The organism is Roseateles sp. GW821-FHT09H10, assembly GCF_059415865.1.
Genome location: NZ_JBWKOB010000003.1, coordinates 205,854 through 623,294 on the forward strand (window position 1 = coordinate 205,854; position 417,441 = coordinate 623,294).

The 417,441-nt window shown below is 69.0% G+C and carries 366 protein-coding genes, 4 tRNA genes, 2 pseudogenes and 3 riboswitches (1 of these 375 cut by a window edge); of the genes and pseudogenes, 190 read left to right on the forward strand and 182 right to left on the reverse strand.

Features of this window, described 5'->3' with window-relative positions; all coding sequences use genetic code 11:
* Positions 1-575: the end of an MFS transporter gene (locus AC07OY_RS16585; protein WP_495043712.1), read on the forward strand. 592 nt of this gene lie to the left of the window's left edge; the window shows 575 of its 1,167 coding nt (coding positions 593-1,167); its start codon lies off the left edge, out of view; it ends in the stop codon at positions 573-575.
* A gap of 74 nt (positions 576-649) precedes the next feature.
* On the opposite strand, the gene AC07OY_RS16590 is transcribed toward AC07OY_RS16585, so the two are convergent.
* The gene (locus AC07OY_RS16590; RefSeq protein ID WP_495043713.1) at positions 650-2,089 is read right to left on the reverse strand and encodes a S41 family peptidase; all 1,440 of its coding nucleotides are present in this window, start codon (positions 2,087-2,089) and stop codon (positions 650-652) included.
* Between the two features lie 339 nt (positions 2,090-2,428).
* Between AC07OY_RS16590 and pelA the strand changes: the two genes are divergently transcribed.
* Positions 2,429-3,718, forward strand: coding sequence for a pectate lyase (gene pelA / locus AC07OY_RS16595; RefSeq protein ID WP_495043714.1), 1,290 nt, complete (start codon positions 2,429-2,431; stop codon positions 3,716-3,718).
* Here pelA and AC07OY_RS16600 read toward each other — a convergent pair.
* From AC07OY_RS16600 to AC07OY_RS16635, 8 genes are all read right to left on the reverse strand, one after another.
* A complete protein-coding gene (locus tag AC07OY_RS16600) occupies positions 3,702-5,066 on the reverse strand; it encodes an MFS transporter (protein ID WP_495043715.1) in 1,365 nt (454 codons plus the stop codon). The genes pelA and AC07OY_RS16600 overlap by 17 nt on opposite strands.
* Positions 5,067-5,131: 65 nt before the next feature.
* Positions 5,132-6,571 carry an aldehyde dehydrogenase family protein gene (locus AC07OY_RS16605; RefSeq protein ID WP_495043716.1) on the reverse strand — a complete coding sequence of 480 codons (1,440 nt, stop codon included), beginning with the start codon at positions 6,569-6,571 and terminating at the stop codon, positions 5,132-5,134.
* A 39-nt stretch (positions 6,572-6,610) separates the two neighbouring features.
* Complete coding sequence (locus AC07OY_RS16610; RefSeq protein WP_495044067.1) at positions 6,611-7,528, reverse strand: 2-hydroxyacid dehydrogenase; 918 nt, start codon at positions 7,526-7,528, stop codon at positions 6,611-6,613.
* A gap of 37 nt (positions 7,529-7,565) precedes the next feature.
* On the reverse strand, positions 7,566-8,540 hold the full coding sequence (locus tag AC07OY_RS16615) for a Bug family tripartite tricarboxylate transporter substrate binding protein (protein WP_495043717.1): 975 nt from the start codon (positions 8,538-8,540) through the stop codon (positions 7,566-7,568).
* Positions 8,541-8,583: 43 nt separating this feature from the next.
* Entirely contained in the window at positions 8,584-9,912 is a 1,329-nt protein-coding gene (gene gudD / locus AC07OY_RS16620) for a glucarate dehydratase (protein ID WP_495043718.1), read from the reverse strand.
* A 4-nt stretch (positions 9,913-9,916) separates the two neighbouring features.
* Positions 9,917-10,879, reverse strand: coding sequence for a Bug family tripartite tricarboxylate transporter substrate binding protein (locus tag AC07OY_RS16625; protein ID WP_495044068.1), 963 nt, complete (start codon positions 10,877-10,879; stop codon positions 9,917-9,919).
* Between the two features lie 38 nt (positions 10,880-10,917).
* Complete coding sequence (kdgD, locus tag AC07OY_RS16630) at positions 10,918-11,829, reverse strand: 5-dehydro-4-deoxyglucarate dehydratase (RefSeq protein WP_495043719.1); 912 nt, start codon at positions 11,827-11,829, stop codon at positions 10,918-10,920.
* Between the two features lie 112 nt (positions 11,830-11,941).
* On the reverse strand, positions 11,942-12,667 hold the full coding sequence (locus AC07OY_RS16635; RefSeq protein ID WP_495043720.1) for a FadR/GntR family transcriptional regulator: 726 nt from the start codon (positions 12,665-12,667) through the stop codon (positions 11,942-11,944).
* Positions 12,668-12,784: 117 nt separating this feature from the next.
* On the opposite strand from AC07OY_RS16635, the gene garD reads away from it, so the two are divergent.
* The 3 genes from garD to pgm all read left to right on the forward strand — a co-directional run bounded on the left by garD (position 12,785) and on the right by pgm (position 17,234).
* Positions 12,785-14,374, forward strand: a complete 1,590-nt coding sequence (gene garD / locus AC07OY_RS16640) for a galactarate dehydratase (RefSeq protein WP_495043721.1) — start codon at positions 12,785-12,787, stop codon at positions 14,372-14,374.
* A 20-nt stretch (positions 14,375-14,394) separates the two neighbouring features.
* Positions 14,395-15,492, forward strand: coding sequence for a hypothetical protein (locus AC07OY_RS16645; RefSeq protein WP_495043722.1), 1,098 nt, complete (start codon positions 14,395-14,397; stop codon positions 15,490-15,492).
* Between the two features lie 83 nt (positions 15,493-15,575).
* Positions 15,576-17,234: a phosphoglucomutase (alpha-D-glucose-1,6-bisphosphate-dependent) gene (gene pgm / locus AC07OY_RS16650; RefSeq protein ID WP_495043723.1), complete on the forward strand. Its 1,659-nt coding sequence runs from the start codon at positions 15,576-15,578 to the stop codon at positions 17,232-17,234.
* A 148-nt stretch (positions 17,235-17,382) separates the two neighbouring features.
* Here the strand turns inward: pgm and AC07OY_RS16655 are convergent, their stop codons facing one another.
* From AC07OY_RS16655 to AC07OY_RS16685, 7 genes are all read right to left on the reverse strand, one after another.
* Positions 17,383-18,180, reverse strand: a complete 798-nt coding sequence (locus AC07OY_RS16655; RefSeq protein ID WP_495043724.1) for a class II glutamine amidotransferase — start codon at positions 18,178-18,180, stop codon at positions 17,383-17,385.
* Positions 18,181-18,289: 109 nt separating this feature from the next.
* A complete protein-coding gene (locus AC07OY_RS16660; RefSeq protein WP_495043725.1) occupies positions 18,290-19,297 on the reverse strand; it encodes a glycoside hydrolase family 5 protein in 1,008 nt (335 codons plus the stop codon).
* The gene (locus tag AC07OY_RS16665) at positions 19,294-20,517 is read right to left on the reverse strand and encodes an AGE family epimerase/isomerase (RefSeq protein ID WP_495043726.1); all 1,224 of its coding nucleotides are present in this window, start codon (positions 20,515-20,517) and stop codon (positions 19,294-19,296) included. The genes AC07OY_RS16660 and AC07OY_RS16665 overlap by 4 nt, the downstream gene beginning before the upstream one ends.
* Positions 20,514-22,631: a GDSL-type esterase/lipase family protein gene (locus AC07OY_RS16670; protein WP_495043727.1), complete on the reverse strand. Its 2,118-nt coding sequence runs from the start codon at positions 22,629-22,631 to the stop codon at positions 20,514-20,516. Before AC07OY_RS16670 ends, AC07OY_RS16665 begins: the two co-directional genes overlap by 4 nt.
* Positions 22,632-22,665: 34 nt before the next feature.
* On the reverse strand, positions 22,666-23,547 hold the full coding sequence (locus AC07OY_RS16675; RefSeq protein ID WP_495043728.1) for a carbohydrate ABC transporter permease: 882 nt from the start codon (positions 23,545-23,547) through the stop codon (positions 22,666-22,668).
* On the reverse strand, positions 23,544-24,428 hold the full coding sequence (locus AC07OY_RS16680) for a carbohydrate ABC transporter permease (protein ID WP_495043729.1): 885 nt from the start codon (positions 24,426-24,428) through the stop codon (positions 23,544-23,546). The genes AC07OY_RS16675 and AC07OY_RS16680 overlap by 4 nt, the downstream gene beginning before the upstream one ends.
* The gene (locus AC07OY_RS16685; protein WP_495043730.1) at positions 24,425-25,657 is read right to left on the reverse strand and encodes an extracellular solute-binding protein; all 1,233 of its coding nucleotides are present in this window, start codon (positions 25,655-25,657) and stop codon (positions 24,425-24,427) included. Before AC07OY_RS16685 ends, AC07OY_RS16680 begins: the two co-directional genes overlap by 4 nt.
* 209 nt (positions 25,658-25,866) lie before the next feature.
* Here AC07OY_RS16685 and AC07OY_RS16690 point away from each other — a divergent pair, with 209 nt between their 5' ends.
* Both AC07OY_RS16690 and AC07OY_RS16695 read left to right on the forward strand, forming a co-directional pair.
* Positions 25,867-28,344: a glycoside hydrolase family 2 protein gene (locus AC07OY_RS16690; protein WP_495043731.1), complete on the forward strand. Its 2,478-nt coding sequence runs from the start codon at positions 25,867-25,869 to the stop codon at positions 28,342-28,344.
* Positions 28,345-28,503: 159 nt separating this feature from the next.
* Positions 28,504-31,659 (forward strand): TonB-dependent receptor, encoded by a 3,156-nt coding sequence (locus AC07OY_RS16695; RefSeq protein ID WP_495043732.1) that lies wholly within the window; start codon positions 28,504-28,506, stop codon positions 31,657-31,659.
* Positions 31,660-31,735: 76 nt separating this feature from the next.
* Here the strand turns inward: AC07OY_RS16695 and AC07OY_RS16700 are convergent, their stop codons facing one another.
* The 4 genes from AC07OY_RS16700 to AC07OY_RS16715 all read right to left on the reverse strand — a co-directional run bounded on the left by AC07OY_RS16700 (position 31,736) and on the right by AC07OY_RS16715 (position 37,207).
* The gene (locus AC07OY_RS16700) at positions 31,736-33,271 is read right to left on the reverse strand and encodes a tryptophan halogenase family protein (protein ID WP_495043733.1); all 1,536 of its coding nucleotides are present in this window, start codon (positions 33,269-33,271) and stop codon (positions 31,736-31,738) included.
* A 30-nt stretch (positions 33,272-33,301) separates the two neighbouring features.
* Positions 33,302-34,810, reverse strand: coding sequence for a tryptophan halogenase family protein (locus tag AC07OY_RS16705; protein ID WP_495043734.1), 1,509 nt, complete (start codon positions 34,808-34,810; stop codon positions 33,302-33,304).
* A gap of 69 nt (positions 34,811-34,879) precedes the next feature.
* Positions 34,880-36,277 carry a GH1 family beta-glucosidase gene (locus AC07OY_RS16710; RefSeq protein ID WP_495043735.1) on the reverse strand — a complete coding sequence of 466 codons (1,398 nt, stop codon included), beginning with the start codon at positions 36,275-36,277 and terminating at the stop codon, positions 34,880-34,882.
* A 6-nt stretch (positions 36,278-36,283) separates the two neighbouring features.
* On the reverse strand, positions 36,284-37,207 hold the full coding sequence (locus AC07OY_RS16715) for a PfkB family carbohydrate kinase (protein ID WP_495043736.1): 924 nt from the start codon (positions 37,205-37,207) through the stop codon (positions 36,284-36,286).
* A 148-nt stretch (positions 37,208-37,355) separates the two neighbouring features.
* Here AC07OY_RS16715 and AC07OY_RS16720 point away from each other — a divergent pair, with 148 nt between their 5' ends.
* From AC07OY_RS16720 to AC07OY_RS16730, 3 genes are all read left to right on the forward strand, one after another.
* Entirely contained in the window at positions 37,356-38,402 is a 1,047-nt protein-coding gene (locus tag AC07OY_RS16720; RefSeq protein ID WP_495043737.1) for a LacI family DNA-binding transcriptional regulator, read from the forward strand.
* A 94-nt stretch (positions 38,403-38,496) separates the two neighbouring features.
* The gene (locus tag AC07OY_RS16725) at positions 38,497-39,972 is read left to right on the forward strand and encodes an MFS transporter (protein WP_495043738.1); all 1,476 of its coding nucleotides are present in this window, start codon (positions 38,497-38,499) and stop codon (positions 39,970-39,972) included.
* 18 nt (positions 39,973-39,990) lie between these two features.
* Entirely contained in the window at positions 39,991-41,202 is a 1,212-nt protein-coding gene (locus AC07OY_RS16730) for a glycoside hydrolase family 27 protein (protein WP_495043739.1), read from the forward strand.
* Here AC07OY_RS16730 and AC07OY_RS16735 read toward each other — a convergent pair.
* Complete coding sequence (locus tag AC07OY_RS16735; protein ID WP_495043740.1) at positions 41,186-42,043, reverse strand: LysR family transcriptional regulator; 858 nt, start codon at positions 42,041-42,043, stop codon at positions 41,186-41,188. The genes AC07OY_RS16730 and AC07OY_RS16735 overlap by 17 nt on opposite strands.
* 177 nt (positions 42,044-42,220) lie before the next feature.
* Between AC07OY_RS16735 and AC07OY_RS16740 the strand changes: the two genes are divergently transcribed.
* Positions 42,221-43,060, forward strand: a complete 840-nt coding sequence (locus AC07OY_RS16740) for a DMT family transporter (RefSeq protein ID WP_495044069.1) — start codon at positions 42,221-42,223, stop codon at positions 43,058-43,060.
* Positions 43,061-43,126: 66 nt separating this feature from the next.
* Here the strand turns inward: AC07OY_RS16740 and AC07OY_RS16745 are convergent, their stop codons facing one another.
* Together AC07OY_RS16745 and AC07OY_RS16750 are read right to left on the reverse strand one after the other, a co-directional pair.
* Entirely contained in the window at positions 43,127-45,862 is a 2,736-nt protein-coding gene (locus AC07OY_RS16745; protein ID WP_495043741.1) for a TonB-dependent receptor, read from the reverse strand.
* A 496-nt stretch (positions 45,863-46,358) separates the two neighbouring features.
* Entirely contained in the window at positions 46,359-47,084 is a 726-nt protein-coding gene (locus tag AC07OY_RS16750; RefSeq protein ID WP_495043742.1) for an IclR family transcriptional regulator, read from the reverse strand.
* Between the two features lie 71 nt (positions 47,085-47,155).
* Between AC07OY_RS16750 and AC07OY_RS16755 the strand changes: the two genes are divergently transcribed.
* The 7 genes from AC07OY_RS16755 (at position 47,156) to AC07OY_RS16785 (ending at position 56,633) form a co-directional block, all read left to right on the forward strand.
* The gene (locus AC07OY_RS16755) at positions 47,156-48,124 is read left to right on the forward strand and encodes an MBL fold metallo-hydrolase (protein ID WP_495043743.1); all 969 of its coding nucleotides are present in this window, start codon (positions 47,156-47,158) and stop codon (positions 48,122-48,124) included.
* A gap of 4 nt (positions 48,125-48,128) precedes the next feature.
* Positions 48,129-49,709 (forward strand): FAD-dependent oxidoreductase, encoded by a 1,581-nt coding sequence (locus AC07OY_RS16760; protein ID WP_495043744.1) that lies wholly within the window; start codon positions 48,129-48,131, stop codon positions 49,707-49,709.
* Positions 49,706-49,918 (forward strand): DUF2783 domain-containing protein, encoded by a 213-nt coding sequence (locus tag AC07OY_RS16765; protein ID WP_495043745.1) that lies wholly within the window; start codon positions 49,706-49,708, stop codon positions 49,916-49,918. Before AC07OY_RS16760 ends, AC07OY_RS16765 begins: the two co-directional genes overlap by 4 nt.
* Entirely contained in the window at positions 49,911-51,194 is a 1,284-nt protein-coding gene (gene hmgA / locus AC07OY_RS16770) for a homogentisate 1,2-dioxygenase (RefSeq protein WP_495043746.1), read from the forward strand. The genes AC07OY_RS16765 and hmgA overlap by 8 nt, the downstream gene beginning before the upstream one ends.
* Complete coding sequence (fahA, locus tag AC07OY_RS16775; protein WP_495043747.1) at positions 51,178-52,428, forward strand: fumarylacetoacetase; 1,251 nt, start codon at positions 51,178-51,180, stop codon at positions 52,426-52,428. The genes hmgA and fahA overlap by 17 nt, the downstream gene beginning before the upstream one ends.
* Positions 52,429-52,650: 222 nt before the next feature.
* Complete coding sequence (locus AC07OY_RS16780; RefSeq protein ID WP_495043748.1) at positions 52,651-55,236, forward strand: TonB-dependent receptor; 2,586 nt, start codon at positions 52,651-52,653, stop codon at positions 55,234-55,236.
* Between the two features lie 77 nt (positions 55,237-55,313).
* Positions 55,314-56,633 carry a sugar MFS transporter gene (locus tag AC07OY_RS16785; RefSeq protein ID WP_495043749.1) on the forward strand — a complete coding sequence of 440 codons (1,320 nt, stop codon included), beginning with the start codon at positions 55,314-55,316 and terminating at the stop codon, positions 56,631-56,633.
* A 41-nt stretch (positions 56,634-56,674) separates the two neighbouring features.
* Here the strand turns inward: AC07OY_RS16785 and AC07OY_RS16790 are convergent, their stop codons facing one another.
* The 8 genes from AC07OY_RS16790 to AC07OY_RS16825 all read right to left on the reverse strand — a co-directional run bounded on the left by AC07OY_RS16790 (position 56,675) and on the right by AC07OY_RS16825 (position 68,404).
* On the reverse strand, positions 56,675-57,976 hold the full coding sequence (locus AC07OY_RS16790) for an FAD-dependent oxidoreductase (RefSeq protein WP_495043750.1): 1,302 nt from the start codon (positions 57,974-57,976) through the stop codon (positions 56,675-56,677).
* Between the two features lie 9 nt (positions 57,977-57,985).
* Positions 57,986-60,160: a carboxy terminal-processing peptidase gene (locus AC07OY_RS16795; protein WP_495043751.1), complete on the reverse strand. Its 2,175-nt coding sequence runs from the start codon at positions 60,158-60,160 to the stop codon at positions 57,986-57,988.
* 82 nt (positions 60,161-60,242) lie between these two features.
* The gene (locus AC07OY_RS16800; protein ID WP_495043752.1) at positions 60,243-61,715 is read right to left on the reverse strand and encodes a tryptophan halogenase family protein; all 1,473 of its coding nucleotides are present in this window, start codon (positions 61,713-61,715) and stop codon (positions 60,243-60,245) included.
* Positions 61,712-63,181 carry an ATP-binding protein gene (locus tag AC07OY_RS16805; protein WP_495043753.1) on the reverse strand — a complete coding sequence of 490 codons (1,470 nt, stop codon included), beginning with the start codon at positions 63,179-63,181 and terminating at the stop codon, positions 61,712-61,714. The genes AC07OY_RS16800 and AC07OY_RS16805 overlap by 4 nt, the downstream gene beginning before the upstream one ends.
* Positions 63,182-63,209: 28 nt before the next feature.
* Entirely contained in the window at positions 63,210-63,929 is a 720-nt protein-coding gene (locus AC07OY_RS16810; protein ID WP_495043754.1) for a response regulator, read from the reverse strand.
* Positions 63,926-65,224: an ABC transporter substrate-binding protein gene (locus tag AC07OY_RS16815; RefSeq protein WP_495043755.1), complete on the reverse strand. Its 1,299-nt coding sequence runs from the start codon at positions 65,222-65,224 to the stop codon at positions 63,926-63,928. The genes AC07OY_RS16810 and AC07OY_RS16815 overlap by 4 nt, the downstream gene beginning before the upstream one ends.
* 143 nt (positions 65,225-65,367) lie before the next feature.
* Positions 65,368-67,710 carry an ABC transporter permease gene (locus AC07OY_RS16820; RefSeq protein WP_495043756.1) on the reverse strand — a complete coding sequence of 781 codons (2,343 nt, stop codon included), beginning with the start codon at positions 67,708-67,710 and terminating at the stop codon, positions 65,368-65,370.
* The gene (locus AC07OY_RS16825; protein WP_495043757.1) at positions 67,703-68,404 is read right to left on the reverse strand and encodes an ABC transporter ATP-binding protein; all 702 of its coding nucleotides are present in this window, start codon (positions 68,402-68,404) and stop codon (positions 67,703-67,705) included. Before AC07OY_RS16825 ends, AC07OY_RS16820 begins: the two co-directional genes overlap by 8 nt.
* A gap of 132 nt (positions 68,405-68,536) precedes the next feature.
* Between AC07OY_RS16825 and AC07OY_RS16830 the strand changes: the two genes are divergently transcribed.
* The 11 genes from AC07OY_RS16830 (at position 68,537) to AC07OY_RS16880 (ending at position 78,371) form a co-directional block, all read left to right on the forward strand.
* Positions 68,537-69,124, forward strand: coding sequence for a hypothetical protein (locus tag AC07OY_RS16830; protein ID WP_495043758.1), 588 nt, complete (start codon positions 68,537-68,539; stop codon positions 69,122-69,124).
* A gap of 13 nt (positions 69,125-69,137) precedes the next feature.
* On the forward strand, positions 69,138-70,160 hold the full coding sequence (locus AC07OY_RS16835; RefSeq protein WP_495043759.1) for a sensor histidine kinase: 1,023 nt from the start codon (positions 69,138-69,140) through the stop codon (positions 70,158-70,160).
* Complete coding sequence (locus tag AC07OY_RS16840; protein WP_495043760.1) at positions 70,157-70,903, forward strand: LytR/AlgR family response regulator transcription factor; 747 nt, start codon at positions 70,157-70,159, stop codon at positions 70,901-70,903. Before AC07OY_RS16835 ends, AC07OY_RS16840 begins: the two co-directional genes overlap by 4 nt.
* A 216-nt stretch (positions 70,904-71,119) precedes the next feature.
* Complete coding sequence (gene urtA / locus AC07OY_RS16845) at positions 71,120-72,373, forward strand: urea ABC transporter substrate-binding protein (protein ID WP_495043761.1); 1,254 nt, start codon at positions 71,120-71,122, stop codon at positions 72,371-72,373.
* 119 nt (positions 72,374-72,492) lie between these two features.
* Positions 72,493-74,043, forward strand: a complete 1,551-nt coding sequence (gene urtB, locus AC07OY_RS16850; RefSeq protein ID WP_495043762.1) for an urea ABC transporter permease subunit UrtB — start codon at positions 72,493-72,495, stop codon at positions 74,041-74,043.
* Complete coding sequence (urtC, locus tag AC07OY_RS16855; protein ID WP_495043763.1) at positions 74,040-75,089, forward strand: urea ABC transporter permease subunit UrtC; 1,050 nt, start codon at positions 74,040-74,042, stop codon at positions 75,087-75,089. Before urtB ends, urtC begins: the two co-directional genes overlap by 4 nt.
* Positions 75,086-75,919 carry an urea ABC transporter ATP-binding protein UrtD gene (gene urtD, locus AC07OY_RS16860; RefSeq protein WP_495043764.1) on the forward strand — a complete coding sequence of 278 codons (834 nt, stop codon included), beginning with the start codon at positions 75,086-75,088 and terminating at the stop codon, positions 75,917-75,919. Before urtC ends, urtD begins: the two co-directional genes overlap by 4 nt.
* 1 nt (position 75,920) lies before the next feature.
* Entirely contained in the window at positions 75,921-76,616 is a 696-nt protein-coding gene (gene urtE, locus AC07OY_RS16865; protein WP_495044070.1) for an urea ABC transporter ATP-binding subunit UrtE, read from the forward strand.
* 86 nt (positions 76,617-76,702) lie between these two features.
* Positions 76,703-77,155, forward strand: coding sequence for a hypothetical protein (locus tag AC07OY_RS16870; protein WP_495043765.1), 453 nt, complete (start codon positions 76,703-76,705; stop codon positions 77,153-77,155).
* Between the two features lie 74 nt (positions 77,156-77,229).
* Positions 77,230-77,640, forward strand: a complete 411-nt coding sequence (locus AC07OY_RS16875; protein WP_495043766.1) for a hypothetical protein — start codon at positions 77,230-77,232, stop codon at positions 77,638-77,640.
* A 173-nt stretch (positions 77,641-77,813) separates the two neighbouring features.
* Complete coding sequence (locus AC07OY_RS16880) at positions 77,814-78,371, forward strand: GNAT family N-acetyltransferase (protein WP_495043767.1); 558 nt, start codon at positions 77,814-77,816, stop codon at positions 78,369-78,371.
* Here AC07OY_RS16880 and egtD read toward each other — a convergent pair.
* Both egtD and egtB read right to left on the reverse strand, forming a co-directional pair.
* The gene (gene egtD, locus AC07OY_RS16885; protein ID WP_495043768.1) at positions 78,368-79,354 is read right to left on the reverse strand and encodes an L-histidine N(alpha)-methyltransferase; all 987 of its coding nucleotides are present in this window, start codon (positions 79,352-79,354) and stop codon (positions 78,368-78,370) included. The genes AC07OY_RS16880 and egtD overlap by 4 nt on opposite strands.
* Positions 79,351-80,493 (reverse strand): ergothioneine biosynthesis protein EgtB, encoded by a 1,143-nt coding sequence (gene egtB / locus AC07OY_RS16890; protein WP_495043769.1) that lies wholly within the window; start codon positions 80,491-80,493, stop codon positions 79,351-79,353. The genes egtD and egtB overlap by 4 nt, the downstream gene beginning before the upstream one ends.
* A 142-nt stretch (positions 80,494-80,635) precedes the next feature.
* Between egtB and AC07OY_RS16895 the strand changes: the two genes are divergently transcribed.
* The 3 genes from AC07OY_RS16895 to AC07OY_RS16905 all read left to right on the forward strand — a co-directional run bounded on the left by AC07OY_RS16895 (position 80,636) and on the right by AC07OY_RS16905 (position 83,803).
* Positions 80,636-81,655, forward strand: a complete 1,020-nt coding sequence (locus AC07OY_RS16895) for a TRAP transporter substrate-binding protein (RefSeq protein WP_495043770.1) — start codon at positions 80,636-80,638, stop codon at positions 81,653-81,655.
* Positions 81,652-82,116: a TRAP transporter small permease gene (locus tag AC07OY_RS16900; RefSeq protein ID WP_495043771.1), complete on the forward strand. Its 465-nt coding sequence runs from the start codon at positions 81,652-81,654 to the stop codon at positions 82,114-82,116. The genes AC07OY_RS16895 and AC07OY_RS16900 overlap by 4 nt, the downstream gene beginning before the upstream one ends.
* Positions 82,117-82,492: 376 nt before the next feature.
* Positions 82,493-83,803 (forward strand): TRAP transporter large permease, encoded by a 1,311-nt coding sequence (locus tag AC07OY_RS16905; RefSeq protein WP_495043772.1) that lies wholly within the window; start codon positions 82,493-82,495, stop codon positions 83,801-83,803.
* On the opposite strand, the gene AC07OY_RS16910 is transcribed toward AC07OY_RS16905, so the two are convergent.
* Together AC07OY_RS16910 and AC07OY_RS16915 are read right to left on the reverse strand one after the other, a co-directional pair.
* Positions 83,775-84,158 (reverse strand): VanZ family protein, encoded by a 384-nt coding sequence (locus tag AC07OY_RS16910; protein WP_495043773.1) that lies wholly within the window; start codon positions 84,156-84,158, stop codon positions 83,775-83,777. The two genes, AC07OY_RS16905 and AC07OY_RS16910, sit on opposite strands and share 29 nt — an antisense overlap.
* 154 nt (positions 84,159-84,312) lie before the next feature.
* Positions 84,313-86,649: a hypothetical protein gene (locus tag AC07OY_RS16915; protein WP_495043774.1), complete on the reverse strand. Its 2,337-nt coding sequence runs from the start codon at positions 86,647-86,649 to the stop codon at positions 84,313-84,315.
* A gap of 145 nt (positions 86,650-86,794) precedes the next feature.
* Between AC07OY_RS16915 and AC07OY_RS16920 the strand changes: the two genes are divergently transcribed.
* The 11 genes from AC07OY_RS16920 to AC07OY_RS16970 all read left to right on the forward strand — a co-directional run bounded on the left by AC07OY_RS16920 (position 86,795) and on the right by AC07OY_RS16970 (position 98,622).
* Positions 86,795-87,172: a hypothetical protein gene (locus tag AC07OY_RS16920; protein WP_495043775.1), complete on the forward strand. Its 378-nt coding sequence runs from the start codon at positions 86,795-86,797 to the stop codon at positions 87,170-87,172.
* 346 nt (positions 87,173-87,518) lie between these two features.
* On the forward strand, positions 87,519-89,612 hold the full coding sequence (locus tag AC07OY_RS16925) for a 3-hydroxyacyl-CoA dehydrogenase NAD-binding domain-containing protein (RefSeq protein WP_495043776.1): 2,094 nt from the start codon (positions 87,519-87,521) through the stop codon (positions 89,610-89,612).
* Between the two features lie 31 nt (positions 89,613-89,643).
* On the forward strand, positions 89,644-90,819 hold the full coding sequence (locus AC07OY_RS16930) for an acetyl-CoA C-acyltransferase (RefSeq protein ID WP_495043777.1): 1,176 nt from the start codon (positions 89,644-89,646) through the stop codon (positions 90,817-90,819).
* Positions 90,820-90,824: 5 nt separating this feature from the next.
* Entirely contained in the window at positions 90,825-91,244 is a 420-nt protein-coding gene (locus tag AC07OY_RS16935; protein ID WP_495043778.1) for a PaaI family thioesterase, read from the forward strand.
* A 166-nt stretch (positions 91,245-91,410) separates the two neighbouring features.
* Positions 91,411-91,842 (forward strand): PaaI family thioesterase, encoded by a 432-nt coding sequence (locus AC07OY_RS16940; RefSeq protein ID WP_495043779.1) that lies wholly within the window; start codon positions 91,411-91,413, stop codon positions 91,840-91,842.
* A gap of 4 nt (positions 91,843-91,846) precedes the next feature.
* Positions 91,847-93,664, forward strand: coding sequence for an acyl-CoA dehydrogenase (locus AC07OY_RS16945; RefSeq protein ID WP_495043780.1), 1,818 nt, complete (start codon positions 91,847-91,849; stop codon positions 93,662-93,664).
* Between the two features lie 11 nt (positions 93,665-93,675).
* Positions 93,676-94,467, forward strand: coding sequence for an SDR family oxidoreductase (locus AC07OY_RS16950; protein WP_495043781.1), 792 nt, complete (start codon positions 93,676-93,678; stop codon positions 94,465-94,467).
* Between the two features lie 7 nt (positions 94,468-94,474).
* Positions 94,475-94,912, forward strand: coding sequence for a PaaI family thioesterase (locus tag AC07OY_RS16955; protein WP_495043782.1), 438 nt, complete (start codon positions 94,475-94,477; stop codon positions 94,910-94,912).
* Between the two features lie 98 nt (positions 94,913-95,010).
* Complete coding sequence (locus AC07OY_RS16960; RefSeq protein WP_495043783.1) at positions 95,011-95,391, forward strand: YXWGXW repeat-containing protein; 381 nt, start codon at positions 95,011-95,013, stop codon at positions 95,389-95,391.
* 257 nt (positions 95,392-95,648) lie between these two features.
* Positions 95,649-96,290, forward strand: a complete 642-nt coding sequence (locus AC07OY_RS16965) for an RpiB/LacA/LacB family sugar-phosphate isomerase (RefSeq protein ID WP_495043784.1) — start codon at positions 95,649-95,651, stop codon at positions 96,288-96,290.
* 40 nt (positions 96,291-96,330) lie between these two features.
* Positions 96,331-98,622 carry a DEAD/DEAH box helicase gene (locus AC07OY_RS16970; protein ID WP_495043785.1) on the forward strand — a complete coding sequence of 764 codons (2,292 nt, stop codon included), beginning with the start codon at positions 96,331-96,333 and terminating at the stop codon, positions 98,620-98,622.
* On the opposite strand, the gene AC07OY_RS16975 is transcribed toward AC07OY_RS16970, so the two are convergent.
* From AC07OY_RS16975 to AC07OY_RS16990, 4 genes are all read right to left on the reverse strand, one after another.
* Positions 98,606-100,093: a tripartite tricarboxylate transporter permease gene (locus tag AC07OY_RS16975; protein WP_495043786.1), complete on the reverse strand. Its 1,488-nt coding sequence runs from the start codon at positions 100,091-100,093 to the stop codon at positions 98,606-98,608. The two genes, AC07OY_RS16970 and AC07OY_RS16975, sit on opposite strands and share 17 nt — an antisense overlap.
* Before the next feature lie 13 nt (positions 100,094-100,106).
* Positions 100,107-100,616, reverse strand: coding sequence for a tripartite tricarboxylate transporter TctB family protein (locus tag AC07OY_RS16980; protein WP_495043787.1), 510 nt, complete (start codon positions 100,614-100,616; stop codon positions 100,107-100,109).
* Between the two features lie 10 nt (positions 100,617-100,626).
* Entirely contained in the window at positions 100,627-101,589 is a 963-nt protein-coding gene (locus AC07OY_RS16985; RefSeq protein ID WP_495043788.1) for a Bug family tripartite tricarboxylate transporter substrate binding protein, read from the reverse strand.
* 158 nt (positions 101,590-101,747) lie between these two features.
* A complete protein-coding gene (locus AC07OY_RS16990) occupies positions 101,748-102,767 on the reverse strand; it encodes a porin (RefSeq protein ID WP_495043789.1) in 1,020 nt (339 codons plus the stop codon).
* Positions 102,768-102,893: 126 nt separating this feature from the next.
* Here AC07OY_RS16990 and AC07OY_RS16995 point away from each other — a divergent pair, with 126 nt between their 5' ends.
* Positions 102,894-103,574, forward strand: a complete 681-nt coding sequence (locus tag AC07OY_RS16995; protein ID WP_495043790.1) for a response regulator transcription factor — start codon at positions 102,894-102,896, stop codon at positions 103,572-103,574.
* 231 nt (positions 103,575-103,805) lie between these two features.
* A complete protein-coding gene (locus tag AC07OY_RS17000; protein WP_495043791.1) occupies positions 103,806-105,227 on the forward strand; it encodes a sensor histidine kinase in 1,422 nt (473 codons plus the stop codon).
* On the opposite strand, the gene AC07OY_RS17005 is transcribed toward AC07OY_RS17000, so the two are convergent.
* From AC07OY_RS17005 to AC07OY_RS17025, 5 genes are read right to left on the reverse strand one after another with little or no spacing between them, the layout of a single operon-like run.
* Positions 105,210-105,662: a hypothetical protein gene (locus tag AC07OY_RS17005; RefSeq protein WP_495043792.1), complete on the reverse strand. Its 453-nt coding sequence runs from the start codon at positions 105,660-105,662 to the stop codon at positions 105,210-105,212. The genes AC07OY_RS17000 and AC07OY_RS17005 overlap by 18 nt on opposite strands.
* A gap of 1 nt (position 105,663) precedes the next feature.
* On the reverse strand, positions 105,664-106,983 hold the full coding sequence (locus AC07OY_RS17010) for an HlyD family type I secretion periplasmic adaptor subunit (protein WP_495043793.1): 1,320 nt from the start codon (positions 106,981-106,983) through the stop codon (positions 105,664-105,666).
* Positions 106,976-108,646 (reverse strand): type I secretion system permease/ATPase, encoded by a 1,671-nt coding sequence (locus AC07OY_RS17015; protein WP_495043794.1) that lies wholly within the window; start codon positions 108,644-108,646, stop codon positions 106,976-106,978. The genes AC07OY_RS17010 and AC07OY_RS17015 overlap by 8 nt, the downstream gene beginning before the upstream one ends.
* Before the next feature lie 5 nt (positions 108,647-108,651).
* On the reverse strand, positions 108,652-109,254 hold the full coding sequence (locus AC07OY_RS17020; RefSeq protein WP_495043795.1) for a PEP-CTERM sorting domain-containing protein: 603 nt from the start codon (positions 109,252-109,254) through the stop codon (positions 108,652-108,654).
* 10 nt (positions 109,255-109,264) lie between these two features.
* On the reverse strand, positions 109,265-112,348 hold the full coding sequence (locus tag AC07OY_RS17025; protein ID WP_495043796.1) for a M10 family metallopeptidase C-terminal domain-containing protein: 3,084 nt from the start codon (positions 112,346-112,348) through the stop codon (positions 109,265-109,267).
* A gap of 180 nt (positions 112,349-112,528) precedes the next feature.
* On the opposite strand from AC07OY_RS17025, the gene AC07OY_RS17030 reads away from it, so the two are divergent.
* On the forward strand, positions 112,529-115,162 hold the full coding sequence (locus tag AC07OY_RS17030) for an ATP-binding protein (protein ID WP_495043797.1): 2,634 nt from the start codon (positions 112,529-112,531) through the stop codon (positions 115,160-115,162).
* 78 nt (positions 115,163-115,240) lie between these two features.
* Here AC07OY_RS17030 and AC07OY_RS17035 read toward each other — a convergent pair.
* The 13 genes from AC07OY_RS17035 to AC07OY_RS17095 form a co-directional block, all read right to left on the reverse strand.
* Positions 115,241-115,317: transfer RNA gene (locus tag AC07OY_RS17035), tRNA-Pro, on the reverse strand.
* A 46-nt stretch (positions 115,318-115,363) separates the two neighbouring features.
* Positions 115,364-115,885, reverse strand: a complete 522-nt coding sequence (locus AC07OY_RS17040; protein WP_495043798.1) for a MerR family transcriptional regulator — start codon at positions 115,883-115,885, stop codon at positions 115,364-115,366.
* 46 nt (positions 115,886-115,931) lie between these two features.
* The gene (locus AC07OY_RS17045) at positions 115,932-116,303 is read right to left on the reverse strand and encodes an integration host factor subunit alpha (protein ID WP_495043799.1); all 372 of its coding nucleotides are present in this window, start codon (positions 116,301-116,303) and stop codon (positions 115,932-115,934) included.
* 23 nt (positions 116,304-116,326) lie between these two features.
* Positions 116,327-118,765, reverse strand: a complete 2,439-nt coding sequence (gene pheT / locus AC07OY_RS17050) for a phenylalanine--tRNA ligase subunit beta (RefSeq protein WP_495043800.1) — start codon at positions 118,763-118,765, stop codon at positions 116,327-116,329.
* 10 nt (positions 118,766-118,775) lie between these two features.
* Positions 118,776-119,819 (reverse strand): phenylalanine--tRNA ligase subunit alpha, encoded by a 1,044-nt coding sequence (pheS, locus tag AC07OY_RS17055; protein WP_495043801.1) that lies wholly within the window; start codon positions 119,817-119,819, stop codon positions 118,776-118,778.
* Between the two features lie 89 nt (positions 119,820-119,908).
* Positions 119,909-120,265, reverse strand: coding sequence for a 50S ribosomal protein L20 (rplT, locus tag AC07OY_RS17060; protein ID WP_025564000.1), 357 nt, complete (start codon positions 120,263-120,265; stop codon positions 119,909-119,911).
* A gap of 26 nt (positions 120,266-120,291) precedes the next feature.
* Positions 120,292-120,495, reverse strand: coding sequence for a 50S ribosomal protein L35 (gene rpmI / locus AC07OY_RS17065; protein WP_119042821.1), 204 nt, complete (start codon positions 120,493-120,495; stop codon positions 120,292-120,294).
* A gap of 158 nt (positions 120,496-120,653) precedes the next feature.
* Positions 120,654-121,199 carry a translation initiation factor IF-3 gene (infC, locus tag AC07OY_RS17070; RefSeq protein ID WP_082532663.1) on the reverse strand — a complete coding sequence of 182 codons (546 nt, stop codon included), beginning with the start codon at positions 121,197-121,199 and terminating at the stop codon, positions 120,654-120,656.
* 68 nt (positions 121,200-121,267) lie between these two features.
* Complete coding sequence (thrS, locus tag AC07OY_RS17075; RefSeq protein WP_495043802.1) at positions 121,268-123,175, reverse strand: threonine--tRNA ligase; 1,908 nt, start codon at positions 123,173-123,175, stop codon at positions 121,268-121,270.
* Positions 123,176-123,360: 185 nt separating this feature from the next.
* Entirely contained in the window at positions 123,361-124,452 is a 1,092-nt protein-coding gene (locus tag AC07OY_RS17080) for a patatin-like phospholipase family protein (protein ID WP_495043803.1), read from the reverse strand.
* A gap of 61 nt (positions 124,453-124,513) precedes the next feature.
* On the reverse strand, positions 124,514-126,751 hold the full coding sequence (locus AC07OY_RS17085; protein ID WP_495043804.1) for a TonB-dependent receptor plug domain-containing protein: 2,238 nt from the start codon (positions 126,749-126,751) through the stop codon (positions 124,514-124,516).
* A gap of 163 nt (positions 126,752-126,914) precedes the next feature.
* Positions 126,915-129,260, reverse strand: coding sequence for a Tex family protein (locus AC07OY_RS17090; protein ID WP_495043805.1), 2,346 nt, complete (start codon positions 129,258-129,260; stop codon positions 126,915-126,917).
* Positions 129,261-129,303: 43 nt separating this feature from the next.
* Positions 129,304-130,080 (reverse strand): substrate-binding periplasmic protein, encoded by a 777-nt coding sequence (locus AC07OY_RS17095; RefSeq protein WP_495043806.1) that lies wholly within the window; start codon positions 130,078-130,080, stop codon positions 129,304-129,306.
* Between the two features lie 211 nt (positions 130,081-130,291).
* Between AC07OY_RS17095 and AC07OY_RS17100 the strand changes: the two genes are divergently transcribed.
* On the forward strand, positions 130,292-131,146 hold the full coding sequence (locus AC07OY_RS17100; RefSeq protein WP_495043807.1) for a hypothetical protein: 855 nt from the start codon (positions 130,292-130,294) through the stop codon (positions 131,144-131,146).
* Positions 131,143-132,315 (forward strand): hypothetical protein, encoded by a 1,173-nt coding sequence (locus tag AC07OY_RS17105; RefSeq protein WP_495043808.1) that lies wholly within the window; start codon positions 131,143-131,145, stop codon positions 132,313-132,315. The genes AC07OY_RS17100 and AC07OY_RS17105 overlap by 4 nt, the downstream gene beginning before the upstream one ends.
* On the opposite strand, the gene AC07OY_RS17110 is transcribed toward AC07OY_RS17105, so the two are convergent.
* The gene (locus AC07OY_RS17110) at positions 132,302-133,183 is read right to left on the reverse strand and encodes an AraC family transcriptional regulator (protein WP_495043809.1); all 882 of its coding nucleotides are present in this window, start codon (positions 133,181-133,183) and stop codon (positions 132,302-132,304) included. The genes AC07OY_RS17105 and AC07OY_RS17110 overlap by 14 nt on opposite strands.
* Before the next feature lie 132 nt (positions 133,184-133,315).
* Between AC07OY_RS17110 and AC07OY_RS17115 the strand changes: the two genes are divergently transcribed.
* Entirely contained in the window at positions 133,316-134,074 is a 759-nt protein-coding gene (locus AC07OY_RS17115; protein WP_495043810.1) for an SDR family NAD(P)-dependent oxidoreductase, read from the forward strand.
* Here AC07OY_RS17115 and AC07OY_RS17120 read toward each other — a convergent pair.
* From AC07OY_RS17120 to kduD, 10 genes are all read right to left on the reverse strand, one after another.
* Positions 134,054-135,313 (reverse strand): BaiN/RdsA family NAD(P)/FAD-dependent oxidoreductase, encoded by a 1,260-nt coding sequence (locus AC07OY_RS17120; RefSeq protein ID WP_495043811.1) that lies wholly within the window; start codon positions 135,311-135,313, stop codon positions 134,054-134,056. The genes AC07OY_RS17115 and AC07OY_RS17120 overlap by 21 nt on opposite strands.
* Positions 135,314-135,348: 35 nt before the next feature.
* Positions 135,349-136,857, reverse strand: coding sequence for an MFS transporter (locus AC07OY_RS17125; protein WP_495043812.1), 1,509 nt, complete (start codon positions 136,855-136,857; stop codon positions 135,349-135,351).
* A gap of 185 nt (positions 136,858-137,042) precedes the next feature.
* Positions 137,043-137,936, reverse strand: a complete 894-nt coding sequence (locus AC07OY_RS17130; RefSeq protein ID WP_495043813.1) for an SDR family oxidoreductase — start codon at positions 137,934-137,936, stop codon at positions 137,043-137,045.
* Positions 137,933-138,385, reverse strand: coding sequence for a GNAT family N-acetyltransferase (locus tag AC07OY_RS17135; protein ID WP_495043814.1), 453 nt, complete (start codon positions 138,383-138,385; stop codon positions 137,933-137,935). The genes AC07OY_RS17130 and AC07OY_RS17135 overlap by 4 nt, the downstream gene beginning before the upstream one ends.
* On the reverse strand, positions 138,385-139,404 hold the full coding sequence (locus tag AC07OY_RS17140; RefSeq protein WP_495043815.1) for an NADP-dependent oxidoreductase: 1,020 nt from the start codon (positions 139,402-139,404) through the stop codon (positions 138,385-138,387). The genes AC07OY_RS17135 and AC07OY_RS17140 overlap by 1 nt, the downstream gene beginning before the upstream one ends.
* A gap of 92 nt (positions 139,405-139,496) precedes the next feature.
* Entirely contained in the window at positions 139,497-140,294 is a 798-nt protein-coding gene (gene kdgR, locus AC07OY_RS17145; protein ID WP_495043816.1) for a DNA-binding transcriptional regulator KdgR, read from the reverse strand.
* A gap of 44 nt (positions 140,295-140,338) precedes the next feature.
* Entirely contained in the window at positions 140,339-141,598 is a 1,260-nt protein-coding gene (locus AC07OY_RS17150) for a pectate lyase family protein (RefSeq protein WP_495043817.1), read from the reverse strand.
* Positions 141,595-142,689 carry a pectinesterase family protein gene (locus AC07OY_RS17155; protein ID WP_495043818.1) on the reverse strand — a complete coding sequence of 365 codons (1,095 nt, stop codon included), beginning with the start codon at positions 142,687-142,689 and terminating at the stop codon, positions 141,595-141,597. Before AC07OY_RS17155 ends, AC07OY_RS17150 begins: the two co-directional genes overlap by 4 nt.
* The gene (locus tag AC07OY_RS17160; RefSeq protein WP_495043819.1) at positions 142,686-143,855 is read right to left on the reverse strand and encodes an oligogalacturonate lyase family protein; all 1,170 of its coding nucleotides are present in this window, start codon (positions 143,853-143,855) and stop codon (positions 142,686-142,688) included. Before AC07OY_RS17160 ends, AC07OY_RS17155 begins: the two co-directional genes overlap by 4 nt.
* An 11-nt stretch (positions 143,856-143,866) precedes the next feature.
* A complete protein-coding gene (gene kduD / locus AC07OY_RS17165; protein ID WP_495043820.1) occupies positions 143,867-144,628 on the reverse strand; it encodes a 2-dehydro-3-deoxy-D-gluconate 5-dehydrogenase KduD in 762 nt (253 codons plus the stop codon).
* Between the two features lie 417 nt (positions 144,629-145,045).
* Between kduD and AC07OY_RS17170 the strand changes: the two genes are divergently transcribed.
* The 7 genes from AC07OY_RS17170 to AC07OY_RS17200 all read left to right on the forward strand — a co-directional run bounded on the left by AC07OY_RS17170 (position 145,046) and on the right by AC07OY_RS17200 (position 157,075).
* Positions 145,046-147,973 carry a TonB-dependent receptor gene (locus AC07OY_RS17170; protein WP_495043821.1) on the forward strand — a complete coding sequence of 976 codons (2,928 nt, stop codon included), beginning with the start codon at positions 145,046-145,048 and terminating at the stop codon, positions 147,971-147,973.
* A 139-nt stretch (positions 147,974-148,112) separates the two neighbouring features.
* Positions 148,113-148,676 carry a PEP-CTERM sorting domain-containing protein gene (locus tag AC07OY_RS17175; RefSeq protein WP_495043822.1) on the forward strand — a complete coding sequence of 188 codons (564 nt, stop codon included), beginning with the start codon at positions 148,113-148,115 and terminating at the stop codon, positions 148,674-148,676.
* Entirely contained in the window at positions 148,673-151,471 is a 2,799-nt protein-coding gene (locus AC07OY_RS17180; RefSeq protein WP_495043823.1) for a pectate lyase family protein, read from the forward strand. The genes AC07OY_RS17175 and AC07OY_RS17180 overlap by 4 nt, the downstream gene beginning before the upstream one ends.
* Positions 151,472-151,497: 26 nt before the next feature.
* On the forward strand, positions 151,498-154,380 hold the full coding sequence (locus tag AC07OY_RS17185) for a TonB-dependent receptor domain-containing protein (RefSeq protein WP_495043824.1): 2,883 nt from the start codon (positions 151,498-151,500) through the stop codon (positions 154,378-154,380).
* 2 nt (positions 154,381-154,382) lie between these two features.
* The gene (locus AC07OY_RS17190) at positions 154,383-155,666 is read left to right on the forward strand and encodes a pectate lyase family protein (RefSeq protein WP_495043825.1); all 1,284 of its coding nucleotides are present in this window, start codon (positions 154,383-154,385) and stop codon (positions 155,664-155,666) included.
* Positions 155,667-155,829: 163 nt separating this feature from the next.
* Complete coding sequence (locus AC07OY_RS17195; protein ID WP_495043826.1) at positions 155,830-156,579, forward strand: rhamnogalacturonan acetylesterase; 750 nt, start codon at positions 155,830-155,832, stop codon at positions 156,577-156,579.
* Positions 156,580-156,613: 34 nt separating this feature from the next.
* Positions 156,614-157,075: a hypothetical protein gene (locus tag AC07OY_RS17200; RefSeq protein WP_495043827.1), complete on the forward strand. Its 462-nt coding sequence runs from the start codon at positions 156,614-156,616 to the stop codon at positions 157,073-157,075.
* A 1-nt stretch (position 157,076) separates the two neighbouring features.
* Here AC07OY_RS17200 and AC07OY_RS17205 read toward each other — a convergent pair whose 3' ends face one another.
* The 5 genes from AC07OY_RS17205 to AC07OY_RS17225 form a co-directional block, all read right to left on the reverse strand.
* Positions 157,077-157,754 (reverse strand): penicillin-insensitive murein endopeptidase, encoded by a 678-nt coding sequence (locus AC07OY_RS17205; protein ID WP_495043828.1) that lies wholly within the window; start codon positions 157,752-157,754, stop codon positions 157,077-157,079.
* A complete protein-coding gene (gene cutA, locus AC07OY_RS17210) occupies positions 157,751-158,077 on the reverse strand; it encodes a divalent-cation tolerance protein CutA (RefSeq protein WP_495043829.1) in 327 nt (108 codons plus the stop codon). The genes AC07OY_RS17205 and cutA overlap by 4 nt, the downstream gene beginning before the upstream one ends.
* Before the next feature lie 4 nt (positions 158,078-158,081).
* On the reverse strand, positions 158,082-158,402 hold the full coding sequence (locus tag AC07OY_RS17215) for a hypothetical protein (RefSeq protein ID WP_495043830.1): 321 nt from the start codon (positions 158,400-158,402) through the stop codon (positions 158,082-158,084).
* Positions 158,403-158,431: 29 nt separating this feature from the next.
* The gene (locus tag AC07OY_RS17220; RefSeq protein ID WP_495043831.1) at positions 158,432-159,010 is read right to left on the reverse strand and encodes a hypothetical protein; all 579 of its coding nucleotides are present in this window, start codon (positions 159,008-159,010) and stop codon (positions 158,432-158,434) included.
* Positions 159,011-159,107: 97 nt separating this feature from the next.
* Complete coding sequence (locus tag AC07OY_RS17225; RefSeq protein WP_495043832.1) at positions 159,108-160,205, reverse strand: dienelactone hydrolase family protein; 1,098 nt, start codon at positions 160,203-160,205, stop codon at positions 159,108-159,110.
* Positions 160,206-160,276: 71 nt separating this feature from the next.
* Between AC07OY_RS17225 and AC07OY_RS17230 the strand changes: the two genes are divergently transcribed.
* The gene (locus tag AC07OY_RS17230; RefSeq protein ID WP_495043833.1) at positions 160,277-161,041 is read left to right on the forward strand and encodes a substrate-binding periplasmic protein; all 765 of its coding nucleotides are present in this window, start codon (positions 160,277-160,279) and stop codon (positions 161,039-161,041) included.
* Here the strand turns inward: AC07OY_RS17230 and AC07OY_RS17235 are convergent.
* The 7 genes from AC07OY_RS17235 to AC07OY_RS17265 form a co-directional block, all read right to left on the reverse strand.
* Positions 161,038-162,333, reverse strand: coding sequence for a TRAP transporter large permease (locus AC07OY_RS17235; protein ID WP_495043834.1), 1,296 nt, complete (start codon positions 162,331-162,333; stop codon positions 161,038-161,040). The two genes, AC07OY_RS17230 and AC07OY_RS17235, sit on opposite strands and share 4 nt — an antisense overlap.
* 10 nt (positions 162,334-162,343) lie before the next feature.
* Positions 162,344-162,838 carry a TRAP transporter small permease gene (locus AC07OY_RS17240; RefSeq protein ID WP_495043835.1) on the reverse strand — a complete coding sequence of 165 codons (495 nt, stop codon included), beginning with the start codon at positions 162,836-162,838 and terminating at the stop codon, positions 162,344-162,346.
* Entirely contained in the window at positions 162,835-163,791 is a 957-nt protein-coding gene (locus AC07OY_RS17245) for a TRAP transporter substrate-binding protein (protein WP_495043836.1), read from the reverse strand. Before AC07OY_RS17245 ends, AC07OY_RS17240 begins: the two co-directional genes overlap by 4 nt.
* Before the next feature lie 10 nt (positions 163,792-163,801).
* Complete coding sequence (locus tag AC07OY_RS17250; protein ID WP_495043837.1) at positions 163,802-165,400, reverse strand: family 43 glycosylhydrolase; 1,599 nt, start codon at positions 165,398-165,400, stop codon at positions 163,802-163,804.
* Positions 165,397-166,713, reverse strand: a complete 1,317-nt coding sequence (locus AC07OY_RS17255) for a pectate lyase family protein (protein WP_495043838.1) — start codon at positions 166,711-166,713, stop codon at positions 165,397-165,399. The genes AC07OY_RS17250 and AC07OY_RS17255 overlap by 4 nt, the downstream gene beginning before the upstream one ends.
* 7 nt (positions 166,714-166,720) lie before the next feature.
* Positions 166,721-167,674 carry a sugar kinase gene (locus AC07OY_RS17260; protein ID WP_495043839.1) on the reverse strand — a complete coding sequence of 318 codons (954 nt, stop codon included), beginning with the start codon at positions 167,672-167,674 and terminating at the stop codon, positions 166,721-166,723.
* A 186-nt stretch (positions 167,675-167,860) separates the two neighbouring features.
* On the reverse strand, positions 167,861-168,469 hold the full coding sequence (locus tag AC07OY_RS17265; protein ID WP_495043840.1) for a TetR/AcrR family transcriptional regulator: 609 nt from the start codon (positions 168,467-168,469) through the stop codon (positions 167,861-167,863).
* 86 nt (positions 168,470-168,555) lie between these two features.
* Here AC07OY_RS17265 and AC07OY_RS17270 point away from each other — a divergent pair, with 86 nt between their 5' ends.
* The 4 genes from AC07OY_RS17270 to AC07OY_RS17285 are packed head-to-tail and all read left to right on the forward strand — an operon-like array spanning position 168,556 to position 173,235.
* A complete protein-coding gene (locus AC07OY_RS17270; protein WP_495043841.1) occupies positions 168,556-169,830 on the forward strand; it encodes an MFS transporter in 1,275 nt (424 codons plus the stop codon).
* Complete coding sequence (locus AC07OY_RS17275) at positions 169,827-170,888, forward strand: dipeptidase (protein ID WP_495043842.1); 1,062 nt, start codon at positions 169,827-169,829, stop codon at positions 170,886-170,888. The genes AC07OY_RS17270 and AC07OY_RS17275 overlap by 4 nt, the downstream gene beginning before the upstream one ends.
* The gene (locus tag AC07OY_RS17280) at positions 170,885-172,846 is read left to right on the forward strand and encodes an amidohydrolase family protein (protein ID WP_495043843.1); all 1,962 of its coding nucleotides are present in this window, start codon (positions 170,885-170,887) and stop codon (positions 172,844-172,846) included. Before AC07OY_RS17275 ends, AC07OY_RS17280 begins: the two co-directional genes overlap by 4 nt.
* On the forward strand, positions 172,843-173,235 hold the full coding sequence (locus AC07OY_RS17285; RefSeq protein ID WP_495043844.1) for a RidA family protein: 393 nt from the start codon (positions 172,843-172,845) through the stop codon (positions 173,233-173,235). Before AC07OY_RS17280 ends, AC07OY_RS17285 begins: the two co-directional genes overlap by 4 nt.
* Here AC07OY_RS17285 and AC07OY_RS17290 read toward each other — a convergent pair.
* The 4 genes from AC07OY_RS17290 to AC07OY_RS17305 all read right to left on the reverse strand — a co-directional run bounded on the left by AC07OY_RS17290 (position 173,227) and on the right by AC07OY_RS17305 (position 176,385).
* The gene (locus AC07OY_RS17290) at positions 173,227-173,967 is read right to left on the reverse strand and encodes a substrate-binding periplasmic protein (RefSeq protein ID WP_495043845.1); all 741 of its coding nucleotides are present in this window, start codon (positions 173,965-173,967) and stop codon (positions 173,227-173,229) included. The genes AC07OY_RS17285 and AC07OY_RS17290 overlap by 9 nt on opposite strands.
* 83 nt (positions 173,968-174,050) lie before the next feature.
* Complete coding sequence (locus AC07OY_RS17295) at positions 174,051-175,424, reverse strand: GAF domain-containing protein (protein WP_495043846.1); 1,374 nt, start codon at positions 175,422-175,424, stop codon at positions 174,051-174,053.
* On the reverse strand, positions 175,421-175,903 hold the full coding sequence (locus AC07OY_RS17300; protein WP_495043847.1) for a hypothetical protein: 483 nt from the start codon (positions 175,901-175,903) through the stop codon (positions 175,421-175,423). Before AC07OY_RS17300 ends, AC07OY_RS17295 begins: the two co-directional genes overlap by 4 nt.
* Complete coding sequence (locus tag AC07OY_RS17305) at positions 175,903-176,385, reverse strand: hypothetical protein (protein ID WP_495043848.1); 483 nt, start codon at positions 176,383-176,385, stop codon at positions 175,903-175,905. The genes AC07OY_RS17300 and AC07OY_RS17305 overlap by 1 nt, the downstream gene beginning before the upstream one ends.
* A gap of 497 nt (positions 176,386-176,882) precedes the next feature.
* Between AC07OY_RS17305 and AC07OY_RS17310 the strand changes: the two genes are divergently transcribed.
* Genes AC07OY_RS17310 through AC07OY_RS17340 form a run of 7 tightly spaced genes read left to right on the forward strand, consistent with a single transcriptional unit; the run spans position 176,883 to position 183,532 of the window.
* A complete protein-coding gene (locus AC07OY_RS17310) occupies positions 176,883-178,214 on the forward strand; it encodes a hypothetical protein (RefSeq protein ID WP_495043849.1) in 1,332 nt (443 codons plus the stop codon).
* A gap of 11 nt (positions 178,215-178,225) precedes the next feature.
* Positions 178,226-179,290 (forward strand): hypothetical protein, encoded by a 1,065-nt coding sequence (locus AC07OY_RS17315; protein WP_495043850.1) that lies wholly within the window; start codon positions 178,226-178,228, stop codon positions 179,288-179,290.
* A 12-nt stretch (positions 179,291-179,302) separates the two neighbouring features.
* The gene (locus AC07OY_RS17320; protein ID WP_495043851.1) at positions 179,303-180,220 is read left to right on the forward strand and encodes a thiamine pyrophosphate-dependent dehydrogenase E1 component subunit alpha; all 918 of its coding nucleotides are present in this window, start codon (positions 179,303-179,305) and stop codon (positions 180,218-180,220) included.
* A 12-nt stretch (positions 180,221-180,232) separates the two neighbouring features.
* Positions 180,233-181,201 carry an alpha-ketoacid dehydrogenase subunit beta gene (locus tag AC07OY_RS17325; RefSeq protein WP_495043852.1) on the forward strand — a complete coding sequence of 323 codons (969 nt, stop codon included), beginning with the start codon at positions 180,233-180,235 and terminating at the stop codon, positions 181,199-181,201.
* A 15-nt stretch (positions 181,202-181,216) separates the two neighbouring features.
* Positions 181,217-181,987: a PEP-CTERM sorting domain-containing protein gene (locus AC07OY_RS17330; RefSeq protein ID WP_495043853.1), complete on the forward strand. Its 771-nt coding sequence runs from the start codon at positions 181,217-181,219 to the stop codon at positions 181,985-181,987.
* Positions 181,988-182,015: 28 nt separating this feature from the next.
* Positions 182,016-182,762, forward strand: a complete 747-nt coding sequence (locus AC07OY_RS17335) for a PEP-CTERM sorting domain-containing protein (RefSeq protein ID WP_495043854.1) — start codon at positions 182,016-182,018, stop codon at positions 182,760-182,762.
* A gap of 17 nt (positions 182,763-182,779) precedes the next feature.
* The gene (locus AC07OY_RS17340; RefSeq protein WP_495043855.1) at positions 182,780-183,532 is read left to right on the forward strand and encodes a PEP-CTERM sorting domain-containing protein; all 753 of its coding nucleotides are present in this window, start codon (positions 182,780-182,782) and stop codon (positions 183,530-183,532) included.
* Here the strand turns inward: AC07OY_RS17340 and AC07OY_RS17345 are convergent.
* The 6 genes from AC07OY_RS17345 to AC07OY_RS17370 form a co-directional block, all read right to left on the reverse strand.
* The gene (locus tag AC07OY_RS17345; RefSeq protein WP_495043856.1) at positions 183,471-184,304 is read right to left on the reverse strand and encodes a LytTR family transcriptional regulator DNA-binding domain-containing protein; all 834 of its coding nucleotides are present in this window, start codon (positions 184,302-184,304) and stop codon (positions 183,471-183,473) included. The genes AC07OY_RS17340 and AC07OY_RS17345 overlap by 62 nt on opposite strands.
* 99 nt (positions 184,305-184,403) lie before the next feature.
* Entirely contained in the window at positions 184,404-185,255 is an 852-nt protein-coding gene (locus AC07OY_RS17350; RefSeq protein WP_495043857.1) for an alpha/beta hydrolase, read from the reverse strand.
* Positions 185,210-185,773, reverse strand: a complete 564-nt coding sequence (locus AC07OY_RS17355; RefSeq protein WP_495043858.1) for an ABC-type transport auxiliary lipoprotein family protein — start codon at positions 185,771-185,773, stop codon at positions 185,210-185,212. Before AC07OY_RS17355 ends, AC07OY_RS17350 begins: the two co-directional genes overlap by 46 nt.
* On the reverse strand, positions 185,770-186,726 hold the full coding sequence (locus AC07OY_RS17360) for an MlaD family protein (protein WP_495043859.1): 957 nt from the start codon (positions 186,724-186,726) through the stop codon (positions 185,770-185,772). Before AC07OY_RS17360 ends, AC07OY_RS17355 begins: the two co-directional genes overlap by 4 nt.
* Before the next feature lie 2 nt (positions 186,727-186,728).
* Complete coding sequence (locus AC07OY_RS17365; RefSeq protein WP_495043860.1) at positions 186,729-187,574, reverse strand: ABC transporter ATP-binding protein; 846 nt, start codon at positions 187,572-187,574, stop codon at positions 186,729-186,731.
* Positions 187,575-188,753 (reverse strand): MlaE family ABC transporter permease, encoded by a 1,179-nt coding sequence (locus AC07OY_RS17370; RefSeq protein ID WP_495043861.1) that lies wholly within the window; start codon positions 188,751-188,753, stop codon positions 187,575-187,577. It abuts the gene before it with no gap.
* A 95-nt stretch (positions 188,754-188,848) separates the two neighbouring features.
* Here AC07OY_RS17370 and AC07OY_RS17375 point away from each other — a divergent pair, with 95 nt between their 5' ends.
* The 13 genes from AC07OY_RS17375 to AC07OY_RS17435 all read left to right on the forward strand — a co-directional run bounded on the left by AC07OY_RS17375 (position 188,849) and on the right by AC07OY_RS17435 (position 202,618).
* A complete protein-coding gene (locus AC07OY_RS17375; RefSeq protein WP_495043862.1) occupies positions 188,849-191,056 on the forward strand; it encodes a phospholipase C/P1 nuclease family protein in 2,208 nt (735 codons plus the stop codon).
* Positions 191,057-191,153: 97 nt separating this feature from the next.
* On the forward strand, positions 191,154-191,783 hold the full coding sequence (locus AC07OY_RS17380) for an RNA polymerase sigma factor (protein WP_495043863.1): 630 nt from the start codon (positions 191,154-191,156) through the stop codon (positions 191,781-191,783).
* Complete coding sequence (locus AC07OY_RS17385) at positions 191,783-192,394, forward strand: zf-HC2 domain-containing protein (RefSeq protein ID WP_495043864.1); 612 nt, start codon at positions 191,783-191,785, stop codon at positions 192,392-192,394. Before AC07OY_RS17380 ends, AC07OY_RS17385 begins: the two co-directional genes overlap by 1 nt.
* Entirely contained in the window at positions 192,391-193,593 is a 1,203-nt protein-coding gene (locus AC07OY_RS17390; protein ID WP_495043865.1) for a S8 family peptidase, read from the forward strand. Before AC07OY_RS17385 ends, AC07OY_RS17390 begins: the two co-directional genes overlap by 4 nt.
* Entirely contained in the window at positions 193,593-194,300 is a 708-nt protein-coding gene (locus tag AC07OY_RS17395) for a TorF family putative porin (protein ID WP_495043866.1), read from the forward strand. Before AC07OY_RS17390 ends, AC07OY_RS17395 begins: the two co-directional genes overlap by 1 nt.
* A gap of 73 nt (positions 194,301-194,373) precedes the next feature.
* On the forward strand, positions 194,374-194,823 hold the full coding sequence (locus AC07OY_RS17400) for a hypothetical protein (protein ID WP_495043867.1): 450 nt from the start codon (positions 194,374-194,376) through the stop codon (positions 194,821-194,823).
* Positions 194,820-195,893, forward strand: coding sequence for a hypothetical protein (locus AC07OY_RS17405; protein WP_495043868.1), 1,074 nt, complete (start codon positions 194,820-194,822; stop codon positions 195,891-195,893). Before AC07OY_RS17400 ends, AC07OY_RS17405 begins: the two co-directional genes overlap by 4 nt.
* Entirely contained in the window at positions 195,880-196,875 is a 996-nt protein-coding gene (locus tag AC07OY_RS17410) for a radical SAM protein (protein WP_495043869.1), read from the forward strand. The genes AC07OY_RS17405 and AC07OY_RS17410 overlap by 14 nt, the downstream gene beginning before the upstream one ends.
* Entirely contained in the window at positions 196,872-197,537 is a 666-nt protein-coding gene (locus AC07OY_RS17415; RefSeq protein WP_495043870.1) for a class I SAM-dependent methyltransferase, read from the forward strand. The genes AC07OY_RS17410 and AC07OY_RS17415 overlap by 4 nt, the downstream gene beginning before the upstream one ends.
* Positions 197,534-198,643, forward strand: coding sequence for an amidohydrolase family protein (locus AC07OY_RS17420; RefSeq protein WP_495043871.1), 1,110 nt, complete (start codon positions 197,534-197,536; stop codon positions 198,641-198,643). The genes AC07OY_RS17415 and AC07OY_RS17420 overlap by 4 nt, the downstream gene beginning before the upstream one ends.
* Entirely contained in the window at positions 198,640-200,118 is a 1,479-nt protein-coding gene (locus AC07OY_RS17425) for a B12-binding domain-containing radical SAM protein (protein ID WP_495043872.1), read from the forward strand. Before AC07OY_RS17420 ends, AC07OY_RS17425 begins: the two co-directional genes overlap by 4 nt.
* The gene (locus tag AC07OY_RS17430) at positions 200,118-201,215 is read left to right on the forward strand and encodes a glycosyltransferase family 4 protein (RefSeq protein WP_495043873.1); all 1,098 of its coding nucleotides are present in this window, start codon (positions 200,118-200,120) and stop codon (positions 201,213-201,215) included. The genes AC07OY_RS17425 and AC07OY_RS17430 overlap by 1 nt, the downstream gene beginning before the upstream one ends.
* Positions 201,212-202,618, forward strand: a complete 1,407-nt coding sequence (locus AC07OY_RS17435) for an oligosaccharide flippase family protein (RefSeq protein WP_495043874.1) — start codon at positions 201,212-201,214, stop codon at positions 202,616-202,618. Before AC07OY_RS17430 ends, AC07OY_RS17435 begins: the two co-directional genes overlap by 4 nt.
* Here the strand turns inward: AC07OY_RS17435 and AC07OY_RS17440 are convergent.
* Positions 202,582-203,397: a class I SAM-dependent methyltransferase gene (locus AC07OY_RS17440; protein ID WP_495043875.1), complete on the reverse strand. Its 816-nt coding sequence runs from the start codon at positions 203,395-203,397 to the stop codon at positions 202,582-202,584. The two genes, AC07OY_RS17435 and AC07OY_RS17440, sit on opposite strands and share 37 nt — an antisense overlap.
* Positions 203,398-203,411: 14 nt before the next feature.
* On the opposite strand from AC07OY_RS17440, the gene AC07OY_RS17445 reads away from it, so the two are divergent.
* The gene (locus tag AC07OY_RS17445) at positions 203,412-204,503 is read left to right on the forward strand and encodes a glycosyltransferase family 4 protein (protein WP_495043876.1); all 1,092 of its coding nucleotides are present in this window, start codon (positions 203,412-203,414) and stop codon (positions 204,501-204,503) included.
* On the opposite strand, the gene AC07OY_RS17450 is transcribed toward AC07OY_RS17445, so the two are convergent.
* The gene (locus AC07OY_RS17450) at positions 204,479-205,699 is read right to left on the reverse strand and encodes a nucleotidyltransferase family protein (RefSeq protein ID WP_495043877.1); all 1,221 of its coding nucleotides are present in this window, start codon (positions 205,697-205,699) and stop codon (positions 204,479-204,481) included. The genes AC07OY_RS17445 and AC07OY_RS17450 overlap by 25 nt on opposite strands.
* Before the next feature lie 14 nt (positions 205,700-205,713).
* Here AC07OY_RS17450 and AC07OY_RS17455 point away from each other — a divergent pair, with 14 nt between their 5' ends.
* A complete protein-coding gene (locus tag AC07OY_RS17455; protein WP_495043878.1) occupies positions 205,714-206,721 on the forward strand; it encodes a phosphoenolpyruvate carboxykinase (ATP) in 1,008 nt (335 codons plus the stop codon).
* On the opposite strand, the gene AC07OY_RS17460 is transcribed toward AC07OY_RS17455, so the two are convergent.
* Positions 206,711-208,111 (reverse strand): B12-binding domain-containing radical SAM protein, encoded by a 1,401-nt coding sequence (locus AC07OY_RS17460; protein WP_495043879.1) that lies wholly within the window; start codon positions 208,109-208,111, stop codon positions 206,711-206,713. The genes AC07OY_RS17455 and AC07OY_RS17460 overlap by 11 nt on opposite strands.
* Before the next feature lie 247 nt (positions 208,112-208,358).
* Complete coding sequence (gene pdxR, locus AC07OY_RS17465; RefSeq protein WP_495043880.1) at positions 208,359-209,816, reverse strand: MocR-like pyridoxine biosynthesis transcription factor PdxR; 1,458 nt, start codon at positions 209,814-209,816, stop codon at positions 208,359-208,361.
* 157 nt (positions 209,817-209,973) lie between these two features.
* Between pdxR and AC07OY_RS17470 the strand changes: the two genes are divergently transcribed.
* Positions 209,974-213,219: a di-heme oxidoredictase family protein gene (locus AC07OY_RS17470; protein WP_495043881.1), complete on the forward strand. Its 3,246-nt coding sequence runs from the start codon at positions 209,974-209,976 to the stop codon at positions 213,217-213,219.
* 4 nt (positions 213,220-213,223) lie between these two features.
* On the opposite strand, the gene AC07OY_RS17475 is transcribed toward AC07OY_RS17470, so the two are convergent.
* The 3 genes from AC07OY_RS17475 to AC07OY_RS17485 all read right to left on the reverse strand — a co-directional run bounded on the left by AC07OY_RS17475 (position 213,224) and on the right by AC07OY_RS17485 (position 215,226).
* A complete protein-coding gene (locus AC07OY_RS17475) occupies positions 213,224-213,976 on the reverse strand; it encodes a PEP-CTERM sorting domain-containing protein (protein WP_495043882.1) in 753 nt (250 codons plus the stop codon).
* 78 nt (positions 213,977-214,054) lie between these two features.
* Positions 214,055-214,690: a PEP-CTERM sorting domain-containing protein gene (locus tag AC07OY_RS17480; RefSeq protein WP_495043883.1), complete on the reverse strand. Its 636-nt coding sequence runs from the start codon at positions 214,688-214,690 to the stop codon at positions 214,055-214,057.
* Positions 214,687-215,226: a PEP-CTERM sorting domain-containing protein gene (locus AC07OY_RS17485; protein WP_495043884.1), complete on the reverse strand. Its 540-nt coding sequence runs from the start codon at positions 215,224-215,226 to the stop codon at positions 214,687-214,689. The genes AC07OY_RS17480 and AC07OY_RS17485 overlap by 4 nt, the downstream gene beginning before the upstream one ends.
* A 210-nt stretch (positions 215,227-215,436) precedes the next feature.
* On the opposite strand from AC07OY_RS17485, the gene AC07OY_RS17490 reads away from it, so the two are divergent.
* Positions 215,437-216,048 (forward strand): PEP-CTERM sorting domain-containing protein, encoded by a 612-nt coding sequence (locus tag AC07OY_RS17490; RefSeq protein WP_495043885.1) that lies wholly within the window; start codon positions 215,437-215,439, stop codon positions 216,046-216,048.
* A 52-nt stretch (positions 216,049-216,100) separates the two neighbouring features.
* Here the strand turns inward: AC07OY_RS17490 and AC07OY_RS17495 are convergent.
* The 15 genes from AC07OY_RS17495 to AC07OY_RS17565 form a co-directional block, all read right to left on the reverse strand.
* Positions 216,101-216,176, reverse strand: a tRNA-Asn gene (locus tag AC07OY_RS17495).
* A gap of 66 nt (positions 216,177-216,242) precedes the next feature.
* A tRNA-Asn gene (locus AC07OY_RS17500) sits at positions 216,243-216,318 on the reverse strand.
* Between the two features lie 36 nt (positions 216,319-216,354).
* The gene (locus tag AC07OY_RS17505) at positions 216,355-218,478 is read right to left on the reverse strand and encodes a TonB-dependent siderophore receptor (protein WP_495043886.1); all 2,124 of its coding nucleotides are present in this window, start codon (positions 218,476-218,478) and stop codon (positions 216,355-216,357) included.
* Positions 218,479-218,544: 66 nt separating this feature from the next.
* Positions 218,545-218,650: riboswitch (TPP riboswitch) on the reverse strand.
* Positions 218,651-218,687: 37 nt separating this feature from the next.
* Complete coding sequence (locus AC07OY_RS17510) at positions 218,688-219,119, reverse strand: YciI family protein (RefSeq protein WP_495043887.1); 432 nt, start codon at positions 219,117-219,119, stop codon at positions 218,688-218,690.
* A 109-nt stretch (positions 219,120-219,228) separates the two neighbouring features.
* Positions 219,229-220,314, reverse strand: a complete 1,086-nt coding sequence (locus AC07OY_RS17515; RefSeq protein ID WP_495043888.1) for an NAD(P)/FAD-dependent oxidoreductase — start codon at positions 220,312-220,314, stop codon at positions 219,229-219,231.
* A 15-nt stretch (positions 220,315-220,329) separates the two neighbouring features.
* Entirely contained in the window at positions 220,330-220,653 is a 324-nt protein-coding gene (gene fdxA / locus AC07OY_RS17520) for a ferredoxin FdxA (RefSeq protein ID WP_056194839.1), read from the reverse strand.
* Positions 220,654-220,680: 27 nt separating this feature from the next.
* Positions 220,681-221,442: a uroporphyrinogen-III C-methyltransferase gene (gene cobA, locus AC07OY_RS17525; RefSeq protein ID WP_495043889.1), complete on the reverse strand. Its 762-nt coding sequence runs from the start codon at positions 221,440-221,442 to the stop codon at positions 220,681-220,683.
* 76 nt (positions 221,443-221,518) lie between these two features.
* The gene (locus AC07OY_RS17530) at positions 221,519-222,808 is read right to left on the reverse strand and encodes a sulfate adenylyltransferase subunit 1 (RefSeq protein ID WP_495043890.1); all 1,290 of its coding nucleotides are present in this window, start codon (positions 222,806-222,808) and stop codon (positions 221,519-221,521) included.
* Positions 222,808-223,773, reverse strand: coding sequence for a sulfate adenylyltransferase subunit CysD (cysD, locus tag AC07OY_RS17535; RefSeq protein ID WP_495043891.1), 966 nt, complete (start codon positions 223,771-223,773; stop codon positions 222,808-222,810). The genes AC07OY_RS17530 and cysD overlap by 1 nt, the downstream gene beginning before the upstream one ends.
* Entirely contained in the window at positions 223,770-224,528 is a 759-nt protein-coding gene (locus tag AC07OY_RS17540; RefSeq protein ID WP_495043892.1) for a phosphoadenylyl-sulfate reductase, read from the reverse strand. The genes cysD and AC07OY_RS17540 overlap by 4 nt, the downstream gene beginning before the upstream one ends.
* Positions 224,525-225,031 (reverse strand): DUF934 domain-containing protein, encoded by a 507-nt coding sequence (locus AC07OY_RS17545; RefSeq protein WP_495043893.1) that lies wholly within the window; start codon positions 225,029-225,031, stop codon positions 224,525-224,527. Before AC07OY_RS17545 ends, AC07OY_RS17540 begins: the two co-directional genes overlap by 4 nt.
* Positions 225,028-226,749 (reverse strand): nitrite/sulfite reductase, encoded by a 1,722-nt coding sequence (locus tag AC07OY_RS17550; protein ID WP_495043894.1) that lies wholly within the window; start codon positions 226,747-226,749, stop codon positions 225,028-225,030. Before AC07OY_RS17550 ends, AC07OY_RS17545 begins: the two co-directional genes overlap by 4 nt.
* A 12-nt stretch (positions 226,750-226,761) precedes the next feature.
* Positions 226,762-227,751, reverse strand: a complete 990-nt coding sequence (locus AC07OY_RS17555) for a sulfite exporter TauE/SafE family protein (protein ID WP_495043895.1) — start codon at positions 227,749-227,751, stop codon at positions 226,762-226,764.
* Positions 227,752-227,834: 83 nt separating this feature from the next.
* A complete protein-coding gene (gene ybiB, locus AC07OY_RS17560; RefSeq protein WP_495043896.1) occupies positions 227,835-228,758 on the reverse strand; it encodes a DNA-binding protein YbiB in 924 nt (307 codons plus the stop codon).
* A 72-nt stretch (positions 228,759-228,830) separates the two neighbouring features.
* Entirely contained in the window at positions 228,831-229,415 is a 585-nt protein-coding gene (locus AC07OY_RS17565; RefSeq protein WP_495043897.1) for an outer membrane beta-barrel protein, read from the reverse strand.
* A 236-nt stretch (positions 229,416-229,651) separates the two neighbouring features.
* Between AC07OY_RS17565 and AC07OY_RS17570 the strand changes: the two genes are divergently transcribed.
* The gene (locus AC07OY_RS17570) at positions 229,652-232,585 is read left to right on the forward strand and encodes an HD domain-containing phosphohydrolase (RefSeq protein ID WP_495043898.1); all 2,934 of its coding nucleotides are present in this window, start codon (positions 229,652-229,654) and stop codon (positions 232,583-232,585) included.
* On the opposite strand, the gene AC07OY_RS17575 is transcribed toward AC07OY_RS17570, so the two are convergent.
* Both AC07OY_RS17575 and ocd read right to left on the reverse strand, forming a co-directional pair.
* Positions 232,573-233,469 (reverse strand): DUF4399 domain-containing protein, encoded by an 897-nt coding sequence (locus AC07OY_RS17575; protein WP_495043899.1) that lies wholly within the window; start codon positions 233,467-233,469, stop codon positions 232,573-232,575. The genes AC07OY_RS17570 and AC07OY_RS17575 overlap by 13 nt on opposite strands.
* A gap of 76 nt (positions 233,470-233,545) precedes the next feature.
* Complete coding sequence (gene ocd / locus AC07OY_RS17580) at positions 233,546-234,583, reverse strand: ornithine cyclodeaminase (protein WP_495043900.1); 1,038 nt, start codon at positions 234,581-234,583, stop codon at positions 233,546-233,548.
* 124 nt (positions 234,584-234,707) lie between these two features.
* Here ocd and AC07OY_RS17585 point away from each other — a divergent pair, with 124 nt between their 5' ends.
* From AC07OY_RS17585 to AC07OY_RS17595, 3 genes are read left to right on the forward strand one after another with little or no spacing between them, the layout of a single operon-like run.
* Positions 234,708-235,133 (forward strand): Lrp/AsnC family transcriptional regulator, encoded by a 426-nt coding sequence (locus AC07OY_RS17585; RefSeq protein WP_119042653.1) that lies wholly within the window; start codon positions 234,708-234,710, stop codon positions 235,131-235,133.
* Positions 235,134-235,172: 39 nt separating this feature from the next.
* The gene (locus AC07OY_RS17590; protein WP_495043901.1) at positions 235,173-236,105 is read left to right on the forward strand and encodes a patatin-like phospholipase family protein; all 933 of its coding nucleotides are present in this window, start codon (positions 235,173-235,175) and stop codon (positions 236,103-236,105) included.
* Positions 236,106-236,109: 4 nt separating this feature from the next.
* Positions 236,110-236,739 (forward strand): LON peptidase substrate-binding domain-containing protein, encoded by a 630-nt coding sequence (locus AC07OY_RS17595; RefSeq protein WP_495043902.1) that lies wholly within the window; start codon positions 236,110-236,112, stop codon positions 236,737-236,739.
* A gap of 57 nt (positions 236,740-236,796) precedes the next feature.
* Here AC07OY_RS17595 and AC07OY_RS17600 read toward each other — a convergent pair whose 3' ends face one another.
* The 3 genes from AC07OY_RS17600 to AC07OY_RS17610 all read right to left on the reverse strand — a co-directional run bounded on the left by AC07OY_RS17600 (position 236,797) and on the right by AC07OY_RS17610 (position 241,789).
* Positions 236,797-237,621: an alpha/beta hydrolase gene (locus tag AC07OY_RS17600; RefSeq protein WP_495043903.1), complete on the reverse strand. Its 825-nt coding sequence runs from the start codon at positions 237,619-237,621 to the stop codon at positions 236,797-236,799.
* Positions 237,618-238,550, reverse strand: coding sequence for a YihY/virulence factor BrkB family protein (locus AC07OY_RS17605; protein WP_495043904.1), 933 nt, complete (start codon positions 238,548-238,550; stop codon positions 237,618-237,620). Before AC07OY_RS17605 ends, AC07OY_RS17600 begins: the two co-directional genes overlap by 4 nt.
* A 308-nt stretch (positions 238,551-238,858) precedes the next feature.
* Positions 238,859-241,789: a TonB-dependent receptor plug domain-containing protein gene (locus tag AC07OY_RS17610; RefSeq protein WP_495043905.1), complete on the reverse strand. Its 2,931-nt coding sequence runs from the start codon at positions 241,787-241,789 to the stop codon at positions 238,859-238,861.
* Between the two features lie 267 nt (positions 241,790-242,056).
* On the opposite strand from AC07OY_RS17610, the gene gntR reads away from it, so the two are divergent.
* Positions 242,057-243,103, forward strand: coding sequence for an HTH-type transcriptional regulator GntR (gene gntR / locus AC07OY_RS17615; protein ID WP_495043906.1), 1,047 nt, complete (start codon positions 242,057-242,059; stop codon positions 243,101-243,103).
* Here gntR and AC07OY_RS17620 read toward each other — a convergent pair.
* The 6 genes from AC07OY_RS17620 to AC07OY_RS17645 form a co-directional block, all read right to left on the reverse strand.
* Entirely contained in the window at positions 243,095-245,425 is a 2,331-nt protein-coding gene (locus AC07OY_RS17620) for a GH36-type glycosyl hydrolase domain-containing protein (RefSeq protein WP_495043907.1), read from the reverse strand. The two genes, gntR and AC07OY_RS17620, sit on opposite strands and share 9 nt — an antisense overlap.
* Before the next feature lie 3 nt (positions 245,426-245,428).
* Positions 245,429-246,778, reverse strand: a complete 1,350-nt coding sequence (locus AC07OY_RS17625; protein WP_495043908.1) for an MFS transporter — start codon at positions 246,776-246,778, stop codon at positions 245,429-245,431.
* On the reverse strand, positions 246,775-247,278 hold the full coding sequence (locus AC07OY_RS17630) for a gluconokinase (protein ID WP_495043909.1): 504 nt from the start codon (positions 247,276-247,278) through the stop codon (positions 246,775-246,777). Before AC07OY_RS17630 ends, AC07OY_RS17625 begins: the two co-directional genes overlap by 4 nt.
* A 107-nt stretch (positions 247,279-247,385) precedes the next feature.
* A complete protein-coding gene (locus tag AC07OY_RS17635; RefSeq protein ID WP_495043910.1) occupies positions 247,386-248,114 on the reverse strand; it encodes a LytR/AlgR family response regulator transcription factor in 729 nt (242 codons plus the stop codon).
* Positions 248,111-249,169, reverse strand: a complete 1,059-nt coding sequence (locus AC07OY_RS17640) for a sensor histidine kinase (RefSeq protein WP_495043911.1) — start codon at positions 249,167-249,169, stop codon at positions 248,111-248,113. Before AC07OY_RS17640 ends, AC07OY_RS17635 begins: the two co-directional genes overlap by 4 nt.
* 12 nt (positions 249,170-249,181) lie before the next feature.
* On the reverse strand, positions 249,182-249,895 hold the full coding sequence (locus tag AC07OY_RS17645; RefSeq protein ID WP_495043912.1) for a LiaI-LiaF-like domain-containing protein: 714 nt from the start codon (positions 249,893-249,895) through the stop codon (positions 249,182-249,184).
* Positions 249,896-250,090: 195 nt separating this feature from the next.
* Between AC07OY_RS17645 and AC07OY_RS17650 the strand changes: the two genes are divergently transcribed.
* Together AC07OY_RS17650 and AC07OY_RS17655 are read left to right on the forward strand one after the other, a co-directional pair.
* Positions 250,091-250,555, forward strand: coding sequence for an RrF2 family transcriptional regulator (locus AC07OY_RS17650; RefSeq protein ID WP_495043913.1), 465 nt, complete (start codon positions 250,091-250,093; stop codon positions 250,553-250,555).
* The gene (locus tag AC07OY_RS17655) at positions 250,545-251,429 is read left to right on the forward strand and encodes an NAD(P)/FAD-dependent oxidoreductase (protein ID WP_495043914.1); all 885 of its coding nucleotides are present in this window, start codon (positions 250,545-250,547) and stop codon (positions 251,427-251,429) included. The genes AC07OY_RS17650 and AC07OY_RS17655 overlap by 11 nt, the downstream gene beginning before the upstream one ends.
* A 47-nt stretch (positions 251,430-251,476) precedes the next feature.
* On the opposite strand, the gene AC07OY_RS17660 is transcribed toward AC07OY_RS17655, so the two are convergent.
* Positions 251,477-252,031 carry a phasin family protein gene (locus AC07OY_RS17660; protein WP_119042623.1) on the reverse strand — a complete coding sequence of 185 codons (555 nt, stop codon included), beginning with the start codon at positions 252,029-252,031 and terminating at the stop codon, positions 251,477-251,479.
* A gap of 207 nt (positions 252,032-252,238) precedes the next feature.
* Here AC07OY_RS17660 and AC07OY_RS17665 point away from each other — a divergent pair, with 207 nt between their 5' ends.
* Entirely contained in the window at positions 252,239-254,734 is a 2,496-nt protein-coding gene (locus AC07OY_RS17665) for a hybrid sensor histidine kinase/response regulator family protein (RefSeq protein ID WP_495043915.1), read from the forward strand.
* On the opposite strand, the gene AC07OY_RS17670 is transcribed toward AC07OY_RS17665, so the two are convergent.
* On the reverse strand, positions 254,724-255,992 hold the full coding sequence (locus AC07OY_RS17670) for an amidohydrolase family protein (RefSeq protein ID WP_495043916.1): 1,269 nt from the start codon (positions 255,990-255,992) through the stop codon (positions 254,724-254,726). The two genes, AC07OY_RS17665 and AC07OY_RS17670, sit on opposite strands and share 11 nt — an antisense overlap.
* 50 nt (positions 255,993-256,042) lie before the next feature.
* On the opposite strand from AC07OY_RS17670, the gene AC07OY_RS17675 reads away from it, so the two are divergent.
* Positions 256,043-256,981: a histone deacetylase family protein gene (locus tag AC07OY_RS17675; protein WP_495043917.1), complete on the forward strand. Its 939-nt coding sequence runs from the start codon at positions 256,043-256,045 to the stop codon at positions 256,979-256,981.
* On the opposite strand, the gene AC07OY_RS17680 is transcribed toward AC07OY_RS17675, so the two are convergent.
* Together AC07OY_RS17680 and AC07OY_RS17685 are read right to left on the reverse strand one after the other, a co-directional pair.
* Positions 256,959-258,494, reverse strand: coding sequence for a methyl-accepting chemotaxis protein (locus AC07OY_RS17680; protein WP_495043918.1), 1,536 nt, complete (start codon positions 258,492-258,494; stop codon positions 256,959-256,961). The two genes, AC07OY_RS17675 and AC07OY_RS17680, sit on opposite strands and share 23 nt — an antisense overlap.
* Positions 258,495-258,501: 7 nt before the next feature.
* Complete coding sequence (locus AC07OY_RS17685; RefSeq protein WP_495043919.1) at positions 258,502-258,963, reverse strand: cache domain-containing protein; 462 nt, start codon at positions 258,961-258,963, stop codon at positions 258,502-258,504.
* A 136-nt stretch (positions 258,964-259,099) separates the two neighbouring features.
* Here AC07OY_RS17685 and AC07OY_RS17690 point away from each other — a divergent pair, with 136 nt between their 5' ends.
* Genes AC07OY_RS17690 through AC07OY_RS17710 form a run of 5 tightly spaced genes read left to right on the forward strand, consistent with a single transcriptional unit; the run spans position 259,100 to position 263,364 of the window.
* Positions 259,100-259,546, forward strand: coding sequence for an acyl-CoA thioesterase (locus tag AC07OY_RS17690; RefSeq protein WP_495043920.1), 447 nt, complete (start codon positions 259,100-259,102; stop codon positions 259,544-259,546).
* Positions 259,543-260,268 carry a nitroreductase gene (locus AC07OY_RS17695; RefSeq protein ID WP_495043921.1) on the forward strand — a complete coding sequence of 242 codons (726 nt, stop codon included), beginning with the start codon at positions 259,543-259,545 and terminating at the stop codon, positions 260,266-260,268. The genes AC07OY_RS17690 and AC07OY_RS17695 overlap by 4 nt, the downstream gene beginning before the upstream one ends.
* The gene (locus AC07OY_RS17700; RefSeq protein WP_495043922.1) at positions 260,268-261,593 is read left to right on the forward strand and encodes a sodium:proton antiporter; all 1,326 of its coding nucleotides are present in this window, start codon (positions 260,268-260,270) and stop codon (positions 261,591-261,593) included. The genes AC07OY_RS17695 and AC07OY_RS17700 overlap by 1 nt, the downstream gene beginning before the upstream one ends.
* Positions 261,590-262,573: a 2-hydroxyacid dehydrogenase gene (locus AC07OY_RS17705; RefSeq protein WP_495044071.1), complete on the forward strand. Its 984-nt coding sequence runs from the start codon at positions 261,590-261,592 to the stop codon at positions 262,571-262,573. Before AC07OY_RS17700 ends, AC07OY_RS17705 begins: the two co-directional genes overlap by 4 nt.
* Positions 262,570-263,364 (forward strand): hypothetical protein, encoded by a 795-nt coding sequence (locus AC07OY_RS17710; RefSeq protein WP_495043923.1) that lies wholly within the window; start codon positions 262,570-262,572, stop codon positions 263,362-263,364. The genes AC07OY_RS17705 and AC07OY_RS17710 overlap by 4 nt, the downstream gene beginning before the upstream one ends.
* Here the strand turns inward: AC07OY_RS17710 and AC07OY_RS17715 are convergent.
* The gene (locus AC07OY_RS17715; protein WP_495043924.1) at positions 263,356-264,873 is read right to left on the reverse strand and encodes an FAD-binding oxidoreductase; all 1,518 of its coding nucleotides are present in this window, start codon (positions 264,871-264,873) and stop codon (positions 263,356-263,358) included. The genes AC07OY_RS17710 and AC07OY_RS17715 overlap by 9 nt on opposite strands.
* Positions 264,874-264,974: 101 nt before the next feature.
* On the opposite strand from AC07OY_RS17715, the gene AC07OY_RS17720 reads away from it, so the two are divergent.
* The 7 genes from AC07OY_RS17720 to AC07OY_RS17750 all read left to right on the forward strand — a co-directional run bounded on the left by AC07OY_RS17720 (position 264,975) and on the right by AC07OY_RS17750 (position 277,271).
* Positions 264,975-266,345 carry a DNA recombination protein RmuC gene (locus AC07OY_RS17720; RefSeq protein WP_495043925.1) on the forward strand — a complete coding sequence of 457 codons (1,371 nt, stop codon included), beginning with the start codon at positions 264,975-264,977 and terminating at the stop codon, positions 266,343-266,345.
* A complete protein-coding gene (locus AC07OY_RS17725; protein ID WP_495043926.1) occupies positions 266,342-267,505 on the forward strand; it encodes an MFS transporter in 1,164 nt (387 codons plus the stop codon). Before AC07OY_RS17720 ends, AC07OY_RS17725 begins: the two co-directional genes overlap by 4 nt.
* A 24-nt stretch (positions 267,506-267,529) precedes the next feature.
* Positions 267,530-270,550, forward strand: a complete 3,021-nt coding sequence (locus tag AC07OY_RS17730) for a CHAT domain-containing protein (protein ID WP_495043927.1) — start codon at positions 267,530-267,532, stop codon at positions 270,548-270,550.
* Between the two features lie 13 nt (positions 270,551-270,563).
* Positions 270,564-271,175, forward strand: coding sequence for a FecR family protein (locus AC07OY_RS17735; protein ID WP_495043928.1), 612 nt, complete (start codon positions 270,564-270,566; stop codon positions 271,173-271,175).
* The gene (locus AC07OY_RS17740) at positions 271,172-274,120 is read left to right on the forward strand and encodes an EAL domain-containing protein (protein WP_495043929.1); all 2,949 of its coding nucleotides are present in this window, start codon (positions 271,172-271,174) and stop codon (positions 274,118-274,120) included. The genes AC07OY_RS17735 and AC07OY_RS17740 overlap by 4 nt, the downstream gene beginning before the upstream one ends.
* Positions 274,121-274,225: 105 nt before the next feature.
* A complete protein-coding gene (locus AC07OY_RS17745; RefSeq protein WP_495043930.1) occupies positions 274,226-275,728 on the forward strand; it encodes a DUF7125 family protein in 1,503 nt (500 codons plus the stop codon).
* The gene (locus AC07OY_RS17750) at positions 275,706-277,271 is read left to right on the forward strand and encodes a hybrid sensor histidine kinase/response regulator (RefSeq protein WP_495043931.1); all 1,566 of its coding nucleotides are present in this window, start codon (positions 275,706-275,708) and stop codon (positions 277,269-277,271) included. The genes AC07OY_RS17745 and AC07OY_RS17750 overlap by 23 nt, the downstream gene beginning before the upstream one ends.
* Before the next feature lie 6 nt (positions 277,272-277,277).
* Here the strand turns inward: AC07OY_RS17750 and AC07OY_RS17755 are convergent, their stop codons facing one another.
* Genes AC07OY_RS17755 through AC07OY_RS17765 form a run of 3 tightly spaced genes read right to left on the reverse strand, consistent with a single transcriptional unit; the run spans position 277,278 to position 278,235 of the window.
* Positions 277,278-277,871 carry a pyridoxamine 5'-phosphate oxidase family protein gene (locus tag AC07OY_RS17755; protein ID WP_495043932.1) on the reverse strand — a complete coding sequence of 198 codons (594 nt, stop codon included), beginning with the start codon at positions 277,869-277,871 and terminating at the stop codon, positions 277,278-277,280.
* A complete protein-coding gene (locus AC07OY_RS17760) occupies positions 277,871-277,975 on the reverse strand; it encodes a PEP-CTERM sorting domain-containing protein (protein ID WP_495043933.1) in 105 nt (34 codons plus the stop codon). Before AC07OY_RS17760 ends, AC07OY_RS17755 begins: the two co-directional genes overlap by 1 nt.
* Positions 277,975-278,235: a hypothetical protein gene (locus tag AC07OY_RS17765; RefSeq protein WP_495043934.1), complete on the reverse strand. Its 261-nt coding sequence runs from the start codon at positions 278,233-278,235 to the stop codon at positions 277,975-277,977. Before AC07OY_RS17765 ends, AC07OY_RS17760 begins: the two co-directional genes overlap by 1 nt.
* A 165-nt stretch (positions 278,236-278,400) precedes the next feature.
* On the opposite strand from AC07OY_RS17765, the gene AC07OY_RS17770 reads away from it, so the two are divergent.
* The 6 genes from AC07OY_RS17770 to AC07OY_RS17795 all read left to right on the forward strand — a co-directional run bounded on the left by AC07OY_RS17770 (position 278,401) and on the right by AC07OY_RS17795 (position 284,471).
* Complete coding sequence (locus tag AC07OY_RS17770; RefSeq protein WP_495043935.1) at positions 278,401-281,187, forward strand: M16 family metallopeptidase; 2,787 nt, start codon at positions 278,401-278,403, stop codon at positions 281,185-281,187.
* Between the two features lie 72 nt (positions 281,188-281,259).
* Positions 281,260-281,682 (forward strand): VOC family protein, encoded by a 423-nt coding sequence (locus AC07OY_RS17775; protein WP_495043936.1) that lies wholly within the window; start codon positions 281,260-281,262, stop codon positions 281,680-281,682.
* On the forward strand, positions 281,679-282,209 hold the full coding sequence (locus AC07OY_RS17780; protein ID WP_495043937.1) for a hypothetical protein: 531 nt from the start codon (positions 281,679-281,681) through the stop codon (positions 282,207-282,209). The genes AC07OY_RS17775 and AC07OY_RS17780 overlap by 4 nt, the downstream gene beginning before the upstream one ends.
* Positions 282,210-282,217: 8 nt before the next feature.
* Positions 282,218-282,748 carry a hypothetical protein gene (locus tag AC07OY_RS17785; RefSeq protein ID WP_495043938.1) on the forward strand — a complete coding sequence of 177 codons (531 nt, stop codon included), beginning with the start codon at positions 282,218-282,220 and terminating at the stop codon, positions 282,746-282,748.
* Positions 282,745-283,371 (forward strand): glutathione S-transferase, encoded by a 627-nt coding sequence (locus AC07OY_RS17790; RefSeq protein ID WP_495043939.1) that lies wholly within the window; start codon positions 282,745-282,747, stop codon positions 283,369-283,371. Before AC07OY_RS17785 ends, AC07OY_RS17790 begins: the two co-directional genes overlap by 4 nt.
* Complete coding sequence (locus AC07OY_RS17795) at positions 283,371-284,471, forward strand: patatin-like phospholipase family protein (protein ID WP_495043940.1); 1,101 nt, start codon at positions 283,371-283,373, stop codon at positions 284,469-284,471. Before AC07OY_RS17790 ends, AC07OY_RS17795 begins: the two co-directional genes overlap by 1 nt.
* Here the strand turns inward: AC07OY_RS17795 and AC07OY_RS17800 are convergent.
* The 11 genes from AC07OY_RS17800 to AC07OY_RS17850 all read right to left on the reverse strand — a co-directional run bounded on the left by AC07OY_RS17800 (position 284,468) and on the right by AC07OY_RS17850 (position 297,701).
* On the reverse strand, positions 284,468-284,983 hold the full coding sequence (locus AC07OY_RS17800; RefSeq protein ID WP_495043941.1) for a DUF1697 domain-containing protein: 516 nt from the start codon (positions 284,981-284,983) through the stop codon (positions 284,468-284,470). The genes AC07OY_RS17795 and AC07OY_RS17800 overlap by 4 nt on opposite strands.
* Entirely contained in the window at positions 284,983-286,656 is a 1,674-nt protein-coding gene (locus AC07OY_RS17805) for an amidohydrolase (protein WP_495043942.1), read from the reverse strand. The genes AC07OY_RS17800 and AC07OY_RS17805 overlap by 1 nt, the downstream gene beginning before the upstream one ends.
* A gap of 60 nt (positions 286,657-286,716) precedes the next feature.
* Positions 286,717-287,289 carry a hypothetical protein gene (locus AC07OY_RS17810; protein ID WP_495043943.1) on the reverse strand — a complete coding sequence of 191 codons (573 nt, stop codon included), beginning with the start codon at positions 287,287-287,289 and terminating at the stop codon, positions 286,717-286,719.
* A gap of 147 nt (positions 287,290-287,436) precedes the next feature.
* Positions 287,437-288,357 carry an alpha/beta hydrolase family protein gene (locus AC07OY_RS17815; RefSeq protein ID WP_495043944.1) on the reverse strand — a complete coding sequence of 307 codons (921 nt, stop codon included), beginning with the start codon at positions 288,355-288,357 and terminating at the stop codon, positions 287,437-287,439.
* 63 nt (positions 288,358-288,420) lie between these two features.
* On the reverse strand, positions 288,421-289,692 hold the full coding sequence (locus tag AC07OY_RS17820; RefSeq protein ID WP_495043945.1) for a sensor histidine kinase: 1,272 nt from the start codon (positions 289,690-289,692) through the stop codon (positions 288,421-288,423).
* A 70-nt stretch (positions 289,693-289,762) separates the two neighbouring features.
* Entirely contained in the window at positions 289,763-290,437 is a 675-nt protein-coding gene (locus AC07OY_RS17825) for a response regulator transcription factor (protein ID WP_495043946.1), read from the reverse strand.
* Between the two features lie 50 nt (positions 290,438-290,487).
* The gene (locus AC07OY_RS17830; protein ID WP_495043947.1) at positions 290,488-292,479 is read right to left on the reverse strand and encodes a M3 family metallopeptidase; all 1,992 of its coding nucleotides are present in this window, start codon (positions 292,477-292,479) and stop codon (positions 290,488-290,490) included.
* Positions 292,480-292,504: 25 nt separating this feature from the next.
* The gene (locus AC07OY_RS17835) at positions 292,505-293,551 is read right to left on the reverse strand and encodes a S66 family peptidase (RefSeq protein ID WP_495043948.1); all 1,047 of its coding nucleotides are present in this window, start codon (positions 293,549-293,551) and stop codon (positions 292,505-292,507) included.
* On the reverse strand, positions 293,548-294,411 hold the full coding sequence (gene folD / locus AC07OY_RS17840; protein WP_495043949.1) for a bifunctional methylenetetrahydrofolate dehydrogenase/methenyltetrahydrofolate cyclohydrolase FolD: 864 nt from the start codon (positions 294,409-294,411) through the stop codon (positions 293,548-293,550). Before folD ends, AC07OY_RS17835 begins: the two co-directional genes overlap by 4 nt.
* Before the next feature lie 66 nt (positions 294,412-294,477).
* Positions 294,478-295,101: a response regulator transcription factor gene (locus AC07OY_RS17845; RefSeq protein ID WP_088483486.1), complete on the reverse strand. Its 624-nt coding sequence runs from the start codon at positions 295,099-295,101 to the stop codon at positions 294,478-294,480.
* Complete coding sequence (locus tag AC07OY_RS17850; RefSeq protein WP_495043950.1) at positions 295,098-297,701, reverse strand: PAS domain-containing sensor histidine kinase; 2,604 nt, start codon at positions 297,699-297,701, stop codon at positions 295,098-295,100. Before AC07OY_RS17850 ends, AC07OY_RS17845 begins: the two co-directional genes overlap by 4 nt.
* 182 nt (positions 297,702-297,883) lie before the next feature.
* Between AC07OY_RS17850 and aceE the strand changes: the two genes are divergently transcribed.
* The 8 genes from aceE to AC07OY_RS17890 all read left to right on the forward strand — a co-directional run bounded on the left by aceE (position 297,884) and on the right by AC07OY_RS17890 (position 308,196).
* Positions 297,884-300,595 (forward strand): pyruvate dehydrogenase (acetyl-transferring), homodimeric type, encoded by a 2,712-nt coding sequence (aceE, locus tag AC07OY_RS17855; protein WP_495043951.1) that lies wholly within the window; start codon positions 297,884-297,886, stop codon positions 300,593-300,595.
* Between the two features lie 18 nt (positions 300,596-300,613).
* On the forward strand, positions 300,614-302,269 hold the full coding sequence (gene aceF, locus AC07OY_RS17860) for a dihydrolipoyllysine-residue acetyltransferase (protein WP_495043952.1): 1,656 nt from the start codon (positions 300,614-300,616) through the stop codon (positions 302,267-302,269).
* A 17-nt stretch (positions 302,270-302,286) separates the two neighbouring features.
* A complete protein-coding gene (gene lpdA, locus AC07OY_RS17865) occupies positions 302,287-304,089 on the forward strand; it encodes a dihydrolipoyl dehydrogenase (protein WP_495043953.1) in 1,803 nt (600 codons plus the stop codon).
* A gap of 327 nt (positions 304,090-304,416) precedes the next feature.
* Positions 304,417-304,848: a hypothetical protein gene (locus AC07OY_RS17870; protein WP_495043954.1), complete on the forward strand. Its 432-nt coding sequence runs from the start codon at positions 304,417-304,419 to the stop codon at positions 304,846-304,848.
* A complete protein-coding gene (locus tag AC07OY_RS17875; RefSeq protein ID WP_495043955.1) occupies positions 304,845-306,311 on the forward strand; it encodes an ATPase domain-containing protein in 1,467 nt (488 codons plus the stop codon). Before AC07OY_RS17870 ends, AC07OY_RS17875 begins: the two co-directional genes overlap by 4 nt.
* Positions 306,312-306,355: 44 nt before the next feature.
* Complete coding sequence (locus tag AC07OY_RS17880; RefSeq protein WP_495043956.1) at positions 306,356-307,126, forward strand: diguanylate cyclase domain-containing protein; 771 nt, start codon at positions 306,356-306,358, stop codon at positions 307,124-307,126.
* A 219-nt stretch (positions 307,127-307,345) separates the two neighbouring features.
* On the forward strand, positions 307,346-307,588 hold the full coding sequence (locus AC07OY_RS17885; RefSeq protein WP_495043957.1) for a hypothetical protein: 243 nt from the start codon (positions 307,346-307,348) through the stop codon (positions 307,586-307,588).
* 116 nt (positions 307,589-307,704) lie between these two features.
* Positions 307,705-308,196, forward strand: coding sequence for a hemerythrin domain-containing protein (locus AC07OY_RS17890; protein ID WP_495043958.1), 492 nt, complete (start codon positions 307,705-307,707; stop codon positions 308,194-308,196).
* 17 nt (positions 308,197-308,213) lie between these two features.
* On the opposite strand, the gene AC07OY_RS17895 is transcribed toward AC07OY_RS17890, so the two are convergent.
* Positions 308,214-309,545 (reverse strand): sensor histidine kinase, encoded by a 1,332-nt coding sequence (locus tag AC07OY_RS17895; protein WP_495043959.1) that lies wholly within the window; start codon positions 309,543-309,545, stop codon positions 308,214-308,216.
* Positions 309,546-309,693: 148 nt separating this feature from the next.
* Here AC07OY_RS17895 and AC07OY_RS17900 point away from each other — a divergent pair, with 148 nt between their 5' ends.
* Together AC07OY_RS17900 and AC07OY_RS17905 are read left to right on the forward strand one after the other, a co-directional pair.
* Positions 309,694-310,446, forward strand: coding sequence for a PRC-barrel domain containing protein (locus tag AC07OY_RS17900; RefSeq protein WP_495043960.1), 753 nt, complete (start codon positions 309,694-309,696; stop codon positions 310,444-310,446).
* Between the two features lie 27 nt (positions 310,447-310,473).
* On the forward strand, positions 310,474-310,758 hold the full coding sequence (locus AC07OY_RS17905) for a sll1863 family stress response protein (RefSeq protein ID WP_495043961.1): 285 nt from the start codon (positions 310,474-310,476) through the stop codon (positions 310,756-310,758).
* On the opposite strand, the gene AC07OY_RS17910 is transcribed toward AC07OY_RS17905, so the two are convergent.
* Entirely contained in the window at positions 310,742-311,032 is a 291-nt protein-coding gene (locus AC07OY_RS17910) for a BON domain-containing protein (RefSeq protein ID WP_495043962.1), read from the reverse strand. The genes AC07OY_RS17905 and AC07OY_RS17910 overlap by 17 nt on opposite strands.
* 185 nt (positions 311,033-311,217) lie before the next feature.
* Between AC07OY_RS17910 and AC07OY_RS17915 the strand changes: the two genes are divergently transcribed.
* Positions 311,218-311,370, forward strand: coding sequence for a hypothetical protein (locus AC07OY_RS17915; protein ID WP_495043963.1), 153 nt, complete (start codon positions 311,218-311,220; stop codon positions 311,368-311,370).
* A gap of 6 nt (positions 311,371-311,376) precedes the next feature.
* Here AC07OY_RS17915 and AC07OY_RS17920 read toward each other — a convergent pair whose 3' ends face one another.
* Positions 311,377-312,255 (reverse strand): DUF6920 family protein, encoded by an 879-nt coding sequence (locus AC07OY_RS17920; RefSeq protein ID WP_495043964.1) that lies wholly within the window; start codon positions 312,253-312,255, stop codon positions 311,377-311,379.
* Positions 312,256-312,382: 127 nt separating this feature from the next.
* Between AC07OY_RS17920 and AC07OY_RS17925 the strand changes: the two genes are divergently transcribed.
* On the forward strand, positions 312,383-312,886 hold the full coding sequence (locus AC07OY_RS17925; RefSeq protein ID WP_495043965.1) for a fasciclin domain-containing protein: 504 nt from the start codon (positions 312,383-312,385) through the stop codon (positions 312,884-312,886).
* A 14-nt stretch (positions 312,887-312,900) separates the two neighbouring features.
* On the opposite strand, the gene AC07OY_RS17930 is transcribed toward AC07OY_RS17925, so the two are convergent.
* On the reverse strand, positions 312,901-313,623 hold the full coding sequence (locus AC07OY_RS17930) for a Crp/Fnr family transcriptional regulator (protein WP_495043966.1): 723 nt from the start codon (positions 313,621-313,623) through the stop codon (positions 312,901-312,903).
* Positions 313,624-313,675: 52 nt separating this feature from the next.
* A complete protein-coding gene (locus AC07OY_RS17935) occupies positions 313,676-314,407 on the reverse strand; it encodes a Crp/Fnr family transcriptional regulator (protein ID WP_495043967.1) in 732 nt (243 codons plus the stop codon).
* Between the two features lie 357 nt (positions 314,408-314,764).
* Between AC07OY_RS17935 and AC07OY_RS17940 the strand changes: the two genes are divergently transcribed.
* Together AC07OY_RS17940 and AC07OY_RS17945 are read left to right on the forward strand one after the other, a co-directional pair.
* Positions 314,765-315,337: a hypothetical protein gene (locus tag AC07OY_RS17940; RefSeq protein ID WP_495043968.1), complete on the forward strand. Its 573-nt coding sequence runs from the start codon at positions 314,765-314,767 to the stop codon at positions 315,335-315,337.
* Positions 315,338-315,342: 5 nt separating this feature from the next.
* The gene (locus AC07OY_RS17945; protein WP_495043969.1) at positions 315,343-316,221 is read left to right on the forward strand and encodes a transglutaminase-like domain-containing protein; all 879 of its coding nucleotides are present in this window, start codon (positions 315,343-315,345) and stop codon (positions 316,219-316,221) included.
* On the opposite strand, the gene AC07OY_RS17950 is transcribed toward AC07OY_RS17945, so the two are convergent.
* Complete coding sequence (locus AC07OY_RS17950) at positions 316,173-316,913, reverse strand: FMN-binding negative transcriptional regulator (RefSeq protein ID WP_495043970.1); 741 nt, start codon at positions 316,911-316,913, stop codon at positions 316,173-316,175. The two genes, AC07OY_RS17945 and AC07OY_RS17950, sit on opposite strands and share 49 nt — an antisense overlap.
* 99 nt (positions 316,914-317,012) lie before the next feature.
* On the opposite strand from AC07OY_RS17950, the gene AC07OY_RS17955 reads away from it, so the two are divergent.
* The 3 genes from AC07OY_RS17955 to AC07OY_RS17965 all read left to right on the forward strand — a co-directional run bounded on the left by AC07OY_RS17955 (position 317,013) and on the right by AC07OY_RS17965 (position 320,443).
* Positions 317,013-317,930 (forward strand): LysR family transcriptional regulator, encoded by a 918-nt coding sequence (locus tag AC07OY_RS17955; RefSeq protein WP_495043971.1) that lies wholly within the window; start codon positions 317,013-317,015, stop codon positions 317,928-317,930.
* Positions 317,931-318,023: 93 nt separating this feature from the next.
* A complete protein-coding gene (locus AC07OY_RS17960) occupies positions 318,024-319,340 on the forward strand; it encodes an NTP/NDP exchange transporter (RefSeq protein ID WP_495043972.1) in 1,317 nt (438 codons plus the stop codon).
* A 32-nt stretch (positions 319,341-319,372) separates the two neighbouring features.
* Positions 319,373-320,443, forward strand: coding sequence for an NAD-dependent epimerase/dehydratase family protein (locus AC07OY_RS17965; RefSeq protein WP_495043973.1), 1,071 nt, complete (start codon positions 319,373-319,375; stop codon positions 320,441-320,443).
* A gap of 62 nt (positions 320,444-320,505) precedes the next feature.
* Here AC07OY_RS17965 and AC07OY_RS17970 read toward each other — a convergent pair whose 3' ends face one another.
* From AC07OY_RS17970 to AC07OY_RS17980, 3 genes are all read right to left on the reverse strand, one after another.
* Positions 320,506-321,801 (reverse strand): S1C family serine protease, encoded by a 1,296-nt coding sequence (locus tag AC07OY_RS17970; protein ID WP_495043974.1) that lies wholly within the window; start codon positions 321,799-321,801, stop codon positions 320,506-320,508.
* Positions 321,802-321,869: 68 nt separating this feature from the next.
* Positions 321,870-322,436: a hypothetical protein gene (locus tag AC07OY_RS17975; protein ID WP_495043975.1), complete on the reverse strand. Its 567-nt coding sequence runs from the start codon at positions 322,434-322,436 to the stop codon at positions 321,870-321,872.
* A gap of 6 nt (positions 322,437-322,442) precedes the next feature.
* Complete coding sequence (locus AC07OY_RS17980; protein WP_495043976.1) at positions 322,443-323,348, reverse strand: HDOD domain-containing protein; 906 nt, start codon at positions 323,346-323,348, stop codon at positions 322,443-322,445.
* Between the two features lie 89 nt (positions 323,349-323,437).
* On the opposite strand from AC07OY_RS17980, the gene AC07OY_RS17985 reads away from it, so the two are divergent.
* Positions 323,438-324,100 (forward strand): transglutaminase-like cysteine peptidase, encoded by a 663-nt coding sequence (locus tag AC07OY_RS17985; protein WP_495043977.1) that lies wholly within the window; start codon positions 323,438-323,440, stop codon positions 324,098-324,100.
* Positions 324,101-324,113: 13 nt separating this feature from the next.
* Entirely contained in the window at positions 324,114-326,033 is a 1,920-nt protein-coding gene (locus tag AC07OY_RS17990) for an EAL domain-containing protein (RefSeq protein ID WP_495043978.1), read from the forward strand.
* A gap of 623 nt (positions 326,034-326,656) precedes the next feature.
* Here AC07OY_RS17990 and AC07OY_RS17995 read toward each other — a convergent pair.
* The 3 genes from AC07OY_RS17995 to AC07OY_RS18005 form a co-directional block, all read right to left on the reverse strand.
* Positions 326,657-328,858, reverse strand: a complete 2,202-nt coding sequence (locus AC07OY_RS17995) for a TonB-dependent receptor plug domain-containing protein (RefSeq protein ID WP_495043979.1) — start codon at positions 328,856-328,858, stop codon at positions 326,657-326,659.
* A gap of 116 nt (positions 328,859-328,974) precedes the next feature.
* Positions 328,975-329,409: a group I truncated hemoglobin gene (locus tag AC07OY_RS18000; RefSeq protein ID WP_495043980.1), complete on the reverse strand. Its 435-nt coding sequence runs from the start codon at positions 329,407-329,409 to the stop codon at positions 328,975-328,977.
* Between the two features lie 10 nt (positions 329,410-329,419).
* Entirely contained in the window at positions 329,420-330,313 is an 894-nt protein-coding gene (locus AC07OY_RS18005; protein WP_495043981.1) for a DUF3034 family protein, read from the reverse strand.
* 115 nt (positions 330,314-330,428) lie between these two features.
* Here AC07OY_RS18005 and apbC point away from each other — a divergent pair, with 115 nt between their 5' ends.
* The 22 genes and pseudogenes from apbC to ureC all read left to right on the forward strand — a co-directional run bounded on the left by apbC (position 330,429) and on the right by ureC (position 349,873).
* Positions 330,429-331,523: an iron-sulfur cluster carrier protein ApbC gene (gene apbC, locus AC07OY_RS18010; RefSeq protein ID WP_495043982.1), complete on the forward strand. Its 1,095-nt coding sequence runs from the start codon at positions 330,429-330,431 to the stop codon at positions 331,521-331,523.
* Entirely contained in the window at positions 331,523-332,254 is a 732-nt protein-coding gene (locus AC07OY_RS18015) for a PDZ domain-containing protein (protein WP_495043983.1), read from the forward strand. The genes apbC and AC07OY_RS18015 overlap by 1 nt, the downstream gene beginning before the upstream one ends.
* Positions 332,255-332,337: 83 nt before the next feature.
* Positions 332,338-332,838 (forward strand): annotated as a pseudogene (gene phnD, locus AC07OY_RS18020) (phosphate/phosphite/phosphonate ABC transporter substrate-binding protein); the annotation flags it as partial.
* Positions 332,826-333,503: pseudogene (locus tag AC07OY_RS18025) on the forward strand (P-loop NTPase); the annotation flags it as partial. The pseudogenes phnD and AC07OY_RS18025, both read left to right, overlap by 13 nt.
* A gap of 135 nt (positions 333,504-333,638) precedes the next feature.
* Positions 333,639-336,767 (forward strand): formate dehydrogenase-N subunit alpha, encoded by a 3,129-nt coding sequence (fdnG, locus tag AC07OY_RS18030; protein ID WP_495043984.1) that lies wholly within the window; start codon positions 333,639-333,641, stop codon positions 336,765-336,767.
* 8 nt (positions 336,768-336,775) lie between these two features.
* Complete coding sequence (gene fdxH, locus AC07OY_RS18035; RefSeq protein ID WP_495043985.1) at positions 336,776-337,666, forward strand: formate dehydrogenase subunit beta; 891 nt, start codon at positions 336,776-336,778, stop codon at positions 337,664-337,666.
* Positions 337,663-338,283, forward strand: a complete 621-nt coding sequence (locus AC07OY_RS18040) for a formate dehydrogenase subunit gamma (protein ID WP_495043986.1) — start codon at positions 337,663-337,665, stop codon at positions 338,281-338,283. Before fdxH ends, AC07OY_RS18040 begins: the two co-directional genes overlap by 4 nt.
* A 25-nt stretch (positions 338,284-338,308) precedes the next feature.
* Positions 338,309-339,325, forward strand: coding sequence for a formate dehydrogenase accessory protein FdhE (gene fdhE, locus AC07OY_RS18045; RefSeq protein WP_495043987.1), 1,017 nt, complete (start codon positions 338,309-338,311; stop codon positions 339,323-339,325).
* Positions 339,325-340,755, forward strand: coding sequence for an L-seryl-tRNA(Sec) selenium transferase (gene selA, locus AC07OY_RS18050; RefSeq protein WP_495043988.1), 1,431 nt, complete (start codon positions 339,325-339,327; stop codon positions 340,753-340,755). The genes fdhE and selA overlap by 1 nt, the downstream gene beginning before the upstream one ends.
* A complete protein-coding gene (gene selB, locus AC07OY_RS18055; RefSeq protein WP_495043989.1) occupies positions 340,752-342,620 on the forward strand; it encodes a selenocysteine-specific translation elongation factor in 1,869 nt (622 codons plus the stop codon). Before selA ends, selB begins: the two co-directional genes overlap by 4 nt.
* Positions 342,621-342,716: transfer RNA gene (locus tag AC07OY_RS18060), tRNA-Sec, on the forward strand.
* An 18-nt stretch (positions 342,717-342,734) separates the two neighbouring features.
* Positions 342,735-343,163, forward strand: a complete 429-nt coding sequence (locus AC07OY_RS18065; RefSeq protein ID WP_495043990.1) for a glycine cleavage system protein H — start codon at positions 342,735-342,737, stop codon at positions 343,161-343,163.
* Positions 343,160-343,540, forward strand: a complete 381-nt coding sequence (locus tag AC07OY_RS18070) for a DsrE family protein (protein ID WP_119042498.1) — start codon at positions 343,160-343,162, stop codon at positions 343,538-343,540. Before AC07OY_RS18065 ends, AC07OY_RS18070 begins: the two co-directional genes overlap by 4 nt.
* Before the next feature lie 25 nt (positions 343,541-343,565).
* Positions 343,566-344,435, forward strand: a complete 870-nt coding sequence (locus AC07OY_RS18075; RefSeq protein WP_495043991.1) for a putative selenate ABC transporter substrate-binding protein — start codon at positions 343,566-343,568, stop codon at positions 344,433-344,435.
* Positions 344,432-345,238, forward strand: a complete 807-nt coding sequence (locus AC07OY_RS18080) for a phosphonate ABC transporter ATP-binding protein (protein ID WP_495043992.1) — start codon at positions 344,432-344,434, stop codon at positions 345,236-345,238. Before AC07OY_RS18075 ends, AC07OY_RS18080 begins: the two co-directional genes overlap by 4 nt.
* Entirely contained in the window at positions 345,235-346,044 is an 810-nt protein-coding gene (gene phnE, locus AC07OY_RS18085; RefSeq protein ID WP_495043993.1) for a phosphonate ABC transporter, permease protein PhnE, read from the forward strand. Before AC07OY_RS18080 ends, phnE (AC07OY_RS18085) begins: the two co-directional genes overlap by 4 nt.
* The gene (gene phnE / locus AC07OY_RS18090; protein ID WP_495043994.1) at positions 346,041-346,796 is read left to right on the forward strand and encodes a phosphonate ABC transporter, permease protein PhnE; all 756 of its coding nucleotides are present in this window, start codon (positions 346,041-346,043) and stop codon (positions 346,794-346,796) included. The genes phnE (AC07OY_RS18085) and phnE (AC07OY_RS18090) overlap by 4 nt, the downstream gene beginning before the upstream one ends.
* The gene (locus AC07OY_RS18095; RefSeq protein WP_495043995.1) at positions 346,793-347,374 is read left to right on the forward strand and encodes a nitroreductase family protein; all 582 of its coding nucleotides are present in this window, start codon (positions 346,793-346,795) and stop codon (positions 347,372-347,374) included. Before phnE (AC07OY_RS18090) ends, AC07OY_RS18095 begins: the two co-directional genes overlap by 4 nt.
* Positions 347,375-347,384: 10 nt before the next feature.
* Positions 347,385-347,687, forward strand: a complete 303-nt coding sequence (ureA, locus tag AC07OY_RS18100; RefSeq protein WP_495043996.1) for an urease subunit gamma — start codon at positions 347,385-347,387, stop codon at positions 347,685-347,687.
* 4 nt (positions 347,688-347,691) lie between these two features.
* Positions 347,692-347,853 (forward strand): hypothetical protein, encoded by a 162-nt coding sequence (locus AC07OY_RS18105; protein WP_495043997.1) that lies wholly within the window; start codon positions 347,692-347,694, stop codon positions 347,851-347,853.
* Positions 347,853-348,158 (forward strand): urease subunit beta, encoded by a 306-nt coding sequence (locus tag AC07OY_RS18110; RefSeq protein ID WP_310325508.1) that lies wholly within the window; start codon positions 347,853-347,855, stop codon positions 348,156-348,158. The genes AC07OY_RS18105 and AC07OY_RS18110 overlap by 1 nt, the downstream gene beginning before the upstream one ends.
* Complete coding sequence (gene ureC / locus AC07OY_RS18115; protein WP_495043998.1) at positions 348,155-349,873, forward strand: urease subunit alpha; 1,719 nt, start codon at positions 348,155-348,157, stop codon at positions 349,871-349,873. The genes AC07OY_RS18110 and ureC overlap by 4 nt, the downstream gene beginning before the upstream one ends.
* Before the next feature lie 435 nt (positions 349,874-350,308).
* On the opposite strand, the gene AC07OY_RS18120 is transcribed toward ureC, so the two are convergent.
* Complete coding sequence (locus tag AC07OY_RS18120) at positions 350,309-351,598, reverse strand: hypothetical protein (RefSeq protein WP_495043999.1); 1,290 nt, start codon at positions 351,596-351,598, stop codon at positions 350,309-350,311.
* A 271-nt stretch (positions 351,599-351,869) separates the two neighbouring features.
* Here AC07OY_RS18120 and AC07OY_RS18125 point away from each other — a divergent pair, with 271 nt between their 5' ends.
* Entirely contained in the window at positions 351,870-353,099 is a 1,230-nt protein-coding gene (locus AC07OY_RS18125) for a CaiB/BaiF CoA transferase family protein (protein ID WP_495044000.1), read from the forward strand.
* A 12-nt stretch (positions 353,100-353,111) separates the two neighbouring features.
* Here the strand turns inward: AC07OY_RS18125 and AC07OY_RS18130 are convergent, their stop codons facing one another.
* A complete protein-coding gene (locus tag AC07OY_RS18130) occupies positions 353,112-353,411 on the reverse strand; it encodes a hypothetical protein (RefSeq protein WP_495044001.1) in 300 nt (99 codons plus the stop codon).
* A gap of 105 nt (positions 353,412-353,516) precedes the next feature.
* Between AC07OY_RS18130 and AC07OY_RS18135 the strand changes: the two genes are divergently transcribed.
* On the forward strand, positions 353,517-355,037 hold the full coding sequence (locus tag AC07OY_RS18135; protein WP_495044002.1) for an outer membrane protein assembly factor BamB family protein: 1,521 nt from the start codon (positions 353,517-353,519) through the stop codon (positions 355,035-355,037).
* Between the two features lie 275 nt (positions 355,038-355,312).
* Here AC07OY_RS18135 and AC07OY_RS18140 read toward each other — a convergent pair whose 3' ends face one another.
* Positions 355,313-355,852: a histidine phosphatase family protein gene (locus AC07OY_RS18140; protein WP_495044003.1), complete on the reverse strand. Its 540-nt coding sequence runs from the start codon at positions 355,850-355,852 to the stop codon at positions 355,313-355,315.
* A gap of 205 nt (positions 355,853-356,057) precedes the next feature.
* On the opposite strand from AC07OY_RS18140, the gene AC07OY_RS18145 reads away from it, so the two are divergent.
* Complete coding sequence (locus tag AC07OY_RS18145) at positions 356,058-356,957, forward strand: PEP-CTERM sorting domain-containing protein (RefSeq protein ID WP_495044004.1); 900 nt, start codon at positions 356,058-356,060, stop codon at positions 356,955-356,957.
* On the opposite strand, the gene AC07OY_RS18150 is transcribed toward AC07OY_RS18145, so the two are convergent.
* Positions 356,954-357,511, reverse strand: a complete 558-nt coding sequence (locus tag AC07OY_RS18150; protein WP_495044005.1) for a TetR/AcrR family transcriptional regulator — start codon at positions 357,509-357,511, stop codon at positions 356,954-356,956. The genes AC07OY_RS18145 and AC07OY_RS18150 overlap by 4 nt on opposite strands.
* A 424-nt stretch (positions 357,512-357,935) precedes the next feature.
* Between AC07OY_RS18150 and AC07OY_RS18155 the strand changes: the two genes are divergently transcribed.
* Together AC07OY_RS18155 and AC07OY_RS18160 are read left to right on the forward strand one after the other, a co-directional pair.
* Positions 357,936-358,514 carry an alpha/beta fold hydrolase gene (locus AC07OY_RS18155; RefSeq protein ID WP_495044006.1) on the forward strand — a complete coding sequence of 193 codons (579 nt, stop codon included), beginning with the start codon at positions 357,936-357,938 and terminating at the stop codon, positions 358,512-358,514.
* A gap of 178 nt (positions 358,515-358,692) precedes the next feature.
* Positions 358,693-359,253, forward strand: a complete 561-nt coding sequence (locus AC07OY_RS18160) for a PEP-CTERM sorting domain-containing protein (protein ID WP_495044007.1) — start codon at positions 358,693-358,695, stop codon at positions 359,251-359,253.
* A 69-nt stretch (positions 359,254-359,322) separates the two neighbouring features.
* Here AC07OY_RS18160 and AC07OY_RS18165 read toward each other — a convergent pair whose 3' ends face one another.
* The 3 genes from AC07OY_RS18165 to AC07OY_RS18175 all read right to left on the reverse strand — a co-directional run bounded on the left by AC07OY_RS18165 (position 359,323) and on the right by AC07OY_RS18175 (position 362,725).
* On the reverse strand, positions 359,323-359,949 hold the full coding sequence (locus AC07OY_RS18165; RefSeq protein WP_495044008.1) for a LysE family translocator: 627 nt from the start codon (positions 359,947-359,949) through the stop codon (positions 359,323-359,325).
* Positions 359,950-359,990: 41 nt separating this feature from the next.
* On the reverse strand, positions 359,991-361,766 hold the full coding sequence (locus AC07OY_RS18170) for a metallophosphoesterase family protein (RefSeq protein ID WP_495044009.1): 1,776 nt from the start codon (positions 361,764-361,766) through the stop codon (positions 359,991-359,993).
* Between the two features lie 149 nt (positions 361,767-361,915).
* On the reverse strand, positions 361,916-362,725 hold the full coding sequence (locus AC07OY_RS18175; RefSeq protein WP_495044010.1) for a crotonase/enoyl-CoA hydratase family protein: 810 nt from the start codon (positions 362,723-362,725) through the stop codon (positions 361,916-361,918).
* A gap of 91 nt (positions 362,726-362,816) precedes the next feature.
* On the opposite strand from AC07OY_RS18175, the gene ureE reads away from it, so the two are divergent.
* The 5 genes from ureE to AC07OY_RS18200 all read left to right on the forward strand — a co-directional run bounded on the left by ureE (position 362,817) and on the right by AC07OY_RS18200 (position 366,397).
* Positions 362,817-363,431: an urease accessory protein UreE gene (gene ureE, locus AC07OY_RS18180; RefSeq protein ID WP_495044011.1), complete on the forward strand. Its 615-nt coding sequence runs from the start codon at positions 362,817-362,819 to the stop codon at positions 363,429-363,431.
* A gap of 161 nt (positions 363,432-363,592) precedes the next feature.
* Entirely contained in the window at positions 363,593-364,192 is a 600-nt protein-coding gene (locus tag AC07OY_RS18185) for an outer membrane beta-barrel protein (protein ID WP_495044012.1), read from the forward strand.
* Positions 364,193-364,234: 42 nt separating this feature from the next.
* Positions 364,235-364,921, forward strand: a complete 687-nt coding sequence (locus AC07OY_RS18190) for an urease accessory protein UreF (protein WP_495044013.1) — start codon at positions 364,235-364,237, stop codon at positions 364,919-364,921.
* Positions 364,918-365,565: an urease accessory protein UreG gene (gene ureG, locus AC07OY_RS18195; protein ID WP_495044014.1), complete on the forward strand. Its 648-nt coding sequence runs from the start codon at positions 364,918-364,920 to the stop codon at positions 365,563-365,565. Before AC07OY_RS18190 ends, ureG begins: the two co-directional genes overlap by 4 nt.
* Entirely contained in the window at positions 365,555-366,397 is an 843-nt protein-coding gene (locus AC07OY_RS18200; protein WP_495044015.1) for an urease accessory protein UreD, read from the forward strand. The genes ureG and AC07OY_RS18200 overlap by 11 nt, the downstream gene beginning before the upstream one ends.
* Positions 366,398-366,413: 16 nt before the next feature.
* Here AC07OY_RS18200 and AC07OY_RS18205 read toward each other — a convergent pair whose 3' ends face one another.
* Genes AC07OY_RS18205 through AC07OY_RS18215 form a run of 3 tightly spaced genes read right to left on the reverse strand, consistent with a single transcriptional unit; the run spans position 366,414 to position 367,967 of the window.
* Complete coding sequence (locus AC07OY_RS18205; protein WP_495044016.1) at positions 366,414-366,803, reverse strand: hypothetical protein; 390 nt, start codon at positions 366,801-366,803, stop codon at positions 366,414-366,416.
* Complete coding sequence (locus tag AC07OY_RS18210) at positions 366,803-367,180, reverse strand: DUF1801 domain-containing protein (RefSeq protein WP_495044017.1); 378 nt, start codon at positions 367,178-367,180, stop codon at positions 366,803-366,805. Before AC07OY_RS18210 ends, AC07OY_RS18205 begins: the two co-directional genes overlap by 1 nt.
* 31 nt (positions 367,181-367,211) lie before the next feature.
* Positions 367,212-367,967: a TerC family protein gene (locus AC07OY_RS18215; RefSeq protein WP_495044018.1), complete on the reverse strand. Its 756-nt coding sequence runs from the start codon at positions 367,965-367,967 to the stop codon at positions 367,212-367,214.
* Positions 367,968-368,177: 210 nt separating this feature from the next.
* Between AC07OY_RS18215 and AC07OY_RS18220 the strand changes: the two genes are divergently transcribed.
* The 3 genes from AC07OY_RS18220 to AC07OY_RS18230 all read left to right on the forward strand — a co-directional run bounded on the left by AC07OY_RS18220 (position 368,178) and on the right by AC07OY_RS18230 (position 372,627).
* On the forward strand, positions 368,178-369,188 hold the full coding sequence (locus AC07OY_RS18220; protein ID WP_495044019.1) for a helix-turn-helix transcriptional regulator: 1,011 nt from the start codon (positions 368,178-368,180) through the stop codon (positions 369,186-369,188).
* A gap of 118 nt (positions 369,189-369,306) precedes the next feature.
* Entirely contained in the window at positions 369,307-371,472 is a 2,166-nt protein-coding gene (locus tag AC07OY_RS18225) for a TonB-dependent receptor (protein WP_495044020.1), read from the forward strand.
* Between the two features lie 21 nt (positions 371,473-371,493).
* The gene (locus AC07OY_RS18230; RefSeq protein WP_495044021.1) at positions 371,494-372,627 is read left to right on the forward strand and encodes a serine hydrolase domain-containing protein; all 1,134 of its coding nucleotides are present in this window, start codon (positions 371,494-371,496) and stop codon (positions 372,625-372,627) included.
* On the opposite strand, the gene AC07OY_RS18235 is transcribed toward AC07OY_RS18230, so the two are convergent.
* The 6 genes from AC07OY_RS18235 to AC07OY_RS18260 all read right to left on the reverse strand — a co-directional run bounded on the left by AC07OY_RS18235 (position 372,624) and on the right by AC07OY_RS18260 (position 377,345).
* Positions 372,624-373,679: a DUF5694 domain-containing protein gene (locus AC07OY_RS18235; RefSeq protein ID WP_495044022.1), complete on the reverse strand. Its 1,056-nt coding sequence runs from the start codon at positions 373,677-373,679 to the stop codon at positions 372,624-372,626. The two genes, AC07OY_RS18230 and AC07OY_RS18235, sit on opposite strands and share 4 nt — an antisense overlap.
* Positions 373,680-373,754: 75 nt before the next feature.
* Positions 373,755-374,000, reverse strand: coding sequence for a hypothetical protein (locus AC07OY_RS18240; RefSeq protein ID WP_495044023.1), 246 nt, complete (start codon positions 373,998-374,000; stop codon positions 373,755-373,757).
* Positions 374,001-374,144: 144 nt separating this feature from the next.
* A complete protein-coding gene (locus AC07OY_RS18245) occupies positions 374,145-375,122 on the reverse strand; it encodes a GlxA family transcriptional regulator (protein WP_495044024.1) in 978 nt (325 codons plus the stop codon).
* Positions 375,115-375,693 carry a cysteine hydrolase family protein gene (locus AC07OY_RS18250; protein WP_495044025.1) on the reverse strand — a complete coding sequence of 193 codons (579 nt, stop codon included), beginning with the start codon at positions 375,691-375,693 and terminating at the stop codon, positions 375,115-375,117. The genes AC07OY_RS18245 and AC07OY_RS18250 overlap by 8 nt, the downstream gene beginning before the upstream one ends.
* Positions 375,694-375,779: 86 nt before the next feature.
* Entirely contained in the window at positions 375,780-376,793 is a 1,014-nt protein-coding gene (locus AC07OY_RS18255; protein WP_495044026.1) for a 2-dehydropantoate 2-reductase, read from the reverse strand.
* Positions 376,794-376,805: 12 nt separating this feature from the next.
* Positions 376,806-377,345, reverse strand: a complete 540-nt coding sequence (locus AC07OY_RS18260) for an Mpo1 family 2-hydroxy fatty acid dioxygenase (RefSeq protein ID WP_495044027.1) — start codon at positions 377,343-377,345, stop codon at positions 376,806-376,808.
* A gap of 102 nt (positions 377,346-377,447) precedes the next feature.
* Between AC07OY_RS18260 and AC07OY_RS18265 the strand changes: the two genes are divergently transcribed.
* Positions 377,448-378,053: a YceI family protein gene (locus tag AC07OY_RS18265; protein WP_495044028.1), complete on the forward strand. Its 606-nt coding sequence runs from the start codon at positions 377,448-377,450 to the stop codon at positions 378,051-378,053.
* Here the strand turns inward: AC07OY_RS18265 and AC07OY_RS18270 are convergent.
* The 4 genes from AC07OY_RS18270 to AC07OY_RS18285 are packed head-to-tail and all read right to left on the reverse strand — an operon-like array spanning position 378,039 to position 381,775.
* Positions 378,039-378,539, reverse strand: coding sequence for a GNAT family N-acetyltransferase (locus tag AC07OY_RS18270; RefSeq protein ID WP_495044029.1), 501 nt, complete (start codon positions 378,537-378,539; stop codon positions 378,039-378,041). The genes AC07OY_RS18265 and AC07OY_RS18270 overlap by 15 nt on opposite strands.
* A gap of 20 nt (positions 378,540-378,559) precedes the next feature.
* The gene (gene mobA / locus AC07OY_RS18275; RefSeq protein ID WP_495044030.1) at positions 378,560-379,114 is read right to left on the reverse strand and encodes a molybdenum cofactor guanylyltransferase MobA; all 555 of its coding nucleotides are present in this window, start codon (positions 379,112-379,114) and stop codon (positions 378,560-378,562) included.
* A complete protein-coding gene (gene moaA / locus AC07OY_RS18280) occupies positions 379,107-380,210 on the reverse strand; it encodes a GTP 3',8-cyclase MoaA (RefSeq protein ID WP_495044031.1) in 1,104 nt (367 codons plus the stop codon). The genes mobA and moaA overlap by 8 nt, the downstream gene beginning before the upstream one ends.
* A 44-nt stretch (positions 380,211-380,254) precedes the next feature.
* On the reverse strand, positions 380,255-381,775 hold the full coding sequence (locus AC07OY_RS18285; protein WP_495044032.1) for a methyl-accepting chemotaxis protein: 1,521 nt from the start codon (positions 381,773-381,775) through the stop codon (positions 380,255-380,257).
* A gap of 95 nt (positions 381,776-381,870) precedes the next feature.
* Here AC07OY_RS18285 and AC07OY_RS18290 point away from each other — a divergent pair, with 95 nt between their 5' ends.
* The 13 genes from AC07OY_RS18290 to AC07OY_RS18350 all read left to right on the forward strand — a co-directional run bounded on the left by AC07OY_RS18290 (position 381,871) and on the right by AC07OY_RS18350 (position 393,165).
* Positions 381,871-382,812, forward strand: coding sequence for a carbohydrate kinase family protein (locus tag AC07OY_RS18290; protein WP_495044033.1), 942 nt, complete (start codon positions 381,871-381,873; stop codon positions 382,810-382,812).
* A 74-nt stretch (positions 382,813-382,886) separates the two neighbouring features.
* Complete coding sequence (locus AC07OY_RS18295) at positions 382,887-383,690, forward strand: enoyl-CoA hydratase-related protein (protein ID WP_495044034.1); 804 nt, start codon at positions 382,887-382,889, stop codon at positions 383,688-383,690.
* A complete protein-coding gene (gene paaI / locus AC07OY_RS18300; RefSeq protein ID WP_495044035.1) occupies positions 383,690-384,118 on the forward strand; it encodes a hydroxyphenylacetyl-CoA thioesterase PaaI in 429 nt (142 codons plus the stop codon). Before AC07OY_RS18295 ends, paaI begins: the two co-directional genes overlap by 1 nt.
* A complete protein-coding gene (gene paaK, locus AC07OY_RS18305; protein WP_495044036.1) occupies positions 384,115-385,413 on the forward strand; it encodes a phenylacetate--CoA ligase PaaK in 1,299 nt (432 codons plus the stop codon). Before paaI ends, paaK begins: the two co-directional genes overlap by 4 nt.
* 10 nt (positions 385,414-385,423) lie before the next feature.
* The gene (gene paaA / locus AC07OY_RS18310; protein WP_495044037.1) at positions 385,424-386,428 is read left to right on the forward strand and encodes a 1,2-phenylacetyl-CoA epoxidase subunit PaaA; all 1,005 of its coding nucleotides are present in this window, start codon (positions 385,424-385,426) and stop codon (positions 386,426-386,428) included.
* Positions 386,429-386,440: 12 nt separating this feature from the next.
* The gene (gene paaB / locus AC07OY_RS18315; RefSeq protein ID WP_119042409.1) at positions 386,441-386,734 is read left to right on the forward strand and encodes a 1,2-phenylacetyl-CoA epoxidase subunit PaaB; all 294 of its coding nucleotides are present in this window, start codon (positions 386,441-386,443) and stop codon (positions 386,732-386,734) included.
* A complete protein-coding gene (paaC, locus tag AC07OY_RS18320) occupies positions 386,734-387,498 on the forward strand; it encodes a 1,2-phenylacetyl-CoA epoxidase subunit PaaC (RefSeq protein ID WP_495044038.1) in 765 nt (254 codons plus the stop codon). The genes paaB and paaC overlap by 1 nt, the downstream gene beginning before the upstream one ends.
* Complete coding sequence (gene paaD, locus AC07OY_RS18325; RefSeq protein WP_495044039.1) at positions 387,498-387,965, forward strand: 1,2-phenylacetyl-CoA epoxidase subunit PaaD; 468 nt, start codon at positions 387,498-387,500, stop codon at positions 387,963-387,965. The genes paaC and paaD overlap by 1 nt, the downstream gene beginning before the upstream one ends.
* Before the next feature lies 1 nt (position 387,966).
* Positions 387,967-389,022: a 1,2-phenylacetyl-CoA epoxidase subunit PaaE gene (paaE, locus tag AC07OY_RS18330; protein ID WP_495044040.1), complete on the forward strand. Its 1,056-nt coding sequence runs from the start codon at positions 387,967-387,969 to the stop codon at positions 389,020-389,022.
* Positions 389,022-389,639 (forward strand): TetR/AcrR family transcriptional regulator, encoded by a 618-nt coding sequence (locus tag AC07OY_RS18335; RefSeq protein ID WP_495044041.1) that lies wholly within the window; start codon positions 389,022-389,024, stop codon positions 389,637-389,639. Before paaE ends, AC07OY_RS18335 begins: the two co-directional genes overlap by 1 nt.
* A gap of 18 nt (positions 389,640-389,657) precedes the next feature.
* Positions 389,658-390,803: an ABC transporter substrate-binding protein gene (locus AC07OY_RS18340; protein WP_495044042.1), complete on the forward strand. Its 1,146-nt coding sequence runs from the start codon at positions 389,658-389,660 to the stop codon at positions 390,801-390,803.
* The gene (gene paaZ, locus AC07OY_RS18345) at positions 390,800-392,842 is read left to right on the forward strand and encodes a phenylacetic acid degradation bifunctional protein PaaZ (RefSeq protein WP_495044043.1); all 2,043 of its coding nucleotides are present in this window, start codon (positions 390,800-390,802) and stop codon (positions 392,840-392,842) included. Before AC07OY_RS18340 ends, paaZ begins: the two co-directional genes overlap by 4 nt.
* The gene (locus AC07OY_RS18350; RefSeq protein WP_495044044.1) at positions 392,842-393,165 is read left to right on the forward strand and encodes an MmcQ/YjbR family DNA-binding protein; all 324 of its coding nucleotides are present in this window, start codon (positions 392,842-392,844) and stop codon (positions 393,163-393,165) included. Before paaZ ends, AC07OY_RS18350 begins: the two co-directional genes overlap by 1 nt.
* On the opposite strand, the gene AC07OY_RS18355 is transcribed toward AC07OY_RS18350, so the two are convergent.
* The gene (locus AC07OY_RS18355) at positions 393,162-393,878 is read right to left on the reverse strand and encodes a C40 family peptidase (RefSeq protein WP_495044045.1); all 717 of its coding nucleotides are present in this window, start codon (positions 393,876-393,878) and stop codon (positions 393,162-393,164) included. The genes AC07OY_RS18350 and AC07OY_RS18355 overlap by 4 nt on opposite strands.
* A 252-nt stretch (positions 393,879-394,130) precedes the next feature.
* Here AC07OY_RS18355 and AC07OY_RS18360 point away from each other — a divergent pair, with 252 nt between their 5' ends.
* From AC07OY_RS18360 to AC07OY_RS18375, 4 genes are all read left to right on the forward strand, one after another.
* A complete protein-coding gene (locus tag AC07OY_RS18360) occupies positions 394,131-396,023 on the forward strand; it encodes a propionate--CoA ligase (protein ID WP_495044046.1) in 1,893 nt (630 codons plus the stop codon).
* A 60-nt stretch (positions 396,024-396,083) separates the two neighbouring features.
* A riboswitch (glycine riboswitch) is annotated at positions 396,084-396,173 on the forward strand.
* 8 nt (positions 396,174-396,181) lie between these two features.
* Positions 396,182-396,293: riboswitch (glycine riboswitch) on the forward strand.
* A 239-nt stretch (positions 396,294-396,532) separates the two neighbouring features.
* Positions 396,533-399,361: a TonB-dependent receptor domain-containing protein gene (locus AC07OY_RS18365; protein ID WP_495044047.1), complete on the forward strand. Its 2,829-nt coding sequence runs from the start codon at positions 396,533-396,535 to the stop codon at positions 399,359-399,361.
* Between the two features lie 104 nt (positions 399,362-399,465).
* A complete protein-coding gene (locus AC07OY_RS18370; RefSeq protein WP_495044048.1) occupies positions 399,466-401,439 on the forward strand; it encodes a M3 family metallopeptidase in 1,974 nt (657 codons plus the stop codon).
* A 97-nt stretch (positions 401,440-401,536) separates the two neighbouring features.
* Positions 401,537-402,106 carry a hypothetical protein gene (locus tag AC07OY_RS18375; protein WP_495044049.1) on the forward strand — a complete coding sequence of 190 codons (570 nt, stop codon included), beginning with the start codon at positions 401,537-401,539 and terminating at the stop codon, positions 402,104-402,106.
* A 64-nt stretch (positions 402,107-402,170) separates the two neighbouring features.
* On the opposite strand, the gene AC07OY_RS18380 is transcribed toward AC07OY_RS18375, so the two are convergent.
* From AC07OY_RS18380 to argH, 4 genes are all read right to left on the reverse strand, one after another.
* Positions 402,171-402,821 carry a PEP-CTERM sorting domain-containing protein gene (locus AC07OY_RS18380; RefSeq protein WP_495044050.1) on the reverse strand — a complete coding sequence of 217 codons (651 nt, stop codon included), beginning with the start codon at positions 402,819-402,821 and terminating at the stop codon, positions 402,171-402,173.
* 99 nt (positions 402,822-402,920) lie between these two features.
* Positions 402,921-403,397 (reverse strand): hemerythrin domain-containing protein, encoded by a 477-nt coding sequence (locus AC07OY_RS18385; RefSeq protein ID WP_495044051.1) that lies wholly within the window; start codon positions 403,395-403,397, stop codon positions 402,921-402,923.
* Between the two features lie 23 nt (positions 403,398-403,420).
* Positions 403,421-404,392 (reverse strand): hypothetical protein, encoded by a 972-nt coding sequence (locus AC07OY_RS18390; RefSeq protein ID WP_495044052.1) that lies wholly within the window; start codon positions 404,390-404,392, stop codon positions 403,421-403,423.
* Between the two features lie 7 nt (positions 404,393-404,399).
* On the reverse strand, positions 404,400-405,797 hold the full coding sequence (gene argH / locus AC07OY_RS18395) for an argininosuccinate lyase (RefSeq protein WP_495044053.1): 1,398 nt from the start codon (positions 405,795-405,797) through the stop codon (positions 404,400-404,402).
* Positions 405,798-405,895: 98 nt separating this feature from the next.
* Here argH and AC07OY_RS18400 point away from each other — a divergent pair, with 98 nt between their 5' ends.
* From AC07OY_RS18400 to AC07OY_RS18420, 5 genes are read left to right on the forward strand one after another with little or no spacing between them, the layout of a single operon-like run.
* A complete protein-coding gene (locus tag AC07OY_RS18400; RefSeq protein ID WP_495044054.1) occupies positions 405,896-407,005 on the forward strand; it encodes a sensor histidine kinase in 1,110 nt (369 codons plus the stop codon).
* Positions 407,002-407,838, forward strand: coding sequence for a LytR/AlgR family response regulator transcription factor (locus tag AC07OY_RS18405; RefSeq protein ID WP_495044055.1), 837 nt, complete (start codon positions 407,002-407,004; stop codon positions 407,836-407,838). The genes AC07OY_RS18400 and AC07OY_RS18405 overlap by 4 nt, the downstream gene beginning before the upstream one ends.
* Entirely contained in the window at positions 407,838-408,776 is a 939-nt protein-coding gene (locus tag AC07OY_RS18410) for a hypothetical protein (protein WP_495044056.1), read from the forward strand. The genes AC07OY_RS18405 and AC07OY_RS18410 overlap by 1 nt, the downstream gene beginning before the upstream one ends.
* Before the next feature lie 17 nt (positions 408,777-408,793).
* Positions 408,794-410,017 carry a hypothetical protein gene (locus AC07OY_RS18415; RefSeq protein WP_495044057.1) on the forward strand — a complete coding sequence of 408 codons (1,224 nt, stop codon included), beginning with the start codon at positions 408,794-408,796 and terminating at the stop codon, positions 410,015-410,017.
* 36 nt (positions 410,018-410,053) lie between these two features.
* Positions 410,054-411,253, forward strand: a complete 1,200-nt coding sequence (locus AC07OY_RS18420; RefSeq protein ID WP_495044058.1) for a hypothetical protein — start codon at positions 410,054-410,056, stop codon at positions 411,251-411,253.
* Between the two features lie 4 nt (positions 411,254-411,257).
* Here AC07OY_RS18420 and AC07OY_RS18425 read toward each other — a convergent pair whose 3' ends face one another.
* The gene (locus AC07OY_RS18425) at positions 411,258-412,049 is read right to left on the reverse strand and encodes an alpha/beta fold hydrolase (protein ID WP_495044059.1); all 792 of its coding nucleotides are present in this window, start codon (positions 412,047-412,049) and stop codon (positions 411,258-411,260) included.
* Positions 412,050-412,325: 276 nt separating this feature from the next.
* Between AC07OY_RS18425 and AC07OY_RS18430 the strand changes: the two genes are divergently transcribed.
* Complete coding sequence (locus AC07OY_RS18430) at positions 412,326-413,393, forward strand: outer membrane lipoprotein (RefSeq protein WP_495044060.1); 1,068 nt, start codon at positions 412,326-412,328, stop codon at positions 413,391-413,393.
* Here the strand turns inward: AC07OY_RS18430 and ppc are convergent.
* Together ppc and AC07OY_RS18440 are read right to left on the reverse strand one after the other, a co-directional pair.
* Entirely contained in the window at positions 413,390-416,176 is a 2,787-nt protein-coding gene (gene ppc / locus AC07OY_RS18435; protein ID WP_495044061.1) for a phosphoenolpyruvate carboxylase, read from the reverse strand. The genes AC07OY_RS18430 and ppc overlap by 4 nt on opposite strands.
* A gap of 89 nt (positions 416,177-416,265) precedes the next feature.
* Positions 416,266-417,441: cytochrome-c peroxidase (locus AC07OY_RS18440; protein WP_495044062.1), on the reverse strand; the 1,176-nt coding region annotated here is incomplete at its 5' end.

The following is a 417,441-nucleotide window of genomic DNA, read 5'->3' on the forward strand; positions in this document are numbered from 1 at the left end:
ATGGCTCGCTGCTGCTGTCCATGGCCACGCTGTGGACCCGCCACGCGCCGCTGCGGCGGGCGGCCCTGGCGCAAGGCCTGCTGAGCGTGGCCTTCAGCGCCTTCTGGTCGACGCTGGCCCTGGTGCTGGCCGGGCCGGACTTTGGCCAGGGCAGCGCGGTGGCGGGCGCCTTCGGCCTGGCTGGCGCCGCCGGTGCGCTCGCGGCGCCTCTGGCCGGTGGGCTGGCCGACAGGCGCGGCCCGCAGGCCGTCATCCGCGTCGGGGCCCTGCTGGTCTTCGTCGCCTTTGCCGCGCAGGCGCTGGCGCCGGCCTCGCTGTGGCTGCTGGTGGCCGTCGCCGTGGTTTTCGACCTCGGCGTGCAGGCGGCCCTGGTGTCGCACCAGAGCGTGGTCTACAGCCTGGACCCCGCCTCGCGCAGCCGGCTCAACGCGGTGCTGGTCAGCTCGATGTTCGTCGGCATGGCCAGCGGCGCAGCCCTGGGCTCGGCCCTGCTGGCGGCCTTCGGCTGGCGCGCAGTGCCGGCTCTCGGTGCGGCGGCGGCGCTTGGGGCACTGGCCTTGATCCGCCGATCTTGATCGAATCCTGGCTGCCAAAGAAAACGGGCCTCTTGCGAGGCCCGATGTGCTTGAAGCTCAGGAGCTCTTTGTAGTTATTCCGACGTCTTGGCTTCGGCCTTGCGTTCGACGGCCGACTTGGAAGCGATGACCGGCTGGCCCTTGAGCTTGTTCAGGGCCTGCATCAGCGGGAAGTCTTCGGTGGAGCCGAACTCGGGCAGGGGCTTGGGCGGCTCGGCGCGCTTGGCGTACTCGGCTTCCAGCTTCTGGCGGGCTTCCTCGCGGGCCTTCAGGCGGGCTTCGTTCTCTTCCGCCTCCGGGCCGTTGTTCAGATGCTTCTCGAGGTCGGCCTCGCGCATGCGCAGGGCGGCGAAGACATTGCCTTCCGCGGTTTCGTCCAGCATGACGTCGGGCACGATGCCCTTGGCCTGGATGGAGCGGCCGCTCGGCGTGTAGTAGCGCGCCGTGGTGATCTTCAGCGCGCTTTCCGGGCCGAGCTGGCGCACGGTCTGCACCGAGCCCTTGCCGAAGGTCTGGGCGCCCATGACGGTGGCGCGCTTGTGGTCCTGCAGGGCGCCGGCGACGATCTCGCTGGCGCTGGCCGAGCCTTCGTTGACCAGCACCACCAGAGGCACGTTCTTCAGCGCGGCGGGCAGGCGCTTGATCGGGTCGTCGCCGCCGCGGCGGCGGTAGTCGTCAGGTTCGGCGCGGTAGCTGGCCTTGGATTCGGCGATCTGGCCATTGGTCGACACCACTTCCACGCCCTTGGGCAGGAAGGCGGCCGAGATGGCGATGGCGCCGTCCAGCAGGCCGCCCGGGTCGTTGCGCAGGTCCAGCACCAGGCCCTTCAGGTTGGGCTCCTGCTTGTAGATGTCCTCGAGCTTCTTGGCGAAGTCGTCGACGGTGCGGTCCTGGAACTGGCTGACGCGGATCCAGGCATAGCCGGGCTCGACGACCTTGGCGCGCACGCTCTGGACCTTGATCTCTTCACGCGTGATGGTCACGGGGAAGCTGCGGTTCTCGGCCTTGCGGAAGATGGTCAGGCTGACCTTGGTGGACGGGTCGCCGCGCATCTTCTTGACGGCCTGGTCGATGGTCATGCCGCGCACGGCGGTGTCATCGATGCGGCTGATCATGTCGCCGCTCTTCAGGCCGGCGCGGAAGGCGGGCGAGCCTTCGATGGGGGAGACGATCTTGACCAGGCCGTCTTCCATGCCGATCTCGATGCCGACGCCGACGAACTTGCCGGTCGTGCCTTCACGGAATTCCTTGAAGGTCTTCTTGTCGAAGAACTGGGAGTGGGGGTCCAGGCCGGACACCATGCCGGCGATGGCGTCGTTGATGAGCTTCTTCTCGTCGACCTGCTCGACGTAGTCGCTCTTGACGAGGCCGAAGACAGCGGCGAGCTGCTGCATTTCGTCCAGAGGCAGCGGCGACAGCGTGCTGCGTGCGTTGGCCTGGAGTTGCATCGTGGTGAGGGCACCTGCGACGGCACCGAGGGCAACCCAACCGGCGACTTTCAATCTGGAGCTCATGTAGCCGAGTCCTCTATCAACGTGATCCTGTCGAAACAGCTTGACAGGTGGGGCCAGTTTAGCGGTCGGTGATTTATGCGCGGCATCGATTTACCTGCTGGAAACCCTTCAAATCGGGTATGGAGTGATGGAATGCGCGGGCGTTACTTCTCGTGCGGCCTGTCGAAAGTCAGGGGTGGCCGTGAGGGCCGCTCTGGCGGCCTGCAGGGCCTGTGTCAGCCGATCTGGGGGCGCAGCGGCAGATGGGCAAGGCGGCCCGGTGTTTCATCCGCAATCAACTGTGTGAGTGCTGTGGGAGTGGGCGCGACGAGGCTGCTGAAGGCCGCTAAATTGCCTTCCATGTCCGCCACCAGCCGCTTCGCCCTGCTCGTTCTCGCCCTCGCGCCGCTGGCCTTCGCGGCCCGCATCGGCAGCATTGCGCCGGCCGAGGCGCTGACGGCCGAGCGCGTCGCGGCGCTGCCGGCGGCCGAGAAGGGCGCCTGGCAGGCCTATCTGGCCCGCTCCCTCGCCCAACTGGGCGCCGACCGCGCCGCGCTGGCCGCCGAGCGCCGGGGCCTGGCGACCTGGCCCGCCGCACCCGAAGGCGGCCCTGGCGCGGCCACCATGCCGCTGGACCGGCCGCCGCCCTGGTATGCCGGCGAGGCGGCCCTGGCCGTGGCGCGCAACATCCTGAGCTACCAGACGCCCGCCGGGGGCTGGGGCAAGAACCAGCCGCGCAATGCGCCGCCACGCCAGCGCGGCCAGCATTGGGTGGCCGACAGCAACCCGCGGGCGGCGGCGCCTGACGATTTCGACAAGCCCGGCCACTGGAGCTATGTCGGCACCATCGACAACGACGCCACGACGACCGAGATCCGCTTCCTGGCCCTCATGGCGGCCGCCCACCCGGGCGAGGCCGGCGCCGCCTGGCGCCAGGCGGCCGAGCGCGGCCTGCGCTATCTGCTGGCGGCCCAGTTCCCCAACGGCGGCTGGCCCCAGGTCTGGCCGCTGCAGGGCGGCTATCACGACGCCATCACGCTGAACGACAACGCGCTGGTCGAGGTGGCCGAATTGATGGGCCTGGCCGCGCGCGGCGAGCAGGGCCTCGCTTTTCTGCCGGCTGCGCTGAAGGCCGAGGCGGCGGCGGCCCAGGCGCGCGCCGTGGAGTTGCTGCTGCTGGCGCAGGTGCCCATCGACGCCAAGCCCACGCTCTGGGCCCAGCAGCACGACCCATTGACGCTGGTGCCGGCCTCGGCCCGCAACTACGAGCCGCCGGCCCTGAGCAGCGGCGAGAGCGCCCGCGTGCTGGCCTTCCTGATGAGCCTGCCGGACCCGCCGCCGGACGTGGTCCAGGCCGTCAAGCGCGGCGTCTTCACGCTGCGCGGGCTGGCCGTGCGCGACCGTGCCTGGGTGAAGGGCGACGAGGCCCAGGGCCGCCGGCTGGTCGAGCAGCCCGGTGCCGGACCGCTGTGGGCGCGCTATTACGACGCGAGGACGCTCAAGCCCGTCTTCGGCGACCGCGACAAAAGCCTGCACGACGACGTCAACGACATCAGCCTGGAGCGCCGCAACGGCTACGCCTGGTGGGGCACCTGGCCGGCGAAGACGCTGGAGGCTTTTGAGGTCTGGGTGCTCAAGCACCCTTCCTGAGTTCGAAGCGCTTGATGTCGCCGACAACGAACAGATAGCAGCACACCGCGACCAGCGCATTGGCCGCGACAAACACCAGGGCCGCGTTGAAGGAACCGGTGCCGCTGATCAGATAGCCGATGACGATGGGCGTGGTGATGCCGGCGGTATTGCCGAAGGTGTTGAACAGCGCACCGCTCAGGCCCGAGATCTCCTTGGGCGAGGTGTCCGACACGACGGCCCAGCCGAGAGCGCCTAGCCCTTTGCCGAAGAAGGCCAGCGACATGATGGCGACGACGACGGCCGCGCTGTCGACGTAGTTGCACAGGATCATGCTGGTGGACAGCAGCATGCCGATGACGATGGGCGTCTTGCGCGCCAGCGTCAGGCTCTTGCCCCGGCGCAGCAGGCCGTCGCTGATGACACCACCCAGCACGCCACCCGCAAAGCCGCAGATGGCCGGCAGCGCCGCGACGAAGCCGGCGCTGAGGATGGACATGCCGCGTTCCTTGACCAGGTAGACGGGGAACCAGGTCAGGAAGAAATAGGTCAGTGTCGTGATGCAGTACTGGCCGACATAGACGCCCATCAGCATGCGATTGCTGAGCAGCTGCTTGATGTAGCCGAGCTTGGGCGAGTTCGGGGCAAAGCTGCGGCTCTGGTTGCCCGGCTGATCCATGTTGACCAGGGCGCCGCCGGCGGCGATGTAGTCCAGCTCGGCGCGGTTGATGCCCGGGTGGGTCTTGGGCGTGTAGATGGTCTTCAGCCAGACGACGCTGAGGGCGATGCCCAGCAGGCCCATGACGACGAAGACGGCCGGCCAGCCGTAGCTGTGCGTGATCCAGCCCATCAGCGGCGCGAACAGCACGGTGGCGAAATACTGGGCCGAGTTGAAGATGGCCGAGGCCGTGCCGCGCTCGTTGGCCGGGAACCAGCTCGCCACGATGCGGCCGTTGGCCGGGAAGGACGGCGCCTCGGCCGCGCCGACCAGGAAGCGCAGCGCGAACAGCGCGACCACCGCCAGGCCCACATTGGCCGTGATGAAGCTGATGCCGCCCTGCAGCAGCGTGAACACCGACCACAGGCAGATGCTGGCCGCATAGACCAGCTTGGAGCCGAAGCGGTCCAGCAGCCAGCCGCCCGGCAGCTGGGCGATCACATAGGACCAGCCGAAGGCCGAGAAGATGAAGCCCATGGTCACCGCGTCTATGCCCAGCTCTTTGGACAGCGCCGGGCCGGCGATGGAGAGGGTGGCGCGGTCGGCGTAGTTGATCGTCGTGACGACGAAGAGCATGGCCAGGATGGCGAAGCGCTTTCGGGTGCGGGTGGCGCTGTTGGCCTGGGCCAGCGAGGCGGTGGCGGTGTTCATCGGTTGTCTCCGGGCAATGCAGCGGCTCCGCCTCTTGCTGGGCGGTCGTGCCAAAGGGAGTGGGATCAGGCTTGGGTGTAAGCCGTCTTCACGGTCGTGTAGAACTCGGCGGCGTGGCGGCCCTGCTCGCGCGGGCCGTAGCTGCTGCCCTTGCGGCCGCCGAAGGGCACGTGATAGTCGACGCCCGCCGTCGGCAGGTTGACCATCACCATGCCGGCCTGGGAATGGCGCTTGAAGTGGGTGGCGTGCTTCAGCGAGGTGGTCGCAATGCCGGCCGAAAGGCCGAAAGGCGTGTCGTTGGACAGGGCCAGCGCATGCTCGTAGTCGCGGGCGCGGATGACGCTGACGACGGGGCCGAAGACCTCCTCGCGGTTGATGCGCATCTCGGCCGTCGTGTCGGTGATCAGGGCCGGCGTCAGGTAGAAGCCGGGCTGGCCGTCGACGTTGTGCTCGATGCGCTCGCCGCCATGGGCCAGGCGGCCGCCCTCGCTCTGGGCGATGCCGATATAGGCCACGTCCTGGCTGAGCTGGCTGGCGTCGACGACGGGGCCGATGTCGGTGCCGGCCTTGCGGGCGTCGTCGATCTTCAGCGCCTTCATCTTCTCGATGACGGCGGCGACGAAGCGGTCGTGGATGCCGTCGGTGACGATGAGGCGCGAGGAGGCCGTGCAGCGCTGGCCGGTGGAGAAGAAGCCGCTGTTGACGGCGGCGCCGACGGCCACGTTCAGGTCGGCATCGTCCAGCACGATCATGGGGTTCTTGCCGCCCATCTCGAGCTGGAACTTGGCCATGCGCGAGACACAGGCGGCAGCCACCTTCTGGCCGGTGCCGACCGAGCCGGTGAAGCTGATGGCGGCCACGCGCGGGTCGTTCAGCAGCTTCTCGCCAACGACCGAGCCGCGGCCCATGACGAGGTTGAACACGCCGGCCGGCAGACCTGAGCGCGACAGGATCTCGGCCAGGGCCCAGGCCGATCCGGGCACCAGGTCGGCCGGTTTGAAAACGACGCAATTGCCCCAGGCCAGGGCCGGCGCGATCTTCCAGGCGGGAATCGCGATGGGGAAGTTCCACGGCGTGATGAGGCCGACGACACCGATGGCTTCGCGCGTCACTTCCACGCCGACGCCGGGGCGCACCGAAGGCAAGCTCTCGCCGCCCGGGCGCAGCGCCTCGCCAGCAAAGAACTTGAAGATGTTGCCGGCGCGCACGACTTCGCCGATGGCCTCGGGCAGGGTCTTGCCTTCCTCGCGGGCCAGCAGATCGCCCAGCTCGGCGCGGCGGGCCAGGATCTCGGTGCCGACGGCGTCCAGGATGTCGAAGCGCTGCTGCGGCGTGGACAGGCTCCAGGCCGGGAAGGCGGCGGTGGCGGCCGTGATGGCCAGCTCGGCCTGCGCCGCGTCGGCCTGGGCGTATTCGCCGATCAGGTCGCGGGTGTCGGAGGGATTGATGTTGCGGCTGGCGTTGGGGCCTTCGGTCCAGGCGCCGGCGATGTAGTTGGGTTTCATGGGGTACTCCGCGATGAAGGAAAAAGGGGTGGTGCGGGCTCAGGCCGTCGCAGCTGAGACCAGCGGGCGGCCGGCCTGGAAGGCAGCCAGGTTGTCCAGCACGCGCTGTGCCATGGCCTGGCGGGTTTCCTCGGTGGCACTGGCGATATGGGGCAGCAGCACGACATTGTCGAGTGCGAACAAGGCCTCGGGCACACGCGGCTCGTCGGCAAACATGTCCAGGCCGGCGCCGGCGATGCGCCGCTGCTGCAGGGCCTCAACCAGGGCCGCCTCGTCGACCACCGAGCCGCGCGCCACATTGACCAGGAAGCCGCGCGGGCCTAACGCGCCCAGCACCTCGGCGTTCACCAGATGGCGTGTGGCCGGGCCGCCGGCGGTGATGACGATCAGGTAGTCGCACCAGCGGGCCAGGGCGGTCAGCGAGGGCTCGTGGGCCCAGGGCAGGCCGGCTACCGCGCGGCGCGTGTGATAGCGCACCTCCATCTCGAAGCCGGTGGCACGGCGCGCGATGGCCTGACCGATGCGGCCCATGCCCAGCACGCCCAGCCGGGCGCCGCTGACCTTGCGCGACAGGCCGAAGCTGTTCTGGCCGCCGCGCGCCCAATGGCCGGCGCGCACGAAGCGGTCCGCCTCGGTGGTGCGACGTGCGACGTCCAGCATCAGCGCGAAGGCGGTGTCGGCCACGCAGTCGTTCAGCACGTCGGGCGTGTAGCCCACCGCGATGCCGCGCACGTGGGCGGCGGCCAGGGGCAGCTTGTCCAGGCCGACGCCGAAGCTGGAGATGATCCTGAGCCGCGGCAGCGCCGCCAGCTGGGCCTCGCTGAGGCCCACGGCGGCCGAGGTCACGACGACTTCGAACTCACCGCCATGCGCGGCCAGAAAGGCGCCAGGGTCGGCCGCATCGGCCAGGCGCTGCACCGACCAGGACTCGGCCAGCGCGTCGGTCAGGGACGGCATCAGGTTGCCGACCAGCAGCAGGCGAGGTGCGGTCACGTCAATCCAGCTTGACGCCGCCCTTGGCGACGACCTGGGCCCAGCGCTTGCGCTCGGTGTCGAAGAAGCTGGCGAACTCAGCCGTCGTCATGGTGCGCACCTCGGCGCCCTGCGAGACCAGGCGCTCGCGCACCTCGGGCGAGCGGATGATCTCGGTCAGCACGGCGTTGAGCCTGGCGAGCACGGCCGGCGGCATGCTGGCCGGTGCCAGCACGCCCTGCCAGGTGCCGGACTCGAAGCCCTTGAGGCCTTGCTCGGCCACGGTGGGCACATTGGCCAGCAGCGGCACGCGCGTGCCCTTGGACACGGCCAGCACCTTGAGCTTGCCGGATTGCACATGGGGCAGCGTGGCCAGCATGCCGTTCATCGTGAGGTCGGTCTGGCCGGCCATGGTGTCGGCCACCGACTGCGAGCCGCCCTTGTAGGGGATGTAGGTCCACTTTGCGCCGCTGCCCTGCTCGACAGCGACGCCGGCCAGGTGGGGCGCGCTGCCCAGCGCCGTGACGGCGAAGTTCAGCGGCCGGGTCTTCGAGAGTGCCACCAGCTCGCTCAGGTTGTTGGCTGGGATGCCGGGATGGACCACCAGCAGATGGGGCGAGTAGGCCAGCATGGTCACGCCGCGCAGGTCCTTGGTCGGATCGAAGGGCAGCTTGGTGTAGACCGAGGGAGCGATGGCCAGCGCGCCGACGTCGCACAGCAGCAGGGTGTGGCCGTCGCTGGACTTGGCGACCGCGTCCGCGCCCATGTTGCCGCTGGCGCCCGGGCGGTTGTCGACGATGACGGTCTGCTTCAGCGCCGCGCCGAGCTGGGTGCTGATGGCGCGGGCGATGATGTCCGACGAGCCGCCCGGCGGGTAGGGCACGACCAGCCGGATGGGCAGGGTGGGCCAGGCCGCAGGCGCCGGCGCGGCGGCGGCGATGCCGGACAAGGTCAGACTGGCCAGCAGCGCCAGGCCGAGGCGGGGAAGCTTGATCATGGGGATGTCTCCGTGAGGCACTGGCCGCGGGGCCGGCGCCATGTCAGCGCACCATGCAGGGCTGCTTGTTGTTGAAGGTCCAGTTCGGCACCAGGTATTGCATCGCGATCGCGTCGTCGCGGCTCCCCAGGCCATGCTGCAGGTAGAGCTGGTGCGCGGCCTCGACGGCCTGCATGTCCAGCGTCACGCCCAGGCCCGGCGAGGTGGGCACGGCCACCTCGCCGCCGACGATCTGCAGCGGGTTGGTGCTCAGCTGCTGGCCGTCCTGCCAGATCCAGTGCGTGTCGATCGCGGTGACGCGGCCTGGAACGGCGGCGGCGGCATGGGTGAACATGGCCAGCGAGACGTCGAAGTGGTTGTTGGAATGCGAGCCCCAGGTCAGGCCGAAGTCGCGGCAGGTCTGGCCCACGCGAACGGCGCCCGCCATGGTCCAGAAGTGCGGGTCGGCCAGCGGGATGTCCACCGATTGCAGCGACAGCGAATGCACCATCTGGCGCCAGTCGGTGGCGACCATGTTGGTGGCCGTGGGCAGGCCGGTGGCGCGGCGGAACTCGGCCATCACCTCGCGGCCCGAGAAGCCGCCCTCGGCGCCGCAAGGGTCCTCGGCATAGGCCAGCACGCCGTGCATGTCGCGCATAAGGCGGATCGCGTCCTGCAGCAGCCAGCCGCCGTTGGGGTCCAGCGTGATGCGGGCCTGCGGAAAGCGCGCCTTCAGGGCCTTGACGGCCTCGACTTCGTCCTCGCCGCGCAGCACGCCGCCCTTGAGCTTGAAGTCCTGGAAGCCGTAGCGGGCCTGGGCGGCCTCGGCCAGCTTGACGATGGCTTCGGGCGTCAGGGCCTCTTCATGGCGCAGGCGCAGCCAGGGGTCGGCGGCGTCGGGCTGGCTGTCGTAGGGCAGGTCGGTCTTGCCGCGGTCGCCGACGTAGAACAGATAGCCCAGCATGGGCACGTGGCTGCGCTGCTGGCCTTCGCCGAGCAGGGCGCAGACCGGTACCTCCAGATGCTGGCCCAGCAGGTCCAGCAGCGCCGACTCGACGGCCGTGACGGCGTGGATGGTCGTGCGCAGGTCGAAGGTCTGCAGGCCGCGGCCGCCCGCGTCACGGTCGGCGAAGGTCTTCTGCACGGTCTGCAGCAGGCCCTTGTAGGCGCCGATGGGCTGGCCGACGACGAGACTGCGCGCGTCTTCCAGCGTCTGGCGGATCTTCTCGCCGCCCGGCACCTCGCCGACGCCGGTGCGGCCGGCGCTGTCGGTGAGGATGAGGATGTTGCGGGTGAAGAAGGGCGCGTGCGCGCCGCTGAGATTGAGCAGCATGCTGTCGCGCCCGGCGACGGGCACGACGCGCAGCTCTTTGATGACTGGCGTGGAGTTCATGAAGTCAGTCCGCAGTGATCTTTCGGTCCTCGATGAGCTTTTTCCAGCGTGCGAACTCGCTGGCCTGGAAGGCCGTGAACTGCTCGGGCGTGTTGGCCACGACCTCGAAGCCCTGCTCCAGCAGCTTCGGCTTCACATCGGGTGCATTCAGCGCCTTGACGATGCCGGCGTGCAGCTTGGCCTTGATGTCGGCTGGCAGGCCCTTGGGTGCGGCCACGCCTTGCCAGGAATAGACCTGCACGCCCTTGATGCCCAGCTCGTCCAAGGTCGGCACGTCGGGCAGCACCGGCGAACGCTGGGCGCTCGTGATGCTCAGCGCGCGCAGCTTGCCGGCCTTGATCTGCGGCAGGGCGGTGTTGATGTTCATGAAGCTGGAATCGACCTGGTTGCCCAGCAGATCGGTCATCACCGGGCCGCCGCCCTTGTAGGGGATGTGCAGGCCGGAGGTGCCGGTCTGCAGCCAGAACAGCTCGGCAGTGATGTGGTCGCTGGAGCCGTTGCCCGAGGTGCCGAAGCTCATCTTGGCGGGATTGGCCTTCAGGAAGGCCAGCACCTCGGCCATGCTCTTGTGCGGCGAGGCGGCCGGCACGACCAGCACATTGGGCGCCTGCACGGCGACGGTGATGTAGTCCAGGTCCTTGGTCGGCTCGTAGGGCAGGTTCTTCATCAGATGCGGGCCGATGACCAGGGGGCCGAGCGACGAGACGAGGACGGTGTAGCCATCGGCCGGCGCGCGCTTGACGGCGGCCGTGCCGATGGTGCCGCCGGCGCCGCCGCGGTTGTCGATGACGAAGCTGCTGCCGGCAATGCCCTCCTGCAGCTTGTTGCCCAGCAGGCGGGCGATGGCGTCTGTGGAGCCGCCGGGCGGGAAGGGCACCAGCAGGGTCACGGGCTTGGCGGGCCAGGGCTGGGCGTTCGCCACGGTGGCGGCGGCGCCAATGAGCAGCGCGGTCAGCAGTTTCTTCATCATCGTTTTGTCTCCGGTGTTGTCGTTCGAGAGAAGGCTTATTGCGGGCCGAGCTTGGAGATCAACGCGCCGAGCTGGTCGACCTCGGTGGGCAGCATGTCGGACAGCGGCGGGCGCACCGGGCCGGCCGTATGGCCCACCAGCGTGGCGCCGGCCTTCACGATGGACACGGCATAGCCTTCGCCCTTGTTGCGCAGGGCCACGTAGGGGATGAAGAAGTCCCGCACCAGGCGGTCGCAGGTGGCCGTGTCGCCTGCCGCGTGGGCGTTGTAGAACTCCATCGCCGTCTTGGGGATGAAGTTGAAGACGGCGGAGGAGTAGACCGGGCAGCCCATGGCCTTGTAGGCGCCGGCGAACAGCTCGGCCGTCGGCAGGCCGCCCAGGTAGGCGAAGCGGTCGCCCAGGGTCTGGCGGATGGACACGAACTTCTCGATGTCGCCCAGGCCGTCCTTGAAGCCGATCAGGTTGGGGCAGCGATCGGCCAGCACCTGCAGGGAAGCCGGCGTCAGCTTGCAGGCGCCGCGGTTGTAGACGACGACGCCGAACTTGACGCTCTTGCAGACGGCCTCGACGTGGGCGATCAGGCCCTCCTGGCTGGCTTCGGTCAGGTAGTGGGGCAGCAGCAGGACGCCTTGGGCACCCAGGCGCTCGGCCTCCTGCGCGTACTGGATGGCGACGCGGGTGCCGCCACCGGCGCCGGCCAGGATGGGCGTGCGGCCGCGGCAGGTGTCCAGCGCGACCTTGATGATGTTGGTGTACTCGCCCGGCTCCAGCGAGAAGAACTCGCCCGTGCCGCCGGCCGCGAACAGCGCCGACGCACCGTAGGGCTGCAGCCACTCCAGGCGGTCGGCATAGGCCTTGGGCGCGAAGTTCAGCTGCGCGTCGAAATCGGTCAGTGGGAAGGACAGCAGGCCGGCTTCGAGAACGGCTTTGAGTTCTTGGGGCGACATGGGCGGGGTCTCCGTTCGGTGTGGGATGAGGTAGTTGTAGGTCATCGTACAACTTCATTCAAATCCGAGAATCCTAGGGATAACCCGCAATCTGCGCTTCTTTACGCGGGGCTCAGCCGGCTTCTGCTTGCGCCCGGCGGCGGCGTTCGCGGCTGTTGCTGAGGTGGGTGCGCATGGCCGCCCGTGCGGACTCGGCGTCCTGGCTGGCGATGGCGTCCAGGATGTTCTCGTGCTCGGTATTGACCCGGCGCATATAGGCCTGGCGCTCGGCGCTCATCTCCACGGCCGGCTCCAACCGGGCGCGCGGGATGATCTGCGCACCCAGCGTCGACATCAGGTCGGCGAAATGGCCGTTCTGCGTCGCACGGGCGATTTCAAGGTGGAACTGGAAGTCGGCCGCCACCGAGTCCTGGCCAGCCTCCACCGCGGCAATCACCGCATCCAGCGCCCTGCGCAAGGCGACAAGATTGGCTTCGCTGCGACGTTGGGCGGCCAGGCCGGCGGCCTCGGTCTCCAGGCCGATGCGCAGTTCCAGCACGGCGATGACGTCCTGCAGCGTGCTGAACTGCTCCGGCGTGATCTTGAAGGAGGGACCGTCGCCCGGGCCGATGACAAAGGTGCCGATGCCATGGCGGGTCTCGACCAGGCCGGCCGCCTGCAGCTTGGAGATGGCCTCGCGCACCACCGTGCGGCTGACCTCGAACTCGCCCATGATGGCCGCCTCGGTGGGCAGCTTGTCCCCGGCCTGCAACTGGCCGGCACGGATGCGGTCCCCGAGCGATTCGACCAGTTCATGGGCCAGCGTGCGGGGCCGGCGGCGGGTGACAGGAGCGTGCATTCGCGGGTTTTCCCGGAGTTTTGAAGCGAAGAGGGCGTCTAAAGTTGAGCAAGTTGTACGACAACTAGACGACGTACAACAAGACCTGATCGCACTTTAGCCATTGCGCCGCCCGATATGAATGTCGTTTCCCCCCGCCCGCCCCTGACCCTGCGCATGCGCGACGAAGACAACGTCGCCATCGTCGCCAACGACGGTGGCCTGCCCGAAGGCACGCGGCTGCCGGAAGGCGTGCCCGGCGCCGGCCTCGTGCTGCGGGACAAGCTGCCGCAGGGCCACAAGGTCGCGTTGCGCGACATCGCCGAGGGCGAGGTGGTGCTGCGCTACGGCGTGCCGATCGGCTATGCGCTCAAGGCGATTCCCGCTGGCAGCTGGGTGCACGAGCGCCTGCTGCAGATGCCGTCGGCCCGTGCGCTCGAAGGCCTGCCCATCGCCACCGTCAAGCCGCCGCTGGCCGAGCCGCTCGCGGGCTACACCTTCGAGGGCTACCGCAACGCCGACGGCTCGGTCGGTACGCGCAACATCCTGGCCATCACGACGACGGTGCAGTGCGTGGCCGGCGTCGTCGCCCAGGCGGTGGCGCGCATCAAGGCCGAACTGCTGCCGCAGTATCCGAACGTCGACGACGTCATCGGCCTGGAGCACAGCTATGGCTGCGGCGTGGCCATCGATGCGCCGGACGCCGTCATCCCCATTCGCACGCTGAAGAACATCTCGCTGAATCCCAATTTCGGCGGCGAGGTCATGGTGGTCAGCCTGGGTTGCGAGAAGCTGCAACCGGCGCGGCTGCTGCCGCCTGGCAGTTTCCCCATCACCGACGAGCGCGGTGCGGACGCCGGCCCCGAGACGGTCTGCCTGCAGGACGACGCCCATGTGGGCTTCATGTCCATGCTCGACGGCATCCTGCAGACCGCCAAGCCGCATCTGGAGCGCCTGAACGCCCGCAAGCGTGAAACCGTGCCGGCCAGCGAGTTGGTCGTCGGCGTGCAATGCGGCGGCAGCGATGCCTTCTCCGGCGTGACCGCCAACCCGGCCGTGGGCTTCTGCGCCGATCTGCTGGTGCGTGCCGGCGCCACCATCATGTTCAGCGAGAACACCGAGGTGCGCGATGCCGTCGAGCAACTCACCAGCCGCGCCGCCACGCCCGAAGTGGCCGAGGCCATCATCCGCGAGCTGGGCTGGTATGACCGCTACCTGGACCGCGGCCGCGTCGACCGTTCGGCCAACACCACGCCCGGCAACAAGGCCGGTGGCCTGAGCAACATCGCCGAGAAAGCCATGGGCTCCATCATCAAGAGCGGCAGTTCGGCCATCTCGCATGTGCTGTCGCCCGGCGACAAGCTCAGGCGCGACCAGCGCGGCCTGGTCTATGCCGCCACACCGGCCAGCGACTTCATCTGCGGCACGCTGCAACTGGCCGCGGGCATGAATCTGCATATCTTCACCACCGGCCGCGGCACGCCCTATGGCCTGGCCGAGTGCCCGGTCGTCAAGGTCGCCACGCGCAGCGACCTGGCACGGCGCTGGCACGACCTGATGGACGTCAATGCCGGCAGGATCGCCGACGGCGAGGCGACGATCGAGGAGACCGGCTGGGCCATGTTCCAGCTGCTGCTTGACGTCGCCAGCGGCCGCAAGAAGACCTGGGCCGAGCACTGGAAGCTGCACAACAGCCTGGTGCTGTTCAATCCGGCGCCTGTCACCTGATCCCTCTATGCTCGGGTGCCATGAGCACCACCGAACCTGGATCCGTCCTGGCCGGCGTCACGCGAGTCGTCGCCGAACCCCTGCGCTTCAAGGCCAAGCTGGCCATCGGCGAGAACGCCTACAAGTCGCTGCGCATGATCAACCGCACGCGCGAGATCTGGGACGTGCTGGGCGCTGCCGGTGGTGGCGCGGCGCTGGCGAAGGCGGCAGCACTCGGCCTGGGCGCGGCCGCCACACCGGTTGGTTGGGTGGCCGTCGCCGCGCTGGCCTCGGGCGGCGCCTGCTACGGCTTCTATCGCTGGATGGGCGACACCAAGGGCGACAAGGTCATCGAGATCCCCAAGTTCCTGAACACGCCGCTGGACACGCTGGGCCTGGCCCTGTTCGACCTCATCGCCCCGCTGGCGCTGCGGCTGGCTGCCGTGGATGGGCAGATCGAGACTGCCGAACGCGCCGCGCTGGTGCAGCATCTGGTGGACGACTGGGGCCTGGACGCCGGCTTCGTCACGCAGGCCATCGCCCGCATCGAGCCGGGCGTCATGCAGGGATCGGTTGAGGAAATGTCAGCCGAGCTGTCGGCCTTCCTGCATGCCAATCCCGACTGCAACCACAAGGCCATCGCCACCGACCTGGGCGAGTTCCTGCGCCGCCTGCTGGAGGCCGGGGGGCCGCTTTCGCAAGCCGAGGAAGCGGCGCTGGCCGCCAGCCTGAGCTTGTTGCTGCAGGAGCCGGACGGCCCGCTCACCCAGGCCTGGGCCACGGCCAAGTCGGGAGCGGGCAAGGCCGCCGAGCAGCTGGGCAGCACGGCCAAGGAGGCTGCCGGCTGGACGCGTGAGCGCCTGCCTTCGCCGCAGGAACTGCAGGCAGCGGCCGGCAGCGTGGCGAGCAAGGCCAAGGAAGCCGCTGACTGGACCCGCGAACGCCTGCCCACGCCCGAGCAGTTGCAGGCCGCGACGAGCACGGCCGCGACCCAGGTCCAGCAGACGGTGCAGAAGGCGGCTTCCTGGGCCCAGGACAAGCTGCCGGCGCCCGATCAGGTCGAGGACGCCGCCAGGCGAACGCTGGACCTGGCCAAGTCGGGCATCGAGCGGCTCACGAAGAAGCGCCCCGGCCGCTGACCCGGGCGATGTAGGCCATCGCCTGCAAACCTGGACGTAGCAGTCCGGCACCATGGCCGCGGCCGGGTGGGCAGCATCAGGGCATGAGTACAGAAGAAAGACGCCATCCGCTCGCCGGCCAAGCCGCGCCGCCCGATGCCCTCATCGACGTCGAGGCCTTGCACGAGGCCTATTTCTCGCGTCAGCCCGACCCGTCCTGCGCCGAGCAGCAGGTCAGCTTCGGCACATCGGGGCATCGCGGCTCTGCGCTGGACGGCTCCTTCAATGAATGGCATGTGCTGGCCATCACCCAAGCCATCTGCGACCACCGCCGGCAGCAGGGCATTGCGGGCCCGCTCTTTCTCGGCGCCGACACGCATGCCCTGTCGGAGCCCGCGACGCTGAGCGCCTTGGAGGTGCTGATCGCCAATGGCGTGGAGGTGATGCTGGCGCCAGCGGGTCAGTTCACTCCGACGCCGGCAGTGTCTCTCGCCATCCTCGAATACAACCTCGGCCGCGAACCCTGGGCGCGTGCCGACGGCATCGTCGTCACGCCTTCGCACAACCCGCCGCGCGATGGCGGCTTCAAGTACAACCCGACGCACGGCGGCCCGGCGGATGGCGACGTCACGGCCGCCATCCAGAAGGCGGCCAATGCCTATCTGCTGCAGGGCTTGAAGGGCGTGCTGCGCAAGGACGCGGGGCATGCGCGCTCTTCCTCGAGCTGCCATGTGCACGACTACCGCGCTCAGTACGTGGCGGCCTTGCCCCAGGTCGTCGACGTCGATGTCATCCATGCCGCGGGCCTGCGCCTGGGCGTGGACCCGCTGGGCGGCGCGGGCGTGGACTACTGGCCCGCCATCGCCGAGCGCTACCGCCTGCCGCTGACCGTCGTCAACGACGTGGTGGACCCGCGCTTCGCCTTCATGACGCTGGACCATGATGGCCAGATCCGCATGGACCCGTCCTCGCCCTGGGCCATGCAGCGCCTGACGCAGCTGCGCGACCGTTTCGACATCGCCTTCGCCTGCGACACCGACCATGACCGCCACGGCATCGTCACGCGCAGCGCCGGGCTGATGCCCGCCAACCATTACCTCAGCGTCGCGGCGGACTATCTGCTCCGCCACCGCCCGGGTTGGCGGGCCGATGCCGCCATCGGCAAGACCGTTGTCACGACGGCGCTGATCGACCGCGTCGCCCAGCGCTTGGGCCGGCGCCTGTTCGATGCGCCGGTCGGCTTCAAGTGGTTCTCGCCGGGGCTGCTCGACGGCAGCCTGGGCCTGGGCTGCGAGGAGAGCGCCGGGGCCTCCTTCCTGCGCCGCGATGGCCGTGTCTGGACGACGGACAAGGACGGCATCACCGCCGCGTTGCTGGCCGCCGAGATCACGGCGCGCACCGGCCGAGATCCGGGCATCGGCTACGAAGTGCTGACCGAGAGCCTCGGCAAACCGTTTGCAGATCGCGTCGACGGTCCGGCGACGCGGGAGCAGAAGCAGCGCTTGGCGTCCATGACGGCCGATGCGGTGACAGCGAAGACGATCGCGGGCGACGAAGTCACGGACGTGTTGACCCGCGCTCCGGGCAATGGCGCGCCGATCGGCGGTGTCAAGGTAGTCACGGCCGGCGGCTGGTTTGCCGCGCGGCCCTCGGGCACCGAGGACATCTACAAGGTCTACGCCGAGAGCTGGCGCGACGAGGCGCATCTGCAGCGGCTGCTGCAGGAGGCCCGAACCCTGGTGGATCGCGCTTTGGGTGATTGATCTTCCGGGCCGAGCGCCGGGCCGCTCCCCAGCCGGCCCGCTAGGGCGATGTGCTTGCGGCTCGACGCCGCAAGCATCGCCGTCCCCTCGGGGGACCGACCGCTCTTGCCCGCGTGCAGCGGGGCAAGAGCGGGCGAGGGGTTCCAGATCAGGCGGCGGCTAGTTCGGCAACGCCTTCGCTCAGAAACACGCAGTCGCCGTCCTGGAACACGCGCACTTCGCCAGGCGCAAACGCTGCCCAGGCCTCATGGGTCAAGGGCTCGGTGGACACCAGGGCCATGCGGTCGGCCGGGTTGTTGACGGTGGCGAGGTCGACGCTGAGGTCGCCATCGCGCAGCGACACATGGCCGAAGGGCGGGCGGCGCTGCAGCCAGTGCAGCTTGGTCGAGGCATGGGCCAGCATGGCGCGGCCGTCGGTCAGCAGCAGGTTGAAGCGGCCGTGCTCGGCGATTTCATGGATCCAGGGCGTCAGCGTGGCGGCCAGTTCGGGCCAGGCGGGCAGTTCGGCGCCGAAGCGCTGCTGCAGACGCTGCATCAGCCAGCAGAAGGCGCGCTCGCTGTCGGTCTGGCCGGCGGGCGTGAAGCTGCCGTCCAGCTCGGGGTGGAAGTCCTTGAGGTCGCCGTTGTGGGCGAAGACCCAGGTGCGGCCGGCCCATTCGCGGCGGAAGGGGTGGCAGTTCTCGACCGAGCGGGCGCCCTGGGTGGCCTTGCGGATGTGGGCCAGGATGTTGCGGGCGCGCACCGGATGGTGGCCCAGATGACGCGCCAGCTCGGACTCGGCGGCCGGGCTGTCCTCGACGCTGACCTCGCAGCGCTCGCCGTCGTGGAAGGCCACGCCCCAGCCATCGACATGGTCTGCGGTGCGGCCGCCGCGGGCGGCAAAGCCGCTCAGGGAGAAGGTGGCGGCGGCGGGTTGGCGGCTGTTGAGGGCGAAAAGCTCACACATCGGACGGGGGCGGAAGCTGTCGGTGCTGGTTGCAACGCCGCGAGTCTGACGGGGGATGACAAAAAGCCCAACAAAGCTTTTGTCAGATGCATATTCCGCGTGCAGCCGATCACGGCCGGCGCGCCAGGAAGGGCTCCAGCCAGCGCATCTGCGGCTTGTCCCGGCCATCGCCACCCGGCTCCAGCGACAGGAAATAGTCGCCCCAGGTCGGGCCGCCGGCCCACCACAGCCATCCGGTCCAGACGTCGGCATTGGCCTCCAGGTGCCGGAGCGCGCCCCTCACCGCCTGCTCGCAGACGGCATTGGCGCCGCCGCCCAGCTCGCCCAGCAGAGCACGGCGCCGGTTGGCCTTGAGCCAGGCGGTGAAGCGCTTCAGCCGCTCGACGCCGATCTCCGGGCTGACGCACTCGGTGTGGGTGCCCGAGCCGTCCTTGTCGAAATACTGGTGGACCTCGAACACCAGGTTGTCGAGGGGATCGCGCACCTTGCCCATGACCTCGGCATTGGGCGTGCCGTACCACTTGCTCTCGAACCAGCTCCAGGCGCCGGTGTAGCCATTGCCGGGCAGGGTGATGAGATGGGTGGCGCCGGTGGCGCGGATGGCGTCGATGGCGGCCTGGGCGGCCTGGCCCCAGGTCTCCGTCGGCATGTTGCGCGGCTCGTTGACGAGGCCGAACTGGACCCTGGGGTTGTCCTTGAACGCCAGCGCCAGGCGGCGCCAAAAGTCGGCGAAGGCGGCCATGGGCACCTCGGGCTTGCCGACGTGGACCTCCTTGTAGGCCGCGTAGTTGTGCGGGTCCAGCAGCACATGCAGGCCGCGCGCCGTCGTGCCGTCGACGAATTCGCGCAGGCGGGCCAGCTCGGTCGCATCGAACTCGCCCATCAGCGTGGGCTGCAGGCGCTCCCAGCGGAAGGCGATGCGCATCAGGTTCATGCCCTTGGCCTGGTAGTAGGCCGTGCTGGCCACCGTCGGATAGACGAAGTCCTTGCCATAGACGCCGGGGAAGGGCAGCTTCTCGCCCCATTCGGCGCTGGACAGGCTGATGCCGCGCCATTCGAGGGGCGCGGCCTGGGCCAGCGAGGCTGCGAACAGCGCAATGCAGAGCAGGCGTTTCATGCGGCCTCCTTGGCCGGAGGAGGCACGCCGAGGGCGGCCAGCACGTCCTGGCAGGCGCCCATGGTGTGGTAGTCGGTCTTGCCGGCGGGGCTCTTCTCGTCGGTGAGCTTGCCGTTGTCGGGGGCCAGGATGCGATACCAGGCGCCATGCTCATGGTCGACGAAGTGCTGCCAGGCATAGGCCCAGAGGCGGTCATACCACTGCCAGTACGCGTCATCGCCCGTGCGCATGGCCAGCCACGCGGCGGCGGCCAGGCTTTCGGCCTGGACCCAGAAATACTTGTCCCCGTCGCAGACTTCGCCGTCAGGGGCGAAGCCGTAGACCAGGCCGCCGTGCGTCGCGTCCCAGCCCTGCTTCATCGCGGTGTCGAAAAAGTGGCGCGCGGTTGGCACGAGCCAGTCTGGCGCCGTATCGCCGAGGCGACGCTCCAGCATCAGCAGCAGCTTGGCCCATTCGGTCAGGTGGCCGGTTTGAAAGCCCCAGGGCCGGAAGATATTGGTCTTGTCGTCACGGTTGTAGTCCCAGTCGGGCGTCCAGTCGGGCTTGTAGTGCTCCCAGACCAGGCCGCCGGCCAGGGCCGCCTGGCGCTGGGCGATGGAGGTGGCCAGCGTCAACGCACGGTCGAGGTAGCGGGCCTCGCCCGTGGTGGCGTGGGCGGCCAGCATGGCTTCGCAGGCATGCATATTGGCGTTCTGGCCGCGGTAGGGGCCGACCTGCCATTGCGGCGTCGCCTCGTCCGCATAGAGGCCGTGGGCGGGCTCCCAGAAGCGGCTCTCCATCAAGTCGAAAGTGGCGGCGATGCCGTCTCGTGCGCCCGGCACGCCGACCTCGGCCGCATGCGCGTTGGCCAGCAGCACAAAGGCCAGGCCGTAGCAGTGGTTGGTGCCATCGACGACCGTGGCGCGGCCGTTGTGCCAGTCCAGCACCCAGGCATAGCCGCCTTGCGGGCGGCCGTGCACTTCGTTGACGAAGGCCAGCGCGTGCGCCACATCATGGAGCGGCCCGCCGAACCAGCGCCAGGCCAGGGCATGGTTGAAGACGAAGCGCGTGCTGCTGACCAGATGGCGGGTGTGGCGGTCATAGACGGTGCCGTCGTCCTTGAAGAACTGGAAGCAGCCGCCGCTGGCATCCTTCACGCGCGGCGCGTAGAAGGCCAGGGTGTGGCGCATATGGGCCCAAAGCGCCTCGGGCCGGCGCATGTCGGGAAGAGCTGGAATCATTTTTTCAGCACCTCGGTTTGCAGGAAGCGGGTCAGCTCGTCGGCCATCAGCGCGTGGACGTCGAGGCGTGGATGGGCGTAGGCGAAGGCCTGGAAGGTGTAGGTCCAGACCTGGCTGTCGCCTTCGCCGCGCAGCGTCGCGACGGCCTGCTGCAGCGCGCGCGGGATGGCGGGCTCGTCCTTCCAGGCCGTCATGCCGCCGGCCAGCAACACGATCCTGGCTTGTGGATGGCGCGCCCTCAGGCCGCGCACGAAGGCCAGGTAGCGCGGGCCGAAGTCGGGCGCGATGCGCTGCCCCTTGCTGCCGGGAAAGCCATGGTCGTTCTGGCCCAGGTTGACCAGCACGACGTCGGGCGCGCGCGCGTCGGGCGCAGCGACAGCCGCATCCAGGCGCGGCGCGTAGCGGTTCCAGACCTGGGGCATCAGCAGCTCGTTGAAGGTGGCCGTGATGCCGATGCCGCTGACGGCGATGCCGACATAGTCCGCCCCCAGGCGCGCGGCCGTCAGCGCGCCATAGGCCCGCGTGCCGTCGTGGAAGTAGAGGTCCTCGTACTGGTCGCCGTCGACATCGCCGTTGCAGGCGCCGGCGGTGATGGAATCGCCGTAGAACTCGAGCTTGAGCGGGCGTGCCGGTGGCGGATCGAGCAGGCTGGCGCCGGCGGCCAGTCGCAGGCCGGTGAAGACGGTTTCGGCCATGGGCGCCTCGGTGCGCTTGACGAGGCGCAGCGTGTGCTCGCCGTCGGCCAGCGGCTCGCGCAGCCGCCAGTCGGAGGCGGCATTGCCCGGCACGGCAAGCCAGTGCGGGCGGCCGTCGATCTCGACGGTGAAATGGCTGCTGCCCCAGTGCGTGGACTTGAAGCTCAGGCCCAGCTCGCGGCCAGTGAAGCGGGCCCGCAGCTCGCTGCCGCTCCAGACCAGCAGCTTGCCGCTGCCGCTGTCGGCGATGCGGCCGACCCAGCGGAGCCTGGTGTCATCGGGGGTGATGAGTCTGGTCGACGACGAGTCGCGCACGAAGCTGCTGCTGCGAAGCGGCGGTGGGAGGATGCCGGCCGACATGATGGCCAGCAGACTGGCCGGTCGGCCGCTGCCGGCCCACGCGTCGCGCTTCACCCGCACCTGCAACAGATGGGCGGTGGGCTCGATGCCTCGCGCCACCACGGTGTAGTGCCAGCCCAGATAGCCCTTGCGCTCGGGCACCTGGCCCTGCAGCGTGACCCAGGGGCCGTCGTCGACGCGGGCCTCGAGGTTGCGGTAGTGCTCACTCTCGGCATGAAGGACGGCGATCTCGCTGCCCCAGACCAGGAAGCGTGCCTCGGCGTCGTCGGCCTTGGCGACCCAGCCGGGCTGCTGGCCCTGCCACTCCGGGTGGACCTCGCCGCCGCGGGTGAAGCCGCTGTTCTGATAGGGCTTGAGGGTGTCGCCCATCTGCAGGCGCGTGAACTCGTGGGCGCGGCCGAACAGGGGCTCAGGCAGCGCGGTGGCCTTGCTTGTGGTGGCGGAACGCAGCGTCTGGGCCAGGGCGACGGCAATGCGCTGATGGCCGCTGGCGTTGGGGTGGACGGGCTCGTCGTAGATCGCCGCCCAGCGGTCCTCGCCGGCATCGACGCGGGCCTGCATCCAGCGGCCGAAGTCCAGGGCCGCGAGGCCGTAATGGGCGGCGAGCTTCAGCTGGAGGTCGGTCGCATCGCGCGCCTGGTTGCCCTGCTGGGTGAGTCCCAGCACGACGACGGCAGGTGGCTTCTTCGCGCCCAGCAGCTTGCGCAGGATCGCCTCATGGCTGCTGCCGCGCACGGCAGGGTCCAGCCATTGGTCGTTGACGCCGAACTCGACGATGACGAGGTCGGGCCGGGCGTCCAGCACCTGGGACTGCAGGCGCTGGATGCCCGCGGCCGAGTCCGTGCCGCTGATGCCGGCGTTGACCAGCTTGACCTGGGGGCCGAGGGACTGCGCCAGCAGCGCCGCCCAGCCCTTCTCGCGCGGCGGGTGGGCCGCGTAGCCCGTCGTGATGGAGCCGCCGATGGTCGCGAGGGTGATGGGCTCGCCGGCGTCCAGCCGCTTCATGACGGCCTGCAGCCGCGCATCGGCATGGCCCATCGCCGGGAGCGTCAAAGACAAAGCCAACATCCATCCTTTCAACAACGGCTTCATATCAACCTTTGGTGGCGCCCGCCTGCAAGCCGGCCACGAACTGTTTCTGGAAGACCAGGAACAAGACGACGGCCGGCAGGGACGCGAGCAGCGAGCCGGCCATCAGCACGGCGGCCGATTGCGGATTGAAGCTCAGGTCGCCGGCCATCTTGCCGAGCTGCAACGGCAGGGTCAGCGTGGCCGCGTCGTTGACGACGAGCAGCGGCCACAGGAAGTTGTTCCATTCGCCCACCGCCACGGGTATGGCGATGGCCGCCAGCGCCGGGCGCAGCATCGGCAGCACCACGCTCCACCAGATGCGCAGGGTGCCGGCGCCGTCCAGCGTGGCGGCGTTGACCAGCTCGTCGGGCACGGCCAGCATGGCCTGGCGGAAGTAGAAGACGACAAAGGCCTTGGCCAGGCCCGGCACCAGCAGGGCGGCATAGCTGTTGATCCAGCCCAGCTGGGCCACGGTCACGAAGTTGGGGACGATGGTCACTTCCCAGGGCAGCATCATGGACAGCAGCAGGGCGCGGAACAGCCAGCGGCTGCCGGGGAAGGGGCGCTTGGTCAGTACGAAGGCCACCAGCGATGCGGCGAGCAGGCTGACGGCGGTGACGATGACGGTGACAGCCAGGCTGTTGGCATAGAAGCGCAGGAAGCCGTGGCCCTCGACTGTGATCTGCAGGATGCCGGCGAGTTTGTCGGGATCGGCCGTGGTGCCGGTCCAGTCGGGGTTGAAGAAGTTGCGCGAGGTGGGCGCCTGGGGCAGCAGCGTGGGTGGCTGGCGCAGCAGCTCGGTCACGCTCTTGAAGGCGGCGACGGCCATCCAGTAGTAGGGCAGCAGCATGGCCGGCACCAGCAGCCACAGCGGCACGCGCAGCAGCAGGAAGAGCCACCTCATCGCTCCCGCCCGATCAGCTGGAGGTTGAGCCAGGTCAGGCCGAACAGCAGCGTCGTCAGCACCCAGGCGGCGGCCGAGGCCAGGCCGAGGTCGAGGTGGCGGAAGCCGCGGTCGAAGAGGTAGGTGACCAGCATCAGCGCCGAGTCCAGCGGACCGCCCAGGGTGTCCACCGCGCCGTAGAGCAGATAGGGCTCGTAGAAGACCTGGAAGCTGGCGATCATCCCGGTCACGCTGACGTAGGCCAGCGTGGGCCGCAGGTTGGGCAGGGTGATGTGCAGCAGCTGCTGCGCCCTGGAGGCGCCGTCCAGGCGGGCGGCCTGGTAGAGCTCTTCGGGAATGGCGCGCAGGCCGGCCACGAAGATGACGAGGTTGTAGCCCAGCACCGACCACACGCCCACCATCACCAGCACCGGCAGCGTCCATTGCGGGTCGCCCAGGAAGCGGGCCGGCTCCAGGCCGATGGCCGCGCGCAGGCTGTTGAACAGGCCATAGGCCTCGGAGTTGGCCAGCCATTTCCAGGCCGACAGGGTGCCGACGCCGCCGGCCACCGCAGGCAGGAAGAAAGCCACGCGCACCGCCTGGTGCAGGCGGGAGTTGCTGCCGAAGTTCAGGGCCAGCAGCAGGCCCAGCAGTACGGCGATGACGGAGACCGAGGCCATGTAGGCCAGGGTGTTGGCCAGGGCCGTCCAGAAGCGTTCGTCGGCGAAGAGCTCGGCATAGTTGCGCAGGCCGATCCAGTGGGGGGCGTCGGTGGCGTGATAGTCGGTGAAGCTCAGCCAGGCCGAGCGCAGCACGGGCCAGGCGCCGAACAGGCCGAACAGCGCGAAGAAGGGCGCGACCAGCAGCATGTCCCTGCCATGGCGGCGCCAGAGGCTGATCACCGCTGAGCCTCCAGCGCGCGATTCATGACAGCAGCGGCGCGGCTCAGCTCGGCCTGGGCATCGCCGCCCGCCAGCACGACGCGCTGCACGGCGCGGGTGACGAGGTAGTCCTGGCGCATCCAGGCCGGGCAGGGCGGCGGGCCTTCGGCGTCGGCGAGCTGGGCCAGCAGGGCCTCGCGATGGGGCAGGGGCAGGCCGGCGATCTGGTCCTGCCGGCCCGAGGGCAGCCACATGCCGCCATGGGCCAGGGCCGCCTCGGCCATGCGGCGGGTGACCTCGGGCCGGTAGACGGTGCGCATGAAATCCAGGGCCAGGTCCCGCTGGGGCGAGAAGCGCGTGATGGCCAGCACCGTGCCGCCCAGCACCGCGGTGCGCCTGCCCGTCGGCCCGGTGGGCAGGGGTGCGGCCGCCCACTTGCCGACCAGGCCCTTGTGGACCATGTCCATGCGCGACAGCAGCCAGGTGCCGGACTGCATCAGGCCATAGGCGCCGCTCTCCAGGCCGCCATCGGCATCGGGCCAGCCGTCGGTGGGCGCGCGCAGCTCGCGGTAGAGCCGGGCGTAGTAGTTCAGGGCGCGGACCGCCTCGGTGCTGTCGATGACGGCACGCTGGCAGGCGGCGTCGTAGACCGCGCCGCCGGCCTGGCGCAGATAGGGATAGAAGCCCAGCCAGCTCGTGTTGCCCCATTGCTGGGCAAAGCCGCGGCCCTGGGCATGCAGGGCCTGGGCGGTGGCGATGAAGTCGTCCCAGTCGGCCGGCGCCGCGCGGAGCAGGTCGCTGCGGTAGTACTGCAGCTGCACATGCATGTCGAAGGGGGCGCCGTAGAGGCGCCCGTCGGCGCGGCGGATGGCGCGCAGGGCACCTGGGTTGGCCTGCTTCTCCAGTTCGGCCACCAGATCGGGCGCGACCTCGGCCAGGTCGACCAGGGCGCCCTTGGCCCCCAGCGCGATGGCATAGGAGGTGCTGCCCGTCACCAGGTCGGGCCCGCGCCGGCTGGCCAGGGCGGCCGAGTACTTGGTCATCGCGTCGGCCCAGGGCACATCGCGCACCTCGACGGCGACGTCCGGATGCGCGGCGCGAAAGGCGGCGACGGCCGGCTGCATGACTTGCGGCGTCTTGTCGTCGCCCACCATCCAGACGACCAGGCGCGCGGCCAGGGCCGGCCCGCCGGTGAGGGCGAGGCAGAGCGAAAGTCCGAAGGGGACAACAAGGCGCGTGCGCGGGTTCACGGCGGCGAGTCAGTTGCTTTGATGTTTACTAAACGAGATGATTATCCGCAGATCGGAATCGCGAAAACAGCGTTGTCTACCTGCAATTTGTCGGTGCTATCCCTGATCGCGGTCCGTTTGACAGAGAAACAAAATGCGCAACAACTTAATGTTTAGCGGTTGCCATGTTGCAAGCCGCAGGGACTCCGAGAGCAGTGATCTCCGAACGCTTGATCGAACTACACGAAGGCTGGCAGCTCGCCGAGGCAGCGCCGCAGGCCGATGCGCGCGCGCTGGCTGCGCTGCCTGCCGAGGCCTGGCTGCCGGCCGCCGTGCCGGGCACGGCCCATGGCGCCCTGCTGGCGGCCGGTCGCATTCCCGATCCCTTCTACGGCATGAACGAGGCCGAGGTGCGCTGGGTGGGCGAGCGCCGCTGGGCCTGGCGGCTCGGCTTCGAGGCCGGCGAGCTGGCCGAGCACGAGGACCTGGTCTTCGAAGGCCTGGACACCTGGTGCAGCGTCTGGCTCAACGGCGAGCGGCTGTTCGAGTCGGACAACATGTTCGTGCCGCGCCGCGTCGACGTGCGCCGCCTTCTGCAGCCTGGGCGCAACGAGCTGCTGCTGTGCTTCGAGCCGCCGCTGCCCCGGGCCCGCGAGGTGGAGGCCGTGTACGGCAAGCGCCAGCTCTGGAATGGCGACAGCGCCCGCCTGCACGCGCGCAAGGCGCAGTACCACTTCGGCTGGGACTGGGGCCCCGAGCTCCTGGTCAGCGGGCCCTGGCGCGCCGTGCGCCGGCACAGCTGGTCGGCACGCATCGATGAGCTGCATTGCCGCAGCGAGGTGGACGTGGCCGGCCGACGTGCCACGCTGCAGGTGTCGGCACGGCCGACGGGCGGCGCGGGTCTGCGCTGCGCCTTCGAACTGTTCGATGCCGAGGGGCACAGCATCGCCAGCCAGAACGTCCCGGCCGATGCGGCCCGGGCGGCGTTGAACGTCGCCGAAGCCCGGCTGTGGTGGCCGCGTGGCCTGGGCGAGCAGCCGCTGTACACGCTGGTGGCGCGCCTGCTGGACGGTGAGCGCGTCGTCGCGCAGGACAGCCGCCGCATCGGCCTGCGCACGCTGCGCCTGGTGCAGGCGCCCGTGGAAGGCGAGGCCGGCAGCAGCTTCCATTTCGAGGTCAACGGCCAGGCCTTGTTCGCCGGCGGCGCCAACTGGATTCCCGACGACAACCTGCTCGAGCGCATCACGCCGGCGCGCTATCGCGAGCGGGTGGCCCAGGCAGCGGCGGCGAACATGAACATGCTGCGCGTCTGGGGCGGTGGCATCTACGAGCACGAGGCCTTCTACGAGGCCTGCGACGAACTGGGCCTGCTGGTCTGGCAGGACTTCATGTTCGCCTGTGGCCTCTATCCGGCCAATGCCGACTACCTGGCCAGCGTGCGCGCCGAGGCCGAGGCGGCCGTGAAGCGCCTGCGCCACCACGCCTGCATGGCCCTCTGGTGCGGCAACAACGAGGACTACATGCTGGCCGAATCCGCCGGCCTGGCCGGCCCCGGCATCCCGGCGGAGAAGTTCGAAGCGCGCGCCATCTACGAGGGCTTGCTGCCCGAGGTCTGCGCAGCCCTGGATCCGGGCCGGGCCTATTGGCCGGGCAGCCCCTTCACGCCCGGCGATGGGGCCAGGTCCTCGGAGACGACCGTCGGCGACCGTCACAGCTGGGAGGTCTGGCACCAGCAGATGCTGCCCTACCAGCGCTATGGCGACGTTCAGGCCCGCTTCGTCAGCGAGTTCGGCATGCAGTCGCATCCCTCGCTGGCTTTGCTGGAGTCGGTGCTGCCCGAGGCCGAGCGCTTCCCCGAGAGCCGCACCGTGCAGTGGCACAACAAGGCCGGCTCGGCCGCAGGGCCCGATGGCCACCGCCGCCTGGCCGTCTACCTGGCCGACAACCTGCGCGTGGGGCCGACGCTGGCGGACCATGTCTATGCGACGCAGTTCGTGCAGGCCGAGGCCATGCGCGTGGCCTACCAGGACTTCCGGCGGCGCTGGCAGCGGCCCGGTGCGCGGGCCGTCGGTGGCGCCCTGGTCTGGCAGCTGAACGACTGCTGGCCGGTGACGAGCTGGGCTCTCATCGATTCGTCGGGAACGCCCAAGCCGGCCTGGCATGCGGTGCGCCGCGCCCTGGCACCGGTTGCGGTGGCGGTGCGGCTGGAGGCCGGCCGGGCGCGGCTGGCCGTCATGAATGGCGGCGTCCAGGCCTGCGAGATGTCGCTGCAGCTGCGCCTGTTCGCGATGGATGGACGTCAGCTGGCCAGCACGCGTGGCTTGCAAGCGGTTCCAGCGTCGACCAGCGTCGAAGCGACGCAGGCTCTGCCGGCGTTCGACGAACCCGTCGTCGCCGAGTTGTGCGCCTTCGACACCGAAGGCTGCGAGCTCGCGCGCGATTGCGCGTGGACCGAGCCCTTCAAGTTCTACGCGCTGGCCGGCGCGCGCATCACCCTCGAGGCCGAGGGTCAGACCTTGCGCCTGAGCAGCGACAGACCCGTCAAGGGCCTGTGGCTGGGGTGCGAGGGCCTGGCCGACAACTTCATCGATCTGGTGCCCGGCTGCAAGCGTCGGATTGATGGTTGGATAGCGCTACCAGAATTGATCGAATGCACAGCGCTGGAACTCCCGAGCCAGCAGATCCGGCTGTTGAGAAAGGCAGGCTGAATGCAGCAAGGCATGCGTACATCCCCTATCCCGAGTAGCCCGGATGCCGGGTTGCCGAATTGTTGTTAGCGTTACCAAATACCTGCGGCATAGAAATCAGCAGGACTGACACGAAGCCCGCGAGGGCCGGATGTTTCCCACCAAAGAGGAGCAAATAGGATGAGACATTTCAAGAGGACCACGCTGTCGCTGGCGGCGCTGCAGGCCACGGTCTGGGCGGCGCAGGCCATGGCCCAGACGGTGCCGGCCACGCCACCGACACCCGCCGCGCCGGCCGCGCCGGCCGCCAACAAGGCCCAGGCACTGGAGACCGTCGTCGTCTCGGGCCGCCGCGCCGCGCTCGCCAATGCGCAGAAGATCAAGCAGGACTCGGACGAGATCGTCGACTCGGTCGTCGCCGACGAGATCGGCAAGCTGCCCGACCGCTCGGTGTCCGAAGTGCTGCAGCGCATCGTCGGCGCGACGATGTCGCGCGTGTCGGCCTCCAACGACCCGGTGCACTTCTCGGTCGAGGGATCGGGCGTCAACATCCGGGGCCTGACCTATGTGGCGGCCCAGCTCAACGGCCGCGAAACCTTCAGTGCCAACCAGGGCCGCAACCTGGGCTTCGAGGACGTGCCGCCCGAGCTGATGGCCGGCGTGGACGTCTACAAGAATCCCTCGGCCGAGCAGATCGAGGGCGCCATCGGCGGCCTCGTGAACCTGCGCACCGCGCTGCCCTTCGACTTCTCCGGCTTCAAGGCCTCGCTCTCCGTCGACGTGAGCCGCAACAGCCTCGCCGCGAAGAACAAGCCCAGCCTCTCGGGCCTGCTGACCAACACCTGGGACACCGACATTGGCAAGATCGGCCTGCTGGTCGACCTGGCGCATTCCCTGAGCGGCAACCGCACCGACGGTCTCGTGCTCGACCCCTTCTACAAGCAGTCGGCCACCAGCAATCAATGGATCGCGCGCGGCATCACCTGGCGCCAGCAGTTCTACGAGCGCACGCGTGACGGCCTCTACGCCGCGGCGCAGTGGAAGAAGGACGACTTCGAAAGCTCGCTGACCTTCTTCCGTTCCAAGTACAAGTTCGACTGGAACGAGAACAACGTCAGCAACCAGGTCGACCCGTATAACGTGCGCGTGCTCAACGGCACGTTCGACGGCAACGGCGTGATGACCAAGGGCACGCTGACCGGCGTCAACGGCAATGGCGATGTGACCGGCATCGAGGTGGAGAACCAGACGCGCTATTCCAAGCGCAGCTCGCAGACCGACGACCTGGCCTGGAAGATCCAGGGCCGCATCAACGACCAGCTGACCTGGAGTTCGGACCTGCAGTACGTCCGCTCCAAGACCAACAACTTCGACTCCACGGTGGGCACCGGCGTGCAGTTGCCGAGCCAGACGGTGGACTACACGGGCGGCTTGCCGCAGGTGGTGTTCGACGCCGCCGCCAAGGCGGCGCTGAACGACCCGTCCAGGTACTACTGGGCCATGATGATGGACCACCTGGACAAGGGCAAGGGTACACAGAAGGCCTGGAAAGCCGACGGCCGCTGGACCTTCCGCGACAACGCCATCCTGGAGGACTTCCGCTTCGGCGTGCGCGTCGCCAAGCGCGATGCCGAGACCATCAACAGCATGAACGGCCAGGGCGACAGCTACAACTGGGCCACCGTCACCCACGCCTGGCAGCTGGGCTGGAACATCGGCGAGCTGGCCTACATCAACCAGTCGCCCAACATCCCCACCTACAAGAACGGGTTCAACGGCTTCATGGGCGGTGGCAAGGTCGACCTGCCGTCGCTGTACTTCCCGGCGGCGTCCGTGGCCTTCGGCTGGCCCGACAGCTACAAGCAGCTGCATCAGCTCTATCTGAACAAGTGCACGGCCTTCGCGGCCACGGCGGGCTGGGACGGCGCGGGCTGTGCTCAGCAGGCCAACAGCTACCAGGGCGGCGGCCGGTGGGCGCCGGCCTCCTTCGGCACCGACCCCAAGGGCACGAACTCGCAGGCCGAGACCACGACGGCGGCCTATGGCCAGCTGCGCTTCTCGTTCGACGAGAAGGGCCTGCCGCTGGACGGCAACGTGGGCCTGCGCGTGGTGCGCACCAAGAACGACGCGCAGGGCTACACCTCGCTGAGCGCCGTTGCCGTGCCCACGGGCGCCGTGCTGGCGAGCGGCGTCGTGGTGCCCAATTTCTCGGCAGCGACGATCGCGGCCAACACCAAGCTGAAGGACATCAGCCAGAGCTTCACCGACCTGCTGCCCAGCCTGAACCTGCGCTACAAGGCCGCGCCGGACCTGCAGTTCCGCTTCGCGATCTCACGCGCGCTGTCGCGGCCGCAGCTGAATCAGATGCAGGCCTATCTGCCGATGAAGATGACGCTGGACATCGACCAGCCGCCCGAGGGCTCCACCCAGCCGCCGGTCGTCAAGGCCGTCAAGCTGACCGGCACCGCGGGCGGCAACCCGGAGCTCAAGCCGATCCGCTCCACGCAGGCTGACCTGACGGCCGAGTGGTACTTCGGCAAGGGCAGCTCGTTGACCGCGGCGGTCTTCAACAAGAACCTGAAGGACATCATCCTCAACCAGGCCTTCAAGACCACCATCTCGGACAGCGACGGCAAGCCGGTCAGCTTCATCATGAACGGCCCGGTCAACGCCGCCAAGGGCTATGCGCGGGGCGCGGAGATCGCCTATCAACAGTACTTCGACTGGGTGCCGTCCTGGCTTCAGGGGCTGGGCCTGCAGGCCAACTACACCTACGTCGACAGCAAGGTGAAGCGCTACAACGCGGTCTTCTCGGCCTATTGCACGGCGAACCCGACGGGTGTGTCGGGCACGGACCCTTCCAACCTGAACCTGTTCATCAATGGCTGCGACACCGACGGTCGTACCTTCGGCGACATGCCCTTGGACAACCTCTCGCGCAACACCTACAACATCGCGCTGCTGTTCGACCGCGGGCCGATCTCGGCGCGCATCGCCTACAACTGGCGTGGCCGCTATCTCTACGGCGTGGCGCTGAACTCCGACAACACCGGCCCCAACCAGACCAACGCACTGGACACCAACCCGGCGAGCCCGACCTACAACCGGCACGACATCAATCTGCCGCTGGGCCTGCCGCTGTGGGCCGATGCATACGGGCAGGTGGATGTGGGCCTGCACTACAAGGTCACCGAGAGCTTCAAGCTGGGCCTGGACATGACCAACCTGACGAACAAGACCTACAAGCAGATCATGCAGCAGCACATCGGCATGATCGGCCACAACTACTTCACGTCGGGCCGCACCTACAAGCTCAGCGCGCAGTACACGTTCTGACCTCCGGGGCCGGGGCGACCCGGCTCCCATGCAAAGGGCACCGCTTGCGGTGCCCTTTTTCGCTGCCGGCAGGCGCCTATTTCATCGGCGCGGCCGCGCAGTAGCTGCGGATGAACTCCGCATGCTCGGGCATCGCGGCCACGCAGTTCGCGATGGTGTCGGACACGCCCCGCAGGTACTGGGCCGTGCCTTCCACATCCTGCAGCTCGGTCAGGGCCAGCCAGCCCTTGGGGCGCAGGTTCTGGCCCTCCATCACCTCGAACCAGCTCGGCTCGCGGAACAGATCGGTTTCGACGTAGACCAAGCGCCCGCTGGCGGCATAGAGGTCCATGCGCCAGCGCAGGCCCTCGGGAATGGCCATGTTGGCGCAGGCCTGCCAGAAGCCGCCGTCCTCGCGCTGGTTCAGGTGGTAGTGCAGCACGATGAAGTCGCGCACCGACTCGTAGCGCTGGCGGCTCTGGCGGTTGTATTCGGCAATCTCCACGGGGTCGAAGCCGCGGTGCGGGAAGGCCTCGATGAGCTTGGCCACGCCCATCTGGATCAGGTGCAGGGCCGTCGACTCCAGGGGCTCGACAAAGCCGGCGGACATGCCGATGGCCACGACATTGCGCGTCCAGGCCTCCTTGCGCATGCCCGTCCTGAAGCGGATCAGCCGCGGGTCGGCCAGGGGCGGTGCGTCGAGGTTGCGCATCAGCACGTCGGCGGCCTCGTCGTCGCTCATGTGCCGGCTCGAATAGACATGGCCGTTGCCCACGCGGTGCTGCAGGGGGATGCGCCATTGCCAGCCGGCGCTGTGGGCGGTGGCGCGGGTGTACGGCAGCAGCGGCGTCGTGCTCTCGCTGGGTACGGCCCAGGCGCGGTCGCAGGGCAGCCAGTGGCTCCAGTCCTCGAAGCCGACGCCCAGCGCCTTGTCGGTCAGCAGGCCGGCAAAGCCCGTGCAGTCGAGGAAGAGGTCGCCCTCCACCAGCTCGCCGCTCTGCAGCTGCACCGCGCGCACATGGCCCTGGGTCGGGCCGGGGTCCTCGTCGAGCAGCACGCGCACGACCTTGCCCTCGGTGCGGCGCACGCCGCGCTGCTCGCTCAAGCTCCGCAGGTGCCGTGCATAAAGCGTGGCGTCGAAATGATAGGCATAGCCGAGGTCGGCCAGCGGCGAGTTCTGCATCTCCGGACGCGGCAGCAGGAAGCGGTTCGCCTTGGCGGCCATGCAGGAGATGACATAGGCGTCGATGGGCTGCGCGCGGCCCAGGGCACGCAGGCGCAACCAGTACTGGGTGAAGTCCACCGGCCACAGCGGCTCCTTGCCGACCCGGCCGAAGCCGTGGAAGTAGCGGTCGCCCTGGCGGCCCCAGTTGAGGAACTCGATGCCGAGCTTGAAGGTGGCCTGCGTCGCCTTCATGAACGCGGCCTCGTCGATGCGCGCCAGGTCGTTGAACATGCGGATCAGCGGGATGGTCGCCTCGCCGACGCCGAGGATGCCGATCTCGTCGGACTCGACGAGGCGGATCTCGTACGGCGGCTTGAGCACCGCGCTGAGCGCCGCGGCCGACATCCAGCCCGCCGCGCCGCCGCCGACGATGACCACTTTTTGCAGCCGCTTGCCCCAGTTCTCCATGTCGGTGTCCTCCTGTTGTCGTGGGTGCAGCTAGGCTTGGGCGGCGACGCGCGAGCGCAGGAAGCTGTCGTGGTCGGGCATGCGCGCGGCCAGCGCAGCGATGGCCTGGTGGCGGTCGCCGAGATAGCGTGCGACGAGCTCGGCCGGCATCTCCGCCAGCCACGGGTTGGCGCGGCGTGGCCAATGGCCCATGCCGGCGTGGATGGCCAGCCAGCTGGTCGCGTCGAAGCCCTCGTTGTCATAGGTCTGCAGCGTGCCGGCCTCGCGCCAGGCATGCAGCTTGTAGTCCAGCGACTCGGGCAGCGCCATGCTCGTCAGCGCGCGCCAGAACTCGCTGTCGCGGCGCTCACTGAGGCAGTAGTGCAGGATGATGAAGTCGCGGATGCGCTGGTACTGCCGCGTCAGCTGGATGTTGAAGCCTGCGGCCGCCTGCTCCGTCGTCACGCTGGTGTCGCCGAGCAGCGGGATCAGCCGGCCCAGCGCGTTGTGTACGAGGAAGATGCTGGTGGATTCCAGCGGTTCCAGGAAACCGCCGGCCAGGCCGATGGCGACGACGTTGCCGACCCAGAAGCGTTCGCGGTGGCCGGTCTGGAAGCGCAGCAGCCGCGGTTCGGCGAGCGGCGCCGTGTCGAGCTGGGCCAGCAGCTGCTCGCGGGCCCGGCCTTCGTCGATGAAGCGGCTGCTGAACACATGGCCGTGGCCGGTGCGGTCCTGCAGTGGGATGCGCCAGGCCCAGCCCGCTTCCAGCGCGGTGGCCCGCGTATAGGGCAGCAGCGGGCCGTCAGCGCGCGCGGCCGGCATCGCCCAGGCGCGGTCCACCGGCAGCCAGTGGCCGTAGTCGACGAAGCGCTGGCCCAGTGTCTGGCCGATCAGCAGCGCCGCAAAGCCCGAGCAGTCGATGAAGAGGTCGCCCTCGACCTCGCGGCCGTCCGCCAGCCGCAGCGCACGCACGCCGCCATCGGCACGGCGCGCCACGTCGGCCACGCGGCCTTCGATGCGCTGCGCGCCGCGGCCCTCGGCCAGCCCGCGCAGGAAGGCGGCGTAGCGTGTCGCATCGAAGTGGTAGGCATAGGCGAAGCGCGAGCCGAGGTCGTCGCCCGCCTCGGGCAGGCAGAAGCGCCCCTGCTGCGCCATCACGGTGGGCAGGCAGAACTCGCCCAGTCCGGCGCCGATGCGATCCTGCAGGCGCCGCCACTGGCCCCACAGCGCCATCGGGCCGTCGAGCTGGCCGAAGTCGCCGAAGGTGTGGAAGAAGTGCTCGCCGCGCACGCGCCAGTCGCGGAACTGGATGCCCAGCTTGTAGCTTCCTCGCGTGGCCGCGAGGAAGCGCGCCTCGTCGATGCCCAGCAGCTCGTTGAAGGCGCGGATGGACGGGAAGGTGGCCTCGCCGACGCCGATGATGCCGATCTCCTCGGACTCGACCAGCGTGAAGCTGGCGCCCCGCAGCCCCGTCGCCAGCGCGGCGGCGGACATCCAGCCCGCGGAGCCGCCGCCGAGGATGACGACGCGCCGTGGCGGCGTGTGGTTGCCGTGGTTCATGTGCCGCCCTCCCTCCTGCGTGCTGGTGCCAGCGCAGCTTAGGCGCCGCGCCGCGCCGGCGCATGCGCGCTATCCCTGCGGGCCGGCGCTGCGTTCGGCGAGGAAGTCCGCATAGGCCAAGGCACTGCGCTTGAGCGTGCGCTGCTGGGTCTCGAAGTCCACATGCACGAGGCCGAAGCGGCGCTCGTAGCCGAAGGCCCATTCGAAGTTGTCCATCAGCGACCAGATGAAATAGCCACGCACGTCCACGCCGCTGTCCATGGCCCGCGAGCAGGCCGCGAAGTGCTGCCTGATGTAGTTCTGGCGCTGCAGGTCGTCGACCTCGCCGGCGGCGTTGACCGAGTCGTGGCTGGACATGCCGTTCTCGGTGACATAGAGCGGCGGCAGGTTGGCGTAGTCGCGCTTGAAGGCCTCGAAGAGATCCTGCAGGCCCTGGGGGTAGACCTCCCAGTCCATCGTCGTGCGCTCGACCTCGGGGTGGCGCACCCAGTCGATGGTGTCCGCTCCCTTGGAGCGCAGCACGGCGCGGCTGTAGAAGTTGATGCCGAGGTAGTCGATGGGCCGCCGGATGATGTCCATGTCGCCGGGCAGCACCAGGGGCTCGCAGCCCTTCCAGTAGCGCCACAGATCGGCCGGGTACTCGCCCTTGAGCAGCGGGTCCAGCACCCAGCGGTTCTGGTAGGCCTCGAACAGGGAGGCCGCATCGCGGTCCTCCGGCGTGTCCTTGTCGGCATAGCCCGGCGCGCAGTTGGCGACGATGCCGTGCAGGGCCTGGGGCGCATTGGCGCGCAGGGCCGGCAGGGCCAGGCCGTGGCCCAGCAGCAGGTGGTGCATGGCCTGGGCCGCCCAGCGCGGGGAGACCTTGCCGGGCGCGTGGTGGCCGTCGCCATAGCCGAGCCAGGCCGAGCACCAGGGTTCGTTGTGCGTGGTCCAGGCGGCCACGTCGCCGTGGCCGGCCAGCTGGCGGCTCATCAGGTCGGCGTAGTCGGCAAATCGATACGCTGTCTCGCGGTTCAGCCAGCCGCCCTTGTCCTCGAGATGTTGGGGCAGGTCCCAGTGATACAGCGTCACGAAGGCGCGGATGCCGCGTTCGCCCAGGCCGTCGAGCAGGCGCTTGTAGAAGGCGATGCCGCGCTCGTTGGGCTGGCCGTCCTGGGTCATCACGCGCGGCCAGGCGATGGAGAAGCGGTAGGCGTCGACGCCCAGACGCTGAAGGATGTCGAGGTCTTCGTCCAGGCGGTGGTAGTGGTCGCAGGCGACGTCGCCGTTCTCGCCGCGCAGCACCTTGCCGGGCGTCGCGCAGAAGCGGTCCCAGATGGACTCGAGGCGGCCGTCTTCATGCGCCGCGCCTTCGATCTGGTAGGACGAAGTGCCCGCACCGAAGATGAAGTCGCGACGACGCATGGGAGAGCCGGCGGGCGGCGCAACGAGGTCGGCCAGGGAGGTGGGAGGCGGGGTCAGGTCCATGGAATCTCAGGCTGAGGTCGGCAGCGCATGCAGGGCGGTGCGCCAGGGTTGCAGGGCGATGGGGTCGGCGGGCAGGGGGCCGCGCACGCCGCAGATGTAGGAGGCGTAGCGGTTGGCCAGGGCCAGCGTGGCGGGCAGGTCGCGTTGCAATGACAGGCCGGCCAGCAGCAGGGCGGTGAAGGCATCGCCGGCGCCGACGGTGTCGACCATGCGCGGCTGGATGACGCCCGCACCCTGGGCCAGCAGCACGCCGCCGGGCGCATAGAAGCGCCAGCCGCTGGCGCCGCAGGTCAGCACCAGGCGCTGCAAGCCGAAGCGCGCCATCAGCGCGCTGGCGCGGCCGGCGTCATCGGGCGCGACGCAGTCGAACCAGCCGGCCAGCTGCGCGAGCTCCTCGTCATTGACCTTGACCCAATCGGCCAGCATCAGCGATTCGGCGGCCAGCAGCCGCGTCTGGTCGCCGGGGCGCAGGTTGAGGTCCAGCAGCCGTGTGCCGGCAAAAGGCTTGACGAGTGCGCGCAGCGCGGCGCGCGAGGCCGGCTCGCGCTGGGCGAGGCTGCCGAAATAGATCCAGTCCGGCGCCGCTTGCGCGAGGTGGGGGAGGGCGGCTGCGGCGTCAATGTGGTCCCAGGCCGCGTCGCCATGGATCTCGAAGCGATGGCCGCCGGGCCCCTCGTGCACGCTGACGCGGCCGGTGGCGCGCAGCAGGTCGCGTTGCATGCCGGCGCTGGCCAGCCCGTAGCGGCCGGCGCTGGCCAGCACGAGGCGGCCGTTGTCGTCGTCTGAGCCGATGCGGCTGATGAAGAGGGCCGGCGCGCCCAGGGCCGCCAGCGAGCGCGCCACGTTGAACGGCGCGCCGCCAGCGACGGGGCCGTCATGGAATTCGTCGACCAGGGCTTCGCCGAGGACGGCGACGGGAGATGCGGGCATACGAAATATTCTAGGCAACAAGAAATGTTTAGTGAACAATATCCAACCTAGGTTTTGCCCCCGGTCCGGTCGTGCCCTGGGGATTCCTGGGCGCCGATGACACAATCGCGGCGATGCGGGGTGCTAAACAACAGCGGGAGCTCGGGCAATGGCCGACAAGGGAGTGACGATTCGCGAACTGGCCGAGGCCGCGGGCGTGTCCATCGGGACGGTGTCGCGCGCGCTCAAAGGCCAGCCCGGCCTGTCGGAGCAGACCCGCGCCCAGGTGCTCGGCGTGGCCCAGCAGCTGGGCTACGACACCGCCAAGCTGCGCACTGGCAAGCCGCGCCGCATGCTGTTTCTCTACAGCCGCAGCATCGGCTCGCTGGCCAACAACCCCTTCTATTCCTATGTGCTGCATGGGGCCGAGACGGCCTGCCGTGAGGCCGGCGTGCCGCTGAGCATCATGTCGGTGCTGGCCGGCGACGACGTGGCCGGCCAGGTGCGCCGCCACGAGGCCGATGCGCTGCTGGGGGCCGGCTATTTCGATCCCGAGGCCATGGACGCGATCCGCCGCTGCGAGCTGCCCCTGGTGCTGGTCGACCATTTCTTCCCGGGCGTGCGCTGCGTCAACGACGACAACCACCTCGGCGCCTGGCTGGCCACGCGCCATCTGCTGGAAGGCAACTCCCAGCGCATCGCCGCCATCTTCGGCCCGCTGGCCCACTACTCGACCTCGCTGCGCGCCAAGGGCTTCCGGCGCGCGCTGTACGAAGCGGGTCGCCTCTTCGACCCCGACTACGAAGTCACGCTGGACCCAGCCCTGGAGTACCGCGATGCCGGCCGCGATGCGATGCGCCGCCTGCTGGACCTGCCCCAGCCGCCCGACGCCGTCTTCGCCTACAACGACTCGACGGCCATCTTCGCCATCGAGCTGTGCATCGAGCGCGGCCTGCGCGTGCCCGAGGACATCCGCTTCATCGGCTATGACGACATCGAGGAGGCGGCCCGCAACAAGCCGCCGCTGTCGACGGTGAAGATGGACAAGGAGGCGCTGGGCCATGTGGCCGCGCGCGCCCTCATCGAAGGGGACATCGCGCCGAGCGATGCCTCGCTGCCGGTGGAGCTCGTCGTGCGCGAGAGCTCACAGGCCGCCACTGCGCCCGCACCCGAGCCGGCGCGCAAGGCGGCCAAGCGCAAGGCCGCGACGGCCTAGGTAGTAGCACCGCCTTTCGTTCGGGTGATCAGCGAACGAAAATAAGACTGTTTACTAAAATATCGCCGCATCCAGCACGGCGAAGGAGACAGTCTTGATCGCCGATCCCGAAGGGGCTGCCATGCCTCCCATGCAGCGCAGGGTCGCCGCCGCATCGCCGGCCGCGGCGCCCACCGCCGACCATGTGCCCGCGCGCCAGAAGATCGGCTTCGGCCTCGGCTCCTTCCACGACATGTGGGGCCACTGGCTCTACCAGTCCCTGGTCTTCCACGTCTTCAACATCGGCCTGGGCGTGGCGCCGCAACTGATCTCGATGGCCATGGGCATCAAGATCTTTGCGGACGCGGTGTCCGACGCGATGTTCGGCTGGATCTCCGACAACACCCGCAGCCGCTGGGGGCGCCGGCGCCCCTTCATCCTCGTCGGTGGCATCCTGACGGGCATCGGCCTGCCGCTGCTGTTCGCCGTCGGGCGGGGCTGGAGTGACACCGAATACTTCCTCTTCCTCCTCATCTCGACCTGCCTCTACGCGCCGGTCATGAGCTGCTTCGCGATGCCCTGGAACAGCCTGGGCGCCGAACTCACACCGGGCTATCACGAGCGCACGCGCGTGATGTCCATCAAGAACGCGATCCAGAAGATTCCCGAGCTGGGCATGTTCGTCGCCGCGCAGTTCACGACGCTCTACTTCTTCCACGACGCCAGCGGCAAGCCCGACATCCTGCTGGGTGCCCAGGTCTACACCGCCATCCTGGGCGGCATCTTGGTGGTGCTGGCTGTTCTGATCTTCTCGCTGACGCGCGAGCGCTATTACGAGAGCTTCGTCGCCCAGAGCCGCCAGCGGGTGCCTTTCAAGGACACCCTCTACCGCACGTTGAAGAACAAGCCCTTCCGGCTGATGCTGGGCACCATGCTGACCTACAACATGGCCACGGCGATGGTGGGGCTGCTGGGCTACTACGCGACTGTCTACTACGTCTGCGGCGGCGACGTCGTGGAGGCCACGAAGTGGAACTCCATGATGGGCGTGGCCGGCCTCGTCAGCGGCCTCGTCGGCATTGCCTTCGCGGGCTGGGTGGCCAAACGCTGGGGCAAGCGCAATGCGCTGATGACCGTGCTGTGGCTGGGCATCGCCGCCTTCATCGGCGACTGGTTCTTCTACAACCCGCAACTGCCCTGGCTGCAGCTGTTCGCCAGCGGCGGCGTGGCCTTCATCGGTGCCGGGTTCTGGACGATCTATGGCTCGGCGATGGCCGACGTCATCGACCATGACGAACTGAGCAGCGGCCAGCGCCGCGAGGGCTCGTTCGCGGCCTGCGGGTCGTGGATCAGCAAGGTCGGCCTGGCCCTGGGCAACAGCGCCTCGGGCTGGGTGCTGGCCTTCACGGGCTTCAACGCCAAGCTGCCCGTGCAGGGCGAAGAGGCCATCTTCCTGATCCGCGTCTGCCTGTCCGGCATACCCATCATGGGCCTGCTGATCGCGCTGGTCGTTGTGTCGCGCTACTTCCTGACCGAGCGACGCATGCACGAGATCCGCACTGAACTCGAAGCCCGCCGCGGCACCGTTTAACCCCCCACGGAGTCCTTCATGACCTCAACCTGGCTGAGCCGCGTGCTGCTGGCCGTGTCGGCCTGTCTCGCGTCGGCTGGTGCGCTGGCCGCCCCGCATGAAACCCTCAAGCTCGATGCTCCCAAGCCCAACCTGGCGCCCACGCCGCCCATGGGCTGGAACTCCTGGAACAAGTTCGCCTGCAATGTGTCGGAGCAGCTGATCCGCCAGCAGGCCGACGCCATGGTGGCCTCGGGCATGAAGGCGGCGGGCTACCGCTATATCGTCATCGACGACTGCTGGCAGAAGAGCCGAGATGCCGACGGCAACATCCAGCCCGACCCCGAGCGTTTTCCTTCCGGCATGAAGGCGCTGGCCGACTATGTGCACAGCAAGGGCCTGAAGTTCGGCCTCTACTCGGATGCCGGCGCGCTGACCTGCGGTGGCCGCCCCGGCAGTGCCGGGCATGAGTTCCAGGATGCGCGGCAATACGCGAAGTGGGGCGTGGACTGGCTGAAGTACGACTGGTGCTACACCGGCCCGCGCAACCCCGAGGCGGCCTACACCATCATGGCCAAGGCCCTGCGCGAATCGGGCCGCGATATCGTGCTGTCCATCTGCGAATGGGGCAGCAGCCAGCCCGGTCGCTGGGCCCATCCGGTAGGCCACCTGTGGCGCACGACCGGCGACATCTGGGACGCCTGGAAGGGCAAGAAGGAGTGGTCGCACGGTCTGCTGGACATCATCGACATGAACGCCGACCTGTGGAGCGAGTCCGCCCCGAACGGCTGGAACGATCCCGACATGCTGGAGGTCGGCAATGGCGGCATGACGACGACGGAATACGAGAGCCACTTCTCCATCTGGGCCATGCTGGCCGCACCGCTGATCGCCGGCAACGACATGGCCAGGATGGATGCCGACACCCAGCGCATCCTGACCAATGCCGAGGTCATCAAGGTCGACCAGGATCCGCTGGGCCGCCAGGGGCGGCGCATCTGGCGCCAGGGCGATCTGGAGGTCTGGGTGCGCACGCTGGCCGGTGGCGACCGCGCGGCCGTGCTGTTCAACCGCGGCGAGAAGCCGGCCGACATGAAGGTGACGTGGGAACAGCTGGACCTGCCGGCCAAGCTGAAGGCCGAGGTGCACGACCTGTGGTCAGGCAGGAAGACGCGTGGTGTCGCCGGCGAGTCTGGCGGACGTGTGGCACCTCATGGCGTCATCATGATCCGCGTCACCCCGTCGCCCTGAGCGTCTGTACGAGCAGCCGCTGAAGGCTGTCCACCGCCTTGTTGCCCTTGGAGGCCTGGCTGCGGTAGACGGCCACCTCCATGGGCTCCAGCGGCCCCAGGCCATGCTCGGCGCCCAGGCGCTGCAGATGCGGCGGGGCGCTGCACTGGGTCAGCACGGCCACGGCGATGCCGCTTTCGACGGCCGCGATCTGGCCGGCGAGGTTGGAGCTGTTGTAGACGATCTTGTAGGGCCGGCCCTGCAGGGCCAGCGCGTTGATGGCGCTGCGCCGGCCGAGGCTCGCTTCCTCGTAGACGGCGATGGGCAGCGGGTCGCGGCGCCAGATCTCGAACTGCGATGAGCCGACCCAGACCATGGGCTCGTGAAAGAGCAGGGTGCCGCGCCGCGCGTGGTCGCGCGAGACCAGGGCCAGGTCCAGGTCGCCGCGGGCCACGCGCGGGATCAGCGACGTCGACTGCTCGCAGTCCAGCTGGATCTCGACGCCGCCGTGGCGCGGTGCGAAGCGCTTCAGCGCCGGCGTCAGGTACTGGCTGGCGTAGTCGTCGGGCACCCCCACGCGGATCAGGCCGGTGACCTCCTCCTGGCGCAGCGCCGCCTGGGCTTCGGCCTGCAGGTCCAGCATGCGGCGTGCATAGCCCAGCAGGGTCTGGCCTTCCTGCGTCAGCGCCAGCTGGCGGGCGTCGCGCTCGAGCAGGCGGTGGCCCACGGCGGCTTCCAGCTTCTTGAGCTGCATGCTGACGGCCGACTGCGAGCGGTGGATCTCCACGGCCGCGGCGGACAGCGAACCCGCGTCGACGGTGGCGACGAGGCATTTCAGCCAGTCGATCTGCAGGTCCCGCATGAATTCGATAATCGGATGATGATTGTTTGAATTATCCGCTTTTCGGAACAGTGTCCGGTAGGCACATTGGCTGGCATGAAGTACGCCACCAGCCCCGCCATTGCCGCCAGCGCCCCGGCTGGCACTCGCTCGCCCGCCATCACCGCAGGCCCCCTCGATGCGCGCGCCGGCGGCGTGATGCTGCTGCTGTGCTGCCTGTGGGGCCTGCAGCAGGTGTCGTTGAAGGCCGTGGCGGGGCAGGCCAGCCCGATGCTGATGATCGCGCTGCGCTCCGGCATCGCGCTGCTGCTGCTGGCCGCACTGATGCGCTGGCGCGCCGAGGCGCTGGACAGCCGCCGCTGGGCGGCCGGTGCCGTGGCGGGCGCGCTGTTCGGCCTGGAGTTCCTGCTGGTCGCCCTGGCGCTGCAGCTGACGCAGGCTTCCCATGTCGTCGTCTTCCTCTACACCTCGCCGCTGTTCACGGCTCTGGGCCTGCACTGGCGGCTGCCGGCGGAGCGCCTCGATGCCCGGGGCTGGGCCGGCATAGGCCTGGCCTTTGGGGGCATCGCGATGGCCTTTCTGGAGGGTGGCGCGGCCCACGACGGCCGGGCGTTGCTGGGTGATCTGCTGGCCGTGCTGGCGGGCCTGGCCATGGGCGCGACGACCGTCACCATCCGCTGCACACGCCTCGCCGTGGCACCGGCCACCGAGACGCTGTTCTACCAACTGCTGGGTGCCTTCGTGCTGCTGCTGCCGGCTGCCTGGCTGACGGGACAGTGGCGCTTCGAGCCCACGGCCGCCGTCTGGGCCCATCTCGGCTTCCAGAGCCTGGTCGTGTCCTTTGCCAGCTTCCTGGCCTGGTTCTGGCTGCTGCGCCGCTATCTGGCCTCGCGCCTGGGCGCCTTCACCTTCCTGACGCCGCTGTTCGGTGTGCTGCTGGGCGTCTGGCTGCTGGGCGAAGCCTTGCAGGCGTCCTTCGTCCTTGGCGCTGTGCTGGTGCTTGCGGGCATCGCCCTGGTCAGCCGCGCCAGGGCTTGAAGCCCGGCAAAGAAAAAAGCGGGAGGCTTGCGCCCCCCGCTTTTGCTTGCGTGCCTGCTGTGTCGATCAGAAATCGAGGCTGGCGCGCGCGTAGACGGTGCGGCCGACCGGGTCATAGAAGCGCGAATCCCAACCGCCACCCTGGAACAGGGCCGACTGGTTCGAGAACGGCGGTGCCGTGTCGGTCAGGTTGCGCACGCCGGCCACCAGCGAGAAGGCCTTGAACGGGCTGAAGCTGACGTAGGCGTCGGCGGTCGTGTAGGCCTTGACCGTGTTGCCCGGCAGCATGTCCTGGTAGCCCGACTTGTAGTGCAGGGCCAGGCCGGCGCCCCAACGGTCCTTGGACCAGCTGCCGCTCAGGTTGTGCTGCCACTTGAAGACGGGGCCGGAACCGGAGTAGATGCCGACGTTCTTGTTCCAGGGGCCGGCCTTGTAGTCCTGGTATTCGTACTTGCTGACGAAGGTGGACTGGTACTCGAAGCCCAGGCGGCCGACCGAGGTGGTCAGCTGGTACTGGACGCCCAGGTCGATACCGGCGGTCTTCACGCCGCCCAGGTTCTGGGTGCGCTCGTCGACATAGCCGCAGGTCGGCGAGGTCGGGCCGTCCTGGCAGGCACGCGTGTTCTGCGGCAGGATGTTGCCCGGCTGCAGGAAGTGGAAATACTGCTGGAAGGCCTGGAAGTTGGCCGGGTCGAACAGGGTCTCTTCGGCGATGGAGCCGATCAGGTCGTCCACCTTGATGGACCAGAAGTCGACGCTGGTGCTGAGGCCGCGGATGGGCTCGAACACCAGGCCCAGCGTGAAGCTCTTGGACTTCTCGGGCTTCAGATCCTTGTTGCCGCCGAAGTAGGCCTGGAACTGCGCGTCGCAGTTGGCGCCTTCGGTGGTGGGATCGTTGGGCACGCCGTTCGGGCAGTTCAGCGGGTTGTTGAAGCCGCTGCCGGTGTTGGTGAAGCCGGTGCTGGCGTTCAGCTCATACAGCGAGGGCGCGCGGAAACCGGTCGAGGCCGAACCACGCACCAGCACTTCCTTGCTCGGCTGGTAGCGGAAGCTGAGCTTGGGGTTGGTGGTGCTGCCGAAGTCGCTGTACTTGTCGTAGCGCACCGATGCGGTCATCTCCAGCTGCTTGGTCAGCGGCATGACCAGCTCGGAATAGACCGCCGAGACATTGCGCGTGCCTTCGGAGTGGGCGTCGGGGTCCACGCCCGTGCTGGCGGACACCGCGACCGCGAAGTCGTGGTGGTTGAAGTCGCGGTAGTCCTCGCGGCGGAACTCGGTGCCGACGGCGATCTGCACCGGACGCGACGAGCCGAACCAGTCGCCGAGTTCGCGGCCGGCGCTGGCCGACAGGCTGCTCACCTTGCCGATGCTGGTGCTCAGCAGGCCCTTCAGGGCCGCGCCCTGGATCAGCGCCAGGCTTTCAGCGGTCTGTTCGCCGAAGGGATTGATGATGCCGCGCAGCAGGCCTTCGCCGATCACGTCGCCGTTGGCATAGCCGCCGGTCAGCTCGCGATCGTTCTGCGTGTGGTTGTAGGCCAGTGCGACCTTGTAGTCCCAGTTGGCGGCCGTGCCTTCAGCCGTCAGCATGCCGCGGTACTGTTCACCGGTGGACTTGTCCGAGCGCGGGCCGTTGATCAGGTCACGCCACCAGACCAGCACGCCGCCCTGCTGCAGATTGGCGGGCGTGGGGAACTGGGTGGACGGATTGTTGAAGGGCTGGCCGTTCAGACCGTAGGGGTCGAAGGTGGGGCTGTAGCCGGGCTTGCTGAGGGCGGCCGTGGGGAAATAGGTCGTGCCCGGATTGATCCAGTAGCCGCCATAGGGCACCGGTGCGATGCGGGTCTCGACGGCGTTCTTGGCGTAGAAGGCCTCGGCGCCCAGGCGCAGCGAGGTGTTCACGTCGAGCGTGCCCTTGAGCAGGCCGGAGATCGTCTCGCTCTTCGGCGCGATGCTGACGAAGGGCGGCGTGACGATGCGGCAGCCCGGGGCGGGGTTGGCGGCGCCGGGGATCAGGTTGGGCGCATTGCAGGTGGGCGCCAGCGGGTTGTAGTACGCGCCGCCGTTGGTCACCTGGTAGTTGGCCGGGAAGGTGCTGTTGGACAGACCGCCGACGATGCGCTTGTTGAATTCGCGCTGGTCGCCGTTGATGAAGTCCTTCTTCTTGAAGCTCAGCGTGCCGAAGACGTTCCAGCCGTCCTTGTCCAGGTTGCCGATGCCGTAGCCGACGCTGGCGCTGTTCACCGTGCCGCCGGCCTTCTGCGGGGCGTCGTAGCCCAGGCTGATCGTGCCGCCGGTGAAGTTGTTGCGGGTGATGAAGTTGATCACGCCGCCGATGGCGTCCGTGCCGTACAGGGCCGAGGCGCCGTCGCGCAGCACTTCGACGCGGTTGATCGCCGAGAACGGGATCATGTTCATGTCGGGAGCCGAAGCGCCGGTGGCGCTGTTGGCGATGCGCTGGCCATTGAGCAGGACCAGGGTCTTGTCGGCGCCGATGCCGCGCATGTTGGCGTAGCTCACGCCGCCGGTGCCGGAACCGATGGCCGAGGCCATGTTCTGGGTCGCCTGCACGGAAGACAGCAGGCCGAGGATCTGTTCGACGGAGGTGACGCCTTGCGCCTTCAGGTCCTCGATCTTGATGATGGTGACCGGGACGGCCGTTTCAGCGTCAATGCGCTTGATCGCCGAACCGGTGACGGTCACGCGCTCAATCTGCTGCGGATCCGCCGGGGTTTGTTGGGCCCACGCGCTGATGCCGCCCACGGTCATCAGGACCGCGGCGGCGATTTTGGTTTGCTTGTGCATCACTGCTCCAGAAAAAGTCGTGGCAAGCGGGTGGCTTGCCATCGGATTCAGCCGTTTGAAGGCGCCCGGTTGGGCGCTGGCTGTCGGGGCAAATTTTCTGGGCGCGTGGAAACCCGGGGTGTCTAGGGAATCCTCGGGGTGATGCGTAAATCTATGTGCCGGAAGTGAGGTTGGTGCGCTATCTCCTTGATGCAGAAGGAGATTCACACAATTCCGGCGCGCTTTGTAGCGCTTTTGGGCGACGCGTTTTACCAAATGGTAAAACTGCTTCACATTACTTGGGTTTGCAGCAATATATGTAAGCGCTGCGATCGATCATTTATTTCTGTTCAAGCCGAATGTGGTTATTTATGCGCCTGTTGAGGCAATAAATTCCGACGTCTTGCAATAAATGCCGTATCGAGCGGCGCAAATAGGCAATCCCCAAATGCAAAATTAGTTTGCGATGTTTGTCGGGAAATTGCCTGTCGCCAGCCTGTCCGGCCGGGCACCGGCTTCAGTGGCCGAGGCGGCGCGACAGCAGGGCGGCGGCGCGATTCAAGGCGCCCACCAGGGCGCCGTCCGGCGCCGTGTCGAAGCTGGCGCTCGGCCCGATGGCCGTCAGGGCCAGCACCAGCCGTCCCGACGCCTCGAAGACCGGCGCCGCGGCCGCGCTGACGCCGGCGACGACGCCATCACGAGAGGTGGCCAGGCGGTCCCGGCGCACCGCTTCGATGAGAGCGGCCTCGGGCATGGGCTGGCTCAGCGCGGCGGCTTCCTCGCCGCGCCAGGCGGCGAACAGGCGCCCCGACGCCGTGCCGGCCAGGCTCATCACGGTGCCGTGCCGCATGCTGATATGGACCGGCGTCGGCCCCTCGGCCACGCGCACGATGGTGGGGCCATGCGTGCCCCAGACGGCGATGGCCACGGTGTGGCCCAGTTGCAGGGCCAGCTCCTCAATGACGGGCGTTGCCAGGCGCACTGGGTCGTACTGCTGCAGGCTGATCAGGCCGAGCTGCAGGGCCAGGGGCCCCAGGCCATAGGGGCCGCTGCCGCCCTCCTGTTCCACCAGGCCCAGCTTGATGAAGCTGACCAGATAGGGATGGGCCTTGGCCGGCGTCATGCCCGCCTCGCGCGCCAGATCCTTCAGCGCCATCGGCCGGCCGTGATGGGCCAGAGCCAGCAGCAGTTGGCCGCCGACTTCGATGCTCTGGATGCCGCGTGGGGCCTTGCTGTCCGCCATGTTCAAAATTCTATATTGGTGAATTGATTTGGAATAGGCTAAATTTCGGCTCTCGCCGTTGGAGACCGCCGATGACTGCCAAAGCCTTTGCCTCGCAAGCCGATCTGGAAGAAAAGCAGGTCAGCTTCGAGCGCCTGTCCGAGCACGCCTGGGCCTACACGGCCGAGGGCGACCCCAACACCGGCATCGTCATCGGCCGCGACGCGGCCATGGTGATCGACACCCAGGCCACGCCCATCATGGCGGCCGACGTCATCCGCCGCATCCGCTCTGTGTCAGGCGTGCCCATCAAGTACGTGCTGCTCAGCCACTATCACGCGGTGCGCGTGCTGGGTGCCTCCGCCTTCAAGGCCGAGGGGCTGGAGCAGGTCATCGCCAGCGAAGCCACGCTGGCCCTCATCAAGGAGCGTGGCGAGCAGGACAAGGCCAGCGAGATCGGCCGCTTCCCGCGCCTGTTCCGCAATGTCGAATCCGTGCCGCCGGGTCTGACCTGGCCGACGCTGACCTTCAGCGGCCGCCTCACGCTGGACCTGGGCGGCGTCAAGGTCGAGATGTTCTCGCCCGGCCGCGGCCACACGGCTGGCGACACGGTGGCCTGGCTGCCTGAGGAGAAGGTGCTGTTCAGCGGCGACCTGGTGGAGTTCGATGCCACGCCGTATTGCGGCGACGCCCACTTCGAAGACTGGCCCGCGACCTTGTCGGCAATCGCCAAGCTGAATGCGAACGCCCTTGTGCCGGGCCGTGGCCCGGCGTTGAAAGGTGCTGAGCAAGTCGCGGCGGGATTGGACGGCACGCGCGCCTTTGTCAGTGAGCTGTATGCGGCCGTGCAGGCTGGCGTGAAAGCCGGCGAGGAGCTGAAGGCCGTCTACCAGCGCACCATGGCGGCGCTGCGTCCCAAATACGGTCACTGGGTCATCTTCGACCACTGCATGCCTTTCGACGTGACGCGGGCCTATGACGAGGCGGGCGGCACCGCGCATCCGCGCATCTGGACCGCAGAACGTGACGTCGAAATGTGGAAGGCCCTCGAAGGCGCCTGATCCCGTGGACCTGCCGCGCTACCCCTATCACCAGACGCTGGAGCAGCGCTCCGGTCAGCCTGAGCGCCGGCCTGTCGTCATCGTCGGCGCCGGCCCGGTGGGCTTGACGCTGGCGCTGGAGCTGGCCAGGCGCGACGTGCCCGTCGTCGTCATCGACGACAGCGACCGCATCGGCGAGGGCTCGCGTGCCGTCTGCTGGGCCAAGAAGACGCTGGAGGTGTTCGACCGGCTGGGCATCGGCGAGGCCATTGCGCGCGAGGGCGTGCGCTGGCAGCGTGGCCGTGTCTTCCACGGCGAGCGTGAGGCCTATGCCTTTGACCTGCTGCCCGAGGCGCATCACAAGATGCCGGCGATGGTCAATCTGCAGCAGGACCAGGTGGAAGCGCGCCTGGTGCGTGCGGTGCAACTCGAGCCGCGTATCGAGCTGCGCGGCAGGCATGAGTTGATCGGCCTGGAGCAGGACGACGATGGCGTCACGCTGAACGTGCGCACGCCGGATGGCCTGTTCGACATGAGGGCCGATTGGGTCGTCGGCTGCGATGGCGCGCGAAGCCCCACGCGAACCCTGCTGGGCCTGAGCTTCCAGGGCCAGGTTTTCGAGGATCGCTTCCTGATCGCCGATGTGCGCCTCGACGCGGGCGTGCGGCCGCGCGGCCTCGACCCGGCCAAGCCCGAGCGCTGGTTCTGGTTCGACCCGCCCTTCCATCGTGGTCAATCGGTGCTTCTGCATGCCCAGGCCGACGGCTTGTGGCGCATCGACTTCCAGCTCGGCCGCGACGCCCATGTCGAAGCCGAGCGGGACCCCGAGCGCATCCAGGCGCGCGTGGCGGCCATGCTGGGCACCGAGGGATTCAAGCTGGCCTGGTCGTCCATCTACCAGTTCTGCTGCCGGCGCGCCGAGCGCTTCCGCGTGGGCCGCGTGCTGCTGGCCGGCGATGCCGCCCATCAGGTCTCGCCCTTCGGCGCGCGCGGCGCCAACAGCGGCGTGCAGGACGCCGACAACCTCGGCTGGAAGCTGGCCGCCGTCGTCAAAGGGGAGGGCAGCGATGCGCTGCTGGACGCATATGAATTCGAGCGCATCGAAGCGGCTGACGACAACATCGGCCATTCAACGCGGGCGACCGACTTCATCAGCCCCAAGAGCGCCTTGAGCCTGCGCCTGCGCAAGGCCGCGCTGGACTTGGCCGCGCGCACCGACTTCGCCAAGCCGCTGGTCAACAGCGGGCGGCTGTCCACGCCCACCGAGCATGTCGATTCGCCGCTGAGCACGTCTGACGCCGAAGCGTGGGCGGGTGGTCCCGCGCCCGGCTGCCCGGCGCCGGACGCGCCACTGGACGAGGGCGGCTGGCTCATCGAGCACTTCGGCAAGGGCTTTGTGCTGCTGGCCTTTGGCTGGCCCGTCGAAGCCGAGGGCCTGCCCGTCGTCACGCTGGCCGGCGAGGGCATGGCCGCCACGCGCTATGGCGCCCGGCCCGGCAGCGTCGTGCTGGTCCGCCCCGATGCCGTCGTCGCCGCGCGCTGGCATCGCTTCGACGCCGAAGCCGTGCGTGCGGCGCTGGTTCGCGCCCATGGGAAGCCGCAATGAACAAATTGACTCTGACCCCAAATTTCGGGCGCGAAGCCGATGCCTTCTATGCCGAACTCATCGCCGCCCAGGCCGGCTTGAGCGATGAGCAGGCTGCCGACTGGCTGGCGCGCCTGGCCCTGATCCTGTGCAACCACATCGGCGATCGCGAAGTGCTGAGACAAGCCTTCGCTCTTGCTCATCACGATCACCACGAACGCCATGACTGAACTGACCTATCTGACCGGTTTCGGCAACCAGCACAGCAGCGAAGCTGTGCCCGGCGCCCTGCCCATCGGCCGCAACAGCCCTCAGAAGGCGCCGCACGGCCTCTATGCCGAGCTGCTGTCCGGCAGCGCCTTCACCGCGCCGCGCGCTGACAACCAGCGCACCTGGATGTACCGCCGCCAGCCGTCGGTGGTCGTCGCGGGCTACGAGCCGCTGCCGCATGCGCTGTGGAAAAGCGGCGCGGCCGAGGGCGAGAGTGCGCCGCCCGATCCGCTGCGCTGGGGACCGACACCGCTGCAGGGCGACGGCGACTTCGTCGACGGCCTGCGCAGCTATGCCGTCAATGGCGAGGTGGGCATCGCGGGCATGGGCGCCCTGGCCTATGTGGCGACGCGCGCCATGGGTCGCCGCGCCCTCGTGAATGCCGATGCCGAGATGCTGCTCGTGCCGCAACAAGGCCGCCTGCTCGTGACGACGGAGCTCGGCCGCCTCGTCGTGGCCCCCGGCTCCATCGCGCTGCTGCCGCGCGGCATGGCCTTCAAGGTCGACCCGCTGGACGTGCCGGCCCGCGGCTATGTCTGCGAGAACTTCGGCGCCGCCATGCGCCTGCCTGAGCTCGGCCCCATCGGCAGCAACGGCCTGGCCAACGCACGCGACTTCGAGGCGCCGGTGGCCTGGCATGAAACCGAAGACGGCGAGTACGAGATCGTGAAACGCTACGGCGGTCGTCTCTGGCGTGCCCGTCAAGGCCACACGCCCTTCAACGTCGTCGCCTGGCACGGCAACCTCGTGCCCTATCGCTGGGACACGGCCCGCTTCATGACGATCAACACCGTCAGCTTCGACCACCCGGACCCCAGCATCTTCACGGTGCTGACCAGCCCCAGCGACACGCCCGGCTGGGCCAATGTCGACTTCGTCATCTTCCCGCCGCGCTGGATGGTGGCCGAGGACACCTTCCGCCCGCCCTGGTACCACCGCAACGTGATGAGCGAGTTCATGGGCCTGGTGCTGGGCCAGTACGACGCCAAGCCCGAAGGATTCAAGCCGGGCGGCGCCAGCCTGCACAACAGCTATGTGCCGCACGGCCCCGACACCGAGGCCTTCGACAAGGCCAGCAACGCCGACTTGAAGCCGCACAAGCTGGACCAGACACTGGCCTTCATGTTCGAGACCCGCTGGCCCCTGAAGCCGACCCGCTGGGCGCTCAACGAGGCGCCGCTCGAGAAGACCTATGCCGACTGCTGGCGCGATCTGAAAGATGACTTCCATGCTTGATCCCAAACTCGACCATACGCACGACGCCGCCGCCCTTTCCTGGGTCGCTTCGGCCAACGATCCCGCCACTGACTTCCCTCTGCAGAACCTGCCCTTCTGCGCCTTCCGCCGCGCCGGCTCGCTGGAGCCCTGGCGCGTCGGCGTCGGCATCGGCGACCAGATCCTGGACCTGACCGGCTGGGGCATCACCGACCTGAACGCGCTGATGGCCCGCCCCAGCAGCGAACGCCGCGCGCTGCGCCATCGCCTCTTCGACACCTTGAAGGCCGGCGCCCCCGAGGTCGAGCTGGTGCCGCAGGCCCAGGCCGAGTACACGCTGCCCTGCCGCATCGGCGACTACACCGATTTCTACACCGGCATCCACCACGCCCGCGCCATCGGCAAGCTATTCCGCCCGGACAACCCGCTGCTGCCCAACTACCAGTGGGTGCCCATCGGCTATCACGGCCGATCCTCGTCCATCGTCGTCAGCGGCACGGCGCTGCGCCGCCCCAAGGGCCAGGTCAAGCCGCCGGATGCCGACGTGCCGGTCTTCAAGCCCAGCGCCCGCGTCGACTGCGAGCTGGAGCTGGGCCTCTTCGTCGGCCCAGGCAACGCATTGGGCGAGCCCTTCAGCATCGACGAAGCGGATGAACACGCCTTTGGCCTGACGCTGCTCAACGACTGGTCGGCCCGCGACATCCAGCCCTGGGAGTACCAGCCCCTCGGCCCCTTCCTGGCCAAGAACTTCGGCACGACCATCTCGCCGTGGATCGTCACGATGGAAGCGCTGGAGCCCTTCCGCATTCCCTTCACGCGGCCCGAGGGCGACCCGCAGCCGCTGCCCTATCTGGACTCGCCGGCCCACCGCGCCAACGCCAGCTACGACATCGAGCTGGAGGTCTGGTTCAAGACGCCTTCCATGGCTGAACCCACGCGCCTGTCGCGCTCCAACCTGCGCCACGCCTATTGGTCGCTGGCCCAGATGCTGACCCACCACGCCAGCAACGGCTGCAATCTGCAGCCCGGCGACCTGCTGGGCACGGGCACCATCAGCGGCCCGGCGCAGGAGGAGGCCGGTTCGCTGCTGGAGCTGACGCTGGGCGGCAAGCAGCCCATCACCTTGCCGAACGGCGAACAGCGCACATTCGTGTTGGACGGCGACCAGCTCGGCCTGCGTGCCTTTGCGGAGAAACCCGGGTATCGCCGCATCGGTTTTGGCCCCTGCGACGGCCAAATCACGCCTGCCACCTGAGTCTGTCTTGCGCCAACGTAACGTCGGCGCAATGAAGTCCAACAAAGCGCAACGAGCTGAGCCGCGCGGGAGCGCCGCCGCTAGATTGCGGGCACTGGCCAGGGTCTGACGACAAGAGACAACGCAGCTCTGGCCTTCTGAGTTGAGCCCCACCCGTTGGCACACCCGCCGCGGGGACGGCTCCTTGTTGTCCAACAGAACTCGTTGCCCAGGAGCACCTACGTGGCCAAGCCTCACTTCAAGCAGAACCTTTTGCCCCATCTCATCGGCCTCGCGCTGGGAGGCGCCGCCCTCGCGCCGGCCTTCGCGCAGGACACGAACCAACTCGAAACCGTCGAGATCCGCGGCGTGCGGGCGACGCTGAAGAAGAACCTCGCCGAGAAGCGCGAGTCGCAGCAGATCGTCGACAGCATCAGCGCCGAGGACGTGGGCAAGTTCCCCGACAAGAACGTGGCCGACTCCCTGCAGCGCGTGCCCGGCATCTCGGTGGACCGCATCTGGGGCGAGGGCAAGGCCATCTTCGTGCGCGGCACGGACAAGAACCTCAACATGACGCAGCTCAACGGCCAGGCCGTGGCGTCGTCGGAGTGGTGGCTGAACGAGCCGCAGACGCGCAGCTTCAACTACGACGTGCTGCCCTCCGAGATCGTTGGCAGCCTGGACGTCTTCAAGAGCCCCTCGGCCGACCTGGACGAAGGCAGCATCGGCGGCCTCGTCATCGTCAAGACCCGCAAGCCGCTGGCCTTCAAGGACCAGCTGACGCTGCAGGCCTCGGCCGAGGCCCTGTACAGCAAGCTGCCCGGCAAGACCGACCCGCAGGTCTCGGGCCTGTTGAACTGGAAGAGCGACGACAAGACCTTCGGCGTGCTGCTGGCCATCAGCAGCCAGAAGCGCCACATGCGCCGCGACGGCCTGGAGCAGTTCTCCGACGGCAAGTACGACGTCAAGGACCAGAACGGCGTGGTCACCAACGCCTACGCCTCCTGGGGCGGCGGCTCGGCCATCTTCCGCCAGGAGCGCGAGCGCACCACCACCAACCTGGCCCTGCAGTTCCAACCCAACCCTTCGACCGATCTCGTGCTGAATCTGATGGATTCGGACATGAAGATGAACAACAACAACCAGAACTACCTCTGGCAGGCCGGTGGCCTGGCGGTGGGCGGCGTCATCAGCGCCGTCGATCCGAAGTTCATCACGGTCAGTGACGGCAGCAAGGCCCTGGTCGGCGGCACCTTCGGCCCCAAGAACGGCGTGTCCTTCGAGCCCATCTACCGCGAGAGCTATATCAAGTGCCGCGTGGCGGATCTGGACGGCAGCTATCAGGGCGGCAACTGGCAGCTCCATGGCCAGGTCGGCACGACCAACAGCTCGGGCGGCAGCTCGCACGACCGCCATTTCTGGATGGAAGGCGATACGCGCACGACGATCTCGCTCGGCCCGGACAAGTACGGCGTGAAGTACCTCGACATCAGCCCGCTGGACCCCAAGGCGCTGACGCTGAAGGCCGGCGACGACCGCATCCGCCGCATGGAGGCCAAGGAAAACTACGCCCAGGGCGATGTCACCTTCGATCTCGACAGCGGCCCCATCAAGGCGGTGAAATTCGGCCTCAAGCTGCGCGACAACACGCTGAAGAACTCGCGCATCCAGGGCACGGCCGGCCCGGGCAGCAACGGCTGGCAGTCCTTCAGCCTGTCTGACCTGTCCACCGGCCCCTCGCCGCTGCTGAGCCAGGAAGCCGCCACGCCCGACGCGCTGACGCAGTACGCCTGGTACGACGACGGCCTCGTCGCGAGCAAGGGCATCCCGATGTTCGACAAGGCCATGACCTACAAGGACGTGCTCAACGAGAACTACAAGGTCCAGGAGCGCATCACGGCCCTCTACGCCAAGGCCGACTACGCGGTGGGCCAGCTGCGCGGCGACTTCGGCCTGCGCTTCGTGCGCACCCAGCAGACCTCGGACGGCTACCTGGGCAACGCCAGCGGCGGCTTCTCGCCCACCAGCGTCGGCAACAACTACACCGATGCCCTGCCCAGCCTGAATGTCGTCTACGACCTCAGCAAGCAGCTCATCCTGCGCGGCGCCGTGTCGCGCGCCATGGCCCGCCAGACCTTCGACCTGCTCAGCCCCGGCATGCGCCGCGACGGCACCGTGCTGTCCAAGGGCTATGCCGGCAACCCGATGCTCAAGCCCGTGCATGCCAACCAGGCCGAGATCGGCGCCGAGTGGTATTACGCCGATGCGGCCCTGATCTCGGGCACCTTCTTCATCAAGAAGCTCGACACCTTCACCTACAAGGCCTCCAAGTCCGAGCAGGTGGGCAACGAGACGCTGACCATCGAGCGCCCCTACAACGCCGACAACGGCGCCGACATCAAGGGCTTCGAGCTGCAGTGGCAGCAGCCCTTCGGCAACAGCGGCTTCGGCACCGTCGTGAACTACACCTTCACCGACGCCAAGGCCGGCGCCGTGGCCGGCCAGCCGCGCCTGAAGGTGCTGGGCAACTCGCGTGACCAGTTCAACTTCAGCGGCTACTACGAGCAGGGGCCCATCAGCCTGCGCGTCTCCTACAACTACCGCTCCAAGAGCTATGGCAATGTGGAGATGGGCGGCCAGGTCGTCAACGCCGCCTACGGCCAGTGGGACGCCTCGGCCAGCTGGGATGTGACGAAGCAGATCGCGCTGTACGCCAGCGCCGTCAACATCAACAACGAGGTCATCAAGTCCAACACGGTGGACGGCATCCCAGTCGGCGTCTATGAAAACGGCGCCCGCTACAGCGTCGGCATCCGAGCCAAGTTCTAAGGTTCGACCTCTGTTGCGGCTTCTGGCGGCGGTGTAAACACGCACCGCTGCCAGCCTCTGTCTGACGCTCGCCCTCCATGCATACCAAAACCCTCACCCCCACGGCAGGCCAGGGCGTGCTGCTGCCCATGCTCTTCATCGGGCTGATGTTCTTCATCCTCGGCTTCGCGACCTGGCTCAACGGCTCGCTGATTCCCTTCCTGAAGATCGTCTGCGAGCTGAGCAACTTCCAGGCGCTGTGGGTGGCCTTCGCCTTCTACATCGCCTACACGGTCATGGCCTTGCCGTCGGCGGCCATCCTGGCGCGCATCGGCTACAAGAACGGCATGACGGCCGGCCTGGGCGTCATGGCCATCGGCGCGCTGTGCTTCATTCCGGCGGCCAAGTCGGGCCTGTATCCGGTCTTCCTGCTGGCGCTCTTCACGCTGGCCAGCGGCATGACGCTGATGCAGACGGCCATCAACCCCTACATCGTCTGCATCGGCCCGCGCGAGAGTGCGGCCATGCGCATCAGCATCATGGGCCTGTTCAACAAGGGCGCCGGCATCGTCGTGCCGCTGGTGTTCTCGGCGCTGATCCTGTCGGGCATGGAGCGCTTCTCCGAACCGGCGCTGGCCGCCGTGGATGCCGCCGCCCGCGAGGCGCTGCGGGCCGAACTGGCGCAGCGTCTGGTGTTCCCGTATGCCGTGATGGCCGCGGGCCTGCTGGCCTTCACGGCGCTGATCCATTTCTCGTCCCTGCGAGAGCCCGAGCTGGAGTCGTCCGACGCGCCCACCGGCGAGATCAAGCGCTGGGGCGTGTTCCAGCACCCGCAGGTCGTGCTCGGCGCCATCGCGCTGTTCGGCTATGTGGGCGTGGAGGTCATCGCCGGCGACACGATCGGCCTCTACGGCCAGCAGCTCGGCGTGGCCCACTACGGCGTGCTGACGTCCTACACCATGGGCTTCATGGTGCTGGGCTATCTGCTGGGCGTGGCCCTGATCCCGCGCTTCATGTCGCAGCGCACGGCGCTGATGCTGTCGGGGGCCGCTGGCCTCATCTTCACCATCGGCGTGGCCACGGCGTCGCCCACGAGCACCGGTGGGGCGCAGCTGCTGTTCGGCTGGGCCGGCGTGCCGGTCGTGCCCGATACGGTGCTGTGCGTGGCCCTGCTGGGCCTGGCCAACGCGCTGGTCTGGCCGTCGCTGTGGCCGCTGGCGCTGGAAGGCCTGGGCAAGTACACGGCGGCCGGCTCGGCCCTGCTCATCATGGGCATTGCGGGTGGCGCGCTGATTCCCATGCTCTACGGCCACTTCGCCGATGTGTGGACGCCGCAGCGCGGCTACTGGGTGATGCTGCCGTGGTACGGGCTGATCCTGTCGTATGCCTTGTTTGGGAGCCGGCTCAGGCGCTGGTGATGGCCTCGGCCAGCCAAGACCTTCCTCGCCCCGGCGCCTGGCTATGCAAGGCTTGCCGTCAGCCGGCCGCCGGTCGCCGCTGAAGTGCTGCAGGACTCCAACCTCGCCGCCACTCCAAGCGCCGACCGCACCGCGCTTTCCAGCAGCGGCACGCCGGCTTCGGCGTAAGAGCCGCACCACCAAACGCGACGTCCGGCTTGCTCATGCAGCCGCAGCAGCGCCGCCAGCGCCGCGGCGCTGCCGGCACCCACCAGCGGGCGTTCGAAGCGGGCGTGGCCGAGGACGCTGTCGTCTCGCGGTGCGCGCTGCGGCATCACGGTCTGGAACAGTGGCGCGGCGTGGCGCAGCCCCGGCTGAACGCGGTTGATCCAGATCGTGCTTTCGGGTTGCGCGTGTTCGTCGCAGACCCGGGCGTTCACCGGCGACCAGTCGGCGCGGCGCGTGGGCATCAGGGCGGGGTCGCTGTGCATCAGCACCTCCAGCGCGCGGTAGCGGAAGGCGGCGAGCGCGGCGGCCTCGTCGGGCGCGGCGTCGGCCAGCAAGGCGAGGGCCTGGTTGGCTTGCGTGGCGAAGACGACATGGTCGAAGGCCTCTTCGCCGCCGGCGTGTTGCACCAGCACCTGCCCGGCCCCACTCGGGCGCCTTACCGCCTCCACGCCGGCATTGCATTGCACATGCGTGATGCCGGCGAGCAGCTTCGCGGCCACCGCGTCCGCACCTTCGCGCGCGCGGCGCACGCTCTGGCGCGACAGGCCGGCGGTGGCATAGCCGGCGACGACGGCGGCGGGGTAGGCGCGCGCATCGGCCGTGTTGCAGGTGGCGATGGTGGCGATGGCCGGCAGCAGCAGGCCGTCCACGAACTCAGGCGCGATGCGCTCCGCGGCGACGAACTCGCCGATGCTGGCGCTGCCCAGACCACCCGCGGCCTGCGCCGCGCGTGCCCGGGCCTGGAAGCGCAGCGCGCCCCGCACGATGCGCAAGCCGCGTGCGCTGGCCACGTCATGCGGCAGCACAAAGGGCCACGACCAATCACCCAGGCGGGCGTTGCGCCAGCGGAAATAGGCGCGGTCGTCGCCGCCGCTGAAGGTGGTGGCGTAGTCCACCGGGTCGGTGGCGATGCCGAGCTCCGCATAGACACGGGTCAGCGTCGGGTAGTAGCCGGGGTAGAGGACGCGCAGCGGCACGTCGACCCGCAGGCCTGGGGCGATGGCATCCAGCGTCACCGAGCTGGCGACGAAGCCCGGCACCGCGTGGCGTTCGAACAGCGTCACCGCGTGGCGCCGCGACAGCTGCCAGGCGGCGACCAGGCCGGCGATGCCGCCGCCAATGACTGCGATCTTCATGTCCGCAGCCTATTGCTCCGATGAACCCTGGGTCAGCAGGTCCTTGACCACCACGGGGCGGACAGCCGAAGCGCTCGCAGTCAGCTGGGACTTGCCTTGCTTCAACGCCGCGCTGTCGGACAGGATGTTGACGGCCTCGTTCAGGATGACATCCTTGACGGCCTCCCGGGTCTTCTTGGCGGCGAGATCCTTGCCGAGCTTGCGTTCGTTGAACTGCAAGCCGTCGTCGGCCAATCCGTTTTCCGCGCCGGTTTCGTCACCTTCCAGCATGGCGGCCAGACGCTTCTCCGAAGCGGCGCGCTCCTTGCGTCTGACCCCTTCGTTGAGGGAGATGACATTGCTCTTGCGCACGTCCTGCGCCTTTGCAAGGTCCTCCAGCAGGCCCTGGTAGTCAGGGTCGCGCCGGACACGGCCGTCATGCCACGCCAGCAGGCGTGGCAGCTGTGCCGTGATATCGCCCACCGGGGCGTAGTCGACCGCCTTGATGCGGGTCCAGGGCAGGGCGTTGCCATAGCTCGACTCGCCGAACTGGGTGCTGTCGCCGGTGGACGGAGCGCGAATGTCCGGTGTCACGCCCCGCAGTTGCGTCGTGCCGCCGTTCACGCGGAAGAACTGCGCGACGGTCAGCTTCAGGTCGCCAAACACCGGCGTGGCGTTCTTGGCGATGCGGTCGAGGCTGGCCACGGTCTGGACCGTGCCCTTGCCGAAGCTGGGCTCGCCGATGACCAGGCCGCGACCGTAGTCCTGAACCGCCGCCGCGAAGATTTCGGATGCCGAAGCCGACCCTCTGTTGATCAGCACGCCCAGCGGGCCGTTCCAGGCCAGGCCGGTATCGGTGTTGGCTGCCACGCTGATGTCGCCCTTGGCATCGCGGGTCTGAACCACCGGCACCTTGCCAATGAACAGACCCGTCAACTGCACCGCTTCGCGCAGCGAGCCGCCGCCGTTGCTGCGCAGGTCCATCAGCACGGCCTCCACTTTCTGGGCCTTCAGATCCTGCAGCAGCCTGGCCACGTCGCGCGCCGCGCTGCGGTAGTCCTTGTCGCCCTTTTGCAGCGCGGCGATGTCCTCGTAGAAGGAGGGCAGGGTGATGACGCCGACCAGGCGCTTGCCTTCGCCCGTCGTCACCGAATAGACCTTGGCCTTGGCGGCGCTGTCCTGCATCTTGATGGTGTTGCGGACCAGAGCCACGGTCTTGACGGCGGCGTCGGGCCCGCTGTCGGCCGGCAGGATGTCCAGCCGCACCGTCGAAGCCATCGCGCCGCGAATCAAGGCCACCGTGTCGTCCAGGCGCCAGCCGACCACATCGTCCGTCGGGCCCGCCGCCCCTTGGCCGACACCGACGATGCGGTCGCCCACCTTGAGTTGCCCCGACACCATCGCAGGCCCGCCCGCCACCAGCTCCCGGATGGTGATGTAGCCGTCGATCTCCGTCAGGACGGCGCCGATGCCTACCAGTGACAGGCGCATCGCGATGTTGAAGTTCTCGGCGTCGCGTGGCCCCAGGTAGTTGGTATGGGGCTCGATCGCCATCGTGTAGGCATTCATGAAGGCCTGGAAGGCATCGGCGCTCGAGATCTTGCCGATGCGCTTGGCGGTGCTGTCGTAGCGCTTGTCTAGCACCTTCCTGATGGCCGCGTCATCCTGGCCCGCGAGCTTGAGCCGCAGCCAGTCGTTCTTGACGCGCTTGCGCCAGAGGTCGAGCGACTCGGCTTCGGTTGCGGGCCAAGGCTGGTCCTTGCGGTCGATCATCAGCGTCTCGTTGCGCTCGAAGTCGAAGCCCTTGGCCAGCAGGCTGCGGGCAAACGCCATGCGCTCGAGCGCCCGGCGTTCGTACAGGTGGAAGATCGCGAACGGCGCGTGCAGATCCTCGGTCAGGATCGCATCGTCAAGCCGCGTGCGGTCCCCAGCCAGGCGGTCGATGTCGGACTGCAGGAAGTACAGCTTCTCCGGATCGAGGGACTTCAGGTACTGGTCGAACACCTTGCCCGACAAGGCGTCGTCCAGCGGCATCGCCTTGTAGTGGTAGCGCGACAGCAGGTCCGCCGCCAGGCGAGCCGCCTTGGCCTCCTGCACCGTCGGCTTCAGCAGCGGCGGGTAGGCAAGCTCGGTGTCCGCCTTGGCAACCTGCAGTGCGGCCGCCACGGCCAGCACGAACCCAATCAGCTTGTGTCCCAATCTCACTCCACACGGTTGAACGGCCCATGAACATGGGCAGGTGTGGATGGTGCCATGCCAGGCGGGAGGGCTGCTGGCCGACTGTGAATCAACCTGTCAGGTGAACGCGGTGTGAGCCGAAGGCGCGCGTCATCTCGTTCAGGCGCTGCCTGGCCTGGGCGGCATTCACAGCCTGGGGCGCCGCGCGCAGCTCGGCCGGAAAGCGGCCCATGCCGGCAAACAGGCAATACCAGGACGGGCGCAGATACATCAATCCGGCGCCATGGCGCTCCAGCTCGGCCTCGAAATCGCCGCCGCGGTCCCAGACGTCGAGCAGGCTGACCAGACGCTCCGAGATCTGGCGATTGGCGCGGTTGGCCCGCCAGTAGTCGGAGTCGCGGCGCGTGTTGAGCTGGTAGTGGGCGACGACATAGTCGCGCACGCCCTCGAACATGGCGTTGACGCTGTCGTTGTAGGCCCCCTGCCGGCCGCGGCCGAAGCCGTCGCCTTCGAGCGCGGTGATGAACTGCTCGACGCTGAGCTGGATCAGCATCAGGGCCGTGGCCTCCAGCGGCTCGATGAAGCCCTGCGAAAGCCCCACCGCGACGCAGTTCTGCCGCCAATGCTGCTTGACGCGGCCCACGCGCATGCGCAGGCGCCGGGCCTCGGCGCCGTCGGCCGCAGGGCCAAGGTGCTCGCGCAATTCGCGCTCCGCCTCGTCGTCGCTGGTGAAGTCGGAGCTGTAGACATAGCCGTTGCCGTAGCGCGTCGTCAGCGGGATGCGCCAGGCCCAGCCATGGCTCAGGGCCGTGGAGACGGTCTCGGACGGGATGTCCTCGCCGTCGGCCAGCGGCGTGGGCATGGCGATGGCGCGGTCGTTGAAGAGGTTGTCGCGATAGGGGTGGAAAGGCTCGCCGAGGGTTTCGGTGATGAGCAGGCCCTTGAAGCCGCTGCAATCGACAAAGAGGTCGGCAGCGATACGCGCCCCGCTTTTCAGATGCACGGCGGCGACGTCGCCGTTCTCCTGCTGCTCGACACGCGCCACGGTATCGACGACATGGCGCACGCCCAGGCCGATGGCATGCGTGCGCAGGAAGGCACCGAGCCGGCCGGCGTCGAAGTGATAGGCGTAGTCCATGCCCGGCCCATGCGGCGCCCGGCGCTGCCGCGCCAGCTCGGCGGCGAGGAAGAAGTCCTGCGGGTTGGCGTCTGCCGCCTGGCCGCGCCGGCGCAGGCAGGCATTGGTGAAGAACTGGTTGCCCAGCTCGCGGTCCGCCTCGTTGAAGAAGGGATGGACATAGCTCTCATAGCCCGCCACCTCGCTCCAGCCCGGGAAGCGGATGCCGGCCTTGTAGGTCGCATCGCAGGCTGGCATCCAGTCGCGCTCGGCAATGCCGAGCGTGCGGAAGAAGTGGCGCATGAAGGGCGTCGAGCCCTCGCCGACGCCGATGGTGGCGATATCGGCCGATTCGATCAGTGTGACCTCGACGCCGAACTTCGCCCAGTGGTGGCGCAGCAGATTGGCCGCCATCCAGCCGGCGGTGCCGCCACCGACGATGGCGATGTGTTTCGGAGGATTCATGCTGCAGGCAGGGCCAGGCGAACTTCAAAGCCACCATCGGGATGGTTGCGGAATTGGACGGAGCCGCCGTGGTCGGCAACGATCTCGCGCACGATGGACAAGCCCAGGCCGAGCCCCTCCTTGCGCATGGCGGCGCCATGGTCCAGGCGCGTGTAGGGCTGGCCGAGCTTGGCGAGTGCGCCCTCGGGAACGCCTGGGCCGTGGTCTCGCACGGCCACCAGCACCTGGCCGGTTTCATCGCTGCCCATGCTCACCTGCACCGGCTTTTCGCCCTCGCCATAGAACATCGCGTTGTCCAGCAGGTTGCCGATGGCGCGTTTCAGGGCCAGGGGCTTGCCGAAGACGGTCAGGGCCTCGCTCTGCAGCTCGATCTTGTGGCCGCCCATGCGCGCGTCGCGCACCATCTTCTGCAGTACGAGGTCGATGCGCAGCGGCGCGCGGTTCTCGTGGATGTCGGTGTCCTTGACGATCTGCAGGGCCGTCTTCACCATCATGTCCAGCTCGTCCAGGTCCTCATGGAATTCATCCTGCACGGCGGTGTCGTCCAGCAGCTCGCTGCGCAGCCGCAGCCGTGTGATCGGTGTTCTCAAGTCATGAGAAATAGACGCAAACAGGCGTTCCCGGTCGCCGATGTAGCGGCGGATGCGCTCCTGCATGTCGTTGAAAGCCTCGATCGCCTGCCTCACCTCCTGCGTGCCGCTGACCCGCAGCGGCTTGGGCGCCACGCGCCGGCCCACGCGCGCCGCGGCCTGGCTCAGGCCCGCCAGCGGCCGCGTGATGGCGCGCACGCCGATCAGCGTCAGCAGCACGGCCAGGCCGAGTGCCAGCAGTTGTGGCGTCAGGCGCTGCCAGGTGAAGAACTCCAGCTGCTCCAGGAAGTACGGGTCGGGCAGGGTGCTGCTCAGGTAGAGCCACTGCCCGGGTTCGGTTTCGGCCTGGATGACGAGGAAGGGCGCCGGCCGCTCGGCGGCGATCAGCGAGGGCTCGACCCAGCTCTCCGGCAGGTCGCTGAGCAGCGCGCCGCCGGGGGACACGGCCAGGGCGATGGGCGAGGCCAGCACCACGCGGATTGGCGTTCCCTTGGGCAACTGGGCGCTCAGCTCCTGCGTGACCTGCTGCTCCAGCATGCGCGCCATGGGCTGGTCGGGCAGCGGCGCGACCGTGACGGCGGCGTTGTTGAAGAAGACCAGGAAGCGCGTGCCGCCCATGGTGCGCAGCTGCTCGATGAGGAGCGGCCGGTAGGCGGCCGGCAGCTCGCGCAGGGCGCGCACCGCACCCATGGCGCCGCTGGCGACGTGGTGGGCGGCCAGCTCGGTCTGGCGGCGCACGCGCTGCTCGATCTGGCTGTACCAAAGCAGGTTGACGACGAGCTGCACCAGGGCCAGGCCGCCCAGCATGGCCAGCACGAAGCGGCCCTGCAGGCTGTCGAAGAGAAAGCTGCTGGCGCGCTGTGGCCAACGGCGCAAGGGCGCGGGTGGGCCAGCGTCCTCGACCTCAGAGAGCATGCCGCGCTGTGACGGTGGTCGAGAAGACGTAGCCCGAACCACGCACCGTCTTGATCAGCGCCGGCTGCTTGCCATCGTCCTGCAGGCGCTGGCGCAGGCGGCTGACCTGCACGTCGAGAGACCGGTCCAGCGGCCCGAGGTCGCGGCCGCGGGTCACCTCGGCCAGGCGGCTGCGGTCCAGCACCTCGCCGGGGTGCTCCACCAGCAGCTTGAGCAGCTGGAAGTCCATGCCCGACAGCGCCGTGGCCGTGCCGTCGGGGTCGATGAGGCTGCGCTCCAGCAGGTCCAGTGTGAAGCCATTGAAGGCGTAGTAGCGCGGCTCCTTGGCTTTCTCCTGGCCGGTGCGGCGCGTGATGGCCTTGATGCGCGCCAGCAGCTCGCGCGGGTTGAAGGGCTTGCCGAGGTAGTCGTCGGCGCCCAGCTCCAGGCCGACGATGCGGTCGGTCTCGTCGGCGCTGGCCGTCAGCATGATGACGGGCACCTCGGAGCGGCGGCGCACCGACTGGCAGAGCGTGAAGCCCTCGGTGTCGGGCAGCATCACGTCGAGGATGCACAGGCTGATCTCGTCGCGGTGGCGCTCGAACTCGGCCATGAAGCTGGCGCCATCGTGGGCCAGCAGCACCTCGTACTGGTTCTTCTCGAGATAGGTCTTGAGCAGGCTGCGGATTTTCTGGTCGTCGTCGACGATCAGGATCTTGCGCGGGGTCATGGGGCAGCTTTCTTGGGAGCGAGGGCGCGCAGCAGGCCCTGCAGCTTGCGCTGGGCGGCGGCGGGCGTCTGGCTCGGGTCCAGCGCGAAGCGGTGGACGGTTTCGATGATGGCGTTCTTGCCGACCTCGCCAAAGGCCATGCGGTGCACGAGGCTGGGCACGCGTGGCGTGCCGGGGTTGGCGAAGAGATGGAAGGACTGTTGGGCGCAGGGGTCCAGCTCGTCCACCGGCACGTCGCGCCGCACGGGGATGGAGCCCTTGATGCGGTTGTAGCCCAGCTGGGTCGTGGCGCTGCCGAGCAGCTCGGCCATCTTTTCCTGGTCGGCCTGGCTGCCGCCGTTGCCGGCCAGCATGGCCAGGGTGTCGATGCTGTAGAGATGGGCCTGGGCCGTGCCGGGCACGGCTTTGCAGGTGAAGTCGCGCTCGCCCTCCAGGCCCATGGCGCCCAGCTCGCCACGGGCCCAGTCGCCCATGATGAGCATGGCGGCGCGCTCGTTGGCGAAGTCGGCGACGACGTCGGTCCAGGGCCGCTCGCCGGGCGCGGCGCCGCTGGCGGGCAGGGCGAGATTGCGCCAGTTGCGCAGGCGCTTCAGCGCCCGCTCGAGCGCCGGGTCGTCGAAGGCGCTGAGGTCGCGCTGCTCCAGCATGCGCCGGTACAGGACCGGGCCGGCTTCGCTGAGCAGCAGGGCTTCGAAGACGGTCGCGACCTGCCAGGGCTCGTCGCTGAAGGCCACCGGCGTGATGCCGGCCGCGCGCATCTTGACGGCCGCGCGCTCCAGCCCGTCCCAGTCGTTGGGAGGCTCGATGGCCATGCGCTTGAACAGCGCCTTGTTCAGATAGAGGTTGTTGATGCGCTGGATGCCCAGCGGCGCCGCGACGATGTGGCCGCGCACCGTCACCTGGGCCATGACCTGGGGGAACATGACCTTGGACCAGTTGCGCCTGGCGGCCACGCCGTCGAGTTCCAGCAGCAGGCCCATGTCCGCCCACTCGGTCATGGAGGCGCCATTGAGCTGGGCGACCTTGGGCGCCATGCGGCGCAGGATGCGTTCGTTCAACACCTTGATGGCCGGGCCACCGCCGCCACCGGCCACGGCGCCGTCCACCCACTTGAGGCCGTTCTCGGCCATGCGCGCGGCGACATGGTTGGCGGCGGCGCGCTCGCTGGCGGACGTCCACCAGTGCAGCACGTTCAGCTCACCGCTGCCTTCAGGCGCGGGTGCAGTCGAAGCCGGCCCTGCCGCCATGGCCGCGCAACTCCAGGGCAACACCGCCGACGCCAACATGCGACGCATCTTGCGGGCCGCCAGTCGGCGCCAACCTTGCGTTGTGTACGACTTCTGTAATGTTGTGTGACTCAAGGACAACCGCCACCTGCCGCGAGGCGGAGATTGTCTGGTTCAGCGTTGCAAATTGCGATTGGGGCTTACCGTGACTCTCAGTTGTAGGCCAATGCCTGAGCGGCCGGAATGCGCAGCGCGCGGCGCGCGGGCAGCGCGCAGGCAAGCAGCGAAATCAAGGCCATCAACCCCAGCCAACCCAAGGCCGTCGAGGCGCTCGGCACCAGCCGCCACGGCACGCTGAACATGATCCGACCGAAGGCCGCTTCGAGCACGGCGCTGAGGGGCAGGGCCAATGGCAGCGATACCAGCCAGGCGAGTGCCACCAGCGTCAGCCCTTCGGCCTGGATCATGGCGAGGATGGCGCCATCACGCGCGCCGATCGCCCGCAGCACGCCGATCTCGCGGCGGCGCTCCAGCACCGCGAGTCCCATGGTCGAGGCCAGGCCCATGGCGCCAACGGCGATCATCACGAGGCCCATGGCGCCGAGAAAGTCCACCACCATCAGCAGATGGTCCTCGACGACGCGGCGGTTCTCGGCCTGGGATTGGCTCGCCGTGATGCTGAGGCCTGCCTCGGTGAAGGCCTCGCGCAGCTGCTGCACGGCGTCCAGCAGGGCCACGGGAGAGCCGGGGCGATGCAGCCTCAGCACCAGGCTGGTGGCGAGGTCGTTGCCGGCGAGCGCATCCAGCGTGTCGCGTGAGGTGTAGGCGACGGCCTGGGGGCCGCTTTCCACCAAGCCCACGACCGTCCAGTCGCGCTCGGCGATGCGGTGGTGGCTGCCGACAGAGAGCGCCGGCAGCTGGCGCTGCAGCAGGCGGCTGATGACGAGTTCGCCGTCGCCACCCCACCAGCGGCCTTCGATCACGCGCGGTGACAGCAGGCGGCCGGAGACGCCCAGCAGCGTCAGCGGCTCGCTGCCGAGCTGGGTGCGCAGGCCGCGCCAGGCCTCGGCCTCGGCGATCCCCGGCACTTCAGCTGCCAGCGCTTCCAGCCTGGAGGCGGGCGTGGCCGCTGCGACGCGGAGCTGCACCTGGTAGCGCTGGGCGCTGAAGAGATCGTCCACCGAGCCGCGCACGGCGCTGCGCAGATTGGCGGCGCCGAGATAGACGGCGCCGCCCGTGGCCAGGGCCAGCACGGTCAACAGCATGCGCTGGCGGCGACGAAAGGCATTGCCCACGGACAGCAGCAACGGCCGCGCCCAGCCGCCCAGCAGCGGCACGAGGCGGGCGGCCAGGGCGCCGCGTTGCAGGCTCAGGGCCTGGCCTTCGCGGGTGATGCCGATGTCGCGCAGGGCTTCGCCCACGGGGCGGCGCAGGGCGGCCCGCACAGGCAGGGTGGCGGCAGCGAGCGGCAGCGCCAGACCGACGGCAAGCTGCAGCGCAACGGCCCATGCCGGCATGGCGATGCCGTCGAGGGAGAAGTTCAGCAGCTCCGCCTTCAGGCCGCCATAGATGCGGCCCAGCCACAAGGCCGCCGGCACGGCGATGAGGGAGGCCAGCAGGCCGAGAGCGCCCGCCTGTGCCAGCACCATGGTGGCTATCTGGCGCGGCGAGCCGCCCAGCACCTTCATGACGGCGATCTCGCGCGTCTGGCTGGCCAGCATGGCGCTGACGAGGTTGATGACCAGGAAGCCGCAGGCCAGCAGGGCCAGCACGCCGAAGGCCCCCTGGGTCATCAGCAGCGAGTCCATCTGGGCGGCGTGGATGTGCTGGCCGGGCTCGGGCACGTCGACGCTTTTGACGGCGTAGCCGGCGGCGCTGAGCTTGTCCTTGAGGACCTCGACGCTGCGGCGCACCTCGGCGCGAGTCGGGCGCTCGTCGCGCACGCGGACCTGCAGTTCGTTGAAGCCGGGTGGCCCGCCCAGGCCGGTCAGGGCGGCCTCGCTGCCGTAGAGGTAGACGAGGTTTTCCATCCAGCCCGGGGCCTGGCTGACGTCGCGCACCAGGCCGCGGATGTCGACAGACTGGGTCTGCGCACCCGCCAGCTTGACGGAGACGGGTTCACCGACGCTGGCGCCGGAGAAGTCCAGCGATGAGCGTTCCATCCACAGGCCGTGCTTCAAAAATGAGCTGTCGAACTGGAGCCGCCCGATGTCGGCGCGCTGGAAGTCGTCGAGCGCGATGACCAGGGCATTGCGCGAGCGGCCATTGGCCTGCACGGTGGCCATCACGCCACGCCGCAGCCTCGCGGCCGCGATGTCGGGTTGGGCGCCCGCGATCGCCAGCGCGTGCTCATCGGCTCTGTCCAGCACCAACGTCGCAGAAACCGGCAGGCTTGCGCGGTAGCCGAGGTCGGTAGCACGCTCGACGAGGGCCCAGGCGTTCAGGATGGTGCCCGAGGCCGTCAGCCCCAGGGCCACGGCCAGCACGACGAGGAGGCTGCGTGCGCGGTGCTGCCAGAGGTCGCGCCAGCTCTTCAGGTGGCGACGGTCAGCCATGGCGGCGGTCCTCGATGAGGCGGCCATCGCGCAGGCGCAGGCTGCGCTGCACCTGGCCCAGGGCCGCGGCCTCGTGCGTGACCATGACGATGGTGACGCCCTGCTCGCGCGCCAGCTCGGCCAGCAGCGTCAGCAAGGCCTCGGCATTGGCCGAGTCGAGATTGCCGGTGGGCTCATCCGCCAGCACCAGCGCCGGCGCATTGGCCAGCGCCCGCGCCAGGGCCACGCGCTGTTGCTGGCCGCCCGACAGCGCCGAAGGAAACTTGTCGGCCTGGTCGGCCACGCCCAGTCTTTCCAGCAATGCCTTGGCGCGTGCGGGACGCTCGCCGGCGGGCCAGCGGTCACAGAAGTCCATGGGCAGCATGACGTTCTCCAGCGCCGTCAGCGTGGGCAGCAGCTGGAAGAACTGGAAGACCACGCCAACGGCCTGGCCGCGCCAGCGCGACAGGGCGCGCTCGGGCAGGGCGCGCAGGTCCTGGCCGGCGACGCTGAGCTCACCGCTGCCGGCGCGGTCGATGCCGGCCAGCAGGTTGAGCAGCGTCGACTTGCCGCTGCCGGAAGGCCCGACGACGGCGACGAATTCGCCGCCATGGATGTCGAGGTCGAGGTCCGTCAGCGCATGGAAATCGCCGCCCGCTGCGGGGTAGCTCTTGCCGACGCCGCGCAGGCGGATGAGAGGGGTGGGTGAGTCCATGGCGGCCAATGTAGGAAGCGCAGGGGCCGCTGGCGCGCCGTTCGACGGCATGGTTCTGCCACTCGGCGATTCGGGCCTCGCCAGCGGGCGCCCGCGTGGCGATGCTGGCGCCATTCCTCACCTGGAGACGTCATGAAAGCCCTTGTCCTGTCCCTCGCCCTTGCCTTTTCTGGCATGGCGCACGCCCAGCATGGCGGCGCCGCTGCCACGGGTGCGACCGCCGCGCCGGCCGAAGCCGCGCAGTTCGATTTCCTCGTCGGCCAGTGGGAGCTGGAGGTCAGTCCCAAGGTCAGCGGACTGGCGGCCATGATCCACGGCGCGCCCAAGCTGGTCGGCAGCTGGAAGGCCTGGAAGGCCTTCGACGGCCATGGCCTGGACGACGAGCTGCGCATCCTGGATGCTTCTGGCAATCCGATATCGCTGAGCCACAGCCAGCGCATCTTCGACAGCAAGACCAGGCGCTGGCTGGTGAGCGGCCTGGATGTCTACCGCGCGCGCTTTGGCAGCAGCAGCGGCCAGTGGCAGGACGGCGAGATGCGCCTGGAGGGCAGCGGCCAGAGCCGCGAGGGCAAGCCCATGCTGACACGCACCCGCTTCATGGAAATCAGCGCCGACCGTTTCAAGATGCGCCAGGACCGCTCCGATGACAATGGGTCGACCTGGGAAGAAGGGACGCTGACGGTCATCGCCAAGCGCGTGGCGCGCAAGGCAAATCGGTAGGCGACTGCGAGCGATGAGACGAGGCTGGATCTGGGTGCAATGGGCGATCGGCTGGCTGCCGGTGGCCGCGCTGTTCGCGGTGCTGATGATGACGGTGCATGGCGCAGGCATCCACGAGGCGCTGCACTACTCGCTGCGGCTGATGGCGACGGCGGCGGTGCTTGGCCTCGCCGTGCACCGGGTCACGGCCCGCTTGCCCTGGCCGCATCCGATGCGGCTCAGCTTCATCGCCAAGCATGCGCTGGGTGCCGCGATCTACGCCATGGCCTGGGTGGCGGCCAACAGCCTGGTCGAGAGCCTGCTGGTGCACCGCATCGTTCTCGTGCTCGGGCCGGGCCTGTCGGCCTATCTGGTCACCGGCGTCTGGTTCTACGTGATGATCGCCGGGGTTGCCTACGCCCAGCGCGCCGCCGCCCGCAACGCCGAACTGGAGGCCCTGCAAGCGCGCAGCCAGCTCGCGGCGCTGCGGGCCCAACTGCATCCCCACTTCCTGTTCAACGCCCTGCACACGGTGGTGCAGCTGATCCCGCTGGACCCCGAACGCGCCACCCGCGCAGCCGAGCAGCTCGCGGCCCTGCTGAGGGCCAGCTTCGACAACCCGCGCGAGCAGGTCACGCTGCGCGAGGAATGGCAGGTCGTGCAGCTCTACCTGGACATCGAAGGCATCCGCTTTGGCGAGCGGCTGCGCGTCGACGCCGAGTTCGGGCCGGACGCGCTGGAGATGTCGATGCCGAGCTTTGCCTTGCAGACACTGGTGGAGAACGCGGTGCGCCACGGCGCCGCGCCGCGGGTGGAGGTGACAACGATCCGGATCAGGGCTCAGGCCGACGCTCAGCAGATGCTGGTCACCGTCGAGGATGACGGCATCGGCGCCGAGCCCGCGGCGCTGGAAACCGGCGGCACCGGCCTGCGTCGGCTGCGTGAGCGCCTGGGCTGGCTCTACGGCAGCGGGGCGTCACTGAACGTGCGGACGACACCCGGTCGCGGCTTGCGCGCCGAACTGCGCCTGCCCTTGCAATCTCCCGAAGACGAATGAGTGCCGTCACCGCCCTGATCGCCGACGACGAACCCGTCGCCCGCGCCGGCCTGCGCCATCTGCTGCGCGGCCTGCCCTGGCTGCATTGCGTGGGCGAGGCGGCCGATGGCCCGGCGGCCCTGGCCGAAATCCAGCGGCTCAAGCCCGAGCTGGTCTTCCTGGACATCCAGATGCCCGGGCTGCTGGGCACCGAGGTGCTGCGCCGCCTGGCCGGGTCCGGCACGCCGCCCCTGGTCATCTTCACGACGGCCCATGCCGAGCATGCGATCACGGCCTTCGAGCTGGGGGCCCTGGACTATCTGCTCAAGCCCTTCGGCGCCGAGCGCCTGAACACGACGCTGGAGCGCGTGCGCGCGGCCCTGGGCGAGCCCGTCCCGCCGGCGCTGGAGCGCCTGGCCGAGCTGCTGGGCCGTGGGCCGCTGACGCGCCTCTTCCTGCGCAGCGGCGCGGCCATCGTGCCGGTGGCCGTCAGCGAAGTCAGCCACTTCGAGGCAGTGGGCGACTACGTGGCCGTGCACGCAGCCGGCGCCGAGCACCTGTTGCACCTGGCCCTGGCGCGGCTGGAGGAGAGACTGGACGCCGAGCGCTGGGTGCGCATCCACCGCGGCTGCATCGTCAACCTGGAGGCGGTGGCGCGCTTCCGGCGCCTGGCCAATGGCCAGCTCAGCGCCGAGCTGAAGGACGGTCGGGCGCTGTTGGTCAGCCGCAGCCGCTCCCAGGTCTTGCGGGGCCTGGCAGGCTGAATCAAAGCGGGGCGCAAGCGGCCCGTTTTCGTGCGGCTGCTCGATGCTGCAGTGCGCCATCGGTGCACCTCGCACCACGACAGGGCTGTCATGGGCCGTAACCGTGCGACTGCCGCTGCCCTTGCGGGTGTGACGAAGTGCACGAAGCTGGCACGAGGCTTGCGCTCATGCCCTCCGGCTACCTCGACCCCCTCATTCCAACCCGGAGGATTCACGATGCTTCGCCGTTCTGCCCTTGCGCTGGCCGCAGCCGCCAGCCTGTTCGCTACCCCCGCCGCCTTTGCCGCCGACACCATCAAGGTCGGCGTGCTGCATTCGCTGTCGGGCACCATGGCCATCTCGGAGACCGTGCTCAAGGACACGGTGCTGATGGCCATCGACGAGATCAATGCCAAGGGCGGCCTGCTCGGCAAGAAGCTGGAGCCGGTGGTGGTCGACCCGGCCTCCAACTGGCCGCTGTTCGCCGAGAAGGCCAAGCAGCTCATCTCGCAGGACAAGGTTGCCGTCGTGTTCGGCTGCTGGACGTCGGTCAGCCGCAAGTCGGTGCTGCCGGTCTTCGAGCAGACCAACTCGCTGCTCTTCTACCCGGTGCAGTACGAGGGGGAGGAGCTGAGCAAGAACGTGTTCTACACGGGTGCCGCGCCCAACCAGCAGGCCATCCCCGCCGTCGAATACCTGATGAGCAAGGACGGCGGCGGCGCCAAGCGCTTCGTGCTGCTGGGCACCGACTACGTCTACCCCCGCACCACCAACAAGATCCTGCGCGCCTTCCTGAAGAGCAAGGGCATCCCCGACGCCGACATCATGGAGGACTACACCCCCTTCGGCCACGCGGACTATCAAAGCATCATCGCCAAGATCAAGAAGTTCGCCGCCGAGGGCAAGAAGACGGCCGTGGTGTCCACCATCAACGGCGACTCCAACGTGCCCTTCTACAAGGAACTGGGCAACCAGGGCCTGAAGGCGACCGACGTGCCGGTGGTGGCCTTCTCGGTGGGTGAGGAAGAGCTGCGCGGCGTGGACACCAAGCCGCTGCAGGGCCACCTGGCCGCCTGGAACTACTTCATGTCCATCAAGGCCCCGGCCAACGACGGCTTCATCAAGAAGTGGAGCGACTACGCCAAGGCCAAGGGCATTGCCGGCCACAAGGACAAGCCGCTGACCAACGACCCGATGGAAGCCACCTACATCGGCATCAACATGTGGGCCCAGGCCGTCACCAAGGCCAAGAGCACCGACACCGACAAGGTCATCGCCGCCATGGCCGGCCAGACCTACACGGCGCCGTCGGGCATCACATCCAAGATGGACGAGAAGAACCACCATCTGCACAAGTCGGTCTTCATCGGCGAAGTGAAGGCGGACGGCCAGTTCAACGTGGTGTGGAAGACGCCCGGCCCGGTCAAGGCCCAGCCGTGGAGCCCCTTCATCCCCGAGAACAAGGGCAAGAAGGACGAGCCCACGAAATAAGCCGGCCGCGCCGCAGCGACAGCTGCGGCCGGATGGCGTGCAGCCGTGGGCCAAGGCCCACGGCTGCTACTGCACCGGTGCGCATCGTGCGCATCACGGTTTCGTTCGCTTGGATCTTCATGATCAAACGACTTCTTTTGGGTTGGTTGCTGGCGCTGCTCGCCTTTGGAGCAACTTCGGCCTGGGCCCTGCCGCCCGAGCTCGCGGCGCGCATCGCAGCGGGTGAGGGCGACGACCGCGTCGCGGCATTGCAGCAGGCACTGGCTGCGGGTGATGCGTCGCTGGGGCCCTTCCTGCGTGCCTTGCAGGACGGCCGTGTGCGCCTGAAGGGTGGTCAGGCCCTGGTCATCGCGGAAGGCGCGAGCGCGCCGGCCGATACCGAGGAGCCGATGCTGAACAACCGCATGCGCCGCGAGATCGAGTCGGCGCTGGCGGGGCTGGATCTGCTGTCGCAAGACCGCGCCACGCGGGCCAAGGCGCTGGCGACGCTGCGCGACGACGCGGATGCGTCCAAGCTGCCCTTGCTGGAGAAGGCGCTGGCGGCCGAGACCGATGCAGAGCTGCGCGCCAACCTGGGCGCCCTGGTGGCCGGCGCCAAGCTGTCGTCCACCGATGCGGCCCAGCGCAAGGCCGCCGCGACGGAGTTGGCCGGCAGCGCCGACCCGGCCACGCGGGCCCTGTTGTTGGAGAAGCTGGCGGCCGAGTCCGATCCCGCCACCCGATCCGCCATGCAGAAGGCCGTATCCGACATCGGCGACCGCCTCGCCTGGGGCGAGCGCGCCCAGCTGCTGTTCTCCGGCCTCAGCCTGGGCTCGGTGCTGCTGCTGGTGGCCCTGGGCCTGGCCATCACCTATGGCCTGATGGGCGTCATCAACATGGCCCATGGCGAGCTGCTGATGGTGGGCGCCTATGCCACCTACTGCGTGCAGCAGGGCTTTCGCGCCTGGGCGCCCGGCGCCTTCGACTACTACCTGTGGGTGGCGCTGCCGGCCAGCTTCCTCGCAGCAGCTCTCGTCGGCGCGGCGATGGAGCGCACCGTCATTCGCTGGCTCTACGGCCGGCCGCTGGAGACGCTGCTGGCGACCTGGGGCATCTCCCTCGTCCTGATGCAGGCCGTGCGCACGCTGTTCGGCGCGCAAAACGTGGCCGTCGAGAACCCCGCCTGGCTGTCGGGCGGCTGGGCCCTGCTGCCCAACCTGACCCTGCCCTACAACCGCCTGGCCATCCTCGGCTTCGCGGCCCTGGTGCTTGTCGGCATGGGGACGCTGCTGGCCAAGACGCGCCTGGGCCTGATGGTGCGCGGCGTCACGCAGAACCGCCGCATGGCGGCCTGCGTGGGCGTCAACACGGCCAAGGTGGACACGATGGCGTTTGCGCTGGGCTCGGGCATCGCGGGCCTGGCCGGCTGCGCCTTGAGCCAGATCGGCAATGTGGGGCCTGACCTCGGTCAGAGCTATATCGTCGACGCCTTCATGGTCGTCGTGTTGGGTGGCGTCGGCCAGCTCGCCGGCACCGTCTATGCCGGCCTGGGCCTGGGCGTGCTGTCCAAGCTGCTGGAGGGCTGGCAGGGCGCCGTGCTGGCCAAGATCGCGCTGCTGATGCTGCTGGTGCTGGTCATTCAGAAGAAGCCGCAAGGCCTGTTCGCACTGAAGGGCAGGGCGGTCGAATGAAGAACAAGCCACTCCTCATCGCCGTGGCCGTGGTGGTGTTGCTCACGCCGCTGCTGCACCTGGCCTTCCCGCCAGGGCATGCGCTGCATCTCAGCGAGTTCTATGTCGGCTTGCTCGGCAAATTCCTGTGCTTCGCCATCTGCGCGCTGGCCCTGGACCTGATCTGGGGCTTCGGCGGCATCCTGTCGCTGGGCCATGGCCTGTTCTTCGCGCTGGGCGGCTATGGCATGGGCATGTATCTGATGCGCCAGATCGGCCGCGAAGGCCAGTACCAGTCGGACCTGCCGGACTTCATGGTCTTCCTGAACTGGAAGGAGCTGCCCTGGCACTGGGCCCTCAGCGACTCGCTGGTGGGCCAGATCATCCTGGCGCTCGCCGTGCCCGGTCTGCTGGCCGCGGTGTTCGGCTATTTCGCCTTTCGCTCGCGCATCCAGGGCGTCTATTTCTCCATCATCACGCAGGCGCTGACCGTGGCGGCCATGCTGCTCTTCTTCCGCAACGAGACGGGCTTTGGCGGCAACAACGGCTTCACCGACTTCAAGCGCATCGCCGGCCTGGCCATCACGTCGCCCGGCATGAAGGTCGGCCTTTGCGTCGCCAGTGGCGTCGCGCTGATCGCCTGCTACCTGATCGCGCGCTGGCTGACGCAAAGCCGCTGGGGCCGCATCCTGCAGGCCATCCGTGACGCCGAGGGCCGCGTGCGCTTCCTGGGCTATGACCCGGTGGCCTTCAAGCTCAGCGCCTACGTCATCTCCGCCATGATGTGCGCGCTGGCCGGCATCCTCTATGTGCCCCAGGTCGGCATCATCAACCCCGGCGAGATGAGCCCGGCGGCCAGCATCGAGATGGCCATCTGGGCGGCCGTGGGCGGGCGCGGCACGCTGATCGGGCCGGTGCTGGGCGCCTTCTTCGTCAATGGCACCAAGTCCGTCTTCACGGCCTGGTGGCCCGAGGGCTGGCTCTACATCCTGGGCGGCCTCTTCATCGCGGTGACGCTGTTCCTGCCGCAAGGCTTGATGGGGCTGGCGCGGAGGTTCAAGAAATGACACCGGAACTTCTTGAAGCCGGCTCCGAGGCACGCTCGCGCGCGCTGACTCGCATCGCCACGGCCGGCGAGCCCATCTTCAACCAGGGCGTGGCGCTCTATGTCGAAGACCTCAAGGTGGCCTTCGACGGCTTCCAGGCCCTGGGCGGCCTGAGCTTCACCATCGGCGTGGGCGAGCTGCGCTGCGTCATCGGCCCCAATGGCGCCGGCAAGACGACGACCATGGACTGCATCACCGGCAAGACCCGGCCCGACAGCGGCCGCGTCTTCTTCGGCAGCAACCTCGACCTGCGCCAGATGAGCGAGACCGAGATTGCCCGCGCCGGCATTGGCCGCAAGTTCCAGAAGCCGACCGTCTTCGACGCCTTGACGGTGGCCGAGAACCTGGAGCTGGCCCTGGCAGGCGACCGCCGCGCCCGCTTTGCGATGCGCGCCCGGCTCAGCGGCGAACAGCGCGACCGCGTCGCCGAACTGCTGAAGACCGTCCACCTCGCCGACGAGCGCGAGCGCGTCGCCGGCCTGCTCAGCCACGGCCAGAAGCAATGGCTGGAGATCGGCATGCTGCTGGCCCAGGACCCCAAGCTGCTGTTGCTGGACGAGCCCGTGGCCGGCATGACGGACGAGGAGACCGAGCGTACGGCCGAGCTCTTCCTGAGCCTGGAAGGCAAGCATTCGCTGGTGGTCGTCGAACACGACATGAGCTTTGTTGCCGCGCTGGCCGGCGCTCACCGCACAGTGACGGTGCTGCACGAAGGCCAGACCTTGGCCGAAGGCACGATGGCTCAGGTGCAGGCCGATGAGAAAGTGATCGAGGTGTACCTTGGCCGATGACATCCTGCGCGTTGAGGGCCTCCATCAGCACTACGGTGGCGGCTCCCACATCCTGCGCGGCCTGGACTTCACGCTGAAGCCCGGCGAGATCACCGTCGTCATGGGCCGCAACGGGGTCGGCAAGACGACGCTGCTGAAGAGCCTGATGGGTGTCGTGCCCATCACCTCCGGCACGATCACGCTGGCCGGCGAGAACATCAACAAGCAGCGCACCCACCAGCGCGTGCGGGCGGGCCTGGGCTATGTGCCCCAGGGCCGCGAGATCTTCGGCCGGCTGTCGGTCATCGAGAACCTGCAGATGGGCCTGGCCAGCCAGCCCGCCGGCACGCCGCTGTCTCCGGAGTTGTTCGAGCTCTTCCCGGTACTCGCCAAGATGCGCTCCCGCCGCGGCGGCGACCTGTCCGGTGGGCAGCAGCAGCAGCTCGCCATTGCCCGCGCGTTGGCGCCGGGGCCGAAGGTGCTGCTGCTGGACGAGCCCACCGAAGGCATCCAGCCCAATGTCATCCAGGACATCGGCCGCGTCATCAAGCATCTGGCCCATGACAAGGGCTTGTCGGTGGTGCTGGTGGAGCAGTACTACGACTTCTGCGCCGAACTGGCGGATCAATATCTGCTGATGCAGCGCGGCGAGATCGTCATGCGCGGGCGGGGCAAGGACATGGCGGCGGATGGGGTGAGGGAGAGGCTGGCGATCTGACGTTATTCTTGCCGGCGCCTTTTGCGGGCCCCCACAGCATGAATCCATCGAATCCCTATGTTCCGCCGGTGGCGGCAGTCGCTGACATGCCCGTGGCCGCCGATGCAGTCGCCGATCGCAAGAAGCTCGTGCCGCTGTGGATCAAGATCTTCGGCTGGGGCTTCATGCTGATGGGCGCGGCGATCCCGGTGTTGACGATCGTGGCGGCGGTCCTGGGTCAGCCAGCGAGCTTCGAGATATTCGGTCTCGTCTATCGGGGCTCGCCGCTGCATCCGATGGCACTTCTCATCTCGGCCTTCATGTTGTCGTTGGCGGTGTCCGCCTACGGCCTGCTCTTCGGCAAGTCCTGGGGCGTCAATGCCTGCCTGATCACGGGCTATGGGGGTGTCGCCGTCTGCCTGGGGACCATGGTTTACTCAATGGTGGCCCACAACGCCATCACCATCCGCCTCGAGTTGCTGGTTCATGTGCCGTATCTGATGAAGCTGCACAAGATCAAGCCGCTCTGGCTTTCCAAAGGCCGGCAGCTGGCAAGCTGATTCGTTGGATGCAACGTTGACGGTGTTTTCCGTGCCGCGGCGGCTGCAGTCCGCAGCACATCTCAAGCCAATCCATGTCGCTGAATCCCTATTCGCCTCCGACAGTTGAAGTCGCCATCGAGCAGCCTTTGCAAGAGGTGCCGCCGGAGATCCTCAAGAAGATCAAGGGCGCGTGGGTGGCAGGCATCATTTCAGGCGGCATGACGCTGGTGATCACGCTGATTGGAATGTCCAGCGGCAACCTTCTGGGGCCGGATGCGTGGAACCTGATCGACGTCGCATTCATCTTTGGCTTCACCTTCGGCATCTACAAGAAGAGCCGTGCCTGCGCCGTCTTGATGCTCATCTACTTTGTCGTCTCCAAGGTCATGATCACCGTCGAGACCGGCAAGGTCAGCGGCCTGCTGATCAGCCTCGTCTTTCTCTACTACTACGCCCAAGGGGTTGCGGGCACCTTTGCGTACCGCAAGTTCATCAGTACTTGAGCCGGGAAGTTGTGAGCCTCTGCGGAATTCAGCCGTCCTCAGCCTCCAACCTCGACACCGCAAACCACTCGTTCTGGTCCGTCCACATCGTGCCCGGCTGGCGCGCTCGGTGAGGGCCTGGAAGCTGCGTCATGCACATCACCGCTGCTACCCCCTCGGACATCGAGCCCGCCGTGGACCGGCTGGCCACGGCTTTCGCGGATGACCCGATCACGGGATTCCTGCTTCGGACCGGGACAGGCTACCGCGAGCGGGTGACGCAGTTCTTCTCGCTGTTGATGGGCGCGCGCGTCGCCCTCAGCATGCCGGTGCTTCTGGCGCGAGACGCCGACGGCATCCATGGCGCGGCGATGGGCTACACCACGGCCCGACCCCAATGGCCGAAGCGCTTTGCGGATGACTGGGATCGTTTCGAGAGCGCCATCCCCGGCTTGAGCGAGCGTATGGCGGTCTATGACGAGATCGCCGACAAGGGCAAGCCGGCCGCGCCGCACTACTACCTCGGCGTGCTCGGGCTGGACCCGGCCCTGCAGGGCCGCGGCATCGGCAAGCAATTGCTCAAGGCCTTCTGCGAACGCTCGGCTGCGGATCCACTTTCGGCTGGCGTCTACCTCGAGACGGCGAATCCAACGAATGTCGGTTTCTACGAAGGTGCCGGCTTTGAGCAGACCGGCCGAGGCAGCCTGGGTGGCGCGACGCTGTGGTGCATGTTTCTGCGCCACAACGGCTAGGCGCCCTGTTCGCTGCCCTGTGCCGCCTCCAGCCACAGCACCGCAAACCACCCGTTCTCATCCGTCCACACCTTGCCCGGCTTGAAGCCCGCGCGCTCGGCCAGGGCCTGGAAGCCGGTGACGGTGTATTTGTGCGAGTGCTCGGTGTGCAGCGTCTCGCCTTCGTGGAAGTTGTAGACCTCGGCGCCCAGCCGCAGCTCCAGCGGCCGCGTGGCCCGCAGATGCATCTCGATGCGTCGATACGCCGGGTTGTAGAAAGCCAGGTGCTCGAAACCGTCCGGAGGGAATTCCGCCCCCAGCTCCTGGCGAGCGCGCATCAACACATTGAGGTTGAAGGCCGCGGTCACGCCGGCCGCATCGTTGTAGGCGGCGTGCAGCGTGCCGTGGTCCTTCACCAGGTCGATGCCGATCAGCAGGCCGCCGCCGGCCAGCTCGCCAGCCGCCAGGCGCAGGAAGGCGTCGGCCTCGGCGGGCGTGAAGTTGCCGATGCTGGAGCCGGGGAAGAAGCCGACGCGGCGGCTGCCGTCGGAACAGGGCGGCAAGGTGTGCGGCCGTGTGAAGTCGGCCACCAGGGGCTGGATGGCCAGGCCGGGGTAGTCGCCCGCGAGGCCGTCGCAGGCGGCCAGCAAGTGAGGGCCCGAGATGTCCACCGGCACGAACTGCACGCTGTCGCGCGGAATGGCGTCCAGCAGCAGGCGGACCTTGCGCAGCGCGCCAGCGCCGTACTCGACGAGCTGCACCTGGCCGCCCATCTGGGCCGCCATGTCTTCGGCGTGCGCCTGCAGCAGCGCGAGCTCGGTGCGCGTCGGGTAGTACTCCGGCAGCTCGCAGATCTGCTCGAACAGCCGGGAGCCGGCCTCGTCGTAGAAGTATTTGGGCGAGATCGCCTTGGGCGTGCGGCTCAACGCCGCGTGCAGGTCGGCCGCGAATTGTTCGTTCTCGGCGCTGGCCCGGGGCTGGCGCCATTCGATACCTGGTTTCATCTTGCGAGCCTCAATCCACTGAACTGCCAGCGCGCGGCCGGCGGGAAGAAATTGCGATAGCTGGGCCGTGCGTGGCCCTGGGGCGTTGCCAGGCTGCCGCCGCGCAGCACCTGTTGGCCCACCATGAACTTGCCGTTGTATTCACCGACGGCGCCGGCCGCGGGCTTGAAGCCGGGGTAGGGCGCATAGCTGGAACGTGTCCATTGCCAGGCTTGGTCGGCCGCCTGCTCGAAACCTTGCAGGCTGGACGCGGCCTCCCACTCGAACTCCGTGGGCAGGCGCGCGCCGGCCCATTCGGCAAAGGCGCAGGCCTCGTAGAAGCTGAGCTGCTGGACGGGCGCATCCGGGTCCATGGGCTGAACGCCATGCAGGCCGAAGACGCTGCCGTCCTCCTGCCAGTAGGCCGGCCGCTGCCAGCCCTGGGCCTGCACCGTGGCCCAGCCATCGGACAGCCACAGCAGGGGCTCGCGATAGCCACCGGCCTCGATGAAATCGGCGTACTCGCCGCAGCTCACGAGGCGGCTGCTGATCTCGAAGGGCGTGACGAGGGCCTGATGTCGCGGGCCCTCGTTGTCGAAGGCGAAGCCGCTGCCGCCATGGCCGATGTCGACGATGCCGCCTGCATGCTTCAACCAGGCCTGCTGCGCAGGGACGGCCTTTGCCGGCGCCGTGGTGGCGTAGGCCGGCAGCAGCGGGTTGCAGGAGAAGGCATGCAGGATGTCGGTCAGCAACAGCTCCTGATGCTGCTGCTCGTGATGGCAGCCCAGCTCGATGAGGCGAAGCACATCGTCCAGAGCGTGGGGTAGCAGGTCGGCAAGCGCGGCGTCCACATGGCGGCGGTAGGCCTTGACCTCGGCGAGTGAAGGCCGGCTCAGCAGGCCGCGCTGCGGCCGGGCATGGCGTGGGCCCAGGCTCTCGTAATAGGAGTTGAAGAGCCGCGGCCAGCGTTCGTCGAAGACGCAGTAGTCCGGCAGATGGGGCGCCAGCACCAGCGTCTCGAAGAACCAGGTCGTGTGCGCCAGATGCCATTTGGCGGGGCTGGCATCGGGCATGGACTGCAACTGGGCGTCTTCGTCCGACAGGGGCGCGGCCAGGGCGAGCGAATGAGCTCGGGTGGCGCGGAGCAGCTCGGTCAACATGGAATGCACCGTATCGCAAACTGCTGCCAACGGTATGTCAGTGAAGGGTTGTTGGCTGTAGGACGGCATCCCTAGGGTGGAAGCCGATACCGGGGGTCTTCACTTCCCCTAGGATCGCCGCCACACAACAAGGAGACCAGGCATGAAAGCACTCGCCTTCATCGCCGCCCTGCTGACCGCCACCGCGGTGCAGGCCAATGAGCCCATCACGCTCAAGGTGCATCATTTCTGGCCGCCCGGCGCCATGCCGCCGACGCAGATCCTCGCGCCCTGGTGCGACAGGATCGCGGCCGACTCGGGCAACCGCCTGAAGTGCCAGGTCTACCCGGCCATGCAGCTCGGCGGCACGCCGGCCCAGCTCATCGACCAGGTCAAGGACGGTGTCGTCGACATCGCCTTCACGCTGCCGGGCTACACGGCCGGGCGCTTTCCCATCATGGAGGTGTTCGAGCTGCCCTTCATGACCAACTCCGCCGAGGCCGCCGCGCGCGCCGCCTGGGACTTCTATGGCAAGTACGCCGTCAAGGAATTCGCCGCCGTCAAGCCGCTGATGTTTGCCACGCATGACGAGGGCTATCTGCACACCCGCGAGAAGCAGATCAAGACGCTGGCGGACTTCAAGGGCCTCAAGCTGCGCGCACCCACGCGCCAGACGAACAAGCTGCTTTCCTCGCTCGGCGCCTCGCCGGTCGGCATGCCGCTGCCAGCGGTGGCCGATGCCGTCAGCAAGGGCACCATCGACGGCTTCGCGCTGCCGTGGGAAGTGATTCCCTCGGTCAAGCTGCACGAGATGGTGAAGTTCCACACCGAGACCGATCCGAGCCGCCCGGCCCTGTACAGCGCCGTCTTCGTGCTGGCCATGAACCCGGCCAGATATGACAGCCTGCCGGCCGACCTGAAGGCCGTCATCGACAAGAATTCTGGCGCCGTGCTGTCGCAGTCCGCCGGCCGCACCTGGGACGCCAGCCAGGCTCCGGGCCGCAAGCCCGCCTTGGACCGTGGCAATGTCTTCTACACGGTGCCGGCCGCCGAGGTGGACCAGTGGATCAAGGCCAGCCATCCCCTCTACGACGACTGGGCGGCCGACATGGACAAGCGCGGCCTGCCCGGCAAGCAGATGCTGGCCGAGGCGCAGGCCCTGCTGGCCAAGTACAAGAAGTGAGGTGGCTGGAGAAGCTGGCCGCGGCGTTTGCGCTGCTGGGCGGCTTGTGCGCCTTGCTCGTGGCCGGCATGACGCTGTACAGCGTCGTCGGCCGCAACTGGTTCGCCGCCCCGGTGCGGGGTGATGTCGAGCTGAGCCAGATCGGCATCGCCCTGGCCATCACGCTGTGCCTGCCCTGGTGCCAGCTCAGGCGCGGCAACATCATCGTGGACTTCTTCACCCAGGCCGCGCCGCAGCGCGTGAACGCGGCCCTGGATCGTTTCGGCGCGCTGCTGCTGGCCGTCATGCTGGGCCTGCTGGCCTGGCGCACCGGCGTTGGGGCGGTCGCCGTGGATGAAGCGGGCGAGCAGACCATGATCCTCGGCCTGCCGATGTGGTGGGCTTATGCCATCCTGGCGCCGGGGTTGGGGCTGACGGCGGTGATTGCGGTGGGGCAGGTGGTTCGGCGAGGTGAGGCTTGACGTGCTCCGCCCCGGTGGGCGGGCGCCCGATGCCAAACGCATCAACCCGCTGGTTCGGGCTGTTCATTCACTCCCCCTTTGAGTCCCGCCGAGGAGCGCACGGCCTTGAGGCCGCGTGCGTCAGCACGCCTCAACAACTGACTCCGCGCAACTGTTTGACCACAGCGGCCCTTGGGCCGCGGCGGGAGTTTTGCGCGGGGCCTCAAGGACGGCGCACCGCAGGGAACCCCTCGCGATGCGAGGGGCGGGCGGTTCGGGGGCGACTCTTTGCCTACTTTCTGGTCGCCCAGAAAGTAGGTCGCCCGCCGGGGCGAACTCCCGGCTGGGCCGTGGCGCCAAGACAGCGCCAATTCAGCGTCAAGACCTGCAGGCGAACATGACCGCCGGCCTCACCATCTTCGGCCTGATGCTCTTGCTGATGGCCCTGCGCGTGCCCATCGCCGCGGCGATGTTCATCCCCGGTGCCCTGGGCTATGCCTGGATGAGCAGCGACGCCGCCCTGCTCAATCTCATCAAGGGTTCGGCCGTCGCGCGGCTGACGGTCTACGAGTTGTCAGTCATCCCGCTCTTCCTGCTGATGGGCCAGTTCGCCACCCAGGGCGGGCTGTCGCGCGCCCTCTTCAAGGCCGCAGCCGCGTGGGTCGGCCATTGGCGCGGTGGCCTGGCCTTCGCGGCCATCCTCGCTGCTGCCGCCTTCGGCTCGGTCTGCGGGTCGTCCGTCGCCACCTGCGCCACCATCACCCAGGTGGCCTATGGCGAGATGAAGCAGGCCGGCTATCACGGGCGGCTGTCGACGGCCGTGCTGGCCACGGGCGGCACCTTGGGCATCTTGATCCCGCCGTCGGTGCCGCTGATCGTCTATGCCATCCTGACCGAGCAGAACATCGCCAAGCTCTTCGCCGCGGCCTTCATCCCGGGGCTGATCGCGACGGCGGGCTATCTCGCCGTCATCGCCATCACCTGCCGGCTGCGGCCCGAGCTGGCGGTGCCGGGGCGGCGCCATGGCTGGGGCGAGCGCTGGCGGGCGCTGCTGGGCGTGTGGCCGCTGCTGGCGATCTTCGTCGTCGTGTTCGGTGGCATCTACGGCGGCCTGTTCAGCCCGACCGAGGGTGCCTCCGTCGGTGCGCTGGCGACGCTGGCCAGCGGTCTGCTGTCCGGCGAACTGCGCGGCGAAGGACTGAAGCGTGCCCTGCTCGGTACGGCCGAGACGACAGCCATGGTCTTCATGATCTTCCTCGGCGCCGACATGATGAATTCGGCCCTGGCCCTGACACAGATGCCCGGGCACCTGGCGCAATGGGTCGGCGGCCTCGCGGTGCCGCCGCTGCTCATCGTGGCCGGCGTGCTGGCTTTCTATGTCGTGCTGGGCTGCGTGATGGACGAGCTGTCCATGCTGCTGCTGACCATCCCCGTCATCTTCCCGACCATCATGGGCCTGGACCTGTGGGGCCTGGCGGCCGAGCCCAAGGCGATCTGGTTCGGCATCCTGGTGCTGATGACGGTGGGCATCGGCATGCTGGCACCGCCGGTGGGGCTCAATGTCTATGTCGTCAACGGCATGGCGCGCGACGTGCCCATGAACGAGACCTACAAGGGTGTCATCCCTTTTCTCGTCAGCGATGTGCTGAGGATGCTGCTGCTGCTCTTCGTGCCCGCCATCAGTGTCGGCGTGCTGCGCTGGCTGTGACGGGCCAGGCCGCAAGCAGGCCGAGGGCGATGCCGATGCTGTCGGCCAGCACATCGTGCCAGTCGGCCTCGCGCGGCGGCAGAAGGCCCTGCGCGATCTCGATGGCGATGCCGTAGCCGACCAGGGCCAGCACCAGCCAGATCCATTGCCGCGGCCGCTGCCACAGGGCCCAGACGCTGGCAAAGGCCAGCGCCGCGAAGGCGAGCACGTGGTTGCTCTTGTCCCAGCCGGTGCTCAGGGTCTTGGGCGGCGCCGGGCTCAGGGCCAGCCAGGTGATAGCGACGAACAGGACGGCGAGCAGCGCGCGCCACAGGGCGCGGCGCGCGGTACAAAAGTTCAGGATGAAGCTGGGCATGCGATTGCGAGGCGGCGATGGGCCTTGGATTTGCGGGCCGAGCGACGGGCCGCTCGCTAGCCGGCCCGCCTTGGGCGATGTGCTTGCCGGTCAATCCGGCAAGCATCGCCGTCCCCGCGGGGGACCGTCCAACGTACTCGTTGGACGAGGGGCTTCATTTCATCTGCAGCAGCCAGGTCTTGGCCTGGCGCAGGTGGGCGACCAGCTGGGCCTGGGCCGCGCCGACGGCGGGATCGGCCGGGTTGAGCTTCTCCAGCAGGGCCGCGTCGATGAGGGCGCGCGAAGCGGAATTCAGCATCCAGTTCATCGAGGGCTGGCGCTGGCCGGGCACCAGCGGCAGGCGCAGCTCCGCCACCTGGCCGCAGCCGCCGATGCGCTTGATGAGCTCGACCGTCGAGTCGCGGCCACGCGCGCTGTTGCTGTTCAGGATGCCCTGGGCCGGCGCGACGACCTCGTTCAGGCCCATGTGCGTGGCGCGGTAGCGGCGGCTGTCCAGGGGCTGGGCATCGGCGGCCGTGGGGGCGTCGCGGCACAGCCAGTCGTCGACGTGGGCGGGCGCGTTGCCGAGCAGCAGCAGGCGCAGCCGCGAGCGGTCCAGGATGCCCTGGCCGGCGCAGTCTTCCTCCGGCTTGCAGACCTTGAGGCGGCCGGCGGCCTCGAGGTCGCGCAGCAGGTCGGACAGCGTCAGCGTGGCGCTGGCCTCCACATAGCCGCCGTCGCCCAGGCGGTCCCAGACGCGGCCGACGTCGTCGTTCTCCTCGTCCCGGTGCGCTTCCTTGAAGACGACCGCCGCGGCCGGGCTGATATAGGGGAAGCGGGCGCTGTTGTGCACGGCCTGGGCCAGCGTGATCTGCTCCACCTCCAGGCCGAGCGAGGGATCGAGCAGGTCGATGCCGTCGCCGCCGGGCAGCAGGAAATCGGACTGGTAGACGCGCTGGCCGCGCGACAGGGCCGTCGTGTTCAGGGCCAGCAGCGGCAGCCACTCGGCGTCGGTGGAGCGGGCATGCAGGGCCGTCATGGCCTCGCCCCAGGGGTTGACGTGGGCGGTCGGGCGCAGCGGGCATTGGCGAGCCAGGCTCTGCGCCCAGTCGCGCCGCCAGGCGCGTTCCAGCCCCAGGGAGCGGTCGGCACCGGCGATGGGCACCGGCAGGAAACGCTGCACCAGGTCGGGGTAGAGCATGTCGCCGACCGGCGTGGCGAGATGGTCGAGGCCGGTGAAGTCGCGCACCAGCTTCCAGGGCGTGCAATGGGCGCCATCGATGGCCTGGCGGCGTGCATCGACGGCGGCGACAAAGCTCGTCGCACCCAGGGCACCGCCCGAGGTGCCGCTGATGGCGAAGACGGAGTCGGCGAAGTTGACGCCCTGCTGTTCGCCCAGATCCTGCAGCCGCGCCAGCGAGGCACTGCCCCAGTAGGCCGCCCGCGAGGCGCCGCCCGCCACGGCGACGAGGACGAGGGGGCGCTTGCCGTCGGCGCCCACGGTGCGCAGCCAGGTCTGCAGCCAGGCATCAGCGGGCTGACGGGCCGTCACGGCACTCCTGGCGCTGCGTTCGGGGTCGGCGACGCGGTGGTTGTCGTTCAGCGGCGCGCAAAGGACGAAGAGCAGGACGGGCAGGGCGGTGAGCGGGAAGCGGATCAGGGCCTTGGGTACATAGGTCAGCAGGATGCCGCCGAAGACGATCCAGCTGCCCATGGCCAGCAGCACCAGGGCCGGCGAGCCGATGGCACGCGCCGTCTCCTCGGGGATTGCGACGAGGGCGGCGAACACGCCCCATTGCAGCAGCAGCACCAGCGCGACCAGCACGCGCGACGGCGTGCTCAGGCGGTCTTCGCGCTGCAGCAGCTCGATGGCCTCGCGGCGGCCGTCCAGGGCCAGCAGGCGGGCCAGCCGCGAGCCGGCGCCGAGCTTCAGCAGCCAGGCGCGCCGCTTCCAGACGAAGAGATAGAGCAGCAGGGTGACGGCCAGCAGGCCGACGCCGATGAAGCGCTCGCGCTGCTGCATCAGGAAGAAGGCCGCGATGGGCAGGCCGCCGCCAAGAATCAGGCTGCGCGGCAGCCAGCGGCGCAGCGCTTGAGCGAAGCGCGGATTCATGCATTCGCCCAGCGTGTCGGGCTTGAAGCGGCGGTCCAGCAGCAGCCGGCTCACATACCAGGCCAGCAGCAGCCACAGGCCGAAGGCGAAGACGAGGACGGCCGTCTGCACGCTGCCGACTTCCAGCGACAGCAGGGTCTCGCGGGCCTGCTCAAGACCCAGCAGCACGGCGACGCCCGCGATGACGATGCCGACCGGGAAGGCGCACAGGCCCAGCACCCGCAGCAGATAGAGCATCCACGGCACGTCACCTTCCGGCGCGGGCGCCTCGGCGGGGGGCTCGGGTGGCGGCGGAGGCGGGGGCGGACCGGCTTCCTGGGGGCCAGGAGGTTGCGGCGGCGGCGAGAACTGCGGCGGCGGCGCGGGTTCGTGAGGCGGATAGACGACCGGAATCAGCATGGCCCGCACTCTAGCTGCGGGGTGGAGCGCGTCCAAGGGCGGCCGGGGATGGCGGCGCCTCGTGAAAAACCCTCGCCGGGCGGTCATGGAGGCGGCGGCGGGCATACAGTGAAGAGGACAACGGTGTCGAGGGAAGGTCAAAAACATGGACAACGGTCAACTGCTGCCCTTGCTGGGCGGTCTCGCGCTGGGGGCAGCGCTCGGTGGCGGGGCGGTCTATGCCTGGGCAGCCAACAAGCTCAAGCGCGAACATGAACGCGTGATGCATGTCGAGCAGGCCCGCCAACTGGGCGCCCAACAGGTCACGCAGGCGCGTAAGCAGGTCGAGCAGCTGCAGCGCGAATGCCATGAGCTGCGCCTGGCCGTGCGGCCCGCGCCGCGCCAGGCGCCTCCGCCTCCTGCACCCATCGACGCTGCCGAGGCGACGCGCCGCTATGTGGAAGCCAAGATGCAGCCGGCGGCGCCTGCCGAGGAGCCCAAGCCCTTCAAGGACACGGTTGTCCTGCCGAAGTCGCAGTACTAGAGGCCCCTCGCCCAGCTCGCCGCGCTGAACGCGGGTGAGGCTGGTCGGTCTTGCAGACCGCGCTGCGGCAGTGCCGCAGCTCTTCGGCAGGCACATCCCGCCCACCGGGCGCGATGTGTCCGGCCTCAGCCCCCGCGGGGACGGCGATGCTTGCGGCATTGAGCCACAAGCACATCGCCAAGCGGGCCGGCTTGGGAGCGGCCCGGCGCTCGGCCCGGAATGCCGAAAGCCCCTTTGTCACTGCCGAGACAAGACTGCGGCAAGACGGCTGCCTAGAATCGAACGGTCGTTCTATTCTGGGCCGGCTGCGGGAGACGCGGTGGGCCCGCCAACCGAGGTCGTGCCCATGACAGCCCATTACGAAGTTCGCGGCAGCGTTGCCGTGATCACGCTCGACAACCCGCCGGTCAACGGTCTGGGTTTTGCCACCCGCTCGGCCGTTGCCGCCGGTGTGGAGCGCGCCGAAGCCGATCCGGCCATCACCAGCCTGGTCATCACCGGCGCCGGCAAGGCCTTCTCGGGCGGCGCCGACATCAAGGAATTCGGTTCGCCCAAGGCCCTGGCCGAGCCCAATCTGCTCAGCCTGATCGCCGTCGTCGAGAACTGCAGCAAGCCGGTTGTCGCGGCCATCCACAGCGTCTGCATGGGCGGTGGCCTGGAACTGTCCCTGGGCTGCCACTACCGCGTCGCGCAGACCGGCACCAAGGTCGCCCTGCCCGAAGTGAAGCTGGGCCTGCTGCCCGGCGCCGGCGGCACGCAGCGCCTGCCGCGTGCCCTGGGTGTCGAGCCCGCGTTGAACATGATCGTCAGCGGCGAGCCCGTTGAAGCGCAGATGCTGGCCATGGTCCCCGGCCAGAAGCTGTTCGACAAGATCGTCGATGCCGATGTGGTCGACGCCGCCGTCAAGTTCGCCGAGGAAGTCTCCGAGAAGCGCCCGCTGCCCAAGGTGCGCGACCTGAAGGCCCGCCATCCGAATGCCGAGGCCTACTTCCAGTTCGCCCGCAACATGGTGGGCGGCATGAGCAAGAACTTCCCGGCGCCGCTGCGCTGCCTGGAAGCCGTGGCCGGTGCGGTCAACCTGAAGTTCGACGACGGCATGCGCGCCGAGCGCGAAGGCTTCGCGGCGCTGATGATGACGCCCGAATCCAAGGCCCTGCGCCATCTGTTCTTCGCCGAGCGCGTGGCCAGCAAGATTTCCGACGTGCCCGAGGACACGCCGCTGCGCACCATCGCCAAGGTCGGCGTCATCGGCGCCGGCACCATGGGTGGCGGCATCTCGATGAACTTCCTGAACGCGGGCATCCCGGTCACCATCCTGGAGACCAAGCAGGAAGCCCTGGATCGCGGCGTCGCGACCATCAAGAAGAACTACGAAGCCCAGGTCAAGAAGGGCAAGCTGAAGGAAGACAAATACGCCCAGCGCGTGGCCCTGCTGAGCACCACGCTGAGCTACGACGACCTGAAGGACTGCGACCTCATCATCGAGGCCGTGTTCGAGGAGATCGGCGTCAAGGAAGCCGTCTTCAAGCAACTGGACGCCGTGGCCAAGCCCGGCGCCATCCTGGCCTCCAACACCTCGACGCTGGACGTCGACAAGATCGCCTCCTTCACCAAGCGCCCGCAGGACGTGGTGGGCATGCACTTCTTCAGCCCGGCTAACGTGATGAAGCTGCTGGAAGTGGTGCGCGGCAAGGAGACGGCCAAGGACGTGCTGGCCACCGTGATGGCCATTGGCAAGAAGATCAAGAAGACGGCCGTCGTGTCCGGCGTCTGTGACGGCTTCATCGGCAACCGCATGATCGAGCAGTACAGCCGCCAGGCCGGCTTCCTGCTGGATGAAGGCTGCACGCCGCAGCAGGTGGACAAGGCCGTCGAGAAGTTCGGCTTCGCGATGGGCCCCTTCCGCATGGGCGACCTGGCCGGCAACGACATCGGCTGGGCCATCCGCAAGCGCCGCGCCGTCGAGCGCGCCACCATGAAGTATTCGGCCAGCGCCGACCGCCTTTGCGAGCTGGGCCGCTTCGGCCAGAAGACCGGCGCCGGCTGGTACGACTACCTGCCCGGCAAGCGCGATGCCATCCCGTCGGCTGTCGTCGAAGAGATGCTGGCCAAGCACCGCGAGGCCATCGGCGCCAAGAAGCGCGACATCAGCGACGAGGAGATCGTGCACCGCCTGGTGTTCGCCCTGGTCAACGAGGCCGCCCATCTGCTGGAAGAGGGCATCGCCCAGCGCGCGTCGGACGTGGACATGGTCTACCTGACCGGCTACGGCTTCCCCATCTTCCGCGGTGGCCCGATGTGCTATGCCGACACGCTGGGCCTCTTCAACGTCGTGCAGGCGATGAAGCGCTTTGCCAAGAACCCGATGGACGACGGCGCGTTCTGGACGCCGGCACCACTGCTGGCGCGACTGGTGGCTGAAGGCAAGTCCTTCACTTAAGCCTTCGGCCCAACGAACAAGGATTCAAGACATGAGCAACGCACTGATCGTCTCCACCGCCCGCACCCCGCTGACCAAGAGCTGGAAGGGCGCGTTCAACATGACCCATGGCGCGACGCTGGGCGGCCATGCCGTCAAGGCGGCCGTCGAGCGCGCCGGCATCGATGGCGGCGCCATCGAAGACGTGCTGATGGGCTGCGCCAACCCCGAGGGCGCCACCGGCGCCAACATCGCGCGCCAGATCGCACTGAAGGCCGGCCTGCCGGTCACGGTGAGCGGCGTCACCATCAACCGCTTCTGCTCCAGCGGCCTGCAGACCATCGCCATGGCCGCCCAGCGCATCATTGCGGGAGAGGGCGATGTCTATATCGCCGGCGGCGTGGAAAGCATCTCCTGCGTGCAGCAGGAAATGAACAATCACATGCTGGCCGACCCGGCCCTGCTGAAGATCAAGCCCGAGATCTACTGGAACATGCTGCAGACCGCCGAGAACGTGGCCAAGCGCTACAACATCTCGCGCGAACGCATGGACCACTACGGCGCCGGCAGCCAGCAGAAGGCCTGCGCCGCCCAAGCCGCCGGCCTGTTCAACGACGAGATCATCTCCGTCACCGCGACCATGGGCGTGGCCGACAAGGTCATGGGCATGATGAGCAAGGAAGTGACCGTCAGCGCCGACGAGGGCCTGCGCGAAGGCACGACCTACGAAGGCATCCAGGGCCTGCGCTCGGCCGTGCCCGGCGGGCTGATCACTGCCGGCAATGCCAGCCAGTTCAGCGACGGCGCCGGCGCCTGCGCGCTGGTCAGCGAGCAATACGCGTCCACGCACAACCTCAAGCCGCTGGGCCGCTTCCTCGGCTTTGCGGTGGCGGGCTGCGAGCCGGACGAGATGGGCATCGGCCCCGTGTTCGCCGTGCCCAAGGTGCTGAAGAAGCTGGGCCTGACGGTCGCCGACATCGACCTGTGGGAACTGAACGAGGCCTTCGCCGTGCAGGTGCTGTACTGCGCCGACACGCTGGGCATCCCGATGGACAAGCTCAACGTCAACGGCGGTGCCATCGCCGTCGGCCACCCTTACGGCGTGTCGGGCCAGCGCCTGACCGGCCATGCCCTCATCGAAGGCAAGCGCCGCGGCGCCAAGCGCGTCTGCGTGACCATGTGCATCGGCGGCGGCATGGGTGCCGCGGGCGTGTTCGAGGTGCTCTGAGGACCATGGCCGTCTCTCCAGAGGTCCTTCTGCAGCTGGGCCGCGACGTCCTGGGCCAGCAGCCGTTCAGCCGGCTGCTGGGCGCCGAGGTCGCGGCCATGTCGGCAGGCAAGGCGGATCTGCAGTTGGCGCTCAAGCCCGAGCATCTGCAGAACAACGGCTTTGCGCATGGCGGCGTGGTCAGCTATCTGGCCGACAACGCGCTGACCTTTGCCGGCGGCACCGTGCTGGCCATGCCCGTCGTGACCTCGGAGTTCAAGATCAACTATGTGCGTCCGGCCGTGGGCGAGCGCCTGATCGCGCGCGCCGAGGCCAAGTCCGCCAGCAAGAGCCAGGCGGTGTGCTGCTGCGAGGTCTATGCCGTCAAGGACGGCGTGGAAAAGCTCTGCGCGCTCGCCCAGGGCACCATCGTCCGCCTGGCGTGATGATGCCCCTCGCCCATCCTCGCGACGCTGAACGCGCGCGAACCTGGTCGGTCCCCCGTGGGGACGAGGCTGCTCACGGCATAGAGCCGCAAGCAGCCTCAGGCGGGCCGGCTCGGGAGCGGCCCAGCGCTCGGCCCGGAACACCCGGCTGACAGGGATGGTTTGAATGCAAGTGGACCTCGACACGCTGCGCGGCTTCTTCCGCTCGGCGCCCTTCATGGTCGACCTGGGCGTGGAGCCCATGGCCGTCGAGCCGGGCCGGGTGAGCACGCAGCTGGTGGTGGCCAGGCGCCATTGCCAGCACACCGGCGTCGTCCATGCCGGCGTTGTCGCCGCCTTGGCCGATCACTCGATGGGCGCGGCAGCGCAAACGATGGCCGCGGACGGCCACTGGGTGCTGACGGCGGAATTCAAGACCAGCCTGCTGCGCGGCGCCAGCGGCGAGCGGCTGGAATGCGAGGCCTGGGTCATCAAGCCCGGCCGACAGGTTTCATTCACCGAGGCCGAGGTGTACGCGGTGCAGGGCGGCGAGCGCAGGCTCGTGGCCAAGGCCAGCGGCACCATGGCCCTCACCAAGGCCGCTAACAAGGCGGAATAGCCTCATGCGCGAAACCCTGGACTTCCTGCTCTACGACTGGCTGCACGCCGCCGACCTGACGGCCCGCGAGCGCTTTGCCGATCATTCCCGCGAGACCTTCGGCGCGGTGCTGGACACCTGCGAGCGCATCGCCCGCGAGAAGTTCGCGCCCAGCTACCGGCTGATGGATACCGAGGAGCCGCGCGTGGTTGTGGATGAACATGGCGAGCGCGTGCACCTGCCGGCGGCGACGCTGGAGGCGGTCAACGCCCTGGTCGAGTCCGGCATGCTGTCCGCGACGCATGACTACGACGTCGGCGGCATGCAGCTGCCCTGCCTCGTCGAGACGGCGGCCAACACCTTCGTCAGCAAGGCCAATGTCCACGCCGGCTCCTACGCCGTGCTGACGACCTGCAATGCCAATTTGCTGATGGAGCATGGCAGCGAGCGCCAGCGCGAGGTCTTCGCCAAGACGCTGCTGGCGGGCGAGTGGTTCGGCACCATGTGCCTGTCGGAACCGCAGGCCGGCTCGTCGCTGTCCGATGTGGTCACGCGTGCCGAGCTGGAAGACGAGAGCGACCCGCTGGGCGCCCGCTACCGCCTGCGCGGCAACAAGATGTGGATCTCGGGCGGCGAGCATGAGCTGCGCGGCAACATCGTGCATCTGGTGCTGGCCAAGGTGCCGGGCCCGGACGGCAAGCTGATCCCGGGCACCAAGGGCATCTCCCTCTTCATCGTGCCCAAGCAGATGGTGGGTGCCGACGGCCAACTGACCGGCGAGCGCAACGACATCGCTTTGGCAGGCTTGAACCACAAGCTCGGCCATCGCGGCACCACCAACTGCCTGCTGAACTTTGGTGAGGGCAAGTTCCAGCCCGGCGGCAAGGCCGGCGCGGTCGGCTATCTCGTCGGCAAGCCCGGCGAGGGCCTGCGCTGCATGTTCTTCATGATGAACGAGATGCGCATCGGCGTCGGCCTCGGCGCCGTGATGCTGGGCTATGCCGGCTATGAGGCCAGCCTGGAGTACGCCAAACAGCGCCCGCAGGGCCGTGCGATGACGGCCGCCGGCAAGGATGCCGCCAGCCCGCAGCGGCCCATCATCGAACACGCCGACGTGCGCCGCATGCTGCTGGCGCAGAAGAGCTATGTCGAGGGCGGCCTGGCCTTCGAGCTCTACTGCGCCCGCCTGGTCGACGAGCTGAACACCAGCCTGGATGCAACTCGCAAGGCCGAGGCCCAGGCCTTGCTGGACGTCCTCATCCCCATCGCCAAGAGCTGGCCCAGCGAGTGGTGCCTGGAGGGCAACTCGCTGGCCATCCAGGTGCTGGGCGGCTATGGCTACACGCGTGACTTCCCCGTCGAGCAGCTCTGGCGCGACCAGCGCCTGAACATGATCCACGAGGGGACGCACGGCATCCAGGCCCTGGACCTGCTGGGCCGCAAGGTCGTGCAGCAGGGCGGGGCCTCGCTGGCGGCCTTGGCCCAGAAGGTGCAGGCCACCATCGAGCGCGCGATGCAGACTGACTGGGCACCGCAGGCCAACCAGCTGGCCGCTGCGCTCGCGCAGGTCGGCGGTGCCACCAAGAAGGCCTGGAGCACCGGCGAGCCGGAAGAAGCCCTGGCCAATGCGACGCCGTATCTGCAGGCCTTCGGCCACACCGTGCTGGCCTGGATCTGGCTGGACGTCGTGCTGAGCGTGCATGGCGACAGCGACTTCGCCCACGGCAAGCGCGCCGCGGCCCGCTATTTCTTTGCCTACGAGCTGCCCAAGATCGGCGCCTGGCTCGACGTCGTTGCCCGCCGCGAGCCGCTGTGCCGCGAAATGCGCGCTGAGTATTTCTAAGGAGACCTTCCATGAGCACCAAAGTCCAAGACCTCTTCGACCTCAGCGGCCAGGTGGCCCTCGTCACCGGCGGCTCGCGCGGCCTGGGCCTGCAGATCGCCGAAGCGCTGGGCGAAGCCGGCGCCAAGATCATGCTGACGTCGCGCAAGGCGGCCGACCTGGAAGAAGCCGCGGCTCATCTGCAGGCGCGCGGCATCGACACGCGCTGGGTCGCGGCCGACGCCGCCAAGGAAGAGGACGCGCAGCGCGTCGTCATGGAGACCATGGAGCGCCTTGGCCAGATCGACATCCTCGTCAACAATGCCGGCGCCAGCTGGGGCGCGCCCGCCGAGGAACACCCCATCGAGGCCTGGGACAAGGTCATGGACCTGAACATCCGCAGCCTGTTCGTGTTCGCGCAGGCAGTGGCCAAGGCCAGCATGATCCCGCGCAAATCGGGCCGCATCATCAACGTGGCCTCCATCGCCGGCCTGGGCGGCAACTCGGCCGTCATGAAGACCATCGCCTACAACACGAGCAAGGGCGCCGCCGTGAACTTCACGCGCGCGCTGGCGGGTGAGTGGGGCCAGTACGGCATCACAGTCAATGCGCTGGCGCCGGGCTTCTTCCCGAGCAAGATGACCAAGGGCCTGCTGGCCACCATCGGCGAGGACAAGATGGCCTCCCACGCACCGCTGAATCGCATCGGCGACGACGACGACCTCAAGGGCGCCGCCCTGCTGTTTGCGTCCAAGGCCGGCAAGCACATCACGGGTCAGATCCTGGCGGTGGATGGCGGCGTGTCGGCCATCCATGGAGGATGATGGGCGGATGGAGTTCCCGGTCCACATCCCCTTCGTCCAGCAACTCGGCTTCCAGCTGCACAGCGTCGGCGACGGCGAGGCCGAGCTGAGGCTGACGATCAGCGATCAGCATCTGAACTCCTGGCGCGTGGCCCACGGTGGCGTCGTGATGACGCTGCTGGACGTGGCCATGGCCCACGCGGCCCGCAGCGTGAACCGGCATCTGCCAGACCTCGGGCCCGGCGTCGTCACGGTGGAGATGAAGACCAGCTTCATGCGCCCGGGCGAGGGCGAACTGCGGGCGGTGGGCAAGCTGCTGCACCGCTCCACGACCATGGCCTTCTGCGAGGGCTCGGTGTTCGGCGCGGACGACAAGCTCTGCGCCCATGCCACCGGCACCTTCAAATACCTGCGGGCATTGCCGGCAGGGCGGCAGCTGAAGCCCCTGGGCGGTGAGGGCGACTGAGGCCCGCTTTGCAGAACTTTGCGGCGCGACGGGCGCTTGTCCGACCACCGCGCGCCGGGGCCAGTCGTTGAATGACCTCCTGTCACTTGGAGATCTTCATGCTCAACAGAACCCTCCTTGCTTCCTGCCTGGTCGCCAGCTGCGCCTTCGGGACGGTGGCGCTTCCGACCGCAGCCGTGGCACAGGTCAGCGTGTCCATCCGGACTGCACCGCCGCCGCTGCGTCATGAAGTGATGCCGGCCGCGCGCCGGGGCTATGTCTGGGTGCCCGGCTACTGGAACTGGAACGGCCGCCGCCACGTCTGGCAGCAGGGCGTCTGGGTGAAGGAGCGCCGCGGCTATATGTACAACCAGCCCGCCTGGATGGAGCGCGACGGCCACTGGGAACTGCGGCGCGGCGGCTGGGCCCGCGGTGATGCCGACCGTGACGGCGTGCCCAACGGTGCCGATCACCGGCCCCACGATCCCCACCGCCGTTGATGCGGCAAGCCCAGCATCAAATGCGGGGCTTGAGCGGCGTTATGAAACGGCGTTCCAAAATTTGGCACAATAGCGCCAGCGTCTGCGCCCCGCTCCGGGGTGCGCGGTTGGCCAGGTGGACGCGGACCATGCCGTCCGCGCCCGATCACCTGGCATGACGGCCCGCGCTCGAGGCCCCTCTGGCCCGAGCGACCAAGCCCCTGCACCGGGCGGTTCTTGAGCCGCCTCGCCCTCATTCCGCCCGAAAGCCACCCGCCATGAAGATCGCCCTCATCATCGAGAACAGCCAGGCCGCCAAGTCCGAGATCGTCCACAACGCCCTCAAGACCGTCGCCGAGCCGCTGGGCCACAGCGTCCACCACTACGGCATGTACACGCCGGAAGACAAGGCCTCGCTGACCTATGTGATGAACGGCCTGCTGGCCGGCATCCTGCTGAACTCCAAGGCCGCCGACTTCGTCGTCACCGGCTGCGGCACCGGCATGGGCTCCATGCTGGCCTGCAACAGCATGCCCGGCGTGTTCTGCGGCCTGGTCATCGACCCGACCGACGCCTTCCTGTTCGGCCAGATCAACGACGGCAACTGCATGTCCATGCCCTATGCCAAGGGCTTCGGCTGGGCGGCCGAGCTGAACCTGCAGGACTGCTACCGCAAGCTGCTCGAGAACGAGCGCGGCGCCGGCTATCCCAAGGAACGCGCCGCCATCATGGCCAAGAACCGCGGCATCCTGAAGGACCTGAAGGCTGCCTCCTGCAAGGACATGCTGACCACGCTGAAGGCCGTCGACCAGGACCTGCTGAAGGCCGCCGTGTCGGGCGAGAAGTTCCAGGAACTGTTCTTCACGAACTGCCAGGATGATGCGATCGCTTCGCACATCAAGTCTGTCCTGAAGTCTTGATCTGCCTCGCGACGGTCTCGCGGCCTGCGAGACTGTCGCGATGCCTGCTCCACCGCCCCACCTCACGCTGCGCACGCTGACGCGCGGCGACGGCCTGCTGGGCCTGCGCCCGCGCGGTCCGCTGGGCCCCCGGGGCGAGCAGGTGACGGTGGCGACGCTGGCGCGGCGGGATGCCGACGCCGAGCAGGTATTGGTGAAGCTGGGCCTGATCGCTCTGGATCCGGCCCTGCTGCAATGGCGTGGCACGCCGCCGGCTCTGGGCGGCGAATCCCTCTGGACCCTGGTCCAGGAAGAGTTCTTCGGCGACTTCCATGCCGAGAAGCTGCCGGAGCTTCTCGCGCTCGGCTGGCAGGTCACGACCGAGCCGGGCTTTGCCCACCACAGCCAGTTCGTCAGCGGCTGGCAGCTCGGCCTGACCGAAGACAACGGCGAAGCAGCGCCCAAGCCCAGCCGCCGTGTCGAAGGCCTGGGCCTGGAGCGCCGCACGGGCGCCTGGCTGGTCAGCCTCGGCATCGAGGTCGACGGCCAGCGCATCGACCTGGCACCGCTGATCGCCAACCTGCTGCGCAAGGACAAGCGCTGGCTGGATGCCGCCGCGATTGGCGCCATCGAGGACGACGCCCTCATTTCGCTGCGGGCTCCCGGCGGCCGCCGCTATCACACGCCCGCCGCACCGCTGAAGGCCATCATGCTGGCCCTGCTGGACCTGCTCAAGCCGGCGGAGCTGGAGAAGGGCAAGCCCCTCAAGCTCGACGAGTGGGACGCCGACCGCGTCCGCTGCATCGAGGACGAGGGGCGAGGGCGCTGGCAGATCCATGGCGACGCCGGGCTGAAGGCCCTGGGCCGGCGCCTGCTGGCAGCCGGTGAGCCGATGACGCTGGATCAGCCCGCCGGCCTGGGCCTGCAGCTGCGCCCCTACCAGCTGCACGGCCTGGCCTGGCTGCAATACCTGCGTGAGCAGGGCCTCGCTGGCATCCTGGCCGACGACATGGGCCTGGGCAAGACGGCGCAGGCACTGGCCCACATCTGGACCGAGAAGCAGGCCGGCCGCCTGGACAGGCCCGCCCTGGTCATCGTGCCCACCTCGCTGCTCTTCAATTGGCGGCAGGAGGCGGCGCGCATCGCGCCAGGGCTCAAGCTGGTGACCTGGCATGGCGCCGACCGCGCGGCGGTCTCGCTCGCCGATGCCGACATCGTGCTCAGCACCTACAACCTGGTCTGGCGCGACCTGCGCACGCTGGCGGCCCAGCCCTGGCATCTGCTCATCCTCGATGAAGCCCAGTCGGTCAAGAACGCCCAGGCCCGCGCCGCCCGCGCGCTGCGCCGGCTCAACACCCGCCACCGCCTGGCCTTGACCGGCACGCCGCTGGAGAACCATCTCGGCGAGCTGTGGTCGCTGTTCGACCTGCTGATGCCCGGCTTCCTCGGCGATTCGCGCAACTTCGCCCGGCACTGGCGCAAGCCCATCGAGATCAACCGCGACGGCCCGCGCGCCCGCTTGCTGGCGGCCCGGGTGCGGCCCTTCATCCTGCGGCGTCTGAAGACCGAAGTCGCGACCGAGCTGCCGCCGCTGACCGAGCTGGTCAAGCGCGTCACGCTGGTGGGCCAGCAGAAGCAGCTCTACGAGAGCGTGCGCGTCGCGGCCGACCACATGATCCGGCGCATCCTGCAGCGCGACGGCTTCACGCCGACCAGCCTCATCAGCGTGCTCGACGCGATGCTCAAGCTGCGCCAGGTCTGCTGCGACCCTCTGCTGCTCAAGGGTGTGGACATGCCGGCCTTCGTCGAGCGCGCCAAGCTGGAATGGCTGCGCGAGCACCTGCCCGACTTCGTCGCCCAGGGCCGGCGTCTCCTGGTGTTCTCGCAGTTCACCGAGATGCTGGGCCTGATCGCCGCTGAACTGCAGCGTTTGGGTCTGGCCCATCTGCGCCTGACCGGCGAGACGCCGGCATCACAGCGCGGCGAGGTCGTGCGCCGGTTTCAGGCCCGCGAGGAGCCCATCCTGCTGGCCAGCCTCAAGGCCGGTGGTGTCGGACTCAACCTGACGGCGGCCGACACCGTCATCCATGTCGACCCCTGGTGGAACCCGGCGGTGCAGGCCCAGGCCAGCGCGCGGGCCCATCGCATCGGCCAGGACCAGCCCGTCTTCGTCTACCAGCTCGTGGCCCAGGGCAGCATCGAGGAGCGCATGCTGGAGCTGCAGGCACGCAAGAAGGCGCTGGCCGACGGGCTGCTGGGCAGCGACGACGGCGCCATGCTCGCCAAGTTCACGGCGCCCGAGCTGAACCTGCTGCTGGCGCCGCTCGCCGATGAATTCAGCGACGACGCATGAGCTTCCAGGCCCGCGGCAGCACCAGCACCGCGGCCAGCACCGCCAGCAAGCCGATGGACAGCGGCCTCTCGATGAAGACGCTCCAGTGTCCGCTGCCGATGGACAGCGCATTGCGACCCTGCGCTTCGGCCAGCGGGCCGAGGATCATGCCGACGACGACGGGCGCGGTCGGGAAGTCGAAGCGCCGCATGACGACGCCCATCAGGCCCAGGCCCAGCATCAGGAAGAGGTCGAAGGCGCTCTGGCGCATGCCGTAGACGCCGACGGTGGCGAAGATCAGGATGCCGGCATACAGCTGCGGCCGCGGGATCTTCAGCAGCTTGACCCACAGGCCCACCAGCGGCAGGTTCAGCACCAGCAGCATGATGTTGCCGATGTAGAGGGACGCGATCAGCGCCCACACCAGGGCCGACGAGGTGGTGAACAGCTGCGGGCCGGCCTGGATGCCGTAGTTCTGCAGCGCGCTGAGCAGGATGGCGGCGGTGACCGAGGTCGGGATGCCGAGCGTCAGCAGCGGCACCAGCGTCGCCGTCACGGCTGCATTGTTGGCCGCTTCCGGGCCGGCCACGCCCTCGATGGCGCCTGTCGTGCCGAACTCTTCCTTGTGCTTGCTGAGCTTGCGCTCGGTGGCGTAGCTCAGGAAGGTCGGGATCTCCGAGCCGCCGGCGGGGATGGTGCCGAAGGGGAAGCCGATGGCCGTGCCGCGCAGCCAGGCCGGGATGGAGCGCTTCCATTCCTGCCAGGTCATGTGCACGCTGCCCATGCGGTTGAGGTTGGTGGTGCTGCGCCCCTCGTACAGCGCCAGGTAGAGGGTCTCCCCGACGGCGAACAGGCCGACGGCGACCAGCACGGTCTCGATGCCGTCCATGAATTCGGGCACGCCGCCGGTGTAGCGCACCTGGCCGGTGATCTGGTCCAGGCCGATCAGCCCCAGGGCCAGGCCGATGAAGAGCGAGGTCATGCCGCGCAGCGTGCTCTTGCCCAGCACGGCGCTGACCGTCGTGAAGGCCAGCAGCATCAGCAGGAAGTACTCGGGCGGGCCGAGGGTGACGGCGAAGTCGGCCACCACGGGTGCGAACAGCGTGACCAGCACGGTGGCGATGGTGCCGGCCACGAAGGAGCCGATGGCCGCGGTGGCCAGGGCCGCGCCGGCGCGGCCGTTCCTGGCCATCTTGAAGCCCTCCATGGCCGTCACCATGGTGCCGGTCTCGCCGGGGGTGTTCAGCAGGATGGAGGTGGTGGAGCCGCCGTACATCGCACCGTAGTAGATGCCGGCGAAGAAGATCATCGAGGCGGTGGGCTCGACCTGGGTCGTGATGGGCAGCAGCATGGCCACCGTCACCGCCGGGCCGAGGCCGGGCAGCACGCCGATGGCCGTGCCGATGACGCAGCCGAGGAAGGCCCACATCAGGTTGACGGGCGTGCCGGCGGTGGCGAAGCCGCCGAGCAGTTGGGTCCAGAGATCAGTCATGGGGTGGGCCTCCTCACAGCCAGCCGCTGGTGGTCAGGCCGGGCAGGTTGATGGCCAGCAGCTTGGTGAAGAGCCAGAACACCGGCGCCGAGATGCAGATGCCGGTGGCGAGGTCGATCAGGCTGGCCTTCATTGCGCCGCCCGGCTTGCCCTCGGCGATGCGCAGGCCGCGCACGGCCAGCGCGAAGCACAGGGCGCAGGCCAGGATGAAGCCCAGCGTCGTGATGAGGCTGGCGTTGGCGACGACGCCGGCGACCACCCAGGCCACCGCATGCCAGTCGGCGCGTTCGGCGCCCGAGGGCGCCTCCATCTCGCGATAGCCGCCGCTGCGCGCCTCCCAGACCAGCCAGGCGCCGCAAACCATCAGCACCACCGACACCAGCCAGGGCAGGGCGTTGGGGCCGACGCCGGCATAGCCGGCTTCCGACGAGATGAAGGTGGCGCCATAGGCCATCACGGCGCCGATGAGGACGGCGCCGACGCCGACCAGGGTCTGGCCGGTCACGGAAGGACTGCTGCTCATGAGGAGGGCCTCAAATCATTCCGGACTTGACCATGATGGCGCGCAGCGTCGCGAACTCGCGGTCGACAAAAGCGTCGAACTCCGGTCCGGCCATCAGCGCCGGCGTCCAGGCGTTCTTGTCGATGGACTCCGCCCAGCTCTTGCTCTTGGTGGCCTGCACGACCATGTCGGTCAGGGCCTTGCGCTGATCGGCGCTGATGCCAGGCGGCGCGTACAGGCCGCGCCAGTTGCCGATCTCGACATTGATGCCGAGCTCTTTCAGCGTCGGCGCGTCCACGCCCTTGATGCGCTGCGGCGCCGTGACGGCGATGGCGCGCATCTTGCCGCTCTCCAGATAGGGCTGGAACTCGCTGAAGCCGCTGCCACCGATGGTCACGTTGCCGCCCAGGATGGCGGCTACCGCTTCACCGCCGCCACGGAAGGGCACGTAGTTGATCTTGGCCGCGTCGACGCCGACATCGCGGGCGATCATGGCCGCCGCGATGTGCTCGGTGGCGCCGCGCGAGCCGCCGCCCCACTTGACGCTGCCGGGGTCCTTCTTCAGCTGCTCGATGACGTCCTTCATCGACTTCAGCGGCGAGGCCGCATGGACGACGAAGACGTTGTATTCGCTGATCAGGCGCGCGATCGGCGTGGCCTGTGACAGATTGACCGGCGGCTTGCCGGTGATGATGCCGCCCAGCATGACGGCGCCCATGACGAGCAGGGCATGCGGGTCGCCCTTGCTGGCATTGACGAACTGGGCCAGGCCCAGGGCGCCGGCCGCGCCGCCCTTGTTTTCGAACTGAACCGAAGACGCGAGTCCCGCGTCCTGCAGGGCCTTGCCGAAGGCGCGGCCGGTGGTGTCCCAGCCGCCGCCGGGGTTGGCCGGAATCATCATCTTCATGGGCACGCCGGCCGCGCTGGCCGACAGGGGCCATGCGCCGGCGGCGGCCAGGGCCGCCAGGGACTTGAGGAAGGTGTCGCGACGCATGGTTGTCTCCGTTTTTCAGATCATTGCACTTGCGGGCCGAGCGCCGGGCCGCTCCCTAGCCGGCCCGCCTTGGGCGATGTGCTTGCAGCTCAATGCTGCAAGCATCGTCGTCCCCTCGGGGGACCGGCCAAGGTACTCCTTGGACGAGGGGCTCTGTTTCAGAACGAGTGGTAGATGCCGGCCTCGAGGCCGGTCGAATCCTGTCCCGCGATGATGGCCGAGCCGCCGGGAATCAGGAAGCGGCCGGTCTTGCTGTTGTCGACCTTGGAGAAGGTCGTGTAGAGCGACGTCCGCTTGGACAGGTTGTGCACATAGCCCACGGCGAAGAGCTTACCGGTGTAGTCCTCACCGTTGGCGCTGTTACGCGAATGGGCGTTCACATAGCTGGCGCGGATGATTCCGGAGCCCACCGAGTAGTGGGCGCCGATGACGTAGTTCTTCTGCTCGCGCGTCATCAGCTTGCTGACGTGGTACAGGCCCAGCAGCTTCACGGGACCGACGGTGTAGCTGCCGCCGAGGTTGGTGACCTTGAACTTGTCCTTGGCCAACGTGTTGTCCGTCTCCGACACGCCCAGGGCGACGTCCAGGCCGTTGCCGGCCCAGCCGATGCGCGCGCCGACATAGCGGCCCGTCGTGCCTTCGCCGGCCGCCACCATGGCCTGGCCATAGACGCCGCCCAGGCCCTCGGGCAGGAAGTAGCCGACGGAGTTGTCCGACCGGATGACGGTCTTGGAAGTGCCCGAGACGCCGTCGAAGCCATAGACCAGGTTGCTGGCCGCGCCGACGCCGTTGGTGCCGAAGGCATTGAAGCGGCTGATGTTCCAGAAGGTGGGCGTGTAGTCGCGGCCCAAACGGATTTCACCGGCCTCCTTGCTGGCAAGGCTGACGGTCGCGCGGCGGCGCCAGTCTCCGCCCGCGCCGACGTCGGGGCCGATGGCGCCTTCGAGGTGGAAGCTGGCGCTCAGGCCGTTGCCCAGGGATTCCTGGCCGCGAAAGCCGATGCGGCTGGTCTGCAGGCCGTCGATGCTCTCCAGGTTCAGCGTCTTGCTGCCGTTCTTCAGGCGCTGCACGCCGACGTCCAGCACGCCGAAGATGGTCACGCTGGACTGCTGGGCCGAGGCCAGGCTCGCGCTGCAGGCGAGGGCGGCGCAGGCGAGCGCCTTCATGGGGACTTTCATCCTTTGTCTCCTGTGTACTTATTGGGGCCTCCATGCTGGAAAGCGAGGCTGTCAATCCGCTGTCCGGCGCGTCGGGGTAAACCTCAGCCCCTGCGCAGGGCCCCCCCGGTGCTAGCCTGCCGGCCCATGAAGCTGCTGGTGATCGAGGACAACGCCGCGATGCAGACCTCGCTGCAGAGGTCCTTCGAGCGGCGCGGCTTTCGCGTCGTCATCTGCGACGACGGGGCCAAGGCGCTGAGCCGCTGGCGCGCCAGCGTGCCCGACGTCGTGCTGCTGGACCTGTCCATGCCCGGCCAGGACGGCCTGGACGTGCTGGCCCAGGCGCGCGCCGAGGGGCTGACGACGCCCGTCATCATCATCACGGCGCGTGGCACCCTGGGCGACCGCATCCTGGGCCTCAACACCGGCGCCGACGACTACCTGCCCAAGCCCTTCGACCTCGACGAGCTGGAGGCCCGCATCCGCGCCCTGGTGCGGCGCCAGGGCCAGGCGAGCGAGGTCAGGAGCATCGATGCGCCGAGCTTCTGCGGCCTGCGCGCCGATGTCGAGAGCGGCGCCGTCTACCACCAGGGCCAGCCGCTGGACCTGGCGCCCCGCGAGGCCGCGCTGCTGCGCGCCCTGCTGGTGCGCCCGGGCCAGGCGGTGGCCAAGGACAAGCTGTTCGAGCTGGTCTTCGCCGACGCGGCCGACGCCCAGCCCGATGCCATCGAGGTGGTGGCCTATCGCCTGCGCAAGCGCCTGCCACCGTCCAGCGCCAAGCTGGTGACGCTGCGCGGCCTGGGCTATCTGCTGCAACCCGATGACTGACCTGAAGCCCCTCGTCCAAGGAGTACCTTGGCCGGCCTTGCAGGCCGCGCTGCGACATGAGTCGCAGCCCTTCCGCAGGCACATCGCGTCCACTGGACGCAATGTGTCCGGCCTCAGCCCCCGAGGGGGCGGCGATGCTTGCCGGATCGACCGGCAAGCACATCGCCAGGACGGGCCGGCTAGGGAGCGGCCCGGCGCTCGGCCCGAATGCGGGAACGGACAACTGAAGTCATGCGTCGTCTAACCCGCCTGTCCATGCGCGCCCGGCTGCTGTGGGGCATCCTGCTGCCGGTCGGCCTCATCGTGGCCATCAACACGGTGAGCCTGTATCGCGACGCGCTGGCCGCCGTCGACACGGCCTATGACCGCACGCTGCTGGCTTCGGCCAAGGCCATCGGCGAGCTGCTCGGCGTGGACGGGCAGGGCGAGCAGGCGCGGCTGGTGGCGCCGGTTCCCTATGCGGCTCTGGAGGCCTTCGAGACCGACGGCCGCAGCCGTCTCTACTTCAAGGTGAGAGGCTTCCAGGGCGAGATGGTGTCGGGCTATGACGACCTGCCCAGCTGGACCGGCAAGCTGCCCGACCAGAGCGCCTATCCGGCCCTCGTCGATTTCTACGACGACGTCTATCGCGGCGAGCCGGTGCGCATGGCCGTGCTGCTGCAGCCGGTGTCCGGCCAGACCGGCATGGGCCTGGCCACCATCCAGGTCGCCGAGACCCTGGACCTGCGCCGCAGCCTGGCCCGCCAGGTGCTGCTGCACACGCTGTGGCGCCAGGCGGCCCTGCTGGCCGTCATTGCCATCGTCGTCTGGACCGTGGTGCAGCGCGCGACGCGGCCGGTGCGCGAGCTCAGCGCCGCCCTGCGTGCCCGCGATGCCGACGACCTCAGCCCGCTGCAGGCGCCTGACCTGCCCGTCGAGCTGACCCCGCTGATAGCCGCCACCAACGAGGCCCTGGCCCGCCAGGCCCGGCTGCTGGAGCATCAGAAGCGCTTTGTGCGCGACGCTTCGCATCAGCTGCGCACGCCGCTGGCCGTGCTCAAGGTGCAGGTGCAGTCGGCCCGCCAGGGCGATGTGGAGCCGCTGCAGGCCCTGGCCGAGATCGACACGACGGTGAACCGCGCCACCCAGCTGGCCAACCAGATGCTGGCCCTGGCCCGTGCCGAGCAGATGCGGCAGCCCGGCGAGGCCATGCCGACGCAGGATTGGGCCGAGATCACGCGTGCCGTGGCCCTGGACCTGGCGCCGCTGATTGCCAAGCAGGGCCTGGACTTCGACATCCACACCGAACCCGCCGCCGTCGCCAGCCATGAATGGGCCCTGCGCGAGCTGACCCGCAATCTGCTGCACAACGCCATCCAGCACACGCCGGCGGGCGGGCGGCTGGCCATCGCGCTGTCGGTCGAGGCCGGCACGGCGCGGCTGCTGATCGCCGATGGCGGGCCGGGCCTGACGCCGCAGCAGCAGGCCCGCCTCTTCCTGCCGTTTGCCGTGGGCGATGCCGGCAAGGGCTCGGGCCTGGGCCTGGTGATCTGCCAGGCCCTGGTGCACTCGCTGGGCGGGCAGATCGAGCTGGTCAACCGCATGGACGGCGAGCGCGTGTCGGGCCTGGATGCCCGCGTGCGGCTGCCGCTGGCCTCAGGCGGGCTCCAGTAGCGCGACCTCGTCGCGCGGCCGCCGGTCGAAGAGTACGCGCCGGTCGGCCTTGTGCCGTATCCCCATCATCTGCAGCGTGGGGTGGAGGGCACGCACCGCCTTCACCAGGGCTACGAAGGCGGCGGGCGATGAGGAGGCCGCCGTGAGTATCCACACCACGTCCCGCCCGTGGGCTGCGGAGGGCGCGGGCGGCGCATGGCCGCCGGCGGCGCAGCGCTCGGCGACGTCGGCGTCGTAGAGGGCCCAGCCGACATAGCCGACGACGCGCGGTCCGTCGAGGGCGAAGCGGTAGTGGCCGCGTTCGATCTCGCCAGCGACGGTGTGGATCAGGTCCTGGGCGCGAAAGCCCGCGAAGGGCTGGCGGTGGCCGACATAGTGCAGGGCCGCCCCCAGGGCTTGCTGGGTGGGGGCGAGTGTGGCGATGCGCGGGCTCATGTCAGGGCTCCCTGAAGGCCCGGCCCAGATGGCCGAGCAGTGGATCCAGCAGCAGATACAGCGGCGTGCGGGCCTCGGTGAGCAGATGCACCTCGGCGGGCATGCCGGCCTGCAGGTGCAGGCCGGCCCGCTGCAGCGCCGCGGCCGCCACCTCAACCTGCACGGCGTAGTAGCCGTTGCCGGCCGGGTCGGTGAGGCGGTCGGCCGACACATAGCTGACCCGGCCCTCGATGCTGGGGCTGAAGCGGCGCGCGAAGGCGCTCAGTCGCACGTCGGCGGCCTGGCCGGCCTGCACATGGGCGATGTCCTGGGGCGACAGCTGCAGCTCGACGACCAGGGCCGCATCGGCGGGCACGATCTCCATCAGCCGTTCGCGCGGCGCCAGCGCGGCGCCCGCTCGGCTGACCTGCAGGTTGACCACCTCGCCGGCGATCGGCGCGACGATGCGCAGGCGCCGCGCTGCATCCTGCAGCGGCCGCAGCCGCTGGCGCAGCTCATAGCTCTTGGCGGTGCTGTCCTTGAGCTCGCGTTCGCCCTGCTGGCTGAAGTCGTTCTTCAGCGCCAGTGCGCGCAGGCGCAGCTCGGAGACGCGCTGCTCGGCCCGCGCCAGCTCGGCGCGGTTGCTGCCGCGGCGCGCATCGGCCTCGGCGGTCTCGCGCTGCAGGCTGCGCAGCCGGGTCTGGGACAGAAAGCCCTCGGCCACAAGCTGCTGCTGGGCCGCGGCCTCCTCGCGCTGCAGTCGCACGGCCTCGTCGTCGGCCTGGGCCTGGCCGCGGCGCAGGGCCACCTCGTGCTCGGTCTCGGCGGCCTGGCGCGCCAGCAGGGCCAACTGGCCGTCCAGTGCCTGGCGGCGCAGCGTGAACAGCGCCTGCTCGCGCGCCATCAGCTCCGCCGGCTGTGCCTCGCCGCCGCGCTCCAGCAACTCGGTGTCGAAGGCGAGGCCCGTGGCCAGGGAGCGCTCGGCGCGCAGCCGGGCCTGGCGGGCGAGCTCGGCGTCGAACTCGGCGCGCATCTGGGCCTGGGCCGCGTCGGCGGGCACGTCGTGCAGCAGCGCGAGCAGCTGGCCGGCCTGCACGCGGTCGCCGTTGCGCACATGCAGTTCGTTGACGGTGCCGCCTTCCGCATGCTGGACGGGCTGGCGCTGGCGGTCCACGCGCACGACACCGGCGGCCGTGACGGCGCCGGCCAGCGGCGCCCATGCGGTCCAGGCCGCCAGCACGGCCACCAGCAGCAGCGTCACGCCGGCGCCGGCGCGCAGCAGTCGGTTCAGCTCCAGGGCGTCGTCGCCCGCTGGCGGGTTCAGGGCGAAGGCATCAGCCATGGGCGGCTCCCGGGGTTGCGGTCTGCCCAGGCGCCGCGGCCCGCGCCAGCCGGCCGACCTGGGCCAGGAAGCGCGCCTTGGGCAGGCGCAGTTCCATGCGGCCGCCGCGCAGCACCATGACTTCGTCGACGGCAGCGATCAGCGCCGGCCGCTGCGTGGCGACGACCACCGTCGTACCGCGCGCCTTGAGCTGCTGCAGCAGCTGCACCAGGGCGGCCTCGCCGTCGGCGTCGAGGCCCGTCGTCGGTTCGTCGAGGATGACGAGGGCGGGCGTGCCGAACAGGGCGCGGGCCAGGGCGATGCGCTGGCGTTGCCCGGCCGCCAGCGGCGAGCCGCCGGGGCCGACGCGGGTGGCATAGCCCTGGGGGAGCTGCGCGATGGCGGCATGGGCCTGGGCGAGCTGGGCGGCCTCGGCCACGGCAGCGTCGTCGGCAGCCGGGTTCCAGCGCGCGATGTTGTCCCGCACGCTGCCGCCCAGCAGCGCGCCGTCCTGGGGCAGATAGCCGATGGCCGCCGGGCTGCCGAACAGCTCGGCACCGTCCAGGCGTGCGCTGCCTGCCGAGGGCCGCAGCGCGCCGGCCAGCAGGCGCAGCAGCGTCGACTTGCCGGCACCGGTGGGCCCGAGCACGGCCAGCGACTGGCCGGGCTCCAGCGCGAAGGACAGCTGCTGCAGCAGCAGGCGCGGCGAGGCGGGCGGCGCGACGCTGACGCGGTCGACCTGCAGCGCACCGGCCGCCGGCACATTGACGCCGGCGGGCAGGGGCGGGCGGTCCAGCAGGACCTGCAGCCGCCGGCCCGCCGCGCTCGCATCGACATACCCGCGCCAGCCGGCGATGGCGCCTTCCACCGGGGCCAGGGCACGGCCCAGCAGCAGCGTGGTGGCGACCAGCACGCCCGGCGTCGCGCCGGCGGCGATGACCAGCCAGGCGCCGCAGCCCATCATGGCCACCTGCAGGGCCTGGCGCAGGCCCTTGGTCAGGCCCGAGAAGACGGCGCTGCGACGCGCCGCGCGGGCCTGCAGCAGGTTGGCCCGCTGCAGGCGCTCCTGCTGCGCCTGGGCCCAGTGGCCGCCCATGCCCAGCACCTGCAGCAGCTCGGCCTGGGCGGCCGCCTGCCCGGCCTCGCGCTCGGCGGCCAGTCGCAGCGCGGCGCTGGCCTGTTGCGGCGTGCGTGCGGCACGCTCGCCAAGCACGGCGAGGGCCAGCATCAGGGCCGCACCCGCGGCGGCCACCACGGCGAGCAGGGGATGGAAGAGGGCGATCAGCAGCAGGTAGAGCGGCAGCCACGGCAGGTCGCACAGGGCCACCAGGCCGGGGCTGGCCAGCCAGCCGCGCAGGGCGGCCAGGTCGCTCTTGGGGCTGGTGGCGTCATCGGGCCGCTGCAGGGCCGCGAGCAGCACGCGCGGGCCGAGGCCGCGCTCCAGGGCCGCAGCGGCGGCGCCGAGCAGGCGCGAGCGCAGCACCTCCAGCACCGCCATGGCGAGCAGGGCCGCGAGCGTCATCGCGCTGAGCAGCAGCAGGGTCTCGACATGGCGGCTGGCCAGCACCCGGTCGAAGACCTGCAGCATGTAGAGGGCCGGCGCCAGCATCAGCAGGTTGATCAGCACGCTGAAGGCGGCAACGCCGGCGAGGTGCCGCCGCAGCGGCGACAACAGTTGCAGCATGGCCGTCAATCCTGGCGCCGGCGCGAGAAGGCGGCGATGCCGGCGAGGCCCAGGGCAAACATCGCCCAGGTCGAGGCCTCGGGCACGGCGCTGACGTTCACATCGACGCTGGGCAGGCTGCTGGCCACGACCTGGCCGGCGACACCGGCGACGCGGCCCACCAGTTCGGCCTGCAGCACCTGGATCTGGGCATTGCCCGGGCCGATGGCGCGGAAATTGAAGCTGGCGATGTCGAAGGCGTCGTCCGTCGTGGCCGGGAAGCTGCCGAAGCTGATGCCCTTCACCGTGCCGGCGGCGTTGTCGATGGTGCCGGTCTTGTTGGCCGCGGCGAAGGTCCAGCGCGGATCGATGGTGACGGACAGCAGTTCCAGCATGCCGCCGCCAAAGCCGAGGTCGAGCTTCTGGCCGCCGCTGATGTTGTCGATGAGGCTGGCGCCGGCGGTGGCGTCAAAGCCGACGCCCTGCAGCAGCAGCGTGAAGCTGGCGCCGACCGTGGTCGAGGTCGTGGCGGGCACGAACTGCAGCGTCGGCACGGCGGCTGCGCTCAGGCTCCAGGTGGCCAGGGCCGCTGCAGTGAGGGTCTTGAGGATCTTGAATGAGGTCTTCATGGTGTTTCCTTCAGGCAAGCAGGGTGTCGGGTGTCATGTCGTCATGCAGGGGCAGGGCGACCTGCATGGTGGGTTCCTCGACCAGCGTCGGCTGGGCCAGGGCGGGCTGGTCGATGTAGGAGCGGCCGGGCGGGCCGCCGAACAGGCCGTCGAGGATGGACAGGTCGACCAGGTCGACGGCGCCGTCGCCGTTGAAGTCGGCATTCGCGTCGGCGCCGCCGAACACGGCCTCGAGCAGGGACAGGTCCAGCAGGTCGATGACGAGGTCCTGGTTCAGGTCGGCGTCGCCGACATTGCCGTAGCCGTCGCCGTCGGTGTCGCGCTGGTCGGCATTGGGGATGTCGATGGCGTTGTCGTGGAAGTCGCCGACGCCGTCGCCGTCGCTGTCCGCCATCAGCCTGACCTCGGTGTAGTTGCCGCCCGCATCGCTGCGCAGGAAGCTCATGAACTCGCCGACCAGGCCCGGCGCCAGCGCCAGCTGCGTGGCATAGCTGCCGTCGGCGGCCGAGTCCAGGGCCAGCAGGCCGCTGGCGGCGTCGTAGCTGAGAGCACTGAAGGAGGCACCGCGCACGTCGATGCAGTCGCCGACGGCGAAGTCGATGAGCTGGTCGCCGTTCAGGCCGGCGGCGCTGTCGGCGAAGTGGTCGTCGCCGTCGCCGCCGGCGAGCAGGTCGCTGCCCAGGCCGCCGGTGATCCAATCGGCGCCGGCCTCGCCGCGCAGGGTGTCGCTGCCGTTGCCGCAGGCCAGCACGTCGCTGCCACCGCCGCCGCGCAGCTCGATGTCGTAGCCCCAGCTGTTGGTGCGGATGCGGTCGGCACCGGCCGAGCCCTGGATGACCTCCCAGGCCAGCCAGGAGTCGAAGCCGACGTCGGCATCCAGCACGCCGGCCTGCCAGTCGGCGACCGTGGCGTGCGTGAACAGCATGGTGTCGCGGCCCTCGCCGCCGTCCAGCACGTCGGCGCCGGCGCCGACGACGAAGACATCGTCACCGCCTTCGCCGCGCAGCACGTTGCTGCCCGTGCCGCCGTCCAGCAGGTCGTTGCCGGCGCCACCATAGAGCGCGTCGCCGCCGGTGCCGCCGTCCAGGCTGTCGTTGCCGATGCCGCCTTCCAGCGTGTCGGCGCCCTCGCGGCCTTCGATGCGGTCGTCGCCAGCCCCGCCGATGAGGCGGTTGGCGTCGCTGTCGCCCAGCAGCGTGTCGGCGAAGGAACTGCCCTCCACGCCCTCGATGTCGATCAGCGTGTCATAGCCCCATTCGCCGGCCGTGATCTTGCCGTCGTGGGTGGCGTCCTTCATGTAGAGCTCGGCAATGATGGCGTTGGGCGCATCGGCATAGGAAACGATGTCGACGCCGCCGCCGCCGCTCAGCACGTCCTCGCCGCGGCCGCCCTGCAGCCAGTCGTTGAGGTTGCCGCCCACCAGCGTGTCGGCGCCATCGCCGCCGGCGAACTCGACCGCGATGGACGGGTGGGCCACCATGGTGTCGACCTGGTCGCTGCCGACATAGCGCTCGATGGAGCCGAAGCCGTCGCCGGCCGCCTCGCCGGTGTGCACGCCGGTGGCGAAGTTCAGGTTGACGGCGGTGTCGAACTTGGCGCTGTCGTGGCCGGCGCCGCCGTCCAGGTAGTCGGCGCCCGCGCCGCCGGCCAGCACGTCGTTGCCGCCCCCGCCCCAGAGCTGGTTGTTGCCGGCGCCCATGCGGATCTGGTCGTCGTAGGCCGTGCCGACGATGGACTCGATGCTGACCAGGGTGTCGTTCCAGGCATTGCCGCCGAGGATCTTGCCGATGGTGGTGTCGATCTGGATCTCGCTGGTCGAGCGCGAGTAGTCGACGGTGTCGAAGCCGTTGCCGCCGTCCACCACCTCGCCGCCGTCGCCGGCGATGAGGGTGTCGTTGCCGTTGCCGCCATAGAGCCCGCCGCCACCGCCGCCCTGGTCCAGCACGTCGTGGCCGTCGAAGCCTTCCAGCGTGTCGTTGCCGGCGCGGCCCTCGAGGCGGTTGTTGGCCTGGTTGCCCTTGATCCAGTCATCACCGGCGCCGCCGATGGCGTTCTCGATCAGGCTGCGCGTGTCGTTGTTGAACAGCAGCGCGTTGAAGACCTGGCCGCGGGCGAAGCTGCCGTCGGGGTTGTTGAGGTCGGCGGCCTGATAGTCGCTGTCGGCGTCGACATCGGTCCAGCTGCCGGGCGCCAGGTCGATGCGCATCTGGCGGTCGCTGCCGTAGCCGGAGAAGTCGTAGGTGTCGATGCCGCCGCCGTCCCAGATGGTGCGGAACAGCACATTGACCGGATTGCCGGCGTTGTCCATGGGCACGGCGAAGCCCTCGACGTCGGTGGTCATCCGGCCGTTGGCGGCGTCGAAGCGGTAGGTGTTGTCGCCGGCGTAGGTGCGGTAGCTCGGCCCGTACATATGCTGCAGGGCCTGGATGTCCCACATCATGTAGCTCTGCGGGTAGTGGCCGTCGGCCACGCCATAGCCGCCGCTGCCGGGATGGTTGACGTAGGCGCGGTAGGTCATGGTGCTGAACTCCAGCGAGTCGCGGTCGCTGCTCAGCACATTGGTGTTGCCGTTGTCGGCCTCGTGGCCGTGCTTCAGGCCGATGGCGTGGCCGATCTCGTGGAAGAAGGTCTGGTAGGCATAGGTGCCCAGGCGCGGCGTGTTGTAGTCCGTCGGGTTGAACCAGGCGTCGCCGTCCTGCGGCTCGGCGCCCGCCGTGTTGGTGTCGTCGGGATAGGCGGCATAGGCCGTCGTATTGCCGGGGGAGCGCGTCGACGACATCGCCAGCCTCACGTCGCCGTTCTCGGCCGGCGTCCACTCGGCCGTCGTGTAGTTCGTGATCAGGCTCACCTGATGGAAGGCGTCACGCGCCGCCTGCTGCTGCATGGCGTTCAGCGCCGAGAAGCCCACCGTCTCGTTGACGCTGATGGCCGGCGTGTTGGGGTTGTTGTCGTGGTCGAGATTCCAGGCATAGCTGCCATAGGACGCGCCCGTGGTCGGGAAGCCGAAGGTGATGCGGCCGTCGCCCCAGCGCACGCCGCTGAGCAGGGCGTCGATGTTCTGGGTGCCGGACATGGCAACGGTGGCGGTGGTCATGGGGAGCTCCTTCGATGACAGCGATGAGTGAGCCCAATGTGCAATCCGGCCGGCGCGGCCACATGCCGGTGCACCGACGGATTTCGGCGCCATGCGGGCGGCTGGAGCACCTAGGTCGTGGGGTATTAATGGCGGCAGGCCCGCTATCGCAGCGCGATGCGCTTGCCTCATCATTCGGCGATGGACCTGTTGGAGCGCCAGGACGCACTGCAAGCCGCGGTTGCAGTGCTGGAGCGCGCCAGTGCGGGGCGTGGCGGTGTCGTGCTGGTCAGCGGCGAGGCCGGCATCGGCAAATCGGCCCTGGTGGGCGAGCTGTCGCAGCAGGCCCAGCCGGCCTTTCGCGTGCTGCGCGGCCATTGCGAGGACCTCTACGCGCCGCGCGTGCTGGGGCCCCTGCACGACATGGCCGCCTCGCTGGGCGACGCGGCCCGCGCCGCCCTCGACGAGGCCGCCCCGGCCGCCGCGCGGTTCGCGCGTCTGCTGAGCGAGTTCGACACGCCGCTGCGGCCGGCGCTGATGGTCATCGAGGACCTGCACTGGGCCGACCAGGCGACGCTGGACTTCGTCAAGTTCATGGGCCGCCGCATCGGCGGGCTGCCGCTGGTGCTGCTGATGAGCCTGCGCGATGATGCGCTGGCAACGGACGGCGCCCTCGGCCAGGTGCTGGGCGAACTGCCGCCGGATTCGACGACGCGCCTGCCGCTGGCGCCGCTGTCCGCTGCCGGCGTGGCCGAGCTGGCGGCGCGTGCCGGCCGCCCGGCCCAGGGCCTGCATGCGGCCACGGCCGGCAACCCTTTCTATGTCACCGAACTCCTGGCCTCGGGCGTGGCCGAGCTCGACCGCGGCCTGCCCACCAGCGTGCGCCTGGCCGTGCTGGCGCGGCTGGCCCGCTTGCCGGCGGCCGAGCGGGAGTTGCTGGACCGCCTCAGCGTCGTGCCCGGCTGGCTGCCGCTGTGGCTGGCCCAGGCCCTGACGCCGCAGGCCGGCGCGGCCGCGCTGGACGCCTGCCTGAGCCGGGGCGTGCTCGTGCTGGGCGATGCCGGCCTGGCCTTCCGGCACGAGCTGGCGCGGCGCGCGGTGGCCGATGCGCTGCCGCCGCTGCGCCGGCGCGAGCTGCATGCGTGCGCGTTTGCAGCCCTGTCGGCGCCCCCCGCCGGCGTGGCGGTGGCCCTGCCGCCCCGCGTCCACCATGCCGCCGAGGCCGGCGATGCCGCCCAGGTGCTGGCGCTGGCGCCGCTGGCGGGCGCCGAGGCGGCGGCACAGGGCGCGCATCGGGAGGCGGCCCTGCTCTATGGCGTGGCGCTGCGCTTTGCCGGCCAGGCGCCAGCCGAGCAGCGCGCGCAGCTGAACGAGAGCTGGTCTTACGAGGCGGGCCTGGCCCTGCACATCGATGCCAGCGTCATCGCGGCGCGCCATCAGGCGATCGCGCTGTGGCGCGAGGCCGGGCGGGCCGACAAAGTGGGGCACAACCTGCGCTGGCTGTCACGCCTGCACTGGTATCGCGGCGACCAGGCCCTGGCCGAGCGTTTCGCTGACGAGGCCGTCACCGTGCTGCAGCCGCTGCCGCCGGGACCCGAGCTGGCCTGGGCGCTGAGCATGCGTTCGCAGCAGTTCATGCTGCAGGACAGGACCGACCTCGCCATCGACTGGGGGGAGCGGGCCATCGCGCTGGCCGAAAGCCTGGGCGAGAAGGAGATCCGTTGCCACGCGCTGAACAATGTCGGCACGGCCCTGCTGTTCGCCGACCGCCCGGGCGGCCGCGAGAAGCTCGGGCAGAGCCTGGCGCTGGCGCTGGAGGGCGGTTTTCACGAGCAGGCGGCGCGCGTCTACACCAACCTCAGCGAGCATGCCGTCGTGTTCAAGGACTTCGAGCACGCCGAGCGCCTGCTCGATGAAGGCATCGCCTTCGATCGCCGCCATGACCTCGATGCCTGGACCCACTATCTCGTCGGCTGGCTGGCGGAGCTGCATCTGGCCCGGGGCCGTTTCGAAGAGGCCGGGCGCATTGCCGGTGAGGTGCTGGCGCTGCCCCATCTGACGCTGGTCATGCGCCTGCCGGCCCAGACCGTGCTGGCCCGTGTGCAGATGCGGCGCGGTGCTTTGGAGGGCGAGCGCCTGCTGGCCGAGACGCTGGCCCTGGCCCAGTCCACCGGCGAGGCGCAGCGCATCGTCCCGCTGGCGCTGGCCCTGGCCGAGGGCGCCTGGCTGCGTTCCGACATCGAGGCCTGCCAGCGCGCGCTGCAGATCCTGCCGCCAACGGCCGGCGCCTGCGACAACCCCTGGGAGGCTGGCGAGATTGCCGCCTGGCATGCCCGCGCCGGCCTGCCCATGGCCAGGCCGCGGCAGGCGGCTTCGCCTTGGGTGGACGAGCTCGACGGCTGCTGGCGGCAGGCCGCCGATGCCTGGCGGGCCCTGGGGGCGTCCTATGAGGCGGCACTGGCCTTGCTGCAGGCAGCACCGGTGGCGGGGCAGGAGGACGTGGTGGCAGGGGCCTGGCGCGAGGCGTTGCAGATCCTCGAGGACCTGGGCGCGACGCCGGCACTGGCCTGTTGCCGGGCACTGGCGCGCCGCCATGGCATCGCGCTGCCGGCGGCGCGGCGCGGGCCCTATGGCGTGGCGCGCCAGCATCCGCACCAGCTGACCGCGCGCGAGCAGCAGGTGCTGGCCCTGTTGGTCGACGGCCGGCGCAATGCCGAGATCGCCGCCCAGCTCGGTGTCACGCCGCGTACCGCCGAGCGGCATGTGTCCGAGGTCATCACCAAGCTCGGCGCCAGCGATCGCCATGAGGCCGTTGCCATCGCTCGGCGGCATTGAGGGGCGCCGTGAAACACGGCAGAAAGGAAAAACGGGTCACGCCTTGCGGCGTGACCCGTTGATTTCTCTTCTTGTTTTTGGTCGGGACGGCGGGATTCGAACTCGCGACCCCTTGCACCCCATGCAAGTGCGCTACCAGGCTGCGCTACGCCCCGACTGAGCCAAGCAGTATAGCCGAGAAATCGGGGCCTTCGGGCAATTTCAACCAAGAAGGCTGGCTCTGATCGCCAGCAGTTCGGCACGGACCTGTTCCAGCGAGGTGATGCTGGTCGCCGCCAGCACCGGCAGGCTGAGCGATGCCTCGGCCGCCTTCAAGGGCTGTGCATGCGATGCAGCATGGCGCACGGCCGGTGCATGGACCAGTTCGGCCGGAACCTCGAGGTCGTCGCCGTCCAGTTCATCGTCCAGAACATCGAGGGCCTGGGCGGCCTCGGCCTCGTCGCGGAAGTTCTGCGCGGCGCCGGGCGGCAGGCCTTCGCTGAGCTGGTTGCGCGCGCCGCTGATGGTGAAGCCCTGGTCATAGAGCAGGTCGCGGATGCGGCGGATCAGCAGCACTTCGTGGTGCTGGTAATAGCGCCGGTTGCCGCGCCGCTTCATGGGCTTGAGCTGCGTGAACTCCTGCTCCCAATAGCGCAGCACATACGGCTTCACGCCGCACAGTTCGCTGACCTCACCGATGGTGAAGTAGCGTTTGGCGGGGATGGAAGGCAGCGCTTTGTCCATTGAAATCAAGGGCTTCGGAGCGAAAGCTGAGGCAGAGCGTCAGACTCTACTCGAAGTCTTCGCCGCTGGGCGCCTCGCCTTGCACCAACCCCTTGAGCTTGTGGGAGGCGTGAAAAGTCACGACGTTGCGCGCCTTGATCGGGATGGATTCGCCGGTACGCGGGTTGCGGCCCGGGCGCGGCGCCTTGCGGCGGATGTTGAAGTTCCCGAAGCCGGAGAGCTTCACGTCCTGGCCCTTGACGAGGCTGTCGTGCAGGATGTCGAAGAAGGCCTCGACCATGTCCTTGGACTCGCGCTTGTTCAGGCCCAGCTTGTCGAATAGCAGCTCGGCGAGCTCGGCCTTGGTCAGCGTGGGCGTCTCCAGGCTGCCGATGACGACCGCAGCGGCTTCGGATTTCTTGGCGTCGTTCGCGTCCATTCGTCGTGTTCCTGTTCCTGGGGTCAGCCGCGCAGGCGGGCGCCGAGTTGGCTGGCGGTGGCCGCCACGATGGCAGCCACGGCGGCGTCGATGCGTTCGTCGGTCAGCGTGGCTTCGTCGTCGAGCAGCTCCAGGCGCACGGCGAGGGAGCGTTCGTCGGCCTGCAGGTCGGTCGTCGAACCGGCCGCGGGCTTGAAGACGTCGAAGAGCCTGGCCGAGCGCAGCAGGGCGCCGCCGGCCGTCGTGATGGCGGCCATCAGCGCGTCGTGAGGCGTGCTGTCCTTGACCACCAGGGCCAGGTCGCGCTGCACGGCCTGCTGGCGCGGCAGGGCCTGGCCTTGCGGCAGGGTGCGCAGCAGCGCGGCATCGAGGTCCAGCTCGAAGACGACGGGCGCGCTGCCCGCGATCTCGTAGCCCTGGCGCCAGCGCGGGTGCAGTTCGCCAATCCACCCAATTTCAGCACCGATGACGGCGCCGTTCAGCTTCACGCGGGCGCTGCGGCCCGGGTGCAGGGCGGGGTGCTCTGCCGCTTCAAACGTCAGCGTCTGTGGTGCGAACAGGGCTTCAAGGTCGCCCTTGACGTCGAAGAAATCGACGGCGCGGTCGCGCTGGCTCCATTGCTGCTGGTCGGCCGGGCCCCAGGCCAGGCCACCGAGGCGCAGCGGCTGCTCGATACCGGCCACGCTCAGCGGGCCGTTGGCCACGGAGGCGTCGCGCTTGAACACGCGGCCCAGCTCGAACACGCGCACACGCGTCGCACGGCGGGCCTGGTTGTGGCGCAGCACCTGGACGAGGCTGCCGATCAGGCTGGTGCGCATCACCGACAGCGGCGCGGCGATGGGGTTGAGCAGCTTGATCGGGTCGGTGACGCCGGCCAGCTCGCGCTCCCAGCGTTCCTCGACGAAGCTGAAGTTGATGGTTTCGAAGTAGTCGCGCGCGGCCACCGAGCGGCGCAGCGCGTGCGTGGCCTGGCGCGATTCCGAGCGCGTGCGGCCGACGATGGGGGCCAGCGGCGCGGTGGAGGGCAGCGTCGGATAGCCCAGCACGCGGATGACTTCCTCGATGAGGTCTTCCTCGATCTGGATGTCGAAGCGCCAGCTTGGCGGCGTCACCGTGATGCTGCCGTCAGTCGAAGTGAAGGGCAGGCCCAGGCGCGTGAACACGCCTTCGCACTGCGCCTGCGTGAGCGGCATGCCGATGACCTTGGCGGCGCGGGCGACGCGCAGCGTCACGGGCTTGGCTGTCGGCACATTGGGCGACTGGTCGTCCATCGGGCCGACCTTGGTGTCGGGCGTGCCGCAGATGTCGATGATGAGCTGGGTGATGCGCTCGATGTGCTCGACGGTCAGCGACGGGTCCACACCGCGCTCGAAGCGGTGGCCGGCATCGGTCGAGAAGTTGTAGCGGCGCCCGCGCCCCATGACGGCCTCGGGCCACCAGAAGGCGGCTTCGACATAGACATTGCGCGTGTCGTCGGACACGGCGGTGTGGTCGCCGCCCATGATGCCGGCGAGGGACTCGACCTCGCGCGCATCGCTGATGACGCCGACCTTCTCGTCGACGGTGATGGTGTTGCCGTTCAGCAGCTTGAGCTGTTCGCCCGCCTTGCCCCAGCGCACCACCAGCTCGCCGCTGATCTTGTCGAGGTCGAAGATGTGCGACGGGCGGCCGTACTCGAACATCACGTAGTTCGAGATGTCGACCAGGGCCGTCACCGAGCGCTGGCCGCAGCGCTCCAGGCGCTGGACCATCCAGGCCGGCGTCTGTGCCTTGGTGTCGATGCCCTTGACGACGCGGCCGGAGAAACGGCCGCAGAGGTCGGAGGCTTCCACGCGCACGGGCAGCTTGTCGTCCAGCGTCGGCTTGACGGCCGGGAACTCGGGCTTGAGCAGGGGCGCGCCGGTCAGCGCGGCGACTTCGCGGGCGACGCTGTAGACGCTCAGGCAATGGCCCAGATTGGGCGTGAGCTTCAGCGTGAACAGCGTGTCGTCCAGGGCCAGGTGCTTGCGGATGTCTTCGCCGATGACGGCGTCGGCTGCCAGCTCCAGCAGGCCGCCATGGTCTTCGCTCAATTTCAGCTCGCGGGCCGAGCACAGCATGCCGAAGCTCTCGACGCCGCGCAGCTTGCCGACGCCGATCTTGAAGGCCTTGCCGTCTTCGCCCGGGGGCAGTTCGGCGCCGACGGTGGCCAGCGGCACCTTGATGCCGACGCGGGCGTTGGGTGCGCCGCAGACGATCTGCAGAGACTCGCCACCGGCGTTGACCTTGCAGACGCGCAGCTTGTCGGCGTTGGGGTGTTGCTCGGCTTCGAGGATTTCGGCGACGACGATGCCGTGGAAGGGCGGGGCGACGGGGCGCAGCTCTTCGACCTCCATGCCGGACATGGTCAGCAGTTCGGCCAGTTTTTCAGTGGACAGCGGCGGATTGCAGAACTCGCGCAGCCAGGACTCGGGGAATTGCATAACGTTCTAGTTACTTGAACTGCGAGAGGAAGCGGAGGTCGCCGTCGAAGAAGGCGCGCAGGTCGTTGACGCCATAGCGCAGCATGGCCAGCCGGTCGATGCCCGAGCCGAAGGCGAAGCCGATGTAGCGCTCGGGGTCCAGGCCCATGTTGCGGATGACCTGCGGGTGCACCTGGCCGGAGCCGGAGACCTCCAGCCAGCGGCCCTTCAGCGGGCCGCTCTCGAACATGATGTCGATCTCGGCGCTGGGCTCCGTGAACGGGAAGTAGCTGGGCCGGAAGCGCAGCTGCAGCTGGTCGGTCTCGAAGAAGGCCGTGATGAAGTTCAGGTAGACCGCCTTCAGGTCCTTGAACGAGATGTTCTCGCCCACCCACAGGCCTTCGACCTGGTGGAACATGGGCGAGTGGGTCGCGTCGCTGTCCACGCGGTAGGTGCGGCCCGGCGCGATGACGCGGATCTCGGGCATCGTCTCTTGCCCCGCATAGCGCTTGGCATGGGCCTGCGCATAGCGGATCTGCATCGGGCTGGTGTGCGGGCGCAGGTTCAGCCACGAACCGTTCTCGTCCTTCATGTCGACGTAGAACGTGTCCTGCATCGAGCGGGCGGGATGGTTCTCGGGGTTGTTCAGCGCCGAGAAGCTGTACCAGTCGGTCTCGATCTCGGGGCCGTCGGCCACGTCGAAGCCCATGGAGGCGAAGATGGCCTCGATGCGCTCCATGGCGCGGGTGATGGGGTGCAGGCCGCCAGTGCCGCGGCTGCGGCCGGGCAGGGTCACGTCCAGCGCTTCGGCCTTGAGCTGCTTCTCGAGCTCGGCGGCGGCCAGCGCGTCGCGGCGGGCGGTCAGGGCGGCCTCGATGGCCACTTTGGTCTGGTTGATCTCGGCGCCGCGGGTCTTCTTTTCCTCGATGCTGAGGGCGCCCAGGCCCTTCATCAGTTCGGTCACGCGGCCGGACTTGCCGAGGAAGCGCGCCTTGGCGTTTTCCAGCTCGGCGGGTGTCGGGGCGGCGGCGAAGTCGGCTTGGGCCGCTTGCAGCAAAGCGTCGAGATCAGACATTCGGAATCAATAAATAAAAAGGGGCCGGTCACTGGGTGACCGGCCCCTCAAAAGTTTGCGGGCTCCGGCCGGGCCGGAGCAATTCGCAATCAGGCGAGCGCGGCCTTCACCTTGGCGAAGATGCTGGCAAAACCAGCCGGGTCGTTCACGGCCAGATCGGCGAGGACCTTGCGGTCGATCTCGATCTGGGCCTTCTTCAGACCCGCCACGAACTTGCTGTAGGACAGACCCAGACCACGCGATGCAGCGTTGATACGGGCAATCCAGAGCTGACGGAAGACGCGCTTCTTGGTGCGGCGGTCACGGTAGGCGTATTGGCCCGCCTTCATCACCGCCTGCTTGGCGATGCGGAAGACGTTCTTACGACGACCGCGGAAGCCCTTGGCCAGGGCCAGGACCTTCTTGTGACGGGCGCGAGCGGTAACACCACGTTTGACGCGAGGCATGTGTTTCTCCTTGAGTCGTTAGTGGATTACAGACCAGCAAAGGGCAGCATCTGAGCGATGTGACCCATGTTGGTTTCGTGCACGTTCACAGCGCCGCGCAGCTGACGCTTGTTCTTCGTGGTCTTCTTGGTCAGGATGTGGCGCTTGAACGCCTGACCGCGCTTGACGGTGCCACCCGGACGAACGCGAAAACGCTTTTTCGCGCTGCTCTTGGTCTTCATCTTGGGCATGTGAATGCTCCTTTTAAGTATGTCCCTGGGGCGGTGCCGGAGAGTCCGACACACTTGTTGGCCTCAGGAGACTTGTGAACCGGCCAGCGACCAAACCGACCGGTTGAACTCTTCAATCAGAGGGGACAGAGCGCTTCGCGGTCTATCCCCTGGTCAAATCAACGCTTTTTGGGCGCCAGGACCATGATCATCTGCCGACCTTCGAGCTTCGGCATGTTCTCGACGATCGCCACGTCGGCCAGTTCGTCGCGGATCCGCTCCAGCAGGCGCATGCCGATGTCCTGGTGGGTGATTTCACGGCCCCGGTAGCGCAGCGTGACCTTGCCCTTGTCACCGTCTTCGGCAATGAAGCGGCGCAGATTGCGCATCTTGATCTGGTAGTCGCCTTCGTCCGTGCCCGGACGGAACTTGACTTCCTTGATTTCGATGATCTTCTGCTTGGACTTGGCTTCGGCGGCGCGCTTCTGCTCCTGGTACTTGAACTTGCCGTAGTCCATCAGCCGGCAGACCGGCGGATTGGCGGTGGCAGAGATCTCGACCAGGTCCACATCCATGTCGCCCGCCATACGCAGGGCTTCCTGGATGCTGACGACGCCGATGGGTTCATTCTCGGGGCCGTTCAGGCGGACTTCGGGAGCCATGATTTCGCGGTTCAACCGGTGCTTGCGCTCCGGAATCGCACGACGGTCAGCAAACGTAGCGATGGTGTGGACCTTTCAACAGGCCCCAAGGCGAGGGGCCCAAACAAAACAAATAGCGCCCGATAGGCTCTTTAGACCTTGTTGGTGATGTCTGCGGAGATCCGAGAGAGGAAGTCCTGCAGGGGCATCACGCCGAGGTCCTGGTTGCCACGGGCGCGTACCGCAACGCTGCCATTCGCCTTTTCCTTGTCGCCTACGACGAGGATGTACGGCAGCTTTTGCATGGAATGCTGGCGGATTTTATAGGTGATCTTCTCATTGCGCAAATCCGCCGAGGCCCTAAGCCCTTGTTTTTGCAGCGATTTCACAATTTCAGACACGTAATCGGCCTGGGAATCCGTGATGTTGGCCACCACGACCTGCGTCGGGGCCAGCCAGACGGGCAGGGCGCCGGCGTGCTGCTCGATCAGGATGCCGATGAATCGCTCCAGGCTGCCGACGATGGCGCGGTGCAGCATGACTGGGTTCTTATGCAGGCCGTCCTCGTCGACGAACTCGGCGCCCAGGCGGCCGGGCATGGAGAAGTCGACCTGCATCGTGCCGCACTGCCACTGGCGGCCCAGGGCGTCCTTCAGCGTGTATTCGATCTTGGGACCGTAGAAGGCGCCGTCGCCCGGGGCGATGATGAATTCGACGCCGGAGGCGCGCAGCGACTCCATCAGCGCGTGCTCGGCCTTGTCCCAGACCTCGTCGGAGCCGATGCGGGCGTCGGGGCGCGTCGCGACCTTGTAGATGATGTCCGTGAAGCCGAAGTCCTTGTAGACCTTCTGCAGCAGGGCCGTGTAGGCGACGCACTCGGGCAGGATCTGGTCTTCCGTGCAGAAGATGTGGCCGTCGTCCTGCGTGAAGCCGCGCACGCGCATGATGCCGTGCAGACCGCCCGTGGGCTCGTTGCGGTGGCATTGGCCGAACTCGCCGAAGCGCAGCGGCAGGTCGCGGTAGCTCTTGACGCCGTGCTTGAAGATCAGGATGTGTCCAGGGCAGTTCATCGGCTTGAGCGCGTAGTCGCGCTTTTCCGATTCCGTCGTGAACATGTTGTCCTTGTACTTCTCCCAGTGGCCGGAAGCTTCCCACAGTGTCTTGTCCAGCAGCTGCGGGCCCTTGACCTCCTGGTAGCCGTTGTCGCGGTAAACGCGGCGCATGTACTGCTCCACCTCCTGCCACACCGTCCAGCCCTTGGGGTGCCAGAAGACGACGCCGGGGGCGTGCTCGTCGATGTGGAAGAGGTCCAGTTCCTTGCCGAGCTTGCGGTGGTCGCGCTTCTCGGCCTCCTCCAGCATCGTCAGGTACTTCTGCAGGTCGTCCTTCGTGGCCCAGGCCGTGCCGTAGACGCGTTGCAGCATCTCGTTGCGGTGGTCGCCGCGCCAGTAGGCACCGGCCACCTTCATCAGCTTGAAGTGCTTGAGCTTGCCCGTGGACGGCACGTGGGGGCCGCGGCAGAGGTCTTCGAACTTGCCCTCGGCGTAGAGCGACACGTCCTGGTCGGCCGGGATACTGCCGATGATCTCGGCCTTGTAGGCCTCGCCCATGGCCTTGAAATGCTCGACGGCCGCGTCGCGCGGCAGCACGCGGCGCACGACCTTCTCGTCCTTCCTGGCCAGCTCCGTCATCTTGGCTTCGATGGCGGCCAGGTCTTCGGGCGTGAAGGGGCGCTTGTAGGAGAAGTCGTAATAGAAGCCGTTCTCGATGACCGGGCCGATGGTGACCTGGGCGTCGGGGTAGAGCTCCTTGACGGCATAGGCCAGCAGGTGGGCCGTCGAGTGGCGGATCATGTCCAGGCCGTCTTCGTCCTTGTCCGTCACGATGGCGAGCTGGACGTCGTGGTCGATGACGTGGGACAGGTCGACGACCTTGCCGTCGACCTTGCCGCCGAGGGCGGCCTTGGCCAGGCCGGCGCCGATGCTGGCGGCGACGTCGCCGACCGTCAGCGCGGCGGGGAATTCACGGCGCGAGCCGTCGGGGAGTTGAATCGAAATCATGGGTGCTCCATAGGGGGCAGAAAACAAAAAGCGCGGCCACTTGCCGCGCTTGATGTGTGCCCAAAAGGCAGGCGAGACGTGCCGCGGCCGACTAGTTACCGGTGGTGCCGGTGAAGGTGGTCGTAGTTCGCGGTGTCATAACCAGGGTGCCTTTCTCGCTCTTTTGAGGGGAGGGAGCCGCGATTCTAAAGGCTCAGCGCCTGAACGGTGTCTCGCTGCGTCAACGCCGCGAATTCGTCGGCCAGGCGCTGGCTTTCCTTCACGGCGATGCGCCAGCAGCGGCGGCGCTCGTCGGCATCCAGGGCCATGAAGTCATTGCGGTCGGGCAGCTTGGCGCCGGGCAACCGGGCGATGAACTCGGGCGAAGGGCAGAGCAGCACGACGTTGTCGAGGAAGCTGGTGCTGCGGTGGCGGTGCTTGAGGGCCTTGTCCAGCCAGCCGGGAACGACCTGGCGCTGGAAGTGCGGATAGAGCACCAGCGGCGCGCCTGAATGCTGCAGCGCGCGGTAGTCCAGGTGCAGGTGGTAGTCTGTGATGCCGCCGTCCCAGTAGGCGCCGCGCGGCGCGCCGGGCAGGTCGTGCTGGGCTTGCAGCCAGAAGGGGATGGAGCAGCTGGCCAGCAGGGCGCCGCGCAGGTTGGCGCGCGACAGATGCACTTCGCGGCTGGTGAAGTCGTTCAGCTTCAGCGGCAGGCGGTCGCGCGGGTCGGAGAAGACGACGCGTTCCAGGAAGCGCCCGAGCAGCGGCCGCGACACGGCATTCGCCGCGAAGGCGCCGAGATAGCCCAGCGGCGTCCTCAGCTTGCCCTCGCGCGCCAGCAGCCTGGCGCGGCCACGTGACGTGACAACGTGCAGGCGCAGCCGTGGATGGGCCAGCACTTCCGATTCGCGGCCCTGGAAGATCTCGCCCAGGATCTCGCCGAAGCGCTTGCTGACGCCCTCGGGCCGCGGGCGCTTCTCGCCCGGCAGCACGTCGTACTCCTGGGTGACATAGGCCTCGGCCATGGTGTCGAAGGCGGGGCCGACATCGCGATGGGCCAGCGCGGCCGTGGCCATGCGCCAGGCGCCGATGCTGGCGCCGACGAGGTGGACGGTCTGGCGGCTCTGCGGCAGCCAGTCGCCGAAGACGTAGCGGTCCAGGCCGTTGAGGATGAGCCCTTTGGGGCCACCGGCGGCGGCCGGCATCAGGCCGACGTCCTCGGCACGCAGGCCGCGCTCGGCCAGGCGCGCGCGGGCGGCCGGGCCGGCAAAGATTTGGAGGGCAGGAGAGGAACTCATTGCCCGACAAGATAGCCGAGACCGGCCGTGCCGGCTGACACGACCGGGACGGCGGGCAAGTTCAGAACTTGTGTTCCCAATTCAGCGCATACCACGCCACGGGCTTGCGCTCGTTGAGCACGAAGTCCTGCAGATTGGTGTAGGTCACGCGCGTGCCCTGCTTGGGCTGGAACAGGCCGTTGACGCTGAGGCGCACGCTGTCCTGCTTGCTGACCTGCATGGCCGCGAAAGCGTCCAGCGAGCGCGAGGGCATGCTTTCCTGGGCCTGCAGCGCGCTCTGCTGCACATTGAACTTGGGCGCGATCTGGGCGCTGAAGCCCATGTTGATGGGCAGGCTCTTCATGCGGTAGTCGGCGCCGAAGTTGAACTGCCAGGGCTGCTGGCCTTCCAGGCGGTTGTCGGGGCCGGGAATGTCGCTGACCTTGGAGCGGTAGAGGTTCAGCGAGGCGCGCAGGGACAGCGCCGTCGTCGGCTCGAACAGGCTGGGGAAGAGCTCGCCGGCGCGGCCCTTGATCTCCAGCTCCAGGCCCTGCGTCGTCGCCTTGCTGAGGTTGATCTGGGTGATGACCCAGCGCTGGGTCGGCGCCCAGGCCACCGTCTGCAGGCGCGGCTGGTCGGTGCGGATCAGGTTGGTGATGCGGCGGTGGAAGACACCCACCGACACCATGCCGCCGGCCGGCAGATAGCTTTCATAGGCCACGTCCAGGCCGGTCGCCAGTTCAGGCTTCAGGCTCGGGTTGCCGGTGCGGTCGGGCGTGGTGCGGGTGTTGCCCACGGCCAGCGGCTCGGTCGTGTTGATGGAGGGGCGGTTGATGAGCTGCTGCACATCGGGCGCCTTGTAGCTGCGCGTCAGGCTGGCGCGCACCAGGTCGCGGCCCTTGGGGTCGGGCTTGAAGTTCAGGTGCAGCAGCGGCGTCGTGACCTTGCTGGTGCTCTGGAAGTCGCTGCTGCCGACGCTGCCGCTGCCTTCGCTCTCGGTCTTGATCTGCTCGTGGCGCACGCCGAAATAGGCCGACCACTGCTTGTTGATCTCCCACTCGTCCTGGCCGTAGATGGCCGTGCGCGTCAGCGTGGCGTTGAAGGGCTGGCCTTCGATGCCGGGCAGCAGCTCGACACCGTTCTCCACCGTGCGGCGGTTCTCGTCGCGCACGCGGCGCTCGATCTCGGAGCCCACGGTGACGGTATGGGCCTCGCCGGCGTACTGGCTGTACTTGCCGGCCAGCGTCGTCTGACGGTTGCGGTTCTTGCCGGTCGTGTTGCGCACGATGGGCGTGGCGCCGTTGCGGCCGTCGAAGTTGAAGTCGAAATCCGCGCCGCCCGAGCCGGTGCCTGCGCGCAGCTCGATGCGGCGGTCCTCGGTGAAGCGGTTGTTGTATTGCAGGTTGAGGCGGTTGGCCGAGAAGGTGCCCTTGTTGCGCGTCGTCTCGTTGATGGTGCGCGGCGTGTAGAGCGGATCGTTGTCCGGCAGCCTGGTGACGGTGTTGGCGCCCTCGTTGCGGAACTGGTTGTTGACGAAGAAGCCCTGCAGGGTCAGCGTCTCGTCATCGCCCAGCTTCCAGTTCAGGCGCGGCGACAGATTGAAGCCGCGGCCATGGGCGCGATCCCAGCCCTCGTTGCTGACGTGCTGGCGCAACTGCAGCGGCGGCGCCGGCGTGGCATTGGTCAGGCGCTCGCCGTTCAGCTCGTTCCTGAAGTTCCACTGGTAGACCGAGACGGGGATGACGAAGCCCATGCCGCCGAGAGCCCGGTCGCCATAGGTGAAGCCGGCGTTGATGACGGGCTTCTCGCTGGCATAGGCCACGCCCAGGCGCAGGTCCTTCTGCACGACGCGGGGGGCGTCCTTCAGGATGATGTTCAGCGTGCCGGCGATGGCCTGGGCGCTCTGGTCGGCCGTCGGGGCCTTGGTGACCTCCAGGCGCTCGACCTGGGCCGGATTGAGGTTGTCCAGGCTGAAGCCCGGGGGCGCCGGCTCGCCGTTGACGAGGATCTGGGTGTAGGCGCCGCCCAGGCCGCGCATGCGCAGCTGGCCGCCGGAGACGTTGATGCCCGGCAGGCGCTTGAGCACGTCCGACAGCTGGGTGTCGCCGTACTTGTCCAGCTCCTCGCGGCCATACAGCTGCTTGGCCACGGGTTCGCGGCGGCGCATGTCGGTGTCCGTGTTCTGGCGCGAGACGGACACCCGCTCGAGCTGGTTGCCCTGGGGCGTGGGCGAATTGTTCGAGGCGCGGTCGACCTCCTGCTGGGCGAGGGCCAGTGCAGGGCTGAGCAGAAGCAGCGAGGCGAGGGCGTGGGTTTTCAAGGAGAACTCCGAGGGGAAGACAGCGGCGCGCACCATATCGGCGGCGCCTGGGGAATGCACCCGTGTTGCGACCAGTTGCAATTTCCGGGGCACCAATCGACGCCGGCCGGTGCGGGCCGCGATGTTGGCAGCCCGATGTGTCGATGACGAAGGTCAGCCCGGGTCAGCGCTTGAGCTTGGCGAAAGCCGCGGCCATGGCATTGCCACCGCTGGGCTGGGCATCGCGCGAAGCGCCGCCCTGGCGCTCGTTGCGGGCCGCCGGGCGGAAGGCGTTGTCCGGCTTCGGGCCGCCTTTGCCTCCGTGTGAGGCCTGGGCATCCAGCTTCATCGTCAGGGAAATGCGCTGGCGGGCCAGGTCGACCTCCAGCACCTTGACCTTGACGATGTCGCCCGTCTTGACCACCTCGCGGGCGTCGTTGACGAACTTGTTGCTCAGCTGGCTGACGTGGATCAGCCCATCCTGGTGCACGCCGAGGTCGACAAAGGCGCCGAACTGGGCGACGTTGCTCACCGTGCCTTCCAGCAGCATGCCGGGCTGCAGGTCCTTGACGTCCTCGACGCCGTCGTTGAAGCGGGCCACCTTGAAGTCCGGGCGCGGGTCGCGGCCGGGCTTCTCCAGTTCTGCCAGCACGTCCTTGACGGTGATGAGGCCGAACTTCTCATCGGCGAGCAGTTCAGGCTTCAGCGTGCGCAGCACTTCGCTGCGGCCGACGATCTCGTCGGCGGTGCGCTTGAGCTGGGCCAGGGCCTTCTCCACCAGCGGATAGGTCTCGGGGTGGACGCCGCTGAAATCCAGCGGGTTGTCGCCACCGCGGATGCGCAGGAAGCCGGCCGACTGCTCGAAGGTCTTGGGGCCCAGGCCGCTCACGTCCAGCAGCTGCTGGCGGTTCTTGAAGGCGCCGTTGGCATCGCGCCAGCGCACGATGCTGCTGGCGACCGAGGCCGACAGGCCCGACACGCGGGCCAGCAGGGCCTGGGAGGCGGTGTTCAGGTCCACGCCCACCTTGTTCACGCAGTCCTCGACGACGGCATCCAGCGCGCGGGCCATCTCGCTCTGGTTGACGTCGTGCTGGTACTGGCCGACGCCGATGCTCTTGGGATCGATCTTGACCAGCTCGGCCAGCGGGTCCTGCAGGCGGCGGGCGATGGACACGGCGCCGCGCAGGCTGACGTCGAGGTCGGGCAGCTCCTTGGAGGCGAACTCCGAGGCTGAGTACACCGAGGCGCCGGCCTCGCTGACGACGACGCGCTCGATCTTCACGTTGGCGTCCAGGGCCTGCAGCTTCTTGATGAGCTCGCCGGCCAGCTTGTCGGTCTCGCGGCTGGCGGTGCCGTTGCCGATGGCGATCAGGTTGACGCCATGCGTGGCGCAGAGCTTGGCCAGCGTGTGCAGCGAGCCGTCCCAGTCGCGCTTAGGCTCGTGGGGGTAGACGGTGGACGTATCCAGCACGCGGCCGGTGTCGGACACCACGGCCACCTTCACGCCGGTGCGGATGCCCGGGTCCAGCCCCATGACGACGCGCTTGCCGGCGGGCGCGGCCAGCAGCAGGTCGCGCAGGTTCTCGGCAAAGACCTTGATGGCGGTGGCTTCGGCAGACTCCCGAAGACGCGCAAACAGATCGCGCTCCAGGCTCAGCGACAGCTTGACCTTCCAGGTCCAGGCCACCGTCTTGCGGATCAGTTCGTCGGCCGGGCGGTTGGCATGGCGCCAGCCCAGGTGGGAGGCGATGCGGCCCTCGGCGAGGCCGGGCTTGCCGGCCACGGGTTCCTCGTCCAGCACCAGCTTGGCGTCCAGCAGCTCCTGGGTGCGGCCGCGAAAGACGGCCAGGGCGCGGTGCGAGGGCACGGTCTTGATGGACTCGGCGTAGTCGAAGTAGTCGCGGAACTTGGCGTTGTCTGGCGTGTCGGGGCTCTTGCCGTCCATCAGCTTGGACTGGAACAGGGCTTCTTCCCACAGCCACTCGCGCAGCTTGCCCACCAGCACGGCGTCCTCGGCCCAGCGCTCGGACAGCAGGTCGCGCACGCCGTCGAGCACGGCGAAGGCATCGGCAAAGCCGCCCTCGGCATTGATGAACTTCGCCGCCTCGTCCATGGGTACCAGGGCCGGGTTGGCGAAGAGCTGATCGGCCAGCGGCTCCAGGCCGGCTTCGCGGGCGATCAGGCCCTTGGTGCGGCGCTTGACCTTGTAGGGCAGGTAGAGGTCTTCCAGCTCCTGCTTGGTCGGCGCGGCGTGGATGGCGGCTGCCAATTCGGGCGTCAGCTTGCCCTGCTCGGCAATGCTCTTGAGCACCGCCTCGCGGCGCTCGGCCAGTTCGCGCAGATAGGCCAGGCGGGCGTCCAGCTCGCGCAGCTGGATGTCGTCGAGGCCGTCGGTGGCCTCCTTGCGGTAGCGGGCGATGAAGGGCACGGTGGCCCCGCCATCCAGCAGCTCGACGGCGGCCAGCACCTGGGCGGGCCTGACCTTCAGTTCGGCGGCAATCTGGGAAACGATCAGCTTGTTGTCCAACACGGGCTCTGGGAATACGGCGAAAAGCCCTCGATTTTGCCAGGGCTCAGCGACCGGTCGGGCCCTGGCGCCAGCGCTCCTGGATGGAGCGTGCCAAGCCGTTGGCCTGGATGATCTTCATGCCCTCGTCGAAGGCCGCCAGTGCCTGGCGGCCCTCGGGATGGTGACGCGAGAAGGTCGTGTAGATGCCGAAATAGCTCAGCGCGCCGACGACCTTGAGCCCGCCGGCCAGTTCGGGGTGCTGTTGCAGCATCAGCCGCGTGTTGGCGTCAGGCGCCAGCGTGTAGCGGGCGCGGCCGCGCAGCAGCAGCTGGAAGTTGGCCTCGTCGCGGCTGGTGGTGACGCGCTGGATGCGCGGATTGGCGTCGAACTCGCTGCCGTATTCATAGCCGCGCGTCACGGCGACCTGCTGGCCCTCGAGGTCGCGCACATGCAGGGGCCGGCCGCTGTGCGGGTCATCGGCGCGGGCATAGATCAGGAAGCGCTCGTTGAACATGGGCCGCGCCGGCCACAGGTAGTCGGCCTCGATCAGGGCGGTGCGCGTGGTGTTGAAGCAGGCCACCAGGGCGCCGCTGCGCGTCTGCGCCATGCAGCGGGCATAGGGCAGCAGGTCGAACTCGGCCACGATGCCCACGGCCGCGTAGGCCGCCATGACCAGGTCCACCGTCATGCCCTGGGCACGGCCGCCGCGTTCGCCGGAGTAGGGATACCAGTCGTTCTCGGCGCCGATGACGACGCGCGTCAGCCGGGCGGGGCCCTGGGCCGACGCGGCTTGGCACAGCAGGCTGAGGCCGGGGAGAAGCAACAGGTCGCGCCGGCGCATGGCGGGTCTCGGGAGGTGCGGGGACAGGCAGGAATTTCAGTCTAGGGGCGGGCGCGCGGCCGCCCCTGGCAAGGTTGCCGGGTTTCGTGATTTCTGCGGGTTACCGAGGGTTTGCCAGGGCGGGGGCCTCAATACAGTCCGCCGCGCAGTACCGACAGATCACACATGACAGGAGACAAGGATGCGGAAGATTTTTTCTCGCCGGTTTCTGATGGTTCTCGGTATCGCCTTCGCGGCCGGGACTGCGTTGGCGACCAACTATTCGCTGTGGATCAATGGCCGCACCGGCGGCGGCGTGGCGGGCAACTACGCCGACTTCACCTACTGGGGCCCGGCCGGCACGGCCGCCGGCGTCAACAAGAAGGCGGTCAACTGGGACGGCTACAGCCATGTCTCGGACAAGAACTACCTGGTGCGCAACGCGCTGGACTGCTACTGCACCGGCACCAACTGGTGCTACATCGCCGTGCACAGTGCCGGCAATCTGCAGATCGGCTACACGCTGGCCATGTATGGCGGCAGCTCGCGCTACAAGAAGAACGCGACGCCCGGCGGCGACGGCTCCTGCGCCAACAGCGACGGCACGACCCAGACCGGCTGGAACATCAAATGGGTGGACGTGGCCGCCGGCGCGGCGGGCGGCAGCGAACTGGCCAACGCAGGGGACTGGGCGCTCTCCGAGCCGCTGGTGGCCGACCTGAAGACGGCCACGGCCCGTGCCATGTACGACCACAACAACACGCGCGGCAAGATCTTCTACCTGTGGGCCGGCGCCAAGGGCACGCTGTATTCCGGTGTGCTGCCGGGCCAGGACGACGAGGCCATTGCCTACCACTCGTCGGGCGGCATCTCAGGCAGCGGTGGCGGCAGCTATTGCAACCCCAGCGACTGGCTCTGCAACGACCTGACCCTGGGCACGGCGGCGGCCGAGGGCGGCAAGGCCAAGTGGACCAACCACACGGTCGTCTTCCGTGACGACGCCGAGGCCTACAACCACTACACCAATGGCAACTGGCAGGGCACGGTGGGGCTGGCGCGCTCCGACATGGTCACCTACGCCAAGTGAAGCGCGGGTTCTGGCTGGCCGGCGCCGCGCTGGCCGGCCTGATCGCCTGGTGGGCCTGGCCGCGTGCCGCGGCCCTGCCCGAGGTCCAGGCCGCGGTGCCGGCGCGCAGCCATCTGGCGCTGCCTGCTGCGGCGCCGGGCGCTGCCTCGCGTCCGCAGGGTTCGCCCTTCACCGAGGCGGCCCTGCGCGAGCGTTCGGCGCAGCGCGACCAGCTGCTGCAACGCCTGGAGCGCGCCAGGCTGACGCTGGCCACCTACCGCGAGCAGACCCGCTACCCGCACGAGTCGCGGCCTATTGACCAGCATCCCGACCAGGTCCACCCCTTCGCGCCCATCCAGGAAAGCCTGCCGCTGCGCTTTCCCGGCAGCAAGGGCGCCATCGCGGGCGTGCGCATCCTGACGACGCAGGACCGCGTCTTCATGAGCGGTGACGAGGTCGTCAAGGTCAGCGTGACGGCCCAGGACGATGCCGGCAAGACCCTGCCTTTGCTGATCACGCGCGCCGTCGCCTTCGACCTGCCCGACCCGCGCCAGGCCGCCGGCCGCCCCCAGCTGGCCCTGGCCTTCACGGGCAGCGAGGGCGTCTACAGCGGCGAATTGCAGCCCTCGCGCACGGCCTTCGCGGACTTTGCTGGCACGCTGCGCCTGCAGCTGACGCTGAGCCAGGACGGCCGCCAGGGCGTCGTCAACTTCGATGTCGTCTACCAGCCGGGGGTGCCAGCGGAGTGGGGCGGCATCACCGAGCGCTTGGCCGAAGGCTCGCTGGACTTTCTCGTCGGCCTCAACGTCAAGCTGGCCGGCCGCTATGTCGTCAACGCGCGGGTCGACGATGCCAAGGGCCAGCCCTTCGCTCTGGTCAGCTTCAACGAGGAGCTGGGCCCGGGTGCGCAGACGGCGCGGCTGCGCGTCTTCGGCAAGCTGCTGCGCGACGGCGCTCCGGCCATGCCGCTGAGGCTGCGTGACATGCAGGGCTTTCTGCTGATGGAGGATCGTTTCCCGGATCGCGCCATGCTGGCGCGGCGCGAGGGCGTCGTCCACAAGAGCGCCAGCTATGCCTTGAAGTCCTTCTCGGACGCCGAATGGACGAGCGAGGAGCGCGACCGCTACCTGGCCGAGCTGGGCAAGGACGTCAGCCAGCTGGAGGCGCAAGTCGGCCCTAAGCGGCCTTGAGTCGCGCGGCGGCCACATCGCGCACCGGCGGCCGGCCGAACAGCCGGCCGTATTCGCGGGTGAACTGCGGCACGCTCTCGTAGCCCACGGCATAGGCCGCACTGCTGGCGTTGGCGCCTTCGGCCAGCATCAGCCGGCGCGCCTCGATGAGGCGCAGATTCTTCAGGAACTGCAGCGGCGACAGCGAGGTCGTCGCGCGGAAATGGCGGTGGAAGGCCGAAGCGCTCATGCCGGCCACCTCGGCCAGCTCTTCCACGGCCCAGGCGCGCGAGAACTCCGCGCGCAGCCGGGCCACGGTGCGGGCGATGCGCTCGGCGTGGCCTCCCGGCCAGCCGAGCTGGCGGATGGCCGCGCCATGGCGGCCGGCCAGCAGCCAGTAATGCAGCTCGCGCAGCAGCGAGGCCTGCAGCACCGGCAGGGCCTCGGGCCGCTGCAGCAGGCGCAGCAGCCGCAGCGCGGCATCGGCCACCTCGGCATCGGTGGGCAGCATGCGCAGCGGCAGGATGTGTTCGGCGCGGGCGGCCCGCATCTGCGGCGCCAGCTCGGCGATGACGGCCGCGTCCAGTTCCAGCGCCAGCGAGTAATAGGGTGCCGCCAGCGTGGCCCGCATGACCTGGCTGATGGTTGGTACGTCGGCGGTGATCAGCAGCGACTGGCCGGCCGACAGGTCGAGCACCTGCGATCCCATCGTGACCTGTTTGCGGCCTTGCAGCGTGATGGCCACCAACGGCCGCGAGATGGCATGGACGATGTCGCTGGGCGCGGTGGCCCGCACCGTGGTCAGGCCGGGGATGGATGTACGGGCGATGCCGTGGACGTCGGCATGGGCGTCGGCGTGGCGCCGGACAGCATCGAGCAAGTCGTTCATGGCGGCAAGCCTAGCGCCTTGCATGCGGCTGATGCCAGTGGCGGCAGGATCAGGCAAGGAACAGGAAGCTTCCGGCAACCAGGCCGAGGCGCCGGATTCGAGCATGGAGGCCTGTTTCAACCGGAGCCTTCCATGACCACCACCATCAGCCTCATCACCGGCGCCAGCCGCGGCCTCGGCCGCAACACCGCCCTCGCCATCGCCCGCCGCGGCGGCGATGTCATCGTCACCTACCAGAGCCGGGCCGACGCGGCGGAGAGCCTCGTCGCCGAGATTCGCGCGCTGGGCCGCAAGGCCGTCGCCTTGCCGCTGGATGTCGGCCAGGTTGGCAGCTTCGCAGCCTTCGCCGAGCGGCTGCGCGCCGCGCTGCGCGACACCTGGGGCCGCGAGCGCTTCGACCACCTCGTCAACAACGCCGGCCATGGCGACTACGCCTTGATCGCCGACACGACCGAGGCCCAGTTCGACGGCCTCGTCAATGTGCATTTCAAGGGCGTGTTCTTCCTGACCCAGGCCCTGCTGCCGCTGATTGAGGATGGTGGCCGCATCGTCAACCTGTCTTCCGGCCTGACGCGCATGTCCTTCGCCGGCTATGCCGCCTATGCGGCCGTCAAGGGCGCGGTCGAGGTGCTGACCGTCTATCTCGCCAAGGAGCTGGGCGCTCGCGGCATTGCCGTCAACACGGTGGCGCCGGGCGCCATCGAGACCGATTTCGGCGGCGGCGCGGTGCGCGACAAGCCCGAGGTCAATGAACTCTTCGCTGGCATGACGGCCCTGGGTCGCGCTGGCGTCCCGGATGACATCGGCCCCATGGTGGCCAGCCTGCTGGGGGCCGACAACCGCTGGGTCAACGCCCAGCGCATCGAGGTCTCAGGCGGCCAGGCGATCTAGCAGGCCCTGGGCGGCCGCGCGGCCGCTGGCCATGCTGGCGGTCAGCAGATAGCCGCCGGTCGGGGCTTCCCAGTCCAGCATCTCGCCGGCACAGAAGACACCGGGCAGGGCTTTCAGCATCAGGCCCTCGGTCAGCGCCTCGAAGCGCACACCGCCGGCGGTGCTGATGGCCTCGGCCACCGGCCGCGCGGCGTGCAGGCTCAGCGGCAGATGCTTCAGCGCCGCCGCCAGCGTGGCGGAGTCCAGCATCTGCTCGCGGGTCAGCAGCTCGTGCAGCAGGCCCATCTTCAAGGGGCTGAGGTGCAGGCGGCTCTTCAGATGCGACGACAGCGAACGGCTGCCGCGCGGGTGCTTCACTTCGGCAAGCACGCGTTCGGGCGTCAGCTGGGGCAGCAGGTCCAGATGCAGGCTGGCGCTGCCGCCGCTGGCGATCTGGTCTCGCAGCGCGCTGCTGGCCGCGTAGACCAGCGAGCCCTCGATGCCGGTGGCCGTGATGACGAATTCGCCGGGGCGGCTGGCAAAGCCTGAGGTGGCCAGTGCCACGGGCTTGACTGGCTGGCCGGCGAACTCGCTGGCGAAGCGTTCGCTCCAGCCGGGGCCGCTCGCATGTGCGGCGGTCGCGCCGACGTCGAAGCCGCAATTGGCCGGCTGCAGCGGCGCGATGTCCACGCCGCGATCGGCCAGCCAGGGCGCCCAGGCGCCGTCGGAGCCGAGTTGGGGCCAGGAGGCGCCACCGAGGGCCAGCAGCGTGGCCTTGGGGGTTGCGAGGCGCTCGCCCTCCGGCGTCTCGAAGCGCAGCGCGCCATCCGCGCTCCACCCCGTCCAGCGATGGCGCATCGCGAACCTGACGCCGGCGGCGCGCAGGCGCTGCAGCCAGGCGCGCAGCAGCGGCGCGGCCTTCAGGTCGGTGGGGAAGACGCGGCCCGAGGTGCCGACGAAGGTCTGCACGCCGAGTCCCGCGGCCCAGGTGCGCAGGGCATCGGCATCAAAGCCGCGCAGCAGCGGCTCGATCTGGGCAGCGCGCTGGCCGAAGCGGCCGACAAAGGGCTCGAAGGGCTCGGAGTGGGTCAGGTTGAGGCCGCCCTTGCCGGCCAGCAGGAATTTGCGGCCGACGCTGGGCTTGGCATCGAAGACGGTGACGCTGTGGCCGGCCTGGGCCAGCACTTCAGCCGCCATCAGGCCGGCGGGGCCGCCGCCGACGATGGCGATCTCGGCCGTGAGAACTTCTTTGGGTTGCATGCCCGATTCTAGGAACCGGTGCCTGCGGCGAAGGATCAGGCTGCCGCCGGCTTCGCCTCGCCCTGTGCCAGGGCGTTGTTGCCCCAGCACTGCTCGTACTTCCAGCCGGTCAGTTCCTCCGCCACGGCGCGGGCTTCGGCCGGGGCGTCGGCGATACGGCCGCCGGCCTTGATGCGGGCGATTTCGGCCAGCAGCACGGCGTGGTTCTTGCGGTCCAGCTTCATCTGGTAGGTGTAGTAGACGCCGCCCAGGCCCAGACCGATCACGCCCAGCGTGAAGATGCCGATGATGGCGTTGACGGCCGTGTCCGGCTGGGTGGCCTGGCCGGACAGGAAGCCGAACTGGCCGAGCAGCCAACCCATCGCGAAGACGATGGCCGAGCGGGTGATCTTGCCGGCGAAGGTCATGGCGCCGGCATAGATGCCTTCGCGCCGCCGGCCGGTCAGCACCTCGTCGACATCGGCCAGGAAGGTGTAGACCGTCCAGGGGATGTAGTAGACGCCGCCGGTGCCCAGGCCGAACACGGCCGTGATGGCGAAGAGGGCGATGACGGTCGTCTCCTTGGACCAGCCCAGATAGAACAGCCCGGCATAGGCCAGCACGCTGCCGCAGACGACGAGCAGCGCGATGCGATAGGGCCGCGCGAAACCGAACTTGATGCACAGGCCGATGAAGGCCATCGTCGATATCAGCTGCATCACCGAGCTGAAACTGTTCAGATAACCCACCGTGGCTTTGTCCTGCCCGATGCAGAAAATGATGAAGTAGGTGAATATCGACGCGAACAGCCATTCCGCGCCGAAACCCAGCAGATACATGCCCAGGTGCTTGCGGAAAATCTTCAGGTGGAAGGTGGACAGCATGTCCAGGCAGAGTTTCTTCAGCGCCTGGAACAGGCTGCCGGCGCGCTCCTGCACCACTTCGTGAGCGGGCCGCTCCCAGGAGGTGAAGTACAGCGCGGCCATGGCCGCGCACATGATGCCGGCATAGATGACGCCGGTCAGCAGGAAGGGCGTGGCCGATTCCTTGCTGTAGATCAGGAAGAGCTGGGCCGGGATGAAGGCCGCCAGGAAGTTGGCCGCCTTGCCGAACATGGCCTTGGAACCCGTCAGCTTGGAGCGCACCGCGAAATCGTCGGTCATCTCCGTAGCCAGGGTTTCATACGGCACCATGATCATCGTGTACACCAGCTCGAACAGGATGTACATGCCCAGGTAATACCAGAACCCGAAACCCTCCACCCACATCAGCGGATACAGCAGCACCGCGGGAATGCCGACCAGGATGAAAAACCGCCGGCGCCCGAATCTGCGGCCCAGGCGCGTGTTGTAGAAGTTGTCGCTGATATAGCCGATGACGGGATTGCTGATGGCGTCGATGATGTTGGCCACGGCGAAGATCGTGGCCGCCTCGACCACCGTGAGGCCGCAGAACGTCGTGTAGAAATAGAGCAGCCAGGCCGATGCGATGGCCAGGGCGCCGCTGCCCAGCAGGTTGGCACTGCCGTAGGCCAGCGTGTGCTTCATCGTGATCGGTCTGCCCATGGTGCCCCGCTTCTTTAATAAATGGAATTGTGTTCCATTTTTTGCGGCCTGTTGTTCCGTGGGAACCCTGGGCGGCCTGCTCGTTGTCACGGCGGCGCTGGGAGGCGAGCAGGATGTTGGGCCGGCGCACTCCCGTGCGCGCGGCCGGCGGGGCTGACGCGTGGGTCAGGCCCCGCGGCGCGGGTTCAGTCCGCGCGCAGCTTGGCCTTCAGTGCAGCGCCGATCTCGGGCCGGTCGGCGAAGGGATCGGTCGGGTTGCGCAGCAGCATGACGTCCTCCAGCCGCGTCTGCACGCCGGCCAAGGCCTGCGGGTGGCTGAAGATGTAGAACTTGTTGTGATCGATGGCGTCGAACACCATGGCGGCCACATCGGCGGCGGTCAGCTTGCCCGAAGACACGGCCTTGTCGGTCTGGGCCTGGGAGATCAGCTGGCTCTTGGTGGGCTTGGCCGCGACGAACTCGCCCGGGCGGTTGCGGTGGCTCTGGCTGATGCCGGTGGGCACGAAGAAGGGGCAGAGCACCGAGGCGTGGACCTGGTCGGTCACGAGCGACAGGTCCTGATAGAGCGTCTCGGACAGCGAAACCACCGCATGCTTGGACACGTTGTAGACGCCCATATTGGGCGGGTTCAGCATCCCGGCCATGGAGGCGGTGTTGACGATATGGCCCGAGTAGGCCGGGTCGGCCTTGGCGGCGGCCAGCATCATCGGCGTGAACAGGCGAACGCCGTGCACCACGCCCATCACGTTGACGCCCATGACCCACTCCCAGTCGCTGAGGGCGTTCTCCCAGATCAGGCCGCCCGAGCCGACGCCGGCGTTGTTGAAGACGAAGTGGGGCGCGCCGAAGCGCTCCTGCACGGCAGCGGCCAGTGCTTCCATCTGATCGGCCTTGGCCACGTCGACGACGCGGGCCAGCACCTCGACGTCCTTGAATTCCGAGGCTGCCTTGTCCAGCGCATCGGCCTGCACGTCGACGAGAACGAGGTTCATGCCGCGCTGCGCGGCGAGGCGTGCGGTTTCCAGGCCGAAGCCGGAGCCGGCGCCGGTGATGACAGCGGTTTGTTTCTTGGTGCTCATTGGGTTGTCTCCTTGCGCATCTCTTGGTGGGCGATGCCGTCTTCCATGTATTGCTCGCCGACGGGAGCGAAGCCGAAACCGGCGTAGAAGCGTTCCAGGTGGGCCTGGGCGTGCAGCGTGATCGGGTGACGCGGCCACAGGCGCTCGCATTGCGCCAAGGCCTCGGCCATCAAAAGTCGGCCGGTTCCACCGCCGCGCGCGGCGGGCGCGGTGACGACGCGGCCGATGAGGGCGTCGGCCGCCTTCAGGCCCGGCGGGATCAGGCGCAGATAGGCCTGCAGCCGGCCATCATCGCCACGGCCCAGCAGATGCCAGGTCTGGCGGTCCAGGCCGTCGATGTCGAGGAAGACGCAGTTCTGCTCGACGACGAAGACCTCGGAGCGCAGGGCCAGCAGGTCGTAGAGCTGATCGGTCGTCAGCTCCTTGAACGGGACACAAGTCCAGCGCATCAGACGAGCTTGACGAGCTGCTTGCCGAAATTGCGGCCCTTGAGCAGGCCCATGAAGGCCTCGGGGGCGCTGGCGATGCCCTCAGACACCGATTCGCGGAACTTGAGCTTGCCGGCGGCGACCATGCCGCCCAGTTCCTTCAGCGCCTCGGGCCAGACTTCCATGTGCTCCGACACGATGAAGCCCTCGACTTTCATGCGGTTGGTCAGGATGAGCTGGGGGTAGGTCAGCGGGATGGGCTCGCCGTTGTAGCCGGAAATCATGCCGCACATGGCGATGCGGCTGAAGGCATTGGCGCGCAGCAGCACGGCGTCCAGGATCATGCCGCCGACGTTCTCGAAATAGCCGTCGATGCCGCTCGGGCACTCGGCCTTCAGCGCGGCGGAGAGCGACTTCACATCGGCGTGCTGCTTGTAGTCGATGCAGGCGTCAAAGCCCAGTTCCTCGACGACATAACGGCATTTGTCGGCGCCACCCGCGAGGCCGACCGCGCGGGCGCCGCGCGCCTTGGCGAGCTGGCCGACCACCGAGCCGACCGCACCGCTGGCGGCGCTGACGACGACGGTCTCGCCAGCCTTCACGTGGATGATCTTCATCAGCCCATACCAGGCCGTCACGCCGGGCATGCCGACCGAGCCGAGGTAGGCGGAGAGGGGGATGTGGGTGGTGTCGACCTTGCTCAGCACGCCGCGCTGGGTGGCGTCCACGGTCTGGTATTCCTGCCAGCCGCCCATGCCGACGACCTTGTCGCCGACGGCGAAGTTGGCGTTCTTCGACTCGACCACTTCACCGACGGTGCCGCCGATCATGACCTCGTCGATCGCCTGCGAGGCCGCATAGCTCTTGCTGTCGTTCATGCGGCCGCGCATGTACGGGTCCAGGCTCAGGTAGTGGTTGCGCACGCGCACCTGGCCGTCGGCCAGAGGCGCCAGGGCGGCCTCGACGAGGCGGAAGTTGTCGGGCGTGACCTCGCCCTTGGGGCGGGAGGCGAGGACGATCTGGCGATTGACTTGGCTCATGGGGGCTGTCGGTTGACACGAACAGCCTTCATTGAAGCATTGAGCCCCCAGCCCCTGCGTCCCTGGGGCGACAGCCTTCTAGGGGTGCCGACTCAGGCGATCGGATAGCTGGTGCAGCCCAGCTTCTCGGAGATGTCGCGGCTGGCGTTCTGCAGCATCTTGACCACCTCGGGCGCCTTCTCGACATCGAAGCGGAAGGTGGGGAAGGACACGCTCATGCCGGCGATGGGCTGGCCCAGGCGGTCGAAGATGGGCACGCCCAGGCAGCGGATGTGGTCGTCGAATTCCTCGCGGTCCTCGCCGAAGCCCTGCTTCTTGACCTGCTCCAGCTCGGCCAGGAAGGCCGGGCGGGTGACGATGGTCTTGTCGCGGAAGCGCTTGAACTCGGCGCCGTCCAGGATGCGGTCGCGGCGCTCGGGATGCTCCCAGGCCATCAGCACCTTGCCGATGGCCGTGCAGTGCAGCGGCGCGCGGCGGCCGATGCGCGAGTACATGCCCAGCATGTGGCGCGAGTCGACCTTGTGGATGTAGATGATCTCGCTGTCGATGAGGCTGCCCAGGTGGACGGTCTCGCCGGTGGCGTCGGCCAGCATCTGCATGTGGTGCTTGGCCAGGTCGACGAGCTCGGGCGAGGGCAGGGCCTTGGCGCCGATCTCGAACATGCGCATGGCCAGGCCGTAGCGCTCGCTGTCGGCCTCCTGGCGCACATAGCCCAGGCCCTTCATCGTCTGCAGGAAGCGGTAGACCGTGGCCTTGGGCATGGCCAGGCGCACCGAGAGGTCGGTGATACCGATGTCACTGCGCTCGCCCAGGGCATTCAGGATGGCGAACACCTTGAGCACCGCGGCAACCGACTCCGGCTGCTTTGAATCACCAATGTCTTCATCCATCGTTTCGATTCTTTCGGGTGCGTGTTTCAAGGGTGGATTCTGACTCAGCCGCGCCGCGGCCCGGCGCCGGCGCGGATTTGCTCAGCAAGACGATCGGGTTGGGCGGGGCGCAGTGCCCCTGCGTCATAGGACTCGTCGGGGCGCCAGCCGACGTCGGCGGACAGGGTTTCGCCGGGGTGGGCGGCCTGCCAGGCCTGCAGCAGATTGACGGGCCGGCCGTTGAGCCGGCTGTCGCGCTCGGTGATGGCCGTGCCCTTGAGACGGCGGATCAGCTGGCCCGGCGCGACGCCCGCGGGCAGCTCCCAGCGGTTGTGCTCGCTGAACAGGCGCGAGCGCAGGCCCACGCCCAGGGAGTAGCCGACATCCTCGGCCTGGTCGGCGCTGAAGAGGTTGCTGGCCACATGCACGCGGCCGAACCGCACGCGCGGCGTGCGCTCCTTGCAGGCGTGGAAATGGTTGTGATGCAGGGTTACGCGCAGCTTGCCCTCGTCGGTCGTGCGGGTGTCGCTGTTGCCGATCAGCATGGTCTTGTCGTGAGCCTGGAAGCGGCACCAGGACACGGTGACCAGGTCGCTGCCGTTGGTGATGTCAAGCAGGCCGTCGTGATGCTGCACGCGCTGGCCCAGGCGGATGGGCTCCAGCTTGTCGGGATGCTGGCCGTCGTCGAACAGGCAGTGGTCCACCCAGACGCGCTCGGCGCCGCGCAGCGACAGGGCGTCGTACTCGGAGTTCCACTCGCCATGCACGTTGTCGCGCGGTTCCCAGGCGGGGAAGTGGTCGTAGGCGTCGGAAAAGCGCAGGTCGCGGATGATGATGTTGCTGACACCGTCCAGCAGCACCATGCCGTGCTGGAAGCCCGCGCCGGGCGCCGCGCCCAGCAGCGTCGTGTTGGACGGCAGGCGCAGGATGGACACGGCCGCCTGGCGCTGCTCTGAGCGCTTGCGCGCGTCCTCCAATGGGCCCTTGGGGTCGTCGCGGCCCCAGGTGGCGGGATCAAACGCGCGGTCGAAGGCGTCGAAGCTGAACTCGGGGTCGCGGAAGGCCTCGACGCCGCCGGGGCAGAGGTCGATGAAGGCGTGGATGCGGATGATCTTGGGGCTATCGCCCAGGCGCAGTGCGGCATCCAGGCCGGCGCGGTCACGCACATCGAAGACATGCTCCGGCCTGGCGCCGGCGCCGCCGGTGGTCTTGCCGACGCTGGCCCAGCCCAGGGGCGATTCGATCGCTGCAGGCGAAGTGGTGGCGCAGCCGCCGAGCACAGGAAGGCCGGCGAGCGCGAGGACATGGCGACGGTGCAGGGTCATGGTCGGTTGTTGAATTCGCTGAGGCGGTGGGTGGCCGCGTTGAAAGGCCGGCGCGAGGTGCTGGCGTTCCAGGGGCCGACATGGGCGCCGATCTCGCTGTCGCGCACGATGGCCATGCCGTTGGGGCTGCTGCCGGCTTGCCAGGTGCCGGCCTTCACGCCGGCGTCCCAGGCGCGGCCCAGAGATGTGGCGCCGGGCGCAATGCCGGGCTCGCCGACGAGGCGGCTGTGCGTGACGAGGAAACCCTGGGCCACATCAGGCGCCGTGCTGGGCGCCAGGACGATGCCGCCGTGGCCGGGCGTGCGGCGGTTGGCTCGGGTCAGGATGGTCGAGTGCTCGATGACCAGCGTCGCATTGCCGAAGATGAAGTCGACGTCGCCGGCGATGAGGCTGTGGCGGATCAGCTGGCGGGCCGGCTTGTCGGGCGCTGCACGCTTGACGTAGAGGGTGTCCTGGTGGCCGAGCAGGCGCACGTTGCCGAGCTGGATGCGGTCGCCGGTGAGCGTCAGCGCCACGGCCTGGGCACCGCCGCTTTCGCCGACGCCGCTCGGGTAGGCCTCGCCACGGCGCACGCCATCCATCGCGTCGTTGGCGATGGTCAGCGAGATGAGCTGCACGTCGTTGCTCTGCACGAGCACGCTGGTGCTGCCGCTGGTGCCGATGGTGGTCTTGCCGAGCTCCGGCCAACAGGGGTGGGCGGCCTCTTGCTCAGCCTTGGGCTTGCCGGAGAAGCGGTTGTCGACCAGCACGACGGCCGCGGCGTCCAGCGGCGAACCGACGAGGGCGAGGGAGGCCTTGTCCTGGATGCAGAGCGGCCCGCGGTAGGTGCCGGCCTGGATGTGGATGACCCAGCGCTTGCTGCCGTCCTTGCCTTCAGCGGGCACTTTGTCGATGGCGGCCTGAACGGACTCTCCCGGCTTCACGATGAAATCGGGCGCGGCCGCGCTCAGATCGGCCAGCGCTGCAGGCTTCCAGTCGCCGAGATAGGCCGCCGTCGTGTGCTGCGCCGCCTGCTGTGGCGTGAGCTGGGGGCGCTCCTGGGCCTGACTGAGGCCGGCGACCAGCAGCAGGGCGGCCAGCGCGAGCTTCACAGATCGGCCAGGTAGAGGGCCGGCTCGACGCCGCTGGCGCTCTCCTTGTCGCAGCTGAACAGCACCTGCTTGTTGTCCGGCGTGAAGCTGGGATGCGGATGCGTGACCTGGCGATCGTCCTTGTAGACGTCCCATCCGCTGTCGTGGCGGGCGATGGGGCGTGTCGTGCCGGCCTTCAGGTCGAAGAGATGCAGATAGGGGTCGCCGACCAGCATCGCGTTGCTGGCGGTGCTGTCGTGGCTGACCTTGCCCACGCCATCGCCGACGATCAGCGTGCCGTCGTAGTTGCTCATCAGGTGCGAGCACTGCGGCATGGCGGTCAGCAGCTTGTTCTCCAGCGTGACGGGGTCCAGGCTGTAGATCCAGCGCTCGGGCGACTTCTCGTTGTATGACACATAGATCATGGCGCTGCCGTCTGGCACCCAGAACTCATGGGTGCAGCTCTCGCCGTCGAGATGGGCCTTGCCGCAGCGGCGGTTGGTGCCGTCCTCGTTGATGAACCACATGCGCGCGTCGATGAGATCGTGCGGGCCTTCATGGCAGTAGGCGACGGTGTTGTCGTCGAAGGGCCGGTACTGCGGGTGGCCCAGCCAGCCGCGCTGCTCCAGGATGACGCTGCGCTTGCCGGTGGTCAGGTCCACGCTGAAGAGCCGGCACAGCGGCTTCTTGTGGAACATCTCGTTGAACTTCTGCCAGGTGTTCAGCGGGAACCAGTCGGCGGCCGCGATCTCGATGCCCACTATTTTTGTGCAGGCGCTGTTGCTGACCCAGGTGCCATAGCCCACCCAGTCCTCGGGCACGATGTAGAGGACTTCCTCGCGCAGCGTGGCGAGCTCCAGGCGGATGAACTGGCGCTTGTCGCGCACGAAGTAGAGGTGGCGGTCGTCGGGGCTCAGGAAGCCGCCGAAGGTGTTCTCGCCCGCGCCCTCGGTGAGCTGGATGGCCGTCTGCGTGTCCAGGTCGAGCAGGTGGTAGTTCCAGTTCGGGCTGGGATGGGGGCCGAACTCGCCACCGAAGATCAGTTTGCGGCCATCGTTGGTGAAGCACTTCTGATAGAAGTAGTTGCGATGGCAGGTGACATCGGGCGGCGTCAGCCGCGTGACGCGCGCCCCGGTGTCGGGATCCTCGCGGGTGAGGAATTCAAACTTGCGTTCGGTGGACTTCATGGCGAGGGACGTTATCGGGCCAGCCAGCCGCCGTCGACCGCGATCGTGTAGCCATTGACGTAATCGGAAGCCGGTGAGGCCAGGAACACAACCGGCCCCGCCAAGTCCTCGGGCTTGCCCCAGCGGCCGGCCGGGATGCGATCCAGGATGGCGCTGTTGCGCTGCTCGTCGGCGCGCAGCTGGGCAGTGTTGTTGGTGGCCATATAGCCCGGGGCGATGGCATTCACATTGATGCCATGCGAGGCCCATTCGTTGGCCATCAGGCGGGTGATGCCCATGACGCCGCTCTTGCTGGCGGTGTAGGAGGGCACGCGGATGCCGCCCTGGAAGCTCAGCATCGACGCGATGTTGATGATCTTGCCGCCGGTGCCCTGGGCCATGAAGGCCTTGGCCACGGCCTGGGACAGGAAGAACACCGACTTCAGGTTCAGGTCCATCACGTCGTCCCAGTCGGCCTCGGAGAACTTGATGGCGTCCTCGCGGCGAATGATGCCGGCGTTGTTGACCAGGATGTGCACGGCGCCGTTCAGCGCCTTGGCCTGGGCCACCAGGTCGGGGATGCAGCTGATGTCGCCCAGGTTGGCGCGCAGGTCCAGGAAGCGTCGGCCCAGGGCCTCGACGCCGGCCTTGGTCTCGTCCGGTTCGGAGACGTTGACGCCGACGACGTCGGCCCCCGCCTGCGCGAGCGCCAGCGCCATGCCCTGGCCCAGGCCGGTGTTGCAGCCGGTGACGATGGCCGTCTTGCCGGCCAGGTTGAAGTTGTTGAGCACCATAAGTCGTTGCGTCCGATCAGCGCGGGGAAGGTCGTGGCGAGGCGGTTCATGTTGTTGAAACGCGGTTCCACTTTTTGCGAATGCCACGACTTTAGGCAGGGCGCAAGTGTTGCGGAATCATGGTTTCTAATTAGTGAACCGATGTTCCGATTTTTGCATCTTCCCCCTATCATCGTCTACAAGCGAGACAAGAACGCACAAGTTTGAGCGGTTGTTCTTCACCGAAGAAACGTTGCTTGACCAGCTTTTCCCTCGCCGCGACGACCTTCGTCACGGGGACAGAACCGGCGCACGCACTGCAGCGTTGCCGGCCAGAAATCGACGGGTGCCCTGCGTGCGCCCGGGTTCACAAGCTTTGAATAACCCGAGAGCCCCCGGCGCTGCGGCGCCGAGGTGGCCTTGCACCAGGAGACATCCATGCCCGCATTCCGTCCTTCCCAGCGCCTGACCCTGAGCCCTGTGGCCCTGGCCGTCGCCTTCATGGCCGCCCCCGCGTGGGCCCAGACCGCACCGGCCGCGTCCGCATCGCTCGAGACCGTCACCGTCACCGGCATCCGCGCCTCGCTGGAAAGCGCCCTGAACGCCAAGCGCCAGGACAAGGGCATCGTCGATGTCATCAAGGCCGAGGACATGGGCAAGTTCCCGGACACCAACCTGGCCGAGTCCCTGCAGCGCATCCCCGGCGTGGTGATTGACCGCGACGCCGGCGAAGGCCGCAACATCACCGTGCGCGGCCTGGGCGGCGACTTCGCCCGCACCCGCATCAATGGCATCGAGGCCCTGGCCACCACCGGCGGCACCGACAGCTCCGGCGGCGCCAACCGCACCCGCGCCTTCGACTTCAACGTCTTCGCCGCCGACCTCTTCAACTCGCTGACCGTGCGCAAGAGCAGCTCGGCCGACGTCGACGAAGGGTCACTTGGCGCCACCATCGACCTGCAGACGGCCCGCCCCTTCGACATGAAGAAGTTTGCGGCTGCCGTGTCGGTCAAGGGCACCTACAACGACCTGTCGGGCAAGACCACGCCCAAGGCCTCGTTCCTGATCTCCAACACCTTTGCCGACGGCAAGATCGGCGCGCTGCTGTCGGGCGCCTATTCCAAGCGCAAGACCTTTGAAGAGGGTTTCAGCACCGTGCGCTGGGACAACGGCCCGTCCAGCGGCAACGCCTTCAGTGGCTGGTGCCCGCCGCAGGGCGTGCTGACCAACCTGCCCACCGGCTCCACCGCTACCACCTGCGGCCCGGCCGCCCAGGGCGTGCCGCGCCTGCCCAACACGCCGGAGAACCTGGCCGCCTACAACGAGGCCAGCAAGGCCACCAACTTCCACCCGCGCCTGCCGCGCTATGGCCGCCTGACGCATGACCAGGAGCGACTGGGCATGACCGGCGCCATCCAGGTGCGCCCGTCGGACACCATGCTGCTGACCTTCGACATGCTCTACAGCAAGCTCGAAGCGACGCGCCAGGAAGACTTCCTGGAAGCCATCTCCTTCAGCCGCGCGCTGACGGCCGGCGGCAAGCAGCAGACCAGCGTCGTCGAGGCCCAGTTCGCGCCCAGCGGCCAGTTGCTTTACGGCAAGTTCAACGGCGTGGACATCCGCTCCGAGTCGCGTTTCGACAAGCTCAGCACCGAGTTCAGCCAGCCCTCGATCACGGTGGAACAGGACATCGGCGAGTCCATCAAGCTGACCCTGCGCGGTGGCCGCGCCACGTCCAGGTTCAGGAACCCCATCCAGACCACGACGACGCTGGATGCCCCCAACGTCGATGGCTATGTGTTCGACGCCCGCGGCGATGACCGCGCGCCGCTGCTGGGCTATGGCAATCTCAACCCCAATGATCCCAGCGGCGCGCTGAAGATCTATGGCGTGCCGGTGGGTGCCACCAGCATCGCCAACTTCACGCCCAGCGAGATCCGCATCCGCCCCAATGGCGTGACCAACCGCCAGGACGTGCTGACGGCCGACGTCGCCTGGGAAATCATCCCCGACGCGCTGACCCTGAAGGGCGGCGTCAGCTACAAGCAGTTCAAGTTCACCAGCTACGACTTCCGCCGCTCGACCGAGGCGATGAACACGCTGCCGGCCGGCGTGACCGCGGCCAGTCTGGTGACATCGCTGACGGGCTTCGGCAAGGGCCAGAACCTGCCGAACGGCTCGGTCACGTCCTGGGTCATCCCCAACCTGGACGCCATCGCTGCCGCCTACGACATCTATTGCAACTGCCTGAAGACCGGTACGGCCAACGGCCCGGGCGACTTCACGCTGACCTCCATCACCAACGGCGCCGGCCGGGGCGGCAACCGTGCCATCACCGAGACCGACACCGGGGCCTGGCTGATGGCGGACTTCGAGACCCGCTTGGGCGGTATGGCGGTGCGCGGCAATCTCGGCGCCCGCCATGTCAAGACGGCGGTGTCGGCCACCGGCTACCTCGCCAACAACAGCGCGGTGACGGCCGACCGCGTCTACAAGGACTGGCTGCCCTCCGCCAACGTGGCCGTCAACCTGAGCAAGGACCTGATCGTGCGCGCCGCGGCGGCCAAGGTCATGTCGCGCCCGCCGATGCAGAACCTGAGCCCCGGCGGCACGCTGAACATCCCGGCAGCCACCTACACCGGCGGCAATCCGGCACTGGACCCCTTCCGCGCGACCACGCTGGACCTGAGCGCCGAGTGGTACCACTCCAAGAATGCCTTCATTGGCCTGGGACTGTTCCAGAAGAAGATTGCGAGCTATGTGCTGACGCGGGGCCAGAACGTGCCCTTCAACCAGACCGGTCTGCCCTTGTCGCTGCTGCCGCCCAATTACACCGGCGATGAGGTCTTCCTGGTCAGCGCGCCGGTCAACACCCCGGGGGGCAAGCTCACCGGTTTCGAGGTCAATGTCCAGCAGCCCTTCACCTTCCTGCCGGGCTGGGGCAAGAACTTCGGCCTGCTGGCCAACTTCACGCAGGTCAAGTCCAAGATGGAGTACGTGTTGACGACCGCTGTCAACTCGCCCACCGTCACCGAAGACCTGGTCAATCTGTCGCCGCGCTCCTGGAACCTGTCCGTCTACTACGACGACGGCACCTTCAGCGGCCGCGTGTCCACCTCGGCGCGCTCGGCCTTCCTGACCACCATCCCGGCCGGCAACAACCAGGACGTGGCGGGCAAGAACAAGACCTTCAACGTCGACCTGTCGATGGGCTACCAGGTCAACAAGCAGCTGCAGCTGACGTTTGAGGCGAGCAACCTGACCAACCAGCCCAACGACCAGTTCATCTCTCGCGCGATGGACAACGTGGTGACCAACAACTACACCGGCCGCGAGTTCATCATCGGTGGCCGCTACAAGTTCTGAGCCCATGACGGCCTAGAGAAGCAAAGGGCACGGACCTGCTGTTCGTGCCCTTCCTTGCTTGCGGGACCCTGCAGGTCTCCTGATCCCGAAGAAGAGCTGGCCGCCCTTTGGCGAGCCCGGCCTCACCCCGGAGACATTCATGAAGACCTTCAGGACCCTTGCGGTCGCAGCTGCCGCATGCCTGCTCGCGATCCCCTCCCAGGCGGCGAACACCCTGCCTGCCGGCACCGTGATCACTGGACAGGCCGGCGGCGCCAGCACGACGCTGCTGGGCCTGGACCATGGCTTCGCCCCTGAGGCGGGCAGCAACGTCACGGCTCTGGCCGCCAACGACCTCGAGTTCCTGACGGGTGATGCCGCCATCGGCATCGACTTCTTCAGCGACGGCCGCATCCAGTTCTGGAACAACACCGGCTTTGCCAACCTGGCGGGCAGCTACACGCTGAGCTTCAGCTTCACCGGACTCGGTGCGCCCCTCAGCGGCTTCACGACGCTGGACATGAGTGGCGTGGCCGGCGGCAGCGTCAGCCTGCAGCTGGTCGACACCCAGACCGTCAGCCTGACGCTGAGCAACGTCGGTTTCACCACCGAGTTCGGCAGCTTCACGACGCAGGTGGCTGTCAGCGCCGTGCCCGAGCCGGCCAGCCTGGCCCTGCTGGGCGCCGGCCTGGGCCTGCTGGCCCTGCGCAGGAGGTCGGCATGAAGCGGCTCTGCCTTGCTGCCCTGCTGGCATTCAGCCTGCCGGCCCATGCGCTTGATGCGGCCTTGCAGACGGCCCCCGCCGATGGCTGGGGCGCCGGCACCGTCGGCGGCAGCGCCGCCACGCCCGATCACATCTACACGGTGCACAACCGCGCCGAGCTGCTGAATGCGCTGGCCAACGGCGGCAACGCGGCCAAGATCATCAAGGTGGCCGGCACCATCGACATGACCGAGGGCACGCCCTTCGCGAACACGGCTGACCAGAAGGTGAGGGCGCGCGTGCGCCTGACCAGCAACACCACGCTGATCGGCGAAGGCCCCGGCGCCGGTTTCATCAACGCCTGGCTGGACATCACCAGCGTCAGCCAGGTCATCGTGCGCAACCTGCACATCGTCGCGCCCTGCGACGTCGGCCCCATCTGGGACCCGACGGATGGGGCGCTGGGCAACTGGAACTCGGCCTATGACGCCATCGGCATCGTCACGGCCACCCAGGTCTGGATCGACCGCAACACCATCACCGACGCGCCGGTCACCGACGACACCCTGCCCGTCGAGAACGGCAAGGTGAAGCAATGCCACGACGGCGCCATCGACGTCACCAAGGGTGCCGACCTCATCACCGTCTCCTACAACCTGATCACCCGGCATGACAAGAGCATGCTGATCGGTGGCTCCGACAGCCTGACCAGCGACGCCGGCAAGCTGCGCGTCACCATCGCCAACAACGTCTTCAACGGCGTGACCCAGCGCGTGCCGCGCGTGCGCTTTGGCCAGGTCCACGTCTTCAACAACTACTTCACCGGCAGCAAGGTGGCGAGCCCCTACGCCCACAGCTACAGCGTCGGCGTGGGCAAGGCGAGCAACATCCTGTCCCACGCCAACGTCTTCGCCGTCGACGGCGCGGCGGGTTGCGACAGCGTCGTCGTCTACGCCAGCTCCGACCACAGCGGCGTCTTTCAGGACAGCGGCTCCACCGTCAACGGCGCGGCCCTCGGCGCCTGCGGTGTCGCGTCCGGCGCGGCCTTCACGCCAGGCTATGCCTACAAGCCGCGGCCGGCGGCTCTGGTGAAGGCCAACAACCTGGCGCTCGCGGGCGCCGGAAAGATCAGCACGCAGATCAGCGGCAGCGGCAATGTCAGCGAGGTCGGCGGCACCAAGTCTCCGGCCGCCAATGAGACCAATGTCCACACCGACACGCGGCTGGCCCTGAGCTTTGACGCGCCGCCCACGGTCGGCACGGCGGGCAAGGTCAATGTCTACCGCGTCAGTGATGACGTGCTGGTGGACAGCATCGATGTCAGCAGCGCGCCCTCGGCCAGCGACACCCAGACCGTGCTGGCCCGCAGCAACCTCGAGATCGATGCGCTGGGCCAGGGCGCCATGCCCGATGGCGCGACGTTTGCGCGCTATGTCTGGTATCGCCCGGTGAGCGTCAACGGCGCCAAGGCCGCCATCAAGCTGCACAGCAACAAGCTGGACTTCGGCACGGCCTATTACGTGACGGTGGATGCCACGGTGCTGAGCGGCACGATCAGGGGCGCCGCCTTTGCCGGGATAGCCAAGGCCGACGGCTGGAAGTTCACGACCCGCGCCGCGCCGGCCAGCTTCACCAGCATCAACGTCGATGACGGCGGCACGACGGCCGACTTCCGCACGCTGCAGGGCGCGCTGAACTGGGTCATGAAGCACTGCTCGACCAACAGCCCGGCCGCCAATGGTTGCAACACCGTCGCCACGGCCAAGACCATCCATCTGGCCAACGGCAGCTACCCCGAGCTCAACATCCTGCGCAAGGTGTCCAACCTGACGGTGGTCGGCGAGAGCCGCGACGGCGTGGTGGTGGGCGATGTCAACTTCGAGTCGCTGAACTCGGGCAGCGGCGCCAGCAGCGCGTCCGCCGGCACGGCGCTCAGCACCTCGGGCAAGACGGTCGGCCATCGGGTGCTCGGCGGCGGCCGCGCGGCCTGGCTCGTCGAGACCTCCGACCTGCTGTCGCTGCAGAACTTCACGCTGCAGAACCCCCATGTGCGCAGCACCAGCTGGGACAACCAGGCCGAGGCGGTCTACTTCAACACCAGCACGACGGCCGCCGCGGCCCGCTTCGTCGCGAAGCAGATGAACTTCCTGAGCCAGCAGGACACCCTGCAGCTCAAGGGCTACAACTGGATCTACCAGTCCCTGGTCGCCGGCAACGTCGACTTCATCTGGGGCAGCGTGATGGCCAGCCTGTTCGAGGAGAGCGAAATCCGCTCGGTGCCCGACACGGCCAGCAGTTCGCCAGGCTACATCCTGCAGTCGCGCGCCACGGCCGGCGACAAGGGCTTTGTCTTCCTGAACAGCCGCCTCACGGCCGACGCCGGCGTGAGCCAGGCCTATCTCGCCCGCAGCGGCGGCACGACGTCAACGACCTACGTCGACAACATCGCCTTCATCAACACCCGCATCGGCCCGCACATCCTGCCGGTGGGCTGGTGCGTGGGCACGGGCACCAGCAAGACCGGCGTGGGCACGGGCAGCTGCAGCAGCAACCCGCCGTCCTGGGCCGGCACGGCCGACGGCGGCACGACCGACACGGCGGGCTGGCGCGAGTTCGGCAGCCTGGACCTGAACGGCGCGCCGCTGGACGTCAGCGCGCGGCTGGGCGTGGCCTCGGTCAAGGTCAACAACGTCGCGACCAACCTGCCGCTGGCCAAGCAGCTCGGCTCGCCCGCCGGCCTGACGACCCGCGCCGAGATCTTCCAGAACTCGACGATCGCCACCGGCGCGCCCGGCGGCTGGGCACCCGCGCCCTGATCAGAACTAGAACCACGGAGACACGAATGAAAAACGCCCCCCGCCTGACCCTGTGCGCCACCGCCGTGCTGAGCCTGATGGCCTCGGTGCAGGCCCAGACCGCCGAAACGCCCGCGACGCTGGAGCGCATCCAGATCACCGGCTCCTCCATCAAGCGCCTGGCCGGCGAGACGGCACTGCCGGTGTCGGTCATCAAGTCCGAGGAGCTGGAGGCGCGCGGCCATACCGAGCTGAAGGACCTGGTGCTGGAGATGCCGCAGTCCCTGTCCCTGGGCACCAACAGCGGCGCGGCCGGCCCGATGCTCAATCTGCGCGGCCTCGGCCCCATGCGCACGCTGACCCTGCTCAATGGCCGGCGGATGGCCAACGAGCCGCTGCAGGACCAATACGTCTCCGTCAACGTCATCCCGCGCATGGCGCTGGAGCGTGCCGAGACCCTGCGCGACGGCGCCTCGTCCATCTACGGCTCCGACGCCATCGGCGGCGTGCAGAACTTCTGGACCTACAACAGCTTCAAGGGCGCGCGCGTCAAGGCCGAGTGGAACCAGCCCGAGCATTCCGGTGGCGGCGAGACCAAGGCCATCGGCGCCATCCTCGGCGTCGGCGACCTGAACGCCAATGGCTGGAACGCCTACATCTCGCTGGACCATCAGCGCAAGTCGGCCCTGTTCAAGATCGACCGGCCCGAGCTATACGACTATGCGGTGCTGTCGGCCATGGGCCTGGGCCTGACGCCCGACAACAAGAACCCCAGCCCGACGGCCAACTTCGGCTTCGCGACCGGCGCCAACTCCAACTACAACCCGGCCTTCGCGACCGGCTGTGCGGCGCCTTACTCGCTGCCGACCCTGGGCGCCGGCAGCGTCGCCACGCCGGCCACCTATTCCAACGCCGGCTGCTACCGCAACCCCAACTACTACGACGCCGTCACCGACGGCAGCGAGATCACCAATGTCTTCGGCAAGCTGAGCTGGAAGATCAGCAACGATCACTCGCTGACGCTGGAAGGCCTGCACAGCAAGTTCAACGTCCAGAAGTACCGCGGCATGCAGGTGCCGGGTGCGACGGCGCCGGCCACCACCTACAGCATGCCCGCCACCAGCCGGTTCTATCCCGGCAAGGGCATCACGCCGGCGATCAAGGTGGTGGGCAGCAACACCGGCGCCAACTCGCCGGCCATGTTCATCGACGCGAGCAAGACGCCCGGCACCGTCACCGACCTGAACATGAACAACCGGACGATCTATTTCGTCTGGGGCCCGGCGGAGCTGGGTTCGGCCTACCGCAACGACGAGCAGACCAGCGACCGCCTGGTGCTGAGTGCCGAAGGCACGGTGGCCGGCTTCGACTACCGGGTCGGCCTGAACTACGGCCGGTCCCTCCGCGACACCCGCGCCGGCGCTGGCTACATCCTCTATTCCAAGGCCCAGGAGGGCTTCGCCAAGGGCATCCTGAATCCCTTCGGGCTGCAGGACGCCGAGGGCCTGGAGTACCTCAGGAGCATCGAGGCCAGCGACTACAGCTACCGCGTCAACCGCGCCTACAACCAGAGCGTGGACGCGACCATCACGCGCTCACTGATGGACCTGTCCGGTGGCCCGCTGATGCTGGCGGTGTCGGGCGAAGTGCGCCGCGACTCGGCCAAGGTCGAGGCCGCGCCGCTGGACTATGTCGCCAAGAACGCCAACGGCAGCTATGCCATCGACGCCTTCGGCAATGTCACCAAGCACGACCTCGTCGGCGAGACGCCCACCGGCGTGGCCCGCAAGCTGAGCCGCGACATCAAGTCGGCCGTCGTCGAAGTGGACGCTCCCATCACCAAACGCCTGAGCCTGAACGCTGCCGTGCGCGCCGACAGCTACAGCGACCTCGACACGACGACGGTCAACCCCAAGCTGTCGGCCCGCTACCAGGCCCTGGACGAACTGGTGCTGCGCGCCTCGGCCAACACGGGCTTTCGCGCGCCCTCCATCATGGACATCCAGAACCCCACGCCCGAGGTTCGCACGCAGATGATGGACGACCCGGTGCTGTGCCCCAGCACCACGCCCACCGTCACCAACACCGGCAACCCCGTCAACGGCTTCACACGTGACCAGGTCTGCAACCAGACCATCAGCTACTGGACCAAGTCGCCCGACAACAGCTTCCTCAAGCCCGAGAAATCCAAGGGCTGGACCCTGGGCCTGGCCCTGGAGCCCACCAAGGGCCTGCTGCTGACGGCCGACTACTGGGGCATCAAGCTGACCGACATGCTGGGTGCCGTGGCCATCGCCGAGGTGCAGCAGCAGCCCGCCAAGTACGCGACCAACATCATCCGCAAGGCCGACGGCACCATCGACTACATCATCGCCAGCCAGGCCAACCGTGGCGACACCAGCATCCGCGGCCTGGACCTGTCGCTGATGTACCGCATGGCGTCGGCGGTCGGCCAGTGGACCTTCCTGCTGGACGGCACCTACTACGAGAGCTACCGCTTCACGGCCGAGAAGGGCGGCGAGGTGCTGAGCAACGTCGGCATCATCACCAACGATGCGCGCTACGGCGGTGCCGGAGTCAACTCCGGCCTGGCCGGCATGCCGCAGATCAACCCACGCTGGAAGCACACCGCCTCCATCGGCCTGCGCAACGGTCCGTGGTCGGGCCTGGTCTCGGTGCGCTACAACACCGCGCTCACCGACATCACGCCGCGTGCCGGCTCCACGGTGAACCGCGTCAGCGCCTACAGCCAGTACGGCGCCAGCCTGGCCTATTCGGGCTTCAAGGGGCTCAAGCTGAGCCTGGCGGTCAACAACTTCACCAACGCCAACCCGCCGGTCACGTCCAACACCCTCTACACAGGCTATATCACCAGCCTGGCGGATGTGTTGGGCCGGGCCTGGAAGGTCACGGCCGACTACAGCTTCTGAGCATGCGCAGCCTTCGCTTGTTGATGCTCGGGGCCTTGCTGGCTGCCGGCCCGGCTCAGTCCAGCGGCATCGCCCACAAGGGCTGGACCCAGACCGAGGGCGGCCGTGGTGGCCGCATCCTCAAGGTCACGACGCTGGCGGCTTCAGGCCCCGGCAGCCTGAAGGAGGCTGTCGAGGCCAGTGGGCCGCGCATCGTCGTCTTCGAGGTGGGCGGCGTCATCGACATGGCCGGCCAGCCGCTGAAGATTGCCCAGCCCTTCCTGACGATTGCCGGGCAGACCGCGCCCGAGCCGGGCATCAGCGTCATCAAGGCCGAGACGACCATCGCGACCCATGACGTCGTCATCCAGCACCTGAGCTTTCGGCCCGGCGAGTTCGGCCGGCCCAAGAAGGGCGGTGGCGACCAGGACGGCATCTCGACCCTGGGCGGTGCCCACGACGTCATCGTCGACCACTGCAGCTTCTCCTGGGCCACCGACGAGAACCTGTCGGCCAGCGGCCCGCGCTTCGAGGGCAAGACGCCTGAAGACTGGCGCAAGGGCACGTCCCACCGCATCACCTACAGCCACAACCTCATCTACGAGGGCCTGGGCAACTCGGTGCACGAGAAGGGCGAGCACAGCAAGGGCTCGCTGATCCACGACAACACCAGCGGCGTGCTGATCTACGCCAATGTCTATGCGTCCAACCGCCAGCGCAATGCCCTCTTCAAGGGCGGCGCGCAGGGGGCCATGGTCAACAACCTCATCTTCAACCCCGGTGACCGCGGTGTTCACTACAACCTGCTCGCCAACGAGTGGGCGGGCCAGCCCTGGCAGGTCGGGCGCCTCACGCTGGTGGGCAACGCGATGCGCCACGGCCCGAGCACCGTGGCCGGCACGGCCTTGTTCACGATGCTGGGCCAGGGCGACCTGGAACTGCACATGAACGACAACCTCGCGCACGACACGCAAGGCCGGCCGGTGCCGCCGCTGGGCAACAACGCGCAGACGACGGGGAAGATCATCGTCATGGCCAGACCCGAGTTGCCGGCCGGCCTGGCCATTCGCCCCGCGGCCGATCTGGCGCGCGAACTGCCCGCTCGGGTCGGCGCACGTCCCTGGTCGCGAGATGCGCTGGATGCGAAGCTGCTGGCTGACATGGCGCAGGGCCAAGGCAAGCTGATCGACTCCGAGGTTGAGAATGCGCTGGGCTATCCGCGCCACGCGCCCACGCGCCGCGCCTTCAAGCCCGAGGACTGGAACCTCGACGACATGAGTCCCAAGGCCGGTTGGCCGAAACTGTGAGTCCCTCGTCCAGTCCTGCGCCGCTGCACGCGGGCAAGCCTGGTCGGTCCCCCGAGGGGACGGCGATGCTTGCGGCATTGAGCCGCAAGCACATCGCCAACGCGGGCCGGCTCGGGAGCGGCCCAGCGCTCGGCCCGAAATACGGAACACCACCGACATGAAGATGAAGCGACTTCTGCCATTGATTGCCGCCGGCCTTTGCGCGACGGCTGCCGCTCAGACCGCGCCCGCCGCCTCCGCGCCGCGCGGCGAGACCACCGCCAACGTCGCCACCGGACCGCGCCTCATCCTCGTCGGCGACTCGACGATGGCGCCGCGCAGCGGCTATGGCAATGCGCTGTGCGCCCGCTTTCAGCAGGTCGCCTGCATCAACCTCGCACGCGGTGGCCGCTCCAGCATGAGCTTTCGCGCCGAGGGTCTTTGGGCCACCGTCATGGCCTTGCTCAATGAAGGAACGAGCAAGCAGAAGACGCTGGTGCTGATCCAGTTCGGCCACAACGACCAGCCCGGCAAGCCCGGCCGCTCCACCGACCTGGCGACCGAGTTCGGCCCCAACATGGCGGGCTATGTGAAGGAAGTGAAGGCCGCGGGCGCCGAGGTGCTGCTGATCACGCCGCTGACGCGCCGGACCTTCAAGGAGGGCGAGCTGCCCAACGACCTGCGGCCCTGGGCTGAAGCCATCCTCAAGGTGGGTGCGGAGCAGGAAGTGCCGGTGTTGGATCTGAATGCCATCAGCCACGCGGCGGTTGCTGCCATGGGCCAGGCCGCGGCCGATACCCTGGCCGAGGCACCGCCGCGTTTTGATCGAACGCATCTGGGGCCCAAGGGGGCGGAGCTTTTCTCGGGGCAGGTGATGGAAGGGCTGATCAAGCTGAAGCCGGAACTGGCGAGCGCGAAGACGCTAGGGTCTTGACGGCCGCCGTGACCCGCTGACATACGATGCCCCGATGGGGTATCACATCAGCGTCCTGCGCTCGAAAGAAGGCAAGCAGCTTCCAATCTCCCTGGAGGAAGCGAAGGCCGCGGCGGCTGGGTTGGAGGGTTGGAGCTACAGCGACGCGCCGCCGACCTTTGCCTATGCGGGTGCCGATGGCCACTTCAATCTCTGGTACCAGGACGGCGAGCTCTGGACGCGGAATCCGGACGAATGGTGGATCGCTGCGATGCTGGTATTCGCTGGCCGCCTGGATGCGCGAGTGCGCGGCGACGAATGGGAAACCTATGAGTGCGGGAAAATCTACCTGCACCCCGACGATGCGCTGTTGAAGGCCGAAGCGCAAGTGGCTGGCGCGGATTGGCTTTCTCGCGAGCGCAAGCGACAGAAGTTCTACCGCAACGCCATCGTGGGTTTCTTTGTCACGCTCGGAGCCATCGGTTTCTTGGTTGGCAAATGGCTTGAAAGGCAGTGAATCAGGACATCGGTTTGCAAGGCACCGCAAAATCGACGTGATAGTGCTCGTCGTGCCTCACCCAGGCCCTGGCCTTCATGAACTTCAGATGCTGCTGCAGCCAGGCCCCGCGCGGTGTCGCGAACAGCCGCGGCAGGAAGGGCGGGTCGAGGATGACCTGGGTCAGGCCCAGGCCGCGAGCGGCAGCGGCGCGATGCAGTTCATACAGATGCTCGGCCAGGGCCGGGAAGTCGATGCGGTAGTCGCCCCAGCGGCCCTGGGCATCGAACTCGATGTCATAACCCCATTTGTCGCCCACGCTGGTTGGCAGCGGCACCGAGCGGCCGGCCGCGTCGCGCACGGGCACGAAGAAGTCGACCGACAGGCCGTTCTGATGGGATCGATGCGGCCTGAAGCGCCCGCCCGACGGCCAGCCCGTCTCACCGTAGACATAGCGGACCTCGGGCGTATGCGAGGCCAGTGCGGCATAGGCGTCCGTGACGATGTCGGCGACCTTGGCATGCACATGGGTGCGGCCCAGCGTGACGCCGAGGCGGCTGTAGGGCGAGAAGTTGGGGCCGCTGCCGGGCAGCGCGGCACCGTCCTGGAGGCGGCCCTTGCTGACCGTGCCAAAGCATTCGCTGGCACCCACGGGCCCGGCGGCGAGCAAGGCGGCGATCAGCAGCCAGTTCCGAGTCACGGCGCTCCGGCGTCCGCGAGGGATTCCCGCACCCAGGCCGCGTATTCGTCCGTACCGGCGATGACGGGCAGCGCATAGATGGCCGGCAGCTCGTAGGGGTGCTGTTCGCGCAGCAGGACGTCGAGGGCCGGGTAGTGGGCCCTGTCGGTCTTGAACATCAGCCTCACCTCGTCCTCGCAGGCGACCTCGCCCTGCCAGCGGTAGGTGCTGCGGATGGCCTCGGTCTGCACGCAGGCCGCCAGGCGCCGCTCGACGGCGGCGCTGGCGAGGGTGTCGGCCTGGGCCTGGGTGGCGACGGTGGTGAAGACGGCGAGCAGATCCATCGCCTCAGGGCGCTGCCTTGGGCTTGGGCCGGTGGATCATGGTCCTCTGGTACCAGGCCTCGTTCATGCGCGTCAGGAAGTCGGGCGTGACCAGGAAGCCGCAGCCGTCCCCGATCACGGCTTCGCTGCCGCAGTGCGGGCACATGGCGGTCTGCTCGGCGATGGCCTTGGGGTCTTCCATGTTCTGCACCGTCAGGCCGGTCCAGCCGACGATGGCATCGGGCCTGAAGATCTGCAGGCAGTTGCAGCAGCCGCAGCGCTTGCTCTTCTCGATCTGGGCGTAGTTGTTGGTCGTGTAGCGGTAGGCGGCGAGCAGTTCGTTCATGGGGCGTCCTTGGCTTGGCGGCTGCTGATTCAGGATGTCAGCGCATCATGAACCTGTGGCGTGCTTGCGCCCAGTTGCCTGACAAGCATCCCTGCTTCTGCCTCCTCCAGCGCGCCGCCGAAGCGGATGGTGCGAGCGCCATAGTCAAACGCAATGGCGCCGCTGCCCGCGCCGAAGAATGGCGGGACCCAGGCGCCCTGCGAGCCGAAGGGTTGAGCGGGTGCACCGGACGGGCGCAGGCGCTTGACGTCGGCCAGTCGGTAGTGCTTGGTGAAACCGATGCCCAAGGCCTCGACGCGATAGGCCAGCACGCCGCCGCCCAGGGTGATGACTTCGCGGCCTGCCAGTTGCCAGGCCAGGGTGGCCAGCGTGGCGGCGCCCCCCAGCGTCCAACCAACCAGCCAGACGAGCAGGAAGGCTTGAGGTGTCTTCTCCGACGGCGACAGCAACTGCTGCGTGACCTGCACCTCGCCGAAGGCCCAGCCCACCAGCCATACGCAGAGGAACAGCATGGTGGGAATGCTGCGCCCGGCGGGCAGTGTGGCCCGCAGCCCTTGCGGCGTTGCATCGACCACGAAGCGGGGCGACTCGGGTTCGACGGTGGTCATCGGCTTCCTCCTGGAGTGGGCGCCCTGCTGGGCGTCGTGTTTTGGGACCTGGCGCGTGGCCGGGCCGCAGGCAACTATGCCAACAGAAGGACGACCCTCAGCCCCGGGCTTTCATCCAGGCTGTGGAGGCGACCTGTTGCGCCGCGTCGAAGTGGTGCCCGCCTGGGGCGGCACGCGCCGTGAATCCGCCTGCCTCGGGCCAGGCCCGTTCGAGCTGCCGCCAGGCCGCCTGCGTGGCATCCCAGGGGAACAGCTTGTCTTGCGGCGACCCGAACAGCAGCAGTGGCCGCGGCGCGATCAGCGCGGCCACATCCGGGTGGTCCAGCTCGGCCGCCAATCCCGGGTGCGCCATGCTGAAAGCCGATTGCCCCACCAGGGTGTGCTCGCCCGGCCGCAGCAGGCCTTCGCGCGTGCACATCCAGTGCGCGGCGACGCAGGCCGAGACCTCCTCGCAGACGGCGGCCAGCTGCCAGGCACGGAAGGCGCCCATGGAGAAGCCCAGCACGGCCACGCGCTTCGGGTCGACGCCAGGCTGTTCGCGCAGCCAGCGATGCGAGCGCAGGTCGTCGCTGGCGATGAGGCCGGCCCAGCTGTGGCCGAGCTGCAGCAGGTGGTTGGCCAGGGCCTGCTGGTCGTCGCGGGCAAAGCCGGGCCGGCTGCGCTCGCCCCAGCCGAGGGCGTCGACGGCCAGCACCGCAAAGCCGGCCTCCACCAGCCTGTCGCCGACGAAGCGGCCGCCGAAATAGCGCTGCGTCCAGGCCTCGGCGGCCGGGCTGGGGGACAGCGGGCGGATCAGCTTTTCCTTGCCGATGTCGAAACGCGCGCCGTGGTCGTGCAGCAGCAGCACGGCCGGATGCGGGCCCGAGCCGGCCGGGCGCAGGAAGAGGGCGGGGAGACGCTCGCCCAGCGCGCCGCGAAAGCTCAGCGACTGGGCGACATGGCTGCCGCGATCCTGCTCGGCGAGGATTCCGGTCGCGAAGCCGCTGCCATCGTCGCCGGGCTGCAGGACGAGTCGTCGCGCCGTGGCCAGGGCCTCGCGGCGCCAGCCCGCATCGGGCCGCCAGGCCAGGCGCGGGCGCCAGGCCTGCTGCAGGCGGGACAGGCTGTCGTCCAGCCCCGCGGCGCGGCCGAGCAGCGGCGATAGCGTTGACAGGGCCATGCCGGCGAGCAGGCGGCGACGGACGGTGCTGCTCATGGTCTGACTGGAGCCTCAAGCCCTTGGCGCTGTGCCAGAGTCGGGAGGCGTTCCCCGTCCCAGAAACCGTGATGCTGCGCCGCCGCCAAGCCTGTCTCCTGCCCCTGGCCCTGCCGGGAGCGTGGGCCTGGGGCGACGACGGCAAGGCCGTGCTGCGCATCGGCTGGAGCGACTACCCGCCTTTCCAGCGCCCCGGCCCCAACGGCGGACCCCAGGGCCTGGACATCGAGCTGTTGGAGCTGCTGGCCGCAGCCGCGGGCGAGCGCCTGCAATGGCTGCGCCGGCCCTGGGCGCGGCAGATGGCCGATGCGGCCCAGGGGGAACTGGACCTCATCCCCTCCGCCACCCCGACGCCGGAGCGCATGGGCTTCGCCGAGTTCACCCAGTCCTATCGCAACGAACGCGTGGCCCTGCTGGGCCTGGCCGGCACGGCGCCGCTGCACCGGCTGGCCGAGCTCAAGGGCCGGCCGGCCAGGATCGGCTACATCCGCGGCGTGGCCTTCCCGGTGGCGGTGCGGCGCGAGCTGGAGGACCCGGAGCTGCAGCGCCTGCTGCAGCCCCTGTATGCCAACGACCTGACGCTGTCGGCCCTGCGCGGCCGCCGGGTCGACTACGTCATCGACGATCCGGCGACGCTGCTGCTGCGCGCCGCGCGCGAGCCGGGCGAGGCCTTGGAGGTGGTGCTGGAGCTGGTCGTCAGCCCCGTGCACCTGCTGGTCGCCCGGCGGGCCATCGAGCTCAGGCCCGACCTGCTCGCGCGGCTCAACCACGGCCTGCAGCGGGCGCGGCAACTGCCGGAATGGGGCCAGGTCATGGCCCGTTATCCGGGGCTCTAGCCGCCCACCCATTTCGGCAGCGCCATCGACAGCGCCGGGATGTAGGTGGCGGCCAGCAGCGTCACCAGCAGGGCGCCGTAGAAGGGCGCGATGGAGCGCATGACCTGGCCGACGCTGACGCCGCCGATCGCGCAGCCGACGAACTGGGTGCTGCCCACAGGCGGCGTGTTCAGGCCGAGGGCGCAGTTCAGCAGCATGACGACGCCGAACTGCGTCGGGTCCATGCCGGCCTTCATGCAGATGGGCAGGAAGATGGGCGTGCAGATCAGGATGGTGGCCGCCATGTCCAGGAAGGTGCCGAGCACGAAGAGCAGCACGTTGACCCACAGGAAGATCAGCCAGGCCTGGTTGCCGCTCATCTGTTCCAGCCATTCGCCGGTCTTCTGCGGCACTTCATAGAGAGCCATGAAGTAGCCGAAGGCGGCCGAGATGCCGATCAGCAGCAGCACGACGCCGGTCGTCTTGCAGGCCTTGGCGCAGGCGGCCAGGAAGCCGTGCCAGGACAAGGAGCGGTAGGCGATGCCGGTCACGATCAGCGCCCAGCAGACGGCCGTGGCGGCCGACTCGGTGGCCGTGAACACGCCGCTCAGGATGCCGCCCAGGATGATGGCAATGACCAGCAGGCCGGGCAGGGCCGCGACAAAGGCCGAGAACACCGCCGACCAGCCGGGGAAGGCGCCATGCGTGGGGTAGCCGCGCTTGCGCGCCACCGCATAGGCGGCGACGAGGTTGGACAGCGTCAGCAGCGCCGCCGGGATCAGGCAGGCCAGGATGAGGTTGAAGACGCTGACCGCCGCGATGCCGGCCGTGGCCAGCACATAGATGATGAGGTTGTGCGAGGTCGGCATCAGCGCACCGACCAGGGCCGCGTGCGTCGTCACGTTGACCGCGTAGTCGGCGTCATAGCCCTCGCGCTTCATCAGCGGGATCATCACCGAGCCCATGGCCGACACATCGGCCAGCGGCGAGCCGGCCACGCCGCCGAACAGCGTGCAGCCCAGCACATTGCTCATCCCCAGGCCGCCGCGCACATGGCCCACCAGGCGGTTGGCGAAGTTGACGATGCGCTCGGCGATGCCGCCATGCAGCATCAGCTCGCCGGCAAAGATGAAGAAGGGAATCGCCAGGAAGGAGAAGACCTGCATGCCGCCCACCATCTTCTGGAAGACGATGGCCATGGGCAGGTCAGCCGCGAAGGCCGTGGCGACGGAGGACAGGCCGATGGCGAAGGCCACCGGCACGCCCAGCAGCAACAGCAGCACGAAGCTGCCGCACATGATCCAGAGTTCCATGCCTTCCATGTCAGACCCCCGCCTCTTCGATGGCTTGGCCGCGGAAGAGGGCGATCAGGTGCTCGATGCAGAACAGCACGATGAGGACGCCGGAGATGACCAGGGGCAGGAAGTCCAGCCCCTCGGGCACGCCCAGCAAGGGCTTGGGCTCGGCCCATTTCAGCGTCAGCCATTCCCAGCCGGCGGCGGCCATCAGCAGGGCGAAGGCAATGACGCAGACGTGGATCAGCCCTTCGGCCACGCGCTGTGCCGCCTTGGGCAGCAGGGCGACGAGGGACTCCATGCCGAGGTGGCCGGCGTCGCGCACGCCCACGGCCACGGCCAGGGCGGTGATGTAGAGCACCAGCAGCAGGGCGACGGGCTCGGTCCACGTCGGCGAGTCGTTCAGCAGATAGCGGCCGATGACCTGCCACTGCACGCAGACGACCAGGATGACGAGGCCGAGCACGGCCGCGCGCAGCGACCAGCGCGACAGCGCCGCGCAGAGCTTGGTGTAGGCGCTCATTTGACTTCGTTGATGGCCTTGACCAGGGCCTGCAGCTCCGGCGTATTGACGAACTTGGCGATGACCGGCTGCACGGCCTGGCGGAAGGGCTCGCGGTCGGGCTGCACGATCTCGGCGCCGGCGGCCTTCACGGCGGCCAGGGCCTTGGCTTCCTGCGCGTCCCATTTCTCGCGCTCGACCGTGACCGAGGCCTTGGCGGCCTCGCGCAGCTGCTTCTGCTGGTCGGGCGTCAGCTTGTCCCAGATGCGCTTGCTGATGAACAGCCCCTCGGGCGTCATCGAATGCTCGGTGCGGCTGTAGAACTTGGCCGCCTCGAAGTGGCGGAAGCCGTCATAGCTCGGCACATTGTTCTCGGCCGCGTCGATGAGGCTGGTCTTGAGGCCGGTGTAGACCTCGCCGATGGGCATGGGCGAGGGATTGGCGCCCAGGGCCGTCATGGCGGCCACCCACAGGTCGGTCTGCTGCACGCGGATCTTCAGCCCCTTCATGTCGGCCAGGGTCTTGATGGGCTTGCGCGCATAGACGGAACGGGCGCCGGAGTCGTACAGGGCCAGGCCCACCATGCCCTGGTGCTCGCAGGCCTTGAGGATCTCCTCGCCGGCCGGACCGTCGAAGGCCTTGCGCATATGGGCCGTGTCGCGGAACAGGAAGGGCAGGGAGGGCACCAGGGTCTTGGGGCACATGGCCGCCAGCGGCGCGAGGTTGACGCGCGTCATCGCCAGGGCGCCGAGCTTGACCTGGTCGATGGTCTCCTTCTCGCTGCCCAGGGCCCCCTTGTTGAAGACCTTGACCGTCAGCGCGCCGCCGCTGCTTTTGGCCAGCAGCTGGCCCAGGTGCTTGACGGCGACGACGGTGGGGTAGTCGTCGCTGTTGTGCACGTCGGCGGACTTGAGCTCCAGCGCGCTGGCTGAAGTTGCCAGCAGGGCGGCGATGAGGGGGATGAACTTCTTCATGGCTTGTCTCCTAGTCGAGAGCGCGGTAGCGCAGGTTCGAGAAGCGCGCCTCGCCGCTGCCGGCGGCGTAGAGCGCGGGGCGCAGGCTGGCGAAGCCGCCCGCGGTGTTGTGGTGGTAGCCGCTGACGTCCATCTGCACCGGGAACTTGCTCCAGGGCTGGGCGGCGTCGGCACGGCTGTAGAGGGTCAGGACGTGGCGCACGCACTTCAGCTTGAGCTGCATGCGGCGCGCGATGCCGGCGGGCTTGGGCACGGCGCGGATGTCCTGGCCGTAGCGGTGCAGCTGGAAGCTCTTGGCATTGGCGCCCATGCCGGCGTACAGGCGTGGGCTGTAGAACATGACCAAGCCGGCCTGCACGCCTTCGTCGATGTCCAGGTCGAACTCCATCTCGAAGGCCGGATCGCCCTGGATGAAGCCCAGCGGCGGGCTGTCGCCGGGGCCCTTGCTGCCGGCCGCGCGCAGATGCAGCTTGCCTTCCGCCACGCGGGCGCGCGGCGCTTGGCCGCTGCCGCTGAGGAATTGCCAATGGGGCTTGAGCGTCGTGCCGCCGAAGTCGTCCGACAGGGCCTGGCCATGGGGCAGTGCCTGGCCGCCCTTGAGCTTGGGCAGGGGCGCGCCGTCATCGGCATCGACATGGAACCAGCCGTCGGCGCTGAAGCGAGCCGGCGCCAGCAGCATCTGCCGGCCCAGGGTATGGAAGCTGTTCTCGTAGCCGTGGTACAGCATCCACCAGCCGCCGTCGGGCCCCTGCACCAGGCTGCCATGGCCGCGCGACCACCAGCGCTCGCGCGGCGATCGCGTGCGCATCAGCGGGTTGTGCGGCGCCTGCTCCCAGGGGCCTTCAAGAGTGCGGCTGCGCGCGGCGATGACCATATGGCCGGTCGGCGGCCCCGCCGTGCCGCCGACGGCCAGCAACATATGCCACCAGCCGCCATGGCGCAGCATCTTGGGTCCCTCGGGCGAGAAGCTCTCGACGTCCCAGTCTTCCGGGTAGCGCCAGGGGTCGTAGACATGCTCGATGGGGCCGGCGAGCTTCAGGCCGTCGTCGCTGAGGCGCACCTGATCGCCGCCCGACAGGAAGAGCCAGCGCTGGCCGTTCTCGTCGGCGACATGGGTGGGATCGATGTGGCGCGGCAGGCCCAGTGCGACGGGCTTGGACCAGGGGCCCTCGATGCGATCCGCCCACATGACGAGGATGTCGTTGGGCTGGGCCTTGACCGGCAGATAGAGGTAGTAGCGACCGTTGTGCTTGCACAGGTCGGGCGCCCAGACGCTGCCGACGGCTTCATGCAGCGCGTTGGCCAGCGGCCGCCAGTTGACGAGGTCGCGCGAATGCCAGATCAGCAGCCCCGGCACGGCCTCGAAGCTGGAGTGGGTCAGGTAGTAGTCGTCGCCGTCCTTCAGCACGGACGGATCGGGGCGGTCGCCGGCCAGCACCGGGTTCATGAAGCGGCCGTCGCCAAGATCGGCCTTGCGCTGGCCCTCGATGCCTTTCGGCCAGGGGCGGCAGGGCGGCAGATAGGGCTGGCCCGGCGCGTCGGCGCAGTCGGCGGCAAAGGCGGGAGGCGCCGCAAGCAAGGCCAGCAGCTCGCGGCGCAACAGCCTCATCGGGAGACCTGCGTGAACAGCGATTGCCAGCCCGCCTTCGGCGCCATGTCAGCGAGATTCCAGTCGGCCTCGACGAAGGTGCGCTGCGTCGGCTTGCGTCGGGGCAGGCCATCCGGGTTGTTCTGGGTCTCGTCGTCGATGAGCTGGCCGCGGTCTTCGGCGATGTCGCTGAGCTGCTTGAAATCCAGCGGGTCGCGCGCCCAGGGTCGCGAGCCGACATACAGCGGCAGCAGCTTCTCCAGCTCGCGCGGCGGCAGCCAGTTCAGGCCCGGCGGCAGATAGGGCTGGCGCACGGCGATGATGTCGGCGCTGGTCGTGTACTTGCCCGTCATCGGCAGGGGCTGGCCCTGGCGGTCGACGGCGATGTTGTCCTGCTCGTAGAGCTGCACATCGCCGACGCCGCCCAGCGTGAACAAGGGCAGGTTGCGCTCGGTGCCGGGCCCGGCGCGGTAGACATTGCCGGCCAGCGTGAGCTTGCCGACCTGGTAGGGCCGGCCCACCCACTCGTGGGCGATGAGGTTGTAGTGGACGGCGCGGGCGCCGGGGTTGTAGATGAGGTTGTTGACCATCGCGCCCCAGACACCGCCCTTGAACAGCGCGTTGCGCTCGCGGTTGGACGCATAGACATTGCCCAGCAGCAGGATCTGCGTGGCGTTGTCGTGGATCAGCGAGCCCTTGCTGTGCTCGCCCTTGAGGTGGACGGCCTCGCCCAGGCCCTCGTAGATGAGGTTGTGGCTGAAGGTGAGGGCATGCGAGGTGTGGGCGCGCCAGTCGTCGGGCGTGGCGCCCTCGAAGCGCCGGCCGCCGGCGGACAGGTTCTCGTCGGTGGCCCAGGAGAAGCTGCAGTGGTCGACGATGACGCGCTCGGCGCCGTCGCCGGTGGACAGGCCGTCATGGTCGCCGCCGCTGCGCTTGGCGCGGCCATAGGCACCGGGGCGGAGGCTGATGTGCTGGACGATGACGTCCTTGGCGAACACCTCCAGCTCGCCCTTGATCAGGGTGATGCCGGGGTCGGGCGCGGTCTGGCCGGCGACGGTCAGCTTGCCTTCGCGCAGCTTCCAGCTCTTGCCGCCCATGTCGATGACGCCGCCGACCTCGAAGACGACGATGCGCGGGCCCGGCGTGTCCAGGGCCGCCTTCAGGCTGCCCGGGCCTTCGGCCGCCAGCGTCGTCACGCGGATGATCCGGCCGCCCTGGCCGCCCGTCGTCTGCGCCCAGCCGGCGTGCACATAGGTGGCGGGATGCAGGGGCGCGGTTGTCGTCTGCGCGTGGCAGAGGCCGGCCGCCAGGGCCAGCGTGCAGAGGATTCGCATGGCGGGTTCAGCCCATCAGGTCTTGCATGGCCTCGCGCGGGATCAGCGCGCCGGGGTGCTGGATGACGCGGGCCGCCAGCCGGTTGCCGAAGGCGGCGCTCTCCGCCGGCGCCGCGCCGCGCAGGCGCTGGCCCAGATAGCCGGCCGCGAAGGAATCGCCGGCCGCCGTCGTGTCGACGACGCGGGCCACCGTCTCGGTGGCCACGTCCTGCCAGACATGGTTGAGGCCGACGCGCGTGGGCAGGGCGCCGCGCTTGATGGCGATCTCGGCCACCGGCAGGGCCTGGGCCGCGGTGACGGCGGTGTCGAGATCGGCGAAGCCATGCAGGGCCTGGTGGTCGTCGGCCGTGATGAGGGCGACGCCGGCCGCGGCGAAGGCGCGCTGGTACCAGTAGCGCGCATCGGCCACCGAGTCCCACAGCCTGGGGCGGTAGTTGTTGTCGAAGGCCACCAGCTTGCCGCTGGCCCGCATGCGCGCCATCAGCGCCAGCACGCGCTCGCGTCCGGCCTGGGGCAGGATGGCCAGGCTGATGCCGGACAGATAGAGGGCGTCCAGCGCATCGGCCTGCTCTTCCAGGGCTGTGGTCGCGGTGTCGAAATAGGCCCTTGCCGCCGCCTGGCCGCGCCAGTAGTGGAAGCGCCGCTCGCCGCCCTCGTCCAGCTCGATCAGGTAGAGGCCGGGCACGCGGCCGGGCAGGCGCTGCACCAGGCCGGTCTGCACGCCCTCGGCACTCCAACGCTCCAGCAGGCCGCTGCTCAGGGAGTCATCACCCAGGGCCGTCGCGTAGTGCACGCGCAGATGGTCGCCACCGCAGCGGGCCAGGTAGACGGCGGTGTTCAGGGTGTCGCCACCAAAGCTCTGACGCAGCTGGCCGAAGGCCTGGCCCTGCAGTTCCAGCATGCACTCGCCCAAGGCGGCAATGGACACCGGCCGGGCGGCGGGCGCGGAAGAAGTGTTCACGAATCAAAAAATGAAACAACGGTTCAATAAAGATATCTGACCCGGTCCATTTTGATCACATGGTTTACCCCGCCTGCTCAAGGACTTGATTGGATGGGGGCACTGCGCGCCCGGGCCGACACCGGCGTTCCCTCCCGCCGTGGGGCATCAAGCCAGGCCTGCCCGGCCTTGGCTCCGAGCGTCGCGTCAGACGGCGATGCTGCGCCAGGCGGCTTCGGCCAGCAGGCCCGCATAGGCCGTCGGCCTGGCCCGGCGCCGGCCGGCCAGCCAGCCCCGGCAATAGGACTCGGCGCCGCCCAGCACCAGGGCCGGGATCAGCTCCGTGGGCAGCTCGGTGATCAGGCCTTCGCGTACCCCTTCGGCCAGACGGGCGTCGATGGGGGCGTAGCGCACCTCCAGCCGCTCGCGCAGTTCCTCGCCATGCGGCCCCTGGGCGACAGTCTCGCGGGCCATGAAGAGGAAGGCGGCCAGCTCGGGCAGGGCCGTGACCCAGCCGACATAGGCGGCCACCAGCTCGGCCACGACGGCATGGGCGTCCGGCGCGCCGGCCGTGCGCTCGGCGATGGCGCGGCTCTGGTCGTCGAAGCCGGCGAGGAAGAGGGCGGCCGCCACGCCCTCCTTGTTGCCGAAGTGGTGGTAGATCGTGCCCACGCTCTGGCCACTGCCGGCGCGCAGGTCCTCGATGGTGGCGGCCTCGATGCCGCTGGCGTTGAAGCTGGCCAGCGCATGCTTGAGCACCGCGCGCCGGCTCGCGCCGCGCGGGCCGGGGCAGGCGCGCTCCAGCGCGGCGTTCAACGCGGCTTTCGGGGCAGTAGAAGCACGGGGTCGGCTCATTAGAACGAAATTCTAGAATCGTTTTCGAGCCGAGACACGGAGGATCGATGCGACTGCCCAATCTGCTGGCATCCCGCAAGGGGCGCATTGCGGCGTTCTTCCTGATGTATCTGACCGAAGGCCTGCCCATAGGCTTCGCGATGACGGCCGTGGCGACCCAGCTGCGCCGCCAGGGCATGGGCACGGCCGAGATCGGCGCCTTCCTCGGCATGGTGCTGCTGCCCTGGGCTTTCAAATGGGTCTATGGCCCCTTCGTCGACCTGATCGCCTCCAGGCGTTTCGGCCCGCGCCGCGGCTGGATCCTTGGCGCCCAGCTGATGATGGTGCTGTCGCTGCTGGGCCTGACCCGCCTCGACCTGGCAACCCAGCTCGGCCTGTTCACGGCTCTGCTCGTCGTCCACAACCTCTTTGGCGCCGTGCAGGACGTGGCCGTTGACGCGCTGGCCGTGACCACGCTGCGCGAGGACGAGCGCGCCTTCGCCAGCGGCATGATGTTCGGCGGCCAGTCCCTGGGCGTGCTGGTGGGCGGCGGCGGGGCCTTGCTGATGATGGGCCGCATCGGCTTCGAGGCGGGCATCGTCGTGCTGGCGCTGACCATCCTGGCCGTCATGGTGCTGGTGGTCCTGCCGATGCGGGAGGAGGCCAGCGCCCAGGCGCCGCGTTCCGCTGGCATGGCCGCCGTGGCCGGCGAGGTGGCCGGCTTCCTGCGCCAGGCCTTGACGGCCCTGCTGGGTTCGCGCCTGGCCTTTGCCGGCCTGCTGTTCGCTCTGTTGCCCATCGCGGCCATGGCCCTGCAGCGCGGGCTGCAGTCCAACCTGGCCGTCGACCTGGGCCTGTCCAACGACCAGATCGCCTGGCTGGCCACGGCCTCGCAGGCCGCGACGGCCCTGACCTGCATCGCCGGCGGCTGGCTGTCCGATCGCGTCAACCTGCGCCATGCGATGGCGGTCTATGTGCTGATGCTGAGCCTGCCGGGGCTCTACCTGATGCTGGAGCTGCAGCGCCACGGCTGGGCGCCCGGGCAGGCGGCGCCGGCGGCCCTGGTCACGGCCTTCATGGCCGCCGTCGTCATCCACCAGCTGCTGTTCGGCTTCATCTATGGCGCCCGCGTGGCCCTCTTCATGGGCATCACGCGGCCCGCCGTCGCCGCCACCCAGTTCTCCGCCTACATGGCGCTGACCAATCTTTCCATCACCTATAGCGTCGTCTGGCAGGGCTATGCCGTCAAGCAATGGGGTTATGCCGCGACGCTGGGCCTGGATGCCCTGACCGGCCTGGCCTGCCTGATCCTGCTGCCCCTGCTGAAACCCAAGTCCCCATGAACCTCGTCATCAACGCCCTGGGTGTCCTCGACAACCCCAATATCCGCATCCAGCCCAGCGCCGGCGACCGCAGCGCCATGGCCTACACCAGCACGGGCCAGCATGTCGACGACCGCTCCCTGTGCGATGCCCGCGCTGCCGGCCTGACGGCCGTCAACATCACGCTGGGCCATGTGGCTGGCAGCGCCGAACCCTTCGAGGCGACACTGGCCGACATCGCCGGCTGGGACGCCTTCATCCGGGCCCGGCCGACGCTGCTGCGCAAGGTGCACACCGCCGCCGACATCGACGCGGCCCGCGCGGCCGGCCAGATCGGCGTCATCTACGGCTTCCAGAACACCGAGATGCTGGGCAGCAGCGTCGACTGCGTGGCCCACTTCGCCAGCCTGGGCGTGCGCGTCATCCAGCTGACCTACAACGGCCGCAACGCCGTCGGCTGCGGTGCGACGGTGGCTGACGACACCGGCCTGAGCGCCTTCGGTGCCCAGGTGGTCGAGCGCCTGCAGGCCGAGGGCGTGCTGGTGGACCTCAGCCACAGCAGCGAGCGGACCTGCCTGGACGCGCTGCGCCTGGCGCGCCGGCCGCTGGCCATCACCCACACCGGCTGCCGCGCCGTGGCCGACCATCCGCGCAACAAGAGCGATGCCGAGCTGCGCCTGCTGGCCGACAAGGGCGGCGTCGTCGGCCTCTACTTCATGCCCTATCTGCGCCTGGCCGGCCAGCCGCTGGCGTCGGACCTCATCAACCACCTCGAGCACGCCATCGACGTCTGCGGCGAGGACCATGTCGGCCTGGGCACCGATGGCGGCACCACGGCCATCGACGACATGGCCGCCTACCGCGCGATGCTGGCCGCCGAGACCGAGCTGCGCCGCAGCATGGGCATAGGCGCCCCGGGCGAGACGCCCGATGTCAGCCTCTTCCTGCCCGACCTCTGTGGCCCGATGCAATTCATCGAGCTGGCCGAGCTGCTGGCCGCGCGAGGGCATGGCGCGGCCCGCATCGACAAGATCCTGGGCGGCAACTTCCGCCGCGTCATGGCCGAGGCCTGGCAATGAAGCTGCTCTTCGTTGCGCTGGCCCTCGTCGCCAGCGCCGCCTGCGCGCGCGAGGACCGCGTCCAGATCCACGGCAATGCCGCCGGTACCCAGACCCTGTCCAGCCCGGAGCCTGGCGTCACGGCCGCCGACTACCGCTTCAACGACCGCGGCCGCGGCGATGTCATCCAGGCGCGCTGGCGGCTGGATGCGAACGGCTTGCCGACCCGCTACGAAGCCCAGGGCAACGACTACTGGAAGGTCGAGTTCAGCGAGCGCTTCGAGCGCGACGCCGGCGGCCTGGCCCGCTGGCGCAACCGCATCGAGACGGGCGAGACGCGCTCGAGCGGCTTCTACCTGCCCGCCAATCCGCCGCCCGAGTTCATGGGCGTGCTGACGCGGGCCCTGCTGAAGGCGCCGGGGCGGCGGCTGAAGTTGCTGCCGGCCGGCGAAGCCTGGCTGGAGGGCGGGGCCGATGTCGACGCGGCGGGCCGCAAGCTGACCCTCTACCGCATCAGCGGCATCGAGTTCACGCCGGTGCCAGTCTGGCTGGACGACAAGGGCGATACGGCCGCCGTCGTCGACGACTGGTTCGAGGTGCTGGAAGCGCCGCTGCTGCCGGCGTTGGCGGAACTGCAGCGCGCCCAGCAGGCGGCCGACCAAGCCTGGCATGCCCGCCTCGCCCAACAGCACACCCACAAGCCCAAGGGCGGGCTGGTGATCCGCAACGCACGGCTTTTCGACCCCGTCTCCTTGAGCGTGCGCGCCGGCATGAGCGTGCTGGTGCGCGGTGAGCGCATCGTGCGTGTCGAGCCCGACGCCGATCTCGAGGTGCCGGCCGGCGCCGAGGTCATCGCCGCCAACGGCCGGCTGCTGATGCCGGGCCTGTGGGACGTGCACCAGCATTTCAGCAATGTCGACGGCGTCTTCGACCTGATCGCCGGCGTGACCAGCGCGCGCGACATGGCCAACGACAACCTGCCGATGCTGGCGCGGGTGAAGCGCTTTGACGCCGGCACGGAACTCGGCCCGCGGGTGACCTTGGCGGGCATCATCGAAGGCATGGGCCCGCTGGCCGGCCCGACCGACGTCAAGGTCGACACGGCCGACAAGGCCCGTGCCGCGGTGGACTGGTATGCCGACCACGGCTATGCCCAGGTCAAGATCTACTCGTCCTTCAGCCCGGCCCTGGTTGCGGCCGTGGCCGACCGCGCTCACGAGCGCGGCCTGCGCGTCAGTGGCCATGTGCCCGCCTTCACGCATGCCCAGGCCTTCGTGGAGGCCGGGGCGGACGAGATCCAGCACCTGAACTTCGTCCTGTTGAACTTCTTCCCCGACGTGAAGGACACGCGCACCCGCGACCGCTACACGGTGCTGGCCGATCGCCTCGCGCAGTTCGATTTCAATGATGGCCGCTTCCAGGATTTCGTCGCCTTCCTGCGCCGCCACCAGACCGTGCTGGACCCGACCATGGTCGTGCTCGAAGGCCTGTTCTCGGGCGAGCCCGCGCGCGCCGCGCCGGCGCTGCGGCCGGTGGTGCAGCGTTTCCCGACGGTGGTGAAGCGCCGCCAGCTGTCCGGTGCCGTCGCCGTGCCGGCCGGCAAGGAGGCCGTCTACGCCCAGGCCCTGCCGGGCCTGCTGCGCATGCTCAAGCAGCTGCATGATGGCGGCGTCACCCTGATGCCGGGCAGCGACGGCTTTGCCGGCTACAGCCTGCACCGCGAGCTGGAGCTGTATGCGCGGGCCGGCATCCCCAACGCGGAGGTGCTGCGCATCGCCACGCTGACGCCGGCCCGCGTGCTCGGCGTCGAGAAGGATCGCGGCACGATCGCGCCGGGCAAGCTGGCCGACATGATCCTGGTCGACGGCGACCCGCTCAAGGACATGAGCGACATCCGCCGCGTGTATCGCACCATCAAGGGCGGCCAGGTCTATGACCCGGCGGCTCTGGAACAAGCCATGGGAATGAGGCCCCGATGAACAAGATCGAACGATTCAACAGCGGCCAGGTCGTGCCGGCCAGCGTGCCTTTCCCCGAAGGCGTGCGCGTCGGCCCCATGCTTTATCTCTCGGGCCAGCTCGGCAATGTGCCGGGCCAGCTGATGCTCGTCGAAGGCGGCCTGCGAGCCGAGGCGCGGCAGACGCTGGAGAACATCCGCAGCGTGCTGCGCGGCCAGGGCCTGGATCTGCAGCACCTGGTGCGCTGCACCGTGATGCTGGCCGACATGGCCGACTGGCCGGCCTTCAACGAGGTCTACCGCGAGTTCTTCGGCGACACGCCGCTGCCGGCGCGCAGCGCCCTGGGCTGCAACGGCCTGGCCCTGGGGGCGCGCGTCGAGATCGAGTGCATCGCCGCCGATTCAGCCTGATTCGCGCAGCGCGGCCTCGTACTGCGCGGTGAGCTGCTCCAGCTCGCCGCTGTCGCGCAGGCGCCGGATGACCTCGGCCACGCGCGCTGCGATGTCCTTGCGGCGGATGTGCAGATAGTGGTGCAGGTCGAAGCGGGCCAGGTCGGGCGAGCTGTCCAGGTCCTTGAGGCCGAGCTCGGCCAGCGAGGACTGGGCCGCCTGCGTCGTGCACAGGGCCACGTCGATGCGGCCGGCGGCCAGCATGCGGAACAGCTGCAGCGGGTTCTGCGTCAGCGTCAGCGCTGGATGGTGCTCGGTCATCTCCTGCACATAGACCATGCCGCGGATGGAGCCGAGCGAGTAGTGCTTGAGATCGTCGCGCGACTGCACGCTGACGGCGCGGGCGGGCAGGGCATAGGCGCGCACGCTGACACGGTAGAAGCTCGGGTCCACGCGCAGCAGCTGGGGGTAGGTCTGGCCATAGCTGGCGATGCGGATCAGCTCGCCATCGGCCTTGTCGGACAGGGCCGTCAGGCTGGCGCGCGGCGCCGGCTGCACATCGATCTGCAGGCCCAGGCCGGTGCGGCGGTAGATCTCGGTCAACAGCCGGGCGGCCACCGCGCTGGCCCCGGTCTTGTTGACGGCCGTGACCACCAGGGTCTCGGCCGCCCGCGCCTGCGGCAGGGCCAGGCCCGCCAGCGTTGCGGCGAGCAACCGGCGTCTGCCGGCGGATTCGGGACTGCCTGCGTCCATGCCTCACCTTGCGGCGCATCTTGCGCTCTACTGCAAAGGTAGCTCATCCGGCGCGGTCCGCGCAACCGGGTGTTAGCAGTGCTTCAGCCCTCGGTCACCAGGCTGAGCGGGCCGCTGGCGATGAGGCGGTACTGGCCGCGGCCGGCGCGCTCGATGCGCAGGCCGAAGTCGCGCTCGGCCAGGCGGCGCTCCAGCAGCAGCAGGCGCACGCCGAGGTTGTCCTGGACCTCGGGCAGGCGCAGGTCGCCGCCGGACAGGCGCAGCTCGCGGGTGCTGAAGGCCTCGCGGCCGCTGTCGATCTGGTCGCGCACCAGCTTGGCGACGATGGCGCCGGCCACGCCCTTGATGAGGTACTCGTCGTTGACGAAGACGCTGTGGTCGCGCGGGTAGTGGCGGATGCGCAGGGCCTTGCCCCCGGCATGCGGCGCGGCCGGCGCGGCGGCCACGGCCTCTTCGACAAGTTCCGCCGTGCGCAGCGCCGCCAGGCCCTGGGCGAGCTGGGCGCCGACGGCCGTCAGCGCGTCCTCGTCGTCATAACTGAAGAACTGGTCGTGCTCGCTCTCCACCAGCAGCGCGCCCACCGTGCGGCCACGGGCGCGCAGCGGCACGGCCAGCTGGCTGCGTGGCGCGGCCAGGCCGGGCAGGGGGATGGTGTCGGCCATGGCGGCCTGCAGGCCCAGCTGCTCGGCCTTGTTGCGCCAGGACATGCCGTAGCTGCACATCTGGCTCATGTGGCCGATGCGGATGGGGATGTTCTCGCGCAGGGCCACGCCGGCCAGGCCCGCCTCGGCCAGGGGCAGCTCGGCGCCGCTGCCGGCCAGCTCGTAGCCGATGCTGGCCAGGGTGTAGAGGCCCTGGCGCTGCTCGTCCAGCAGCCAGAGGATGGCATGGCTGATGCGCAGGTCGCGCTGCAGGCCCTCGGTGAAGGCCTGCACCAGGCTGCGCAGGTCGGGCGCCTCGGCGAGCTGTTCGCTCAGCTTGCGAACGCCGGCCGCCAGGTCGCAGCGCGGCGCCATCGCGGGCAGGGGGTGCACGGGGTCCAGCTTGCGCAGCGACTCCACAAAGTAGACGTCGGCGCCGCGCAGGTGGAAGACCTTCTCCATGCCGGTCTGGGCGGCAATGCCGGCGAGCTTGGCGCGCAGGCGCTCGAACACCGGTCCTTCGGTGTCGGTGCGCTCGTAGCGCAGTTGCAGCAGCACGGAGACGCCGGTGATGGGGTCCTCGACGCTGAGGGCCACGCGTCCGGTGGCGAGGATGTTGGCGCGGGCGCGGTTGAGGAACTGGTAGGTCAGCGCCACATGATCGTCGTCGATGTACTCGGCGTGCGACAGGTAGTTGACGTGGGGCATGCCGTCGGTGCCCACCGAGCACATGGCCGGCGGGATCACGCCTTCGAGCAGGCGGCGCACATCGCGCAGCTTCAGCGCGCGGCGTTCGGGTTGTGGGGTGTCGTTCATGGGATGAGGTCCACGGGCTGGCCGGCGCCGGGGCCGGGGGTCTGGTCCCAGGCGGCCAGCGGTGTGAAGCGCACGCAATCGAGGTGGGCGAGCGACAACTCGCCCAGCGTGGCATGGATGCGGCGGCGGTCGGCGCCGAAGGCCTCGATCTGCCGCAGCCAGGTCTCGAAGTAGTTGGCGAACATCGGCCCATGCTCCTCGCGCGGCGCCAGCACCTCGGCGTCCACGCCCTTGACGTGCAGCACGCGGTTGTTGCTGGGCAGGCCGGCGGAAACGGCGATGCGGTGAGTGGCGGCAATGGCGGCGAGCAGTTCGCTGCCATGGCGCTTCAGCACCAGCAGCTCGACGCGGCCGTCTTCCAGCACCCAGGCGGCATGGGCGAAGGCCAGCTCGGGCTGGCCCTCGGGCGTGGTGCTGCCCACGCGCAGCGCCGGCCCCTGCGCGAGGTGATCGATCCAGGCTTGCGGCAGGCGGGCCATCAGGGCAGCAGCTCCACGGGGGTGCCGGCGCCGGGGCCGGGCGTCTGATCCCAGGCGCCGCAGGGGGTGAAGCGCACACCGGCGAGCTGGCTCACCGCGAGGTCGTACCAGACCGACATGATGGCCTCGCGGGTGAAGCCATAGGGCTCGATGCGTGCGATGAAGCGCTCACGGTTGCGCTCGAAAAGCGCGGCATGGGCCGGCGTGGCGTGAAAGGCTTCGGCGTCGACACCCTTGACGTGCAAGGTGACATGGCTGCCCGGCTGGGCCGCCACATAGGCAATGCGGCTGCTGGCGCGTACGGCATCCAGCAGGCGGTCGCCGACGTTCGCGGCCAGCAGCACCTCGATGCGGCCGTCGGGCAGGGCCTGGGCGGCCAGGGCGCGGCAGATCTCGGGCTGGCCGTCGGCGTGGGCGCCGCCGAGGCGGTGGGAGACGCCGCTTTCGAGGTGGGCGGCCCAGTCGGGAGAAAGGCGGGGCAAGGTGGGTCTCGTCATGAGAGAGCCCGAATGATAGGCAGGGTGGCAGTTAGCAAAGACTTAACAAGCGCTTAGCCGAGAACTAGCAGCGCGCCTGACGCGCCCCGACCACAGTAGAGCCCATGCCGGACAGAGACCGGCGCCACTGACCCATTCCCCCAGTCCCCGACCGGCCGAGGCCTTTTGGACCTCGGCAGGGCGGAGCCTTGACCGAAACCGAAAGCCTTCCCATGAACCGCTGTCCCGCCCCCCTGTTGAGCGCCTTGCTCGCCGTCGCCCTGCTGCAGGCCTGCGGCGGTGGCGGCGACGCGGGCTCGCCGACTTCCTTGCCCGCGCCGACCCCGGCACCGGCCCCCGCCCCAGCCCCAGCCCCAGCCCCGACTCCAGCCCCAGCCCCGGCGCCCGCGCCGACCCCAGCCCCGGCGCCCGCGCCGACCCCAGCCCCGGCGCCTGCACCCGCTCCAGCCCCGACTCCTGCCGCCACCGCGGTCGGCGTGCCCTTGGGCCCGATCGCCGCCAGCTCCCGCATCGGCGCCGCCGGCGGCCGGCTGGACGCACCCGACTACGGCCTCGCCGTCATCGTCCCGGCCGGCGCCTTCGCCAGCGAACAGCTGGTCACGCTGCAACCCATCGAGAACAAGGCACCCGGCGCGCGGGGGGCGGCCTGGCGCATCCAGCCCGAAGGCCTGCAGGCCAAGCAGCCCATCACGCTTGAATGGCTGCCGACCGCCGCTGAACGCAGCGGCGCCAAGCACCTGCGCATTGCCACCCAGGGCGCCGACGGCATCTGGCGCAGCGCGAAGTCGGGCACGGACCGCGAAGGCATCGTGCGCACGACGACCACCCACTTCAGCGACTGGTCGCTGGTGGCCGGGGTGCAGCTGCGGCCGGGCGCTGCCGACGTCGGCCTGCAGCAGACCCGGGACGTGACGGTCATGATCTGCGGCCGCGCCGGCCAGGCATCCATGCCCGGCCAGGAAGAACACTTCGCCTGCGACACCGATGCCGGCGCGGTCCTGGGCACGGACGGCTGGGCTGCCAATGGCGTGGCGGGCGGCAATGCCAGCGTCGGCACGCTGACCGACAGCGGCAACCTGGCGACGGCGAAGCGGACCTACCGTGCGCCCGCCGCGCTGCCGGCGCAGAACCCGGTGGCCGTGTCGGTGCGCTACCAGGATCCCTTCGACAACATCGACGGGCCGGTCGACCTCGTCGCCCACCTGACCGTCATCGATCCCCAGGCCGGCTGCGACTGGCTCCAAGGCGTCAGCCAGCTCAATGTCGGGCTGGAGCTGGACTACCACTGGTCCGGTGCCGACAACCAGGGCAGCGCCCGCTATGCCCACCTTGCCCGCGTCGGCGGCAAGCTGTTGCGCGAGGCCATCTCGCCGGTCGGCCAGGTCTGGTTCACGGGCGCCGCCGACACCGGCGTGGTCAGCGTCGACCAGTTCTACAGCAGCGCCATCGTCTTCAGCACGATCCAGGTGACCGCCCAGGGCGCGCCGCTGACCCATGAGGCCGTGCCGACGCTGCGCGCCTTCGTCGACCTGGCGACCTGCAAGCTGGACTACGTCGGCTATGTGCCGGTGCGCGCCCGCCATGTGCACACCGGCAAGGACGGCTCCAACGACATGGAAGCCAATGTCAGCGGCCTGTCCTTCCGCATCGCCGGCTATGCACTGGCCGGGCGCCGCCAGTTCGGCGAGGAGCGCCTGCTGCCCGCCGAGCTGGGCCGGCGCGTCAACACCGAGTTCGTCGACCCGGACAGCCACCGCGAGTTCGACGGCGTGTCGGGCGCCGCCCGGCTGCGCTGGACGCTGTCCCCGCAATGAAGGGCCCCGCCATGAAGCACGTTCCGTTCCTGGCGCTGCTGCTCGCCGCCGGCGCCGCCCAGGCCCATTGCTGGGCCGCCGATGCCGCCGAGCCCATCAGCAACGATGGCCTGCCGGTCCGCCACGCCTCGTTCAAGCCCCTGCATGCGGCCATGGATGCCTTCGAGGAACAGGCCAGGCCCAACCCGGGCCTGCTGGCCCTGCCCGACGTGCGCCTGCGCATCACGCGCGCCGTGCTGGACTCGGACGAGCCCACGCGCCGCCCGCGCGAGGCCGTCATCCACGCCCAGGGCTTCGGCCCCAAGACCTGGATCGGCAGGGACTGCGACATCCACGCCGAGGCCGCCCAGCGCATCGGCCCGCGTGCCGGATTCAGCGTCTTCATCAACTCGCCGCTGGCGACGATGAACCGCTGGGCGCATGACGAACAGCTCAGTGCCTACCTCGAGGGCGAGCGCGGCGAGCCCATGCAGGGCTGGCCGGTCTACCGCGGCTGCGCCGTCATCGCCCCCGAGCGCCGCATCCCCTGGGTGCCCGTCACGGTCGGAGAGATGCTGGCCTATTTCGAACGCGAGCAGCAGCGCAAGCTCGCTGAGGAGGATCGCCGCAACGAGCGTGTCCTGCAGCCTTTCGACCTGGCCGCCGCCGAGCGCCAGGCCGAGCAGATCCGGCCGCAGAACGCCAAGGCCGCCGAGGCGCTCCTGATGGTGGCCCGCCAGCGCAAGGCCGGCGAGGCGGCCCACCACGCGCAGATCGCCAAGGCCCGCCAGATGCAGGCCGACGAGCTCGAGGACCTGCGTCGCACCCGCGCCGGCATGGGCGCCGAGCAACTGGCCGAGCCCTACCGCCTGGGCACGGGCCGCCATCGCCTGCCCACGCCTGCCGAAGCCGCACGGCCGCTGAAGCGCCTCGTCAAGCTGGACCCGGCCTACCCCTGGGATGGCCGCAACCGCACCCGCATCCAGCTGCTGACCGTCTGCGCCAGCAGCCATCCCAACAACCCCGCCTATGCCCAGCCCATGCGCGACGCCGTCGCCGCGCTGGACCTGCAGCGCTTCGCCGCGCTACTGAACTGAAAAGAGATCGCGATGACGACTTCCGATGCACTCACCCGCCTGGACGCCATGCTGCTGATCCGCGCCTATGAGGAACAACTCGCCGCCACCACGTCCGCCCAGCAGCCCGGCACCTGCACCTCTGTCGGCCAGGAGGCCTGCGCCGTCGGTGTTGTCGGCGCCCTGGGGCCCAACGACCGCATCCTGAGCAACCACCGCAGCGCAGGCCATCTGCTGGCCCGCGGCGCCGATCCCCAGCGCCTGCTCGCCGAGGTGCTGGGCCGCGCCAGCGGCTACTGCGGCGGCCATGCCGGCTCGCTGCACATCTCGGCCCGCGAGCTGGGCGTGGTGCTGACCTCCACCATCGTCGGCGGCGGGCTGAGCCTGGCGCCCGGCGTGGCACTCGCCCAGAAGATGGGTGCCCAGCCGGACGGCATCACCGCCGTGTTCTTCGGCGACGGCGCGGCCTGTCAGGGCATCTTCCACGAGGCCGTCAACCTCGCGGCCACCTGGCGCCTGCCGCTGCTCTTCGTCTGCGAGAACAACCAGTGGCAGGCCTATGTGCACCGCCGCGAGACCATGCCTGGCGAGCAGGTCGCCGACTGGGTGCGCGGCCATGGCCTGGCGGCCGTCGACGTCATCGACGGCAACGATGTCGAGGCCGTGCATGCCGCTGCCACCCAGGCCGTGGCCGCCATCCGCGACGACGGCCGGCCGCGCCTGCTGGAGCTGACCACCTACCGCCAGCGCGGCCATTTCGAGCCCGACGACCAGGCCTATGTCTGCGCCACCGAGCACGCGCACTGGCTGGCGCGCGACCCCATCAAGCGCCAGGCGGAGCGGCTGCGCCTGGGCGCGGAGCAACTCGCCGGCCGCAAGGACGCGGCCTGCCGGCGCATTGCCCAGGCCTACGCAGCCGCGCTCGCGGCGCCCTGGCCGCAGATCGCCTGAAGGAGCCCCACCATGCAACAGACATCCCAACAGGCCCTGATCGCCGCGCTGCACCGCGCGATGGCGGCGGACGAACGCGTCATCTTCCTCGGCGAGGGCGTGGCCACCAAGAACCCCGAGCTGCTGGCGGCCTTCGGCGCCGAGCGCGTGCGCAACACGCCGCTGGCCGAGGCCAGCATCGTCGGCTGCGCGGTGGGTGCGGCGGCGATGGGCCTGCGTCCGGTCGTGGACCTGCTGTTCTCGCCCTTCCTGATGCTGGCCATGGACGCCCTCGTCAACAGCGCCGGCAAGCTCGGGCCCTTGAGCGGCGGCCAGTTCGAGTTCCCGCTCGTGCTGCTGGCCCAGACCGGCGCCGGCTGGTCCATCGGCGGCCAGCACAACCACAACCTGGAGGCGATGTTCGTGCACACGCCGGGCCTGCAGGTGCTGATGCCGTCCACACCCGCTGACACCGCCGGCCTGCTGGCCGGTGCGCTTCAGCAGCCGCGGCCCACGCTGCTGTTCAGCGACATCGGCCTGGCCCACGCGCCCGGCGAGGTGGCCGGCGACGAACTGCTGCTGCCCGGCCGCGCCGCCGTGCGCCGCCGTGGCGATGCCATCACGCTGGTGGGCTATGGCAAGACCGTGCACCACTGCCTGAGCGCCGCGCAGACGCTGCAAACCGAAGGCGTGGAGGCCGAGGTGATCGACCTGCGCAGCCTCAAGCCGCTGGACACCGCCACGGTGCTCGCCTCGGTGCGCAAGACCGGCCGCCTCCTGTGCGTGACCGAAGCGAGCGGCCTGTGCGGCCTGGCTGCCGAGCTCTGTGCCGCCACCGCCGAACAGGCCTTCGCCGACCTGAAGGCCGCTCCCCTGCGTCTGACCGGCCCCGACGCGCCGGCCCTGGCCAGCTGGCCGCTGGAGCAGGCCGCCGTCCCCCAACCCGAACAGATCGCCGCCCGCGCACGGGCGCTGATGAACACCCACACCCTGATTGCTTGAACGGAGGAATTAACGATGAAAAAAATCTCGACGATGACCCTGGCGCTGGCGCTGGCCAGCGCGACCCTGCTGGCCTCGGCGCCGGCCCAGGCCGCGCCCGTCTACGGCGTCTATGCCGCCGCACAGTACGGCCCCCACAACGGTGGCGAAGGCCGCGTGGCGGCCACGTCCGACACCTTGCCCGGCTACCCCAATGTCGATGCCTCGGCCGCGGTGTCGCTGCGCGACGGCAAGGTCGGCGCGACCGGTTTCGCGACCCCTTGCGCGTCCTGCAATGACCGCGTGTTCGGCGGCGCCTTCGCCTATTTCTACGACACCGTGACCTTTCACAACGGCGCAGGGCCCAGCATGGCCCAGCTGGTGCTCGACATCGAAGGCACGCTGACGGGCAGGGCCTTCGGCACCACGCGCTTCTACGCCGGGGCCGTGCAGCAAGACTTCTGGGAGCGTCGATCCAGCCTTGCCACCTCCGTCGCGCTGAGCTCGGGCACCTCGCAGCGGAGTCAAGACCTGTCCCTGCTGGCCGGCGACACCACGGTCTTCATCTACGCCGAACTGCTGGTCGACGCCATGGCCCTTCCCGAAGCCAACCAGGCTTCGATGGCTGACTTCAGCAACGGCCTGCGCTTCAGCTGGATCCTGCCCGAAGGCATGACGGCGAGCTCGGCCTCCGGCCAGTTCATGAACACGGCGGCCACCGTGCCCGAGCCGGCCAGCCTGGCGTTGCTGGGCAGCGGTCTGGGTCTGCTGGGCGCCTTCCAGCGCCGCCGCCGCATCACCGCCTGATCTCCATCCTTCCAACGAAAGAAACCCCATGAAGACATTGATCGCTTTCAGCCTGGCCCTGCTGGCCAGCGGCGCGCAAGCCGCGATGCCCAATTTCGGCAGCTATGCCGGCACCAGCGGCGGTAGCCGCAGTGGCGGGGAGGGCAGCTTCTCGGCCATGGCCAACACGCCGTCCTCCTACAAATACTCCTACGCCTGGGCCCAGGGCGGGCTGGGCGACGGCACCCTGCATGCGGCTTCCAGCGCCATCTCGTGCCCGCCCTGCCGCAGCAACAGTGGAGCCCAATCAGTGGCCCGCTTCTGGGACACAGTGACCTTCCACAACGGCCAAAACCTCGGCCTGGCCGAGCTCAGCGTCAGCATCGACGGGACGCTGACGCCCGGCGGCTTTGCTCAGGCATCGGCGCGCTTCTATGTGGGCTATGCGCATGCCGACTTCTTCGACCGCCTGGACGTCTATGCGCCGTCCGTGGCGCTCAAGTCGGGCACCACGGTGTTGGGCGATGAGCTGGCCATCCCTCTGGGCGACGTCAAGGTCTTCATCTTTGCGGAGCTCTACACCGATGCCTGGGCGTCCTGGCGCATGCCCGGCCAATCCACGAGCGCCGACTTCGGCAACACCCTGCACTTCAACTGGGTGCTGCCCGAAGGCGTGACGACGAGCTCGGCCTCGGGCCAGTTCATGACCTCGGCCGTGCCCGAACCCACCAGTGCGCTGCTGTTCGCCTGCGGCCTGGGCGGGCTGTGGCTGCGCCGCCGCTCCGTCAACGCCTGACCCCTTGAGGAACGATGATGAAAACCTTGATCTCTTTGGCTCTGACCACCCTGGCGCTCACGGCCCAGGCCGCCGGCATCCCGGCTCAAGGCAGCTGGCAGACGACGCTGCAGGCCCGCGACCTGCAGGGCCATGCCGTCGCACTGGACAGCGCTCGGGCCGCCTTCTTCTACGACAGCGTGCTGGACGTGACCTGGCTGCGCCAGGCCAGCACGCCGCAGCTGCAGAGCTGGGTCCAGGCGCGCGACTGGGCCGCCCAGCTGTCGGTCGGCGGCCACGATGACTGGCGTCTGCCGACGACGCTGGACACCGGCCTGCCAGGCTGCGCCCGGGTCACCTATACGGGTGGCGATTGCGGCTACAACGTGCCCACGCAGGTCGGTAGCGGTGCCAGTGCGAGCTACAGCGAGCTGGCCCATCTCTTCCAGGTCACGCTCGGCAACGCGGCGGCCTACACGACGGCGGGCCAGTTCCGTGGCTTCCCGGGCCAGGGTACGAGCTGGGGCCTGGCCAACACCGGCGGCTTTGAAGGCCTGCAGTCCGTGGCCTACTGGAGCGGCAGCGGCGTGGTGGGCAACAACAACTACGCCTGGTCCTATCACTTCGGCCTGGGCTACCAGAGCCTGGCCGAGAAGGGGGTGCTGTCCCAGGCCCTGGTGCTGCGCGATGGCGATGTGCTGAGTGCCGTGCCCGAGCCATCGACCTGGGTCATGGCCGGTGCGGGCCTGCTGTGCCTGGGCTGGCTGCAGCGCCGCCGCCGTCCGCACTGAGCGGCGCATCCAGCGTCCAGGGGGCGCTCCAGCGGCTGGGCGTGGCCGGCTGGTCGGCCGAGGCCACCGCGGTGTCCTGCTCGCGCAGCGCGGCTTCCAGCGCCGGCCAGAACTGCGGGCCACAGGCCAGGCGCGTGCCGTTGTCCAGCAGCAGCGTCGCCCCGCCCTTGTCATTGGGCAGGGCCTCGAGCACATGGGCCGGCGCCACCGCGACGCGGTTCTGGCAGCGCAGCATGCTGCCGGGGGGCAGGTCGTCCAGCAGCGCGCCGAGGCGGCGGTGCAGCACATGCTGCTCGCCGAAGCCATGCAGCAGCAGGGCCGGATGGCGCGAGTCGGGCAGTTCCAGCCAGCGGATCTCGGCCAGGTCCAGCATCGTGAAGCGGCCATGCTCCAGCACGATGAGCTGGCGCACTTCGACGCCCAGCCGGCGCCGCGGCAGCCGCCTCAGCGTGGCCTTGATTCGCTGGGAATCCTGGGCCGCCAGGCAGCGGCGCACGATGTCATGCGTGAGCCAGACGAGCTGGGGCGCGGGGTCGTGCAGGGAGGCGGCCAGCTCGGCCGCGCCGATGGGCTTGAGGCCGGGGTCGAGCAGCATCAGCTCGGGCTGCATGGCCAGGGCCATGGCCAGCGCCTCGGTGGCCGTGTGGGCATGGTCCAGCACGTTCAGCACGGCGCCGTCGATCAGGCGCTGGGCCAGCGCGGCGGCCGGGCTGTCCGCCGGAGCGACGACGAGGGTGCGCACGGCGGGGCGGGGGCCTGTGAGAACTTCCATGGAGCGCGATCATGGGCTCGCGGATCGCCTCTGCCTTTGGTCATGAGAGCCCCCCTTTTTGCCTTCGCGTCGCGAGGGGGCAGCGTTGCGTTGGCGCGGTCAGCGCAGCGCGGCGAGGGCCTCGCTCATGGCCTGCTGGTAGGCCGGCCATTGCTGCAGGTCGTTGTGCCCGCCGCCGGCGATGCGGATGAGGCGGGCGCGCGGCTGCAGGGCCTGCAATTTGCCGCTCTCGGCGAACGGAATGACTTCGTCGCGATCGCCATGCACAAGCAAGACCTGGGCGTTGATGCGACCGACCGTGCGGTCGGTGCGCAAGGGATAGCGCAGCGCCTGCGGCGGTACCCAGGGGTAGTGCTGGCGCGCCAGCCCGGCGATGCTGGCATAGGGCGACACCAGCACGGTCAGGTCGGGCTGCATCGTCGTGGCCAGTTCGGCGGCCAGGCCGGTGCCGAGCGAGCGGCCGTAGAGGACGATGCGCTTGCCCGCGTAGCGCGGTGCGATGCTGCGCCAGACGGCCATCACGTCGGCGTGCAGCTGGGTCTCGCTCTCGATGCGGCCCGTGCTCTTGCCATAGCCGCGGTAGTCGGGCATGACGAGGTCGAAGCCGGCGCGGCGGAAGAAGTCCGTGTCGGTGAACCAGCTTTGCAGATTGCCGGCATTGCCGTGCAGGAAGAACACCACGCCACGCGGCTCGGCCAGGCGCAGCTCCAGCACCGACAGGCGCGCGCCGGGCACGTCGACGAAGCTTTCGTGCACGTCGGGCTCGGTAGCCAGGCGTGCATCCGCCGGCAGCGGCGTGGGATGGAAGAGCAGGCTCTCCTGCTTGAACCACAGCAGCAGCGTCAAGGCCGACCAGGCCAGGGCGGGCAGCAGCACCAGGGCCAGTGCGAGGCGCATCCAGCGCTTCAACGGCAGCTCGCGGCCAGCCAGGCGTTCAGTTGCAGCAGCCACTCGTCCACCGTCTGGGCCATGGCGCGCACGGCACCGGGGGCATCGGGCGCGGCGGCGCGCTCGAGGCGCCAGTGCTGCTGCAGCGGCGTTCCAGACTGCCACAAGGTGGCGTGCACGCGCAGCACGACCTGGCTGCTCGCCGGGCTGGCGAAGACCTGTTCGAACTCATCCAGGTTGACGGTCAACAGCCCGGCCGGCTTGCCGGCGCAACCGGGCGCAGCAGCCAGACGTTCGCGCAGTCTTTGCGTCAGCAGCGCTGCCGGCGGTGCAGCCCAGAGGCTGTCCCGGTAGTGCTCGAGGCGCTGGACCTGCTGGAAGGCCAGGCGGTAGGCGATGCCTTCGCCCGACAGTTGGGGCGGGGCGGTCACGTCGGCGATGCGCCAGGCCAGGGCGCCGCCGGTGGCTGTTGTCGCGGGCGCGGGGCCGAGGTCGTAGACGGCCTTGGGTGCCACGGTCGGCGCCAGCGAACAGGCGCTCAACACGAGGGCGGCAGCAAGCAGGATGAATGGGTTCTTCATTTTTTCAGGCGATCGGCGAAGCCAGTCTCGCCGGGACCGGGCGGCTGGGCGCCGCGGCCGAACAGCAGGCTTTGCGGTTGCTCGCCCAGGGTGTCGGCGGCGCGTTCGATGCTGCGGCTGGCGGCCGCGACGTCTGCCAGCACGGGACGGGTGCGCGGCGAGGTCTCGCCGACGAGGGCCAGTTCGAGGTTGCGGCTGGTGGCTTGGACCTGCAAGGCGGCGGCCTGCAAGTCGTCCAAGGCCTTGGCCCGGGTCTTGAGGTCCTGGGCCAGCAGCTGGCCCTCGGCGGCGAGGGTCTCGATGCGTGTCAGCGCAGCTTGAGCGCGCTTGGCGGCGACATCGGCATCCTTGAGCAGCACCGGCAGCTCGCGAGCGCCGGGCTGCAGGGTCGCCATCAGCTTGCTGGTGTCGTCGGCGGCTTGCTGCAGGCCGGCCAGGGTCTTGGCGAGCTGGACGCGGTTGTCGTCGCTGAGCAGGGCGTTCAGGCGCGCGGCCGTCTCCGCAAAGCCGGCCACCAGGCCGGGGCCGCTCTCAGCCAGGCGGTCCAGCAGGGTGGGGCGCAGCGCCAGGCGGGCGCCGGGCTGGGCGCGCTGCAGCGGCGCCTGGGCGTCGGCCTCTTCCAGGCCGACGAAGGACAGGCCGGTGACGCCCTGCAGGCCGAGCTGGGCGTAGGTGGTGGCCGAGACCGGCGCTGCCGCGTCGACGGCGATGCCGACGAGGATCTGGCGCGGGTCGGTGGGATCGAAGCCGATGGTCTCGACCCAGCCGACCTCGACGCCGCGCAGCTTGACCGGTGCCTTCAGGTTCAGACCTGGCACGCCGGTCTTGGCGACGACGGTGTAGCGCACGCGCTCGGTGCGGTCGCCCTGGAACCAGGCGACGCTGGCCGCGACGGCCAGGCCGAGCAGCAGCAGAAAGAGGCCGGCGGCGAGGGCGTGGGCTTTGTTTTCCATGTTCAGACAGTTTCCTCGCGGAGCACGGCGGGCACGCCGCCTTCGTCACTGGTGTCGTCCAGGCTCAGGCGGAAGCGCCTCACATCATCCTCGGCGCAGCGTTCGAGATGGCCGAGGAAGAAGTTGCGCACGAAGTGGTGGGGCAGGCGCGCCACCTCGGACAGCGGGCCGCTGGCGATGATGTGCTGGTCGGCCAGCACGGCGACGCGGTCGACGACGGCGAACAGGGTGTCGACATCGTGGGTGACCATGACGACGGTCAGGCCCAGTTCCTGGCGCAGGCGGCGCAGCAGCCTGACGAACTGCTTGGCGCTGTCGGGGTCCAGGCCGGCGGTGGGCTCGTCCAGGAAGAGCAGCTGCGGGTCGAGGATGAGGGCCCGCGCCAGCGACACGCGCTTGACCATGCCGCCCGACAGCTCGGCCGGCCGCTTCAGCGCATCCTCGGGCTTGAGCCCCACCTGGGCCAGCTTCAGCATGACCAGGGGCTTGACGAGGTCGGGAGGCACGCTCTTGAGCTCGCGCAGCGGCAGGGCGACGTTGTCGTAGACGCTCAGCGCCGAGAACAGCGCGCCGGCCTGGAAGAGCACGCCCCAGCGGTAGCGCACCCGCTCCAGGTCGCGCACCGCGCAGGCGCCCAGCGGGTGGCCGAAGATCTTCACCGTGCCGGCCTTGGGCACCTCCAGGCCGAGCAGCAGGCGCAGCAGCGTCGTCTTGCCCGAGCCCGAGCCGCCGATCAGCGCGACCACCTCGCCGCGATGCACGGTCAGGTTGAGGTTGCGGTGGATGACGTGGCCACCGAAGGCCGTCGTCACGTTGTCGACTTCGATGATGGCTTCGGTGTCGGCCACTCAGACTCCAACATTCGAAAAGAGCACGGCGAAGATGGCGTCCACCACGATGACCAGCGTGATCGCCGTGACCACCGACTGCGTGACGCTCTGGCCCAGGCTCTCGGTATTGGGTTTCACGCCCAGGCCGAAATGGCAGGCCAGCAGCGCGATGAGGCCGCCAAACAGCACCGACTTGGCCCAGCCCAGCCACAGGTTGACCGGCTCGACGACGCTGGGCAGGGTGTGCACGAACTGCATGGGGTCCAGCTTCAGCTCGGCGCTGGCCGCCGCCATGCCGCCCAGCAGCATCATGGCGCTGGTCCACAGCGCCACCAGCGGCAGCGAGATGGCCAGGGCAACGACCTTGGGTGCCACCAGGCGCACCGTGTGCGAGATGCCCATGACCGACAGCGCGTCCAGCTCCTGCGTGACACGCATGACGCCGATCTGGGCCGTCATCGCCGAGCCCGAGCGGCCCGCCACGATGATGGCCGCCAGCAGCGGCCCCAGCTCGCGCAGCACGGCCAGGCCGAGGATGTTGATGACGAAGATGTCGGCGCCGTAGCTCTTGAGCTGCTTGGAGATCAGATAGGACAGCGTCAGCCCGACCAGAAAGCCCACCAGGGCCGTGATGGGCAGGGCCTGGGCGCCCGTGCGGTAGACATTGGCCGAGATCTCGCGCCAGCCGATCAGCGAGGGCTGGCGCAGCATCTGCGCGAAGTCCAGCAGCAGGCGGCCGACCAGGGCGACCAGGTCGACGCCGTGGTGGGCAAAGTTCAGCAGCCGGAGATTCGCCAGCTCCAGGCCGGGCTTGAGGCTGCGCTTGCGCCGGGGCAGGGCGCCGGGCTGCATGAACTGGGAGAACAGCGTCACATGCTCGGGCAGCCACAGCAGCCGCCGCGGCGGCTTCAGGCCCCAGCCCTGCCACAGCGTCAGCGCGCCGGCCGTGTCCAGCCGGCCCAGGGCCCGCAGGTCCCACAGCGCGTCGGGCGTTTCCTTGACGGCGGTGGCCACGCGCTGGCGGAATTCCTCGTAGCGCTCGCGCAGGGCCAGCACCGTCCAGTCGCCGCTGACCCGCCATTCGCGGGACAGGCCGACCGCGCCGCCGCCGGACTGCAGCTGCGGTTCGGCGTCGGACGGCTCGTGGGCCTCGGCCTCGGCCGAGGGATCCAGGGGCAGGGCGCCGGCTTCGCTCATGGCGCAACGATAGCGCTTACTCAGGCTTGATGAAGCGATGTGTTCTGGGGCTTGATAGCGTCCTGGCGCTCGCGCCATTGCTTTTCGGAGACCCCATGGACCGTTTCATCCGCCGTGCCGACCCGCGCACCCTGAGCGTGCGCGACCTGATGGAGGCGCGCGACCAGTACCACGTCCACATCGCCAACCTGCCCACCGTCATCGGCACGGCCATGGGGCGCTACCGCATCCGGCTCAACGATCCCAACTACGCCGACGAGCATGCCGAGCAGACCGGCAAGGAGCTCGGCGCCCGCACGCTGGCCAACAGCGACTTCCGGCCCTGGTCCTGGCCCTGCGTGCTGGTCTTCGTCAGCGAATGGCTGGACCGCACCACGCTGTCCCGCCACCCCGAGCTGGCGGTGCCGCCGGTGCTCTACCTGCCCGACGGCCGCCAGGTGCGCACCTGTCCCGTCCTCGTGCAGCGCCGCGCCTCCAACCTGCCGCCGGCCGACACCGCCCTCTACGCGGCCGACAAGTTCGGCCCCAATTTCCAGGTTCATGTGGCCGACCAGGGCGCCACCCGCATGGGCGTGGCCTCGGCCATCGTCGAGGACGGCGCCTGTGCCTTCGCCCTGGTCAGCCGCCACCTCACCTCGGGCACCGAGCCGGGCGCGCCGGTGTTCGCGCTGCCGCGCGGCAGGAAGGTCGGCATCGGCCACATCACGGCCCATGGCGTCGATTCGCTGCCGCTGGCTGACATCTACCCCGGCTTTGCCGGCCGCGATGCGCGGCTGACGCTGGACGCCGCCCTGGTCAAGCTGGACAGCGTCGTCTCGACCAACTCCCAGTACCTCGGCGTCGGCGGCTTCGGCCCCGTCATCGACCTGAGCTCCGACAAGATGAGCCTCAACCTCATCGGCTGCCCGCTGTTCACGGTGCTGCCTGGCGGCATCCGCACCGAAGCCTGCGTGCACGGGCTGTTCTACCGCCATGCCAGCATGGGCGGCGTCGACTCGCTGGCGGAGTTCCTCATCGGCCCGCGCCGCGTGGGCGACACCGTGCAGACCCGGCCGGGCGATTCCGGCGTGACCTGGTTCTGGGACGAGATCGCCGACCGCAAGCCCAAGGACAAGGACCTGCCGCCGCCCACGCATTTCCGCCCGCTGGCCGTGCAATGGGGCGGCCACGGCTTCGGCACCCTCAACTCCAGCCGCGCCACCGAGTTCGCGCTGGCCACCGGCTTCAGTTCCCTGTGCAAGGCGCTGAACGTCGGCCTCGTCGAGGACTGGCGCAGCGGCCAGAGCCGCTATTGGGGCAAGGTCGGCCACTACAACATCGGCTTTGCTGCCTGCTTCGCGCTGCAGACCAGCAAGGCCAAGGCCGTCTTCAAGGCCAATGCAACGGCCATCGGCGTCAGCGACGCGGACATCGTCGCCGGCAACCTGCCCATGGCGACGCAGACCAGCCAGTTCATCGCCCTGGCCGACGTGCCCGACCTGGTGTGGCGCCGCACCCGGGGCAAGGACAAGGCCAACCACTTCGCCGACATGGACGAGGCCGGCAGCGGCCCCTTCGCCGGCAGGACGCTGATGCAGCTCTGGCAGCAGGTGCCGGCCACGCGCGACCCCCAGGTCTGGGACCAGTTCTACAGCAGCATCGACCCCGATCGCAAGGCGGCGCACCGGGGCGCGCTGCCTTTTCGCGTCGCCGAGCTCTACAAGGTCATGGTGCAGGCGGTGGCCGCCAGGCAGCTGGATGCCTATGTCTGCGCCGCCGGCGTGCTGGCCCATTACATCGGCGATGCCTGCCAGCCCCTGCATGTCTCCCACCTCCACCACGGCCAGGCCGACGACCCGGACGACGACAAGGTGCATGCCGTCTACGAGAACGACATGCTGGACCAGGCCGCCGAGGAGGTGGTGGCCGGCGTCAAGCAGCGCGTGGCCGACGCGCCGACCGCCACGCTGTTCAAGGGGCCCATGGGCGCCGCCAACGCCGTTGTGCAGCTGATGCGCCGCACCATCGAGGAACTGCCGCCCGAGGAGGTGCTGGAGGTCTACGAGCGCGTGCACGGCCGGGGCCAGGCGGCGGCCATGTGGGCCGTGCTGGGCGAGCGCACCCTGGACCGCATGGCCGACGGCGCCCTCACGCTGGCCACGGTCTGGCAATCGGCCTGGCGGGAAGGCAAGGGGGAGCAGAACTTCACGCTGGCCACCTGCCGGGTGCCGGTGCCCACCGCCCGGCTGAAAAAGCTCTATGACACCAAGGGTTTTGCCGAGTCCCGCTGGCTGCATGAGATGACGCTAGACAGTCTCCGTTGAGGGGGGTGCCCCCGAGTGAGGGGGCGCTCGCTACCATCGCTTTGAACCTCCGGGCACCGAGCCGGGACTCATGCGCAATGGAAACCCGCAGGCGAGCATGTTGAAGTGGCCCAGCATCAGGAAGCAAAAGCGTGATGACGCGCCGGCCCCGCCTGCCCGCGGGCCGGCCGCCGAGGCGCTGGAGCTGGCCCTGCTGGAGGGCATCAAGCAAGGCCGCCGGGCCGATTTCGACGCCCTCTACCGCCTCTACCACCCCCGGTTGTGGCGTTTCCTGTCGCATCTGATGCGCCAGGCCGATGCCATCGAGGAGGTGCTGAACGACAGCCTGATGGTCGTCTGGCAGCGCGCCGACAGCTTCGACGGGCGCAGCAAGCTGTCCACCTGGATCTTCGGCATCGGCTACCGCAAGGCGCTGAAGGCCCTGAGCCGCCAGGACCTGCCGGTGGACGGTGACCTGGTGGAAGAAGCATCCGACCCGGGGCCGGGGCCGGAGCAGCAACTGGGGCTGGCCCAGTTGCGGGGGCGGCTTCGACAAGCCATGGCCGAGCTGTCGCCCGAGCACCGCGCCGTCGTCGAGCTGTGCTATTTCCATGACATGGCCTACGCGGAAATCGCCGAGGTGGTGGGTTGCCCGGCCGAGACCGTCAAGACCCGGATGTTCTATGCGCGGCGCCGATTGAGGCTGCTGCTCGACGACCTGGCCGGGCTGGGGCAAGGAGAAGAATGATGAGTGTGGTGATCCCGATGGAACATGACGAGCATGCCGCCGTGCAGGCCCTGCTGCCCTGGTATGCGCGCGGCCAGCTCGGCGAGGACGAGACTGGCCAGGTGCAGCGCCATCTGCTGCATTGCACCGCCTGCCGCAACGAGCTGGCCGCCGAGCAGCCCATGCAGACCCTGCTGGGCGTGGCCGGGGCGCCGGCCAGGGGCGGCGACGTCGAAGCCGGCCTGGCCCGCATGCATGCGCTGATGGAAGACAAGGCCCCGGTGGTCCGCGCGCCGCGCTGGATGTCCTGGGCCCTGGGCCTGCAGGGGGCGGCTGTCGCCCTGCTGCTGGTCCTGGTGCTGATGCCGCGCCCCGACGACCAGGCGGCCTACCAGGGCCTGTCGGCCGCCGGCAGCGTGCCGGTGGCGGCGGATGCCCTGGTCATGTTCAAGCCCGGCACCAGCGAGCAGGCGGTGCGCGAGCTGCTGCAGGCCCAGGGCGCCGGCATCGTCGCCGGGCCGACGGAGACCGGCGCCTGGCTGCTGCGCATCGACGCCCGCGGGCTGGCCGCACTGCGCACGGCGCCCATCGTCGCGGTGGCTGAGTCCCTGCAGCCGGGGCCGGCGCGATGAAATTCTGGCTGAGCCTGCTGGCCCTGCTGCTGGGCTGCTGGGTCAGCCCGGCACGCGCCCAGGCCGAGGAGGCCCAGCGCCAGGTCCTGGTCATGCTGCAGCTGCCCAAGGCCCATTACCGGCCCGACGGCAGCTATGCCGGCACCTATGGCGAGGGCGTGGGCCGGCAGTCGCGCCAGCAGGTCGCCCAGGCCCTGGCCCAGGCCCACAGGCTGGAGATGCGCAGCGAATGGGCCATGCCGCTGGCGGGGGTGGACTGCTTCGTCATGCGCCTGCCCGAGGGCGACACGCGCAGCCCGGCCAAGGTCGCCGAGGCGGTGGCCGAAGACAGGCGCGTGGCCTGGGCCCAGCCCGTCAGCCTCTACCGCGCCCAGGGCAGCCAGCAGGAACCGCTCTACGCCGCCCAGCCGGCGGCCCGCCAATGGCATCTGGCCGAACTGCATCAGCTGGCCACCGGCAAGGGCGTGCGCGTGGCCATCGTCGACAGCGGCGTGGAGGCCGGCCACCCGGACCTGGCCGGCCAGATCGCCTTCAACGGCAACTTCGTGGACGACAAGGCCGTGCCGGCCGAGGGCCATGGCACGGCCGTGGCCGGCATCATCGCGGCGCGGGCCGACAACGGTGCCGGCATTGCCGGCATCGCGCCCCAGGCCAAATTGCTGGCGCTGCGCGCCTGCTGGCAGGCGGCTGGCCCCCAGACCCTGTGCACCAGCCTCGGCCTGGCCAAGGCCCTGTACGCGGCCATCCAGCAGGGCGCCCACATCATCAACATGAGCCTGGGTGGGCCTGACGACCGCCTGCTGGCCCTGCTGATCGACCAGGCTCAGGCGCGCGGCGCCACCGTCGTCGCGGCCATGCCGGGCGAGAACGGGCCCTTTCCAGCCAATCATCCGGGCGTGCTCGTCGTCGGCAGCGCGCCGCCGCTGCCGCCCGGTGTGGTCATTGCGCCGGGGCGTGACGTGCCCAGCACGGCCATCGGCGGCGGCTGGTCGCTGGTGTCGGGCTCGTCCTTCGCCGCCGCGCATGCCGCCGGCCTGCTGGCCCTGGTGCGCGAGCTCGACGGCACGCGTGGCAGCCTGGCGCTGAAGACGGCCCTCGTCACGGCCGCCCAGGGCCGCATCGACAGCTGCGCGACGCTGGCCCGCCATGCCGGCACGCGCGGCCCCGGCTGCACGACGCGAGGGCAAACTCCGGACTGATGCCCCCTGCGCACCTGGCCCGACTGACGACGCTGGTCGCCACGCTGCTGGCCTGCGCGGGCGGAGCTTTCGCCGATGTCGGCGGCACGCTGTCGCTGCAGACGGATGCGCGCGAGCGCGGCATGTCCTACAGCGACAACCGGCCCAGCGCCCAGCTCGGGCTGGCCTGGGACGGTCCGTCGGGCTGGTACGGCGGCGCCCAGCTCGGCCATGCCCGCTTCTCGCAGAAGCGCGGCGCCGCGCTGCAGCTCTACGGCGGCCGCGTCCTCGAACTGGCGCCCGGCCTGGACGGCGAGGCGGGCGTCATTGCCCATGCCTACGAGAACGTGTCGCACTACGACTACCAGGAGGTCTATGCCGGCCTGCTGGGCGAGCGCTGGAACCTGCGCGCCTATTTCTCGCCCGACTACTACGGCATAGGCCAGCGCAGTGTCTACGCCGAGTTCAATCTGCGCTGGCCGCTGGCGGCGGGCGTGGCGGCGCTCGGCCATGTCGGCCTGCTGCATGGCGCTGGGGGTCAGGTCTCGCCCTATGCCGACTCGCGCGGCGAGACGCGGCTGGACCTGCGCCTGGGCTGCTCCTGGCAGCTGGGCGCCAGCAGCGAGCTGCAGCTGGTCTGGATCGCGGCTGGCCGCGGCGGCCCCTACACCTGGACCGACGCCTCGCGCCGCCGCACGGTGGTGCTGGGCCTCACGTTCGCGTTCTGATCCCTAGCTTCTCTTGAACCCGTGTCGCGCGGGTCGGCACTCACGGCGCAGTGAGTTGCAGGAGAGCTTGAAGATGAGGATGTCAAAAATGCTGGGGGTGGCCGTGGCGGCCACCATCGCGCTGGCCGCGGGCTGCGGTGGCGGCAGTGGCGAAGGCCTGGACGGCAATGGCCGGCCGCTGGGCGAGGGGGACGATCCGAGCGGGCCGATGACGGCCAGCTTCCGCTCCATCCAGTCCCATGTCTTCACGCCCGTCTGCACGGCCTGCCATGCCGGCGGCGCCGCGCCGCGCGGCCTGCGGCTGGATGCCGGCAACAGCTACGCCATGCTGGTCAACGTCAACAGCGGCGGCGTGCCCACGCTGAAGCGGGTGGCGCCGGGCGATGCCGAGAACAGCTATCTCATCCACAAGCTCGAAGGCCACCAGGCGGTCGGCGCGCGCATGCCGCTCGGCGGCCCCTATCTCGATGCGCAAACGATCAATCTGATCCGCCAGTGGATCAACAACGGAGCACAGCAATGAGGGCCGCACGACTGTTCTTCGGCCTTGTCGTCGCTCTGCTGTTCTCCAGCGCCAACGCAGAACCCTATCTCGCCATCCGCAGCGGCCTCAAATGCGTGGGCTGCCATGTGAACCCCACGGGCGGTGGCCTGCGCAATGCGGTGGGCAACACCTTTGCGCAGAACGTCATCCCGGCCAATGCCCTGCCCGATGCCCTGCAGGGCTGGACGGGCTCGCTGCTGGACGATCGACTGCGCCTGGGCGGCGACTTCCGCACCGCGACGACGCGCACCTCGGTCTCGGGCCAGCCCACCACCAGTGTCGGCGGCACCGAGCAGACGCGGCTCTATGCCGATGTGCAGATCATCAAGGACTATCTCGGTGCCTACCTCGACCAGCAGGTGGCGCCCGGCAAGTCCGAGCGCCAGGAGGCCTATGTGAGGCTGTCGACGCCGGGCCTGGCCTGGTATGCCAAGGCCGGCCAGTTCTATCTGCCCTTCGGCTGGCGGCTGCAGGACAACCTGGCCCTGGTGCGCCAGTTGAGCGGTGTCAGCATGACGGTGCCCGACAAGGGCCTGGAGCTGGGCCGCGAGAGCGATGAATGGTCGCTCCAGCTGGTGCGCAGCAACGGCCCCGAGGGCTCGTCGGGCAAGCAGACGACGGCCCAGGCCATCTGGATGCAGCCCTGGGGCCGCATCGGCGCGGCGGCGGCCCAGGTCAAATCGGCGGCGGGCAAGCGCCAGGCCTGGGGCCTCTTCGCAGGCACGACGACGGGGCCGGTGGCCTGGCTGGCCGAGGTCGACCTGGTCAGCGACGCCGGCTACCCCGAGGGCAAGCGCAAGCAGGTCGCGACGCTGCTGGAGGCCAACTGGCTGGTGCAGCAGGGCCACAACCTGAAGTTCACGAGCGAGGTCCTCGACCCCGACCGCCGCGTGGCCCATGACAACAAAGTGCGCTACAGCCTGGTCTACGAGTACACGCCCATCGCCTTCGCGCAGCTGCGCGCCGGCTATCGCAAGTTCGGCGGCATTCCGCAGAACGCCATCGACAACCGGCGGCAGAGCTTTGTCGAGCTGCATGGACTGTTCTAGCGTCATCGTCGAACGTCCCCGCGCACTGGCGCCGCCGATCACGCGGCTGCCGCTGGCGACGCTGTATCTGACGGAGCGCTGCAATTCGCGCTGCGTCAGCTGCGACTACTGGCGGCATGGCCGGCGTGACATCGACGTCGAGACGGTGAGGCAGTTGCTGCCTGACCTGCGCGAACTGGACACCCAGACGGTGCTGATCTCCGGCGGCGAGCCGCTGCTGCACCCGCAATGGGCCGACATCGCGGCCCTGCTGCGCGGCCAGGGCCAGCGGCTCTGGCTGCTGACGGCCGGCCTGGCCCTGGCCAAGCAGGCGGCGGAGGTGGCGCGCTGGTTCGAGCAGGTCACGGTGTCCCTGGACGGCAGCACGGCGGCCAGCTATGCGGCCATCCGCGGCCTCGATGCCTTCGAGGTCGTGTGCGCCGGCATCCGGGCGGTGGTGCGCGAAGGCATCAACGTCAGCCTGCGCGTGACGGTGCAGCGCGGCAACGCCGGCGAGCTGGCCGCGCTGGTGGCCCTGGCGCATGAGCTGGGTGTGTCGGGGATTTCCTTTCTGGCCGCCGATGTCAGCCATGCCGAGGCCTTCGGCCGCCATGGCGGGCCGGCCGATGGCGTGGCGCTGCGGGCCGAGGACCTCGCCGTTCTGGCCGCCAGCCTCGATGCGCTCGATGCGGCCGACTTCGACAGCGGCTTCATCGCCGAGACGCCGGCCAAGCTGCGCCGCATCGAGGCCCATTACCGCGCCCGTCTCGGCCTGTGCGAGCCGCCGCCGGTGCGCTGCAACGCGCCCGAGCATTCGGCCGTCGTCGAGGCCGATGGCAGCCTGCGGCCCTGCTTCTTCATCGCCGGCACCGGGCGCCTCGGCGCCTTGGGCCTGGCCGATGCGCTGAACTCGACGTCACAGCGCCGCCTGCGCGCCACCATCCGTTCCGGCGAGCGGCCGGAATGCGCGCATTGCGTCTGCTCCAAGTGGTTCGCTTCATGAGCACGTTCGCCAACGTTGCCGCCTACGACCTCTGGGCCGAAAGCTATCCGCCGCTGCCGCACAACCCGTTGATGCGGGCCGAGCAGACGGCCGTGCTCGGCCTGCTGCCCGATGCGGCGGGCCGGCGCGTGCTGGACCTGGCCTGCGGCAGCGGGCGCTATGGTCTGCTGTTGCAGCAGCAGGGCGCACGCTTCGTCGTCGGCAGCGACCTGTCCGCCGGCATGCTGGCGCGCGCGTCGCTGGCCCATCGCGTGCGGGCCGACATGGTGAAGCTGCCCTTCGCGCCGGCCAGCTTCGACCTCATCGTCAGCGGCCTGGCCGTCGGCCATGCGCCCTGCCTCGATGCCTGGATGGCCGAGGCGGCGCGGGTGCTGGCGCCGGGCGGGGCCCTGGTCTATTCCGATTTCCATCCCGATGCCGCGCGGGCCGGCATGACGCGCAGCTTCAACGACGCCAGCGGCCAGCGCCATGAGCTGCTGCATGCCGTGCACGACGCAGAGGCTCACCTGGCCGCGGCCTGGCGGGCCGGCCTGGTGCTGGAGGCACGGCGGGAGGTGCGCGTCGGCCAGGAGCTGCGCGAAGTCTTCACCGGCTCCGAGGCCTTCTATGCCCACTGGGACGGGCTGGCTGTCGTCCTGGCCTTGAAGCTGGTCAAGCCATGAGCCTTCATTTCGTCAATGCGGCGAACGGCATGAGCCTGAGCACCGCGGGTGAGCGCATCAGCGCGGCAAGCGGCGCGCGGCGCGTCGACCTGGCCGGTGCCCGCCTGCTGCCGGGCCTCATCAATGCCCACGACCACCTGCATCTGAACGGCGCGCTGCCGCGGTTGAAATACCGCGAGCGCTACCGCAATGCCAGCGAATGGATTGCCGACATCACGCCGCGGCTGTCGGCCAATGCGCAATTGCTCGCGCACCGGTCCCGGCCGCGCGCCGAGCGCCTGCTGGCGGGCGGGCTGAAGAATCTGCTGTGCGGCGCGACAACCGTGCTGCATCACGACCCGCGCCATGCGGTGCTGGACGAACCGGACTTCCCGGTCGACGCGCCAGCGCCCGGCGGCTGGTCCCATTCGCTGGCCCTGGATGGCGAGGAGGCCGTTCGCACTTCGCGCCGGGCAGCGCCGGCCGGCCAGCCTTGGATCATTCACGCCGCCGAAGGCACGGACGAGGCGGCGGCGCAGGAGTTCGACCGCCTTGAGGCCCTGGGCTGCATCGCACCAGGGACCTTGCTTGTGCATGGGCTGGGCTTGAGTGCCGCGCAACAGCGCCGTGCCGCCGATGCGGGCGCCGCCGTAGTCTGGTGCCCGGGCTCCAACCTGCATCTCTTTGGCCGCACGCTGGCTCCCGATTGGCTGTTCACCCAAGGCCGTCTCGTGCTGGGGAGCGATTCCCGCATCAGCGGCTGCCGCGACCTGCTGGCCGAACTGGGCCTGGTGCGCGAACTGACGGGCTGGAGCGACGAGCGCCTCGAGCGCTGGGTCAGCGCGGACGCCGCGCGGCTGCTGGGCCTGCACGACCGTGGCCGGCTGGAGCCCGGCCTGCGCGCCGACTTCATCGCCTTGCCGCCCGGCCTGCCACTGTCGCGCGCCACGCGGGCCGATCTGTGCCTGGTCGTCGTGGGCGGCCGGCCGCTCTATGCCGATGCTGAGCTGGGCCAGGCTCTCGGCCTGGTGCCGGTGCGCATCGATGGCCGGCTCAAGGCCATCGCGTCCCATCTGCTCGTCGCCGAACCCGGCATGGAACCGCTGGCCGAGGAGGCCCTGGCATGAAGCGCCTGCTGCTGATCAATCCGCGCGTCACTTCCAACGCGCGTTTCCCGCTGGCCGTCATGCACCTGGCTGCGGCGCTGAGGGAGCGCTATGCGACGCGCATCCTCGACGGCAATCTCGATCGCCATCTGCCCGAGACGGCGGCGGCCGTGGTGCGCGAAGGCGGCTATGTGGCCGTGGGCCTGTCCGTCATGGGCGGGCCGCAGCTGCCCGCGGCCTTGGCCGTGTCGAGAGCCCTCCGCGCGGTGGCGCCGGAGCTGCCCATCATCTGGGGCGGCTATTTCGCCACGCTGTGCACGGATGCGGCGCTGAACAGCGACTGCGTCGACTACGCGCTGCGCGGCCAGGGCGAGCAGGGCTTGTTGGAGCTGCTGGATGCGCTGGCCGACGGTCGGCCGCTGGACGACGTGGGTGGCCTGTCCTGGCGCCGTGGCGACGAGATCGTGCACAACGCCGACCGCGCGTTCTCGACGGCGCCGCTGCAGACGGACGTCAGCTATGACGAGGTCGACGATCCGCAGCGCTATCTCGGCCCGAGCTTTCTCGGCCGCCGCACCACCGGCTACCAGGCGGCCCTGGGCTGCCGCTATCGCTGCAGCTTCTGCGGCGTGGCGGCCATGTTCCGCGGCAAGACGGCCCTGCCCGAGGGCGAGCGCCTGGAGCGCGACCTGAGCGGCTTGCGGACCCGCTTCGGCGCCGACTCGGTGCAGTTCTACGACCACAACTTCTTCGACCGCGAGATCGACATGCAGCCCCTGCTGCAGGTGCTGGCGCGGCTGCAGATGCCCTGGTGGTGCTACGCGCGTGCCGACGCGCTGCTGGGCATGTCCGAAGCCTCCTGGGCCCTGGTGCGGCGCAGCCGGCTGCGCATGGCCTATATCGGTGCCGAATCGCCCAATGACAGCCTGCTGCGCGACATGCGCAAGGGCACCAAGTCCGACCAGACCCTGGCCGCCGTCGAGCTCTGCCGCGCCCATGGCGTCGTGCCCGAGCTGTCCTTCATGCTGGCCCCGCCGCAGGACCCGGAAGGCGAGACCGAGAGGACCTTCGACTTCATCCGCCAGGTCAAGCGCCTGCACCCGGGCGCCGAGATCATGCTGCACATCCACACGCCGCTGCCGCCGCGGCGCATGGGCGAAGGCCGCTGGACGCCGCGCGACCCGGCCCTGCCCAAGGGCTTTGTCTTCCCCGACAGCGCCGATGCCTGGGCGCAGAAGGAATGGGTGGACTACTGGTGCCACAAGGACGCGCCCTGGCTCAGCCCGGCCCTGCGCGAACGCATCCGCGACTTCCGCACCGTGCTCGGCTGCCGCTTCCCGACGCTGACCGACATCCGCGCGCCGGGCTGGCAGAAGGCCGCCCTGCGCGCCGCGTCGGCCTGGCGCTATCGCATGGCGCGCTACGACCGTCCGCGCGAGCTGCGCTGGCTGGAGCGCGCCGTGAAGCTCTGGGACCCCCAGCTGAATGCGCTGTGATGGCCCGCGTGCTGCAGATCAGCTTCCACCGCGACCCGCAAGGCCGCGCACCCGAGCGCCTGCTGCAGGACTGGCCCACGGTCTCCCAGCTCGCCGAGGCCGCGGCCGGTGCGGGGGCCGAGGTCAGCGTGGTGCAGGCCTGCGCCGATGTCGGGCATGTCAGGCGCGGCGACATCGCCTATCACTTCCTGCCCTGCGACAGCCAGCCCGAACGCCTGGCCGAACTGCTGGCGCGGCTGCAACCCGAGGTGCTGCATGTGCAGGGCCTGGGCTTCGTGCGCGAGGTGAGGGCGCTGGCGGCGCTCGCCCCGGCCCGGCCCATCGTGCTGCAGGACCGCGCCGATGCGCCGCCGCGGCCCTGGCATTGGCCGGCCTGGCGGCGTGCGCTTCACGCCGCACGTGGCTTGATGTTCTGCGCCGAGGAGCAGGCCCTGCCTTTCCGCCGCCGCGGTCTCATCGGCGCCGACACGCGCATCTATGAAGTGCCGGGATCGAGCTGCGGGTTTGCAGCGCGCGAACCGGCCGCCGCGCGCGCGGACACCGGGCTGGCCGGCGACCCCTGCCTGCTGTGGGTGGCGCATTTGGATGCCAACAAGGACCCGCTGACCGTCCTCGACGGCGTGGCGCTGGCCGCGCAACGCCTGCCCGGCCTGCAGCTCTGGCTCTGCTATGGCCGCGCACCGCTCTATGACGCCGTTCGCGAGCGCCTGCGCGACCCCGCCCTGGCCGGCCGCGTGCACCTGCTGGGCGCCCAGCCGCACGCGCGCATCGAGACGCTGATGGCGGCCGCCGACCTGCTGGTGCAGGGCAGCCATCGCGAAGCCACGGGCTACAGCGTCGTCGAGGCCCTGGCCTGCGGCCTGGGCCTGGCGGTGACCGACATCCCGTCCTTCCGCGTGCTGGCCGGGAGCTGCGAAGCTGCGCGGCTGTGGCCGGCGGGTGATGCGGCGAGGCTGGCCGAAGCCATCGTGGCGCTGGCCGCCCTGCCTGCAGCGCGGCGCCGCGCGCTGGCCAGGGCGCATTTCGAATCGCACTGTTCGGCCCAGGCCCTGGGGCGGCGCCTCGTCGCGGCCTACGACGACCTGCTCGCGGCATGAACAGCTTCGTCCTCGCCCCGGCGGCCGTCGACTTCCGGCGCGCCTTCCTCGTCAACCTGGCCTCGGCCACCGGCGGCGTCGCAACGCGCTTCCTGCTGGGCCTGCTGCTGGCCCGGCTGCTGCAGCCGGCCGAGCTGGGCCTGTATGCCCTGGGCCTGGCCGTCTTCAGCGTCGCCCAGTTGCTGCGCGACGCCGGCGTGTCGGCCTATCTGCAGCGCGAGCCCGAACTGACGCCGGCGCGCTTCTCGGCCTGCCTGGGCCTGCTGGCCTGCACGACGCTGATGGCGACCGTGGCCCTGCTGGCCCTGGCCGAGCCGCTGGCCCGGCATTTCAGCCAGCCCGGCCTGCTGGCCCTGCTGCAGGTGCTGGCCCTGGGCCTGCTGCTGTCGGCCCCTGGCAGCGTGATGGCCGCGCTGCAGCTGCGCGAGCTGGCGGCGGCGCGCATCGCCTGGGTGTCGCGTCTCGGCACCTTGGCGCATGCTGGCGTGGCGGTGCTACTGTCTCTCGAAGGCTGGGGCGCCCTCGGCTTGGCCTGGGCCCAGGTGGCGGGCATCGTGGCCTGCGGCCTGGCCTATGCGGGCCTGCCGACGGGGCGCCGCTGGTGGCCGTCGCTGAAGGGCTGGGCCGAGGTGCTGGGCTTTGGTGTCGGTGCCTTGCTGGTGGGGCTGGTGAGCGGCGTCAACGGCGTGCTGCCGGACCTGTGGCTGGGGCGCCTGGGCTCGGCCCACCTCGTCGGGCTGCTGGGCCGCGCCCAGGCCACCGTCGGCCTGCTGCAGGCGCTGGCCGGCCATGCGCTGAGCTTTGGCGCGCTGCCGGTGCTGGCCGGGCGCCATGCGCGGGCCGAGAGCCTGGAGCCGGCGTTGCGCCGGGCGACGGCGCTGTTGACGGGCCTGGGCTGGCCGCTGCTGGCCCTGACCGTGGCCTACCGCGAGCCGCTGGTGGGCCTGCTCTACGGTCCGGCCTGGCTGGACTGCACACCGGCCGTGCTGCCGCTGGCGCTGACGGCGGCTCTCGGTCTCGTGTTCACGCAACTGGGCGCCGCGCTGGCGGCCGTGGGCAGGCCCGGCCTGGCGGCCTGGCCGACGGGCGTGACGCTGGCCGCGCGCCTGGTGCTGGGCGTCGCCCTCTTCGACGGCAGCCTGGTCTCCTTCGCCTGGGCGCTGTGCGCGGCAGCCTGTGTGGCCTTGCCGGTCCAGCTCTGGCTGGCGGCGCGCTATCTCGGCCAGTCGCCCGCTGCGCTCTGGACCGCGATCAGAGGCAGCGCGCTGACATCGCTGGCCGTGCTGGCCGTGCCGCTGACGCTGGCGCCCATCGTCTGCGTGGCGGCCTGGCGCTGGTGCCGCCACCCGCTGCTGGACGAGTTGCTTCAGCTGGCGCGCCGGCGCATGACGAGCAGGAAATGATCGCCCAGGCTGTTGATCAGCGGCCAGCCGGCCACGCGCCGGTCCAGGGCCCACAGGCGCTGGTGCCAGCGCGGATGGCGCTCCGCCAGCCCCGTCAGATAGGGCGGCGGCACGAACACGCACAGGCCGCGTTTCACCTCCAGCTCGAAGTGCCCGGCGAAGGGCGCGTAGAACTCGGTGGGCGTGTAGTAGCGCGTCCAGATGGTGCGGCCATTCATGCCGACGGCGACGGTGTCGCGCGCGAAGCGGATGCCGGCACGGGCCCAGCGGCGCTGGCGCGCGTAATGGACCAGCTCCCAGGGGCAGTAGCGGCCGATGACGGTGAAGACAAGGCGGCCGCCGGGCTTGATGAGGCGGGCGCATTCGGCGGCGGTGGCGGCGAGGTCGGGCACGCAGTTCAGCGGGCCGAGGTTGGAGTAGGCGCCGTCGAAGGCGGCATCGCCCTCCAGGCGCTGCAGTTCATGGGCGCCGATGGCGCACGCATCGACTTCCAGGCCGGCGTCGCGGGCGCGGTCGCGCGTGCGCTCCACCATGCGCTCGGACCAGTCGGTCGCCGTCACGCGGTGGCCCTGCGCCGCCAGGTGCACGGCATCCAGGCCGGTGCCGCAGCCGAGGTCGATCAGGCGGCTGCCGGGCGCGAAGCTGGTGTCCAGCCAGCGCCACATCTCGTCGCGCATGTCCTGGATGGCGATGTTGTTGCCGCGCGGGCCGTCGTAGTCGGCGGCGACGCTGTCGAAGGCTTGCTGGGTGTCGAGCAGTCGGGTGGTCTGGGTGTTCATGCGGAGGTCGTCGTTTGAAGATCGCGGTCGTCGTGCCCGGCGGCGTGGACCGTTCGGGCGAGGTGAGGGTGGTGCCGGCCCTGCTGGCCTTGCTGAAGCGCCTGGCTGCGCGGCATGAGGTGCATGTGTTCGCGCTCAGGCAGGAGGCCGAGCCCGGCGAGTGGTGGCTGTGCGGCGCGCGCGTGCACAACATCGGCGGGCGCGCCACGCTGGCGCGAGCCGTGCGGGCCATCGTCAGGGAACATGACCGCGGGCCGTTCGATCTGGTCCAGGCCATCTGGTCGGGCGGCTGCGGCCTGGTGGCCGTGGCGGCGGCGAAATGGCTGGGCCTGCGCAGCGCGGTCCATGTGGCCGGCGGCGAACTGGTGGCCTTGCATGACATCGGCTACGGCGGCCGCCAGGGCTGGCGCGGCCGGCTGCGCGAGGCGCTGGTGCTGCGAGGCGCGGATGCGCTGACGGCGGCGAGCCGGCCCGTGCTGGATCAGTTGGCCGCCCTGGGTTGCGCCGCGCGCCGCCTGCCCCTGGGCGTGGACCTGCAGGCCTGGCCGCCGCGCGCGCCGCGTCGGCGCGAGGCCGGCGGGCCGCTGCGCCTCGTCCAGGTCGCCAGCCTCAACCGCGTCAAGGACCAGGCCTGCCTGCTGAGGGCGCTGGCCCAGCTGCCCGATGTCGAGCTGGACCTGATCGGCGAGGACACGCTGGACGGCGCCGTGCAGGCCCTGGCGGCGCAACTCGGCGTCAGCGCGCGGGTGCGCCTGCACGGCTTCATGACGCAGGCCGAGCTGCGGCCCCTGCTGCTGCGCGCCCATCTGCACGTCATCACCTCGCGTCACGAAGCCGGCCCGCTGGCCGTGCTGGAGGCGGCCGTGCTGGGCCTGCCCAGCGTCGGCACGGCGGTGGGCCATCTGGCCGAGTGGGCGCCCGAGGCGGCGCTCGTGGTCCCGCCGGGCGATGCGGCGGGCCTGGCGGCCGTGATCGCCCAGCTGGTTGCCGACGAGAGGCTGCGGCTGCGACTGGCCTTCGAGGCCCATCGCCGTGCGCTGGCCGAAGATGCCGATTTCAGCCATGGCCAGTTCGAGCGCCTTCATGCCGAGCTGGCGGGCCGGTAGGCGAGGGCGCGATGCAGGGAGTACAGCGTCTGCGCCCGCGGTGGCGAACCCAGCAGGAAGCTCAGGGCCTTGCGCCAGTGCGGCTGGCGGGTCCAAGCCGATCCGGCGAGGGAGGCCTGGCCTTGGATGACCAGGGCCGCTTCCTGGGGATGCAGGCGTCGCCAGGCCAGGCCGCATGCATCGGCCGGCCCGCGCGACCATTCGAGGCCGGGCAGCAGCGGAATGCCGAGGTGCGACAGCGACACATCGGCCAGGCGGTAGCCGGCGCTGGCGCGCCTCAGCCAGGCTGGGCAGGCAGCCCGCACGGCCTCGGGGATGGCTGGCAGCTGGCCGGGGAAGAGCCGCTGCGCCAGGGCCAGCGGAGCCAGGGCCCACCAGGCGGCGCGGCCGTCGTTGGCCGGCGCCAGGGCCTCATCCCATTCGGCCTGGCCCAGTCGCGCGCCCAGGGCCGCGATGTCGTGCAGCTGGATCAGCCTGACGCTGCGGCTGCACAGATTGCCGGCCGTGTGCAGCAGCAGATGGCGCATCAGCGCGGCCGTGCTGGCGTAGCCGTTGAGGCCCGGCCGTGCTGCGGTGGGCATCAGCCCGGCGGTGACGTCGATCTCGCGCAGCGGCAGGGGCTCGCGAACGGCCGCGTGCAGCTCGATCTTGATGGGGTTGTCCTCATGCTCGCCAAAGGCTGGCGTGGCGCACTTCGCCGGCGGCTCGTAGGCGATGTGGCGGTGCTTGATCGCGCCGGCCGTGTAGCCGGCGGCGGTGATGACGCGGCCCGCGGCCTGCATGTCGCCGGGGCGGGCCAGCAGGTCCACATCGCTCATGGGCCGCTCACCCGGTGCGTAGACGTCAAGTGCCAGCAGGGCCGAGCCCTTCAGTCCCAGCAAAGGCAGACCGCCAGCGATGGCGGAGGTGTTCAGCTGGGCCAGCAGCGCGCGCACGCGGGCTTCGCGGCGGCGGCCCTGGTCGGCCTGCTGGGCCAGGAAGGCCTGCCAGTGCGGCGCACCGCCCCACAGCAGACGCGCGGCCAGCAAGCCGCTGACACCGTGCATGACGGACACGGCCATGGCGACGCGCCATTCGAATTCGTTCCAGTCCGGCGCGACGGGCAGGGGGCTGGCCAGCTCGGCAGCCAGCCGCTCCGTTGTCGATCGGAGCGCGGCCCGCAGGACCGCAGCGCTGGGCAAGCCCAATTCCTTCAAGGACATCTCCCTTCATGAGCACCTGGCGCGCAGATCCCCGGCAGATTGCCGACCCGTTTGGCGAACACGCGCCGCTGGCGCTGCGGCGCGGCTTGACGCTGCTCGGCTGCCCCGTCGAGTTCCGCAGCGACAGCGCCGAGCTGCTGGCTCTCGTCGATGCGGCGTACCGGAACCTGCCGGCGCATGTGCTGGGAGGGCCGGGCCTGCAGATCGAGCTGAGGTTGGTGGAGGCCGGCGCGGCCTTCGACGCCGAGCCGCCGGCCGCGCGCATGCTGGGCGGTGCCGGCCTGTGCGGCCTGGCCATGGACGCCAGCAACCTCGTGGTGGTCGATGCCGAGGCCGGCCGTGCGCTGATACAGGTCTCGCGCCCCCTGCTGGCCTGGCCCTATCACGCGCGCTACGAGCTCATCGAGTTCGCCGTCTTCACGCTGGCCTGCCGGGCCCAGGGCCTGGTGCCCCTGCACGCGGGTTGCGTCGGTTGGGGAGGCGTTGGCGCCCTGGTCGTCGGCGAGAGCGGCGCGGGCAAGTCGACGCTGGCCCTGCACGCCATGGGGCAGGGCCTGGACTTCCTGACCGAGGACGCCAGCTTCGTCGAGCCTGGCACGCTGCGCGCCACCGGTGTCGCCAACTTCCTGCATCTGCGTTTCGATGCCTTGGGCTGGGTGGAGGATGTGGCACTGTGTGAGCGCATCGAGGCCTCGCCGGTGATCCGCCGCCGCAGTGGCGTGGAGAAATACGAGCTGGACCTGCGTGGTGGCTGGGCGCCGCTGGCCGCTGAACCCTTGCGGCTCGAACACCTTGTCTTCGCTTCGCCCGAGAGCGCGGCCGACGATGCGCTGCTGCTGCCGCTGCCTGCCGACGAGCTGCTGCAGCGCCTGCACATCAGCCAGCGCTATGCCGCGGGCCAGCCGGGATGGGCGGCCTTCGTGGCCGGCTGCGGCCGGCTTCATGGCTGGGAGCTGCGCCGCGGCAGCCACCCGCGCACGGGCGCAGCGGCCTTGAAGGGCTTGCTCATGGCGTGACGGCGGTGGCCGGGCTGAGCTCGTCGATGAGCCGGGCCCAGCGGCGCTTGATCTCGTCGCCCGCAGCGTGGCGGCTCGGCAGGTCGAGGCGGCCGAGGTCGACCTGGGCATGCAGCAGGTCCCGCACCTTGCGATAGACCTCGCTGCTGAAGGTGCCGCGGAACATCATGGCGAGGTCGCCGCTGTCGTCCCAATGGGTCTTGGCCCCGAGCTGGGACTTGACCTGCTCGTGGAAGCGCGTGCCCGGCAGCGGGTAGGAGACGCTGACGCCGATGTCGTCGGGCCGGGCCTCCTCGATCAAGCGGCGGGTCTGCAGCAGCTCGGCCAGGCCTTCGCCGAGATAGCCCAGCTGGATGAAGAAGCCGACGCGCACGCCCGCGGCCTGCAGGCGCTCGCGAGCCTGGTGGATCTCGGCCACTGTCGTGCCCTTGTTCATCGCGTCCAGCACCTGCTGGCTGCCACTCTCGGCGCCTATCCAGGCCTCGCGGCAGCCGGCCTCGGCAAGCCCCTGGGCCATCGCGTCGCTGACGAGGTCGGCGCGGGTCTGGATGGTGAAGGGCAGGCCGCCGCCGCGCGCGCGCAGCTCGTCGGCGAAGCGCTGCACCCAGTCGGCCCGGAAGCCGAAGATGTCGTCGGCGAACCAGATGTGGTCGGGCGCGAAGCGGGTTTTCAGCTCCACCATCTCGGCCGCCACGGCCGCGGCGCTGCGCTGCTGGTAGCGTTGGCCCCAGATGGGCTTGGCGCACCAGTTGCAGCGGAAGGAGCAGCCCTTGGACGCCGCCATGTTGAGGCTGAAATAACCCTGGGCCGCCACCCAGGTGGCGCGGTAGCGCTGCATGTCGACGAGGTCCCAGGCGGCCGGGGCTTCGAGTTCGGCGTGGTCGCCGCGCGGCTGCAGCGTGACGGGCTGCTCCAGGCCGGCCAGCAGTTCGCTGCCCGCCCGCGCGGGCTCGGCCTCCAGGCGCCGCAACAGGGCCGGCAGCACATCCAGGCCTTCGCCGCGCAGCGCGACGTCGGCGCCGGCACCGAGATAGATCTCGGGCGCATCGCTGGCGTCCGACCCCGCCACGATGACGCGCGCACCCGCACGACGGGCGCTGGCGATCATGGCGCAGGCGGCCTCGCGCATCTTGGCCAGGCACATCTTGCTGAGGTAGTTGTAGTTGTCCTCGTAGAGCAGCACGACGGCCGGGCTGACGGCCGCGAGCTGGCGGTCGAAGTCCTGGGTGCCGGCGGCCAGCATGGCGTCGAAGAGGGCGACCTCATGGCCCTGGCGGCGCAGCGCTTCAGCGACCTGCAGGGTCGCGAGCGGGGGATAGGGCTTGGCGCGGTCGAACTGCTTGGCGTCGAAGCGCAGGAAGAAACTGTGGCCGACCAGGATGGAGAGCACGCCTTCTCCTCGAGTTGGAGTTGACGTAGGTGCCGGCGTCTGCCCGGCAGGTTCAAACGGAGGGCCTGTTAGTGCTACGGCAATGGGCCGCGAAGACCCGCCGCAAGGGGCCAATCTAGACGCAGGGCGCCGCCCGCACTCGTGTCCGGGCTCAGCCTCGCTGGGTCGACACCCAGCTTGCGGTCTGCTGTCGTGCCTGCGGCCTTTCTGGCCACAACGCGACCCGTTGCCGTAGCGCTAACAGGCCCTAGGGAAGGGCTTGCGCGAGCTTGTGGACGCCGCTGCGGATGCTGGCCTCGGAGAAGGCCGCGAAGCCGAAGCGCAGGCCGGCGGGTGTCGGGTGCTGCAGGCGATAGGCCGCCAGTGGCGTGACGATGACGCCGGCCGCCGCGGCGCGCTCGGCCAGGTCGACATCGCGCACCGTGCCGGGCAGCCAGGCCGTCAGGTTGAGGCCGCGGCGCGCGGGCGCGGGTTGCAGCCAGCGGCCGAAGTGCTTGTCCAGGCCATGGCGCAGCGCTTCGGCGCGGGCGCCATACACCGTGCGCAGCTCGCGCAGGTGGCGGGCCCAGTGGCCGTCTGCGATGAAGTCGTGCAGCACCGCCTGGTCCAGCAGGGAAGGGCGCGTCTGGGTCAGTGCCATGGTCGTGCTGAACGGCTCGACGAGGCGGCGGGGCAGCACCAGATAAGCCAGGCGCAGGCTGGGCGCCAGGCTGTAGGCCAGGCTGCCGAGGTGGATGACGCAGTCGCCGTCGTCTTCGGCCTTGAGGGCCTGGGTGCTGCTGCCGTCGAAGATGAAGTCGGCGTCGCGGTCTTCGTCGATGACATAGGCGCCTGTCGAGCGTGCCCAGGCGAGCAGGGCCTGGCGGCGCGAGGCCGACATGGGGTGGCCCAGCGGCATCTGCGCCGCCGCCGTGGTGTAGGCCAGCCGGGCGCGCGGCGAGGCGCTGCGCGCGGCGTCGACGTTGAGGCCCTCTTCATCCACCGGCACCGGTACGACCCGCGCACCGGCGGCCGACAACAGCGCCTGCGCAGCGGGGGAGCCAGGGTCCTCCACCCAGACCTCCTCGCCCGGGTTCAGCAGCAGCCGGGCCAGCAAGTCCATGGCGTGACGGTTGCCGGGCACGATGACGACCTGGTCGGCATCGCAGCGGATGCCACGCGTCAGCGCCAGCTGCTGAGCCAGCAACTCGCGCAGCAAAGGAAATCCCAGCCACTCGATGCCCCGGCCGATACGGCCTTCATGCCAGCGCGCACGCTTGGCGGCGAGCTTGGTCCAGATGTCCGCCGGGAAGAGGCCGGCGTCGACACGGTCGGCTTCGAAAGTGCGGGGCAGCGGGCCGGTGCGGCTCATCACACCGGCGCCGGCCTCGCTCATCTGGCGGCCGCGGCGCGACAAGACCGGTGCCAGGGTTTGCGGGGCGGCTTCAGGTAGCGACGCTGGCGGCACATGGGGCGCGACAAAACTGCCGCGGCCGACATGGGCAGAGATGTAACCGTCGGCAAGAAGTCGCTCAAAGACCGCGGTGACGGTGGACCGCGACAGGCCGTGGTCGCGGGCCAGGCTGCGGCTGGTGGGCAGGCGGCTGCCCGGGGGCAGGCGGCCGTCGCGTATCGCTTCACAAAGGGAGGCGTGCAGCCATTGCTGCAGCGTCACGCCGACGGGGCGAGGCGCCAGGGCCAGGGAATGTTCAGCAGCACGGCGCAAGCGGATCCCGAATTGGTTTGGTGTGTGACGGCTGAATTGGCCCGCGACCGCGGACTGGGGGGTGGGCAGCATGCACGTCATTCACGGGGCCGTTCGGCTGCGGATGACGACGATGTCATCTTAGGCGGGTCATCTCAAACACGATGTAGAGGGATCAATGAAGCCACAAGGTTTACGCAATCTTTCAAGCCTCGGCCTGCCGTTCGCGGTCAGCCTTCTGGTCTCGGCCTGCGGCGGCGGCTCGGGCAGTTCCAGCGACATGGCCCAGCCCGCTGCGCAGAACAGCGAGTCCGGGCCGACCATGCGCGCCCTGGCCGCCAGCGCGGGCGAGTCGGAAGCGGCATTGACGCCCCTCAACGCGACGGCGAGCTCGTCTGAGCGCGCCGACCTCGGCCCGGCCAAGGCCATCGACCACGACGACAACTCGCGCTGGAGCAGCGGCTTCAGCGACGACCAGTTCCTGGTGCTGGACTACGGCCGCACGGTCAGCATCAGCCGCGTGCACATCGATTGGGAACGCGCCCACGCGACGAAGTACGAGCTGCAGGTGTCCAGCGACGGCGCCAACTGGACGACGATCAAGGCTGTCACCAACAGCCAGGGCGGCAGCGAGGACTGGACCGGCCTGAAGGGCCAGGGCCGCTATCTGCGCGTGAAGGGCATCCAGCGCTCTTCGGGCTATGGCTATTCCATCTTCGAGATTCAGGCCTTCTCGGGCGTTGCGCCGGCGCCGGCACCTGCGCCAGCCCCGGCACCTTCACCGGCGCCCGCACCCAGCCCTGCACCCGCTCCGGCGCCCAACCCGGGCCAGCCCGGCGTCGCGGTCAAGCCCGTGACCGCCACGTCGTCGGCCGTGGAGAACCAAGGCAACAACGCGCTGCAGGCCATCGACGGCAAGCCCGGCACGCGCTGGGCCAGCACCTTCGAGGACGGCGCCTGGATCCAGTTCGACTTCGGCGCCAAGACGGCCATCGGCTACATGAAGCTGGTCTGGGAGAACGCCTACGGCAAGGCCTATTCGCTGCGCGTGTCGGACGACGGCCAGAACTGGACGGAGCTGCGCAATGTCGGCAACGGCCGCGGCGGCACCGAGGAGTTCTTCAATCTGAATGCCAATGCGCGCTACATCCGCCTGCAGGGCGTCGCGCGCGCAACGACCTACGGCTATTCGCTCTTCGAGGCCGAGTTCAAGTCGCCGGGCAGCGACAACACGATGGCCGATGTCGCCACCTCGGCCATCCGCTTCCCCGCCGGCGGCTCCGGGCTGGTGCCGCTGCCGACCAGCGCCGAGCCGCTGGAGTCGCTGCAGTTCACGCTGGCCGACGGCACCCTGGTCACACGCTTCGGCGTGCGCGGCCTGGCCCGCCACGGCCGCGAGCGCGGCGAGGACTGGAACGAGATCGGCCAGGGACCGAACGAGACGGTGGACGCCCTGGGCAACCCTGTCGACAAGGGCCCGGGCAACTTCCTGACCTTCGTGCCCCAGTACTTCAAGAACCGCACCTGGGGCTTCGAGATCATCGACAACAGCCGCGTGGCCGGCGTGACCAAGCCGACGCTGCGCGTCAACCAATACTTCCCGCAGCCGCAGCTGCCCGGCGGCGTGGCCTGGTTCCGCGCCTTTGACCGGCCCGGCGTGACCGGCTATGGCTGGATGGCCCCGGGCCAGTTGCTGGACCAGAACATCGCCATCTGCCCGCCCGTGGCCTACCCGCCCAACGGCAGGCTGCTCAACGCCGCCACGGTGCTGAACAACGGCTGCAGCCTGACGGTGAACGGCTACCCCGGCCATGGCGACATCGGCGCGGACGGCATGCCCAACGGCAAGAGCGTGCCGGGCCGGGCCCTCGTCGTCGGTGACGTCATCGAGGTGTCGCCGTCCTTCTTCTCGACGGCCCAGGCCATGCAGGCCATCGGCGACAACGGCGGCATCCGCTACTACGCGGGTGAATGGACCTATGTGGTCGGCGTCGGCCTGCGCCCGTCCTATGGGGTGCAGCCACGGCTGATGAACGCGCCGCTGCCGGTGGCGACGCTGTCGGGCGGCGACGGCTCGGTGTCGTACAACTATTCCGACAACGGCCTCTTCATGTTCCAGCAGCCGCACAACCATGCGGGCATGCAGAACATGCAGCGCTTCGTCGAGGGCCGCCGTCTCATCCACACCAATTTCACGACGGGGGACCATAACGAGGCTGGCAACGACCGCTACACCGCGGCCGTGGGCCTGCAGGGCACGCGCTTCAACCAATCGGCCTGCATCGCCTGCCACGTCAACAACGGCCGCAGCCCGGCGCCGCTGGCCGTGAACCAGCGCCTGGACGCGATGTCGGTGCGTGCCGCCATGCTGGATGCCACGGGCCAGCAGGTTCCGCACTCGCGCTATGGCAGCGCCGTCCAGATGAATGCGCAGTCCACCACCGGGGCGCCGCAGGACTGGGGCAACGGCGTGCGCGTGGCCGGCTTCGAGACCCGAAGCGTCAAGCTCGCCGACGGCACGACGGTGGAGCTGCGCAAGCCGCTGCTCGCTTTCGACGGCCCGGTGCCGGCCGTGACCTCGCTGCGCGCGGCCCAGCCCATGATCGGCACCGGCCTGCTGGAAGCCGTGCCCGAGGCCGACATCCTGGCCCTGGCCCGCGCGACGCCGGATGCCGATGGCGTGAAGGGCGTGCCCAACTACGTCTACGACCCCGAGACGGGTGCCGTGCGTCTGGGCCGCTTCGGCTGGAAGGCGTCCAAGGCCTCGCTGCGCCACCAGACCGCCGCGGCCCTGCTGCAGGACATGGCTGTCACCTCGCCGGTCTACCCGAACCGTGCGTGCAACAACGGGCCGGTTGCCTGCGCCTCCGGTGGGACCCAGCCGGGGATCTCCGAGGCCGATCTGCAGCAGGTCTCTCGCTACCTGGCGCTGCTGGCCGTGCCGGCCCAGCGCAGCCTGGCCAGTGGCTTCCCCAAGGGCGTGGCGCCGCTGGACGAGCACCGCGTCGACACCCTGCAGGTCAGCAACGGCGCCCGCCTGTTCGATCAGGCCCGCTGCACGGCCTGCCACACGGCGACGCTGAAGACCGGCCCGGGCCATCTCTTCGCCGAGCTGCGCAACCAGACCATCAAGCCCTACAGCGACCTGCTGCTGCATGACATGGGCACGGGCCTGGCGGACGGCTATGTGGAAGGCCAGGCCAAGGGCAATCTGTGGCGGACCGCGCCGCTCTGGGGCGTTGGCTACACCGACAAGGTCATGGGCAACAGCGCCAAGGTCGGCTATCTGCACGACGGCCGCGCCCGCAACCTGACCGAGGCCATCCTGTGGCACGGCGGCGAAGGCGAGAAGTCGCGGCAGCGCTTCGAGGCGATGAGCAAGGCCGACAGGGAGGCGATGCTGGCGTTCTTGAAGTCGCTGTGAGTTATCAGGCGCGCCGGCGTCGCTTGGCCAACCACGGCAACAGGGCGACGCCGGCCGCCAGCAGTGCGGCCGAGGCTGGTTCCGGCACCGGAGACACGCTGACCACGAACTCCAGGCTGTCGAAGCTGGCACTGCCCGATCCGTAGCTGAGGGCAGTGCCTTCTTCGCCTTCAACATAGCTGGCCACCACGTCCAGGCTGACGTAAAGATCCGCGGCAGTCGGGTCCAGGGTGAAGGTGGTGGTGAAGTTCTGGTTGCTCCACTGGATGGCGCCCGGAACGTTCAACAGCCCGTGCGCGTTGCCCACCAGGGCATAGCTGCCCTTGAGCACGGCTTGCACGCCCGTGATCTGGTAGCCGGCGTCGGCGCTGAAGGACAGCCCGGTGAAGCGCAGCGTCGCGGCCGCCTCGTGCAAGCCCTGGATGCCGCTGCCGCCGACGTAGACAAAGGTCTGCGGTTGAAGGAGCAGGCCGTCACTGCCGGCAGTCTGCGTCTGCTGGAAGCTCGACAAGGGCTGCGCGTAGGCGCCGAACGAGGCGTCGGAGCCATCGACCAGGAAGGCCTCGACGGCATAGGAGGCCTGGCCGATCGCAAAGTGGGCCGTCGCCCGGCCGAGGTCGATGCTGCAAGGGTTGCTGGACCCGTCGCAGCTTGCGGCTGTCGCTGGGGCGCCGCCAAGCTGCAACCCGCCACAAAGCAGCAGTGCCGCAACTGTTGAATTGAAGACTCCACGCATATCCATCTCCTGGCTGTTCATTGCCGGGCCTGGCCCGGCGGTCGGACGGCACTCTAGGCAATGAAGCCGAGGGGCGGTGAGTTCAAACGTGGTGTGCCGTCAGCAGGGGATGGACTTGCCGTGAGTCTTGCGTTTCACCCTGCCAAAGCCGGCCGTGGCGGCCAGCCCCAGCAGCAGGAGCAGGGCGGAGGCCGGTTCCGGGACGGCGGCCGCGGCGCCGAAATAGAGGTCGTAGTTTGGAATCGCGCCGCCCAGGGCTATCGCGTTGCCGCCGCTGTACTGCGCCGCGTTCTGCCAGTTGAGGCCATAGCGTTCGCTGTTCGCCCTGACTTCAAAGCTGTACATCTGGCCGCTGGTCGCCGCGACCGTGCCGAAATTGAACTCGATGAGCCCCGCGCTGCCCAGGGACGAGCCGATGACGGACTCGACATTGGCGGTCGCCGTGGCCAGGATCGGGCCCGACAGGTCTTCGCCGGCACGCAGGTTCAAGGTCAGCGACTTGTCTTGATCGAGCGGGAAGCCCAGATTCATGTTGATGGCCCGCAGCCAGATCGTTGCAACGGTCGTCGTCGTGGCGGTGAACGTCTGGCCGAAAGGCATGACGGCAGCGACCTGGATATGGCTTTCATCGACTTCCAGCGGCGGCAGCGGGATGAAGACATGGCCTGCCGCCCATGCGGGTGCCGTCAGTGCCGCGAATGCAAGCGCGCTGAGGCGCGGGATCGGCGTCGTCATTGCTGTCCCCTGTTGAAGTCCCGGGTTCGCATGTCGTGGCGGCGCCGCCAGAGCAGGGCTGCGGCGCCGGCCGCCATCAGCCACGGCAGGGCGGGCTCAGGAACGGGTGCGGCGGTCAGCTCGAAGGTGATCTGGCTGCCCTGCGCGAAGTACTGGTCCCCCATGTCCACCACCAGCTCGCCCGGGCCCCAGGAGTAGCCGGCCACAAAGGTCGACGTGGGAGCGATCGTCGCATTCAGCAGGGTGTACTCGGCAGGCGACCATGTCAGCCTGAAGATGAGGGGGGACCGCGTGTAGCCCTCCATCACGGTCGTGATGGAGATCGTTGAAGCCTCGACGTCGATGGTGTTCCAGGTGGCGTCGTCGAACCTCAGCGCATAGTCCGCCGGCCCTGCCTTGGCCACGAAGTGCTCGCTCGTAGCGGGCGTGCATTGGGGACACTCGAACAGCAGGGTCTTGCCGAGCAGGTCTGCAGAGGCACTGCCACTGCAGGCTAGCAATGCGCCGAGCAGCGTTGGGAGGATGGAACGGTGCATCAAGGGCTCTTGGTAGTGGCGGCGGGGGACTCACTTCAGTGCAGAAAGGCTGGCTTGACCATCCCTAACCTTCCGAAGCCCGGACAAGGACCGCTCAGCAGCGACGTCGCCCTGGCGCCCGTTGACGTGGACCAGCGCGGCTGTCACGCTTGGTTGCCCCGATGCCGCTGCGCATGCGCCTGCGGTGCGCCATTTCTCAAGGAGCCGACGATGAAAGCTGCAACGTGCCGCCTTGCCCCTCTTCTGCTGGCGCCGCTTCTCTCGCTCACGCTGGCGCCGACCGTGGCGCACGCCGTGGTGCTGATAGACCAGCCGCTGTCCATGGGCTTCGGCGTGATCTACCCGTTCATGCCCGGTCAAACCTTCACCGCGGTGGCCCCGCGCATCGACAGCATTGGCGTCGCGTTGCGCAACTTGAACAAAGCCCAGCCCGGTCGCTTCGTCACGCTGAGCTTGTACGACGGTGAAGGCAGCGGCGGCGCGCTGCTTGCCTCCCGCAGCGTGGATGTGAGCGCCATCCTGGGTGAAACGACCAGCGCAACACTGGTGGACTTCAACCTCGGTGCAGTCACCTTGCAGCTGGGGCAGACGTATTCCTTCCAGATCACTGCACTGGACGAACGTTTCGCGGTGTCCTATCACTCCGTGCTTGGCCAGGACGCCTATGCAGGCGGGCACATGTTCAACGCTTTCACCAGCGAGCCGGATGGCGATCTGACTTTCAACGTCACCGCCGTTCCCGAGCCCGGCACTGCCGCGCTGTTGTTGATCGGCGGCGGTTGGCTGGTAGGTGCGCGACTGCGAGCGAGGCGGCAGTGCTGACCAGCGTGGCAAAGAAAAAGCCCCACACGCTTTCGCATGTGAGGCTTTGATTTGGCTCCCCGACCTGGGCTCGAACCAGGGACCTACGGATTAACAGTCCGGCGCTCTACCGACTGAGCTATCGAGGAAAAGTTCTATGTCGGCATGACAAGCGGTTGCGTCATGCGTCTTGTCGTCTTTCGACGAGATTCTGTTGGCTCCCCGACCTGGGCTCGAACCAGGGACCTACGGATTAACAGTCCGGCGCTCTACCGACTGAGCTATCGAGGAACAGAGCCCGTGACTATAGCAGTTTTTTGAGCGGCTTCAGAGCCGCACCTCGAGACTCGTGCGGAAAGTCCGCGGTGCGAGGGGGTAGAGGTAGCTGTGCTCGAACTGCCAGGGCGACTCGCGCCAGGCGCGGCGGTTGCTCAGGTTGTCCACGGCGGCGCGCCAGATCCAGGTCTGGTTGCCGACATTGCGCAGATAGCGCACACCGGCATCGGCCACCGTCCAGGAGGGCACGGCGATGCTGTTGTCGGGCGTCGCGAAGCGGCTGCCTTCATGGCGGATGCCGAGCTGGGCCTGCAGGCCGGGCAGCAGGTCCTGGCGCACATGGGCCTTGATCGTCGTCTCCGGCACATTGGGCGGACGCAGGCCGTTCAGGCCCGCGTCAGCGCTGCCTTCGCGGCGCGCCTTGAGCTTCATGGCGCTGCCGAACAGCCCGCCGCCGCTCCACTTCAGGTCGGCGCTGGCCTCGATGCCGCGATGGCGCGCGTAGCCGTCGGCGCGGCGCTCACAGCTGCCGTCGACGTCGCAGCTGCCGATATCGCGCCACGCCGGCCGGCGGATGTCGAAGGCGGTCAGCGAGCCTTCGACACGCTGGCTGCCCGTCTTCAGGCCGATCTCGGTCTGGCGGCTCTTCAGCGCCGGCAGGGCCTGGCCGCGGTTGATGTAGCGGGCGCGGTTGGGCGCGACCTCGCTCTCGACGCCCTGGCCCCAGCTTGCGTAGACCAGCCAGTCGCTGGCGATGGCGTGGCTCAGAGCGACCCAAGGCGTGGTGACGCCTTGCGAATAGTCGGTGGCGCGCGAGCCATCGGTGCGCACGCTCTCGCGATGCAGGCGGGTGTGGCGCAGGCCCAGCCAGGCGGTGGTGCTGGCGCCCAGGGCCACGCGGTCGCGCAGATAGAGCTCGTTGCTGCGCTCGTCGCGGTTGGTGTTCTCGTCGGTCAGGTCGGGCTGGGCTGTGGTGACGGCACTGCCGTCGATGTTGCCGGTGCCAGCGTAGTTGTAGGCCTGGCGCTGGAAGCGGCTCTTGAACTGGCTGGTCAGTCCACCGACGGTGAGGTCATGGCGCATGCCAGCCAGCTGCACCGGGCCGGTCGCGGAGATGTCGAGCGCCGTCGTGTCGCGGTGCTCGTTCTCGCTGCGGAAGTCGTAGAGGTCGTAGCTGCCGTCGGGGCAGAAGCGGTCCGGGTAATAGTCGCCATTGGCGGCGCTGCAGCCATAGGCATAGGCCAGGCGGTCGTCGGTGCGCAGGCGCTGGATGCCGAGGGCCGCCTGGGCACGCCATTCGCCGCCCAGCTTCTGCTGCACGCGCAGCGACGCATGCGTGTTGTCGAAGACGACGGGCAGGCTCCAGGGCTGGTTGTTCAGGTTGAGCTTGGGGTCGATGCTGCCGGCATCGGGCAGGCGGTTGCCGAGCAGGCTGAAGCCTTGCTGGCTGGGCTGGCTCTGGCGATTGAACTCGATCTCGGCCTCGACCAGGGTGTCGGGGCTCAGGCGCCAATCGGCGGCCAGGGCCGCGGTGTGCGAGCGGCCCTTGCTGTTGCGCAGCTCAGGCTCCAGATGCGCCGCGGCGAGGTTCACGCGCAGGCCGAACTCGCGGCCGGCGCCGAAGCGCTGGGAATGGTCCAGGCTGGCCTGCACCGAGCCGCCCTGGATGGCCTCCAACATCAGCGCCGTGCCGTCCTCGGCCAGCGGGCGCTTGACGACGAAGTTGACGATGCCCGCCGGCGAGCTGGTGCCGGCCTGCATGCCGGAGCTGCCCTTCAGCACCTCGATGCCCGACTTGTTGACCAGCGACAGCGCGGTCTCGCCCATGATGGGCAGGCCGTCGCGGCGCAGGTTGAAGCGGTTGTCGAGATCGAAGCCGCGGATCTTCAGCTGCGACCAGTAGCCGACGGCGTTGTAGGCGTCGGAGATGGAGGCGTCGAGCTTGGTGATGCCCGAGAGCTGGTGGATGCCCAACTCGTCCAGGCGTTCGGCCGACAGGCTCAGGGCCTGCATGGGCAGCTTGGCCGGTGGGTCGTTGAAGCCGGACAGGCTGGGCACGGCCTCGGTGGCTTTGCCGCTCACGCTGACTTGGGGGAGAGATTGGGCCGAAGCGAGATTGGCGGCGAGCAGCGCCGTGGCGGCCGCGATGGAGGAAAGAGAATGGAGTCGTGCCATCGGAATGCAAAGCGATGGCAGGTCGGCAAACGCGGCGGGGCTCTGGAGACGAGAGAGATGAGAGGCCCGGCTGATCGGCTGCTTCCCTGCGCGAGGATTACCTCAATCAGGTTCAAAGGGACTGTCTCAGTCGCGCGCTGCCGTGGCAGGCGCAACACCCCTAGCGAAGACGCGCCCCACGAGGCGGCGCGTAGGCCGGATTCTACGGGTTACGTGCGGTTGCGGCCTTCCATCTCCGCGCGCAGTTTGTCCTCCTGTTCACGAAGCTCAGGCGTGAACTCGGCGCCGAAGTCCTCGGCTTCGAAGAAGGGCCGGATCTCGATGTCGCTCGGGCCGGTCATCGGGTTGGGGCAGCGCTTGACCCATTCGACGGCTTCGTCCATGGACTTCACGTTCCACAGCCAGTAGCCGGCGATCAGCTCCTTGGTCTCTGAAAAAGGGCCGTCGATGACGCTACGCTCCTTACCCGAGAAGTGCACGCGCTTGCCGGCCGAGCTGGGCTTGAGGCCGTCGCCGCCCTGCATGATGCCGGCCTTGACCAGTTCCTCGTTGTAGGCGCCCATCGCCGCCAGCAATTCGGTGGAGGGCATCTGGCCGGCTTCGGACTCGGCGGTGGCTTTGACGATCACCATGACACGCATCGGGGTCTCCTTGGTTGAGATGCGCACGGTACGACGATCCGCGCGCCGCCGTTTCGTCAAAGCGTAAAAAAGCCACCCCCAGGTGGCTCGTCGCGAGGGCGCTTCGGCCTCAGTCGAACACCGGCGACTCCACGCCCAGCACCTTGTGCAGCTTGGGGCTGGTCGTCGTGTACTGCAGATGCACGCGCTTGTCCGGGAACACATAGGGCGCCGCGCCGAAGGCCGCCAGCGCGGTCTCGTGGAAGCCGCTGAGGATGAGCTTCTTCTTGCCCGGATAGGTGTTCACGTCGCCGACCGCGAAGATGCCCGGCACGCTGGTCTCGAACTTCTCGGTGTCGACGACGATCTGCTTGCGCTCCAGGGCCAGGCCCCATTCGGCGATGGGGCCGAGCTTGGGGCTGAGGCCGAAGAAGGCCAGCACCTGGTCGCAGGGCACGACGCGCGTGATGCCGTCGTTGCCGGCGATCTTCAGGCCGGTCAGCTGGCCGTCGGCCTCCGTGATGCCGACGGTCTGGCCGACGATGAACTGCATCTCGTGGGCGTCGCAGAGTTCATGCATCTTGGCGACGCTGGCCGGCGCGGCGCGGAAGCCATCGCGGCGGTGCACGAGGATGACGCTCTCGGCCTTGTGGGGGTTGCCGTCCTTGTGGGCCGCGCAGAAGTTCAGCGCCCAGTCCAGGGCCGAGTCGCCGCCGCCGATGATGAGCAGGTGCTTGCCGGCGAACTGGTCGGGGCCCTTGACGCGGTAGTGGACCTGGGTGCCCTCGTAGGGCTCCACGCCCTCGACCTTCAGCGTGCGCGGCTGGAAGCTGCCCACGCCGCCGGCGATGAAGACCGTCTTGGTGACGAACTGCGTGCCCTTGCTGGTCTCGACGATGAAGCCGCCGTCTTCCTGTTTCTGGACGACGGTGACTTCCTGGCCCAGATGGAAGGTCGCGCCGAAGGGCTCGATCTGCCTGAGCAGGTTGTCGGTCAGCTCCTTGCCGGTGCACACGGGCACGGCCGGGATGTCGTAGATGGGCTTGTCGGGATACAGCTCGATGCACTGGCCACCGGGGTAGGCCAGGCTGTCGATGATGTGGGCCTTGATCTCCAGCAGACCCAGCTCGAAGACCTGGAAGAGGCCGACCGGCCCGGCACCGACGATGACGGCGTCAGTGTGGATGGCGTCGGGCCTGATCTCTGCAGCCTGCATACGACAGAAATGCGATCAGCGGATCAGCTCGGGCAGCTTGCCCGTCTTGTCTTTCCACTCGTCGGCGTCCGGCAGGGCCGGCTTGCGCTTGGTGATGCTGGGCCAACCCTTGGCGAGGTCGGCGTTGATCTTGATCATGTGGATCTGATCGCCCGGCACATCCTCCTCCGGCAGGATCGCGTTGACCGGGCATTCGGGGATGCACACGGCGCAATCGATGCACTCATCGGGGTCGATGGTCAGGAAGTTCGGGCCTTCGCGGAAGCAGTCCACCGGGCAGACGTCGACGCAGTCGGTGTATTTGCAGCGGATGCAGGCTTCGGTGACGACGTGGGTCATGGGCAGCTCTGGGAAGTAAGGGGCGCCTTAGATGGGCAAGGTTTCAGGCGAAACGACGATTTTAAGGTCGCCGCGGTTTTGATCCTGCAGGTGGACGGGACTGGCCCCTGTCCCGACGGTGACGACGGTGGGGCGGCCGCGGTGCAGCAGCGAGGCGCGGCCGAGATCGGCCAGGGTGTGTTCGCTGGTGATGGCGTCGACGCATCCAGCCCGGCTGACGACCAGCGTGGGCGTGTCAGCGGCCCAGCCAGCAGCCAGCAACTGACGGCTCAGGGCAGCCAACTGGCGGCCGGCCATGTAGAAGACTTCGGTGTCGGCGGAGCGGGCCGCGCGCAGCTCGCCGGCCTCGGTCATGGCCGTGGTCAGGCTCACGCTGCGGCCACGGCCACGGCGGCTCAGCGGGCGCTGGGCCTGGGCGGCGGCGGCCAGGGCCGCGGTGACGCCGGGGACGACTTCGCTGGCGATGCCGGCCTCGGCCAGGGCCTGCAGCTCTTCTTCGAGGCGGCCGAAGACGCTGGCGTCGCCGCCCTTCAGCCGCACCACAAGCGCGTGCTCTCGCGCCGCCTTGACCAGCAGCGCATTGATCTCGGTCTGCTTGGCCGAATGCTCGAAGCCGCGTTTGCCGACGGAGATCCAGCGGGCGTTGGGCGCCAGCTCGCGCAGGCCCGGGTCGGCCAGCGCGTCAGCGAGCACGACGTCGGCCCGCGACAGCGCACGGGCGCCGCGCAGCGTGATCAGGTCGGCGGCGCCGGGGCCGGCGCTGACGAAGATCACTTTTCCGGCAGTCATGGGTGCACCCTTCGCACTTCGTGCTGTCCCGCCAAGCGGGAGCGAGCTTGCTTGGGGCGGCCCGGCGCGGCGCTCATCACCAGGCCTCTTCCGCCGGCGCGGCGGCTTGCACGTCCACCAGCAGGGCGCCGCTGGTGCGGTGGCTGGCGGGGTCGACGACGATCAGCGCGCCGCCGACGCGGTTGTCCACGAAGGGCTCGACGGGCAGCTCGTGCTGCACTTCCATCTGCACACGGCCGATGGTGTTGACGGGCAGCTCGTGGGCGTCCTGGGGCTGCAGTGTGTTGATGTCCAGCACCGAGTCGATGGCCGAGATGCGCGCCTGTACCCAGCGGTTGCCATGGCGCACCCAGTATTTGCGACCGGGCTTGGCGGCTTCGGTGTCCAGCCAGGCCAGCGTGGCCGGGAAGGTCTTGGTCGACGCGGCCGAGCCGGGCGTGACGATCCAGTCGCCGCGGCTCACATCCAGCTGGCGGTCCAGCACCAGGCCGGCCGAATCGCCCGCTTCGGCGCTGGCAACGGTCTCGCCGGCCAGGCGCACTTCAGACACAACAGCCGTTTGCTTCGACGGCAGCACCTCGATGGTGTCGCCGGCCTTCACGGCGCCGTGGGCGATGCGGCCCCACAGCACGCGCGGCTGGAAGCCCGTGCCTTCGGACTGGTGGGCATTCTTCTGCACGTACTGCACAGGCAGGCTCAGCGGTGCGTCGGCGCGCTCGCTCAGCGTGGGCAGGCGCTCCAGCACCTGCAGCAGGCTCTCGCCGTTCCACCAGGGGGCGTCCAGCGGCTGGGTGACGTTGTCGCCACGCAGGGCGCTCACCGGCACGGTGGCGGCCACGTTCAGGCCGGCGGCGGCGGCGAATTTGTCCAGCGCCATCTTGACCTTGGCAAAGCCCGCGCCAGCATCCTCCAGCGCATCGATCTTGTTGATGGCGAAGACGATGCTGGGTACGCGCAGCAGCTGGGCCAGCAGCGAGTGGCGGCGGGTCTGCGGCAGCAGCACCACTTCGTCCTGCGTCAGGTCCAGCTTGGTGATGTCCACCAGCACGACTGCGGCGTCGCTGCCGGCGGCGGCCGTGACCATGTTGCGGGTGTACTGCTCATGGCCGGGGGCGTCGGCAATGATGAACTTGCGCGTCTTGGTGGCGAAGTAGCGGTAGGCCACGTCGATGGTGATGCCCTGTTCGCGCTCGGCTTCGAGGCCGTCGGTCAGCAGGCTCAGGTCGATGGGGCGGCCGGCGGCGCGGCGCTCGAGGGTGTCGAGCTGGTCGGCCAGGATGGCCTGGCCGTCGAACAGCAGGCGGCCGATCAGCGTGGACTTGCCGTCGTCAACGGAGCCCGCCGTGAGGAATCGCAGCGCCTTCATCAGAAATACCCTTCCTTCTTGCGCTTCTCCATGGAAGCTTCACTGGTGCGGTCGTCCATGCGGGTGGCGCCGCGTTCGCTGACGGTGACGGTCAGCGTCTCGGCCACGACCTCGCTCGCGTTCGCGGCGGGGCTCTCGACCGGGCAGGTGCAGGTCATGTCGCCCACGGTGCGGAAGCGCACGGTGGCGGTCTCGACGATCTCACCTTCTTCCGGCGGCGTCACGTCGGTCAGCGGCACCAGCAGGCCCTTGCGGCGGATGACCTGGCGCTCGTGGGCGTAGTACATCTGCGGCAGCGGGATGTTCTCGCGGGCGATGTAGAGCCAGACGTCCAGCTCGGTCCAGTTGCTGATGGGGAAGCAGCGGAAATGCTCACCCGGGCGGATGCGCGTGTTGAACAGCGTCCACAGCTCGGGGCGCTGCTCCTTGGGCTGCCATTGGCCGAAGCTGTCGCGGTGGCTGAAGATGCGCTCCTTGGCGCGCGCCTTCTCCTCGTCGCGGCGGGCGCCGCCGATGAGGGCGTCGAACTTGTGCTCTTCGATGGTCTCGAGCAGCGTCACCGTCTGGTGGCCGTTGCGGCTTTCCAGCGGGTGGCTCAGGCGGATGGTTCCCTTGGCCATGCTGTCTTCCAGGTGGCCGACGACGAGGCGCTCGCCCATGTCGGCGACGCGCTGGTCACGGAAGGTGATGACCTCGGGGAAGTTGTGGCCGGTGTCGATATGCACCAGCGGGAAGGGCAGCTGGCCCGAGTAGCCACTCGGGTGAGCCGCGTTCTTCATCTTGAACGCCTTCTCGGCCAGGCGCAGCACGACGCAGCTGTCCTTGCCGCCGGAGAACAGCAGGGCGGGGCGCTCGAAGCTGGCCGCCACCTCGCGCAGGATGAAGATGGCTTCCTCTTCCAGCGCATCCAGATGCGCGTGGTCGACGTCGGCAATGAGTTGTTCGGGTTTCACAGCAGCATTCATGATTTCGCGTGCAGGCCGCACTCTTTGGAACTGTCCTCCCACCACCACCGCCCAGCGCGGAAGTCCTCGCCGACGGCGATGGCGCGCGTGCAGGGCGCGCAGCCGATCGAGGGCATGAACTGGTCATGCAGCGGGTTGTACGGAACCGCGTATTTTTCTACATAGGCCCAGACCTCGGCCCAGGTCCAGTCGGCGATGGGGCTGATCTTGCGGCGGTTGTTGCCGTCGTCTTCGTCAAAGGCGACGTCGCCACGCGCGCCGGATTGCTCGCGGCGCAGGCCGGTGATCCAGGCCGAGCGGCCCTTCAGCATGCGGCCCAGGGGCTCCATCTTGCGGATGCCGCAGCAGGCCTTGCGCAGCTCGATGCTCTTGTACATCGCCTCCTCGCCCTCCTTGCGGACGAACTGGATGACGGCGTCGGCCACCGGCTTGAAGACCTCGACCTCGCGGCCATAGCGCTCGTGGATGCGCGGGATCAGGGCCAGCGTCTCGGGGTGCAGCTTGCCGGTGTCCAGCGTCGAGATGGCGATGGGCAGCTGGGTGCGGGCGATCAGGTCGGTGATGACCATGTCTTCCACGCCCAGGCTGCTGCTTTGCACCAGGCCGTCGCCATGCTGGATGCTGGCGTCGCGCAGGCGCTGCAGGGCGGCCTCGATCTTGGCGTCCAGGGCCGGTGTCCATTTGGCATACAGGCCAACGGCATTGCCGGCCGCAGGCGCAGCGGCCCAGGGCAGGCTGCTGACTTCCGAGCTCACGCGGCCACCTTTGACGATGAGCGTTGGAACCAGGGACGCGTCTCGCTGACGTCGCCTTGATAGAAGCCGACCGGCGCGAAGATGTCCAGCGCCTTTTGTGCAAAGGCCTGGGACTGGTCGCCGCGCATGACGACCTCGTCGAAGCCGGTGCGGGCCAGCAGCTGCATCATGTCCACCAGCACTTCGCCGCGGGCACGGATGGCGCCCTTGAACTTGAAGCGGCTGCGCAGGATGTGGGCCTGGCTGTAGGCGCGGCCGTCGGTCCACTTGGGGAACTCGAGCACGACGACGGCGATGCGGTTCAGGTCCGGCACGAGCTGGTTGATGTCGGCGTCGTTGGGGAACTCGATGGCCACCGGCAGATCGGCCGGCCAGCGCACCTTGACCGCATGCCATTGCTCCAGGCTCAGCAGGCGATGGGCCGCCGGATCGGGATCGGGCTTGGGGCCGTCTTCACCGACGGCATGCTGCCAGGGGCAGGTGGAGGCGTTGATGAACTTCATGCTTGAGCCTTGGCGGTGGACACGCGAATCGCATTCGCGGCGGTCTTGAAAGGGTCGAGGCCCAGGCGCTTCACCGCATCGATGAAGTGCTCGCCGGCCAAGCGCTCGCGCTTGAAGGTGTCGATGACGGCGTCGATGGCGTCGGCGATCTCGTCGGCCGCAAAGCTCGGGCCGATGACCTTGCCGGCCACCGTCTTGCCCGACAGCACGGTGCCGTCGCTGCCGCCCAGCGTCAGCTGGTACCACTCGGTGCCGTCCTTGTCGACACCGAGGATGCCGATGTGGCCGCTGTGGTGGTGGCCGCAGGAGTTGATGCAGCCGCTGATGTGCAGGTCGATCTCGCCCAGGTCCTCGAGCTCGTCCTGATCCTGGTAGCGCTCGGCGATCTCGGCCGCCAGCGGCAGCGAGCGGGCATTGGCCAGAGCGCAGAAGTCGCCGCCGGGGCAGGCGATCTGGTCGGTCAGCAGGCGGGCATTGGGCGTGGCGAAGCCCGCGGCGCGGGCGGCCTGGAAGAGCTCGGGCAGGTCAGCCGCCTTGACCCAGGGCAGGACCAGGTTCTGGCGGTGCGACACGCGCAGCTCGCCGTGGCTGAACTGGTCGGCCAGCGCAGCGGCCGTGTCCATCACGTCGGCGTTGGTGTCGCCGGGCGCGATGCCGACGCGCTTCAGGCTCAGCGTCACGGCGCGGTAGCCGGCGACGCGGTGGCCGTCGACATTGCGTTCCAGCCAGCGGGCGAAAGCGGGGTCGCTGGTGTCCAGCACAGTCTCGGCTTGCGGCGTGACGCCGGCCGGGTCGACGAAGCAGGCCGCCACGCGGTCCAGCTCGGCCTGGGGAATGATGTGCTCGTGACCGCCGTTGTCGTCGGCCAGGATGCGGCGGTATTCCTCGTTGACCGCGTCGAAGAACTTCTGGCCCTCGGCCTTGACGAGGATCTTGATGCGGGCCTTGTAGAGGTTGTCGCGGCGGCCGGCCAGGTTGTAGCAGCGCACGATGGCCTCGATGTAGACGAGGATGTGCTGCCAGGGCACGAAGGCGTTGATCTCGACGCCCGGGATGGGCGTGCGGCCCATGCCGCCGCCCACCAGCACCTGGAAGCCGACCTCGCCGGCCGCGTTCTTCTTCAGCTGCAGGCCGATGTCGTGCCAGCCGATGGCCGCGCGGTCTTCGGCAGCGCCGCTGACGGCGATCTTGAACTTGCGCGGCAGGTGGGCGAACTCGGGATGCAGGGTGCTCCAGTGGCGCAGGATCTCGCAGTAGGGGCGGGCGTCGACGATGTCGTCCGGTGCGATGCCGACGAAGGCGTCGCTGGTGATGTTGCGGATGCAGTTGCCGCTGGTCTGGATGCCGTGCATGTCGACCTCGGCCAGCAGCTCCATGACGGTTGCGCTGTCCTTCAGCGGGATCCAGTTGTATTGCAGGTTCTGGCGCGTCGTGAAGTGGCCGTAGCCGCCCTGGCCGGCGAAGGGGCCGTCGGGCTGGCGGTCGTACTCACGGGCAATCTTCGCGAGCTGGCGCAGCTGGCGCGAGGACAGCTCGCCATAAGGTACGGCGACGCGCAGCATGGGCGCATGGCGCTGGATGTACCAGCCGTTCTGCAGGCGCAGGGCACGGAAGTCGTCGGTGCTGAGCTGGCCGGCGTAGTGGCGCTCCAGCTGGTCGCGGTATTGCGCGGCGCGGGCGTGGACGAAGCGGCGGTCGAAGTCGGTGTACTGGTACATGGTCTCTGGGGCTCAGGCCAGGAGAGAACGGTAGATATTGAACGTGCTGACGAGAACGATGGTCGATCCCACCAGAGCCAGCAGGGCCTTGGTGTGCAGTCGTCGGGTCAGCTGCGCGGCAAAGGGTGCGGCAAACAGGCCACCCAGCACCAGGCCGGCGACGGTGGTCCAGGGGCTTTCGTTGCCAATCAGGACGGCGAACACGCCGGCGCTGATGAAAGTCAGGAAGAACTCGGCCAGGTTGACCGAGCCGATGGTGGTGCGCGGGTCGTTGCCGGTGCCGACCAGGGTGGTCGTGACGACCGGGCCCCAGCCGCCGCCGCCGACCGCGTCGACGAAGCCGCCAAACAGGCCCAGCTTGGCCACATGGCGGGGCTCGCCGCCGCGCGCCTTGATCTTGCGGAAGATCTTGCTGATGACGTACAGGCCCATCAGCAGCAGATAGGCGGAGATGAAGGGCTTGATGGCCTTGCCGTCGATGCTGGACAGCACCCAGGCGCCCGAGGCCGCGCCCGCCATGCCGGGCACCAGCAGGCGCAGGAAGAGGTTGCGGTTGACGTTGCCCAGCTTCAGGTGGGCGATGCCCGACACGCCGGTCGTGAACACCTCGGCGATGTGCACCGAGGCGCTGGCGATGGCGGGGCTGCTGCCGGTGGCCATCAGGAAGGAGGTGCTGGTGATGCCATAGGCCATGCCCAGGGCGCCGTCGACGGTCTGGGCCAGCAGGCCGACGGCGACCGCCGCCCAGAATTCATGGCTGGCCAGGGCCGAGGCGATCAGCTCGAAGCCGCTGAGGCTGCCGGTCGGCTGGCTGAACAGGCGCGAGGCCAGGGCGATGGACAGCGCCATCAGCAGGGCGATCACCGACCACAGCGCCGTCTTCAGCACCGGGTGGCCGGGATCGCTCGCATGCGTGACGGCGTTCTCCAGCGGCGGCAGGCCGAGTTCGGCATGCTCGGCGTTGACGGGGCTGTAGCTGAGGTCGAGGTCGCGGACTTTCATTGAGGCCGCGACTCTAGGGAATGTTGCAGTGCCGCAGAACTACATTCTTCTTGGGGCTATATGCCCAAGTTGAATAAGCAACCTCAGTTTGTGGCCAAAACCCGCAGGGCAGCGACCTGTTCAGCGATGCGAATCGGCACCATTTCGGTGCCATCCAGCATGGCGCGGATCAAAGCGGCGTTATCGGGCGGCGTGCAGGCGGGCGACAGGGGCCAGTCCAGATCGGCGGTGTCAGCCGGATGCAGCGGGGCGGTCTGGCCGTCCTGGAAGCCAATCAGATGGGCCTTGCGGCGCAGATGGGCATAGGCCTCGCCCTCGCTGGCCCGCATCAGCATCGCCCGCCCGCCGTCTGCCGTCAGGCCGGGCAGGGCGGCGCCCATGCTGTCCAGGTACTCCGGATGGGTCACGGCCACCACCCGCACGCCCCGGCCGGCCGGGAAGGGGTCGAGCAGCTTGGCCAGGCTGTGCGAGCTGTTGCGCAGGCCCAGGCGGGGGCGCAGGGCCATCAGGTTGTTCAAGCCAGGGTTGAGCATCTGCAAAGGCAGGACGGCCAATTTGTCGCGCGCCAGCCGCGCCTCGGCCTCTGCGAGCGAGGGGCTGGCGGGCAGGCCCAGGGCGTCCAGCAGTTCGAAGGGGCTGTGGCGGCTGTCGAAATCGTGGCGGCCGAAGATCAGTACCGGCACGCCTTCACGCGCCAGCAACTGGGCCACCAGCGGCATCAGATTGGACTGCTTGCGGGCGCCGTTGAAGCTGGGCAGCAGCACGGTGCGCGGGCCTTCGGGCGCGGCGAGGGGTGCCGTTCGGGCCTGCATGGCGGCGAGGAAACCGGCCACCTCGTCGGCGCTCTCGCCCTTCACGCGCAGGGCGATCAGCATGGCGCCCAGCTCCATGTCGGGCACCTGGCCGTCCAGCATCTCGCCGAAGAGTTGTTCGGCCTGCTGGCGCGTCAGGTCGCGCGCGCCGCGGGCGCCGCGGCCCATTTCCTTGATCAGTGGTGCGTACTCCATGCCGCCCAGTGTAGAAAGGGCACAGCGGCAGAAAAAAGGGCCGCGGTGTGCGGCCCTCGGTGTGAATGTCGGTCAGAACGCCATGCGGGCGCCCAATGACACCATGCGCACGTTGTGGCGCTCGCCCAGGTAATGGGCCCGGGTCGTGTCCACGCCGAGTTCCATGCGGGTCGTTGGCGTCAGCGCGTAGTTGACGCCGACGCCGACGATGGGCTGGGTCTTGCTCTGGCTGTCCGAGGCGCCGCCCAGCGTGCCGACCTCGGCATTGAGCTTGGTGCGCACGCGTGCCACGCCCAGGCGGCCGACGACACCCCAGTCCGGAGTCAGGTTGGCGGTGTAGGCGCCGCCGACGTGCAGGGCGTCGGGCCTGGCGTTCAGGCCCAGCGGGCCCCGCGAGGCGTGGAACTTGCCGAAGTTGGTGTAGCCGCCTTCCAGCGACAGGCCGTTGCCGAAGCCATAGCCGAACACCGCCTTGCCGCCAAGGGCATTGCGGTCGCAGTCGTGCCCGCCCGTGCAATCGGTATTCAGATGGCTTTGGCCGAGGGACACCAGGCCATAGCTGTGAGGGGCGGTGATGCTGCCGCTCGATCGTGAGGTTTGGGCCTGGGCGCCGGCGGCCAGGGCGAGGGCGGCAAGACTGAGTGCAATCTTTCTCATGGGTACTTCTTTCTTCCTAACTTCATCCATCGGAGCGCAGACACCGGGTCGGAGGCTGCGGCGATACGCGACGCTGTCGTCGCTGGGGCATCCTCAAGGCCTCAAATAGCCCCACTTGTAGGACTTGGACCCCCATGGGCGACGGACTGCCGCCCGGTGCCGGCCCATGTCGTAACGACAGGCAAGTTGCTCGCGGGACGGGGATACTGGTGCAACGCTGCTGCCTTTCAGGACCCATGCCGCCCATCAAGCCCAAGACGCTTTACATCACGCTGAGCTTTCTGATGGTGGGCCTGGTGGCCCTGGTGTACGGCGTGCTGTTGCTGCACGAACGCTCGCGCAGCGACGCCTTGATGCTGCAGCAGGCGGGTGCTGCCGCGAAGCGGATCGGCCGCGAGGCGGCCGCGGCCGTCGAGACCGAGCTGAGGCCGGCACGGGTCAGCGTGGCCCTGCTGGCCACGGGCGCCCTGGGCCGGGCCGGCAGCGAGGCCGAGCGCCTGGCCGCCCTGCCGCAGATGGCGGCGGCCCTGCGTGTCAATGCCTCGGTATCGGCGGTCTATGCCGGCAACTCGGGCGGCTCCTTCGTGCTGCTGCGCCGCCTCAGCGATGTCGCGACGCGCAAGCGCATGGAGGCTCCGCCCGGGGCCGCCTTCGGGCTGCAGAGCGTGAACCGCGACGGCGGCGCGCCGCCGCGCGGCAGCTATCGCTTCTACGACGCCGATCTGCGCGAGCTGCTGCAGCGCGACCGCCCCGAGTACGACTTCGACCCGCGCACCCGGCCCTGGTTCACGCTGGCCCAACAGGCCGGCGAGGGCAAACTGGTGCAGTCGGCGCCCTACCGTTTCTTCACGACGGGCGAGCCTGGCGTGACCCTGGCCCAGGCCCATGGCGGCGCCATCGTCGGCGCCGACGTCAGTCTGAAGGCCCTGGGCGACATGCTGAGCAAGCCCCAGATCAGCCGCTCGGCCGAGTTGCTGATCGCGACCCAGGGCGGCGAGATGCTGGCCGAGGCCCGGCGTGAAAAGAGCGCCGTGCTGAAGGACGGCCAGGGCCTGCCACGCGTGGGGGAGGCCGGGTCGCCGCTGATGCGCGAGCTGTGGGGCCGGCGTGATGCCGAGGGTCATCTCGCGCCGGTGCAGACCATCGCTGGCCAGGAATGGGTCAGCCATGCGCTGCCGCTGCAGGGAGCCGTCGACGCCGGAGCGCCCCTGGTGCTGCTGATGGCGGCGCCGCGCGAGGAACTGCAGGCTTTCCAGCTCGAGAGCCGCCGCCACAGCTTCTACATCTCGCTGGCCCTGATGTTCCTGCTGCTGCCGCTCGTGCATCTGCTGGCCGACCGCGTGTCGCGGCCGCTGCGCAACCTGGCCCGCCAGGCCGAGGCCATCGAGCGTTTCGAGTTCGACGGCCCCGACCCCAAGCGCAGCCTGATCCGCGAGGTCGACCGCCTGGCCATCGCGATGACGGCCATGAAGCATTCGCTGCGGCGCTTCCTGGACATCAGCGATGCGCTGAGCGCCGAGCGTGATTTCGACACCCTGCTGGACCTCATCCTGCGCGAGACCATCGCCGTGGCCGGCGCCAGCGGCGGCTCCGTCCACCTGCTGTCGTCCGATGGCCAGACGCTGGAGCCGGCGGCCTCGCGCATCGGCGGCGAGACCTCGTCGCGCCGCGGCCTGACCTGGCAGGTGGATGCCGCCGACAGCGTGGCGGCGCCGGTGCATGCGCTGCGCGCCAACGGGCCGGTGGAGGTCGACCTCAGCTGGGACGACCCGGCCCACCTCGCGGCCTACGAGCGCTTGTTCGCCGGCCTGGGCGCCTCGCGCATGCGGCTGCTGTCCATGCCGCTGAAGAACAGCCAGCACGAGACCATCGGCACGCTGACACTGACCTTCCCGCGTTCGGCCGAGCGGCCGCTCGAACCCTTGGGCGCGGCCCGCGTGGCCTTTGTCAGTGCGCTGTCGGGGACTGCCGCCGTGGCCATCGACAACCAGCTGCTGCTGCGCGCCCGCAAGGAGCTGCTGGAGAGCTTCATCCAGCTCGTCGCCGGCGCCATCGATGCCAAGAGCCCCTACACCGGCGGCCACTGCCAGCGCGTGCCCGAATTGACCAAGATGCTGGCCCAGGCCGCCTGCGAGGCCACCGATGGCCCCTATGCCGGATTCACGATGGACGCCGACCAGTGGGAGGCCCTGCACATCGCGGCCTGGCTGCACGACTGCGGCAAGGTCACGACGCCGGAATATGTCGTCGACAAGGCCACCAAGCTCGAGACTCTCTACAACCGCGTGCACGAGATCCGCACGCGCTTCGAGGTGCTCAAGCGCGACGTGCTGATCGAGAAGCTGGAGGCCGAGCTGGGCGAGGCGGGCACGCAGCGCGCCCGTGCCGCCGCCGCCGCGCCCCAGGCTGCGCTGGATGCCGACTACGCCTTCGTCGCAGCCAGCAATGTGGGTGGCGAGGCCCTGGACCCCGAAGCGGTGGCGCGGCTTCGCCGCATCGGCGAGCAGCGCTGGTCGCGCACGCTGGATGACAGCCTGGGCCTGTCCATCGAGGAGCTGCGCCGCCAGCCCAGGACGCGTCCGCCGCTGCCGGCCGCCGAACGGCTGCTGCAGGACCGGCCCGAGCACATCCTGTCGCGCCCCGCCACCGAGCAGCTGCCCGGCGACAACCGCTGGGGCTTCAAGCTCAGGCAGCCCGAGCACCTGTATCACCGCGGCGAGCTGCACAACCTCACGATCTCGCGCGGCACGCTGACCGAGGAGGAGCGCTACAAGATCAACGACCACATCGTGCAGACGCTCAAGATGCTGCACGAGCTGCCCTTCCCCAAGCATCTGCGCGACGTGCCCGAGATCGCCGGCGGCCACCACGAGCGCATGGACGGCAAGGGCTATCCGCGCGGCCTGACCGGCGAGCAGATGAGCCCGCAGGCCCGCATGATGGCGGTGGCCGATGTCTTCGAGGCGCTGACGGCCGACGACCGGCCCTACAAGCCCGGCAAGCGCCTGTCCGAGGCGCTGGCCATCATGCGGCGCATGGTGGGCGAGGGCCATCTCGACCCCGAACTGTTCGAGCTCTTCCTGCGCTCCGGCGTCTGCCTGGACTACGCGCGGCGCTTCATGGCGGCCGAGCTGGTCGACGTGAAGGACGTCGGCGCCTATCTGTCCTGACGGCTGACGCTGAACCTGAGGGGCGCGCCCTTCAACAGCTGTTCGCCGGCGCCATCGTGCAGGCTGACGACGGCCTCGTAGTCGCCCAGGGGCAGGTCGACGACGGCCTCGCTGCGGCCATCGGTGAGGTTCTGGCGCACCACGTTGCCGCCGCCCTTGGGCGTGAAGGCGAGGCGGAAGTGGCCGGTGTCCTTGATGGCAGTGCCGGCCGGCGCCACGCCCAGGCCGCCCAGCACGCCGAGCGACAGCGCGAAGGGGCTGGACACGGCCTCGTCGTCGCGCAGGTTCTTCACATAGACCTCGCGGCCATTGGTGGCGCGCGGCGCGGCGCGCTGGTCCTGGTACCAGGCCTCGCAGCTGTCGCGGTCGCCGGCGACGACCTTGGGCGCCGGGTCGCTGGCCCGCTTGCCCACCACTTCGATGGCGATCTCGTTGCTGAAGACGAAATAGGGCTTGTGGGCATGGTCGGCGAACAGCAGGCGCAGGGTGTGCTTGCCGGGCGGCAGGTCCAGCTCGGTGCCGGTCTGGGCCTTGCCGAAATGCTTGTGCGTGTTGGAGAAGGGTATGGGCGCCGTGTGATCCTTGGGCAGGGGCGTGTCGATGAGGATGTGGTGGTGGCCGGCCTTGTCATTGGGGTTGCCAGCCGGGATGACGCCCATGCCACGGATGCCGAATTCCACCCAGAAGGGGGTGCGCACCCGGTAGCCGGTCTTCAGGTTGCCGAAGTGCACCGAGACCGGCTCGCGCAGGTCGACGGCCGTGCGCTGCACCGTGTGGGCCAGCCAGCATTGGCGTTCCAGCGGGTCGGCCGGCAGCGGCTCGGAGGCAGCCAGGGCCGGCAGCAGAACCAGCAACCCCAGGGTCAGTCGAGTGGCAGATTCCATGCGAGCCCTCCGTCGGCGTATGCCACCGATTCTGGTGGCCTGGGCCGGCGAAGAGCGTCGTGAAAGTTGCGGATGCTCAGGCCGCCTGAAGCTGGTGGGTCAGGTGCAGCTCGCCGAACAGATCCTTGGGGTCGGCCATGCTGGGGATCAGGTCCAGCGGGGCGCCCAGGCCCAGCTGCTGGGCCAGGTCGTTCAGCAGGCGCAGGGCCGAGAAGTCTTCCAGCGCGAAGCCGACGGAGTCAAACACCGTGACTTGGGCATCGCTCTCGCGGCCCGCGGCCTCGCCGGCCAGCACGCGCCAGAACTCGGTGACGGGGAAGTCGGCCGGCATCTGCTGCATGTCGCCCTCGATGCGCGATTGCGGCTCGAACTCGCAGATGACGCGGGCCATCTCCAGCACGCCGCGGTGCAGCTCGGTCTTGCCGGGGCAGTCGCCGCCGACGCCGTTGATGTGCATGCCGGGCTCGATCATGTCGGGCGTCAGGATGGTGGCGTTGGTCTTGTCGGCGGTGACCGTGGTGACGATGTCGGCGCCCCGGACGGCTTCCGCGATGGAGGCACAGACGGTCAGCGTCAGGCCCGGCGTGCCCTGCAGATGGCGCACCAGCTTGGCGGTGGCGGCCGGGTCGATGTCGTAGAGGCGCAGCTCGCGGATGCCAAGCAGGTGGTGGAAAGCCAGGGCCTGGAATTCGCTCTGGGCGCCGTTGCCGATCAGGGCCATCACGCGGCTGTCGGGGCGGGCCAGGCGCTTGGCCACCATGACGGAGGTGGCGGCGGTGCGCATGGCGGTGGTCAGGGTCAGCTCGGACAGCAGCGCGGGCGAGCCGGTCGCCACGTCGGCGAGCACGCCGAAAGCCATCACGGTCGGCAGACCGAAGCGATGGTTTTTGGGGTGGCCGTTGACGTATTTGAAGCTGTAGTGGGAAGCGTCGGCGATGGGCATCAGCTCGATGACGCCGTCGTCAGAGTGGGCGGCGACACGGGGCGTCTTGTCGAACTCGGCCCAGCGAAGGTAGTCGGATTCGAGGTTGGCGACGAGGCGGCGCAGTAAATCGGGAAGTCCGACGCGCTGCACGATTCGGGCGACGTCTTGGGTGGTGAGGACGGTGGTCATGAAGGTCTCCGGAATGTGTTGAGGCGATTCTTCCGAGGCGGCATGCCAAACAGAAGCGCAAGTCCTGCTCAGTAATGCATGGCAATTTGGCAAAATGGCACTGGAAATTGCCATATTGAACAAAATGGACGCTCTAGACCAGCAACTCCTCGCTCTGCTGCGCACTGATGCCCGGGCGAGCGTTGCCACCCTCGCCGCCAAGCTCAAGGTGTCACGCGGCACCGTCACCAACCGCATCGCGCGTCTGGAGGACAGCGGCGTCATCACCGGCTACACGGTGCGCCTGCGGCCCGATTCGGTGCCCGACGAGATCACCGCCTGGATGAGCATCACGGTGGAGGGGAACCGCACCCGCGAGGTCGTCTCCATCCTGCTCGGCGAGCCGGGCATCACCGGCCTGTTCGACACCAATGGCCGCTGGGACCTGCTGGCCGAGATCCGCAGCTCCAGCCTGCAGGAGCTGGCCGATGTGCTGGAGCGGGTGCGCCTCATCAAGGGCATTGCCGGCACCGAGACCTCCATTCACTTGCAAAGCTACAAGCTGGGCTAGCCGGCTCGGTTATCGTGCGCCCGCTTCCCCTGCCTTGAAATGAATCCTGTCCTGATCCGTCGTGCCTGGCTCGCGGCCTCCCTGCTGGCGCTGGCCGGCTGCTCGGTGCTGCCCAGCCAGCCACCGCAGCCGCCCGTCGTCGTCACGCCGACACCGGCGCCGCCCGATCCACCGCCCCTCGTCAAGCCGCCTCCCAAGCCACCGCGCATCGGCCTGGCCCTGGGCGGCGGTGCCGCGCGCGGCTTTGCCCATATCGGCGTCATCCAGGTGTTCGAGGAGAACGGCATCAAGGTGGATCTCGTCGCCGGCACCTCGGCGGGCAGCTTGGTGGCGGCCCTCTACGCCTCGGGCAAGAACGGCAAGGAGATGCAGACCCTGTCCGACAGCATGGACGAGGGCGCCATCACGGACTGGTCCTTTCCGCTGCGAGGCCTGATCCGCGGCGAGGCGCTGGCGCGCTTCATCCGCGACAAGACTGGCGGCAAGAACATCGAGCAGATGGTGGTGCCGCTGGGCATCGTCGCCACCGACCTGTCCGACGGCTCCTCCATCCTGTTCCGCAGCGGCGACACCGGCACGGCCGTGCGTGCATCGAGTGCCGTGCCGGCCGTGTTCCAGCCGGTGCGCATCGGCCAGCGCGAGTTCGTCGACGGCGGCCTGGTGTCGCCGGTGCCGGTGCGCTTCGCCAAGGAGATGGGCGCTACCCTCGTCGTCGCGGTGGACATCACCTCGCCGCCCGAGAAGGACCCGCCGGGCGACGCCTTCCGCATGCTGATGCAGACCTTCTCCATCATGGGCCGCAGCATCAATATGTTCGAGCTGAGGGATGCCGACGTCGTCATCCGGCCCAAGCTCGATGGCGTCGGCAGCGCTGACTTCACGGCCCGCCGCCGCGCGGTGCAGGCTGGCCGCGAGGCGGCCCTGGCCATCTTGCCGGTCCTGCGCCAGCGCATCGCAGAAAAGACCCGTTGAAGCCATGGATGCCGAGACGCCGCTCTTCCCGCTGCGCTCGGTGTTCTTTCCCGACGGGCATCTGGCCCTGCGCATCTTCGAGCCGCGCTATCTGGACATGGTGCAGCGCTGCCATGCGCGCGGCGAGCCTTTCGGCATCGTGGCGCTGACCTCGGGTGACGAGGTGCGCCGGCGCGAGGGCGAAGGCTTCCAGGCTGAGGCCTTCCACGACATCGGCACCTTGGCGCGCATCGAGCATTTCGAGCATGCCCAGGCAGGCCTCATCCAGATCCGCACGCGTGGCATGCAGCGCTTTCGGGTGCTGGGGTCGCGCTGTCTCAGCCACGGCCTTTGGGTGGGGCAGCTGCAAGCCTTGCCGGACGATCAGGCCGTGCCGGTGCCCGACGACCTTCGCAAGGCGGCCCGGCAGTTGCAGGACCTGCTGGCGGGCTGGGCGGCGCGCGCGGCGGCCGAAGACCTGCCCGTGCAGCCGCCCCATCAATGGGAGGACGCCGGCTGGCTGGCCAACCGCTGGGCCGAGCTGCTGCCCATGCCGGTCGAAGCGCGTCAGCGCCTGATGGCCATGGACAACCCATTGCTGAGGCTGGAGCTGGTGGTGGACCGGCTGGACGCGATCATGGCGTCGCGCTCGTAGGCGCGCCGCCCTTCGCAAGGCGTCGCACAGCACGCAGCTGCGGTGCTCGGTCCGTGCTCAGCGGTTCAGCCAGTCCGTCAGCGTCTTCAGCACGTCGGCCTTTTCGGGCTCGTTGAAGATCTCGTGGAAGAAGCCCGGCCAGGGCTGGGTGGCGACGACATGGGCGGGAGCTCCCGCGGCGAAGGCCTCGCTGCCGCGCGGCGTCACGCAGCGGTCGGCGCCGGCCCACATCAGCAGCGTCGGCAGCGTCCAGCGCGGCGCGTCGCCGATGGCGCGGGCGCCGGCGTCAACGATGAAGCGGGTCAGGCGCGCGGTGATGCGGTCGTGCACCAGCGGGTCGCTGGCATAGGCCTTGACGACGGCGGTGTCGCGGCTGATCCACTCAGGCTTGAGGCCGTTGCTGACGGCCAGGCCGGGGAAGAGCGAACCGGCCACGGCCAGCAGCGCCTTCTGGAAGCCGGACAGTCCGGGGTCCAGCGCGGGCGAGGACAGCACCAGGCCGTCCAGAGGCCGGCTCCAGGCGGCGGGCTTGCCCGTGAGCGCTTCGGCGGCGAAGCGCGCGGCGATCAGGCCGCCCATGCTGTGTCCCAGCAGCACGAAGCGCTTGCCCGGCTTGCGCACGGCATCGATGACCTTGGCCGTGTCGCGCAGCAGCGCGTCGTGGTCGGGGATGTCGCCCTTGCGGCCCTCGCTGTGGCCGTGGCCGCGATGGTCCCAGCCATGCACATCCCAGCCGGGGGCGTTCAGGGCCGCGGCGACATGGGCATAGCGCTCGATGTGCTCGCCCAGGCCATGGCAGATCAGGACCTGGCCGCGCTCGGCGGCCGGGGTGGGCCAGTGGCGCAGGTGGAGCTTGAGGCCGTCGTCGGTGGTGGTGGTCATCGCGTCGAGGGGGGTGGCGGCGTGGCGTCGGGGCGCAAGTTTGCCCCAGCCGCTTCGCCTCCCGCCTCAGAACCCTGCCGCGAACCCAACACTCTTGCGTAGGCCCAGGTGAATTCGGCGCCGATCAGCAGGATCTGGGCCGAGAAATACACCCAGACCAGCAGGGCCACCACCGAGGCCGCCGCACCGAAGCCGGAGGCGACGCCGCTGCGCTGCAGATAGCTGCCGATGCCATACCGGCCCAGAGCAAAGAGGCCGGCCGTGACGAAGGCGCCCAGCAGCACATCGCGCCAGGCCACGTGCACGCGGGGCATCAGCTTGAAGATCAGCGCGAACACCGCCACCACCAGGCCCTGGCTGAAGACGGTGTTGACGACGGCCGCGATGCGCAGCCAGTCGCCGAACCAGGGCTGCCACCAGGTCTGGGCGGCCGCCATCGTCGCGTCCAGCAGCAGCGACACCAGCAGCAGAAAGCTCAGCCCGAAGATGAGGCCGAAGCTCAGCAGCCGGGCGCGCAGCCAGTTCAGCCAGCCCTGCACGGGCTTGGCCGGCACGCGCCAGATGGTGTCCAGCGCGTCCTGCAGCTCGGCGAACATCGTCGTCGCGCCGACCAGCATCAGGCCCAGGCCGATGACGGTGCTGAGCCAGCCGCCGGCCGGCCAGGAGACCGACTTGAGCATGCTCTCCACCGTCGAGCCCGCGGTGGGGCCGAGCAGCGCGGAGAGCTGGTCGAAGAGCTCGCCGCGCACCGCCTCGCCACCCCAGACCAGGCCGGCCACCGACACGACGATGAGCAGCAGCGGCGCCAGCGAGAACAGCGTGTAGTAGGCCAGGGCGGCGCCCATGCGGGGGCCGCGGTCGGCCAGGAAGCCGTCGAAGGTCAGCAGCAGCACGCGGCCCAGCGGGCGGATCGGATCAAGCCAGCGCATGCGCCGAGTCTGGCGTCAGGCGCTGGCCGGCGCTGTAGGAGTAGGGCCTGTTAACGCTACGGCAACGGGTCGCGCAGGCCCGCCGCTAGGGGCCAATCTAGACGCAGCGCGCCGCCCGCACTCATGTGCGGGCTAGGGCTGTAACAACGAGTGGCCCCTAGCGGCGGGCCTGCCCGAAGGGTTGTGGCCAGAAAGGCCGCATGCTGTGTTGCAGATCCTCGCTGGGTCGACACCCAGCTTGCGGTCTGCTGTCGGGCCTGCGGCCTTTCTGGCCACAACGCGACCCATTGCCGTAGTGTCAGCAGGCCCTAAAACGCCATGCGGGCCCCCACGCGGTACTGGCGGCCCAGCACGTCGTAGAGGAAGGGGTTGATGCCATAGCCCGTGCCCGTCTGCGGCGCGGCGACCGGGTCGACATCGGTCAGGTTGTCGATCTTGAAGTAGACGCTCAGCTGCTTCGACAGCTTGTAGGAGCCGCCGATGTCCCAGTAGAAGGCGCCCTTCATCTGGTTGTTCAGGATGGTCGGATGCACGACGGTCGAGACCGGGCAACTGGCCTGGCACTCGATGTATTCGTTGTTGTAGACGCCCTTGCTGATCCAGCGCTGCGAGACGGTGAAGTTGGCGGTGTCGCTGTCCCAGGCCTGCGAGAACTGGCCCTTCCACTTCGGCGTGTTGCCGAGGTTGACGCCCGCTGCCTCGGTCGGGATGGTGCCGACGACACCCGAGTTGGTGACGAAGCTGCGCGTGTGCGTGGCCAGGGCGCGCAGCGTGATCCTGCCCGGCAGGCCCATGCCGAGATCGAAGCGGTAGACGCCTTCGAGGTCGAAGCCCTTGTTGCGCATGGAGGCGAGGTTGAAGGCTTGCAGCGTGACGAACTTGGTCGCGCTGACGAGGTCCATCGCGGCGCAGATCTCCTGGTTGCCGGCCACGCAGAGGTCCACCTCCTGCTGGGCGTTCAGCGAGGAGATGACGTCCTTGACCTTGATGTCGAAGTAGTCGACGGAGGCGCTGAAGCCCGGCGCCCATTTGGGCTGCGCGAGCACGATGCCGAAGGTGGTGTTGCGCGCGATCTCGGGGCGCAGATTGGTGTTGCCGATGGTGCGCTGCTGCACGGTCAGCGTCGTGCCCTGGTAGTTGACGGTGTTGTTGACGACCAGGGGAGCGGCGAAGAGCTCGCTGAGGTTGGGCGCGCGCACGTCCTGCGAGGTGACGGCGCGCAGGCGCAGGCCGTCGATGCCGGTCTTCCACGTCGAGCCGGCCTTCCAGGCATTGACGCCGCCCGAGGTGCTGTAGCGGGTGTGGCGGCCTGCGATGTTGAAGTTGGCTTCGCCCATCTCGCGGGACTTGAACAGCGGCACATTGAGCTCGATGAAGCCCTCCTTGACCGTGTAGCTGCCCTCGGCGTTGTGATAGTTGCCGGCATACCAGTTGTTGCCGATGTTGGTGTTCAGCAGCGGGTCGGCCGGGTAGTCGGGCGTGTTGGGGCTGCCGGCGGAGACGCCGTTGCCGTAGGGGTCGCCGGTGACGTAGTAGGCCTCCTTGCGCGCCTCGGCGCCCAAGGCCAGGGCCACCGGACCGGCCCACAGCGAGAAGGGCTCGCCGTTGACGGCGAAGCTGGCCACGGTCTGGCGCTGCCGCGAATGCTGGTGCGGGCCGTTGGCGGGCTCGATGTAGGCCATGGCGGCCGGGTCGGCGGGCACGTCGCCGATGATGTTCAGCGGCTTGCAGCCCGAGGCGACGGCGACCGGGTTGCGGCAGATGATGCTGCCGTTGGGGCCGCGGATGGCGTCGATGGCGGCGTTGTAGCGCGCGTTCAGCGACATGTTGGCGACGCGGATGTCGATGGTGTTCTGGCCGTGCTGGGCGTAGGCGTCATAGGTCCAGGGCGTGCCGAAGGCGTCGAACTTGCCGTTGGCGCCCACCACCGCGCGCAGCTGGGTGCGCACCGGGTTGACCTCGATGTCCTTGGGGAAGACGGCGTTGGACGTGCCGTACTGGAAGCTGGTGATGTTGTTCGTCGCGCACAGGGCCTGGATGGAGGCCGGCACGAAGGGGTTGTCGCACTGGATGGTGAGGTTGGCGTTCTTGGCCGCGCCGGGGTTGGGCGTGAAGCGCGAGTCCACCTTGCCGTAGTTGAAGGTGAAGAAGACCTCGTGGTCGTCATTGAGCTCGTAGCTGCCGCGCGTGTAGGCCACCTGGCGGGTCATGTTCATGCCCAGGGTCGTGCCACCGCCGACGGTGCCGGCCAGATCGCCGCCGACGCAGAAGGGCGTCACGCAGCCCGTCACGGCGCCGGTGCCGGTGGGCACGCCGTTCGAGCCGTAGTTGAACTTGAAGGGCACGCCGTCCTTGCCGAAGGCCGTGCCTTGCAGCGGGCCGTTGGTGATGAGGCCGTACTTGGCGTACTGGAACTGCTGGGCGTTCTCGATGAAGGTGTACTGGGGCTTGCCGTCGTTGGTCTGGCCAATCGGGCGCACCTGGAAGGCCGGGTTCTTGAACCAGGTCCGGCCATTGGCGCCGGCGCCGCCGAAGCGCGGCGAGGGCACGCCGTCCTCGCGGTGGTACTCGGCGCTGGCGATCAGGTGGGCGCGGTCGCCCAGGAAGCCACGACCCCAGGCGGCCTGCAGGGTGCGGTTCTTGTCGTCGCCGTAGTTGGTCTGGCCGGCTTCGACATTGGCCTTGAAGCCGCTGAAGCGCTTGTCGGTGACGAAGTTCACCACGCCGCCGACGGCGTCCGAGCCATAGGAGGCCGAGGCGCCGCCGGTCACCACGTCGACCTGCTTGATCAGCAGCTGCGGGAACTGGCTGACGTCGGTCACGCCCGTCACGTTGGCGCCGATGACGCGCTGGCCGTCAATCAGCGTCAGCGTTCGGATGGGCGTCAGGCCGCGCAGGCTCAGCGAGCTCAGCCCCTGGATGCCGCTGCTGGTGCTGTTGGTGCTGGTGGTGCGGCCGGTGCTGCCCTGCAGGGCCGGCAACTCGGCCAGGGCGTTGAAGAGATTGGGCTTGGCGGCCTTCTCCAGGTCGGCGGCATCCATGCGCGTCGTCGGCGTGGGCTGGGTGAAGCCCTTGGCGTTGATGCGCGAGCCGGTCACGACGACGGGGCTGAGGATGTTGCCGCTGGCCGCGTCTTCAGCAGGCGTCTCGGCGGTCTGGGCCTGGGCCTGCAGGGCGAAGGTAGCGCAGGCGCCGAGGGTGGCGAGGTGGATCAGGGTCTGGCGACCGGGGCTGGGCATGAGAGGTCTCCTGGTTCTTGCAGCCTGTGCCGCTGCTTGTGGTTTGGAACGCTGGCCCCGATCGGGCCGTGGCCTGGAACAGCGCGGGATTTGGATAGCGCTATCCCGTTGGTTGAAAAAAAGAGGGCCGACAGCTCCCTCAAGCGCCGCCCGAGGACGGCCATCCAGCCGCCGAGAACGCCCCGGATGACGCCGGCGTTTCATGGGTGGATTGCGCTATCCTAGGCGTCGTTCTGGCGCTGCGATATGGGGGATACCATGTAGCCCATGCCCAGCCGCAAGACCCTGCCCGAAGAGCCTCCCCGACGCTCCCGCGCCACCGGCCGCGTGACGCTGGCCGATGTGGCCCGCGAGGCGGGTGTCAGCCCCATCACGGTGTCGCGCGCCCTGCGTGGCGAGCGGGCCGTGGCGGCCGAGTTGTGCGAACGCGTGCAGGCCGCCGCGGCGGCCCTGGGCTATGTGCCCGACCCGGCAGCGCGCGCCCTGGCCTCGGCCCGCAGTTCGCATGTGGCCGTCCTCATCCCCAAGCTCAGCAATACGCTGTTCGTGGAGCTGCTGGACGCCTTGCAGCGCCAGCTGATGTTGGCCGGCTACCAGACGCTGATCGGCGTCACCCACTACGACCCCGCCGAGGAGGAGGCCGTGCTGCGCAGCTTCCTGGCGCACCGCCCGGCCGGCCTCATCGTCACCGGCCTGGACCGCAGCCCGGCTGCGGCGGCTCTCATCCACGGCAGCGGCGTGCCCTGCGTGCATGTGATGGAACTGGCCAGCGAGGCGGACAGCTACAGCGTCGGCTTCTCGCAGCGCGACGCGGGCCGTGCCATCACCCAGCATATGCTGGACAGCGGCCGGCGCCGCGTCGCCTATGTGGCGGCCCAGTTGGACCCGCGCACCCTGCAGCGCGGCGAGGGCTATGAGCTGGCGATGCAGCAGGCCGGGCTTGCCGCGAATGTGAGCAAGGTGCTGAGCCCCGAGCCCTCGTCCATGGCCCTGGGTGGCGTGCTGCTGGAGCAGGTGCTGAAGGAGGCGCCGGATACCGACGCCATCTTCTTCTGCAACGACGACCTGGCGCAGGGCGCTCTGCTGGCCGCGCTGCGCCTGGGCGTCGCCGTCCCCGAGCGCGTGGCCGTGGCCGGGTTCAACAACCTGCCCGGCAGCGACCAGATGCTGCCGCCGCTGACCACCGTGGCCACGCCGCGCGTGGAGATCGGCGTGCAGGCCGCGCAGATGCTGATGACGCTGATGCGCGGCCAGCCGGTGGAGCAGCCCCAGCTTGACCTGGGCTTCCAGATCGTCAAGCGGGCCTCAGCCTAGCTCGACCTCCAGGCGGTACTCCCGGCCGGCCTCGATGCCGCGCACCAGGCCGCCGGGCAGCGGCTGGCCGTCCAGCAGCACGCGGTTGTTGCCGGTGCGGCGCACATTCAGCAGGAAGCGGGCGCCGCGGAACTCGCGCTCGGCGCTGAATTCGTTCCAGCCCGAGGGCAGCTGTGGCTGGACCCGCAAACCTTGGCGCTCGCCGCGCAGGCCGCAAAGGCCTTCGATGATGCTGCGATAGGCCCAGGCCGCCGTGCCGGTGTTGAATAGCTGGCTGGAGCGGCCGGCGGTACGCGGGTATTGCTTGTGGGCGCCGCGATAGTAGTTGGGGATGAAGACGGGCAACTGGCCGCGCTGCAGGTAGTCGGCGGCATCGGGCCCCGGGATCATGCGGCGCAGCGCGCTGAAAGCGCGGTCGGCTTCGCCGGCGCCGTAGAGCGCATGCACGTAGAAGCTGGCCGCATGGTTGTAGACGGCGCCGTTCTCGGCCGAGCCGGGGTGCTTCTGCGTCACGCGGCCGACGTCGTCGCGCATGCGCGAGTAGGGCGGAGCGAACATGGCCACGCCATGGGGCGTGTCGAGCTGGGCCTCGATGGCGGCGAGCATCTTCTGGCGCTGTTCGGCGCTCGCCGCGCCGCTGAGCATTGCCCAGGACTGCGGGTTCAGATAGATGCGGCCTTCGGCGTCCTTGCTGACGCCGAAGACGACGCCATCGTCGGTGATGCCGCGGGCAAACCAGTCGCCGTCCCAGAGATGGCGGTTGGCGGCGGCGTTGAGTTCGTCGGCTGACGCTTGCCAGCGCGTGGCCTGTTCGGTCCGATCCGCATCGGCGCAGAGGCCGCTCCACAGCCGCATCGCATAGGCGGCCGCCACCGTCAGCCAGCCCGACACGCCACGGCCCTTGTAGCCCACCATGTTCATCGGATCGCACCAGTCACCCTGGGCGATGAAGCTCAGGCCGCGGGCGTCGCGGTCCTGCTGCAGCCAGGCCATGGCGGCATCGAGGCGCTCGGCCACGCTGAGGCCTTTCACCACGACGTCCAGCAGCGCGAAGTCGGCCGTCTCGTCCAGATAGGCCTGCAGGCAGACCGGCAGCCACACGCAATGGTCGGTGTGGGGCACCTGGTTGATGTACTTCAGCTCGGCGCCTTCGACGAGCAGGATGCCGTCGGGCATGGAGCCGTCGGCATGCTGCTGGCTCAGCGCATGCAGCAGGGCGCCACGCGTGACGGCCGGCGCGATATAGGCCATGCCGAGGTTGTCCTGCAGATAGTTGCGCGTCTGCGGGTCGGTGCTCAGGCGGTTGACGTCGCCGTGATAGAAGACCTGGCGCGGCAGCCAGTGGTTGACGAAGTTGTCGAACTCGGCGTCGGGCGACTGGATGCGCAGGCAGCCGCGGCCGCCGTCGATGTAGCGGGCATAAGCCTCGCGGGTGCGAGCGAAACCGGCTTCGCTCAGATAGGCCGCTCGCATGTTTGCGATCTCGGCGTCGTCCAGCGCCGGGCCGAACAGGAAGCGGAGGGTTTCGGTGCCGTCCGGCTGCAGCGAGAGCCGGTATTGCACGCAGGCCGCCGGTGTCTCGTAGCGCGCATCGCCGCACGCGAGTTGCTCTGCCTGCAGCGCGCTCGGCTTGTGCAGCCCGCCTTCGCCTTCGAAGGCCGCCTGGCTGGCCTCCCAGGCGTCGGGCTGGCGCTCGCAGAGGAAATAGGTCTTGTCCTTGAGGTGCAGGTTCTTGAAGTAGTCGTCGACCTTTTGATAAGGCGTCACGCTGCTGGCGACGATGCCGCCCAGGTCGGCCCGCCACTCGGCCGACTGGTTCATCCACGACATATAGCCGATGGGGAAATAGGGCAGGACACTGATGCGGCGCGTGCGGCCCGACAGATTGGTGACGCGCAGCTCCCACAGCTCGGCGACATCGTCCGTCGGCAGCCCCAGCACCATCTCCACACGCAGGCCCAGGTGCTCCACCGTCCAGCCCAGGTCGTGCCGACCTACGCGGAACTGGAAGGACTCGACCGGCGCTCGCACCGGCTCGTAGGGCGCCGAGAACAGCTCGCCGCTGCCCTCGTCCTTCACGTAGACGAAGCGGCCGGGGTGGTGGGCGTAATAGGCCTGCTCCGGCTGCATGAAGGTCTTGGCCTCCAGGTTGGGCGCATGCGCGTACTTGGCCGGCTCGGGCTGCATGAACTGGGCGGTGGCATAGCCGCGGCAGGTCATCTGGATCATCATGCGGCGGTTCCACAGGAAGCCGCCGGCCTGGGGCAGGGCGATGGGGCTGGTGAGCTCGTAGCGCTCGCCGTCGTCGATGGGGCCAAGCATGGGTCAGGCAGTCGTGGGTTTGCGCGCGGCCAGGTCGGCCTGGATGCGTGCCATGGTCGGGTTGTCCAGGGTGTAGAACATCATGAGGACGGCGGCCAGCAGCGTGAAGCTGGCCGGGATGACGGACATCAGCCAGACGATGCCGGCCTGGGACTCGGCGGATTGCACCGCATTGGGCACATAGCCCAGGGCCGAGAACAGCGCACCGATGACGGCGACCGCGACGGCCGTGCCGAGCTTCTGCGCGAAGGAACTGGCCGCGAAGGTCATGCCGGTGGCACGGCGGCCGTTGCGCCATTCGTTGTAGTCGGCGCTGTCGGCCAGCATCGAGAAGGACAGCGGCGACTTCGGGCCCAGCACCAGGCCGAGCGCGATCTGCAGCACATACATCAGCACGATCTGGTCTGCGTCGACGAACAAGAAGGCGGCCGACAGCACCGTGGAGGCCAGCATCAGGCCGATCATCAGCTTGCGCTTGTCGATGAAGCGTGTGAGCAGCGGCGTCAGCGCCGTGCCCGCGGCGGCGGCCAGCAGATAGGCCGGCACGAAGGTGGCCAGCAGCTCGGGCCGGTTGACCACGTATTTGAAGTAGTAGGCCGCGCTCGTCATGCGCAGCGTGATGCCGCCCATGATGATCAGCGCCAGGAAGAACAGCAGGATCCAGGGCCGGTTGCTGCGCAGGTCGGCCAGGTCTTGCCTGACGCTGGACGGCTGGGCCTGCGTCGGCTGGACGCGCTCGGTCGTCGTGGCAAAGGTGATGGCGAAGATGACGGCCGCGGCGATGCCCCAGAAAACCATGGTCAGCGTCCAGCCCAGGGCGGGGTCGCCGCCGCCCAGCCAGTCGACCAGGCGTGGCGACACGGCCGTGACCAGGGTGCCGCCCGCAAAGCCGGCCACGAAGCGCGAGGCGTTGATGGCGTTGCGCTCGCGCGCGTCGCCCGACAGCACGCCGGACAGGGCGCTGTAGGGCAGGTTGACGCTGGTGTAGAGCGTCATCAGCAGCAGATAGGTCACATAGGCCCAGACCAGCTTGCCCGTCGGGCCGAGGTCGGGCGTGGAATAGGCCAGCACGCCGACCACGGCCAGCGGCAGCGGCATGAAGAGCAGGAAGGGGCGGAACTTGCCCCAGCGCGTCTGCGTGCGGTCGGCGAGGGCGCCGATCATGGGGTCGGTGAAGGCGTTGAAGATCTTCACGACGAAGAGCATGGTGGCCGCGGCCGCCGCGGTGATGCCGAAGGTGTCGGTGTAGAAGATCAGCAGGAAGGTCGAGATATTGGTCCAGTAGAAGTTGAACCCCATGTCGCCCAGGCCATAGCCGACGATCTCGCGGCGGGTCAGCGGTTTCGGGCTCATGTCCTCAACCAGTCGCAGACCTGGGCCTGCAGTTCGCTCAGGGGCGCCAGCGTATCCAGGCGCAGCACGCCGGGCTCGCCGACGGGAGGCTCCAGCGTCTCGAACTGGCTGTCCATCAAGCTGGCCGCAAAGAAGTGGCCGCCGCGCACCATCACCCGGCGGCGGGCTTCGGCCTTGTCAATGTCCAGGAAGACGAAGCGCAGGCCCGGTGATGCCTGGCGGAGCTGGTCGCGATAGGCGCGTTTCAGCGCCGAGCAGGCCGCCATGGCGCCCGGGGGCTGACGGCGCAACTGCTCGCACAGGGCCGCCAGCCAGGCGGCGCGGTCGGCGTCGGTCAGGGGCTGGCCTTCGGCCATCTTGCGGCGGTTGGCCTCGCCGTGGAAATCATCGCCCTCCAGCCAGACCCGCCCCAACTGCGCGGCGACGGCGGCGCCCAGCGTGGATTTGCCACTCCCGGCGACGCCCATGAAGACCAGGGATTCGGGCGCAAATGGAGTCATGGGGACGCGAGCGGGAGCCGGGTTTGGATGTATTGGATAGCGCTATCCTACTCGGAGGGAGGCCGTCGCGGCTCCGTGTTTTCCCGCCGCAGCCTTCGCGCGGCGCGTCAGAGCACGGCGCGCAGCTTGTCGTAGCCGCTGCGGCTCACCGGGATGCGCTTGCCGTTCTTCATGCGCGCGACATGGGCGTCGCTGTCGGTCTTCTCCAGCCCCTGCAGGGCCGCGAGGTTGATGATGAAGCTGCGGTGCACGCGCACGAAGCGCGTCGGGTCCAGCCTCTCCTCCAGCTCGGAGATGCGCTGGGCCTTCAGGTGGTCACGGCCGGCGCTGTGGAAGGCGACGTTGTCGGCCTGGGCCTCGATGTAGTCGATGGCCTCGACAGCCAGCACCTGCAAGCCGCCTTCGCGCTCGCTGTCGCGCACCAGCACGCGCGCCAGCGGCTGGGGCGCCACCAGGGATTCCAGCCCCGGCTGGGGCTGGCCGCGCAGCCGGCGGGCGCGCTCCAGGGCCGCGTCGAAGCGGGCCTGGTTGAAGGGCTTGAGCAGATAGTCCACGGCGTGCAGCTCGAAGGCCCGCATCGCATGCTGGTCGTGGGCCGTCGTGAAGATGACGCCGTCGCGCCGGCCGGTCAGCTCCAGCACCTCCAGACCGGTCAGGCGCGGCATCTGGATGTCGAGGAAGACCAGGTCGGGCTTGAGTTCGGTGACGGCCTTGGCCGCATCCATGCCGTTCTCGGCCTCGGCGCAGATGGCGATGTCGGCGTGGGGCTTCAGGAACTCGCGCACGAGGCGGCGGGCGAGCGGTTCGTCGTCGGCAATCAGGGCTTGCAGCGTCATGCGGTTTCCAGCGGCAGGTTGATCTCGACCGCGAAGCCTTCGGGGGTGGCGCCCCAGCTGACGTGGGCGCGATCGCGGTACTGTGCGGCGAGGCGTTCGCGCAGATGGCGCAGGCCCTGGCCCAGGCCTGGCTCACGCGTCGGTGCGGCGGGAACGGGGTTGCGCACGGCCAGGTGCAGCCAGCCGTCGCGAATCAGGGCCTGGACCTCCACCACGCCGCCCTCGTCCAGCGCGCGCAGCCCGTGCTTGAGCGCGTTCTCGACCAGGGGTTGCAGCGTCAGCGGCGGCAGCAGTGCGGCCAGGGCCTCGGGCGGCGCGTCTATGGCGCTGCGCAGCTTGTTGCCCAGGCGTTGGCGCTCGATGGCGAGGTAGTGGCCGATGAGCTCCAGCTCCTCCTCCAGGCGGATGCGCTCGCGCCCGCCCAGGGCCAGGGTCTGGCGGAAGAACTGGGCCAGGTCGATGCTCATCTGGCGGGCGCCGGCGGGATCGAAGCTGGTCAGGGCGCTGATGGAGTTCAGGCTGTTGAAGAGGAAGTGCGGGTCGATCTGCAGGCGCAGCAGCTGCAGCTCCATGTCGCGCGCCAGCAGCCGGGCCTCGGCCTCGCGCAGGGTCGCGCCCTGGGCCACCTCGGCGGCGATCAGCACGTCATGGGCGAGGGTCGCCAGCAGGAAGAAGCCCAGGCAGGCAGCAAAGGCCAGCATCCAGCCGGGCGGCGTCAAGGCAATGAAGCCGGCCTCGCGGCCCAACAGCAATCCAGCGGCGTTCCAGGCGGCGGCCACGGCCAGGGCGATGCCGGACAGCAGCAGCACGGCGGCCGCGCGCGAGGCGAGGGCGGTGGGCCAGCGTCCCGGGCCGAAGGGACGGGAGCGGCACAGGTAGTAGACCGACAGGGCCGCAAAGGCGAACACCAGTGCCAGGGGCGCGGCCCAGACCAGGGCCCAGCCCAGCGATGCGAGGCCTTGCGCGGCGAGCAGGCCGGCCAGGGCCAGGCCGGCCAACAGCGCCGCGCCCAGATAGAGGGCCAGGCGGCGCCAGTGCGTCAGCAGCGGGTGCACGCGGCGGCGTCTTCAGTTCTTGATCTCGACGCCGCCGAACACCGCGTCGCCACGCAGCACCAGGCGCTGGGTCGGGTTCATCGGCGGCACCGTCTTGTCGTCCACGCCACCCAGCGTGGGTGCGATGTCGACGACGACCTGCCATTCACGCGGGACACGCAGCTCGACGCCGCTGAAGCGGGCCGAGACCTCGAGCACGGCTTCGGGGCCGTCCATGACCGCCTGGCGCAGGTCCAGCTCGACGCCGCCGAAGCTCACGTCGATGCGACCGCCCCTGAAATTGCGCGAATCGTTCTGCTGGTTGATGGCGGCGAAGCTGGCGTCGATGTTGACGCGGTCGCCATGCTCCAGCGTCGAGGGCGTGTCTTCACCGCGTTCGCGGTGGCGGTGCGGGAACATGCCGCGCATCAGGATGGACACGCCAGCCAGGATGACGAGCACCGGCCACCAGTCGCGTGGCCGGAAGTGCAGCAGGTCGAGGTTGTGCGCCGTCATCACGCCGCCGACGGTGACCAGCACGACACCCACCAGCCAGCTGCCGCTGTGGCGCGGCGAGACGAGGTGGCTCAGGCCGAACAGCACCAGCACCAGGGGCCAGAAGGTCCGCAGGAGCGGCATGCCGAAGAGATGCAGGTTGTCCAGCAGGGCCAGCGTGCCGATGCCGATGACGCCCAGGCCGAAGGCGATGCGGCGGCCGGCGTGGTGTTGGGTGCGATGGGGCTTCATGGGGCGGCTCGGGTTGCGATGGCGCAAGTAGACACGCGCGCCGCGGCCTGGCGGCGCGCGATCCGGCGAATCGCCGCCAATCGCCGACGAATCGACAGGTGGCAGCGCCAGCGGAGCGGCCATCAGCCCTGCGCCGGCCGGGGGCATGTCAGCCGCGGCTTGCGCACCGCCAGTTCATGAAACTAAGATAGTTACATGAAAAGAGACGGCAAGCTGTCCGGCGTGCTGCACATGCTGCTGCACATGGCCGAGACCCGGGAACCCGCGACTTCCGAGGTGCTGGCACGGGCGATGAACACCAACCCCGTCGTCGTGCGGCGGCTGATGGCGGGCCTGCGCAAGGCTGGCTTCGTCGCTTCGGCCAAAGGCCATGGCGGCGGCTGGGTGCTGAGCTGCCCGCTGTCGGACATGACGCTGGGCGATGTGCATGCCGCTCTTGGCGCGCCGCCGTTCCTGGCCGCCGGGCTGCGCGATGAAAAGTCGACCTGCCTGGTCGAGCAGGCCGTCAACACGGCCCTCGGCACGGCCTATGCCGAGGCCGAAGCGCTGCTCGTTGCCCGCCTGCATGGCGTGAAGCTGTCCGTGCTGGCCGAAGACTTCCACCACCGCATGCAGGCCCGTGGCCTGTCACCCCAGGACTTTCTTCATCATGATGCTTGACGCCCTCATCGTCGGCGGCAGCTTTGCCGGCCTTTCTGCAGCGCTGCAACTCGCCCGGGCGCGTCGGCGCATCGCCGTCGTCGATGCCGGCCAGCGGCGCAACCGGTTCGTCGCTGCCTCGCATGGCTTTCTGGGCCAGGATGGGCGAGCGCCGGCCGACATCGTGGCCGATGCGAAAGCGCAGCTGCTGGCCTATCCGAACGTGAGCTGGCATGCGGGGCTGGCGACGTCTGCGCGCCGGCAGGGCGAGGGTTTCGAGGTGGGTGTCGGCGCGGCAACTCTGCTTGCGCGTCGCCTGGTGCTGGCGACCGGCGTGGCCGACGAGCTGCCGCCCGTCGAAGGCCTGGCCGAGCGCTGGGGCAGCACCGTTTTCCACTGCCCCTATTGCCACGGCTATGAGTTGGATCAGGGCGCCATCGGCGTGCTGGCCTGCAGCCCGCTGTCCATGCATCACGCGCTGATGCTGCCGGACTGGGGGCCGACGACCTTTTTCCTGAACGACGCCTTCGTGCCCGATGCCGCCCAACTTCAGGCATTGGCGGCGCGCGGCGTCACGGTCGAGGCAACGCCCATCGCCCGCATCCGTGAGGCCATGACGGTGGAGCTGGCGGACGGCCGCCTGCTGCCGCTGGCCGGCCTGTTCACGGCGACGCGCACCCGCATGGCCAGCCCGCTGGCGGAGCAGCTGGGATGCGAGTTCGAACAGGGGCCGGCGGGTCCTTATCTGCGCCGCACGATGATGGAGACGTCGGTGCCAGGCGTGTTCGCCTGCGGAGATGCGGCGATGGCGTTTGCCAATGTGGCCATCTCGGTCGGCGACGGGGCCATGACAGGCGCGGCGACGCATCGCTCGCTGATTCCCGGCCTGCAATGAAAAAAGCCCGGTGCAGTGCACCGGGCTTTCCGAGGAGATCAGAACGATCAGGCGGCGCGCTTGCTGGCGCGGGTCGCGGTCTGCGTGGCCTTGACGGCTTGGCTGGTGGCGGCCTGGAAGTTGGATTCGGCGACTTCAACGGCTTGCTTGGTGGCCTTCTGGACCGATTCGAAAGCGTTGTTGGCGGCGGCGACAGCCGACTTCACCAGGGCGACGGCGTTCTCGGTGCCGGCCGGGGCGTTCTTGGCGGCGTTGTCGACGACGGCGGCGAACTTCTGCTGCACGTCGGCGAACTGGGCTTCAGCGGCCTTGGCGACTTCGGCGCCGGTGCTGGAAGCGATGTCGTAGAGGTGACGGCTGTAGGAGGCGGCCTTTTCAGCGGTCGGCTGCAGCAGCGAGGCTTGCAGGGACAGCAGCTCTTGCGCGTCCTTGACGGACAGGGCGGCAGCGGTGGTGTCGGCGGCTTCGCTGATGGCGGTGCGGGCGACTTGCAGGTTCAGCTCGACGAGCTTTTCGACGCCTTCGAAAGCCTTGTTGGTCAGGCCGAAGAGGGTTTCGACATTGGCCTTGTGGGCGGCGAGGACTTGTTCAGCGGTCAGCATAGGGGACTCCGATTTCAGGTGGTTGAACCGTTTGCTGTGCTTCTTTTGCTGCACTGCAACATGAAGCCAATGATAGAGGTCATTTGCCGGATTGCAAGAACTTTTTGTGCGGTGCAGCAAACTAGGGGTGACAGCGTGTGACAAACGCGTTGCGGCGACCCGGCTGCGGCCGGCTCTACAGTCGCGGCTGCTCTTGTCAGCCGCCTGATGCCCATTTCCCTGCCTTCGCGCCTCTCGACCACGCCCAAGGCGCAGTGGCTGGCAGCGGTATTGACCGCGCTGGTTGCGGTGGCGCTGCGGGCCTTGCTGCAACCCGTGCTGGGCGACGGGCTTCCCTTCGTCATCGCCGCCCCTGTTGCGCTCTTCTGCGCGCTCATGTGGGGAGCGGGTCCCGGCGCGCTTGCGACGCTGATCTGCCTCGGCGGGGCGCTGCTGCCCGGCATCCCGCCGGATGTACTGAACGCCGACAGCGGCGCCAAGGCGCTGGCGTTCGCGCTGGGCATGACCGTGGCGTGCATCCTCATTGCACGCGTCGATGCGCTGCGGCGCCGGGCCGAACCGCAGGCCCCCGGGGCCGCCACGCCATTGGTGCGCTGGCTGAATGCGGCGTTGATCGGCGCGGTGCTGATGCCGGCCACCGCCTTCGTCGTGGTGGGTTGGTGGACCTATGACCGGGCATTGCATGCGTCGCGTGAGACGGCGGTGCGGCGGGCCGACCTGGTCCATGAACACGCCCGGCGTACCTTCGACGTGGCCCAGAGGCTGACCACCGAGGCGGCGGCGCTGACCGATGGCCCGGACGAGCAGATCCGCGCCCATGAGAGCGACTCGCGGCAACGATTGAGCGACATGGTGCTCAGCCTGCCGTCCGTGGTGAACCTCAATGTGTGGAACGAGCAGGCGGTGCCGCTGGTGCGCAGCGATCGTGCCGTCAATCCGGCGGTGACCGTGATCGACCGCGACTACTTTCGCCAGCAGGCGGCGCAGGACCGCGGTTTCGATGTCAGCGCGGTCATCACGGGACGCCAGACAGGCCGGGAGCTGTTCAACGTGACACACCGCCGGCCGTCGCCGGACGGTGTCTTCAGGGGCATCGTTGCCGTATCGATGAGCCCGGACTATTTCCGCGACTTCTACCGCGCCATCGTGGCGCAGAACGCGGAGATGGAGTCGATCAGCCTGGTCCGCACGGATGGCGTGGTGCTGGCGCGCTGGCCGCGCCTCCTGGACGGCGTGACAAGCCTGCCTTCCAATGCCCCGTCGCTGCTGGCCATCCAGCAAGGTCAGGCGTCGGGCGTGGTCTTCGGTCGGATGCCCGCCACCGGCGAGCCGCGTATCGGCGCGTTCCGCCGGCTCGAAGGGCTGCCCGTCTATCTCGTCGTCAGCTTCAGCGAAGCGGCCATGCTGGCAGGCTGGGTGCGCACCATGGGGATCGTCGGCGCGATGGCGCTGCCCATCACGCTGATGCTCATCGCGGTGACGACGATTGCGCGCCGCCGGGTGCTGTCCGAGCAACGGGCGCAGCTGGAGCTGCATGAGCAGATCCGGCTGCGCGCCGCGACCGAGAAGAGCGCCCTCGAGGCGCACCGGCGCGAGACCCTCGCCGCGCTGACGGCGGGTGTGGCGCATGACTTCAACAACCTGTTGGCCATCGTCAGCAACAGCCTGCACGTCCAGAATGTCAGGCACCCGGCGCTGGCATCGGAGCCGCAGAACGCGGCGATGCGGCGCGCCGTTCAGAGCGGGACGCGGCTGACCCGCCAGCTGCTGTCCTTCACCAGGAAGCAGGCGCTGAGGCCCGAGGTCATTGACCTGCAGACCTGGCTGCCCGAGCTGGAAGAGCTGCTGCGCACGACGCTGGGGTCCCGCATCCAGCTCGGCGTCACGGTGGCCGCCAATGTTCCGCCGGTGCTGGTGGACGCGGCAGAGCTGGAGCTCGCGCTGGTCAATCTGGCGGTGAATTCCAAGCATGCGCTGCGCAGCGGCGGCAACTTCGAGCTGGCCGCGGACGTCGATGCAGCAGCGGGCGCCCGGCAGGTCGTGATCCGTGCCGCCGACAATGGCGACGGCATTCCCGCCGCAGTGCTCCCGCAGGTGACCGAGCCCTTCTTCACGACCAAGGGGCCGGGCTCGGGTTCGGGCCTCGGCCTCTATCAGGTGCGCGGTTTCGTCGAAGCTGCCGGCGGCAGCCTGCGCATCGACAGCGAGGTGGGCCGTGGCACCACGGTCAAGCTCATCCTGCCGGCGGTCGAGGCCGAGCCTGCGGCCGACGCCGCCGGGGTTTCAACTCCGGCGGCATCCGTCGACAGGTTGTCGGGGCATGTGCTCGTGGCGGAGGACAACGACGATGTCGCGGCTGTCACGACGGCGCTGATCGCCAGCCTGGGCCTGCGCGTCACCCGCGCCAGCAACGCCGCGGAGGCCTGGAAGCTGCTGCAGACCGCCGGGCTCGGGGATGACATCGGCTTTGTGCTCACCGACGTGGTCATGCCGGGTGCGATGGACGGCGTGGCCCTGGCGCTGAAGGTGCGCGCGGAGCGGCCCGGGCTGCCCACGACGGTCATCACGGGCTTTGCCGAGAATGTGCAGACCGCGCTCGATGCCGGACTCGATGTGCTGCACAAGCCGCTTGCGCTCGAGGAGTTGCTCGCGCGCCTGCGCGCTGCGTTCCCGGCCGCATCCGGCGCGGTGGTCAGCGACTGAAGATGACCCGGCCGCCGCGCAGCGTGCATTTCACATTGGCGAACTGCTTCGCCGACTGCGCCGGGTCGCCGCCCAGCACCACGATGTCCGCGTCCATGCCCGGCGCCAGCCGCCCGCGGCGCGAGGCTTCCTTCCAGCGCTCCGCGGGCGTCGTCGTCAACGAGGCGAGGGTCTGCATCGCGCTCATGCCCGCCTGCGCCATCAGTTCGTACTCGTCGGTGGGGTCGCTGTCTTCCATGTAGTCGACGTCGGTGCCGAACAGCACCTTGCCGCCGGCCGCCGCAAAGCGGCCGAACTCGCGCACGCTGTCCTGCAGCACGGCCTCGGCGGGCTGGGGTGGCACCTTCTCCTTGGCGAGCTCGTAGCGGAGCAGCTTGAGGGTGGGCACCATGTGGACACCCGCGGCGCGCAGCGCGTCCATCAGCTCCGTGGGCCAGGGGCCGGGTGTGCCGAGCGGCGGGTGGGCCAGGATGTCCACCCTGGCCTGCAAGGCCGCCCGCAGGCCGTCCAGGTCGGTCGGATGCGCGAAGACGAGGTGACCGCGGCGGTGCGTTTCCCCAGCGGCCGCCGCCGCAAGGTCGGCCGCCATGCGCTTGGGCGGTCGGCCGGCCTGCGGCGTCACGAGGAAGAGCTTGGTTGCCTCGGCGCCGGCGTCAAGGTTCTGCTTCACCGTCGCAAGCGCCGCGGCCACCGTGTCGGGCTGGGGCAGCTTGGCCAGGAAGGTGGGGTCGAAGTGGGCGATGTAGACCGGCAGGCCCTGATGCGGGAACAGCGGCAGGCCCGCCGTCAGCAGGCGCGGTCCTTTCAGCTCGCCCCGGTTCACGCGCTGACGCAGGGCCAGGGTGTTGTCGCGGTCGGAGGCGATGTCGAAGGCGGTGGTGAAGCCGTAGCGCGTCAGCAAGGCCGTGAGGCCGTCTTCCAGCGTGGCCGCCTTGGCGGTCCTGGCCTTCGCAAACGCGGGGCCGTTGAGGTGGACGTGGCTGTTCTGGAAACCCGCCATCAGCACGCCACCGTCGCAGCCCGGAGCCAGGGGCGGGATGCCGGCGTGGGCCGCGTCGTTGCTGGCGACGCCGACGATGCGGCCGCCGCGCACCAGCACCACGCCGTCATCGATGGGCGACGCGTCGGGCGCGGGATAGACCTTGACGCCGCGCAGCGCGCGGACCCCGTGGTCGGCGGCCGGGGCCGAGGAGGCGGCCATGCCGCAGCAAAGCAGGGCCGCGGCGATCCGGGCGAGAGGCGGGCGTTGGGGTTGCATGCGGTGCAGCCTATCAAAGGGGCTGCGGCTGGCGCTATCGTTGCCAGCCCATGCTGGCTTTCCATTCCGACGCCCACAGCCTGGCGCTGCCGCCCGGGCACCGCTTTCCGCAATCCAAGTACCGCCTGCTGCGCGAGCACTTCGAGCGCCAGCCGGGGCTGCTGAGGATGCAGCCGGCACCGGCGGCCACCGAGGGCGAGCTGTCGCTGGTGCACACGCCGGACTACGTGGATGCGGTGCTGCGCGGCCATCTGAGTGCCGCCGAGCAGCGTGAGATCGGTTTCCCCTGGTCGGAGTCCATGGCTGAGCGTTCGCGGCGCTCCGTGGGCGCCAGCATCGCGGCGGCGCGGGCGGCGCTGGAGGAGGGCGTGGCCGCCAACATGGCCGGCGGCACCCACCATGCCTATGCCGACAAGGGCTCGGGCTATTGCGTCTTCAACGACGTGGCCGTGGCCGCGCGGCTGATGCAGGCCGAATGGGCGCGCCGTCACAACGCGCTGCTGCGCGTGCTGGTCATCGACCTGGACGTCCACCAGGGCAATGGCACGGCGTCCATCTTTCGAGACGACGACACGGTGTTCACCTTCTCCATGCATGGGGCGCGCAACTTCCCCTTCCGCAAGGAGGCCAGCGACCTCGACGTGGATCTGCCCGACGGCTGCGGCGATGCCGACTACCTGGACGCGCTGGACCGCGCGCTGGCCGAGGTCTGGCGGCGCTGCGAACCCGGGCTGGCCTTCTACCTGGCCGGTGCCGATCCGCATGAAGGTGATCGCCTGGGCCGCTTGAAGCTCAGCTATGAAGGCCTGGCCCGGCGCGATCTGCGCGTGCTCGATGCGCTGGCCGAACGCCGCATTCCGGTGGCGCTGAGCATGGCCGGCGGCTATGGCCATGACCTGGCCACGACGGTCGCTGTGCAGGTCAGCACATTGAACCTGGCCGCCCAGTCCTGGGCTGCCTGGGCGGCTACCGGACGCGGAACTGGCTGACGACCTGGGCCAGCCGCTGGGCCTGCTCGCGCAGCGACTCGGCGGCCGCGGCGCTTTCCTCGACGAGGGCGGCGTTCTGCTGCGTCATGTCGTCGACCTGGTTGACGGCCTGATTGACGTCGTCGATGCCCTGGCTCTGGGCGGCGGCGCTGGCGCTGATCTCGCCCATGATGTCGGTCACGCGCTGCACGGCGCCGACGATGTCGGTCATCGTCGTGCCGGCGTCCTGCACCAGGCGGGCCCCGGATTCGACGCGCTCGACGCTGGCCCCGATCAGGGTCTTGATCTCCTTGGCCGCCGCGGCGCTGCGGCCCGCCAGGCTGCGCACCTCGCCGGCCACGACGGCAAAGCCACGGCCCTGCTCGCCCGCGCGCGCGGCTTCGACGGCGGCATTCAGCGCCAGGATATTGGTCTGGAAGGCGATGTCGTCGATGACGCCGATGATGTCGCCGATGCGTTTGCTGGACGCCGTGATGTCGTTCATCGTGTCCACCACCTGCTGCACGACGCTGCCGCCGCGATGGGCCACGTCGGCGGCCGAGGTGGCGAGCTGGTTGGCCGTCTGCGCGTTGTCGGCGCTCTGGCGCACGGTGCCGGTCAGCTGGGCCATGGACGAGCTGGTGACCTCCAGGCTGGAAGCCGTCTGCTCGGTGCGCATGTTCAGGTCCTGGTTGCCGGAGGCTATCTCGGCCGACGCGGTGCGGATGGAATCGGCCACCAGCATGACCTCGCCGACCGAGCTGCCGAGCTGCTCGCACATCCGGTTCAGTGCGCGCATCAGGCCGGCCAGCTCGTCCTGGCCCTGCGGGTCGGCGCGCTGGGTCAGGTCGCCGGCGGCCACGGATTCGGCCAGGGACAGCGAGGCGTTCACGTCCTTGGCGATCTTGCGCTGGTTGGCCAGCAGCAGGCCCATGCCGACGCCGGCCGCCAGCAGCGAGACGAGGCCGAAGATCCAGGCGCGCCGCTTGGCGTTGGCCTGCTGGGCTTCCGAAGCCTTCTGCTGGTCCTCGCCCATGCTCTGCACGAGCTTGGCGATCAGCGCCGCCACCTCCTTGTAGCGGGCCTCGGCGTCCTGCATCGCGGCCACGCCGGTGTTGGGGTCGACCGAGGCCAGGTCGATGGCGCCATCGGCCTTGGCCAGATAGGCCTGCAGCAGCGGCAGCGAGGCGCGGATGTGGGCATCGGCCTCGGCCGGTGTGGCCTCCATGTCGGCCAGCGTGGTGAGGGTGCGCGCCACGCCGTCGACCTGGGTTTTCAGCTGGCCGCGCAGCACCTTGACCTTGGCATCGTCCAGGGACGCCATCAGCGCGATGGTGCGATAGATGCCGCCGTGCATCTCGCCCACCTGGGTCTGCACGGCCACCGTGGTCATGAAGACCTCGTTGCGCTGCTGGCCGGCCTCGCTGGCGGCGACAACCTCGCGCAAGGCCAGCAGCGTGTTGCCCAGGCTGACAGCCAGCACCACCGCCAGCGCCGCCATCGGCGGCACCAGCATCTTGGCGGCAAGCTTCATCGGCGTGCTACTTGTAGATGCCGCCGCAGACGATGGTCTCGTCCAGCCGCTCGCAGTACATCTGCTTGGGCTCGATCTTCTTGCTGGTCGGGTTGGTGAACTTGTAGTCCTGCCAGAAACCCTTGGGGCTGGACTTGCCGAGCTCGACGCGCTCCTTGATGAAGGCCTTGCCGTCGATGTCCTTGAGGTCGATCAGGTCGCGCCCGACCTGCTTCTCGTTGGCGCCATGGGCCAGGCACTTGCCATCCATGCCGTAGACGACGAGGTAGAGGTCGCTCTTGACGAACTGCGCGTCCTTGGCCGTGATGGTGGCGTAGGCCTTGTCCTTGCCATTGGCCTTGATGAAGGCGACGCCCTTCTTGACCATGGCGACCGCGTCGTCCTTGGTCGCGTTCTGGGCCAGGGCGGCGGTGCTGCCGAAGGCAGCGGTCAGTGCGAAGGCAAGACCTGCCACGTTGAACCGATTCATGCGAGCTCCTTGTCAGCCGTTGTGGAATCGTCGTCTGCGGCCCAGTGTCGCTCCGCGAAAACGGATCATGCAAGCGCAGTATGCCGCGATTGCCGCGCAAAACATGGCCGCGGCGGCCGCATGGAAGAATGGCCCCATGACGACGACCCGCCCCCAGCCCGACGGCCGCGAGGCCTACCCCCGCCTTGTGGCGCTGACGACACGGTGGATGGACAACGACGTCTATGGCCATCTGAACAACGTCGTCTACTACAGCCTGTTCGACACCGCCGTGAACAGCCTGCTCATCGAGGCCGGCGCCCTGGACATCCATGGCGGCGAGGTCATCGGCCTGGTCGTCGAGACGCATTGCAATTTCTTCGAGTCGCTGGCCTTCCCGCAGCGCATCGAGGCCGGCGTGCGCGTGGCCAACCTGGGCCGTTCCAGCGTGCGCTACGAGATCGGCCTGTTCGCCGAAGGCGCGCCGCTGTGCGCCGCGCGTGGTCATTTCGTGCATGTCTATGTCGATCGCGACAGCCGCCGGCCGGTGGCCGAGCTTCCCGCCGCCTATCAGCAGATCCTCCAAACCCTGAAGACGCCATGAGCCGCCTCGAGTCACGTTTCATCATCCCCACGCCCGAGCAGACCGCCGCGGTCGATGCCGCCATCAAGACCCGGCACTCGCTGCGCGCCTTCCTGCCCACGGCGGTGCCGCGCCAGACCGTCGAGGACATCCTCGAAGTCGCCTCCTGGGCGCCGTCGGGCACCAACACCCAGCCCTGGCAGGTCCATGTGCTGACGGGCGCGGCCCTGGCACGGGTGTCGGGCCGCATCCAGGCCGCCTACCTCGACGCCGAGCAGAACGCGGCCCACAAGGAGGAGTACGCCTACTACCCCAACGAGTGGCGCAGCCCCTATATCGACCGCCGCCGCAAGGTGGGCTGGGACCTCTACGGGCTGCTGGGCATCGCCAAGACCGACAAGCCGCGCATGCAGCACCAGCATGGCCGCAACTTCATCTTCTTCGATGCACCGGTCGGGCTCTTCTTCACCATCGACCGCGTCATGCAGCAGGGCTCCTGGCTGGACTACGGCATGTTCCTGCAGAACATCATGGTGGCGGCCCGCGCGCGCGGCCTGCACACCTGCCCGCAGGCGGCCTTCACGCAGTTCCACCGGCTGATCGCCGAGGAGCTGCAGCTGGGCGAGGAGCAGATGCTGGTCTGCGGCATGTCCATGGGCTTCGCCGACCCGGCCGCCGTCGAGAACAGCCTCGTCACCGAACGCGCGCCAGTGGCCGAGTTCACCCGCTTCATCGACAACTGATGGCGCTCGCTGGCTCCGAACTCGGTATCGCCTGGGCCACGCCCTTCGCGGGCCTGCTGCTGTCCATCGCCGTCATGCCGCTGGCCGCGCCGGCCTTCTGGCACCACCACTTCGGCAAGATCGCCGCGGGCTGGACGCTGGCGCTGTTGATTCCCTTTGCCTTGAGCTTCGGGCTGGCGCAGACGGGCGGCGTGCTGGTGCACACGCTGGTGGAGGAATACCTGCCCTTCACCATCCTGCTGGGCGCGCTTTACACGACGGCCGGCGGCATCTTCATCCGCGGCAATCTGCACGGCAGCCCGGCGCTCAATTCGGGGCTGATGGCCCTGGGCGCCGTGCTGGCCAGCTTCATGGGCACGACGGGCGCGTCCATGCTGCTGATCCGGCCGCTGATCCGCGCCAACGACAACCGCCGCCACAACGCCCATGTCGTCATCTTCTTCATCTTCATCGTCAGCAATGTCGGCGGTTCGCTGACGCCGCTGGGCGACCCGCCGCTCTTCCTCGGCTTTCTGCAGGGCGTCAGCTTCTTCTGGACGGCCGGCCATCTGTGGGCCGAGACCCTGTTTCTCCTCATCGGCCTGCTCGCGGTGTTCTGGGTGCTGGACGGCTGGCTCTATCGCAAGGAGGGCATCACGCCGGCCGACCCCACGCCCGACGCGCCTCGCCTGGGCCTGGAAGGCGCCATCAACCTGCTGCCGCTGGCCGTGGCCGTCGGCCTGGTGCTGATGAGCGGCACCTGGAAGCCCGGCATCGTCTTCGACCTCTGGGGCACGCCGCTGCCGCTGCAGGCCCTGGTGCGCGACCTGGGTCTCATCGCCGTGACGGTGGCCTCGCTGTGGCTGACGCCGGCCGGCGTGCGCGAGAAGAACCAGTTCTCCTGGGCGCCCATGCAGGAGGTGGCCAAGCTCTTCATCGCCATCTTCCTGACCATGGTGCCCGTCATCGCCATGCTCAAGGCCGGGCCGGCCGGCGTGTTCGCGCCGCTGGCGGCCCTGCTGGATTCGCCCATGGCCTATTTCTGGCTGACCGGCGGCCTGTCCTCGGTGCTGGACAACGCGCCCACCTATCTCGCCTTCTTCAATCTCGCCGGCGGCGACGCGGTCCGGCTGATGGGGGAGGGCGCGCCGGTGCTGGCCGCCATCTCGGGCGGCGCCGTCTTCATGGGTGCCATGACCTACATCGGCAACGCGCCCAATTTCATGGTGAAAGCCATCGCCGAGGAGCGGGGTGTCAAGATGCCGAGCTTTGGCGGCTTTCTGCTGTGGTCCTGCGCGGTGCTGCTGCCGCTACTTTTCGTGATGGCCTGGATATGGATGCGCTGACGAAGCCCAAGGTTCTGATTGCCCGCCGGGCGCCGGCCGAAGTGCTCGGCAAGCTGAATGCCCATTTCGAGGCGGACTACCACCCCGGCGAGGCGCCGCTCAGCCCCGACGAGTTGCGCGCCCGCTTGGCAGGCAAGGCCGGCGCCTACATCACCGGCACCGAGCGCATCACGGCCGAGCTGCTGGACGCCTGCCCGCAGCTCAAGGCCGTCTGCACCATGAGCGTGGGCTACAACCACATCGACCTGGCCGCCTGCACGGCGCGCGGCGTGCTGGTCACCAACACGCCCGACGTGCTGACCGAGACGACGGCCGACCTCGGCTTTGCGCTGCTGATGGCCACGGCCCGGCGCATGAGCGAGGGCGAGCGCCTGCTGCGCGATGGCGGCTGGAAGAGCTGGTCCTGGGATTTCCTGGCGGGCCAGGAGGTCTTCGGCAGCACGCTGGGCATCCTCGGCATGGGCCGCATCGGCCAGGCCATCGCGCGCCGCGGCCGCTTCGGCTTCGGCATGCAGGTGGCCTATCACAACCGTTCGCGGCTGCCGGCCGAGGCCGAGGCCGAACTCGGCGCGCGCTATCTGGGTAAAGATGAGTTGCTGCGCCAGGCCGACCACCTCGTCCTCGTGCTGCCCTATTCGGCCGAATCCCACCACTGCATCGCCGCTGCCGAGCTGGCGCTGATGAAGCCCACGGCCACCCTCGTCAACATCGCGCGCGGCGGCATCGTCGATGAGGAGGCGCTCGCCGCCGCGCTGCGCGAGAACCGCATCGCCGCGGCGGGCCTGGATGTCTTCGAGGGCGAGCCGCGTGTGAACCCCGTGTTGCTCGGTCTGCCCAATATCGTCCTGACGCCGCATATCGGCAGCGCGACCATGCCCACGCGCATCGCGATGGCCCAGCTTGCCGCCGACAATCTGATCGCCGCGTTGACCGGTGCCGTGCCGCCCACGCCGCTGAACCCCCAAGTCCTTCCCGCATGAACCGCCGCCTGATCTGCCTGCTTGCACTGCTGCCCGCGCTCTCCTTCGCCCAGTCGCTGAAGAACAAGCTGCCGCCCCCGCCACCCCAGGCCGCCGTCGAGGACAAGACGCCGCGCGACCCCAACAAGTTCGCGGTCCTGTCCCTGCTGGGCGACAACGTGCAGCTCCTCAACCTGACGCCGGCGCGCGGCGACACGGTGCAGACCGGCGAATGGACGTCCGGCCCCGCCGGCGGCCTGGACAACGCGGTGCTGCAGGCCCTGAACGGCGCCGTGCTGGCGGGTGGCAAGGACAGGGAAGTCAAGCTCTACACCTCGACCACGCGCAGCCTGTTCGGCGATCCGGCCCATCTCTTCGTCGACGGCAAGCTCAGCCTGCCGGGCAAGCTCGGCGACGCCGTGCGCCAGAGCGGCGCGGCCCAGCTGCTGCTCGTCACGCGCAGCCGCCAGGAGCCGGCCCTGGCCGCCGCCCTGCCGGGGCGCATCCTTGCGACGCTGGAAGGCCCGGGCTTCGTGCTGGACCAGCGCCCCAGCGCCCAGATCGGCTTCGACGGCCAGCCCGGCCTGCCCCTGCTGGCGCCCTATGTGTCCATCCGCGTCGCCCTCATCGACCTCAGCGACCTCAAGCTCAAGCGCGAACAGTCGCTGGCCGTGGCCGCCCGCCTGCCGGTGGTGGCCGAGGCGGCCGCCAATCCCTGGGCGGCGACGACGGCCGAGCAGCGCGTGAAGGCGCTGGAGGCCCTCATCGAGGCCGAGCTGCCGCGCGCGGTGGCCTCGCTGGTTTCACGCTAGGTCCGGCAGGGCCTTGAACACGCCGCTCGGGTCCCAGGCCTGCTTGGCCTGGCGCAGCCGCGCGAGATTGGCCCCGTAATAGGCCTCGGCCGGCCGGGTCAGCAGGCCGTCCAGGTAGTTCACATAGGCGCCGCCGCTGCTCCAGGCCTGCATGGTGGTGCGCATGCCGTGGGTCCAGCTGGCCGCCTCTTCCAGCGTGGCCGCGCTGGTGCCCGGCTGGAACTCGGCCAGGTACTGGGCGCTGAACAGCGCGCGGCGATGCACAAAGGCCGTCGCGTCGGGGGCCACGCGGGCGATGGCTCCGCCCATCAGATTCAGCAGCACGGCGCCAGTGCGCCCGCTGTCGCGGCGCTGCTGCAGGGCCGTGGCGAGGGCGGTGATGCCGGCGGCGTCCAGCGGCGCGTCGAAATAGTCCGAACTTGCCGCCATGGCCACGCGGCCCAACTGGCCGCTGGCGTTCTGGCTGGGCAGATGGCACTGGGCGCGGCTCAGCGCCATGCAGCTGCCCAGCATCACGTCGCGATAGGTGCGCGCCAGCAGGAAGGCATCGCCCGGCGTGCGGCCGATGCGGGCCAGCAGGCCGTTCCAATGCGGTTGCACGGCTGCCGTCTCGCCGATGGCGATGCCGCCGAGGAAGAGGCCCTGGCCGGACAGCGCGAGCTGGCCCCAGACGGTGTCTGGCAGGGTCTGCGGCCATGCCTGCCACGCGGCCAGCACGGTGGGCAATTCGCTGAGGGCGAAGCTGGCGCCGAACTGCACCAGCGGCGTGACGGCATGGGTCTGGAAGGTCAAGGACGTGACCAGGGCCACCTGGCCGCCGCCACCGCCGCGCAGGGCCCAGAAGAGGTCGGGCCGCAGCGTTTCGCTGCATTCCAGCTGCTGGCCGTCGGCCGTGACGACGCGGGCCGACAGCAGCACGTCGCAGCTCAGGCCATGGGCGCGGTCGATGACGCCGATGCCGCCGCCCAGCGTGATGCCGGCGATGCCGACGCTGACGCAGCTGCCCGAGGGAATGCAGCGGCCGGCGCTGATCAGCGTGTCATAGACGTCGGCCAGCTTGGCGCCGGCGCCGACGGTGGCGATCGTGCCGTCCAGCTGCACGCCGTCCATGGCGCCGATATCGATCATCAGGCCCTGGGCGGCCGTGCTGGCGCCCAGATAGCTGTGGCCGCCGCTGCGGCCGGCGAAGCTCAGCTTCTGCTGGCGCGCAAAGGCCAGCGCCGCGGCCACGTCGGCCGCGCTGGTGCAGCGGGCTACGGCCAGCGGCAGCTGGCTGTCGTAGCGCGCATTGGCGCCGCGGCGCACCCGCTCGAAGTCCGCATCGGCGGGCAGCAGCAGCTGGCCCTGCATCTGGCGCGACAGGCTGCCCCAATCGGGCCCCGGCGCTGGTGCCGGAGTGGGGGCCGGCGCGGGTGCAGGCGAGGGCGCGGGCGCCGGGCTGTCGCCGCCGCCACCGCAGCCGGCCAGCAGCGTCGCGCCGCCCAGCGCCAGGAACTGTCGTCTCTCCATCGCTGTCGCTCCAATGCCAGTAAAGGACCAGATGGGCGACTGTATGCGATACCAATAAGATACCAATGAAAGCGATTGCGCGTCGGGCGACAATGGCCCGCATGAGCCTGTTCGATGTGTTGCTGCTGGGCCTGATGGCCCTGGTTTTGATCCTGCTGGTGTTGATCTGGGCTCGTCAGAAACCGCAATCCACCGGCGTGGCGCCGGAGCTGCTGCAAAGCAATGAAAGGCTGGAGCGCGAGCTGCGCGACGAGCTCGGCCGCAGCGCCAGCGGCACGAGCCAGCAGCTGGTGCAGGGCCTGGCCCAGTTCCAGCAAGTCCTCACCCAAGGCCTGCAGGGCAGCAACCAGTCGCTCAGCGCACAGGCCCTGGCGGCCCGCGAGGCTCAAGACGCCGCCGCCCTGCGCAGTGCCCAGGCCCAGGCCGAATCCATGCAGAAGCTGAACGACGCGATGCGCGAGCAGCTGCAGGCCCTGTCCAAGACCAATGACCAGCGCCTGGCCGAACTGCGCCTGACGGTGGAGCAGCGCCTCACCGCCATCCAGCAGGACAACGAGAAGAAGCTCGAGCAGATGCGCGCCACGGTGGACGAGAAGCTGCACGCCACGCTGGAGCAGCGCCTGGGCGAGAGCTTCAAGCAGGTGGCCGAGCGCCTGGAGCAGGTCCACAAGGGCCTGGGCGAGATGCAGAACCTGGCCCGCGACGTCGGCTCGCTGAACCGCGTGCTGACCAATGTGAAGACGCGCGGCGTCTTCGGCGAGGTGCAGCTGGCGGGCCTGCTCGACCAGGTCTTCACCGCCGAGCAGTACGCAGCCAATGTGGCGGTGCTGCCGGGCTCCAGCGCGCGGGTCGAGTTCGCGGTCAAGCTGCCGGGTCAGCGCGACGATGGCCAGCCGCTGTGGCTGCCCATCGACGCCAAGTTCCCGCGCGAGGACTACGAACGCCTGCTCGATGCCCAGGAGCGCGCCGACGCGCCGGCCGCCGAGGCCGCCGGCAAGGCCATCGAGGGCCGGCTGCGGCTGGAGGCCAGGACCATCCGCGAGAAATACATCGGCCCGCCGCACACCACCGACTTCGCCATCCTGTTCGTGCCGACCGAGGGCCTCTACGCCGAGGCGCTGCGCCGTCCCGGCCTGATGGAAAGCCTGCAGCGCGAGCACAAGGTCATGCTCTGCGGCCCCACCACCCTGCTGGCCACGCTGACCAGCCTGCAGATGGGTTTCCGCACGCTGGCGCTGGAAAAGCGTTCGGCCGAGGTCTGGGAAGTGCTGGGCGCCGTCAAGACCGAGTTCGGCAAGTTCGGCGACGTGCTGTCCAAGGTGAAGAAGAAGCTCGATGAGGCGGGCAACACGCTGAACGACGCCGAGGTGCGCACGCGGGCCATGACGCGCAAGCTCAAGGGCGTGGAGGCCCTGCCCGATGACGCGGCCCAGCAGCTGCTGCAGCTCAGCCTCGGTGAGGACGCCGAGTGAGCGACACCGCCCCAGCCGCCAAGAAGAATCTGCGTGATGCGTTCTGGTGGCTGATCGCCACCATGATCTGCGTGCATGCCTGCATGGCCACCACGCGTGTCACGGCCAGCCTGTGGGTGCTGAAGCAGGGCTACGGCGAGGCCTCGGTCGGCATGCTGCTCAGCCTGTTCGCCGTCGCGCCCATCGCGCTGTCGCTGTGGGCAGGCCGGCTGGCCGATCGGCATGGCTTCCACCGCCCGGTCGGCGTTGGCGTGGCCCTGGCCTTCGTCGGCGCGCTGCTGGCCCTGGTCATCCCCAAGCTCTGGGCCATCGCCACCGGCTGCCTGCTGTGCGGCGGCGCCGTCGCCGTGGCGGCCGTGGCCCTGCAGCGCGAGGCCGGATTGATGGCCGAGGAGCCCGGCGAGCTGAAGAAAATCTTCAGCTGGATGGCCCTGGGCCCGGCCCTGTCCAATGCGCTGTCGCCCATCATTGCCGGCCTGCTGATCGACCACGTCGGCATGACGGCCGCCTTTGCCTTCGCGACCGTGCTGCCCGTGCTGGCCTGGGCGCTGGCGCGCAAGGTGCCGCGCAACCCGCCCAAGGTCTACACCAAGAGCTTCCGCGAGCCGGCGGCCTGGGACCTGTTCCGCCTGCCGGCCTACCGCCGTCTGCTGCTCGTCAACCTGGCGCTGTCGGCGGGTTGGGACGCGCACAGCTTCGTCGTGCCTGTCGTCGGCCATGCGCGCGGGCTGTCAGCCTCCAGCATCGGCCTCGTGCTGGGCAGCTTCGCGATCGCGGCGACGGTCGTGCGCCTGGCCATCGTCCGCTTTGCCGACGACATCGACGAGGCCAAGGCCCTGCGCACCGCGATGGTGGTCGCCATGCTGACCTTCATCGCCTACGCCTGGCTGCCCGGCACCCTGGGCCTGATTTGCGGCTCGGCCCTGCTGGGCGTGGCCCTGGGCTCGGTGCAGCCCATGGTGCTGGCCATGCTGCACCGCGCCACGCCGCCCGAGCGCCATGGCCAGGCCCTGGGCCTGCGCATGCTGACGCTGAACGGCGCCACGGTGGGCATGCCGGTCGGTTTCGGCATGCTGGCCGCGACGACGGCCCTGGCAGCCCCCATGTGGGTGATGGCCGGAGCCTTGCTTCTGGCCCAATTCCCGGCCCGCAAGCTCTAGCATCGGGTCCCGAGGAGGGGACCCATGCGCAGAGGAATGTGGCTGGTCGCCGGCCTGCTCGTGGCGGTGAGCGCGCTGGCCCAGGTCGACGACGAGGACAGCGGCGATGCGGCCGCCGTGCTGATGCCCGCGGCCGAGGCCGAGAAGCTGCTGGCCCAGCCGCTGCCGGCCGAGCCGGCCGCCCGCCTGGCGCTGCTGCAGCAGCAGGTGAGGGCGGCGCAGTCGCTGGAGAACCGCGCCCGCTGGGTGGAGCTGCTGGCCGAGGTCGCCCGGCAGACCAGCACCCAGCCCGGCGGCGAGCTGTGGATGCGCCAATACCTCAGCGCCGAGTTCGTCTGGGGCAGCTCGGGCAAGGGCCTGAGCGCGGCCGATGCCTATGCCAGCGACGCCAGGCTCTCGCTGCCGGTGCGTGCCGCGGCGGCGCTGCGCCAGGTCTATGCGCTGTCCCAGGCCCGCGACCGCGCCCAGCTCGACCGCATGTGGTCGCGCGCCCAGGGCCTCACCAAGCAGGCCCAGGAGTTGCTGGCCGCCAGCGACCCGGCCGGTTCGCTGCGCCTGCAGGTCGACCATCTGCAGGTGCGTTCCGAGATCGAGCGCTGGGACGGCCGCCTGGCCGATGCCGCCGCCACGCTGCGCGAGGCCGTGCGTCTGTCGGCCAAGGGCGCGGAAGGCGCGCGCAACACGCCCGGCGGCCTGAAGGCCTTGCGCGACCCGGCGGCCCTGGATGCCTACGGCTGGTACGACGGCTCTCAAGGCATGCTGACCTATGCCCTGGTGCGCCAGGGCCGCGCGCCCGAGGCGGTGCAGATTGGCCAGACCAACCTCGCGCTGTGGCGCGCCGGCCAGCTGACCGACGCCCTCGGCGCGCGCTGGAGCTACCGGCTGGCCCAGGCCCAGGTCGCCTCGCGCCAGTACGCCGCGGCGCTGGAGAACGCCCAGCGCTCCGACGACATGCTGCAGCGCGCCGGCGCCAACCCCGCCAGCCATGCGCGCTGGCTGGCCCGCCAGGAGCAGGTGCGCTCGCTGATCGGCCTGCGCCGCTGGCCCGAGGCCGATGCCTTCTACGCCGAGTTCCTCGGCAGCCTGCCCGCCGACAGCCTGGCCCGCGACCGCGCCAATGACTGGCGGCTGCGCGCCTTGCTCGCCGCCAAGAACGGCCGCTTCGACGAGGCGCTGGACACCGTCGAGCGCATCCACCGCTACCGCCTGCGGCTCTACGGTGAGGTGCATCCGCAGACCCAGGAGGCCGCCGGCGTGCGGGCGCTGGTGCGCTTGCTCAAGGGCGATATGGCCGGTGCCTGGGGCGACTACCAGCCGCTGTTCGCCGCCATGCTGGACTCGCCCGGTGGCTGGCAGGACCTGGACCTGGCCGGCGCGCGCGGCTTCGTGCTGGGCCTGGCTTTCGACGAGTTCCTGCGCGAGATCGCGGCGCGGGCACAGAAGGGTCAAACTGGAAATTCCGGGCTGGAGCAGGCCTGGATCGACCGCGCCATGCAGGTCGCCGACCGCCTGCAGACCGGCAGCACCCACCGCGCCCTCGTCGACGCCAGCGCCCGCCTGCTGGCCAGCACGCCGGCCCTGCGCGCCCTGCTGGAAGAAGAGCAGGCCCTGCGCGCGGCAGCGGCCGCCAGGCACGCCACGCTGAACACGACGCTGGGCGAGGAAGACAAGCTGCGCCGCCGCAATGCCAGCGACGAGAACAAGGCCCAGCTCAAGGCCCTGCCCGATGCCGAACGCAAGAAGCGGCAGAAGGCGCAAGCCGACGAACTCGCCGCCGTGCGCGAGCAGGGCCGCCAGCAGCGCGAGGAGGCCCAGGCCGCGCGCGAGGCCCTGACCCAGCACCGCGAGCGCGTCGCCAAGGCCTATCCGGCCTATGCCGATCTCGTCACGCCGACGCTGCCGCCGCCCGCCGCCCTGCAGAAGCTGCTGGGGCCGGGCGAAGCCCTCCTCATCGCGCATCCGATGGAGGGCGCCACGCTGAGCTGGCTGGTCACGCCCGGTGCGCCGACGCGGCTGGCGGCATCCGGCATCGGCGCGGCGGGCTGGGCCGACAAGGTCGCGCACATCCGCACCGCGCTGGACCTGGGCACAGGCAAGCCGGCCAGGCTGCCCGTTGACGTCCTGCATGAAGTCTGGCGCGAGCTGGCGGCACCGCTGCAGCCCGGCGCCGACGTGAAAAGCCTGCTGGTCGCGGCCGACGGCGCTCTAGCCGCCATGCCCTTCGCCGCGGCGCTGACGTCGCCCGAGCCCGGCGCCTTCGTCGCGCGCCGCATGGCCGTCACCCAGCTGCCGTCGGCCGGCGCCCTGTTCGCGCTGCGCCGCGTGGCCGCGCCGCCGCTGGCGGCCAAGGCGCTGTTCGGTGTCGGCGATCCCTTGTTCAAATCCACCGCCAAGGCGGGACGCGCGACCCTGGGTCAGGCGACCACGAAGTACGACGCCGCCTGGGGCTTCAGCTACGGCGACATTCCGCCCCTGCCCGAAACCCGCACCGAACTGAATGCCCTGGCCAAGGCCCTGGGCGCCAATGCGCAGGCCGATCTGCTGCTCGGTGCCGCCGCCACGCGCGAGGCCGTGCTGGCCGCGCCCCTGCAGGACCGCCGCGTCGTCGCCTTCGCTACGCATGGGCTGATGCCCGGGGAGCTGCCCGGCGTGTCCAAGCCGGCGCTGGCGCTGGCGCCCGGCCCGGATGCCGCGGCCTCGCCGCTGCTGGAGCTCGACGATGTGCTGACGCTGCGGCTGAACGCCCAGGCCGTGCTGCTGTCGGCCTGCAACACGGCCGCCGGCGAGCAGGGCGGGGCGGGCATGTCGGGCCTGGTGCGCGGTTTCTTCTTTGCCGGCAGCCGCTCCGTGCTGGCCACGCACTGGGCCGTCGAGACCTCGTCGGCCGCCGCGCTGACTTCCGCCACCTTCTCCGCCAGCGCGCCGCGTGCCGAGGCCCTGCGCATGGCGCAAGTGGGGATGATCGAAGGAAAACTCGGTGGCGGGCGCTGGGCGCATCCGTTCTACTGGGCCGGTTACGCTCTTTTTGGCGACCCATCTAGATAGGAATCTGAAACATATGCGTTCGCTGGTCCTGTGCCTGTCCCTGCTGAGTTCCGCTGCCCTCGCCCAGCAGGCCTGCGAAGTCATGGCCGTCAGCGGCGAGGCCCAACGTGTGGATGGCAAGGCTCTGGTGGTAGGCGACAAGCTGGACGTCGGCACCACGCTGCGCACCGGCGCCGCCGGCCGCGTGAGGCTGAAGTTCATTGACGGCTCCGTGCTTGTGCTGGCCGACAAGAGCCAGCTGCGCATCGAAGCCTTCAACGCGCCTGCGGGGCAGTCGCGCACGGCCGATTTCCTGCTGGAGACCGGACTGATCGGCCAGCGCGTCACGCCGTCCGCCGGCGGCAGCTGGAAGGTGCGCACGCCCACCGCCGTGACCGCCGTGCGCGGCACCGAGTTCAGCGTCGAGGTCGGCAGCGACAACGCCACCGCCGTGCATGTGAAGACGGGCGAGGTCGACGTTGAGCCCGCGGGCCCGCAGACACGCGGCATCAAGCCCCGCTACCCGGTGCGCCTTGAGAAGAAGCTCAACGGCACGCATTGCGACGGCAGCCAGTGCGTGGCGGCCATGGCCTGGACGGCCGACAAGGTCAAGCGCGTCGAGCAGCGGCTGGGGTCTCTGGATTGAGGGCCCGCCTCGGCTATGCGCTGGTCGCGCTGGCAGCGGCGCTGCTGGGGTTCGTCATGGCTGCCTGGCGGGCGGACGTGCCGGCCGTCGAGCGGCTGGATCACTGGATGCTGGACCGCCAGATGCTGTGGCGCGGCCCGATTGCGCCGGGCAAGGAGCTGCCGCTGCTGCTGGTGCGCGTCGATGACGTCGCGCTGGAAGCCCTGGGCGGCCGCGTGCCCGACCGCGCCGAGATCGCGCGTGTCGTGCAGACCCTGCGAGCCGGCGGCGCGCGTGCCGTGGCACTGGACTTCCTGCTGCTGCCCGGCGGCGGCACGGCCGAAGGCAGCGCGGCGCTGGCCGGCGTGATGAAAGACTGCGCCTGCACGCTGCTGCCCTTTGTGATGCCCGACGAAGGCAAGCCCGAGGCTGGCGTCGTGGCGGCGCCGGCACCGGTGCTGGCGCAGGCCCTGCTGCGCTATGAGGACGAGGCCGCGCTGCAGCGCAGCGAGGCCTACTACCGGCCGCAGCGCCTGGTCGCACCCGAGCCCGGCCTGGCTGAGGCCGCCGCGGCACTGGGCCACGTCAGCGCGCGCACCGAGACCGACGGCGGGCTGCGCCGCGATCTGCCGGTGCTGCGCCTGAATGGCGAGGTCTATCCCTCCCTGCCGCTGCGCCTGGCCGCGTTCGCGCGCGGTGCCGATTGGCGCCAGGCGCGCGTGCGTTTCGGCAGCGAGGTCGAAGTCGGCAAGGCGCTGCGGCTGCCGCTGGATGAGCTGTCGCGTATCGGCGTGAACTACTACGGCCGCATCGGCAGCTTCGACAACGTCGGCTTCTCCGACCTGCTGGCCGGCCGCGTGGACCCGGCGCTGCTGAAAGACCGTATCGCCATCGTCGGCGTGTCCGCGCTGGCGGCGGGCGACCATCTGCCGTCGCCTTTCGATGCCCGCCTGCCCGGCATGGAGCGGCTCGCCACCGTCACCGACAACCTGCTGACCGGCCGCAGCCTCTTGCGCCCGGCCTGGGGCGGCGCGGCGGAACTGGCGGCCGTGCTGCTGCTGCCGCTGGCTGCCGTGCTGCTGCTGGCGCGCCGGTCGCTGGGCGTGGCACTGGTGGTGATCGGCGTGGGCGTGCTGCTGTTGCTTGGCGCCGCGCAGTGGGCCTTCGAGAGCCGCTACCTGGTCTTCTCGCTGGCGCCGCCGCTGTTTGCGCTGGCCTTGGCCACCCTGGGCGCCAGCGCGCTGCGCGCCGGCATCGAGCAGGGCGAGCGCCGTGTCGCCGCCCGCCAGCTGGCCGCCAGCGAGCAGCGTTATGCGCTGGCGGCTCAAGGCGCCAACGACGGGCTGTGGGATTGGGACCTGGCGACGGGCGAGGTCTATTTCTCGCCGCGCTGGCTGGCGCTGATGGGCCTGTCCGCGGCCGAGGCCGGCCAGGCCATCGAGGCCTGGACGCGCCCGCTGGATGCCGGCGACGCGCAGGCCTTCCGCGCCGAGCTGCAAGCCCATCTGGACGGCCAGAGCCTGCAGTTCCACCACATGCTGCACTTCCACCAGGGCGGCCAGGAGCGCTGGCTGCTGGCGCGCGGCCTGGCGGTGCGCGAGGACGCCAGGCCGGTGCGCATGGCGGGGTCCCTCACCGACATCTCCGAAGGCCAGCGCCTGCAGCAGCAGATCAGCTTCGATGCCCTGCACGACCGCCTGACCGGCCTGGCCAACCGCGTGCTCTTCCGCGAGCAGCTGGCCCAGCTGCTGGGCGGCGTGCCGGCAGCCGAGACCGGCCTGCTGCTGCTGGGCCTGGATGGCTTCCGCGCGTTGAACGAGGCCCATGGCCCGGTCGTCGGCGATGGCGTGCTCAGCGAGCTGGGTGCCCGGCTCAAGGGCGCTTTCGGCGCGCGCCATCTGGTCGCCCGCATCGGCCCCGACCAGTTCGCGCTGCTGCTGGCCGGTGGCGACAACGCGGCCGACCTCGCGCGCGGCGTGCAGGGCCTGCTGCAGTCGCCCTTCAACGTCGCCACGCCCATGCTGCAGCTGACGGCCGGCCTGGCCTGGGCCCAGCGCCGCCACGGCCCGGCCACGGCCGACGAGCTGATGGCGGCGGCCGAGGGGGCGCTGGCGCGCGCCAAGTCGGGCGGCCCGGGGCAGATGCACGAATTCGACCCGGCCGAGCAGCTCGTCGAGCAGTCGCGCCGCTGGCTGCGCGACGCCATCGACGCGGCCCTGGCCAGCGGCAGCCAGTTCGAGCTGCACTACCAGCCCTTCGTCCGCCTGCAGGACCGCGCCCTGCTGGGTTTCGAGGCGCTGATCCGCTGGCGCCACCCCGAGCGCGGCCTCATCATGCCGGGCGACTTCATCCCCGTCGCCGAGGCCAGCGGCCAGATCTGCGCCATCGGCCGCTGGGCCCTGCTGGAGGCCGCGGCCCAGCTGCGGCGCTGGCAGGGCACGGGCTTCACGGGCGAGGTGGCCGTCAACCTGTCCGGCGTGCAGCTGGAGCGCGACATCGAGCTGCTGGCCGACGCCCGCGCCACGCTGGCAGCCCTGGGCGACGTGCCCACGCACCGCCTCAAGCTCGAGGTCACCGAGAGCATGGCCATGGCCAACCCGCAGCGCAGCGCCGAGGTGCTGCAGGAGCTGGCACGCATGGGCTTCAAGCTCTCCATCGACGACTTCGGCACCGGCTATTCGTCGCTGGCCTATCTGCACCGTTTCCCCTTCGACACGCTGAAGGTCGACCGCAGCTTCGTCATCCGCCTGGCCGCCGGCCGCGAGGCCCAGGAGATCGTCCGCACCATCGTCGGCCTGGCCCTGGCCCTGGGCAAGCAGACCCTGGCCGAGGGTGTCGAGGACGAGAAGCAGGCCGCGCTGCTGGAGCAGCTGGGCGTGCAGGTTGGCCAGGGCTGGCTGTTTGCCAAGGCCCTGCCGGCGGCGCAGGCCACGGAAGCGATCAAGAGCGTGCCGTGGCGGCGTTGACTTGCGGCGTTGGCTGACAAGCCCGCCCCTTTCTCACCCATAAACTCCTCGGCATTCTTCCGGGCCATCCGATGAGGTGGCCCAAGGCTGGACTGGAGGACGGCAATGACGACGCAAACCCTGCGGTCCGCAACTGGCGTACCGGGACTGGACGAGGTTCTGCATGGCGGCCTGATCGGCGGTCAGCTCTATCTCATCGATGGTGAGCCCGGTGCCGGCAAGACGACACTGGCGCTGCAGTACCTGATGCAGGGCGTGCGCGATGGCGAACCCTGCCTCTATGTGACGCTGGGCGAGACGGCCGCCGAGCTGCGCGCCGGCGCGGCCTCGCACGGCTGGTCGCTGGACGGCATCGAGATCGTCGAGCTTCTCGCCGATGAGAACGACCTGCTCGGAGATTCAGAGCTGACGATGTATCACCCGTCGGAAGTGGAGCTCGGCGAGACCACCAAGCAGGTGCTGGAGGCCGTGCAGCGCTGCAAGCCGCGGCGCATGGTGCTGGACTCGCTGTCCGAACTGCGCCTGCTGGCCCAGTCCTCGCTGCGCTACCGCCGCCAGATCCTGGCACTGAAGCAGTTCTTTGTCGGCCGCGGCTGCACCGTGCTTTTCCTGGACGACCGCTCCAGCGACGGCGTCGACACCCAGTTGCACAGCATCGCGCACGGCGTCATCGCGCTGGAGCGCCATGTGCCCGCCTACGGACCGGCGCAGCGCCAGCTGCGCGTCGCCAAGTTCCGCGGCAGCGACTTCATCAGCGGCCAGCAGGACATGGTCATCCGGCATGGCGGCCTGGAGGTGTTCCCGCGGCTGACGCCCAGCCATCATGGCGTGCACTTCGAGCGCGACATCGTGCCCAGCGGCATCGCCGCGCTGGACGAGCTGCTGGGCGGCGGCACGAATCGCGGCACCGCCACCCTGCTGATCGGCCCGGCGGGTTCCGGCAAGTCGACGATCGCCGCCCAGTACGCCGTCATGGCGGCCAAGCGCGGCGGCCATGCCGCCATCTACACCTTCGAAGAGGGGCGCAAGCTGCTGCTGGATCGGCTGGCGAGCCTGGGCATGAGGGCCGAAGACGGGATAGGCCCGGGCAAGCTGAACGTGCGGCAGATCGATGCCGCCGAGGTGCTGCCCAGCCAGTTTGCCAACATCGTGCGCCGCTCGGTCGAGGACGATGGCGCCAGCGTCGTCGTCATCGACAGCCTGAACGGCTACCTGAACGCCATGCCGGAGGAGCGTGCCCTGATCACCCAGTTGCACGAACTGCTGACCTACCTGAACAACCACGGGGTCGCCACCTTCGTCGTGGCGACCCAGTCCGGCATGATGGGCGCGAATATGCGCAACCCGGTGGATGCCAGCTACCTGGCCGACGCCGTCATGATGTTCCGCATGTATGAACACCACGGGGCGGTGCGCAAGGCCATCTCCGTCCTCAAGAAGCGCAGTGGCCGGCATGAAGAAACCATCCGCCAGCTCTGGTTCGACGAGAAGGGCGTGCACCTGGGCCCGCCGCTGACGCATTTGCGTGGCGTGCTGACAGGCGTCCCTGTCGAAGTGCCGGTGTCACGCGAGGGCGAGTCTGGCGATGATCGAACCGGACGAGGCTGACCGCTCCTACAGCGAGCGCGTCATCGTGCTGGCGCCGACGGCGCGTGACGGCGATGTCACCCGGCGCCTGCTGGCAGGCGCACGCATCGAGGCCATCGCCTGCAAGGGCTGGCGGCATGCCGAGGAGTTGATGCGCGAAGGCGCCGGCGCGCTGATGGTCACCGATGCCACCTTCGGCGACGCGGGCTTCGCCGTGCTGCTGAACGTGCTGGAACGCCAGCCGCCCTGGTCCAACCTGCCGGTGCTGGCCCTGTGCCGCCATGGCCTGGAGGCGCCTGGCCTGCGCGAGGCCAGGCTGCGCAACCTGACGGTGCTGGACCGGCCGACGTCGACGCGCGTGATGGTCAGCGCGGTGCGCACTGCCCTGCGCGGGCGGCGCTGGCAGTACCAGATCCGCGACCAGATCGATTCGCTGCTGCGCGCCGACCGCTCGCTGCGCCAGGCCGACCAGCGCAAGGACGAGTTCCTCGCCACGCTGGCCCACGAGCTGCGCAATCCACTCGCGCCCATCCGCACCGGCCTGCAGCTGCTGGGCAGCAGCCCGCCGTCCGACGTGACCCAGTACCGCGGCGTCACGGAGATGATGGACCGGCAGATGAAGCAGCTGCTGCGTCTCATCGACGACCTGCTGGAGGTGTCGCGCATCTCGACCGGCAAGCTGATCCTGCAGCGCGAGCCGCTGGACATGCGGCGCGTCGTCGAGATGGCGCTGGAGGCCTGCAGGCCGCTGATCGAGCGCGGCGGCCACCGCCTCAGCGTCAGCGTGCCCGACGAGGAGCTCCGCGTGGACGGCGACCTCACGCGGCTGGCGCAGTCCCTGAGCAATCTGCTGAACAACGCGGCCAAGTACACGCCCGACGGCGGGCAGATCGAGCTCGGCCTGGCGCGCGTGGGCAGCGATGCGGTGCTGACCGTGCGCGATACCGGCGTCGGCCTGCCGCAGGACATGATCGCCCGCGTCTTCGACATGTTCGCCCAGGTCAACCGCTCCCTGGACCGCGCTCAGGGCGGCCTGGGCATAGGCCTGGCTTTGGTCAGGAGCCTGGTGACCCTGCATGGCGGCCGGGTCAGCGCGGCCAGCGCCGGGCTGGGCAAGGGCAGCAGCTTCACCATCGAGCTGCCGCTGGCGAGCGGGGATTCCGCGCCGGCGCCGCTGCAGGCCGTGGACGAGCCCGAGGCGACGCGCCCGGCGCGCATCCTGGTGGTCGACGACAACGACGATGCGGCCACCTCGCTGGCCATGCTGCTGTCGCTGTCCGGCCACGAGGTCGAAGTCGAGAACAGCGGCCAGGCCGCGCTGGACAAGGCGGACAGCTTCCTGCCCCAGGCCGTCTTCTGCGACCTCGGCATGCCGGGCATGGGTGGCCACGAGTTCGCGACCCGGCTGCGCCAGGACCCGCGCTTCGCGTCCACGCTGCTGGTGGCCCTGACCGGCTGGGGCTCGGAAGAGGACCGCAAGCGCTCGCGCGCCGCCGGCTTCGACGAACACCTGACCAAGCCGGCCAGCGTGGATGCGGTGGAGCTCCTGCTGGCGCGGCTCTAGCCGGGTTCAGCCTTGGCGATCCCGCGCCGGCAGCGCGTCGCGGAACACGTCGAAGCCTTTCCAGGCCGGCACCGGCGGCGTGTGGCCCTCGCATGGCGCGTAGACGGAGGCCTCGACCAGCGCCAGCTTGTGGATATAGCGCGGGCAGTTGGGGAAGATGGCGTCGGCCTTCACGCGCACGATGAAGACGGCGCCGGGGAACTCGCTCATCAGATCGTCGTCGGCGCTGATGCTGGCGCTGCCGTTGACGCGCAGGCGGCGCGGCTTCTCGAAATCGATGAAGAGCAGGCCGACCTGCGGGTTGACGGCCACATTGCCCCAGGAACGGTACATGCCGTTGCCGTCGTAGTCGGGGAAGGCCAGGGTGTTGCCGTCCAGCACGCGCACGAAGCCGGGCAGGCCGCCCTTGTAGGAGCAGTCGGGCCGGCCTTGCGCGTCGGCGCTGGCGACGAAGAACATCGTGCAGGCCTGGATGAAGGCGCGGTCGTCGTCCGTGAAGGCCTGGCGCAGCGTGACCTGGGCGAGGCGGTCGGCGATGGCGCGGGTGTCGCGCGCGTCCTGCAGGCCGCGCATGCCGTCGTGGTAGGGCGAGGTGTCCATCAGCTTTCCTTGTTGAACGGCCTGCGGGCCGCCAGCAGCGCCAGGCCCGCGATGAAGAGCAGCAGCGCGGCCGGCTCGGGCACGGGTGCGGCCTCGAAATGCATCAGCTTGCATTGCCGGGGCCGATGCGCAGGTCGGCGCCACCGAAGAAGTATTTGCTGCCGTTGTTGTCGGGGAAGAACTGCCAGGGGCTGGTGAAATCGATGAAGGCCCAGTCGCCCGGCTTCTTGGCCAGCCAGGAGCCGCTGCCGCCTATCCAGACAGCCGGGACCTGGGCCGACGCCGGCGGTGCGGCGGCAAGCAGGCTGCCCAAGGCCAATGCGGCGGCCAGAGCGGTGCGGCGCAGGGAGAAGCGATGTCCCATGAGGTGCTCCTGCCGGGCGGAAACCACCGGCGGGCCAGTGTGAACCGGCCGCCCGGCGCCGGCAATCGCATCGATTGTGGGGTTGGGGACTGACGAAAGGCTGGCCCCGCAAAACCACGCAGAATCGCCGCCAGGCCGAAGATGCGGCCGACTGGAGAGAGACAGATGAAGAAACTGTGGGGCGCTGCCCTTTTGAGCCTGGTGCTGGGTGCGGCCCAGGCCCAGCCGGCCGCCACGGTCAAGCCCAAGACGCCCGTGCCGCGTGCCGTGGCGATGGCGCCCGCCGCCATCGTGGCGCCGCCCGAAAGGGTGCGCGAGCTGGGCGGCATCGAGGAATACCGCCTGCCCAACGGCCTGCAGATCCTGCTCTTCCCGGATGCGACGCAGACGACGACCACCGTCAACATCACCTACCGCGTCGGCAGCCGCCACGAGGCGCCGGGCGAATACGGCATGGCCCATCTGCTGGAGCACATGGTGTTCAAGGGCACCGAGCGGCAGAAGGACATCCCCGGCGCCATGGCCCAGCGCGGCGTGCGCTTCAACGGCACGACGACGGTGGACCGCACCAACTACTTTGCGTCATTCAACGCGAATGCCGACACGCTGGCCTTCCTGCTCGACCTGGAGGCCGACCGCATGGTGGGCAGCCGCATCGCCAAGGCCGATCTCGACACCGAGATGACGGTGGTGCGCAACGAATTCGAGCGCGGCGAGAACCAGCCCTTCGCGGTGCTGAACCAGCGCGTCAGCGCGGCCGCCTTTGCCTGGCACCCCTATGGCCACGCCACCATCGGGCCCAAGAGCGACATCGAGAACGTGCCCATCGAGAAGCTGCAGGGCTTCTACAAGCGCTATTACCGCCCCGACAACGCGACGCTGCTGATCGCCGGCCAGTTCGACAGGACCGCCACGCTGGCGCTGATCGCCCGCCATTTCGGCGCCGTCGCCCGGCCGGCCGCGCCCGTTCCCCAGCCCTACACGGTGGAGCCGGCCCAGGACGGCGAGCGCACCGTCGTCGTGCGCCGCGTCGGCGGCCAGCCCATCCTGCTGGCGGCCTATCACGTCCCGGCCATCACCCATGCGGACACGCCGGCCCTGATCGTCTATGGCCTGTTGATGAGCCTGCAGCCCAGCGGCCAGCTCTACAAGCAGCTGGTCGAGACCCGGCTGGCGGTCGCGGCCGGCATCGGCGGCGCGGGTGGCGTGGATCCGGGCACCATCAGCGCTTACGCGGCCCTGCCGCCGGGGGCCGAGGTCGACAAGGTCGAGACCCTGCTGCTGGACCTCGCCGAAGGCCGCACGGCCAAGCCCTTCGAGGAGAGCGAGCTGGCGCGGGTGCGCGACATCGCCGTCAACAGCTACCGCCAGCAGATGAAGAACCCCGAGGCGCTGATCCAGCAGATCTCCGGCCTCATCGCGGCCGGCGACTGGCGGCTGCTGTTCCAGCTGATGGAGGACATCCCCAAGGTCACGCTGGCCGACGTCGAGCGCGTGCGCGCCGCCTATTTCCGGCCGGCCAACCGCACGCTGGGGCGCTATCTGCCGGCCGACAAGGTCGAGCGCATCGAGATCCCCGCCGCGCCGGCGCTCAGCGCACGCCTGGCCGAGCTCAAGGGCCCGCCCAAGGTGGAGGAGGGCGAGCAGCTCGAGCCCGTGCCCGCGGTGCTGGAGACGCGCATGAAGCGCGCCACCTTGCCCAGCGGCATCGCCCTGCACACGCTGCAGAAGCAGACCCGCGGCAATACCGTGGTGCTGCAGATGCAGCTGCGCTGGGGCGAGCGCGACGCGACCTTTGCGCGCAACGGCACCGGCATGGTCGGCGCGCTGATGGACGAGGGCAGCGCCGGCTACTCCAAGCAGCAGCTGCAGGATGCGCTGATCAAGCTGCGCGCCAACCTCAACGTGACCAGCTATGACCAGGGCGCCAGCATCTTCATCAGCGCCGAGCGCGACACCCTGCTGCCCGCCCTGCGCGTGGCGGCCGATGCGCTGCGCAAGCCGCTCTTCCCCCAGGACGCCTTCGAGCGCGACATCAAGGCCGGCATCGCCGGCATCGAGGCCTCGCGCCAGGAACCCGGCGTGCTGCGCCAGGAGGCCACGCGCGGCCACTACAACAAGGTGCGCGGCGTCAGCCTCGGCCACCCCGACTACATCATGGGCGTGGACGAGCGCATCGCCAACCTGAAGGCGACGACGCTGGACGAGGTGAAGCGCTTCTATGCCGACTACTGGAGCTTCAACGAGGCCCAGGTCAGCGCCGTCGGTGCGCTGCCGGACGGCCTCGCCACCGAGATCGACCAGCTCTTCGGCGACTGGAAGAAGCCAGCGGCTGCGAAGTTCGTGCGCCACATCCCCCAGCACCTGGCCGTGCCGGCGGCGCGCTTTGACGCCATCGCCCGCGACAAGGCCAATGCCATCGTGCGCCTGCACGAGACCCTGCCGCTGAACGCCGAGGACGCCGACTACCCGGCCCTGGAGCTGGCCGTGCACATCTTTGGCGGCGGCGGGCTGGAGAGCCGGCTGTCGGAGCGCGTGCGCCAGAAGGAGGGCCTGACCTATGGCATCGGCGCTTCCCTGAGCGCCGGCTACTGGGGCAATGCGGGCAGCTTTGCCATCCAGGCCAGCTATGCGCCCGACAAGCGCGAGCGCGTCATCGCCGCCGTGCAGGAGGAGGTGGCCCGCATGGCCGCCCAGGGTGTCACGCCGGCCGAACTGGAGCGGGCCAAGAAGGACATCCTGGAAGGCCGCAAGCAGGGCCGCGCCGACCCCGGTTCCCTGGCCGGCGGCCTGAGCAGCCTGGCCGAGCGTGGCGAGACCTGGGCGGCTGCGCAAAAGCGCGACGAAGCGCTGGCCGCCGTGAGCGTCGAGCAGGCCAACACGGCCTGGCGCAAGCACATCAAGGCCGACAACTTCGTCGTTTCGACAGCCGGTGATTTCAAAACGCCCTGACACAAGCCGGCGGCATGCTGGCGGCCGGCGAGGCTAGAGTCTTCGCATCGCTTCCGAAGTCAAGGAGACCGCATGAAGATCGATCCCTATCTGTTCTTCAATGGCCGCTGCGAAGAGGCCATCGAGTTCTACAAGAAGGCCCTCGGGGCCAAGGTGGAATTCATGATGCGCAATTCCGAGAGCCCCGAGCCGCCGCCGGACGGCATGCTGCCGCCGGGCTCGGAGAACATGATCATGCATGCCTCGGTCCATATCGGCGGGGCCCTGGTCATGATGTCCGACGGCATGTGCGACGGCAATGCGGCCTTCCGGGGCTTCTCGCTGTCGCTGGACTGCCCCGATGCCGACGCCGCCCGCGAGGCCTTTGCGGCCCTGGCCGAAGGGGGCCAGGTGACCATGCCGCTGGGCAAGACCTTCTGGGCGCCGCTGTTCGGTATGGTCAATGACCGCTTCGGCGTGGGGTGGATGGTCGGCGTGTCCGACAATGCGGGGTGACTTTCCCGCCAGCACAGCTCCCCGCCCACCTGAAGGCCGATTGCTCGGCCTGCGTCGCGCTGTGCTGCGTGATCCCGCCCTTCGACGCCGAACAGGGCTTCGGTTTCGACAAGGCGGCCGAGACCCCCTGCCACCATCTCTGCGCCGATCATCGCTGCGGCATCCATGAGGCGCTGATTCCCAGCGGGTTTGAAGGCTGCGTGGCTTTCGACTGCCTGGGTGCGGGCCAGCGGCTGACGGCCCTGGCCGTCGAGCGCTTTGGCAGCGCCGACTGGCGCGCGCGGCCCGAGGTCGCGCGCTGGCTGTTCGCGGCCTACCCGCGCATGCGCCAGGTCCAGGAATGGCTGGCCCGGCTCAGTCTGGCCGCCGCCGTGACCGGTCTGGACGACTTGCGAAAATTGGCGGCCGAGCTCGAAGCCGAGGCACCGTTCTGGCCGGACTGGACGCCGGCCGAGCAGGGCGCCTGGCAGGCCCGCGTGCGTGCTGCGCTCGCGCCGCTGGCCGTGACCCCAACGACAAGGAACTGACAGGACCCATGGAATCAGCGAAACCCAATCCCCTGGCAGTCGCCCTGGCCGATGAGCGCCTGGGCGCGGGATGGCAACGGTCTCGCACCCGCATCCGCATCGCGGCCGTGCTTTGCAGCCTGCTGGCTGCCGGCATCGTCTATCTGCTTTTCGAGCGCTTCCGCGTTCCCCCGGCCGACACCAAGCCGCAGCGGACGACGATCGCGGCGGTCGACCTTCGCGTCGGCAACCCGGCCGGCGCGGCCGAGCGCGGCGAGGCCAAGGCGCGTGCCGACATCGAGGCCGGCCTGCTGCAATGGATCGGCTTCGGCCCGGCCCTGCCGACCGCCAAGGCGCAGCGCCTGAAGCAGCGCTACGGCCTCACCTGGGTCAGCAAGGGCAAGGCGGCCACGCCGCTGACGCAGGCCCATGCCGATGCCTACAACCGCGTCATGCAGGCTGAGATCGAGCGCAAGCTGGGCCGGGAAGCGCTCGAGCAGGTGCAGCGCGAGCTTGCTTTCGATACGCCGAAGCAGGACGCCGCCAAGGAGGCCTCATGAAGCTCATCGGCATGCTGGATTCCCCCTATGTGCGCCGCGTCGCCATCTCGATGCGGCTGCTGGGCCTGCCCTTCGAGCATGCGGCCATTTCGGTGTTCCGCGGCTTCGACGCCTTCCAGAAGATCAACCCCGTCGTCAAGGCACCCACGCTGATCTGCGACGACGGCACGCGGCTGATGGATTCGACACTGATGCTGGAGTACGTCGAGGCCCTGGCCGGGCGCAGCCTGCAGTCGCGCGAGCCCGCGCTGCTGCTGCGCGAGCTGCGCCTGACGGGCCTGGCCCTGGCCGCCTGCGAGAAGACGGCCCAGATCATCTACGAGCGGGGCCTGCGTCCGGCCGAGAAGCGGCACGAACCCTGGATAGAGCGCGTCACGGGTCAGCTGAATGCCGCCTATGCCGAGCTGGAGAGTGAACTGGCTCGCCAAGCCCTGGACACCAGCGAGACCGGTATCCGCCAGGTTGGCATCACCGTCGGCGTGGCCTGGACCTTCACGCAATTCCTGCTGCCCGAGGTCGTGCCGGCGGACGGCTTCCCGCAGCTCGTCGCGCATGCGGCGGCGACCGAGGCCTTGCCGGTGTTCAAGGCCATTCCCTGCGACGACGCCGTCGAGCTCGGCTGATGGCCAAGCGCCCCTCGCAGACCGTCTATGTCTTCCAGGGCGGCGGCGCCCTGGGCGCCTATCAGGCCGGCTTCGTCGAGGCGCTGGAAGATGCCGATCTGCCGCCGCACTGGCTGGTCGGCACCTCCATCGGCGCCATCAATGCGGCCCTGATCGCCGGCAATGCGCCGGCCGATCGTCTCAAGGCCCTGCGCAAGTTCTGGGACGGCGTGACGCGGCCCGGCGTGGCGCCGCATCTGCCGGCCAGCCCCTTCACCGCGGCCTGGCAGACCTGGCAGACGCTGACCACCGGCATCCCCGGCTTCTTTCGCCCGCGCGGCCCCCAGGCCTGGGACATGAACCGGCGCGCGCCGCTGGCCGAGCTGGGCTTCTACGACACCGCGCCGCTGGCCGCGACGCTGCGCGAGCTGGTGGACTTCGATCGCATCGCTGCCGCCGAAGTCAGGCTGACGCTGTGCGCCGTCAATGTGCGCACCGGCGGCCTGGCCCTGTTCGACAACCGCGACGGCAAGACGCGCATCGGCCCCGAGCATGTGATGGCCAGCGGCGCGCTGCCGCCGGGCTTTGCGCCGGTGCAGATCGGCGAGGAGGCCTACTGGGATGGCGGCATCTACTCCAACACGCCGCTGGACGTCGTGCTGGACGACAGCGAGCGCCGCGACACCCTGTGCTTCATGGTCGACCTCTGGGACGCCAGCGAGGCCGCGCCCAGCACGATGGCCGGCGCGTTGACGCGCTACAAGGACATCCAGTACGCCAGCCGCATCCTCGAGCACCTGGACGACCACGAACGCCTGCAGAACCTGCGCCGCGCGCTGCGCCTGGTCGGCAGGAAGCTCGACGCCAAGACGGCCGCCGATCCCGCCATCAAGGAGCTGCTGGCCCTGGGCTGTGATTCGCGCATCGATGTCGTCCACCTCGTCATGCAGGCCCTGCCGGGCGAGGACTCCTGGCGCGACATCGACTTCAGCGATTCGAGGTTGCGCGCACGCTGGGGTGCCGGCCTGAAGGACGGCCGCCTCATGCTGGAGCGCGCGCCGTGGAAGGCGCCGGCACGCGAGCGAGTCGGCATGCGGGTGCACACCCTGGACGACGCCTAACCTCCAGCCAGCGCGCTCAGCTTCTGCACCGTCGCCCAGTTGCGCGTCGTGCCGCGCTCGCCGAGCTTCTTCAACAGCAAGACGGCCGCCTTGCTTTCCAGGATGCCGTTGCCGCACCAGAGATAGGCCGCGTCGGCCGTCACGACGAACTGCTCGCCGCTGTCGGCAGCGATGCCGGCCACGGTCTGCAGCGAGGCGGCGTCCGCGGTGATGGCGACGAGCAGGCGGCTCGGGTCGTCGGCGCCTGGGATGCCCTGCTCGACTGCGATGGCGGCCCATTCGGCGGCCGTCTTCAGGATGACGGCGGCATCGACGCCCAGCTTCTCGAGGACCGCCGCGCGGATCTTGTCGGCGCCGATCTTCTTCTTCGTGTCGAAGACGGCATTGCCGCTGTTCAGCAGCGTCGAGACATTCGTGGCGCCCATTTCAGCGAGCAAGGCCTTGAGATCGGCCATGGCCAGGCGCTTGGCCTTGCCGACATTGATGCCGCGCCAGAGGGCGATGTAGCGCATCAGTTGTTGTCCGCCTGATGCACCAGCTTGCCGCCCACCCAGGTCTGCAGCACGCGCGTCTTCAAAAGGGCGGCGGGCGAGGAGGTCAGCGGGTCGCGGTCGACGAGGATGAAGTCGGCGCGGTGGCCGGGCGTCAGCGAGCCGAGATCCTTCTCCGCATGGGCCGCGAAGGCCGCGCCGCGGGTGAAGCAGTCCAGGGCCTGCACCGGGTTCAAGGCCTGCTGGCGGTACCAGCCGCCCACCGGCTTGCCGGCGGCGTCCTCGCGGGTGACGGCGGCGTACAGGCCGGCCCAGGGGCTGGGTTCCTCGACGGGGAAGTCCGAGCCGCAGGCCAGGCGGGCCCCGCCCTTGAGCAGGCGCTGCCAGGCATAGGCGCCCTGGATGCGCTGGGCACCGACCCGGTCCTCGGCCATGTTCATGTCCGAGGTGGCATGGGTGGGCTGCACGGAGGCGATGACCTGGCCACGGGCCAGGCGGGGGATGTCGGCCAGCGCGATGACCTGGGCATGCTCGATGCGATGGCGCAGCTGGGTGCTGCGCGCGCCCATCTCCTTTTGCAGGGCCTCGAAGCCGGCCAGCACCTGGCGGTTGGCCGCGTCGCCGATGGCATGCACATTGACCTGGAAACCGGCCTTGGCGGCGGCCCGCATCTGGGCCAGCAGCTCGGCATCGGCGCGGAACAGCAGGCCGCGCGTGGCCGGCGCATCGCTGTAGGGGGCGAGCAGGGCGGCGCCGCGGCTGCCCAGGGCGCCGTCGGCAAACAGCTTGACGGCGCGCAGCGCGTAGTGGCCGTCGCCGCTGTCCAGCAGCGGGCCAGCCGTGCGCAGCCGCGCCATGAAGGCCTCGTCGCTGCCGCGCGCCATGCCGTAGATGCGCATCTTCAGCTGGCCGGCAGCGGCGCGCTGACGCAGCAATTGATCGGCGGCCGCCGAGACGCCGGCGTCGTGGGCGCTGGTGATGCCCAGCGCCAGCAGCTCGCGCTCGGCCGTGTCGAGCTGGGCCGCGAGTTCGGCGGCGTCCTCGCCGGGCACGTGCCGCCCGACCAGGCCCATGGCGGCGTCGATGAGGATGCCGGTGGCTTCGCCGTTGGCGTCGCGTTCGATCCGGCCGCCGCTGGGGTCGGGGGTGTCGCGCGTGATGCCGGCCAGCTGCAGCGCGCGGCTGTTGGCCCAGCCGGCATGGCCGTCGACGCGGCTGAGGAAAACGGGGCGCTGGCTCTCGGCGGTATCGAGTTCGGCGGCGGTGGGAAAGCGGCCGAGCTTCCAGACGGCCTGGTTCCAGCCGCCGCCGGTGATCCACGCGGCTTGCGGACGGGCTTGCGCCTGGGCCTTGACGGCGGCCAGCGCGGCGGCGAGGTCGGCCGTGTCGCGCAACTGCAGGCTGCGCCGCGCGGCGCCCAGGGACAGCACATGGCCATGGGCGTCGATGAGGCCGGGCATCAGCACGCGGCCGCCGGCGTCGACGCGCTGCAAGTCGGCGGCCGGCATTTCCTTCAGCCGGCCAATGGCCTGCACGCGGCCGTCGGCGCCCACCTGCATGGCGTCGAAACGCAGCACGCGGCCCTGCTCATCGAGGGTCAGGCCGCGGGCGTTGTGGACAAGGAAGGCCTGGGCGGAAGCAGCACCGCCGCCAAGCATCAGCAGGGCGGCGGCGAAAAGTCGTTGGAGTCGCATGCCCGCAGTCTCGGCGACTGGAGCCAGCCGGGCATCAGTTCATGCCCGGAGCCGGGGCCATCACTTGCCGAGGCAACTGGCGTTGTAGGCCTCTTCGGCCGCGCGCTTGTTGAGTCTCTCGGTCTCGTTCTCAACGCGGCGGTTGCGCAGGGAATCGCGCAGGGCCACGCATTTCTCGTTCAGGCGCGCGGCTTCCTGGCGCGCGCGTTCGGCCTCGTTGCGCGCGGTCAGCATGCCTTCGCGCTCCTTGCGCCGGGCGTCGCTGGCCTGGCGGCGCGCGTACTGTTCATCATCGGAGCAGTCGCGCGAGTACTCGCGGCGCAGCTCGCTGATGGTGGCGGAGCTGACGCCACGGGCCGGTGCCGTGCGGATGGCTTCGCTGAGCTCGGCGCAGCGCTGGCTCAGGTAGCGGTGATGTTCCGGCGCCTGTTCCATCGAGGGCAGGCGGGGCTGGTAGGACGTCGTCGTGGTGCGGGCCGGTCCGATGGAACCCATGGGCGGCGGCGGGGTTCCGGCGCAGGGCTTGTCGGTCAGCACGACGCTGCCGCTGACTTCACAGCGATAGGTCGCCGCGAAGGCTGCGGGGGAGAGACAGAGGAGGGCGAGCAGCGCCGGCAGGATTCGAAAGCTCATGGTTCAGTGAGGGTTCCTGAACCCCGGATTGTCTCGGCCGGCGCGCGGCCACAGCCACCCTCAAGCGGGTGGAATTCCCCAGGACGGCTCCCGTCAGCGAGACAAAGTTGACACATTCCGAGCCTCCGTTTCACGGCGACGGTGGCTTCAGAACCAGGCGCGCACCCTCTCGGTATAGCCCTGCGGCAGCAGGTGGCCGCCCGGGAAGCGCAGATGCTGCTTGTCGGGGCCGGGCAGGGCGTCGAACAGGGCCTGGTTCTGGGCGAGGCTGGCGTGCTCGTCGTCATCCGCGCTGAGCAGCCAGACCGTCTTGCCGGCCAGGCCGGCGAGCAGGCGCCGCGGCGAAACGGCGGCCACCTTGTCATCCAGATGGGGCGGCACGATGGCCGCCACCGCCTGGACGCGCGCATCCAGCCCACCCAGCAGCAGGGCCATCTGCCCGCCCATGCTGTAGCCGGCGGCGCGGATGCGGCGGGCGTCGATGCCCGGCTGCGTGACCGCCCAGTCGAGCAGCACGCGGTAGTCCTTCACCGTGTCGATGATCATGCGCTCATAGGGCTCGCGCCGGCCCCACAGGTGCAGGCCGGTCATGATGTCCTTGAGACTTTGGTCGGGGTTCTTGCGCTCGCCATGTTCGCGGGCGTCGAGGGCCAGCACGGCGTAGCCGCGGGCCAGGGCCAGGGCCGTGATGTGCTGGGTCTGCTCGAGCGTGGGGCGGTCCTTGTGCTGGGCCTGCCACCAGCGCTGATGGCTGCGGCCCATACCGTGCAGGCCGATGAGCAGGGGCACGGGGCCGCTGGCGTTCGCGGGGTAGACGATGCGGCCCATGGCCTCGGCGCCGTCAAAGCTCTTGAAGCGCAGCGTCCGCGCCTGGTGGCCGCCGTCGATTGCTTCCAGCGGACCGAGCTGCATCTGCAGTACCGCCACCGGTGCATGCGCGTGGCGGGCCTGCAGTTCGGCCGCTGACGGTGTGTAGGGCTTGAGGGCGAAGACGGCCCACCACAGCGCGCCTGCGATGGCTGCGACACCCAGAAGACCTGCCATGAACTTGCCTGCTTTCTTCAACATCGTGTGACCTCATGAGGAGGCCGCCAGTCTGTGAGAGAGGGCGTGAAGAAAACGTGAGGGCGTTCAGTGCAGCAGGCTGACGCGGGTCAGCCCCGCCTCGTGCGCGAGCTCCAGCCTCAGGCCATGGCGCTCGGCCAGGCGGCGCACGATGGACAGGCCCAGGCCGAGCCCGGCGCTGGCCTCGCCCTTCAGGCCAGCGTCGCGGCCGGCCGCGCCCGCCCGCAGCAGGGCCGGGGGCGGTGGCGGGCTGGTGTTGCTGAAGCTCAGGCGCCGCGCGTCGGCCTCGATTCGGATCCGTGGCGAGTCGCCATGGGTGATGGCATTGGTGAGCAGGTGGGCCAGCAGCCGCCGCGTCAGCGCCGGCGGCCAGGGGCGGGTCAGCGCGGCGGGCACGTCGATCTGCAAGTCGATGCCCTGCCGGTCCAGCAGCGGGGCATGGGCCAGCACCACCTCCTCGATCAGCGGCAGCAGCGCCAGCTCGGGCGCCGGAGAGGCGGCGTCCTCGCGAGCCAGCGCCAGCAGCAGCGCCACGGTCTGCTGCAGCTGCCGGATGGCCGCGTCCATCGTCGCCAGCGCAGCCTGCTGCTCGGGGGCGGCGCTGCGCTGCAGCGTCTCGCAGGCCATGCCGAGCACCGTGAGCGGCGTGCGCAGCTCGTGGCTGGCGTCGCGCGTGAAGGCCTGCTCGCGGTCGATGAAGTCGCGGGTGCGCTGGTTCAGCTCGGCGAGATGGCGGGCCAGCCGGCCGACTTCGTCTTCATGCGGCGCGGCCGGTTCGGCCAGGTCCAGCGGCAGTTGCTCGGGCCGGCTCTGCGCGACGCGCGCGGCCAGCCGGGCCAGCGGTGCGCTGCTGCGCCAGGCCAGCCAGGCGCCCAGGGCCAGGGCCAGCAGCGTCACGCCGCCGCCCCACAGGCCCAGCCACAGCAGCAGCCGCTCGCGCATGGGGCGCACCACCAGCTGGCCGCCCACCTCGGCCACCAGCCAGGCGCCCTCGCTGCCCAGCGGCTGCAGGTGGTAGTGGCGGCCGGCATCGCCGGCATGTTCGCGGTCCCGTGGGCGTTCGGCCAAGGCCTGCGCCAGATCGCCGGGCAGGGCGGCGCTGTCGCGGTAGACGCGCATGAAGTCCTGCGCCGGCACGGCCCAGTCGCCATGGGTGCCGCGGTGAGCCTGCTGGCGCTGCAGCTCCTGCTTCAGCGCCGCGGTGAAGAACTCGTCCTCGACGGCATAGACGAACAGCATCGCGAACAGCCCGAACAGCGCGCTGACCGCCAGCGCATAGCCGGTGAAGGCCAGCATCAGGCGGCGCCGCAGCCGGGGGCGATAGGGCGGCGGCGTCACTGCACCCTTCGCGCTTCGCGCTGTCCCGCCAGGCGGGAGCGAGCTTGCTTGGGGCGGCCCGGCGCGGCGCTCATGCCGGCAGGTCCAGGCGCAGGCCGACGCCGTGCACCGTCTTGACCAGGGCCTGGTCGGCGCCGAGGGCCTGGCGCAGCGTGTAGAGGTGGCTGCGCAGCGCGTCGGACTCCGGCGGCTCGTCGGCCCAGAGCTGCTGCTGCAGTTCGCTGCGCGTGACGGTGCGCGGCCAGGCCTCGGCCAGGGCCACGAGCAGGCGGTAGACCTGGCGCGGCAGGAGCAAGACCTGGCCCTCGCGGTCGCGGACCTCCTGGCTGCGGCGGTCGATGCTCAGCGGGCCGCGTTGCAGAAGCGGGCTGCGGCCCAGTTCGCCGCGCCGCGCCAGCGCCTGGCAGCGCCACTGCAGCTCCTCGCCGGCGAAGGGCTTGAGCAGATAGTCGTCGGCGCCCGCGCCAAAGCCCTGGCGCTTGTCGTCCAGGCCGTCGCGGGCCGTCAGCATCAGCACCGGCACATGGCGGTCGGCCCGTTCGCGCAGGCGGCGGCACAGCTCGACGCCGTCCAGCCCCGGCAGGCCCAGGTCCAGCAGCAGCACATCGGGCGGCTGCTCCAGGGCCATCTGCAGGCCCAGGCGGCCGTCGCTGGCCTCCTCGACGGCCCAGCCCGCGCCCTGCAGCAGGGCCACGATCTGGGCGCGCAGCGGCGCGTGGTCCTCGACGACCAGGATGCGGTTCACGGCTAGGCCTCCTCGGCCGACAGCCTAGACGCCGGGATGTGAAGAAAACGTCAAGCCATGCCCTGGTGGCGCAGCAGGGCGTCGATCTTCGGTTCGCGGCCGCGGAAGGCCTTGAAGTTGTCGATGGCGTCGCGGGCACCGCCGCGCTCCAGCACCTCGGTCAGGAAGCGCTTGCCGGTGGCGGCGTTGAACACGCCTTCCTCTTCGAACGCGCTCCAGGCATCGGCGCTGAGCAGCTCGGCCCACTTGTAGCTGTAGTAGCCCGCCGCATAGCCGCCCGCGAAGATGTGGGAGAAGCTGTGCTGGAAGCGGTTGAAGGCCGGCGGGATCAGCACGGCGACCTCGCCGCGCACCTCGTCCAGCACCTTCTGCACGTCGTTTTCAGCGCCCGGCTCGCCATGCAGGCGCATGTCGAACAGCGCGAACTCGATCTGGCGCAGCGTCATCAGCCCGCTCTGGAAGTTCTTGGCTGCCGTCATCTTGTCGAACAGATCGCGCGGCAGCGGCTCGCCGCTGTCGACATGGCCGCTCAACTGCTGCAGCACATCCCATTCCCAGCAGAAGTTCTCCATGAACTGGCTGGGCAGTTCGACGGCGTCCCATTCGACGCCCGAGATGCCGGACACGCCGAGGTCGTTCACCTGCGTCAGCATGTGATGCAGGCCGTGGCCGAACTCGTGGAAGAGGGTGATGACGTCGTCGTGGGTCAGCAGGGCCGGCTTGTCGCCGACGGGGCTCGCGAAGTTGCAGACCAGCTGGGCCACGGGCGTCTGTTGCTCACCCGTGGGCTTGAGCCAGCGGGCGCGCACCTCGTCCATCCAGGCGCCGGGCCGCTTGCCGGTGCGGGCGTAGAGGTCGAGATAGAACTGGGCGATCAGATGGCCGCCGCGGCGCATTTCGTAGAACTTGACGCTCTCATGCCAGACCGAGGCCTTGGCCTCCGTGATGGCCACGTCGAAGAGGCGCTCGATGATGGAGAACAGGCCCGGCACGACCTGGGTGGCCGTGAAGTACTGCTTCACCGTCTGGTCGCTGAAGGCGTAGCGGGCTTCCTTGAGCTTCTCGCTCCAGTAGGACACGTCCCAGGACTCCAGCGGCTGGCCCTTGCTGAACTCGCGCAGCTCGGCGAGATCCTTCTCGGCAAAGGGGCGGGCGCGCTTGGCGAGGTCGCGCAGGAAGCTGGTCACCTCGGCCGTGCTGGAGGCCATCTTGGGGGCCAGCGACACCTCGGCGAAGCTGGCATAGCCCAGCAGCTGGGCTTCTTCCTGGCGCAGGGCGACGATCTCGCGCATGGCGGCGGTGTTGTCCCATTCCGGCTTGCCGTCCTCGCTGGCGCGGGTCACATAGGCGCGGTAGAGCTTCTCGCGCAGCTCACGGTTCTCCGCATATTGCATGACCGGCAGATAGACCGGGAAATGCAGGGTCAGCTTGTGGCCGCCATCATCCAGCCGGGTGGCGTCCAGCACGTCCTGGGGCACGCCGGCCAGTTCCCCGGCATTGGCGATGTAGCTCCAGCCATCGGTGGCGTCCAGCACATGCTCGCTGAACTGCTGCTGCAGCTCGGCGCTGCGCTCCTGGATGGCGGCATAACGCTCGCGTGCAGCGCCTTGCAGCTCGGCGCCGGACAGCACGAAGTTGCGGATGGCGTGTTTGAGGACCTGCTGGCGCGGGGCGCTCAAGCTGGCGCCCTGGGCGGCCACCACGGCCTTGTATTTGGCGAACAGGGCCTCGTTGGCGCCCATGGCGGTGCTGAACTCGGTCACGGCCGGCAGCATGGCGTTGTAGGCCTCGCGCAGGGCCGGCGTGTCCGCCACGGCGTTCAGGTGGCCGACGGCGCCCCAGGCGGTGCCCAGGCGCTCGGTGGCGCTGTCCAGGATGCGCGACAGCGCGTCGTAGTCGGCGGGCGTGTCGGCCTTGACCGCCTCGTCCAGCGCGGCCTGCGCGTCGGCCAGCAATTGCTGGATGGCGGGCTGCACATGCTCGGGCGTGATGGCGGCGAACTCGGGCAGGGCGGCGGTGGAGAGCAGGGGATTCGCGTTCATCGTCTTGAGCAGAGTGACATCAGGGTCAGATGGTGGGGCCTTGGCGCAATTCAACGCCGCCCATGTCGGGCGACCAGCGCAGTTCGGCCGATTCTCCTTGGATCAGCGCGAGCTGGGGCGGCATATGGCCGATGTCCACGTCGATCAGCACCGGCAGGCCCAGGCCGGCCAGCGCCTCGCGCACCGCTTCCTCGTGGTTGAGCCGTTCGGGATCCGTGACCGCCGCGGGCGCATGCCGGCCGATCAGCATGCCGGCAGCGCCCTCGAGCCAGCCGTGCAGGCGCAGCGAGCACAGCGCGCGCAGCAGCTCGCAGGGCGCCATTTCGCAGTTCTCCAGGAACAAGAGGTGGGGGCCGATGCCGGGCGCCCGCGCCCAGCCGGGCAGGTCACCGTAGGCAGTGCCGGCAAGGCGGCTGATGGTGTCCAGGCAGCCGCCGATCAGGCGGCCGCGCAGGCGCAGTGGCTCGCTGCCGCCGTCCAGGCGGCGCCAGCGGGTCGGCTCGGTCAGGTTGCGGCCAGCGCCGGGCTCGGCACGCCAGTCGGGGCCCTGGGCCTGCCAGAGCGCCGAAGCGTGCTGCACGGGCGCATCGGCCTCGAACAGCGTCGGCCAGAGCGCGGCCGTGGTTGTGTCCAGCGTGTCGGCGCCCAGCTCCATCAGGTTGGGGCCGTGCAGGCTCATCCAGCCGGCGCGCAGCGCCAGCGGCAGCTGCAGGGTGCTGAGGTCGGAGAAGCCGCTGAACCATTTCGGTTCGGTTGCGGCCAGGGCGTCGAAGTCCAGCAGCGGCAGCAGTTCGATCGCGCGCTCGCCGCCCCAGGGTGGCATCACCGCGGCGACCTCGGGGTCCTGCAGCAGGGCCTGCAGTTCGGCGGCACGCTCGGCTGCCGGGGCGCTGCACTGCTTGCGCTCGCGCCGTAGCGTGGCGCCTTCGCGCACCCGCAGGCCGCGGCGCTGCAGCGCGGCGATCGCGCGCTCCAGGCGAGGGAAGAGGGCTGGTTCGACGCCGGAAGACGGTGCGCAGAGAGCCACCAGATCACCCTCGCGCAGCGGCCGAGGTCGGCGCGGCAGGATCATGCGCGCGAGGACTTGGCGGCGCGCTCCGCGGACTCCAGCGTGTTGACCAGCAGCATCGCGATCGTCATCGGGCCGACGCCGCCGGGCACCGGCGTGATCCAGCCGGCCACGTCCTTGACGGCGTCGAAGTCGACGTCGCCGCAGAGCTTGCCCTCGTCGTTGCGGTTGATGCCGACGTCGATGACGACGGCGCCGGGCTTGACCATGTCGGCCGTCAGCACATTGCGGCGGCCGACGGCGGCGACGACGACATCGGCCTGGCGGGTGTGGTGGCCGATGTCGGCCGTGGCGCTGTGGCAGACGGTGACGGTGGCATTGGCCTGCAGCAGCAGCAGGGCCATGGGCTTGCCGACAGTGTTGCTGCGGCCGATGACGACGGCATGCTTGCCGCGCAGGTCAAAGCCCGTGCTCTCGATGAGCTTCATGCAGCCATAGGGCGTGCAGGGACGAAAGCCCGGCAGCTGGGTCATCAGCTCACCCGCGCTCAGCGTGGAATAGCCGTCGACGTCCTTGCTCGTCGCGATGGCCTCGATGACCTTGTGCGTATCGATGTGCTTGGGCAGGGGCATCTGCACCAGGATGCCGTGGATGCTGGGGTCGTTGTTCAGCGCTTCGATGCGGGCGAGCAGGTCGGCTTCGCTGAACGTGGCCTCGTATTTCTCGAGCACCGAATGCAGGCCGGCGTCGGCGCAGGCCTTGACCTTGTTGCGCACATAGACATGGCTGGCCGGGTCGTCGCCGACGATGACGACGGCGAGGCCCGGCTGCACGCCCTGGGCGGTCAGCGCGGCTGCGCGCGTGGCGACTTCGGCGCGGATGGACTTGGAGAGGGCGAGGCCGTCGATCAGTTGGGCGGTCATGTGAATGCTCTTTCGGAAATGCAAAAGGCCGCTGGGGAAGCAGCGGCCTTTGGAGAAGTCAGGTGATCAAGCCTTGGCGGTGGCGCCGAGCGCAATCTTCAGAAGATCGGCCACCGTGTTGGCGTTGAGCTTTTCCATGATGTTGGCGCGATGCGCCTCGACCGTCTTGATGCTGATGCCGAGGTCGTCGGCGATCTGCTTGTTCAGGCGGCCGGCGACGATGCGCTCCAGCACCTGGGCCTCGCGCGTCGTCAGGCGGGCCAGCAGGGCGTCGCGGCTGGCGGCTTCCTGGTGGCTGGAGAAGGCGTCGCGGGCCTGGTCGAGCATGCGCTCCACCAGCGCCAGCAGCTCTTCTTCCTTGAAGGGCTTCTCGATGAAGTCCATCGCGCCCTTCTTCATGGTCTGCACCGCCATGGGCACGTCGCCGTGGCCGGTGATGAAGACGATGGGCAGGGGGCTCTTGCGCTCGATGAGGCGGTCTTGCAGTTCCAGGCCGGTCATGCCATCCATGCGGATGTCGGCAATCAGGCAGGCGACCTCGCGGGGGTCGTAGCGGGCCAGGAAGGATTCGGCAGAGTCAAAGCACTTGACTCGGTAATCCTTGCCTTCGAGAAGCCACTGCAGGGAGTCGCGGACCGCTTCGTCGTCATCGACAACGTAGACGTTGCCCTTCTTGGGGATCAAGCTCATGGTGCTGTGGGTTCTGTTCTCTGAGCGCTGCCGAGTAGGCCTTGGGAGGCTTCCTGACGCAGTTGTTCTGAGGTGATGGTGACCGGTATCGTGAATGCAAATCGGCAGCCGACGACCAAGGAGCCATTGTAGAGGTTCTCGGCTTTTATCCGACCCTGGTGGGACTCGACGATAGACCGGCATAACCCTAATCCGATGCCCAATCCGTCGGCTTTTGTCGAGAAAAACGCCTCATACATGCGGGCCAGCACTTCATCGGGCAAACCCGGACCCATGTCGGTGACCGAGAACTCGATCTGGCCGCCGAGCTCGGCGCTGTGCTTGGGCACGACCCTCAATTCGATGTGGCGGCGCGAGGTCGGCAGGGAGGCGTTGTCGATGGCTTCGGCCGCGTTCTTGAGCAGGTTCATCAGCACCTGCTCGATGAGGATGGGGTCCACCATCAGCTGCGGCAGGCGCTGGGCCACATAGGTGTGGATGGCGACGGTGCGCCGGCGCAGCTCGATGCCGGCCAGCTCCACGGCGTCCTCGACGATGTCGGCCGCGTGGGCCGGCTGGCGCTGCGGCTCGCTGCGCTTCACGAAGTTGCGGATGCGATGAATGATCTGGCCGGCGCGCTGGGCCTGCTTGGCCGTCTTCTCCAGCGCGGCCATCAGTGCATCCTTGTCGATGCTGTCGTTGCGCACGCGGCTGACCATGCCGTTGCAGTAGTTGGTGATGGCGGTCAGCGGCTGGTTCAGCTCGTGGGCGACGCTGGAGGCCATCTCGCCCATGGTCATCAGGCGGCTGGTCACCTGGGCCTTCTCGGCCTGCAGGGCGGCCTGCGCCTCGGCATGGCGGCGCATGGTGATGTCGGTGGCGATCAGCATCTGGGCCAGGCGCCCGTCGGTCCACTGCAGATAGCGGGCGCGCACGTCGAACCACATGGCCAGGGACTCGACGTAGACCTCGCGCGGATCCGAGCCGACGTCGGTCAGGGCCTCGGCGGGCAGGCCGGAGTAGTCGTCGACCTCGTCTTCGCCGTCGCCCAGGCCGCCGCGGCGGCTGGTCGTGCCCATCAGGTGGCCGCCGGCCAACAGCGCGTGGCCGGCCGGGTCGGCGCCGAACCACAGGCGGTAGCTGCGGTTGGCGAACAGCAGCTCGGGCGGCTGCACGGACAGCACCGACACGGCGGCGTCCAGGCCTTCCAGCACGGTCGTGAAGCGCTCGTGCGAGGCGGAGAGCTGGTCGCGCACGCGCTTGGCCTCCGTGATGTTGGTCATCGAGGTCATCCAGCCGGTCTGCTTGCCCTTGGTGTCGACCAGCGGGGACACATAGACGCGGGCGTCGAAGGCCGAGCCATCCTTGCGCTGGATCTTGACCTCCACGCCGCCCGAGGGGCTGCGGCCCTGCAGCTCCTGCTGCAGCAGGCGGGCGTTCTCTTCGCGCCTGTCGTTGGGCCAGAAGGGGTAGGGCGGCGTGCGGCCCACCAGGTCGGCCTCGGAGAAGCCCGTCATCGCGCAGAAGGCCGGGTTCACATAGGTGATGCGCGTGTCCATGTCCATGGCGCGCATGCCGGTCAGCATGGAGTTCTCCATGGCGCGGCGGAAGTTGGTCTCCAGCGTCAGCGCGTTCTGGATCTGGGTGCGGCGGCGCATGTGGCGCCAGGTGCCCAGCAGCATCCAGACCGTCAGGCCGGCCAGGGCCAGCACCAGCCAGAACAGCGCGTTGCTGATCAGGCCGATGGAGGTGCGCCAGCCCTGGCCGCGCAGCACCAGGCCGTTCAGCGCCGGGGCCAGCGGCACGTCGTGCAGCAGGGAGGCGCGGCGCTGCACCTGGCCGGGCATGGGCGTGACGGTGCTGCTGACGATCTGGTCGCGCGCATCCAGCACGGCGATGCTGTGGCGGGTGGCGACCTCGCTGGGCACGTAGTAGCGCAGCAGGGCCTCGACGGTGTATTCGGCGATCAGCACGCCGGCAAAGCCGCCGCGGTCGATCAGCGGGATGTGCAGCTGGAAGACGGTGACGCCATTGGCATCGGCAAAGGGCGGCGAGTAGACGGGCTGGCGGCGGTCCTTGGCCGCCTCGAAGGCGATGGCCGCGGCATTGGACTGGTTGGGCATGGGCATGGACGGGTCGCCCCCGTCCGCCGACATCAGCCCATCGGCCTGGAAGCCGGCCGCGCCGACGCTGCTGCGGCGCTCGCGCTTGTTGGTCAGCCAGGTCACATGGGTCAGCTCGGGCCGCTCACGGGCGAAGGCCTGGGCCTGGGCGGAGAACTCGTGGGCGTCGATCTGCCGCGTGACGACCTCGCGGGCGATGCGCACCAGCTGTTCCTGGTTCTCGATGAGGCGCAGGCGGATCTGCTGCTGGGCGATCTCGGTGTCGCGCTTGACCGACTCGGTCTCGCGCTCGATTTCCTCGTTCCGCAGGTACCAGAAGGCCGAAATGATGGCCGCCAGGAAGAGCAGCACCGAAATCAGCGGGCCCAGCGTGGCCAGCCGGTCCTGGCGCGACGGCGACTGCCGGAACCACCAGGTGGTGACCAGGCGGCGCAGCGGCGCGATCCAGCGTTGGCCGCGGGTGCGGGTCTCGGGAGCGGGGGAGTCGACGGACATCATCAAATTATCCGGGGCCTGCTCAGGCACTGAAATTTCATATTACGAAATCGTTTCGCACCATTTGGGAGTTGGCGAGGCTTGTGAGACACTGCGGCCGCTCGCGGGCTAAGGTCCCGCGTCTTGCACCCGTCAGAACAGCCCCCCGTCCGCCCAAAGAGGTGGAAATCTTCAGGAGACAGGCCATGTCAGCCCAGCCGCAAGAGTTTCTCGGCGCCGCCGCGAACGACCAGGACCCGCAGGAAACCAAGGAGTGGCTGGACGCCCTCTCGGCCGTCATCGACAGGGAAGGTGCCGAGCGTGCCCACTTCCTGATCGAGGAGATCCTCGAGCACGCGCGCCAGCACAGCATCGACCTGCCGTTCTCGGCCACCACCGGCTACGTGAACACGATTGAAGCCGACCAGGAAGCCCGCTGCCCCGGCAACATCCAGATCGAGAAGCGCCTGCGCGCCTATATGCGCTGGAACGCCATGGCCATGGTCGTGCGCGCCAACCGCCTGCACCCCGCTGACGGCGGCGACCTGGGCGGCCACATCGGCTCCTTCGCCTCGGTGGCCAGCATGTTCGGCGCCGGCTTCAACCATTTCTGGCATGCCGCCAGCGAAGACCACGGCGGCGACTGCCTCTACATCCAGGGCCACAGCGCGCCCGGCATCTATGCCCGCGCCTACCTGGAAGGCCGGCTGACCGAGGAGCAGCTCGACAACTTCCGCCAGGAAGTCGACGGCAAGGGCCTGTCCAGCTACCCGCACCCGAAGCTGATGCCCAACTTCTGGCAGTTCCCGACCGTCAGCATGGGCCTGGGCCCCTTGATGGCCATCTACCAGGCGCGCTTCCTCAAATACCTGCACGCCCGCGGCATCGCCAACACCGAGAACCGCAAGGTCTGGGCCTTCATGGGCGACGGCGAGATGGACGAGCCGGAGAGCCTGGGCGCCATCGGCCTGGCCGTGCGCGAGAACCTCGACAACCTGGTCTTCGTCGTCAACTGCAATCTGCAGCGCCTGGACGGCCCGGTGCGCGGCAACGGCAAGATCATCCAGGAGCTGGAAGGCGAGTTCCGCGGCGCCGGCTGGAACGTCATCAAGCTGATCTGGGGCAAGGGCTGGGACGAGCTGCTGGCCCGCGACAAGAGCGGCAAGCTGAAGCAGCTGATGATGGAAACGCTGGACGGCGACTACCAGGCCATGAAGGCCAACGACGGCGCCTTCGTCCGCAAGAACTTCTTCGGCAAGTATCCCGAGACCGCCAAGCTCGTCGCCCACATGAGCGACGAAGAGATCTTCGAGCTGCGCCGTGGCGGCCATGAGCCTGAGAAGGTCTACGCCGCGTTTGAGAAGGCCCACAACAACAAGACGGGCCAGCCCACCGTGCTGCTGGTCAAGACCGTCAAGGGCTATGGCATGGGCAAGGCCGGTGAAGGCAAGAACACTGTCCACCAGACCAAGAAGCTGACCGACGAGGACATCAAGTACATCCGCGACCGCTTCAACATCCCGGTGCCGGACAGCGAACTGCCCAAGATCCCTTACTACAAGCCGGCCGAGGACACGCCGGAAATGCGCTATCTGCACGAGCGCCGTGCGGCCCTGGGCGGCTATCTGCCCAGCCGCCGCGCCAAGGCCGATGAGCAGTTCAAGGCGCCGGACCTGTCCCACTTCCAGGCCGTGCTGGACCCGACCGCCGAAGGCCGCGAGATCTCGACGACCCAGGCCTATGTGCGCTTCCTGACGCAGCTGCTGCGCGACAAGGACATCGGCCCGCGCGTCGTGCCCATCCTGGTCGACGAGGCCCGCACCTTCGGCATGGAAGGCCTGTTCCGCCAGATCGGCATCTACAACCCCAAGGGTCAGCTCTACACGCCGGTCGACAAGGACCAGGTGATGTACTACCGCGAGGACAAGGCCGGCCAGATCCTGCAGGAAGGCATCAACGAAGCGGGCGGCATGGCCAGCTGGATCGCCGCGGCGACGTCGTACTCGACGAACAACCGCGTGATGATCCCCTTCTACGTCTACTACTCGATGTTCGGCTTCCAGCGCATCGGCGACCTGGCCTGGGCCGCCGGCGACATGCAGGCGCGCGGCTTCCTGCTGGGCGGCACGTCCGGCCGCACCACGCTGAACGGCGAAGGCCTGCAGCACGAGGACGGCCACAGCCACATCCTGGCCGGCACGATTCCGAACTGCATCTCCTATGACCCGACCTTCGCGCACGAAGTCGCCGTCATCATGCAGCGCGGCTTGAAGCGCATGGTGGAAGACCAGGAGAACGTCTTCTACTACATCACCCTGCTGAACGAGAACTACCCCATGCCGGGCCTGAAGGCCGGCACCGAGGAGCAGATCCTCAAGGGCATGTATCTGCTGGAAGAGGCCGATGCGAGCAAGCCCACCAGCGTCAACCTGCTGGGTTCGGGCACCATCCTGCGCGAGAGCCAGGTTGCCAAGCTGCTGCTGGAAGAGGAATGGGGCATTGGCGCCAACGTCTGGAGCTGCCCGAGCTTCAACGAACTGGCCCGCGACGGCCAGAACGCCGAGCGCTGGAACCTGCTGCACCCGACGGAGCTGGCCTGCGTGCCTTTCGTCACGCAGCAGCTCGGCCACACCAAGGGCCCGGTCATCGCGTCCACCGACTACATGAAGAACTACGCCGAGCAGATCCGCGCCTTCATCCCCAAGGGACGTTCCTACAAGGTGCTGGGCACCGACGGCTTCGGCCGCAGCGACTTCCGCTCCAAGCTGCGCGAGCACTTCGAGATCAACCGCCACTACATCGTCGTCGCCGCGCTGCGCGCGCTGGCCGATGACGGCGCGATTCCTGTCGAAAAGGTGGCTGAAGCCATCGCCAAGTACGGCATCGACGTCAACAAGATCAATCCTTTGTACGCGTAAAGCCGAGGGAGACAAGACATGGCATTGGTTGAAGTCAAGGTTCCCGACATCGGCGATTTCGACGAGGTCGGCGTCATCGAGGTGCTGGTCAAGGTCGGCGACACCGTCAAGGTCGAGCAAAGCCTCGTGACGGTGGAGAGCGACAAGGCCTCGATGGAGATTCCGTCGTCGCAGGCCGGCGTCGTCAAGGAGATCAAGGTCGTCGTCGGCGACAAGGTCAAGCAAGGCAGCGTGCTGGTCATCGTGGAAGGCGAGGGCGCCGCCGCGGCTGCCGCGCCGGCCGCCGCCGCACCCGCTCCGGTGGCTGCGGCGCCCGCACCCGCGCAAGCCGCGCCGGTCGCAGCGCCTGCTGCCCAAAGCAGCGGCCCCGTCACCATCGAAGTGCCGGACATCGGCGACTTCGACGAAGTGGCCGTCATCGAGCTGCTCGTCAAGGTCGGCGACACCGTCAAGGTCGAGCAGAGCCTGGTGACGGTGGAGAGCGACAAGGCCTCGATGGAGATCCCGTCCTCGCATGCCGGCGTCGTCGAGGAACTGCTGGTCAAGGTCGGCGACAAGGTCGCCAAGGGCTCGCCGCTGGCCCGCGTGGCCGCCACCGGGGGTGCAGCTCCCGCGCCTGCCGCCGCTGCGCCCGCTCAAGCCCCGGCGCCTGCCGCCGCCGCGCCTGTGGCTGCTCCGGTTGCCGCGCCCGCTGCCGCAGCGCTGCCGGCCCACCAGCCGACTGCCCCCACGGGCCAACTGCCCCACGCTTCGCCCAGCATCCGCAAGCTCGCCCGCGAGCTCGGCGTGCCGCTGGCCGAAGTGAAGGGCAGCGGCGCCAAGGGCCGCATCGTCGAGAGCGACGTGCAGGGCTTCGTCAAGGCCGTCATGTCGGGCGCCGTGCAGACCGCAGCGCAAAAGGCCTCCGCCCCGGCTGCTGCCGCTGGCGGCGGTGGCGCGGGCCTGAACCTGCTGGCCTGGCCCAAGGTCGACTTCGAGAAGTTCGGTGCCGTCGAGCGCAAGGAACTGTCGCGCATCAAGAAGATCTCGGGCGCCAACCTGCATCGCAACTGGGTCGTCATCCCGCACGTCACCAATCACGACGATGCCGACATCACCGAGCTGGAAGCCTTCCGCGTCCAGCTGAACAAGGAGAACGAGAAGGCCGGCATCAAGGTCACCATGCTCGCCTTCATGATCAAGGCTGCCGTCGCGGCGCTGAAGAAGTTCCCCGAGTTCAACAGCTCGCTGGACGGCGACACCCTCGTCCTGAAGAACTACTTCCACATCGGCTTCGCGGCCGACACGCCCAACGGCCTCGTCGTGCCCGTCATCAAGGACGCCGACAAGAAGGGCATCTTCCAGATCAGCGCCGAGATGTCGGAACTGGCCAAGAAGGCGAGAGATGGCAAGCTGGGCCCGGCCGACATGAGCGGCGGCTGCTTCTCGATCTCGTCCCTGGGCGGCATCGGCGGCAAGTACTTCACGCCCATCATCAACGCGCCCGAAGTGGCCATCATGGGCGTCTGCAAGAGCAGCACCGAGCCCGTGTGGGACGGCAAGGCCTTTGTGCCGCGCCTGATCCTGCCGCTCAGCTTGAGCTGGGACCACCGCGTCATCGACGGCGCTGCGGCTGCGCGCTTCAATGTCTACTTCGCCAGCCTGCTGTCCGACTTCCGTCGGATCGCGCTGTGATCGGGGGGGCTGAACTCATGGCAACCATTGAAGTTCAAGTTCCGGACATCGGCGATTTCGACGAAGTCGGCGTCATCGAGGTGCTGGTCAAGGCCGGCGACACCGTCAAGGTCGAGCAGAGCCTGATCACCGTCGAGAGCGACAAGGCCTCGATGGAGATTCCTTCCAGCGCCGCCGGCGTCGTGAAGGAACTCAAGGTCAAGGTCGGCGACAAGGTCGCCAAGGGCTCGGTCATCCTGTCCCTGGAAAGCAGTGACGCGGCCGCGCCCGCGCCGGCTCCCGCTGCTGCGGCACCTGCGCCCGTGGCCGCTGCTGCCCCCGTGCAGGCACCCGCTGCCGCCACCTACAGCGGCAGCGCCGACCAGGCCTTCGACGTCGTCGTCCTCGGCGGCGGCCCCGGCGGCTATTCGGCCGCCTTCCGCGCGGCCGACCTGGGCCTCAAGGTCGCCCTCGTGGAGCGTTACGCGACGCTGGGCGGCGTCTGCCTGAACGTGGGCTGCATCCCGTCCAAGGCGCTGCTGCACGTCGCCGCCGTCATGGACGAGGTCAGCCACATGGCCGACCTGGGCGTGGCCTTCGGTGCGCCCACGGTCGACATCGACAAGCTGCGCGCCCACAAGAACAAGGTCACCGGCAAGCTGACCAATGGCCTGACGGCCATGGCCAAGATGCGCAAGGTCACCGTGCTGCGCGGCGTCGGCTCGCTGCTGGACGCGCAACACCTGAAGGTCGAGGCGACCGAAGGTGCTGTCGGCCAGGCCAAGACCGGTGCGGTGCAGACCGTGGCCTTCAAGCGCCTCATCATCGCGGCCGGCTCGCAGGCCGTGCGCCTGCCCTTCCTGCCGAATGACCCGCGCATCGTCGACTCGACCGGCGCGCTGGAAATGGGCGTCAAGGCCGAGAAGATGCTCATCGTCGGCGGCGGCATCATCGGCCTGGAAATGGGCACGGTGTACTCGACGCTGGGCGCGCGCCTGGACGTCGTCGAAATGCTGCCCACGCTGATGACGGGCGCCGACCGCGACCTCGTCAAGGTCTGGCAGAAGTTCAACCAGGGCCGCTTCGACAACATCATGTTGAACACGAAGACGGTCGGCGCCGAGGCCAAGCCTGACGGCATCTGGGTGACCTTCGAAGGCGAGGGCGCCCCCAAGGAGGCTCAGCGCTACGACCTGGTGCTGCAGGCCGTGGGCCGCACGCCCAATGGCAAGAAGATCGGCGCCGAGAACGCCGGCGTCATCGTCGGTGACCGCGGCTTCATCCCGGTGGACGTGCAGATGCGCACCAATGTCGCCAGCGTCTTCGCCATCGGCGACATCGTCGGCCAGCCCATGCTGGCCCACAAGGCGGTGCACGAGGGCCATGTGGCGGCCGAAGTCTGCGCCGGCGAGATCCTGGGTGACGACAAGCTCAAGAAGAGCCAGTTCGACGCCCGCGTCATCCCCAGCGTGGCCTACACCGACCCCGAGGTGGCCTGGGTGGGCATCACCGAGGACGAAGCCAAGGCCAAGGGCATCAAGTTCACCAAGGGCCTGTTCCCGTGGACGGCCTCCGGCCGCGCCATCGCCAACGGCCGCGACGAGGGCTTCACCAAGCTGATCTTCGACGACGAGAGCCATCGCATCATCGGCGGCGGCATCGTCGGCACGCATGCCGGCGACATGATCGGCGAGATCGCCCTGGCCATCGAGATGGGCGCGGACGCGGTGGACATCGGCAAGACCATCCATCCGCACCCCACGCTGGGCGAAAGCCTGGGCATGGCCGCGGAAGTGGCGCACGGCTCCTGCACGGACGTGCCGCCGGTTCGCAAGCGCTAAGGACGGTTGATAGGTGTAGTCAGGGAGGCGCGTGCAGCCTTGCCGACTACGCCCGTCGCTGTGGCTCAGCCCACAGCGTCCCACGCATGCTCTCGTATGGATCGTCCTCAGGATCGGGGCGATCCTGCTGCGCATCGGCGAGTTGGGCCTCGAAAAGCTCGGTTTCCGCCGAATCAGGGCCGGCGTGACGCACTCGGTGCCACCAGAGCAAGCAGCACTGGCAGGCGCGCGCGCCGCATCGCTCAGCGCTTGCTGAAGCAGACCCATGACGCGCAGTCGCCTCGGAGGCCTACACTCCGCCGCACATCAGCTCTGAACCCTTCGCCCATGGACAGCCGAGAGAGCAGCCGGTTTACGGCTCCTCTGGCCCAACGCGTGGCAGAGGACGCTGACGCCCATCAGATTGCCGAAGCGTTCGGCGCGATGTGGACGGACATCCAGTCCGCCCTGCGGCCTGTGCTCGGGCAGCGCGGTGTCGCCGCGCTGTTCTCGCGCACCTTGCATCTCACGGCCACACGTCACCCCTGTCTTGCGCCGCTCAGGCCGGGCAGCATCGACGCAGCGACCGAATTGGTCGAACTGACCACGCTCCTGGCTGCACAGCAGCCGGCGGTCGCCATGGAGACGGGCAGTGCCCTGTTCATGAACTTCCGCGAGCTGTTGACGACCTTGATCGGCGCTCCGCTGACCGAGCGGCTGCTGCAAGCCACCTGGTCGACCCCTTCGAGCGCTGCCCCGGCGCAGGACCCCAAGCCATGACATCCAAAGTGACGATCAACAGCCTGTCGACGGGGGTGCCCGGGCTGGACGACCTGCTCGGCGGTGGCTTGCCCGAGTTCTCGTTCAATCTCATCGCCGGCCAGCCCGGCTGCGGCAAGACGACGCTGGCGCACCAGATCATGTTCGCGCTGGCCACCGAGGCGCGGCCGGCGCTGTACTTCACCGTGCTGGGCGAGCCGCCGCTGAAGATGCTGCGCTACCAGCAGCAATTCAGCTTCTTCGACCCCGCGGCCATCAACCGCAGCGTGCGCTTCGTCAACCTCTGCGAGGAAGCGATGGCCGGTGACCTGGACCAGGTGCTGGCACGCATCACCGAGGAAGTCGCCGCGCACGAACCGGCCCTCGTCTTCGTCGATTCCTTCCGCTCCGTCGTGCTGGCCACCGATGCGGGTGGCAACGCGCACAACCACCTGCAGCGCTTCATGCAGCAGCTCGGCATGCTGATGACGAGCTGGCAGGCCACCACCTTCCTGATCGGCGAGTACTTCACCGATACCGACGCCAACCCGGTCTTCACCGTGGCGGACGGGCTGATCTGGATGCGCCAGAGCGTGCAGCGCAACGCCATGGTGCGCAAGATGGAGATCATGAAGATGCGCGGCCAGCCCTCGCTGCCCGGCCTGCACTCGTTTCGCATCAGCGGCGACGGCGTGCGCGTCTTCGTGCCGGCATCTGCCGGGACGCAACCTGCGGCGAGCGTTGGCACCGCCCCGCGAGCCTCCATGGGCGTCCCCGGGCTCGACGAGATGATGGATGGCGGCCTGCCGCGCGGCTACTCGCTGCTGCTGGCCGGGCCGTCCGGGTCGGGCAAGAGCATCCTGGCCGCGTCCTTCCTGGACGCCGGCGTTCGCAACGGCGAGACCGGCGTCATCGCGGCCTTCGAGCGGCGCCCCAACCGCGTGCACAACAAGGCGCTGGCGCGGTACATCGAGGACGGCCGCATCGGCCTGGTCGAGAGCCACGCGACCGACATCTCCATCGAGGAAGTCATGCAGATGCTGGCCACCGAGATCCGCCGGCGGGGGGCGAGCCGCGTCGTCATCGACTCGCTGTCGGGGTTCGAGCTGGCGCTGGGGCCGTCGTTCAAGGAGGACTTCCGCGAGTCGCTGCTGCGCCTGGTCACGTCGCTGACCGGTCTGGGCGTCACCGTGCTGATGACGTCGGAACTGGAGGACCGCTACACCGACCTGCGCTTCAGCCCCTACGGCACGGCCTTCATGACCGACGCCATCATCGTGCAGCGCTACATCGAGGTCGAAAGCCGGCTGCGCCGCGTGCTGGCGGTCGTGAAAGTGCGCGACAGCAGCCATTCGGACCAGCTGCGCGAATACAGCATCGGCGACGGCGGCATCGAGATCGGCACGATGCTTGCTGGTCAAGAGGGCCTGCTGGGCGGTCGCCCAGCGACCCGGCCCCGCGGCCTCGCCGCCGGCGAGGCCTAGCTACCGCGCTGCCCTGGGGCAGCGCGACTTCCGGGGGAAGCGGCATGGCCAAGATACCCGACACCCTGAGCGCGGACGCGCTGCAGGCGGAGCTTGCTGCACTGCGGGCGCAGACCTTGGATGCGCGGGCTGAACTTGCCCGCGTCCAGGCCGACCTCACCCAGGCCCAGGCGCAGCTGGGCGGAGACACCATGCATCAGTTGCTGGAGGCCAATGAGCAATTGGTGATCGACGCCCTGCGTTCGCGCGACATGGCCGAATCCACGGCATTGCTGATGGCCGAGCTGACACGCTGCAGCGAACTCGACTCGCTGACCCAGCTGCCCAACCGCCTGCTGCTGGTCGACCGTTTCTCGCAGGGGCTGACCCATGCCCGGCGCCATGACGGGCGGCTGGCCCTGCTCTTCCTGGACCTCGATGGTTTCAAGCAGATCAACGACAAGCTGGGCCACAAGGTCGGCGACGACGTGCTGCGCGCCGTCAGCCTGTGCCTCGTCGGCTGCGTGCGGCAGATCGACACGGTCTGCCGCCTGGGTGGCGACGAGTTCATCGTGCTGCTGCCGGAGATCACCGACGCGGCGGACCCCGGACTGGTGGCGCAGAAGCTGATGGATTCACTGGCGTCCGTGGTGCAGGCGCGTGGCGTCCCCGTCCGGGTGTCCGCCAGCATCGGGATCAGCGTCTACCCCGATGACGCCGAGGATATCGAGGAGCTGGTCAACTGCGCCGATCAGGCGATGTACCGCAGCAAACGCGCCGGCGGCGGCTGTTACAGCTTCTTCTCGGCTTGCGGTCCCGGCCCCGCCGGCTGCTGACCGCGTTTGCCGATCATCGGTAAGCCAGGGCAACGGCGCGTTGCGTCGGTCTCGCTTACCGAATGCAGCCTGGCTTGGACGCCCGGTGTCGAAGCCCCTACCTGTCGCGAATCTGTCCTCTACGCCCGGCGCAGGCGCCTTTACACGCGGGGAAGGGAAGGCAGGCTCTGAGGTTGCCGCTTCGGCTGCACCGGATGTCCCGGCAAGAGAAAGCCTGAAATGAACAGCAGTCAGTCGCAAGGACAGAGCCCACAGCAACCGCCGGGGCGAGACGACGATCCGGCAGTGCCCGCCGATGGCAGCGAAGACATCGCGAAGGACCGCGGCGACAGCAACCGCTCGTCCCGCCAGCAGCAGCAACCCGCGCCGGGCCGGCCGCCGCAACGCCAGCAGGGCGGCGGCGCATGGAACCGGTCATTCGATGAGAACGCGGACGACGAAGGCGACACCCGGCCCAATTGAAGCGTCGGCGAGGGATCGCCGAGCCGCTACTGAACACCGCTGATGCCGGCGCGCGGCAGCGCCGGCACCTTTCGCACTCCCCAGTCCCCGCGAGAAGCCTCGCCAAGGAAACCCCCATGTCAGCTACCCGCACCACCACGACGACCACCGACGCCCTCCGCCTGCTGATTGCCGACCACAAGGAGGTCAAGGCGCTGTTCAAGGCCTACCAGCAGCTCCTCCACGCCGAAGGTGGCGATGACGAGAAGCAGCTGCTGGCGCAGGAGATCTGCACCAAGTTGACCGTGCATGCCACGATCGAGGAAGAACTCTTCTACCCCGCCGCGCGTGCAACGCTGGCGGGCAGCGTGGAACTCGTCGACGAGGCCGATGTCGAACACGCCTGCGCCAAGGCGCTGATCCTGCAGATCGTCCATTCGACGCCCGCAGACCCGCTGTACGACGCCCAGGTCAAGGTGCTGGGCGAGCACATCGACCACCATGTCAAGGAAGAGGAAGAGGAGATGTTCCCCAAGATCCGCAAGAGCGGCCTCGACGTCCAGGCCCTCGGGAAGGACATGGCAGAGCGCAGGAACGAGCTGCTGGACGAACTGGCGAGCGCCGAGTAGGGCACGCCGGACGGGCTTCAGCGCTGGCCGCCCGCCGCTGCCGCGCGAGTGTCGCCATAGCTGCGCGGCAGCAGGATGCGAAACACCGTCCCGACACCGATCTCCGATTCGAGCTCGGTGGTGGCATTCAGCAGGTCGCACAGGCGCTTGACGATGGACAGCCCGATGCCCTCGCCAGCCTGCTGGCTCACGGGACGGGGGTCCTCGGAAGACGGATAGGTCTCGGTGAGGTCCACCTTCACATGCGTCACCACGCCCGTCGCGTGGTCGGTCGCCACCTGCCGCGCCTGATCGGTGGCCTCCTCGATCGCACCCGCCAGCTGCGAACCCGGGCCGGCGTGAAAGCCCGGCCCCGTGTCCCGCACCTCGAAGAACCAGCGGTCCAGGTCGCTGGAGGCACCGTCGCCGCACCTGATCGTGACGCCTCCCGTGCGGGTGTACTTGATCGCATTGATGACCAGGTTCTGCGCGATGCGCCTGGTCTTGACCGCGTCGCCTTCGACGGGCAGGGAGGCCGGGCCCTCGAAGCAAAGGTAGAGACCACGTTGCTGCGCATGGGGCTGCAGGTCCTCACACAGCGCGCCCAGCAGCGTGACGACATCGATCACTTCCAGCTGAAGGTGCTCCAGGCCGCCTTGCAGACGCGCAAGGCTGGTCACGTCATTCAGCAGATGGCTCAGCGATCCGACGTTGCGATCCAGCAGGCGCAGGAATCCATCGCGCATGAACTCGGAAGCCTTCGGCGAGGCCAGGCCCGCGGTCGCCGTGGCCACCACGCCGAGGTTGCCACGCAGATCATGCGCCGCTTGCTGCCACAAGCGCGCGCGCTCCTGCTCCAGCTCGCGCAGGGCTTGCAGGGCCTGCTCGAGGTCACGGATATGGCTGGTCGCCTCGATCTGCTGCAGCTGGAAATACTGCGACACGCTGGCACTGACGGCGTCCCCGCATTGCTGCGCCCAGATCCTGCGCGCCTCGGCCATGGTCGACGGGCTGAGGCCAGGGTTCGCGACCGCGTACGCCTCCAGCTCCACCACGACACATTCGTTCAAGCGCCCGAGTTCGCGCGTCACTTCGGCCAGGTCGAAACCCTGCTGCCAGCGATGCAGGCCGTGGGCCGCGGCATCTCCCTGGTGGCGCTCCTGGTCGGCGGCCGCCAGGCCGCCGCCGCCGAGCCTGCGCTCAAAGTCGACCAGCAGCGCCGGAATGTGGTCGTGCAGCTGCGCGCGGGGCAGCGCGGCGCCCGTGGTGAGCGTCGGATCGGACGTCACGGCGGTGCGCCACGCCTGCAGGATGACGCCGCGCCGCCGCTTCAGGTATGCGCCGAGTGCCACATGCTCAACGGCCTGCATCGGCGCATCCTTGTCCAACGAGATCGGGGGCCTATTCTGGGCTCAAAAGCCGGTTCCCGGTGAAGTGCGCAGGTAACGGCGCGCGTGCGCAAGCGAACGGACGGGCGCGCGATTCCTTGCCACGATCGCACCGTCCCAAGGAGTCGGCATGTTCAACAGCGTCAGCCACGTCACCATGGCTCAAGTGAAGGCCGCGGATGGCGACATCGGTCCGGTCGAGGACCTGCTGTTCGACGACCGCAACTGGGTCATCCGCTATCTCGTCGTGGACGCAGGCAGCTGGCTGGCCGAGCGCGATGTGCTGATCTCGCCCTATTCCATCAAGCAGCCGGTAGGCCGCGACGGGGTGATCGATGTCGCATTGACGCGCCGGCTGATACGCAGCAGCCCACCACTGGACATCGAACGACCCGTTTCGCGCCAGCAGGAGCAGGCGTTCGAGCGCCACTACCACTACCCAGCGTACTGGGACGGTGGTGGACTCTGGGCGCTGGGCGCCGTGCCCTATCCGTCGGTCGCGCCGCGCGCGAACGCCGATCAGGAGGCTGCCAGCGCCTACCCGGCAGACATGCAGCTGCGCAGTACCGAGCAGGTGTGCGGCTACGAGATGCAGGCCAGCGACCACGGCATCGGCCAGGTCCAGGACTTTGTCTTCGACGACGAAAGCTGGCAGATCCGCTACCTGGTCGTCGACACCCAGAGCTGGTGGCCTGGCGGACGCAAGGTGCTGATCGCCCGGCCCTGGGTGGACCGCATCGACTGGGCCAGGCAGCAGATCCACGTGTCGCTGACGCGCGAGCAGGTCAAGTGCAGTCCGGTCTACCAGGATGTCGCCTCCATCCATCGCGACTACGAGATCCTGCTGCATGCGAACTATGAACGCCCGGGCTATTGGGCCTGAGCCTCAGCGCCATCGAAAGGGATGACCATGACCGCACGCGAAACCTATGTCGAGAACATCAAGCTCGAGCTCGATGGGCTGAACGATCAGCTCATCTCCTTTGAAACCAAGGTGATCCATGCCAGGCAGGACGCGCGTGAACGCTACGCCGCCGAGCTGGCCAAGCTGCGCGGTCATTCACGGGATGCGCTGTTGAAGTGGGAGGCGTTGCAGACGTCCAGCGAGGCTTCGTGGCACCAATGGGTGTCCGACATGGACCGCACGCGCGATGCCTACATCCACGCCTTCCACGATTTCAAGACGCGGCTTTGAGGCAGCGGCCCGCAGGGCGGTGGGCGGGGCGAAGCGTGATGTCGTTGCTGACGCCGGCCAGCCCGGGCAGACAGCGCACGCACTCAGCGGCGTCCTGGCGTTGATAGTTCCACAGCACCTCGCCCGACAAGGTCAACCAGCCGGCCTTGGCGCTCGCGCTGATGCCGCCCGGGAGCAGCTCCCAGTTCCAGGCCAGGGAGCTCTGCGCCAGATAGGCAAGTTCCGCGTCGCTGAACGCGGGCAATGCGGGCGGGAGGTGTGCGATGGCGTTCATGGGGGCTCAAGTGAAAGACACCTGCCGATAGTGCGCGCCGGCACGGCCCCCGTCTGTGCGGCATCACACCGCACGCGCGACGCAAACGTGCGCTGCCGCACCGTCAGGACTTCCACGCCGCTCTAAGGTCGGCACGGTCTCGGCCAGGAATCCTTCGATGGCCGGACGTTGATCCAGGAGATCCCATGAAGAAGTCGATGAAGCCCAAGAGCAAACCCGCCGAACCCGCGGGCCACCCGCCCGTGCTGGACATCAGGCCGGAGGGGCCCAAGGTGTCGGCTCCCATGCCGGAGCGTCACAAGCCGTCCGGCCGCCGGGGCCACAAGGGCGGACGATGAGCGCTCTCAACCGCTGAAGCGGTAGCGCAGCTTGCTCAGGCGGCCGTGCCAGTAGGTCCGGCGCCCGTCCAGCAGCAGCCAGGCCTTCTCGCCGGCCAGCGGCACGCGCATGCCGTCGCGTATTGCCCAGTCCTTCCAGCGCCCCTCCCAGCGCGTCATCACCAGGGCCCGCCCCACCCTGCGCCCCCGCGCTTCGGACCGCACGGCCTCCACCAGGCCTGCATCGCCGAAGCTGAAGCGCAACGTCACCGACACCGTGCCATCCGTCAGCGTGGCATCGGCGCGCCGCGCATCCACCGCCACCCACCGCACGCCCTGGCTGGGCAGCAGCGCCGTGGGGTACCAGGGCGCCTCGGCCAGGAAATGCATCAGCTCCGCGCGCGCCAGCTCGCCATCGCCTTGCCGGCGGGCCATGTCGATGAAATCCAGCAGCACCGCATGCAACAGGCCCGCACCGGCGAGGTAGCCGTCGTGCAGGCGCACGCTCAGCCCCGCGAACACACCCACGCGGGCATTCCACAGGAAGCCCGGCCCGCGTGTCGCGACGTGCTGCTCCGCAGTGAAGGGCTGGGAGCGCCCGCTCGCGGGCGACAGGCTGAGGAAGCCGCTCTGCGTCAGATGCACGCGGCTCACCATGGGCTGACCGGCGGTCAACGCAGCGCGCAGATAGCGCTGGACGGGCGCCGGCAGGTCGTTCAGCTCGGCCGGGTCGAAATGCGTCACGCCTGCTGGCCCGGGTTCGGCGCCGAGCTTGGCTGTCAACGCGCTGGACCGTGCACACCAGAGTCGGTGGCCGCGCGCGCGCAGCAAGGTGATCGCGGCCGCCAGGACCGCCACAAGAAGCAAAGCAGCGAGCAGCCAGGGCATGCGGGTGGCCGGTTTCATAGAGTGAGAGGTCGCGCAGGCTCGCCGGCGCACGGGCCGCTGTCTGTGCGTTGGCGAACACAGCCACCGCACAGACCTCGATGGGATTCAGATGCAGCATTGGCGCGATCCGTCTACGAAAGATGCCATGACCTCCGCCACGAGCACCGCCACCGCCTCAGTCAATCCGGGCTTCGCTGCGGCCAGCCCCGGTGCAGCCCCTGCGCCCGCACCGCTGGAGAACCTGATGGACACCTTGCACAGGACCGGACACTTCAAGCATCTGATCGCTGCCATCAAGGCCACCGGCCTGACCAGCCCCTTCCATGCATCGGGTCCTCATACCGTGTTTGCACCCAACGACTACGCCTTCGGCAAGCTGGCCAAGGAAGTGCTGGCCGACCTGTTCAGGCCCGAAAGCAAGGCCCGGCTGACCGCCATCCTGAGGCTGCATCTCGTCCCCCGCCGCGTGCAGGCGAGCGCCTGCGGCGACGCGCCCGCGCCGATGAAGTCGCTGCAGGGCGACGAACTCGCCATGAACACGGCGCAGGGGCTGAGGGTGAATGACGCCCGCATCGTCGAGCGCGATCTGGAGGCGTCCAACGGCGTGATCCATGTGATCGATACGGTGCTGATGCCCGCCGCGGGCTGAGTGCCGCCGCAAAGTCAGTGCGCCACACCACCCAGGGCGGCGTCCGGCGCGAACTTCATGCTCAGGCGGTAGCTCATGCAGTCCTGCCCATAGCAGGCGCAGGCGGCGCTTTCCAGGCCGGCGCGGTCGCTGACCGTGATCCAGCCCCGGTGGTAGCGGATCAAGCCGGCTGCCTGCAGACGGCCAGCCGCCACGGTGACGCCGACTCGGCGCGCGCCCAGCAGGTGGGCCATGCCTTCGTGCGTGGCCGCGAAACCGTCGTCCCGGGACCGGTCTTGCCCCATCAGCAACCAACGCGCCAAGCGCGCCTGCAGCGCATGGGAGTGCAGGCAGGCGGACGCCGTCGCTGACTGCCGCAATTGCACCTGCAGATAGCACATCAGCAGCCGACGCAGACCCGGGCTGACGGGCAGCTCGTGGCGCAGGACCGCGGCGGGCATGCCCCAGGCCTGGCCGTCCTGCTGCACCAGCACCGTCACCGGGCTGGCGGCCACACCCAGCAACAGTTGAGCGCCCAGCACACCTTCGCTGCCCACCATTCCAACCTGCAACAAGCGATGGCCGTCCAGCGGCGTGACCAGGGACAGGCAGCCTTGCACCGGGAACAGCAGCGACTGCACCGGCATGTCCTGGACGGCCAACTGCTGGCCGCCGCGCAAAGCTACCTGGATGCTCAGCTTCAGCAGCCGTTTTTGTTCGGCGGCGGGCAGGTGGTCGAGCAACAGGTTGGTGGCCATGCGCGAGTCTGGGCACGGCACGCCGGCGGCGCTGTGCGCCAACGCACGCTGGCTAATGAACCGGCAGCGGTCGGTTCAGCAACCGGTCGTACTCATCCTTGACGACGCCATAGCATTCGCAGCTGCGCTTCTCAAGGCCTGCGCGGTCGACCACCGTGATGCGCCCGCGGGCATATTCGATCAGCCCGAGCTTCTGCAGCTTCAGCGCCGCCTCGGTGACGCCTTCGCGGCGCACGCCCAGCATGTTGGCGATCAGCTCCTGCGTCATCACCAGTTCGTCGCCCGCGATGCGGTCCAGGCTCAGCAGCAGCCAGCGGCACAGTTGCTGCTCCAGCAGGTGGTGGCGGTTGCAGACGGCCGTCTGCGCCATCTGCGTCAGCAGCGCCTGGGTGTAGCGCAGCAGCAGGTGCATGCCCACGCCATAGCGGTTGAACTCGGTCTTGATGGTCGCGGCACTGAGCCGGAAGCAGCCACCCGCACTTTGCACGACGGCGCGGCTGGGCGTGGTTTCACCGCCCATGAAGAGCGACACGCCGACGACGCCCTCGTAGCCCACCACCGCGATCTCGGCCGAGCCGCCGTCCTCCAGTACATAGAGCAGCGACACGATGGCCGTGGTGGGGAAATACACATGGCTTTGCGGCCGGCCGGACTCGTACAGCACCTGGCCGAGTTCCAGCGGCACGCACTCGAGCTGGCCGGACCAGCGTGCCCATTCCTCTGCGGGCAGGGCCGCCAGCAGCCGATTGCTGCGCGGTGAGAGGGCGTCTGGCGGTGCGGGCATCGATCCCTTGTGCTGGTTGAGGAAAAACCCTGACTCTAGCCAGAGCCAGCCAGTCCGTGTGTTCGCTGGCGCACATAAGCCGCCCGGCCAGAACCGCTTGTCACTGTGTCAGCGCCAGCAGAACATCGGCATACCAGGCCAGGTTGAGCCGCTGCAGACGCGTCTGCAGCGGCGTCGCGCGTCTTCATGTCCATGCGCGACGCGTGCACGCCCAGCAGCTGCCAGGGGCGGCTGGGGGCGCCCTCGGGATTGTGGCGCACCACCGGTGCGCCACTGCTGCCGCGATGCAAAGTCTGTGCGCTATCGAACCGACACGGCGGCGCAAGGCGGTCAAGCTGGTGATGCAAAGGACCCACCATGAAGCCCTCTTTGATGAACGGCTCGCCGGCGCGCGCGCGCAACAGGGGCCGGCTCGTCGCGGCCTGCCTGTTCACCGCGCTCTGCGCTGCCCCTGTCCACGCGGAACTGATCAGCCTTGCCGACCTGCACGCAGGCTTTGCACGCGCCGCCACCGAACTCGTTGCCGACAGGGCGGCCTGCGATCAGCGTGTCGGCAACCCACGCGACGTCTGCCGCGAGCAGGCGCTCGCCAAGGAAAGGGTGACCCGTGCAGAGCTCGTGGTTGCCAGCACCGGCACCCAGAAGTCGCAGGACTACCTGGCTGCCGTCAAGCTGGATACCGCCTACGACGTCGCTCGCACGCAATGCAACGACAAGACTGGCGATGCCAAGCGCGCCTGCACCAAGCAAGCCCAGGCCATGCGCACCAAAGGCCAGGCCGACCTGAAGGGGAACCCGCACGTGACCGGCGCCCCGGTTGGCGAACGCCGCCTGACCGATGCAGCCGCACAGAAATGCAGCGCGTTGGCCGCCGACGCACGCGCCGACTGCATGGCCACTGCCAAGCCTCTCAAAGGAGGCAAGACCTGAACCGCATGATTCGCATCGAACTTGAAATTCAGCTGAAGTACGAGGTCAGCGAGCACGGTGCTGACTTCATCTTCAACATCCACCCGGCCTATACGCCCTGCCAAAAGGTCTTCGCCGAGAGCCTGCAAGTGAGCCAGGACGTCGATTGGCGAATTCAAACCGATCCCAGCACGGGCAACCGCCACCTGCGCCTGCAGGCGGCCCCCGGGGACCTTGAGATTCGCTATGAGGCCACCGTGGACCTGGCACATCGCCGCGATCACCCGGCGGATCTGCCTGAAGTCGCGGTCCACCAGTTGCCGCTCGACGTGCTGCAGTACATCTATCCGAGCCGCTACTGTCAGTCCGATCGCCTGATCAAGCTCGCGACGGCCGAGTTCGGCGAGCTTGCGCCAGGACACAGCCGCGTCCAGGCCATCTCGGAGTGGATACAGAGCCGGGTGTCATTCGCTTCGAACACGTCGACCTCGACCACGTCGGCGGTCGACACCTTGATCGAACGCACCGGTGTCTGTCGAGACTTCACTCACCTCATGGTCGCGCTGTGCCGAGCGCTGAACATCCCTGCACGGTTTGCAACCGGCACGGACTACGGTGCCGACCCGGTGCTGGGCCCTCCCGATTTCCATGCCTATGCCGAGGTGTACCTCGGTGGCCGCTGGTACATCTTTGACCCTTCAGGCACCGCGATCCCGATGGGCTTTGTGCGCTTCGGTACCGGCCGCGACGCAGCCGACGTCGCTTTCGCCACCATCTTCGGCACCGTCACCTCATGGGCGCCGTGGATCCGCACAACCGCCCACGAAGACCATGCCGCCGGTCGGGTGCTCCCGCATCACACCGACATGGCACTCTCCACTGACGCCAGCGCGGCCGACGACTGAAGAACCGGCTGGGCAGCGCCTGCTTGATCAGGCGGCCGGTCGCCCGCGTCCCGGCATGCAGCCGCGCCGACCAGTTCCTCGTGCCGCCGCATCGCCACGGCCAGCTGGTGGTTGCCGTAGCGGGCCAGGCCGGCATAGGCGTCGGCGCGCGCGTCGGCCGGGTCGCCCTGGCCGAGCTTGAACTGGGCGCGGGTCTCGAGGATGCGGGCGCGAAATGGCACGATGTAGCGGGCCAGTTGCTCCAGCCGCGGTCCCATCTCGGCCGGCCGCCAGGGCTGGGGGTAGGGCGCTTCGACATGGGCGCTCAACAGCTCCAGCGCGCTGAGCAACTGCTCGGGGCTGTCCTCGATCGCCACATCCAGCTCGAACTGCAGGAACTCGTAGTTCCACGTCGGCGCATAGCGGCGGTTGCTCATCCAGCTGCTGGCGATATAGCCCTGGGCGCCGGTGAAGCTGGCCAGCGCGCGCGGCTGGCGCTGCAGCATGGCGAACTGCGGGTTGTGGCGTGACAGATGTCCGATCAGATGCGCTTCGCCGCTGGCGGCGTCGCGCTGCAGGATCAGCGGCAAGGGCGTGGCCAGCATGCGGCCCGCGTCGGCGCTGACCAGGGTGGCCAGCGGGAAGTCGGCCACCAGGCGGTCGACCTCACCCGGGTTGGCGGGCTGGAAGGGCAGCTGTTGATACATCGACATGGCTTGTCTTCGAGTTCTGCTGAGGAGGCCTCAGTCTAGGCACCGGCCGTCGCGCATTCGTGGACGAAATTGCAATCAGGCATTGCAAAATTGCTGGTCATGACAACGCCCACCCACAACGACCTGAACTGGGACGACCTGCGCCTGCTGCAGCTGATCGCCGGCCATGGCGGCCTGGCCAAGGCGGCCGATGCCGGCGGCCTCAGCCATGCAACGCTGTTCCGGCGCCTGCGGGCGCTGGAGCAGCGGCTGGACCTGCGCCTGTTCGAGCGCCTGCGCGGCGGCTATGTGCCGACGCGTGCCGGGGCCGAGCTGGTCGAGCTGTCGCGCCGCGTGGGGCGCGAGCTGCAGGCCGTCACCGAGGGCCTGCGCGGGCGCGAAGCCTGGCCCGGCGGCCTCTTGAGGCTGAGTGCCGCCGACACCTGGATGCAGGAGCTGCTGCCGCCGCTGCTGGCCAGCTACCAGGCCAGCACCCAGGTGCAATTGCAGGTGCGCAGCGGCAACGCGCTGCTGGATGTGCAGCAGGGCGAGACCGACGTGGCCCTGCGCTCCGGCGGCCCGCCGCCCGAGCCCCTGGTCGGGCGCCGCCTGGCCAAGGTCGAGGCCACGGTCTATGCGTCCCGCAAGCTGGGCGGCGTCAGCGCCGAGACCCTGGACCTGCAGCCCTGGGTGGGCGTGGACGAGGACCTGGCCCATCTCGCCTCGGCGCGCTGGCTGGAGGCCCAGGGCCTGGGCCGCCAGGTGGCGGTGCGCACCAACAGCCTGGCCCAGGTGCGCCAGCTCGTGCGCGCCGGCATGGGCCTGGGCGCCTTGCCCTGCTATCTGGGCGATGCCGACCCCACGCTGCGGCGCGTCTTCGAGCCGCCGCGCGAATGGCGCAGCGAGCTGTGGCTGCTGACCCGCGTGGAGCTGCGCCAGGTGCCGCGCGTCAAGCGGCTGTTCGAGCATCTCTACGAGGGCACGCGGGCGCTGCTGCCGCTGATCGAAGGGCGCAGCCCGCAACCCGCCCGGCGCTGACCCGTGCCATGCGTCACGGCCGGGTTTTTGCCCGCATGGGTTTTCCCGCCGTGACGAATCGCCGCGGGAACCAGCCGGTGCGCCAATGGCGGCATGACGGCCCTGACCTCCCGACTGCAACGACTGGTGCTGCTGCGCTCCGGAGAGGGCCGGGCGCTGCTCTGCGCGGCGGCCTATTTCTTCTTCCTGCTGCTCAGCCTCTACCTGCTGCGCCCGGTGCGCGAAGCCATGGGCATTGCGCGCGGCGCCGACTGGCTGCCCTGGCTGATGACGACGACGCTGGTCGCCATGCTCATCGTCAACCCGGTCTACGCGGCCCTGGTGTCGCGCCTGCCGCGCCGGCGCTTCATCCCGCTGGTGGCGCATTTCTTCGCCGCCAATCTGCTGGTGTTCGCGGCCCTCTTCCAGCTGCTGCCGGGGCATGGCGGCACGCTGCTGGGCTATGCCTTCTATGTGTGGCTGAGCGTCTTCAACCTCTTCGTCGTGTCGGTGTTCTGGAGCCTGATGGCCGACGTCTTCACCGAGGACCAGGGCAAGCGCCTGTTCGGCATGATCTCCATGGGCGGCACGCTGGGCGCCGTCGTGGGCGCGGCGGCCACCGAGAGCCTGAGCAGCGGCAGCTGGGGCTTCAAGCTGCCGCCCGCCGGCCTGATGCTGCTGGCGGTGCTGGGCCTGGAGGCGGCCGTGTTCTTCATGCTGCGCCTGGCCGTGCACTTCAAGCTGTCGGCCGGCGAGGGCCAGCAGGCCCGCGAGCCGGGGCCGGACTTCAAGGCCGGCCTGAAGGCCATCGCCGGCTCGCGCTATCTGCAGCTGATCTGCGCCTACATGCTGCTGTTCACCATCGCGTCCACCTTCCTCTACCTGATGCAGGGTGACATCGTGGCCCGCACCTTCACCGGCCCGGCCGAGCGCACGGCGGCCTTCGCCAAGCTGGACTTCTGGACCAATGTGCTGACGCTGACCGTGCAGCTGCTGCTGACCAGCCGGCTGCTGCGCGGCATCGGCGTGTCGGGCGTGCTGCTGGTGCTGCCGCTGCTGACGACGCTGGGCTTCGGCGCGCTGGCGCTGTGGCCGAGCTTCCTGGTGCTGGCGCTGGTGCAGGTGCTGCGCCGCGGCATCCACTACGCCGTGGACCGCCCGGCCCGCGAGATCCTCTACATCCCGCTGGGGCCGGAGGAGCGCTACAAGTCCAAGGCCTTCATCGACACCTTCGTCTTTCGCGGCGGCGACTTCCTCGGCGTCTGGGCGCCGACGGTCTTCAGCGCGCTGCTGATCCCCGTCTCGCTCGCGGCCCTGGGCTGCGCCGGGGCCTGGGTTGCCATCGCCGGCTGGCTGGGCCGCCTGGTGAACCGCCGCCACCGTGAACACACCGCCACCCCGAAGTTCAGCCACAAGGAGACGCTCACATGAAGATCCCCGTTTCACGCCGACAGGTCCTGCAGATGAGCACCGCACTGCTTCCCGGCGCCGCCTTCGCAGCGCCCGCGCCCGCGCCCAGGCGCATCCTCATCCTCGGCGGCACGGGCTTCCTCGGCCCGGCCATCGTCGAGGCCGCGGAGAAGCGCGGCCACACGCTGACGCTCTTCAACCGCGGCCGCACGCGGCCCGGCCTCTTTCCCCACATCGAGAAGCGCCAGGGCGACCGCGATCCGCTGAAGGGCGAGGGCCTGAAGTCGCTGGAAACGGGCGAATGGGATGCCGTCATCGACGACTCCGGCTTCTATCCGCGCATGGTCGGTGCGTCGGCCCAGCTGCTGGCGCCGCGGGTCAAGCACTACATCTACATCTCCAGCATCAGCTGCTACAAGGAACCCAGCCCGGTAGGCGGCGACGAGGACACGCCGCTGGCCGTGCTCGCCGACGCATCAGTCGAGGAGATGGGCAAGAACTTCGAGAACTACGGCGGCCTGAAGGCGGCCTGCGAAGCCGCTGCCGAGGCTGCCGTGCCGGGCCGCGCCACCATCGTCCGCCCTGGCTATATCGTCGGCCCCGACGACCCGAGCGGTCGCTTCACCTACTGGCCGGCCCGCTTCGACAAGGGCGGCGAAGTGGCCGTGCCGGGCGCACCGACCGACCCGCTGCAGCTCATCGACGTGCGCGACCTGGCCGAGTGGCTGGTGCTGCTGGTGGAGAACCGCACCATCGGCAAGTTCAACGCCCTCGGCCCCGACAAGCCGCTGGCCTGGGGCCGTGTCGTCACGGCCTGCCAGAAGGCCACGCCCAATGCCAGCACCGTCACCTGGATCCCCGGCGAGTTCGTCGCCAAGCAGGAGGGCATCGACTTCCCGATCTGGGCGCCCTATGTCGGCGACACCAAGGGCTTCCACACCTGGCAGAACGGCCGCGCGGTGAAGGCCGGCCTGCGCTTCCGGCCCGTGGAGCAGACGGTGACCGACACGCTGGCCTGGTACCAGGGCCAGCTGAAGGAAGAGAAGGGCCGCACCCGCATGGCTTTCACGCCCGAGCAGGAGGCCGAGATGCTGAAGCGCTGGAAGGCGGCCAAGGCCGGTTGAGCGCCTCAAGCGCAAAGGCCCCTGCCACGCATGCGGCAGGGGCCTTTGTCATGGAGGTCGGGTCAGGGCGTGACGCTGAGCTGCAGCGCCTTCAGCGCCTCGTCGATGGGGATGAAGAAGCTGAAGCCCTTGTCGACGCCGCCGCGCGTGATGGCGATGACGCGGCCGTCGACGTCCAGCAGCGGGCCGCCACTGCTGCCGAAGGTCACCGCGGCATCGCTCTGCAGCAGGCGCTTGCCCTGCAGCACGCGGTCGGCGCTGAGCACGCCGCGGGTCATGGAGTTGTTCAGCACGCCGAGCGGCGAGCCGATCGCGAAGACATCCGAGCCCACCTCTGGCGCGGCGCCGTTGCGCAGGGCCAGCGAGTCGCCATCGGTCAGGGCCGTCTTCAGCAGGGCCACGTCGGTCTGCTCGTTGACCTTGATGACCTCGGCCACCGCCTTGTCGCCGTTCTGCAGCTTGATGCGCGCGTACTTGGAACCGCGCACGACATGGGCATTGGTCAGCAGATGGCCGTTCTTGTCGATGAAGAAGCCGCTGCCCGTGCCGGTCGCCGTTTCCAGCGTGACGACGGCGTTGCGCAGCTGGGCCTGGTTCTTCTGTGCGCCGCCGCCGGCGACCGGGCTGCCCTTGAGCGTCAGCGTGCCGGCGCTGGCCTCGGTGCCCGCTGCGGCTGCGGCCGGCGCGGCCGCGGAGGCGGCGGTCGCGACGGCCTCGGCGTCGTTGGCCTTGAGCGCCTCGAGGATGGCCGGCGACGCGAGGAAATTGGACAGCGACGAGGTGACGGCGCGCTTGTGCAGCTCGTCGATGGGGCGCTTCTCCTTGCTGAAGGCCAGGCCCTCGCCGGTGGCCTGGTAGACCACCTTCTGCTTCTTCTCGGAGAACAGCGCCCAGTCGATCTTGTAGTGGACCCAGCCTTCGGCCTTGCCCGCTTCGGAGCACATCTCCTGCTTCAGCTCGGTCAGGATGCCGCCGATGCGGAAGTCCGGCGCGGCGCTGACGTCGGTGTCGAAGGCCGTGGCCTTGCCCTTGCCGGCGAGGGGATAGCCCAGGCGCTTGAGCTCCTGGATGGTGATGGTGGACAGGAATCCGCCGACGGATTTGAGCAGGCTCTCGTTGGCTACCAGGGGCCTGCGGTTGCTGCAGAACCAGCCCAGCGCGTTGCCGCCGATGTCATCGCCCTGCAGGATGGACACCTTGATCCTGTCCACCGACAGCGTGACCTTGAGGTCGGCACCCTGGGCACTGACAGCCTGCTTCAGCTCCACATTGGGCGGCGGCGGCAGTTCGGCCGCGGGGGCGGTGCCGGCGGCCAGGGCCAGTGCCAGGGTCAGGGCGGGTCGCAGTGCGGATGTCATTCTTCCTCCTTGAAACTCGGTCCGTGGGCTGCAGTCCATCGGCCTAGGCTGGGAATGGTAGCGGGCTGTCAGAGCCTGGATTCGTACATGGCCGGGCAGTTGGCCGTGCCGAAGCGGTCCACGGGCATGCGAAAGCGCATGCCCACGCGCAGCTGCTGCCAGCGCTCCGGCGTGAGACGGCAGACCCAGGCGTGGTCCTCGCCGTCACGCAGTTCGACCTCGAAATAGGCTTCGCGCTTGCCCAGGCGCTCGGCGCCGGCCTGGCCGGGCTCGGCCATGCGCAGGGGCGGGCGCGGCCAGTCGGGGCGGTCGCCGGGGCCGCCCTCGGCCTTGGCGATCCAGCTGCGCCGCCAGGCCAGCAGGTTGTAGCGGCAGTGCTCGGCGGGCTCGGCACGTTTGCCGCTCGGGTCGGCCATGGTGCGGCGGCTGATGTCGAAGGCGCCTTCGGGCAGCTCGTCGCACCAGTCGGAGCCGCCCTCGGAGCGCAGGCGCTCGATGGTGATCTCCATGCGCCAGCTGCGCCGGGTCAGCTCCACGGCGACGCCGGACGGTCCGAGGAACTTCCAGCCGAGCGCGATCAGCGTGCCCACCACCATGATGGCGAGGACGACGGCGCGCAGGCGGGGCAGCCGCATCAAGGCTCAGGCCGCGTCGAACTGCGCGGTGATCGCCTCTTCCCACTGGTCCAGTTCGTCCCAGCCGATGTGCAGCCAGTCCATCGCGGCTTGATGGTGGCCGGACCAGTCGGCGTCCTCGGGCAGGCCTTCGTGGCGGCGCATCAGGTGTTCGGCGATGAGGCCGGCGGCGATGAGGGTGTGGATCTCGGGCTCGATGCCGTCATGGCCCAGGGACGTGAAGTCGTGGTGCAGGCGAATGGCGGCCATCAGGGGCGGCGGCAGGTTCCAGACCCGCACGACGAGGGCGCCGACGACGGCATGGTCGGTCTTGTGGTTGGCGTTCTCGGTGGCGATATAGGGCCGGTCGATGCGCGCGCCGGCCTCCACCATGGTGGCCGCATAGCCGCGCACGCTCTGCATCAGCACCGGCATGCCGACATGCAGGAAGAGGCCGAAGCTGTGCGCCAGGTCGGGCGACAGGCCGGGCAGCTGCTGGGCGATGACGGCCATGGCGATGGCGCGCTTGGTGCTGCGTTCCCAGAAGCGCGCCAGCTGCGGCGCGTTGACGGGGACGGCGTGCTGGGCCAGGAAGCCCGTCATGACGGCCACGCTCTCGCGCAGGCCGATGCGCGTCATGGCCTGGCCGACGGTGGTGCAGGGCAGGCCCACGGGCTTGAACAGCGGGCCGTTGGCGATGCGCAGCAGCGTGGCGGCCATGGCCACGTCGCTGGAAGCGATGCGGGAGACCAGATTCAGGTCGGGCTCGGGCTGGCTCATGGCCTGCTGCAGCTGGGCCAGCAATTCGGGGCAGGGCGGGATCTGGATCTGCTGCAGGGGGCCGCGGCGGCGCGACTGGTCGATGTCGTCGCGGATTTGCTGGGTTCTCGCGCCGGGACTGCGGGAGGCGTGGGAAGGTGCCGGGTTCTGCATAGATCAAAAATCTTAGAGGCGCTTTGGGGCGCCTGCCGGCCGGGTACAGTGAATTCAACCGCAGCCTGCCGTCAATCTTGCCCACTTCTTTGCCCCGCGTCGCTTTTGCCTTCCGCCCGCGCCGGTGGTGGCTGGCCGTCCTGGTGCTGGGCCCGGTGCTGGCTTTGGCCGCCTACGACGCTTCCCGGGTGCTGGAAGCCGCCGCCGCGCGCGGCCCCCGCGTCGCCGAGCAGGCCCAGGCCCTGGTGCAGCAGATCGAGCGCAGCGGCACGAACGAGGAATTGCAGCGCCTCAAGGAAATCAACGATTTCTTCAACCGCCGCCTGGCCTTCCGTGACGACGCCGTCACCTGGAACCTGGCGGACTACTGGGCCTCGCCGCTGGAGAGCCTGGAGAAGCGGGCCGGCGATTGCGAGGACTACGCCATCGCCAAATACTTCAGCCTGGCCGCCGCCGGCGTGCCCACGGCCAAGCTGCGCATGGTCTATGTCAGGGCCAGGATGCAGGGCCAGGCGCTGGCGCATATGGTGCTGGCCTACTATGCCCAGCCGGGTGCCGAGCCGCTGATCCTGGACAACCTGCGGCCCGAGGTGCTGCCGGCCTCGCAGCGAACCGACCTGACACCAGTGTTCAGCTTCAATACCGAAGGCCTCTGGCAGGGCGTAGGCCAGGTGACTGCGGGCGATCCGCTGGCGCGGTTGTCGCTGTGGCGCGAATTGGTGGCCAAAGTCAGAGCGGAAGGGTTCTTGTGATGTGGAGTGAACCATGTCGTTGATGCGGCAGATCGCCTGGCTGGTGCTCGGCGTGGTCCTGGCCGCGCTGGTGGGGGCGGTTGGCCTGTCCACGGTCTCGGCGCGCCAGCTGATGCGCACCCAGCTGGAGCTGAAGAACGCCGACAACGCCCAGGCCCTGGCGCTGGCCCTGTCGCAGCAGGGCGGCGACCGCGAGCTGATCAAGCTGCTGGTGTCGGCTCAGTTCGATACCGGCGCCTATGAATTCGTGCGCTGGCGCTCGGCCAATGGCGAGACCTTGTTTGAGCGCGCCGAAGCCCCGCGCCCCGGCCAGGCGCCGGAGTGGTTCCGCGCGCTGCTGCCCATCCAGGCCGCGCCGGGCGTGGCCCAGCTGTCCAGTGGCTGGAACGCCATCGGCGCCGTCGAGCTGAAGAGCCATTCCAGCTATGCCCATGACACGCTGTGGGCGACCTCGCGCCGCCTGCTGGCCTGGCTGCTCGTGGTCGGCATTGCCGCGGCCGTGCTGGCCTGGGCGGGCCTGCGGCGCATCCGCCGTCCGCTGGACGCCGCCGTGGCCCAGGCCGAGGGCGTGCTGGCCGGCAGCTATGGCCAGGTCGTAGAGCCGCGCGTGCCGGAACTGCAGCGCCTGACGCGCGCCATGAACGCGATGGTGCAGCGCGTGCGCGACCTCTTCGAGGCCCAGACCGGCCAGCTGCTGGTGCTGCGCGAGCAGGTCCACCACGACCCGCTGACCGGCGTGTCGACGCGCAAGCATTTCCTGGCCGAACTCGACGCGGCGCTGCGCCGCGACGACGGCCCGGCCGTCGCCGGCCTCGTGCTGGTGCGACTGCGCGACCTGTCCGGGCTGAACTCCCGCCTGGGCCGTGGGGCCGTCGACGACGTGCTGCTGACCCTGGTCACGGCCCTGCAGGCCTATCCGGAGTCGGTGGCCGGCTGCCGCGTCGGCCGGCTCAATGGCGGCGACTTCGCGCTGTGGCTGCCCGCCGAGGGCGTGGCCGCCGAGACGGCCCACGCGCTGGCGGACGCGCTGCGCGCCAGCCTGCCGGCCTTCGGGCCTGGCGTGCAGGTGGCCCTCGGCGCCATCGAGCTGCCGCGCGAGCGGCCCAGCAGCGTCTGGCTGGGCGAGGCTGATGCGGCCCTGGCGCGCGCCGAACACCAGAGCGAGGCGCGCGGCGGCTTCGTCGTCGAGATCGTGGCGGACCCCGGCATCGGCCGCGAGCAGGGCGAGGGCGTGTGGCGGGCGCAGCTGCAACAGGCGGTCAGCCAGCAGCGCGGCCGCCTCATCGAGTTCCCCGTGCGCGACCGCGGTGGCCGCGTGCTGCATCTGGAGTGCCCGCTGCAATTGCAGCTGGATGCCGAATTCGAGTCGGCCACGGCCTGGTTGCCGCTGGCGGTGCGGGCGCGCATGACGGCCCAGGTCGACCTGCTGGCCGTGGGGCTGGCGCTCAAGGCCATCGCGGCCGACGGGCAGCCGCGCTGCATCAATGTGGCGCCGGTGTCACTGGCCGACCCGGCCTTCCTGCCGCAGCTGCGCGAGCTGCTGGCGCAATGGCCGCAGGCATCGCGCTCGGTGCTGCTGGATCTGGCCGAGGCGGCGGCGACCGAGCATTTCGAGCGGCTGCTGGAATTTGGGCGTCAGCTGCGGCCGCTGGGGGTCAAGCTGGGCATCGAGCACGCCGGTGCGGGGTTGGCGCAGGTCGAGAAGCTCTACCAGGCGGGGCTGGACTATGTGAAGCTGGACGCTTCGGTTTTGTTGGGTGTCGCTGGCGAGGCGGGGCGTGCGGCGTTTGTGAGGGGCATGGTGATCATGCTTCGCAGTCTCGCGTTGAAAGTTTATGGCGAGGGTGTCGTCGATGAGATGGATGCCCAGGCGCTGTGGGACTGCGAGCTGGATGGGCTGACGGGGCCGTGGGTGACGGAGAGCTTGCGCTGATGGGTGGGTTCGGTCTGGGTTGCTTTTGCCGAGACCTTCAGAGACTCGCTGCAGTGAGCCGGGAGTCCGCCCCGGCAGGGCGGGTAACTTTTCTCTGACGCGCCAGAGAAAAGTCACCAAAAGAGGAGCGCTAATGCAATCCGCACTCGAGCGGGATCAGGCGCTCGCTTTGCTCGAAGCGGGCCGCACCCCGATGCGAGCCGCTGCGCTCTCGCCTACCACTTGTGCCGAGCGCCATCCATCGCCCCTTCACGTCGCTTAACGCCGGCTGCACGCCGGGCTCATCAAGGAATACCGAACAGCCGCGTCGCCCGAGCGACGCTGCATTTGGCTTTCAACTCGTGAGCACGGCGTGCAGCCGCGCGTTAACAGGTGCGATGCGGCGATGCGCGCTGCCGCTGCCAAGTCAGACGCGAGAGCGCAGCGGTTCGCATCTGCCTGAAGTGACGGTGGGCGTTCTCGCGCGCCGCTGATGGTGGCGTGATGCTCGCGTGCGGTTCAGGGCCTCTTCTTTGGTGACTTTCTTCTGGCCCTGCAGAAGAAAGTTACCCGGCCGCCGGGACGGACTCCCGGCAATGCAGCGATCAGACACGCTCCACGAGAAAGCAACCCACCAGACACGCTCAAATCTTGATCTCCCACCTCAACTGCCACTGCGTATAGCTCGGCCCCCCGCTGTTGCTGGTGATGATCTGCTCATTGGTCGTGATGACGCTGCCCGTGGAGTAGTCCAGCGGCGTCATGTTGCTGGCCGACAGGCGCAGCGACTGCTCGGGCGTGAAGTTCCACAGCGCGAAGGCGTCGGTGACCAGCTTGCGGCTGGTCGTCACCTCGGTCAGCACCGACTGCTGGATGACCGAGGACGGTGTCCAGTTCAGCGAGGCGCCGATGGACAGCGGCACAGAGCGCAGCCGGTAGTCAAAGCCCAGGTTGGCCGTGGCCTTGGGCTGGGCGTCCAGGCGGTTGTTGGGGCCGGGGATGTCCTCGACCTTGGACCGGAAGACGCTGAGGTTGCTGCGGATGCTGATGGGCAGGGCCTCGTCGAAGTATTCGTCCAGGCGGAACTTGGCTTCCAGCTCCAGGCCGGCCGTGCTGGCCTTGCCGATGTTGCGGGGCCGCGAGACCCAGCGCGGCGTGGGGCTCCAGGGCACCGTCTCCAGGTCGGTCACGTTGCGCATCAGGTTGGTGATGCGGCGCGCGAAGAAGTTGGCGCTGAGCAGCCCGCCCTTGCTGAGGTATTTCTCATAGCCGATCTCGAAACCGGTGGCCAGTTCGGGCTTGAGGTCGGGATTGCCGGCGCGGTCGGGCGTGTTGGCCTGGTGAGGAACCTGGGCGTTGATGCTGGGGCGGGCGATCAGGTCCTGGACCTGCGGGCTGCGGTAGCTGCGCGTCAGGCTGGCGCGGATGGACTGCTTGCCGGTCGGGTCGAGCTTGTAGCGGGCGTGCGCCAGCGGCGTGAACACGCTGGAGTTGTTGCTGACTGCATAGTTGGCCGCGCTGCTCTCGGTCTTGATGCCCTCCCAGCGCAGGCCGGCGTAGAAGTCCCACTGCTTGCCGACATTCCATTCATCCTGGGCGTAGGCGGAGAAGCGCGTGGCGGAGGCGTCGAGGTCGTCGCCGAAGTCGCCCAGGCCGACCTGCGGCGCGCCGTTCACCAGCGTGACGCGGTTCTGATGCTGGGTGTTGCCTTCACCCTCGAGGCCGAACACCAGGCTGTGGTCGTTCTCCAGGCTGCGCGACAGCTTGCCGACGAGGTTCCAGTTGCGGCCGCTGCTGTCCGTGCTGTCCTGCTGCGTGCGATTGATGGCGCCGGTCTCCTGGCGCAGGCTGTGGCTGTTGCCCGAGACCCGGCCCGCACCGCCGCGCAGCTCGATCCGGGTGGCGCTGCTCGGGCGGGTCTGCCATTGCGCATTCAGCCGTGCCATCGAGAAGCGGTTGTCGCTCTGCGTGTCGGCGCGGTCGTAGCTGTCGTTGGTGCGCAGGATGCTGGCATTCGTCTCGGACTTGTTCGCGACGATGAAGGGCTGGATGGCCAGGCTGTCGGTGGCGCTCAGCTTGAGCTGGACGCGGCCGGTGAGGTTGATGCCCTGGCGGGTTTCGTCGTTGCGGCCGCGCGAGGTCTGCAGCAGCTCGTTGCCGGTGGCCAGCGTGCGGGTCAGCGTGTCGCTGGTGATGTCGTCGATGCGTTCGCCGCGCATCGCGTTCAGGCTGAGGTTGTAGGCATGGCCGTCGCCGAAGCCGTCGTTGCGGCTCCAGCTGATGCCGGGGCTGAGCTTGCCGCGCTCCGTGCCGAAGCCGGCGCGGAACTCGTTGAGGCGCTTCTTCAGCGCCTCGCGCAGCACGACATTGATGGTGCCGGCCATGGCGCGGGTGCCGTACTCGGCGGTCGGCGCGCGCAGCACCTCGATGCGCTCGACCTGCTCGGGCGGCAGCTGGTCCAGCGAGAAGCCGGGCGGCATGCGCTCGCCGTTGACGAGGATCTGGGTGTAGCCGCCGCCCATGCCGCGCATGCGCACGTCGCCGCCACGGCCCGGGCGGCCGCCGGTGGTCACGCCGGGAAGGCGCTTGAGCACCTCGCCGACGGTGGCATCGCCGAACTTCTCGATCTCCTCGCGGGTGATGACGATCTTGCTGGCGGTGGAGGCGCGGCGGATGGATTCATCGCTGGCCGTGCCGCTGATCTCGACGCGCTTGAGCTGCTCGGAGCGGGCATCGGTCGGCTTGGGCGCAGGGCGAGCCACCGGCGCGGAGGCCGCAGCCTCGGGCGGCTGGGGGCTGGTCTGGGCGAAGGCTGCGGGCAGGCCGCAGGCCAGCAGCGCAGTCACCGCCGTGAGTCGGAAGGAATGCATAACCCGCCAGCTTGCCATGGCTGGCGCGCGCGCTTGTGGCGGCGCGGTGAACGAAAGCTTTCTTTACCGAGGCTGCTGACCTGCCAACAGAACTAAGGGCTCGCCGCCGTGACGATGTCCCGGTGCATGGGGGCCAGGCGCGCCAGCATGCCGTTCTGGGCGGCGAAGGGGATGCCCTTGGCGTCCATGGACTGCTGCAGGATCTCCACCAGCGCATTGAAGTCGCGGCGGCGGATTTCCAGGTCCTGGTGCACCAGCTTCATCGGCACGCCCTGGTAGACGCAGGGGCCGCCGGCCTCCTGGCAGAGCTGCTCGGTCAGCTGGGCGGTCAGGTTCTCGCGGTTGGTCTTGCTGAAGAAGGGCGCCGTGCGCGGGTCGGCGAACAGGCGCGGCACGAAGTCGTCCATGACGGCGCGGATGCCGGCCTTGCCGCCCCAGGCCTGGTAGACGCTGTCGTTGGCCGGCGATGTCTGCGCCAGGGCGCAGGCGCTGGCCAGCAGCAGGGCGGTGAGGGTGATCAGGCGCATGGCGTTTCCTTCAGAGCGCGAACTGTGCGGACAGATAGCTGCCCGTCTGGCGCCTGGGCTGCACGGCCGGGGCGATGCGGCCGAGGTCCACCCAGGCGGCCGTCAGCGAGACATGCTTGCTGGGCGCCCAGGCGATGAAGACGTCCTTCCAGTCGTCCTCCTTCAGCGCGCCGGCGCCGAGGACGGAGCTGTTCAGGTTGTCGGGCTTGGCGCGGAACTCGAAGCCGATGGCCAGGTTCTTGGCCAGCAGCTTGGCCACCGAGAACTCGGGCTGCAGGCGATAGCCCTTGCCCTGGGCGCCGCCAAAGCCCAGCAGGCCGTTCTGGTTGGCCTTGGTGGCGCGCAGCGTCAGGTTGACGAGGACGCCGTCGGCCAGGAAGAGCTTGGTGGCGCTGGCATAGAAGTCGGTGCCCGAGTCCTTGGCACCCAGCGGGCCGAAGAGGGTGGGGCCGAGGTTGCCGGCCTGGGTCTTCTTGTGCTCCAGGCCGATGGCGATCTGCGGCATCAGCGTGTCGCTGTCCAGCACGGCGTCGCCGGCCAGGCGGACCTTGACGCCAAGGATGCGCTGCTTCAGGTGCAGGCCGTCCAGGCCCAGGGGCGCGAGATTGCTCTCGGTGTCGAAGTCCTGCTTGGCCAGCGAGACCTCGACGCGGTCGTGGATGCCGACGGTGGCGCCATAGGTCAGCAGGCCGTAGTTGTCGGTCTTGGCGCGGGTGATGAAGGCAGTGGCGCCGACCTCGCCGGCCGTGGCGTAGCTGCCCGTCACGGCCCAGGGTGTCAGGCCGCCGCCGGCCGCGCCGTCGATGCTGGACACGCCGCCGGTCAGCAGCAGCTTGCCGCCAGACTGGGCCAGGGCAGGGGCGCTGAGCAGGGAAAGGACGAGCAAGGGGGCGAAACGGCGCATGGATTCTCCGGCGGCAAGGCAGGGCCGCCCCACTCTACGCAGAAAGCCCCGCAACTGGATGCAAACGCCCCGGGGCTAGACTGCTCACCCTGTATTCCGTGAACTGTTCCCTGCCATGACCGCGATCTCCGAAGCCCAGCTTCAACCCCTGCTGCAAGCCGTCGTCGACCCCGGCTGCGGCCGTTCCCTGGGCGAGGCCAAGGCCATCAAGTCGGTCAAGGTCGAAGGCGCCGACGTCGCCATCGCGGTCGAACTGGGCTATCCGGCTGCCAGCCAGCATGCCGCCTTGCGCGCGGCCCTCTCGGCCGCGGCCCAGAGCCTGCCCGGCGTTGGCCAGGTCAACGTGACCATCACGACCCAGATCGTCGCCCATGCCGTGCAGCGCGGCGTGCAGCTGCTGGCGGGTGTCAAGAACATCATCGCCGTCGCCTCGGGCAAGGGTGGCGTGGGCAAGAGCACCACGGCCGCCAACCTGGCCCTGGCCCTGGCGGCCGAGGGTGCCCGCGTGGGCGTGCTGGATGCCGACGTCTACGGCCCCAGCCAGCCGCTGATGCTGGGCGCCAGCGGCCGCCCCGAGTCTCACGACGGCCAGACCATGGAGCCGCATGTCGCCCATGGCCTGCAGGTGAACTCCATCGGTTTCCTCGTCGAGGACGACCAGGCCATGATCTGGCGCGGCCCCATGGCCACCCAGGCCCTGGAGCAGCTGCTGCGCCAGACCCGCTGGCAGGAGCTGGACTACCTCATCGTCGACATGCCGCCCGGCACCGGCGACATCCAGCTGACCCTCTCGCAGCGCGTGCCCGTGACCGGGGCCGTCATCGTGACCACGCCCCAGGACATCGCCCTCATCGATGCCAAGAAGGGCCTGAAGATGTTCGAGAAGGTGGGCATCCCCATCCTCGGCATCGTCGAGAACATGGCGGTGCACATCTGCAGCCACTGCGGCCATGCCGAGCACATCTTCGGCGCCGAGGGCGGCCAGAAGATGGCGGCCCAGTACGGCACCGAGCTGCTGGCCTCGCTGCCGCTGGCCATGAGCATCCGCGCCCAGGCCGACTCCGGCACGCCGACGGTCGCTGCCGAGCCTGATGGCGACGTCGCTGCGCTGTACAAGGCCCTGGCTCGCAAGGTGGCCGCCAAGATCGCCGCCCAGGGCAAGGACTATTCGTCCAAGTTCCCGACCATTTCCATCTCCAAGAACAGCTGATGACACGCGACCTGCTCTCAGGTGTCGAGAGGCAACTCACTCAGACGGCTCGCAAGAAAGGGGCCATAACACTTGCGCGCTGGACTGCATCGGCGTCATTGGCACTGGCTGCTGGCCACGCTTGTGCGCAAGGAGGTGGGTTGACGATGATGGAGAGCATGGCGAGCGCATGTGTCCGAGCGATGCCGGCAACCAAGGTGGACTTCGAACGGGCGGTTCGCAGCCTGGTCGACAGGAACCAGGACATCTGGCCGCGCGGGCTCTCATTCCGTCTTGATGTCAGCAATCCATTCGCCGACAGGTTGGCTCAAGGGCCAGCCGAAGAATTGCGGCCGCTGTGCCAGGGGATGCTGGAGTCGCTGGCGTCGGTCAGTTTGCGGCGCGTCGTGGGCATGCCCGAGAGGGGCGACGCCACCGGCCAGGACGATGCGCTGACCTCCCGCTTGCTGCTGATCGGTGAAGGCCCGCGTAACAGCATCGGCGTTCGTCTGGCGTTTGACGATGGAGTTCGCATCCTCCAGATCTTTCCATCGTCGTCGGCCGAGACTGCGGGGCTGGCGATTGGAGACGTGATCGAGTCGGTCGGCGGTCAGCTCACGCCGAGACTCTCCGACGTCATGCTCCAAATCCTCGACGCCAAGCCCGGGCAGCCGATGCTGTTGCAAGTCCGGCGAAGCAATCAACTGCTCAAGCTGAACGTTACGCCAATCCTGCAGCAATCCTTGCAGTGATCCGAACCCGCTCGTAGCCAGTATCTTCTGGAGATCCAGATATGAAATTGTTGTGACGGCTTGCGCTCTGCGCCGGCTTTGCATTGCTTGCCGCTGCCGCCCAGGCCCAGCAGGTGCTGCGCGTGACGGCCATTCCCGACGAGTCGCCCACCGAGCTGGCGCGCAAGTTCGCGCCGCTGGGCCAGTACCTGGAGAGCAAGCTCGGCATGAAGGTCGAGTGGACGCCGGTGACCGACTACGCCGCGGCCGTGGAGATCCTGGTCAACAAGAAGGTCGACCTGGCCTGGTTCGGTGGCTTCACCTTCGTGCAGGCCAACGTGCGCTCGGGCGGCAGGGTCGTGCCCCTGGTGCAGCGCGAGGAGGACGAGAAGTTCCGCTCGGTCTTCATCACCGACGCCAAGAGCGGCATCAACAAGCTCGAGGACCTGAAGGGCAAGACCCTGTCCTTCGGCTCGCAGAGCAGCACCTCGGGTCATCTGATGCCGCGCAGCTTCCTGCTGGCCGCCAAGGTCAACCCCGACGCCGACCTCAAGCGCGTCGCCTTCAGCGGCGCGCATGACGCCACCATCGCGGCGGTGGCCAGCCGCTGATGCTGGGCGCCAGCGGCCGCCCCGACTCGCACGACGGCCAGACCATGGAGCCCCACATCGCCCATGGCCTGCAGGTCAACTCCATCGGCTTCCTCGTCGAGGACGACCAGGCCATGATCTGGCGCGGCCCCATGGCCACCCAGGCTCTGGAGCAGCTGCTGCGCCAGACCAACTGGCGCGAGCTCGACTACCTCATCGTCGACATGCCGCCCGGCACCGGCGACATCCAGCTGACCCTCTCGCAGCGCGTGCCCGTGACCGGGGCCGTCATCGTGACCACGCCCCAGGACATCGCCCTCATCGATGCCAAGAAGGGCCTGAAGATGTTCGAGAAGGTGGGCATCCCCATCCTCGGCATCGTCGAGAACATGGCGGTGCACATCTGCAGCCACTGCGGCCATGCCGAGCACATCTTCGGCGCCGAGGGCGGCCAGAAGATGGCGGCCCAGTACGGCACCGAGCTGCTGGCCTCGCTGCCGCTGGCCATGAGCATCCGCGCCCAGGCCGACTCCGGCACGCCCACCGTCGCCGCGGAGCCTGACGGTGAGATCGCGAATCTTTACAAGGCCCTGGCCCGCAAGGTCGCCGCCAAGATCGCCGCCCAGGGCAAGGACTATTCGGCCAAGTTCCCGAGCATCTCCATCTCCAAGTCCACCTGACGGGCGTCCCCTGGTATGTCCTGATTGGACAAGCGCCTCCCCTTGTGAAGAAATCGGACCACGGCGGCCAATGACGGGCGCCGGTTGGATTCGTTCCTGCACAACAAGCGGGCGGGGCCCGCAGGAGACAGCCGCATGGACATGCACCGGAGGCAGTTCTTCCGGGTGAGTGGTGCGGGGCTGGCAGCGTCCAGTCTCGTCGCGCTGGGTTTCTCGCCCACGGCCGCCCTGGCCGAGACGCGTCACTTCAAACTCGCCCGGACCACCGAGACCCGCAGCACCTGCCCGTATTGCTCGGTCAGCTGCGGATTGATCATGTACACGCTGGGCGACAAGGCGAAGAACGTCAAGTCGACCATCCTGCACGTCGAGGGCGACCCGGACCACCCGGTCAATCGCGGCACGCTCTGCCCCAAGGGCGCCGGCGTGCTGGACATGATCCAGAGCCCCAACCGTGTCAAATACCCGGCGGTGCGCGAGGCCGGCAGCAACGACTGGAAGCGCATCTCCTGGGACGAGGCGCTGACCCGCGTGGCCAAGCACATGAAGGCCGACCGCGATGCCAACCTCGTCAAGACCAATGACAAGGGCGTCACCGTCAACCGCTGGAACTCGACGGGCTTCCTGATCTCTTCCGCTTCCTCCAACGAATCCGGTTATCTGAGCGTCAAGATCGCTCGCGGTCTGGGGATGGTCTCCCTGGACACGCAGGCGCGCATCTGACACGCACCGACGGTGTCCAGTCTGGGCCCGACTTTCGGTCGCGGAGCGATGACCAACTCGTGGACGGATATCAAGAACGCTGATCTCGTCCTCATCATGGGCGGCAATGCCGCCGAAGCCCACCCCTGCGGCTTCAAGTGGGTGGTGGAGGCCATGCAGCAGCGCAAGGCCAAGCTGGTCGTCGTCGACCCGCGCTTCACGCGCTCGGCCGCCGTGGCCGACTACTACGCGCCCATCCGTGTCGGCACCGACATCGCCTTCCTGGGCGGCGTCATCAACTACATGCTGGGCCAGGGCAAGGTCCATCTGGACTACGTCAAGCTCAACACCGACGCGAGCTTCCTGACCAAACCCGACTTCAAGTTCGAGGACGGCTTCTTCAGCGGCTACAACGCCGACAAGCGCAGCTACGACAAGGCCAGCTGGGGCTACCAGCTGGGCGAGGACGGCTATGTGAAGGTGGACGACACGCTGCAGGACCCGCAGTGCGTCTTCCAGCAGATGAAGAAGCACTACGCCCGCTACACGCCCGAGCTGGTCAGCAAGATCACCGGCACGCCCCAGGACCAGTTCCTCAAGGTCGCCGAGCTGATCGCCGGCACGGCCACGGCGGACAAGGTCATGACCATCTGCTACGCCCTCGGCTGGACCCAGCACTCGGTGGGCTCGCAGAACATCCGCACCATGGCCATGATCCAGCTGCTGCTGGGCAATATGGGCCGGCCGGGCGGCGGCATCAACGCGCTGCGCGGGCATGCCAATGTGCAGGGCATCACCGACATGTGCGCCTACTCCGAGGTGCTGTCGGGCTATCTGAGCTCACCCACCGACGCCGACGTCGACCGCGAGACCTATCTGAAGACGCGCACCGGCAAGGCGCTGCGCCCCAACCAGATGGCGTTCACGCAGAACTTCCCGAAGTGGCACACCAGCCTGATGAAGGCCTACTACGGCGCGGCGGCCACCAAGGAAAACGACTTCGCCTACGACTGGCTGCCCAAGCGCGACACCGGCTACGACGTGCTGGCCCTCTTCGAGCGCATGCACCAGGGCAAGGTCAACGGCTTCATCTGCCAGGGCTTCAACCCGCTGGCGGCCGTGCCCAACAAGAAGAAGCTGTCGGTGGCGTTTGCCAAGCTGAAGTACCTGGTCATCATGGACCCGCTGGAGACCGAGACCAGCGAGTTCTGGAAGAACTACGGCCCGCTGAACGACGTCGATCCGGCCAAGATCGCGACCGAGGTGTTCCGCTTCCCGACCAGTTGCTTCGCCGAGGAGACCGGCTCCTTCACCAACTCCAGCCGCGTCATCAGCTGGAAGGAGAAGGCCGTCGACCCGCCGGGCGAGGCCAAGACCGACTCGGAAATCATGGCCCGCCTCTTTGTCAAGCTGCGCGCCATGTACGCCAAGGACGGCGGCACGCTGCCCGAGCCCATCGCGGCGCTGGCCTGGCCGTATATCAATGCCAACGTGCCCAACCCGTCCGAGGTGCTGCGCGAGATCAACGGCAAGGCGCTGGCCGACCTGATGCCGCCGGTGCCGGCGCCGCAGCTCGACGCCAAGGGCAAGCCCATCCCCGCGCCTGCACCGGCTCCTGGCGCTGCGCCGCCGCAACCCATCCTGAAGGCCGGCGAGCAGTTGCCCGCCTTCGCGATGCTGCGCGACGACGGCACGACCAGCTGCGGCAACTGGATCTACGCCGGCTGCTGGAGCCAGGCCGGCAACCTGACCGCGCGGCGCGACACGGCCGACCCGACCGGCCTGGGCGTCTTCCCCAACTGGGGCTTTGCGTGGCCGGCCAATCGGCGCATCCTCTACAACCGCGCCAGCGCCGACAAGGACGGCAAGCCCTGGGACCCGAGCCGCAAATACCTGGCCTGGAACGGCACGAGCTGGGCGGGCGGCGCCGACGTGCCCGACATGCGGCCCGACGCGGCGCCCGAGCTGGGCGTGGGCGCCTTCATCATGAACCCCGAGGGCGTGGCCCGCTTGCACGCGGTCGGCATGAACGAGGGGCCCTTCCCCGAGCACTACGAGCCCTTCGAGACGCCGGTGGGCGTCAACCTGATGTGCCCCACCAACCCCAAGGCCGTCTCCAACCCGGCGGCCCGTGTGTTCAAGGGCGACCTGGAGGCCTTTGGCAAGAAGGAGGAGTTCCCTTACGCGGCCACCACCTACCGCCTCACCGAGCACCAGCACTTCTGGACCAAGCATGCGCGCAGCAATGCCATCGTGCAGCCCTCGGCCTTCGTCGAGATCGGCGAGGAGCTGGCCAGGGAGAAGGGCATCAAGCAGGGCGACAAGGTCAAGGTGCGCAGCAACCGCGGCGAGGTCGTCGCGGCCTGCGTGGTGACCAAGCGCATGCGGGCGCTGGACGTCAACGGCAAGAAGGTGCACCACGTCGGCATCCCCATCCACTGGGGCTTCAAGGGCGTGACGAACAACGGCTATCTCGCGAATGCGCTGACCCCCTATGTGGGCGACGCGAACTCGCAGACGCCGGAGTTCAAGGCCTTCCTCGTCAACATCGAGAAAGTCTGAGGTGAACCATGTCTAGTCTGCAAAGCCAGGACGTGGTCGCCCGATCGGCCACGACGACCCCCAGCCCCTCGGTGCGTTCCACGCCCCAGGTCGCCAAGCTCATCGACGAAAGCAAGTGCATAGGCTGCAAGGCCTGCCAGGTCGCCTGCATGAACTGGAACGACCTGCGCGACGAGGTCGGCGACAACATCGGCGTCTACGACAACCCGGCCGACCTCAGCCCGACCTCGTGGACGCTGATGCGCTTCTTCGAGGTCGAACCCAAGGAGGGCAACCTCGAGTGGCTGATCCGCAAGGACGGCTGCATGCACTGCGAGGACCCGGGCTGCCTGAAGGCCTGCCCGGCACCGGGCGCCATCGTCAAGTACGCCAACGGCATCGTCGACTTCATCTCCGAGAACTGCATAGGCTGCGGCTACTGCGTGTCCGGCTGCCCCTTCGACGTGCCGCGCATCAGCAAGAAGGACAACAAGGCCTACAAGTGCACGCTGTGCTCCGACCGCGTCGGCGTGGGCCTGGAGCCGGCCTGCGTGAAGACCTGTCCGACCGGCGCCATCAGCTTCGGCACCAAGGACGACATGGTGGCCTACGGCGACAAGCGCGCCGGCGAGCTGAAGGAGCGCGGCTTCCAGAACGCCGGGCTCTACAACCCGCAGGGCGTCGGCGGCACCCATGTGATGTATGTGCTCAAGCATGCTGACCAGCCGGGCCTGGAAGGCCTGCCCGCCAACCCCAGCATCAGCCCCATGGTGTCGCTGTGGAAGGGCGTGGCCAAGCCGCTGGCGGTGGCCGGCATGATCGGCGCGGTGGTGGCCGGCTTCTTCCACTACATGAAGGTGGGCCCGGTCGAGTCGGACGAGAAGTCAGATGAGAAATCCGACGAGAAGGAGGCCTCATGAAGCTGCTCAAGCGCTATGAAGACGGCGAGCGCATGAACCACTGGCTGGTCGCGCTGCTGTTCTTCCTCGCCGGCCTGTCGGGCCTGGCCTTCTACCACCCGGCCCTGTTCTTCCTGTCCAACCTGTTCGGCGGTGGCGCGTGGGCGCGCATCCTGCACCCCTTCATCGGCCTGGCCATGGTGCTGTGCTTCGTGCCCATGATGCTGAAGCTGGCCCGCCACAACCGCATCACCGACGCCGACCAGGCCTGGAAAGCCCGCATGGGCGACATGCTGCAGGGCCGCAAGGAGGGCCTGCCGCCGGTGGGCCGCTACAACTACGGCCAGAAGCTGGTGTTCTGGATGCTGGTGTGGAGCCTGGCCGTGCTGCTGATCACCGGCTTCATGTTCTGGCGCCCGTGGTTCGCCCACCTGCTGCCGATTGACGGCGTGCGCCTCGGCGCGCTGCTGCATGCGGTGGCGGCCACGCTGCTGATCCTTGCGGTCATCATCCACATCTATGCGGCCATCTGGGTCAAGGGCACCATACGCGCGATGACGCGCGGCACGGTCAGCGAGGCCTGGGCCCGCAAGAACCATCCGCTGTGGCACGCGGAAGTGACGCGCGACGGCAAGTGACGCAGCAGGCGGGAGAGGAGAGCGAATGACGGGAGGTACGCAGGCCACCATCAAGCTGATGTCGCCCGAGGAGATCTCGGCCCGGGCCGGTGGCGCCGCCCCGCCGCCCCTGCGCCTGCCCGCGGGCGCGACGCTGTTCGCCGAACGCGCGCTGCGCCTGCGCCAGCTGGCCGCCGGCCATGCGATGCGCGACTTCCTGATCTTCATGGCCGACCTGGCCCAGGCCCAGCAGCAGGTGCTGGCCCGCGTCGGCGAGCTGCCGCTGCCCAGCGCCTCCAGCATCGCCGCCGCTCGCGCCGTGGGGCGTCCGCCGCTGTCGGCCGCCGACTGGGAGCGCGACCCGGCCTGGCATGCCCTGCTGCGCGATCTGGTCGACACGCTGGGCCCACGCGCGCCGGCCGCGGTGCAGCCAACGCTGCGGGCCCTGCGCGCGGCCGATGCCGACACGCTGGAGACCCAGGCCGACTGCCTGCTGACCGGCGTCATGCGCGGCCTGGACCTGGCCGCCGCCCCACTGGTCGCCGCGGCCCTGCAGGTCTACTGGACTGCCCTGGTGCAGCGCACCGCGGCTCGCTTCGACCAGCCCGGCCAGCCGGCCTTCGCGCTGACCGAGGACGAGACCCTGTGCCCCTGCTGCGCCAGCCGGCCCATCGCCAGCATCACCCGCCAGGTGGCGGACGTGGCCGGCCAGCGCTATCTGCACTGCTCGCTGTGTGCCAGCGAATGGCATATGGTGCGCATCCAGTGCCCGCACTGCCTGTCGGGGCTGAAGCTGGCCTATGAATCGCTGCAGGCGCTGGACGGCGACGCGCCCGCCAACGCCGCCGCCGTGCAGGCCGAGACCTGCGGCGACTGCGGCCATTACCTCAAGATCGTGCACACCGAGCGCGACCCCTTCGTCGAGCCGCTGGCCGACGACCTCGCCAGCGTCACGCTGGACCTGCTGGTGTCCGAGACCGGGCTGCGCCGCCACGGCGTCAACCTGCTGCTGCTGTTCGGCGACCCCGACGGCCCGCCGCCCGACCCGCCCGGGAGTCCCTGATGGCCCCGCCTCCCGAGTCCGTGGTTCACGGCTCGAAGGCAGCCCCCAAGGACCTGCCCTCGACCGACAAGCTGCTGCGCCACTGCGAGGCGCTGCTGGCCGAGCACGGCCACACGCTGGTGGCCGGCGAGGCGAGGGCGCTGCTGGACGCGCTGCGCATCCGCGCGCTGGCCGGCGAGCTGGCGCCGCAGGCCGTGAGCCTGGCCGCGCTGCAGGCGCAACTGACCGCGCGCGTGCAGCAGCGGCTGCGCCCGCGCATGCAGGCCGTCATCAACCTGACCGGCACCGTCATCCACACCAACCTCGGCCGTTCCCTGCTGGCCGACGCGGCGCTGCAGCAGGTGCTGGCGCTGATGGGCGAGCCCAACAACCTGGAGTTCGACCTTGCCGCCGGCGCGCGTGGCGACCGTGACGACCTCATCGAAGGCCTGCTCTGCGAGCTGACCGGCGCCGAGGCGGCCACCGTCGTCAACAACAATGCTGCCGCCGTGCTGCTCGGCATCGCGGCGCTGGCCGGCGGCAAGGAGGCCATCGTGTCGCGCGGCGAGCTGGTCGAGATCGGCGGAGCCTTCCGCATGCCCGACGTGATGAGCGCGGCCGGCGCCACGCTGGTGGAAGTGGGCACCACCAACCGCACCCATCCGCGCGACTACCAGCAGGCCATCACGCCGCGCACCGGGCTCATCGTCAAGGTCCACACCAGCAACTACCAGGTGCAGGGCTTCACGGCGGCGGTCGACGAGGCCACGCTGGCGCCCATCGCCCACGCGGCCGGCCTGCCGCTGATGACCGATCTCGGCAGCGGCGCGCTGGTCGATCTCTCCAAATGGGGTTTGCCCGCCGAGCCGCTGCCGCAAGCCATGCTGGCCGCGGGCTGCGATGTCGTGACCTTCAGCGGCGACAAGCTGCTGGGCGGCCCGCAGGCCGGCCTCATCGTCGGCAGCAGGGCCGCCGTCCAGCGCATCCGCAAGTTCCCGATGAAGCGGGCCCTGCGCCTGTCCAAGCTGCCCTTCGCCGCGCTGGAGGCGACGCTGCGCCTGTATCTGCGGCCCGAGCGCCTCGTGCAGGACCTGCCGACGCTGCGCCTGCTGACCCGCCCCCAGGAGCGGATCACCGCGCTGGCGCGCCAACTGCTGCCCGACGTCGCCGCAGCCGTCGCGCCGCGCTTCAGCGTCGAGGTGGTCGTGCTGCAAAGCCAGATCGGCTCGGGCTCGCTGCCCGTCGAGCGCCTGCCGTCGGCCGGCCTGGCCCTGACCGCAGCCGACGGCCGCGGCCGCACCCTGGACGCCCTGGTCACGGCGCTGCGCGCGTTGCCCCGCCCCGTCATCGGCCGCATCAAGGACGACCGCCTGCTGCTGGACCTGCGCTGCCTCGAGGAGCCCGCGCTGCTGACCTCGCAACTCGGCGCGCTGAAGGAGCAGCTGGCGTGATCGTCGGGACGGCCGGCCACATCGACCACGGCAAGACGACGTTGGTGCGCGCGTTGACCGGCGTCGACACCGACAGACTGCCCGAGGAGAAGGCGCGCGGCATCAGCATCGAGCTGGGCTATGCCTACCTCGACGTTCCGGAGCACAGCGAACGAATTGGCTTCATCGACGTGCCCGGCCACGAGAAGCTCGTCCACACCATGCTGGCCGGCGCCAGTGGCATCGCCTTCGCGCTGCTGCTCGTTGCCGCCGACGACGGCGTCATGCCGCAGACGCGCGAGCACCTGGCCGTGCTGAGCCTGCTCGGGCTGACGCGCGGCGCCGTCGCCATCACCAAGGCCGACCGCGCCGAGCCGGCGCGCCTCGACGCGCTGCGGGGCGAGATCCGCGCTTTGCTGGCCGGCACCGGGCTGGACACCGCGCCCATCCTCACCGTCTCGGCCCACACCGGTCAGGGCCTGGCCGAGCTGCGCGAGCTGCTGTTCGACGCCGCCCGCCACACGCCGCCGCGCTCGACCCAGGGTCTGGCCGCGCGGCTCGCGGTGGACCGCGCCTTCAGCCTTGACGGCGTCGGCACCGTCGTCACCGGCACCCTGCACGCGGGCGAGATCGCCATCGGCGACGAGCTGACCATCCAGGGCCACCGCGCGAGGGTGCGCAGCCTGCATGCCCAGAACCAGGCCGTCGAGCGCGCCCGCGCCGGCCAGCGTTGCGCCGTCGCGCTGGCCGGCCTGGCGCGCGAGCAGGCGCCGCGCGGCGCTTGGCTGACGGCGCCGCATGTCGCGCTGACCACTGAGCGGCTGGACGCCCGCATCCACCTCTGGCCCGGCGAAGCCCGACCGCTGCGCTCCGGCGCGCGCTTTCACCTGCACCTCGGCGCGCAAAGCGCGATGGTCGGCGTCGCCGTGCTGGACGGCGAGGCCATCGAGCCGGGCGCCTCGGCCCGCGTGCAGCTCGTCTGCCATGCCCCCGTCGGCGCCTGGCGCGGCGACCGCCTCGTGCTGCGCGATGCCGGCGCCACGCGCACCGTGGCGGGCGGTGTCGTGCTCGACCCCTTCGCACCCACGCGCTACCGCCGCACGCCCGAGCGCCTGGCGGAGCTGGCCGCCTGCGAGCTGCCCAGCGCCGCGCGCCGCCGCGAGCGGCTGCTGACGCTGTCGACGCTGGGCCTGGACCTGGCCCGCTTCGCCCAGGCCGAGGGGCTGGCCGAGCCCCAGCAGGGCTGGGCGCTGGGCGAGGCGGCCAGCGCGGCGCTGACCGACAAGCTGCTGGCCGCGCTGGCCGACTTCCATGCCAAGGCACCCGACGAACTCGGCCCTGACGCCGCCCGCCTGCGCCGGTTGGTGGCGCCGCGCATCGCCGAGGCGCTGTGGCGCGAGCTGCTCGCCGGCCTGCGCGCCGCCGGCCGCATCGCGCTGCGTGGCGCCTTCGTGCACCTGCCCGCACACGGCGTGCAGCTGTCGGCCGTGGAGCAGCGCATCGCGCAGAAGGTCGCGCCACGGCTGGCCGCAGCCGGTGCCGAGGGCGCCTGGGCGCGCGACCTGGCGCGCGACTGTGCCGAGTCCGAACCGCTGCTGCGCGCCACGCTGGCGCGGCTGGCCCAGCAGGGCGAGCTGCACCAGGTCGTCAAGGATCTCTATTGCGACACGCCGACGATGGCGCGCCTTGCGGCCATCGCGCGCGGCATCGGCGCTGCCCAGGGCAAGGTCACGGCGGCCAGCTTCCGCGACGCGACGCAGCTCGGTCGCAAGCGCGCCATCCAGCACCTGGAGCACTTCGACCGCGTCGGCCTGCTGCGCCGCGTCGGCGATGAGCACCGGCTGCGGGCAGACAGCGCCTTGTTTTCAGAAAGCATGCAGACATGAGGAAGGGGAACGACACCGGTGTGTCGGCCGGGCTTCAAACCCGGTGGGTGGCGCCACGCGCCGCTGGGTGGGTTCGACTCCCACCCCCTTCCGCCAATCGCCGCGGAGCCGCGCATGGCTGAGCTGCCCGCCGGCTTCTGGCTCTGGCCCGACGACCAGACCTGGGCCCAGCCGCTGGCCGGCGGGCAGGTGCGCATCGGCATCACGGCCCTGGGGCTGAAGGCCTCGGGCGAGATCTATATGTGCCGCCCCAAGGCCGTCGGCAGCGCGGTGGAGCAGGGCCGCTCCATCGGCGTCGTCGAGCTGGCCAAGTCCGTCGTGTCGGTGAAGTCGCCGCTGTCGGGCGTCGTCACACGGGTCAACGAGGCGTTGGACGCCCGACCCGAGCTGGTCCATTTGTCGCCTTACGAGGCGGGCTGGCTGGCCGAGCTGGCACCTTCGCAGCTGGAGGCCGAAAAGGCCCGGCTCGCCACCGGCGAGGTTGCCATCCGCGAGGCCATGGCCCGCTGGGCCTGGCTCAACAAGCTGGACGAGGCTTCATGAAGCGCGCCGGCCTCGCCATCCTGCTGTGGGCCACGGACCCCGACGACCCGGTGCGCCTGGCCACGCCCTTCGCCCAGGCCGCGGCGGCGGCGGCGCTGGAGATGCAGGTGGAGGTCTATTTCACCGCCCGTTCGGTGCTGCTGCTCAAGCCGGGCGTGGCCGGGCAGCTGCGTGCGTCTGAGCGTTTCGACAAGACCATTGCCGACTGGATGCAGGACGCGCTGGAGCATGGCGCGCGCTTCTTCGCCTGCTCGGATGCGCTGGCCGCCCAGGGCCTGACGCATGAAGACCTGATCCCTGCCGCACGGCGCCACGGCGGTGCTGTCCAATACGCCTCCCGCGCCGCCCACTCGGCGTGGGCCACCCTCGTGTTCTGACCTCTCAACCTTCAGGAGAAATCTCATGGTCCTCTCTCGTGTCGTCGCCAGTCTGGCGCGCGGTGTGGTGTTGTCGCTGGCCCTGGCCGGCGGGGCGGCCCAGGCCCAGCAGGTGCTGCGCGTGACCGCCATCCCCGACGAGTCGCCCACCGAGCTGGCGCGCAAGTTCGCGCCGCTGGGCCAGTACCTGGAGAGCAAGCTCGGCATGAAGGTCGAGTGGACGCCGGTGACCGACTACGCCGCGGCCGTCGAGACCGTCGTCAACAAGAAGATCGACCTGGCCTGGTTCGGCGGCTTCACCTTCGTGCAGGCCAACGTGCGCTCGGGCGGCAAGATCGTGCCGCTGGTGCAGCGCGAGGAGGATGAGAAGTTCCGCTCGGTCTTCATCACCGACAAGGCCAGCGGCATCGCCAGGCTGGAAGACCTCAAGGGCAAGACGCTGAGCTTCGGCTCGCAGAGCAGCACCTCCGGCCACCTGATGCCGCGCAGCTATCTGCTGGCCGCCAAGATCAACCCGGACGTGGACCTCAAGCGCGTGGCCTTCAGCGGCGCGCACGATGCGACCATCGCGGCGGTGGCCAGCGGCAAGGTCGACGCCGGCGCGCTGAACATCTCGGTCTGGGAGAAGTTCGTCACCGAGAAGAAGGTGGACCCGGCTGCGGTCAAGGTCTTCTACACGACGCCGCCGTACTACGACTACAACTGGTCGGTGCATGCGGACATGCCCCAAGCCCTGCAGGACAAGATCAAGGCCGCCTTCCTGGCCCTGGACCCGAACACGCCGCAGGGCAAGGAGATCCTGGGCCTGCAGCGCGCGACGAAGTTCGTCGCCACCAAGCCCGAGAACTACACCGGCATCAAGGCCGCCGCTGAAAACGCAGGTCTGCTGAAGTGATCGCACTCAGCGGCATCGACGCCGCTGCACTCGGTGGCGTCGCCCCAGTGCTGCGCGGCGTCAGCCTGGCGCTGGCGGCAGGCGAGCAGATCGCCGTCATCGGCGCCTCGGGCGCGGGCAAGACAACGCTGCTCAATCTGCTGGCGCTGATGCAATGCCCGCTGAACGGGCGCTTCACGCTGGATGCGACCGACCCTTGGGCGCTGAGCCGCCGCGAACGCCAGCGCCTGCGCGCGGACATCGCGCTGGCCCCCCAGCAGCCGCCGCTGCCGCCGCGCCAACGCGTGGCCGTGGCCGTGCTGGCCGCGCGCCTGCCGCGCATGTCGCTGGCGCGCAGCCTGCGCATGCTGTGGAGCCCGCCGGACGCGCCGCTGGCCCAGGCCGCACTGGCCCAGCTGGAGCTGGCCGACAAGCTCTGGCTGCGCGTGGACAGGCTCTCGGGCGGCGAGCGCCAGCGCGTCGGCCTGGCGCGGCTGCTGGTGTCCGACGCCCGCCTGTGGCTGGCCGACGAGCCCCTCGCCGCGCTGGACCCGACCCGCGCCGAACTGGCCCTGGCCGCGCTGCGCCGCAACGCCGGCGAGCGCGGTGCGGCCCTGGTCTGCAGCCTGCATCAGGTCGATCTGGCGCTGAAGCACTTCCCGCGCGTCGTGGCGCTGCGCGCCGGCCGGGTCGTGTACGACGGCGCGCCGGGTGGCCTCGACGAGGAACTGCTGGACGAGCTCTACCGCAGCCAGAACGAGGCACCGCCCGAGATCGCGCCGCTGCCGCAACCCATCCCCTTGCCCCAGGCCATGTGCCGATGACGCTGCGAGATCCCGCTGTCGGCCAGCGCTGGGCCACGCTGCTGATCGCCCTGGTGCTGGCCTGGCCGCTGCTGGTGCTGGCCGAGTTCAAGCCCTGGGCCCTGTTCGATGAGCGCAGCCTGCGCGCGACGGGCCGTTTCCTGGCCCAGTTCATCACGCCGCGGGCTGACGGCGAGTTCCTGGCCCTGCTGGCCCGTGACACCTGGCGCACGGTGGCCATCGCGACTGCGGGCATGAGCCTGGCGCTGCTGCTGGCCGTGCCCCTGGCCCTGGTGTCGACATCGCGGCTGTCGGCCAGCACCCTGGAAGGGCTACCCGGCCCGGCGCGTTGGCTGCGCCGCGCGGTGCGGGCCCTGCTGGTGCTGCTGCGCTCCATTCCCGAGCTCGTCTGGGCCCTGGTCTTTGTGCGTGTCGTCGGCCTGGGGCCGACGGCGGGCGTGCTGGCCATCGCGATTGCCTATGGCGGCATGCTGGGCAAGGTCTATGCGGAAATCCTGGAGAGCGCCGATGCCGCGCCCACCCAGGCCCTGCTGCGTTCGGGCAGCGGTCGTCTGCAGGCCCTGCTGTTTGGCGCGCTGCCGAGCTGCCTTCCCGAACTGCTGAGCTACACCGTCTATCGCTGGGAATGCGCGGTGCGCTCCTCCGTCGTGCTCGGCTTTGTCGGCGCGGGCGGCCTGGGCCAGCAGCTGGACAACGCCTCCAAGATGTTTGCCGGCAACGAGGTCAGTGCCATCCTGGTGGTCTTCATTGCGCTGGTCATGGCCAGCGATGCCTTCAGCCGCTGGCTGCGCGGGAGGCTGGCATGAGGCTGTCCACCGCCGCCGTGCTGGCCGGCCTGCTGGCACTCGTCTTCGCCAGCTTCTGGTCGCTGGACCTGCAATGGGCGGCCTTCCTCGGTCCCGAGGCCCTGGCCAGCATGGGCCGCTTCGGCCTGAGCTTTTTCCCGCCCGAGACGGCACCGGCCTTCCTCGCCAAGACCGGCTGGGCCTTGCTGGAGACACTGGCCATGTCGGCCCTCGGCACGGCCCTGGCCGTCATCGGCGGCCTGCTGCTGGCCCTGCCCGCGGCCGGCTCGGGTGCGTCGCGCGCGGCGGCGCGGCTGGTGCTGAACGCGCTGCGCAGCGTGCCCGAGCTGGTCTGGGCCGCGCTGCTGCTCATCCTCGCCGGCCTGGGACCGCTGCCGGGCACGCTCGCGCTGGCCCTGCATACCAGCGGCGTGCTGGGCCGGCTGTTTGCCGAGAGCTTCGAGAACGCGCCGCCCGAGGCCGCCCTGGCGCTGCGCCAGCGCGGCGTCGGCGCCGGGCGCGTGTGGCTGTTCGCCACGCTGCCCCAGACCCTGCCCCAGCTCGTCAGCTACACCCTCTACCGCTGGGAGAACAACATCCGTGCGGCCAGCGTGCTGGGCGTCGTCGGCGCCGGCGGCCTGGGGCAGATGCTGAGCTATCACCTGGGCCTGTTCCAGATGCACGAGACCTGCACGGTGCTGATCGCGATGATCGCCCTCGTCGGCCTGGTGGATGCGCTGTCCTGGGGGGCGCGCAGAATGCTGACGCGATGACCGCCGACACTGCCCTGCAAGCGCTGCTGACCCGCTATTCGGTCGGCCCCAAGCATCTGGTTGAGCCCGGGCCCAGCGACGAGCAGCTGGCGCAGATGGTGGAAGCCGCACTGCGTGCACCCGACCACGCCGAGTTGGTGCCTTATCGATTCAAGCTGGTGCGCGGCGAGTCAAAACAGGGCATGGCCGCCCTGTTCGCCGACGCGGCGCGTGCGGCCGGCAAGGGCGAGGAGGGCGCCGCCCTGGATGCCGAGCGCGCGCTGAAGCCGCCGATGACGGTCGCCGTCGTCGCCCGCATCGACCTCGGCCACCCGCTGGTGCCGGCCCATGAGCAGTGGGCTGCCGTGGGCGGCGCCATCGCCAGCTTCCTGACGGCGGCCCATGCGCTGGGCTTTGGCGGCAAGATGCTCAGCGGCGCCAAGGTGCGCAACCCGGCCATTGCAGCCGCCTTCTGCGAGCCTGGCGAGACGCTGCTGGGTTGGATAGCGCTGGGCACGCCGGCTCGCAAGCCGGCCGGCCCTTCGCGCAAGCCCGACCCCGGGCAGGTGCTGATCGACTGGCACCCGGCTTGCAAGTGACAGTCCGACTATGGAACTTACTCCCAGAGAGAAGGACAAGCTCCTTCTGTTCACCGCCGCCCTGCTGGCCGAGCGCCGCAAGGCCCGTGGCCTGAAGCTCAACTACCCCGAAGCCGTCGCGCTGATCAGTGCCGCCATCCTCGAAGGCGCCCGCGACGGCAAGACCGTGGCCGAGCTGATGAGCGAAGGCCGCACCGTGCTGACCCGCGACGACGTCATGGACGGCATCGCCGAGATGATTCCCGAGATCCAGGTCGAAGCGACCTTCCCGGACGGCACCAAGCTCGTCACGGTCCATCAACCCATTGTCTGAACCCATGCGCGCACTGACCTTGCTCCTGATCGCCGCTCCGGCCTTCGCCCACGAGGGCCACGGTCCCTCCGGCCCGCACATGCACGGCTGGGACGGCCTGGGCACGCTGGCCCTGGTCGCGGCTGCCGGTGTCGCGATCTGGTGGTTCACCAAGGGCCGCAAGTGATGATCCCCGGCGAGCTGATCACCGCCGAGGGCGAGCATGAACTCAACCCGGGCCGCCGCACGCTGACGCTGAAGGTCGCCAACACCGGCACCCGCCCCATCCAGGTCGGCTCGCACTACCACTTCGCCGAGACCAACGCGGCCCTCGGCTTCGACCGCGAAGCCGCACGCGGCATGCGCCTCAACATCTGCAGCGGCACGGCCGTGCGCTTCGAGCCGGGGCAAACGCGCACCGTGGAGCTCGTCGACCTCGGCGGCGACCGCGCCGTCTGGGGCTTCCGCGGCCTGGTGCAGGGCAAGCTATGAAGATTTCCCGCCGTGCCTATGCCGAGATGCTCGGCCCCACCGTTGGCGACAGGCTGCGCCTGGCCGACACCACCCTCATCATCGAGATCGAGCAAGACCTGACGCTGCGCTCGGGCGGCTATGGCGAGGAGGTCAAGTTCGGTGGCGGCAAGACCGTGCGCGACGGCATGGGCCAGTCCCAGCGGCCCAACGGGCCAGGCCCGGGCGATGCCGTGGACACCGTCATCACCAATGTCGTCATCGTCGACCACTGGGGCATCGTCAAGGCCGACATCGGCCTGCGCGGCTGCCGCATCGCCGCCATCGGCAAGGCCGGCAACCCCGACGTGCAGCCCGGCGTGGACATCGTCATCGGCCCCGGCACCGAGATCATCGCGGGCGAGGGCTTCATCGTGACGCCCGGCGCCATCGACACCCACATCCACTTCATCTGCCCGCAGCAGATCGAAGAGGCGCTGATGAGCGGCGTCACCACCATGATCGGTGGCGGCACCGGCCCCGCCACCGGCACGCTGGCCACCACCTGCACGCCCGGCCCCCACCACATCGCCACCATGCTGAAGGCCGCCGAGGCCTTCCCGATGAACCTGGGCTTCCTGGGCAAGGGCAATGCCTCGCGCCCCGAAGGCCTGATGCAGCAGATCGAGGCCGGGGCCATCGGCCTGAAGCTGCACGAGGACTGGGGCACGACGCCCGCCGCCATCGACAACTGCCTGAACGTGGCCGAGCTGACCGACACACAGGTCGCCATCCATACCGACACGCTGAACGAAAGCGGCTTTGTCGAGGACACCATCGCCGCCTTCAAGGGCCGCACCATCCACAGCTTCCACACCGAAGGCGCTGGCGGCGGCCACGCGCCGGACATCATGAAGGTGGTGGGCGAGGCCAACGTGCTGCCCAGCTCCACCAACCCGACGCGGCCGTTCACCGTCAACACGCTGGACGAGCACCTCGACATGCTGATGGTCTGCCATCACCTGGACGCGGGCATCGCCGAAGACCTCGCCTTTGCCGAGAGCCGCATCCGCCGCGAGACCATCGCCGCCGAGGACATCCTGCACGACCTCGGCGCCATCAGCATGTTCTCGTCCGACTCCCAGGCCATGGGCCGCGTCGGCGAGGTGAGCCTGCGCTGCTGGCAGACCGCACACAAGATGAAGGTGCAGCGCGGCGCCCTGCCGGGGGACGGCGCCGGCAACGACAACGCCCGCGTCAAGCGCTACCTCGCCAAGCTCGCCATCAACCCGGCGCTGGCGCATGGCATCAGCCACGAGGTCGGTTCCATCGAGGTGGGCAAGTGGGCCGACCTGGTCTTGTGGAAGCCCGCCTTCTTTGGCGTCAAGCCGTCGCTGATCCTGAAGGGCGGCTTCATCGCCGCCGCCGCGATGGGCGACGCCAACGCCTCCATCCCGACGCCGCAGCCGGTGCACTACCGGCCGATGTTCGGCTCGTTCGGTGCGGCGCTTCAGCAGGGCTCATTGACCTTCGTGAGCCAGGCAGGGCAGGGCGCTGTCGAGAAGCTGGGACTGGCCAAGACCCTGGTGCCGGTGAAGGGCTGCCGCTCGGTCAAGAAGGCCGACATGCTGCTCAACAACTACCTGCCGACGATGGAGATCGACGCGCAGACCTACGAGGTGAGGGCGGACGGCGTGCTGCTGACCTGCGAGCCGGCGAAGGAGTTGCCGATGGCGCAGAGGTATTTCTTGTTCTAAATAGGGCCGCCCTAGCTCTCAGCGCGCTAATCCCAACCGATCTGAGGTGGCTCGGTGCTTGAAGGAAGTTCTTCCGCGCGACTTTGGCTACGCCAAGCTATTTGGGTCAGTTCCCGAATGGGATCTACGAAGGGTTTTGCTTCCTTCCCGAATTTTCCAAGCGCCACGCCAGCGTCGCCAATAAGTTCCCAGAGTCGTTCCAAATCTGAGATCTTCTTATGTATCTCGGCTTCAAGCGCTCAAGCCTTCTGAGGATTCTTTGGCGATGCTCCTCAGTTATGTCGCTGCTGGGAACTCTACTTTCATTGACTTCTCCCTGGCGGTATTCAATGGCGCATCGTGCGCCGTCAGTACATTTTGCTCGAGGTCATCTAGAGGAGGAAACTGCGGAGCTTTCCTGTGGGGCCCAGTTCACCGAGGCGTTGCACGAGAGGTCTAGGCGCTATCAGATGCAGGCTCTGTTTCCACCTTGGTATCAGCTGACACTGTTGCGGGTCTCTTTCGTTGAAGACCAATCATTGCCAGTATTCGATCTAGCAAACCTGGTGCATTGTCTATTTGAGGCATCTTGACGCCCGCGCGCTCAATCATTTCCTGGAATGGGCTACCGTGAACCTCTCCGTTGACTAGCCGAATAGGCAGCTCGTCAAGTCGGCTTAGGGCTGTGCCAAACAGCTGTGCCTGAAAACGTTTGTCCAGTTGGACGGCTTCATTTCTATATCCTTCGTAGGCTGCTGAAAGAGATGCTTTGTATGCGTAGTCCTCCGACAGGCGAAATCTTTGACCTATCTGCTTGGTCGCCACCCAGCCCATCCAAACCGCCGGTGTGATCGCAAGTGCAGCTAGCAAGGCATTAATCACAACAACGCCCCAATCGGGATTTTTTCCAATAGCACTGTGAATAGCCATGAATCGGTCGTGGCCGATTAATCCTGCGACAAACAAGCTTGCTAAGAGAGCAAGCAGCCAAACGCCCACAGAATTTTCGAGTGCCGTAGCTCGTTCTTTGAATGATTTGGCTAAACTGTAGGAGGTTGAGCTCCGAAATGCTGCGTCAATGCGCTTCATCGCCTCGTCTGCTTTGTCGCCTTGTGCTTGCAGATGTTGCTGCAATTTATATATTTCAGCCACTGCTGCATCAGCTCTCTCACGCTCGCTTTCAATGCTTTCGGAAAAGTTCTGGACAAATTTCTGCCCTTTGTCCATTTCTTGCATTGTGAGGTCGAGAGACTCGGCGGCGTCATACGCGCGTTCGATTTTTGACGCCTTTTCTTCAACCTCGGTTATTCGGTTGGTGGCATTTTCTAACCGCGCCATGGTTGCATTTAGGGTGCGGCGCGTTGCAAGCGGTATGCCAGACGCAGCTCGAAATTGATTAAGAGTTGCAAGTGCTGGTACCCTCTGCATCAAGGTTGTCAGCAAAGTTGCAATAGCTTCTGTGGCATCTTTGCCGCCTGCTAAATTTGGGGCATTGTGGGTGGTTGCTAGATTTACCTTGCTCGCGAAATTTGAAAATTTAGCCTGTACAGCAGGCGAGGCATTGCTCCAATCAATCAACTCAATCGTTTCTATTACGTTTTCAGCGAGCTCTATCAGATCCTCTCTATCGACTGCTGGCGCTTGCCAACCCCAGTTCGCGGTAGGTACGGCCGCAAATCCTTGTGCTCGTAACGCTGCTTGAAGCGCTTGTAGCGCTACGACAAGACCACCATCAGACATATGCATCCCCCTAGTTTTGTGGGGAATTCTTGCTCTTCGAACGCTTGCGTTGAAGCCCAGAGTAAACCCGCATTGGCCGACTAGCGCGCACGCTGGCCTTCGAGGGTTAGCCACTTGTGCTAGGAGATTGAGTCGCAAATGGCGGTTCTGACATGAGCTGGCTTCTAGGTTGGACTCACTGCTCACCCAGCTTGACCGATTTGGTCTTCGCCCACAGCTAAGGCTCCGCGCGTCATATCCAGACGCTCCCATTGGCTAGCAGTCGGAAACTGCTGGCATGCCTGCCGCCGCCTTCCCTTTCCCGACCACCCCCTCCGCCCTATCCGGCCTCAAAGTCATCGAACTCGGCCAGCTGATCGCCGGCCCCTTCGCCGCCAAGACCCTGGCTGACTTCGGCGCCGAAGTCATCAAGATCGAGCAACCCGGCGCCGGCGACCCGCTGCGCAAATGGCTGCTGCTGCTGGATGGCACCTCGGTGTGGTGGCAGGTGCAGTCCCGCAACAAGCGCTCGCTGGCGCTGGACCTGCGCACGCCCGAGGGCCAGGACATCGTGCGTCGGCTGGCGGCCGAGGCCGATGTGCTGATCGAGAACTTCCGCCCGGGTGCGATGGAGGGCTGGGGCCTGGCGCCTGAAGACCTGCTGGCCGCCAACCCGCGGCTGATCGTGCTGCGCGTCAGCGGCTATGGGCAGACCGGCCCCTACCGCGACCGGCCAGGCTTTGCCGCCGTGGCCGAGGCGATGGCCGGGCTGCGCCACCTGACCGCCGAGCCGGGTCGCGTGCCGGTGCGTACGGGCGTCAGCATCGGCGACACGCTGGCCGCGCTGCACGGCGTCATCGGCATCCTGCTGGCGCTGCAGCACCGCCATGCCACCGGCCAGGGCCAGGTCATCGACGTGGCGCTGTACGAGGCCGTCTTCAACTGCATGGAAAGCCTGCTGCCCGAATACAGCGCCTTCGGCGTGGTGCGCGAACCGGCCGGCAGCGCCATGCCGGGCATCGCACCCAGCAATGCCTATCGCTGCGCCGACGGCGGCTATGTGCTGATCGCCGGCAATGGCGACAGCATCTTCTGCCGGCTGATGACCCTGATCCAACGCGACGACCTGGGGCAGGACCCCGCGCTGGCTGACAACGCCGGCCGTGTGGCCCGCGTGTCAGAGATCGACGCGGCATTAGGCGTCTGGGCCGCGCGGCGGACCGTGGACGAGGTGCTGCAGGCGCTCGAAGGCGCCGACGTGCCGGCCGGGCGCATCTACACGGTGGCCGACATCGCCGCAGATCCGCACTACCACGCGCGCGGCATGCTGCAGCAGGTGCAGCTGCCCGGACTGCCTGAGGGCCGGGCCCTCGACGTGCCCGGCATCTGCCCCAAGCTGTCGGCCACGCCGGGCGGTCAGCGCCGCAATGCGCCGGCCCTGGGCCAGGACTCGGACGCGGTGCTGAGAGAGCTGGGGCTGAGCGACAAGCAGATCGGGCAGTTGCGGGCGCAGGGCATCGTTCAGTAAGCCGCGGTGCCCTCAACCGTGCTGCAACAGATCCCCCAACACCGCATGCTCCCCATCCCGGCGGTCGAGCCCCGGCGCGTCGTACAGCACCCGCCAGCTCGGCTGGCCGCCCGAGAGTTCGGCCAGGAGGTCGCAGATCGCCTCGGCGCGGGTGATGTACGCCCATGCTCCTAGGAGCAGGAAGTGCTTGCGCAACAGCCGGCGGCTGTCGTCCAGCGGCACGCGGCGCAGGTGACCCTTGGAATGAAGCGCTTCTGCCTGACGCCCGAAGCGGTATCTGCGGGCTGACGATGAGGCGATGGCCTTTCCCAATATTCACCCGATTTGAGGGGTGGCCGCGTTGCTGAGGCGGATAGAGTGTCGCCCGCCTGCGCAGCAGGAATCTGACAAGACTATGGGGAGGGAAGAACAATGCGTGTGAGCGTATGGGCAAGCATGGGTGCTTGCGTGATGTTGGCGGCGTGTGGTGGTGGTGGTGGTGGTGGCGCGAGTGCGCCAGTCGCGCCGGCCCCGAAGGTGCAGCTGTCTGCGAGTGCCAGCGTTGCGGAAGTTCGTGGGGACTACGACGTTCCGCAGTCGTTCACCGTCAAGATCAGCAACACCGGTGAAGTGGCGGTCACGAACATCACCATCAATCCGTCGAGCGAGGCTGCCTCCCTCCAACTGAAGACAAATGCATGCCAGGCCATCGTCTTGGCGGTTGGCAAGGACTGCGAGTTGACCTACGCCTTGTCAGCGAAGTCGGCCGTTCAAGGAACGCAGAAGTTCGACATCCTGTTCGCGCAGGACGGCAAGGCGCTTCAACAGCAGTTGAGCCTGCCATTTGTGCTGACCGAATCCACCTGGACTTCGGTGAAGCCATGGGCAACCTATCAGGGCAATGCTTCGCATACCGGCTATGTGCCGATCACGCTGGTGCCGGATCGCTTCAAGCTGGCTTGGGAACGGTTTGCCGATCCGTCTGCGGCACGGGTGACAGCAAGTGCCGGAGATGCCGACCGTGTTTATGTCGCTGGTCGGCGCATGGACGGAAAGTCGTTCGTCACGGCGCTGGCGACCAAGGACGGTGCGACTCAATGGATCTATGACATGGGAGCGCTGGATGGTGTTTACGCCCCGGCCATTGACGGCGATGAGGTCTACCTCGCTTCCAGCGGGCACTCGAACACCTACCTTTGGAAGGTGCACGCCCGCACCGGCGCGCTGCAGGCCCGCACGGCGTTTGGCAACCAATGGTCCGACTATCTGGCACCCGTGGTCTTCGATCAGCAGGTCTACGCTCAGGCGGGCTACTACGGTGGGGTTGCGGCCTATCAGCGTGCAGGGGCAGAGTCCCTGTGGTTCACTTCATTGAACCAGTACGACGGCTGGACGCCTGCGGTGGATGCCAAGTACGCGTATGCGTACACGGGCGAGTACCAGCCCAAGTTGAGCGTTCTCGACCGGATGACCGGTGCCGTTGTGTTCGAGATTGCCGATCGCAACTTCAACTGGATGGGCTGGACCATGGACGCCTCGCCTGTCCTGAACGAAGACGCCACCCGCGTGTTCGTGACGCAGGCTGGCAGGGCCTTGGCGTTTGACCTGACCGGGCGCGCGGTGAGTTGGGAGAAGACGGGCGGCTATCAGGGCCAACCTTCCTACGCGGCAGGGGAGCTCTACCTGAAGGCCAACAATTCCACCCAGATCAGTGCACTCGACCCAGCAACGGGCACAGCGCGTTGGCTATGGGTGAGCCCGGAGCGTATCGTCAGCGACATCATCGTCACTCGGAGTCACTTGTTGGTCGCGACAGAAGCCAAGGTGTATGCGATCCAGTTGAGCGATCGCAAGGTGTCTTGGACCTATGCGGCCACGGGCCAGCTCGCGCTGGCCAATAGCGGGCTCCTCGTGGTCACCGGCGCCAACGGCAAAGTGACCGCCATCTCGATGCGCTAGCGCGGAACGACCAGCGGGTGGAGGTGAGCCGGCGGACCCCACGGCTCGGCCGGCTGAATCCGCTGGGTGCTGCGTTCATCCCAAGCTGCAGCCCCCAACGTCACAACCCCGCGAACGGATCGCGCCAGGCGGGCAATCTGCGGGCAGCCGCTCAGGCCCCGCTCGACCCCCTGGCCAGCGGCGCCCCGGCGCCCTGCCAGCGGGAAGTCGCCTGCCTCGTGGAAGCGCAGAAGCTCGGGCCCCGCGAAAGCCCCAGCCCGCCGTATCCGCGGGCCTCACGGTGCGGGCAGCCGGCCCAGCATCTGCGGGTCGGCCGCGCTCCACCGCATCGCCACGCCTTCGCCCGAGGCCGGGTAGACGCCGCTCAGCCCCGTCACCGTCACCTGGTGGGTGACGACCACCAGCACACCCGGTCCGCGCCAGCCCGCGAGCAGCGTGCGGGCCTGCCGGAGCAGTTCGGCTTCGCGGCCGGGCTCGCCGAAGAAGGAAGCGAAGGCCGGCTGCGCCTGCACCGGCACGCCGTCGAAGGCCAGCCGCGCCGTCTCCAGCGTGCGGCACCAGGGCGAAGCCCAGACGGCCGCGACGGGCAGGGCGCCGAGGCGCTGGCGCAGCGCCTCGCCCATGCGGCGGGCCTGTGCGCGGCCTGCGTCGCTGAGGTTGCGCTGGGTGCTGCAGTCGCCCGGCGTCATGCCCGGCGGGTCGCCGCCGCCGGGCGCGAGCGCGTGCCGGTAGAGCACCACATCGCCATCGCGCAGGTCCAGCGACCAGGCCGGCACCCATGCAAGGAGCAGCAGCGCAACGACGGCAGTTCTCATGCGGCGGATTCTGCTTGACCCGCATCACCGGACCCGGAGGGTGAGCTGCAAACCCCGCGAGGCAAGCGGCGAGATTGGCCGGAGCCCCGGGAACGACGCCTTCGTCGTACAGACGTATTTCCAGCCTGCCAAGGATCAATGGCCATTAGGGACTGACGAGCGCCGGGCCGGCGCGTAGCGTCGGGCCACCGACAAGGAGCCCGTCATGCGCCATAGCCTCGCCCTGCTGCCTCTCGTCCTGGCCTGCCTGCCCGCCTTCGCTGCCGAGCTGAGCCAACAGAACCTCGGCTCCACGGGCGTTCTCGTGTCGAGCTGTGGCGGCATGGCCACCGGCGCCTTCCCGACCGAAGGCAACCTGTTCGACTGGCAGGCGGGCAAGTCCAACTGCAATGCCGCTTCAACCACCACGGTGGGGCAGCAGTTGGCGACCAGCGGCGCCTACAACCAGGCGTCGCCCTCCGTCCAGACGGACGCACAAGGCAACGCCACCTACGGCTCGGTCGGCATGCATGCCCATTTCCGTGCCAATGCCAGCGCCGGCTTCGCGGCGGCCGAGAGCACGGCCGGGTGGACCGACACCTGGACGCTGACGCCGGCCAACCCGGCCCTGATCGGCCAGAACGCCGTGCTGAGCTTCAGCATCCATCTCGATGGCGTCCTCGACGGGCTGCCCATCGGCAACAGCTACACGCGCATCGGCAGCCAGGTCTGGCTCAACAACGCGGCGGTGGCCGGGCAGAGCTTCCGCCGCCAGGGCCAGGGCCAGGGCGGCTTTCCCTTCCACCTGGTGATCGACCAGGACGTCAGCTTCAGCGTCACGGTTAAGCTCGGCACGCCTTTCGAACTGGGCGTCTTCTCGCGCGCTTCCGCGGGCACGGCGGGCGCCGGGCCGAACTGGTTCAGCGAGGCCACGAGCGACTTCGCCAGCACGCTGACCTGGCAAGGCATCAGTGGCGTCAGCGTGGCCGGCAACGCCATCGGCTACACGCTCAGCAGCGAGAGCGGTGTGGACTGGACCGTGCCCTATGCGCCGGTGCCCGAGCCTTCCGTGGCGCTGCTGCTGGCCGGTGGCCTGCTCGCGCTGGCGCTGCGTCGGCGCCGCTAAGCCTGCTCCACCGGCATCGCAAAGCCCAGCACCAGCCGCATCAGCGACTGCTCCAGCGCTTCGCGGTCCAGCCCACCGGCCGCATGGGCCGTGATGGCGGCGCGCATCACACCCGCCACTGCATGCGTGAGCACGAAGGCGTCGCTGCGTGACAGCGGCGGCATGACCACGCCGGCGCCGGTCACGCCGTCCGTGGAGAAGGACGTCATCAGCCGCTCGAGCAAGGGCTGCAGCAGGCCCGCGCCGCCGCGCTCCAGTGAATAGCGCATCAGGCGCTGGTGCGCCAGCTTCCTGCCGCCGTAGGCATCCAGCACCGCGCCCAGCATGGCGCCGATGCGTCCGCCAAGCCGGGTTGGCGGCGTCTGCATCACCTCCAGCACGCGTTCCGACAGGCCGCTGAGCTCGCGCGTCAGCAGGGCCTGGAACAGCGCGTCCTTGTCCGGGAAGTACTGGTAGAGGGTGCCGATGCTGACGCCGGCCAGCCTGGCGATGGCGTTGGTGCTGAGCTGCGCGGGTTCCTGCTGTTCGAGCAGCCGGGTGGCGGCTTCGAACATGAGTTCGACCTTTTGCTGGGAGCGCTCCTGGCGCGGTGAGCGGCGCCTAAGTGCTTGATCTGGAGCGTCTTTTCTCTGCATGGCCGGGGGCGCGAACGCGAGTCGCTAAACATGAGCTGTGCTCATATTATTTCCCGCATCGACCCGCCGCAACGCGAATGCATCCCCCATGAACCTCAGCCAGCCCACCGGCCCCAGCCGGATCACCGACGCCCTCGGGCGAATGAACGACAACTTCGGCCGAGGTGCCGCATGAACGGTGCGCGCCTGAAGCAGTTGCTGCGCAACAAATGGGCGCGCCGGGCGATGGCCGCCAGCATGGTCGTCAAGGCGCTGCTGGTGGCGGTGGCCGTGCTGGGCGCCGTGGACCACGCACGGGCATGGCCCTTGCCGGTCGGGGCTTCACCCAGCCCAGGCCAGTGCCATGACTCGCAAGCAAGTTCTCTTCATCCAGGGAGGCGGTGAGGGCGCCCACGCCTCCGATGCGCCGCTGGCCGCTTCGCTGCAGCAGGCCCTCGGCGCCGGCTACGACCTGCACTTCCCGCGCATGCGCGGCGAGGACGATCCCAGCCTGGAGCCCTGGAAGCAGCAGATCGGCGCCGAGCTGGCGCGCCTGCGCGATGCGGTGACGCTGGTGGGGCATTCCCTGGGCGGGGCCATGCTGCTGGACTATCTGGCGGAGCGGACGCCACCGCTCGCCATCGACGCGCTGGTGCTGCTGGCCGCGCCGGCCTGGGATGGCGAAGCCTGGGCCTTCGACGAACTCGTGCTGCCGGACGACCTGGCCGACAGGCTCGCCTTCATCCCGCGGGTGATCCTCTACCACTGCCGCGATGACGAGGTGGTGCCCTTCGCCCACCTGGCCCGCCACGCGGCCAAGCTGCCGCAGGCGGTCGCCGTCGCGTTCGCGCGCGGCGGCCATCAGTTCGGCAACGAACTGCAGGCCATCGCCGCGGACCTTCGCGCAGCACATGCGAGCCAGCAGCGGGCCGCTCTGGGCTGAGGCTGCTGCACACCTCGTTTGAGGGTGCAACACCCTGTCGGGCTTCTTGACAATCCCCTGCTTACCGAACGGCGTAATAGGTGTAAGTTATTGATCTTCTTCTTGATTTCTGAGTTGGCCCGTCAATTGCTTTGTTGTTGCAAGGCCTGATTTCCAGCGCTGCCAACCGAGAATCACGATGAACAAGAACTTCAAGATCGCCTCCCTGGGCCTGGCCCTGGCACTCTCGATGGCCCAGCAGGCCAACGCCGACATCGTCTACAACGTCAGCGAGTCCTTTGGCGGCGGCACCATCACCGGCACCCTGACCACCGATGGCAGCCTGGGCTTCATCAGCAACAAGGCCCAGATCCTCGACTGGAACCTCACGCTCAGCAACGCCAACGGTTCGTCCACCCTGAACAGCGGCAACGCGACCCTCTACTCGAGCAACTTCCGCTTCTCCGCGACGGCCAGCGACCTGACCTTCGACCACTCCTTCGGCAACTACTTCCTGGTCTACGAAAACAATCTGGTCGGCTTCTGGTGCCTGGAAGGCGTGAACAACGGCTGCGCCGGCTACGCCAGCGAGTCGGTCTTTGCCGTCAACGTCAATGGCAATCGCCAGTACGTCAACAGCGGCCGCGGCCACGAGTCGGTCTTCTCCAGCGGCAACACTAACCACGTTCCCGAGCCTTTCACGCTGGCCCTGGTCGGCATTGGCCTCGTGGCTGGCGCCGTCGCCCGCAAGACGCGCTGAGCGCTTCCCGCGCTCGCCGAGAACGCCCCGCACTGCGGGGCGTTTTTCATGGCGGCAGTGCGGGCCGCCTCAGCGCGACACGATCATCCGCAGCCCCAGGCCGACGAAGATCGTTCCCGCCAGCCGATCGAGCCAGGGACCCACGCTGGGCCGGCGGTTCAGCCAGGCGCCAACGCTGCCCGAGAAATAGCCCAGCAGGCCGAACAGCACGACGGCCTGGGCCGTGAACAGCAGCCCGAGCAGCCCCAGCTGCCACTCCACCTGCCCCTGGGACGCGACGACGAACTGCGGCAGGAAGGACAGGAAGAACAGCACGACCTTGGGGTTGATGGCATTGGCGATCAGCCCCTTCACGAACACGCGCTGCAGGGATGCGCCGTCACCCGTGTCGCTGCTCAGCTGCACCTTGCCGGCATGCCGCCAGGCCTGAACGCCCATCCACACCAGATAGACGCCGCCCGCCACCTTCAAGAGCGTGAAGGCCAGCGGCGACGCCGCCACCAGGGCGCTGACGCCGATGACGGCCAGCAGGGTGTGGCTCAGGCAGCCCAGCGCGCAGCCCAGGCCGAAGGCGATGCCTGCCCGCCGCCCGCGCGACATGCCCATGCTCAGCACCATCAGGTTGTCGGGACCGGGCGTGGCGGTCAGCACCAGGGCGGTGGCAAGGAAGGCGAGGGTTTGGGCGAGGGTCAGCATGGCGGCATGCTAAGGGCGGCCGTGGCGACCCGCCCTCGGCGCTAGGGGAGGGCGGCACGCGGGCTCAGCCGCATGGACCAGGGCTTCTCGATCCGCAGCCACATCTCGTCGATCTCCTTGCCACGTTTCCTGGACGGCGACTCCTTGGCCGCCGCCAGGGCCATGCACAGCCGCATCTGGTGGGCGATCTCTCTGCCCTTCTCAGGGATCATTTCCGTTTCCCGGTACGCCCTCTCCAGTTCAAGGAGGAGGTTCTCCTTCCTCGGGATCGAGCACGCCCGGTCTTCCTTCTCCCGGCACCGTGCGAGGTGGCGGAGTCTCTTGGAGATCTCGTCAGGACCGGTCAGGCGTTCCGGCTCCGCCAGCTGTTCGCTGTCCTTGGCGACCGGCCATTGATAGGACAGCGCCACGGCCGCAGGGAAGGTCCGGCTCACGATGTCGGCATGCATCAACAGCTGGGACCGCAGCTCCTCGTGCTTCTCTTCGTCCTTCTCCTGAACCCCTTTGGCGGCGCTGCGCAGCCGGCGCCAGAACCGCTCCGGCCAGGTCCAGTTGGCCAGGCTGGAGAGTTCCGTCCTCTGGCTGTCCACGCTGTAGTCCAGCGGCCCCGGGACCTGCTCGGGCACATGGACCTTGCAGTCGTAGGGCGTGGGCTCGAGAGGGACGGCGGTCGACCTGAAGCCGATGTCGCCATTGGCTGCCTGTTCGAACTGCAGGGTCCGCAAATAGACGGGCGGATCGGCCAGGCTGCCGGTATTCAACTCCACCATCCCCTTGTACCTCTCGCCGTGATGGGCGAACTCGCCGTCGTGGGTGTGCGACGTGATGAGGAAGTTCAGGGAGCGCCGGTCGTTCACCAGCTTCTGCCAGGCGATCTCCTGCCGCAAACTCAGGTGCCAGCTTTCGATCGGGTAGTGGGTGACGAAGAAATACCTGTCATTCACGCCCAGCCGGCCCGTGAGCGAACGGGCGGCCGTGAGCTGTTCCTTCAGCAAGCCGCCGGAGACGCCGGCGGTCGAGATGCGACCGTTGTCCAGCAGGTCCCTGTAGTTGGACGAGTCCAGCAGCAAGGCATAAATGGCCGTGCCGGCCTGGTCGGCGGCGGGTAGCCGGACCAGCTGGACGATGAAGGATTCCCAGGGTTCATCGCGGGAAATCCGGGCCACCCAGCAATGCATGCCGTCCGCCTTGCATTGCACCCCCTGGCCGGCATCGACGCCTGGACCCAACAGCCGGAGATAGGCCTCGATGACATCGTTCTTGCGGAAGGGCGTGTGCAGCGCCGGCGTTCTCATCCCCGCATTGCAGAGCTTGACCCAGTCTTCATCGGTGACCACACGACCGTACTCGGGTGGGTAGAGATTGCCGGCGAGGTAGCCGTCATGGTTGCCCGGCGTGTAGACCCAGGTCGTCGGGCCCGGCGCACCCATGCGACTCATGACGCGCGCGAATCGCTGCCATTCGGTGCTGCAGGAAAGGTCGAGGGCGTCGCCGGCATGCAGCAGCAGCGAGAGCTGCCCTTCTTTTGAATGGGCGATGGCAATGGCCCGCTGCAGCACATCGTCGGCGCCGATGACCTGCTGGGCGCTGCGGATGGTCACCTCGGTGAACTCGTCGCCGCTGCCTTGCAGCACGGGGCTGGGATAGCCGCGGCTTTCATGGAACTGGGTGTCCGAGATCAGGCCGATCTTCCGGGTGATGGGCCTGGCGGCGGTCGAGTCCCAGGAGTCCAGCTTTTTGTCGCTGACGGGATCCTTCACCGTGCTGGCGCAGCCCGCGAGCAAGATCCCCAGCACCGGCAGCCAGATGCATTTCATCGATGTCCTCCCTTGTGGCGCCCACTCTAGAAGCCGGCGCCGAGGGCCAGACGGACCGGGGCCGCGAATTCATCACTGCTGTTGAACGGCGGGGCCCATCGCGTTGCGGGAACGGCACATCGGCCGCCCGCGTGAGGCCGCCCCCGGCCTCAATCCCGGAACGTCGGCGTGCCCTTGCCCGCCATCATGGCCTGGGTGAGGTCCTCGCTCATCAGCATGGCCGCGTTCCAGGTGGCGATGTAGTTCAGGCCGTCGGCGACGGAATGGTCGCGGGCGTAGTTCAGCATCTCCTTGGTGCCGCGGACGGACAGCGGCGACTTGGAGGCGATGGCGGCGGCGATCTCGCGCACACCGGCCTGCAGGGCCTCGCGGCTGTCGAACACGCGGTTGACCAGGCCGATCTCGCGCGCCTCGGCGGCCTCCACGCGCCGGCCCGTGAAGGCCAGTTCGCGCACCAGGCCCTGGGAGCCGACGATCTTGGGCAGGCGCTGCAGCGTGCCCACGTCGGCCACCATGCCGATGTCGATCTCCTTGATGGAGAAATAGGCGTCGGCGCTGCAATAGCGCATGTCGGCGCAGCAGATCAGGTCGATGCCGCCGCCCACGCAGGCGCCGTGGATGGCCGCGAGCACGGGCTTGCGGCAGCGCTCCAGGCTGGTCAGGGTGTCCTGCATGTCCAGGATGACGCGGCGCAGGCTCTCGCGGGTGCGGCCGTCGCAGGGGTCCTGGATCTGCGGCGCGATGCCCATCATCATCTGCAGGTCGATACCAGCGGTGAAATGCTTGCCTTCGCCCTCCAGCACGGCCACGCGGGCCTCGGCCTGGTCGTCGATCCAGTCGAAGGCGCGGCGGATGTCCTGCCACATCGCGGCGTTCATCGCATTGGCCTTGTCGGGCCGGTTCAGGCGGGCGGTGGCGATGTGGTCCTGGATGGTGACGGTGAGGGTTTCGAGTTGCATGGTCGGCTGGGGTGCGCGGGCGAAACCCCCATCATGCCCGCCAAACCCCTGCGGACCTGTCGCCACCGGGCCAGCACCGATACTTGAGCCCATGATCCACGCCACCAAACGCATTGCCGGCGGCGCCGGCCTCGCCGCCGTGCTCGTCAAGCGCGCCCCCACGCTCGAACTCGATTGGGACGCCCGCAGCAAGAGCCGCTTCTCGGCCACCGACTCCAGCGGCCGCGAGATCGGCGTCGTGCTGCCGCGCGGCACCTCGCTGCGTGGCGGCGACGTGCTGGTGGCCGAGGACGGTTCGCTGCTGCGCGTCATCGCGGCCGCCCAGCCCGTGCTGCAGGTGCGCCACTGCGCCGAACACGGCTCGCCTTTTGACCTCCTGCGCGCCGCCTACCACCTGGGCAACCGCCATGTGCCGCTGGAACTGCAGGCGGACCTGCTGCAGTTCGAACCCGATGCCGTGCTGGCTGACATGCTGCGCCGCCAGCACTTGATCGTGACCGAGACCCAGGCCGCCTTCGAGCCTGAGGGCGGGGCCTATGGCGAGGGCGCCGGGCACGGCCACCACCATGGGCATGAGCACCACGACCACGGCCATGCGCACGACCACGCGGCAGCGCCCGCGCCGGCCCGCAAGCCGCTGGCGATTCCCGTCAAGGCGCATGACGACGGCCATGTGCACGGGCCCGGTTGCGGCCACGACCACTGAAGCGCGAAGCCGGCATGTCGCCGGCACTTTTCCCCTCGCATCCTAGGTGTCGTCATCGGTGCGGATGCGACGTGTCTCGCAGTTAGCATGCCGCCCGCCGCGAAGCCGCCATGAGCGGCGCCGCGCGGCGTTTCGACATCCAAACGAGCTAGGGAGTGGCTTTGAAGTACCTTCGTCCTGTTCTCGCCGGCCTGGCCATCAGCCTGCCGATGGCCGCCTGGGCCCAAGCCGCCTCCGATGCGGCCTTGGCCAACTACATCAGCCCGACCCTGGGCGCTGGCAAGGTGGGCCTGCATTGCCCGCCCAACACCAGCTGCAGCCCCGTGGAGACGGCGCTGTCCGTGCGGCTGGGCCACCGTTTCGATTCGGCCTGGGCCGTGGAGCTGGGCTATACCGACATCTCGGCCGACTTCGGCTTTGTGCAGCGCTACTCGGCCGCGGTCAAGAGCACCAGCCTGGGCGCGGCCTTCAGCCTGCCCCTGTCGGACACGGTCAGCGCGCAGCTGCGCGCGGGTGCGGCCTCGCACCGGCTGAGGTTCCAGCCGCCGCACTCCCCGGGTGATGTCACGCCGTCCTCGGTGTCCAAGAGCTCGCTGAAGCCCTATGTGGGGGTGGCGGCATCGTGGCAGTTCGCGCGTCGCTGGAGCGCGCATGTCGACGCCGACTGGAGCCGGGCTGACCTGCGCGTCGGGGGCAGCAACAACCCCGACCAGACGGTCTCGGTGCGCTTCTACGGCGCCGGCGTCGCCTTCCACTTCTGACGACGAAGGCGGGGCGCGGGCCGGCGGGGCCAGAATCGCCCCATGTCCACGCCTGTCGCTCCCGCCTCGCTGCTGCATCTGCTCTGGCTGGCCTCGCCGGCCCTGCCGGTGGGTGGCTTCAGCTATTCCGAGGGCCTGGAGGCGGCCGTCGATGCCGGCCTCGTGCATGACGAGGCCAGCGCCGGCGACTGGCTGCTGAACCAGCTCGAACTCGTGCAGGCGCGGGCCGAGCTGCCGGTGGCCGCCGCCGCGCATGCCGCCACACTGGCCCTGGACGCTGCCCGGCTGACGGAACTCAATGTCTGGGTGCTGCAGACCCGCGAGACCAGCGAGAGCCTGCAGCAGGCCAGCCAGATGGGGCGCAGCCTGCTGGCCTGGATGCAGGGGCTGATGCCCGAGGCGCCGGTGCTGCCGCTGCTGAAGGCCTTGAAGCCCGCACCGACCTGGCCCGTTGTCATGGGCGCTGCCGCCGCCTCGCGCGGGGCGGAGCTGGAGCCGGCCCTGCAGGCCATCGCCTTCGGCTGGGCCGAGAACCTGGTGCAGGCGGCCGTGCGCTGCGTGCCCCTGGGCCAGAGCTCGGGCCAACGCCTGCTGGCACGCCTCGTGCGAGCCATTCCTGAAGCTGTTGCGACCGCCCGGGCCGCGCCCGAGCCCCTGGCCTTCGCGCCTCTGCTCGGCGTCTTCGGCGCCCGCCACGAAACCCAGTACTCACGCCTGTTCAGATCATGACTGCACCGCTGCACGCCATTCCCAACCGCACCAAGAAGCTCCCGCCGCTGCGCGTCGGCGTCGGTGGCCCGGTCGGCTCCGGCAAGACCACCCTCGTCGAGATGCTGTGCAAGACCATGCGCGAGCGCTGGGACCTGGTCGTCGTCACCAACGACATCTACACCAAGGAAGACCAGCGCCTGCTGACCGTGGCCGGCGCGCTGGCGCCCGAGCGCATCATGGGCGTGGAGACCGGCGGCTGCCCGCACACCGCCATCCGCGAGGACTGCTCCATCAACCTCGAGGCCGTGGACCGCATGCTGGAGAAGTTCCCCGATGCCGATATCGTCTTCGTCGAAAGCGGTGGCGACAACCTCGCGGCCACCTTCAGCCCCGAGCTGTCCGACCTGACCATCTACGTCATCGACGTGGCCGCCGGCGAGAAGATCCCGCGCAAGGGCGGCCCCGGCATCACCAAGAGCGACCTCTTCGTCATCAACAAGACCGACCTGGCGCCGCATGTGGGCGCCGACCTGGACATCATGCGCAGCGACACGGCGCGCATGCGGCCGGTCAAGCCCTGGGTCATGACCAATCTCAAGACCCGCGATGGCCTGGCCGAGGTCGTCGCCTTCATCGAGAAGAAGGGCCTGCTTGTCGGCTGACCCCATCCGCTGGCCGGCGCGGCTGACGTTGAGCGCTGCGCGCGACGGCGCCAACGCCACCCGCGTCCACGCCCGCCACGACGGCCCGCTGCGCCTGCTGAAGACCCTCTACCCCGAGGGGCCCGGCGTCGCGCACGCGGTGCTCGTGCACCCACCCGGTGGTCTGGTCGGTGGCGACCGCCTGGACATCCATATCGACGTGCAGGCCGGCGGCCATCTGCTGGTGACGACGCCGGCGGCGACGCGCTTCTATCGCTCCAATGCGGGAGAGGCGGCGCAGGTGGTGCAGGCCACGGTGGGCGAGGGCGCGCGCCTGGAGTGGCTGCCGCAAGAAACGCTGGCCTACCCCGGCTGCATCGCCCGCAACGAGGTCAGGCTGGAGCTGGCGCCGGGGGCCAGCCTGTTCGCCAGCGAGGTGCTGGGCCTGGGCCTGCCCGCCGCCGGCCAGGCTTTCGACAGCGGCCGGCTGCTGCAGCACCTGGAGATCGGCGGCCGCTGGCTGGACCGCGGCTGGCTGGACGCCGGCGACAAGGCCCTGCTCGACGGCCCCTGCGGCCTGGCAGGCCATCGCGTGCTGGGCACGCTGGTCTATGCGCAGGGCAGTGCGCTGCCCGACGTGGAGGCGCTGCTGACCCACAGCCGCGCCTTGCTGGAAGGCGAGCCGCGCAGCGGCATCACCCACCTGGCCGGTCCGCGCGGCAGCGTGCTGCTGGCCCGCGTCATCGGCGACGAGGTCGAGACCGTGACGCTGGCGCTGCGGCGGGTGAGGGCGCTGTGGCGCCAGCAGCTATGGGGCCTGGGGGCGAGTGATCCCAGGATCTGGGCGACCTGAATCCGCGCTCAGCGGATCACAGCGCCCGCCATGTCGGAATGCTATGGCGAGCCAGGGCGGTGACCCAGTCAGGCTCGCCCGGCACGAAGGCGATGCCGAAGGCCGGGCTGACGAGAAAGCCCGCGCGTTCAAAGGCCTCGGCATCCTGGGCGAGCACAAAGCCGGCCAGCGCGGCGAAGGGAATGGCCACCGTGTCCAGCTGCAGCACCGGTGCACGCCTCGTGATCTCTTCCAGGCGGCCGTTGTCCTGGAAGCGCAGCACGCTGTGGCCGTAGTCGTAGGCGTTCAGGGCCACGTTGTTGCGCGAACAGCGGTTGGGCGGGCCCAGACGGGCCACCAGGTCCTCGGCCGTCAGGCCGAAATCCATGTCGCCAAAGGCGGTGAAGGGCTGCAGGCGCAGCGCCATCAAAGCCGCCCGCGCATGTCGATGCTGGCCGCCTCGATCAGGGCCCGCAGCGCGGCCTCGTCGACGGGCTCGCCGGGCCTGAGCTTGACGTGGCGCATGGACTTGCCGGTGCCCTGCAACAGGCCGGCGGGGTCGGCCAGGTCCGCACCCTTGAAAAAGCCCACGTTGACGTGGGCCGTGAAGGCGTTGACGTAGCCGAAGGCCTTGTCGGCGATGCAGGCGGTCGGGTGGCCGTCGTGCAGAAGCTCGCGCACATCGGCGCCGCAGCGGCGCATGGCGTCAAACCAGTGCCGGGCGATGTCGCCCAGCTCGGCCGGTCGGGCCGCCAGCCAAGCTTCGATGCCTGGCTCATGCGGCACCGCGGTCGGGAAACGCATCAGCTTTTCCATGACCGCGGATTGTCGGCGCTCAGTCGCCGGGGATCTGCTGGCGCAGCTTGACCTTGGTGTCGGAGTTCTTGCGCATCTTGATGTTGATCATCTCGACGCCCAGCGAGAAGGCCATCGCGAAGTAGATATAGCCCTTGGGCACATGGTGGCCGAAGCCTTCCGCGACGAGCACCACGCCGACGACGACGAGGAAGCTCAGGGCCAGCATCTTGATGGTCGGGTGGTTGGACACGAAGCGGCCGATGGGGCCGGCGAACAGCATCATCAGACCGACCGAGGCAATGACGGCGGCGATCATGATGCGCACGTCATCCACCATGCCGACGGCGGTGATGATGGAGTCCAGCGAGAACACCAGGTCGATGATCATGATCTGAATGATGGCCGCGCTGAAGGCAGCGGAGGCCGCCTTGCCGGTGCTCGGGGCTGCCTCGTCCTCGCCTTCCAGCGAGCCGTGGATCTCGACGGTGCTCTTCCAGATCAGGAAGAGGCCGCCGCCGATGAGGATGATGTCCCGGCCCGAGAAGCCCATGCTGAAGATGTGGAACAGCGGCTCCGTCATGCCGACGATCCAGGCCAGCGTCATCAACAGGCCGATGCGCATGAACATGGCCATGAAGAGGCCCAGGCGACGCGCCTTCTCCTGCTGCGCCTTGGGCAGCTTGTCCACCAGGATGCTGATGAAGATGATGTTGTCGATGCCCAGCACCAGCTCCAGCGCGGTCAGCGTGGCGAGAGCGATCCAGGTCTGCGGGTTGGAGAGCAGTTCGATCATGGCGGGCGGCGCTTTGTTCTGAAAACCCGGCATTGTCGCCAGTTCAGCCCGGCGGCCAAAGCCAGCCGCGGCCTGAGCGACAGTTCGGTTTTACTTGCGGTATGGGCGCCGCTAGCCGGGGCGCGGCCCGGCCCCTGTCCCGGGGGTGACTGTGGCGCGCCCGCAAGCGCCCGGATGGCGGCGGCCCGGGAATTGACCTACAACCCGGCCATGCAGCCCATCGCCGCAGTCAGCGCCGAACACCCTCTGCAGGGCGCCGAGGTCGATGCGGCCCTGAGCAATTCGCGCCTGGTGTCGGTCTGCGAGACGAGCAACCCCGACGAAGCCCAGGCCGTGCTCTGCGGTGTCTATGGCCCACATGCGCTGCGCGTGCAGGACGAGACCACGCTGGCGCTGAAGCTGCGCGGCGCCGAGTTCGCCCGGCTGCACCTGGGCGAGGTGCGCTATGGCACCTCCACCCGCATGGCCATGCCGCGCGCCCACGGGCACTGGGTGTTCTCCTATCTGCGCCAGGGCGAGGTCTGGCGCAGCGGTGACCGCGAGCTCTATGGCGCGGGCGACGCCGGCGTCATCGCGCCGGACGAGATCCATGGGCTGGAGATGTCCGGCGACATGGAATTGCTGAACCTGCGCGTCGACGACGCCGACATGGGCAGCGCCTGCCGCAGCCTGCTCGGCTCCGACCTGGCCCACCCGCTGCGCTTTGCCGACCACTGCGGCGCCGGCGGCGCGCCGGTGGCGGCCCTGCTGCGGGTGCTGGGCCATCTGGCGGCCACGCCGGCCTATCCGCATGCGGCGGCCCAGCGCCTGGAGACCAGCCTGCGCGACGCCGCCCTGTTCGAGTTGCTGCTGGCCTGGCCCAACAGCTACACCCGTGGCCTGGATGCGCCGGCCGCCCTGCCGCTGTCGACGCGGCGAGCGCGCGACTACATCCACGCCCATGCGGCCGAGGCGCCTTCGGTGGCCGACATCGCCGAGGCCGCCGGCGTCGGTGTGCGGGCCCTGGCGCGCGGCTTCGAGCGCCACTTCGGCGTGTCGCCGCAGCGCTATCTGCAGCAGTACCGGCTGGATCGCGCGCGCGAGGATCTGCGCACGGCGGCACCCGGCGTCACGGTGACCTCCGTGGCCGCGCAATGGGGCTTCTGGCAGCTCGGCAGCTTCGCGGCCCGCTACCGCGAGCGCTTCGGCGAATCGCCCAGCCAGACCCTCAGCCGGCGCTGAGCTCGCGCCGAAGTTCCGATTCGGCACATCGCGCTGCCGATTCGCCATAGCCGGCCAATGCGCCGCTCGCGACCATGCCTGCACGCCGCCACCTAGACGCGGCGACCGGAGACAGAGCATGAAGACAAGACTCAGCCCCATCGCGCTGGCCGTCGCATCCACGCTGGCCGCCGCCCAGTCCGCCCCCGAGACCACCCAGCAGATCGAGCGCGTCGTCATCACGGCCGAGCGCCGCGTGACCGTGCTGGACACCACGCCCGCCGCCATCACGGCCCTGAATGGCGCCCGCCTGGCCGAGCGCGGCGACACGGGCCTGGCCGACCTCGTCATGCTCAGCCCCAACACCGCGGTGACCAACGGGCAGGGCGCCACCCAGCTCTTCATCCGCGGCATCGGCAATGTCTTCATCCTGGCCGGTGGCGACCCCGGCGTGGCGCTGTACAGCGACGGCGCCTATGTGTCCGACCAGACCAGCTCCAACACCGCACTCTTCGACACCCAGCGCGTCGAGATCCTGCGCGGCCCGCAAGGCGCTCTCTACGGGCGCAATGCCACCGGCGGCGCGGTCAACATCATCTCGGCCCTGCCGACCAGCAGCTTCCAGTCCCGGCTGGGCCTGCTGCTGGGCAGCGACAGGCGGCGCGAAAGCGAAGGCTTCGTCTCGGGCCCGCTGGCGCAGGGGCTGGAAGGGCGGCTGTCCTACCAGGTCAAGGAGGCCAACGGCTACACCCGCAACCCGCTGGCCGAGGGGCCGCGGCGCCTGGACGACCAGTCCAGCCGCGCCTTGCGCGCCCAGCTGCAATCCAGCCTCGGTGGCAACGGTACGCTGCGCTTTGTCGCCGGCCACTACCGCGAGCACAACGCCGGCATGAGCGTGCCGGTGCTGCCCGATCCGGTGTCCATCCCGGTGCTGCTGTACGGCGTCACGCAGAGCAGCGACCCGCGCGTCGTCAAGAGCCAGGACTCGAGCAACCGCGTCGATGTCAACACGGCCCAGGCCCTGCTGGAGATGCCAGTCGGCAGCAACACGCTGAGTGCGTCTGCCAGCTGGCGGCGCAGCAAGGTCGACCGCCTCTGGGACAGCGACACCACCGAGGCGGCCGTCACGACCTCGGGTTTCGTGACCGGCAGCACCGACAAGAGCGTCGACGTCCATCTCGCCTCGGACGAGGCCAGCCCGCTGCAATGGCTGGTCGGCGTCACGGCCCTGCAGTTCGACCAGAGCCAGGACATCAGCATCCTGACCCAGGTGCCGCTGGGCTTCATCGTGCCCGGCGCGCCCATGACCGTGCCCTTCCCGGGCGGTGTCGGCTTCCTGCTCGGCGGCACCGTGCACACCCGCTCCAGCGCCGCCTATGCCGACCTGCGCTACACGCTGAACCCGCGGTGGTCGCTGCTGGCCGGCCTGCGCGTCAACCGCGACAAGAAGAGTGCCGACGAATACCAGAACATCGCCGCCTTCGGCCTGGCCGGCACCGGCCACCCCAGCGACGGCTGGACCAGCACGCCGGGCAGCATCGGCATCGAATACAAGCCGGCCGCCGGGACGCTCGCCTATGCGCGCTGGGCGCATGGCTTCAAGTCGGGGGGCGTCAACCTCGGCGCCCTGCAGCCCGATCTGGTCAAGCCGGAGAAGGTCAGCAGCATCGAGCTGGGCTTCAAGACCGAGTTCCTGCAGCGCCGCGGCGTGTTCAGCGCGGCCGTCTTCAGCAGCCGCTACAAGGACATGCAGGTCTCCCAGGTCGGCCAGGCCACGACGCTGCTGGCCAATGCCTCAGCGGCCCGCATCGCCGGCGCCGAGATCGAGGCGGCGGTCAAGCCCGTCGCGCCGCTGACGCTGTCCATCGGCCTCGGCCTGATGGACCCCAAGTACACCGACTTCACCAACGTCGACCTGCGCAATGCGCCGACGACGCCGGTGAATGTGCGCGGCCGCCAGCTGGCGCAGGCGTCCAAGCAGCAAGTGACGCTGGGCGCCGAATGGGCCGGCAGCGTCGGCGATCTGCGCGCCACGCTGCGGGCCGACTACAGCTGGCGCAGCCGCTTCTATTTCACCGAGTTCAACACGCCGGACGCCATGCAGGGCGCCTACGGCCTGCTCAACCTGAGCGCCACGCTGCGCCCTGCGGCCGGGCCCTGGAAGCTCTGGGCCCATGTGCGCAACGCCGGCGACACGACGGCCCTGACCAGCATGAGCATCGCTTCGCCCTTGCTCGGCGCGGCCCGCCAGGTCACCTGGACGCCGCCGCGCCAGTTCGCCGTCGGCGCCAGCTACGACTTCTGATTCCTTCGCCAGGAGATCCCCATGAAACATCTGCTGGGCCACCACCAGGCCCGCTGGGAGCCGCTCGCCCATGCCTTTGACGCGCTGTTCGAGCGCGGCGACGACCTGGGCGCCTCGCTGGCCCTGACCGTCGAGGGCGAGCTGGTGCTCGACCACTGGGGCGGCTGGTGCGACGAGGCGCGCACCCGGCCCTGGGACCGCAACACGCTGACCCACGTCTGGTCCACGACCAAGACCATGACCTCGCTGTGCGCCCTGCTGCTGGCCGACCAGGGCGAACTGGACCTGGACGCGCCGGTGGCTGCCTACTGGCCCGAGTTCGCGGCCAACGGCAAGAGCGGCATCCTGGTGCGCGATGTGCTGGGCCACACCTCGGGCGTCAGCGGCTGGGAGCAGCCCATGGGCATGGGCGACCTCTGTGACTGGGAGCGCAGCACGGCCCTGCTGGCGGCCCAGTCGCCGTGGTGGACGCCGGGCAGCGCCTCGGGTTATCACGCGCTGAACTACGGCCATCTGGTCGGCGAGCTGATCCGTCGCATCACCGGGCAGAAGACCGGCGCGTTCCTGGCCAGCGAGCTGACGGGTCCGCTGGGCATCGATTTCCACATCGGCCTGCCGCCCGAGCACGACGGCCGCGTCGCCCGCGTCGTGCCGCCGCCGCCCGAGATCGTCGACCTGGCCGGCCTGGATCCGGCCAGCCCCATGGTGAGGACGCTGGCCAACCCCGCGCCCGATGCGGCCTACAGCCATCGCGAAGACTGGTGCCGGGCCGACATCGGTGCGGCCAACGGCCATGGCAATGCGCGCTCGGTGGCCCAGCTGCAGTCCATCGTCGCCTGCGAGGGCCTGCTGGCGGGCCGGCGCTGGCTCAAGCCGCAGACGGTGGATCGCATCTTCGACGTGCAGGCGCGCGGCATCGACCTCGTGCTCGGCGTGCCCCTGTGCATGGGCATGGGCTATGGCCTGCCCGAGCCGGCCACGCTGCCCTTCATCCCCGAGCAGCGCATCTGCTTCTGGGGCGGCTGGGGCGGCTCGCTGGTGCTGGTGGACGTGGAGAGGCGCATCTGCCTCGCCTACATGATGAACCGCATGGCGCCCGGCGTCGTCGGCGGGCCGAATGCGGCGGTGCTGGTGCAGGCCCTTTACGGCTGCTAGGGCTTCAGGACCTGCAGGGCATCAGCCATGTCCACGCCCTGCATCTGCCCCAGCCAGTGGTCGAACCAGGGCTTGTGGGAGGCGCCCACGACGGACAGCACGCGCGCACCGGGCCGTTCGCGGAAGGTCTCGAGGATGTTGGCCACCATGCGCAGGTTGCGGATCTCCCAGCCTGCCACCCACATCTGCGGATAGCCGTCCCTGGACTTGGCGCCCAACGTCGCCTTGACGTTCACGTCGGCCGTCACCTGCTGGTAGCCGGGCTCGTTCACATAGCGGTACAGGGGCAGCAGGTCGGCGGTCTGCTTGAGCGCGGCCGTCTTCTTCTCCAGCTCATCCAGCCCGGCGCGGCCGGCCGCCCATGCGGCCTGCACCTCGCGGCCGAAGCTGGCTTCGTCCTTGACCCGCACGTTGTCACCCGTGTGGTTGTCGGTGGCGTAGACCCGCTGCAGGCCCAGCCGCGCGGCCAGGCGGGCGGCGATCATGTAGTTCTCGTTGCGGTGCGTGGCAATCTTGCCCAGCAGCTGCACCAGGGGCGCGTCCAGGCCATCGCCGGCCTTGCGCTCTGCCTCGGGCAACTGCAGCCATTGGACATAGGCCGAGGCGCGGTCGTTGGCCGCCAGCAGTCGCGAGGCCAGGTGGCGGCGTTGCGCGGCCGTCGGCGCCGCGGGCCAGTCCGCCAGCAGCTTCTCGGCTTCGGCGATGGCGGCCGGCACCTCCAGCCCGGTGGACTTGCGGGCCACCTCGGTGCTGGGGCAGTAGTCGCTGCCATGGCGCGTCGGGTGGCGGGCGGCGAGGTCGCATTCCTCGCCCGTCATCGCCTCGATGGTGATGACGTCGGGCCTGAAGGCCGCGAGCTTGTCGAGGACGCCCTGCAGCCGGGCCGGGTCGAAGCCCTCGGGCAGTTCGCTCAGGTGCACGGTGCCCAGCACCAGCACCTGGGCCCGCGGTCCGGTCATGCCGCGATCCAGCTTCAGGTTGACCTGGGCCTGGGCCGCCAGCGGCAGGGCCAGGGCCAGGCTCCACATCCATGTCTTCTTCAGTTGACGCATTCGGTGATCTCGGGGCGTTGAGGGCAAAAGAAAACCCGCCAGCGGCGGGTGCGTTGACTGACGGCAGCGCGGGGCTCAGACGAGCCAGACCGGCGACTGCGCGGCGGCCAGCGTCGTGGTGTCGCGGCGGCCTTCGATGACGACGCGCGGCAGATGCGCGACGGTGGTGGCGTCCGCACGCTTGCCGACGATGACCACGCGCTCCAGCTTGACGATCTCGGTGGCCGGGGCGCTCGTGCGGTCTGCCAGGCCGACGCCGATGGCGGCAGCGGCGGAGACGGAAGCGATGGCGGCGATGAAGGTCTTGGCGGCGGTGTTCATGGTGGGCTCCGGGTGGTTTGCTGTGTCAGTGATTGCAGTTTCGTCACTGACCCCGGGCGCCGCGAGTGGCAGGCGATGAATTGCCGGCGCGGCCGGATGAACTGCAATTCCGCCGGACGAAGCGGGAGCCGCAGCGAACCGCCGTCAGCGGCGCGCGCTGGACGGCGTGCCGGGCCAGCCCACCGCCGCCCAGGCGCGGCGCAGCTGCAGCTCGGAGCTGAAGCCGCCGGCCTCGCTGGCAGCCGCGACGCTGGCGCCGGCCTCCAGGGAGCGCTTGGCTACGGCCAGGCGCACGCCGCGCAGATACGCCTGGGGAGAGGTGCCGGCGTGCTGGGCGAACATCCGGCTCAGCGTGCGTGGCGTCGTCGCGGCCAGCTCGGCCATGCGCTCCAGCGGCCAGTCATCGGCCGGGGCGACGCTGAGGGCATCCTGCAGGCGGTGCAGGCGGGCATTGAGATGCTGGCGGTGGGCCAGCAGTGGCGACAGCTGGGGATCGGCCGGGCCGCGACGCAGCGCCACGGCCATCTGCTCGGCGACACGGGCGGCCACCAGCTCGCCGGCATGAGCGGCGATCAGGTGCAGGGCCAGGTCGATGCCGGCCGTCACGCCGGCGCTGGTGAAGACCTCGCCGTCCTGCACGAAGACGCGGTCCTGCAGCACCGTGCAGCGCGGCTCTAGCCGGGCGAGGTCGTCCAGATGATGGTGGTGGGTGGTGGCGCGGCGGCCGGCCAGCAGGCCGGCCTGGGCCGCCAGCAGGGTGCCCGAGCAGACCGTCACCAGGCGCAGGCCCGGCCGGCCGGGCGCGAGGCGAGACAGCCAGGCGATCAGCTCGCGCCGGGACGCCTGCGACTTCGCCTCGGCCGCCGAGGTGCGGCCCACCAGCACGATCCAGCTTCCATCGGGCAGCGCGTCCGGCAGCGGTTCGAGGGCCTGCAGCCGGATGCCGACCGAGCCCGTGGACTCGCTGCGCGTGCCGACGAAGCGCAAGGCAAAGGGGACCGCGTCCAGCTTCAGTTCGGCGATCTCCAGGCTGGCCAGGCGCAGGGCCTCGGCCGGCCCGGCCCAGTCGAGGACGAGGCTGTCGTCCTGCAGGACGAAGACAACCTGTAGGGGTTCAGGCAAGAGCGGCTTCCTTGTCAGTGACGGCCTGCAGCGCGGCCTCGGCGCCCATCACGCGGGCGAAGCGGCCGTCCAGCACGGCGGCGGTGCGGGCGCGGAGCTGGGCGGGTGTCAGCGGCGAGCCGTCGGGGTGTTGCATGGTGAAGGTGAGTGTCGCCTCGGGCACGTAGATGACTTCCCAGCCGAGGTCGCTGGCGTGGCGGGTCGTCGTCTCGCAGCATTGTTCGGTGCGGATGCCGCTGATGACGAGTTGGCGGATGCCGTTTTGCGTGAGCCAGACATCCAGGCCGCTGCCGACCAGGGCGCTGTGGCGCGTCTTGTGCACGGTCAGCTCAGCCTTGAAGTCGCGCAGGCCTTCGAGCGGGCGCACATGGCCGCTTTCCAGGCTGAAGGGGTCGGCGCCGGTTGCGTCGGGCTGCACATGGAAGACACGGACGATGGGCAGGCCGGCGGCCTCGAAGCCCTCGATGAGGCGGTTCTGGGCGGCCAGATAGGCGGGCAGGCCGTCGGTCTCGAAGCTGGGGCGCTGGGTGAAGGAGTGCTGGACGTCGATGACGATGAGGGCGGTGGTCATGGCGGGCCTCGTGGCGTTGTTGAGGCCTCCAGTGTTTCGCCTTCAGGCATCCGTCGCCACGCGCTGGCAGACGGAGATGGATCAAATCAGGACAGTCCCAGGGCGAGCAGCAGCTCGTCCGGAGAATAAGGCAGGCGGCGCTTGGACCAGTCGCGCACCAGGCCCTGCATGCGCAGGTTCAGCGGCGCGCCGCGGCCCACGCTGCGACCCAGGCGGACGACCTCGCCGCACAGGGCGTCGATCTCGGTCGTGCGGCCCTGGGCCAGGTCGTCGGCCATGCTGGAGCGGGCCTTGGCGTCGATGCGCAGCATGCGGGCGGCCGCCAGCTGGAAGACGAAGTTGGGCATGCGCAGCAGCGTGATGAGCCGGCGCGGCGGCAACGGCGTCAGCTGGGCCACGGGCGTCAGTGCGGCGTCCAGCAGGTCCAGGGCCTCTTCCTGCAGGGCCGCCAGGGCGCGCCGATAGCCGCGCTGCAGCAGTTCGTCGCGCAGCGGGCGGCCAGACAGGGCGTTGACCGGGTTGTTGAGGTTGAGCAGCAGCTTGCCCCATTGCACGGGGGCCAGGTCGGCATGCAGCTCCAGCCCCATGCCGATGCGGGCCAGGGCCGTCTGCCAGGCGGCCAGGGCGAGGTCGTCGGGATTGCCTTCGGCCGCCAGCGCGCCGGCGGTGCCGCGGTGGTAGTGGCCGGGGCCGACCTCGGCGACGTTGTAGGGCACCATGCCCGCATGCCAGTGCAGCTGCGGCGCCGCCTGGCGGGCGGTGTCGGCATTGGCGATGCCGTTCTGCAGGCTGACGACGGGCGTGCCCAGCGGCAGGGTCAGGCCCAGGGCCGTGGCGGCCTCGACGGTGGCGCCGGACTTCACGCACAGCAGCACCAGGTCGGGCTTGAGGCCGACCGGCGGCTCCTCGTGCAGGCGCAGGTCCAGCGGCGGGACGTGGCGGTCCAGGCCATCCTGGTCGGTCAGGCGCAGGCCCTGCTTGCGCAAGGCGGCCAGCACGCGCGGGCGGCCGACAAAGTGGACGGGCACGCCCGCCAGTTGGGTCAGGCCGCCGACAAAGCAGCCGACGGAGCCGGCGCCCATGACAAGAACGCCGGTCATCGTGTCAGAGGATCAGACGGGGTGGGCCAGGTCGCGCAGGTGGGTGGGTCCCACGCGCTTCTCGATCTCGGCCAGCAAGGGGCGGCCCCAGCCCAACATGAACATGGCCTCGCCGACGACGAACATCGGGCCGACCAGCAGGCCGACGAGGTCGTCGACAAAGGCGGGCTTCTTGCCTTCGTAGTAATGGCCGATGAACTGGAAGACCCAGCCGACGACGAAGCTGCCGACGCCGATGACCAGCCAGCTCGTCATCGAGCCCTGGGCCGCGATCATGGCCAGGGCGGTCAGCAGGCCATTGACGATGGCCGTGGCGGCGCCGAGCACGAGATTGCCGCGTGTCAGATACCAGAGCGCGCTGAGGCCCCACAGGATGATGGCCGCGTTCATGGGCGCGTCGCCCACCGAGAACTCGGCGCGCGCCAGCAGCACGCTGATGGCGAAGACGATGAGGGGAATGCCGACGAAGTGGGTCGCGATGTTGCGACGGTCGCGGTGGTACGCCGCGTATTGCGCCATCAGGTCGAGGGCGGGGCGGAACAGGCTGGCCATGGTGGGCTCCGTTGAGGAGGATGGTGGCTATGCTAGTCCAGCGCAACGCGGCAGCGTTGTGCACCGGCTTACAAAACCCCGCGGAAAACCCCCGACTTGAGCGTGCATACGACAGCAAAGCGACGTCTTTTACTGCTGGCGACCCTGGCCACCTTGGCCGGCTGCGCCAGCTCGCCACCCGTCACGGCACCCACCCTGGCAGCGGGCAACGAGTTGCGCGTCCTCGTTTTTCGCGGCGGCACGGCGGCGCGCCTGGGACACAACCATGTGCTGCGCGCCGGGAAGCTGAGCGTCGACTGGGCCGCAGCCGGGCCGACGCTGCGGTTTCGGCTGGATGCCCTGGACATCGACCCGCCCGTGCTGCGCGAGCGCCTCGGGCCGGCATTTGCCAGCGCCGTGGACGACGAGGCGCGTGCCGGCACGCGAGCCAATCTGCTGAAGGCGTTGGACGCCGCCGCCCATCCCGAGGTCGTCGTGCGCACGCTGCAGCAGCTGGGCGAGGGCAGTCGGCGTGCCGTCGAGGCCGAGATCACGCTGCACGGCGTGTCGCGGCGCCAGTGGTTGGTCGTCGAGGTGGAGGGCCAGCGGGCGCGCGGCGAGGTCGTGGTGCGGCAGAGCGATTTCGGCATCCAGCCCTTCACCGTACTCGGCGGGCTGCTGGCCGTGCAGGACACCCTCGTCGTGCAGTTCGAGCTAGTCCAGCCTTAGCCGCATCAAGTCCTTGGACAGGCTGCGGCCATCCTTGAGCCGGATCGCGTCCGGCAGGCAGCCGTAGCGCACAAAGCCTTGGCTCTCGTACAGGCCGATGGCCGAGCGGTTGGTGGACGTGACGCTCAGCGTCACCTGGGCCAGGCCGGGCGTGGCCTTGAGCTTGGCGATGGCGGCGATGAGCAGGGCCTTGCCGATGCCGCGGCCGCGATGGGTGTCCGACACCATCATGCCGATCAGGTGGGCGATGTGCTGGACCTTCAGACGAGGCTCGCGCTCGCAGGTGATGGCGCCGACGAGGCGGGCGTCGTCCAGGGCCACCAGCGTGAACAGCGTGGCGCCGTTGCTGCCACCGGCCAGGCGGTTGCGGTAGCTGGACAGGTCGCGCTGGCCCTCGGTCTCGGCGTCCGACGTGAAGGCCTCGGGATGGCCGGCCAGCATCGCGTCCCGCAGCGCCTTGTAGGCGAGCAGGTCGGGCTCGAGCATGGGGCGGATCTGGGCTTCGATCACAGGTCGGCGAGAAGGTTCAGGTTGGCAAACTGGGCTTCGTCGTCGAAGTGTGCGACGCCATGCGGCCGGCTGCGCATCCAGCCGAGCACGGCCCGACCAGCGGTGGCCAGATGGGCCCTGAGCGGTTCACGCAGGCGGGTGTGCAGCAGGGCATGGGTGGGGTGCTCGCGCGCGGCTTGGGCAAAGGCCAGGCCATGTGGCTCGGCGGCGGCAAGCAGGCGCTGGGCAAGATCGAGAGGCAGGCGAGGGCAGTCGCAGGGGGCCGTCAGCAGCCAGGCGTCGTCGGGAATGGCTTCCAGGCCGGCCAGCATGCCGGCCAGCGGACCGGCGAACTCGAGGCCGGGCGGGTCGGCCAGCACGGGGTGGCCGAGGGCGGCGTAGCTGTCGAGATTGCGGTTGGCGCTGATGAGGAGGTGCCGGGCCTGTGGAGCCAGGCGCTCGATGACGTGGACTGCCAGCGGCCGGCCCTCCAGCAGTTGCAAGCCCTTGTCCACGCCCCCCATGCGGCTGCCGCGGCCGCCGGCGAGGATCAGGGCGTGGAGTTCAACCACCGATGTAGTGCATCTCGACGCGCGGTTCGGCCGTTGCGGCGGCCGTGCCGCGCAGCTGGGAATAGCGGTCTTCGCGAGCGCCCCAGACGCCAGCGATGGCGCTGGCCAGCTGGCCGTCGTCCACGGCCTCCTCACCACGCAGCAGCCCGCGCAGATCATGCCCGCGGTGAGCGAACAGACAGGTGTAGAGCCGCCCCTCGGTCGACAGCCGGGCGCGGTTGCAGTCGCCGCAGAAGGCCTGCGTGACCGAGGAGATGAAGCCGACCTCGCCGCCGCCATCGGGATAGGCCCAGCGCTCGGCGGTCTCGCCGGGCGCGCTGTGCGACAGCGGCGTCAGCGGGAACTCGGCGGCGATGCGGCGCTGCACCTCGGCGCTCGGCAGCACCTGGTCCATGCGCCAGCCGTTGGTGGCGCCGACGTCCATGTATTCGATGAAGCGCAGCACCACGCCGCTGTGCCTGAAATGGCGGGCCATGGCCAGGATCTGGTCGTCGTTGACGCCGCGCTGCACCACCATATTGACCTTGATCGGCCCGAGGCCGGCAGCCTGGGCCGCAAGGATGCCGTCCAGCACTTCCGCCACCGGGAAGCCGACGTCGTTCATGCGCTGGAAGACGGCGTCGTCCAGTCCGTCCAGACTGACGGTCAGGCGATTCAGGCCGGCGGCTTTCAGGCCGGCGGCCTTCTTGACCAGGGTGGAGCCATTGGTCGTCAGCGTCAGGTCCAGCTCGCGGCCGTCGGGCGTGCGCAGGCCGGCCAGCATGCCGATCAGCGTGTCCAGGCCGCGGCGCAGCGTCGGCTCGCCGCCGGTGATGCGCAGTTTTTCGACGCCCAGGCCGACGAAGACCCGGGCCAGCCGCGTGATCTCCTCGAAGCTGAGGAGATCGGCGTGGGGCAGGAATTCGTGGTGCTTGTCGAAGACCTGCTTGGGCATGCAGTAGCCGCAGCGGAAATTGCAGCGGTCGGTCACCGAGATGCGCAGATCGCGCAGCGGCCGGCCCAGGCGGTCCGCCAGCGGGCCGGAGGCCAACGGCGGCAGCGCCACCCTGCGGGGCGGTGGCGGGTGGAAGACGAGAGGGGCCGTGGGGGCGCTCATGCGGCCATTTTCACCGCTCGGCGCCAACCCGCCGCCCCGTGGGGTCAGAGCCGGAAGCGACTGACCGTGAGGGAGAGCGCCTCCGCCTGCTGGCGCAGCGATTCGGCGGCGGCCAGGGCCTCTTCCACCAGGGCCGAGTTCTGCTGCGTGCTGCGGTCCATCTCGGCCACGCTGGTGTTGATCTGGGCGATGCCGGCGCCTTGCTCGCGGCTGGCCGTGCTGATCTCGCCAATGACGGTGCTGACGCGCTGCACGCTGCCGACGACCTCGCGGATGGTCGTGCCGGCCTGTTCAACCTGGCTGGAGCCGGTGCTGACCTTGGCCACCGAGTCGTCGATCAAGCCCTTGATCTCGCGCGCCGCCGCGGCGCTGCGCTGGGCCAGCGAACGCACCTCGGCGGCCACGACCGCGAAGCCGCGGCCCTGCTCGCCGGCGCGAGCGGCCTCGACGGCGGCGTTCAGCGCCAGGATGTTGGTCTGGAAGGCGATGCCATCGATGACGCCGATGATGTCGACGATCTTGCGCGACGAGGTTTCGATGGAGCCCATGGTGCCGACCACCTGGTCGACCATGGCGCCACCCTTGCGCACCACCTCGGAGGCTTGGCGGGCCAGCTCGTCGGCCTGCGAGGCGTTCTGCGCGTTCTGCTGCACGGTGGAGGTCAGCTCCTCCATCGACGCCGCGGTCTGCTGCAGCGAGCTGGCCTGGGCCTCGGTGCGGCTCGACAGGTCGCCGTTGCCGGCTGCGATCTGGGCCGAGGCGGTGCTGATGGAGTCGCTGGCCTGGCGCACCTGGCCGACCAGGGCGGCGAGGTTGTCGCGCATGGCGCGGATGGCGTGCAGCACGCTGCCCTGGTCGCCCGCCTGCAGCTTGACCTCGGTGCCCAGGTCTCCCTCGGCGATGCGGCCGACGACTTCGGCCGCGTACTGCGGCTCGCCGCCGAGCTGGCCCATCAGCTGGCGCACCGCGGCCCACACCAGGCCGGTCACCACCAGCATCAGCACGGCGCCGATGGCGAGCAGGATGGCGGTGTTGCGCCAGAAGGCCTGGTCGATGTCGTCGATGTAGTCGCCGAAGCCGATGGTCCAGTCCCAGGGCACGAACTTGATGACGGCGTAGAGCTTCTCGACCTCCTCCTTGCTGCCCGGGCGCGTGCCCTTGGCGATGACGGTGCCGATGGTCGTGCCCTGCAAGGCGGCCCGGTAGCGTTCGCCGGCTTCCTTGCCGCCCTTGGCGTCGACGATGCCGACGCGCTTGGGGTTGGGGTGCACGAGGTTCACGTCGTCGCTGTAGCCGCGCACGAAGAAGTAGAGATCGTCGCGATGGAAGCTGCCGATGGCCCGCTTGACCTCGGCCTGGGCCTGCTCGCGTGTGAGCTTGCCTTCCTGCTCCAGCGCATGCCCCTTCTCGGCAGCCGCGTGGGCCAGTTTCACCAGCGTGGACAACTGCGCCACCCGGCTCTCCATCATCGTGCCGCGCAGGGTTGTCAGGGCAACGCCGGCCAGGATGGCCATGCCCAGCAGGGTGACGGCGCAGAGCAGCATCATGCGGGTACGCAGCTTCATGGAGCCTCCTCGAAGATCTGACTCATCCTAAGCAGTTGTGATGCGCCTTGCCCCTGGGGCTTGCCAGTGTCCTCGCGGCCCGGTTGAATCAACGCATGAGCGCCGTTATGCATCCCGATCTGCCGCAGTTTGTTGCCTTCGGCGAGGCCCTGACCGACCTGGTCCGCACCGGGCCCGACCGCTGGCGCAGCAGCTGCGGCGGTTCTCCCTGGAATGTGGCGGTCGCCATGTCGACGCTGGGCCAGCTGAGCGCCTTTGCCGGCGCCATCAGCCAGGACCCCTTCGGCGCCGAGATCTGGCAGTGCAGCCAGGAGGCCAACCTGGACATGCGCTTCATCCAGCAATTGCCGCGGCCGCCGTTGCTGGCCGTGGTGCACGAGGTGGACCCGCCGCGCTATTTCTTCATCGGCGACAACAGCGCCGATCTGCATTTCCGCCCCGAGGGCCTGCCCATGGGCTGGACCCGCGGCCTGCGCTGGGCGCATTTCGGCAGCCTGGGCCTGGTGCGCGAGCCCCTGGCCGCGCGGCTGCTGGCCCTGGCCCAGGCGCTGAAAAGCGAAGGCCGGCTGATCAGCTACGACCCCAATTTCCGCGCCCCGCCCATGGACGCCAGCTACGACGACACGCTGGAGCAGATGTGCCGCATGGCCGATGTCATCAAGGTCTCCGATGAAGACCTGCGCGGCCTGTTCCGCCTGCCCGACCACCGTTCGGGCCTGGCCCAGATCGCCGCCTGGAACCCCGGCGCCTGGCTGCTGCTGACGCGCGGCGAGGCGGGCGCGACGCTGTACCACGGGGTGGAGGAGGCCACCGGCCGGCCGCCGCCGGTGGATGTCGTCGACACGATTGGCGCCGGCGACTCGGCCATGGCCGGACTGCTGGACAGCCTGATGCGCGACGCCGGCGCGCCGGCTGAAGCCCACCTGCGCTGGGCACTGGCCGCCGGCGCCGCGGCCTGCACGGCGCCGGGCTTTGCGCCGCCGCGGGCAGGTCATGTGGCGGCCCTGGTCGACGCCGTCGAAATCCTCAAAGACTAGGGTTTTCCCGCGCATCACTTGATCCCGATCCCGCTCGCTCCTACGATTAACCGACCGGTCGGTAGAGAAATTCCATGTCTGAACAACTGATCCAGATCGAACAGCACGGCGCGGTGCGCCTGTTGCGCCTGAACCGCCCCGAGGCGCTGAACGCATTCACGGCGGCCATGCTGGTCCAGCTGCGCCAGGCGCTGGAGGCGGCGGCCGGCGATGGCGCGACGCGCTGCGTGCTGATCACCGGGGCCGGCCGGGCCTTCAGTGCCGGCCAGGACCTGGCCGACCCGCATGTGGCGCCCAGCCGCGAGGCCGGGTCTTCGCCCAAGGACATCGGCCACATGCTGGACCACTACTACATCCCGGTGGCCCTGCGCCTGCGCAGCATGCCGGTGCCGGTGGTGGCCGCCGTCAATGGCGTGGCGGCAGGCGCTGGCGCCAACATGGCTTTCGGCTGCGACCTGGTGCTGGCGGGAGAGAGCGCCAGCTTCCTGCAGGCCTTTTCCAAGATCGGCCTGATCCCAGACTGCGGCGGCACCTGGCTGCTGCCGCGCCTCGTCGGCCGCGCCAAGGCGCTGGAAATGGCCTTGCTGGGCGACAAGATGAAGGCGGCGGAGGCTGAACGCATCGGCCTGATCTCGCGCGTGGTGCCGGATGCCGAGCTGCAGGACCAGGCCATGGCCATCGCCCAGAAGCTGGCCGGCATGCCGACCCGGGCCCTGGCCGAGACGCGCCGTGCACTGGACGAGGCGCTGAAGCTGGACTTTGAATCGGCCCTGAAGCGCGAGGCCGCGCTGCAGAGCCAGGCCGGCTTCGCCTACGACTACCAGGAGGGCGTGGCCGCCTTCATGGACAAGCGCAAGCCCGAGTTCAAGGATCGTTGATGGAACCGCAAGCCGTTGCAGAGAAGGTCCGGGACGTGATGCTGGCTGACGATGCGGCCAGCCGCATGCTGGGCATGCAGATCGTTGAAGTGTCGGAAGGCCGCGCCGTCGCGACGATGACCGTCCGAGCCGACATGCTGAATGGCTTTGCCATCTGCCATGGTGGCCTCATTGCGACGCTGGCGGACTCGGCTTTCGCCTTTGCCTGCAACAGCCGCAATGCGCTGACCGTGGCTTCGGGCTTTGGCATCGACATCCTGAAGAGCGCCAAATTGAATGACGTTTTGACGGCGACGGCCGAGGAGACATCGCTGGCTGGCCGTACCGGGCTCTACGACATCACGGTGAAGAACCAGAACGGCGACCTGATCGCTGCCTTCCGTGGTCGTTCCTACCGCCTGGGTGAGAGAAAGGTGTTTGAAGCATGACCGTCAAAAGCCCACGCCCCGGCGACCTCGAGCCCATCGAAACCGCCGGCCGCGACGAACTGCAGGCCCTGCAGCTCGAGCGCCTGCGCTGGAGCCTGCAGCACGCCTATGACAACGTGCCGCACTACAAGGCCAAGTTCACCGAAGCAGGTGTGCACCCGTCCGACCTGAAGACGCTGGCGGACCTGGCCAGGTTCCCCTTCACCACCAAGCACGATCTGCGCGCCCAGTACCCCTTCGGCCTGTTCGCCATGCCGCGCGAGAAGCTGGCGCGCATCCATGCTTCGTCCGGCACCACGGGCAAGCCGACGGTGGTGGGCTACACGCTGAAGGACATCGACAACTGGGCCAACCTCGTCGCGCGCTCCATCCGCGCCGCCGGCGGCCGCGCGGGCGACCTGGTGCATGTGGCCTACGGCTATGGCCTCTTCACCGGCGGCCTGGGCGCCCACTACGGTGCGGAGCGCCTGGGCTGCACCGTCATCCCGATGAGCGGCGGCCAGACCGAGAAGCAGGTGCAGCTGATCACCGACTTCAAGCCCGACATCATCATGGTGACGCCGAGCTATATGCAGGTGCTGATCGAGGAGTTCACCCGCCAGGGCCTGGACGCCAAGGCCTCGTCGCTGAAAGTCGGCATCTTCGGGGCCGAACCCTGGACCGAGGCCATGCGCAAGGAGATCGAAGCCGGCGCCGGCATCGACGCGGTCGACATCTACGGCCTGTCCGAAGTGATGGGCCCGGGGGTCGCCAGCGAGTGCATCGAGAGCAAGGATGGCCCGGTCATCTGGGAAGACCATTTCTACCCGGAGATCATCAATCCCGACACTGGCGAGGTGCTGCCGGACGGCAGCGAGGGCGAGCTGGTCTTCACGTCGCTGTCCAAGGAAGCGATGCCGGTCATCCGTTACCGCACCCGCGACTTGACGCGCCTGCTGCCGCCCACCTCGCGCAGCATGCGCCGCATGGGCAAGATCGTCGGCCGCAGCGACGACATGCTCATCATCCGTGGCGTCAACCTCTTCCCGACCCAGGTCGAGGAGCTGGTGCTGCAGGAGAAGGGCCTGGGCGGCCAGTACCAGCTCGTCGTCACGCGCGACGGGCATCTGGATGAGTTGCTGATCCGCTGCGAACTGGCACTCGGCGCCACCGACGACGGGATAGCGCGTAGGCTGTCGGAGCGCATCAAGAACCTGATCGGCGTCACGGCGACCATCCAGGTCGAGCCGAACAATTCCATCGAACGCACGCTGGTCGGAAAAGCCCGTCGCGTCGTGGATCAACGCAAGAAGTAAGGAGCGAGCGATGTACACGCAAGCGATGGACCTGATGGCCCGCGAGGCCAAGCCCAAGGTCGTGAAGTCCGCTGAAGACCTGCAGCGCGAGGAAGCCTTTGAAGCCCGCATCGATGCCGGTGACTTCATCGAAGCCAAGGACTGGATGCCCGAGCACTACCGCAAGACGCTGGTGCGCCAGATCAGCCAGCATGCCCACAGCGAGATCGTCGGCATGCTGCCCGAGGGCAACTGGATCACGCGCGCCCCCACGCTCAAGCGCAAGGCCATCCTCTTGGCCAAGGTGCAGGACGAGGGCGGCCACGGCCTCTACCTCTACGCCGCCGCCGAGACCCTGGGCACCAGCCGCGACGAGATGACCGAGGCGCTGTTGAGTGGCAAGGCCAAGTACAGCTCCATCTTCAACTACCCCACGCTGACCTGGGCCGACATCGGCGTCATCGGCTGGCTGGTGGACGGCGCGGCCATCATGAACCAGGTGCCGCTGTGCCGCTGCTCCTATGCGCCCTATGCGCGGGCCATGATCCGCGTCTGTCGCGAGGAAAGCTTCCACCAGCGCCAGGGCTATGAAAGCCTGCTGACCATGATGACCCACGGTACGCCGGCCCAGAAGGCCATGGTGCAGGACGCCGTGAACCGCTGGTGGTGGCCGTCGCTGATGATGTTCGGCCCGGCCGACAAGGATTCGCCCAACTCCGAGCAGAGCATGCGCTGGGGCATCAAGCGCGTCACCAACGACCAGCTGCGCCAGAAGTTCGTCGACGCGACGATTCCCCAGGCCGACATCCTCGGCGTGACCGTGCCGGACCCGGCGCTGAAGTGGAATGCCGAGCGTGATTCCTACGACTTCGGCGAGATCGACTGGGCCGAGTTCTGGCGCGTGGTCGGCGGCGAAGGCCCCTGCAACCGCGAGCGCCTGGCCGCCCGCAACAAGGCTTGGGATGACGGCGCCTGGGTGCGCGACGCCGCGCTGGCCCACGCCCGCAAGCAAGCCACCAAGGCCGAAGCGGCCTGAGGAAGAGAAGAGATGAGCAATCCGAAGAACGAATGGCCGCTGTGGGAAGTCTTTGTCCGCAACAAGGCGGGCCTGGACCACAAGCACTGCGGCAGCCTGCACGCGCCCGACTCGGCGATGGCCATCCAGATGGCCCGCGACGTCTACACGCGCCGCCAGGAAGGCACCAGCATCTGGGTGGTGCGCTCCGAGCAGATCGTCGCCAGCGACCCGACCGAGAAGGGCAGCCTGTTCGACCCGGCCGACGATAAGGTCTACCGCCATCCCACTTTCTATGAGCTCCCCGACGAGCTCAACCACATGTGATGGACGCCAAGACCACCTACGTCCTGCGCCTCGCAGACACCTGCCTCATCCACAGCCAGCGCCTGTCCGAATGGGCCGGCCATGCGCCGGTGCTGGAGGAAGACCTGGCCCTGTCCAACATCGCGCTGGACCTGCTGGGCCAGGCGCGTGCGCTGCTGACCCATGCCGGCCAGCTCGAAGGCGCCGGCCGCGATGAAGACCAATTGGCCTTCCTGCGCGAGGAGCGCGACTACCGCAACATCATCCTCGTCGAGCTGCCGAATGCTGCGTCCAGTCCCAGCGATGGCGGCGGCGGGCGCGACTTTGCGCTGACGACGGTCCGCAATGCGGCCATGGCCATCTGGCTGGAGCTGCTGTTCGATCGCCTGCAGACCAGTCTCGACACCGAGATCGCCGGCATCGCCGCCAAGTCCTTGAAGGAAGTGCGCTACCACCGCCAGCACAGCAGCGACTGGGTCGTGCGCCTGGGCGACGGCACGGCGGAATCGCAGGCCCGCATGCAGGCCGCGCTGAATGTGCTGTGGCCTTACTTCAACGAGCTGTTCGCCGCCGATGGCGTGGACGGCTTCGGCCCCGCGTGGAACGAGCTGGAGCCCGAGTGGCGCGCCCGCTGGGCCACGCTGATGCAGGAAGCCAGCTTGAGCCTGCCGCGCGAGAGCGCCATGCAGCCGCGCGGCATCGACGGCATCCACAGCGAGCACATGGGCCACATGCTGGGCACCATGCAGCATCTGCAGCGCACCTACCCGGGCGGGACCTGGTGATGAACCTCACAGCCGCGCGCGCCAAGCTCAACGCCGTGCCCGACCCCGAGATCCCGGCGGTCAGCCTGGTGGAGCTGGGTATCGTGCGCGACCTGCGCGAGACGGCGTCGGGCGTCGAGGTCGTGCTGACACCGACCTACAGCGGCTGCCCGGCCACCGAGCTGATCACGGACGATGTGCGTGCGGCCCTGGCTGAATTCGGCGACGTGACGGTCACGATGCAGCGGGCACCGGCCTGGAGCACTGACTGGATCACCCCCGAGGGCCGCGAGAAGCTGCAGCAATACGGCATCGTGCCGCCGCAGTGCAGCGCCGAGCAGGCCATCCGCGTGGTGCCGCGCCTGCGCTGCCCGCGCTGCGACAGCGGCTCGACACAGCAGTTGTCCCGCTTCGGTTCCACTGCGTGCAAGTCCACGTGGCGCTGCATCGAGTGCCTGGAACCCTTCGAATACTTCAAGCCGATCTGAGATGGCCTTGCACTTCCACCCCCTGCGCGTCACCTCCGTCGAGCGCGACACCGACGACGCCATGGTCGTCGGCTTCGAGTCGCCCGACGGCTTCGGCTTCGAGCCTGGCCAGTACCTCACCCTGCGCGCCAGCGTCGGCGGCCAGGAGCTGCGCCGCAGCTACTCCATCTGCTCCGACCGCCGCCTGCGCGTGGGCATCCGCCGTGTCGACGGTGGTGCCTTCTCGACCTGGGTGCATGAGCAGCTCAAGGCCGGCGATGTCATCGAGTCCTATCCGCCGCAAGGTCGCTTCGTGCTGCCAGCACATGCCGAAGGCCGCCATGTGCTCTTCATCGCCGGCGGTTCGGGCATCACGCCCATCCTGGCCCTGCTGACGGCCCTGCTGGAGCGCGAGCCGCAGTCGCGCGCGACGCTGATCTACGCCAACCGCCGCACCGCGTCGACGATGTTCAAGGAAGAACTCGAAGACCTGAAGAACCGCTTCATGACGCGGTTGTCGCTGCACCTGATCTTCAGCCGCGAGGCCGTCGACGCGCCGCTGTATGGCGGGCGCCTGGATGCCGGCAAGCTCAGCGCCTTCCTGTCCGGCCCGGTGCCGGCGGCCAGCATCGATCAGGTGTTCATCTGCGGGCCGTTCGAGATGAACGACCAGGCCGAGGCGGCCCTGCTGGGTTCGGGCGTGCCGGCCGAGCGCATCCACATCGAGCGCTTCGGCACGCCGGAGACGCTGTCGGGCAAGCCCGTGCCTCACGAGGTCAAGCCGGGCGACGCGCCCGAGGCCCGCGTGACCGTCATCCGCGATGGCCTGTCTCGAGAAATAGAGTTCCACTCCAGCGACCCCAGCCTGCTCGACGCGGCGGCCCGCGAGGGCATGGACGTGCCCTTCTCCTGCAAGAGCGGCGTCTGCTCCACCTGCCGCTGCAAGCTCGTCGAGGGCGAGGTGCGCATGGACAAGAACTTCGCGCTGGACAAGGCCGAGGTCGCCGCGGGTTTCATCCTCAGCTGCCAGGCGCACCCGCTCACCGAGCGCGTTGTTATTTCCTTCGACGAACGCTGATGGCCAGAAAAAGAGCCCCTGGTTTTGAAGCGCAGCGCGAGGACATCCTCGCCGCCGCCGCCCGCCTGTTCGCCGAGCAGGGCTTCAGTGCCACGTCGATGAACCAGGTCGCCGAGGCCTGCGGCGTCGCCAAGCCCACGCTGTATCACTACTTCCAGGACAAGCAGGAGCTGCTGGCCCAGATCTGCGACAGCCATGTGCATGCGCTGCTGGCTCTGGTTGAGGAAGTGAAGGCACAGCAGCTGCCGCCCGACGCCCAGCTGCGCTCCCTGATCGAGCGTTTCACGCGCTCCTATGCCGATGCCCAGGCCCAGCACCGCGTGCTGACCAGCGAGATCAAGTTCCTGGCCGATGCCGAGCGCGAGCGCCTGCTGGACGTGGAGCGCCGCGTCGTCGGCGAGTTCGCGGCGGCCGTCAGCCTGGTGCGGCCCGAGTTGCGTGACGCCAATCTGCACAAGCCGCTGACCATGCTGCTTTTTGGCATGATCAACTGGACTTTCACCTGGCTGCGACCCGACGGCGAGCTCTCGCACGAGGCGCTCGCGGCCCTGGTCAGCGATCTGTTCTTTGGTGGTCTCGGCGCAGTGCAGCTGCGCCAGCCCGCCCTCATTCAATAACCCCCGAGGAGACGACCCATGAAGCAATTCAAGCAACTCGCCCTGGCCCTGGCCGCCACGCTCAGCCTGGCCGCCCATGCGGACATCAATGTCGGCGTCACGCTGTCGGCCACCGGCCCCGCCGCCTCGCTCGGGATTCCGGAGAAGAACACCTTCGCGCTGATGCCGACGACCATCGCCGGCCAGAAAGTCAACTACATCGTGCTGGACGACGCCTCCGACACGACGACGGCCGTCGCCAATGCGCGCAAGCTCATCACCGACAGCAAGGTCGACATCGTCATCGGCTCGACGACCTCGCCCAACTCCCTGGCCATGATCGATGCCGTCTCCGAAGCCGGCACGCCGATGATCTCCATGGCCGCCTCGGCCCGCATCGTCGAGCCCATCGACGCCAAGAAGAAGTGGGTCTTCAAGACGCCGCAGAACGACATCATGATGGCCCTGGCCATCGTGACCCACATGGTCGACAACGGCATCAAGACGGCCGGCTTCATCGGCTTTGCCGATGCCTACGGTGAAGGCTGGTGGGGCGAGTTCAACAAGATCGCCGCGGCCAAGAAGCTCAACATCGTCGCGACCGAACGCTACAACCGCACGGACACCTCCGTCACCGGCCAGGTGCTCAAGCTCGTCGCCGCCAAGCCCGACGCCATCCTCATCGCCGGTTCGGGCACGCCCGCCGCGCTGCCGCAGAAGGCGCTGAAGGAGCGTGGCTACGCCGGCAAGATCTACCAGACCCACGGCATCGCCAACAACGACTTCCTGCGCGTCGGCGGCAAGGACGTGGAAGGCACGCTGTTGCCGGCCGGCCCGGTGCTGGTCGCGGCCCAGCTGCCGGCCGACCACCCGGTGAAGAAGAGCGCCCTGGACTACATCGCCAAGTACGAAGCCGCCCACGGCAAGGGCAGCGTGTCGGCCTTTGGCGGCCATGCCTGGGACGCCGGCCTGCTGCTGGCCGCTGCGGCGCCCGAGGCGCTGAAGAAGGCCCAGCCTGGCACGCCCGCCTTCCGCGCCGCCCTGCGCGATGCGCTGGAGAGCGTCAAGAACGTGGCCGGCGCGCATGGCGTGTTCAATATGTCGGCCGGCGACCACCTGGGCCTGGACCAGCGCGCCCGCGTGATGATCCAGATCGACAACGGCACCTGGAAGCTTCTCAAGTGAGCACGTTGCAGAGTTACATCGCTGGCCGCTGGGTCGGCGCCAAGGCCGCCAAGCCGCTGACGAGCGCCATCAACGGCCGCGTCATCGCCCACACCCACGAGGAAGGGCTGGATTTCGCCGAGAGCCTGGCCTATGCGCGCGGCACGGCGCTGCCGGGCCTGCTGCGCACCCACTTCCAGGACCGCGCCCGCGTGCTGAAGGCGCTGGCCGCCTATCTGATGGAGCGCAAGGAAGAGCTGTATGCGATCAGCGCCCACACGGGTGCGACGCGCAGCGACTCCTGGATCGACATCGAGGGTGGCATCGGCACCTTGTTCGCCTATGCCTCCATCGGCGGCAAGGACCTGCCCAGCAGCAATGTGCTGCATGAAGGCCCGACCATGCGCCTGGGCGCCAACAACCACTTCATCGGCAGCCATGTGATGGTGCCCAAGCGGGGCGTGGCGCTGCACATCAACGCCTTCAACTTCCCGATGTGGGGCATGTTGGAGAAGTTCGCGCCCAGCTTCCTGGCCGGCATGCCTTGCCTGGTCAAGCCGGCCACGGCCACCAGCTATGTTGCCGAAGCCTGCGTGCGCCTCATCGTCGATTCCGGCTTGGTGCCGGCCGGTGCGCTGCAACTCATCATCGGCGGCACGGGCGACCTCTTCGAGCGCCTCGATGAAGCCGACGTGGTCACCTTCACCGGCAGCGCCGACACCGCGCTGATGCTGAAGGCCCACCCGAATCTGCTGAAGAAGAGCATTCCCTTCAACGCCGAGGCCGACAGCCTGAACTGCGCCATCCTCGCGCCGGACGTGACGCCGGACGACCCGGAGTTCGACCTCTTCATCAAGGAAGTGGCCCGCGAGACGACGGCCAAGGCCGGCCAGAAGTGCACGGCCATCCGCCGCACCATCGTGCCGGCCAAGCTCGTCGATGCCGTTGCAACGGCATTGAAGGCGCGGCTGAGCAAGACGGTGGTGGGCGACCCCGCCGTCGAAGGCGTGCGCATGGGCGCCCTGGCCAGCAAGGCCCAGCAGTCCGACGTGGCTGAGCGCGTGGCCCAGCTGGCCAAGAACTGCGAGCTGCTGCTGTCTGAACGCGACGGCTTCGCGCCCAAGGGCGAGGGCGTGTCCGACGGTGCCTTCTTCGCACCGACGCTGCTGCTGGCGCGCGATTCGGCGGCCAGTGACGCCCATCACCTCGAAGCCTTCGGCCCGGTGACGACGCTGCTGCCCTATGGCGACTATGAGGAGGCCCTGCACCTGGCGACGCTGGGCCGCGGCAGCCTCGTCGGCACCGTCTGCACCAAGACGCCGGCCCTGGCCGCGCAAGCCGTGCCGACGTTTGCGGCCTGGCATGGGCGCATGCTGATCCTGGACCGCGAGGCCGCGCTGGAGAACACCGGCCATGGCTCGCCGCTCCCGAAGCTCAAGCACGGCGGCCCCGGCCGCGCCGGTGGTGGCGAGGAACTGGGCGGCCTGCGCGCGGTGAAGCACTATCTGCAGCGCTGCGCCGTGCAGGGTTCGCCGACGATGATCTCGGCCGTCACCGGCGAGTACCAGCGCGGCGGCACCGTCACCGAAAGCGACATCCATCCCTTCCGCCGCTACTTCGAGGACGTGGAAGTGGGCATGAGCCTGCTGACGCACCGCCGCACGGTGGGCGAGGCCGACATCGTCGCCTTCGGTGGCCTGTCGGGCGACTATTTCTATATGCACTTCGACGAAGTGGCGGCCAAGGAATCGCCGTTCGGTCAGCGCATCGCCCACGGCTATTTCGTGCTGTCCGCGGCGGCTGGGTTGTTTGTCAGCCCCGCGCCGGGCCCGGTGCTGGCGAACTACGGCCTGGAGAACCTGCGCTTCGTGACGCCGGTCGCCATCGGCGACACCATCCAGGCGCGCCTGACCGCCAAGCGCAAGATCGACCGCCCGCCGCGCGACGACCAGCCGGCACAAGGCGTCATCGGCTGGGACGTGGCCGTCACCAACCAGCGCGGCGAACTCTGCGCGAGCTACGAGATCCTGACGCTGGTGGCCAAAAGAATCGCCGGCTGATGGACGCCGCCAAGGCCCGCGAACTCGCGCTGGCCTTGGCGGGCGCCGTCGAGAAGCCGCACCACGAGCTGACGTCCTTCCGCCTGCCCGGTGCCAAGGGCAGGATCTTCGCGACGATGACGCCCGACGGCGCCGAGCTGCGTGTCTTCATCAAGGATGAGGCGGCTCGCGACGCGTGGATCGCTCGCGAGACCGGTGTGGTCGAGCCGCTGTTCTGGGGCGCCAGGCGCTGCGGCGTGAAGCTGCTGCTGGCGAAGGCCAGGCCGGCCTGGGTCGGGGAGTTGCTCGCGCAGTCCTGGCGCGAGAACGGCGCCGTGAATTAACGCGCGGCCGGGATCTCTGCCGCGGTCTTCAGGTCGGCGCGGCGCGCGCCCGTGAAGCGCTTGGACCAGTAGGAGTCGCGCATGTCCTCGACGCGCACGGCGCTACCGGTGCGCGGGGCATGGATGAACTTGCCTTCGCCGACATAGATGCCGACATGGCTGAAGGTGCGCTTCATGGTGTTGAAGAACACCAGGTCACCGGGCTTGAGTTCGTCGCGGCGGATGGAAAGCAGGGCGCCGTCCTTGGCCTGTTCGTCGGCGCGGCGCGGCAGCACCAGGCCCACGCTCATCTCGAAGATGTGGCGGGTGAAGCCGCTGCAGTCGAAACCGTTCTCGACCGAGTTGCCCCCGCGCGTGTAGCGCACGCCGAGGAAGTTCATGGCCGACAGCACGAGGTCGGAGGCCGTGTCGCGCACGCTGGCCAGCAGGCGAGATGACCCGCCTTGCTCGGCGCTGGCCATCAGGCCGCGCTCGCTGAGGAAGCGGCTGACGGCATCCTGGGCCGTGGCGGCTTTGGGGGCTGCAGCGGGCTGGGCCGCGACCTTCTCGGAGGCCGCCTGCTGTTGCTGCAGGCTCTGGCCATAGGCCCCGGCCATCGTGCCCGGTGGCGGCGTCACCGTCGCGGCCTGGGCCACACCCTGCGCCTGCGCGGCAGCGCAACCGAGGGCCAGCAGGCCAGCGGCAGCAATGCGATTCAGCAGGGCAGAAGACACCAGGGGCATTCGGGAGAAGAAACCGGGAACCAGGGGCGGACCGCAGGCGGTCGCGATAGCGGAGAGGGACAGCGGCGCGGAGGTTATGAGGGCACCCCGGCACCGTCAATCGATGCGGACGTAAAGCGCGCGATTTTCAGGGCAAACCCCGGCTCGCCCAACGGCGAACTTCGTAAAAACCCTGAAATTCATCACGCCAACTTGTTGCGAAAGGTCAGACTGACGTCAGTGCCCGCGCTTCACACTCGCCGCATGACCAAGTCCTATGCCGAATTCCACAGCCAGTCGCTGACGGCGCGCGATGCCTTCTGGGCCGAGCAGGCCAGGCGCATTGACTGGCAGACGCCGCCGCAGCAGATCTGCGATGCCAGCCAGCCGCCGTTCGCGCGCTGGTTTGTCGGCGGCACGACCAATCTCTGCCACAACGCCGTGGACCGCCATGCGGCCACGCGGCCCGGCGACCGTGCGCTGATCTGGGTGTCCACCGAAGTCGGCCAGGAGAAGGTCTACAGCTTTGCCACCCTGCAGGTCGAGGTCGAAGCCATGGCCGCCATGTTCGTGGCCCAGGGCGTAGGCCCCGGTGACCGAGTGCTGATCTATATGCCGATGATTCCGGAGGCCGCCTTCGCCATGTTGGCCTGTGCGCGCATCGGGGCCATCCATTCGGTGGTGTTCGGCGGCTTTGCATCGGTCAGCCTGGCCAGCCGCATCGAGGACGCCAGCCCAAAGCTCATCGTCAGCGCCGACGCCGGCAGCCGCGCCGGCAAGCGCATCGCCTACAAGCCGCTGCTGGACGAAGCCCTCACGCTGTCCACGCACAAGCCCGCCAGCGTGCTGATGGTGGACCGCGGCCTCGTGCCCTTCGAGCGTGTCGCCGGGCGCGACCTGGACTATGCCGAACTGCGCCGCCGCCATGCCGGTGCCCGCGTGCCCTGCGCCTGGCTGGAGTCCAACACGCCGAGCTACACGCTGTACACCAGCGGCACGACGGGGAAGCCGAAGGGCGTGCAGCGCGATGTCGGCGGCTATGCGGTGGCGCTCGCGGCCAGCATGGACTGGATCTTTGGCGGCAAGGCCGGTGAGACCTATTTCTCCACCAGCGACATCGGCTGGGTCGTCGGCCACAGCTATATCGTCTACGGCCCGCTGATCGCCGGCATGGCGACGCTGATGTACGAGGGCACGCCGGTCAACCCCGACGCGGCAGTGCTGTGGAGCCTGGTCGAGAAGTACCGGGTCACGGTGATGTTCAGCGCGCCGACCGCCGTGCGCGTGTTGAAGAAGCATGACGCGGCTCTGTTGAAGCGCCATGACCTGTCGTCCCTGCGCGCGCTCTTTCTCGCCGGCGAGCCGCTGGATGAGCCGACGGCGCGCTGGATCGCCGAGGGCCTGGGCGTGCCCATCATCGACAACTACTGGCAGACCGAGACCGGCTGGCCGCTGCTGACGGTGGCCCATCACATCCCCGGCGTCGAGGCCGTGCCGACGCGCTTCGGTTCGCCCGGCGTGCCGATGTATGGCTATGACGTGAAGCTGCTGGACGAGAACACCGGTGCGACGCTGGAAGGCGCGGACCAGAAGGGCGTGCTCGTCATCGAGCATCCCCTGCCGCCCGGCGCGCTGCAGACGGTCTGGGGCGATGACCAGCGCTTCATCAACACCTACTGGGGCAGCGTGCCCGGACGTCAGGTCTATTCGACCTTCGACTGGGCCACGCGCGACGCCGACGGCTACACCTTCATCCTCGGCCGCACCGACGACGTCATCAACGTGGCCGGCCACAGGCTGGGCACTCGAGAAATAGAGGAATGCATCTCGGGCCACAAGGCCATCGCCGAGGTCGCCGTTGTCGGCGTGGCGGATCAGCTCAAGGGCCAGGTCGCCATCGCCTTTGCCGTGCTGCGCGACGCGGGCCAGGCCTCGCCCGCGCTGGAAGGCGAGGTCATGAAGCATGTCGACAGCCAGCTGGGTGCGGTGGCGCGGCCGGCGCGCGTGCACTTCGTGACCCTGCTGCCCAAGACGCGCTCGGGCAAGCTGCTGCGCCGCGCGCTGCAGGCGGTGGCGGAAGGGCGCGACCCGGGCGACCTGACGACGCTGGACGACCCCAGTGCCTTGGCCCAGGTGAAGGCCTTGTTGCAAAGCTAGGGCCTACCCGATTCGCGTAAACCAGGGCGGCGGCAGGGGATGGCGCTGCCTATCGTGCACGCCGACATCCCAGGAGAGCGCGGTCTTTGCTGATCGCCGCCGAAGGCGCAACCTCCCATGCACGCTCAGGCCCAACACTGGTTTGTCACAGGAGCCGACGCTGGAGAGCGGGGCGGCGTGAGCTGACAAGGCCACGCACGCCCCCACCGAAGGAGCAAGCGCCGCGGGGCCATCCCGGGGGCGTGAATCTCTCAGGTACCAGGGACAGCGGGAGCGGCGCGAAACAGTGAAGGGGCAGCCACCCCTCGCCGTTTCGTGGTCGTTCAACCACTGCGCCGGAGAGCCTGCCATGTCGTGCTGCCGCAAGGCATTGCACCCCCTTTGCTGATCGCTGTTGCCACGGGCTGAGCGCGCCGTCGCGCCCGGCCATCCCCCCTTTTTTGCCATCCGGCGCTGCATTCGCGGCCGCGTCGTGGAGTCGTTCGCCCTTTTTTCCTGCAGGAGTTCGCATGCAACCCAATGCCCTGAAGCCGCTGGCCGCCGCCCTCGCCCTGGCCGGCCTCATCCCCCTGAGCGCGAGCGCCCAGGCGCCCCGGCCCACCGAACAGATCGAGCGCGTCGAAGTCATCGGCAGCCGCATCAAGCGCATCAACATCGACGACGAGACGGCGTCGCCGATCACGCTGCTCACTCGCGACGAGATCCAGCGTTCCGGCGTGGCCACCACGCGCGATCTACTGGAAACGCTGCCGGGCTTCAACAACAACTCGCTGTCCGACCTCAACGGCGGCAACTCCTTCGGCAATGGCGGTTCGGGCGCCAGCATGCGCAACCTGGGCAAGCAGTCCACGCTGGTGCTGCTGAACTCGCGCCGCATCGCCGCCTATCCGCTGGCCGACTACAACGAGGTGTTCTCCAACCTCGACTCGCTGCCGGTGGATGCCATCGAGCGCATCGAGGTGCTCAAGAGCGGCGGCTCGGCGCTGTACGGCTCCGACGCCGTGGCCGGCGTCATCAACATCGTCACGCGCAGCAGCTTCCAGGGGCTGACCGTCAGCGCCAACACCCAGCGCTCGCTGAAGGCCAAGCAGTTCAAGGATCAGGCCGCTGCCATCACGGCCGGCGTGGGCAACTTCGATCGCGACGGCTACAACATCCTCGCCAACGTCGACTACTACCACCGGGGCGACTTCTTCTGGCGCGACGTGCTGCAACACAGCAACCCCGCCTACAAGGAGTTCTCGCCGGGCTTCGACACGCCGTCCAGCTACAGCTACCCCGGCAACATCATCGGCCAGGGCCCGATAGCCGGCTGCAAGCTGTTCAATGCGTCCAACACCCTGTGCATGTACGACCGCTACGACCGCTTCTCGGTGCAGCCGTCGGCCGATCGCGTCAGCGGCATCGTCTCGGCCAAGCTGAAGCTGTCCGAGCATTTGCAGGGCTTCTCCGAGCTGCTTTATTCGAACACCAAGAACACCTACCAGGCGGCGCACAACTACTACGGCTGGGGCCTGGGCAGCGTCGTCTGGGGCGACCCCAACACCAACGCGGCCCGCAACTTCTACTACCGCGGCCTGCCGGCCCAGCATCCGCTGAACCACACCGGCGAGGAGGTCGAGTTCCGCTACCGCTTCATGGATGACGGCCAGGCCAACCATGTCCAGACCGACCAGTACCGCCTGCTGGCCGGCGTGAAGGGCGACTGGAACGGCTGGGACTGGGAGACCGCCGCCGGCGTGATGGGCGGCAGGACCGTCCAGCGCCAGCGTGGCCTGATCAGCGACAGCGGCTTCAAGGAAGTCATCGGCGACTACAACAAGGACGTGCTGGACGCCGACTTCTTCAACAAGCCCAACGGCTACAAGATCGGCCAGGCCAACAGCGCCGCCGTGCTGGACAAGCTCTTCCCCTCCATCGGCTATGACGCCAAGGTCACCCAGACCTTCCTCGATGGCAAGGTGTCGGGCGAATATGGCCGCCTGCCCGGCGGGGCGATCAATCTCGCGGCCGGCTTCGAGCTGCGCCACGAGCGCATGAAGATCGCGCCGGACGCCCTGTCCGGCTCGGGCGACATCGTCGGCCTGGGCACCGTTCGCGCCGATGCCGGCCGCAGCTTCAGCGCCCTGTTCGTCGAGGCTGACCTGCCCGTCACCCGGCAGCTGAACGCCCAGCTCGCCGGCCGCCTCGACAAGTTCCCGGGCTTTGCCGCCCACTTCTCGCCCAAGCTGGCGCTGCGTGCCCAGTTGATGCCCGAGTTCATGCTGCGTGGTTCGGTGGAAGGGGGATTTCGCGCGCCCAACCTGACCGAAAGCGCCACGTCGAGCAAATCGGCCTTCGACAACGGCGTCAGCGACCCCAAGCGCTGCGACGCCGCCAGCGCGCTGATCCGCGACCTGATCGCCCAGGCCAATGCCTTGCCCGACAGCGACCCCAACAAGACCCTGCTGCAGGCCCGCGCCGACAACATCGACGAATGCCGCCGCGGCGTGGCCAGCGTGGTGCGCAACAACCCCGGCCTCAAACCCGAGACCTCGCGCATCGTCAACCTGGGCCTGGCCTTCCAGCCCTTCAAGGCCTTCAGCACGACGCTGGACTACTACGCCGTGACCCGCACCAACGAGATCGGCACCAAGGGCACGGCCGATCTGCTCGGCGCCGAGGCCCAGCAGCCCGCCGGCACCATCGTGCGCGCCCCCAACTTCAACAACGACCCGACCTTTGTCAATGCGGCCGAGGTGGCCAAGTACAAGCCGCTGGCGGGCCGGTTGAGCCTGGTCAGCGGACAGTTCGAGAACCTCGCCAAGACCCAGACCAGCGGCATCGACTGGAGCATGAACGGCCAGTTCAGCAACCCGCTGGGCCGGCTGGGCCTGAGCTTCGACTCGACCTATCTGCTGAGCTACAAGCAGTACAGCACCTCCGACCTGCGCTATGGTGACAACCTGGCCGGGCGCTGGGGCTATGCACGCTTCAACTTCAAGCTGCGCGCCAGCCAGGAGTGGGGCGCCTGGACGCACACCCTGTCCTATTTCTGGTCGTCCAGCACCACGCTGACGCGCGACTACTACGACACCAGCTGGAGCGTCGAGGACTGCACGACCAACAAGAATCTGTCCGCGGACCAGTGCAAGCTGGCCGCCTACAACCGGCTCGACTACAACCTCGCCTGGCGCCCGATGAAGGCGCTGACGCTGAGCGCCAACCTGCGCAACCTGACGGGCCGGCGCCCGCCCATCGACTACCGCAACTTCGGCCAGGGCGGCATCATTCCCGACAACCGCGAGGACGTGATGGGCCGCATGCTGCGCCTGGCCGCGGAGTACCGCTTCTTCTGAGCCCGCGCCACCGGACGCCATGCCGCGCGTGCCCGCGCGCGGCATGGCGAATGGCTGGGGCCGCCGCGCAGGCCAGAATCGCGCCCTTCCCACAAGGAGACGACATGAAACCCGTCCTGACCGCCCTGGCCGCGCTGGCACTGACTGCCGTTGCCGCCCAGGCGCAACCCAAGCTGCCCGCCCCCAATTTCCCCACCTTCGGCTCCGTGGCCGATGTGCAGACCCGCTGCGACAGCGGCCTCAAGGGCGCCCAGCAGCGCGTCGCCGCGCTGGAGAAGCGCAAGGTCGATGGCGGCTGGCTGGCGGCCTATGACGACCTGGTGGTCTATCTCGAGGACCACCAGGGCCCCAACGACTTCGTCCTCAACGTCCATGCCGACAAGGCCATCCGCGACGCCGCCCAGGCCTGCTCGCTGCGCTGGGCCGACTTCGGCTCCAGCCTGGGCCAGAACGAGAAGGTCTACCGCGCGCTGCAGAAGGCGCCCAGGAAGGACGGCATCGACGCCGAATTCGTGCGCCTGGCCTCGGGCCAGTTCGAGGACAGCGGCGTGGCCCTGCCCGGACCCAAGCGCGAACGCGCCAAGCAGATCCTGGACAAGCTGACCGAGCTGGACCAGCAGTTCAACAAGAACATCCGCGACGCCGGCACCCGCGTCGCCTTCACCGAGGCCGAGCTCAAGGGCGTGCCCACCAGCGTCTGGGAGAAGGCCAAGCGCGACGAGCAGGGCCGCATCCTGCTGGGCGTCGACTACCCGAGCTATGTGCCCGTCATGCGCTCGGCCGAGAGCGGCGAGGCGCGCCAGCGCATGTGGTTGGCCAAGACCAATGAAGGTGGCCAGGCCAACCTCGACCTGCTGGCCCAGATCGTCACGCTGCGCGGCGAGTACGCCAAGCTGTTCGGCTTCGACAACTTCGTTGACTTCAACCTGCGCCGCAAGATGGCCAAGGATGGCGCCACGGCGACGCGCTTCCTCGACTCGGTGACCGGCGCCGTCAACGCCCGCGAGAAGACCGAGCTGCAGGAGCTGCGCGCCGACAAGGCCAAGCACCTGGGCACGCCGCTGGAGAAGACCCAGGTCGAGCGCTGGGACGCCACCTTCTACGGCGAACGCGTCAAGCGCGAGAAGTTCAGCGTCGACCAGAACGCCTTCCGCCCTTATTTCCCGCCCCAGGCCAGCCTGGAGTTCTCGATGCGCATCATCGAGAAGCTGATGGGCGTGAAGTACACGCGCATCACCAACAAGCTCTGGCATGACGAGGCCCAGACCTATGTCGTCAGCGACGCGGCCTCGGGCAAGGCCATCGCGCAGATGTATGTGGACCTCTACCCGCGCGACGGCAAGTACAACCATGCCGCCGTCTGGCCGCTGAGCGGCAGCGCCACCCGCATCGCCCGCACGCCCGTCGCCTCGCTGGTCGTCAACTTCGATCGCAACGGCCTGACGCTGGACGAGGTCGAGACCCTGCTGCACGAGCTGGGCCATGCGGTGCACGTGAACCTGTCCAAGACGCGCTATGCCGCCACGGCCGGCACGACGGTCATGCACGACTTCGTCGAGGCGCCGTCGCAGATGCTGGAGGACTGGGTCTACGACAAGAAGGTGCTCAAGCTGATGCAGGAGGTCTGCCCGACCTGCAAGCCGGTGCCGGATGCGATGGTCGACCAGGCACAGGCGTCCAAGCACTACGGCAAGGGCGGCCAGTTCGGCCGCCAGCACCTCTACGCCAGCTACGACATCAGCCTGCACCAGCAAGCCAAGCCCGAGCCCCTGCCGCTGTGGGCCAGGATGGAAGGCGCCACGCCGCTGGGCCATGTGAACGGCACGATGTTCCCTGCCGGCTTCGCCCATATCGCGGGCGGCTATGGCTCGGGCTATTACGGCTATCTGTGGAGCCTGGTGGTGGCCATGGACCTGCGCACGGCCTTCGCGGCCGACAAGCTGGGCGTGGACGCCGGCAAGCGCTACCGCGACCTGGTGCTGGGCCAGGGCGCCCAGAAGCCGGCGCCGGAACTGGTCAAGGACTTCCTGGGGCGCGAGTCCAACTCGCAGGCCTTCTTCGAGTACCTGAAGAAGTAGGGACTGCGGCTGGCCCGAACCCCGAAACGGGTTCAGGCCTGACCCCACGCAGGCCGGGCCGGCTTCTAGACTTTGCGCTGAACTCTGGGAGGAGCACATGCGCAAGGTCACCAGCAAGCCTGAACTGCCCCATGGGGCCCACCACGCCGGTCTGCCACGGCGCAGCTTCCTGCTCGGCGCGGCGGCCGCGCTGTCAGGTTGCAGCGCGCTGTCCCCGGTTGCAGTGGACGGCGCCCAGCAGGCGCCGGGGCGCGGCTATCTGGCGGTGCAGCTGAGCTCCAACCAGTTGGCCAACCTGGCCTTCAACAACTACGGCAAGAAGACCTTTGCCTCGGGCCTGGAAGACGGCATGGGCGGCAAGGGGGCAGTGCAGTTCCTCAGCGGCGAGCGCACGCTGCTCCTCGACGTGCCGGCCGGCGACTACATGTGGACGCTGCTTTGGGACGGCTACCGGCAGGCCAGCATGGAGACCTCACGCTTCCAGATCACGGCCCAGGCCGTCACTTACGTTGGCCGCCTGGAGCTGCGCATGGGCAGCTCGAACTACCAGCTGCGCGTCAGCGACCGCGAAGAACTCATGCGCGCGTACCTGCGTGAGCACTACCCCCAGACCGCGCAGCTGCAGTTCAGCAAGCAGCTGGCGGCGCTGCGCATCAAGGCTGCATGAGCCCGGCCGACCCGGGAGGCCTTCACGGGCCGCGGGTCTTGATGGCGCTCACGCGCCGCGTTGTTCAGCCCGGGCGACGGCGCCGCGCCATCGCGCCGACGACAGCCAGCCCACCGATCAGCAGCCCACAGGTCGCCGGTTCCGGCACCGGCGCCAGCGTGTAGCTGATGTTGTTGATGCCGACGTTGTAGGCCGAGTTCTCCCACTCGATGACGATGCCGGTGCTGGAGCTCAGGCCGGGGGCGAAATGCGTCGGGCCGGGGTTGGGGCCCACCTCGCCGCTGTAGATCAGGCTGCCGCCGCCCAGGGCGAAGATGCGCAGGTTCGTGGTGCGGTTCGGAACGAGGTAGGAGCCCAGGTCGAGGCCGTCAAGCGTGATGCTCATGCCGGCGCCTGGCGTCAGCGTGATGCGGCCGAAGGAATTGTCGTCACTGCCGCGCCCCCAGAGGGCACTGGGCAGGTCGTTGTAGCCTGCTGCCCACCAACGCAGGCTGTCGCCATTGGCCGAGTCGACGTCGAGATAGCTGACGTCCAGCTGGCCGGCGACATCGCCGTGGGCCTGGTTGACGAAGCCGTCGTTGATGCAGCCGACGAAGGCGCCGACGCCGCTCGCGGCGCTGGCACAGACCGTGTCGGGGAAGCTGATGGTGGCGGCCAGGGCCGGCGACAGGTTCAGCATGCCCAGCAGGGCCAGTGGCAGCAGTTTCTTGGGCATCTGGGTTCCTTGCGTCCGGAAGATGGGGTGCTCAGAAATGATAGGGGCCGCGTCGCCGTGGCGGCCGCGGCCCTCGTCCCAGGAATCGGGGGCTGACCGTCAGCCGCAACTGCTGCTGGAACCGCAGCTGTGGCTCGCCGCGGCCGCGGGTTCGCGGCATTCGCCCGTCGCCGGGTCGAAGCCGCGCTGCTCCATCGTGAAGACCAGGGCCGCGTCCATCATCTCGGCATGCTGGGGGAACCAGCCGGCCAGCTCGGTGCGCAGGATGTTCAGCGGCTCGCGGTCGTTCAGCTCATTGGCATAGCGCAGGGCCTCGCGCATCACGTTCAGCACCATGGCGTGCTGGCCGGCATGGCAGTTCTGCGCCTCGAAGCCGCAGCGCGCCATCCAGTCCTCCTCCATCGCGAAATGGGCTTCGGTGTGGGCCAGCAGCGCCTGATAGGCGGGCAGGGCGTCTATGCCGGCGTCCAGCGCGGCGCCATAGGCGTTCAGCAGCTCGACAAATTCGTGATGGGTGTGGTCCAGCGTGGGCTGGTTCAGCACCAGCTTGTCGGTCCAGGCGAGGGTGGTGTTCATGGGGCGTGCAGCGTTGGCGGTGCTCAATCGGGCTGGCGGTAACGGAAGGTCTGCTCCGTCACTTCGATCTGACGAGCGGACGTCGCCTTGCCCGCTTCGACGGTGGACACCGAGATGGACTTGCTCCGCTTGTAGCGATGCGGGATCAGCGTGGCCGTCTCGGTGACCAGCTCGATCGTGGTCTCGGAGTCGAGGGACATGGTGTCCCCCTTGTTGCGCTTGGCATTGGCGGGCGCCAGCCTGTCCAGGAAGGCAGTGATCGCCCGGTTCAACTCGGCTTCGTCCGGCCGGATGCTGGCCAGCACTTCAACGCATTCACGCATCTGGCCTTCGCGCTCGCAGGGCAGCTTGCGGGCCAGCTTGAAGCGCGTGTGTTGCGTCAACATTTCGTTCAACACGGGCATCTGCGCCCGTGTCGTGCTGGCGTAGTCGGCGCCCAGGTCGAAGGCGCGGTCGGCGCCCGCCCAAGCGGACACCTGCCAGCTCCAGTCCACCTGGGCCAGAGCCTGCAGCGTCGCATCCGACAAGAGGCCGTCCAGCAGCGGCTTGGCGCGCTCGCGCACGGGGCCTGCCGGCAGGGCCTTGTCCAGGAATGAGCGCATGGCTGCCTGGAAGGCGGGCAGGTTCTCCAGCCCGACGAAATCGCCTTCACCCGACACCACGAAGCTGGGTTGCGCCGCCTTGGCCAGGACGTCCAGCAGCGATCGGGCTTCAGGATCCATCGCGGCCAGCTTGGCCTCGTCCATGCGCAGGTCGCTGAAAGACACCACATATTGGGCGCCCCTGCGCTGGGAGCGAATGACGTATTGCGACGCCATGCCGTCGGCGACGGGCTTCTGGTCGTTGGTCTGCTTGGACTTCGTCTTCTGGAACTGCACGTCGGCGACCAGGCGGTCCGGCCAGGCAAAGCGCAGCTGCGCGCTGTCCTGGGCCTGGCAGAAACCCACCGCCGCCGCGCCGAACAGGCCGGCGATCAATCGGGAGGGAAGGCCCATGGGCGTGTCAGCCCAGGCGCGCGCGGTGGCGGGCGACCTGCGCACGCACCTGGGCCGGCGCCGTGCCGCCCAGCACATTGCGGGCGTTCAGCGAACCTTCCAGCGACAGCACCTCGAAGACATCGGCCTCGATGCGGGCATCGAAAGCCTTCAGCTCGTCCAGCGTCAGCACGGCCAGGTCCACGCCCTTGGCCGTGGCCGTCTTCACTGCATGGGCGACGACTTCGTGGGCGTCGCGGAAAGCCACGCCCTTCTTGACGAGGTAGTCGGCCAAGTCGGTCGCGGTGGCGTGGCCCTTCAGCGCCGCGGCGCGCATGGCTTCGGGTTTGGGGGTCAGGCCGGCGAGCATGTCGGCAAAGATGCGCAGCGTGTCCTTCAAGGTGTCGACCGTGTCGAACAAGGGTTCCTTGTCCTCCTGGTTGTCCTTGTTGTAGGCCAGGGGCTGGCCCTTCATCAGCGTGACCAGGCCGACGAGATGGCCGACGACGCGGCCCGTCTTGCCGCGGGCCAGCTCGGGCACGTCGGGGTTCTTCTTCTGCGGCATGATCGACGAGCCGGTGCAGAAGGCATCAGGCAGGGCGATGAAGCCGAAGTTCTGGCTCATCCACAGGATCAGTTCCTCGGACAGGCGCGAGATGTGCAGCATCACCAGGCTGGCCGCCGCCGAGAACTCGATGGCGAAGTCCCGGTCGCTGACGGCGTCCAGGCTGTTCTGGCAGACGGCTTCCATGCCCAGGGTCCTGGCCACGCGTTCGCGGTCCAGCGGGTAGCTGGTGCCGGCCAGCGCAGCCGCGCCCAGGGGCAGGCGGTTGACGCGCTTGCGCGTGTCGAGCATGCGCTCGGCGTCGCGGGCGAACATCTCTACATAGGCCAGCAGGTGGTGGCCGAAGCTGACCGGCTGGGCCACCTGCAGATGGGTGAAGCCCGGCAGGATGACGTCGGCATACTCGGCGGCCTTCTCGACCATGACGCGCTGCAGGGCGGTCAGCAGGCCGGCTATCTCGTCGATCTCGCCGCGCAGCCACAGGCGCACGTCGGTGGCGACCTGGTCATTGCGGCTGCGGCCGGTGTGCAGGCGCTTGCCGGCGATGCCGACGCGTTCCGTCAGGCGGGCCTCGATGTTGAGGTGCACGTCTTCCAGGTCCAGCTTCCACTCGAACTGGCCGGCCTCGATCTCGGCGGCGATCTCGTTCAGGCCGCGCTGGATGGCGGCATGGTCGTCCGCGTTCAGGATGCCCTGGGCGGCCAGCATCTCCGCATGGGCCAGGCTGCCCGCGATGTCGGCCTTCCACAGGCGCTTGTCGAAGCCCACGCTGGCCGTGTAGCGCTTGACCAGATCGCTCATCGGCTCGGAGAACAGGGCGGACCAGGCTTGGGATTTGTTGGCGAGTTGGTTGTCTGACATGACGGGGACAGGCGGGCTTGGGAAATCAGCGCGCAAAATGCACGCGCAGCCCGGGATTATCGAACGCCAACAACTCCAACCCTTCTCGATCCCACGCCATGCCCTTCTTCAAGCGCCGCGCGCCCGCGCACCACAGCGTCTGGCACGAGTCCATGCAGCTCAGCCAATGGCTGGGCTTCGGGGCCACCGAGCTGCCCGAGCTGCCCGAGCTGAACCGGGCGCCGCTGCTCGACCCGACCCGTGCCTTCGACGTCTGCCATGTCGGCCTGGTGCTGCGCGCCGTGCTCGGCGTGCAGCTGCTGCTGGCCCTGGGCGTCGCCGTCGTCGCGCGCGATGCCACGCAGTGGCTGACGCTGACGGCCAACGGCACCGTGGTGACCATGTTCGCCGTGCTGTCCTGGCTGCTCGTCGTCTGCGCCGCCAAGCGGCTGTGGCCGCGCCTGCCCGAGCCGGTGCAGTGGGGCGCGCTGATGGGGCTGGGCGCGGTCGGCGCCTTGATGGGCTTTGGCCTGCTGGCCCTGACCAGCGAGGAGCCCGCCGGCGTCTGGCGCATCGCCAGCATCGCCGCCTGCGGCGCCAGCGGCGCGGCCCTGCTGCTGGCCTGGCTGAAGATGCGCGAGCACACCCAGCGCCCGGCCGACGCCCTGGCCCAGCTGGTCGAGCTGCAATCGCGCATCCGGCCGCATTTCCTCTTCAACACGCTGAACAGCGCCATCGCCCTGGTGCAGGTGGACCCGGCCCGCGCCGAAAGCGTGCTGGAGGACCTGGCCGAGCTCTTTCGCGTCGCCCTGGCCGATGCCAGCGCCTCGGTGACGCTGGCCGAGGAGGTCGAGCTGGCGCGCCGCTACCTCGCCATCGAGCAGATCCGCTTCGGCAAGCGCCTGCGCATCGTCTGGCATCTGGACCCCGAAGCCAACGCCTCCAAAGTGCCGCCGCTGCTGCTGCAGCCGCTGGTGGAGAACGCGGTGCGCCATGGCGTCGAGCCCAATGACGAGGGCGGGGAGCTGGAGGTCAGCACGGTGCGCCGCGGCGCCGAGGTCGAGATCCGCATCGTCAACACCGTCGGCGCGCCGGCCCGCACGGCCGGCCATGGCCTGGCCCTGCGCAATGTGCGCCAGCGCCTGAAGCTGATGCACGACGTCGCCGCCCGCTTCGACATCGAATCCACCGAGCAGCGCTTTTCCTTGCGTATCCTGGTGCCGTTATGACAACAGCCCTGCGCGTCCTTCTCGTCGACGACGAACCCCTGGCCCGGCTGCGCCTGCGCGGCTTGGTCGATGCCATCCAGGAGCCGCGCTGCGAGGTCGCGGCCGAGGCAGCCACCGCCTCCCAGGCCACCGCCTGGCTGCGCGACCACGGCTGCGACATCGTGCTGCTGGACGTGCAGATGCCGGGTTCCGACGGCCTGCAGTTCGCCGACGGCCTGGCGCAGCGCCAGGCCAGCCAGCCCGGCCTGCCGATGCCGCTGATCATCTTCGTGACGGCCCATGCCATGCATGCGCTGCGCGCCTTCGAGCTCGATGCGCTGGACTACCTGACCAAGCCGGTGCGCCGCGAACGCCTGCAGGCGGCCCTGGCCCGCGCCGCCCAGCGCCTGAATGAACGCTCGGCCGCCCAGTCCCAGCAGCCGGCCGAGGCGCCCGCCGCGCCCGATCCGACGGATTTCGTCACGCTGACCGACAGAGGCCGCCTGCTGCGCATCCCGATCGCCGAGGTGCTGTATTTCAAGGCCGAGCTGAAGTATGTGACCCTGCGCACCGCCAGCGAGAGCCATGTGATGGACGGCGCCCTGTCCGAGCTCGAGCAACGCTTTGGCGAGCGCTTTCTGCGCGTCCACCGCAACGCGCTGGTGGCGCGCTGGGCCGTGCGCGAGCTGGAGCGCCACACGCCGACCTCCTTCGGCGAGCTGGACGGCGGCGGCGATGCCGCCGAGGCCGCCGACAGCTGGGCGGTGCGGGTCGTCCATGTCGACGAATGGCTGGCCGTGTCGCGCCGCCAGGTGGCGGCGGTGCGGGAGGCGCTGGCGGGGCAGAAGGCTTGATGCGCGCACTGCGCTGGTGGCCGCTGGGTCTGGCGCTGGCGGTGACGGGCAGCCAGGCCCAATGGGCGCAGACCTGCGCGCGGCGGGCTGCCGAGATCCAGCCCCAGGTCGCCGCGGCCGTGCCGCAAGCTGTCGCTCCCTTGCAGCGTCGCAGCGACCTGCGCTCGCAGGCCCTGGCCGACTATCTGCTGGCGGCGGCCGGCACGGCCGAGGCCGACGCCGCGCGCGCCCGGCTGCAGGACCGCGCTCGCTCCTCCACCGATCCCATGCTGACGGTGCTGGCCCTGCACATGCCCTGCGTGCGGCCGGGCTGTCGCAATATCGAGGCCTCGCAGTGGTCGCGGCTGGAGCCTGACAACCTGCTGGCCTGGCTGGCCCTGCCGACGCGGACCGGCGCGGACGGCGGCTATCTGCTCAACGAGATCGGTGCCCATGTGCGCCATGCGCGCAGCTACCAGCAGGAAGCGGCTGCGCTGCTCGCCGACCTGCCGCCTTCCGGGCTGGAGCTGCGCCAGCCCTGGGGCCTGCTCAACCTGCGCGGCCTGGCCGGCAGCTGCCGCAACCCCGCCGACGTGGGTACGGCCGAACGCTGCCAGCAGGCGGCGGATCTGCTTTGGGCAGACGGCGGCGCCGTGGAAAGCCTGGTCGCCCTACTGCTGGCCGACCAGACTCTGGCCCTGCTGCCGCAGCAGCGGCCCGTCTGGCAGCCGAGGGTCGATGAGCTGTTGGCCCTGCTCAGGGACAGGGGCTTCCAGAAGTCGGCCGGCGTGGCTCCGACGCGGCAGCGGATCTGCGAAGCCCTTGCGCTGACGCGTGGCGGCGAGCGTGCGGCTGTCAGCGAGGCCGAGCGCATGCGCATGCTGGAGCAGATTTCCGGGCTGTCGACCGGGGACGTGCTCTATCGCAGGTGGGCCGAGCGGATGAGGCCGGCCCGTTGAAGGGCCGGTGGCGGTGGGTGCTGCTGAGCCTGGTGCTGGCGGCCACGATGGCGGGTCTGCTCGGCTGGCAAGCGAGGCGAGCGGCGCCCCTGGCCGTGGCGGCGCCAGCGTCGGCGCCGATGCCGGCATTGGCGGTTGCTGTGCCCGCACGGGCCGATGGCTCGGCAGACACCGCCGCGGCGCCGATCAAGGTGCCTCAGCACGAGCCCCCACTGCAGGCTTCCAGGGAGTTCGTCGACGTCTGCGGCGTCGGGCGGGTCAGGCGCAGCGAGTTGGAGCCTGGCGAAGGCTCGGCCGAGCTAGCTTTTGCGGCGCTGAACCGCCAGAGCGAGCAAGGGCTGACCGACATGCTGAAGCGTCTTGACGTCGGCTCGCTGCGGCAGCGTGTGGCCGCCGCCGCACTGCGCGGCGACGCTCAGGCCGCCGCGGAACTGGCTGCGGCGACGGCGGATGTCGGCACCTACCGCATTGCGGTGCGGGCCTGCCGCAAGGATGCCGCGTTCCGAGCCGCCTATCCGGCAATGAAGCAGATGCAGGCCCGGCTTGCGGCGTCCGCGGCCAGCGGCTTCGAGATGCCGGAGCTCAAGCCGCCGGGAGCGGTGCCGCAGGCCTGTGCCGCGATCAATCTGGAAAGGCTGGAGCTTCTGGATCCGGGCGATGCCTGGCCATCGCTGCTGCGCTTGAATGATGCTTTCACTCGGGGCGACGAGACGGCGGTCGGCCAGGCGCTGTATCAGGTCGCGCAGAGGCCGCGGATGTCTGCCAACGCGCGCATCCTCAGCGCTACCGTGGCGGAAGCCGTCGGGACCGAACCGACGCCGGGAGAAGCCTGGGCCTTGGCCAGCGCCATGGCCATCGACACGGCGGCGCAGATCGATGGGTCGCTGGCAGGCGTGGCGCGCCCCTGCCGCGCGGACGCGCTCAGGGATGCCAACCGGCGCCAGCTCTGCGAACAGGTGGCGAGGCATATCCCCGGCATGGTCAGGGAAGGGCTGGAGGCCCGCATCCTCCATACGCTGGAAGAGCGCCTGGGTTTGCCGCACAGCCCCCAGGCCCTGGCAAAAGAGGATTGGGAGCGGGGGCTCAGGGCCATGGGCGAGGAGAGCATGCGCTGGATGGCGGAACCCACCTGCGCGAACTTCGGCGAGATGGGCCGGCATGTGATGAGACTGGCCCGCGAAGGCGAGCTCGCTGCAATGCGGGGCTATCTGAAGGCCGCACCGGCCTCGGCACCTCGGTGATACGCGTCCGGCGCACCGGCCGCGTATGCTGACGCCATGACTGCATGGACGCGCCGGCTCGCCGGCCTGGCCCTGATGGCGGCGGTACTGCTGCTGGCCCTGTGGGCATGGATGAGCGGGCGAGGGGACGCTTCCGCCGCCGCAGCGGCCACAGCTCCCGGCCCTGCGGCGTCGGCTGCGGGCACGTCGGTGCTCGCGCGCATCATGGCGACGCCGGCGTCCGCGGGAGCGCCGACGGCAGACGCCCAGTCCGCGAGCACCCTGGGCGGTGGAACGGCGCAGCGGCCGGACGATGCCGGGATTCCGCCGGAAGGCGTCGAGTTCTGCGGCGTTGGCCGCGTCTCAGCGGCCGAGCTTCGGCGCTGGAGGGCCGACCCGGCACAGGCGCAGGCCCGGCTCAAGGAGATCGAGGCGCGCATGCAGCGCAATGCCGAAAACGGCGTGGCGCGCGTCGCGACACGCTTGTCGGCAGGCAACACGCCTCAACAGGTGGCCGCGAGGTTGTTGATGGGCGATCGCGAAGGCGCCGCCCTGCTGGCCGACCGCAGCGGTGACGCGCTGGCTTATCAGATGGCGTTGACCTCCTGCAGCTCAGCTCGCGAAGACGCCCCCCACTGCGCCAAGCTGAATCCGCGTCGCTGGGCCGAATTGGACCCGTCGGACGCTCGGCCTTGGCTGCGTTTGATGGACGAAGCGCAGCGACGCCAGGACGTTGATGCGATCGACGCGGCGCTGGCCGAGGCTGCCGCCCGGCCGCGATTGTCCCGAGGGAGTTTCCTGTTGGAGGCGCAGGCCATCGCTGCGGCAGACGGCGTCCCGGACGCCGCGGACTTGGGGCAGGCGCTGATCACCATCATCGGCATCGATGCGGCGATGCCCGGTTTCGACGTTGCCGTGCCCATGAAGGCCTGCGGCGGCCAGGGCCTGAGCACCCCCAAGCGGCTGGGACACTGCCGTGCCTTGGCGCGCCAACTGCTGGCGAACGCCGGCGATATTGCCGAAGCGTCCATCGCGCAGAAGCTGGCCGACCGTGCTGGCGTGCCGCGCGTGCAGCAAACCTATGACGCCGCCACGTTGCAGGCCGCTTTGGACAAGTTCATGGAGCGGGCGCTGGCAGATGTCGGCATGGATTGCGCGGCCATGCGCAGGACGAAGCAACTCTCCGCCCAGAGGGCTGCCACGGGAGAGCTCGCCATGGCACTGGCCCTGCTGCCGTCCGGCAAGCCGGCGCGTTGAGCCGTCAGGCCACCGGCACCTTCTGCATCGCCGAGAGGCTCTCCAGGATCAGCGCATTGACCCGCGCGTCGCTCATCGGCGCCATATGGCCGGCGCCTTCCAGCATCTGCAGCTTCACCAGCGGCAGGCGCACCGACAGGCTCTGGGCCACGCGGCGGGCGCTGGCGCGGGTGGCGGTGCCGCAGATCAGTTGCACCGGCATGCGCAGCATGTCGAGCAGGCTGTCGCTCCATTGCGCGGCAAACAGGGCCTCGAAGTGGCGGCGCACCGTGGGCATGGCTTCGGCCAGGCGCATGTGCTGGGCGAAGTCCATGTCGGGCCAGACGTCGCGGTTCTGCCAGTAGGCGCAGAAGCCGCGCGCCGCGCCGAAATCGTTGCCCCGCTCCAGCGCGGCGGCCAGGGAGGCGGCGACCTCGCTGATTTCCTGCCATTCCGGCTCGTTGGGCCCCAGGGCCGGCAGCACGCCGAAGGCCACCGGTTCGTACAGCGTCAGCGACAGCACGCGCTGGGGCTGCTGCAGGGCCATCTGCAACGCGACAGCGCCGCCATAGCTGTGGCCGACGAGATGGAAGTCCTGGTCGGCTGGAAAAGGCAGGCCGGCCAGCACGCCGTTGGCCTCGACGGACAGCTGGCTGGGCATCAGCTCCGGCCAGTCGGGGCGGCCGCCGTGGCCGTAGAGGTCGGGCGTGTGCCATTGCCAGCCGGCGCCCCCCTCGGCAACGAGGCGACGCCATTGCTTGCCGCTGGCGGCGCTGGAGTGCAGGCAGACGACGGGGGCGTTCGAGGTGTCGGACATGGCGGGCTCCTTGTGGGTGGCGGCCATCCTCCAGGGCCTGTGTTTCAAGCGGACTGCGGCGGGCCGGGTGTTTGTTTCAATCGTTTCAGGCCGCTGCGTTGCAGGCCTGCAATGTGGCGCCGGCGGCGCGCGGAGTGCGGGGAAGATTCACTGAACCCACCTGCATGAAGGGGGGCGACTGTAGGCCATGGCCTACCCGGGAGCAGGCCGCGGGCCGATGGTTGCTGCACCGCGGCGGCACCTAGGCTGGGGCTCCCCAATCAACAGGAGCGCGCAATGAAGCACGCCAAGCATTTCTCGGCGACCGCCCTGGCCTGTGCGCTGGTGGCCGGGTCGCCCTTCCTGGCCGCGCCGGCCGAGGCTCAGCGCACCGTGCGCACGGCCGCCGCGCCCTTGCGCGTCACCAGTTTCGACGTCGAACAGGTGGACCGGGTCGAGCCCGGCGCCGAGCTGAACTTCGTGCTGTGGGGCACGCCGGGCGCCGCCGTGCTGCTGCAGATCGATGGCAGCCGACGCACCGTCAGGCTGGACGAAACCAGCGCGGGCCGCTACGAGGGCAGCTATATCGTCGGCCGCTCCGACCGCATCGGGCCGGATTCGCGCGTGCATGCCAACCTGAGGCGCGACAACCGTGTCGCCACGGTGCTGCTGGGCGAGTCGCTGCAGGTGGGCTGGGCGGTGCCGGGCGCCACCATGCAGCCCGAGATCCAGACCGCCAGCGTCGTGCGCGAGCGCGGCCGTGTCGAAGCGCTGCGCTACACGGTGCGCGGCACGCCGGGCGGCCAGGCTTCCGTGCAGTTGCAGGGCAGCGAGATGCGCAACATCATCCTCGAGGAGGTGCGCCCGGGTGAATATGCCGGCACCTATGTGCTGCCGCGTGGCGCCTGGGTGGACACGGACCGGCCGCTGATCGCCCAGTTGCGCCTGGGTGACCGCAGCGTGCGCAGCAGCGTGCCCAATGCCTATGCCGGCCTGAACGTGCCGTCGCGCCGCGCCGAAGCGCCCTGCTATGACTGCGCGACCGTGCAGGCGGTGAATGCCGTGCAGGTCGACGGGGATGGCCGCGTGCTGGGCACGGTAGCCGGCGGCGTGCTGGGTGCCGTGGTGGGCAGCCAGTTCGGCAAGGGCGATGGCCGCACGGCGGCCGGCGTGGCCGGTGCCGTCGGCGGCGCGCTGCTGGGCCGCGAGATCCAGAAGCGCCACAACGAGCGCACCCAGTACGAGGTGCTGGTGCGCATGAACGACGGCCAGCAACGCACCGTCGTCTATGCCGAACCGCCGCCTTTCCGCGCCGGCGACACGGTGCGCGTGGTGGGCGACACGCTGGCGCAGTACCGGCCTTAGCCGGTGTTGCGCAGGCCCGCGGCGATCCCGTTGATGGACAGGTGGATGCCGCGCTGCACGCGCTCCATGGCCGGATCGTCGGCCTGGGTGCGGCGGTAGCGGCGCATCAGCTCGACCTGCAGATGGTTGAGGGGGTCGATGTACGGGAAGCGGTGCTCGATGGAGCGGGCCAGTGAGGGATTGGCCGCCAGGCGCTTGTCATCGCCGGTGATCAGCGTGAGCGCGGCCTGGGTGCGCTCGAACTCCTCGCGGATGGCCGCGAAGATGCGCTTGCCCAGCTTCTTGTCCTCGACGAGTTCCACATAGCGCTCGGCCAGGGCCAGGTCGGTCTTGGCCAGCACCATGTCCAAGTTCGACAGCAGGGCGCGGAAGAAGGGCCAGCCCTTGAGCATGCGCTTGAGCAACGCCAGGTTCTTGGCGCGCTGGGCCGGCTCCTCGCCGAGGAAGGCCTCGACGCCCGAGCCGAAGCCGCACCAGCCGGGCAGGGCGACGCGGGCCTGGCCCCAGGAGAAGCCCCAGGGGATGGCGCGCAGGTCCTCGATGGCGCGGGTGGCCTTGCGCGAGGCCGGGCGCGAGCCGATGTTGAGCTCGGCGATCTCGCGGATGGGCGTGCTGGCGAAGAAGTAGTCGGCAAAGCCCGGCGTGTCGTAGACCAGGCCGCGGTAGGCCGCGAAGCTGGCGTCCGACAGTTCCTGGGCCGCCTGAAGGAAGCCCTTGGAGGCGCTTTGCGTCGGGTGCAGCAGCGTCGCTTCCAGCGTGGCGGCCACCAGGGTCTCCAGGTTGCGCCGGCCGATCTCGGGGTGGGCGTACTTGGAGGCGATGACTTCGCCCTGCTCGGTCAGTCGGATCTGGCCGTTCACTGTGCCGGGAGGCTGGGCCAGGATGGCCTGGTAGCTCGGGCCGCCGCCGCGGCCGACGGTGCCGCCGCGGCCGTGGAAGAGGCGCAGCGTGATGGGGGCTTTGCGCTTCAATTCGTCGAAGAGTTCCACCAGCGCGATCTCGGCGCGGTAGAGCTCCCAGGACGAGGTGAACATGCCGCCGTCCTTGTTGCTGTCCGAGTAGCCCAGCATGATGTCCTGCTCGCCGCCCGAGCGGTCCACCAGGCCGCGCACGCCGGGCAGGGCGTAGAACTCGCGCATGATGTCCGGTGCAATGCGCAGGTCGCCGATGGTCTCGAACAGCGGCACGATGATGAGATCGCTGGTGGCATAGCCGTCCAGCGTGCCGCGCAGCAGGCCGGTCTCCTTCAGCAGCAGGGCCACTTCCAGCAGGTCGGACACCGATTCGGTGTGGCTGATGATGTAGTGGCGCAGCGCCTCGCGGCCGAAGCGGGCCAGGGCTTCGCGGCCGGCCTCGAAGGTGGCGAGCTCGAATTGGGCCTTGTCGGTGTAGGTGGCGCCGATGACGCGCAGCGGCCGTGCGTCGTTGAGCAGCTTGAGCAGCAGGGCGCGCTTGGCTTCTTCGTCCAGGGCGGCGTAGTCGTCCTCGATGCGGGCCGTGGCCAGCAGCTCGGCCAGCACCAGCTCGTGCTGGTCGCTGCTCTGGCGCAGGTCCAGCGTGGCGAGGTGGAAGCCGAAGACCTGCACGGCGCGCATCAGCGGCGCCAGGCGTGGCGCGATCAAGGCCTCCGCGTGATGGGTCTTCAGTGAGGACTCGATGGTGCGCAGGTCGGCCAGCAGCTCGTCGGGCGTGCGGTAGGGGTCCTGGGGCGCGACGGCGTGGCGCAGGGCCTCGGTGCCGGTCAGCGTGTGCAGGGTGGCGGCCAGGCGGGCGTACATGCCGGTCAGCGCGCGGCGGTAGGGTTCGTCCAGGCGATGGGCGTTCTGGTCGGGGCTGCGTTCGGCCAGGGCCTGCATGGCGGGCGACACGCCGGTCAGGCGCAGCGAGATGGACAGTTCGGCGCCCAGCTCGTGCAGCTCAGTCAGGTAGTGGCGCAGGGCCACTTCGCTCTGGCGCTGCATGGCGCGCCTCAAGGTGGCGGCACCGACATTGGGGTTGCCGTCGCGGTCGCCGCCGATCCAGTGGCCCATGCGCAGGAAGCTGGGCAGGGCCTGGCCGGGCAGGTGCTCCTCCAGCTCGGCATAGAGCTTGGGAATCTGGCGCAGGAAGGTCGAGTGGTAATAGGACAGCGCGTTCTCGATCTCGTCGGACACCGTCAGCTTGGAGTAGCGCAGCATGCGCGTCTGCCAGAGCTGGGTGATGCGGGCGCGCAGCAGGCCTTCGGTGTCGCGCAGCTCGCGCTCGGTGCCGGCACGGTCGCGCGCCTCCAGCAGGCCGGCGACGGCGCGCTCGGCGTCCAGGATGCTCTTGCGCTGCACCTCGGTCGGGTGGGCCGTCAGCACCGGCGAGATGAATCCGCGCTTGAGCACCTCGGCGATCTCCGTCGGGCGGATGCCGGCTTCGTGCAGATGCTCCAGGCAATAGGCCAGGGAGCCAGGCTGCAGGCTGCCGGCGCGCTCGTGCACGTCGCGGCGGCGGATGTGGTGGCGGTCCTCGGCGATATTGGCCAGGTGGGAGAAATAGCTGAAGGCGCGGATGACGCTGACGGCCTGCTCGCCGGACAGGCTCTTGAGCAGCTTGTCGAAGCGCTTGCCGGCTTCCTTGTCGTGCTTGTGGCGGTAGGCCACGGCCAGCTGGCGGATGCGCTCGACGAGCTCGTAGGCCTCGCGGCCCTCCTGCTCGCGGATGACGTCGCCGAGGATGCGGCCGAGCAGCCGGATGTCGGCCACCAGGGGTTCGTTCTTGTCGGCTTCGGTGCGGGCGGGGGCTGCGCGAGGAGGCATGGCGGGGCGTCCGGGAAGGAATTGCTATAGGAGAAGTAACCAAGTTACTTCTCCATAACTCTAGCAGTTTCTTCCGCGGAACGAACCCCTCACTGACCCGGCTGGCCTGGCGTGAAGCCGTCGCTGAGGGTGCGCAGGAAGGCGACGACGTCGGCCACGTCCTGGGCGTTCAGGGCCGGCGGCTGGCCCGGGCGGCGGAATGGTGCGCCCTGCTGCACATTGGTGCGGTAGATGGCCGGCAGGTCGTTGTAGAGCTGGGCCTGGCCATTGACCGTGGGGTACCAGCGCGCCGGGTCGGTGTCGCGCGTGGCATAGAAGGCGACGACGTCTTCGAGCGCCGCGAAGCGGGCGTTGTGGAAGTACGGTCCCGTCAAAGCGACGTTGCGCAGCGTCGGCGTGCGGAACAGGCCGCAGAAGTCGGCGCGGCCGGCCAGGTCGGGCCGGGCGCACAGGCCGAGGTCGAAGAAGGCGGGGTTGGCCGTGGCCTGGCTCTGGTTGCGCGGCACGCCGAGGGCGTGATAGCTGAAGTCGGTGAACAGGGCGCGGTTCAGCCCGGGCGCGGGGCGGCTGCTGTGGCAGCTGGCGCAGTTGCCGCGCTGCGGGTCGTTGAAGAGGTTGAGGCCGCGCTGCTCCTGGGCGGTGAAGCTGGCGCGGCCGTCCTGCACGGCGTCGAACTTGCTGGAGAAGGGATGGAAGCTGGCGTCGTCGGCCTGGTAGCGGGCCAGGGCCGTGACGGCGGCGTCGACGAGCTGGTTGTCGGTGGCGGCGGCCGGCAGATTGGCGGCGGCGCGCAGGTCGGCCGCATAGGGCAGGGCGCGCAGCCTGGCGGCCAGCGCGGCGACGTCGGCATTGGCCATCTCGTCGGCATTGAACAGCGGGCCGCGGGCCTGCTCGGTGCGGTTGTTGGCGCGGCCGTCCCAGAACAGGCCGCCGCGCGGGCGGCCCTGGGCGTCGAAACCGAAGGCGCCGGCCTGGTCGAGGTAGCGGGCGCTGGGCGAACTGCGCGCGCCCTGGTGGCTGCCATCGGCACCGCCCAGAGGCAGGAAAGTGCCCGCGGCGTCGGCATGGCCGCGCGACTCGACGTGGCAGCTGGCGCAGGCGAGCTTGCCGCTGGCCGACAGGCTGGTCTCGTCGAACAGGCGGTCGCCGACCTGGGCGAGGGTGGGGATGGGAACCGGTGCGGGAGCTGGCGCGGGAGCGGGAGCGGGAGCCCGGGGCGGCCGCAGCGCGGCGGCGTCGGCGCCGGCGGCGTCGGCGGCCGCCGT

Excerpts from the sequence above, each read along its gene's own strand:
- AC07OY_RS18295 (WP_495044034.1), top strand. The coding sequence starts at position 382,887 with ATGTCTGAACAACTGATCCAGATCGAACAGCACGGCGCGGTGCGCCTG.
- AC07OY_RS17370 (WP_495043861.1), bottom strand. The coding sequence starts at position 188,753 with ATGAGCGAAGCCGGCGCCCTGCCCCTGGATCCCTCGGCCGAGGCCGAG.
- AC07OY_RS17675 (WP_495043917.1), top strand. The coding sequence starts at position 256,043 with ATGCTGGCTTTCCATTCCGACGCCCACAGCCTGGCGCTGCCGCCCGGG.
- AC07OY_RS18215 (WP_495044018.1), bottom strand. The coding sequence starts at position 367,967 with ATGATCGAACTGCTCTCCAACCCGCAGACCTGGATCGCTCTCGCCACG.
- AC07OY_RS17290 (WP_495043845.1), bottom strand. The coding sequence starts at position 173,967 with ATGGACGCAGGCAGTCCCGAATCCGCCGGCAGACGCCGGTTGCTCGCC.
- AC07OY_RS18190 (WP_495044013.1), top strand. The coding sequence starts at position 364,235 with ATGTCCACGCCTGTCGCTCCCGCCTCGCTGCTGCATCTGCTCTGGCTG.
- AC07OY_RS18250 (WP_495044025.1), bottom strand. The coding sequence starts at position 375,693 with ATGACCACCGCCCTCATCGTCATCGACGTCCAGCACTCCTTCACCCAG.
- AC07OY_RS17670 (WP_495043916.1), bottom strand. The coding sequence starts at position 255,992 with ATGCAACCCCAACGCCCGCCTCTCGCCCGGATCGCCGCGGCCCTGCTT.
- AC07OY_RS17115 (WP_495043810.1), top strand. The coding sequence starts at position 133,316 with ATGACCACCACCATCAGCCTCATCACCGGCGCCAGCCGCGGCCTCGGC.
- AC07OY_RS17195 (WP_495043826.1), top strand. The coding sequence starts at position 155,830 with ATGAAGCGACTTCTGCCATTGATTGCCGCCGGCCTTTGCGCGACGGCT.
- AC07OY_RS17630 (WP_495043909.1), bottom strand. The coding sequence starts at position 247,278 with ATGACTCCATTTGCGCCCGAATCCCTGGTCTTCATGGGCGTCGCCGGG.
- AC07OY_RS16665 (WP_495043726.1), bottom strand. The coding sequence starts at position 20,517 with ATGATTCCAGCTCTTCCCGACATGCGCCGGCCCGAGGCGCTTTGGGCC.
- AC07OY_RS17935 (WP_495043967.1), bottom strand. The coding sequence starts at position 314,407 with ATGCCCGCACCGCCAGACGCCCTCTCACCGCGCAGCAATCGGCTGCTG.
- AC07OY_RS16615 (WP_495043717.1), bottom strand. The coding sequence starts at position 8,540 with ATGATCAAGCTTCCCCGCCTCGGCCTGGCGCTGCTGGCCAGTCTGACC.
- AC07OY_RS17125 (WP_495043812.1), bottom strand. The coding sequence starts at position 136,857 with ATGGGCAGACCGATCACGATGAAGCACACGCTGGCCTACGGCAGTGCC.
- AC07OY_RS16745 (WP_495043741.1), bottom strand. The coding sequence starts at position 45,862 with ATGCACAAGCAAACCAAAATCGCCGCCGCGGTCCTGATGACCGTGGGC.
- AC07OY_RS17755 (WP_495043932.1), bottom strand. The coding sequence starts at position 277,871 with ATGGACACCTCGCCCTACCACGACGGCATGCGCGGCCTGCAGGACGCG.
- AC07OY_RS16940 (WP_495043779.1), top strand. The coding sequence starts at position 91,411 with ATGCAAGTGGACCTCGACACGCTGCGCGGCTTCTTCCGCTCGGCGCCC.
- AC07OY_RS18125 (WP_495044000.1), top strand. The coding sequence starts at position 351,870 with ATGCCTGCCGCCGCCTTCCCTTTCCCGACCACCCCCTCCGCCCTATCC.
- AC07OY_RS16820 (WP_495043756.1), bottom strand. The coding sequence starts at position 67,710 with ATGGCTGACCGTCGCCACCTGAAGAGCTGGCGCGACCTCTGGCAGCAC.
- AC07OY_RS17885 (WP_495043957.1), top strand. The coding sequence starts at position 307,346 with ATGAACAGCAGTCAGTCGCAAGGACAGAGCCCACAGCAACCGCCGGGG.
- AC07OY_RS17490 (WP_495043885.1), top strand. The coding sequence starts at position 215,437 with ATGAAAGCTGCAACGTGCCGCCTTGCCCCTCTTCTGCTGGCGCCGCTT.
- AC07OY_RS17990 (WP_495043978.1), top strand. The coding sequence starts at position 324,114 with ATGTCGTTGATGCGGCAGATCGCCTGGCTGGTGCTCGGCGTGGTCCTG.
- AC07OY_RS18290 (WP_495044033.1), top strand. The coding sequence starts at position 381,871 with ATGAGCGCCGTTATGCATCCCGATCTGCCGCAGTTTGTTGCCTTCGGC.
- AC07OY_RS16705 (WP_495043734.1), bottom strand. The coding sequence starts at position 34,810 with ATGAACCACGGCAACCACACGCCGCCACGGCGCGTCGTCATCCTCGGC.
- AC07OY_RS17335 (WP_495043854.1), top strand. The coding sequence starts at position 182,016 with ATGAAGACATTGATCGCTTTCAGCCTGGCCCTGCTGGCCAGCGGCGCG.
- egtD (WP_495043768.1), bottom strand. The coding sequence starts at position 79,354 with ATGAAACCAGGTATCGAATGGCGCCAGCCCCGGGCCAGCGCCGAGAAC.
- AC07OY_RS18110 (WP_310325508.1), top strand. The coding sequence starts at position 347,853 with ATGATCCCCGGCGAGCTGATCACCGCCGAGGGCGAGCATGAACTCAAC.
- AC07OY_RS17970 (WP_495043974.1), bottom strand. The coding sequence starts at position 321,801 with ATGACATCCGCACTGCGACCCGCCCTGACCCTGGCACTGGCCCTGGCC.
- AC07OY_RS16645 (WP_495043722.1), top strand. The coding sequence starts at position 14,395 with ATGAGCACCACCGAACCTGGATCCGTCCTGGCCGGCGTCACGCGAGTC.
- AC07OY_RS17815 (WP_495043944.1), bottom strand. The coding sequence starts at position 288,357 with ATGTTGAAGAAAGCAGGCAAGTTCATGGCAGGTCTTCTGGGTGTCGCA.
- AC07OY_RS17020 (WP_495043795.1), bottom strand. The coding sequence starts at position 109,254 with ATGAAGACCTCATTCAAGATCCTCAAGACCCTCACTGCAGCGGCCCTG.
- AC07OY_RS17695 (WP_495043921.1), top strand. The coding sequence starts at position 259,543 with ATGAGCCGCCTCGAGTCACGTTTCATCATCCCCACGCCCGAGCAGACC.
- AC07OY_RS18155 (WP_495044006.1), top strand. The coding sequence starts at position 357,936 with ATGACTCGCAAGCAAGTTCTCTTCATCCAGGGAGGCGGTGAGGGCGCC.
- AC07OY_RS17185 (WP_495043824.1), top strand. The coding sequence starts at position 151,498 with ATGAAAAACGCCCCCCGCCTGACCCTGTGCGCCACCGCCGTGCTGAGC.
- AC07OY_RS17340 (WP_495043855.1), top strand. The coding sequence starts at position 182,780 with ATGAAAACCTTGATCTCTTTGGCTCTGACCACCCTGGCGCTCACGGCC.
- AC07OY_RS17595 (WP_495043902.1), top strand. The coding sequence starts at position 236,110 with ATGGATGCCGAGACGCCGCTCTTCCCGCTGCGCTCGGTGTTCTTTCCC.
- AC07OY_RS16935 (WP_495043778.1), top strand. The coding sequence starts at position 90,825 with ATGGCCGTCTCTCCAGAGGTCCTTCTGCAGCTGGGCCGCGACGTCCTG.
- AC07OY_RS17300 (WP_495043847.1), bottom strand. The coding sequence starts at position 175,903 with ATGGCCCGCCTGCCGCAAGCCTGGATCGATCACCTCGCGCAGGGGCCG.
- AC07OY_RS16810 (WP_495043754.1), bottom strand. The coding sequence starts at position 63,929 with ATGACCCCGCGCAAGATCCTGATCGTCGACGACGACCAGAAAATCCGC.
- AC07OY_RS18230 (WP_495044021.1), top strand. The coding sequence starts at position 371,494 with ATGAAACATCTGCTGGGCCACCACCAGGCCCGCTGGGAGCCGCTCGCC.
- AC07OY_RS16635 (WP_495043720.1), bottom strand. The coding sequence starts at position 12,667 with ATGCACGCTCCTGTCACCCGCCGCCGGCCCCGCACGCTGGCCCATGAA.
- AC07OY_RS17645 (WP_495043912.1), bottom strand. The coding sequence starts at position 249,895 with ATGAAGCCCCATCGCACCCAACACCACGCCGGCCGCCGCATCGCCTTC.
- AC07OY_RS17385 (WP_495043864.1), top strand. The coding sequence starts at position 191,783 with ATGAGTGTGGTGATCCCGATGGAACATGACGAGCATGCCGCCGTGCAG.
- AC07OY_RS16945 (WP_495043780.1), top strand. The coding sequence starts at position 91,847 with ATGCGCGAAACCCTGGACTTCCTGCTCTACGACTGGCTGCACGCCGCC.
- AC07OY_RS17795 (WP_495043940.1), top strand. The coding sequence starts at position 283,371 with ATGGCCAAGCGCCCCTCGCAGACCGTCTATGTCTTCCAGGGCGGCGGC.
- AC07OY_RS18375 (WP_495044049.1), top strand. The coding sequence starts at position 401,537 with ATGCGCAAGGTCACCAGCAAGCCTGAACTGCCCCATGGGGCCCACCAC.
- thrS (WP_495043802.1), bottom strand. The coding sequence starts at position 123,175 with ATGATTTCGATTCAACTCCCCGACGGCTCGCGCCGTGAATTCCCCGCC.
- AC07OY_RS17575 (WP_495043899.1), bottom strand. The coding sequence starts at position 233,469 with ATGGAATCTGCCACTCGACTGACCCTGGGGTTGCTGGTTCTGCTGCCG.
- AC07OY_RS17405 (WP_495043868.1), top strand. The coding sequence starts at position 194,820 with ATGAGGGCCGCACGACTGTTCTTCGGCCTTGTCGTCGCTCTGCTGTTC.
- AC07OY_RS17920 (WP_495043964.1), bottom strand. The coding sequence starts at position 312,255 with ATGAAACCGGCCACCCGCATGCCCTGGCTGCTCGCTGCTTTGCTTCTT.
- AC07OY_RS17550 (WP_495043894.1), bottom strand. The coding sequence starts at position 226,749 with ATGTACCAGTACACCGACTTCGACCGCCGCTTCGTCCACGCCCGCGCC.
- AC07OY_RS17160 (WP_495043819.1), bottom strand. The coding sequence starts at position 143,855 with ATGAAGTCCACCGAACGCAAGTTTGAATTCCTCACCCGCGAGGATCCC.
- paaI (WP_495044035.1), top strand. The coding sequence starts at position 383,690 with ATGGAACCGCAAGCCGTTGCAGAGAAGGTCCGGGACGTGATGCTGGCT.
- AC07OY_RS17330 (WP_495043853.1), top strand. The coding sequence starts at position 181,217 with ATGAAAAAAATCTCGACGATGACCCTGGCGCTGGCGCTGGCCAGCGCG.
- AC07OY_RS18420 (WP_495044058.1), top strand. The coding sequence starts at position 410,054 with ATGACTGCATGGACGCGCCGGCTCGCCGGCCTGGCCCTGATGGCGGCG.
- fdxA (WP_056194839.1), bottom strand. The coding sequence starts at position 220,653 with ATGACCCACGTCGTCACCGAAGCCTGCATCCGCTGCAAATACACCGAC.
- AC07OY_RS18255 (WP_495044026.1), bottom strand. The coding sequence starts at position 376,793 with ATGACCGGCGTTCTTGTCATGGGCGCCGGCTCCGTCGGCTGCTTTGTC.
- AC07OY_RS17655 (WP_495043914.1), top strand. The coding sequence starts at position 250,545 with ATGATGCTTGACGCCCTCATCGTCGGCGGCAGCTTTGCCGGCCTTTCT.
- AC07OY_RS16785 (WP_495043749.1), top strand. The coding sequence starts at position 55,314 with ATGCATACCAAAACCCTCACCCCCACGGCAGGCCAGGGCGTGCTGCTG.
- AC07OY_RS17600 (WP_495043903.1), bottom strand. The coding sequence starts at position 237,621 with ATGACCACCACCACCGACGACGGCCTCAAGCTCCACCTGCGCCACTGG.
- AC07OY_RS16870 (WP_495043765.1), top strand. The coding sequence starts at position 76,703 with ATGCCCGTGGCCGCCGATGCAGTCGCCGATCGCAAGAAGCTCGTGCCG.
- rplT (WP_025564000.1), bottom strand. The coding sequence starts at position 120,265 with ATGCCTCGCGTCAAACGTGGTGTTACCGCTCGCGCCCGTCACAAGAAG.
- AC07OY_RS17700 (WP_495043922.1), top strand. The coding sequence starts at position 260,268 with ATGGCGCTCGCTGGCTCCGAACTCGGTATCGCCTGGGCCACGCCCTTC.
- AC07OY_RS17760 (WP_495043933.1), bottom strand. The coding sequence starts at position 277,975 with ATGCATTTCGAGGCCGCACCCGTGCCCGAGCCGGCCGCGCTGCTGCTC.
- AC07OY_RS17750 (WP_495043931.1), top strand. The coding sequence starts at position 275,706 with ATGATCGAACCGGACGAGGCTGACCGCTCCTACAGCGAGCGCGTCATC.
- gudD (WP_495043718.1), bottom strand. The coding sequence starts at position 9,912 with ATGAACTCCACGCCAGTCATCAAAGAGCTGCGCGTCGTGCCCGTCGCC.
- AC07OY_RS17130 (WP_495043813.1), bottom strand. The coding sequence starts at position 137,936 with ATGAGCACCAAGAAACAAACCGCTGTCATCACCGGCGCCGGCTCCGGC.
- AC07OY_RS18285 (WP_495044032.1), bottom strand. The coding sequence starts at position 381,775 with ATGAAGCTGCGTACCCGCATGATGCTGCTCTGCGCCGTCACCCTGCTG.
- AC07OY_RS17570 (WP_495043898.1), top strand. The coding sequence starts at position 229,652 with ATGCCGCCCATCAAGCCCAAGACGCTTTACATCACGCTGAGCTTTCTG.
- folD (WP_495043949.1), bottom strand. The coding sequence starts at position 294,411 with ATGACCGCCCAACTGATCGACGGCCTCGCCCTCTCCAAGTCCATCCGC.
- AC07OY_RS18205 (WP_495044016.1), bottom strand. The coding sequence starts at position 366,803 with ATGGCGCTGCGCCTGCAGCCCTTCACCGCCTTTGGCGACATGGATTTC.
- AC07OY_RS17810 (WP_495043943.1), bottom strand. The coding sequence starts at position 287,289 with ATGAGCTTTCGAATCCTGCCGGCGCTGCTCGCCCTCCTCTGTCTCTCC.
- AC07OY_RS16825 (WP_495043757.1), bottom strand. The coding sequence starts at position 68,404 with ATGGACTCACCCACCCCTCTCATCCGCCTGCGCGGCGTCGGCAAGAGC.
- AC07OY_RS17480 (WP_495043883.1), bottom strand. The coding sequence starts at position 214,690 with ATGACGACGCCGATCCCGCGCCTCAGCGCGCTTGCATTCGCGGCACTG.
- AC07OY_RS17345 (WP_495043856.1), bottom strand. The coding sequence starts at position 184,304 with ATGGAAGTTCTCACAGGCCCCCGCCCCGCCGTGCGCACCCTCGTCGTC.
- kdgD (WP_495043719.1), bottom strand. The coding sequence starts at position 11,829 with ATGTCGCCCCAAGAACTCAAAGCCGTTCTCGAAGCCGGCCTGCTGTCC.
- AC07OY_RS17100 (WP_495043807.1), top strand. The coding sequence starts at position 130,292 with ATGGTTCTCGGTATCGCCTTCGCGGCCGGGACTGCGTTGGCGACCAAC.
- AC07OY_RS17565 (WP_495043897.1), bottom strand. The coding sequence starts at position 229,415 with ATGAGAAAGATTGCACTCAGTCTTGCCGCCCTCGCCCTGGCCGCCGGC.
- AC07OY_RS17270 (WP_495043841.1), top strand. The coding sequence starts at position 168,556 with ATGCGACTGCCCAATCTGCTGGCATCCCGCAAGGGGCGCATTGCGGCG.
- kdgR (WP_495043816.1), bottom strand. The coding sequence starts at position 140,294 with ATGGATGAAGACATTGGTGATTCAAAGCAGCCGGAGTCGGTTGCCGCG.
- AC07OY_RS17280 (WP_495043843.1), top strand. The coding sequence starts at position 170,885 with ATGAAGCTGCTCTTCGTTGCGCTGGCCCTCGTCGCCAGCGCCGCCTGC.
- AC07OY_RS17320 (WP_495043851.1), top strand. The coding sequence starts at position 179,303 with ATGACGACTTCCGATGCACTCACCCGCCTGGACGCCATGCTGCTGATC.
- AC07OY_RS17950 (WP_495043970.1), bottom strand. The coding sequence starts at position 316,913 with ATGTCGATGTATCAACAGCTGCCCTTCCAGCCCGCCAACCCGGGTGAG.
- AC07OY_RS16735 (WP_495043740.1), bottom strand. The coding sequence starts at position 42,043 with ATGCGGGACCTGCAGATCGACTGGCTGAAATGCCTCGTCGCCACCGTC.
- AC07OY_RS16965 (WP_495043784.1), top strand. The coding sequence starts at position 95,649 with ATGAAGATCGCCCTCATCATCGAGAACAGCCAGGCCGCCAAGTCCGAG.
- AC07OY_RS17000 (WP_495043791.1), top strand. The coding sequence starts at position 103,806 with ATGCGTCGTCTAACCCGCCTGTCCATGCGCGCCCGGCTGCTGTGGGGC.
- AC07OY_RS18095 (WP_495043995.1), top strand. The coding sequence starts at position 346,793 with ATGACCGCCGACACTGCCCTGCAAGCGCTGCTGACCCGCTATTCGGTC.
- AC07OY_RS17960 (WP_495043972.1), top strand. The coding sequence starts at position 318,024 with ATGACGGCCCTGACCTCCCGACTGCAACGACTGGTGCTGCTGCGCTCC.
- AC07OY_RS18260 (WP_495044027.1), bottom strand. The coding sequence starts at position 377,345 with ATGGCCAGCCTGTTCCGCCCCGCCCTCGACCTGATGGCGCAATACGCG.
- AC07OY_RS18225 (WP_495044020.1), top strand. The coding sequence starts at position 369,307 with ATGAAGACAAGACTCAGCCCCATCGCGCTGGCCGTCGCATCCACGCTG.
- AC07OY_RS18140 (WP_495044003.1), bottom strand. The coding sequence starts at position 355,852 with ATGAGAACTGCCGTCGTTGCGCTGCTGCTCCTTGCATGGGTGCCGGCC.
- AC07OY_RS18340 (WP_495044042.1), top strand. The coding sequence starts at position 389,658 with ATGAAGCAATTCAAGCAACTCGCCCTGGCCCTGGCCGCCACGCTCAGC.
- AC07OY_RS16765 (WP_495043745.1), top strand. The coding sequence starts at position 49,706 with ATGAACAAATTGACTCTGACCCCAAATTTCGGGCGCGAAGCCGATGCC.
- AC07OY_RS16675 (WP_495043728.1), bottom strand. The coding sequence starts at position 23,547 with ATGAGGTGGCTCTTCCTGCTGCTGCGCGTGCCGCTGTGGCTGCTGGTG.
- AC07OY_RS16730 (WP_495043739.1), top strand. The coding sequence starts at position 39,991 with ATGACCTCAACCTGGCTGAGCCGCGTGCTGCTGGCCGTGTCGGCCTGT.
- AC07OY_RS16600 (WP_495043715.1), bottom strand. The coding sequence starts at position 5,066 with ATGAACACCGCCACCGCCTCGCTGGCCCAGGCCAACAGCGCCACCCGC.
- AC07OY_RS17610 (WP_495043905.1), bottom strand. The coding sequence starts at position 241,789 with ATGCCCAGCCCCGGTCGCCAGACCCTGATCCACCTCGCCACCCTCGGC.
- AC07OY_RS18015 (WP_495043983.1), top strand. The coding sequence starts at position 331,523 with ATGACACGCGACCTGCTCTCAGGTGTCGAGAGGCAACTCACTCAGACG.
- AC07OY_RS18005 (WP_495043981.1), bottom strand. The coding sequence starts at position 330,313 with ATGCGCCGTTTCGCCCCCTTGCTCGTCCTTTCCCTGCTCAGCGCCCCT.
- AC07OY_RS17945 (WP_495043969.1), top strand. The coding sequence starts at position 315,343 with ATGATTCGCATCGAACTTGAAATTCAGCTGAAGTACGAGGTCAGCGAG.
- AC07OY_RS16915 (WP_495043774.1), bottom strand. The coding sequence starts at position 86,649 with ATGCTGATTCCGGTCGTCTATCCGCCTCACGAACCCGCGCCGCCGCCG.
- AC07OY_RS17690 (WP_495043920.1), top strand. The coding sequence starts at position 259,100 with ATGACGACGACCCGCCCCCAGCCCGACGGCCGCGAGGCCTACCCCCGC.
- AC07OY_RS17845 (WP_088483486.1), bottom strand. The coding sequence starts at position 295,101 with ATGAGCTTGATCCCCAAGAAGGGCAACGTCTACGTTGTCGATGACGAC.
- AC07OY_RS17930 (WP_495043966.1), bottom strand. The coding sequence starts at position 313,623 with ATGGCCACCAACCTGTTGCTCGACCACCTGCCCGCCGCCGAACAAAAA.
- argH (WP_495044053.1), bottom strand. The coding sequence starts at position 405,797 with ATGTCAGACAACCAACTCGCCAACAAATCCCAAGCCTGGTCCGCCCTG.
- AC07OY_RS17765 (WP_495043934.1), bottom strand. The coding sequence starts at position 278,235 with ATGGGACATCGCTTCTCCCTGCGCCGCACCGCTCTGGCCGCCGCATTG.
- AC07OY_RS18410 (WP_495044056.1), top strand. The coding sequence starts at position 407,838 with ATGCGCGCACTGCGCTGGTGGCCGCTGGGTCTGGCGCTGGCGGTGACG.
- AC07OY_RS17805 (WP_495043942.1), bottom strand. The coding sequence starts at position 286,656 with ATGCGACTCCAACGACTTTTCGCCGCCGCCCTGCTGATGCTTGGCGGC.
- AC07OY_RS17170 (WP_495043821.1), top strand. The coding sequence starts at position 145,046 with ATGCCCGCATTCCGTCCTTCCCAGCGCCTGACCCTGAGCCCTGTGGCC.
- aceF (WP_495043952.1), top strand. The coding sequence starts at position 300,614 with ATGGCATTGGTTGAAGTCAAGGTTCCCGACATCGGCGATTTCGACGAG.
- AC07OY_RS18350 (WP_495044044.1), top strand. The coding sequence starts at position 392,842 with ATGGACGCCGCCAAGGCCCGCGAACTCGCGCTGGCCTTGGCGGGCGCC.
- AC07OY_RS16960 (WP_495043783.1), top strand. The coding sequence starts at position 95,011 with ATGCTCAACAGAACCCTCCTTGCTTCCTGCCTGGTCGCCAGCTGCGCC.
- AC07OY_RS18105 (WP_495043997.1), top strand. The coding sequence starts at position 347,692 with ATGCGCGCACTGACCTTGCTCCTGATCGCCGCTCCGGCCTTCGCCCAC.
- AC07OY_RS17400 (WP_495043867.1), top strand. The coding sequence starts at position 194,374 with ATGAGGATGTCAAAAATGCTGGGGGTGGCCGTGGCGGCCACCATCGCG.
- egtB (WP_495043769.1), bottom strand. The coding sequence starts at position 80,493 with ATGTTGACCGAGCTGCTCCGCGCCACCCGAGCTCATTCGCTCGCCCTG.
- AC07OY_RS16625 (WP_495044068.1), bottom strand. The coding sequence starts at position 10,879 with ATGAAGAAACTGCTGACCGCGCTGCTCATTGGCGCCGCCGCCACCGTG.
- AC07OY_RS16990 (WP_495043789.1), bottom strand. The coding sequence starts at position 102,767 with ATGAAAGTCCCCATGAAGGCGCTCGCCTGCGCCGCCCTCGCCTGCAGC.
- AC07OY_RS16910 (WP_495043773.1), bottom strand. The coding sequence starts at position 84,158 with ATGCCCAGCTTCATCCTGAACTTTTGTACCGCGCGCCGCGCCCTGTGG.
- paaA (WP_495044037.1), top strand. The coding sequence starts at position 385,424 with ATGTACACGCAAGCGATGGACCTGATGGCCCGCGAGGCCAAGCCCAAG.
- AC07OY_RS16930 (WP_495043777.1), top strand. The coding sequence starts at position 89,644 with ATGAGCAACGCACTGATCGTCTCCACCGCCCGCACCCCGCTGACCAAG.
- paaE (WP_495044040.1), top strand. The coding sequence starts at position 387,967 with ATGGCCTTGCACTTCCACCCCCTGCGCGTCACCTCCGTCGAGCGCGAC.
- AC07OY_RS17830 (WP_495043947.1), bottom strand. The coding sequence starts at position 292,479 with ATGAACGCGAATCCCCTGCTCTCCACCGCCGCCCTGCCCGAGTTCGCC.
- AC07OY_RS17650 (WP_495043913.1), top strand. The coding sequence starts at position 250,091 with ATGAAAAGAGACGGCAAGCTGTCCGGCGTGCTGCACATGCTGCTGCAC.
- ureC (WP_495043998.1), top strand. The coding sequence starts at position 348,155 with ATGAAGATTTCCCGCCGTGCCTATGCCGAGATGCTCGGCCCCACCGTT.
- AC07OY_RS18070 (WP_119042498.1), top strand. The coding sequence starts at position 343,160 with ATGAAGCGCGCCGGCCTCGCCATCCTGCTGTGGGCCACGGACCCCGAC.
- AC07OY_RS17625 (WP_495043908.1), bottom strand. The coding sequence starts at position 246,778 with ATGAGCCCGAAACCGCTGACCCGCCGCGAGATCGTCGGCTATGGCCTG.
- AC07OY_RS17605 (WP_495043904.1), bottom strand. The coding sequence starts at position 238,550 with ATGCGCTGGCTTGATCCGATCCGCCCGCTGGGCCGCGTGCTGCTGCTG.
- AC07OY_RS18000 (WP_495043980.1), bottom strand. The coding sequence starts at position 329,409 with ATGCGCCTGATCACCCTCACCGCCCTGCTGCTGGCCAGCGCCTGCGCC.
- AC07OY_RS17080 (WP_495043803.1), bottom strand. The coding sequence starts at position 124,452 with ATGAGTTCCTCTCCTGCCCTCCAAATCTTTGCCGGCCCGGCCGCCCGC.
- AC07OY_RS17360 (WP_495043859.1), bottom strand. The coding sequence starts at position 186,726 with ATGGAAAACAAAGCCCACGCCCTCGCCGCCGGCCTCTTTCTGCTGCTG.
- AC07OY_RS16755 (WP_495043743.1), top strand. The coding sequence starts at position 47,156 with ATGACTGCCAAAGCCTTTGCCTCGCAAGCCGATCTGGAAGAAAAGCAG.
- AC07OY_RS17800 (WP_495043941.1), bottom strand. The coding sequence starts at position 284,983 with ATGCGCTACATCGCCCTCTGGCGCGGCATCAATGTCGGCAAGGCCAAG.
- AC07OY_RS17135 (WP_495043814.1), bottom strand. The coding sequence starts at position 138,385 with ATGCGCTGGACTTGTGTCCCGTTCAAGGAGCTGACGACCGATCAGCTC.
- AC07OY_RS18430 (WP_495044060.1), top strand. The coding sequence starts at position 412,326 with ATGAAGCACGCCAAGCATTTCTCGGCGACCGCCCTGGCCTGTGCGCTG.
- fahA (WP_495043747.1), top strand. The coding sequence starts at position 51,178 with ATGACTTCCATGCTTGATCCCAAACTCGACCATACGCACGACGCCGCC.
- AC07OY_RS17850 (WP_495043950.1), bottom strand. The coding sequence starts at position 297,701 with ATGATGTCCGTCGACTCCCCCGCTCCCGAGACCCGCACCCGCGGCCAA.
- AC07OY_RS17620 (WP_495043907.1), bottom strand. The coding sequence starts at position 245,425 with ATGCTTGGCCCCATCGACGACGGCGAGCGCTACGAGCTCACCAGCCCC.
- AC07OY_RS18120 (WP_495043999.1), bottom strand. The coding sequence starts at position 351,598 with ATGCATATGTCTGATGGTGGTCTTGTCGTAGCGCTACAAGCGCTTCAA.
- AC07OY_RS17150 (WP_495043817.1), bottom strand. The coding sequence starts at position 141,598 with ATGACCCTGCACCGTCGCCATGTCCTCGCGCTCGCCGGCCTTCCTGTG.
- AC07OY_RS17635 (WP_495043910.1), bottom strand. The coding sequence starts at position 248,114 with ATGACGCTGCAAGCCCTGATTGCCGACGACGAACCGCTCGCCCGCCGC.
- kduD (WP_495043820.1), bottom strand. The coding sequence starts at position 144,628 with ATGGTGCTCAACAACTTCAACCTGGCCGGCAAGACGGCCATCGTCACC.
- lpdA (WP_495043953.1), top strand. The coding sequence starts at position 302,287 with ATGGCAACCATTGAAGTTCAAGTTCCGGACATCGGCGATTTCGACGAA.
- AC07OY_RS16750 (WP_495043742.1), bottom strand. The coding sequence starts at position 47,084 with ATGGCGGACAGCAAGGCCCCACGCGGCATCCAGAGCATCGAAGTCGGC.
- fdxH (WP_495043985.1), top strand. The coding sequence starts at position 336,776 with ATGTCTAGTCTGCAAAGCCAGGACGTGGTCGCCCGATCGGCCACGACG.
- apbC (WP_495043982.1), top strand. The coding sequence starts at position 330,429 with ATGACCGCGATCTCCGAAGCCCAGCTTCAACCCCTGCTGCAAGCCGTC.
- AC07OY_RS18390 (WP_495044052.1), bottom strand. The coding sequence starts at position 404,392 with ATGGGCCTTCCCTCCCGATTGATCGCCGGCCTGTTCGGCGCGGCGGCG.
- AC07OY_RS16740 (WP_495044069.1), top strand. The coding sequence starts at position 42,221 with ATGCTGCTGCTGTGCTGCCTGTGGGGCCTGCAGCAGGTGTCGTTGAAG.
- pelA (WP_495043714.1), top strand. The coding sequence starts at position 2,429 with ATGTCCGCCACCAGCCGCTTCGCCCTGCTCGTTCTCGCCCTCGCGCCG.
- AC07OY_RS16590 (WP_495043713.1), bottom strand. The coding sequence starts at position 2,089 with ATGAGCTCCAGATTGAAAGTCGCCGGTTGGGTTGCCCTCGGTGCCGTC.
- ureA (WP_495043996.1), top strand. The coding sequence starts at position 347,385 with ATGGAACTTACTCCCAGAGAGAAGGACAAGCTCCTTCTGTTCACCGCC.
- AC07OY_RS17455 (WP_495043878.1), top strand. The coding sequence starts at position 205,714 with ATGAGCACCTGGCGCGCAGATCCCCGGCAGATTGCCGACCCGTTTGGC.
- AC07OY_RS17095 (WP_495043806.1), bottom strand. The coding sequence starts at position 130,080 with ATGCGCCGGCGCGACCTGTTGCTTCTCCCCGGCCTCAGCCTGCTGTGC.
- AC07OY_RS16695 (WP_495043732.1), top strand. The coding sequence starts at position 28,504 with ATGAGACATTTCAAGAGGACCACGCTGTCGCTGGCGGCGCTGCAGGCC.
- AC07OY_RS17585 (WP_119042653.1), top strand. The coding sequence starts at position 234,708 with ATGGACGCTCTAGACCAGCAACTCCTCGCTCTGCTGCGCACTGATGCC.
- AC07OY_RS17255 (WP_495043838.1), bottom strand. The coding sequence starts at position 166,713 with ATGCGAATCCTCTGCACGCTGGCCCTGGCGGCCGGCCTCTGCCACGCG.
- ureG (WP_495044014.1), top strand. The coding sequence starts at position 364,918 with ATGACTGCACCGCTGCACGCCATTCCCAACCGCACCAAGAAGCTCCCG.
- AC07OY_RS16605 (WP_495043716.1), bottom strand. The coding sequence starts at position 6,571 with ATGAAACCCAACTACATCGCCGGCGCCTGGACCGAAGGCCCCAACGCC.
- AC07OY_RS17245 (WP_495043836.1), bottom strand. The coding sequence starts at position 163,791 with ATGAAGAAGTTCATCCCCCTCATCGCCGCCCTGCTGGCAACTTCAGCC.
- AC07OY_RS17905 (WP_495043961.1), top strand. The coding sequence starts at position 310,474 with ATGACCGCACGCGAAACCTATGTCGAGAACATCAAGCTCGAGCTCGAT.
- AC07OY_RS16975 (WP_495043786.1), bottom strand. The coding sequence starts at position 100,093 with ATGACTGATCTCTGGACCCAACTGCTCGGCGGCTTCGCCACCGCCGGC.
- AC07OY_RS17415 (WP_495043870.1), top strand. The coding sequence starts at position 196,872 with ATGAGCACGTTCGCCAACGTTGCCGCCTACGACCTCTGGGCCGAAAGC.
- AC07OY_RS16895 (WP_495043770.1), top strand. The coding sequence starts at position 80,636 with ATGAAAGCACTCGCCTTCATCGCCGCCCTGCTGACCGCCACCGCGGTG.
- AC07OY_RS17775 (WP_495043936.1), top strand. The coding sequence starts at position 281,260 with ATGAAGATCGATCCCTATCTGTTCTTCAATGGCCGCTGCGAAGAGGCC.
- AC07OY_RS17040 (WP_495043798.1), bottom strand. The coding sequence starts at position 115,885 with ATGGACAAAGCGCTGCCTTCCATCCCCGCCAAACGCTACTTCACCATC.
- AC07OY_RS17680 (WP_495043918.1), bottom strand. The coding sequence starts at position 258,494 with ATGAAGCTTGCCGCCAAGATGCTGGTGCCGCCGATGGCGGCGCTGGCG.
- AC07OY_RS16790 (WP_495043750.1), bottom strand. The coding sequence starts at position 57,976 with ATGAAGATCGCAGTCATTGGCGGCGGCATCGCCGGCCTGGTCGCCGCC.
- AC07OY_RS17325 (WP_495043852.1), top strand. The coding sequence starts at position 180,233 with ATGCAACAGACATCCCAACAGGCCCTGATCGCCGCGCTGCACCGCGCG.
- AC07OY_RS17965 (WP_495043973.1), top strand. The coding sequence starts at position 319,373 with ATGAGCACCGCACTGCTTCCCGGCGCCGCCTTCGCAGCGCCCGCGCCC.
- urtD (WP_495043764.1), top strand. The coding sequence starts at position 75,086 with ATGACACCGGAACTTCTTGAAGCCGGCTCCGAGGCACGCTCGCGCGCG.
- paaK (WP_495044036.1), top strand. The coding sequence starts at position 384,115 with ATGACCGTCAAAAGCCCACGCCCCGGCGACCTCGAGCCCATCGAAACC.
- urtA (WP_495043761.1), top strand. The coding sequence starts at position 71,120 with ATGCTTCGCCGTTCTGCCCTTGCGCTGGCCGCAGCCGCCAGCCTGTTC.
- AC07OY_RS17190 (WP_495043825.1), top strand. The coding sequence starts at position 154,383 with ATGCGCAGCCTTCGCTTGTTGATGCTCGGGGCCTTGCTGGCTGCCGGC.
- AC07OY_RS18165 (WP_495044008.1), bottom strand. The coding sequence starts at position 359,949 with ATGCTGACCCTCGCCCAAACCCTCGCCTTCCTTGCCACCGCCCTGGTG.
- AC07OY_RS17975 (WP_495043975.1), bottom strand. The coding sequence starts at position 322,436 with ATGCGGCTGCCCCGCCTGCGCGCCGTCGTCCTCGCCATCATGGTGGTG.
- AC07OY_RS17275 (WP_495043842.1), top strand. The coding sequence starts at position 169,827 with ATGAACCTCGTCATCAACGCCCTGGGTGTCCTCGACAACCCCAATATC.
- garD (WP_495043721.1), top strand. The coding sequence starts at position 12,785 with ATGAATGTCGTTTCCCCCCGCCCGCCCCTGACCCTGCGCATGCGCGAC.
- AC07OY_RS17720 (WP_495043925.1), top strand. The coding sequence starts at position 264,975 with ATGAGCCTGTTCGATGTGTTGCTGCTGGGCCTGATGGCCCTGGTTTTG.
- AC07OY_RS17395 (WP_495043866.1), top strand. The coding sequence starts at position 193,593 with ATGCCCCCTGCGCACCTGGCCCGACTGACGACGCTGGTCGCCACGCTG.
- AC07OY_RS17435 (WP_495043874.1), top strand. The coding sequence starts at position 201,212 with ATGAACAGCTTCGTCCTCGCCCCGGCGGCCGTCGACTTCCGGCGCGCC.
- AC07OY_RS16830 (WP_495043758.1), top strand. The coding sequence starts at position 68,537 with ATGAAAGCCCTTGTCCTGTCCCTCGCCCTTGCCTTTTCTGGCATGGCG.
- AC07OY_RS17890 (WP_495043958.1), top strand. The coding sequence starts at position 307,705 with ATGTCAGCTACCCGCACCACCACGACGACCACCGACGCCCTCCGCCTG.
- AC07OY_RS17915 (WP_495043963.1), top strand. The coding sequence starts at position 311,218 with ATGAAGAAGTCGATGAAGCCCAAGAGCAAACCCGCCGAACCCGCGGGC.
- AC07OY_RS17420 (WP_495043871.1), top strand. The coding sequence starts at position 197,534 with ATGAGCCTTCATTTCGTCAATGCGGCGAACGGCATGAGCCTGAGCACC.
- AC07OY_RS16905 (WP_495043772.1), top strand. The coding sequence starts at position 82,493 with ATGACCGCCGGCCTCACCATCTTCGGCCTGATGCTCTTGCTGATGGCC.
- cobA (WP_495043889.1), bottom strand. The coding sequence starts at position 221,442 with ATGACTGCCGGAAAAGTGATCTTCGTCAGCGCCGGCCCCGGCGCCGCC.
- AC07OY_RS17045 (WP_495043799.1), bottom strand. The coding sequence starts at position 116,303 with ATGGACGCGAACGACGCCAAGAAATCCGAAGCCGCTGCGGTCGTCATC.
- ppc (WP_495044061.1), bottom strand. The coding sequence starts at position 416,176 with ATGCCTCCTCGCGCAGCCCCCGCCCGCACCGAAGCCGACAAGAACGAA.
- AC07OY_RS18380 (WP_495044050.1), bottom strand. The coding sequence starts at position 402,821 with ATGCCCAAGAAACTGCTGCCACTGGCCCTGCTGGGCATGCTGAACCTG.
- AC07OY_RS18400 (WP_495044054.1), top strand. The coding sequence starts at position 405,896 with ATGCCCTTCTTCAAGCGCCGCGCGCCCGCGCACCACAGCGTCTGGCAC.
- AC07OY_RS17025 (WP_495043796.1), bottom strand. The coding sequence starts at position 112,348 with ATGACCACCGCCACCGTTGCCATGTCCGGCACCCAGAACATCGACGCC.
- pheT (WP_495043800.1), bottom strand. The coding sequence starts at position 118,765 with ATGCAATTCCCCGAGTCCTGGCTGCGCGAGTTCTGCAATCCGCCGCTG.
- pgm (WP_495043723.1), top strand. The coding sequence starts at position 15,576 with ATGAGTACAGAAGAAAGACGCCATCCGCTCGCCGGCCAAGCCGCGCCG.
- AC07OY_RS17200 (WP_495043827.1), top strand. The coding sequence starts at position 156,614 with ATGGGGTATCACATCAGCGTCCTGCGCTCGAAAGAAGGCAAGCAGCTT.
- AC07OY_RS17015 (WP_495043794.1), bottom strand. The coding sequence starts at position 108,646 with ATGCTGCAACTGTTGTCGCCGCTGCGGCGGCACCTCGCCGGCGTTGCC.
- AC07OY_RS18270 (WP_495044029.1), bottom strand. The coding sequence starts at position 378,539 with ATGCTCGAGCCCGACCTGCTCGCCTACAAGGCGCTGCGGGACGCGATG.
- AC07OY_RS17295 (WP_495043846.1), bottom strand. The coding sequence starts at position 175,424 with ATGAACGACACCCCACAACCCGAACGCCGCGCGCTGAAGCTGCGCGAT.
- AC07OY_RS17910 (WP_495043962.1), bottom strand. The coding sequence starts at position 311,032 with ATGAACGCCATCGCACACCTCCCGCCCGCATTGCCCGCGTTCAGCGAC.
- AC07OY_RS17315 (WP_495043850.1), top strand. The coding sequence starts at position 178,226 with ATGAAGCACGTTCCGTTCCTGGCGCTGCTGCTCGCCGCCGGCGCCGCC.
- AC07OY_RS17225 (WP_495043832.1), bottom strand. The coding sequence starts at position 160,205 with ATGAGCAGCACCGTCCGTCGCCGCCTGCTCGCCGGCATGGCCCTGTCA.
- phnE (WP_495043993.1), top strand. The coding sequence starts at position 345,235 with ATGACGCTGCGAGATCCCGCTGTCGGCCAGCGCTGGGCCACGCTGCTG.
- AC07OY_RS17735 (WP_495043928.1), top strand. The coding sequence starts at position 270,564 with ATGCGTTCGCTGGTCCTGTGCCTGTCCCTGCTGAGTTCCGCTGCCCTC.
- AC07OY_RS17285 (WP_495043844.1), top strand. The coding sequence starts at position 172,843 with ATGAACAAGATCGAACGATTCAACAGCGGCCAGGTCGTGCCGGCCAGC.
- phnE (WP_495043994.1), top strand. The coding sequence starts at position 346,041 with ATGAGGCTGTCCACCGCCGCCGTGCTGGCCGGCCTGCTGGCACTCGTC.
- paaD (WP_495044039.1), top strand. The coding sequence starts at position 387,498 with ATGAACCTCACAGCCGCGCGCGCCAAGCTCAACGCCGTGCCCGACCCC.
- AC07OY_RS17215 (WP_495043830.1), bottom strand. The coding sequence starts at position 158,402 with ATGAACGAACTGCTCGCCGCCTACCGCTACACGACCAACAACTACGCC.
- AC07OY_RS16815 (WP_495043755.1), bottom strand. The coding sequence starts at position 65,224 with ATGCGTCGCATGTTGGCGTCGGCGGTGTTGCCCTGGAGTTGCGCGGCC.
- AC07OY_RS17790 (WP_495043939.1), top strand. The coding sequence starts at position 282,745 with ATGAAGCTCATCGGCATGCTGGATTCCCCCTATGTGCGCCGCGTCGCC.
- AC07OY_RS16835 (WP_495043759.1), top strand. The coding sequence starts at position 69,138 with ATGAGACGAGGCTGGATCTGGGTGCAATGGGCGATCGGCTGGCTGCCG.
- AC07OY_RS16985 (WP_495043788.1), bottom strand. The coding sequence starts at position 101,589 with ATGCGTCGCGACACCTTCCTCAAGTCCCTGGCGGCCCTGGCCGCCGCC.
- AC07OY_RS17470 (WP_495043881.1), top strand. The coding sequence starts at position 209,974 with ATGAAGCCACAAGGTTTACGCAATCTTTCAAGCCTCGGCCTGCCGTTC.
- AC07OY_RS16710 (WP_495043735.1), bottom strand. The coding sequence starts at position 36,277 with ATGGACCTGACCCCGCCTCCCACCTCCCTGGCCGACCTCGTTGCGCCG.
- AC07OY_RS17730 (WP_495043927.1), top strand. The coding sequence starts at position 267,530 with ATGCGCAGAGGAATGTGGCTGGTCGCCGGCCTGCTCGTGGCGGTGAGC.
- rpmI (WP_119042821.1), bottom strand. The coding sequence starts at position 120,495 with ATGCCCAAGATGAAGACCAAGAGCAGCGCGAAAAAGCGTTTTCGCGTT.
- AC07OY_RS17545 (WP_495043893.1), bottom strand. The coding sequence starts at position 225,031 with ATGAAGTTCATCAACGCCTCCACCTGCCCCTGGCAGCATGCCGTCGGT.
- AC07OY_RS18385 (WP_495044051.1), bottom strand. The coding sequence starts at position 403,397 with ATGAACACCACCCTCGCCTGGACCGACAAGCTGGTGCTGAACCAGCCC.
- AC07OY_RS17380 (WP_495043863.1), top strand. The coding sequence starts at position 191,154 with ATGTTGAAGTGGCCCAGCATCAGGAAGCAAAAGCGTGATGACGCGCCG.
- AC07OY_RS18370 (WP_495044048.1), top strand. The coding sequence starts at position 399,466 with ATGAAACCCGTCCTGACCGCCCTGGCCGCGCTGGCACTGACTGCCGTT.
- AC07OY_RS17940 (WP_495043968.1), top strand. The coding sequence starts at position 314,765 with ATGAAGCCCTCTTTGATGAACGGCTCGCCGGCGCGCGCGCGCAACAGG.
- AC07OY_RS16955 (WP_495043782.1), top strand. The coding sequence starts at position 94,475 with ATGGAGTTCCCGGTCCACATCCCCTTCGTCCAGCAACTCGGCTTCCAG.
- AC07OY_RS17555 (WP_495043895.1), bottom strand. The coding sequence starts at position 227,751 with ATGAAAGTCCGCGACCTCGACCTCAGCTACAGCCCCGTCAACGCCGAG.
- AC07OY_RS17590 (WP_495043901.1), top strand. The coding sequence starts at position 235,173 with ATGAATCCTGTCCTGATCCGTCGTGCCTGGCTCGCGGCCTCCCTGCTG.
- AC07OY_RS16700 (WP_495043733.1), bottom strand. The coding sequence starts at position 33,271 with ATGGAGAACTGGGGCAAGCGGCTGCAAAAAGTGGTCATCGTCGGCGGC.
- AC07OY_RS17835 (WP_495043948.1), bottom strand. The coding sequence starts at position 293,551 with ATGATCCTGCCGCGCCGACCTCGGCCGCTGCGCGAGGGTGATCTGGTG.
- AC07OY_RS17230 (WP_495043833.1), top strand. The coding sequence starts at position 160,277 with ATGCTGCGCCGCCGCCAAGCCTGTCTCCTGCCCCTGGCCCTGCCGGGA.
- AC07OY_RS16715 (WP_495043736.1), bottom strand. The coding sequence starts at position 37,207 with ATGCCCGCATCTCCCGTCGCCGTCCTCGGCGAAGCCCTGGTCGACGAA.
- AC07OY_RS18170 (WP_495044009.1), bottom strand. The coding sequence starts at position 361,766 with ATGAAATGCATCTGGCTGCCGGTGCTGGGGATCTTGCTCGCGGGCTGC.
- AC07OY_RS18220 (WP_495044019.1), top strand. The coding sequence starts at position 368,178 with ATGCAGCCCATCGCCGCAGTCAGCGCCGAACACCCTCTGCAGGGCGCC.
- pheS (WP_495043801.1), bottom strand. The coding sequence starts at position 119,819 with ATGTCTGATCTCGACGCTTTGCTGCAAGCGGCCCAAGCCGACTTCGCC.
- AC07OY_RS17530 (WP_495043890.1), bottom strand. The coding sequence starts at position 222,808 with ATGAAGGCGCTGCGATTCCTCACGGCGGGCTCCGTTGACGACGGCAAG.
- AC07OY_RS17175 (WP_495043822.1), top strand. The coding sequence starts at position 148,113 with ATGAAGACCTTCAGGACCCTTGCGGTCGCAGCTGCCGCATGCCTGCTC.
- AC07OY_RS17235 (WP_495043834.1), bottom strand. The coding sequence starts at position 162,333 with ATGGAACTCTGGATCATGTGCGGCAGCTTCGTGCTGCTGTTGCTGCTG.
- AC07OY_RS16610 (WP_495044067.1), bottom strand. The coding sequence starts at position 7,528 with ATGCCGTCCCTGACCGACGCGCTGGCCGAGTCCTGGTCGGTGCAGCGC.
- AC07OY_RS18160 (WP_495044007.1), top strand. The coding sequence starts at position 358,693 with ATGAACAAGAACTTCAAGATCGCCTCCCTGGGCCTGGCCCTGGCACTC.
- AC07OY_RS17900 (WP_495043960.1), top strand. The coding sequence starts at position 309,694 with ATGTTCAACAGCGTCAGCCACGTCACCATGGCTCAAGTGAAGGCCGCG.
- AC07OY_RS18335 (WP_495044041.1), top strand. The coding sequence starts at position 389,022 with ATGGCCAGAAAAAGAGCCCCTGGTTTTGAAGCGCAGCGCGAGGACATC.
- paaC (WP_495044038.1), top strand. The coding sequence starts at position 386,734 with ATGGACGCCAAGACCACCTACGTCCTGCGCCTCGCAGACACCTGCCTC.
- AC07OY_RS16970 (WP_495043785.1), top strand. The coding sequence starts at position 96,331 with ATGCCTGCTCCACCGCCCCACCTCACGCTGCGCACGCTGACGCGCGGC.
- ybiB (WP_495043896.1), bottom strand. The coding sequence starts at position 228,758 with ATGGAGTACGCACCACTGATCAAGGAAATGGGCCGCGGCGCCCGCGGC.
- AC07OY_RS17665 (WP_495043915.1), top strand. The coding sequence starts at position 252,239 with ATGCCCATTTCCCTGCCTTCGCGCCTCTCGACCACGCCCAAGGCGCAG.
- AC07OY_RS16800 (WP_495043752.1), bottom strand. The coding sequence starts at position 61,715 with ATGAATCCTCCGAAACACATCGCCATCGTCGGTGGCGGCACCGCCGGC.
- AC07OY_RS16980 (WP_495043787.1), bottom strand. The coding sequence starts at position 100,616 with ATGAGCAGCAGTCCTTCCGTGACCGGCCAGACCCTGGTCGGCGTCGGC.
- AC07OY_RS18150 (WP_495044005.1), bottom strand. The coding sequence starts at position 357,511 with ATGTTCGAAGCCGCCACCCGGCTGCTCGAACAGCAGGAACCCGCGCAG.
- cysD (WP_495043891.1), bottom strand. The coding sequence starts at position 223,773 with ATGAATGCTGCTGTGAAACCCGAACAACTCATTGCCGACGTCGACCAC.
- AC07OY_RS17925 (WP_495043965.1), top strand. The coding sequence starts at position 312,383 with ATGACCTCCGCCACGAGCACCGCCACCGCCTCAGTCAATCCGGGCTTC.
- selA (WP_495043988.1), top strand. The coding sequence starts at position 339,325 with ATGGCCCCGCCTCCCGAGTCCGTGGTTCACGGCTCGAAGGCAGCCCCC.
- ocd (WP_495043900.1), bottom strand. The coding sequence starts at position 234,583 with ATGACCACCGTCCTCACCACCCAAGACGTCGCCCGAATCGTGCAGCGC.
- AC07OY_RS16875 (WP_495043766.1), top strand. The coding sequence starts at position 77,230 with ATGTCGCTGAATCCCTATTCGCCTCCGACAGTTGAAGTCGCCATCGAG.
- AC07OY_RS17485 (WP_495043884.1), bottom strand. The coding sequence starts at position 215,226 with ATGCACCGTTCCATCCTCCCAACGCTGCTCGGCGCATTGCTAGCCTGC.
- AC07OY_RS18360 (WP_495044046.1), top strand. The coding sequence starts at position 394,131 with ATGACCAAGTCCTATGCCGAATTCCACAGCCAGTCGCTGACGGCGCGC.
- urtC (WP_495043763.1), top strand. The coding sequence starts at position 74,040 with ATGAAGAACAAGCCACTCCTCATCGCCGTGGCCGTGGTGGTGTTGCTC.
- AC07OY_RS16840 (WP_495043760.1), top strand. The coding sequence starts at position 70,157 with ATGAGTGCCGTCACCGCCCTGATCGCCGACGACGAACCCGTCGCCCGC.
- AC07OY_RS17240 (WP_495043835.1), bottom strand. The coding sequence starts at position 162,838 with ATGAGCGCCTACACCAAGCTCTGCGCGGCGCTGTCGCGCTGGTCGCTG.
- AC07OY_RS17430 (WP_495043873.1), top strand. The coding sequence starts at position 200,118 with ATGGCCCGCGTGCTGCAGATCAGCTTCCACCGCGACCCGCAAGGCCGC.
- AC07OY_RS18405 (WP_495044055.1), top strand. The coding sequence starts at position 407,002 with ATGACAACAGCCCTGCGCGTCCTTCTCGTCGACGACGAACCCCTGGCC.
- ureE (WP_495044011.1), top strand. The coding sequence starts at position 362,817 with ATGATCCACGCCACCAAACGCATTGCCGGCGGCGCCGGCCTCGCCGCC.
- AC07OY_RS17390 (WP_495043865.1), top strand. The coding sequence starts at position 192,391 with ATGAAATTCTGGCTGAGCCTGCTGGCCCTGCTGCTGGGCTGCTGGGTC.
- moaA (WP_495044031.1), bottom strand. The coding sequence starts at position 380,210 with ATGAGCGCCCCCACGGCCCCTCTCGTCTTCCACCCGCCACCGCCCCGC.
- AC07OY_RS17140 (WP_495043815.1), bottom strand. The coding sequence starts at position 139,404 with ATGAGCCAAGTCAATCGCCAGATCGTCCTCGCCTCCCGCCCCAAGGGC.
- AC07OY_RS17375 (WP_495043862.1), top strand. The coding sequence starts at position 188,849 with ATGGACCGTTTCATCCGCCGTGCCGACCCGCGCACCCTGAGCGTGCGC.
- AC07OY_RS17510 (WP_495043887.1), bottom strand. The coding sequence starts at position 219,119 with ATGCGTGTCATGGTGATCGTCAAAGCCACCGCCGAGTCCGAAGCCGGC.
- AC07OY_RS17120 (WP_495043811.1), bottom strand. The coding sequence starts at position 135,313 with ATGCAACCCAAAGAAGTTCTCACGGCCGAGATCGCCATCGTCGGCGGC.
- AC07OY_RS17425 (WP_495043872.1), top strand. The coding sequence starts at position 198,640 with ATGAAGCGCCTGCTGCTGATCAATCCGCGCGTCACTTCCAACGCGCGT.
- AC07OY_RS16920 (WP_495043775.1), top strand. The coding sequence starts at position 86,795 with ATGGACAACGGTCAACTGCTGCCCTTGCTGGGCGGTCTCGCGCTGGGG.
- gntR (WP_495043906.1), top strand. The coding sequence starts at position 242,057 with ATGCCCAGCCGCAAGACCCTGCCCGAAGAGCCTCCCCGACGCTCCCGC.
- AC07OY_RS17870 (WP_495043954.1), top strand. The coding sequence starts at position 304,417 with ATGGACAGCCGAGAGAGCAGCCGGTTTACGGCTCCTCTGGCCCAACGC.
- AC07OY_RS16720 (WP_495043737.1), top strand. The coding sequence starts at position 37,356 with ATGGCCGACAAGGGAGTGACGATTCGCGAACTGGCCGAGGCCGCGGGC.
- AC07OY_RS17010 (WP_495043793.1), bottom strand. The coding sequence starts at position 106,983 with ATGGCTGATGCCTTCGCCCTGAACCCGCCAGCGGGCGACGACGCCCTG.
- fdhE (WP_495043987.1), top strand. The coding sequence starts at position 338,309 with ATGACGGGAGGTACGCAGGCCACCATCAAGCTGATGTCGCCCGAGGAG.
- AC07OY_RS17410 (WP_495043869.1), top strand. The coding sequence starts at position 195,880 with ATGGACTGTTCTAGCGTCATCGTCGAACGTCCCCGCGCACTGGCGCCG.
- AC07OY_RS17110 (WP_495043809.1), bottom strand. The coding sequence starts at position 133,183 with ATGAACGACTTGCTCGATGCTGTCCGGCGCCACGCCGACGCCCATGCC.
- AC07OY_RS16995 (WP_495043790.1), top strand. The coding sequence starts at position 102,894 with ATGAAGCTGCTGGTGATCGAGGACAACGCCGCGATGCAGACCTCGCTG.
- AC07OY_RS16655 (WP_495043724.1), bottom strand. The coding sequence starts at position 18,180 with ATGTGTGAGCTTTTCGCCCTCAACAGCCGCCAACCCGCCGCCGCCACC.
- AC07OY_RS18145 (WP_495044004.1), top strand. The coding sequence starts at position 356,058 with ATGCGCCATAGCCTCGCCCTGCTGCCTCTCGTCCTGGCCTGCCTGCCC.
- AC07OY_RS16660 (WP_495043725.1), bottom strand. The coding sequence starts at position 19,297 with ATGAAACGCCTGCTCTGCATTGCGCTGTTCGCAGCCTCGCTGGCCCAG.
- AC07OY_RS17895 (WP_495043959.1), bottom strand. The coding sequence starts at position 309,545 with ATGCAGGCCGTTGAGCATGTGGCACTCGGCGCATACCTGAAGCGGCGG.
- AC07OY_RS17355 (WP_495043858.1), bottom strand. The coding sequence starts at position 185,773 with ATGAAGAACCCATTCATCCTGCTTGCTGCCGCCCTCGTGTTGAGCGCC.
- AC07OY_RS17685 (WP_495043919.1), bottom strand. The coding sequence starts at position 258,963 with ATGAATCGGTTCAACGTGGCAGGTCTTGCCTTCGCACTGACCGCTGCC.
- AC07OY_RS17770 (WP_495043935.1), top strand. The coding sequence starts at position 278,401 with ATGAAGAAACTGTGGGGCGCTGCCCTTTTGAGCCTGGTGCTGGGTGCG.
- AC07OY_RS17440 (WP_495043875.1), bottom strand. The coding sequence starts at position 203,397 with ATGAACACCCAGACCACCCGACTGCTCGACACCCAGCAAGCCTTCGAC.
- AC07OY_RS17250 (WP_495043837.1), bottom strand. The coding sequence starts at position 165,400 with ATGAGGCTGTTGCGCCGCGAGCTGCTGGCCTTGCTTGCGGCGCCTCCC.
- AC07OY_RS17880 (WP_495043956.1), top strand. The coding sequence starts at position 306,356 with ATGGCCAAGATACCCGACACCCTGAGCGCGGACGCGCTGCAGGCGGAG.
- AC07OY_RS17030 (WP_495043797.1), top strand. The coding sequence starts at position 112,529 with ATGGACCTGTTGGAGCGCCAGGACGCACTGCAAGCCGCGGTTGCAGTG.
- AC07OY_RS17875 (WP_495043955.1), top strand. The coding sequence starts at position 304,845 with ATGACATCCAAAGTGACGATCAACAGCCTGTCGACGGGGGTGCCCGGG.
- AC07OY_RS17505 (WP_495043886.1), bottom strand. The coding sequence starts at position 218,478 with ATGGCACGACTCCATTCTCTTTCCTCCATCGCGGCCGCCACGGCGCTG.
- AC07OY_RS16925 (WP_495043776.1), top strand. The coding sequence starts at position 87,519 with ATGACAGCCCATTACGAAGTTCGCGGCAGCGTTGCCGTGATCACGCTC.
- AC07OY_RS17660 (WP_119042623.1), bottom strand. The coding sequence starts at position 252,031 with ATGCTGACCGCTGAACAAGTCCTCGCCGCCCACAAGGCCAATGTCGAA.
- urtB (WP_495043762.1), top strand. The coding sequence starts at position 72,493 with ATGATCAAACGACTTCTTTTGGGTTGGTTGCTGGCGCTGCTCGCCTTT.
- AC07OY_RS17710 (WP_495043923.1), top strand. The coding sequence starts at position 262,570 with ATGAACCGCCGCCTGATCTGCCTGCTTGCACTGCTGCCCGCGCTCTCC.
- AC07OY_RS18075 (WP_495043991.1), top strand. The coding sequence starts at position 343,566 with ATGGTCCTCTCTCGTGTCGTCGCCAGTCTGGCGCGCGGTGTGGTGTTG.
- aceE (WP_495043951.1), top strand. The coding sequence starts at position 297,884 with ATGTCAGCCCAGCCGCAAGAGTTTCTCGGCGCCGCCGCGAACGACCAG.
- AC07OY_RS17955 (WP_495043971.1), top strand. The coding sequence starts at position 317,013 with ATGACAACGCCCACCCACAACGACCTGAACTGGGACGACCTGCGCCTG.
- AC07OY_RS18425 (WP_495044059.1), bottom strand. The coding sequence starts at position 412,049 with ATGTCCGACACCTCGAACGCCCCCGTCGTCTGCCTGCACTCCAGCGCC.
- AC07OY_RS17005 (WP_495043792.1), bottom strand. The coding sequence starts at position 105,662 with ATGAGCCCGCGCATCGCCACACTCGCCCCCACCCAGCAAGCCCTGGGG.
- AC07OY_RS17180 (WP_495043823.1), top strand. The coding sequence starts at position 148,673 with ATGAAGCGGCTCTGCCTTGCTGCCCTGCTGGCATTCAGCCTGCCGGCC.
- AC07OY_RS16950 (WP_495043781.1), top strand. The coding sequence starts at position 93,676 with ATGAGCACCAAAGTCCAAGACCTCTTCGACCTCAGCGGCCAGGTGGCC.
- AC07OY_RS17220 (WP_495043831.1), bottom strand. The coding sequence starts at position 159,010 with ATGACCACCGTCGAACCCGAGTCGCCCCGCTTCGTGGTCGATGCAACG.
- AC07OY_RS18235 (WP_495044022.1), bottom strand. The coding sequence starts at position 373,679 with ATGCGTCAACTGAAGAAGACATGGATGTGGAGCCTGGCCCTGGCCCTG.
- AC07OY_RS17475 (WP_495043882.1), bottom strand. The coding sequence starts at position 213,976 with ATGAACAGCCAGGAGATGGATATGCGTGGAGTCTTCAATTCAACAGTT.
- AC07OY_RS17715 (WP_495043924.1), bottom strand. The coding sequence starts at position 264,873 with ATGGAGAGACGACAGTTCCTGGCGCTGGGCGGCGCGACGCTGCTGGCC.
- AC07OY_RS18040 (WP_495043986.1), top strand. The coding sequence starts at position 337,663 with ATGAAGCTGCTCAAGCGCTATGAAGACGGCGAGCGCATGAACCACTGG.
- AC07OY_RS18240 (WP_495044023.1), bottom strand. The coding sequence starts at position 374,000 with ATGAACACCGCCGCCAAGACCTTCATCGCCGCCATCGCTTCCGTCTCC.
- AC07OY_RS18175 (WP_495044010.1), bottom strand. The coding sequence starts at position 362,725 with ATGCAACTCGAAACCCTCACCGTCACCATCCAGGACCACATCGCCACC.
- paaB (WP_119042409.1), top strand. The coding sequence starts at position 386,441 with ATGAGCAATCCGAAGAACGAATGGCCGCTGTGGGAAGTCTTTGTCCGC.
- cutA (WP_495043829.1), bottom strand. The coding sequence starts at position 158,077 with ATGGATCTGCTCGCCGTCTTCACCACCGTCGCCACCCAGGCCCAGGCC.
- AC07OY_RS18210 (WP_495044017.1), bottom strand. The coding sequence starts at position 367,180 with ATGCGTTTCCCGACCGCGGTGCCGCATGAGCCAGGCATCGAAGCTTGG.
- AC07OY_RS17785 (WP_495043938.1), top strand. The coding sequence starts at position 282,218 with ATGGAATCAGCGAAACCCAATCCCCTGGCAGTCGCCCTGGCCGATGAG.
- AC07OY_RS17980 (WP_495043976.1), bottom strand. The coding sequence starts at position 323,348 with ATGCAGAACCCGGCACCTTCCCACGCCTCCCGCAGTCCCGGCGCGAGA.
- AC07OY_RS17515 (WP_495043888.1), bottom strand. The coding sequence starts at position 220,314 with ATGCAGGCTGCAGAGATCAGGCCCGACGCCATCCACACTGACGCCGTC.
- AC07OY_RS18065 (WP_495043990.1), top strand. The coding sequence starts at position 342,735 with ATGGCTGAGCTGCCCGCCGGCTTCTGGCTCTGGCCCGACGACCAGACC.
- AC07OY_RS17745 (WP_495043930.1), top strand. The coding sequence starts at position 274,226 with ATGACGACGCAAACCCTGCGGTCCGCAACTGGCGTACCGGGACTGGAC.
- AC07OY_RS18365 (WP_495044047.1), top strand. The coding sequence starts at position 396,533 with ATGCAACCCAATGCCCTGAAGCCGCTGGCCGCCGCCCTCGCCCTGGCC.
- hmgA (WP_495043746.1), top strand. The coding sequence starts at position 49,911 with ATGACTGAACTGACCTATCTGACCGGTTTCGGCAACCAGCACAGCAGC.